Raw genomic sequence first — 461,373 nt, 5'->3', positions numbered from 1 at the left:
GGTGACGAAGGAAGACGCGGAAAGTACCATTCACACCGAGTACATCGGAGAAGAGGGGTTCGTGTGGAAAAGGTAATCGATTACTATACACGCTTTGATGAGTGGGGGCGCCTGGATCGAGAGCCGATCGAGTTTAACGTGAACCTTCATTACATGGAACACTATTTGCCCCCATCAGGCTCGATTCTGGATAACGGCGCAGGCCCGGGGAAGTATGCGATCACCTTTGCCAAGAAAGGGTACCGCATGACTCTCACGGACGTGACACCACGGTTAGTGGAAGTGGCGAAGAAAAAGGCAGAGGAACATACGCTCACAGAGCAATTCGACGGATTTCACGTAGCCGATGCAAGGGATCTCACTTGCCTTAAAGACAATCAATTTGACGCGTCTTTCATGCTCGGTCCCATGTATCACTTGCAGGCAGAAAAAGACCGGATCAAGGCTGTCCAAGAATTGAAGAGAGTCACGAAAAAAGGAGGCCTCGTGTTTGTCGCGTTCATGCCCCGCTCAAAACACGTGTTAACGTGTCTTGAAAACCCGGAACACCTAAGACCGAATCACACGTTGGACGGAATCGCTCGCTTCTTAGAAACCGGTTGTTTTGACCACGAAGACAGTGGCCGTTTTACAGGCACTTATTATATGAACACCGAAGACATCAAGCCGTTTATGCAAGAAAATGGATTTGAGACACTTGAACTGATTGGCTCCAATGTTGGTGCCGTGATCGGAAATGACGCACTCAATAAGTGGCGGGAGAAAGGCGAGGACCACAAACTCATTCAGCTTCTTGCAAAAATGGCTCGTGACCCATCCACCCTAGGTGTTTCATCTCATTTGCTTTACATAGGAAAAGTGACTAAACCCAGGAGGAGAGACGATGAAAACGAAAACGCTCATGCAATTTGAAAAAACAGCAGACGAAGTAGCTGCGTTAGGAAAAGCACCAAAGGAAGCCCTTCTTAACCCTATTGAAGCGGGTAAATGGACCCCGCGAGAAATCATTTGCCATATGTTTTATTGGGATAAATTCAACAAAGAACAAATGGTCCCTCACATGGCCGACGGAGCGAGACTGCCGGCATTTCCTGATCACGATAAGCATAACGCAGAGGGACTCGAGTATCTGAAAAAATGTGAAGATCCAGAGGAAGTCATTGACCTTTTTGTGAAGGTGAGAAACGAGCTGGTGTCGGAGTTTGAGTCGTTGAATCCGGACATGCGGTTTACCATTGGGGAAGGAAAGAGGCAGTTTTCCCCGGAGAGCTTTGTGAAGATGTTCGTGAAGCACGATCAGCACCACTTAAAGCAAATGGACCAGGCACTCTCATAAGGGAGTGCTTTTTTTGCGGGCGAATAATCCCCGATTAAGGGCGAATCCACCACCCAAACAAAAAAGCAGCGCTACTCGCGCTGCTTCATGTTACTTTTTATCATTATTTCTCGCTCGTCTTGCCATTCCATAAAAGCGGAAGGCAATCACGTAGTCGATGGTGGCCACAACCATGAGGATAATCGTGAGAAAATCCCAGCCATCGGTGCGGGTGTTTTGCTGCGTTGCCAAAAAGACGAACATCGTGGCAATCGAGAAGTACAAAAACGCCCAGAACATAGGTGACTTACGCATTAGAATAATCCTCCAATAAACATGATGACGGACTGCAGATCAAAGGCTTGCTCTTCTTGAAGCTCGATTAAGCGCTCCAGTTCCTCGCGATAGACCACTTGGACGAGCATCACAAAGCCATTGATTCCGGCGTGTGCAATAATCGGTACGATGATTCGTTTTGTTTTCACATACAGGTAAGAGAAGACAACACCCATCGTCAAGTAGATAAGAATGTTCTCGAAGTCCACGTGTACAACGGCGAAGAGAAATCCGCTTCCAAGAGCTCCGATCCAGAAGCCGAACTTACGGTACAGGGCACCGAAGATGACTTGGCGGAACACGATTTCTTCCATTATAGGAGCGAATATGGCGACAGCGATGGCCATGAGTGGTACGGCTGTGGCAATTCCTACAATGTGGTCTGTGTTTTCAGATCCCGGCTCAATGCCGAGGAGGTTAATTTGAATCAAGTTGGCAACCGCTTGGGCGGCAAAAGCCAAGAATATCCCGATGATCGACCACATAATCGTGATGCCCCAATCGGATTTTGCGCGAAGGTCAAAGTCTCCATCCCTTTTTAAACTTGCGTAGCTGAGTAAGGAAATGATGACTGTACCAATTCCAAACCCGATCAGGATCGCGTACCCTTGAAGCTCTTCAGGGGAAGTAGCAACGCCTGTGGCATGTAGGATCGGGATCGACACAAGGGGAGATAATTGCACGAGTATGAAGGCAACGACGATAAACCAATATCTTTTATTCACAAGTGATGTCTCCTTTATCGATGTGCTATGTAAGAACGTATCGCTTCATATTGTACCATAGTGAGCGCTCCAACCTGAACGAGGAAGGCTTGAATGAAGGCTCGGCGTCTCTCTGTATAAATAGGTATGCCCGAAACGTGAGGTTTACCTAATTTTTTGTGAAAAAAATAAAGGAAAACACTTGCAAAAAAAATCTGTGTTGATTATTATAGGAATTGTGTTAGCACTCATCCTAAACGAGTGCTAATAAATGACTACATCAATTAGCGCAGGTCAGCCAAAAGGCCAGAACTGTCGCAAATACATTAAGGAGGGTGTTTTCCTTGTTAAAACCATTAGGAGATCGTCTTGTTATTGAATTGGTAGAGCAAGAAGAAAAAACGGCTAGCGGGATCGTACTTCCGGATTCTGCAAAGGAAAAGCCACAAGAAGGTAAAGTTGTAGCAGTAGGGAGCGGCCGCGTAACTGAAAACGGTGAGCGCGTTGCACTTGAAGTCAAAGACGGCGACAACGTCATCTTCTCTAAGTATTCTGGTACTGAAGTAAAGTATGAAGGCAAAGAATATTTAGTCCTTCGTGAAAGCGACGTTCTAGCAGTCATCGGCTAAGGATTTGCGGTTTATAAATCGTACGACTCGTTGCTTAACGAATAGAGCGCAACGTGGCGACGCCAGTTGATAGCATTGACTGAAGCCCCCACAGGAACCACCTTTCCTAGTGGAGGATGAAGTGATGCTCACAACCAGCGTCCATCTGTAGCGGAATTCGTGCAACCAACGTTCGTAGGCGCAACACACGAACACATCAGGCGATAAAGCGCGCGCCTACATATAAAAAACTACAATTAACAGGAGGTTTTTTACCATGGCTAAAGAGATTAAGTTTAGTGAAGACGCTCGTCGCGCAATGAAGCGCGGTGTAGATGCACTTGCAGATGCGGTAAAAGTAACACTTGGACCTAAAGGACGTAACGTCGTTCTTGAGAAAAAGTTCGGTTCTCCATTGATCACAAATGACGGTGTAACAATCGCGAAAGAAATCGAGCTTGAAAATAACTTCGAAAACATGGGCGCGAAGCTTGTTTCTGAAGTAGCAAGCAAAACAAACGACATCGCTGGTGACGGTACGACAACGGCGACTGTTCTTGCACAAGCAATGATCGCAGAAGGTCTTAAAAACGTTACTTCCGGTGCGAACCCAATGGTCATCCGTAAAGGAATCGAGAAAGCGACGAAAGTAGCTGTTGAAGAGCTTAAGTCCATCTCTAAGCCAATCGAAGGAAAAGACTCCATCGCACAAGTAGCATCTATCTCTGCTGCTGACAACGAAGTAGGTCAATTGATTGCTGAAGCAATGGAGCGCGTTGGAAACGACGGCGTTATCACTGTTGAAGAATCAAAAGGATTCACTACTGAGCTTGAAGTCGTAGAAGGTATGCAATTCGACCGCGGATACGCGTCTCCTTACATGGTGACTGACTCCGACAAAATGGAAGCGGTTCTTGAAGATCCATACATCTTGATCACAGACAAGAAGATCAACAACATCCAAGAAGTTCTTCCTGTACTTGAGCAAGTGGTTCAACAAGGTAAGCCAATCCTCATCATCGCTGAAGATGTTGAAGGTGAAGCTCTTGCAACACTTGTTGTCAACAAACTACGCGGAACATTCAATGCTGTTGCTGTTAAAGCACCAGGATTCGGTGACCGTCGTAAAGCGATGCTTGAAGACATCGCAACGCTATCCGGTGGTGAAGTCATCACTGAAGACCTCGGTCTTGATCTTAAATCTGCAAACATCACACAACTTGGACGCGCGGCGAAAGTCGTTGTTTCTAAAGACAACACAACAGTTGTTGACGGTGCTGGTGACGCAGCTGAAATCGCAAACCGCGTAAATCAAATCAAAGCACAACTCGAAGAAACAACTTCTGAGTTCGATAAAGAAAAATTACAAGAGCGCCTTGCTAAGCTTGCTGGCGGTGTTGCAGTCGTTAAAGTCGGCGCAGCTACTGAAACAGAGCTTAAAGAGCGTAAACTACGTATCGAAGACGCCCTCAACTCTACTCGCGCAGCAGTAGAAGAAGGAATCGTTTCCGGTGGTGGTACTGCCCTTATTAACGTCATCAACGCAGTTAAAGCTGTTGACACGGATGGCGACGAAGCAACAGGTGTCAACATCGTTCTTCGCGCACTTGAAGAGCCAGTACGCCAAATCGCGCACAACGCTGGCCTTGAAGGCTCTATCATCGTTGAGCGTCTCAAAGGCGAAGAAGTCGGCATCGGCTTCAACGCAGCCAACGGCGAATACGTGAACATGGTAGAAGCAGGAATCGTTGACCCAACAAAGGTTACACGCTCCGCACTTCAAAACGCAGCATCCGTTGCCGCTATGTTCCTAACAACCGAAGCTGTAGTCGCTGACCTTCCAGAAGAAGACGGCGGCAACCCAATGCCTGACATGGGCGGAATGGGTGGCATGGGCGGTATGATGTAAGCTTTGCATCACGCCCCCTCCGGGTGAAGCCGTAGGATTAGATAAAACCCCCTCATCAATCTCTTTTAGTGAGATTGGTTAGGGGGTTTTTCGTTGAAAAAATATGCTGGAAATTTTTCAAGGGTAAAATAAACTAATGTCGAAAAGAGTTATATAAGCTTTAAATATTTTCAAAATGTGACTTGTGTAAAATGTGCCTATCTTCTGTGAACTTGAAAAACGCGCTGCGAGAACAATCTAAAAACAAGAACAGCAATTTGTTTTTTCTGGTATGCTTTTAGTATGTAGACTTCCAAATTTGTCAATTATTTCACTTAAACAAACGAAGCAGGTTAATTGGACAAGCATGTGGCTTTAATGACGAACGGGATGGTCCTCTTGTTTGGAACACAATAACCATACTTATGCACCAAAATTAAGTTAATACCACGGGGAGGTATATGTAGTGGGGCGAAAAAGCAATGCTAAGAAACAAAGAAAAGAAAGTAATTATTCTTCTATTTCAAGTCATAAAAGACAAGGGAAAAAGCTCATTCCACCTATACAACAGATAAGCAATCTAAAAAAGTTATCTTGGTCAAACGATACTCTACCTGAATACATTTGGTTATCATTAATTGTATCCCTAAATGAAAGAGATCAATCTCTTAAATTATTAGAGAGAATATCAGAATATTTTGGTGGTATTGAAGATGAAAAAAGACCTATAGATTTAAAACTTTCAAATTTAGCAAAAATAGAGGAAAGCACATTGGAGAGGTTTATAGAATTTGTGTGCTTACATCTAGGTTTAAAAGAAGGCCTTCAACCATTGTTATTGTTTGAGAACTTACCTGGGAAAAGTACTTGGGAAAGACATTTAAGTATTCAAGAGCCCAATGAGGAATGGGAAAAATTATTCTTATCTGTTGCCAAATGCCTTGACCACCAATCACAAGAATCTACCGATTGCAGATGGATTTGTTTACATTATATGATGGTATGTGATCAGCTACATGTACCTTCGGAACTTTTTGAATCTTTAGCTAATTATCCAGATAAAGAAGAAAGCGAACTAAAGATGATACGAGGAATGATTCGATCTATGGAGATAGCGATGCGTACGACTGCACAGTTTTTTACAGGAGAAGAAAGTGTTGCGTCATCAACATGGTCAACTTTATTTTGGGAACAGGGGTTGAAGGACACACCTTGTATGATTATGGACTTAGGTAAAGAAATAAATCAACATACATTTGTGGAGTACGCAAATTATGAAAAAGTAATCAGTGCATTAAAGAAACATTTTCATAATACAGTTGCCACTACTGAAATAAATGCAAAACATGACGGGGTTTTTGGACTCTCCCTTTATTGTCTGGAATTATTAGGGGAACTTTTAGATTCTAACAATAACACTTCAATTTTAGGTAGGTTGGGTTTAAGGACAATAGCAGAATGCTTTATTACATTAGCTTACTTAACCACTAAAGATGATGAAAGTATTTGGAATATGTATAGATTATATGGTTCTGGACAAGCGAAATTAGCTTTTTTAAAACTAGATGAAATACAGAATAAACCAAAGTATATAAATGTTAATACACTAGAAGCTTTGGCTGGAGAAGATCAATGGGGAGAGTATGTAGAAATAAACTTAGGGCATTGGGAAAATACTAATCTAAGAAAAATGAGTGAAGAAGCAAATGTTAAAGATGTCTACAATACATTTTACGATTGGACTTCAGGATTTGCGCATGGACAATGGGCAGCTGTGAGAAATTCTTCTTTTGTTACTTGTGACAATCCGATGCACCGACTCCATAGAATACCTAAACCACAAAAGTCAGAATTTAATGATGTTACTGAAGATGCTAAAAATCTTTGCAATAAAATATTAGACTTGGTAAGCAACGTTTATCCAAAATTCACCTATCGTATAGAGTAAGTTCACTATAACATCCATGCATCTAATGAGAAGCAAGCATGGGTAGCTTGTATACTACTTGGAAACTGTTTCATATTTTTCTTTAATTTAGAGTGGAGTTTAATTACTTGGGGACACGAGGACGCTTGCTTAGGAAGCACAAGAACCGTCCCCATGATCCCTGAAGTTAAACATAATCTACAAAATAGGCATTTGGGTGCCAATGGAGGTAGAGAATGAATTATCGCAAATACATGTCAACAATAAATGAAGATTACCAGTCTAGGTATCATATGTGGACCGAACATAGAAGATACACAATGGAATATATTGAAAAAGCTTGTAATGGAATTTCTAACCCGTCTGTATTGGTGATTGGTTCTGGGAACTGTGACGACATCGAACTTGAAACACTAAGCGAGAAATGTCAATACATAAGGTTTGTTGATATTGATACTGAATCAACAAAGAGAGCAATAAAACGCAGAATACCAAATGCAAAAAATGTTGAGATAGTTAATTTAAATATTATAGACACGAAAGACTCTGAATTTGAAGGTATTGCTGTAGCTATAAGGTCTAAAGATGGTAAAACTATAGAAAGTAAATTTAACAATGTACTTAAGAAGATTCCCACTAACACAAATACAATAGTTCCAGATGCTTATTTTGATGTTGTTGTAATTCTGCCGATATTCTCGCAACTAACTGCCTACCTTTATGAGGTTCTTCATCAAGCTCAGTTACCCGAGAGTTTGCATAAATTAGTAGACAAAGTAGCATTACCTAGATTAGCAAACTACTGGTCCTATCTTGCAATAAATAATGCACTATCTTTTACAAAGAAAGACGGTAATTTGGTCCTTATTTCTGATATGGTTGATTTATATGAGCCTGTTTGTGTCCCTTTTTTTCAGATTTAGTAAGTGGTGATTTAGAGAGGATGGAAAATGGTATTAATGAAGTGAAACGTGTTAGAGGTGGTTTTAGTGCTGGTGTAGATGGATTAATATCGTGGTTAAATAATAAATCAATTACAGAAATGAGTTATTGGATTTGGACATTTGGAGTTCAAAAGGGATACTTTGTTATAGGAGGCATTATCAAAAACTAAATAGTCACTTGATTTAATAGACAAATTAAGATTCTATAACTCTATTATGAAGTTAGAAAAACATTTACCTAAGTTAATGAATGGGGAGCGAAAAGGGCTGTTGTTTGTTGTACAAATGAAGTATTATTAAGCTAACTGGTTACGAATAAAAGGGAAAATAGATCAGTTGATGCACAGTCCAACGATACTATCCATTATTGGAATGAGCAGCTTTTTAATTTACTTTCCCCTGAATTCTATCTATTTGGTAAACCTTGTTACATCAAATGATTAGTTTTGTGGTAACTACTGTTAAAGAACAGATGATACGATGCGTTTTAGTGGCTGTAAACATCACAGGAAATGCTAACATTTTGCTAACACAAACCCAAACACAATCAAGTAAAAAAATTATCCCCTGTTAAAGATGTCCCGGTAAGATTTTAAAAAATCCCTATATACCGCACTTTTTGCACACATCGTTAAAGGTATGACACTCTCCAACCATAGGGGCGGCATGATGTAAGCTGCCACAGGATGTGGTGACTTAGGCGTTGCGGTCTTAGTTCTTTGATCTTAAACCCCCTCATTTAATCTCTTTAGTAGAGATTGGTGAGGGGGTTTTTCATTTTGGGGGCGAATCTTCTTGCTTCCTGCTTTAAAAAAGGAAAGGCCTCTCCACGCCCATTAAGAAGAGGGAGAAAGAAAATATGAAAAGCCTCCAACATTCACATGTCAATTTGTCACAAACCCAAAGCAACGAGTTTATAAAAACGGTTATTTTTTTCATTTATAGACTAAAGCTAACAGTTGAAACATTTGCCGGTTACGGTGGGTGTTGGGTCATGGTTCTTCAGGTAGCCATTCGCCAGTTTTTTAGAATGGTGGAAAATAATGTTAATTATCCCTGTGTTTCCTGATTGTCTATCTCAAAATAAATAAGCTGTAATAGTATCCTTAGAATTAACGGTGATAGTTACAGCCTTGAAACAATGTTTGGAATGTGATTATTTATCTGAAAATTTAAAATTTTTATGTTGCGTAAGGAGGACCTCGTGTGTTAATATTACATCATGTGTTAAATTAACACTTAAAACATTTTGGCATTGGAGGGGTTGTAATGAGTAAAGCTGAAAATACTCAAAGATTTAACATGTATCTTAGTCAGACCTTAGTTGATGGATTAGATGTACTGAGTGAACAGATCTGTGTACCTAAAAACTCTTTAATTAACGTTGCGATTGCTAAACTCTTGCTAGACATGAGAGTGGTTGATAACCTTGATGAAGCTAATGTGGAAGCAAGAAAACCAGTGCTAAAGGAAACGGAATACTGCGAACTAATTGAACAAGGTAAGTTAGTAAATAAAGATCAAATAAGTACAATTGAAAAGATAAAAGTTAAATCTACAGGTGAAGAAGAAATAAGGTTTGCATATTACAAATTGAACAAAAATAATAATGAAAGGCTAATATTACGACCATTAGACCTTTCTGAAACTGAATTGCTACAACTTTTTGTTGACTCAATCAATAAAGGTGTTTTTAGTTCGAATTTCAGAAATACATTAAAAGGTATGCTTTGATCGGCGGAGCTTCAACGCAGCGAACGGGGAATACGTGAACATGGTAGAAGCAGGAATCGTTGACCCAACAAAGGTTACACGCTCCGCACTTCAAAACGCAGCATCCGTTGCAGCTATGTTCCTAACAACCGAAGCTGTAGTCGCTGACCTTCCAGAAGAAGACGGCGGCAACCCAATGCCTGACATGGGCGGAATGGGTGGCATGGACGGCATGATGTAATAAGAGGGGATAACCTCTTTAGCATCAAGGTTTGACGCCCATAGAACTTTATTTAGTGTCCTGAAAACTCACCGATATTAACCGTAAGCTCAGAAGAGAGGTCTTTCATTAAATTTGAAAACTTAGTGGAGGCCTCTTTTTTTCATTTCTTTTTTAATGTGCAAGTAGATTCTTCTTGTGGTGTTTTCATCTTCGTGTATAAAAGAGGTGCTCACTCCGCACACAGAGTCTACCTATTCTGGGCAGGTGCAATCTGTTAGAAAATAAAGGAAGGATCCTGACTTTGTCGAAGTCAGTTGGCAAAGGGAGGTGCCGTAGTGGGGAATGTACAAAGAAGCATAGCAAGAAACCGGGAGAAAAATGAGGGTAAATCAAAAAAAGTGATACTGATAAGTTGTTAGAGGGGTTGCACTAGGACTAGCATTTCTTATTGCATCAATCTACTTATATTACCACCCTGACTTCTTTGAGGTTAAGGTATTAACTAATATTGTTGGATTAATCCTGGCCTTAATAGCATTTATGGGATTGGAATCGGAATAGAAAAAGAGTGCTTAATATATTCTGTAACAAGTACTGAGAGAGAGACCAGTCCAGGATGAAACTGGTCTTTAGTTTAGATAAAAACCGGGAAGTGACAGGCACTGTTATGATTGGAATTTATCACCGCATACAGTTGTTTTCTTGTTCTAGCCTTGCTCCTCTAAAAGGCTCTTCAAAACCAGATCAAAGTGGTGGTACGAATAGAGGGTTTGTTATAGGAGGGAGAACGATAAAAATTACGTTCATCTCTACGTATTGTTCTAATCCGAACATCGAAGTGAAAGGAATTGCATATCCGAAGAAGGATCCGTCGTGAAGTTCGTTGGTGAGAAGAAACAGGATGTTTAGTTACTGAGAGTATTTAAAGGAAATATAAGGTTACATTCACTTCACATTGTCTGTATAATCCTAGGTGAATCTATAAAAATGTGGGGGATAAATAATGGGGAAATTAAAAGAAATGTCAAAGAAAGCCTGGGCGCCATTTGTAATGGTACTTCTCATCGCGCCACTATTCGCTTTTAATGTAACGCCGTTTGCAGGAGTGGTTATTGCAGGGTTCGGTCTTTATCTACTATGGAAGCATGAGCACTTTGCAAAGGCAGGGAGAATTGCTACTACTGGAGCATTGTCCTTTATCGCACTGATCGGGTTTATCGTCGCCGCCGCAGCATCAGGCGGCGATGAGGTAGCCGAGGAAGAGCCAGAAGCGGAAGAAGCATCTGCCGCTGAAGCTGAGGAAGAAGAAGCTACTGAGGAAGAGGAAGTTACGGAGGAAGAAGTACCGGAAGCTGAAACCTATGAATACACGATTGAAGAAAACTTTCGTATGGAAGACGATCTAGTGATCCTGGAAGCTGACACGAACCTCGACGATGGTGTTATAGTAAGCTGGGAAGTTGAGAACTTGGACGACTTTGACCACTTTGATGATGGTCAGGTAACGGTTGAAGATGGCGCGTTCTCTGTTGAAGTTGATGTATCTGATTTCGGTAGTGGTGAAATCCTGGCGTGGATTGGTATCTCCGGTGCACAACAGGATGAAGACCTTGTTGATGAATTCTTGGGTGACTGGCAAGGTGCTAATGTCGGCGGTGATCTTGAGTACGATGAATACGGCATGCTCTACAGCTTCGAAGAAACGTTCCTAAGAGAAGGGGAACCGGAGGAAGAACTGACGCTTTCGCAGGTAAATGCAATCGGATCAGCAGAAAGTTATTTGGACTTTTCCGCTTTTTCTAAAGAAGGGCTTATAGATCAACTAGAATTTGAAGGATTCAGTAATGAGGACGCGACATTCGCCGTTGAATATATAGACGTGGACTGGTATGAACAGGCAGTTAAAAGCGGTGAGGCTTATCTGGATTACTCGAACTTCTCCAGAAGTGGCTTAATCGACCAACTGGAATTTGAAGGCTTTACAAACAGTCAGGCAACACACGCAGTAGACGAAATCGGACTATAAAAACACACACGAGGAAGTAACTTTTTCGTGATGCTGAACAACAACTCGGGTTTGCTGGTTAATGAAATCGGCTTCTATGAGGGAGGTGGCACGCAGCGGTTCGACCCTGGTGGTATTTGTATGTTCAACGTTGAAGCTGACGGTGATTGGACTATTGAAGTGAGAGAGTATAATAATTACTCAAAAAGACGACACCAGCAAGTTTGTGGTGTCGTCTTTTTGAGTAATTAGTGTCCGGAAAGGTGACCGAACCACATATAATTTGTTTGCAACGATTATAATATTAATATTAAAAAAGCCTAATTCAACACGGTTTTTAAAAGTTATTTAAACCTATTGTAGTGAGTGAGGAATGGGCGGGGGGGTTGGTTATAGGTGATAAACAATTGTTGCATCTGTCGAAAAATGTACACAGGAAAATGTAGGGAAATATTACTCTTTGTAGAATTAGTTAAATAGGAGGGGATAGCATGGAAAAAAAAGAACTATTGAGATTAATTCAACGAGAATTAGATTCTAGTAATTTTCTTGAAGAAGGGTTAGTAAATGTGTTGGTTAATGAGGGTTTTAGTGAGGAAGATATTTATAGAACCCTCCAAGATCTGTTGGATAAAGAAATAATAGACTATTCCGCAGATCCTTTCGGCAGTGGACAAAAAAAGATATATCTAAAGCCTGGCAAAGGTGTTTATTAGTATATCCCTATAAATACTTAAAAACAAATAATAGAGAGTACTCTAGGATCTTAATAAAAAATAAAGAAATATTAAGTATGTAGCTTCTAGAATCAAATTGGTGGTGATGTGGTGAGTTTAAGAAAAGGAAAGACGAAAACAATACTTGAAAGCTCTATCGACAGCGCTTTACTGGCAGTTGAGGTATACAATAAACCAAGAACCACGTTTAGAGTTGAGAATTACATAACGTTAATGATTATGGCTTGGACTCGTTTGTTACATGCACATTTTAATAACACCATAGGTGATAAATACTTTTATAAAAAGAAAAATCGGTATGAACGTGTTGATGGCGAACGAAAGGCATGGGAGTTAAGCACTTGTATCACAAAGTATGGTGAACTAAGTGAAGGTGAGGAGGAAAATTTAAAGCTATTTATTAAGCTTAGAAACAAGGTAGAACATAGACATATCGAAAAAGAAACTCTAGATACTCTAATCTTTGGAGAATGTCAGGCCCTTTTATACAACTTTGAAAACACGCTTGTAAAACTGTTTGGTGAAGATTACGGCATAAATGAAAATCTCGCTTTTTCACTTCAATTTTCAAGGGTGATGACTAAAGAGCAAAGGCAAGCACAAAAGAACTTATTATCTACTGAAGTACAAAATCTGGTTGATTATATAAATAAGTATAGAAGTGAATTATCTGAAGATGTATACAACAGTCAAGAGTTTAGTGTTAAATTGATAGCCATTCCTAAAGTTGCTAACGCTAGTAGAAACGACTTGTCAATTGAGTTTTTGAGGTGGGACTCATTGAACCCAGAGGAACAAGAAGAAGTTCAGCGTTTGACAGCCATTGTCAAAGATAAGGTTATTCGAGTTGAAGGTGTTAATACAGGTAGACATAGACCAGGGGTAATTGTCCAAAAAGTGATAGAGAAGGGGATTGCTGATTTTACAATTAGTAATCATACAATAATGTGGAAACTATTTAAGGTGAGACCACCAAAAGAAGGTGAGGATCCATTTGATACAAATACTAAATACTGTTATTATGACCAAGCTCATAACGATTTTTTATATACAGATGCATGGGTTGATTTCATCGTTCAAGTGTTGAATAGGGAAAAAATAAAACTATCAGACTTAAATAATACATTACTATCCAGGGGATCATTGGTGACTGATGAGTATGAATAATGATATGAACTGATTGTTTTGCTATTGGGTATAGAAGATTAAGATGCACAACATCAAATATTTAAAAGACAATGGGAGAGCCTTTATGGGAAATAATATTGATACAAATGTAAAATTAAGGATCAGGGACTGGAGGTGGATTGTTAGTATACTTATAGCAATAATAATTTGTCTCTTAACAATAATTTTATTAAACATTCATGAAAGAATATCATTTTCAAATGTAATCTCAATAGGAAGTGGTCTTGTTTCCATCTCTCTAGCTATCGTAGCCATAATTATGGTTGTTGCTGAGGGTATTAAGTCAAGTAACAAAGAAGAAAAGGTTCAAGTTGGCTTAGATAAAATTATTACTAATACAAACTCTATGAGTGAATTAATACAAATGCTTAAGAAAGAAGTCCTGAACACCCATATCGAGGTAAAATCATTTAGACGAGATTACATAGAAGGTGTAAAAACTTTTAAAGTGCCAAATGAAAATTCCCAAGAGTTTGAAGGGATACATGATAACAATGCTGTTGAATCTACGGCAACTAATCCAGAAAATGTTGAAATAGAAAAAGCCCAGCCAAAAGATGTTTCCCGAAACCAATCCCATGGGTTAAACTCACCACACAATATAAAAAATTTAATGAGGGGAGAAATATAACTTGCTAACTTATCTCCTGTAGTTGGTTCTGAACAAGGTGGAATTAGGCCGGTTGTAGTTGTTTCAAATGATATTGCGAGTAAATTCTCGCCACTTATTTCTGTTGCGCCAATGACAAGTCAGATTAAACAGGCTAAGTTGCCCACACATGTGGAAGTGGATGCTTTACAATGGGGGCTAGATAAGGACTCTGTAATCTTAGCTGAACAAACAAAGTCAATAGATAGACAAAGACTTGAAGATAAAATCACTCATCTAGACGATAATATGATGAGGCAAGTTGATAGGGCGTTGTCTGTTCAATTAGGGTTGCAAGACTTTTAAGATTATTCCTATGGATTTTCGAAGATGAGGAGACTAAAAAAACAGAGGGGTTATAAAATAATAAGCGAATAATTTATTTCTTAATTAAATTTTGCTCACAGAATGCTAACAAAATCCAATTAAAAGCAATTAAACATTGTTTAAGATGTTACAGTAAAAAAATGAAAAACCTTGATATACCGCACTTTTCGCACATATCATTAAAAGTATTCCACTCCCCAACCATAGGGGCGGCATGATGTAAGCTTTACATCACGCCCCCTCCGGCTCCAAGCCGTAGGATAAACGGAAACCCCCTCATTGATCTCTTTTTAAGTAGAGAGTGGTGAGGGGGGGTTATGTGTATGTTGACGAGCTGAACGACTGGTGAATATAACGACATCGGTGGATACTGGAAATATACACCTTCAGGTGGTTTCTGAAAAGAGAGTGAAGTATAAGAACCGTCCCGTACTTTCGAAACAAATTCAACTGATTCTTCAGTATGAAGAAACTATTCTATTATTAATTTATATGAATGCAGCTAGTTTTTTCATTAATAAAAAAACCTTATTTAATAGCATTTATAATTATAATATAAATAAATATTTAATGGCAGCTAAAATTGTTTGACAATTATAACTTCTTGTTATAAAGTTTGTGTAGAAGTAGAAATTTCAGTAGGGGGATGTAAAAATGAATGCAACCATTTCAAGGACTTTAAATGAAATGCTAGATAGTGCGCTTTTTGATGCAAGTAAAGAAAGAAGAGATTTAAATATTCGTAGACTTTGTGAAGAAATAGACGAGAAGAATCTTGTTTTACCAGTATTTCAGACTTACATAAGGTGGACTGACGAAAAGGCAGCGGGGTTGTTTAATTATCAGCTACATGGGTCGTCTCCTATAGCCCCGATTTCCGTCAATATTATAACTAAGCCAGAGAAAGTAGTAGAGCAAATGAACTTTATTACACGTGAGATTTTGGATGGAGAATCTTTAAAAGGTAGAATGTCAGTCGCAGATGGTCAACAAAGGTTGTCAGCAAATTATAAAGCATATACTAATCATCCAGAGTTTAAGCATATTGTTTTAGATCTAAAAAAAGGTAAGTTTGTAGTTATTGACGAAGGTAGGGAGTATGAAGAATATCAAATACCTGTAGGTATTCTATACAATAAAGAGCATACTGTTTTTAGGGAATATCTAACAAAAAATGAGTTTCTTAACCAAAGTGAAGTTAAAGATGTTCTTTCAGAAATTCGACGTAAGCATTTTGGGTATGCATATGTGGTAAATCAAGCAACTGATTTATCTCGTCAGGAACAAATGGCTTGGTTCGAAGTATTAAATTTAGCTGGTAGCCAAGTTACAGAAGTAATGGTATATCTTTCAGATATGTTAACAAAAGGATTGGATTTTTACACTTATTATGTCTATCCTTTTGCAGAAAAATTAGAATCTAACGGTTTTGAACGCTTGTTCCCTAGAAAATCAGCAGAGGTTTCTATTCCTTTAGCAGCATTAAACTCTGCCTATTATAAGCACACTGGATTACCCAAAACTAGCAATTCAAGTCCAATCCCATCTGATGCTAAACCTAAAGCAATTGGCAAATTAGAAACTGTAGACACAATACAGATTATTGATATGAATCTTGAAGCTATGGATAATGTGCTGAGGTTTTTAAAAGTAAATGAAACAGAATTAAAACCTATAGAACGTTTGGATCTTATTACTTATTTAATCGGTTTATTTGTTGAAGCAAATGTTAAAGAGATTGATAATAATCAAAAAGAATTTTTGATTAATTGGTGTAATGAAGTGGATTTTGTAAATAATTCAAATAAGTTAAGAAGAGAGAAATTTGATGAATTAATTAGGAATTATTTAGCATTATAATTCTACTAAGTTCTGGAGACAAGTGTCACTGAAACCCTGTTTAGAGTGCTCCTGTAAAGTTCTAAATAAGTAATTATATCGAATACCATTTTTAAAAGCATGTCTATATTGTTTCAGCATAATTTAGACTCGCTCTCATTTAAAACGCAGTACCCGTTGCATTGCAGGTCTGTTCATATTTTTGAAGTTTTAGTTACTGATTATTGGAGAAGATACCGATCTTGCCAGCTCTCCTGACAAGTGTCATATAGTGGGATACTACCTAATTTCACATCAAGTCCTTCTTGTACAAAACAGTACAATAGATAAAACCCCCTCATTAATCCTTTTTGGTAGAGATTGGATAGGGGGTTTTCATTATGGAGGTAAATTAAAAAACTCTCCAGAAATGGAAATGGAGAGGAGTTTTTTCTGATAAAGAGGGTCTTTTGAAATAGAATAAATTATGTTTTTCGACAAACAACTACAAAAATATGTAAAAGAAAGGTATAATTATACTAATAAAATGGAAACTAGTACTCTTTTAGCGATATCATATGCTAGAAAGGATTAATCTTATGTTTATACCCACGATGATAGGTGATGCACCTGGCTTAAAAGCAGAGCTAAGTGTATGGGATGCGATTACGCGATTCTTCGATGAGCAGACCACACTGGTTATTCACCATTTTCCTATGTTTTTCCCTAATGGCAATAGGAATGGAAGGCGAGAGATTGATATTCTATTAATTAACGAGCTATTAGGTGTTTGTATTATAGAGGTCAAAGGCATTACCATTGATCAAATTGAGGCAATTCAAGGGCATCGATGGTCTTACAAAGACTACTTTATAAATCAGGGAAGTCCGTATCAGCAAGCTGAAAATCAACTGCATTTATTGTGTAGTCACTTAGAAAAGGATCCTCTATTATATCGTCGATTAAGTAAACGGGTATTTGTAGCATTACCTTACATTACAGAAAAGCAATGGAAAGAGCGCGGTTTTCACGAGAAAATTCATATCCCCTTACCGGTATTCAAAGACGATTTGGAGGATGAGAATAGCCTGAGAACTAAGTTGCAGTCATTTGCACTCAAAGAAGCATTTGGGAAACTAACAAACCTTGAAATGAAGAAAATTCATAAAATTCTTGGTGTTAAATCAGTGGTAACTACCAAAAAGCAAACACCGACGATAGAAACTCACATTCCGTTTTCACGTTTATATGTTGTGAATACAAGTCAAGAATTCAACCAACATCTTAATGAGATTAACTCTTCTTTACAACTAGGAACCAAGGTGTACATATTGTCTTATTGTGAAATTAATATGACAGAAATTCTAAACTCTGAACAATACAAGAAGGCCTTTCAACTGGTCATATTCCATGCGAAAGAAATGATTCAAGAGCCGATTACAACGTTACCGGTTACCGATGGGGTAGGTTTAAACGAAGGAATTTTTGAAAAACTCACCAATCATTTTCCTGCGTTCAATATAGGTCAGTACAAAGTCATTCATCAACCGATCACTTCCCACCAAATGATAACTGCAGGAGCTGGTACAGGGAAAACTCATGTAATGATTGATCGAATTATGTTTCTATTGATGAATGGCAATGTTCCTCTTAAACTTTTTACAATGATCACATTTACGAACGCTTCAACTAATGAAATGAAAAAACGATTGAAAGATAAATTTATTGGATTGTTTAATTTAACGCGAAATACACAACTTTTACTTTATGCAGAAGAAGTTAAAGACATGCAAATCAGTACCATTCATTCTTTTGCTAAGGATATCTTGAAAGAACTGGCACATGAAATGGGCTATGGCAAAAACGTAAAGCTCAGGAGCTTTGTATATGATAAAAAAATCATTATTCAACAGTTAATGAATAAGTTCTTTGCAGGGCGACCGATTGAACTTTTTTTAGAAACGGAAATTAAAGACTATGACTTTGTAGAATTCACTTATTTATTGTGGGAAGAGATGGAGAAAAAAGGTTTAACCAATAAAGAAATCCAGCAACTGGACTGGGGAACTGTTTCAAAAAATGAGTTAACTGTTGTTCATGAGTTACTTCAATATATATTTCAACACTGTGAAAGCCATCTCGATAAATTAAAACAAGAGGAAAATTCAATTACAATTGGGGATCTAATACGTAAATTGAAGTTATTTATTAGTAGTGAAGAAAAAATGAAACAGCTTTCGAAAGGACATTTTATATTTGTTGATGAATTTCAAGACAGTGATGCAGTTCAAATTGAGTTATTGGCAAGTTTGCAACGCTTTTTGAATTATAAACTGTTCGTTGTTGGTGACATCAAACAAGCTATTTATCGTTTTCGTGGTGCAGATTATAAGTCCTTTAAGGAATTACAAGATAGGACAGAAGGCGTCAACTATTTTCAAACTGAGTTGCAACTAAACTATCGGAGTTCATCTTCTTTATTAGATCAAATGCATCCTTTATTTGAACGGTGGCATGCCCTAAACTGGCTCACTTACAAAACAACAGACCGTTTACTAAGCAATGAAAAGTCCCAGTTTAAGAACAACGATTGGTTTGTATCGGGGGATTATAAACAGGAACTAAAACACGCATTAAATACGTTACCTAATCAAGGTGATAAAATTGCTCTTATTGTCCGGACGAACCGTCATGCTTTGGAAATTAAAGAGTATTGCATTTCTCAAAACATCGTGACCTCAGAAAATCTAGATGGAACATTTTTTATCAGTCAACCTGTGTATGATTTTAAAGCTTTAGTAGATGGATTGTTATTTCCAAATGAACCGAAGTTTTTAATTGATGCACTGCAAACACCGTTTTTTAATTATGTGATACCGTATCATACACTAATACCATTTGGCGGCCACACAAACCAGATCATTTCATTTATTAAATTACATACAAATGATAAATTTCACCAGCATGTCGCATTATTACGAACATTGTCTCCAATGACAGTAATTCAAAATATTATTCATGAAAATGAGTTTTTTCGCCGTTTGCCTGAATTCGTCGAAAAACAACTATTAAAAAATCGGGAGGACAAAGAACCTTCTTTAGAAGAGGTAAATCTTGAAGTAGATCGATATAAGAAAAACTTCCAACACTTAATGCTTTTAATCGAACGTCAATTTGAATCGCAAAACCTAACTTTACAAGGGTTGCGCGATTGGCTGCAGCTACAGATTAAGACAAATCGCATGGAGAATGAACCGAACCTAGACCAACACCAGGCTAAGATAGAGATTACGACAGTCCATCGTTCGAAGGGTCTGGAATATCATACGGTTTTTTTGCCCATTACTAATAGCCCTTTCAACACAGTTGAACAGAACCACTTTTTGGAAGAGGGGTCGGAATCTATCACTAAAGGGGCTGAGCGGAAAGTAGGATATAAGATAAGTGTTAAGGGAAAAGTAGGAGCAAATCAAGAAATGATGGAACATGAAAATCATCACTATGATTACTTAAAGAAATATGAAGACATAGAACAGTTAAAAGAGGAAACTCGCTTACTGTATGTCGCTCTTACCAGAGCAGAGCAGCGGGTGTTTATTACAATACCTAAGCAGAGATATATTAAAAGTGATACTTGGGCCTATATTTTAAAATGTGGCGGTTTATTAGATGGAGTGGAGGTCTAGTGATGAACGTACAGGTGCATACCTATTGTAACCCTAAGAATTGGCGAGCACACCCATTGTATAGTTCTTTTAAAGATGCGCTTCATATTTGTGCTACAAATAATCAAAAAATAGGAATCAAAAGTTGTTATGAAGAGCTTACAAATGTTTATTCTTTTCGAGAGTTTATTCAAGCACTTTATGTACGGTGGTACAGTCCAGAAACGAGGTTTCAACAATACTTACGATTATCAAAACAAATTAATGACTTGAAGGATGTTCCTCCGGAGTTGAAGCAAGCCTTTAGAATAAATACATTAGACATCCTCGATAGTATCCGTTTTTTTGTTCAAGCCAATATTTATCCTGATGCATTAGTTGATCAATGGTTGAATACAGATAAAGAGGTTTTGTTTAAAAAGGTCTGGAAACTATTCGCTGAAGAAGATGAGGCAACTCACAATCATTATAAAGCGCTCCAACAACCAATATTAATAAAGGAGTTTGAAAGAGTTGTTCTAAAATTGCAGGATGTATGCTTACAGACAACAAATGAATTGCACATTGTATTGCATGGGTTTTACTTTGTAACCCCTGAACAGCAGACGTTTTTTGAAATTTTGCGTAATCAGAACATTAAAATCACGTTTTTTCATTATTATGACAATCGATATACTGAGACATTTGATTTTATCAAGGCCTTTGTTACCGATCGATTCGGATGGCCTTCTCCAGAAAACTGGATCTACTATCAAACCCAAACCGACTTACCAGAAGTGACACAGCATGCTGACCTTTTTCTATCATCCTATGAAGGTGCGGAAGTTCAACAAAAAAAACTGACTACCGAGGTGACAGCTTATGAATCATTTTTTGATTTTTTACATGATGTGATCTTACCGCATTATCCAATTAAGGGTATTCAGAAGGAAGAAAGTAAGCAGGTTAGTGTTTTATCTCCTAACGCAGAACAGCTAAATGAAATGCTTTTATCCTACTATCCGGAACTCAATAAGAAAAAACGAAATTTCTTAGCCTATCCGATCGGGCGTTTTTTAGTAAGCCTTCACCAAATGTATGATAAAGGTCAGATGATTATTACAGATGACATAGTGATTTCTTTATTTTCTTCTGGGTGGTTATACGATGAGTACACACATGAAAACGCTCAGGATTATACATATGATTTTGAGCAGCTACGTCCATATATGCAAGGGTGTGAAAAGATAGATGCGTGGATCTTACGGTTGGAACAGTTAATTCAGCAAGGCTTAACGATTGAACAGGCTTTTCCAGTTGGTCAGGAGAACCGAATCACCCGTAGTGTTAGAAGTCCATTTGCGAAAATAAGCCACTTTTCTATACCACTGCATCGGGTCAAACAAATAAAAACATTCATTGAAAATGTCCAAGTAATTGCTAAAACTTTATTTAGCGACTCTAGTTCAAATACAATTGATGTCCATTTTACTAGATTAAAAGGGATACTTAGGAAATATGGTAAAGGCGTCGGTCAAATTGCAAATGAAGATGAAAAATTATTAATTTCGGAGCTGCAGGTAAAACTTAATCAAATTGAAGACCAATCGGAGTTTTTATACGCGGACCTTCAAACGGCATTGAACTTCTACCTGAGCGGTAAACTTGATGATCAAGATGAAACCTATATTAATGGTTTTATTGAAATTGACGGTGAAATGTTTAAGTCTCCAGATAAACATATTTATGTTACGGGACTTGATGAGAATTCACTGCCTTTATCCTCACAAAGTTTGCCTTGGCCAGTCCAACCCGATACATTTGAAAGGTTGAGTGAGCAACATCATGCCTTACAATTGCTTACAATCCGCAGTCGTGCAAGTAAGTATATTTCTCGGTATTTATTTTTTATTGCTTTAAATATATCACCTCAACAAGTGAGCTTGTCATGGATTAAAAACTTATTAGATCAACAAGAATTAGAGCCTGCACTTTATATTAAACAGATAGGTTTGAAAACAAATAAACCACAGGATAGAGAAGACTTAGCTGAGTCGACTTATATCCATTACGATCTGTCTCATATAAAGGCAAGCGACGAAGAGATTGAGGCCGGATGGAAAACAGTCGGCTTTGAGGATTTCATAGCGGAGTATGTACTTTGTCCAAAGAGATTCTATTACAGTTTTATTGTTAATGAATATCCAACATTCTCAAGTGACTTTATTCATCAGTTTATATTTTCTGAAATCATTCGAGTTGCAGGTCAAGGTACTAAAGCAGACTATGAAGTTGTTATGAATGAAATAAGCCCACTCTTCCCCCAGTGGCTAGAATTTAAAAAGCAAGTATCAGGGAAGATAGCTTTTCGATATGTTCCGAATCAATTAGGTAAAAAAACAACTGTGGTAAATGAACATTCTTATACGGAAACAAGGAAGCACTTCCAATTTCCAGGGATGACAAAGGATGTACGAAACGAATTGTTTGATCGAACGAAACAATCATATGAAAGAGTCATCAATGAGCTAGTAGAGGCAGACGACCACGTTATATCAGCAAAACCAAGTTATAATTGCCGTTTCTGCCCACATATCGATTATTGCGGTGATGCCATACATTCTATTGATTTGCGAAAGGGGAAAAGCTAGTTATGGATTTAATATTTTGGCAGAAAGTACAGAGTAACTGGCAATCGGTCCAAGCAGATGCAATAGAGTCGACAGTGAATATGGATATGTTTCGAAGCGTCTTACTTGAAGACATTGCAAAGGTGAAAAATAGTGAATCTTATGAGAGAAAGCTAGAAATACACAACGAGGATGATTTTTGGGGGGATTTATAAATGACAATAAAACAAGTTACATTCTCAGATCAACAAAAAGAAATCATAAAATATTCAGGTTCCCAGTTATTAATCCGTGGTATTGCAGGCAGTGGGAAAACCTTAATTCTATTAAATAAAGCGCGTGATGTTGCACAGAAGAACCCAAATGCAGCAGTAGCTGTTTTTTCATACGGAAACCCATTATCTGTGTCCGCCAGAAAACAGCTAGAAGGCTATGATTTACCTAACTTAACAGTTACTACTTTCCATTCGTGGTCGATGAAGAATTATTTTAAGACGTTTGGTAAGAAGTTTCATTTAGAGAAGTATCCAGAATTGACGTTGCGAAAATCTATTGAAAAAGTAGCAAAAAATTATCCGGAACACCGCTTTATAATAAATAATGATTTATTTAGCTTTCTAGAAGAAGAGATTGGCTGGATAAAAGGTTCAAATTTATGCGAATTTAAACAATACAATAAGGCACCTCGTAAAGGTCGCGGGGGGAAGATTCGTCTTTCAGCAGAAGACCGTAAAGTTATGTTTATGATTTACGAAGCTTATCAAAAAGAACTTGATTATCGTATGGACTTTAATGATTTTGGTCTAAAAATGTCTCGAAATCTTCAAGAAATTAAGGATGAATCAAAATTTGACCACGTATTTATAGATGAAGCTCAAGATTTAACAAAGGTCAATTTAACAGTATTAGCATATATTGCGCGAAAATCTTGTATAGTAGGTGCGGATAAAGGCCAGAAGATCTTTACTACTTCTTTTACATGGGAAGGGGTGGGCTTAAATATTAAAGGCGGCCGAACAAAGGTACTCAAAAATTCCTACAGGTCCACAAAGCAAATTATGGAGTTGGCATACAGTATTCAGGAAAAAGATGAGATTTCAAAAGATGATGAGTTTACACGCCCAGATCTACCGAAAGAAGAAGGACCAATGCCGAAGATTTACTTTACAGAAGATTGTAAGAGCCAAGATCAACTATTAATCGAAGCAATAATGATTATTAAAGAAGAAGACCCGGATGCAACCATCGGTGTATTATCGCGAAATAGAGATTATCAGCTACGTATAGAAAAGTTATTAAACGTGTCTAATATTGACTATAAATTAATCAAATCACAAAGCAAAAAGGACGACCCCAATAAAATTGGTACTCATCACGATTCAGGAGTTAGGTTAACAACGCTGCATACGGCAAAAGGTCTTGAATTTAAGTATGTAATTATTCCAGATATGGTTGATCCGCCATCGATTGAGCGCTTAGGTGATGAATTTGACTGGGACCTAGAACGCCGATTATTATATGTTGGGATATCCCGAGCAATGAAAAGCTTATCGATGTTTACCTATGGTGATCGTCATTTATTAATTGATGAATTAGGAAGAGAGCTATATGAGAAAGCTAGCATTTAATCAAATCCTTTGGGGGAGTATTCAAGAAAGGAGACGCTCTCCCAAAGGCTTTAATCGATTCTAAGTGTGATATAGATGTTTATAAATGAAATGGACAGGATACATTTATTTTAATCTATATATGTTAACTAAGTATAAGGTAATGAAAGGAGCCTTACTAATGGAATTAAATAGAATAGAAGAGATTGAACTAAAGTATCTCAATAAATATTATCACTTTTTAAGGTTTGCTGAAGATGAATTACTAGAAGGGTTTAAGACAAAAGAAGTAATCAAAGAGGATTGGTATGACAAATATAAATCGGGTATATCCGATTTTTCTGTAGGTGCAGAAAGGATTGTATATTCCATGTTAAATGGAAAAGGAATTGGACAACCAAATTCGTGTCCTGTAGGGTCTGATCTTTTCTTTGAAGTAAGTGACGCATATATTAATATTGATTTAAAAACTGTAGGAACGACACTGAACCCTAGAAAGAAAAGTCATCCACAAGGTTCTTGGTCGGACAATATCGGTGACTATACTACAAATATTTTTGTTGGTACTAATCAAAACAGTTATAAAGGCAAGATGTTAATTAATGAAGGAAGAAAAAACGAAGTTATTAGAGATTATACACCGGCGCTTCCACCATTTTATAACGAGGGAAAAGAAAATGAGAAGATATGTCTTACATACTTTATAACCATTCTTTATGATAAAGATACTTTAGATACTCTAGTAATGTGCATTGTATGTATGCCAAATGGAAAACTAGAAGGACATTACAAAGAAAGGGTACTATCAGCAGGAAAGAACATAGAAAAAACACGCTTTAAATTCTCAAATGTTTCAGACTTCGAATTGTTATCCCCACCTCGTAAACGGATTAAAGTGGTTTACTTTAAAGATAATATGAATCAAGAGTACAGAAGGAAATTGAAGTACTTTGAAGATATATATGATTCACAAGATTTAACTTAAATAACAATCCCGAGGTGAACTGGTCTTATATAGTAAATGAAAATACTTGCGAAGAGAGCGTGTGTTCTCTATAATGTATATAAAGGAAGATTTTATGAATAAGTGGTTTTGTTTTTTATGGTAGTCAGTAAGACTTCTTAATTGTAAAATGGTATAATATAATCCGTTTTTATTAATGGAGGTAATACTATGACTAGAGCTGGTGAAAGTTATGTTTAACGGTAAAACTTCTAATAACGAAGAGGCTAACTGTAACAATAAAAAATCCCTAAAAATAATTAGCTTATTCTCTGGTGCCGGAGGAATGGACCTAGGGTTTATTCAAAGTGGATTTGATGTAATTTGGGCTAATGATTTTAATTCGGATGCTGTTAGGACTTACTCAGAAAATATAGGCGAACATATTGTATTGGGTGATATCACCAAAATAAAGAGTGAACAAATCCCTGGTACTCCAGGAGAAGTTGATGTTGTAATTGGAGGCTTTCCTTGTCAGGGTTTCTCTATTGCAAATAAAAATAGAAGTTCAGCAGATGAACGTAACTTTTTATACCTTGAAATGCTAAGAGTTATTAAAGACAAGCAACCAAAGTTCTTTGTAGCAGAGAACGTAAAGGGTCTTCTAAATATGGAAAAAGGTAAAGTTATTGAAATGATTATTAGTGACTTTGAGACCTTAGGATATCGCGTGGATTATAAATTAATTAATGCAGCTGACTACGGTGTACCGCAGGCTAGAGAGCGTGTCATTATCATAGGTAATAGAATTAACGAAGACAATCCATACCCTGAAAAGACTCATGATGATATATTTCCTGGAGAAGAAGTATATGTAAATCAAACGGTACCATTATTTTCTGAGGTGGATAAATTTTATTCTCCCTATGTAACTGTTAAAGAGGCAATTGGATTTTTAAGTGATGTTGAATTAGTGAATGGTAAAGTAAATGAATGTATTACAGTGAATGGAAGAACTATATATAACCATATAGCCTCAACTAGTGTTGCAGATAAGTTTTTCGGTAGGAAATATAAAGTAGATCAAGCTGAAATTTGTGACTATCTGAAAGAATGGCGTGCAAAGTCAGGGTGGAGTACAAAAAAGGTTGATGAACACTTCGGCTATAAACACACAGCAGGCCATTGGTTTAGAAAAGATAACAAATCAGGTAGCATTCCTAAACCTTCAGATTGGTGGGAGCTGAAAAAGATACTAGGCTTCGATGACAAGTACGATAAGTTAGTGACTACTTTTGTAGAAAAGCCAATAAAATTTGAGCAATCTTTAAGGATTACGAATTGGAATCGAGCTAGTGATACCATAACTGCTACATCTCCTGAGATTCATGTTAATAAAGAAAGACGCTTATCTGTAAGAGAATGTGCTATTTTGCAGACCTTTCCTGATGATCATGTGTTTTTTGGAAGTCTTAATAGTCAATACAGACAGGTTGGTAACGCAGTACCAGTACTGCTAGCAAATAAGATAGCTGAGAGAATTGCAGAGAAACTAGAGAAAAATTCACAAAAAATTAATGAAGATCAGTATGTTTTGAGTTAAGAAATGAATAACTATAAACTCTTATACACCACTTGAAAGGTACCTATTCAGTACTATGTAGAGGGGTGTATTTTTTTATTTATATTTAATGGTTTGATTTTAGTCATTCTGTAAATAATGTAAAATTTATGCAAAAATGTGTGTGGATTGATATACTTAACATATTAATTATATTTGAAGAGGAGGTAACTTCTTAATGGTACTAGATAATAAGGAGCTAGTTAAAATTGAGAAAAAGTATTTTTTTATATTAAAAAAATTACTCGAAGAGCATTTAGGAGAAATAATTAATCAATTATACAGTCAGGCAAACATACCTTTATATCCATCTGGAATATCCAACCCAATACAAAAAGGGGCCCAAAATATTATTGAAGGAATAATTGATCGTTATCAGGGTTGGAATATAGCATCTATGGGAAGCTCAAGTGATAGCTGTTTTGAAGTTGGAGATGGAATATTGCATTTAGAAGTTAAGACCATAAAGAAATCAGACGGTGACTTTAAGGCTAAAAGGATTGCTTTACAAAAAAACCAATCATCGTATTGCTCTAGAAAGAACTATATTGTGAAAGGGAAAGGCTGGAGTGCAAACCTAAGGCATTATGAAAAGCATACTCGCTTTGGTCAGATCCCCAACCTAACCTATGCAGTAAGAATTACCTATAGTAAAAACAATCTGATAGAAGAGATTGCTTTTATGAGTATACCAAATGGGCAGTTTAGCTCAACTTTTGGTGCTGCAATTTTATATCCAGGAAAAAATATAGGTAAAGGAAAATTACGCCCAAATATTAGGTTTAAAATGGATGCCGTTACAGCTAAACCTGGGCATATGTGGAGGTATAACGTAATATATCAAAGGAAATAATAAATTGCTATATTCTATTATGTTTTTGTAATTTACATGTTTCAAAATGAAATTGATTCCTTTGATTTAAATCTTTACTTATAGTTTTGACTATTAAATGACAGCTTCTAATTTTACTTAATTCCATTCTAGTAATTGGTCTCATATGACATACCTTATTACGAATTGATCTTAAGTGTAATAATTGGTTAAGTTGATCTTGGGTGAAGAAACTAGAAACACTCGAGTTGTCACTAATATTATGGATTAACTGAAAGTAAGTGAATTTATGTATGTTCAGTTGCGAATTGTTTGAATATATGATGTGGGTAGCATATAAATTTTTGAGACCCACTTCAATTTCACATAACATTTCATATGCTTGGGCTAACTGTTTAGAGTCTACTTGAATTATCATAAAACCATCAACCTTCTATATTATTTATTAATAGAATTCACCAAATTATTATAATAACCTTCTGAATTTATTTTTTTATGTTATTTCCCATTAGTTTTATTGAATGTTTAAGAAAATCTATCTAACTAGGAGAAGCGTCAGGACGATCCCAACACTTCCATACGTTGTCAAATTCAGTTGGTCTTAAATATATCCAAAAAGATTAGGGAGTTGCGATTCCTCTACTCCCAGTTGCAAAAAATGTTGACTTCTTTTAATTCTAAAAGAGATCAGCATTCTTTTGTGATTTATTTATAGCCGGCATCTCCCTTATATCCCCTTAACCTATATTCTGAATTCCTCACATTCAGCTCGACAGAATGGAATAAATAATTGTAGACAATTTGTTTGTAACCATATAAAAGCACATCCTTGTGAGATAACTAAGGATGTGCTTTTTACGTATTTAAAGTGAAAGACAATCCCCTAGCTAAAATCCGATTGAAGGAAGTGCCCTCGCAATGTCGAAATAAGTTTAGGGAGATTCTACAAACGAAAACAGGAGGTAAAACGATGGCATTTGAAAGACCACTTACAATAAAGGAAGTAATAAACGACATACATAGAAAGAAATATCTTTTACCATCCATTCAAAGGGAGTTTGTTTGGGACACAGAACAGATTGAAAAGCTGTTTGATTCTTTGCTTCGCGGGTATCCGGTAGGGGCATTTCTTTTTTGGTATGTAAACAAAGAGAACATTGATAAGTTCAAGTTCTATGAGTTTTTAAGAGATTATCATGAAAGGGACAATACTCATAATGTAGAGGCTGATGTTCGTGGAGAGGAGGACATCAATGCCATCCTGGACGGCCAGCAGAGACTCACATCCTTATATATTGGCCTGAAAGGGAGCTATTCGTATAAGCTTCCTAGGAAACGAATGGACAATGACCGGGCATATCCTAACCGAAAGCTATACTTAAACCTCTTGAAGAAATATGACGAGTCCTACGACATGACGTATCATTTTAAATTCTTAACCGAAGACGAGGCTGCCAGACGTAGTGAGAGCTCTTATTGGTTCGAAGTAGGTGAGATTTTAAACCTTAGTGATCCTTATGAAATCAACGAGTACATATATGAACACCAACTGAACCTTGTGGAAAAAGAGAAGGCGAAGTACGCGAACAAAACGCTTCATGAACTGTATAAAGCGATCCACGACACACCAAGTATCAATTATTATCTAGAACGATCCCAGACACTGGATAAAGTATTGAATATCTTTATTAGGGTAAATAGCGGTGGAACGGTGCTTAGTTATTCCGACTTACTTTTATCCATCGCGACGGCGCAATGGGAAAATAAAGATGCTAGGAAAGCCATCACGTCATTGGTAGATGAAATTAATAACATGGGGGATGGCTTTGACTTTAACAAAGACTTGGTTTTAAAAACGTGTTTGGTTCTTTGTGATTTCAATGATATCGCCTTTAAAGTGGATAACTTTAATACGGTTGCTATGGGGAAGATTGAAGAAGAGTGGGATCAAATCTCCCAAGCTATTCGACTGGCTGTGCAACTGGTCTCAAGCTTCGGATTTAATTACAAGACGTTAACGGCAAATTACGTAATTATTCCGATTGCCTATTATCTTTACAAAAGAGAAAATCCGCATAACTTTGTTGAGTCTTCTCGGTACAGAGAAGATCGAAAAAAGGTTCAGCAATTTACCACGATTGCATTATTGAAAAGAATCTTCGGTGGGCAACCGGATAACGTATTAAAGCCGATTCGAGAAGTGATCAAGCAATACAATGATGAGTTTCCGTTTACTGAAATCCGGAATAACCTACGGGTCACAAATAAAAGTCTTCGTTTTTCAGAAGAAGAGATTGAGAACTTGCTGTGGAGCAAGTATGGAAATAGATATACCTTCTCGGTGTTGGCCTTGCTTTATCCGAATCTTGACTATTCAAATCTCTTCCATCAAGATCACATCTATCCTAGAAGCATCTTGAGGTCACATAAAAAGCTGTTAAAGAGAGGATTGAGTGAGGAACAGGCTGCGTATTGTGTTGAGAACTATGATTATCTATCCAACCTTCAATTATTAGAAGGCGTCCCTAATCAAGAGAAGTCGAACAAAATGTTTGATGAATGGTTAGATGAAACCTATGAAACCGAAGACGAAAAAAGAGAATACAAAACGAAGCATTTGATCCCACAAGGAGATCTTTCTTTAGACAACTTTGAAGCATTCTTGGAAAAGAGAGATGAAAAGATTAGAGGCATGCTGAGAAAACTGCTTATAGATGAAGATGTTCAAGTTAAGACGAAAGTAAAAGTGGATTAAGTGGTGATGCTTCAAGGTCTATAACTAATCTGGATTTCGTTTCAAGAAGCGTCATAACCGTGCTGACGCTTCCCAAATCTCTCGTCACTGCCAGAGCATTTAGCTGCGTGACAATAGTATCCTTCACTTGAACATATTTAAAGTATTCTCTGACTTACAGGGATAAAGTATTGTTTATTTTACGACCTGATGATGGATATTATCGAAAGACGTTTGGGAAATTTTACAATCAATAAGGGTGATAAGGGGAAGATATCCGTGTTTGAAGCTACTGAGGAAAAGAAAATAATCGTTGTTGCCCCTAATAAACATCGAGGTATTGCTAGAAAATTAGTTCATCAATTATCTAAGTTAGATAAATGTAACGCTGTATATTGGTCTATAAAGCAATATACACAAAATGAAGTGAATATTAATTCCAAAGGAAATTGGGTATTAACAATTGGAAACAAGAGTGAGAATAATTTAACTAAAGATTATTTAAGTTTTATAGATTTGCAACACAAAGACGGTGGCTTATTTTATGGCTATGACGGTAAAAAAGCTTTAATTTTTGCACAAGATATTGGACGAAATAAAGAAAGGTTTGTCTCTATCGTTGAAGAAAATAAATTGTTAAATAATAATAAAGAGCTATTTACAGGACCTATTACAGGCGCTAATCCAAACTTATTGGCATTATTTTTATTTGTTCCTTTTGTTAAATTTGGTGCATTACCGGTTTTCGTTGCTTGGGAATTAATATCTAAGAACAACTTAAATAAGATAGCTACTGCAATAAGTGCAGACCTATTTTTTATAAATGGAGATGCAAAAAGATGGCTTGAAATACATAATAAAGGATAATGTATGGTTATAGCTCACCATCAAAGGGGTCATAAGGTGGATAATTTTAAAAAAGGGTATAACTTATTTCAACAAAATGCATCTAACAATTTAGGTACTAGTCAAACAAATGAAAATAACATTAATTATATTATCTCAATACAAAAAGAGATTGATAATATAAAGAATAATATTAATTCTTTCAACAATTATAAAACAGATGTTTCCCAACTTAAAGGGGATGTTGCAGAGTTTTGGCATTCAGGAACACATAATATAGATGCTGCTTCTAAAAGAGTAAGCGATAGAACTTTTGTTGATAGAAGTAAAGAGTTTGTTTCTCCAGATATAACAGGTAATGACGGGTCACACTATGGTCTGAAATATTTTAAATCTGGGGAAGCTAGTGCAAAAGCACAATCAGAAAGTGTTTTTCAGCGGTATGAAGAATACAAAGCAAAAGCAATAAACAATAACCGAACGTTTAAGTCTTTAGAAGAGTATTTGGCAAAAAGGGGGTATGAGGACACAACGGTAGTTAATGACCCATTATACAAAGGACAAATACGAATTGTTCCTAGCGATCAAATAGAACAGGCAATTCAATGGTTAGAAAAGAAAATAATAAAAGAATCAATAATTAGGCCGGGACAAGTCAAACGTTACGAAGAAACATTAATGCTATTAAAAGATAGAATAATCACATCAAATGGAAGCGAGTCTATTCCACTAACCAAAGCACAGTCTGAGAAATTAGCACTATTAGGTAAGGATGGAGCGTTTGATCCAGAAAATTTTGGATTAACTTCGAAAGATCTTATTGATTTCCGATATATAATTGAGCAATCATTTAAAGCTGGAATTACAGCTGGAGTTATTGCCATTGTCTTAAAAACAGCTCCCGAAATATACAAAGCAATAGATTATTTAATCAAAAATGGGGAAGTAGAGGAAGGACAATTTAAAAGTATTGGATTTCTAGCTTTGAAAGGAACATCTTTTAGCTTTGTATGCGGAACAATTTCAGCTAGTATAACAGCTTTCTGTAAAGCAGGTGTTCTTGGTGAAGCCTATAAAAATGTCAGTCCTGCATTAGTTGGTGCAGTAACAGTAATGACACTCAACGTAATGAAGGACGCTTTTTTTGTTGCGGTAGGAAAATTAACTAAAGATGAACTAATAAATTCTTTAATAAAAGGAGTATACATTTCTACTTGCTCGTTAGTTTTAGGTGGGATTACACAAGGGCTTATTAATATACCTCTGTTTGGGTATATGTTAGGAAGCTTTTTAGGTTCCATTGTAGGGGATATTTTACATACAGTTTCTTATAATACTTACATTTCCTTTTGTATTGAGAATGGATTTACAATGTTTGGGGTAGTAGATCAAAATTATCAATTACCCAAAGAAATACTTAAAGAAATCGGAATTGATATTTTTGATTTTGAGGAGCTAAACTACAACCAATTTCACTATAATGTATTTGAGCCAAGGAAATTTTTGCTTAATGAATTTAAGTATGAAACAGTTAGCATAAAAGTATTACGGAGAGGCGTAATTGGAGTTAATAGAATAGGTTATGTTTGAGGTGAGAATGTGACTTGGCTTAAGCTGGCTTATAAGCAAGGGTTAAAAGCTGTATGAGATAACCCGCTCATTGATCTCTTTAATTAAAGATTGATGAGGGGTTTTTTCATCGAAAAAACACCATCTGATGAGAAGCGTCGGAGAAGTGTCGGGACGGTTCTGACGCTTCCAAAATCTATTTACTGCATAGGAAACGAAACAGATGGCATTTATTAGTACTCCTGCCGTCATCCTCAAATGTAACTTCACATCAAGCTCATCCCTCCGGCACCAAAAAGCATAGATAAAACCCCCTCAATGCTCTCTATTAATAGAGAACCATTGAGGGGGTTTTTGTTTTGTGATGAGTAAAAGAAACAGGCTTTTATTCGTTACTAACCGCCCTCCCCGCATCAGCCGGTCCATCATGATCAAGTGCATCATACACAAATTTGTAGGACAATGGGTCATATACAATGCCTTGGTGACCTACCAGGTTTAAGGGATAGTGGTCTTGTATGGTGATGTTGGATACCTGGGCGGCAGGGCCATCCAGCAATGCAGAATCATAAGGGACGACAACCTGATCGGTTTTTGTCGTTATCACGGTGTAAGAGACATTGCCGGGGGTTTCATTACCGTGGTTCAAGTTCTCCAGAAACTCTGATCCGGTTAGTTGCTGCTGGCAGGCAATACAGGATGCAACGTTTGAGACATCTGAAGTCAAGCGGTTAAAACCGAGAAGACCATCGGTTCCATGGTTTGAGGGAACAAAAGCGATAAGGTTGTCAACATACTCCGCTCCTCCAAGGTTCTTAATATAGTAGCGGGGCATCATGCCTCCTTGGCTATGTCCAACGATATCTACCTGTTCAGCGCCGGTAAGCTCTACTACATTCTCTATGAAACTCCTCAATTCCTCAGCAGAATGCTCGATTGGTCTTGTGGAGGCGCCTGCATGTGTGAAACCATAGTTTAATGCATATACACAGTGCCCTTTACTTGCAAGTGCCGGAGATAGCTTCAGCCAGTTTTGCGAACTCCGCTCAAATGTGCCGGGAACAAGGATCACCGGATTCGGCTTGTCCTCGGTAAGCTCACATGTGGGGTCATTGGCTCCAGGTGGTGGTGTACCTTGTTCGATCAAAAATTCCTTATCAGATTCAGCATTTGCCAAATTCGGTCCGACCAACAACAAAACGAATACGAAACTCAAGAAGCCCAAAGTATAGCTTTTCACATCTTATCCCCTTCCTTTTTTGTGAGTATACTAGGTTTGCTTATTCATCCTACAGTATAAAAGCGCTTACATAGTGTCAACCGACTCCCGTGAATGTAATGGAACTGTTATTCTATCAACATAAAACAGCCATTTTTCCCCAACCGTTGGTCCGTAGCGAAACATGTTTTCTTTCATCCTTTAGAGGAAAGAGGGTAGAGAGAACAGAGGGGAGTGTGCTCCACTACATGGTATCAACCATTCTAATAGGCATAACGATTCTTTTTATCGCTACGAATCTCTATTATTTTTTTACCCATAAATCATATAAAAAAAGCTACTTCGATTCTGCCATGTTTTATAAGTTATTTTTTGTGCTCCTGGGCGTAACACTCGGTTTCGCGGTGCTTTACTATGTGTTGTCATTCAATGAAGTCGTGTTAAGAATAAATGATCCGACCGGGGAGCCAGCGGAACATACGTTTTTGACCATGCTGTACTTCAGCGGAGTAACGATTCTCTCCGTTGGCTACGGCGATCTTGTTCCTGTTGGAAGCACCCGATTCTTTGCTTTGATACAGGCTGGTCTTGGCCTTCTTCTGCCTGCAGCGTACTTTATGAAGGCATTGAGTGGTAGAGAGGAGGAGTAAGGTGGGGACGGTTCTTTCGCTTCCTTTTTAAGATGAAGCAGAAGAACTGGACCACAGTATCTGGCAAAGAAAAGGGGAGGGTGAAGAACCGATGGGGCTTGGAGTAGGGTTATTCTTTTTATCGATGGCTTTGTTTGGTTTTTCAATCATTAACTCTATACAAAAGCATGATCGGAAGAAGCAGACATTGATGGTACTCATCTATATCAACGGACTGGTATCGATCACCCATCATTTCTTTCTAAGGGATAGCAGTTCAATCATCATAGTCATCTTCATTCTGCTCATCAGTATGGTGCTTTTTGGGATAGTTGATAAGGTGGAAACAGTTTTTTGCTCTGAGTTTGTCTTTTCTAGAGGAGCTTTTAACACCCTTTAGTTAACTAGTACCTTATTGATAAATTCTGTTTTTGCTTTTGTATACCCCTCACGGTCATTACAATATTTTTGTGCTAATTGGCTCTTGATTGCAGCGTATTCCTCTACCAGGTGTGCATTCGTTCTTAATCTATTTCGAAATTGAAGTTGTTTTTCCCAACGCTCTTCGCCTTCTTGCATGAGGTGTAAATGAGCTGCTCGTTTATCGTTCTTCACTTTTACAAAAAATCTTCTCCAACGTTTTTTATCTAATTCGGGAGGTACATAATGCCAATCGTGAAATAATAGGTGTTCCGCAATTTTGTTGATAGGATCAAATGATGGAATAGAAGCCATTAAGTCGATTATTGGTTTAGCTGGCAGATTAGGAATTGCTGTACTTCCTATATGTTCCACTTGCTTCACATCAAAAGCTGAAAGTATTTTGTAAAGTTCTTCTCTCTCCTGAATCCCTTTGTCCTTCCACAAAGGGTCTGGATTTTTAATCTCAATGGTTTCAAATGCCCATACTGGAACGTTTGTATGTTCATTGCTCTTGTCCATTAATTCTAACCTCCTCTTTTTTATGGCTACTTTCATAGGTTGTGGCTTTTTTAATTCGTTAGCTTACCAAATACAATGACGCCCCAGGAAAGAATACTCATAGTAAAAAATACAAAGGCAAATGTATGTATTGCTTTAGGCAATTTCCCATAGGTCGTTATCAAAGCAAACCCAATAATAACGTGGATAACAATAAAAAGGAGAATGCTCATTTACATCACCTTAATGAACCTTCCTTATAATACTATGATAATGCTGTTTTCCATTTAAATCACCCCTCGTAAAAAAGGGGGGCCGGCTCTTTTGCTGGCCGGAAGTGGAAGAACCGTCCCCACACTTCCTGATGATTTCACCCAGTTTTGGGCTGGTGGGCAAGTTTCAAAAAAGATCGTTAGACAATACGTTATCTGTATAGGTTGAAAGTGGTGAGATGATGGGTAGGCGAATCAAGCATACAGAACGTGACGTAGAGTCGTTAGCGAGGATCATGTTAGCGGAAGCGCGCGGGGAAGGACCTACTGGAATGAGCATGGTAGGTACCGTCGTGGCCAATCGGGTGGAGGCAGACTGTGAACCTGATTTTAAAAACTTACGCAATATCAGGCATGCGATTTATCAAGTCATTCCTGGTACCGGAGTGCCTCATTTTGAACCGGTCTTAAATGGAACGTTGTATACACAGCGTCCTGATGAAAGTGATCTTCAGAGGGCGAGGGATTTGTTGCAAGGATACAGGGATCCCCAAGCCAGAATGAGCTTGTGGTTTTTTAACCCAAGTCCTGGGCAATCATTCCGAGATCCGTGTACCCCTACCATGCCAAGATCCCCAATGACGCAGTTCGAGTTTGCATATAGAAATCACTGTTATTATGTCGGTGTACCGGGTTATTGCACAGAGTTTTATGGCTAAACAAAAATAGGAGTTGATCTTCAGGTGACTTATGGAAACGCAAGTTATTATCCAACGAATTGTAACTACCCTGCTTATAGAATGCAGGGGCAATTTCCACAACAACTGCAACAGCAGCAACAACCCCAGCAACAAGGCGGGTTCATGGATATGCCTTCAGGACCGTCTTTTTTAACCCCAGTGCTTCCATTAGGGGCAGGGCAGCAATTTCAGGTGAGAGAAGAATCCTTTATCGAAAACATCCTTCGCTTCAACAGAGGTAAGATTGGAACCTTCTATTTTACTTACCAAGGAAACAGCAGATGGAATGCCATGGTGTATAAGGGACGCGTGGAAACCGCAGGCCGTGACCATATCATCATCAGTGACGCCGAAACTGGGAAACGTTACCTGCTTTTGATGGCCAATCTTGATTGGGTAGAATTCGAGGAACGAATCAATTACCCTCACCAAGAAATTAACCCGGATATCCAGATGGATATGTCGGAATAAATCATGTTGAATGAAGTGAAAAAACGGTGCCGATGATCGCTTTGATCGTCGGCACCGTTTTGTTTAATAATAGTATAACTGATTCCCTATATAACCGGTCTCCTACTTATATAATGAAATTAGAAAAACGGATTTTTTATCGTCCTTATTAAACTTGTATAAATCTCTGTTCATTTCTTTAATTCGGCATTCCCTCTGGTTAATGTATTTTGTAGTTTATTCTTTCCATCTATCTCTTTATGAACATCTTCTGAAATTCTTCTACTTCCAAGATGTGATAATAGAGCTCTTTTCTATTTTCAAGATGTATGTTTTTAAGTATTTCCCCTTTAAACCGTAAGAATCTTTCCTGTCTATAAGGGTAGCCACCTTCTGCGAGTTTGGTCTTTTTTCGTTCTCTTAAAAATTCGTGAACGTCTTTAGCACCACTGATAATTACGGTTCCCGCGGCTAGTATTACTCCACCTACAGCCTTCGGATTATTTTTTGCATACTCGATAGCAGTTTTGACAAGTGGTCGTAAGGGCACGTTAATCCCTCTTTTTTAACTGTTTCTTAATTACAGTTTATCACAGTACCCATGCCCCTGTGGAGAAAAGAATATATAGAGAATGATCAAGGGCTTTTCTTCTAAGTTTAAGTCTATAGTGTAAGCCTTTTAATGGAGGAGTGTCATGATGATAAGGGTTGTTGATTCAGTTGATAAATTTTGCTTCCTTTTAAAGGATAAAGGACTTAAATGTTGGTGACTTTCTCAATACAAAACTCAAGGGAAGTAAACTACCATTAATATTAAGGATAAGTATCAATGGTTAGCGTCCGCTAAAATCATACAATTTGAGGTGCGTAATGAAATTATTATGGACGAACAAGAACTTTCTAAAGCTTTTCTTAGGTAGGTTGGTTACAAACATTGGAGATAGTCTGTATACGATTGCGGCTATGTGGCTGGTTTATGATTTGGGAGGATCCACCCTTTACACAGGTCTTGCTGGATTCTTAACGATGCTGCCAAGAGTTCTTCAGTTCTTAACAGGACCTATTGTTGATAAATATGACTTTAAAAAAATCCTCGTGATTACACAGGTCGTGCAGTTTGTATTAGTACTCTCTATCCCATTTCTTTACTACTTAGGTCATTTAAGTATCACGCTTATATTAATTATCATGCCGATACTTACAGCGTCAAACCAGTTTGTTTATCCTGCTCAATCAGCTTTACTTCCACGTATCGTAAAGTCTAAGGAATTAGTTAATGCCAATTCTTTATTCTCATTTGCTTTTCAAGGTGTAGATATTGTAGCTACAAGTGTCGGTGGGATACTAATAACTTTAATGGGAGCGATCACTCTTTATTTGATTGACTCGCTTACATTCTTAGTGGCCATCTTACTTTTTGCAACGCTAAAGCTCCACCAAAAGAACAGGTGGAGAAATCCATTAACCGATCGTTAAAAACATCCGTTGTAGAATACATGGGGGAGTTAAAGGCTGGGTACCAATTTGTAAAAGGTACGATTATTTCTAAGTTTTTCTACGGATCAATAGCAGCAAACTTTTCTTTTGGTCTTACGTTAGCTGTACTTCCAGCGTATGCAAATGATCGTGGCGGTGCTGAAGTGTATGGGTATTTTATGGCAGCTTTTTCTGTGGGGGTTTTAATTGGAGCCTTATTATCGCCAACGGTGAAGCGTTATCCATTTGGGAAAATGGTGATCGGAGGATTTGGAATAAGCGCGATTTTATGGCTGTCTTCAGCCTTCATTCCTATCAATCAGGTAGCGATCTTATTATTTGCTTTGGCTCTGATTCCTCTTGGTATAACAGAAGTATCAATGGCTTCTGTCGGACAGCAAATCATACCTAAGCATTACATTGCCAGGGTTTTTTCCTTAATATCCAGTGTCTCCACTTCGGCCATGCCATTAGGAGCTTTAATTGGAGGTATTTTAGGAACGTATTTAAATAGCAGCCTAACGTTTGCAATAGGAAGTGCCGGGATGGTAGTAATGGCGGTGGTTTGGTTTGTTATTCCTCAGTTAAGAAACATACCGAGAATTGATCAGATAGATTCCAAAGATTACATTGATAGTAGATACGCTTAGTTAGGTTTAGGGAATTTAAAGTCTATCCCCTTCCTTTGTAAAAAGCATGGATTAACACCTCCGATCCAAGCTTTTTTGTACTTACTTCAGTACGTATAACTCTATCTCAATAAAATATAAAAGGATGTGTTAAAATTAGGAAAAAAGAGAGGTAAGGTAGAATGATAGCAAACAAGATAAAGCCTCTAAACATAGGGAAGTTTGTATTACAAAAAAGAATCGAAAAAGGCCTTACTCAAGAAGAGCTTGTGTCTGGTATTTGTTCAATTACTTATCTAAGTAAGCTGGAGAACAACAAATTGGAAGGGAGTGAAGAAATTACTGGATTATTGCTAGAACGGATTGGGGTCGATCTTTATAACATCGAGGAACTGACCAGTCAATTTAAACAAGACTGTAACCATCTATATAACGCTATAAATGATATGAATGTAGAAGAGGCAGAGAGGTATTTTCAAAAAGTATTTAGCTATGAATCCGTAATTATGGACACGGAACTACATATTTATATCAGATTGTTGTCCTTAAGGTATTACCTTTTTACTAAAGATCCAAGGGCGTATGAATGTGTAGAGAATCTGAAAAAATACAAAAAGACATTTGACACGGATCAATTATTTTATTTCCACTATTTTCAGGGTATTTACCTTATTCAACAAAGTTCATTAAATGATTCCCTTCGAGAATTTGAGAAAGCTTATGAGATCTTACAAGATTACTCACTCAAAGATGAGAGCGTCTATTATTTTTTAGCCTTATGTTACAGCAGGCTAAAAAAAGTACGTTTAGCGATTTTCTTTTCAGAGAAGGCGGTTGGCTATTTTCAACAGATATTCAATTACAAACGGGTTATTGATATTCATATCATACTAGGAATTAATTATACGAGAGTGAAAAAATACCAAGAAGCACTGGATTTATATGATCATATTGGTCGATTAGCGTTAAATTATAAGGATTACCGGTTACTTTCCAGTATTTATCACAATGTGGCGTACACACATTCCAAGCTAAAGGATCACAATAAGGCTATTCATTATTATAAAGAGAGTCTTAAATACAAAGATAAAGAAGATCAATCTTATGTGAATACTATTTATTATTTGGCAAAAGAATATTTAAATGTACAAAGTGCTATTGAAGCAGATAAACAATTAGAACAAGGGTTAGGTTTATCTGTGGAGAAGAACGTCGGGATGTATTACAAATTATTTATTCTTCGTTTAAACAATGGCGGAGAAGTTAAAGATCAGGATCTACAATTTATAGAGAGTAAAGTTATCCCTTATCTCTATGAAAATGGGGATTTTCAAACATTAAAAGAAGCGTATGCATTAATCAGTGGTGTATACGAAGACCAAAACAAATATAAAAAAGCCAATGAGTATCTTAAGAAACTTGTAACGCTACTAGAGAGAGAAGAAGTAGATTGAAAACATTTAAAATGATCTTATGTGGGGCAATTGTTATTACGTTTTGTCAGGTTTCCATGACTCAGGTAGAGGCAGCGGAAGAACATCCAGAACCAAGGGAAGAACACCCGGAGCCAAGGGAAGAGCATCCTGATCCAAGATAAATATAAGTGCAAAAGGTTAAAACCTCGCCGTTTTAGCCTTTTTTTATTCTAAATATCAGGTGGGATTCAAGCTGCCCACTGCTCATATATCCTGGGTGGGAGATTAAAGCGGTGTATTAAAGCTACCAAATAAGGTTGGATAATAGAACTGGAGGTTGATGATAGTGGAAAAAGTTCATTTCATAGAAAGTAATCTTTGTTTTGAAGAGGTAAATGATGCCATTCTTCATACACCAAAAAAGAATATCCAAACATTTACCATTTGCAGATATTCAACATGTTGGTAGTACCACTATACCTAATAGCCTTACAAAAGGTGATTTAGATATACAAGTGCGTGTTCCATTTGAACAATTCCCAACCGCAGTACAAGCACTTGAAGCTTTATATGAAGTGAATAAAGGTAGTGGAAAAACGGACTTTTTCAGAGCGTGCGTTAAGGGGTAAAAGAGGATAACTACTCAGTAGCAGTATTACAATATAGCTAAACATCATTAATTACCTTATAATTCCTTTAAGGTTATACAATTTAAATTTTCTGCAACTGAGTAAATGAAAACTTAAGAGGTTTGCTGATGTATGAGTAGTATGAAAGAAGGCTCGGATTGATTAGATCCAAGCCTTCTTTTTATCTTATTGATCAGCCCAGCTTTCAATTTTAATGGTTTCTGTGTGGTTATCTTCTGAAAATAAATAGATACGGTTTCCCATCTGGCGCTCTCCAATCATTGAAGCGTATAGCCAAAGTACCAAATTCAGTACCAATGGTTTCAAAGTCCCTCGTAAATAGCATTGGGTGTTCTTTTCTAATTTAAATTAACCTCTTATAGTGCTCATACATGCTTGTATCATCACTTTGTTGTTCCTCTAGCGAAACGCCGTCAATTGGCTGAGTAAGCTCACTAGGGTTAAAGAAAAAAGGAATTTATTATTATCCCTTACAGTACAGGCAACCCGAACGGCGTATGGGGTGGACAACAACGAGGAAGCTTATGTGATCTTCAGGTTATATGTAGATAAAGAATCTCTAGTGGGGCCAGCACCATATGATGTTATTTGGGACCGAGCTATCCTTTTTACTAAAAAAAACACACGAGAGAAAGATATGGGAAACGAAATTATCATTAACGTCGGCAGTAAGGAGATCAGATTTTAACAAAGTGGGGACGGTTCTTTCACTTCATATTAGGAAGTGAAAGAACCGTCCCCATAAATAAATCCTCACTCAGCCTGCTTCACACTAAGTACGGTAATGGTAAGTAGAATAATGACCATTCCAAGAACTTGAATAAGGTTCAAATGATCTCCAAGAAGCAGAACGCCAAATAATGAAGCTGTCACCGGCTCTACCATCGCGACCATGGAAGCATTTGTCGGGGTTGTCCGCCGAATGCCGATTACATAAAAGATAAATGAAATTCCAGCGCCCACGATTCCTAATAGAAGAAACCATCCTATGTCGCTTGACGTCACTACACGAAGGGTTTCTTCAGTATCTGCAACAAGAAAAAGGATAACGCAAAATGAAAAGAAGGCGATGGTTAAAATGGTTTGCGGTTTTCCGATCGCAGAGGCATTTTTAAACCCGAAAATAAATAGGGCATAGAAAAGACCAGCAGCAAGACCCATTGCCGCCCCTAGCAAACTCACTGACACCTCATCGGGATTGTATGCCCCTGTAAGGAGGACAATCCCCATAATGACACCGGCGATGCAACCCCATTTAAACAACGTTGAACGCTCGATTCCGAATAAAAAAGAGATTAAAAGGACGAAGACAGGTGCGGTATACATTAAAGTAGCAGCAACCGCAATGCTTGCGGCTTCGATACTGAGAAAATAAAACGTGAAATTTCCTGCAACGCCAACACCAGCTAATAGAGACCAGATGTAAAAACGAGTCGAGGAGATCCAATTTTGTTTATAGCGAAAGATGAACCAAGCAAAAAAGAAAATGAAAGCAATAGCTCCTCGGTAAAAGGAGATTACAATCGGATCCCAGCCCTTGTCCATTAAAATATCGCCTATCCCACCACTAATGCCCCAGCATATCGCGGCTAGCATCACTAATCCTACACCTGCAAACCTCATATGTGCCTCCTAAATGTACGTATTTGTACGTATCTTTGATTTTGCATATAAAACTAACGCGAATGAATATATGTAGGGGGAAAAGAGTCCTCTTAACAATCCTAGTCAAGTTTTTAATGCACTAAAGGCATTTCCTTTAAGTTACCAATTTCAAACTTGATTTAGCCTAAAAAACAATGGGATTGATAAGTTGAATTGAATCATGATTGGTGAGAGGCAGAATAAACATTCTGATAAGGGGATTTTGGATCACTTTGAAGCATTTTTGGGAAGGAGGATTGAATTGGAATCATCTTGCTTCAGGGAGGTATAAATCCATTGAAGAGGACACTAACAAAGCAATGTAAAGAAATGAAAGATTACATTATAATACAGTTATAAAATAGTTAAATTGAGGTGGGACAATGGCACGCAATTATCTTGCAGTGACGTATGACGTTTGTGAACACAATAATCTTTTTGAAGACATGAACCACTATCCCATCGACGCTGCTGATCTTGAAAAGCAGGTAAAGGAATGTGCAAAAAAGGATGTTGCTCCGGTTGTGAGGGTTTATGAATCAGAGACAAGTGATTTTAAAGAGTTTCGATTGTACAAAGAGTATTCATTTAAAGAATATGAGTGTAGTTGTAATCAATAGAGCAATCAAAGTGATGAAACAAACAGAGGCTTTTCATGCGTTTACTAAACGTGTGGGAAGCTTCTTTTTCACCCACCAGACTGATTAAATATCCAAATAAGTTAAATATTGACATGCCGAATGTCTTATGTGATAGTTAAATAGAACACTCCGCACGATCTCTATCTTTCCTATTCCACAAGAGTACCACCTACTGCAAAACCACCTATCTGACACTTCACAAACCTTCCTTATTCTATAAACCTCCTAAATGAAATCAACGATATGCCTGAAAGGGTGTGGTAATGATGTAATGATTCGAGTCTTTTTTATGTATCTAAATGTAAGTACTATTCATTTTAAGGAGGATGTTAATGGGGCACGATATTTCTGGATTTAATAAAGCGGGTAAAGAGGTTGCCTATGCTCGTTTTAGTTATGGTAATCACAATTCCACGATTTTGTACAGAGTTCTTGATGCGGATCGTTACTATGCCGGAGTCAGTGGAACAGGTGAGAGATCTACTTTTACGAAGCAGGAGTTAGAAAACGCTTTGAGCGCATTTAATGTTCTTTGCAAGAAAGGTGAGATACCGCTGCCGAATGACTTTTTAGTTTGGGATAAAAAACAAACATCAGACTTCCTACAAAACTGTTTATCTACAGCCAAAAAAGAAGGTAAAGTAGAAGTGTATTTTGGTTAAACCTCGACCACGAAAGTCTCAGCAATAACGCTCATCCACACCTCATAAAAAGTTATACATTCCAAATCATCATCACCGGATGCTAAATGATAAGATTTACGATGTCGTTAACGAACGTGCCTGTCCTCTCGACCTCATCACAATCCTGCCATCTCGCACCGATAGAGAACGATACAAACGCCTTACTTTAGGAGATGTGAGTGCTTTATATTCAACCGCGAACGAAACGATAAGTACTCAAGACCCCCCTTATGAATAATGAGGGGGATCTTAGTGTTGGTGCATACCATTTTAAGTAAAAAAGCCCGTTCCCACATCCCTCAGTTAGGAAGCTGCAGAATCGTCTTAGCATGTTTAGTGGACCAAAGAATGTGAAATAGCTCCTTTAACTAGACTGAACAGGGAGGTTTTGGAATGCCCAGGAACCGTTTTTTTAGCAAAACGTACGAAGAATCGCGGGCAGGGTTTCGGAATCAATTGAAAGAAGTAAAGAAATACTGGCCGAATGTGAGGCTTGAGACCTACCATATTGGGAGTGAGGAAGAAGATAATACGACCGATATTCTCACCGCTGATGCATCAGAAGAAAAAAAGGATCTCCTTATTATAACTGCAGGGGAACACGGGATTGAAGGGTTTACTGGCAGCGCTCTGTTACAGCTTTTTATTGAAGAGTATCTGCCGAGCATTAATCCTGAAACCACAGGATTGAGGCTCGTTCACGCCGTGAATCCTTGGGGAATGAGGCATTTCAGGAGAGTGACAGAAAACAACATCGATTTAAATCGAAATTACATTAAAGACTGGGAAAAGATAACAGGTACTGTAAATGAGGAGTTTGTCCGAAAAAAGAACGTATTTATTCCTTCTGGCCCGATCGAGGATTTACATAAACAAAAGGAGAAGTTGTACTTCCGTTTAAAAGAAGCCTTCACCACTGAAGAACTTGCATCGTTAAAAGACACACCTTCAGGGCAGTATAAATTTAAGACAGGCGTTTTTTATGGAGGAAATGAATACGACGAACCAGCGAGAGAGTTAAAGAACAGATACGTAAACTGGGGCAAAAACTATGATCATCTCGTACATATGGATATTCATTCCGGAGGCGGACCAAAAGATGATCTGTCATTGATCTTTACGAAAGCAGACGGGCGAAGTGAACATACACTCCGCGAAGAACTTTCCTATGACCAGGTCATGAAATCGCCTGAGATGTACGGTGATTCAAATCTTTTCCTTCAGAAAGCAGTACAGGAAAAATACCCTGAGAAGAAAATCTTTGTATGTTTATTTGAGTTCGGTACGATCGGAGAAACTCGCGATGATTTCATCTTTTGTACCAAAACCATGATCAATGAAAACCAGTTATATTTTAAGGGTGCTACTAAAAAGGGGGACATTGAAGACGTTCAACGAGATTTTACTAAATTATTCTATCCTGAGAGAGAAGAATGGCAAGAGCTGGTGATCGAGAAAGGAAGGAAAGGGTTAAATGCGGTATTAGCAAGTGAACGTATTCAGCTGCGAGAGGTACCTGGCGCTTCAGGAACCTTTCCGAGTACGTAGTTTTTCAAAGGAACGACCTAAGGAGGGGGCTGTGTCTTTATAAAAGCTATGGTGAGCGCCACTCTCGCTGTTATGCTCATTCCTTTACCGCTCATTTATTTTATCTCTGGTGGTTTGATGTAGAGTACGGTTTTAACCGTCGCAAATCCGTTCCTTTTGGATGTGGGAGTTGTTTATTTCTTTACCGGAGAAGGTGTAGCGAAATGAGGGCTAATGTGTGCTTGCCACTCAGTGAGAGGGGATTTAAGTAGGTTTCCTTCCCCACATGTCTTTTTTCTGTAAGGAAATGAAAGAACCGTCACTGGTTTGTCAAAAGGATTGACGGGCATGGGTGTTGAATATAGTGGTGAGTAGTATTGTGTAAGTGGAACGACTATAAGTCTTATAAAGGAGAGGGTTAAGGTGATCAGCAAAGAACTGGTGCGTATGTTAAACGATCAGATGAACTATGAATTTTATTCGGCACATGCCTACTTGGCTGCTGCCGCTTATTGCTCCAACGAAAATCTCGATGGTTTTGCCTCGTTCTTTTTGGCGCAGTCAGAGGAAGAACGATTTCATGCTATGAAATTTTATCAGTTCATTATCGATCTCGGTCAGAGGGCAAACATTGGACAAATCGAGGCTCCGAGCGGGGAGTTTTCGTCTTTGTTGGATGCGTTTGAAAAATCCCTTGCACATGAAAAAGCAGTTACTCGGAGGATTTACGCATTAGCCGACAAAGCTTTGGATGAGCGTGAGCATGCGACGATGACGTTTTTGAACTGGTTCATTGAAGAACAGGTTGAAGAAGAAGCCAGCTTTGATGCAATCATTCAGAAAATCAAAAGAGTAGAAGCGGACAGCAATGCTTTTTACATGTTAGAAAATGAGCTTGGCAAGAGAACGTTTACGAAACCGGAGTAGCGGTGCCTGTCACTCCCCGAATAATGTCGAATAAGTAGGCCTTTTGTGCATAAAGGTGTGCTGGCCTTGCTCTTTTTGATGAGCAGGGCCTTTTATTATAGCAATCTGCTAATCCCACAAAATGTGATTACTCATCATCAAAGGAGAATTTTTGCACCTAGGGCACAATCGATTCTCCAATTCTGTCACACCGACCTCTTCTGTCTGGTCTTTTCTACAACGGCTACAACGCTTATGTGATTCAAATGATTCTCCGTCATAAAACTCAATGTTGACCATCATCCTCGTGAAGACATGATCGCAACTTTTGCATTGAAACAGGCAACGGTTGTGCTCGTAGTTGCGTACATGGCGATTTTTGACGGCTCCTGTTATTACGGGCCGTGTTTTGGGATGTAGTTCCATGATGAGAGACGTAAGGGGATAGATCGGCATCATTCCATGACCGAGAAAATAATCCCTGCGATAACCGCACGTTGCATTCGAGCAAATAACCGTGCCTCCATGCCCTATAGAAACACCTCCATGATCTTTTCTTACATCATACCAAAAATTGGGCTCCCCCTTCTTTAAAGTGATGCTGTTTCTCGACCCAAACTTCCGGTTTTCCAAGTTATGGTATGATTATCGTAGAGTGATAGACAACAAGAATGGAAGTGGTTAATGGATGTCGATGAGTGATACGAAAGAATTTAAATCGCAACTGAATAACATGATCAGTGATCCTGATTTTTTGTATTTACAAGATACATTTGAGAAGGAAAGCTTTTTTCAACTATTGGGGTTTGGTCATCGAGAGTTGGTACATAGTGCTTTTATTAGTTGGCTTGTTTCTCCAACATCATCTTTGAATTTAGGTACATTCCCTTTAAAGCGGTTCCTTTATTATATTTGTGAAGAGAACGTATTAGGAGCGGAAACAGACCTTTCTTTTGCCAAGATCGAATCAGAGGATCTGAGGTTGGAAGAAATGGAAGTGGCTACAGAGGTTGGGGAATCAGCGATCGATCCAAGCACGGGGGAGAAGCTGAGCGGGAGATTCGATTTGTATTTAACGAATGACATGATGCGAATCGTTGTGGAAAACAAAGTATTGGCCCGTGAGAACAAGGACCAAACCGATACATATACGAAAATCTTGAATAACCTCGATGATTCTTTCGACTATGAATTAAAGGTGTTCTTATCGGCGGATCGAACGGTGCAACCGAAATGTCCGGAATTTATCCACGTGGATTATCAAGGGTTATACGATTATGTAATCGCACCGTGTTTAAACCACCCGAAGGTTTCTACGGCGAACAAGAATTTGTTGGAGCAGTATGTGTTGAACTTACGCTTGGTACATAGAGGAGTGAACAAGCCCATGGCAAAAGTGAACGACGAACTATGCATTTCAATCTACAACAAATACAAAGAAGTATTGGATGAAATCTACGATGCGGTAAAAAATGAGACGCCTGAAGAAAGAAAAGTGAAAACCTCATCTTCAACGCGAACGTCAAAAATACCATGGAGAGACGTCTACTCCCGTTTAAATGAAGAGGAAAAGAAGTTAGAGTCTACCTATGGAAATGTGATTACGGAAGCAGAGGTTGATTTAACGACCGGACATATTCTTTTTGAAGGAAAAGAATATAGTAGCTTGTCCAGTTCTGCGATAGCCGCAGTCAACTCCATAAAAGGAGAAGATTACACAGATCGGTATAACGGCTGGGCGTTTTGGAGTCTTGTCTACCCTGATGGAACAAAGAAAAAGCTTACGGATGTAAGAAGCGAGATCGCATTGGATATGGCGCAGGAAGAGGAGTAGTTGGCAGAGTGGGGCTGTGGCAGGAGTGTTTGACCATGTGGGGACGGTTCTTTTGCTTCTTGAAATACTAAAGGTGGCGCAGCTTCCCTTTCGCTGGTGGAATGATTAATCAATATGGGCATACCTTTTATGTAAAAAGGAGGTTTTGTCCATGAGAACGTTGTTTGGTTTAGCAGCAGTGGTGATTTTTGTGGCTGGAGCGGTCTCTTTTTTTATATGGGCAGTTCCAGGTTCCGACCTCTCAGATTCTCATGAAACCATTGAGATTGAACATGTAAGAGAAATGAACGAGGTATTAATGGGGCTACTAGAAGATTATGAAATAACAGGGGAAATAAAGGTTGATTACGGTCATCGCCAGATTGCGATACAGTCTGAAGTAATGGAGGATTTGGCTGATCCTACATCGGTTCAAGAGATGATTAAACGAGATGCTATTGCAGCAATTGAAGAGAGAGATCTTCCCTTTAATGGTGAATCTTTTACGATCATGCTAGTAGACAGCGACGGACGGTTGGTTGAGCGCTAGCGCCGGTGTAGTCCCTAGGGTTCATTTACACTCAGAGCGATCTAGACACGGTCGACAATGGTAAGACAAGAACGGATAAGCCTGTGGCGAAATACACGGTGAAACGTTAGTATAGGCCTATCATGGAATAGTAAGATTCTCTGATTAAGATTCCTTTCTATGACCTATAATAGTAGATAACAAGGTCATAGGAGGATACCTAAGTGATGCTGTCTATAGAGGAAATTGATCTATTCAAGCGAGAGCTGGAGAAGCTTCGTTTTGAATACAGTGAGATGAAGGGAATAGGGAAGAACATTCTCCTATGGGAAATTGAAGAGTTAAACAGGATTATTTACGAGAGTATGAAGGATAAAAAGAAAACGGGATGATTGAAAGTGACGGGGGCTTAGGCCTTTTTTTTTTGCTATTTGGGGACGGTTCTTTTGCTTCTTTTTATTAGAAGAAAAGAGAGGAGAGACTTTCTTTCTCAAGAGAAGCGGTTTGGATAATTATGTTAAAATGATTGCTAGAATAGTAGTGTGAAGAGGGAACGTTGTTTCTGAAAGGGAGAATTGATGTGGAACTAAGAGGATTAGCATCAAAGATAGGTAGGCTATATGAAAAAAATCCAAAAGTTGAGGCTGTGTTATTGGGTGGCTCAGTAGCGCGGGGGTGGGAGGATGACTATTCAGATATTGAGTTATTCGTTCTTTGGAAAGAGGGGCCAACTGACGAACAAAGGAAGGCGCCGATCATAGAGTCAAAAGGGACGATGATTGACTTTCATCCTTATGAAGATGAGGAATGGTCTGAGACGTACATCACCCAAGGAGTAAAATTAGAAATAAGCAATTTTCTAACCGAAACCATTCACAACGTTCTTAATGATGTGATTGGTTCATATGATACAGACTCGGATAAACAGTGCATTGTAGCAACGATTGATCATGGAGTGGCACTCAGTGGGAATTCGATCATTGAAAAGATGAAAGAAACAGTAAGTGTTTACCCAGATGAATTACGTGCGGCTATGGTAAATGAGCATGTCGTTTTAGGTAACAGATGGAATAACCGTGAGGCATTACTTGAGCGAGAAGATTGGCTCATGCTTTATAGCGTCATAGTAGGTGTTCAAGCGAACATCATGGGGGTTTTGTTTGCTTTAAACCGACAATTTGTACACCATCCTGCTTTCAAATGGCAAAAGCAGACCCTTCGTTCTATGGTACTGACTCCTGAAAATATAGAGAAACGCTTAGAGTCCATTCTCCTTGGGCATCCGACATCTTCTATAAAAGAGTTAGAAGCGATTATTGAAGAAGTGTATGACTTGGTCCAACGGCAACTTCCTCAAATCAATTTATCGGCCGTTCTGGAAAAATCGCTATTTTTGAGGCCGAAACATCAAGTCGAATAAATGGTGCGTTTTTAGAGGGCTTTACTAAGAAAGGTTGTGAAGACGATTACTGATGTAAAAGTAGTGCTGTTTGATTTAGACGATACGTTACTCGATCGGAATAAGGCAGTAGATAACTTGTTTCTCATTGTTTTAGAAACCTGTTATGAGAATGTGGAACATTTAGTGAAGAAAGAGATGTTAGCCACGTTCAAAAGATATGATAAACGAAGCTATGGTTATCGTGACAAAACAGAAGTATTGGAAGCATTCTTTGATAAATTTCCAACCAAACATCGGCTCCCAAAACAAGAAATTCAAGCGTTTTGGAATCATCATTTTCCTCAATGTTTTACTGTAAGTCAAGAGACGATCAATCTTGTTCATACTCTGAAAGAGAAAGTTAAAATTGGAGTCATAACAAATGGTACAACTCAGAGGCAAAAAGCAAAAATAAGGAACACGAACCTCTATCATTACTTCGATCATGTCTTCATCTCTGAAGAAGTAGGGTTTAGTAAGCCCGACAACCGCATATTTGAATCAGTTTTAAACGAACTGCATATGCAGCCGGAAGAGGTCTTATTCATTGGCGATGATATTGAAAAGGATATCGCTGGCTGTCAAAACGCAGGCATAAGGGGGATTTGGTTTAATCCAAATAAGGTTCAACATGGGACCGACATTAAACCCTATGCTGAGATTGATGAGCTTAATTCTGTAATAAGGCATTTAATGAAGTCAACCAGAGGCTAATGTCTCTACAAGTGTTGAGGGAGATTAAACATGACTGCAAAATATGTGAATTGGGGAGAATCAAAAGTACTTTTAACGTGGAAGCGTGCTAAAAACCTTCCGCCAAGAGAACAAATCACAAGTGTCCATGGCTTTTGTTTTTATGGTGACCGTTTATTATTAGTAAAGCTAAATAGAGGATGGGATTTCCCTGGAGGGCATATTGAGTGTGAAGAGACGCCTGAAGAATGTCTAAAACGTGAGGCATATGAAGAAGGATATGTTACTGGAAGTTCCTCTCTGTTAGGTTATATTATTGTGGACCACAAGGAGAATCAGAATTGGGATGAAAATAGCCCGTATCCTAAGGTAGGCTATCAAATTTTTTACCGTATGGAAGTAGAGTATTTACATGATTTTAAAGCTAAGTATGAGTCAAGAGAAAGAATTTTTATCAACCCAAGTGAGGTCGCTGACTATTATCATGGTTGGAATGAACTGTATCAAGGAATATTGGATGGTGCTTTAAGGAAATAGGAGCAGTGGGGATCAGAAGCATGAGAACCTCCTCACTTATCGGAAAATGGAGAGGACGAGATAACGTGTTTCCAGTTTTAGAGACAGAAAGATTAATACTAAGAGAAATTACCAATGAAGATGCAGAAGCGATTTTTGCTTGTTTTTCAAACGATCATGTGACGCGTTTTTATGGTCAGGAAACATTAAAGGATATGGAACAGGCCAAGAAGTTTGTTGATTTCTTTTCTAGTAATTATAAAGAAAAGAGGGGACTGAGGTGGGGAATTCAAGTAAAAGGTAACAGAAGCTTAATAGGGACAATTGGATTCAATGCCTGGTCCCCTAAACATAAACGAGCAGAAATCGGGTATGAGATTCATCCTGATTTTTGGAGGAGAGGCTATATTTCAGAAGCACTGTCTGAGATCTGCTCATATGGATTTGGTGAGATGGAGTTAACTCGCATAGGTGCAGTAGTATTTATAGAGAATGAAGCATCGAATCGATTGCTGACTCAGGCAGGCTTTAAAAAAGAAGGAGTGTTAAGAGATTATATGTATCAAAATGGTGAGCCACACGACACCTATGTCTACTCATTGTTAAAGACTAATTAGGGACGGTTCTCCAGATGATGCGGCGGCAAGCCTGTAAAAAAACGTGAGTCACTACGCACTCACGTCTTTTTGCTGTGTATGGATTTGTAGCAGATGTAAAAAGTCCTGTTGATTCGACAAAGTCCGAGTGGGGACAGTGCGCCAGCTAGCTCAACGGAGAGGGAGGCGCCTCCCATAACGCTAAACCCAAGTGGGATCTGGTAGGCCTTTCAAGAAACATCAATTTTTATCATGAAATCAAAATTCTGAAATGATATAATTATGGTAATGAAATTTACTTTAAGGATGTGAAAACCAGTGAATTCAAACTCTCATGAAATTTATGCAGATTATTTTAACCAGAGACAAGAAGACTTCCGAAATAAGCTGATTTGCGATGCTTCTCAAGTTCGGGACAAGATTGATGAAATACATCGAGTAGGAAATATTGACCTTCTTGAGAATGCGCATAAACTGGTAATGTATGCCCTCGGGGAAAATGCTTCTTTAGCATCGTTTGCGGAAAAAGAAGGCGTGGTCTGGGCGCAACATGATCTCACACTGTCATTCAAACTGGAATGGGTTCAGTCGATCCGCCGGACGATGTGGCGGTTTCTGGAAGAGTTTCATGAAGAAAACAAAGATAAGAAGGTGAACTTCTTTAAACTTGAGAGACAGGTGAATGATGCGATTGATCAGTTCCTCAACGGTTTCTTTTTAAGTTATTCCCGCTATAAAGATGCCCTTCTTGCTGCTCAGCGTGAACTTGTTGAAAATCTGAGTGCCCCGATTATTCCGCTCAGTGATAGTGTATGTGTTCTGCCTCTCATCGGGGAAGTCGATGAAGACCGAGTGGAAACAATCGAAGGAAAGACCCTGCCTGAAGTTAAAAGACTGAATATTGAAACACTCATTATTGATTTTTCGGGTATTGCACAGATTGACACCACAAGCATGAATCGAATAATGAAAACGATAAATGGTACATATTTGATGGGCTGTGAGTGCATCATTACGGGCCTGCGTCCGCAGCTCGTCCGCACGCTCATAAAAGAAGACCTTCAATTTGATCCGAAAGTTATCACAAAAGGCACGCTCGAGCAGACCGTGAATGATTTCTTTTTTTCAAAGTAAGAAACCGGGCACTGATGTTTTTAGGGACGGTTCTTGTATGGTATTTTGGAGAGGTCCTATAAGGGATTGTTGGTGCAGGCGCAATCGGCTAGGAGCTGTTCAGAGCGTCCAGTATGATGGCATACGACCAGATGCTCGGGGTCACGCTGGTCATCTTTGCGATTGTACTCGGTGCAGAGATGTTCACGAGTTTCTTAAAACGTGGTTGGTGTTTGGTGCTGCTAAAGCTAAAGCGCATTCCAAAGACTGATAGATTTGTCAAAAAGGCTCGCATCTCCCTTTGCGAGCCTTTATTTCGGCTGAGTCTATGAAACTTTGGGAGAAAGTTCTATGGTTTCGACAAATTCCGGGTAGTGACAGGCACCAACTAGCGCACAGGCACCGCGGCAAGCTTCTCTCGCACACGTTTGGTGGCTTCAACCATGTTCTTGAGGGATGGGACGGTTTCATCGATTCCCCTTGTTTTCAGGCCGCAGTCAGGGTTGACCCAGAACTGTTGCGGGTGCAGCACCTTTAGTGCCCGGAGGATACTCGTTTCCATTTCTTCCGTACTTGGAACACGAGGGCTGTGTATGTCGTATACGCCTAGGCCGATTCCTTTATCGTAGGAGACATTTTCGAAATCAGCGATTAATTCCCCGTGGCTTCGGGCTGTTTCAATAGAGATGACGTCAGCATCCAGCTGCTTAATAGAATCAATGATTTCCCCGAATTCCGAATAGCACATATGCGTATGGATTTGGGTTTCATTTTTGACCTTGCAGGTTGCAAGCCTGAATACATAGATCGATTCCTGAAGATATTGTTGTTTCTTTGAGTCTTTAAGAGGCAGACCTTCGCGTAATGCTGGCTCATCTACCTGGATCATGCCGATGCCGTTTTCCTCAAGGTGGCTGATTTCCTTTTGCAAGGCTAGCGCGATTTGTTTGGTCACGTCAAAGGCATGGATGTCTTCACGTGGAAACGACCATTTGTATATGGTCACAGGACCTGTAAGCATACCTTTTACCGGCTTGTTAGTGAGAGACTGAGCATAGGTAATTTCTTTTGTAGTCATCGGTTCCGGCGAAGCAACATCTCCGTATATAATTGGTGGTTTTACACTGCGGGAGCCATAGGATTGTACCCAACCAAACTTCGTAAATGCAAACCCATCAAGCTTTTCACCGAAGTACTCTACCATGTCATTTCGTTCAAATTCCCCGTGGACGAGGACGTCAAGCCCAATTGATTCTTGAATGTCAATCCACTCTGCTACTTTTTGATTAATAAAGTTGTCGTAAGTTGCCGCAGACCAGTCACCATGCCGGTAACGGGACCGTGCCTGACGGATTTCTGATGTTTGTGGGAGACTACCGATTGTTGTTGTAGGAAGTATAGGTAGTTTGAATTGATCTTGATGTAATGCCTGCCTTTCGGGAAAAGAAAGGTCACGAATCGGCTCTTTTCCTCCCCAGTCACTTACTTCTTTCTGCGCATCAGGCTTTATTCTTGGTGGGAAGTGGTGGAAGAGCTGAAGGCGCTCACGTTGATGTTTTATGTTCTCTTCGATGGATGGTCTGCCCTGATTGATTCCTTTTACCAAAAGGGTAATTTCTTCGATTTTTTCATCGGCAAAGGCTAAGGCACCCTTTAGTTCAGGGGCTAGGTTCTCCTCGGTTTTAACAGTGACAGGGACGTGTAAAAGGCTACAGGAAGGCTGAACGATGAGCCGGTCACCAGAAACAATCTCGCGGATTCTTTCAAGCAGATCCCACTTCTCTTCCAAGTCACTTCCCCAAACGTTACGCCCATTCACTACCCCGGCTGCTAATGTTTTATCAGCAGGAAATCCAAACTTCTTTAAAGCGTCGAAATTCCTTCCATCATCGTGGACAAAATCCAAACCAAAGCCGTCCACCGGGAGGGAGATGAGCGCTTCATAGTCAGAGGCGGCTTCAAAATAGGTTTGCAAAAGGATCTTCGGCTTTATGTTAGATGAGTGAAGCTTATTGTAGGTGTCCGTTACATACTCCTGTTCTTTTTCTGTCAAATCGGTACCTAAAATAGGTTCGTCAAGCTGGACCCACTCAACACCTGCTTCGCCTAGTTCTTTGAGAACGTGCTGGTATAGGGGAACGAGGGTGTTTAATAGAGATCCAAAATCCTCGTTCTTATATCCTTTTGAGAGCTTAAGTAAGGTAACGGGGCCGAGGAGTACAGGCTTGCCGATAATACCGAGCTTGTTTTTCGCTTCAAGAAAATAAGAAAGGGGCCGATTTTCTTTTAATACTGGTGTGGTATTCTGGTCAAATTCTGGAACAATGTAATGGTAGTTTGTATTAAACCATTTCGTCATTTCTGAAGCTATAGCTCCCTTGTTTCCTCTAGCGATGTCAAAATACGTTTCTAAAAGAGACGAATCTTCAGCGTGGAACCTATCTGGAATGAGTCCGAACATCACGGCAGTATCAAGCACATGGTCGTAAAAGCTGAAGTCGCCTACAGGGATCAGGTCGACTCCGAGGTCCTTTTGTTTTTGGAGGTCGTTTAAGCGTAGGTCGGCCATTTTAGTTAGTAAGTCTTTTTCTGTGATGGATTCGCTCCAGTACGCTTCCAGTGCTTCTTTCCATTCTCTTTTTTCACCAATTCTTGGGTACCCAATTGTCGAACTTCTGGTTCTTTTCATGTCCATTCCTCCTGATTATTTTTCAATCCAATAAAAAACATCTCTCTTGTCTACAAGAGAGATGTTGAGGTGGACACAGGGAATAAACGTCATGAAATAGACAGACGCCACCCTTATCATGTCAACACCTTCCTATTCCTCGTAGGACATAGTGTAAGTTTTACAGGCAGGTCTCCTGACTTATGATCACCGCATTCATGCGCCTTCCCGTCCTCAGACAGTGGCTTCTTGCTGGATGCTCCCATTTACAGTGGCGGGACCGTGCCGGAATTTCACCGGACTTCCCTTTTAAGCTGAACTCATCTTAGGAATTCAGCACCTGTGAAACTACGAATATTTGGTCTTTTAACAAGAAAACCCTCTCAAAGTGAGAGGATTACATTGAAGTGACCTCTCTTATTTCTCAAAGACAATGCTTTGCTGGAATTGGCACCACAATCAATGATCGGTTGCCGGGTTTCATCGGGCCAGTCCCTCCACCACTCTCAATAAGAGTTTGCTATTGGATTGATTACGAGCATACTAGCATGATAATTCTGAAGTGTCAAACAGCTTAGTGGCGTTTTTTACTACTAAGGGATAGTGCGGGCCCGTTTTTTTATAGTTGTCATTTACCTAGCTATGCATTATATTCAAGTAATAACAACAAATAGTAATAATAACCAATATCAATGGTGTCTATTTCGACTTAATAGGGAATCTGGTGCGAATCCAGAACTGTCCCCGCAACTGTAAGTGCTGACGAAATAATCGGATCCACTGTCTTATGACGGGAAGGGATTATTGTAGGATGAAGCGCGAGTCAGGAGACCTGCCATGGATATACGTATGATCTTCTTCGGGAGCTGGGAAGAGATAACGAGGTATGAACGAATCAACAGTTGATAGAACTGTTTTGTTAAAGGTGCCACGTTATTGATAAACCCATCCATTGTGATGGGTTTTTTGTTTGATTTACCAATCTTCCCCTCATGGATGAACAATTCTATTCAATGAAATGAGGAATGAATGATGAGTGAAAGATTACCTGCAAGTGTATCGAGGACAATCCAGACGAAGCTGGTGCTACCTCCGGATACGAATCATCTAGGAACGATTTTTGGTGGCACGATCTTATCTTACATTGATGAAATTGCAGCTATAACGGCAATGAAACACAGTAAAGAAGTGGTTGTAACAGCCTCAATTGATACGGTGAACTTCCTTTCTTCTGCTAAAGTAGGAGATGTGTTGCACTTAGAGGGTGTCGTTATATCAACAGGTCGAACATCTATGGAAGTCTATGTGAAAGTAGAAACCGAAAACTTAAAATCGAGGGAAAAGACAGTCACAACAACAGCGATATTGACCATGGTTGCTGTAGACCAACATGGCAAACCAACACCCGTAAGCGGTGTAGAACCTGAATCAGAGGAAGAGAAAAAGCTATTTCAAAATGCCCAATCCAGAAAAGAGAGAAGAGTAAGGATTAACGAACTTTCAAGTGAGTGGAGGGCGTGATTTTGGGCAAGGTGGCTGCAATGTGGGGACGGTTCTTTTGCTTCTTTTAGAAGCAAAAGAACCGTCCCCACCACGCCCTTTCCAACAAAAGGAACCGAAAAATGAAAACGTTTTACTCGTTAGCATCTACCATTTCGTTGTGTTTCCTGTTATGATATGAGCAAACGGTTTCACAATTCATGCACTGATTTGCACATATAGAAGAAAAGCACGAGACACGGAGGTTTGACATGGAACGAAAATGGTGGAAAGAAGCAGTTGTATATCAAGTTTATCCAAGAAGCTTTATGGATAGTAACGGGGACGGCATCGGAGATCTTAAAGGGATTATGTCCAAGCTCGACTACTTGAAGGACCTTGGCATTGATGTCATTTGGATTTGTCCGATTTATAAATCACCAAACGAAGACAACGGGTATGATATCTCTGATTATAAAGACATTATGGACGAGTTCGGAACGATGGAAGATTTCGACGAACTCCTTAAAGAAGCACATAAACACGATATAAAAATCATCATGGACTTGGTGATCAACCATACGTCCGCTGATCATGAGTGGTTTGTGGAGTCGCGAACAAGCAAAGACAACCCAAAGAGGGATTACTACATTTGGGCGGATCCAAAAGAAGACGGATCTGAGCCAAACAACTGGGAGAGCATCTTTGGAGGCTCTGCTTGGGAATTTGACGAAAAAACAGGTCAATATTACATGCACATCTTTGCCAAAGGGCAGCCCGATTTGAACTGGGAGAATCCGGATGTAAGACGTGACTTGTATGACATGGTTAACTGGTGGCTCGATAAAGGGATTGACGGGTTCCGTGTGGACGCCATTTCCCACATAAAGAAAACACCAGGCTTCCCGGACATGCCAAACCCGGGTGGACATAAATATGTGCCTTCTTTTGCAGGTCATATGAATCAAGAAGGGATTCAAACGTTTCTTGAGGAATTCAAGCGTGAAACGCTCGATCACTACGATGTGATGACAGTCGGAGAAGCGAACGGGGTTACGATTGATGACGCACACCTTTGGGTTGGAGAAGAGAGTGGGAAGTTCAACATGGTTTTCCAATTTGAATCTCTTGATCTTTGGGGGAAAGAAACGGACACAGGAATTGACTTGCCAGCCTTTAAAGCAAGCTACACCAGATGGCAAAAAGGATTGGATGGTGTGGGTTGGAACGCATTGTTCCTTGAGAATCACGACGTTCCTCGCTCCGTTTCCACACTTGGTGACGACAAATCTTATTGGAATGAATCGTCAAAAGCCCTTGCCACTTTGTACTTCCTTATGCAAGGGACGCCGTTTATTTACCAAGGGCAAGAAATTGGGATGACGAATGTGCAGTTCAATTCGATCGATGATTATGACGATGTGGATGCTCACAACTTGTATAAAAACTTGACTGCAGAAGGAAAGTTGCACGAAGAGATCATGCGCATTATCTGGAAGCGTGGGCGTGACAACTCCAGAACGCCGATGCAGTGGAGCAACGAAGAAAACGCCGGCTTTACGACAGGCAAGCCGTGGATGAAAATGAACCCGAATTACTTAACCATTAACGTAGAAGAACAGATGGAAGACGAGAATTCGGTGTATCACTACTATAAGAACCTCATTCGCCTTCGTAAAAACTACGATGCCCTTCTTTACGGGTCGTACGAGATTCTATTGCCAGATCACGAAGACATCTACGCCTATACTCGTAGCGTGGAAGGAGAGACGATTCTTGTGGTCACCAACCTATCAGGAGAAGTGATTCCATTTGAATTGTCAGAAGACGAGCAGTATACGAGTGCTGAAAAGCTGTTCGGTAACTATGAAACAGTAGGAGAGCTAGACATCAACCGCTTCAACCTTAAGCCATACGAAGCAGCTGTGTTTTTAGTGAAATAATGGGGACGGTTCTTCCGCTTCTTTCGAGAAGTGGAAGAACCGTTTTTTATTTTTGCTGTCAAAGCGTTTTTCTATAATATGGAACATACAAACATCTTCCTTTGGTATAATCAATTAGGATGGGTGATAAGGCTTGTTTTCGAAAGAATCATATAGCGCTGGTATCTCTTAAGACTCTCGAAGTAAATGAAAAATACCCATGTGTATAGGATGGTTTTCGTAGCGAGAGTATGAATATTTACGAAAAACGTTGGTTTTTAACCACCCTTAGACCTATTTTCAACAAGAATGTGAAAACTTAAAAAAATAACAAAAAAAGGTTTGACGGCTACACAAACCTGGGCTATACTAATTACGAAAGCACACGAAAGCGCTTTCGTTGATGGGAGATAAGCTAACATGGCAACGATTTATGATATAGCCAAAAAGACTGGATTTTCGATTACAACAGTATCGAAAGCGTTGAACAATTATACTGATGTAAGCGAAAAAACAAAGAAGGTCATCTTGGAAGCGGTCGATGAACTCGGCTACTATCCAAACTCGATTGCACGGTCGTTGACGACGAAAAAGTCGTGGACGCTTGGCGTAATCTTTGTTGAAGATTTAAACGTAGGAATGAAGCATCCGTTCTTTAGCGCCGTCATTGAAAGTTTTAAGAAACAAGTAGAATCTTTAGGGTATGATTTGATCTTTTTAAGCCGAAACATCGGCCGTGAAAAGAAGAGCTACTTGGATCATGCGCTGCACCGTGGGGTAGACGGAGTGATTGTGGTTTGTTCGAATTATGAGGACAACGAAACCCAAATGCTCATTGAATCCTCATTGCCAAGCGTGGTTGTGGATTTACACAGTGATACATCAAGTGTCGTTTACAGCGATAACTATCAAGGAAGTGTCCTAGCCGTTAGGCATTTGCATTCTCTTGGACACCGAAAAATTGCCCACATTAGTGGGGTTGAGCAAACCTTTGCTGGACTTGAGCGTCTAAGAGGCTACCAAGATACTGTGAAGCAACTCAAGCTTGATATTCCTGAAGGGTACGTAGTAGACGGTGGTTTTTTCTCTTACGATGGCGGTTACGACGCCATGAAAGAACTTCTCGATCATCGCGATCGACCGACTGCTGTCTATGTTGCAGGGGATGATATGGCATTAGGTGCCATGAAAGCGTGTAGAGACATGAACGTAGCGGTTCCTGCCGATGTTTCGGTTGTCGGTTTTGATGATATAGAAGTAGCGAAACATGTAACACCAGCATTAACAACGATCCGACAAGATACCGACTTGATTGGGAGAAAAGCGTCGGAGCTTCTTGTAAATCAGATTAATTCAAGCACCAAAAACGACCATGCCATTAAAGTGCCGGTCGCACTGGTTGAGCGAGAGTCTACTAAGGGTATCTAAGCCTTTCGTAGACTTCTCGAAAATTTTTTACAGAAATCGAAAGCGCTTTAGTATTTTAGTAGTCAAGGGTTGAGGGATTCAGGGGGATTTCTATAGCAAAGTCGGGGGAGCTGATTTTATTTTCGGCATCGCCGAAAGCGCTTTAGATATAAATGGTTTTTTACCATAAAAATGATAAGGGTGGGATTTACGATGAAGAAAGCGTTATCATTGTCATTCGTTTCATTGTTGGCTCTTGGCGTGGTTGCCGGCTGTAACAATGATGAAAGTTCTGCAAATGAAGAGGGTAGCTCAGGTTCAGGAAGTGGCGAGAAGCTAACGGTTTGGTCCTTTACGGATGAGCTTGAAGAGCCAATTCAAGTGTTTGAAGAGCGTCACGGGGTAGAGATTGACCTTACTATTATTCCAATTGAGGATTATCCAACACGTTTACGTCCGGTATTACAAAACGGAACCGGAGCTCCTGACGTATTTACAGGAGAATTGGCTTTCATTAAAGACTGGGTTGAACAAGACTACTGGGAAGACCTTAGTCAAGAGCCTTACAATGTAGAAGATCTTGAAGGTGACTACGTCGATTACGTATTTGATATGGGTCGTAACTCTGAAGGCGCTGTTAAAGCTCTTTCTTGGCAAACGACTCCAGGCGGTATCTTCTATAGAAGAAGCATTGCTGAAGAAGTACTAGGTACAGACGATCCTGCTGAAATCGGTGAGCGTTTCTCTACGATGGACGGATTGTTTGAAGTAGGGGAAGAGCTTAAAGCTGCTGGTTACCGTTTATTCCCTGATGAAGGTGCGGTTCGCTGGTTTGCACAAGGCGACAACCCACAACCATGGGTTGACGAAAACGATGAGTTAATCGTAACAGAAGAGCGTTTGAACCACTTCGACTTTGCAAAAGAGCTTCGCGATAAAGACTTGACGGCTTTCGCTCCTGAATGGTCTCCTGCTTGGTTCGCAGCTATGGACGGTCCAATTAACTACAACGCTGGTTGGGACGAAGTTGACGAAGGCGCTTCTAACGAAGTGGAAGTATTCTCTTATGCACTACCAACATGGGGACTTCACAGCGTATTGAAGACAAACGTTGAAGAAACAGATGGCGACTGGGCAGTAACAAACGGTCCATCACCTTACTTCTGGGGTGGAACTTGGCTTGGAATTTACAGCGGATCTGACAACAAAGATCTTGCTTGGGAATTTGTAAAAATGATGACGCACGAAGAAGAGTTCTTAACGGATTGGGCTCTTGACACTGGTGATGTTCTTTCTTACCTTCCTGTAACTGAAAAAATTAAAGATGAGTTCCAAGATGAGTTCTTAGCTGGACAAAACAACTACACGTTCTTCTTAGATGAAGCGCAATCCATCGACGCTGACACGGTTACTCGTTACGATCAGCAAATCGATACATTGTTTGGAAACGCTGTAAGTGATTACGTTGAAGGCGTTCGTACAAAAGAAGAAGCGGTTGATGAGTTTTACAACTTAGTTAAAAATGCATACCCACACATTACAGTACCAAACGAGTAAAGGTTGACCGAAAACTAGCATCCTGAGAAGGGGAGGTGATTGTTGCCTCCCCTTTTATACAAGAGAGAGATGGAAGGTGTCTTAAATGAAGAAGCTGGATAACTATGGATACATGTTCATCGTCCCGTTTTTTATCGTGTTTATTACGTTTACAATTTATCCGATTCTCCTGACGTTTTACTACAGTTTCACGAACTATAACGGAATGGGAGATCCTGAATTCATCGGGCTTGCGAACTATAGCCGTTTACTGACGGACTCTTATTTTTACAGTGCGTTTTACAACACCATGTACATATGGGGGATTAACTTCTTCTTCCAATTGTCCATAGCGTTGCTGTTGGCGATTTTGTTTTCGGATATTCGTTTGAAAATGCGAGGACTTAACTTTTTCAGAGCTGTATTTTACTTACCGAACTTGATTACAATTGCGTCTGTTGCTTTGTTATTTGGTATTTTACTAGGTTGGCACCACGGAACGATCAATCATTTATTAATGGATTTAGGCATTATTTCTAGTCCGATCAACTGGTTAAACGATCCGACAACCGCCAGATGGTCTGTTGGTCTTATCGGAGCGTGGATGTGGTTTGGACATACATTTATTATCTTAATGGCCGGAATCTCAGGGATTTCAAAAGATTACTTTGAAGCGGCCCTTATTGATGGGGCAAACCGTTGGCAAACGCTTGTGAAAATTACGTTGCCACTTCTTAAACCAATCATGCTTTACGTGTTAATCACGTCTTTAATCGGTGGTTTGCAAATTTTCGACTTGCCGATGTTGATTACTGATGGTACCGGAGCACCTCAGGGCTCGTTAAATACAATGGTTCTTTACTTGTACAACCAAGCGTTCCGTTATGATAACTACGGATACGCAGCTGCAGTGGCTTACGGATTGTTTATTATCACTGTTATTTTCTCCGTAATCACGTTCAAATCGATGTATAGAAGTAACGTAAAAGAGGGGTGACCATCATGAAGAAAAACAACATCGTAAAAGGGATTTTGTATGCTGTTTTAGTGCTACTTGTGATTATAAGCTTTATCCCGTTTTATATGATGATCGTGAATGCAACCCGTACAAATTCCGAGATTCTTCAGCAGGGGTTCACGTTAATACCGGGAACCGCGCTTATGCAAAACTATGACACTTTGATTCAATACATGAATTTATGGCGAGGGTTTGCCAACAGTTTGTTTGTTGCTGTATCAGTAACGTTGTTGAGCTCGTACTTTAGTGCCCTTACAGCGTTCGGGTTCGCTGTTTATAAGTTTAAAGGTAAGAACTTTTTATTCATCTTGATGTTGGTCCTCATGATGGTTCCAGGTCAGCTAGGGTTAATCGGATTCTTCGACTTAGTCCGTGTTATGGGCTTACTCGACACGTATATTCCATTGATTATTCCACCAATTGCTGCACCATTTGTGGTGTTCTTCCTTCGTCAGTACTTGATGACGGTTATGCACCCATCTTTATTGGAAGCGGCTAGAATTGATGGAGCCGGTGAGATCAAAATTTTCCACAAAATCGGCTTACCGATCATGATGCCGGCAGTTGCGACAATGGCCATCTTTACATTCATCGGATCATGGAACAACTACATCTTGCCGTTAGTTGTCTTGTTCAGTCCAGAAAAGTATACGTTGCCTGTTATGATGGGCGCATTGAGAGGGTCTCAAGTAGCAGAAAACTTAGGATCCATGTATTTAGGAATCGCGATTTCGGTAGTACCAATTATGGTTGCGTTCCTATTCCTCTCCAAATACATCATTAGTAGTATTTCAGCAGGAGCAGTAAAAGAATAAATTACAAAAGGAGTGGTCCTTGTGTCCAAGTTTTCTAAGGACTTTGTGTTCGGAACAGCAACATCTTCATACCAGATCGAAGGAGGATACGATCAAGGCGGGCGATCGTTATCCATCTGGGATACATTCTCTGAAACACCGGGGAAGGTATGGAACGACGATCACGGTCAAGTAGCGTGTGATCACTTTAACCGCTACAAAGAAGACATTCAGCTAATTAAAGAGCTCGGTGTTGGCTCGTATCGTTTTTCCATTGCGTGGCCAAGAATTTTCCCTGAACAAGGGGTTTATAACGAAGAAGGAATGGACTTTTACCGTTCCATTATTCAAGAGTTAATCAAACAAGGAATAAAACCTGTTGTGACCCTTTATCACTGGGACCTTCCAATGTGGGCATACAACAAGGGTGGATGGGTGAATCGTGAATCAGTGGATTGGTTCTTGGAATTCGCTGAAGTGTGTTTCCGCGAACTTGATCCTTACGTTGAGTCTTGGATTACCCATAACGAGCCATGGTGTGCGAGCTTCTTGAGCTACCATATGGGACACCATGCTCCAGGTCACCGAAACATTGAAGAAGGGGTGAAGGCGGCTCACCACATTTTACTTTCCCATGGTAAAGCCGTTGAGCTTCTAAAAAAGGACCTAGGTTCAAAGACGCCGATCGGAATTACGTTGAACTTAACGCCAGTGTATGCGCCGACAACGTCTACAAACGACAAGATTGCCATTAATAACGCAGATGGCTATACGAATCGTTGGTTCTTAGATCCATTATTTAAAGGTGCGTATCCAATGGATATGATGAACTTGTTCTCCTCTTATATTCATGACTACAGCTTTATTCATGAAGGAGATCTGGCAACGATTTCAGTCGAGTGTGATTTCTTCGGGATCAACTACTACAATCGTAGCCTAGTAGAATTTGCAGGAAGTGAGAAGTTCCTTTTCACTGACGCTCATTCGGACTATGACAAAACAGGCATGGGCTGGGACGTATCTCCTCAGGAATTCAAGGAGCTCATCTATCGCCTACGCATGGAATATACGAAGCTGCCAATCTTCATTACAGAGAACGGTTCTGCTTATGATGACGTGTTGGAAGAGGACGGATCGGTTCACGACAAAGAACGAACGGCCTATATGGAAAAGCATATTCAAGCAGTTTGTGAACTTGAAAACGAAGGCATGAACATTGCGGGCTACTACCTCTGGTCTTTACTAGACAACTTTGAGTGGGCATTTGGTTATGAAAAACGGTTCGGCATTTTCTACGTGGACTTTAATACACAACAACGGTACTGGAAAGATAGTGCCAAACGATATAAAGAAATCGTAGCCAATCGTTCCGTACAAAAACAAGCAGTGAAGTAAGAGCAAGTATTGAAAACGTTCGAACGTTAACGTTTTCAATACTTGCGAAGCAATGAGCGTAACGGTTGCCTGTTTTGAAAGCCTGATACGAGTGGGTTTCTCGTAACAGGCGCGCAACCGATTGGAGCCATTGCCATCAAATAAAGGTATTGAAAACGTTCGAACGTTAACGTTTTCAATACTTGCGAAGCAATGAGCGTAACGGTTGCCTGTTTTGAAAGCCTGATACGAGTGGGTTTCTCGTAACAGGCGCGCAACCGAGTGGAGCCATTGCCATTCAAATAAAGGCACTAGAAAAAAAAGTAAATTTTTACCTTTTTCTAGTGCCTATTAAAGAGAGGGCACTGAAAAAGTTCGGACTTCAACTTTTTCAATGCCTTCAAAAGTGTTGGAGGCGAATTGCATGAAGAAGACCATTCGAGTCATTGAATCTGTGAAAGATCAAGAGCAGCTGTGGGTAGAAAATGAGGTTGTTTGTGAAGAAAAGAGCAACTCAAGTGCTCATCACGTGACAGTTGATCCATCAATTGAATACCAAGAATGGATGGGGTTTGGTGGAGCCTTCACAGAAGCGGCAGCATATAGCTTATCTCAAGTATCTTCGTCCCATAGAGAAGATATTGTGAAGGCGTACTTTAATAAAAACACAGGTCTAGGTTATACACTTGGCCGTACGCACATTCATAGTTGCGACTTTGCTCTTGGTAATTATACGTATGTGGAGGATGGGGACACGTCTCTTGATTCTTTTTCCATTGAACGAGAGCGCGAACTTGTTATTCCGTTTATTAAAGACGCGGTTAAAGAAGCAAAAGAAGAGCTGACCCTCTTGTCGTCTCCTTGGAGCCCTCCGGCTTGGATGAAAACAAACGGAGAAATGAACCACGGAGGAAAGCTCAAGCCCGAGTTTCGTGACGTGTGGGCCAACTACTATGTAAAATACATCGAAGCGATGGAACAAGAAGGCATCCCGATCTGGGGCGTGAGCATTCAAAACGAACCAGCAGCAAAGCAAGTGTGGGATTCTTGTTTGTATACTGCAGAAGAAGAGCGAGACTTCATTAAAGATCATTTAGGTCCGACGTTTGAAAAGAACGGCCTACAAGACAAGAAGATCGTTATTTGGGACCACAACCGTGATATTATCGTTGAACGAGCGGAAACAGTATTGTCTGATCCTGATGCGGCCAAATACGTATGGGGGACAGGGAACCACTGGTACGTTTCCGAAGAGTTCGAGAATTTGGGGATCGTTCACGAGAAATTCCCTGACAAACACCTGTTGTTTACAGAAGGATGTATTGAAGGGGGCGTACAACTCGGTGCGTGGCACACAGGAGAGCGCTATGCAAGAAACATCATTGGAGACATGAACAACTGGCTTGAAGGGTTCATTGATTGGAACTTGGTCCTAAATGAAGAGGGTGGACCAAACCACGTAGGAAACTATTGTGACGCACCGATCATTGTGGACACGAAAGAAGACCAGGTTCATTACAATAGTTCGTACTATATGATTGGTCATTTTAGTAAATACATTAAACCTCTGGCAAAGCGCGTTCACCTCGACTCGAATGTCGAAGGATTGTCCATGACGGCATTTAAAAACAAAGACAATTCAACCGTTATGGTTGTGTTAAATGAAAGCGAAGAAGAGAAATCATTCACGATCAACATGGAAGGCACTTCAGCCGATGTTGTTGTAAAACCAAGATCCATTGCAACCTACATCATGTGAGGACAAGGAGTTGACATCATGCAAAACGTAACGAAACAAGCACCATTTCAAATGAATAACTACCAACAAAAGCCACCATTTTCTAGCTTTTTGCCTGGTATTGCAGGTGTTCACGGGGTACCAATGTGGGTATTTTATGTAAACCGAGGACAAGGAATTGCGAGCTTTGGTGTACAAGATAAAGATCACGCCATTCTCGAGTTCCTTCCTGCGGATAAATCGTATCAACATACGAGAGTGCAAGGGTTCCGTACGTTTTTAAACATCCACCGAGGTGAAGAAACTACATTTCTAGAGCCGTTTTCAACCCCTCAAACGAAGGCGAAAGAAACGATGGAAATGGCTGAGAATACGCTCTCGTTAACGTACGATCACCCGACTGAAGGTGTTCAACTCTCCGTTGAGTACTTCATTTTACCTGAATCTCCATTAGCCGGACTCGTTCGTCACGTGCGTATTAAGAATACGTCCGATCAAACGATTCGCCTCGAAGCCCTTGACGGGTTGCCTGCGATCATGCCAAGTGGCGTATCCAATCAGGCTTACAAAGAACTGGGGAATACAATCAAAAGCTGGTTTGATGTAGGAAACCGTGAAAGCGGCGTTCCATTCTATACGCTTAGAGGAAGTATGGAAGATACGGCTGAAGTAAAAGACGTTCACGAAGGAAACTTCTTCATGAGTCATGTGGTGTACCGAGGTGAAGACAAGCGCGTAACTCCTTTTGTTGACCGAGACGTGGTGTTCGGCGATGACTCTTCCCTATTTACCCCCCTTACGTTTATGAACAAAGGGATTTCTCACATGGAAACAGAAGACCAGACTACAACGAATAAAGTTTCTGGCGGCTTTTCACCTGTAGATGTAGAGCTTAACCCGGGTGAAGAAGTGGAGCTCATGACCGTTGTTGGACAAGCCACCTCTGTTGGTAAAGTGAATGAGTTCGCTGAAGCCGTAACGGTGGCTCGAGTAAAAGAGCTAAAAGAAAAAGCGTCGGATATGACAAACGGATTGACCGAAGCTGTGAAGACGAGCACAGGCGTTTCTCGTTTTGATGCTTACACTCGCCAAAGCTACTTGGATAACGGCCTTCGTGGTGGATTCCCTCACGTGTTTGAGAAAGACGGAGAGAGAAAGATCTACTACTTGTATTCTCGTAAACACGGTGATTTGGAGCGCGACTACAACTTCTTCTCTTTAAGTCCGACCTATTATTCTCAAGGGAACGGGAACTACCGCGATATGAACCAAAACCGTCGTTGTGACGTTCTTCTTAACCCTAAAGTGGAAGATTACAACGTGAAGATGTTTATGAACCTGATTCAGTTGGACGGATACAATCCGTTAGCTGTTCAAGGGGTTCGCTTTACGCTTGAGCGTCTTGCTGATGTTGATTTTGGCTCTTACTTGGAAAAAGAAGATGTATCGTCTGTTCAAGACTTCTTAAGCGATTCATTTACACCAGGTGAGCTGATGCACTTCCTTGAAGACAAAGGGATCGAGATTAAAGGTGCCTTTGACGACTTCTTAACCGATGTTGTAACGAAGTCTGAAGAAAGCTTCCAAGCAACATTTGGAGAAGGCTTCTGGATGGACCACTGGACGTACAACTTGGATTTAATCGATAGCTACTTGAGCATTTATCCGGATAAAGAAGCTTCATTCTTCTTTAATCGTGGGTATCGCTTTTTTGAAAGCCCAGTAAGGATAAACAAGCGAGCGGATACGTACACCCTTGAAAACGGAAAGCTCCGTCAATACAATGCCATTGCCCATGACGAGGCGAAAATGGCAGAGGCGAAGAAGAACAATGGTGTTCTCTGGATTCAAACGGAGTACGGTAAAGGATCGGTCTACGAAACGAGCCTTTATGGGAAGCTTATGCTTCTTTCATTGGTGAAAACAGCCACTATTGCACCTCAAGGATTAGGTGTGGAGATGGAAGCCGGAAAGCCTGGATGGAATGACTCCTTAAATGGCTTACCAGGTATGCTTGGGGCGAGTACGTCCGAGTTGTTTGAAGTGGACCGCTTGTTAGGTATGCTTCTGAAGGTGGAAGCGGACGAAATGATCAGCTTGCCTGTGGAGGCTGCTGAGTTCCTCACGAGTGTAGCAGACGAGATCGAACGTGCAGAAAAAGCAGGAGAGTCTTTCGTTGATCTCGAGCGTTGGAACCGTATCTCTACCTTAAGAGAGACGTATCGTGAAACGATTTACGCTGGTATCAGTGGTGAAGAAACGACCTTTACGATGGATCAAGCCCGCGGATTCTTGACGCTGTTGAAAAAACGAGTGGAAGAAGGAATCAAAAACGTGACGTCCTTCGGAGACCCGCTACCTCCAACCTACTTCTACTTTGAGCCGAAAGAGGAGCTTACTGAGCTACCGGTCGTTGAAGAGCTTGTTTTAGAGCCACGTCCGGTCGCACCGTTCCTTGAAGGAATTGTGAAGTCACTCAAAGTGTGTGGTGATGAAGCGCGTGCGAAGGAGATTTATGAAGGGGTTCGTGCCTCGGAGATTTTCGATCGCAAGCTGAAGATGTATAAAACATCGGCACCGATTAAAGATGAACCAAATGAGCTCGGAAGGGTCAAAGCGTTTACGCCAGGTTGGCTTGAAAATGAATCAATCTTTTTGCACATGGAATATAAATACTTGTACGCCATGCTGAAGGCTGGTTTGGTTGCAGAATTCTTCAACGATATCAACACGACGATGGTTCCGTTCTTAGATCCAGATGTGTACGGAAGAAGTACGCTTGAGAACTCTTCGTTCCTTGCAAGTAGTGCAAACCCGGATCCAAAGCTTCACGGTCGCGGATTTGTTTCCAGATTGAGCGGATCAACGGTGGAACATTTGTCAATTTGGTTTACAATGATGGTAGGAGGTCGTCCGTTCCGTATGGAAGGGGAAGAGCTTACGTGCAAACTGGCTCCTTCATTACCAGGGTGGATGTTCAATGAAGAAGGCCATGTATCGTTTACGTTCTTAGGTAACACGAACGTGAAATATATCAACGAAACTAAATCAGATACGTATGGCAAAGATAGCGTGAAGCCTCAATTGATTGAAGTCGTATGGGTGGATGGAACGGTCGAGGAAGTGGAAGCAGACAGCCTCAAAGGACCATTAGCAGTCGCTCTACGTAACGGAGAAATCAAACAGGTGACTGTTCATCTAAGATAAAGCAAGAGAGAACGAGGAAGGTGATTGGAATGTCTGGGAATGTAGTTGTAGACAAAATCGTACAATCGTTAGATGTGTTTGTGAGGGTCGTGTTCCTCAATGGATTGTGGCTTTTGTTTACCGTACTGGGCTTAGGAGTGCTGGGTATTTTTCCTGCAACAGCGGCACTGTTGGCTGTAATCAGAAAGTGGTTAATGGATGGAATGGGGATTCCCCTCATGAAAACCTTCGCGAAAAGCTACAAAAAAGAGTTTTTGAAAGCGAACGTGTACGGATATTTGATTGTGCTTTATGCATGGATCTTGTTCATTAATTATCAGTACATGATGCTTGCTGATGGTGTTCTTCAGCTCGTGTTGGTGGTTGGTTTTATCGCGACAAGTACGCTCTTTCTTTTAACAGTTACATTCCTATTTCCTTCTCTCGTCCACTTTGACTTGCGTTTCTTGGAGTACTTGAAGTTCTCTTTTCTACTAGGTGTGACGAAGTTTTATCTACCGATCCTTGTTGGGGTCGGACTTACACTCATATATCATAGTGCTCTTTACTTTCCGGGCATTACGATGTGGTTTTTACCAAGCGCCATTGGTTTTGTGGTCATGGCGCTGACGTACCAAGGGTTGAAACGGATGCCTGTTGGGGCATAGGTGGGGACGGTTCTTACGCTTTTTTCGAGAAGCGAAGAACCGTCTTTTTTTCGTTTGCCTCCTAAGTCAGGTAACGTCTGGGTTCAAGTCAATAGGATTGAAGTATAGGCGACAAATCTGATTCGATCATTGTCGTAGTGCTTAAGTGAAGATGAAATCTAAGATCATAGATACCCGGAGATGTTTGACATTGTTGTGTAGACTATCCGCTCCTGACCGTTTCTTTTTACTTGTACGTTCATTGTATAAAGTAGAAGGGAGTGGTCGTATTGTTTGTCACGATCGGTTCAACAAACAAAGCGAACATAGTGGTTGTTTCAAGAGAGATTTTTGATCATTTCGGCTTCTTGGATAACGAAGTCATCCAGGTGCAGATAGGAGCGCTGCAAGTAGATGTTCATATTGAGAAGTCTAGTCAAGTAAACGAAGCGGATGTTTTATTACCTGCACCTCTTATGAGGATCAATCTGCCTGAGTTTGTAAAGTATGAGCTGAAGTATAATGAGGGTGTTCTCAACATAGGCCCTCTTGTGGGTGTTTTAATTTCAAAACGAACCGTTAGTAGGCTAAAAAATTCGAGTTATCGATCAATATGGGAAGCCCCCGTGAAAGAATTCATTGAAGAAAGTGGACTTGTCTATTTGTTCAGTGAAGAAGGAATTAACTTCAAAAGCAAGACTGTTAAGGGGTTTTATTATGATGGTGGGTGGAAAGAAGAGGTTCTTCCAATGCCAAGTGCAATTTTTAGACGAGCGGAAGTCAAAAAGAAAACCATTCGTAGACTAAAAAAAGCAACCAAAGGCAAGGTGTTTAATTCATTTACGATGAACAAATGGAAACTTTATAAATCCCTTAAAAAAGAGGGGTTTAACAAAACTCCCGAAACTGTTTTTTTGTCTGAATTGAGTCAAGTAGCTTCGATGATTGATAGACACCATTCCATTTATTTAAAACCTATGAACGCGAACTTCGGGCTCGGTTGTTTTAACTTGTTCAAAACAGAGGAAGGGTATGGATTAATTACCTTTAGAGGTGTAAAGCATACAAGTGAAACGTTAGATGAACTGTTGAAGGTGTTTCAACGTCAAAAGTTGCGTAAAAGGTACATTCTTCAACAAAGTGTTCAATCATATTTGGGGAACAAACTTATTGATCATCGAGTTATCCTTCAAAAGAACGAACATAAAAAATGGGTGAATACCGGCATTGTCTCAAGGGTCGGTTTGCGAGGGATGATAATTACTAACGCTGTGTCGGGTCTATATTACGGGCTCGAAGGCATTCAGGAAAGCCTTGGATTAGATGTGGATGAAACAAAAGCTTTATACGAAAAACTCGTTACAACTTGCATTTGCGCTTGTGAAATTGTTGAATCCAAAGGTAGGCATGTAGGTGATGTAGGGATCGATGTTATTATTGATGCAAATTTGAATATATGGATTTTGGAGATCAACTCCATGCAGACCTATAAACTTGTGACAAGAGCAAAATCCGAAATTAAACACAGAATCTTATCAACACCACTGAAATATTTGAGAGCACTGGCAAGGTAGGAACGGTTCTCTTGTTTCTTTTTAGAAACGAAAGAACCGTCTTTTAGTGTTTAGAGTAGGGACTCTGCACCGTCGATGAAGAGCTCTGTACCTGTGATGTGTCTGGATGCTTCTGATGCGAGAAAGAGAATAAGATCGGCTACTTCCTCCGGTTTGCCCGGGCGGTGCTCCAATGGCTGATTGCCTCCCTCGGGGTATTCCACGGGGATTTTTATCTTTTTTAGCTCTTCGTTTTCAGGGTGTGTATTTTCGCCGATGTTTGTTTGGATTGCCCCGGGACAGATGATGTTCACTCGTATGTGATATTTGGCTAATTCAAGGGCTGCCATTTTTCCGAACGCCATTTGTCCTGCTTTTGATGTGCTATAAGCGGAGAAGCCGAAATTGGAGAACACTCGGTTTCCGTTTATGGAGCTCGTTATGATTATGCTACCTCCATCTTTTTTTAGATGAGGGATGGCGTGTTTTACAGTGAGGAAGGTGCTTTTTAGGTTCGTATCGATGGTTTGAGTCCAATCGTTTACGTCCATATCTTCAATCGGAGTGATTCTTCCGTTCACGCCGGCGTTGGCAAAGATGACGTCGAGCCTACCGAAACGTTTAATAAGCTGATCGTAACATTGCTCGATCTCGTCTTCTTTGGACACATCTGTTTCAATCACCATGACGTCCCCGCCGATCGCTTCGATTTCTTCTTTTGTATCCTTTGCATCCTCTTCTTTGAGGTCTGCGAGTACGATCTTCGCTCCTGCTCGAGCAAGGTGGATGGCTGATGCCTTTCCAATGCCTGAGCCACCTCCTGTGACGAGTGCTACCCGTCCATGTAACTGTTCGTTTCTAATCATCTGATTCAGCTCCTTATCTATTGTTGAGAACATTAGTGGAGCTATTCCCTAATTTGAAAGAAAGTAACGTAGTGGAGGTGGAGGAGGGGAGTGGGGTTTGTGAGGAAGCGACATCAAAGCGATATGTTCAAAAAAACGAAATCACATCAAAAGAACGGTAAGGTAATGAGAATATTGCTGCCCGATACAGGCGATCCGTATCGCATACGAGATGAGAAAAAGCAGGTGAGGTGTTTGTTTGCAAATTGTTTTGTATCGCATGCGATATACCCTTGCAAAATAGTCTGAAAACCTTCATATTAAGAAGTAACAAGGAGGTTCGACGATATGCGACACGATATACAAGCAAATGAACGGTCTTATACGACAAAGGAAGTGGCGGAAGAAGTAGGGATCGCCACACCTACAGTACGGAAGTATGGTCAGATCTTGGAACGCAACGGCTATGAATTTTTTAAAGATCGGGACCGCCGGATCTTTGTACAAACAGACATTGATGCACTCGTAGCGATACGCGATACGGACAAGCCTTTAGACGAGATTGCAAAAGATCTTGTAGCGGATCAAAAAGAACGGTTGGCAAACTATCAGACCACGGACGTAGCGATACCCGATACATACAACAACCTGCCTCAAGATCCAACTCAGCTAAAGGAATCGATCATGTTTTTGGCTAAGGAGCTTGCGGCAACACGGGAAGCGAATATGGAACTAGCACAAGGAATGGCGAACTTAAAATCGACCGTCTCCCAGCTTCAGCAGGATCACCATGTGATCAGTTCCGCGATCGGAAACTCTTCGCAGAAAACCCAGTCTAACATCCAAAAATTAACCAATCAGCAAAAGGAGCATTACGAGTCTCTTCTTGAGCAGGAGAAGGAAAAGAGCGACATGCTCCACAAAGAACTTCAAGCGATACGTGAACAGCAGGAGAAGGAGTGGCGTTCGCAAAACGAATTCAACGAACGGTTGGAAATGGCAGTGCAAAAGCAAAAGCCTAAAGGGGCGATCGGAAAGCTAGTGTCTCTGTTTCAAAAATAATCGGACAACGAAAAGACATGGAGAACCGGATCCATGTCTTTTTTTGCATTGGATGAGTAATGCCTCTATCCTGTCCACATTGCTCTACCACTCTTCATGCTTCACTTCAATCACATTGTCTTCTTGATCATAAAACATGACGTAAGCACCATCATCAAGAGCTAAAGCCAGGTCTGTTTCTTCAGTGTACACATACATGGAGTAAACATACCCGCTGTTAGCGTCGATGCCAATTACACTCTCTTCGGTTCCATCCAATGTCAGGTTAGATACAATTTGGATCATAGTAGGATGAACGACTTCGTACAATGAATAGTCCCTAGTATTCTCACGATTGAGAAGGGCGAAATGGTCTCCATGCTCTGTTTGAAAGAGGTGACCACTCATGGCGTACCCTTCCTCTTCTGCATGATGTGTCACGGTTTGTTTTGTATCATTCGTATCTTGAGAGCTTGGCGACTGGACTTCATCTTCGGTTTCCATCGGCTCATCTCCATTGGTGCATCCTATGAGGAACAGAGTAACAGTGAGCAAAGCTAATACATGCTTCGGACTCATAACATCAATCCTCCCATTTACTTACCTGTTACCCTCCTGTGATTTGATTAAAAACTCTTATATCGGGTAAAATCTACAAAACGAACATGAGGGAGAAACGATGGACACTTTACTTTGGATTGTTATTATTGGATTTTTCTTATTGAGTTTTGTGGGACTTATTTATCCGGTCATCCCGGGGATTTTGATGGTCTGGCTCGGTTTCTTTACCTATCAATTCTTTCTAGGATCATTGGGTTTTTGGTCGTGGGGAAGCCTGATCGTTCTCACAGTGTTGATCTTCGCAGCGGACTTTGTGGCAAATATGTATTTTGTGGAGAGAAGAGGCGGATCAAAATGGGGTGGAAGGATGGCGATTGTCGGACTTATTGTCGGCGCTTTTGTGGTCCCACCTTTTGGAATCATCATCGTGCCCTTTGTGTTGGTGTTCATCACAGAGTATGTCATTAGAAATGACGTAAATGCAGCCTTGAAGATTGGCACAGGAACGGTCTTTGCGTTTCTGTCGAGCACGGTTGCCAAGTTTATTATCCAAGTTACGATTATGATTGTGTTCTTTTTGGATGTTTGGTTTTTTTAAAATCCCTCGAATTTGATTTCGAGGGATTTTTTTGTGCCTAAATATTTGATCCGATTTTAAAAGAAAATTTGGTGTAGTGTGTGGTGGTTGTAGTTGTGGCAATAGATTTAGTAAAAGAATAATTGAAATATTAGGTCGGTAAAATACATTTTATATTGACTGTATATTTCATTTAGATATAATAGGTTTGAGAAGAGTTTAAAAATTCGTACTTTTTTAATTAGTTTACTAATGCTTGAAATAAAAAAGAGTGAGGTGGATTTTTATGAAAAGAGCTTTGTTATATTTCTCTATTTCTGCAATATGTTTGGCTATGGTTGCTTGTAGTGCTCCAGAAGAAGAAAGTAGCACTGACGGAGGGGCAAATGAGAGTGAATCTGCAACAGGAGCTGATGAAGAGGTTGAATTGGAAATGTATAGTTGGCGTTCTGAAGATCGTAGTGCTTACGAAACCATTATAGAGGCTTTTGAAGAAGAGCACCCCAACATTTCAATTTCTTTTAGACCTTTCGATTCCTCGGAGTACAACACGATTTTAACAAATGCGTTAGTATCGGGATCCGGTCCTGATATCGTTCAATTAAGACCATACAGTGGTGCTGAAACCATCGCCGATAATGGTTACCTGGTAAACTTGGACGACATTGAAGGGTTGGATAATATTAACGATGACTACTTGAATGCTGCAAGAGGAAGTGACGAAAGCTTATACGGAATCCCATTATCTTTAAATGCTGGTGTGATTTTTTATAACCAAGATCTTTTTGATGAATATGGTGTTGATGTACCTGGTACTTATGAAGAGTTTGTAGCTGCCAGTGAAACCTTCCTTGAAAATGATATTGTTCCTGTGGCTCAGGGTGGGCGCTTGGCGTATCTTCTCTCCATGTTACACGGTGTAATGTCTCCTTCTGTTTATGGAGGGAACGAGTTTGTTGAAGAAGTAACTAGCGGCGAGGCGGACTTAACGGATGAGAGGTTACTATCATCACTTGAAAGAATGGAAGAGTTGGAGCGTTTCTTTCCACAAGATTTTATTGCTTTAGACGATAACGATGCGCAAGCGATCTTTTATGCAGAAGAAGCAGCTATGTATATTAACGGAGATTACAGAATAGGGACTTTTGAAAGTAATATTCCTGATATGAACCTCGGTGTTATTCCGGGCTTGCAGCTTGATGAAGGCGGAGAGACTCCTGTAATGACATGGGTAGATGGCTCTTATGGTGTCGTTGACGGAACGGGGAATGAAGAAGCAGCGTTAAAGTTCATGGAATTTATGGCTACTCCTGAATTTGGTCAATTATTTACTGATAACCTTAACCGTGTCAGTGCAGTCGATGGTGTGAATCCTGAACATGATTTGGTGCAACAAATTGCACAGGCAGCAGAGGAAAGTTCGACACCTTACTTAATGCTTGTACACTTTGGTACGGGTTCTCCTACAACCAAGACCGTTTTTGAAGACTCCTTACAAGGCATGTATTTAGATGAGATCACAAAAGAAGATGTATTGGAAGATTCTCAACAAAACGCTGAGAGAGCTGAAGAAGAGGAACCGGAAGATTTAGATGAATAATGGGTTCTACAAAAAAACGAATACACAGCCTTCGAGGCTGTGTATTCCACTTTAAGGAGTAAACTTATGGAAACGGAGATGAAGGTTAACAGAAATACAACTGCTAAGACAGTTAAAAAGAAAAAGAAGGGTAAGTATAAAAAGCATTTGGTACACTTGTTTTTACTTCCTGCTGTTCTCCTCTACGGGGTATTTCAACTTTTTCCTTTGATTACAGCAGCACTGAACAGTTTCTATTCATGGAATGGCTTTACGAGAGATTCGTTTGTAGGTGTAGACAATTTCATAACACTTTTTACTCAGGATCCTTATCGACAGTTCTTTTTTAATGCGTTTCAACATAACTGGATTTATTTCTTTGTGACTGTACTTACTCAGCTGGTCATTGCATTTATATTAGCCGTTATTATCTATGGAAGTGTTAAGGGGAAAGCATTTTTTAAAGCGGCATTCTTCTTACCAAAACTTCTATCAGTCATTGTTATTGGTTTTCTTTTCAGTCTTATATTAAACCCGACCAGGGGAGCGTTAAATACGTTGCTTGAAACAATTGGATTGGGAATGCTGGCCCGTCCTTGGCTTGGGAGTACTGACACTGCATTATACAGTATCATCTTTGTAGATAGTTGGGCGTCCATAGGGTTTACGATGCTGATTTTCTTAGCAGGGTTACAAGCTATTGATTCTGAGGTATTTGAAGCAGCTAGGATAGATGGAGCGAATCGCTTTGTATTAACAACGAGGATTATGCTTCCCCTCATGTTACCTTCTGTAATGGTTATGTCCGTTCTAACCTTTATCAGTTCCTTCGAGGCTTTCGAATATGTATTTGCTATGCAAGGGTCATCTGGAGGACCCTACTATTCAACAGATGTTCTAGCTGTATTCTTTTATAGGTTAGCCTTTGGAACAGTAGATGGAGGACAAGCAGTAGGGGTGGGTTCAGCACTTGCTGTAGTATTATTCTTCATTATTGCGGTTGCAACGTCAATCATATTACTTTACTTCAAGAGAAAAGATTTTGATAGGTAAGGAGGAGAGCCAAGATGAGGGAAACACCGCTTGTACAAGGCATTAAATATACAACACTATTTTTCTTCACTTTTATTTTTCTGTATCCGATTTTTTTAATGATTGTTTCATCATTTAAGACTAATATGGAGATCTTTACTTCTCCTCTAAGTTTACCGGAGTCTTTAACGTTCGAGAATTACGTGGAAGTTTGGAATGTTGTTCGTTTTTCAGATTATATATGGAATAGCATTTTCGTAAGTGGTATGTCTGTTTTTATTGTTTTATTTGTCTCTTCAATGGCCGGCTACTATTTGTCGCGGTATTCATTTAAATGGAATGGGTTTATATTATTCTTTTTCATGATCGGTTTGATGTTGCCTATGAAGTTGGCTATCATTCCTCTCTATATTTTGATGCTAAACTTGAATTTAGTTGATACGTTGTGGGCTCTTATTTTTACTTACGTGGCAGGAGGAATTCCATTTGCCGTATTCATCTTTTATGGCTTTTTCAGAACTGTCCCTAGGGCAATCGAAGAATCTGCAAAGTTAGACGGGTGTAATGAATTCCAAGTCTATTATCGAATTGTTTTGCCTATCATGAAGCCCGCTATATCGATCGTTGGTATTGTAAATCTCGTAAACGTATGGAATGATTTCTTTTTCCCGCTCATCTTTATTCGAACGGACAGTCTATCTACGATCCCGTTAGGCATGCTGACCTTGTTTGGTGAGTATGATACACAATGGAACTTGCTCTTTGCTGGATTGACGATCTCATCTCTACCGATGATCATTGCTTTCTTATTTGCATCACGAACATTTATGGAAGGACTAACTTCGGGGGCTACAAAATGACAAAAAAACAATGGATTACCTTTGACTTGGATGGGACGTTAATGCAAAACCCATTCGGAAAATATGTATTTCCGGAAATCAATAAAGAGGTGAATAGGCTTCTTGAAAAAGAAGAAGATGTTACGAAACTGCTCGTTTCTACTCACCAGGAATTAATGAAACAGGGAAAAGTAAAAGAGGCATACGATTGGGACGAAATTTTGAAGTGGCATATTACTCAGATGAAATTGGAGCTTGCCATTAATATTGAGGAGCTTGTGATCAAGCACTCTGTTCACCCGAAAGTTTATAAGCTAGAAGAAGATATTGTTAAGACGTTGAATGTATTAAAAGAAAAGGGGTACCACTTGGCAGTCCTCACAAACGGCTATTATAAATACCAAGCTCCGGTTTTAAAAGAGATAGGGATCTATGATGTCTTTGATGAGATCATTACACCTGACAGAGTGGGGACAAGTAAGCCTGATCCGGCGATGCTCGAGCCGTTGCTTCAAACAGGCGACGTTGTTCTTCATGTGGGCGATCGGATTGATCACGATGTGACGATTTCAAGCCGGTTGGGTATTCCGTCAGCCCTGATTCATTTTTCTTTACCTGAACCGCTGTTAACTCTTTCTTCAAGTGAAAGGGTTGTTTCGGGGAAAGAACTTTTCAAATCGTTGCATGCTAAAGAAACAAAGGTGGATAGTGATGATAGTGAGGTTCTGGCACCAACACATGTCATCCAATCGATTAAAGAGTTAGATAGAATCTTATAAGTGGAAAAATCCTTCCGTAATGGGTTCACTTTAAAGGTACAAACAAAGTCAAAGAGGCTGGGACAGAAGTGAAAGTGATGGGGTGAAATCTGAACAAATGTATGCGGTGCAACTAAACCGCTATTGAAAAATACTTTGCTTTAATAACGAATTGTTCGGACTCTACTTTTAACACTTTTTTTATGTCCCAGCCTGTTTTTGTGATATCTCTGTTTTACTCTTCAAAACGAGTGTGTTGAAATCGACATTACTAGGATCTCGCTTATTTCCACTTCTTAAACAAGTCAAAAAGACTGAACGATGTCTTCTTGTAAACCTTGTTGTAAGCGGCTTTCTTCGGATTTTTTACCCACCCAATACCTTTTTTGCCGTAGCCTGGTGAGACTGTACTCTTCAAGGCCCGCTTTGCTCTTCCGGTCGTGCGGGCTTTGAGAGACTTCTTAATACTAGGTTTTCGAATGCCTATTTTCATAACGTTCCTCCTTTTTACGTTCCTTTACTTGTGGAGCTCCTCGCTGGCCTCAATCAATCTCATGTTTACTCAACCACTCGTTGACCTGACTTGCTGAATCGGACGTAAGCTGGTAAATCGTATGGGTATCTTTCGTATTACTAACCGTCCCATTTTCTGGACTCGTCCACAAAAAATAGCTATCGTCTCCCATCTCCATCTTATAATCAGGATCAACCATATCTACGTTCCCACTCTGTTTCTTTGCTCCGTTCACTGCTTTTTTAAAGATTTCGATGTCTTCTTCATCTGTAATCACCACAGTGAAATCATCATTTATTTCGCTAAAGCTGTTCATCTCGTATAGAGTCACTTCATCGACTTTCCCGCCACAGGCAGACAGGATAAGGATAAATAAAAGAAGTACCGTGGTCTTTCTCAAAAGAAAACCTCCTCTCACGTTTTACAGCTCTTTCTTCAAATAATAGTGTGTAAAGTCCCGTCCCACGCCATCGATCTTTCCAAAAACGAGATAGTCGTGCTTTTCATAAAAGCCGAGTGCTTGGAAGCTGAGCGTATCCACTTTGATGAAATCACAGTCTTTCTCTAAGGCGATCTGTTCGATCTTCTGCAAAAGCTTCGTCCCATAGCCCGACCTCCGTAGTTCTGCATCCACCATCAAGGTGTCGATCTCCAGCCAATTCCAGCACACGGCTGCTAAAATACCGCCCTTCACATTCCCCTCCTCATCTTTAAGCACCAGGTTGATCTGTTCATACCGATCTCTTAAATCACTCGGGAAGTGAGCGAGGTTATAGTAAAAAAGCTGATCATTTACATGTTGAATGTCTTCTTTGCTTTCCGTTTTTGAGATGGCAATTTTCATCTTGTTCTCCTTCTAACTTCGTTAATAGACTTCATTTCCATATTTCTCTATCCATCTTTCGATTTCCTTCTATTAAGATCATTCGTTTTTATGAAGAAATTTGTAGTTTTGAGGCTTTAGTAGGAAGGAGGAACCCTGAAAATAGTAGAATTATCCAGATGTTTCTATTTCAGGTGTTACGGGGAGGAGCGTGCTTTTTTATCCGGCTTTGCCAAGTTGAATAATCAGGAGGAAGATGTTGATGAATGGTTGGATGAAAAAGGGGTTACTATTTGTTTTTGTATTTGCGATCATGGGGAGCGTGATTGCGGGTGTACATGCTGAGGGTCTCTCAAATGATGACCTTACCGGCGTGCAGTTTGAGGAAGGTAGATTAAAAGATGGTATGCAGGATCTGAAGCATACGGCTGTACTGATTCAGTCTCAGTCAAATCCATCTGTGTTTCATCAAGGAATGACCGATCAGATGGGAAATCTTTATGTAGATCTTCCTGATGGGGAGTACAAATTAAAAGGATTCAATCACGGTAATGATTGGTATACGACTGAACAGACATTTACAATCGAGGAAGGGATGATTGGTGACTCAAAAGGGCGTGAAAGCAGCCTTACGAAAAACCATCAGGTGAAAGGTCCCGTTCATAAGGGGAAAAAGAACGTGAACGGCCAACTGTTGGAGGGTACATCGGGACTTCAAGGTGACCTTCTGATTGGAACGATCTCTGAAACGGAAGAAGAGATTGTGACAATCAAGTCAAATAAGAAAGGTCAGTTTTCCGCTTCTCTTGCGGACGGGGAATACTATCTTTTCGGTGTGTCAGTCAATGGCGGGCTTTATAAATATGAGCGAATGCTTGAAGTAGAAGGAAACAACCTCTACGTAGACGGAGAAAAGCAGACATCTCTGAATATCGTCATTCCCGAACGGCGCTACAGCGGAGTGGTGAAAGACAGTAAAAGCCCTCTTGAAAAAGCTGGGGTTATTATTGAGTACGTTGGGGACCAGTACGGTTATGAAGAGGACGATTACGATTATGATGAAGAGTTCGGGTATGATGACTATGAATTTATTGAGTTTACGTACACAAACCGTAAAGGGGAATACGACATAAGAGACTTGGAAGACGGTACTTACAGCTTGAGCGTGTTTCACGACACTTACTATGCGTGGGGAACGTACTTGTTTGATGTAGTAGACGGGGCTCTATTTGTTGACGGAAAAGAGGTCTCCACGTTGGATGTGAATGTTCCGGATATGACCTTGAAGGGCAGCCTCCTTGATAATGGGAAGAAGGTAGGGCATGGTTACGTAGAGGTTGAGCGGTACGACAACGATGGATACTCGTATGATTATTTTTCAGTGCCTGTTGATAAAAAGGGTAACTTTTCATACCGTCTGTCTGATGGCAACTACACGGTTACCTTCGTTGAAGAGCGTAACCGAAGTACCTCTGTTAATCTGTCTTTTGAAATTAAAGACGGGAAGATTATGTACGATGGATCCGTCCGTGAATCATTGGACATTCACTTGCCTCCCATCACGTTCTCAGGTAGGCTCCTTGATAACGGAAAAGCGCTGAATGGGTATGTCAATGTTGAAGGGGAAACGCAGGGCGGAGAGTACTCATGGTACGGAGGAAGAACAGATAAAAACGGGGTCTTTTCGTTACGATTAACAGATGGTGTCTATGAGGTATCTTGGGTGTATCTCATTGACGAATATGAAGAATTTTATGCTCGAACTTCTTTTGAGATGATAAACGGTCAACTTTACGTGAATGGTGAGAAACAAAAGACACTGGATATCACTGTACCACCGGTTTCTTTACACGGCATTGTTCTGGATAATGGAACCCCTGTAAGAGAAGGGGAGGTTGTTGTTGTATCAGAAAATGAGGATCACGTGTATAAATGGCTGAACGATGATGGTACGTTCTCCATGCGTTTAGCTGACGGAAGGTACAGTGTGAGAGAGGTTTATTTGTATGAAGGAGGTACGTCCGCATTTGTGACGGTGCCGTTCCACATTTTGAATGGAAAGACCATCGTTGATGAGAAGGAAGTAGATCGATTGGAGGTCAACGTTCCTCCGGTAACCGTCACAGGCTACCTTCTTGAAGAAGGAGAGCCTGTACAGGGAGAAGTGATGGTTACGCCTGTTGATGAAAAAGAGGAGTATCACGCCATTTGGTCCTACACGAATGAAGACAACATGTTCTCATTACGTCTGTCCGATGGGAATTATCAAGTACAAAACGTGTATTTGGAAGACGGGACCTCATTTAGAACCAATCAACCATTCTCTGTCCAAGACGGTCGGTTAATCATTAATGATGATTATGCTGAACACTTGGAAATTACAGTACATCCTATAACGCTCACCGGAACGGTGAAAAATGGGGATTATCCGGTTGAAGAGGGCTATATCTCGGTTATTTCTGAGGATGAACAAGACTGGTACGACAGTTGGATCGAGAGCGGGACTTTCCGCTTCCGGTTGAGCGATGGTGAATACCGAGTTCTTGCAGTAGACAGTTGGGATGTAGGATATGTCGACTTCGATCTGGCCTTTACCATTGAAAATGGAGAGCTGTTCATAGGGGAAGAAAAACGGGACTCTTTGGATTTGGATCTAAAAGAGGGACAAAAACCGTAAATAACGAAAGACCGCAGGAGCATCGATACTCCTGCGGTCTTTTTAATTTAATAAGAACGTCGTCTACTAAATCTTCCATAGTGATGTAAAGAAGGAGCCAATATTCATGGGAATTAAACATCATACGCGCTATTAATGATGGACCCGTTCCTTTTCGAAATCTTACAGCTCCTATTCTTCTCTAGCAACGTTACTCTCCCCACGTTTAAAGGTCCTAACGATCAAATATAGAAACGATAAAATGGCGACGATCCACACAACCGGGAGGTAAGAGAGGAAGAAGGATGAGAAGTAAACACCAAATAGGACGCCCATTGCAAACAAGCACACTTTTAAGAAGCTAAAATCCAACATGTTGTATCGTCTGGTTGATTCAAACACTTCATGAACCCATGCTTTCATGGCTTTTCCTCCTTAGATAGGCATTAAAAAAGTTAAAGATCGAACTTTTTCAGTGCCTTCAGATAAATGTATTGGGCTTTATATAAACATATTTCAATACCCTTTCGCCAATTCCTTCAAAGTAGATAAGAGTATGTACACCATCTTCGTAATGGTATTTTATGTTAAAATAAAAAGGTGAAGGGAGAGATATCTTTTGAATGCGGTGAAAACAAATTTCAGTTTAATTGATTTAGCGTATGAATTTTTTTCGATTGCGATCCTTGTGGCTATTATTCTTGTAATTGTGTTTCTAATTCGATCAGCCAAAGAGAGAAACCGGCAGTTAAAAGAGATGGAAACCAAGATTAACCGCTTAGTTGAGCAACAATCCGAAAGCCATACAAATGAAGGGTCTAAATCATGATAGGTGATCGAGTTGCCAAAGGAAACACGGCCAACATCTACCTTTACGACAACAAGATTTATAAAGTATTTCATGATTTTTTGCCCGACACGGAGTCGGAATATGAAGCATGTAAACAACGCTATGCACAATCTTGTGGCCTACCTGTGCCTATAGTAATCGATGTAACTAGAGTGAACGGAAAACAAACGATCGTTATGGAGTATGTAAAAGGGGAAACCTTAGGTGACCTTCTCGTCGAGAACATGGATGAGGCAGAGAACGATTTACTTAAGGCGATTGAACTCCAAGAGCGCATCCACCAAGTAGACGGAGGTTCAGTTGAGCCCATGTTCCAGAAATTAAGCCGGCAAGTGGATGTGGCTCCCTGTTTGACTCAGATACAAAAAGACACTCTCATAAAGAGAATGGAAAGCATCACATATGAAAGCAAACTTTGTCACGGAGATTTTCATTTGTTTAATATTATTCAGTCCCCTCAAGGGTTAACTTTAATAGACTGGGTCGATGCAAGCAGTGGTGATCCCCGTGCCGACGTCTGTCGTACATACCTTTTATATCAGTCTTATTCGGCTGAATTAGCCGACATGTATTTGAAACTATATTGTCAAAGAAGTCAAATCTCAGTGGAAGAGATTTTACAATGGTTACCAATTCTTGCTGCGGCAAGATTGGCGGAGCATGTGTCTTCGGAGAACCCTGAACGCCTATTGCGGATCGTCACTGATTTTATATCTAGCTGATGTTTTTGAATCCGATTCAACGCATACATACAAAAAAGACGCATAACACTACCATTTTGACGCATAACCCCCCATAGTAAGATCGATTAAACGAATACATCATAGGGCGCCTATTTTCGTGGTTGGCCCTATGATGCCTCCTATTAAGTCACACAGTTTTCCTCATGTTCGCAGCACCCGACGTTCTCCATAAATCAAAGCCCCATACTCATTCCACCCTTAGTGATACGAAATTTCACGATTTCTTCCAGCCTTATTTTAAATGAAATCCTTCTATATCAACGTTTCTCTTCACCAACCTAAAAAATATTTTCACTATTTTCATAACTTTATTGAAACAAAAAAATAAATACCCTATAATAAAATAAAATAATATTTTAATAAAAACGATATTAAATGAAATTTGGTGATGACATGGAGTTGAATTTATCTTCCTTAACCACAGAGAAGAGAAACGAGCGAACGAAGAACATTGATCAACTTTCTACAAAGGAGATCATTACGCTAATAAACAAAGAAGATCAAGAAGTGGCAAACGCCGTTCAAAACGTCATTCCCAATGTGGAAGTGGCTGTAAAATTGGCTTATGAATCTTTGAAAAAAGGTGGTAGACTCATTTATATTGGTGCGGGAACGAGTGGCCGTTTAGGGATCATTGATTCTTCTGAGTGTCCGCCGACCTTTCGTACGTCTCCAGGAATGGTGCTAGGCATCATGGCTGGAGGAGAAAAAGCGATTACGACCGCGGTTGAAGGGGTTGAAGACGACCCAATTGCGGGAGCAAAAGACTTGGAGGCCGTCTCTCTTAGTGAAAAAGATACGGTTGTAGGCATTGCGGCCAGTGGACGTACCCCTTATGTTGTAGGGGCTTTGAAGTATGCCAAGACAGTAGGCGCCAGTACAGTTGCTTTATCTGCAAATGAAAACGCGGTCATTAGTGAAGGTGTTGATTGCGAGATTGAAGTTCTTGTAGGGCCGGAAGTACTCACGGGTTCAACGAGGCTAAAAGCCGCTACGGCACACAAAATGGTGTTAAACATGATATCAACGGCAACGATGATCAAGCTCGGAAAAGTGTACGAGAATCTGATGGTCGATGTGAATGCAAGCAATTATAAGCTCAAAGTACGAGCAAAAAACATCGTCAAATCCGTCACGGACGTGTCCGATGAAAAAGCAGAGGAAGTACTGCTTGAAGCGAACAATGATGTGAAAGTGGCGATTGTGATGATTAAAGGAAACACAACTGTAGCGGAGGCGAAAAAGTTCCTGGATCATGCCGATGGGCAGGTTCGACTCGCCATTGAACATTCACAAAAACTTCGTTAAGCCGATTTCTTAGTGGACGGCGCTCGCCTTCATTAAGGGTTTAAATATTCAACATAAAACAAGGGGGATTACTGTGGGGCTATTTAAGAAGACGACATTATCAGTAGGGGCAACCGTTCTTGGGTTAGGCGTACTAAGCGCCTGTGGCGGAGATACTGCCACGACGGATGCAGAGAATTGGGAAGAGTGGGAAGGACAACTGACCGTTTGGGACGGACCTAGATGGGGCAACGAAGACGAAAACCAATACCACTGGATTGAAGATAAGATTGCAGAATTTGAAGAGCAGTATCCTGGTGTGGAGATCGAGCTTGTCCAGCAACCTTGGGCAGAGCTTGGAGACAGCTTGAATATTGCTATTTCCGGTCGTTCTTGGCCTGATATCGCGCCAATCGACATTAGTGGTGGAACGATCAGCCTTACGCACATTGAAGAAGGTGTTGTTGAGCAAACGGATGACCTTTTCACAGACGAAGAGTGGGAAGACTTCTATCCAAACGCCATTGAAGCGTACGAGCATGAAGGGAACATTTACGGTGTACCAACATCCATTAGTGTTCAAACGATGCTGTTAAACTTGGATCTATTTGAAGAAAAGGGCGTTGAGCCACCTGAAAACGGTCGCTGGACGTACGATGAATTCGTTGAAAAAATGCAAGCGCTAACAGACGATGACATTTATGGTTTCTCTACTTATGTAATGCCAGGTTACTACGAGGCATGGCCATTCCTCTTAATGGATGGAGGATATCCATTAAGTGAAGACCTTGAAGAGTATACGTTCGATTCTCCGGAAGCTGTAAGCGGCCTCCAAAAGTTTGTTGACTTGAAGTTCGAACACGAAGTAGCACCAGTTGAGATGGGTGGATCCGATGTTGGTGGTACATTCCAAGCATTTGCGGCACTCGACCAGCGTACAATTGCGGCACAGCCATGGGCAACGTGGGCGATTAGCTCCCTTCAAGGAGAAGAGTACAACATGGACTTCATGGTAGCCGAGTACCCGATTGGTGACTTAGGCGAGCCCGTTACAATGGGTGGTATCGGTGGATACGTCATGTTTAACCAAGGTGAAGATGAAGCGAAAAAGCGTATGGTAGGAGAGTTTTTACGCCACATTTCGTCTACAGAAGAGCAGTATGAAATGTCAACAAACTATGGTACATTCCCCGCTCGTATTTCTACAGCGGACATGGATCCATTTGCTGACAACCCAGGTATGGCTGCTGCACAAGAACTAAGTGAGCAAGTTGTACCAATTCCTCGTCACCCGGAGTGGGCACGAATTGACGAAGTGATTCAAAGTCAAATTCAACTTGCTGCTAACGGTGAAAAGACACCTGAAGAAGCACTAGAAGACGCAAGAAGTGAAGTAGAGCGCATCATTAATAACTAATAAACAACACCCGCTCTTTCCTTCTGACAAACGAGAGGGAAAGAGCGTCTTTTATTAGAGTCATCGGCTACACTACGTTATAAATCAAGGATATGACCACTATCACACCTAAATGGAAAGGAGGCCGGCATCATGAATTCAAATCCGAATCTGCAACCGTCTAACGAATCGGTTATCATGAAAAAACCGACGTTATGGACAAAGATCAAAAAAAACAAGGTTGCTTATTTTTTCTTAATGCCTAAACTTATCTTCTTTACGATTTTCATGTTAATTCCGATCATTTGGGCCTTTATTATTTCCTTTCAGGATCGCGGCGTTTTTACAGTCGATTATGTCGGCTTTAAACACTATTTTGAGGCGTTTCAAAGTCCAATCTTCAGAGCGGCCTTATGGAATACTTTTCTTTATACCATCGTAACAGTCCCAGCGTTTATCATTACGGCACTTGTCATTGCTGCATTGATTCAACCCTTAGGAAGCATATCGCAAACGTTTTTCCGCTCAGCCTTTTACCTTCCAACGGTAACCTCCATGGTTATTATCGCGATGGTCTGGCGTTGGATGTATAACTATCGGTTTGGGTTGTTTAACTACATAATCGGATTTTTCGGCTTTGAGCCTGTGAACTGGCTTGGACAAACGTCCACGGCGCTCCCGTCCCTCATGATTATGGCGATACTTATACCTCCAGGAGCAGGGATCATCATTTATTTAGCAGCAATGAACAATATTAGTCCTTCTTTATACGAAGCAGCAGAAATTGATGGGGCGAATTCGTTCCAGAAGTTTATGAAAATTACGATCCCAATGCTAAAGCCAACCACGTTGTATTTGGTGATCATTAGTACGATTGGGTCGTTCCAAGTGTTTACACAAATCATTATGATGACCGGAGGGGGACCCGGGTATTCGACCGAAACCCTTGTTCACGTGATTTATAAGACGGCCTTCCGAGACTTCAACTTTGGTTTGGCATCGGCACAGTCGGTCATTTTGTTCTTAATCTTAATGGGCTTTGCGATCGCGCAGTTTAAGGCGCTTCGAACAGACAAATAAAGGAGGCAGATGAGTATGATTAGGAAACTTAAAAAACCAGTTTCAATTACGATATTATTAGCTATCGCCATCGTCTCTCTTCTTCCTTTGTATTGGGTGTTCTCAACGGCCTTCCAGCTTCCGAGTTATCAAAACGAAGAAATGGACCGTCCGGTCTCTTATGTCGAATCGGCCCCACCAAAGCTTTATCCTGTCGGGATTACGGAATACATATCCCAATGGCAAAAGAAACGGGAAGCCGAGCGGGCAGGGGATCTTGAACAAGCAGAAGTACACGGAGAACTCATGACTGAAGTGAGAGAAAAGTCATTTGGAGCGTTCAATCGGTTGTTTACGAGAACGCCGGTGATGAAATGGCTGTTTAATAGTTTGTACATTGCTGTTTTAACGACAGCGATTATTGTGTTGATTGATACGATGGCAGGTTATGTATTGGCAAAAAAAGACTTCCCTGGAAAGTGGATTATCTTCTGGGTGATCATTTCAACGATGATGATTCCAGAGCAAGTCACACTCGTTCCAACCTTTATTATCGTCCAGGAGTTACAGCTCTTTGACACCCACTGGGCTCTCATACTACCGAACTTGGCACTGGCATTTGGTGTGTTTTTAATGCGGCAATTCTTATTATCGATCCCTGATGAACTTATTGAAGCCGCAAAAATAGACGGAGCCAGCGAATGGAAGATCTTTTATAAGATCATCTTGCCACTAGCGAGACCGGCAATGGCCACGCTCGGAATCTTTACGTTCGTACTTGTATGGAATGCCTTCTTGTGGCCAATTATTGTCATCAACGATGTAGACCTGATGACACTACCGGCAGGACTGAAAACCCTTCAAGATGCGAACCTAGCAGACTTTAAGTTCCTTATGGCAGGGGCGACAGTGGCTGCAGTACCAATTATTATCTTCTTCCTCATCTTCCAACGCTACTTTATTAAAGGGCTTACAATGGGCGGAGTGAAAGAATAATGAACCTAACAGAAAAGATCGGGCAGATGATGGTGTTTGGCTTTAAAGCTGAACACCCTGCTCGTTTATCAGACGAGATTGTTGACCTCATCAAACACCATCACGTAGGCGGGATCATTTTATTCGGCCGAAACATCGGTTCACCTGAAGACGTACTATTACTTACCACACGCCTGCAACGAGTGGCGAAAGAAGCAGGCCACAAACATCCACTATTGATTTGTACCGATCAAGAAAACGGGGTCGTTCGCCGTCTTGGTGATGGCACCACTGTTTTTCCTGGATCCATGCTGTTAGGGGCGACGAAACACCCATCCCTCGCTCATCGGGTAGGGGAAGCAACAGGAAAAGAACTCGGTGCGTTAGGGATCAATTGGAACCTGGCGCCGACCGTGGATGTGAACAATAATCCTCAAAACCCGGTTATTAACGTTCGCTCCTTTGGTGAAAATCCTGATGATGTAGGGATCATGGGTGCCGAATCGATGAAAGGAATGCAAAGGGCCGGTATCATCACGACCCTTAAACATTTTCCCGGACACGGAGATACAAATGTGGACTCCCACTTGGCGCTTCCTGTTATTCCACACACCCTTTCTAGGCTTGAAGAAGTCGAGCTTGTCCCCTTCAAGCGTTGTATAGAAGAAGGAGCCGATGTTGTGATGACGTCTCATATTTCCTTCCCAGCACTTGAAAAAACACCTAATTTACCCGCAACACTCTCCGGAACTGTGTTAACTGACCTCTTACGTAAAAAGCTTGGTTTTCAAGGCGTGATCACGACCGACTGTATGGAAATGGACGCCATATCAAAACGAACTGGAACCGATCAAGGAGCCGTAAAAGCCATTCTAGCTGGAGCAGACCTTGTAATGATTTCAAACCTTAAAGCTGAGCAGTACAAAACGTTAAAAACCATTCAAACAGCGGTAAAGAACGGTACCATCTCTGAACAAGTTATCAACGAGGCGTGGAAACGAATCGATCATTTAAAACAGAAATACTTGCGCTGGGAAGATGTACATACAGAAGAAAGTCGAATAAAGGTGCCTAGTGTGGTGGGTTGTAAAGCCCATCAAATCCTCGCTCAAGAGGCAATGGCTGCCGGTGTGACGATCGTTAAAAACGACGGAATTCTTCCGTTATCACCAGCCGAGAAAACCCTCGTTATTTATCCGGAAAATGGCTATCTAACAATGGTTGAAGACAAGCGCTTTTCAACAGATGGGTTAAAAGAAGCCATCGAACGCTATGATCCCGATGCCGATTCGGTTGTACTCTCTGATGGGGTCCCAGAGATTGTGGAAAAAGCAAAGGGGTACTCCCTGTTGATTGTCGGCACGGTTACGGCTAACCAGTCACCAAAACAGCAAGAACTTTTAGTAGAGTTGATGGCATTAAATAAAAACATTATTGTCGTGGCCATGCGAAGCCCGTATGATTTATCCCTTGTTGAAAAGGCAAACGCATGTATTGCCACGTACGAATTCAATACACCAGCACTGCAGGTAGCGGCAGATGCGATTTATGGCAAACGAAAAGTAACGGGGCATTTACCGGTGACGATAGAATAACGAGAACAGAATGGGAGTGAAACACATGATTCCTCTTAAAAAAGAACGAGTCCTCGCTGTGGGTCTCATGTCAGGGACGTCATTAGACGGGATCGATGCCGCTTTGGTGGAAATCCGCGGTTCTGGTTTTTCAACGGAGGTCAAACTCCTCGCTTTTAAAACGTATCCATACGATGGAGACATGAAAGAAAGAATTTTGCACGCCTGCCACAGGGAAACGTCTTCAGTGGATTTGATTTGTAAACTAAATGTGGAGCTCGGCATGCTTATGGCAGAAGCGGTGAAAAACGTGGTTGCTCACTCGGATGTTGAATTGAGCGACATCGACTTTGTTAGCTCACATGGTCAAACCATTCATCACATGCCGGATGACCAGGCGACCCTTCAAATTGGTGAGCTGTCGGTTATTGCTCACGAAACGGGTTGCGTGACAGTCGGAGATTTCAGGCCGAGTGACATGGCAGTTGGTGGTCAGGGAGCGCCTCTTGTTCCTTTTGTAGACGAACTTCTATTTCGACACAAGGAAAAAGGACGAATCCTTGCCAATATCGGAGGAATGGCGAACTTGACCGTTCTTCCCCCACAACGGAATCAAGAAGAGCCTGTGGTCGCTTTTGATACGGGACCTGGCAACGTACTTGTTGATGCGATCGTCCGTATTGGTTCAAAAGGGCGGCTTGCTTTTGATGAAGGGGGCGAGATCGCTTCTAAAGGGGAGGTAAAAGAACGTTGGCTCGACCAACTGATGGCATTCGATCGTTTTTTGACATTACCATACCCGAAAAGTACGGGAAGGGAATATTACACGGAACAACGAGCCAATGCCATTTGGCAGGAGGGGATCGAGCAAGGCTTCACGTTCGAAGACATTGTGGCAACGGTGACTGCTTATACGGTTCGGTCGATTGCTATGACAGTGAAAGAACAAGTTCCTAAGTCCGCCAACATCCAAGAAGTGTTCGTTGGTGGCGGTGGCGTTCACAACCGGGTGATCATGAATGGCTTGGCTGCCGAATTGCAACTGCCGGTCAAGTCCATGGAAGAGGTCGACTTCTCCAGTGACGCGAAAGAGGCGATCGCTTTTGCGATTTTCGGCAATGAATTTTTGCGGTTGAAACCGAATAACACGCCAACAGCGACTGGGGCAAAAAAAGCGGTTGCGATGGGGAAACTGGCGCTGCCTTTTTAGGGGGGCGGTGGAAGAGGAGATTCATTATAAATGGGGCGAAATTCATTATAAACGGTGCGAAATTCATTATAAAAGCCCGCAAATTCATTATAAACAGCACCAAATTCATCATAAACGCCTGCAAATCCATTATAAACCAAACGAAATTCATCATAACTCCCCTTCAGCCCGTCCAAAATCGAAGGCATTGAAAAAGTTAAAAAGCAAACTTTTTCAGTGCCTTCTCCAAAACCAACAGTGGAGGTGAACGCATATGCAACTACACCCACTTCAAGAAGAACGACTCGATGACATGGTTGCCTTATGGAACGAAGAATTACACGAGCGTTTTCCAATGCGAAAAGCGTTGTTTTTACAAAATAGCTTTCACGATCAAAACGTAGATCAAGAGGCGTCCAGGTTGGCAATCACAGATGAGGGTCACGTAGCTGGCTTTATCGTCGCCAAAAGGTGGCAAGAAAAAATGACCGTTTCGATGCCCAAATCCCTTGGGTGGATACAAGTCCTTCTTGTTTCGTCCAAGTACCAAAACCAAGGGGTTGGAACACGATTACTCCACCATGCGGAAACTACGTTACAGGAGGCAGGAGCGGAAGAACTCGTCCTTGGGCGGGACCCGTGGCACTACTTCCCGGGTATCCCTTATGAATCGACTTCAGTGAAACGCTGGTTTGAGAATAGAGGCTACGTCCATCATGTGCCGTACGGTCAGGACGTGGACATGATTTGTGAGTACGGGGAAGAACCTGTTCCGGATCGAGTGAGCCCTAGTGATGCTACGTTCTCCATATTAAAAGAAGAAGAAAAAGACGATCTCCTCTCCTTTTTGCATCGCTCTTTTCCTGGTAGATGGGAGTACGAGGCGATTCGGTATTTTGAAAAAGGCGGAGACGGGAGTGCGTTTGTAGTAATCAAAAAGGATGACCGTATCATTGGGTTCTGCCGAGTCAACGATCCTGAGTCCCCTTTTATTGCCCAAAACGTGTACTGGGCACCGCTGTTTGACGGGAGATTAGGAGGAATTGGTCCCCTTGGCGTAGACCGTCATTACCGAAAATACGGCTACGGGCTTGCCATTGTAAAAGAAGCGGTTCGGGTTCTCAGAGAGCGAAACGTGGACCGCATCGTCATTGATTGGACGGGCCTTACGGAATTTTACGGAAAGCTTGGTTACACCACATGGAAAAGGTACGACCAGTATAAAAAAGGAGTGGATACGAAATGAAACAAGACGTTCTCGCCTTACTCGACGAATTCATGCAAATGGGTGAAATTCCAGGAGCGGTCGTATCCGTTTCTCATAAAGGAGAAGTCATTCTAGAAGAAGCAGTCGGATACAGAACGATTTTTCCGGATAAACAGCCGATGAAACGAAACACCGTATTTGACGTAGCCTCCTTAACGAAGGTGACTACCACGTTACCTGCGGTTCTTCTTCTATTGGAAAGAGGGAAGCTGAGGCTCGATGACAAGGCGTCGTTTTTTTTACCCAAAATGATTTCACCTGATAAAGAAGCGATTACGATTAAGCACTTGCTCACGCACACGTCAGGACTCCCTGCTCATCGCCCTTATTATGAAGAAAAGCTAGGGAAGGATGAAGTCATCGAGAGGATATATCAAGAGAAGCTTGAAGCGCCGATCGGAGAACAGGTGATTTACAGCTGTTTGGGGTTCATTTTGTTGTATAAGATTGTGGAGACGATTACGGGAGAACGCTTCGACCGGTTTGTTGAACGGGAGGTTTTCGAGCCCCTTGAGATGACTGAATCCGGGTTTAACCCTGACTTCCCACGTGAACGGTATGCGGCTACGGAATACAGCGAGTACTTGAATGACTACAAACACGGCGTCGTTCACGATGATAATGCCGAATGGATGGGTGGGGTTAGTGGAAACGCGGGGCTGTTTTCGACGGTTGGCGACTTGCAAAAAATCGTATCCATGTTTGAGCAGGACGGGGTGTTTCGTGGAAAACGTCTGTTGTCACCTGTGACCACACGTTTGGCGCGAGAAAACCTTACTTCTTTTGCGCCTCAACACCGAGGCCTTGGTTGGGATATGAAAAGCCCTGCACTGAGCTCGTGCGGCGATTTCTTTTCGGATAAGTCATACGGGCACACCGGCTATACAGGAACGAGTCTTTGGATTGATCCTGAGGCGGAGCTTAGCGTGATTCTTTTGACGAACCGCGTTCATTTTGGCAGGGAAAAACCGATTGTTCGCCTTCGCCCGCTGCTCCATAACATCGTTCGAGCACATATTATTGATTAGAAACGAGAGGAGCTTTCCTATGACGACACTGTTAGAAAAGAAGATCGGTCAGCTATTGGTGATCGGCTTTGATGGCACGACAGTACCAAGAGACGTAAAGCAATTTATCCAAGACTATCATGTAGGTGGGATCATCTTATTTGCTAGAAATATAGAATCACCAGAGCAAGTATTACGACTCACTACAGATTTACAACGTACGGCGAAAAAAGCAGGGCACGCGCAGCCTTTATTGATTTGTGTGGACCAAGAAAATGGTGTTGTACGCAGACTCGAAAAAGGGACTACGTTACTTCCCGGAGCGATGGCGATCGGTGCCACGCAAAAGGAATCGTACAGCTATGATATTGGGTTAGCAACGGCAAAGGAATTAAAGGCTCTCGGCATGAACTGGAACTTGGCGCCGGTTCTTGATGTGAACAATAACCCGGATAATCCGGTGATCGGTGTTCGATCATTTGGAGAAGAAGCGGATAAGGTAGCCTCATTCGGACGTGAAGCGATGAAAGGTATGCAGGAAGGGGGCATGATCACCACGCTCAAGCACTTTCCTGGTCACGGCGACACGAATGTAGATTCCCATTTAGGGCTTCCAACCATTCCTCATTCGATGGAGCGCTTAAATGAGGTCGAGCTTAAGCCGTTTCGAGCGTGCATTCAAGAAGGGGCAGATACGGTGATGACGGCGCACATTCACTTCCCGGCTCTTGAGAAAGAAGAGGGTGTTCCAGCTACATTATCTAAAACCATCGTGACAGGGCTTCTTCGTGAAGAGCTCGGTTTTGACGGTGTGGTCACGACCGATTGCATGGAAATGGATGCGATCGGAAAAACCGTGGGTACAGAAAAAGGCGGACTGGCCGCGGTCAAAGCAGGCGTGGATATCGTTATGATTTCTCATACATTGGACAAACAAAAAGGGGCGCTTGAAGCGATTAAAGGTGCGGTTGTAAATGGTGACTTGGATGAAGCGTTGATTGATCAAGCATGTGCTCGTGTGTCGAAGTTAAAAGACACCTATGCGACGTGGGAAAATACGAGTGTTACAGACGGCCCCATTGCTACTGTTGTCGGTTGCGAGGAACACGAAAGGCTTGCCGAAGAAGTGTATAAACAAAGTGTCACTGTCGTAAAAAACGAAGGGGCTCTACCTTTAAAGACCGATCAAGTGGTGGTGCTTGAGCCAGTAAACCAAAAAACGATGCAAGTAGAAGACGAGAAATACGCGCACTTAGCACTAGGAGAAGCTGTAAAGTCTGTATGCGAAGGTGCCAAAACGTATACGTTGCCTAAAACAGTCGAAGAGCTAGACGCCATTATGAACGACACGTCTACGTTTATCGTTGGTACACTTTCAGCTGGCCCGAACAGTGAGGAAGTGACTCTTATCAAATACTTGGTTCAGAAAAACAAGACGGTGATCGTCGTTGCTATGAGAAGCCCTTACGACCTCGCTCACTTGCCGCCGGGAGTGGGAGCGTACATGGCCACATACGAATTTAGCTATCCTGCATTAAAAATCGCAGCAAAAGCAATCTTTGGAAAAGAGGATGTCAAAGGGAAAGCACCGGTCACTCTTTAACTTGTTATGAAGCCAAATGAAAGGAGCCGTTTTTTTTGGCAAAAGACCATATTATGTTCGTTGGAGCCCATTGTGGCGATGTAGAGCTTGCGGCCGGAGCGATTGCCCATAAATATGCGAAAGCCGGACACAAGGTCACGTTCCTTCACCTTACTGCTGGTGAAAAAGGCAACCCACCTCATACGAGTGTAAAAGAATACAAGAATCAAAAAATACGAGAATCTAAAGCGGCAGCTAGTATTCTCGGTGTTCACACGATGACTCTTGATTACAAAGACGCGGAGCTTTTCGTAGATGATGAAACGGTCTCCCGCGTGGCTACGATTTTTCGAAAAGAAAAGCCAAACCTCGTGATTACGCACTGGACAAAAAGCATGCATCCCGATCACGCCGCATGCCCGAAAATTGTGGAAGGGGCGTGGCTTAAAGCGGCGTTGCCTGGCTTTGAATTGGATGGCCTTCCTCCTCATGGTATTAGACAAGTGTTTCACAGTGAGAATTGGGAAGACACGGAATACGAACCGGACATTTATGTAGATGTGACAGAAGAATTCGAAACGTATTTAAAGGCAATAAGCGAGTACTGGTTTGTAATGAATGCAAGCTCTTTTCGCTATTACGACTACTATAAAGCATTAGGAACGACCCGTGGATGCTTGAACCGGACAACCTACGCTCAAACGTTAAAATACAGAATCGGGTCAAATGTAAGAAAAGGTGCTCACATACCCGGGTTTCCTATATCACAATAACGAGAAAAAGGAGGCGATTACAATCAAACTTGGATTGGATCGGTTCTTAGACGAAGAATACCAACCATTCGAAGGAAAGCGAATCGGCCTTGTGACGAACATGACCGGTGTGAATAAAGATTTCATCCCGTCCATTGACCTGTTTCACCGTCATCCCCATATCCAATTAACGGCCCTTTACGCCCCAGAGCACGGAATTCGTGGCGATGCGAAGGAGGGGGAATCTGTTCGTTCGACCGTGGATAAAAAGACAGGGATTCCCGTATACAGCTTATATGGCAAGTCAAAAAAACCGAGTGAACAAATGCTTGAAGACGTGGACGTTGTGGTGTTTGATTTACAAGATATCGGTTCCAGGTATTATACGTACATTTACACGATGGCTTACATGATGGAAGCGTGCGAAGCATACGATAAGCATTTTGTGGTCCTTGACCGTCCCAACCCGATTTCAGGGGCTCAAATTGAAGGAAATGTAGTTGAAGAAGACGTAAGGTCGTTTGTTGGTCTGTTGCCGATTCCGAACCGTCATGGATTGACGATCGGAGAACTGGCTTGGTTGTTTAAGGACGAGTTCCATTACAATTGTGAGCTTACCGTCGTTGAAATGGACGGATGGATGCGAGACATGTTTTATGATGATACCGGGCTTTGTTGGGTTCCTTCATCACCAAATGCCCCGACGGTTGATATGGCTGTCCTATATCCAGGTACTTGTCTATTTGAGGGCACGAACGTGTCTGAAGGGAGAGGAACAACGAAGCCCTTTGAATATGTCGGTGCTCCTTTTATTGACGGAGCGGAGCTGGCGGAAGCTTTTAATCAACTGAACATTCCCGGCGTTGTGGCGCGTCCGACTTCGTTTGTACCTACATATCAAAAGCATAAAGATGAGGTTTGTGGTGGGGTTCAGCTCCATGTGGTAGACCGGATGGCACTCAAACCCCTTAAAGCAGGAGTCACGCTACTACGTACAGTTGCGACCCTTTATCCAAGAGAGTTCTCATTTGTGCAACACACGAACGGCAAGTATTTCTTCGACCTTTTGGCAGGTACTAAAACGTTACGAGAGCAGATTTTACGTCAGGATACGGATGCCTTCTTCGCTACGTGCGCCAAGGAGGAAGAGCAATTCAAAGGCTTGGTGAAACCATTCTATTTATATTAGGAGGATGATTATGGTCACTTATCGTCACTACCAATCAGGAGATGAACAAGCACTCATTGATTTGTGGAACGAATGTCTGCCACAAGATCCGATCCATATGAAGCGATTTAGAAACACCGTTTTGCTCGATGCCAATTTTGACCCTGAGGGATTGCGGATTGCTAGTGATGAGGGACAGCTTGTTGGATGTGTATATGCTATTCGAAGGTTGCTTCCAATGACGGGTGCTGACTTGGAGCCAGACAATGGATGGATTACGTTCTTTTTTGTTAAGCCCGGCTACAGGCAAAAAGAAGTTGCCACTCGTTTGTTTGATGAAGCTGAGGATTTTCTGAAAAATGCCGGAAGGTCAACTATTTTTTTCGCTTCGTACGCACCAAATTACATCCTCCCCGGTATTGATGAAAAGGCCTATCCAAGAGGCTATGCTTTTTTACAAAAAAGAGGGTATAAACGTCAGTATTCACCAGTGGCCATGGACAAAAGCCTCGTAGGCTATGAAAAGCCAAAGGTGATCGATGAATTGAAAATGACGAGAGAAAGCGAAGGCTATACGTTTACACGTGCTCGTGAAAAAGATCTGTACGAGGCGATTTCGTTTGCAAACGAAAAGTTTAATCCCGATTGGGGGAGAGCCATTCGCGAAGGGGTTTTACACGGAATCCCGATGGAAAGAATATTCGTAGCGAGGCACTTCGATCGCGTGGTCGGCTTTTGCATGTATGGGGCGTATGACGGGGTGATCGAGCGTTTCGGGCCTTTTGGAGTGGATGAAACAGAACAAGGAAAAGGGCTCGGAAAGATTTTGCTTCACGAATGCCTTCAGGTGATGAAAAGTGAAGGAGCCCACGGTGCTTGGTTCCTGTGGACCAGTGAAACGTCTTCTGCAGGCTACCTTTATAAAAAATCAGGCTTTCACGTTTCGCGCACGTTTCATGTGATGAAGCGAGAAATTTAGTATAATCTAACCAATAACGATTTAAATAACAGGCGCTGAAGCATTTAATCTCAGTAGCCTCATGTAAAGTGAGTGATCCCATGTCTTATATGACCGGCGGGCTTGTCATGCTAACGGAGATGCTGCCCCTATTACCACCATCTGAAAGAAAAATTGCGCAATACATCATCGATAACCCTGAAGAAGCCATCTCTCTTACGGCAAGTGAGCTAGGAAAAAGAAGTTCCACGAGTGGAGCGGCGGTGATTCGGTTGTGCAAATCCCTTGATTTAAAAGGTGTGCAGGACTTAAAGCTCCGTATAGCCGGGGATTTGCAAAAAACGACCGACTACGGGTTGCGTGATATCGTACCGAACGAATCGATTACATCAATCATTGATAAAATGACGAATAACAGCATTCATACAATTAGAGAAACAGCGGAAATGCTAAACACAGAGGAGCTTGAGCGTGCGGTTCATGTGTTGAAAGATGCGGAGCGTATTCACTTTTTTGGTGTTGGAGCATCAGGAATTATTGCTCAGGACGCCCAGCAGAAGTTTGTTCGTATTGATAAAACGGCCTATGCGTTCACAGACATCCATATGGCAGCAACGATGATTGCCAATGCCACAGAAAAAGACGCGGTCGTAGGCGTTTCCTTCTCAGGTGAAACAAGAGAGGTGGCCAAAATCCTCAAGCTTGCGAACAATCAAAACGTGAACACGATCAGTTTAACGAAGTACGGTACGTCACCTGTATCCGAGCAGGCTGACATTAAGCTATACACGTCCGCGACGAGAGAGTCCACGTTTCGAAGCGGAGCGACATCGTCTCGAATTGCTCAACTTCAAGTCATTGATACATTGTTTATGTGCGTAGCCTCGATGGAGTATGACAAAACGGTGAAACACTTGAACGCCACAAGAGATGCTGTTACCTTTTTAGGCGATTGTGGAAAAGGGAAAAAGCGAGGAATATAGAAGATAGCAAAGGACATGGCGCATAGGCCGTGTCTTTTTTTTATGGTGGTCGTTCAGTAGCGCCGTTCGTTATAAGGACAAAGAAAGTTGTCTTTCGGTAACTCGGGTTGCCTCAAAAATCCATTTAAGTGATGTAACCGTAGGAGGTCTTTCGAGTCGCGAAAGAACGACTTATATTGCGTTTAGCGGAGATAAGTGTGTAATTAGCTTACTTATTTTTGAATTAGCGGAGATAAATGTGTAATTGGCGTACTTATTCTTAAATTGGCGGAGATAAGTGTGTAAAGGTGAGACCACCACTAAAAGCGAAGGTCATTATGGAATGGAGAACCACCCTTATAGTGATTAAAATAGTAAAAATTCTGTCATTTACTTGAAACCTATACCAATTTACTAGATAATAAAGACTGGATAAATTGTAGGAGTGATAGAATGAATTACCAAAAGCTTTTGGACTTAGTAGAGTTGTTAAAAGACAATATCTACAGTGAATCGCGAGAGAACTACTTCTTTTTTTACAAATACCTAGAGAATTCCTTGGATCCTGAAAGCGACTTATATATTCTGGACGATTTACATATGCTTGCGGCTGCGTTGAGAGAGTGTGATGCGTGCGACTTGAGCTATGCCATTTCTCTTTATAACGCTGAAGCGGGAGAAAAATTAATTGAATGGTGTGGTGAATCGTGTGCGTGAGAAAAAAGCGTTAAAAAATATATACAAAAAGTCCCTCGCTATACAGTTGATCCGAATGGGGCATGATTTGGAACACACGATGAGAAATCGAAACAATCCGAGCTATCAAGTGTTCGTCTTTCCGGATACGCCCGCATTAAGAGAAGATCTCTGTGCATTGAATGGACAGACATACAAAGGAGAATTGAATGAAAGCCGCTAAAATAACAGCCATCCTCCTTATATTCACGGTTATTGTAGGATTTAGTACGAACTACTGGCTTGACGCCCAACATGAGGCGAACCTTGAGGAAACAGCAGAAGCTGCTGAGTTAACTGAGGATCATAAGCCTGTGAAAAAAGAAGAGCCCCTCGTCATTGAGGACATTGTGAAAGTGCCTACGGTAGATGAGCTTCGGGAGCGGTACCCCTTTTCCATGGAGGAGGAGCGAATGCAAGAAGTGATTCATCATATGTCTCACCAAAAAGTGCACTCAAGCCCGAAGTGGGGACACATTCTCATTACTGGTGAGACGGTGAATCACTTGTTAAAAGTCGTCGAGCGAAACAGCTATACACATGAAGCCATTTATCATGGGATTTTGAGCAGGTGGAGTGAAGAAGACTTTTCGAAGGCTGTGGAGGACCATAATTCCATTTGGAGACTACAAGGTGGAACCGTTGGGAGAGCCACGAGACTCATGACAAAGGAAGAAGAACGGGTTTACGTTGAAAGACACTTTGGGGAGTAAAGTATCATTTCACCATCTGTGAAAAAAAGAAGCCGATCGCACACGGTTGCGATCGGCTTTTTTGTTAGTACACTTGTTCAACAGGTGCATCAAGCAGCGTACAACTCACGCTTACCTCAAGGCTCTGACTGCCACCGCGATACACACCTTGAAGAGGGCTAAGGTCTGAATAATCGCGACCGGTACTGATTCTAATGTGGTTCTCAAGGGCTTCTACATTATTAGTCGGATCGAGACCGCACCAGCCAATGCCAGGAACCATCACTTCGACCCACGCGTGAGACGCAGCGTCACCAACGAGGGCTGACTTTTCCCCAACATAAAGGTAGCCGCTTACGTACCTAGCGGGAATGCTATTCGCTCTGAGAATACCGAGCATGACGTGGGCGAAATCTTGGCAAACGCCTCTTTGTAACGGGAGAGATTCACTCGCTTTCGTATTCACGTTCGTTGCCTCAGTGTCATACGAGAACTTTTCATAAACATACCCCATCACATCGAGAGAGAATTGAACGGGATTTGTATTTTCCCCGATTTCTTTAACGACCTCTTCAATCTGGTCTATATATAAAAAGGTATAGGGCGTGTCCTTAAGAAAAGCGAGATAGTGTTTTCTGAACAAGTTGGAATGAAAGATGTTTCTCATTTCCAGCGTGTAGTCAACCATGCGAATAAACGGACTACGTTGAATGCTAACAGTGGAAGTGGTTTTCACCTCTAACACTTCGTGTATCTCCGGGATAAAGAACGTCTCCACTGTGTTTCCCCATAAGTCGGTTGTCTCTTTTGTTAATGAAGCAGGAGTAATGTCCGACTGATATTCCAACAGCCGTTGACACTCGTCAGTTTTCGGTTTTAACCGAATGTAGTTCATGCTTTGGTCCACGGGCGTGTCATAACGGAAAGTGTTCGTATGTTCAATGCGGTACTTCATGTTTCTTTCTCCTCTCGATCCGTAAAATGGCAGCTTCAAGGATTTGCTTGTCCAGCTGTAGTGTTTCTTTTCCCCTATAAGACTGTTTATACACGCTATTTAGAAAAAAATAGAAATAAACGTAGATCCTGATGGTTTTACTTTCGAATCGACAGAGCCTAACCTTTTTAATAGCCCACACTTAACCAGTCATTCGTACATATTGTGTGATGAACGAACAGCAAGAAAACGAGGTTGGAGGGGATTTCTTTGTCATACGGAAAAGGTGAAGGATTTGCTTTGTTAGTCGTATTGTTTATTTTGCTAATCATCATCGGCGCATCTTACGTCGATGGCGGTTGCTAAAAAATGACGAGCTTGAAGGACCCTGGGGGGGACCTTCAGGCTTTTTTAGTTTAGGTAAGGCTATCCTGACTTTTTCTACATAGGCACGAGTCCAGTCACCCTCTTTGACTTTTCATACACTATGAATAAGGCGATAGCGGGAAGGAGAGGATCAGCTTGTTAAACAAATTCTTCGGAGGATTTGAAAAGAAAACCGGTGTCGGGATGGGAGAAGTACTCAAACTTGCCCAATCAGTACAATCGGCAAACTTGAAAGATGAGCAGGTCGTACGTGACTTGATTCAAAGAATTGCAAAAGTAGCAAAGCGAGACGTACCTAAAGCAAAAGAAGACCAGCTCGTTCAAGCCATTATGAGTGGAAATGTACCGAAAGACCTCGGTGCGATTCAAAAAATGATGAAAGACAAAAAATAAACTAGCTCCGACTGTTGGGACCTTGTCCGGCAGTCTTATTTTTGTTTGGAAATAAGGCTTTATGGGAATGAAAAGTAAAACGAGAGGAGTGGTTCAGATGAAGAAACTTCAAGCGTATTACCGAACCCAAAACGATGCTGAATCGGCGTCGATTAGCCTAAAACAACTAGAAGTGAGTAACGTAATGGTCGATGAGATTCCCGAAGCGAGCAGAAAAGAACTGGTTCTCGTTCCTGCTGCTAACATTGGTTCATCGGGGACTGCTGGAACAGGTGTGCCGCCTGTAACCGCAGGGAATAAAGGGCTATTAAACAAAAACGATAAAAGCTCTTTTGAGTACATTCTTGAGTTTGATGTAAGCGAATCTGATTACGAGCAGGCAGTGGCAAAATTAAAAGAAACGGACGCCCATATTGATCGTCCGGAAAATGAGTGAACGAGGAGCAGAAGCTTCTCGTTTTTTTTATGTTTGTGGGAGTGGGGAAGCTAACGCCGCTAATTCAAGAATAAGTCCGCCAATTACACAATGATCTCCGCCAAATCAAATATAAATCCGCCAATTACACATTTATCTTCGCTAAATTAAAAATAAGTAGCTCTTACGAGACTCGAAAGACCAGATCCACGCGCCGCTCCCCCCCCAATCCCCAAGGGCTATCGTCTCTCTCACTACAAAGGAACCTAAAATAGATACTATCTACAAGAAAGCAAGCTCTTCGTCAAATTTTTTGACACGATTTTTCACTCTGCTATTGCAAAGGAAGAAAGCGCGCGTTAAAATGATCAAATACTTTTATTAATCTGAAAAATCAGTCAGAGGAGTGAGAAGAATGAAATGGCTACAAACTGTAAGCACATTTGTAAGTAAGTATTTTGCACTTATTGTTATTCTTGTTTCAGTCGCGGCGTATTTGACGCCTACAACGTTTGCGTGGATCGGGGCTTACATTACCATTCTTCTTGGAATTATCATGTTTGGTATGGGAACGACTATGAAACTAAGTGATTTTAAAGTCGTTGCCAAAAAGCCGATTCCTGTTTTAATCGGATTACTTGCTCAGTTTCTTGTGATGCCTCTTGCGGCGTTTGCAATTGCTTACGTCTTTCAATTACCACCGGAGTTAGCGGTAGGCTTGGTATTGGTGGGGGCTTGTCCAGGTGGCACGGCTTCAAACGTCATGGTGTACTTGTCTAAAGGAGATGTACCTGTTTCTGTTGCTATGACGTCCGTATCGACGATGCTTGCACCTTTGTTTACACCGCTTATCGTCTTGTTTTTAGCCAATCAATGGTTGCCTGTCAGTACGTCGGCTATGTTTATGTCGATTGTGGAAATGATTTTAATTCCGGTTATTCTCGGTATTCTCGTCCGTAAGTTGCTTCCAGGAGTGGTTGAGAAGGGGCAGGTGGCATTGCCTCTTGTATCGGTGTTCGCGATCATGCTTATTGTAAGTGCCGTTGTGGCTGCGAATGCAGAAAACATCATCACATCGGGTATTGCTGTATTCTCGGCGGTCATTTTGCATAACGGTATTGGTCTTTTCCTTGGTTATCTAGCAGGAAAGTGGGCTGGGTTAGATGAAGGAAAACGTCGCGCGATTTCAATTGAAGTGGGCATGCAAAACTCAGGACTTGGTGCTGCACTTGCAACGGCTCATTTCAGTCCACTTGCGGCGTTGCCTAGTGCCCTTTTCTCCGTGTGGCATAACATATCAGGGCCACTTCTCGTTTCGTTTTGGAGTCGAAAGAGCAGCGGAGTGAAAGAGGAAGAAGCTTTGACAAGAAAGGTATCTTAAATAAAAATCGATAAAAAAACCGCCCGACAAAGAATCTGCCGGGCGTTTTTTTCGCATTTTTAGCAACAAGGGTGGAAACGGTATCGCTTTGGTTTTCCGCAAGCGTAGTACTCATGGTAGTCTTTTCGAACAGAGCACTTTTTACGTCTCTTATTTTGTTTTACTACTGGTTTCTTGTATTTCTGTTTGAACGTGCATACACAATATAACTCTTTTTCTGTAACGTATCTGTACACTCTCAATCCCTCCTTTCATACTGTATTCTATGAATCTATTAAAGATTTGATAGTGTCATTAACACAAAGATAGAAAAATGGTGTATTGCTGGAGTAACACGTATCATAACCTGAAATAACGAAAAGACGAAGCCAGGTTTGTATGGCTTCGTTTTAATAGGTATTCTATTATTTGGATCACCACTGGAACCCGATTTCGTTTAAGAACGCTCTTGCCAAAATCATATGCCCTGTTGGGTTAGGGTGAACGCGATCCCATGCCAAAGCAGAGGTATATACTGATTTCATATGATCGTCAAAAGGGATTTGTGTGTCTACCAAAATACAGCCATGACGATTGGCAATCTTTTTTACAACGTTTCTATAACAATCCATCTCTCTCCTCATCGGATCCTCTTGATTTTTCTCCAAAAAGAACGGAGTCATTAAAATGACATTATCCACATGTGGATAAGTGTTGCCGACGAAGGTCTCTAGTGCATGTGAATATTCTTCAATAGATACATGTGTTTCCGTTTTATATGGGCTGTGAAAATGACGCCACACATCGTTAATACCAATAAAAATAACGACGGAGTCAGGCTTTTCATCGACAACATCCAACTGCCACCGCTCTTGAAGCTCTCTAACTGTATTTCCGTTCACCCCTTTATTCACTACACGGATTACAAGATCTGGATATGTTGATTGGATCAGGGCATTTACGTAAGACACATAGCCTTGTCCTAACTCGTCAAATAACCCATCCCCGTCTGGCTGACTACGGCTACAGTCGGTTATGGAATCCCCTATAAAAAGTAGCTTGGAATGTGGTTTTAGTATCATATGATCTCATCCTTTCTCATTCTATACTTTCCCTAAAGAGCAGGTTTTTCCTGCTTACCCATACTCGAATGCATGTTCAGTCTTTTATTTTGAAAAAGCCGCCTTGCTTCGTTCAAGGCGGCTTTTCATATGTTATGGGTTAGTATCCTTTTTTATAATCTACTAGATTAAGATGAGGCAACTCGTTGTTTACGTATTTCTCCAGGTTCGGAATGAAAATCATCTCCATCACACGTTCGTTGTAAAACTCCGTGGAACCAGCGGTATGAGGCGTTACGATCACGTTTTCCATCTCCCATAAAGGGTTCGTTTCTTCGAGTGGCTCTTTCTCAAATACGTCCAGACCAGCTCCAGCGATCGCACCTGTTTGAAGCGCTTCGATCATGGCGTGTTCATCCAAAAGCTGGCCACGACCGATGTTGATAAAAAAGGCTGTTTTTTTCATAAGGTCAAATGCTTTTTTATCAAAAAGGCGGTTGGTTTGCTCGGTCAAAGGTAGGGTCGATACGACATAATCGCATTCTGGTAAAAGGTCGTGAAAATGATCTAACGTGTACATCTGATCTATATGCTCCACTTCTTTCCCAGAATGGCGGATGCCCAATGTCTTCATTCCAAATGCTTTCGCAATTTTTGCGGTCTCTTTTCCGATGGCACCGACGCCAATGATCCCCACAGTCTTGTTGTGTAGTTCCAGATTCATATTGGCATGGTGCCACGTCTTGTCTTGTTGCTGCAGTACATACGTATGGATCTTTCTCGTGAGAGCGAGCATGAGACCAAAGATGGTTTCAGAAATAGGGTTGGCATGCACACCATTGGCACTTGTAATGGCCACGTCAGCTTTTTCTAAACGACCTAGGGGAAGTCCGTTAATGCCAGCGCTCCACGTTTGAAGCCAGCGAAGGTTTGGATTTTCCGCGTCATTCATTTCTTTTTTCCAGCCTGCAATCACTTCGGCGGATTCCAAGTGAGGCTCCCACGTTTCTTTCTCTTTTCCGATAATCACGTCCCAATCCGGAACGAGAGATTCGATCTGCTTGATGTGAGTGTTATCAATGTTATGGGTGATGAGTAGCTTTCGTTTTGTCATGAGATGCCTCCGAGTGGTTGGGTTTGGTGTTTTTCTACACAAAATGGCCATTTATTTATCAAAACTACTAAAAAAGCAATTTACTGTTGTTCATACACGCGCACATTAGCGTATATCGTCTTTAATGTAGGTGCGGAGATTCGCTGTTCTTCTGCTTTTTCCAATAGATAGCCAAAGAAGTGATCGCCTTCAACAGAAAGGCCTTTTTCCATGTCTCGCTGAAGAGATGACTTCATTGTGGGCTCGATCGAATGAATGTTGTCCCAAATCCCATCCTCAACACCTTCTGGAAGGGGGGCATTCAGCTTTTGCATAATGGAAGCTGCTTCGTGAATGGTTTTTCGTATCGTCTCAGACCCCAATGGATCTTCACGGATTGGCCCGATTGGTGAGCGAAAAAGAGACGTAACGCCAGCCAATGTGGAGATAAACAAGTACTTTTTCCACATGTCACTCATGATGTTTTTGGAAAGTACAAAGCTGCTTTTTGTGCCGCTGAAGCACGCTTCAAGAGCGCGGACTCGTTCAGATTTTTCACCCGAACGCTCTCCAAACAGGAGTTTATGAATGGAACTTCGTTGCACGATGTGCCCCTCAGCGTTAAGAGTTGCTTCCACAAAACAAAGTCCTCCAAGAACACGCTCCTCACCTAATACAGAAATGAGCTTATCCTTGTGAGCGACTCCGTTTAACAAAGGGATGACCATCGTTTCTTTACCCACGTAGGGCTTAATGTCTTCCATGGCGTCGTCCAATTGATAGGCTTTCGTGGATAAAAGAACCGCATCAAATGGCTCCTTGAGATGGTCCCCTGCTTCAATAAGTTTCGGTTCCACGTGAATATCTCCGTGGATGCTATCTACATGTAATCCCGTTTTCTCTAGTTGTTTTCGCCGACCCTCCCGAACGAGAAACGTCACGTCCTCTCCTTTTTCCAAAAGGCGGGCGCCAAAATATCCTCCAATGGCACCGGCTCCGACCATAAGTAGTTTCATGAAGTGATTCCTCCTCTTCTATGTTACTCTTAAATGTAAGTGAAATTGTCGAAATTATAAGTCTAGTATACACGAGAGGGCACGTTGGTGCTCGCGAGCGGGATGGAGGCAGATGCGAGTGTTGAAATTGTTTACGTATAATTGGGAAGTGAGAAACGACTGGATCGAGTGGTGCGAAGGGATTTCTTACGAGGAACTGGTAAAGGAACGTACTGGTGGTATGAAGAGCTTGTTGCAAAATCTCTATCATGTGATCAACTGTGAGCACCTATGGGTTAGTCATATGCTAGGGGAGCCTGTCGAGCGTATTGAGGTGTCTACCCTTGAAGAAGTTAAAGCATTTTCAAAACGAACAAAAGAGAGGACATTGCGTTTTTTAGAAGGCTATGAAAAAGAGGCCAACGACGTTCTCGCGTTGACTGGGAAAGACGGGCAAGAGAGAACGTTTCCCTTTGAACAGGTGCTCTATCATATCATTACTCACGAGGTTCATCACATCGGACAAGTGTCCGTATGGGCGAGGGAAATGGATCGAAAGCCTGTAAGAACGGACTTAATTGCAAGAGAGTATTAACGGAGCAAAAGGAGTGCTGACTGTGAAGCGTGAAATCGTGCGAGAGTTGAAAGCACAAGAAGACATCTCAAAAGCCTTTCCTATTATGTCACAGCTACGGCCTCATCTTGATGAACAAGAGTACCTCGAGTTAGTAGGAGAAGCTCAAGAAAAAGATCGTTACGTGATGCTTGCTCTGTTTGACAGTGAGGATATGGTCGCGGTTATTGGCTTTAAACCAATGACCACACTCTACTATGGAAGATTTATTTGGGTTTGTGATTTGGTGACCGATCAAGGCCGGCGATCAAAGGGGTATGGTGAAAAGCTTCTCACCCACGTTCACGAATGGGCAAAATCAAACGGGTATCAACGCGTAGCCTTATCATCAGGTTTACAGCGGAAAGAAGCCCATCGCTTTTATGAACACCAAATGGAGTATGAAAAAGCGAGCTATGTGTTTAAGCATGAGATCCTATAGAAGGAGGGATGAGGAGCATGAAAACCGTTTTTCGAACACTGTATTCTGCCCTTTTATTGGTAGCGGGCGTCTTGCATTTTGTCCATGAACGAGGGTTTCGAAAGATTGTTCCAAAGCAACTGCCTTTTAGAAAAGCGATTGTGTTAATCACTGGTGTCATGGAGATTGTGTTTGCGATTTTGTTGTGGGTAAAAAAAGGACAACGACTCACAGGGAAATTGCTTGCTTTTTTCATGGTGGCCGTTTTTCCGGCAAACGTGTATATGGCAAAAAAGAAGATCTCATTTAAACGAGGAAAGCCGATTAATCCGATACTGTTATGGCTTCGGCTTCCTCTTCAGATCCCTCTTATCATCGGAGCTCTTACGCTCGGGAGAAAAGATACTGAAAACAAATAAGGCCATAACAAAAGCCCATTCCAATGGGCTTTTGTTGCGCACGCTACTTTTCGCGCTTTCGTTTGTCCGTGATGAGCTCAGCTCCAAGTCCGTAGTTGTCCGTGTCAATTTCATCAATAATCACAACGGTTGATGCGGGGTTTTTGTTAAGGGTCTCCTCTAACAGGTTCGTGACCCCTTTTACGAGTGTTTCTTTTTCTTGTTTGGTGAGACCACCGTTTTCTTTCGTTACTTTAATGTTTACGTATGGCAAGAAAAAGCACCTCCTCTGTTTAGTATAAATTGTAAACGGAAGAGGTGCTATTCTTTTGCGTATGAAAATCTACTTTTACTTAGCAGCTTCCGCCTATCCCAGGCAACGCTTTTATCTCAATTCCGTGGGGCATATCCCCACCTAATTCAATTCTGTATTCTTCTTCCATGGAATCTGTATTAATGACAGATACCTCATTGGATTCGCTTAACGTAACATAAATGCGGGATTGTTCACGGTTAAAGGCAAGATGTTTAGCTCCCTCTTGATCCTCCAGTAAGTCAACGACTTCATTGGATTCCAGATCGATTTTTGCAACAAAACTCTCCTCTAATGAAGTGACAAACGCATAACTTTCGTCCTCTGAAATGACTACGTCCGTCGCACCTATTCCTACATCAATTTCTTCTTTGCCCTCTGTTTGTAGATCAAAGATTTCGAGCGTTCCTGTCTCACTGGCTGCTACATAGAGGCTGTTGTTGTGAACGCGAGCGACTCTTGGGGTTCCCCCTGTTTCAAGTTTACTTGTTACTTCTTTGCTCTTTACATCCACAACGTAAACACGGTCATTTTCATGATCGCTAACATACAACGTATCATCGATCAGGTCTACGTAGTTTGAGTGGGCTCCTGAACCAAGGTCGATTTGTTCGGTTACTTCTTGGGTACTGACGTCAATCACATCTACATATTGGTCACCTGCCGTTGCTACATAAAGAGTCCCGTTATTGTTACTCAATGCAAGGCCATGGGGGCGGGGACCAACTTCAATTTCAGCTTCAACTTCAAGCTGTTGTGTGTTAATAATCTCAACCGTACTGCTATCTTGATTGGCCACAAAGGCTTGGCGCATCGTACTGGCAAAGGCGACGATGGTAGGCGCCATTCCCGTTTCAATATCTGCAACATGCTCACCAGATACGACATCGATGACGGAAATGGAATGGTCATCTTCACTGGGAACATAAAATTGTACGCTTGTCAGATCACCTGCACTGGAGCCTTCCGAACGTTCATTGTCATTTTCATCGCTATTTTGTTCTAAGGCACAACCTGTCAAAACAATGATGCTGGCGAGAAAAAACGAACATTTGATAAGTAAATTCTTCACACGTCTCTTCCTTTCTTTCGTGAATATGAACTATTTAACTAGTATAATCATAGGCTATTTTAAATACAAGTAAATCAATCGGAATTATTTGTATTAATTCCTTTTAAACATATCGGAATTATGGTACTATTTAAAATCAAAAGAGGAAAGAGGGGATTGGGAAATGAAATACGTGTTGCCACTTATCATTATGAGTGTATTGTTGATGGCTTGTTCTGATGACCCGTCATTGGAGGAGATTGATGAAGCGTCAGCGGACATTGCAGAAGGTGACGTTGTAGACGCCTCCGCATATGAAAATGGTCATCTCTTGGTCGATGTTGACTGGGTTGAGGAGAATCAAGAGGACGTGGTGTTGGTTGACTTGCGTCGTGAAGGCTACGAGGGTGGTCACATACCGGGAGCCGTTCATTTGGACTCTGGTGAATTAAATGACCCTGATAATCCAATCTCCGGTATTTTAAAAGACGAAGACACTTTTCAAGAGCTAATTCAGTCTTTAGGTATTGATAATGGTTCCACGGTCATTGCTTATGATGATGGGGATAGCTTACAAGCGGCACGCTTGTTCTATGCTCTTGAATTATATGGTCACGAAGATGTGAGAATTGTTAATGGTGGTTTTACAGCTTGGTTGACTGAAGGGAAAGATGTCTCCACAGATGCGCCCGAAGTAGAGACTGGGAATTTTACAGCACAATTAAACCCAGCACTCCAAACATCAAAAGAAGATGTTCAGAATAATATCGGTAACGAAAGTGCAGTCATTTTGGATACACGTTCTGAAGGGGAGTACGATGGATCCGATGTTCGTGCTGAGCGTGGTGGACATATTCCTGGCGCCCCTCACCTTGAATGGACGGAAGCATTATCGGATGATGATGTTCCATATTTTAAAGACCCAGAAGCGTTAGAGGAACAGTTTGCTGCGGCTGGTGTAGACCGAGACAAAACGATTATTCCGTATTGCCAAACAAATGTCAGAGGGGCTCATTCTTATTTTACCCTTCGCTTGCTTGGGTTCGATGATATTAAACCTTACGAAGGGTCATGGGCTGAGTGGGGCAACGATCCTGATACAGATATTGAAAGTTAAGAGGTGAATCTTGTGGCATTCGAAAAAGAAAATGTAACTCAACTAACATACGAAGAAGTCAAAGACATACACGTTAAGAAGAAGCTTTCTCCGATCCTCATCGATGTACGTGAGATTGAGGAGTATGAGGAAGGGCACATTCCTGGAATCCCGCTTATTCCCATGAGTGAAATCGTCGATCTTGTGGATGCGTTTGATAAAGGGGAAGAGTACGTGTTGGTATGCCGAAGTGGAAGACGAAGCCAAGAAGTGGCGAAGTTTTTTAAGGATAATGGAATAGAGAATGTCCATAATTATGCAGATGGGATGCTCGGCTGGACAGCTGAACAGACACCGGGACATGAATGGGTTGTGAAAAACGTAGATGAGCTATACGACGGGAGAGATGAATCATGAGTTTATCAGATCAAGAATTGAAACAATTAACGGTCGATCACCAACTGGACGGGGTCGGTGAGGTTTGCCCTCATACATTAAATATTGCACTAGATGGTTTAAAGAAAGCGAAGTCAGGTGATATTCTCGTTGAAGTCACGGATCACTCGATTGCCACAAAAACCATTCCTGCAGCAGTAAAAATGAACAAGTTAGCCGACCATTTGGGGACGGTAAAAGAGGATGGAAACTACTATATTTATCTAAAGAAAAAATAACAGGTAAAAGGTAGAGGCGAGCCGACATCATTAGCTCGCCTTCGTTTTGCCGTAAGAAAGGGGAGAAGGAGCGGGATGTTTACAATAGAAGCATTTATTTTAGCAGCGGTATTTGGTCTTATTTATGGTTTTCTTTTACAAAAAGCTGACTTTTGTTTTGTTGCCTCCGTCAGGGATTTTGTAAGTGTAAAAGATTCTCGGATTGGTAAAGGCGTCCTTGTCCTTATGGCGACAGCGATGATTGGATGGGGGTTTGCCCTTACAACAGGATTGGCGTCCTTGGAGCAGGTGTGGGCTGTACCGATCGGTCTTACGAACTTGTTTGGTGGCATTCTTTTTGGTATCGGCATGACGATCGCCGGTAGTTGTGCCTCTGGTGCCCTATATCGAAGTGGGATGGGATACGTCCAGTTTTGGATTGTCATTGCAGCGATGATTACTGGAAACTTGTTGTTTGCTTTTATATATGACCCATGGGGGCGTGAAGGATTTGTGGAGCCGCTAACATTCACGGATAAAGGATACAGTCTTTATGAAATCGGACTTCCGTTTATGGTGTTGCCTCTGATCTTTGTAGGTATTCTTATCCTCATTGTGGTCAAAAAGTTTGGTGTGGACGGATTCTTGCAAGGGGTAAAAAACAGTGTGACAGATTGGAACGGAAATCCGTTTAAACAGCAGCACTGGGATGTACGTTTCGTCGCTGTTTTGATGGGGATCACGGCAACGATTCAATTTATTACTCTTTCTTCGATCAGTGTCACTGGGCCCGAGACTCGAATGGGAGGCGTACTTGTTGCATCCATCTTTGGAGAACAGGCCGTGTATAACAATGTTTACTTGAACAACATGTTTTCTTCTTACCCCGCTATAGGGCTGGGACCGGAGGAGACACTTGTGATTTTCATGGTGGTTGGTGCGTTTATTTCCTCCGTTCTTAGTAAGAGCTTCAAGATACGTTTTCCGAAAGCAAAGCGATTGCCTGCTGCGATCGGCGGAGGATTAATTATGGGTGTGGCCTCACGTATTGCACCGGGTTGTAACATTGCAAACGTAGTAGCCGGTGTCGGTGGGCTTTCTATTGCCAGTATTATTGTTATTTTCGGGATGATGATCGGTGTGTTTATTATAACGAAGTACTACTTCAAGATGCCAATTATGTTGTTTTATCGAGAAAAGGATGCCGCTTAAACAATTCGCCTCTCTCACCTCGCTATATTGGTGAGGGAGGTTATTATTTTCTTTGAAAATACCGTCTATCCCATGTATAGTGACCACTAAAAGGAGGCGTATTTGTATTGAGTTTTTTTAGTAAAGGTGACAACCGGGAAAAACATATGCAGCAGGCGGAAGAGTTTTTGTTTGAAGGTGAGACACTGGAAGGGACGTACGGTTTAATGGTTGACTTTGTGGCGTTCACGAGCCACCGCATTTTGTTTGTGGACCGTTCGCTCATGTCGAAATCCAAGTCTGCGGTGTATTCGATTCCCTATGAAAAAATCGAAGAGATTGCCATTGAAAAGACAGGAATGTTTTCATTTTCCAATAACATTGAAATTGCCACGAAGCGAACGACCCACTCCCTGCGATTCTTAAAGGACACGGACGTGATGCAGTTTTACAGGGATTTGTCCAAGAGGATATGCACGTAACATAAAAGCCCGTAACCAATCATGGTTACGGGCTTTTGTTATTGATTAAGAAGCTTCTGAACATCTTCTTCCATCTTTTTTGGAGCGGTTTGCGGTGAATAGCGTTTCACCACTTCACCATCTTGGTCCACCAGAAACTTCGTAAAGTTCCATTTGATTTCGGAACTTAACAGACCTTTTTGGGCAGACTTCAAGTGCTTGTAGAGAGGGTGGGCGTCTTCCCCGTTCACTTTTATTTTCGCGAAAAGGGGAAAGGTGACACCGAAGTTGATCTCACAGGCTTCAGTCATTTCATCATCCTTTAAAGGCTCTTGATTCATAAATTGGTTGCACGGGAAACCGAGGACCGCGAGACCTTCCTCTTTGTAGTCTTGGTGGAGGCGCTCCAATTCTTTAAACTGTCCGCTTAAGCCGCATTTCGTTGCCGTATTCACAATAATCATGGGACGACCTTTGTATTCTTCAAGAGGAACTTGTTCCCCGTTCGGTTTATTCACTGAGAAATCATGTACGTTCGTTGTCATGACGTCTCCTCCTTTTTGGTTGATATAACAATCATAAGAAATCAAAGAGAGGAAGACAAAAGAAATGCTTTAGGTGTTTAAGTAGGCTTTAAAATACTTGCGCCGCTTCAACTCTTTCATGGTCATTGGTAAAAAAGAAAGCCCGACAATCACAATAAATACCGGGGTAAACACCACGTAACCAAGGAGCCCGCGGTCGTCTAAAAGAATAAGAAAAAACCAAAGGAGGGGAATGAAAACGGACGAAGTGAGGACCAACAACCAGTTTCCTTTCTTATCAATTTCCGCAACAGACGGATGGCGATATCCTTCACGGTCCACCCACTGTTGATAAAAAAGAGCATCGGATAAGCCGTCGATCGTATTCCGTTGGTTCTGCTTAGAGAGTAACAGGTTCCAGTAAGAGAAGAATTCACGGTATAGGGCAGCTTCTTTCTTAGCGTGCCTTACGATTCTTTGTAAATATAGAGAAGTGAGTTTTTTCGGTTGAATCGACATTAAAACCTCATCGTGTTGATGAAAAACGGCCTGACGTTCGGATACGAGTTTGAAAAACATTTTAATATCTTCATAATCGTGATCGATGTCAATCACGCCTTCGTTTGCAATCGTTCGCTCAACAGCTTTTTCAACGATCGAGAAAAGGTCCCTAAAGGATTTGTCACCTTTTTTAACCTCCCAGAGGGCTTTTAGTACCGATCGCTCTGGTCCGTCTTCCATTTCGTTTAATGCCGTTTGGACACCAAAATCGGGAGGGATCTCTTCAGGTGGGATGAGTGCTTCTTTCACACCGCTCAATCCTGGGGCAAAGCGAATGCTCATATAGCGATCAAATCCTTTTCTTGCTCGGTTGATATCAGGCACGCGCTCATACCCTGAAGTCATAATGCGAAACCGGTAGAGTCGATCCTCTTCTTGGCCGTCACCAATTAAGCGATAATTCTCATTATCTGCTTCAATTACAGGCGATTCAAGCTGTTTAAAAGAAGGCAGGAAAAAGCGCTGTAATAAACGCGCGGTTCTCTCAGATGGTGGCTTAGTTAAATAATAGGTGACCACCCCAAATCCTTTATAACACTTATGTAACGTGACTTCTCTTTGTTTTAATAGAGAAGTTCGGACGAAATAGCTTACTCTTCGAAAAAGGTTAAATAACAGAAGGCCTATAAAAAAGAAACCGATAGCAAAAAAGACTAGCAAAAAAGGGGCAGAGGGGTACAACATCAAGTCTGTATTGAATGGGAATGCGAATGTCATGGCAACACAATAACCAATCACTCCTGTCCATTTATGAGGACCATAAAAAAGAGCTTGGTAGGCGATAAAAAGAAAAAAGTAAAAGGCGATTGCTAGGGCGGGAACCAAGATTGGCATGCTCATTTCTTGTATTATGGCAATAAAAAAGAAAATGACACTAACCATAAACACGATGTAGGACAAATAACTTTTCACCTTACCGTTTTTCCGAAAGAAAGCGACGGGTATAGCAAGTGTAAAGAATAGGACTGACAAAAATAGAATAGCAATCAATAATAATAGAAAAGCTTCCACATGACGACCTCCAGCCAATACTAGAATAGATTTATACTATACTAGATTCTTCCATAAATAAAGAAGAGACAGGCTAAAGTGATCCAGTTTAACAACGTTCACATGTGTTACCTTCTAATGTCGATCCAATCGAAAGTTAGTAAACGATAAATGAAAGGGACGAAGCGCGTCGTATTTCGTAGGTTTTTTTAGGAGGGATGTAGGCGATGATGATGCAACCGACAGTAAAGGTAAAAGGAGAGTATCTACACATTAGATGGCAGTTTAGTAAAGTTGTGATTAAGCTCATAGATATTATTGACGTTTCTTGTGATGTAAAAGAGAAGGGGGTTACTAGGATCGGGCTGCCTTATGGACAAACAGAAACGATCGCTATTAAAACAACAAGTAAAACCTATCTCCTATATACGTCAAAACCAAATTTGAAACAAAAGATTGAATCTTCTATAGAAGAGGTACATGCATAGAAAAGAGGCAACCATTAGCTCAGTGCCCTAAAAAAGGAAGGTGGTATACATGTTCAACTTCGACCACATTATTCATTACGTATCGGATGCACACAAAACTAAAGAAGCATTTCAAGAAAAGGGATTTCATGCTGTTAACGGTGGTAGGCATGAAGAAAAGGGAACATATAATACCCTTTGTCACTTTGATTTAAGCTACATTGAGTTTCTGGGTATTGATGACAAATGGTTGTTTGAAAAAGTCCACAAAGAAAAGAGTGAATTAAGTCCCTTTTCAACAATTCTGCAAGATGGATACGTTGAGGGTTTTTCAAAAATTGCTCTTCGAACCCGTAACCTAGACAATTTGGCATCGATACTGAAAGAAAAAGGATTAACAGTAACGGGACCTGTTCCACTTAGTCGAAAGAGGCCAGATGGGAGCGTGCTTGAGTGGTCTCTCTTGTTTGTTGAAGATGAAAAGTCAGACATGCCTCTTCCTTTTTTCATAGACTGGCATCAAAGTGATGAAGAACGGAGGGAGGATCTCGTTTCTCATGGTGTGATGGACACTAATAAAGATCGTGATTCATCGCTTTCTCACGTCACCTTTGCCATAAAGGACCTAGAACAAACAGTGGCTAAGTGGGCTTTGTTATTTGGTCTTCCAACGGGAGAGCCTTATGTAGATGATCGCCTTGGTGCACGTGTTCAAAGGATTCATTTAAAAGGTGGAGATTTGCTTTTCGCTTCACCTAAGGAGGACGGTCTTGTGTCTCACATTCTTGAAACGCGAGGGGAGCGTCCTTTTGAAGTGCATATTCATGCGGATCAAGGAGAGGAAGAATCGATGATTCATGGAGGCGTTTATCGGTTTCAACGTTATTTTTAGTATGTAAGCATTATACCCCTGTAGGTATTTTTGATTTTGTGATATAATCGACTTGTTAGGTCGTACGAACCAACATGAAAACCAGCGTATTAGAGGAGGCATAAACATGAAAGAAATGACACCAAAAGAAGTATCACAAGCCATTAAAAACAATAAAGACGTGAGCATTATTGATGTGCGAGAGGACGAAGAGGTTGCTGAAGGCATGATTCCTGGAGCTCTTCACATTCCTCTCGGGCAAATTCAAGATCGGATTGATGACATTGATAAAGATAAAGAACACGTTATGGTTTGTCGTTCCGGTGGACGAAGCGGCAAGGCTGGATCTTTCTTGGAGAAAGAAGGGTACAACGTCATTAACATGACTGGCGGTATGTTGGATTGGGAAGATGAAGTAACACCGAAATAAAGGGATAGGGGAATGTGAAATCCTTAGGCTGTTGAGAGACTCCTTTCTCAACAGCCTGTTTTATGTATAAGGGTATGGGAATTCGATCATTTCCCGGAAAATACTCTTGAAATCGACAAAAGAAAAAAAAAGAGTGGAACAACGTCTTCATATCGCATGGCAATACGGAACGAAAGGGAGAATAACTGGGGATGTAATAGAAGGGGGAAAGTACGAGTATAGGAATTGGGAGTGCGAGGGAGAGAAGAAGAAACGCCAAGAAAAGTGATGGCCTCTAACATTTAAACTTGATGCGGTAAGGCGTAGCGCCCCCCGCTACACCGTATATCGCTCGTTCCAGCTCGTAGGAAACTCAAGTTTATTGGCGTAACCAAAGCGAATAAGCTGCCCGTGGTGCTGGACCTCATGTTCCAATAAGTCAAAAACGATGTTTATTTGAGTCTGTGTTAATGTTTCTTGTTGTAAAAAGTGCTCGATCTGGTCGCGAGAGTCCGTTAATTTACTGATTATTTCATCACTGTTCGTGGCGCTTGATAGACTACATGTAAAACCATCCCACTCTCCTTTGAAAAGAGCATTAAGGTAGCTTTCCCTTGCTCCAATCAAGCAGTATGCTTGTTCTCCGATTGTGTTTGATGGAACCGTCGAAATGGAAAGGGATAGTTGCTCGTTTGTCAGGTTTAAATAAAAGTCTTCAGTTAAATGAAAGGCTTTCATTAATCGTTCTTTAATCATTTCTTTCATGGTGTTCCTCCTCTTAATATCGTTATCTACGTTATAACAATTGATGCTTCCTACTGTTATCTGAATCCCTCCACGAATCGCCTTGCCTGCTTTGAAAGATGACGGTGCTTGAGCCATATGAGGGCACTTTTTGCCCGCACCTCTGCATTTTTTATCGGGAATGCTACGAGATCAGGAGATTGAAAGGAAAGGAGTGTCGATCGAGGCACGATGGTAGCTCCAACTCCCTTTGCGACTAATGCTAAGAGCATGGACACATCTGGGCACTCGCACAAGACCGTTGGTTCAAATCCGTGCTTTTTGCATTCTTCTAAGATCATTTCGTATTGGCCAGCTCCACTTACACGATGCAACAGAAGTAAAGGAACATGTTTAAATGCAGTCATGGATACGGCTCTTCCGTGCTGATTTGGTAAGGCGTTCTGATGAAACACGCCTACATACTCTTCGTCCTGAAGACGGATGTGATCGAACTCTCTCATTTCAAGGGGAAGCCGCACAATGCCAAGCTCTACCACTCTGCTTTTCACTAGCTCTCCAATTTGATAGGAGTCCCCGTCCCTTAATAAGAAGCTAACGGCAGGGTAGTTGTGTCTGAAGTCTCTTATCCGTTCAGGTAAATAAGAGAAGCACGATTTGACCGTTCCAATGGCAAGCTTCCCTCTTAACCCTTCGTTGCTTTCCTTTACTTCCACTCGTATTTCTTCAATTTCGTTAAGGATTCGTTCTGCTTTCTCAAAAAGAACGGTGCCTGCTTGGGTCAGTTCCATGGTCCGTCCGTTTCTATCAAAAAGAGTCACACCGAGCTCAGTCTCTAATGATTTTAGCTGTTGGGAAAGTGGAGGTTGTGCCATGTGGAGCTTTTTTGCTGCACGGGTAATTTGCCCTTCAGATGCGATGGCGTAAAAGTATTTGAGTTGTTTAATATCCATGGCTTCCCCTCCATATGCATACTTTTTTCGTATCGTTTCCATATCAAATCAATATTTCTCATATAGCGTAGCACATGATACGTTTTATTTGTAGAAAAATTCGGACTATTTATTTGCGAAGGAGCGAATGATGATGAGGTATGATGAAGCGAAACAAAGATTAAGAGGGTCAATTGCGCCGATTGTGACACCATTTCGACAGGATTATTCCATGGATTTGGATAAATTGACGGAACTCATTGACTGGCATGTGGAGAGCGGAAGCCACGCGATTAGTGTAACCGGAACGACTGGAGAGCCGAGCTCTTTAACAGTGGCAGAACGAATAACGGTGATGGAAACAGCCGGGAAAGCCGTGAACAGTCGCGTGCCATTTGTACCTGGAACAGGCTCTACGAACCATGACGAAACGGTTGATTTAACAAAGAAAGCGCAAGAGATGGGGGCGGATGCAGCGCTTGTGATCGTACCTTACTACAACAAGCCGTCTCAGCATGCGTTATACAAGCATTTTAAAACGGTAGCCGACAGTGTCGATATTCCTCTGATCATTTACAACATTCCAGGACGAACGGCCACAAATCTCGACGTAAACACACTCGCTCGTTTAAATGAGGACTGCCCGAACATTATCGGAGTGAAAGAGTCCAATAAAGACTTTGAGCATATTAATCGCGTTCTACTTAACTGCGGCCGTGATTTTAACTTGTATTCAGGAATTGAACTTCTCTGCTTCCCTATGCTTGCGATTGGCGGAGCGGGACACATTAGTGCGACAGCAAATGTGATGCCAGGAAAAGTGGCGGAGATTTATAACGCGTGGGAAGAAGGGGACGTGAAGCGTGCACAGGATCTCCATTTCGAGCTGATGCCTTTAAACGATGTGCTGTTTAAAGATACGAATCCGGCTCCGTTAAAAGCGGCCCTCGGCATGATGGGTAAAATTGAACCGGTTCTTCGCATGCCAATGGATCTTCCGACAGAAGCTCTTCAAAATGAAATACGTGATGTTTTGAAAACGTATACAAACGTCGCTGATCAAGTGATCTCAAAGTAAATGATTTGAACAAAAAGGAGGAATCTACGTGACAAACAAAGCGGAAACCATCTCTCCTCAAGCGTTGACCCATGAGAGTCAACTTTCAAATATTAAGCTATATATTGACGGTGAATTCGTTCATGGAAGTACGAATGAAACCTTTGATAATAAGAATCCTTTTACGAATCATTCAATTAACCAGGTGGCATCAGGTACAGCGGATGACATTGACCGGGCTGTTAAAGCTGCTAAGGCTGCGTTTAAAGGCGAGTGGGGTCAAATGAAATTGAGGGATCGACTCGTCTATGTAAACCGAATTGCAGACCTCATCGATGAACATATTGAAGACATTGCTCCACTGGAATCGCTGGATACGGGTCTACCGATTCACCAAACGAAAAAGATGGTCGCTCGTGCAGCGCAAAACTTCAGATTTTATGCCGAGATGGTGTCAAGTCGTCTGACGGGAGACGCCTATCAAGTAGACGATGAATTTTTAAATTACACCGTTCATAAACCAGTTGGTGTTGCAGGGTTAATTACCCCTTGGAATGCGCCATTCATGCTGGAAACGTGGAAGATTGCGCCGGCTCTTGCTACCGGGAACACGGTCGTGTTAAAGCCTGCGGAGTGGTCACCGTTGACGGCAAATCGTTTAGCCGAAATTATTCACAAAGCGGATCTCCCAAAAGGAGTGTTTAACGTCGTTCACGGATATGGTGAAACGGCAGGGGCCGCTCTCGTGGCTCATCCAGATGCTCCGCTCATTTCCTTTACGGGAGAAACGAAAACAGGATCGGAAATCATGAAAAACGGGGCCGGTCCTTTGAAACGCTTCTCCATGGAACTTGGAGGCAAATCTCCGATCATCGTGTTTGATGACTGCGATATGGAGCGGGCGATTGATGCATGCACATGGGGAATCTTCTCCTTTAACGGCGAACGGTGCACGGCGAATTCTCGCTTGTTCGTTCATGAAAACATCTACGATACCTTTGTGGAAGAACTTATGAACCGGGTGAAAAACATCCTCGTCGGTGACCCTCTTGATGAGCGGACTCAAGTAGGTCCTCTCATTCATACAGACCACTATGAAAATGTGAAACGGTATTTAAAGATAGCGGAAGAAGAAGGGGCTCAAGTGATTAGCGGGGTCGTTGATGACGCGTATACGGACGGAAACTTTGTACCTCCTACACTTCTTTTAAATGTAAGCAACAAGATGACGGTCGCACAAGAAGAGATCTTCGGTCCAGTGATGGCGGTCATGCCGTTTAAAGATGAAAAAGAAGTGGTCGAGATGGCCAATGATGTGCGCTACGGCTTGGCAGGCTACGTGTGGACAAATGATATGAAGCGGGGGCACCGTGTGGCTCAAGCGGTTGACGCAGGGATGATGTGGGTCAACTCTCAAAACGTGCGAGATCTAAGGACACCGTTTGGTGGATCAAAGCATAGTGGTATTGGGCGTGAAGGTGGCTACTACGCCTTTGAGTTTTATACAGAGATTCAAGTTGTTCATGTAGCCTTAAGCGATCATCCGATTCCGCAGTTCGGGAAAAAGAAGCGGACGTAGAAAAGGAGATAGAGGGGGGAGGTATGATCCACCGCCCTTTTTTCACCATCCAAAAGGAGGAATCTTGATGCCGGCAAAAACAGGCGAACAATATATCAACCGCTTAAAAAAAGCGAGTAATCATATTTATCTTCACGGGGAGCGAGTGGATGATGTCACGGAGCACCCAGGCCTAAAAAACGTCGTTCGCTCCATGGCGAAACTATACGACCTCCAATACGAAAAACCGGAAAAGATGCTCTATACATCACCGACTTCAGGTGAAAAGGTAGGAATGACGTTTTTACAGCCCACATCGATTGAAGACTTAATCAAGCGCCGAGAAGCTATTCAAGAGTGGGCACGTACATCCGGAGGAATGATGGGGCGCTCGCCAGATTATTTAAATGCAGAAGTGATGGCAATGGGAATGAACAACGAGCTTTTTTCTGAAGCGGATCCCATGTTTTCTACCAACGCCCGTAACTATTACGAGTTTGCGAGAGAAAACGACATTAGCTTGACGCACACGTTGATTCATCCCCAAGTAAACCGTGCAAAAGCGCAGCACGAGCAAAAAGATGCTAATGTGGCTCTTCATTTGGTGGAGAAAAAGAAGGATGGCATCATTGTAAACGGCATTCGTCTTCTTGCCACTCAAGGAGGCATTACAGATGAAATTCTCGTCTTCCCTTCTACAGTGAAAAAGGCGGGCGAGCTTGACGATCCTTATTCCCTTGCCTTTGCAATCCCGAACAACACACCAGGACTGAAATTTTTGAGTCGTGAGTCCTTTGATTACGGTAAAAATGAATGGGATCATCCCCTTTCGTCTCGATTTGAAGAAGGGGACGCGATCGTGTCCTTTGAAAACGTGTTTGTACCGTGGGAGAGGGTTTTTGTTTGTGGTCATTCATCGATTTGCAATCGGACGTTCCGAGAAACGAACGCGGTTGTGCATATGGCTCACCAAGTGGTGGCGAAAAATATCGTGAAAACCGAATTTCTCCTTGGCACAGCTCTTAGCATGATGGACGCGATTGGCATTGATCAGTTCCAGCATGTTCAAGACAAAGGAACTGAAATCATGCTTACTCTTGAAACGATGAAATCCCACTTGTACCGTGCGGAGCATAACGCGAAGCTCGACAAGTCCGGAACGATGACACCGGATTTCGATGCTTTAAATGCGGCTCGTAACTGGTATCCGAGGGTGTACCCTAGACTAGTTGAGATTCTCCGTGTTCTCGGAGCGTCAGGACTCATGGGCACACCGACGGAGGCCGACTTTATGCACGAAGAGATTGGTCCCATATTGAATCGTGGTCTTCAAGGAAAAAACCTTGAAGGGTATGAACGTGTGCAGCTGTTCCGACTTGCGTGGGATATGACGATGAGTGCTTTTGGGAGTCGTCAAATGCACTATGAATACTACTTCTTCGGCGATCCGATTCGCATGGGGATGACGTATTTTGATCAATACGAAAAAGAGACATATAAAAGGTACGTACAGGATTTTCTTGATCAGACGGTAAAAACAAAACCGAACACATCAAAGGTATAGGAGGAAGTGACGATGGATTTTAATATTATTCGTTCCGGCCGGGCCGTTCTTAACGTAACAGACCTTGAGCGCTCTCGTGCCTTTTATGTGGATGCGTTAGGTTTTGTGGAGACCGAATCCGATGACACTCACTTGTACTTACGGGGGTTGGAGGAGTGTAACCATCATTCCTTGCTTTTAAAAAAGGCAGAAGAGCCGTCGGTAGAAGCGATTGGATATAAAGTGTTTGAGGAAACCGATTTGGAGCGCCTTGACCTCTTTTTTTCACAAAAAGGGTTGAAAACGCGGTGGCTTGAGCGTGGGGAGCAGATTGGGATGGGTCGTGCGCTTCGTGTGCAGGACGTAAGTGGGTTGCCTCTTGAGTTTTATTGTGAAATGGATCAGGTAGAGCGGATGCTTCAGCGTTATGATCTTTATAAGGGGGCTCGTGTGCAGCGAATCGACCATTTTAATTGTATGGTTCGTGATGTGGAGAAGGCGTATGATTTTTACACGAAGGAATTGGGCTTTGCCTGTTCTGAATATACTGCTGCTGAGGACGAAAAAATTTGGGCGGCGTGGCTCCATCGTAAGCCGAGTGTTCATGATGTGGCGTTTATGAATGGGGAAGGACCACGGTTGCATCATATTGGCTATTGGCTTTCGGATCAGTTAAGCTTGATTCATGCGTGTGACGTGTTGGCGTCCATGGGGTATACGAAAAACATCGAGCGAGGGCCAGGGCGTCATGGGTTGTCGAATGCGTTTTTCTTATACTTGAGAGATCCTGATGGTCATCGAATTGAACTTTACAATGGGGATTACTTGACGAGTGATCCTGATTTTAAGCCGATTCGATGGGATATTAACGATCCTCGCCGTCAGACGTTTTGGGGGCATGCGGCTCCGGACAGTTGGTTTAACGAAGCGAGTCGTGTGCAAGATGTGTTGAACCCTAAGCAGCTGAAGGAAGTGGGACAGCCGACACTTAAACAGCGAAAACCAACGTTTGTGATTTAAAAAGGAGGCGTTTCGGAATGGATGATCAGTTGTTTAAACGGGCAATGGGGAAGTTCGCAACGGGTGTTACGGTCGTAACAACGGAATCGGGAGATAAGGTGCACGGCATGACTGCGAATGCGTTTATGAGCGTGAGTTTGGACCCGAAATTGATCGTCATTTCCGTAGCTAATAAAGCGACGATGAAGGGATACCTTGATGAGGCTGGCTCCTTTGCGGTCAGTATTTTGGCTGATGGTCAAGCAGATTTGAGCATGTATTTTGCCGGGCAGAAAAAGGATGACAAGTCTGTAGAGTTTGACGTGTTTGATGATATGCCTGTTCTTCACGGGGCAGTGGCCACGATTACGTGTGATGTGCATAATGCTCACTTGGAAGGGGATCACACCCTTTACATTGGGCGCGTAAGAGATATCCGCGTGGATGATGAGGCGAAACCATTGGCTTATTTCTCAGGGAAGTATTACGATTTGACATAACGTTTAAGAAGCAAGGGTGGAGACGTTCTCTACACCTTGCTTTTTTATTTGCGAGTATTGAGATAAATAAAGATGTTTGTACATAAACCCATGGCTAATAGGAGGAGAAGTACGGTGATGTTAATATTGGTCCATAATAGGTTTAAAAAAAGGTAGACGATGACTGGAATGACGATGGCGTTTATCCACATAAGTGGTTTCATTAGCGTGATTCTCCTATCTCTTGTTTTCCTATTTCTATAATAGAATAACATGAACAGTGTATAAAGCGTGAAGGAACTGCCATTAATCGTGTATGATAGTGAATTAAGAAGGTAAGAGGAGGTGCGGAGGATGGCGAAGAGAAAATCGAAAACGAAGCGTGTTCCGCACAGCTTGAAGGTTCTTAGTGTGTTCGGTCTGATCGTATTGTTGGTTGTGGGGATTGTGCAAACCATTGATTGGGACGAGGATCGGTGGGGGGCACCATTGTCAGAGCGAGGGGAAATGGAAGTGCCTGACGATTATCTTCCGATTTACAAAGCAGCGGAGGATGAGTATGGGGTGCCGTGGAATCTTCTGGCTGCTGTTCATAGAGTGGAGACGATCTTTTCTACGATGGACCCGCTTGTGTCGCCGGTGGGGGCTGAAGGGCATATGCAATTCATGCCGTGTACATGGACAGGTTGGTCTCATCCAACATGTGGTGGACTAGGAGAAGGGGACATTCCGAATGAGGAAAAAACGGACCCTGAGATTATTCAGCAATACGGGGGATATGGCGTGGATGCAACGGGAAACGGTGTAGCCGATCCTTACAATATAGAAGATGCCGTATTTTCGGCAGCAAAGTATTTAGCGGCCAATGGAGCGGCTGATGGGGAGTACGAACGAGCGGTCTTTGCGTATAACCGGGCCGATTGGTATGTAGAAGACGTGATTGGTTTTGCCGATCGGTATGTTGAGGAAAAAGAAGAAGAGGAATGAAGCCGGGTGCAGGAAGGATGCACTCGGTTTTTGTATATCAAGAAGTATATAAAGAGAAACATAGGTTCAAACGTGCTATAATGGGTGCATACCCTTAGGGGTATAAAGAAGGGTGAATCAATGACTACCGAACAGAAAAATCAAACATTGGAGTCTCAATACATTCAACAGCATTTAGCGAATGAACGAACGTTTCTTGCTTGGATCCGTACAGCACTTGCTCTTAAGGGCATTGGCTTTCTTGCGACCAGTTTGCACTTTACTACACTCTTGCACGAGCATTACTCTTATACAATGGCTATTACGATTAGTATCGCTTCTTTTCTAGCAGGGGTATTTATCATTGTTACGGCAATTTTTCTATATTTGAGAAATCGAAAAGCCATTAATGCGCAACAATTCACCTCATCCAATGTGGTGATCGTGTCGACGGGGGTTGTGGTGGTTCTTGTTTTATTTTTGTTGTTAACGTATTTTTTGACCGGGGCTGGTTTGTAATGTTTTGGGAGCTTAAGGTTTAGATGGTTTCTTCCGATCTTGGTGGTGAGGTCTGTTAAAATAGGTGTAAAGAGGCGGACGGGAGCGGAAGCGATGATTACCTGGAGAAAAGAACGGACGATTGGAGCGGATTTGGAAACGGTATGGCGGTTGTTTTCTGAAGACAGGATCCAAAGAGTCATGCCCAATGTAATAGAGCATCGGCTTGTCCACAAAGAAGCAGGGATGGTAGGCTCTAGGTACCTTCAAACGTATCAGCAAGGAAGTCGGCGTGAAACCTACACGATCCAGGTGCTTGGATATGAAAACAGTAGGGACCGAAAGCAATTGAAGCTTGGATTTGTTTTGGCTAAACTGTTCGAGATTCGTTTTTCAGTCACATTAGTGAAAAAAGAAGAAGAACGTACCTTATTGATTTTTGAAGGACAAAACAAAGGGGTCAATGTGGCGGGCAGAACGTTTTTGAAACTGGGTGGAAAGAAAATCACCCAAAAAGTGGTCGATGACTTTTTGGGGAGAGTGGAGAGGGAAGCGTTGAAAACTACAGGACAAGAGTCATAGAGAACTAAGAAAAAGTGGCCAGAATAGTTACGTGTGAAAGTAGCCCCTTTTTTTCAAATGCTATTGTTAAAATAGTTAAAAAATATTGACAACTGGGTTGGTTATCCATTATAGTAGCATACAACTTCATAATTCATTTGAATCTTATCCAGAGAGGTGGAGGGAATGGCCCTTTGAAACCTCGGCAGCAGACCGTTTAGGAACTGTGCCAATTCCATCAAGTCACTTGTGGCTTGAAAGATAAGAAGAGTGTTCTTTACGTTTTTTAACCTCTTCTTACAACAGAAGAGGTTTTATTTTTTTATTAATTCATAGTAAAGAGGGTGGTTTTTGTGACTTTTAAGTTTGACCATATCATTCATTACGTGAATGATGCATACGAAGTAAAAGAGGAGGTTGGAGAAAAGGGGTTGCATGTTGTAGTTGGCGGGAGGCACGAACATCGTGGCACATATAATACATTGCTTCATTTCGACCTAAGCTATATTGAGTACTTAGCCATTGATGATCGTAAATGTTTTGAAGAGGTTAAAGCAGCTGACATCAAGTACAGTCCATTTTCAACTATAGCTGAACAAGAGTATCAACAAGGGTTTTCTCGGGTTGCTTTGCGTACGAAAAACCTTCCGCTCCTAGCGGAAAGGTTTAAACAAAAAGGATTTCATGTAAATGGGCCGGTCCCATTAAGTCGGAAACGGCCGGATGGAAGTGTACTGGAATGGTCTTTACTCTTTGTCCATGATCCAAAAACAAACCTTCCTCTTCCCTTTTTTATAGATTGGCTTGTCACTGACGACGAGAGGCGAAAAGAATTAGTAAATCAAGGTGTGATAAAGCAACATGATATTGGCTCTTCCCGGCTGTCAGGTGTCTATTTTGCGGTTGAGGAGTTGAAAAGAACCGTCAACCGGTGGGAAGAGTTGTTGGACACATCCGCCGAAGCCCCTTTTGAGGACTCGACATTGGGTGCAAGTGTTCAAAAAATTGAACTTGAAGGAGGGGATTTGTATTTCTTTTCGCCTTCCAAAGGTGGTGTGATCGAAGAAATTATTCAGGAGAGCGGTGAAGGTCCGTTTCTTGTTTCCATAAAGAATGATCGTATTGAAGACGAAGTTGATTTACGAAATGGGACATATCAATTTTATAAAAGGTAGGGTGGTTAATGTGAAGAAGGCGCATGGGTTAAAACTTAGTTTTTTTATCGGTTTAATAGGAATTATAGCAGTTGGATGTGGGAATGAGGAAGCTGCTGGAGGAGAGAGTGGTGAGACCATTCGTATAGGCTTTCAAACAGGCAACACCTTAAACGTATTAAGAGAGAGTGGTTATTTAGACGAACGATTGGAAGAAGAGGGTCATAGCGTTGAATGGGTTGAATTTGATCAAGGTGGTGCCGTAATGGAAGCCTTGGCTACGGGTAATATTGACTACGGAAATGCGGCGGATGGTCCCGGTATATTTGCACAATCTGAAGGAAAAGAGATTGTCTATGTGGGAGCTAGTCTTTCTCATGAAGAAGGAATCGGTGTCATGGTAAAGGAGGATTCTGGCATCCAATCCTTTAGTGAATTGGAGGGAAAACGGATTGCCGTAATGGAAGGTGGAAATCACCATTATTACGCGATTTTAGCTCTTGAAGCGGAAGGGTTATCAGTTGACGATGTGGAGTTTGTGTACGTTTCTGATGCTTCCCAAGGCAGAGCAGCATTGGAAACAGACTCGGTTGATGCTCTCGCTTCTTGGGACCCGTTTTTCGCTGGGGTGGAGTACAGTCTGGATGTCACTACCTTGGATGATCAGGTAACCGGTTATCCAAACCGGACATTTTATTACGCGACACCGGAATTTGCAGAGGAGTCACCTGATTTACTGGAGATCGTACTTGAAGAAACAAATCGATCTGATCAATGGGCAAATGAAAACCCCGATGAGGTAGCCGAGCTTATTTCAGGCATTATCGGAATCGACAAAGAGGTCATGGATATCGTTGTTAATCGACGGGACTATGGTGTAGCGAATATTGACCAAGACATCATTGATGCTCAACAAAAACAAGCAGATGATTACTATGAGTTAGGACTTATTCAAAACGAGATTGATGTTTCAGAGATTATGCCGATTGATCCAGAATGGAGCTCAAACCAATTAGAAACATCAGAAGAATAGGTGGTGCTGAACATTGAAGAAGACATTTCAAACAAAGGTCCTGCCGTGGGTAATTCCAGCTCTTGTGCTTTTGTTATGGCAGGTCGTTTCATCGTTACAAATCGTATCACCTAGCTTGTTCCCACCTCCAACGAACGTTTTCTTATCATTTTGGGGGCTAATCTCTTCATTTGTCCTTTTTGAGCACATCCAAATCAGCTTAATGAGGGCTTTTACAGGATTATTGATTGGAGGTTTTATCGGGCTGTCCCTAGGCATCTTGAATGGATGGTCAAAATTGTCTTATTTCACGTTTGATACCTCCATTCAAATGATTCGAAATGTGCCCCATTTAGCCTTATTACCTTTGGCTATCGTTTGGCTCGGCATTGGCGAAACATCGAAGATCTTTTTGGTCGCATTAGGAGTCATGTTTCCCATCTATATAAACACTTTGCACGGCATTCGGTCTGTAAATCAAGGGTACGTGGAGATGGGGAAGATGTATGGTTTAAAAGGATGGAAGCTATTCAGACACGTTTATTTACCGGGTGCTCTCCCATCTATCTTTGTAGGGTTTCGGTATGCGTTAGGAGTGATGTGGCTTACCCTTATTGTGGCTGAAACAATTGCTACGAGTGATGGTTTAGGGTACTTGGCTATGAATGCAAGACAGTTTATGCAAACAGAAGTCATTATCGTGACGATCATTATTTACGCGCTCTTCGGAAAGCTGGCGGATGTGATTGCTCAAATGGGTGAACGGCGGGCATTGCGTTGGAATCCGACTTACAGAGAGTAGGAGGGAAGATAAATGTTAAAAAAACCAGTTGCGCCAGAGCCTCGAGCAGAGGAGACGGTCCCTGTTAACATTCGATTGGATCGCCTGCAAAAGTCCTTTGGAGCAAAACAAGTGTTAACGGAAGTAGATCTTACCATTCAACCTGGGCAGTTTGTGGCGATTGTAGGGAAAAGTGGAAGTGGGAAAAGTACATTATTACGGTTAATTGCAGGCCTGGAAAAACCAACAGGCGGGCAAATTTCATTTAACGGTCAATCTTCTGATGAGTCGGATGCAAACATGACTATGATGTATCAAGACTCTAGGCTGTTACCTTGGAAAACGGTGATTAATAATGTGGGGTTAGGACTAAGTGGAGATTGGCATAATCGGGCAGAATCTGTATTAGAATCCGTTGGACTTCTTTCATATAAAGAAGAGTGGCCATCGACCCTATCAGGAGGACAACAGCAACGAGTGGCCTTGGCTCGGGCATTAATCCGTAAACCTCAGCTGTTAATGCTGGATGAACCCTTAAGTGCGTTGGACGCTCTTACTCGTATTGAGATGCAAAACCTCATAGAAGAACTGCAACAGGAGAATGGATTTACTGCACTTCTGGTCACTCACGACGTAAGAGAGGCTGTAAGACTTGCAGATCGAATTCTACTTATTGAAAACGGAACAATTACATTGGATGTGGACAATTATGCCCCCCGTCCAAGAGACTTATCCAGTCAAGGGATGGTTGCATTAGAGAAGAAGGTCCTTTCAAAAATAATGGGGACGTAAATGAGAAGAGCACATATGAAAATAAGCAACGGAGCCATTCCGTTGCTTATTTTTTATACCGCTGGTGGATATTGTTTTTCTTTAATGTCCCTGTTTCGCTAAACTCGATCAACTCTAGAGAGAGGGCCAAGTAGCGTTTTTCATAAATGTCAGCAAAGTGGTCTGTAATGACCTGGAACACCTCGTCGCATGTCGCTTTTTTTACCTTTTCTGATCGGCCGGCGCCGATTTTAATGGTTGTGTGAACGAAAGCATCATCGGGATTTGACCCATCAGCAACTACGTAATCTGTTAGTGGCATTGCCCGTGAACGAATGCCTCCGATCGGATACGTGTCCGGTCGATCGGCAAACACGCGGTTGATGTTATGGAGGAGAGTCTTAAGGTTCGTTTCATTTATATTGTCCGAGTATTCTACAATAATATGAGGCATGATTGTTCCTCCTTACGTACGGTTGATGATCGTATTGGAAAGCTGCCCGAGGCCTTCGATTTCGGTAATCACTTCATCTCCCACATTCACATTCACGGTTCCTTTTGGGGTGCCGGTAAGAATCACGTCTCCGGTGCTGAGGGTCATAAAGCTACTTAAATACTCAATCAGTTGAGGAATACCGAAGATCATATTCTTTGTGGATCCTTCTTGTGTGAGTTCCCCGTTTACATACGTTCGAAGCTTCAGATCCATAGGGTCCTTAATGTCGTCCCGGTCCACAAACCAAGGTCCAAGAGGCGTGCAGTAATCTCGGTTTTTTACCCTGAGGTTTGGCCGGTAATAGTTTTCGAGATAATCTCGGAACGCATAGTCGTTGGCGATGGTGTATCCGGCCACGTAGTCATATGCATCTTCTTTCTTCACGTTACGAGCGGTTTTTCCAATGATTACTGCAAGCTCGCATTCGTAGTGCATAAAGGTCACGTCTTCTGGTCGTTCCGTCTCTCCTTTATGACCGACGAATGTGTTTGGGCCTTTTAAAAAGACAAGAGGCTCGTCTGGGGCGTTGAAGGATAATTCGCTTGCGTGATCGGCGTAATTTAAACCAAGGGCGAAGGCGGTTTGTGGTTCAAAGGGAGGAAGCCACGTAACGAGGTCTTCTTTAACAAGGCGACCGCTTGACAGACGGAGTTTTCCGTCAAAAGGTGTGGCTTCGTGAATGGCTCCAGCAAAAACAACACGTGCTCGCTTCATGATCGGTCACTCCCTTTTTGTGAGACTTCAAATTCGTGGATGATGGTATTCTCCAGTAGACCGACCCCGTCAATATGGATACGCACAACGTCATTCGCTTTGACGAGCGGTGCCTCTTCCGGCACTCCGACAAGAAGGGTGTCCCCTTTACGCAAAGTCATGAACTCAGTCACATCTTCAAGCAATTCCCCAACCGAACGAAGCAGGTTTTTGGTCGTGTTCTCAAGAACGAGCTTTCCGTTTACCCAAGCACGGATGCTCAAGTGATCAGGAGAATCGAGGCTTTCTTTTTCCACGATCCAAGGGCCGATTGGGCAAAAGCCATCCCGTGCCCGGTGTTTAACAGCAGGACGAAACACACTGTCATGAGGAACGGTCACGTCATTTGCGATTGTATAGCCTGTAATATAATGATGAGCTTCGTGTTTTTTTACCCTGGAAGCGGTCCGCCCGATTACAACGCCAAGAGTGGGGCCGATCTGAAGCTGGTCCACGTCCTTTGGCAAAGGAATCGGTTGATGGTGACTCGTGAGGGTATTTCTTGGCTTTATGTAAAGAATAGGAGCTTGCGGTGGTTTGTTGTAGGGCTCTTGATAAGTCGATTCTCCCATTTTTGCAAGGGCACCTTTAAAGTTAAGAAGAGTTCCGTACACGGTACCCGATACGATCGTATCGTATTGGAGTTCTTCAATGTTTCTTCGGATGCCTTCATACATTAAGCTCGATGCTGCTTGATCAAAAGAGGCTACAATGGCTTCACGATGGCCAGAAGGTTTAAACCAAACTTTTTTCATGCTACCACTCCTTTTTTCTGAATGTTCACTCTATTAGTATACCATCTGGAGTGTAATTTTGGTAAAGTCCTAATCTTTGAGATTCGAAGATGCGCTTGTTATACTGAAAAAATGAAAAACTACACTGGAAAAGGGGATGACTTGATATGTCTATGACAGCACAACAGCAAGACCTTGGTCTTTTTCAAACAATAAATGAACGTCACTCTGTTCGAAAGTACGACCCAAAAGTAAAAATGTCTGAAGAAGAGATGAACGAAATACTAGAAGCAGCAACAAAAGCGCCATCATCATGGAACCTTCAGCACTGGAAGTTTCTTGTGATTGATGATGAGAAGAAAAAAGAAGAGCTTCTGCCTCTTGCTTACAATCAGCAACAAGTGGTTGATAGTTCGGCGGTCATCGCGGTTCTAGGTGATTTGAAAGCGAATGAAAACGCGGAAGACGTGTATCAGGGTGCCGTTGACAACGGATTTATGCCTGAACAAGTGAAAAACACGCTTGTAGGTCAAATTAACAAAGCATACGAAGGGGACACGCCGTTCCCTCGCGACGAGGCGGTATTGAATGCGTCTCTAGCGTCCATGAACTTGATGCTTGCCGCTAAAGCAAAAGGATATGATACATGCCCAATGGGCGGCTTCCAACGAGGGAAATTCGTTGAGCAGTTCAATGTTCCTGAGCGTTATGTACCTGTGATGCTTTTAACGATCGGAAAAGCAGTGAAGCCGGCACATCAGTCCGCTCGTTTTGAGTTGGATCGTGTAGTCGTGAAGAATAGCTTCTAAAATGAATGAGAACAGCCCTTTTGCTGAGGGCTGTTTTTATTTTGAAGTTGCGATCGGTTTTGGTGCGGAAGAAATAACGATGTTTTGGGTAGAAATAATGAAGTTTGAGGTAGAAAAGATCAGCGATTTGGTAGGATTAAGTATTGATCAGGAAGAATTCATCCTTTTTGCTTTGTAATCAAATGAGGTGCGGAAGAAATAACGATGTTTTGGGTAGAAATAATGCTATTTGTGGTAGAAAAAAGCAACATTTTGGTAGGATTAGATACCAATTAGGAAAATGTCAGCCTTACTTATTCCCCACGCTCAATTGTTTAACGATTCACCAAACGGGTATCTCTTTACTATATAGAGTAACCATGGAGGTGCACGAACATGGCACGACCTGTTGTAGCAGTAATGGATTCAATGGATCAAAAAGACGACGTTTTTGAAGAGCTTTTAAATGACAAAGGCTATTCCGAAAAGGACATTTCGATTATCTCGAGAGATGATGAAGAAGCAAAGCATTATACACGTTTTTTTGAACAAGGGAACTTTGTCGTGACTGTGGAAGTGGAAAAGGATATCGGTCAGGCTCATAAGAAAGATCCTCAGGAGCGGATGAATGCAGAACCGCTCATGCCCACACATCAGCCTCATCATCACATGAAGAGAGGGCTATAAAAGAAAATGTAAATGTTGATTTCTCATAAGGTTGATCCAAAAGTCGCCCGTGACTTTTTGGATCAACCTCTTTTTTGTGTATCTTACTCTACCGTAGTATGATGTTCTTTGTACTTTCACCTAGATTGGAGCGAACGTCTGTGATTATTGAACTTATATTATTATTTCTCATTATACTGGTTGGGGGCTTTGTCCAAGGGGCGAGCGGATTTGGGCTTGGTCTTGTTGTGATGGGGTTCTTGCCATTACTTTTAACGATTAAAGAAAGCACGCTTCTTGTGATGGTCTTGCTTCTCGTTTCCGCATTGACGATTATGAAGCGAGTCTACCAACATGTGATGCTCAAAGGCATTCTCATGGTGATTGCGGCGGCCATCGTTGGTCGAATCGGTGCTTATTTTGTTCTCACGACTTACGGTGAAATGGATATTATGAAGCAGTGGCTAGGATTCTTTTTAATTGGGATGGTTATTTATTTGATTGTAACGAGGAAGGCGCCTGAAAAAGAACAGCTGCATCCTATTATCCCGATTATTCTTGGGTTTCTCGGCGGTTTTGTAGGTGGTGTGTTCGCAGTTGGCGGACCGTTCTTTGTGTTTTATTTCTTGATGATCTATAAAGATAAACGCCGCTACAGTGCGAACCTGCAAGTCATTGTGATTGTAACAAGTGTGATGTCACTTGTGTTGCACGGAGTAAGCGGAGATTTTTATCCTGAATTCGCCTTATACGTAGTGGTAGGGGTTGTGAGTGCCATGATTGGTACTCAACTTGGCATGAGGTGGTTCGAGAAGCTTCCGAGCCATGTGATCCGAAACTTCGCCATGACTCTCGTCTTCTTGGCGGGAATTAATTTGATCTTGTTTGCTCAGTAAAGGGAAGAGGCTCGCTCAGGTAGCGGGCTTCTTTCTTTTTTTATAGGGGATAGACAGGAGGGGAGTGTGACGGGAGCTAACTGGATTAAAAATGAAAGAAGTGGCTCAAAAATACGAAAAGTGGATTAAAGATAAAATAAATGGATCAACTCCATGATAAGTGCCTCTAATAAAAAATAAGTGGCTCATCCGAAACCCGAAAGATCCGTGAGCAACTTTGAGACGAGAGGCTCTCCCTCTTAATTACTAAATATATGGAAATGAAGACCTCAATCGACGAAATTTCACACAACTCATGATATGATAGAACTAGATTTTAAGTCATTGATACTAGTAAGAGAATTGACTTTTTTAAATGAAAAGGGATCCAGATCAATCCGAAAAATTCCTTCGGTAAATGAAGCAAAGCATTCGCTTAACGGCGTAAAGAAGCTATAAATGAACAGCCAATATGAGGAGGATGGACCATGGAAAAACACGCACCTGAATCAACGGTTTCACAGCCGTTTGTAGATCGACTTATAGATAACGTGGAAAAAGTAGTAGTAGGAAAGCGAAGGGAAATCGAACTTAGTTTAATCGCCATGCTAAGTGGAGGGCATGTGCTCCTTGAAGACGTACCTGGTGTCGGAAAAACGATGATGGTTCGAGCGATTGCCAAATCGTTAGGGGCCGAGTTCAAGCGAATCCAATTTACGCCCGATCTGCTCCCATCTGACGTGACTGGTGTGAGTGTGTATAACCAACAGACGATGGATTTTGTGTTTCGAAAGGGACCGATCATGGCAAATGTGGTTCTGGCAGATGAAATCAACCGAACATCGCCTAAAACACAAGCGGCTCTTTTAGAAGCCCTTGAAGAAGGCAGCGTGACGACGGACGGAGAGACCCGTGAGTTGGATAAACCGTTTTTTGTCATGGCGACTCAAAACCCGATTGAATACGGCGGTACGTATCCGTTGCCGGAAGCGCAGCTCGACCGCTTTTTATTTAAATTCAAAATCGGCTATCCGTCGGCACAAGAAGAGTTGGAAGTGCTCAACCGTGTGGAAAGAAAGCATCCGATCGATGAGCTAAAAGAAGTTCTGTCTCTTGAAGAGCTACTCACTATGCAAAAGGAAGTGACGAAAACATACGTGGATGAAACGGTCAAAACGTATATTATCAGTCTCGTCAACGGCACTCGGAAGCATCACGCCGTACATCTTGGTGCTAGCCCCCGAGCATCCATTGCCCTGATGAAAGCGGGACAAGCGTATGCGTACATGCAAAACCGCGACTATGTGATTCCAGATGATATTAAATTCTTGGCCCCATTTGCCCTTAGACACAGGGTACTGTTGAACTCCGATGCCAAGCTATCGAGCATTACAAATGACAGAGTCATTCGAGACATAATTGATCAAGTGACGGTTCCTGTAAAAAAGGCAGCTGCTAAAAGATGAGCCACGTAAAAGCGGTGTATGAGGCTGTAAAAAAGGTCCTGCAGTTTGTCCTTTTAAGCGCTGTTATTGTGGGAACGTTCAGCTACGCCATGTTTCAAGGTGGCTTTGTCCCTTGGTTTCTCTTTTACACGGTCGCAACCATTCTTCTTATGATGTTCTTGTACATGGTGATTCCCCTCGGTTCACTTGATGTGACTCGTTCTGCTTCTGAGGAATCCCGTGTGGCGGGGCAATCGTTGACGATTACCGTGACTGTAAGACGAACGTGGCCGTTTCCCTTTTTGTATTTGATAGTTGAAGATGTGATTGAAGAAGGGTTAAAAAAACAGCTCAATACAACACCCAAAATTATTTTTTACCCTACAATAAAGCGGGAGCTTACGTTTTCTTATTCGATACCGAAGTTGAAAAGAGGCGAGTATCAGTTTTACGGCTTGCGTTTGGAAACGAGCGACATGTTCGGATTGTTTAGAAAAACAAAGTTTATTAAAGCTGCAGACGACCTTCTCGTTTATCCCGATCATCATCACATTGAACGGTGGGCCGCCTATGAGCGTCATGATACGGAAACGCGCTTGTCTACATCCGATTTTGTGGAGGACATGACATCCGTTGCTGGGGCGAGAGAGTATGTGCCCGGTGATAAATTGACGAGCATCGACTGGAAAGTGAGTGCTAGGGCTAATAAGCTCATGACAAAAGAGTTTGAGGAATATATCGGACAAAACTTCTTACTTATCTTGAATGAAGAGGTTCCCGATACGAGAGTGGAGACGCTTGATGCCTTTGAAAAGACCGTGGAAGTGGTCGCATCGATTGTCATGTATGCCCACAGGCAGCGTCTGGATTATGGTCTTTGGTCCTTGGGGATAGGGACGATTCGATTTCCTGTTGAACAAGGGAGCGATCATCAAAAGCGGATCGTTCATCATTTGGCTAAAGTAAAGCCCTCTGAAGACGGGGAGTTTGCGGCACGCTTAAAGGAATCGGAAGATCGTGTGCCACAAGGAGCTTCGTTAATCTTGGCTACAACTACACTGACGGACGATCTTTTGGACCGGGTGAGGGTGTTATTGACTCGGCGTGTTCAGGTGTATGTATGCTTTGTGGTAACGACGTTGGAGAGAGATCCGTGGGAAGAGAAACGGTTTGATGAACTGAAACGACAAGGAGCGACGGCTTACATGGTTAAAGAAGGAAGCTTCCTTGATTCTTTGGACACGAAAGAAGGTGAGCGACGTGAAACCATCAGTAGCTAAACAACCTCATACGTTTGCTCACTTTCTTGTGTATGCCCTCGGGTTCCTTTTGATTTGGGAGTGGTTAAGGCCGATCCCGATCGTGACGTATACGGGAGAAATCCATGTGTTTATCCTCTTTGCGTTGTTTGCTTTTTTGCTTACGTTTTTGCGAATTCCGTATTACGCGACCGTCCCTCTTTTGTTTTTAGGGAGTTTGTACGGTCATCATTATATTTTTGGAGAAGGCCGTTTTATTGAAAGAGACGGTGGAGGAGAGTCGGTGCGGACGTTTTTTAGCGACTTTTCACATAACCTTGGGCTTATTTTTAGCTGGGAGCTACAAGCACTCACCGATCCGTTCAGGTCCTTTTTGTTTTTCCTGTTACTCGGTCTTGTGGCGTACTTGATGTACTATTGGATTTTTTACATTAAGAAGATCTTTTTCTTTTTGTTCATCACCATCGTGTACATCACCGTATTGGATACGTTCACACCACTTGATGCAAGCATGGCGATTGTGCGCATTGTCGTGATCGGCTTTTTCCTCGTCACGATGCTGCATATGCTTACGGTTCAGGCTAAAGAACGGGAGATCGGAAGGCGATCAGCTTCTTATATGTCAACGGCTTGGCTGTATACCCTCATGGTGATGATCTTAGGTGCCGCGTCTGTTGGCTATGCAGCGCCTAAATTTGAACCGCAATGGAGAGATCCTGTTCCGACGCTTGAGAGGTGGGTCATGGGAGAATCCAGCGGTAGTGGACAAAGCGTCCGCCGTGTCGGCTATGGTGACAATGACGAGCGCCTTGGCGGAGGGTTTATTCAAGATGACAACCCGGTCTTTTACGCAGATGTTGAACAGCCTGGTTATTGGCGGGGCGAATCAAAAGATGAGTATACTGGACACGGTTGGGTGATTTCACCGGACTACGTGGACGCAGGCGATGATATTTCTTATTCTTTATACGCATCAGGCGTAAGTACAGAAAGCTACACAGCCCGTTTGGAAATGGAAGACGGAGTTGGTTTCTCTAACATCTTTTATCCCGGTCAATTAACGTCACTTGAGGTAAACGAGATGGCAAATGCAGATGGCACGCCGACATTTCAGATTGAACGTATAGGCGGAGAAGTCAGGATTGCGGACAGTGATACGTTGCTTCTTGATTACCAACTGGACTATGACTTTCCTTCCTTTAATACGACGGCACTAGAGTCGGCATCAGAAGAGGAAGACAGTGAGGCCATTCAAGAGCGATACTTGCAACTGCCGGACGACTTGCCTGACCGGGTTGGGGATCTTGCAGAAGACATTGTGTCGGATTATGATAACCGATACGATAAAGCCCTTGCTATTGAACAGTATTTTGGATCTAATGACTTTGTATACGATACAGACGATATCCCGGTGCCAGATGAAGGACAAGACTACGTCGATCAATTTTTATTTGATACACAGCGGGGCTATTGCGACAACTTCTCCACATCCATGGTTGTGCTTCTCCGTTCCGTAGATATTCCGGCTCGCTGGGTAAAAGGATTTACCGAAGGGGAGTCTGTTGAAACGTTAGATGGCGGCAGTGAGCGCTATGAAGTTACAAACGGGAACGCCCACTCTTGGGTAGAGGTGTATTTCCCGGAGGTTGGTTGGGTTCCTTTTGAGCCAACACAAGGGTTCAGTACAAACGTGGACTTCTCTGAGGAAGCACCGGATCAAGAAGAGACAGTTGTAGAAGAGGAAGAGGAAGACGCCCAAGAAGAGCCGAACGCTCCGGAGCAAGACGAAGATCTTTTCCCAGAAGATGATGAGTTCGGTGAGGCTGGAGCTGCCTCTGGTGGGAGCGATGGAGGCGGTCTGTTTTCAACAGATGAATGGGTGACTCCGAAAACAGTCATCATCTCCCTCGTCGTCCTTGTGATGGTCATGGTGCTCTATGAGAAGAAGCACCGATTACTAAGCCATTATTTCCTCCTTCATTACAAGCTCACAGGGAAGAACAAGGCATTTACGACTGCCTATGAACGGGCTCTTTGGCTTCTCGATAACGAAGGAATTCCTCGTGCAGAAGGGGAGACGCTTCGTGAATATGCCAATCGTGTGGATCACATCACGGGAACGACGGCGATGGGACGACTTACTTCAACGTATGAGCAAGTATGCTATGGTGGTCGATCAACAGGAACGGAATGGACGGAAGAGCAAAAACATTGGGAAGAATTGGTGAATGCCCTCAAGTCTTGACCATAGACCGTGAGATTGGTAAAATGAATCCGTTCGAAATCCTATAGTGGATGAATTGTACGTGTAACGATAAATGAACATCCTTCGTATATCCTTGGGAATATGGCCCAAGAGTCTCTACCGGGTTGCCACGATAACGACCTGACTATGAAGGCAGAATCTACGTTTATTTAAAAAACTAGAATTCTGCCTTTCTGTCTTTTCGTGATAGCAAGGGGGAATCTCTAGTTTTTTTTATACCTTCCTCCAGTATTAAAAAAGTGGCAGCCGAATGGGTTCCTTCAAGGCAATGAGAAGAAGAAAGAATCACGCATGAAACGGAGGGGCTCCAGGTTATACTAAGAGGTGCTGGAAGGTTCGGACTAAATTAAGGCAAAGGTGGATGAATCATGCAAGATATTAACGAAAAAATTGTTGTCCTCGACTTTGGCGGACAATACAACCAGTTAATTACACGCCGAATTCGTGATCTAGGCGTATTCAGTGAGCTCCGTTCTCATAAAATTACAGCCGAAGAACTTAAAGAAATGAATCCAACGGGTATTATCTTTTCCGGCGGACCAGGAAGTGCCTATGTTGAAGGGGCGCCTACATGCGATCCAGCGATCTTTGACATGGATGTACCGATCCTAGGCATTTGCTACGGCATGCAGCTAATGACTCACCATTTTGAAGGAAAAGTGGAAGCGGCAAACCGTCGAGAGTACGGAAAAGCAACGATCAACGTTGAGAATGAAAATAAATTGTACGAAGGTTTGCCAAAAGAGCAAAGCGTATGGATGAGCCACGGTGACAAAGTTGTTGCTCCTCCTGCAGGTTTCGTTGTGGACGCGACCAACGTGTCGTGCCCTGTAGCCGGCATGAGTGACGTAAGCCGTAAGCTTTACGGCGTTCAGTTCCACCCAGAAGTGCGAAACAGTGAGTATGGAAATGAACTACTCAAAAATTTCGTTTATAACATCTGTGAATGTGAAGGCAACTGGTCGATGGAAAGCTTCATCGATATGGAAGTGGCAAAGCTTCGTGAAGCCGTTGGTGATCGCCAAGTGTTATGTGCGCTTAGTGGCGGAGTAGACAGCTCTGTTGTAGCTGCCCTCGTCCACAAAGCAATTGGAGACCAACTTACGTGTATGTTTATTGATCACGGTCTTCTTCGTAAAGGCGAAGCAGAAAGTGTCATGAAGACATTTACAGAAGACTTTGATATGAAAGTGATGAAGATCGACGCTCAAGATCGTTTCTTGGGTAAACTTGCAGGGGTATCTGATCCTGAACAAAAGCGTAAGATTATCGGTAACGAGTTCATCTACGTGTTTGAAGAAGAAGCGTCCAAGCTTAAAGACATGGATTTCTTGGCTCAAGGAACGCTCTATACAGACATCATCGAGAGTGGTACTGATACAGCTCAAACAATCAAATCCCATCACAATGTGGGCGGACTTCCAGAAGACATGAAGTTCGACTTGATTGAGCCGTTAAACACGCTATTTAAAGATGAAGTACGTGAAGTAGGTACAGAGCTCGGCCTTCCTGAAGAAGTAGTTTGGCGCCAGCCGTTCCCAGGGCCAGGACTTGGTATCCGTGTTCTTGGTGAAATTACGGATGAGAAGCTTGAGATCGTTCGTGAATCCGATGCGATTCTTCGTGAGGAAATCAAAAACGCAGGTCTTGACCGTGAAATCTGGCAGTACTTCACAGCCCTACCTGACATGAGAAGTGTAGGGGTTATGGGTGACGAGCGTACGTATGACTACACGGTAGGTGTCCGTGCCGTAACATCCATTGACGGTATGACGTCTGACTGGGCTCGTATTCCATACGACGTGCTTGAAAAGATTTCTGTACGTATTGTAAACGAAGTAAGTGGTGTTAACCGAGTGGTGTATGACATTACGTCTAAGCCACCTTCAACAATCGAGTGGGAATAATAAGGTAAAACAAGGTTCGTCAAGGATGGTGTTGGCATGAAAGCCGAACATTACCTAAATTAACCTCAAAAATATTCGTGTTTTGTATTGACAGGCTTTTCGACAATTTGTTACACTACTTTTGTAGCAAGCAATTATATTCAGTTCGTATAATGACGGGAATAAGGCCCGTAAGTCTCTACCGGATCACCGTAAATGATCCGACTACGAACGGTCGAGTCGGAAAGTCAGTTGTTTGAATGGAAGGTCGCACCTGTATGTGTGCGTCTATCGTTCACACTCTTTCCACCTATCGTCGTTCATAAGAGAACTTACGCTCCGGGTCTTCCTTAAGAAGCCCGGAGCTTTTTTATGCCAAAAGTGGGGTCTGACCCCGCACGATTTTTTGTAAGATTATGGATTTTGACGTTTTGAGGGGAGAGAGTGGATCATGAAAGGTTATTTTCAGTTTGATGAGTTAGGTACAAATTATAGAAGAGAGTTTCTCGGGGGACTTACAACGTTCCTTGCGATGGCTTATATTTTGTTTGTAAACCCGAACGTATTAGAGCCGACAGGGATGGATACAGGTGCGGTATACGTAGCAACAGCTCTTGCGGCAGCAATTGGTACAGCGATTATGGGACTTATCGCCAAATATCCGATTGCACTGGCACCGGGAATGGGGCTTAACGCTTTCTTTACGTTTTCCGTTGTTCTTGGTCTTGGTATTCCTTGGGAGACTGCCCTTTTAGGAGTATTCGTTTCAGGTATTTTACTCTTTTTAATCTCTGTTACAGGTGTACGAGAAACGATCATTAACGCGATTCCAGCTGAGCTCAAGTACGCTGCAGCGGCGGGGATCGGACTATTTATCGCTTTTATCGGATTAAAAAATGCTCAGATTGTCGTTCCTTCAGAAGCAACGCTTGTACAAATTGGTGATTTAACAAACCCAGGAACTCTTCTTGCTGTGTTTGGAGTTGTGGTTACCGTTATTTTAATGGCTATTGGACTTAAAGGCGGAATCTTCTACGGAATGGTTCTTACTGCTCTTGTTGGTATTTTTACTGGTGTCATTTCAACGCCAACGGCCATTGTTGGTGCAATTCCAAGCCTTGAGCCAACATTCGGAGCGGCATTCTCTCCATTTGCGACGATGAGCTTTGGAGAAATCTTTACGATTCACCTTTTGATTGTCATTTTAACATTCTTATTCGTTGACTTTTTTGATACAGCAGGAACACTTTATGCTGTTGCAAACCAAGCAGGATACGTAAAAGACAACAAACTGCCACGAGCAGGACGTGCTCTTCTTGCGGATTCTTCCGCTACGTCTATCGGGGCAGTACTTGGAACATCAACGACAACAGCGTATATTGAATCATCTTCGGGTATTGCGGCGGGAGCGAGAACAGGGTTTGCATCCCTTGTTACTGCGGGATTGTTCTTACTCGCTTTGTTCTTCTCTCCACTACTCGTTGTCGTAACGAGCGAAGTAACAGCTCCAGCACTAATTATTGTTGGAATATTGATGGCTGGCGCTTTATCTAACATCGATTGGAAAAAGTTCGAGATTGCTGTACCAGCTTTCTTAACGGTGATTGCTATGCCTCTTACGTTTAGTATCGCGACAGGAATTGCACTCGGGTTTATCATGTACCCAATTACGATGGTAGCAAAAGGCCGTTGGAAAGAAGTTCACCCAATCATGTACGTAATGTTCTTCGTATTTATTGTCTACTTTGTATACTTGGGAGAATAATAGAATCGCAACCCCTTGGCAGACTGACTTTGAAAAAAAGCATATTACCAAACGAAAACGCACAGGCTATCTGTGCGTTTTTGAGTTGTTTGATTTTCCCCCTAAAAAACACTCATTTTCTTTATAGACTTCACAAAAACTTTATATTTGCCTACTATAATGGTTATAGTTTGTTGTGGAGGGACTTTATTATGAAGTATGTTTTCGTTCTACTATTTGCCTTGGTCCTCATGGGGTGTACGAATAACATTCAGTATGACTGGTCGGATCATGAAAAAAAAGACCTGCTGTTTGTTTCCCATCTGAAGGAACCATTATTGTCAGTGATTGATCCTGAAATGGCGGAGATCGTAGAAGTGTTTGAGCTTCCGTTCACCGCTTCGGATATGGTTTATATAGAAAAAAAGAATGTGATTGTACTCTCAAGTCAACAAGAGACTGACCTTTACACGCTGGACCTTGAGTCAGGTGGGTTATCAAGTGCTGTGGAAGTTGGGGAAGGGGTAGCAAGTCTTCTTTATGATGAAAGAGAAGAGATGATCTATGCCGCCCACTCACATAAAGACCGCGTATCACAGGTGTCTATTGACCCGTTTGAAAAAGTGGCACAAGCAGACACAGACGACCACCCGCTATCAATGGATGTGGATTCCAACCAGAATCACCTTTATGTAGCTAATGTATACGGGAACACGATCCAAGTTTTACATACTGACGGCTTGGAGGTGATCGATACGCTGAAGGTCATCGATCGCCCAAACGGTGTGTTGTTAGTTGAAGATGGTCTTCTTGTGGGGGGACACGGTCCTTTTGGTGATTTAAACCGTGATACGTATTACCGTACGTTTGAAGGAGAGGACGTTCTCCTTGAGACCGGGTTAATGCCAATTGATATTATCAGAGGTGGCGAGAGGGGCTATGTGATCAGTCACGGCTCTCACGAGGTCACAGCAGTGGACTTGTCTTCAATGGAGGTTGTTGATCAAGTAGAAGTGCCTCACAATCCTTATTACGGGATTATGAGTCCATCCGAGCTGATCGTAAGTAGCCTAGATGGGGACGCAGTTACCTTTATTGATCCTCGTGACTTAACGATCAAAACAAAGATTACCGTCCAGGCAGGGCCTCATGCCATGGTATATGTAAGGCACTGAAAAAGTTCGATCTTAAACTTTTTCAATGTCTTATAGGCAATGAGCGGAACGGTTGCATGTTTTGAAAGCTTGATATGAGTGGGTTTCTCGTAACAGGCGTGCAACCGAATGGAGCCATTGCCATTTAAATAAAGGCAGTGAAAAAGTCGGGGTGTACTTTTTCAGTGGCCTCTGGTACATGTGGAGGTAGATCAATGAGAATTCTAGTAGTTGATGACGAAGAAAGAATGCACCACTTGCTTTCCCTTATTCTCAAAAAAGCGGGGTATGATGTGACCGCCGTGTCTAATGGTGATGAGGCTGTGCGTACGTTAAAAGAACAAACCATCGATTTTGTCATATTGGATATTATGATGGAAGGAATGGACGGCTTTACGACGTGTGAAGAAATCAGAGAGTTCTCAGATGTACCTCTATTGATGCTTACGGCTATCGCTTCTACTGAAGAAGACAAAGTAAGAGGGTTAAAGAGTGGTGCGGACGATTATCTGGTCAAGCCATTTAGTAAAGATGAACTTTTAGCAAGGATTGAAGCCATCCTTAGAAGAATGAAGAAGTCTAACATAAGTAAAGGCACAACACTTGAACTTGGAGTTCTGACACTGAATTTGACTGAAAAATCCTTGAATATAGAGGGGAAGGCGATTACGTTAACGCGAAAAGAATTCGATATTTTGGAGCTTCTGATGCGTCATCCTGGTTGGGTTTTCTCAAGAGATCAGCTTCTCGATCGTGTATGGGGCGACCATTATTACCAAGCGACCTCCCGCACTGTGGATACCCATATGAAAACCCTAAGGATGAAGCTTGGTGAATCGAGCGCGTATATTCAGACGGTGTGGGGGATCGGGTACAAGCTGGAGGTACCTAAACATGCGTAATCGATACTTACCTGTCCGGACAAAATTCTGGATCTTGTTTGCCGCTCTAAGCTTTGCTGGGCTAGGGATTATCGTGTCTGTTACTCTCTATCTGTATGACGGCCTGTACTTAAAGTCGGAAACGGAGCAGCTTGAAGAGCATGCTCAGGCACTAAAAGAAGCCTATGAACAATACACAGATGAAGAATTCAACATACTCGTCGATTGGATTAGCGACTCCTCACTTGAAGTAGCGGTCAGTGATGATCCTATGACATTGGGGGCCGCCCTCCCCCTTTTTGAACCAGAGCAACATTTGATCATTAATGAGCAAGAACGTGAACAGCTCCTTAGGGGGGAGACGGTAGGCATTCACCGCGAGCATGCCTTTGTGGATACGCACTTACTAGGTGTGGCGAAGCCTATTCTTGAAGCTGGGGAACTTACAGCTGTCATCCTTGTTTATAAACCAGTGTCTGAAATCAATCAGGCTTTTCTAGAGGTTCTCCCCATCCTCGCTATCACAGCAATTGCAGGCTTTGTGATGTTGTTCTTGGTCAAACGGAACATTCAAAAAAACTATATTGATCCGGTCCTAAACCTTGAAGAAGCGGCTGAAAAAGTAGCTAACGGGCAATACGGGACGAGAGTTGTGATCGGCACCGAAAACGAAGTAGCTGATCTTGGACGATCATTCAATCATTTGGCCGATTCCATTGAAAAAGAAGACAGTAAGAAGCGTCATTTTCTACAGAATATTTCACACGAACTTCGTACACCACTGAGCTATATCAAAGGCTACAGTGAAGTGTTGGCTTCAACGGAACAAGATTCTGAAGTGCCCACGATCATCTTGCACGAAGCAAACCGTATGCAAAGACTTGTAGATCAAATCATTGACCTAACAAAACTTGAGGAGAGCAGTCGTATAACGATGGAAAAAACGCCTCTTGCCCTTGCAGAAGTTATCGTATCGGCAGTGGAAACGACCGCGGTTAAAAGCAAAAACAAAAAGCAGAAGGTCGAACTGAATGTGGATGAATCGATTCTGATTTCCGGTAATGAAGATCGCCTTATGCAGGTGTTTATTAATCTCCTTGATAATGCGATTGCTTATACCGATGAAGGCGGGCATATCAACGTAAAGTCCAGTCGGGTAAAAAAACAAGCCGTTATTGAACTCGCAGATAACGGAAAAGGAATCCCAGAAGAAGACCTTCCATATATTACTGAACGTTTTTACCGTGGTGAAAAAGGACGGACTCGCGCTAAAGGTGGACTAGGCATAGGTCTTTCAATCGTAAAACAAATTGTAGAACTTCACGATGGAACAATGATGTTTACATCTTCTCTTGGTCAAGGAACGACGGTGGAAATTCGTTTTCCTTTATATAATGAGTAAAGGCAGCCCTCTGTGGCTGTCTTTTTTGGTTAAAAGGGAGATGGAGAAGGCTTTTTGGAAAACGATGATTTTTACAACGCAGCTTCAGAGAGAGTTTTGCTTTAATAAACAAAAAGGTGAATCAGAAGGGCTAATGAGGACACTCGTAAGAAGGTTTATTTTACAGAAAAATAAAACATTAAAAACTTCACACTGATTTCACTTTTCTTATTTATGATGTGAATTGTGAACATATAAGAGAGGTGAGGTTCTACTATGAAGAAGGTGGCTATTATAGGAGCTTTATTCATGCTCGTAACTGCATGCGGTCAGGAAGAGGAAAATGGAAACGAAAGTGCTACTGACGAGCAGAATTTTGGCCCTATTGAGGTTGAAGTACTAATGGATGAAGAAGGAGATCCGGGAGATTGGGAACTTCAAGCCCTTGTCACTCAAGGGGACGATCCTGTGAACGATGCAGATGAAGTCACTTTTGAGGTATGGAGACAGGGACAAAAAGAAGATAGCGACATGCTTGATTACGAAGATGTGACTGATGGGGTTTACACGGCATCCTACACGTTTGAAGATGAGGATGTTTACTATGTTGTCCCTCACGTTACTGCCCGCGATATGCACGTCATGCCTACACACCAAATCATTATTGGTGACGCGGAAGTAAAAGAAGAAGAGGAAGAGCATGATCACGATCATGATGATGAACATGACCACAGTGACGGCGATGGCGAACATGACCATGGTGACCACGACCACAGTCACCATCACTCTGATGCTCTTGAAATCACGAGCAACTTTGATGAACTAAGCCATGGTGATGCTATCGAGTTAACGATCATGGAAGATCATGAGCCCCTAGAGGACGCGCGAGTCCGTCTAGAAATGTGGAAACACGGCGATGAAGCAAGAGAATGGGTTGAGATGGAAGAAGCAGGAGACGGTGTCTACCGCGTGACTTTTGAATTTGAAGAAACGGGAGACTATCATGTGGTCGTTCATATTGAGAACGATGAGCTTCATGAGCATATTGACGATACCTTTGTTATTGAATAACTGGTTTATATGGTTCAGCTGAAAGAGTGTTTAAATAGATAGAAACCGTCGGTGTGATTTGTCACTTGAAATCCACCGTCAATGAGGGTAATGGATACGAATGTTAAAATAAATAAAGGAAATATATAGCCATTGTGAGTGGTAGTAAGGTCATGTAAAAACCAAAAACCACCTGGTTTCCCAACGGGCCAGGTGGTTTTTACTTTATTTCTAGTATTCGCTCTAATTTTCATCCGTCGTTTTGAACAATTTACTCTTAAAGAACAGGAAGGTCAGTCCCACGGTCAGAACAAACGTGATTCCCATTCCAGTGAAGTAGTATCCCCAGTATTCTGGGAAGACGGACAGGAAGGAAAGGACGCCTCCTACACCTACAGATGTCGCTTTTACACCCTGAGCTGCAAGGTATGCACTTCCGATCGCGCTTCCGATCATAACGGCGATGAATGGATATCTGAATCGAAGGTTGATTCCGTAAATTGCAGGCTCTGTAACACCAAGCCATGCAGATAAGGTAGCTGTCAAAGAAACACCTTTCAGCTTTTTATTTTGCTTAATAATAAAGAACATCGTCAAAGCAGCAGCACCTTGAGCGAGTGTGACTGTTTCACCGATTGGCCATAACGTCACATAGCCAAGTGTACCGGCCATTTGCAGGTTTACTCCTAAGAAAATATGGTGCATGCCTGTAATAACAAGCGGTCCTGAGATGAATCCGTAAACACCGCCAGCAAGTGCAGGCGAGACTTCAAACAAATACAAAATACCATCTGTAATCCAGGTTGACCCCGTCATCGTAATCGGACCGATAAAACCGAATGTAAGCAAGCCTGTGAACACTAATGCAAGTGGTGCTACAAAGATCATTTGTAAGTTATCGTGAATAAAACGCTTCAGGTACTTTTCAGTCCAGGTTAAGATCAATGCGGCAAAAACCACAGGGAGCACCTGTCCCTGATAGCCGATTCGTGCAATTTCCCATCCAAACAGGTTCCAGTACTCCACATCGCCTGGATTTCCAGCGTAATCATACGCCGACATCAAAGAAGGGTGGACTAATAAGAGACCCATTACGATCCCCAATAATTGACTGCCTCCAAACTTTCTGGTTGCAGACCACGCAATGAGGACTGGCAGAAATGTAAACGCTGTATTGGCAATGACATTAATAAACTCCGCAAAGCCTGTCCAGCCTGAGTGCACATCAAGTATTGATTGATCATCATAAAAAATGCCAGGGTTTGCAAGAAGATTATTTAACCCTAAAAGCAGTCCGGCAGCTACAATGGCAGGCAGAATGGGGATGAAAATATCAGCCAGAATCCGAACGCCCTTTTGAATAACATTTCCTTTCTTGGCCGTCATTTTCTTCATATCATCCTTTGACACTTCACCGGTACCAGTTTGTTCTACAAACTCCTTGTAAACCTTTTCAACTATCCCCGGACCAATGATAACCTGGAACTGTCCATTTGCAGAAAAGGTCCCCTTGACCAGTTCATTTTCCTCTAATGCCTTTTTATCTACTAAACTCTCATCTATTAATATCAGCCTCAGTCGAGTAACGCAATGCGATGCACTGCTGACATTTTCCGGCCCGCCGACATGTTTGACGATGTCAGCTACATTTTCTTTAATCCCCATTTTCTTATCCTCCTCAAAAAATCGCTTTCAAAATCAAAACTTGTTTAAACAAGTTCGATATAGTACAGTATAAATTGTTCTAAATTGATGTCAAGTGAATTTTATAAAGGAGTGTTTATTTTGGATATAAGTATTACGCCAATGAGCCATTTTGGTTCTTACATGGCACTCACTTATCAAAAGGGTGAAACGCCTGATAAAAAAGGGATTTTTCTTAATTCTGTACGAGGAAAATCCAAGCAACACCAGAATGCTCTCAAAATCATCCCTACGGTTGACGGAAATCCAGTTGACTATACCTATCAAGCCGACGGATTTAAAATCTCCCTTATCTTTAATTGTGGAGAACTCAATCTGTGCTTTGAGGATTCAGAGAGAATTTTTGTCCAAGGCAGTGGAGAAAATGTTGGGCTTACATTGGATACCCAGCCTGTATTTAACTTTGAATATAACTATCTATTAGGAAACACTGGTGAGGAATTCTGTATTGTCAATAGCTACAAGAATTTGACCAAGTACATGATCTATGCTCCAGATGGCTCTGTAAGCTTGCAACAAAATGTCTCTATGGATACATCTGGTAGTATGAACGAAGCGGATAACATCTCCAATATCCAGGTCACTCCAAGAGATTCTGAAGAATTTTTGTGTGTGATCGAGGATCTGCCTACCCACGGCGGTGTGCCAGAGAAAAGAAATTATTTATTTGAAGCGGCGCTTGAAAAAAGCACGAAGCATTTTGAGGCATTTTTATCAAAACAGCCCTCTGTTCCTAAAGGATACGAGCAAACTTTACGTAAAGCTGCTTACCTGAACTGGAGCTGTATTGTCAACGAACAGGGTCTTCTGAAACGAAAAGCCATGTATATGTCGAATGCTAATTTCCCGGGGGTGTGGAGCTGGGACAATGCATTTAACGGTCTGGCACTTGCAGGAGTGGACGATAAGCTTGCCTGGGATCAGATCCAGCTGTTATTCGATCATCAGGATGAGAAGGGCCAAATTCCCGGTTCGATTAGTGATTCGACTATTCGCTGGAATTTCTCTAAGCCACCGGTCCAAGGACTATTTGTACTAAAGATGATGGAAAAAATGACGCTTTCGACAGAGCAACTCGAGACGGTCTATTCTCAAATCAAACAGCATGTTGAATTCTATTTAAAATATAAAGATTATAATCAGGACGGCATTTGCGAGTATCACCATGGGAATGATTCCGGCCAAGATAACAGCACGGTGTTCAGAGATGCAAATATTATTGATTCGCCTGACTTAACGGCCTTTTTGATCAAATCAATGGATATGCTTTCTGTGGTGGCAGGGAAGCTCCACCGTGATCAGGATCAGCAGTACTGGGAAAAAGAAGCCACTCGATACACAAACATTTTCTGTGAATACTTCCTAGTCGATGACCTCCCAGTCGCCCGTTTTACTAAGGATAGCCAGGCGATTAATAGTCAGTCGATCCTCCCTCTTGTTTCGATCATCCTAGCAAATAAGCTACCGGAAGCTACGAGAAGGAAAATGGTTGATGTCTTAAAGAGTGACAGGTATTTCACGGAGTGGGGGATTGCCTCGGAGGCGATCGACAGTCCGTTTTATGAAGAAGATGCCTACTGGAGAGGACCAATCTGGGCTCCTACTACACTTATCTTCGTTGAAGCGTTTGAAGAATGCGGAGAACAGGAGCTTGCGGATGAAGTAGCCCGAAAATTTCTGGACCTTTGCAAAAAAGGCGGGTTTGCAGAAAATTTCCATGCAGAAACGGGAGAGGGATTACGCGATCTCGCCCATACGTGGACCTCAAGCGTCTTTATTCATTTAGCCGATAAGCTGGCAAACTAAAAAAAGTGTACGAGAACGGCATTCGTTCTCGTACACTTTTTCATTTTGTTTGTTTTTGATCAAAAAAGACAAAATTGCCAGGTGTGTGTCGGGATTGCGTGTGCTCAAACATGACACCATCCCCATTAAAAATATGACTTGTCACGACTACAATACTGTTGAATCCATCGAGCTTCAAATAGTTCTCATCCATTTCAGTAGTACGCTCGACCACCATTTTACGTTTCGCTGTGACAGCCCGCTGATTCAACTCTTTTGAAAGGTATTCATAAATCGAATCTTCTGCGATGTCCACCGTTAGCTCTTTTACGACATCCTTGCGGAAATAGTTAACATCCATGATAACCGGATTGCCTTCTAAATGACGGACCCGTTTGATATGGTAGACTTCGATGCCAATCGGCATTAACGTGTGTTCATGTATAGTTTCATCCACTGTCAATGTTTCAAACGTGATCACTTTCGTTTCATGCTTCTTATGGTTTCTTGAGGCAAACTGTTTGAATGACTCTGTCTCCCCAAACATATACTCGTTTTGTTTGAAGTCCTGATAAATCACCCGTGCACCCTGCCCATGCTTCGTTTGCACATATCCGTCATTGATGAGATTGCCAATGGCTCTCCGAACTGTATTTCGTGAGCATTCATATTCTTTCACGAGCGTATTCTCCGAAGGGAGCAGCTGCTGATACTCATAAAACTTCTTTTCTATCTTCTCTTTTAGATCCTCATAGATTTCAATGTATTTTGTTTTTGGCATGATTCTATATTACCTCACTTTAGTATTGCTTGGAGACATTAATAAGCCCTGTCCTATGCTTACAACTCTTAAGCTATATGGATTACCCCTTACTAAAAATGTCCGGCATACGACCCAATACGGAGTATTTGACCTGCTCAAACTTCATCAAAGATCATTCACAAACATATTGATTCAATTTAACAGCAGGAATCTTTCATAAAATAAGTAGTACATCTACTATATCATGGCTTTTTGACTTAAAAAAAGTATACTATATGATTTAACAGCAAGGTTTCAAGCGCTTAGCATTAACCCTTCACTAATTAAACCTATAAATAGTCAAAATAGCAGTGCTGGACAGCAATCCAGAAAGTGGTTGAAGAGTTTAATGCGATTAGTAAAGGCCCATCTAATACTTTTTCTAAATTTGGATGATATTGGGCGTATTGGTCACACTATGAAGACATTTCACAGACATAGTGGGAGGGCAAAAAAATGCCGGCAATTTTATCAGTGAGTACGGAAATTCCCCCATACACCATCGCGCAAGAAGAAACAGAAGCCATAGTAAAAGAACTTTTTCGTGAGTCCTTTACAGATATTGATCGTATGATGAAGATTTTTGGCAATGGGCAAATTGACAGTCGCAATTTTGTTGTACCAAAAGAATGGTTTGAAAAGGATCATTCATTTGAAGAAAAAAACGAACTATATATAAAAGAAGCGGTCCGCCTTGGTGTGAACGCCATTCAAACGTGCTTAAAACCGAGTGAATTTCTCCAAGAAGAAGTGTCATGCGAAGAGATTGACGCGATCATTCTCATCTCCAGTTCCGGGTTTGCGACGCCGACGATCGATGCAAAAATCATGAACGAGCTTCCTTTTTCCCCTCATACGAAGCGGATTCCGATTTGGGGTCTTGGATGTGCCGGTGGGGCTGTGGGCGTTAGTCGTGCGTATGAATATTGCCGTGCCTATCCAGAGGCCAAGGTGCTCGTTGTTTGTATTGAACTGTGTAGCATCACGTTTCAGCGAAATGACACACGAAAAAGCAATCTCGTCGGTACGTCTCTCTTTGCGGACGGGGTTGCATGCGCCCTTGTTACAGGTGATGAGGCAATGAATACGGGGAAGCCGAGGCTACCTGCGATTCCAACGATTCTAGGAACCCAGTCTACCTTAATGCCGGATAGTGAAGACGTCATGGGATGGGACGTAAAAAATTCCGGCCTCCACGTGATCTTCTCTCGAGATATCCCTGGGATTATCCGCGAATGGCTCAGACCAAATGTAGAAACGTTCCTTGAGCAACGAAATTTAAAGCACGAAGACATTCATTATTTTGTTGCTCACCCTGGAGGGCGAAAGGTGTTGGAGGCTTATGAAACAGCACTCAATTATTCGGAGCAAATGACGGAGATTCCTCGCCGAGTGCTCACGAATAACGGGAATATGAGCTCCCCAACGGTCCTTTACGTACTAAAAGAGACGATGCTGGAACAACCTTCTCCGGGAAGCCAAGGGATCATGACGGCTCTAGGGCCGGGGTTTTCATCTGAATTACTGCATTTAAAATGGGAGGGAACGTCATGCTCTTCTGGACACTGATCGGTATCGTCATCGCTCAAAGAGGTATTGAGCTTGTAGTGGCTAAAAGTAACGAGCGGTACATGTTAAGCCAAGGGGCTAGGGAGTTCGGGCAATCCCATTACAAGTGGATCGTGATGATGCACGTAGGGTTCTTCGCATTTCTCACTTTTGAAGTGTTTGCGTTTGGGAAAAATGCAGCCTCTTTTTGGGTCGTGCCCTTCGCTCTTTTTTTGCTCGCTCAAGGAGGCAGGCTATGGGCACTTTCCTCTCTCGGCCGGTTCTGGAACACAAAAATCATCGTGCTACCGGGAGCCGACTTAGTGAAGCGGGGGCCATACCGCTATCTAAGTCATCCCAACTATGTCATTGTGGCACTTGAATTTATTGCGATTCCGCTCATTTTCAATGCCTACGCAACACTGATCATCTTCACCTCCTTAAATGCGCTTCTTCTTCTCAAAGTCCGCATCCCTGAAGAAGAAAAAGCCCTCATCTGGGCGACTACGGAAGAGTGAAATTGTGCGGGGATAGTATCCATAGCCATAAACTTAAGGGATTGTTTAAAGTAAATAAGTTGAAGAAAGGTGTAGCCGGAATGTTCTTCGCTTTCCGCGGAGGTGCTGGCGAGCCTCCTCGCTTCGCTGCGGGGTCTCGCCTTGCCCCCACTTCCGCAGGAGTCTTCGAACATTCCGGCTACACCTATTCACATGGTCAAAGTCAGATTGTCTGTAACAGTTACATAGATTATGGGGCTTCACCAATTAAGTAAAGCAACCTATTTTATCGACCTACAGAAGCCATTCGAAGTTTATGGAGGAAGTATATAAGAAGAATAGCGAGACACCATTTCAAGTGTTAAATAACACGATGAAGGAGAAAGAAAAGTTGATACTCTTAAAAGTTTAAATAAGCTGTTTGTTATATAGAGATCATCTTTTAATAAAGTATCAAATGGAGTGAAAGGTGGCGACTCCCAGCGACGAGCTTTTACATCTACGATTGTATGGACTTTCTTTCTACCAGAAAGTCCTTTTTTCTATGGATTTGTCGACTCGTAAAAACGAATGACTAAACGCTAATCTACGAAAATAGACTGGTTATTAGAGAGAAGAGACGAGTTTAGAAGGGAACAGGAGAGATTTTAGAGGATGTAGAGGGGGAGTTTGATTGCTCCAAGTGTTACTCGATCACGCTATTGGGATGCTTGTAATCATTCTTGTGATTAACGTTGTTTACGTCACACTGTTTACGATTCGGATGATATTTACGTTTAAAAGCCAACGTTATCTGGCGGCCATTACAAGTGTGGTTGAAATTGTGATTTACATCGTCGGATTGGGGCTTGTACTTGATAACTTGGATCAGCCGGCAAACCTCATTGCTTATGCCATTGGGTACGGCATCGGTGTGATCGTTGGAATGAAAATTGAAGAAAAGCTCGCTCTGGGGTATATTACTGTTAACGTGATTACAAAAGAATATGAGCCTGACATCCCAAATGCATTACGGGATAAAGGGTACGGTGTGACAAACTGGGTTGCATACGGGCGTGAAGGTGAACGACTCATGATGGAAATCCTCACCTCCAGAAAATCCCAAACACACCTTTACAATACAGTGAAAGACCTCGATCCTCACGCGTTTATCATCTCTCACGATACAAAGATGTTTTACGGTGGATTCTGGGTCAAAGGCATACGGAGGTAACGCATGGGAAAAGGGAAAAAGAAAGAAAAGTTTCATGTTGAAGAGAATGAAACGATCGGTGACTGCCTCGATCGCATGGCGAAAGCCGGGTACACGCCCGTTCGTCGTATGGAAGAACCCGTGTTAAAAGAAGTGAGAAAGAATGGCAAAATAGAAGTAGAAGTCTCTCATCAGCGGATCGTTTTTGAAGGGAAGCTTACGAGTAAGTAACATTTAACTTAAAACAAAATTACCATAACGAGGAGCAGCTCAGTCAATAAAAGAACTGGGCTGTTTTGCGTGTAGATAAGGAGGTTGGTCGAACATTGCACAATAGTAGAAGTATGAAAACGAAGGGAAGAGTCGTCTTCATTATTTAAGGAGAGAGGTGCTTTTTTATGTTCTCTAGGGAACAATTACAAGATTTAATTAACGGTAAGATTGTTGGGAGCCGTTTTCCTTATGATACAGGTAATGAGCGAGAAGTTGAAGCACACATGAGACGCTTGTTTTATCATATCAATCGTATTCCTAATCTTATTTGCGAAGCAGAATGGAACCATTTTGGAAGTGGGTATGCCTCCTTTGTTCAATTTTTTTGTTATCGAAAAGAAGATGTGACAATTGTTCAAGAGAAAAACGGAATGCAAGAGGTGGAGATAAGTGGAATAATTATTGATATATGTCGGCTGGCTCCTGTAGCGATTATGGGTGAAGATCATCGGTTCAAGAAAATTCGTATTCAAACAAACGAAGAAGTAAGTGGAGGACATGGGATGCTCGATAGCCCAAATCGCTTATATGTGAGTGAGAAATTAGAAGCAATCGAAAAACAAGTAAATGAAGCGCTACGTGCTTTTGATATTAAGCGGTTGAGACCGGAGCAATTAGATAAACCGTTATCTCTTCAAGTGAAGATCCCTACAATTTATCGTGAACCTAACCAATATATAGAGATGGATGCTATTTTTTATTGGGAGGATTAAATAATGAAGGTCATGCCTTTGTAAGTCTGTTGATTGAATATATCATGGCCTAGAAGGTTCGAACGTAAATCTCAAATGTAAGAAAAAGACAACGATTTTTGTTAAATAATAGCTAAAAGACGAACGTTACAAGTGAAACGAATCATTTCGTTCGATTTTAGTTGACATGAACACAGATCTCTTGTTACGATTGAAGCGACAAAACGAATGAAAAGAGACCTCATATAATCTCGGGAATAGGGCCCGAAAGTTTCTACCTGGCGACCGTAAATTGCCGGCCTATGAGGACGACCGATATACGTGAGTGCGAGAGCAAGCGATCATCAGTCAGCGAACCGTCCGTCATGAACAATACGCGACGATTTACGCCTGAGGTCTGCCTCGTAACGGATACGTGTGCGTTTGTCCTCCTATGGGCAAATGGACACGTTTTTTGTTTTTGCATTTTGATTCGAGGGCGAAAGCTTGAGCGTCTTGGATTTATTTCTACCAAAACGTTCGGTATTTCTTCCAAAATGACGATTAATTCTGCCATAAAAGCAATTCATTTTTCCAAAATGTTTATTCATTCTACCAAATCAAAAAATCCGCTCACGAAAGAAGGGAATTTCCAATGGTCAAGGTCGGTGTGATTATGGGTTCTATCTCTGATTGGGACACGATGCAAGATGCAACAGACGTACTTGAAGAGCTAGCCATTCCTTATGAAAAAAAGATCGTCTCTGCTCATCGGACTCCGGATCTTATGTTTGAATACGCAGAAACGGCGAAAGCACGTGGAATTGAAGTGATTATCGCCGGAGCAGGCGGTGCCGCCCATTTACCTGGCATGGTCGCGGCAAAAACTCTTTTGCCCGTAATCGGGGTACCGGTTCAATCTAAAGCCTTGAACGGCCTCGATTCCCTTTTGTCTATTGTGCAAATGCCAGCTGGTGTACCAGTAGCTACTGTGGCAATCGGAAAAGCAGGGGCCACAAACGCGGGACTTCTCGCGGCGCAACAACTGGCTGTTCATGACGAATCGATCGCAACTAAGCTTCAATACCGAAGAGACAAGAAACAAGAAGAAGTCATGGAAAGTGGGGCGAAGCTGCTATGACGAGAGTTCTTCCTGGCAAAACGATCGGAATCCTCGGAGGCGGCCAACTTGGTCGAATGATGGCCCTCGCTGCTCGCGAAATTGGATATCGCACAGCTGTGCTTGAACCAAAAGCCGATTCGCCTGCCGCACAAGTTGCCGACCAAGAAGTCATCTCTGACTACAACGATCTGGACGGGGCAAAAAAACTGGCTCATTCTTCGGACGTTGTCACATACGAATTCGAAAACATCGACTCTACCGTCGCCTCGTGGCTCGAGGAACATGCCGATTTTCCTCAAGGAAGCGACCTCTTGGCTATTTCACAAGACCGCCTTCAAGAGAAAAAAGCAATACGGTCGTTCGGCGTTTCGATCGCACCATACAGAGAAGTGAACACAGAAAAGGACCTCAAGAAGGCAACGGACGAACTGGGTTTTCCATGCGTCTTGAAAACAACTCGAGGCGGCTATGATGGAAAAGGGCAGGCCGTTTTAAACGAACAAGGAGACATCCGAGAAGCTTGGGAGCGCCTTAAACAAAACGGGCCATTCGTCCTCGAAGCATGGATTCCATTTGAAAAAGAACTGAGTGTCATTGTCACCAGAAGCGTGTCAGGGGAAACGACCGTTTTCCCAGTTGCGGAAAACGTCCACCGAAACAACATCTTGCACCAAACGATTGTCCCAGCAAGAACAAGCTACAGGGTACAAGAAGAAGCCGTTCTTTTAGCCAGAAAGCTCGCCGAATCTTTTCACCTCGTAGGAACGTTGGCGGTTGAGATGTTTCTCACAAAAGACGACGTGCTTTACGTAAACGAACTGGCACCCAGGCCGCACAATTCCGGTCACTTTACGATCAATGCATGCGACACATCACAGTTTGAGCAACACATCCGAGCTGTGTGCGACCTGCCACTCGGAAAGACCGATTTACTAAAGCCGGTTGTGATGGTTAATATATTAGGGGAGCATGTACCAAGAATCCTTGAGAAACTTGATGAATTTCCAACCGCTCACTTGCACTTATATGGAAAAGAAGAAGCAAAGCCGGGGCGAAAGATGGGGCATTTAACCATTCTTGGGGAAGATACAAATAGGATTCTTGAAAACATCCACTCATCCTCAATTTGGAGAGAACAAGAAGCAATGGAGGCAAACCGATGATTGAACGTTATACTCGCCCGGAAATGGGCGCCATCTGGACAGATGAAAACCGATACCAAGCGTGGCTTGAAGTTGAAATTAAAGCCTGTGAAGCATGGGCAGAACTCGGAGATATTCCAAAAGAAGACGTAGTGAAAATCCGTGAAAATGCGGGCTTTGACGTAGAACGCATTCTTGAAATTGAAGCAGAAACACGTCATGACGTTGTTGCATTTACACGCGCCGTGTCTGAAACTCTTGGTGAAGAACGGAAGTGGGTTCACTATGGACTTACGAGCACAGACGTTGTTGACACGGCCCTTTCTTACTTATTAAAACAAGCGAACGAGATCATTCTCGCCGATTTGGAGCGTTTCATTGAGATCTTAAAGGACAAAGCGATTGAACACAAAGATACGGTCATGATGGGGCGTACGCACGGGGTTCACGCTGAGCCGACCACATTCGGTCTTAAACTTGCCCTTTGGTATGAAGAAATGAAGCGTAACTTGGAGCGGTTCAAGCAAGCGGCTGAAACCGTTCGTGTAGGTAAACTTTCAGGAGCTGTTGGTACATACGCGAATATCGACCCATTCGTGGAGCGTTTTGTTTGTGAAGGACTTGGTCTTGAAGCTGCGACGGTTTCAACACAAACATTGCAGCGTGATCGTCATGCCCACTACATGGCAACCTTGTCGTTGATCGCAACATCGATTGAAAAAATGGCTGTTGAGATTCGTGGCCTGCAAAAAACGGAAATGCGCGAAGTGGAAGAGTTTTTTGCTAAAGGGCAAAAAGGATCGTCTGCGATGCCTCACAAACGTAATCCGATTGGATCTGAAAACATGACAGGCTTAAGCCGTGTAATCCGCGGGCACATGATGACAGCGTACGAAAACGTTCCTCTCTGGCATGAGCGTGACATCTCGCACTCATCTGCAGAACGCATTATTTTACCGGATGCGACGATTGCCCTAAACTACATGCTCAACCGTTTCGGCAACATCGTGAAAAACCTTACCGTGTTCCCTGAAAACATGAAGCGTAACATGGGACGCACGTTTGGGTTAATTTATTCTCAGCGCGTGCTTTTATCCCTTATCGATAAAGGGCTTGCCCGTGAAGAGGCATATGACCTTGTTCAGCCAAAAGCCATGGAAGCATGGGAAAAAGAAATGCCTTTCCGCGAGCTTGTGGAAGCAGACGAAAAAATCACCAACTTGTTATCATCTGCAGAACTGGACGATTGCTTCGATTACCGCCACCACCTCACTCAAGTGGACGGGATCTTCGAACGCTGCGGGTTGACGAAGTAATAACCAAGTAGGCATTAGGTTTTAACCAAAGTTGATATTGAAGCAGCCTGCATGGCCTTCGCTTTCCGCGGAGGTTCCGGTGAGCCTCCTCGTGCTACGCACTGCGGGGTCTCACTCTGGCCCCCATCACCGCAGGAGTCTCGGCCATTCCGGTTGCTTCATACTTTTAACAAAGGATGTCAGCAAAAGAGGAGATCGAAAAGCACTGTGCATAGTTAAAATTTTTTATAGTGCGCAAATCACTACTTGTCTATAAATATCTATATAGAGGTCCACCTAGGTCCTCTTACAATCACATATTTTCCCAAAATTAAAAATCTTCTTACATCAAAGGGGGATCCCATGACTACTGAAGCGTGTTTATACGAAGGGAAAGCCAAGCGAATCTACGAAACCAGCGACAAAAACGTCTACCGCGTCGCTTATAAAGACGATGCGACCGCGTTTAACGGGGAAAAGAAAGACGTACTCGAAGGAAAAGGCCGTTTGAATAACGAGATCAGCAGTCTCATATTTTCAAAGCTCCACGAAGCCGGAGTTCCAAACCATTTCGTCGAACGTCTTTCTGAAACAGAGCAACTCGTAAAAAAGGTCGACATTATCCCTATTGAAGTGGTTGTACGAAACGTGGCCGCAGGAAGCCTCGTAAAAAGGCTCGGCCTAAAAAGAGGGGAACGATTCCAAGATCCGATCATTGAGTTTTATTACAAAGACGACGAGCTCGGGGATCCGCTTATAAACACCGATCACATCGCTTATTTGAAGATCGCCACAGAAGAGGAGCTACTGACGATTCGTGAAATTGCCACAAGAGTCAACCGCGTTCTCACATTTCTTTTCAAAGAAGCGGACCTCATCCTTGTTGATTTCAAGCTCGAATTCGGAAGAGACGAGGCAAACGACGTGCTACTCGCGGATGAAGTGTCGCCTGACACATGCCGACTGTGGGATGAACAAACAGGTGAATCGCTGGATAAAGATTTGTTTCGCTTTCAACTCGGAGATTTGAATAAAGGTTACGAAACGATACTAACACGCTTAGGGGGCAATCAATCATGATGTATGAAGTAAACGTATTTGTCACACTCAAGGAAGCTGTACTCGATCCACAAGGGTCCGCAGTCAATCATTCTCTTCACCAGCTCGGCTATCAAGAAGTAGAAGATGTACGAATCGGGAAAGTCCTTACGTTAACCGTTAACGGGGAAAAAGAGACGGTGGAAGCACGAGTGAAAGAGATGTGCGACAAGCTTCTTGCTAACCCTGTTATTGAAGATTACCGCTTTGAAATAAAGGAGGCACTCGCGCAATGAAGTTTGCCGTTGTCGTCTTTCCAGGATCAAACTGTGACATCGACATGTACCACGCTATTAAGGACGAATTGGGCGAAGACGTGGATTACGTGGATTATCGAGAAACGAGTTTAGAAGAGTACGACGCCGTTCTTTTACCAGGAGGTTTTTCGTACGGAGATTACTTGCGCTCAGGAGCGATTGCGGCACGACTCCCAATCGCCGCTGGTATTAAAGAAGCGGCCCAACAAGGGAAGCCGGTACTCGGGGTTTGTAACGGATTTCAAGTGCTCTTGGAGCTTGGTTTGCTCCCAGGTGCCATGAGAAGAAACCGCCAGCTTACGTTCATTTGCAAGCCTACGACACTGATCGTAAAAAACAATCAGACGCCGTTTACATCCACATATGAAAGCAATCAAGAGGTCTCCATTCCAGTGGCTCACGGTGAAGGGAATTACTTTTGCGACCCGGCCACTCTTACTGAACTAAAAGAGAACGGGCAAATTGCGTTCACGTACGCTGAAGATATTAACGGATCAATCGAAAACATTGCAGGCATTACAAATAAAGAAGGAAATGTCCTCGGCATGATGCCGCACCCGGAGCGGGCGGTTGACGAGTTGCTCGGATCGAAAGACGGATTGAACATGTTCGTGTCACTTTTAAAGCAATGGAGGGAATCCCATGCAATTACTTCATGAACCATCACCAGAACAAATCAAGGAAAAAAAGCTCTATGCTGAAATGGGTCTAACAGACGAAGAGTTCAACATGGTTGAAGAAATCCTCGGTCGTCTTCCAAACTTCACGGAAACGGGATTGTTCTCCGTCATGTGGTCCGAACATTGCAGCTATAAAAATTCGAAAGTTCTTCTTAAGAAATTCCCAACAGAAGGAGAGGGCGTACTTCAAGGTCCTGGTGAAGGAGCAGGGATTATCGATATCGGAGATGAGCAAGCAGTCGTGTTCAAAATCGAATCTCACAACCATCCGTCAGCCATCGAGCCGTATCAAGGGGCAGCAACGGGAGTGGGCGGAATCATTCGTGACGTGTTCTCCATGGGCGCGCGCCCGGTCGCTCTATTGAACTCCCTTCGATTCGGTGAATTAGGGACTCCTCGCGTGAACTACTTATTTGAACAAGTTGTGGCGGGAATCGCAGGATACGGAAACTGCATCGGAATCCCGACGGTTGGAGGCGAAGTCCAGTTTGACCCTTGCTACGCTGGGAATCCTCTTGTGAACGCCATGTGTGTGGGTCTCATCGACCATAAGGACATTCAAAAAGGACAGGCCAAAGGTGTAGGGAACCCGGTCATCTATGTAGGCGCGAGCACAGGAAAAGACGGCATTCACGGGGCTACGTTTGCATCGGAAGAACTGAACGAAGGCAGCGAATCGAAACGTCCAGCCGTTCAAGTTGGCGATCCGTTCATGGAAAAGCTTCTTCTTGAAGCATGCTTGGAAGTTGTGAAAAACGATGCCCTGGTCGGTATTCAAGATATGGGAGCGGCAGGCCTTACATCGTCATCAGCGGAGATGGCAAGTAAAGCGGGATCAGGTATTGAAATGAATTTGGACCTAATTCCTCAACGAGAAAAAGGGATGACCCCATATGAAATGATGCTCTCTGAATCTCAAGAGCGTATGCTTTTGGTGGTCAAAAAAGGGCGAGAAGATGAGATTATCTCGATCTTTGAGCGCCACGGTCTTTTGGCAAAAGTGGTCGGTCAAGTCACAGATGATCGTAAGCTAAGGCTCACTCATCAAGGACGTGTAGCAGCGGAAGTGCCGGTCGATGCGTTGGCAGAAGAAGCCCCTGTTTATCATAAACCATCCACAGAGCCCGCTTATTACAGCGCGTTTCAAGAACAAGAAACGCCTGTGCCAGCTGTAACGGACATGAAAGAGACTCTTCTAGCTCTTCTTTCACAACCAACAATTGCGAGTAAAGAGTGGGTGTATGACCAGTACGATTACATGGTGCGTACAAATACAGTTGTTAGCCCTGGATCGGACGCGGCTGTCCTTCGAATCAGGGAAACGAATAAGGCACTTGCCATGACAACAGATTGTAACTCCCGCTACATTTACTTGGATCCTGAAATGGGTGGGAAAATTGCAGTAGCCGAAGCGGCGAGAAACTTAATTTGTTCAGGTGCGAAGCCACTTGGGGTGACCGACTGCTTGAACTACGGAAGTCCCGATCGTCCGGAGATCTTTTGGCAACTTGAAAAATCCACAGACGGGTTAAGTGAAGCGTGTCGCGCTCTTGAAACACCTGTTATTGGCGGAAATGTAAGCTTGTACAACGAACGAAGCGGGGAAGCGGTGTATCCGACACCGGTTATTGGAATGGTTGGACTCATCGAAGACTTAGCACACATCACGACTCAGCAGTTTAAACAAGCAGGAGACCTCATTTACCTCGTAGGGGAAGCTCGTCCGGACTTTGGGGGAAGCGAACTGCAAAAGCTGACGGATGGCGATATTTCAGGACGTCCGCCACAGATCGATTTGAGTGTTGAAAAAGAGCGTCAGTCAGCTGTTTACGAGGCCATTAAAGCAGGAACCGTTGCGTCTGCTCATGACTTAGCAGAAGGTGGACTTCTTGTAGCTGTTGCAGAATCGATGATGAAAACGGGACTTGGAGCAACAATGACGATTGGTGGTCATTTAGTGACGGAGAGTTTTAGTGAAACGCCGTCCCGATATTTAATCAGTGTGAAAGAAGAGAACCGTGAGCAATTTGAACAAGTAGTCAGTGACGCCGCTTTAATTGGTCGAGTAACAGAAGAGGCGAGGCTTCATGTAACGGGTAAAGCGGGTGAAGCCATTCTTACAGCTACGTCATCAGAATTAGAAGAAGCTTGGAGAGGAGCGATTCCGTGTTTGCTGAAATCAAAGGGTTAAACGAAGAGTGCGGCGTGTTCGGGATTTGGGGACATGAAGAAGCGTCCAGAATTGCTTATTACGGTCTCCACAGTTTGCAACACCGCGGTCAAGAAGGAGCGGGTATCGTCGTTTCTGATGGGGAAAAGTTGCGCATTCGAAAAGGGATGGGCCTTGTAAATGAAGTATTCAATGATGAAAATTTAAAAGCGTTGACCGGTCACGCGGCAGTAGGGCACGTACGCTATACGACAGCTGGGGATAGTGACTTGTTAAACTGTCAGCCTCTTCTGTTCAACTCCCAAACGGGAAGCCTAGCACTCGCCCATAACGGCAACCTGGTGAATGCGAACGCCTTAAAGCACCAGCTTGAAAGGCAAGGAAGCATTTTTCAGACTACATCGGATACGGAAGTTCTTGCCCACTTGATCAAGCGTAGCGGGTATGAAAGAGCGGAAGAGAGACTGATGAACGCCCTTACGATGGTAAAAGGGGCGTATGCCTTTATGGCTATGACAGAAGAGCAGCTCATGGTTGCTCTTGATCCGAACGGCTTGCGGCCTCTTTCTCTCGGTCGCCTCGGTGACGCTTATGTCGTCAGCTCTGAGACGTGCGCCTTTGATATTATCGGAGCCGAATACGTTCGGGAAGTGGAGCCTGGTGAAGTGCTGATCATCAATGACGAAGGGGTAAGAAGCGAGCGTTTCTCCTTTTCAGGTAAAAAATCCATTTGCTCGATGGAGTACGTGTATTTTGCCCGGCCAGATAGTCACATCGATCAAATCAATGTGCATACTGCGCGTAAAAGCCTCGGTAAAGAACTGGCCATGGAAGCGCCTGTTGAAGCGGATGTGGTTACTGGTGTGCCTGACTCTAGTATTTCAGCTGCGATTGGATATGCGGAACAGGCGGGGATTCCTTACGAGCTCGGTCTTATCAAGAACCGTTATGTAGGACGCACATTTATTCAGCCCTCCCAACAGCTTCGTGAGCAAGGGGTAAAAATGAAGCTCTCCGCTGTTCGAGGGGTTGTGGAAGGAAAGCGTGTAGTCATGGTAGACGATTCGATCGTTCGTGGAACGACGAGCCGCAGGATTGTGCAGTTGATAAAAGAAGCGGGAGCAAAAGAAGTGCACGTGAGAATCAGTGCTCCACCGATTAAAAATCCGTGTTTTTACGGAATCGATACGTCAACGACTGGTGAATTGATTGCCTCTTCCAGGTCTGTCGAGGAAATCGAAGCTGAAATTGGTGCCGATTCTCTACGTTATTTATCCGTTGAAGGGCTGATGGAAGGCATCGGACGACCAAAGGAAATGGAAAACTGCGGTCAGTGTTTGGCGTGCTTTACGGGGAATTATCCGACTGAAATTTATCCACATACGATGCATCCGTATGAAAAAGTGTAACGAGGGAGGACGCAATGTCAAAAGCGTATAAACAAGCAGGTGTGAACATCGAAGCAGGATACGAGTCGGTCGAGCGGATGAAACAGCACGTGAACCGAACCAGGCGAAAAGAAGTGATCGGTGGCCTTGGCGGGTTCGGTGGCATGTTCGACTTGTCTCAAATGGGATACAAAGAGCCCTGTCTCGTTTCAGGCACGGATGGGGTCGGCACGAAGCTTATGGTCGCACAAGAAACAGGCATTCATCATACGATCGGAATCGATGCAGTTGCCATGTGCGTAAACGACATCGTGGTTCAAGGAGCGGAACCGTTGTTTTTCCTCGATTACCTTGCTCTTGGTGAAAACAAACCGGATGTAGTCGAGCAAATTGTCCAAGGCATCGCCGATGGGTGTGCAGAAGCAGGCTGTGCTCTTATTGGTGGCGAGACGGCCGAGATGCCCGGCATGTACGATAAAGACGAATATGATGTAGCCGGTTTTGTGGTAGGAGCAGCTGAAAAATCCTCCCTCATTGACGGTTCCACTATTCAGTCAGGCGACGTGTTAATCGGGTTGCCTTCAAGCGGCCTTCATAGTAACGGCTTCTCTCTTGTACGAAAAATCTTGAGTGACCGAGGAATTCGCTACACGGACCCTGTTCCAGATGACTCGGAAAACAGAACGGTCGGGGAATGGATTTTAACACCAACGCGGATCTATGTGAAGCCTGTACTCGCTCTTGTAAAAGCAGGCCTTCTTAAAGGCGCCGCACATAACACTGGGGGAGGTCTTTATGAAAACGTCCCACGGATGCTTCCTGAGGAAACGCGGGCGGTGGTCGATTCATTTGCATGGAAAACGCCGTCCATTTTCACTTGGATGGGGACGTTAGGCGGGATCGAGCAAAAAGACATGTACGAGACGTTCAACATGGGGATCGGTATGATCCTTGCTGTGAGCGAGGAGAAAGCAGAGGACGCCATGGCCGTTTTGAAAAAAGAAGGAGAAAATCCGATCCGAATTGGTGTGGTAGAAAAAAGCGACACGGATGAAGCGCGTATCCAAATCAAAGGAGTCGACCGATGATAAAACTGGCGGTGTTTGCATCGGGGAGCGGGAGTAATTTTCAAGCCATTGTGGACGCGCAAAAAAACGGGACCTTACTCGGAGAAGTGGCCCTTCTCGTTTGTAACAAACCTAGTGCGAAGGTGATTGCGCGAGCGAAAAGAGAAGGCATTCCTTCCGTTGTGGTGCAGCCGAGCGATTATGCCTTTAAAACGGGTTACGAACAAGCCATTGTTGATAAGCTCGTGGAATATGAGTGCGAGTTTCTCGTTTTGGCCGGATACATGAGATTGATAGGTCCGACTCTCCTTAAGCGCTATGAAGGGAAAATTGTAAACATTCACCCGTCTCTTTTGCCATCCTTTCCAGGGCTCGATGCCATTGGCCAGGCACTGGACAAAGGAGTCAAAGTGACCGGGGTGACCGTGCATTTCGTGGATTCCGGAATGGATACGGGTCCTATCATTGCTCAAAAAGCTGTTACAATAGAAGAAGGAGATACAAGACAAGGTGTCCAAGAAAAAATACAGCGTGTCGAACACATTCTTTACCCTCAAACCATCAACGAGATTCTTACAAAACATGCCAAGGAGGTACCGATTCATGAATAAGCGAGCATTAATTAGTGTATCTGACAAAACAGGAATTGAAGGATTAGCCAAGGCATTATCAGAGGCAGGCGTTGAGATTATCTCAACCGGTGGCACAAAGCGCGCCATTGAAGCGGCGGGTATAAGTGCGACTGGTGTTGAAGAAGTGACCGGCTTTCCTGAAATGATGGATGGACGTGTTAAAACGCTACATCCACGAATCCACGGCGGACTTTTGGCTCTAAGAGACAACGATGAGCATATGACGGCCCTTGACGATCACGGGATTGAAGCGATTGACATGGTGATCGTAAACCTTTATCCATTCCAGGCAACCATTGAAAACCCCGATGCTACGTTTGCCGATGCCATTGAAAACATCGACATTGGCGGTCCATCTATGATTCGTTCGGCTGCCAAAAACCACCGGGATGTAGCGATTGTCGTAGATCCGGCTGATTACCCTCGTCTTTTGGAAGAGGTGAAAACAGATGGAGAAGTGTCGCTTGAGTTTAAACAAAAGCTTGCAGCCAAAGCGTTTCGTCACACGGCTTCTTATGACGCGTTAATCGCGGAGTACCTCACCGAGCACGTAGGGGATGAGTATCCAGAAACGCTCACCGTTACATACAACAAAAAACAGTCTCTTCGTTACGGAGAGAATCCTCATCAGCAAGCCGCTTTTTATGAGCGTCCTTTAGGAAAACAAACGTCCATCGCTAGAGCGACGCAGCTTCAAGGAAAAGAACTTTCTTACAATAATATTAATGACGCTGATGCGGCGATCGGTGTGGTAAAAGAGTTTACAAAACCGGCAGTAGCGGCGATCAAGCATATGAACCCGTGCGGTGTAGGAATCGGGGAAACGATCGAAGAAGCCTACCAAAAAGCGTACGAAGCGGATCCGGTGTCGATCTTCGGCGGAATTATCGCCTGTAACGGGGAAGTCGACGGTGCAACGGCACTAAAAATGAAAGAGATTTTTCTTGAAATTGTGGTAGCTCCGTCCTTTACAGACGAAGCCGTTCAAATCTTGAGCGAAAAACCAAACCTCCGCCTTCTCACTATTTCGTTTACAGATGCACAGGCAATGGAGCAACGAATCAGTACCGTATCCGGTGGCGCTCTCGTTCAAGACACAGACATCCTCAGCTTTGAAGATGTGGAAACGACCATTCCCACAAAGCGAAAGCCAAGTGACGACGAGCTTCGCCAGCTTGAAATGGCATGGAAAGTCGTGAAGCACGTCAAATCGAACGCAATCGTGTTGGCTACTGAAGATCGAACGATTGGCGTTGGGGCAGGGCAGATGAACCGTGTTGGTGCTGCTAAAATTGCACTTGAACAAGCAGGGGCGAGCGTCCAAGGGGCGGTTCTTGCTTCAGACGCGTTTTTCCCGATGGGAGATACAGTTGAAGCGGCTGCAAAAGCGGGAATTCGTGCGATTATCCAGCCAGGAGGCTCAAAGCGAGATCAAGAGTCGATTGACAAAGCAGACGAATACGGAGTGGCCATGGTCTTCACAGGCGTTCGTCACTTTAAGCATTAAAAAGGCACTGAAAAAGTTTGATCTTTAACTTTTTCAATGCCTTCCATTAAAGGGAGGAACCATTCATGAAAGTTCTTGTAATCGGAAAAGGCGGGCGCGAACACGCCCTTTGCTGGTCTTTCGCCAAAAGTCCGAACGTGAAGGAAGTCATTTGTGCGCCAGGAAGTGACGGGATTCGTTCTGTTGCAAGGTGTGTGCCAATTGAGGAAACAGAGCACGAAGCAATCGTCCATTTGGTTAAAGATGAGCTCATCGATCTCGTCGTGATTGGACCGGAAGCCCCTCTTGTGGCAGGACTTGCGGACGAGTTAAAAGAAGAAGGCATTCGTGTGTTTGGTCCATCAAAACAGGCGGCTCAAATTGAAGGAAGTAAGGAATTTGCCAAAGACCTCATGGAAAAGTATGAGATTCCAACAGGCGCTTATCGCGTGTTTGATTCCCTTACACCAGCCATTGAATATGTAAAAGAACAAGGAGCTCCGATTGTGGTTAAAGCTGATGGACTAGCTGCGGGAAAAGGCGTCGTTGTGGCCATGAGCGAAGAAGAAGCAGTCACGGCACTTGAACAAATTCTTGATGAGAAGCAGTTCGGTGAGGCAGGCGCTCGAGTCGTTATTGAAGAGTTCCTCGAAGGAGAAGAGTGTTCATTAATGGCCTTTATGAACGGAGAAACGGTCGTTCCCATGGTCGTCGCTCAAGATCATAAACGGGCGTTTGACGGTGACCGGGGTCCCAATACAGGTGGCATGGGCGCTTACTCTCCTGTACCTCACATCAGCAAGGAAGCGATCAAGCAAGCGGAGCAAACGATTGTAAGAAAAATGGCGCGAGCCTTGAAGCAAGAGAATTGTTCCTTTACCGGGATTTTATATGCCGGGCTCATGATGACATCTGATGGCCCAAAGGTGATTGAGTTTAACGCTAGATTTGGTGACCCAGAAGCACAAGTGGTGTTACCGAGGCTAATTACGCCCCTTGACGAAGTGATTTTTAGTGTGTTAAAACATGAGGAAATCGACGTGGAGTGGTGTGAAGAAACGGTCATTGGCGTCGTTCTTGCCTCCGACGGTTACCCAGGTTCGTATGACACTCGTGTACCGATCGATTCGAGTGTGTTCAAGCAACAGTCCGGTCCCTTTTTCCACGCAGGAACACGAGAGTTGGACGGAGAGTGGATGACGAACGGTGGACGAGTGGGGATTGTAACGGGAATGGATCGTTCATTGGAACAAGCGCAAAAAAGCGTGTACACCGTTCTTCAGGACGCACAAACAGACGGGTTGTTTTATCGAAGTGATATTGGAAGCCGAGCTATTTCGGCCTCGTCTCCTTCCGCTTCATCAGAAGGTAAAAAACAGTAACAAGGCTTCCGAGGACAAGTAAAAATAAAAACACAGTATCGGTTGCATATTCCCAAAGCATGGAATGGCTCCTTTCAGAAGGCGCTGAAAAAGTTCGATCTTTAACTTTTTCAATGCCTTCGATGTTAAATAGAGTGAGGATGCCCGAAGTGTAGGGCATCCTTATTGTTTTTTTTGCTCGAATGGTGAAACACCCGAGACCCTGCAGATTTGTTAGGGTCTCACACGTTTCATGAGCCTGTTGAATTTACGATGGGTTCATTGGTCCCAAATCAAAATCATCAGCCGGCATCTTATCTTGCTGCTGTTCTACCGCGTACATCACCGGACAAAATCGTGTAATTCCCTCTGCGACTTTCATGGATCCGATCAACGCAACGAAAAGGGGACTCCCTTTGTGGCACCGTCTCCCCATTTTTGATGTAGCCCAAGCTAACAACGTGAACCCAAGTGTAATTCTAATCAACGCATTTACAATCCCGATATTCGGTCTCATGTTTATACCCTCCTCATGTTATTTTCCGATAATTTTAACTTCTTTGGTGATTTAAACGGATAAAAGTGTTACGATGAACAAAAGTAAAGGCTTTTTTCACAAAGTGAGTTATGAAAGCCCTTAAAAAAGTAAAGAACAACAAAACATAAACGTTCAGGTGATTATCATGCAACCAATCCAATGGTCAAAAAAAGAAATACGAGAGCAGATGGAAGTCGTTAAAGGAAACCTTCCTCCAACCAAGCTCATCCAAAATGCAACATGGTTAAACAGCGTCACAAAGAAGTGGCAAAAAGGTCACATCTGGATACACCACGATCGCATCGTGTACGTTGGTAAAGAAATGCCAGCTCAACTACAGGGTGTGGAAGTGACGGATGTAGGCGGAGCGCCAGTAGTACCAGGGTATATCGAACACCATGCTCACCCATTTCAGTTATATCATCCCCTCAGCCTTGCTCGGTATGCATCGGAGAGAGGAACGACGACACTGATCAACGACAACATGAAGTTATTTTTACATTTCACAAAAAAGAAAGCGTTTACATTACTTGAAGAGCTGCAAAAGACACCTGTTCTTATGCTATGGTGGGCACGATTTGATCCTCAAACAGCCTTAAAGGACCACGACCGCTTTTTTTCGTACGCAAATGTAATGGATTGGCTTCATCATCCATATGTTGTTCAAGGGGGAGAGCTCACAGACTGGCCATCTGTCTTGAATGGTGATGACGCGATGCTTCAATGGATGCAAGAAACGAAAGCAAAAAACATGCCCATTGAAGGTCACCTCCCGGGTGCCGGAGAAAAAACGTTGACACAAATGGCATTAGCCGGGGTGGATTGCGATCACGAAGCTATGACTGGAGAAGAGCTGATACGGCGATTGAACCTCGGTTACACGTGTTCCTTACGTTACTCTTCGATACGGCCAGACCTTCCTGACCTTTTGGATACTGTACGGGAAGAAGGTTTGAGTAGCTGTGACAAAATTTTGATGACAACTGACGGATCGCCACCTAAGGTAATGCAAGAAGGGGTCATGGACCGTCTCATTCAAATTGCAGTTAACAAAGAAATTCCATTTATTGATGCTGTTAACATGTGTACGTATAATGTAGCAAGACACTACAAAATGGATCACCTCATTGGGATAATTGCCCCTGGCAGACTGGCAAACGTGAATGTGCTGGACTCCGAGCAAAACCCATTGCCCGTGTCTGTGATGGGAAAAGGAAAATGGATTGTAAGAGACCACGAGGCTCAAACAACCATCCCGGATCCTGACTGGGCTCAGCTAGGCTTTAAGCCTTTTGAACTTGACTGGGACTTGACGGAGGAAGATCTTCAATTCTCAATGCCGCTTGGTCTTGAAATGGTGAACGACGTTATCATGAAACCGTATCGCCCGAGCTTGGATATGAGCCTTCATACGATTCCTGAAGAAAGGGACGAATGCTTCTTTGTTTTAGTGGATCGTCACGGAGAGTGGCGAGTGAATACCGTTATCAAAGGATTCGCCAATCGTCTAAACGGGCTAGCCAGCTCCTATTCAAATACCGGTGACATCATTTTAATTGGGAAAAGCAAACAAGGACTCCTTGATGCTTTTAACGCATTGAAAAATCAAGGAGGGGGGATGGCGATAGTAGAAGAAGGGGGCAGCGTAAAAGGAAGGATTCCTCTACCGCTCAACGGCGCATTATCAGATAAAGAGCTCGTTGATATAGCTAAAGAAGAAGAGCATTTCATGAACGTGCTACAACAAAAGGGGTACCGCTATAGTGATCCGGTGTATTCGCTGTTGTTTTTCTCGGCGACACACCTGCCTTACGTAAGGGTAACGCAGAAGGGGATTTATGACGTCAAACAGAAAAAAGTACTCTTTCCTTCTATTATGCGTTAAACTATAAAAGTATAAAGGGGTCAAAAAAGAGCATGATTTCAAGAAAGAAGCAGGGTCTATTATGTGGTGTAATTGCTTGTCTTTTAGTAACCGCAGCCTGCACGAAAAATGAAGCAACAGGCACAGAACTAGATGAAGCAAACGATACAGCAATAGAAGATACAGTAGTAGATTCAAAGGAATTAAACGAACCGGACGAAGAGTCTGAAGAGGTCGCTCCCGCTCATACGGCACCATTGACCGGCCTGGCTACATATGAGGAGCTTTGGCATACGGCATTCGGTGTGATGATTGAGAACTCCACACAAGCTCGTCCACAATCGGGCCTTGACCAAGCCGATGTGGTGTATGAGGTGCTGTCAGAGGCAACGATCACTCGCTTTCTCGCTTTCTATCATAGTCAAGAGGCAGAGCGGATCGGACCTGTGCGAAGCGCGAGAGATTACTTTGTCCATTTAAATAAAGGGTACAATGGGATTTACGTATCTGCAGGTGGAAGTCCTGACGGATTGGCATTAGCTGAATCTGATTATGTTCAATTTATTAGCGGTCTTGCGTACGATGGACGATTCTTTACCCGTGCTTCAGACCGAAGCGCCCCTCACAATATGTACACAAGCGTTCAGGATTTGAAAGCGGCAGCCGCTCATATCGGTCACGATATGAATTTATCACCACCAACGCTACCCCGTTTGGATCATAAACGGGAAGGTGAATCCGCTGAGAGTTTTGAAGTGAAATATGGTAGCGCCAATAACAACGTGCAATATCTCTACGATGCCGAATTAGGTGGGTATCGCCGATCGAATGGCGGCGTTCCTACTATTGATGCAGCAACCGGCACACCGGTTGCTCCAGAAAACGTCTTTGTTGTTGAAGCATCTCACCGCGTTATTGATGACGTTGGTAGAAGAGCAATTGAGGTGACCGAGGGAGGAAATGCATACCTCTTTCAAGAAGGTGTAGTACAAGAGCTTGAATGGCGCAATGAAAACGGCGTTATTCTTCCATATATTAATGGCGAGCCTGCAGGTTTTTTACCTGGCCAAACATGGATTAACATTGTTCCGAAAGAGAACGGAGGCCTTTCTTCGCACGTGGCGATCGAAGGGATTCAGTAGCAGGCCACTTACAAAGAAAGGATGAATCACACATGCAAATTAATAAATTACGAGGAAAAGAACTAGATCAACTTTTCAATGCCATCCTAAGCCTCAAAGATTCAGAGGAATGTTATCAGTTTTTCGATGACCTTTGTACGATGAACGAAATTCAGTCTTTGGCTCAACGCCTGGAAGTGGCACGCATGCTCATGGACGGTGACACGTATCAAAAGATTGAGAAAGATACGGGAGCGAGCACTGCAACCATCTCCCGCGTAAAGCGTTGCATTAACTACGGTAACGACGGTTATCGCATGACGTTAGAGCGAGTGAAAGAAGAACAAGAAGCAAAATAAAATTGTGGCACCTTGTGGAAAAGCGCAAGGTGCTTTTTTGTGGGGGAGAAGTGAGTTGGTTGGGAGGAGCGTGGGAAGTTTATGATGAAGTTTAGGGAGTTTATGAAGAATTTCTCTGGCTTTACGAAGAACTTTCACGAGTTTATGAAGAACTTTTGTCCACGTATAAAGACTTTCACACCGTTTAAAGAGAATTTGACATAAACCGACACGGCGCCCCCGCCTCCACCACCCTCACGAAAAAATCCTCAAAACCACCTCTAATCCTAATGAGTCTCGCTTTTATTTTTGATATACTTATCTGATGAACTGTTTACTCTAAAGAGACAATGGGGCTCGTATGTGTCCCACAGACAATATGGAATAGAAGCTGGAGGATAAAACCATGCTTGAATACAGCGATTGGAAACACGTCTTTAAGCTCGACCCGAATAAAGAAATCAACGACAGTGATTTAGAGGCCGTTTGCGAATCAGGGACTGACGCAGTAATCGTTGGGGGAACAGATGGCGTTACGGAAGACAACACGCTTGACTTACTCATGAGAATTCGCAGATACTCCGTTGCTTGTGCATTGGAAGTGTCTAACTTGGAATCTGTCACACCGGGATTTGACTATTACTTGATCCCGTCTGTGTTGAATACACAAAACGGAGAATGGATAAACGGACGCCACCACGGTGCGATAAAAGAACTCGGACCGATGATGAATTGGGATGAAGTGTTGTCAGAAGGATACTGTGTGTTAAATCCTGATGCAAAAGTGGCGAGGCTCACAGAAGCGAAAACAGCGTTGAACGAAGACGACGTGATTGCTTATGCTCGTATGACTGAGAACTTGATTCGGATGCCGATCTTTTACTTGGAATACAGCGGAACATACGGCGACGCTGACATCGTAAAAGCGGCTAAGAATGTATTGGATCGTACGCAGTTGTTTTACGGTGGCGGCATCACAAATGAAAAGCAAGCTGCTGAAATGGCGGAGCACGCCGATACAATCGTTGTAGGCAACGTCATTTACGACGATTTGAAAGCGGCGTTGAAAACCGTTAAAGCGGTCAAAAAGTAAGTGTACAACCGACTAGAACTGGGATAAACTAAAGATATAAGAACATACGTTTGGATGGTGATGATTGATGGAACGTGTATCGAACGACTTGCTTTCAGGGTTAAACCCGGAGCAACAAAAAGCAGTAAAACATGGTGTGGGACCTCTACTCATTATGGCCGGTGCAGGAAGTGGAAAGACGCGAGTACTCACACACCGCATCGCGTACCTTCTTGGAGAAAAAGGCGTAGCCCCGTGGTCCGTTTTGGCGATTACCTTTACGAACAAAGCTTCTCGAGAGATGAAAGAGCGAATCGGGAAGATTATCGGAGGACCTGGCGCTGAAGACATTTGGATTTCAACGTTTCACTCCATGTGTGTAAGAATGCTTAGACGTGATGTAGACAGACTCGGAATCAACCGCAACTTCACGATTTTGGACGGATCTGATCAAGTTACCGTGATGAAACGATTGATGAAAGAGCAGAATATTGATACGAAGAAGTTTGAGCCAAGAAGCATTCTGGGATCCATCAGTTCAGCGAAAAACGAACTGAAAACGCCAAAAGAATATGCAAAAACAGCAAACGGTCCATATGAAAATACGGTAGAAAAACTATACGTTGCCTACCAAAAAGAGCTGAAGAAGAACTCAGCTATGGACTTTGATGATTTAATCATGCAGACCATTGAGCTATTTAAAAAGGTGCCTGAAGTTCTTGAATTTTACCAGCGTAAGTTTCAATACGTGATGGTGGATGAGTATCAAGATACAAACCGAGCTCAATACATGCTTGTAAAAATGCTTGCCGATCGCCACAAAAACATCTGTGTAGTAGGGGATTCTGATCAGTCCATTTATCGTTGGCGTGGGGCAGACATTCAAAACATCCTTTCATTTGAAAAGGATTATCCGAATGCGACCGTTATTATGCTCGAGCAAAATTACCGCTCAACGAAAACCATTTTAAAAGCGGCAAATGATGTGATTCAAAACAATTCGAATCGTAAAGCGAAGAACCTATGGACGGAAAACGATGATGGAGACAAGCTGGCTTTTTACGAAGCAGACAACGAGCACGACGAGGCTCAGCATATCGTAGGAAAAGTAAAAGAGATGATCGACTCTGGTAAGTACACCGAGTCAGACATTGCCGTTCTTTACCGTACGAACGCCCAATCCCGTGTGATCGAGGAAATGTTCGTCAAATCCAACCTCAACTATACGATCGTCGGCGGCACGAAGTTCTACGACAGAAAAGAGATTAAAGACGTGCTTGCTTACTTGCGCGTGATGGCCAATCCTGACGATGACATTAGCTTAAGACGAATTATCAATGTTCCAAAGCGAGGAATTGGCGCGTCCACGTTGGTGAAAATTGAACAATTCGCTGCCATGCAAGATGTATCAATCTACCGCGCTCTTCAAGATGTCCATGAAATTGGCCTGAGTGCTCGTGCTGCGAATGCCTTAAGAGAGTTTATTGGACAGCTTACAAACTGGGTACAGATGCAAGACTACTTGAGCGTAACGGAGCTTGTTGAAGAGCTTCTAGAGAAAACCGGTTACCGTGCCATGTTGAAAAACGACAAGAGCCTCGAATCCGAGAGCCGTCTTGAAAACATCGACGAGTTTTTATCTGTTACACAGGACTTCGAAAAATCAAACGAAGACAAGTCCCTTGTAGCTTTCTTAACCGATCTCGCTTTGATTGCGGATATTGATAAAGTGGACGATGACGAAGAAGAAAACAACCAAGAACAAATCATTCTTATGACCCTTCACTCAGCGAAAGGACTTGAATTCCCTGTGGTGTTCCTCATTGGTATGGAAGAAGGAGTATTCCCACATAGTCGATCGTTGATGGAAGAGGTAGAAATGGAAGAGGAGCGTCGTCTTGCCTACGTAGGGATTACCCGAGCGGAAAAAGAGCTTTACCTTTCTCGTGCACGAATGCGTACACTTTACGGCCGAACGAACATGAACCCGGCGTCCCGCTTTTTAAGTGAAATTCCGGAAGATCTTCTCGATTCGATTAAAGAAGAGAAGGCACAACCGGCGTGGATGAAAACATCACGCTCGTCAGGTGCTCAAGCACCTCGTTCATTCGGACAACCAGGTCGTGCACCAAATGCTTCCATGGGTGCAGGGAGAACCGGAAGAACCCAGATGCGCACGTCCACAACTACGACGGGTGGAGATTCTTTCTCATGGCAAGTGGGAGACAAGGCTGCTCACAAAAAGTGGGGTACAGGCACTGTTGTGAGTATGAAAGGAGATGGCGATAAGGTCGAGCTTGATATCGCTTTTCCTGAAGTAGGTGTAAAGCGCCTTTTTGCCAAATTTGCACCGATTACAAAGCAGTAAGGTGGGACCTTTATGGACCGTAATGAAGCAAAAACAAAAATCAACCAATTAACCGATACACTAAACGAGTATGCCTATCATTATTACGTACTCGATACACCGAAAGTAACCGACGCCGAATACGATCAACTGTTACGTGAGCTAATGGACCTTGAAGGGCAGTATCCAGAGTTGAAGCGAGACGATTCCCCAAGTGAGCGTGTCGGTGGAGAGATTCTGGATCGATTTACGAAAGTACAACACGACATCCCGATGCTCAGTCTCTCAAACGCGTTTAACGATGACGATCTTCGTGATTTTGATCGACGAGTGCAACAAGGGACGGGCAAAACACCAAGTTACAGCTGTGAGCTTAAGATTGATGGCCTTGCTGTTACGTTAAAATACCAAAAGGGCCGTTTCGTCCTTGGAGCTACAAGGGGAGATGGCTCGGTCGGGGAAGACATTACGAGCAACTTGAAGACAATCCCTTCGATCCCCCTTCGACTCGGAGAAGAAGTGGACATTGAAGTGCGTGGGGAAGCCTTTATGCCAAAGCGTTCCTTTGAGCGTTTGAACGAAGCGAAGGAGAAAAAGGGAGAACAGCTGTTTGCCAACCCTCGAAACGCAGCTGCCGGCTCTCTTCGCCAACTCGATCCTAAAATTGCAGCGAAACGAAATCTCGATATTTTCGTCTATTCTATTGGACAGCTCAAAGGAAAAGAGCTTGACTCTCATTTTGAAGCCCTACAATATGTGGATAAGCTCGGCTTTAAAACGAATCGTGAGCACAAGCGCTGCGACTCGATCGAAGACGTGATCACGTACTGTGAAAGCTGGCTTGATAAGAGAGCTGACCTTCCTTATGAGATTGACGGCATTGTAATAAAAGTGGACGACTTGAACGCTCAAAAAGAACTTGGGTTTACAGCGAAAAGTCCACGCTGGGCGATCGCCTACAAATTCCCGGCTGAAGAAGTGGTAACCACCCTCGAAGACATTGAATTAAACGTCGGTCGTACAGGTGTGGTCACACCAACGGCTGTTCTTTCACCGGTTGCTGTAGCAGGGACAACGGTAAAACGAGCATCTCTTCATAACGAGGACTTGATTCGTGAAAAAGACCTTAAGCTCGGAGATAAAGTGACGATTAAAAAAGCAGGAGACATTATCCCGGAAGTCGTGAATGTTTTAACGGAGCAACGAACGGGAGACGAACGAGACTTCTCCATGCCTACCCACTGTCCTGAATGTGAAAGTGAATTGGAACGAATTGAAGGGGAAGTAGCTCTACGTTGCATGAATCCGAAATGTCCGGCACAGATCCGGGAAGGGTTGATTCACTTTGTGTCACGAAACGCCATGAACATTGATGGTTTAGGTGAGAGAGTCATTGCTCAGCTTTTTTCCCACGGCCTTATTCAAGACGTGGCAGACTTGTATCGCTTGAAGAAAGAAGAGCTGTTAAACCTTGAGCGGATGGGAGAGAAGTCCGTCGAGAATCTACTCAACGCCATTGAGGTAACGAAGGAAAACAGCGTGGAGAAATTGTTGTTCGGTTTGGGCATCCGACATGTAGGTGCGAAAGCGGCCAAAACACTGGCTCAGCATTTTGAAACCATGGAGAACCTGCAACAAGCCACGCAAGAAGAGCTCATCGCCATTAATGAAATTGGGGATAAAATGGCCGATGCGATCGTCACGTACTTTGACAAGCCGGAAGTAACGGAATTGTTACAAGAACTGGCTCGCTTAGGTGTTAATATGAGTTATAAAGGACCGAAACCGGTGAGTGCTGAGGAGTCTGACTCCATCTTCGCAGGTAAAACGATCGTCCTTACAGGTTCATTGGAGCAAATGACACGTAATGATGCGAAAAAACAAATTGAGCTACTTGGAGGAAGTGTGACCGGTAGTGTGAGTAAAAAAACAGACCTACTTATTGCAGGTGAAAAAGCAGGATCCAAGCTTACAAAAGCACAAGATCTAAACATAGAAATATGGGATGAAGCGAGAATGTTAGAGGAATTATCGAAATAATGTCCACTCGCATCGAGAAGCTGTCATCTCGCGTTAGGGGTGAAGAGAATGACAAAGCAATTGGGGATCGTTGGTCTGGCCGGACTTTTATTACTTACAGGGTGCCTGCCAGCTCTTGAGCGTACGGAAGAAGAAGTGATTGTCGTTGACGAAGAAGAAGAGGAAGAGATCGAATACGTAATCACACCAACCATCCATACGCCGGAAAACTTTTTTCGAAATGTACTTAAAGATGGTCAATACCAACGAAATCCCGGGAGAGGCGATGTGAATGGCTCCATGGCCAACCGTGTTGATTTGGACCAGTTCGAAGTGGGATTAATGGAAATAGCCTCAGCTAGCTTCAGTCAAGACAATTATTACTTTCAAGAAGGTCAAATCCTTGAAACAGGAACAATAAATAGTTGGTTAAGCAGAAGCAGTGAGAGCAACGAGAGTGGATTAAATCCTGCAATTGATCAGGAAACCGAAGGCGAAGAACGAGTCGATGAAATGAGAAATAACCCAGCCTATATTTCTCACATCATGGAACACAATTACATGTACGAAGATGGGGAAGATGGTGTAAAACTCGGAGGCATCGTAATTGGCATTGGACTTCGCTCCGTCTATTCCTTTAGAGATGAGGATTGGAGAAGTTATGAAGTATCTCTTGATCCTGATGAAGTAGAAGCGTACGGGAAAGAGGCTGCCGAGGAAATTGTCCGTCGTTTCCGAACGAGGGAAGATCTCGAAGACATTCCGATCACGGTCGCTTTATATCGTGAAGAAAAGCGACAATCAATTGTACCTGGCTCTTTCTTCGCCATAGCTGAAACAAGCGGTAGCGATATAGGCAGGTGGGAAGCGATTAATGAAGAACATTTCTTTTTCCCTTCCAACCGTGCGACAGAGAATAACCGAGATCACGCCGAAGCGTTCAATCACTTTAAGCAAGATATTGACGACTTTTTCGGAAGATCGATTGGTGTCATTGGTAAAGCAAGATACAAAAGTGGCAATATTGCCGAACTGAAAATTGATGTAAACCTCCAGTCCCACGGTAAAGGGGAAATTATTGCCCTTACGCAATACATTAGCGGAAGACTGGATGCTCATTTTACATTTGATGCACCAATTACCGTTAACTTGGAATCGGTAAACGGTGCAGAAGCCCTTGTTGTAAAACATGGTGGACAAGATGACCCGTTTGTTCATGTATATTAATGAAAAACCTGCCTTGCACGCTTGAGCGTGTTTAGGCAGGTTTTTTATTTTCAAGGCAATTTAACATAGCTCGATTTAAATTCATCTAATGTGATGCAAGGGTTTTATGTCAACATGTCCGGTCTTGTCGGATAACAATAGGAAATATCAAAAAGACCCTAATTTCTGTAGGTCTTTTGTCTCGACTTTGCACCTGAATACCTAAAGTATAGTGGCTCCTTTCCCAAGAATGTGTCGAATATGTGAAAGAATGAAATTAATTTTAATTTTTTTTAATGAATATATATGTCTATATAATTATGTAAGCGCTTAAATTCGAGGTTTTAATGAATAAAAATACAATTAAACGTCTATAAAATAATATTTTTAATGTTCAGAATAAAATATTGTGGTATAGTTCTGCTTGTGCCTAGGATTTCGGATATGATGGTGGACGCCAAAATGCCAAATTGTTGCATAAAGGTGAATAACGCCTTCTCGCCGAATAATACAGGTATATTTTGAGTAAGGTCAGTCAAAATAGCAAATGCTAACAAATACTTAAAATTGCACATCAAAAAGGGGAGGGGACATTGTGGAAGATTACGCACTAACAGCAGCAACCTGGTTCTGGTTATTCGTACCAATGCCAATTCTCGTTATTTTATCAATCATTACATTTTTCACTGAAAGGAGAAGATAATTCATGGATACGTCTACTTTAATTACGTTTATTATTTACTTAGTCGGTATGCTAGGTATCGGACTTGTAGCATACAAAATGACAAGCAATTTATCAGATTATGTACTAGGAGGACGTCGTCTAGGCGGAAGCGTAGCCGCTTTAAGTGCTGGTGCATCAGATATGAGTAGTTGGCTCTTACTCGGTTTACCTGGTGCAATGTATGTTGCAGGTATGACTGAGATTTGGATCGGTGTCGGCCTTGCAATCGGTGCTTACTTGAACTGGCAGTTCGTAGCCGCTCGTCTTCGTATGTATACGGAAATTGCGGGAGATTCCATTACACTTCCTGATTTCTTTGAAAACAGATTTAAGGACGACAGTAAAGTCCTTCGTATTGTATCAGCAATTGTTATCTTAGTATTCTTTGCATTCTACACCTCTTCTGGTCTTGTAGGTGGAGCATTATTATTTGAATCATCATTTGGATTTTCTTATACACAAGCACTATGGATTGGTGCGATCGTCATTATTTCCTATACATTCTTGGGAGGTTTCTTGGCGGTAAGTTGGACTGACTTTGCTCAAGGTATTCTTATGTTCTTGGCATTGATCATTGTACCGATCGTTGCAATCAGCCAAATGGGTGGTTGGAGTGAAACGGTCAACCAAGTTGGAGCCATTGATCCTGAACGCCTTGACGTGTTCTCTGGAATTGGTCTTGTTGGGATCGTCTCGCTCTTAGCATGGGGTCTTGGTTATTTTGGACAACCTCATATCGTCGCTCGTTTTATGGCTGTAAAGTCTAAAGATGAGATTCCAAAAGCTCGTCTTGTAGGTATGACTTGGATGGTGTTCGCTCTATTCGGTGCGATTTTCACTGGTTTTGTTGGTATTGCATACTTCGCAGATGCACCACTTGCCAACTCTGAGACTGTCTTTATTGAATTTACTCAAGTACTCTTCAACCCTTGGGTAGCAGGCTTCTTATTAGCAGCAATCCTTGCGGCCATCATGAGTACGATTGACTCTCAGCTACTAGTATCTTCAAGTGCCTTAACAGAAGACTTTTATAAAAATCTTTTCCGTAAGAATGCTTCTCAACAAGAGCTTGTATGGGTTGGACGTTTCGGTGTTCTTCTTATCGCGTTGTTCGCCATCTTCCTTGCTTACAACCCTGAAGCTACTGTACTTGAACTTGTTGGATATGCATGGGCAGGGTTTGGTGCCGCATTCGGTCCCGTAGTCATTCTCTCCTTGTTCTGGAAGGGTATGACAAAAAACGGTGCCCTTGCTGGTATGATTGTCGGTGGTGCAACAGTCATCCTTTGGGATCTGTTCGTACCAAGTGACCTTTATGAAATCATCCCAGGATTTATCCTTGCTTGGGTTGCAGTAGTGGTCTTCAGTAAGATTGGACCTGGACCAAGTAAAGAAATTCAAGAAGAATTTGATAAGTATCATGAGAGCCTGTAAAGGTATGATGGCACCTTCCCCGCATGTTGCGGGGAGGGTGTTTTTTTGGTGGGAGGAGGTGTGGTGGGAGGTTATTTTTTGGTTGGGTGGTGCTAACTCCGCTAAATTTTGAATAAGTACGCCAATCCCACAATTAACGCCGTCAAACGAAAAATAAGTACGCCAATCCCACAATTAACACCGCTAAATGTAAAATAAGTGGCTCTTCCGGAACCCGAAAGATCCTTCACCACTCCAATCACCCAATGAAAAAACTGCCAAGGCCCTCTTATCTCTTCCGTTTGTTGCTTGTACGTTGGTTTTTTGATAAGATCAGTTTATTATATTCTGTACGGAAAGGCGCCTTGTAGAGCGCCTTTATTCAATGAATGGAGGGTAAAAAATGGAGCGAATCACGAAAGCGCAAATCAAGCATGTGGCCCACTTGGCACGCCTTGAATTCAGCGATGATGAAGTAGAGCGATTCTCTGAGCAGCTTGATAGCATCATTAACTACGCAGAGCAATTGAACGAATTGGACACGACCAATGTGGCACCGACATCACACGTGTTCGACGTAAGAAATGTGTTAAGAGAAGACGAAGTGAAACCATCACTCAGTCAAGAAGAGGCATTGAAAAATGCACCCGATCAAAAAGATGGACAAGTCAAAATACCTTCCGTGTTCGAGAAGTAGAGGTGAAAACATGTCGATATTAGATCAGCGCTTTGCTCAAATTCAAGAGCAGCTACATAAAAAAGAGTTAACAGTAACAGACTTGGTTGATGCGTCTTACAACCGTATTAGCGAGGTAGACGGAAACATTGGTTCCTTTCTACATTTGAATGAAGAAGGAGCAAGAAAACGAGCAGGAGAACTGGATGAACTTCTAGGTACAGACAAAGCAACAGGTTCTCTATTCGGTCTGCCTGCAGGAATTAAAGATAACATCAGTACGAAAGGCATTCGTACGACGTGTGCAAGTAAAATCCTTGATAACTTCAAGCCCCTTTATAACGCAACAGTTATGGACAAACTTGAGCAAACCAACATCATCAACATTGGAAAACTGAACATGGACGAATTCGCCATGGGATCTTCCAATGAGAACTCCGGCTACAAACCGGTCCGAAATCCTTGGGACATTGAACGTGTACCAGGTGGCTCCAGCGGTGGGTCGGCAGCAACAGTCGCTGCAGGAGAAGTGCTTTTCTCACTAGGGTCCGATACTGGTGGCTCCATTCGTGAACCGGCAGCTTTTTGCGGTATCGTTGGGCTAAAGCCTACATATGGCCGCGTTTCTCGATTCGGACTTGTTGCTTTTGCATCATCGTTAGATCAAATTGGACCGTTAACACGGTCGGTTGAAGACAATGCACATGTGTTGCAAGCCATTGCAGGTCATGACCGCATGGATTCTACTAGTGCTGGCGTAGATGTTCCGAACTATAGTGAAGCTCTTACAGGTGATGTAAAAGGGCTTAAGATTGCTGTGCCAAAAGAGTACATTACAGAAGGCGTGGAGCCTGAGGTTCGTAACCGCATTCGTGAAGCTCTTAACGTTCTTGAAAAACAGGGAGCGACAGTGGAAGAAGTGTCACTACCACATACGAAATATGCTGTGGCGACGTATTACCTTCTTGCATCTTCTGAAGCCTCAGCGAACTTGTCCCGTTTTGACGGCATTCGTTACGGAGAGCGTATTGAGGATGACAGTCTGATTGAGACCTATATGAAAACGCGTAGCCACTACTTCGGGGACGAAGTGAAGCGTCGTATTATGCTTGGAACATTCGCCCTAAGCTCTGGTTACTATGATGCTCTTTACAAAAAAGCGCAAAAGGTCCGCACGCTCATTAAACAAGACTTTGATGAAGTGTTCTTAAAGTACGATGTAGTCATTGGACCAACAACACCGACACCGGCCTTTAAGATTGGGGATAAAATTGAAGATCCATTGACAATGTATATGAACGATATTTTAACCATTCCGGTGAACTTGGCAGGTGTTCCTGCTATTAGTGTGCCGTGTGGATTGGCAGATGGACTTCCGGTCGGACTTCAAATCATCGGAAATCACTTTGATGAAGCGATGGTTTATAAAGTCGCTCATGCCTTTGAACAATCAACAGATCATCATAAATTGAAGCCGGAACTATAAGGAGGGACAGAGATGTCATTTGAAACGGTTATTGGACTTGAAGTTCACGTAGAGTTAAAAACGAAATCAAAAATTTTCTGCGGTTGCTCCACCGAGTTTGGCGCGCCGCCGAATACACATACCTGTCCCATTTGTCTTGGGCACCCGGGTGTGCTTCCGGTATTAAATAAGCAAGCGGTTGACTACGCCATGCGAGCAGCGATTGCTCTTAATTGTGACGTAGCAAAAGAAACGAAGTTTGATCGTAAAAACTATTTCTATCCTGATAGCCCAAAAGCGTATCAGATCTCTCAATTTGATCAGCCGATCGGTGAAAATGGCTATATTGATATTGAAGTAAATGGAGAGAAAAAGCGTATCGGAATCACGCGTATTCATATGGAAGAGGACGCAGGTAAGCTTACTCACGCAGATGGAGAACACCATTCCTTGGTGGACTTCAACCGTGTAGGTACACCTCTCGTTGAGATCGTGTCTGAACCAGATCTAAGATCCCCTGAAGAGGCGTACGCATACCTTGAGAAGCTTAAAGCAATCATGCAGTACACAGAAGTGTCGGATTGTAAGATGGAAGAAGGATCTCTTCGCTGTGATGCGAACATCTCCATCCGCCCTGCAGGTCAAGAAGCTTTCGGAACGAAAACTGAGCTAAAGAACTTAAACTCTTTTATGAACGTGCAAAAAGGCATTGCATTTGAAGAAGTACGCCAAGAGAAAGAACTTCTATCCGGAGGCAAAATTCTTCAAGAAACACGTCGCTGGGATGCGGACAACAAGAAAACGATTTTGATGCGAATTAAAGAAGGATCCGACGATTATCGTTACTTCCCAGAGCCGGACCTCGTGAATCTTTACATTGAAGACGAATGGAAAGAACGTGTTCGCTCCGAGATCCCTGAGCTTCCTGATGAGCGTCAAAAGCGTTATGTAAAAGAACTGGAGCTACCTGAGTACGATGCGCAAGTCCTTACACAGCAAAAAGCCATGAGTGACTTTTTTGAAGAAGGATTGACTCACGGAGCGCCTGCAAAACTCTTATCCAACTGGATGATGGGTGAAGTGAGTGCCTACTTGAACGCCAACGGTAAAGAAATCGGAGACGTGCCGATGACAGCTGAAGGGTTGGCGAAAATGATCGCTCTGATTGAGGACGGAACGATCTCAAGTAAGATCGCCAAAAAAGTCTTCAAAGAGCTCATTGAAAAAGGTGGAGACCCTCAGACGATTGTAAAAGAAAAAGGCCTCGTGCAAATTACGGACGAAGGTGCCATCCGAGACATGGTTAACGATGTATTGGACAACAACGATCAGTCTATTGCCGATTACAAAGACGGCAAAGAAAAAGCGATCGGTTTCCTTGTGGGGCAAGTGATGAAGGCCTCCCGCGGAAAAGCGAACCCGCAGATGGTAAATACGTTATTAGTGGACGAGATTAAAAAGCGATAAAGTGATTTAAATGGACCTGCGTGCGATGAGTAAAGTCGCCGCAGGTTCTTTTTGTTGGTGTGGTGTCTGGATTGGAGAGGTAGAGGGAGGCGAGGGTTTGTGTTGCCAACCCGTTAAATCGTGTAGGAAAGCCGGTAATGGGAGGCGGGGTTCCGTTAAAAGAGGGGCCTAAGCCGTGATAAAAGAAGAATAACCCGTGAATGAGCTCATCAAAGTCGTTAAAGAGACGAGAGGTAATAAGAAGTTTTCAACAAGGGAATTTCAGCTTGCAAGGACCAACCCGTTAAATGGTGGTAGGAAGCCGTTAATGAGCGGAGGTTACCCGTAAATAGAAATACGCAACCCGTGATAAAGGAACAGAAAGCCGTAAAATCCCGCTGCCAAGCCGTGAATCCCTCCAACCCGTCACCTCACCTTCATGCTCCCATCTCACTAAAATCACTCTCCATATTATAACTTCACCACATATCAGCCCAAACTCAATAAAAACATTCACCATTCCACGCTAAGCCATTGGTAACCGTTTATACGCCTAATTACCGCGAATCCTCATGTTTGCGATTGTTATTCCGCTTTGTTACCATACATTATTGTGTGCTCTTGTATGTATATTTTTCCTCAGGAGGACATACTGTACTTGTATTTAACGGAAAGGGAGGAGAACCTTATGAATAAAGAAGCAGGGAAGTTTTTCGGCCTCGTAACGTTGACGATCGCCTTTTTTACCGGGTTAATCTCCCTTATTATAGTAGGCATTTGGAGTATCGGTGAAAGCATGGTTCAAATCGGTTCAGTCTCTAGTGTGATGTTATTTGCTTTAGCCACATTCGGTTGGATAATTCCTTTACAGATCTTGTCTCTCATTCGGATGATTCCTGTGCAACGAAGACCGTTGCGTATCGTGTTCCCTTATGTTGAGACGTTGTTTCAAATTACCGTCTTTGTTCTTTATTTAATCGGCCTAAATGCGGCCATTACAAGTGTGAATTTTACAAACATCGGCATGGTCACCTTTGCTGGAGCTATCATTCTACTTGCGAAAATAGTGTTTACAAAAATGAATGAACAAGCACGGAAAGTGAGAAAAAGAAATCTTGAAGATGCATTAACAAAAGAGTAAATAAAAAAAGTGCCCCATCACCTGGTGGGGCACTTTTTGCAGCGTTAATACGGTTCCTTTACCATACATAAAAAGGCCATGGGCTTCCCTTTTAACTGACTATAAAACACACGCTCGTCGGTGAAGCCTAGACTTCGGTATAGGCGAATCGCTCGTTTGTTAAAGGTCGCCACAACGAGGCGAAATCGAGGAGTACTATAAGTGTCTCCGAGAAAAGTGAGCACTTGGGAAAAAAACGGCTTCCCTAATCCAAGGCCTGTCAGCTCTGGCTTTAACCCAATTCCCACGTCAAGGTAGCGTTTGTCCTTATAAATATCCTCATTATAGCCACCAGGGACTCTCGCCTCTTCTCCAACACAGCAAAAGCCAATGAGTTCACCCTTCCCATTTAAACACGCGTAATAGGGTTCAGTTACGAGGTCTTTGATGCATTCTGTTGTACGGTCAAGATTATATAGATCATACGGTTTTTGATATGTCCAAAACACGATTTCCTCCGCGTGACTTCTCCGCAATTTTACAAATGTGAATCGTTCCCCAGTCATGCTTGTCACCTCAATTCAAACGCCTACTCCTATCCCTACATATTCGATTTCCGGGAGCTAATTTCCTTTTTACGCAAGTGCTCAATGAAAAGCTGGGCAGACTATTCTTAACTGACAATTAGGAGGGAATTCACATGAGAATGGTGTTGATTCTGACGTTGTTACTAGTTCAATTCCAAGCGCTTCCGTTTATCGATAATGAAAATGGATTAGGGTTTAAAGACGATCGAGAGCAACTGGAAGAGCCCGAGTATGCGAGATGGGGGAAACTTGCAGTAGAAAAAGTCAAGGAGCGGTATCCGGATGTAAAAGTCGTGGACTATCTTCACGTTGGTAGAAAGGAAATAGACGAAGACACAGCTTCAGAAACGTTTAAACTTTGGATGCGCGGAGACGATCGTGAGTTCGGGGTGTTTGTTACAATCACGTTTGAAAAAGAGACAGATGAGGTGTTGGAGATTAGCTATGAGGAGACGGATCGAGGGTAGAGAGGTAAGGTAGTGCTCCCCCGTATCTTCAAGGAAAAGAAAAAAATCTTATAGTACTTGTTGTTTTCGCACAATCATAGAAAGTCCCACTCCATAAAATGATACAAGAATGAGTCGCGGATATGGAGTGGTTTCTTATGATTGGAATCTTAGTAAGCAAAAAAGGCTTTAAAGCCATAGTAAAAGGCCGTTCAAAAATTGAAGACCTTAGACATTACAAACGGTTTGTAAATCAACATAAGATGCCGGTTGTGTTCTATTATGTAAGTGAAAATCTGCTAAAAAATAGGGCGGTTCAAGGGTTTGTCGTTGAGCCTCATCAAGAACCGGCTGTTAAGGAGGTTCAAGCCCCAACCCATACGTTTTGTCGGATGATTGTAGGGGGAAGAACCAAGAGAAGGTTGAAACTGTTGGCAAGAAGAACGAAAAGAAGGTTCTATCAGCTTCAATCAGGGAGGGAAAGGGACAAGTGGAGACATATTGTGGCTTTGAATGCGAACGAAGCTACGTCTATTTTTGTGCCAAATTCCAAAAGGCTGACACCGGATACGTTTAAAGAAATGATTCGAAAACATGGTGAAGTGATCATTAAGCCGTGTAGAGGTTCTTTGGGACGTAGAGTGATCATGATCGAAAAAAGAGGGAAGCGCTATAAGCTCAGTTCCAAGACTAAGAAAAAACTGGTAGTTAAGCTAGTGTCTGCTAGAGAGGTAAAAGGATATATCGAGGCGTTATCGAAAAAGCGATATATCGTTCAACAGAAAGTAAGGGCTACAAAGGTAAACGACCAAACCATAGAAGTAAGAGCGAGTACGCAAAAGACGACCCCTACGGATTGGAAAGTATCAGCGAAAGCATTGAGGTTATCTCGAAAAGGGGACTTCTTGACGAACATTTCAAAAGGGGCTAAAGGAGTACCGTTTAAAACTCATTATTTTAAACAAGCTAATGTGAATGATGTGGTTGAAAAAACGAGCGTAGCTCTAGCTAAACAACTCTCAAAAGCCATTCCAGCCATTGATTTCGGATTTGATCTTATGGTAGATGAAAGAGGAAAAGTTTGGTTTATCGAGGCTAACTTACGAGATATGAAGCTTACGTATATGTGGGCAGGTGAGTATGAACTTTGGTATCAATCCATTGCTCAACCTCTTCGATTTATCGCAAGTGAAATGAAGAAGGCAAAGTAATACTTAAATAGGAAGAGGGTTCACGAATGGCGTGAGCCCTCTTCCTATTTTGTTCATTGTGAGTAGCGATGAAAATCGACAATTACCTTGTTGGTTGCTCTTGACTAAGGCGATTGTGTTTTTGTTCTTTGGAATAAACTGTTTGTCCGTTCACAACTGTCTCAACCACTTCTGAATACGCATCAAACGGGTGCTTTGTCCAAACCACAAGATCAGCGTCCATGCCTTCTTCGAGTGAGCCGACGCGATCGTCCACACCTAAATGACGGGCGGCTTGACTTGTAATGGAACGTAGAGCGGCTTCTTCACTTAAACCTGCTTTGACAGCGGTGCTTACTTGGGTAAGGAGGTATTCAATTCCGATTACCGGGTGATCGGTTGTGATGGAAACAGGAACATTGTATTTTTCCAATTCCACAAGAGTATGATATCCCTTATCAGCCAGCTCTACTTTTGACCTTGTGCTCATTGTAGGACCTACAGAAACTTGATATCCGGACTCTGCCACTTCCTTTGCGATTAAGTGTCCTTCCGTGCAGTGTTCAATTGTCAAATCAAGGTCGAACTCTTTTGCGATACGGATTGCCGTTAAGATATCGTCTGCTCTGTGTGCGTGCGTACGAAGGGGGATCTTTTTCTCAAGCACGGGAATTAGGTTTTCCATGCCGAGATCGCGATCCTTTAGTTCACCATTTTCTTTTTTTGTTTTATAATCCTGTGCCTTCATGAGTGTCTCGCGAAAGGTACTTGCCACCCCCATTCTCGTAACAGTCTTTTTAGGATGGATGCGTTTTGGATTTTCTCCAAATGCTCCTTTCATACCTGAGGGGTTGCGAAGGAGCATCTCATCGACAACATGGCCCGCAGTTTTTAATACAACCATTTCTCCTCCGATTACGTTAGCGCTGCCAGGCATGACTTGAACCGTCGTTACACCGGCTTCACGTGCATCTTGAAATCCTTGTTCACGAGGATTAATGCCATCCAATGCACGAATTTGAGGCGTGACTGGGCTCGAAGTTTCATTAAAGTCCCGTCCCTCAGCACCGACACCGGCTTCATGAACACCTAAATGAGTATGTACATCAATAATGCCTGGAGTCACAAAGTGTCCTTCACAATCCATTGTTTCAGCATCACTTGGAACGGTAATATGTTCACCAACACCGATAATTTTTTCACTGTCGATAAGAACAGTTGCGTTATGGTACGTGTTTCCGAGACCGTCTAAAACGGTAGCGTTCGTATAAGCTTTCATAAATGGGTCATCCTTTCAAAATGGGTTTCACGTTATTATTTCGATAACCTAAATATAATTCCTTTGATTTCTCTAAATTGTAACATAATTGTGATGTTGTTCTTAATAAAGAACAATTATACTTGTTATACGTCTTGGTTCATAAAGGAGGGAACCTGTGAAGAATCTTTTGTTAAGTACGGCTATAATGAATGTGACAGATGCTATTTTAACAATGATCGGAATAAAGGCAGGAGAAATTATTGAGGCGAATCCGGTGATGGCGTGGGCATATGATGTTCATCCGTTGTTCTTTTTAACGATCAAAATACTCCTCACTCTTGTGTTACTTATGCTCATTCCACACTTGCGTTTCCCTCTTAAGCGAGTCATAACAGGGAGCATCATACTCGCATTTTGCGGTTATGTGTTTGTTCATGGGCTCCATGTTACTTGGCTCGGAATGTGGGTAGGTTTGTGGTAGATGGTACTGAAAACGTTCGCTCGTTAATGTTTACAATGGCTTACTGTGGTAGTGATCTCAATAGCTCCATGTGCGGATTATGTAGTTTTATTTTTGATTGAACATGCCCATGCTGTTCATAGACTAAGGTACAGCCACCTTGGTGGTGCGCAGAAGGTGAGATTTGTTCTCTTTCCAGGACGAGCGTGCTATACTTGGATGAACAGGACCGTGATGGGAGCGTATGAACCATGAGAAAAGCCAGATTGATCTACAATCCTTCATCTGGACGTGAAAACTTTAAGCGTAACATTCCATATATTTTGGAGCGGCTTGAAAAAAGCGGCTATGAGGCATCAACCCATGCTACTACTGGGAAAGATTGTGCCAAAAGAGCGGCAGGTTTAGCTGCGGATCGAGGCTTTGACCTTGTAATAGCAGCAGGTGGAGATGGAACAATTAATGAAGTGGTTAATGGGATGGCTGAAAAAGAAAATCGACCAACTCTGGGCTTAATCCCTGCAGGAACGACGAATGATTTCGCCCGTGCAATTCAAATCCCAAAAGAGATTGAAGGGGCCTGTGATGTCATTTGTAATGGTGTCAAGCAGGCGATTGATATAGGTAAGATTGAACAACAATATTTCATTAATATAGCTGGGGGTGGCACTCTTACGGAGCTTACGTATGAAGTACCTAGTCGTTTGAAAACCATGATGGGGCAGCTTGCATACTACGTAAAGGGCTTTGAAAAATTACCCCGCATTCGTCCGAATCATGTGACGATTGAATACGATGGGAAATGGTTTGAAGGAGAGATTATGCTCTTTCTTGTAACAAATACGAATTCGGTTGGTGGGTTTGAAAAGCTTGCTCCGAAAGCGTATATTAACGATGGTTTGTTTGACATGCTTATCTTGAAAAAGACGAATTTGGCCGATGTTGTAAGGCTTACAGGAGCGGCCATGCGTGGCGAACATATCAACGATGAGAGTGTCATATATGTGCAAGCGAACCGGATTAAAATTCATGCGCAAAATGAAATGCAGCTGAACCTTGACGGAGAATATGGAGGGAAGCTGCCAGGTGAATTCGTGAACTTGCACAATCACTTTGAGATGATGGTACCAGATAAACCTCTAAGCAACTTTCAAAAGCTCTATTAAAAAGGAATGACCTAAACGGGGACGCCGTTTAAGTCATTCCTTTTTGTTACATAATCTCTTTATTAGACACGTTCAACCCTTCAATTCTTTGGTAGTTAGCGAGGTGTTTTAACGTTTCTACTGTGAGCTTTCCTTGCCATTCTTTTTTAGCCTTTGATTCCCACTCATCTTCATATTGGGACCATTTCCAAAAAGGAAGCCATGAGCCATCTTCTTGTTGGTTATTGATCTCATAGTCTAGATTTTTGGATACCGATTTTTCCAACATATAAGCAAAAGGGGAAGAAGGACTCGGGGCAAACCATAAAGGCTTAGCGCAATATCCACCCCATTTTGAAGGGTCGGTTGTGACGCACTGTTTCACTTTCGGTTTCAAGAGCTCAAGTAACTGATCTTTACCGGGAGAGGGCATCATTTGCGCGAGCCTAATATAACAAAGGACATCGTGCATCTCCAACTCCTTTATGTCTTCTACAATTGTAAAGACTTGTTCATGCCAAATCGGGAAGAGATCTTGCTCCAATATTTGTGGATAACAGTGAAAATAGCCGAGAATCTCCGCACCGGGATTGACTTCAAAAATGGAGGATTGCTCCTTGAAGTGCCACCACTCAGCATGAGGTTTATCGTTCATAGAAGGAAGCTTAAGGGGCCAGAATCCATATTCCTTATATACGTTAAGAAGATAGTTCATTGCTTTTTGGACAAACGCGTGTTTTCTTGGTGCACGAACGGCTGTGGCGTATTGCAACGCCACAGATGTAGCGATTGGACTTGACGCCTTCATTCTTATATCAGGTTCAATGGCATGGCCCACGCCACCATCCTCATTTTGATAAGGTGCCAATACTTCCATTACGTCTTCTGAGGAGCCGTTGGCAAAATAATATTCAAATAAGCGCTGGTCAACGAGCCGTGCGTGAGTATGGACAAAGTCCGCGGCTAGTCGAAACCGTTGAAGAGGTAATGTTTTCATCTTTTGGCTCCCTTACTTTCGAATGGATAAAAAGGTTCTTCACCAAAACACATTCCCTTTTAAACAGGGAGTTAGTCCTCAATATTGTTAATAATTGAAAAAAGTCGCCTTGGGATATTCATTCCCAAAGGCGACTATGTCATTTATTTTCTAAGTTTTTGAGGTCGCAAGTACGTTCCAACTCTCCAAAACCATTCTATAGGGCCGAAACGGTTGTTTTTTAGCCACCATCTGCTTAACAAGATTTGTAAACTAAATACTGCAAAAACGATGACGGTACCGAGAAGAAGTCCTAACTGACTAAAGAAACCGAATCCATAACCAAAATAGATCGTTGTCATGATGACGGACTGGCCAAGGTAGTTGGAGAGGGCCATTCTCCCGACGTAACCAAAGGCACTGAAAATCTTTTGGAACATCCCGCTTTGACTAAGTAATAAGAAAGCAGCAATGTAACCCAAAGTCAACAACGGGCCGCCAAAAATCATTGAGATATATTCAAGTTGAAGGTTACCAGTAAAGGCATATGATCCTTTGATTAATAGCCCAATTGGAATAAAGATAGCGGTCATCTTAGTTAACAACGAACGGAACGATTCGGGTCGGTGAATCCACCCTTTTTTAGCAAGGTAAGCACCTACGAGAAATAGAGCAATGACTTGAAGTCCCATAAAAACCGACATGAAAGCTGCATATACGCCACCATCTTCCATATCCTGAAACGGATCGGCGGTTAATCGGTATTCAATCATGTCCAAGTAAGACCCGTTTGCTGAAGCTTCAATTTCTTGATCTTGTATGGATGTGAAATTGAATGATTCCTCTGACCCATCATCCGGTATGAGGCCGGGTAACCCGATGAGGAGGAAGATCCCGACTGCCCATCCAAGAATCGTGGCAGGTTTGCATTTAATAAATAATAGTAGAAAAAGACCACAAATACCATAGGTTAATAAGATGTCCCCGTCCCAAATGAAGTAGGCGTGAACGAATCCGATAAAAGCCAAAAGAAGCATTCTACGTAAAAACAGCCAGCCAAACGGTCTGCCTTTTTCTTGTGTTCTCTGCCAAATCATTACGGCGCCAAAACCAAACAGGATGGAGAAAAGAGGGTAAAAGCTCCCTTCAACAAAAATGGATATGATTGTTGCCATGGCTGCATCTAAGCTACCAAAGTTTTCGGCAAAGCGTTCAAAGCTGAACATACCATATTGAAAATATAAGCTGTTCGCAAGTAAAATCCCCAAAAGAGCAAACCCTCTCAAGCTGTCCACGTGAGTCAAACGCTCACCAGGCTGAAGAGGTGTAAATTGCTCCGTTTCTCTCTTTAATTGATCTTCACTCATCTCATAACCCCGCTTCACTAAATTAATATCTGCATTAAAACATATGCATCATTTCGTCAATCCCATAACCGAAATGTTCGGGGGTCTGTCCCCGTACAATTTACGATACCATATCTATCCACTTTCGGAGAAGGATTGCTGTTAGTTCCAAAGTAATCTCTCATACCTCTTCGTTCCATTGCATTAAAAAAGACAACTTCTGGCATAGAAGCCGTCTTTACTGTAGATTTCTAGAGTTCAACTTTCTTAGGATCATGATTCTGCATGACTAAGAGAATAAGCCAGGAGAGTAAGAAGATGATGATGGAAAGGGTGATTAAAAGGACGGCGTATGGGTTGCCTACCATTGCAAACATGACGGCTAAGGTTGCGTATAGAACGATAAGAAAGCCGATTGCCGCGAGCTTCGTAAATATGCATTCAACTCCTTTTATCTAATTAGTCTACTTCTACACGATACCATATCTATCCAAAATTAGGGAAGGTTGCATCGGTAGAATGACATTATAAAGACGATATCCGTGTTGGATACCGCCTTTACGATACTATATTATTTCGCTTGTCGTTGTTCTTCTTCTCCGTCCCAGCATTCCGTACCTGTCAGACCTTCAATACGATCGGCTCGGAACACAGGCTCTTTCGTTGTCTTTCGCTGTTGTTGATAATCGTTCAATACTTTAATGGCGAGCTTACCAAGGATAGCGATGACAATCAAGTTCATGACGGCCATGAGACCCATGAATAAGTCGGCCATGTTCCATACAAGACTCAATTCAGCCATTGCACCAAGGAATACCATACCCATAACAGCTACACGATAAATATTAATGAACACTTTGTTTTTCTTAACAAATTCCATGTTCGTTTCACCATAGTAGTAGTTACCTACGATGGAACTAAAGGCAAACAGCAAAATCGCGATAGCAAGGAAGGATACGGCCCATCCACCGATATGCTCACTAAGAGCCATCTGAGTAATGGCGATTCCTTCTTGTTCACCTAATGTATACACATCGGTCAATAGAATCACAAAGGCTGTAGCCGTACAAATCACAAGGGTATCGACAAATACACCAAGAGATTGTACAAGACCTTGTTTTGCAGGGTGTTTTACGTCTGCTGTGGCGGCTGCGTTTGGTACACTACCCATACCAGCTTCGTTTGAAAACAGTCCACGACGAATTCCTTGCATCAATGCAGCACCAAGACCACCACCGACTACTTCTTCAAGGCCGAACGCATTCGCAACGATCAAGCTGATCACAGCAGGAAGCTCGGTGATATTTACAATTGAAATTCCTAGTGCGAACACAAGGTAAATCACAGCCATCACTGGTACAATAATTTGCGTAACCTTGGCAATACGCTGAACACCGCCAAAGAAGATTAGACCAGCAAGGAGAGCAAGCACACCACCAATAACCGCACGGTTGACCCCATAAGCATTTTCAAATGCATGAGAAATGGTGTTAGCTTGTACCATGTTAAAAATAAAGCCGAAACATAACGTAATTAAGATAGCAAAAGAGACGCCAAGCCAGCGGGCTTTAAGGGCTTTTTCCATGTAATAAGCCGGACCACCTCGAAAGTTTTCTCCGTCTTTTACTTTATATACTTGTGCTAACGTACTTTCAATAAAGGCTGTAGCAGCACCAAGGAGTGCAATTAGCCACATCCAAAACACGGCACCGGGTCCACCAAGGGATACTGCAAGTGCAACCCCGGCAAGGTTTCCTGTACCTACCCGAGAAGCAGTACTAATACAGAACGCCTGGAAAGAGGAAACGCCTCGCGTTCCTTCTTTTGAGATCGTGCTCTTTTCGGAGATGACTTTAAACATTTCTCCAAACAAACGAAACTGTACAAAATTTGAACGTATTGTAAAATAAATTCCTAAACCAATGAGCAGTGCGATGAGGACATATGTCCATAAAATATCGTTGGCACTGTCAATGATCCATTCAATGGCTCCAACAAATCCATCCATCTTTTTCTCTCCTTTATGAATCTATTATAAGTAATTGTTATATGACACTATGAACCTGTAATATTATATCAAAATAAGAACCCGTGTAAATGGAGATTTTTGGTGCGTGCCTTTGTCCACTCAAATAGGCCTCCCTTAAAGGAGAGGCCTACCCGTTTGTGTTATCCGTTGTTTTCTCTGAGTTCATCGTGGGCTGCATCAATGGCATCTTGTCTGACGGCATCCATTTCGGAAGCAATGTGAGCTTTTACTGATTCATAAGCTTCCTCAAGCCGACTCGTTTCCAGCTTAATTTCGTCAATCAAATCATCCAGTTTTTTACGTTGTTCATAATAGCGGATTCGTAAACGATAACGAAGAGCAGTGCCGGATTTCGGTGCGACTAGTAAGGCTGTTATTCCCGCGGCCGCAGTGCCAAATGCAAACCCGATGCCAATGCCTTTACCCATTCGAGATCACTCCTAAGAAAAGTTTTAGACGTTCATGTGTTCACGTTGAAGTTCGTTGGCTACTTCTACTTCAAGGTCTACTTCGTGATTCTTTTTCACGTGCTGTTTGACTGCTTTTTTCTCTTTGCGTTTCTTCACTAAATAATATACAAAAGATGCGGTTCTCATCCATCCTCGTATATCTTTTTCATCAAGTTTGACGGACCCTTTGTTCACGTCTTTCTCTGTGCGCTTGGACATTTTTACAAGGGACGTTGTCACTCGGTGAGCCGATTCTCCGACATCGTTTACGATATGAAAGATCGGATCGAGCTGAGAGAGCTTGTGATTCACATCAGCAATCGTCTCGTTCGTGTTATAAAGAGTGAGTTTCGTTTCACTCGTCAATTCTCCGATTTGCCCTTCAAGGTTTTCTACGGTCTTAGCCGTGTGAGTGAGGACGTCGGTCAACTTGGACAATACTTTGGCCAAATAGACGACCAATCCTGCAAATGCTAAAGCGAAAATAAGTACACCAATTCCTAAAAAGTCCATTTCCATCACCTCTACTGTAAATTATTCTTCTGTGCGGTACGTATCAATCATATCAAGAAGTCCCGCTATGTACTCCCCAACGATTGGCAACGATACGATTTGGCTGAGGATAAGCACAAGGACGCCAATAAAAATTGCGGTTCCTACCGTCAGGCCGACACCACGGGCTACTCCTGCAAGCAAATTCGTTTTAATCACTTCTCGTTTATTCGTGAAATGATAAGCGATATCCTTCAAATGCCCTTTCGTGGTCATCTCTTCTATTTTATCAAGAAGTTGCTCGAGGCGCTCTTGTTCTGCTTTTGATTCTACCTCTTTGCGATGTTTAGCTGGAACTTTTCGACTTTCCTGTTCGCGTGTTAAGGGCATATCCGTCTCCTCCTGAACAAAGGGTTCTTGTTTTCAGATACCCACTAAACGGGATTTGTAAACGCTTGGTAATGGTTCACGAAGAATGACTTTCCTTTTTCGTTTGCATCGCGTTAATTTGCCCACCTGTAAGAAGAACGAATCCAACGAGATAAAACCAGATGATGAGAATAATGACGCTACTTAACGTTCCATGAAGGGCGGAGAGGTTGGCTACGTGCTGAACATACAATGTCAAACCAAACGATGTCCCTTGCCATCCTAAGGTCGCAAAGAGAGCGCCGGGAATCACTTGCCTGAATCTTGATTCCACGTTAGGTCCCATTTTGTATAAAAAAACAAGGACGAGGAAAACGGAAGCGGTACTTACAAACCAGACGACCCATTCCCAAGAAGTCAGAATTCCAGTTGGGATTTGGAATAAAGTAGCTACGTATTGATCGATTGTAATGATAAATAGAGGCAAAACAAGCTGAATGATAATGGCCGCGATAATCAAGATGGCAAAGAAGAAGGAAAGTGCTCTGATGTGGAAAAAAGAACGGTTTTCTTCTTTGTGGTGAGCCAAGTTCAATGCACGAATGGTCGCATGAAGGCTGTTGGTTGTAGCGAACACTGACAGTAAAATCCCGAAGGAAAGAAACCCACTTCTTCTGATCCCAAGAAGCATGTCTTCATTATTGTGAATGATGGCTCCAACTTCACCTGGTGCCATGGCGGATACATAATTAAGAAGAACTTGGCCGTCAATGGGGAAAAAGCTCAATAGAGCGAGCCCGAATAAAAGGAACGGCACAAACATCAAAAGGAAATAGAAGGCAAGCTGTGCAGAAAGGTCAATCACCTGACCTTCTTTTATCTGGTGAAAAAACAACGTGATCCAACGAACCATGAAAGAATTCCCTCCCTGCGATTACGACGTTGAGATTAGGATTACCGAAAGGGAGAGGGAATATTTGGAGTGAGGAGGGAAGAATCTTGGTAAAGAGGAGATGATTCATTAAAAAGGGGGGAAGATTCATTATAAATGGTAAAGGATTCATTATAAAAAGAAAAAATTCATTATAAGTAATTTAGGATTCATTATAAAACAAAAATAGTCATCATAAATCGACGAGGATTCAATATAAAAACCCTCTCCTAAAGAGAGAAGGGGGCGATCATACTGCTGCTGTTTCCAAGATTCCGGCCACAAGATCGAGGTGGTCCCGGGTGGCGATATCCTCCTCCAATAAACGGAGACGAATTTGCGTGATTCCTTCAAAAGCGCAATCAATCTCTTCCAGATACTTCACTTGCTGCGCTTTTCGTTTTTCAAAGAACCTACCGTCCACGTGATCGGGAATGACCTTGTTTACGACAATCCCTTCTACTGGAATGGAATGGCTCTGAAGTGTTTTTACACCGCGAATGGCTTCTGCGATCGGGAGACGCTCCGGGTTCATGACAAACAGAAAGCCTGCTTGTTTCTTATCGAGTAACATGGTCCGTACTTGGGCAAATTTTTCGCGTCTCGCTTGCAGGGTGTCAAAGATCGGATCCTCTACCGGTTCACCGTCATTTAACAGTTGTGTGTAATGTTCATTCGTTTTTCGTCGTCGCTCAAGCATCCCATCCATCCAAACCCCCATAATCTCGGGAAGATTCATGAGGCGGAGCGTATGACCGGTCGGTGCCGTATCAAAAATAATCTGGTCGTAGTGGTCCCCTTCGTCCAACATGATGGATGTCATCCGGTCAAACAAGGCTGCTTCATCAGCCCCGGGACTTGTTTTTGCCATATCCATTTGCCGGTGTACTTCTTCAATCATGGTCGCTTTCACGTGACCTGAAATATTGCTCTTTACTTGCTCTATGTACCGTTCACTTTCTTTTTCGGGGTCAATTTCCATAACAAAAAGGTTTGGTGAAACTTCTTTTGCTTGATCACCGAGTTTTGTATGAAAGAGATCGCTTAGATTGTGGGCAGGGTCGGTTGAGATTAATAGTACTCGCTTGCCTGTTTTACTTGCGGCTAGGGCGAGGGCGGAAGAGGTGGTCGATTTGCCGACGCCGCCTTTACCACCAACGAATAGAATTCGTTTGTTTGTTATCACTGTGTCGTGCTCCTTTCGTTTAAACAATCAGGGTTAACAGCAACGAAACCCATTAATCGGAGACTTGTCCATCCCCATACGGAGGTGCCATTCATGGAACCGCTCAAGCATGTGGGGATAAAGCTCCAGTGTGTAGTAAAATGCTGGATTTGGAATACCGAGCATATCGGAGTAACAAAGAATCATAAACAAATCGTCTTCGTCCCTGAGTTCCCGAGCAATTTCCGTTCGATGGCCTTGCCTAAGCATGGCATCATAAAGTTCAAGAACCTTCTTAAAGTCCAACAAAAACCCCTCCTTAGTGAGGAAGGTATTAAAAAAGGGAAAGATCGCCCTTTTTCCAGTACCTTCAGTGATAAAAAGAAGCCGGCTAGAACACAGCCGGCTCCAACGTTTACATAGACTGATCGCGATCTTTTGGTATATTCGTGTTGTTTTTACGAAGGGCACTAACAGCTTCAAGCATAATCCAAATGGCGAAAACGAAAATGACAGACCCTAGCATAAACAATAGTAGATTCATTTCCGCATCACCTAAACCTGACCATTGGAAGAACACCTGTTGTCCCATTGCCCAAAGGGTCATGATCATGAGGAAGACCATTGGTATCAACGTGACTAAGTAGTTACGTCCTTGACGCTTAAGCCAAAGGGTAATTAGTAGTAAGGTGATCCCGGCTAGAAGCTGATTGGATGTACCGAACAGGGGCCATAACAGATAACCACCGGACCCGAATCCTTGAGGTCCTCTTGGCAAAAGAACAAGAGCGGCAGAAGCGACAACTGCAACTGTAGTAGCCACATGCATTTTCGTAAGTGACTTAATTTTGTACTCGTTACCAAGCTCTGAAATGATGTAACGCATCAACCGGACAGATGTATCAAGAGTTGTTGCGGCGAAACTGACGACAATAACAGCTACGATGGTTGCTGCAATATCAGCCGGAATGAAGATTCCGGTGGCCAACTGACCGGCACCTTGAATGAAGGTAGTTAGACCGATGTTACCTGCAGTTCCAAAACTGTCGTAAGCTGCGGTAAAGGCGCCTGGGTTTGCAAAGAATGTGGCGACTGCAATGATCGCGATGAGTGCCAGAAGTCCTTCCCCAACGGCACCGAAATAACCGACAAAACGAGCATCCGTTTCTTTGTTCAATTGCTTACTGGATGTACCGGAAGCGACGAGACCGTGAAATCCAGATATGGCTCCACACGCAATTGTAATAAAGAGAAGTGGGAACCATGGGGTGGTTGCTTCTGTATTCATCATCGGAGCTGTCACTTCAGGGTTTGAGAATAAAAGCCCTAAATACAAGATTCCAAGGCCGACCATCAATTGATGGGAGTTGATGTAGTCACGAGGTTGGAGAAGCTTCCAAACCGGTAATGTAGATGCGATATACACGTAAATCATTAACACGATAATCCAGACAAAGAACGACATGGAGATGCCGTCTAGGCCGAAGATGACCGTATTTTCGGCTCCACCGAAGTATCTAGGTAAATCAATTTGAAGAGCGGGAACTCTTGCAGCAACAATGGCGGTTATGTACATGGTGAGCAATGCTGCAATGGACGGAAAGAGCATGTTTCCGCTTCGTTTGTATACCAAGTACCCAATCCAAATGGCTAGCGGAATTTGAATAAACACAGACAATACCGCCGACGGGAAGTTGATGAATAAATTTGAAATAACCCAGGCGAACACGGCGTTTACCATTAATACGAGAATTAAAATGATAAATAAGAACAGAACCTTTGCCCGTTGTCCAATGATTTTGTTGGCAAGAGTTCCAACGGACTGACCTTTGTTACGAACAGACAGAACAAGAGCTCCGAAATCATGAACTCCGGCGGCGAAGACCGTACCTAATACAACCCATAAGAAGGCCGGGAGCCACCCCCAGTAAATAGCGATCGCGGGTCCAACGATTGGTGCGGCCCCTGCAACAGAGGTAAAGTGATGACCCCAAAGAACCCATTTGTTCGTTGGAACAAAGTCGACACCATCTTTGTACTTGTGTGCAGGTGTGACGTAATCCGGATCGAGTCGGTAAATGCGTTCAGCTACAAATTTAGAATAATACTTGTACCCGAGAAAGAAAACGACCATTCCGACCACGGCTAAAATAATAGCACTCATGTTTTAACCCCTCTCTTTCTTTAATTTAAATGAAGCGCTTTCAAACCCCTCCCTTCTATTATTTTCTTTTTGTTCAAAATAATCAAATAATTATTTGATTTTTCATAAAAAAAGTGAAAGGAAGCACACTATTAGAAGATTGTGGAAGGAGTGTGGAAGGTGTGTGGAACAGAAAGGAAATGTTTAAGTGGCGGTTAACATGGAAAGGGGTCCTTGTTGGGGTAGTCACTCTTACGATAAGCACTGTGATGATGCTTATTTTACCGGAAAGTGAATGGATGTATCGTGCATCAGGGTGCGTATTACTTCTCGGCTTTTCTTCCGTCAGTTTGCCTCGTGCTGTGAAGGAAGCTCGTCCTCATTTGTATCGAGGGTGGATAAAGAAATACGGTGAATGGTTGGAGCCCAGTCGTACGGAAAACGAAAACCGGTCTCATGAGATGTAGACCGGCTTTCTCATCTTTTGAATACGCTATGTACTGCTGACGTAGTGTCTGAGTTAACCTCAGGTAGCCCAATTACCTCTAAAATCATAGTCTAGTCCGTTTTTTAACATAAGGACGACTCAATAAGGCATATTGTTACTAAAGGGAGGTGGGTTAATGAACAGGTTGGAAAATGGATGTTTTGAAGTGGATGTTGTTTATGATTGGTTACAAAAGGTAGTAACCATCCCGATAGACGCTACGATCAGTTTGAAGAACGACAGCTTGTTGCACGAAAAACTCTGCTCTCATTTTCTAATCACCCTTAGCAACCCAAAATGTTTATTATGGGAATCGACCACCTCAAGTAATATTAGCGGGTCTTTTAATATTAAATCCAAAAAAGGGTGTACCACGCTAAAGGTAATTGTAAATGGAAAAACAGTAAAAGAACTTACTAATGGAGGAGAGTATCACGGTACTTTTCACGACCTTCGTTCAATTGAACTAGAAGGAACACTAGGAGAAGACCAGGTGAAGTGTGAAGGAGAATTTGGTTTGATTGTTTATGATTGTGCCAGTCTACGTGAGAGCAAGTGGGAAGATGGATTTATATCAAAAGATGAGTATGACATTGACGTTCATGTTACATGCGAAGAGGTAACTATTGAAAGAAAAAGTCAAGAGATTATGATTCAAACGGGCCATCGAATTGAACTGAATAGAATCCGTTTTTTTAATGAAGGGTGTTTACGACTCTCTCCTAAGTATCATGGTATAAAGCCAATAAACATTCCATTTCATCTCCTCGAAACCTTTTATTTGTGTGCACCTGACAATACAAATATTACATGTGATGTAGAATTACTAGACGTTGAACTCTATATAAAGAAAAAAGGCCACTGTCTCACCGTTGTTGGGGAAGTGACCTTGTGTCAACGAGTGATTGTAAAAGGGGGGCGTGTAATCAGCTTCCACGGTGTTCTTCGTAAACCACGAAAGGAATTTAAAGTAGAGCTGGCATCACCTAAATGTCCGTTTTAAATTACCATTCTTCACGCATTCGAAAACTAACGGTAGTCGGGTTGTTATTAGCAAGAGACGTAATAATGAGGGTAATGGGTTCCAAATCAATCAAGTTTAAATCAAGCTGAGACTCCGTTGCTAATGCGCGGTTAACACCACCACCAGGTGCGACTCCTTTATAAATCGCAATCCCACCAGTTAAATTACTAATATCGGTACTTACTTCTAATGCCGTTTCATTGGGGGGGATGTTGGCTATATTTCCATATGTTCCTGTTGGGGTTCCACCTACCCTAATTTCATATGTTACAGCGTTGGTAGCTCCGATATCAAGCCCTTCCAATTGCACGGTAACTGAGTTAGGCCTAGCTGAGCCGGCTGGAAAGATAGGTTTTCTTCTAAAGCTAATAAAAGTTGTTGGTACACCTAATGCCCCAATCGTAATAGAGCGTATCTCTGAAGTAATTCGGAACGTTGGATTATACTTTCCAATGATACTGTATTGTCGTCCACCTACAAAAAGTTCAAGAGGAGTTGCATCCGTACCGTTATCGTCTGCTTCTGCACGTAATGGTAAGTTTGGATCTGTTGTACTCGTCTCCATTTCAGGTCTGAATCGGTGCACAGTTACCACTTCTTGGGCGAGGGTGTCAGCGTCTTGAATGACCACGTTAAAATTAATTACTCCGTATCCATACCATGTAAATACAATCTGAAAGATGTTTCCTCTATCTAACTCTAATACGTACCCGCTCGGTCCTGTGCCATCCAAGGGGTCAATATTCCAGTTTGGTTGCTGGACAAGGAGGTCTGTAGCGCCTTCTCTTCTCACGGCAATAAATATCCCCGTGGCATTTCGCCCAAAAAAGAAGCCATTACTTTCGTCAAATACACCCCAGCGCATGACTTGGTTGCCTTCTGGTACGGAATCCGTTCGTACTCCGATTCCCCCTTCAGCAGCGTAGCCGGGAATATATCGTCCTCGTTCCACACTTTGCAAGAAAGAAGGACTAGCTAGAGCGGTAGAGACAAGATACTCCGTCCCATCATTTGTGACATCTCCCAACACTAAATCTCTTATCTCATTTATTCCATAAACAGAAAAAAGCTCCACAATCGGTGTTCTTTCAGATACGTTTAGTGCATTGAATTGATTACTTAAATTAGGCCCAACATTCGTTATCGTTGCTGATTCTACATTCACACATACACATTCTCTTCTTTTACCATTGCACCAAAGGAAGCCGCTCCCTTTACAATTGATACAGCTCATTTTTAAACCTCCATTATGTGAGTCTCATACTGTTAGTTAATGTGCCTAAGGTTGTTTTGGCTGTCCATTGGCCTAAAAAAAGAAGCCCTTTTCAATAAAAGGCTCCTGTGAATGCTTGGTCATTTACTTTAACTTTAAAGGTCAAATTGTTTGTATTTGCTTGAAATTGTGGATGGAGATACACCGTACTTTTCAGCGATACTCTTCTGACTTACTTTTTTATTCGGTTCACCCAACTGATGCATCCAATACTCAAGAGCAGCCGCAAACACTTCAGGCTTTGTAATGCGAGGTGATTTTTGCTCAACAAATTCCGTCCAGAGTAGGCGAGCGTGGATCACATTTGTGTAAGCAAAGTCTCGTAACGAGATGTTGTTTACAAGAATCTCGAAAGCCTCTTGCGCTTTATCCGATAAAGCGTCGTCGTCAATGTTAACCGCCATCTCGGTCAGGATACCTGAAAGGATCTGCAACGCTGATGGATACTCTCGTGTAAGAAGGTCTCGCGCTGACTCTTCCTTCTTGGCAAAAAATCCGTAGAATTTTTCCCATTCGTATGCAAATGTCTTTACAAAGCTTTCTGGAATGATCATGATGTCACTTCCCAATGCATAACCGGCCAACGTTGGGTACAAGTAACCGATAATCATATCATTTTGTGAAAGTTGTTTTGTGGTATCAGTAATCTCAAGAGGAATTCGCGTATGATCGAACCACTCTTCAATGGTTAAATGCTTTGAGTCCGCCTGCTCAATGCGATAGATTGCGGGACGAATCTGTTTCCATTGCGTTAAGAATTGTTGAAATGAGTTGGAGTACGACTGTCCATGTTCATCAATATACTTCTCTACAATGGTTTTTCCGTCTACGACTTTAGCATTGAACAAGCTCCAAAGTGACATGCTCTGGACAAATGCTTGTTGGTCCGCTTTCTCAAGCATATGTAGTTCTTTTACATCTTTCCAAATGCTTTGTTGTAGTTGTTCCTCGTATGGTGCGCTGAACTCTACGACTTTCGGTAAAAATTGCTGAAAGTCCTTTTCGTCCTTCACGGAAGCTGTTGTAACGGCTTGCTGTTTGTTCATACAGCATTTCTTGTATTTCTTCCCGCTGCCGCACGGACACGGGTCATTACGTTTTACTTTTGTCATTCCTTTTAGTCACCTCTTCAAATAAATCGACCTTCCTATCATACCAATGATTGACGTAAAAATTAAGGGTGAATCGATTTGTCGAAAAAATAGACAAAAAAAGGAATTATTTATGTCCTTTCGGGGTAAAGAAGGAAAAGTAAATATTACTAGACGCTGAGGAGAGGAACAAGATGACGAAAATAAGAAGCAAATGGATGTTAGCTTTATTCATGGTAATGGTGACAACTTTGGTTTCTGCATGTGGGGATGAGGATGCAATAGTGGATTATTACAATGAAGAGATGCATCCGGCGTGGGAAGAAGTAGATGTACAGTTGAACCGATTTGACGAAGGATTAATTCGAATGGATTACGGTGAAGTGGATGAAGGGACGAACCTAATGGAATCGGCCCGTGATGAAATTCGTTCCATTCGAGAATCTTTTGAAGGAAGAGAATACGATTCGGAACCGGTACAAGATCTTCAAGACCAGTTTATAAGTTATTTAATCGCGGTCGATGATTTCTTGGAAGGGTTCTATGAAGCGATAGCAGCAGAAGAATCCGGTACATTTGGAGCCGAAGAAGAGCTTGCGTTTCAAGGGTTGATCACAGAAGCACAGCGAGAAGAATTGAATCTCTCGGATATGGTAGAAGATTACGTTGAAGAATACAACTTGGAGTGGGAAGAAGAAGGAGAAGAACTGGATACAGAGGAATAAGAAACAAAAGAATAAAGTCGTTACAGGAATCGTCAAGGAGAACGTTGTTTCTCTTTGACGTTTTTTTGTTGGGGAAAAACGTTGCTTGTTAACTGAAACCAGCAAAAAATATTATATTTATATAGTTCTAAAGTTGTGTTTTGATGTGTTGGAATGATCGTGGATATAGCTATATTTCTCATTCTTTTGAAAAAAAAGTTAACTCTTGAAAGCGTTGTCCAGAGTAGCATAAGGAGTCGTGTAAAACATTTACACGTAGATATAGTGACATTGAAAATCCTTTTATGCCAAGGGTTTTAGTGGTTTTTCAACTTCTGGAAAGTGTGCTAGGGTAAAACATGTTGTGCCGAAGAGTGTTCGCCATAACGACGAATTCATCAGGAGCTGATTTTTGTAATGGAATTACAACATGATCCGACATTATTATGGTTTATTGGTACTTATGCCATTGTTATGATTGGGATCGGGATTTTCATGTCCAAGAAGGTTTCGGGAAGTGAAGATTTTGTATTAGCGGGTAAGAGTTTAGGCCCCTTCGTATTGATGGGCACACTTCTTGCTACATGGACAGGTAGCGGAAGTATTTCTGGGGGAGAGACATCCATGGCATTTAGCTACGGAATTTACCCGGCACTCCTATTAATGCTACCAACGTTAATCGGAATTATTGTTTTATTTGTAATTGCACCTAAAATTCGTGAATACGGCAAGTTTACTGTTGCCGGAATTTTGGAATCAAAATACGGAACCACGTCGCGGAACTTAGCTAGTGTGATTATTATTTTAGCTTATGTAGGCATTGTGTCTTACCAGATGCAAGGTCTTGGATTTATACTTAATCTCACAACGGGAATGGCTGTTGAGACAGGAACGATTATTGGCGCAGTTATGATCATATTCCTCGCTATGATCGGTGGCTTAAGGTCTGTTTCTCAAACGGACGCGATTAGCGGGTTTATCATGGTAGGGGGACTTGTGATCGCTGTTCCGACCATATTGGTTGTTGCAGGGGGATGGGACCAGATTGTTGCAAATGTCCCTGAATCCCACATGACTGCAACAGGTGGTCTGACTATGGTTCACTTGATAGGATATTTACTTCCTTCTTTGTTCTTACTATTAGGTGACCAAAACATGTATCAACGATTGGCGTCTTCGAAAGGTGACCTTTCAGCAAAGCGTGGTCAAATTGGATGGTTTGTAGCGATGCTTGTGATTTCACCATCAATAGCGTTTATTGCGTTTGCTTCCCGTTCTATTTTTCCGGATATTGATCCGGGAATGGCGCTTATGGCTACTACATTGGTGATGCCAATAGCCGTGAGTGGATTGTTACTCGCAGCAGCTGCATCCTTTATTATCACAACGGGGAACTCATTTTTACTATCGGCTGCAACGAACCTAACGTATGATATCTATCGAAATTACATTAATAAAGATGCTAGTGACAAGAAGCAACTCTGGGTCACGAGAATCTCCATTGTGGTTTTAGGGGCTTTGTCCTTTGTGATCATAAATTACTTCCCAACGGTACTAAGTGTGCAAATGTATGCCTACACGGTATATGGTGCTGGTGTTACACCAGCAGTCTTGGCTGTATTCTTCTGGAAAAAAGTGAACGCAGCCGGAGGAATCTCCTCTATGATAGCGGGTGTTTCAACAACATTGGTTTGGGAGATCGTATTATCACAACCATTTGAGCTAAATGCGGCTGTGATTGCAGTCCCAGTAGCGATCATCGTCCTCATTGTCGTTACACTGATGACTCAAAAACCGAACCAAAACCATGTTGCCACAGCGTAACATCAAACTGGGGACCCTGGGGGTCAGACCCTTGAACATGCGTTCAAGCGGTCTGACCTCTTTTTTATGCACTTTTGCTGGGGTCTGTCCCTTGAACGTGTCATTTTAATGTCTGACCTTTTGTTTTCGCTTGTTTTGAGCTGGTGAATTCCAAGTAGATGGGGCGTTTCCTGATCAGGTGCGGTTTGTGGTACAATCAGGTGCAGAAATGATTGTTCGGAAAGGAACGACTTAGATGAGTAAACAAGCAACACCTGTAAAAAAGAATGATACGATGCAGCTTAGTTTTGAGGACCTTACCCACGATGGAGCCGGTGTAGCCAAGCTTGATGGTTATCCCATTTTTGTCCCTCGCGCCCTACCTGGAGAAGAGGGGCAGGTAAAGATCGTAAAGGTAAAGAAAAACTTTGCCATTGGAAGACTAGTTGAACTGACGGATGAAAGCGAAAACCGCGAAGAGCCCCCATGCCCGATTTTTAAACGCTGTGGTGGTTGTCAATTGCAGCATTTATCATACGAAGGTCAACTTGAATACAAGCAAAAGCACGTGAAAGATGTCCTCGCTCGTATTGGCGGTTTACCTGATGTGCCTGTCCACGCTACTCTTGGAATGGCCGATCCTTGGCGTTATCGTAACAAGGCTCAAGTTCCTGTTGGTGAGCGAGGAGGCCATATTGTGGCAGGCTTTTACGCAGAACGAAGCCACGAGATTGTGGATATGCCCAACTGTGTGATTCAGCACGAAGAGAATGATAAGGTCGTACAACTCGTGAAGAAGCTTGCCGTAAAGTATGGCATCCGCGGCTATGATGAAGAGAAACACCGTGGTACCCTTCGTCACATCGTTACGCGACACGGGAAAAACTCAGGTGAGCTCATGGTCGTTTTAGTTACTCGAGGCAAAGAGCTTCCTAATAAGAAGAATCTCGTCCAAGACATTCGAGAAGAACTGCCAAACGTTACTTCGATTGTTCAGAATATCAACCCAAAACGAACGAACGTAATCTTTGGAGAAAAAACAGAAGTACTCTGGGGCGAAGAAGTGATTTACGATACGATCGGTGATATCCGCTTTGCGATCTCCGCCCGATCGTTTTATCAAGTAAACCCAACTCAAACAAAAGTGCTTTATGACCAAGCCCTTGCTTACGCCAATTTGTCAGGTAACGAGACTGTCATTGATGCGTACTGTGGAATCGGAACGATCAGTCTGTTCCTTGCCCAAAAAGCAAAGAAGGTTTTAGGTGTCGAGATCGTCCCGGAAGCCATCACGGATGCGAAGAAAAACGCGGAAATAAACGGTTTCACAAACACAGAATTTGTCGTTGGAGAAGCGGAAAAAGTCATGCCTTGGTGGTACGCGCAAGGCGTCCGCCCAGAAGTGATTGTCGTCGATCCCCCGCGTAAGGGCTGTGATGAAGCGTTACTTGAAGCGATCATCAACATGAAACCGAAGCGAGTGGTTTATGTATCGTGTAACCCGGCTACGCTTGCGAGAGATTTGAAATACTTGAGTGAACATGGATATGAAGCCAAGGAAGTTCAGCCTGTAGACATGTTTCCGCAGACGACACACTGTGAAGCGGTAGCTAAAATCGAACTGGTGTAATCGAAAAAATCCTTTCGCTTTTGAAAAAGAGTCAAAAGAGCAGGCGAGTCAAGAATACCTCGATCTACTAAGACTGCAGCTCGACCTTCAGGATCACTATGCAGAGCAGGTACCAAGCTTCACCGCTTTTTCAAAATTTACGTCAAAGGCTTCCGCGGAGCCAGCGCATTAAGAAATGAGCTCATAAAGACGAAATCGACTGATGGAGTGCGTGTGCTTCTTGATGAGTTTGAACAGGAAAGTTGATAGGGGAGGGCCGGTGAAGTGATGTCATTTTCACCGGCATTTTATTGGTACACCACAACAAGGTGAATGTGTCTCCAGGTTAGGGAAAAAATAAAAAGTAGGAAAGTGTAAGACTTGAGGCAGTAATGGTACAAGAGTTGATGAGTAAGGTGTAAACTCTAATAGAACAACAAAAGGTGTCAGACCCTATAAAATTAAGAGGGTTCTGACACTTTTTTAGTTTTAAATGTGGAAAAGTGCCAGGACTCATAGCATTAATGCTTTATCTAAGTGGGGGCAGATATAATCTTTCCACTTACTTCATTTTAATTCGAACCGGATGGATCTTCTTTTTATCCTGTGTATCATCTGTCTTCTGTGTATGAATGGTTTTTCGGTTTTCTTTTTCCAAAGCAGTTCGTTTCATTGAACTTGTTGCATTGTGCAGCATCTCTCCCATATCACGAACGGACTCAACTAATGGATCAACCGATTCCATTTTTCCTTTTACATCAACTGAAATTTTGTTGGCTTCTTGTATTAGCTCCTCTGCCTCATCTGTAATGCTATTTACAGATTTCCTGGCGTCTGACAGCGTCACCTTTGTTTCAGCCAGCGTTGCCATTAATTTTCGTAATGTCAAAATCAAAAAGACGACGAGAAAAACAAAGGCAACAGCTGCAATGCCAACACTCCATTCAATCATTAAGACCACCTCCCTTCTCCCTTCTCCCTCAGTCTATGAGGGTGGAGGTTTGGACATTCCGTATTACAATACTTGTTAGTATGAAAGTGTTCATTTTTTCTACTCTATATCAACATTCCATGAAAACCACGGCTTACCCGTGGGGCCAACTACATCGAGGGGACAACAAATAATGAACCAACAAACAGTACGTAAATTAACAGATATGAAAATAGGAGCAATAGAAGAACTCTATCAGCAACAGGGGCAAAACAAAGACTATCAAGTGATGGATTTTGATGATCTATGAATATGATCGTCGAAAACCCAACCGGTTGGAACGATTATAAAAAAAAGAGTTTATGCGTAATGTTAACGCTTTTGATTTGAATTCAACCTTTTTAAACGAGAAATTGACAAAAGGTTTTTTCATATGAAGGTAAATTGGAGGAAACTTCACTATTAAAGCATAGTGGATGGATAAAGACTAAGTGGAGCACGTACTTAAAATATTAACTCTATTTGTGAGTTACTGTAATCCCATGTATGGCACCATACACTCCACACATGTGGAGTGTGTGGTGTTGATGTCAAGGGTGGAGAAATATGAAGGGCTGAATAACCTATAAACAAAGGGTTTCAGTATATTGAGTTTTTCTCTCGGCTATTTTGCCGAGAGTACTCATATCAGGAAACCCTTATTTTTATTGTTCAAGGTAACATATCAGATACCCTGAAACATGCATTTGGAGCCGTCTACTACTAAATAGAATATGTGAACAATGGAGGTGCGATATGACAAAAAGTATATACGATATTATGCTAAATCCAATCAGGATGAGAATTGTTAAAACGATTGCAAAAAATGAATGCATGACTTCAACAGAGATTTGTGTAAGAATCAAGGATGTACCGCGAACAACTCTTTACAGACATATCAGCACTCTAATAGATGCAGGAATTTTAAAGGTAGTTGACGAGAATAAGATTCGTGGAAGCGTCGAAAGAATACTTGCAATGAATGTTGACGAAATAGCTAAACATAATACTGCTGAAAATGAACCGCAGCAAGCATTTAGATTTCTGATGAACATTTACGGGAAGTTTGAAAAATATTTCAATGAAGAAAAAAATGTTCCTGCTAATAATGTGGTTTTCTTAAATAATACGGTCATGATGATGGATGATCAGGAATTTGACCAATTTTTATCAGAGTTACAACAATTATTATTGAAATATGACTATGAGTCAGCAGATGGTCGGAAACCAAGGGACATTTCAATCATCTCATCTCCAACAGAAAGTGAAATTAAAAAAGAATAAAGTCAAGACGAAAAGAGGTAAGAAAGCTTGACAATTTTTTTTATTTTTATTAGTTTCATTTTGATATTGAACGTAATTGGTTTTATTATCAATCAAACATTTTTCTCAAATGAGTTGGATCAGATTCAACCATATGGGGAGCTGGTAAATGTAAATGGCCAAAAAATGCACATCTATTCCATGGGAGAGGGAGAAGAAACAATTGTTTTACTGCCTGGTTTGAATGTTCCATTACCAAGTGCAGATTTTGGTCCCTTAATGAGAGAGCTCTCTAAGGATTTCACAGTTGTGTGTATTGAATACTTTGGTGTAGGTTTTAGCGATCAGACAGACAAACCGAGAACAAATGAAAACTATACTCAAGAAATCAGAACAGTTTTAGAATTGGCGGGGTTTTCTCCACCCTATATATTAATGCCACACTCCGCCTCAGGAATATATAGTGAATATTATGCAATAAAATATCCTGATGAAGTATCTTCTATAATCATGCTGGATACAACATCATCAGCAATTAAAGGAGCGAATGTACCTAAGTTTGTCTATAAACTTAGCATGGTGCAGCAAGCAACTGGATTTAACAGAATCATTAATACTTTTGTTGTGCCTAATTTACTGAAGGAAAGCAACGGATATACCAGACAAGAGATTAAGGACTACGGTAGATTCATAAATTATTTATTTAATAATACAATTATTGATCAAAATGTCCGATTTAATGACAATATTATTGAAGTGATGGAAATGGATTTTCCAGATGAAGTGTCGGTGTTGAAAATTGTTCCAACAGGCACGATAAGACAAGTCGGAGAAGAGTATCAAATGGATCATATAAACAGATTAAGTGTGAATGCAAGATATATCATGATTGACGGTTCTCATTTTATTTACCACACAAATATTACTGATATATATGATGCTACAATTGATTTCCTTTACAAACGTTGATCATAATTCGATATCCATGCATTTTATTAGGGGGTAGATACCAATGCAGCCTTGGGGTTTTCCTGTAATTGAAGCCCATATTTCAAAGAGAAACACCAGCAGCTCCCAAAAGGACAATCACTAGTCGTATGAGGGCACCTAAACTTTGACCTATACCCGATTAGGCAGACATTAAAGTGCAAGCTACCTGATGAACAAAGCATCCCTCGACATGTTCCCACGAACGTAAGATTCAATAATCGATCAAAGACATCAATGCCATCAACTCGGGCCACGTGGAGTCCGTAGCTAATATCGAATTAACATAAGAGAAAGAGCCTGGTCCTTTGCGGATGAGGCTCTTTCATTATTAGAACGCTGGTTATGAGGATCTTTCCACTCTTTCCAATAAAAAGAACCGAGTTCCTATGTTTCATTCAGAACCAATTTTCGTTAAAATAAATAGTGTTGATTTTCGCAAACAGATAATAGCCCCTATGTACATGTGTTTTATAAAAAATATTCTATTAGACGATATAGAAGTTGTATTCATAGAGAGGATTTGAGTTTGACATGAAAGAGAATTTTTGGCGTAATTTACCTAAGCCATTTTTTGTATTAGCTCCTATGGAAGATGTGACAGACGTCGTGTTTCGTCACGTAGTGAGTAAAGCAGGTCGACCAGATGTGTTTTTTACGGAGTTTACAAACTCTGATAGCTATTGTCACATTGAAGGAAGGGATAGTGTGCGCGGTCGCCTTCTTTTTACAGAAGATGAACAGCCCATGGTGGCGCACATTTGGGGAGATAAACCTGAGTATTTCCGTCAAATGAGTATCGGAATGGCGGAAATGGGGTTTAAGGGAATCGATATTAATATGGGCTGCCCTGTACCTAACGTAGCATCGAGTGGAAAAGGAAGTGGCCTCATTCGTCGCCCGGATGTTGCGGCAGAGCTGATTCAAGCAGCAAAAGCCGGTGGGCTGCCTGTGAGCGTAAAAACACGACTCGGCTTTACTGAAGTGAGCGAGTGGGAGGCGTGGTTGACGCATATCTTAAAACAAGATATCGCCAACCTTTCTATTCATTTACGCACAAGAGAAGAAATGAGCGCAGTAGACGCTCATTGGGAGCTCATCCCGGAAATAAAAAAATTGCGTGATCAAATTGCACCAAATACGTTACTAACCATTAATGGTGATATTCCTGATCGTGAAGTTGGACTCCAACTGGCTAAGAAATATGGGATTGACGGGGTGATGATTGGACGAGGGATCTTTAAAAATCCTTTTGCTTTTGAAAAAGAGCCAAGAGAGCACACAAGTAAAGAATACCTTGATCTCTTAAGATTGCAGCTTGATCTTCAGGATCACTATGCAGAACAAGTTCCACGCCCCATCACAAAGCTTCACCGCTTTTTCAAAATCTATGTCAAAGGGTTCCGTGGGGCTAGTGAACTAAGAAACCAGTTGATGAACACGAAATCAACAGATGAAGTGCGTGCGTTGCTTAATCGATTTGAAAAGGAATTATAAAGAGAACACATCTTCAATTAAAGAGATAACTTGCGGCACCTTGATCACCAAGATCAAGGTGTTTTTAATGATCAAAAACGCTTAAGCAGGTAAAATAAAGGATAAAAGGTGATTGGAAAAGAAGCTGGAAGTGTTACTCGTTTGATATAATTACGAAAAAGTGGAGCGTTTTTAGGGTTTAAGTCGCGTGTGAAAGATTGGGTGAAAGACGTTTATTAAGGAGGCCAAAACACTGAATCAATTAAAAATCATTCCAGTTGACAGTACGAACTGGCGTCAGATTATTAGCCTTGAGGTAGCAGAGAGCCAGAGCGGGTATATCGAAAGAAATGAAATCTCCATTTTGGAGTCTGTATATGATAAAGAACATCATTGGTATTGCTATGGTTTATACGAAGAAGAAACGCCTGTTGGGTTTGTAATGATCGGCGCAGAAAATAAGGAAGAAAGATACATTTGGCTTGATCGTTTTATGATCGATAAGAACGCTCAGGGAAAAGGTTTAGGAGGGGCGTTTTTAGACCTTGTCGTTAAGTTTATCGCAAAACACTATGATGTGGCGGAAATCGTGTTGAGTGTGGCTAAGGATAATCCAAAAGCAATGTCCTTTTATCAAAAGTACGGTTTTGATAAAACAGGATTGATCGACCCGGAGTTTGACGAGGAAATCTTCGTATATAAATTGTAGAGGTACCTTTAATGATTATGAAAGTGCTACTTGTATAATATGATCACCACGAAGTATTGTATATGAGATAATCAAAATCAAGAAAAAGATTAAGGAACTTTCCTTATTGCTGGTATACCTAACTACTTAGAGATAGATGAAAGAGAAAGGTATGGAAACTGGAAGAGGTATTTCTGTGGCTGTTAAAGTCTTACTTGAATACGTAGAGAAATTTTATACACTAAAGAAACCAGTGAAGAGTTCCGCTGGTTTCTTTAGTGTGTATGTTCCCCCATTTCTTCAGGTTTAATATTTACTATCAATAAGCGCTTTTTTTAATACTTTTTTCACCTCTATTGAGGGGCTTTTCGTATATTCTAATGTGTCTTTTAAAAAAGTATTTGAGTAAGAAAGTAAACTCTGACGAAAGGCAGGATCCTTATGAAAGGAATAAAGACAATAATATAAATCATCTGCATTGTATACGGGAGGACCAGCACTCGCTTTTACTAAGTGTTGGTGGTAATCACAAGGATTTAAATTGAAATTATACGGAATCGTTGGTTGTAGGACAAGAATTCCTTTGTTTAATAAAGCAGCTTCAATTGCAGTATTGGAGGAAACGGTCATAACAAGGCTTGCGTGTGATAAAACATTGTATAGTGGTGTATCTTGATCCACAATCTTTACGTTCTTTGTGCCACTTTGTATGAAGGAATAATTGATTCGATCACTAGGGTGGCGCTTAATTAATATGGTGAATGGCAGGTTCGAGAATCGTTTGTCAATTAACCATTCTTCAGTTATTGAATTTGTGGATGAGTGGAACGGCTGAGTTGTATAAAGTACTATCTCGTGTTCTTGTGGAATTTTATAGGTTTTATATAGCTCTTTTTTTGTAATAGAAGGTGGCGAATAATCGTACTCAAATTTTAGATTACCTGTATTATAAATGCTTGATCTCTCGATACCTCGACTAACAAACCAGTCATTTTGATTTTTGCCCCAAGCACAAAAATGGGTAGCCCTACTTGGTAAAAAGGACGCGTTGCCTAGAAGTAGTGGCGGAATATAGACAAAAGGCAAACCATACTTGCATCCTAACAAGGAAAGGGTAAGGCCGGGCTCAACAATTTCGGAACGTTCGGCAATGACCCTAACTGGGTATTTACGTATAACACGGTCAAGAAGTTGAATGGATTGCATAGCAGGTTTTAAATTTCTTAATAACCATTTAGAGAAGTATTTCTTCTTAAATAAAGGGTGTTCAGAAGAAGAGTGGAGGATTTCTTTTGCTTTTTCATACATAAGAGCATAATGCTTTTCTTTAATTAATTCATTTTGATGAGCTTCGTTGTAATTGAATATCTTCATATGATCAGGGATATTTTGCTTATCAATAGCTCTTTGATCTTCTAGAGTGGTCAAACTGAATAAGACTGGAGTATTCTCCATGTAATTTACTACAAAGGAGGCGTATCTGCCTGGAATTAGGATCCATTTTCTATGAGGATACCTTGAGAGATCTCTTGTTAATGAAGGCTGATACTTACTTAAACATTCTTGAACTTGTTTACTAGTGGTGAAAGAGTGTTTGTTATTTAACATGGTGATATAGAGGTGGTTGGTTTGCTTTTTATTAATATAGCTTTTAACTCTAGCTTGAAATTGGCGGTGTAAAATATACGGGATTGGAATACCCATATGCGTTAATACTTGGAATGTATCAAAGAATTCTTTTGTTAGGCTATACCTAATTATAAGTTGATTATTTAAGGTGTTGCTACCATACATCATGTTCACCTTCTTTTCATCGAGCATTAAATACCGTGTTCATTGTAGTATATTCACAGTTCGAACGGTATAGAAGGCTTTCAACACGTATCAATGTTCTAAAAGTAGTAGTGAAGAATACAATGGATAGATGTAGTGGCAGTGTGAAGGAGGAAATTGAATGAATCATCAAACCTTCAAAGCGTATGAATTAACACACCATTTTTTTAAAGTATTTAAAAACGTCACTTATAAAGATGTTCCAATTGCAAGAGTGCTTACACTTAACTTTTATAGAATATTTGCATTACCTAACTATGGACTTTTGGAAACAAAGGACAATGTGGTTTCCGAGGTTCAGACTCGAAAGCTTTACAATCTGGTATTCGATGATGAGAATGTTGTCTCCGTTCAGTATTCAAGCACGAAAGCACTTCCATCGAAAGTCATATTTAGTCGTTTTGTTGACAAGATTTCATTTGATAAAAGAAACGGAATTTACTGCGACGAATACATTAAAAGCAATGATGAGAGACCACCGTATGTAAATCCTACTTTACTCGTTTCTGCGAACCGAAAAGCATATAAAAGGGTAGTGGAGAAGGTCAATAGTGTTTTGGCCAAAAAAAGTATCCCCCCTGTACTAAAACAACAAAAATTTAAAGATTGGTTTCTTTCTCAAATGGAACATGTTATCCGACTTATTGATGGCTTAGAGAAGATCTTTTCGGAAAATAATATTAGAGGTGCTGTTCAAGAGTCTACTTTATTACCTATGAACTATATTATTCTTTTTATGTGTAAGCAGCGAAAGATCCCTACGATAAACTTACAACTTTTTTTGAACAGTCACTATCAACTGATGTCAATGAACTCGGATTATTATGTCGTATTCGGACAAAAAGAAGTTGACCGGATGAGTAAATATGGAGTTCCTCAAGAGAAGTTAATTAAGCTTGGTAATGGTCGATTTGATACGATATTCACAAGAAAGTGGATGAATAAAGAACAGTTAGTAAAGAAGATGAAGGTGCCTCGTGGAAAGATTATCCTCTTGTATGCAGAGCAACCGGTGAGACCTGCAACTGTTAATGTTAGAGTGATGAAAGCGATGATAAGTGCCCTTTCTCCATTCAGTAAAAAAATTATATTGCTTGTGAAAAAACATCCACGACAACCTCAAAGTACATTTACTCCAGAATTACTTAAGAAATTCAAATTCATTAAAGTGGTGAATGAAAATACACATTTGTACGACCTGATAAGTGGTTCGGACTGTATACTAACCCAATTTTCTTGTGTAGGTTTAGAAGCAATTCTCTTTAACAAGCAAATGATTAGTGTGTGTTTTTTTGAAGATCAGCCATCAAGGGAGCATTCTTATTTTGCAACTCATCCAGATGTCACGTCAGCTCGTGATAGTCTTCACCTTAGACGTATTGTAGGTAAATATATATCAAGTCAGGCCTATCGAAAAAAAATATTCTTAAAGCAAAATGAATATAGAAAGTACATTTATCCAGGAAAAGTATGCACACCAGATATTCAAGCATTTATTAAAGAAAAAACTGGAGTGAAAATATAAGATGCCGCAAACCGGCATTTTTTTATTACTATTCACTATCTGAGAATGGGGAAGAGATTTCCTCAACGTTAAAATGAAGCCACTGAAAAAGTCCGGTTACTTTTTAAGTGGCTTCCATTTTGTTTACATAAGTTTGCTTGATGATATTTTCCAGTAATTAAAATGTAAAAGGACTCTTAAACTGACTTAGTAGTGGAAGGTTTTTATCTTTGTCGGAGAGTATGGGAGTGTTTGTCGGCCATGTGAAATTAATGGATTGCCAATGTATACCGGAATCGTGGGATGCAGAATGTTCTGAGGTAACGTGATAAATTACTATAGCTGGTCCTTTACTAACGTAATATGCATGAGCTAGACCATCTGGAATGTAGGCCTGATTCCCTCGTTCTGGGGATAACGTGAACACATGATATTGACCAAATGTGGGGGAACCTTTTCTGAGGTCGATGACAACATCCATGATCTCGCCATAAGAGCAGCTGACCATTTTAGTGTGGGAGGCGGGAGGTGTTTGGAAATGAAAACCTCGGAGAACGTTATTATGGGATATAGTATAGTAGGTTTCACGAAAGTTAGTGGTTAACTGGTGATTATTGAAAACATGATTATGAAAGGTTTTTGTTAAGGTTCCTCGGTGGTCACTATATATTGGGGATGATATTTCGTAGCATCCGGGTATTTTAGTAGCGTTAATGATTAGGTTCACTAAGCACCCTTCCTTTTAAATAATCCATTATTTGTTCTTCGGTGACAGATCTTGCGTCAGCCCCTTTTGAAACAGCTTTGAACCATTGAACAACTTTTTCTAGCGCTATGTCAATTTCCCACTTAGGAGCCCAATGTAATACTTTATGTGCTTTGGTACAATCAAGCATTAACGTCTTTGTTTCATGATATAGAGTCGTCTCATCATGGGTGATCTTTAGTGACTTTTCCCACTTTTCACAAAGGGTCTCTATTATATATGAGACTGGCTTATGACTAGTGAGCGAGGGACCAAAATTCCAAGAACCGCTGAATTTACCCTCGTGAGTATACATTGATTGGGTTAGTAATAAGTAACCATACAATGGATCGAGGACATGCTGCCAAGGTCTTACGGCATTTGTGTTCCGTATCGTTAAAGGAGAAGATGAAGAAATCGCATGCACCAAATCGGGTACAAGCCTTTGAGGAGTCCAATCACCGCCTCCAATTACGTTTCCGGAGCGGGCTGTAGAAAGGACAACATCCTTTTGGCAGGGGAAAAAAGAAGAGCGATAAGAAGAAGTGATAAGCTCGGAGCATGCCTTACTATTCGAATAAGGATCTGATCCTCCCATTTGGTCATTTTCTCTATAACCCCAAGACCACTCTTTGTTTTCATAACATTTATCAGTCGTTACATTTAAAACGACTTTTGTAGGAGCGCCGTCCAAGACACTTTGTCTTATTGCTTCGTATAGATGTACAGTCCCCATAACATTTGTTTCATAGGTCAAGAGAGGAGCGGTATAAGAATATCCGACTAGTGGTTGTGCAGCCATATGGATAATAATATCAGGGTTGGCTTGTTTTATTTCTGAAGCGAGGTGGGGATAGTCTCGAATATCACCAGTAACGGATTTCACTAACGTTTTAATGCTCGCTAATTCAAATAGGTTTTTGGGAGTAGTTGGGGCGAGGGCATAACCGGTAACAATCGCTCCCAGTCTGTTTAGAAGTAAACAAAGCCAAGATCCTTTAAAGCCAGTATGTCCTGTAAGGAATACCCTCTTTCCTTTCCAAAAAGATGAATTCAACATTTACGTATCACCATCCATAGTGTTCGATTTACTCTCTCCCCAGACTTTCCATGGAGCTGTCCCGGAAACCCATAGCCGCTCGAGGTACTGTTGATCTCTAAGGGAGTCCATTGGATACCAAAAGCCATTGTGTTTATATGCCATAAGTTGCCTTTGTTTTGCGATGGTTTGGAGAGGGTCATTTTCAAATGTGGAATGATCTCCATCAATAAGTTTAAATACAGACGGTTTCAAAACCATAAAGCCACCATTTACAAAACCTTTAGATCCTTCTACCTTTTCTTCAAATTCAGTAACAGAATTTTTTTCATTAATAGATAATACACCAAACCTGCCTCCTGGTCTTGTGGCGGTAAGAGTAGCCATTTTCCCGTGTGTTTTATGGAAGTTAACGATCTGGTTAATATCGATGTCTCCTATTAATCCATCACCATACGTTAATAAAAAATCTTCTTGACCAACATACTTCTCAACCCTTTTTATTCTTCCACCAGTCATTGTGTCTAGTCCTGTATCTACGAGCGTAACAGTCCATGCTGCTAGATCAGTATTATGAACTGTAAACTTATTGGGAGCAGAATAATCAAACGTTATATCAGAGTTGTATAAAAAATAATGAGAAAAGTATTCTTTTATTATTTCACCTTTATAACCAAGACAAATGATGAAATCGGTGAATCCAAAGGTAGAATAAATCTTCATAATATGAATGAGAATTGGGAGCTCACCAATCTTGACCATCGGTTTGGGTAAGCGGTCTGTTAATTCACTTAATCTGGTACCATAGCCACCAGCGAGAATGACCACCTTCATGTTCCAACCTCCTTATGGTTTATGATTTTTTAACCAAGTGACAAGATGCATTTTGTCCTTAGTAGTAATACGATTGTTCATTCGATTTTCTCGAAAGAAATTAGCCCTCTGAATATACCTCTCCCAGAGATTTTCTGGTCTTAGCCTTTCTAATCGATCAGCGTCCAACCCAGTACCTCTCTCAATGTATTGGTTGCTAAGGAACATGGCATTGTACCCTTTATTAGCTATCTTCATGGAAAGGCAGGCCTCACCAGTCCAATCATCTGGCAAATAAAACCCGGTTCCTTTTATTGCGTCTCTACGATATATTGTGAGTGAAGGTGGAGGCATATATCGTAAACTGCCGATAAATGAATAGTATTCATTTGCACTCATCAAGGTTTTTTTCTTAAAGACAATAGTAAAAGCTTTAGGGGGAATGATATGAATAACGCCTACTTTGGGATTAGTTTCAAATAGATTCACGATCTTATATAAAAAGGCGTAATCGATATAGCGGTCATCGCCGTGAAGGGTAAAGATGTACTTCCCTTTTACCTTCTTTAAAAGGTAGTTAGAATTTTTGCGCCATCCCACATTCTTATCTTTCCGAAATAAGGTTATTCGAGGATCATGATAAGATTTCACTCGTTCATATGTTCCGTCAGTTGAATGGTTATCAGAGATTAGGAGTTCGAAGTTTGAGTAATTTTGATTGAGGATGCTTTGTATGGAGGAGTCAATCTTGTTTATTTCATTATAGAGGGGCATGCATATTGAAATGAAAGGCTTATTTATCATATGAATCAGCTCCAAGGTAGGTACACAATGTGATGATATGATCGTCTAATGTATCTGTAGGTCGATAAATAGAGTTAAGGTATAAGCTCTTGAATGTAAAAGGAAGAGGGGGAGGGTCACCATTATTATGCTTAGGAACGTTTACGTACACATCCAATTTAAAATGATGTTTCATAACCTTTTGTACGGTATAGGCAAAGTCTTTAACCGAAAGTGTTTCACTTCCTGCTGCATGTATGACTGGGTACTGATTTGGCTGTTGGATAACCAATTCAATGATCTTACATACATCGAAAACCGAAATGAAATTTCTCATTTGACTGCCAGAAGTCTTTAAATTGATTGCTTTTTGAATGACGGCATCCCTGCAAAAAGAAAATGGAATTAAGGACCATCTCTTAAATGTAGAAAGGTCATCTGGAACCCCAAACAAATTACTTGGTCTTAAGATGATCCCTTTCAAGAGCCCTTTTCGAGTATACATTGTTACATAGTCTTCAGCATGAAGGTGGCTAATTCCATAGATATTAAACGGAGATGGTGGGGTCTTTTCATCAATTAACCCACTAGGGTTTCCAAAAACATGAAAAGTAGATAGATATATAAAGGTTTCTATATTATTTTCTACGCAGAAGTCGAGAGCTGCAATGGTCCCTATTGTGTTTTGTGAGACGCTAGTATAAGGGTCGCTTAAACAAGTGTTTTCATTGGCTCCAGCTGCATGGATAAATAAATCGACTTTCGGTTTAAATGTTGTGGAAGAGAAATTGTATGGTTTGTCTAAATTGAAGTACAATGTTCCGTTTGGAGACCTGTTAGCCTCATATACTTTCATTCCTTTAGAAGAGAAATAACGTTTAGCCAACGAACCAAAGTAGCCTGTTGAACCTGAAATGATGATTGTTTTAACCGTTGAAATGATAATCCCTCCTAAACTTTACTTTTAATATCCTATGGAAATTTTATAAAATAGAACCTTTCATTTACCTAGGTATAGCTAGAATAGACAGAAGCCAAAAGAAATGTATATCTTAGTCTTCTTTTATACAAGCCACTTCATAGTAGCTTCTAATGAGGACCCTTCTTTTTCGCTTCTTTAAATAACCTCTGATAAATCCCCAATTCCAGTGCCCTTTGTTTTCCGTTAGATTCAAAGTAATAGTTGAAAATCATCTTTGCATGTTCCTTGGAAAAAGCGCCACTTTTGACCCCAGGCCATCTATAAACATGCTTGATCTTTACATAAGGCGGCCACCCTTTGAAGAGCTTCACTTGAATTTTTTTAACTCCGAGGAGCGCTAAGGCAGCTAATCGATGATGACCGTTTCGAACGATGAAACGATAGTCATCTCCTTTAATAAGAAAGTACCCTCTGATATACCCGCCTTTGTAACGACGAGGACGATAGCCTGAACGCTTCATATTTTTGTAAAGCTTGACTGTTTTTTTAACTTCGGATTTGGTAAAGGGGAGTGGATTGGATCCGAAAAACTGAGAGTAGTTTTTTATCGTTCGTTGTCGCGTATCTTTCTAAGGAAGTTCAGAATGATGTGGGGGGCGATCAGGAAGGAAGGGGTGTTCTTTTTGGTGAAAAAACAGTGCTTCTTCCAATGTCTTTGGCTTAAAAAGGGAGTAGTATTTTTGTAATCGGCTTTCTTTGCCTCCTTTAAGAGCTCCGTTCACACCATAACTTAGATAATGCCAGCTATCTCTTGTATACCCATGACCGAGCCAATCCCTACACTTATCCAATCTTACTGTGAAAATTAAAGGCTTCTTTTTATAGACAGTAAGATGCTTTGGGATCATACTAATCTCCTTTTCATATATTGGTTTTTATCACTCGAGCCGGAACCCCTACGGCGAGAGCGTGGTCGGGAATATCGTTAATGACAACGGATCCTGCGCCTATCGTGCAATGCTCGCCAATTGTAACTCCTGGAATGACGATAACCCCGGCTCCTAAATCACTGTTCTTACCGACCGTGACGTTTCCTGCTAAATGACTTCCTGGTCCAATGTTCACGTAAGAAGATAAGGTACAATCATGATCCACAGTCGCACTGGTGTTAATGATGCACCCATCTCCAATGGTAGCCCCCGGATTAATGACAGCAGCGCCAATGACGCTAATCCCATCTCCAAGTTTTACGGAAGAAGCAATGATGGATTTTTCGTGTAGGGCGTTGAGAGTTGGAAGGTTCTGTTCTTTAAGAAAGTCCAAATATGCTCCTCTTGTTTTGCTATCTCCAATGGCTACGTGCCATGTTGATATGATGGTTTGCATAGAAAGGATTGTGTTTCTATCGCCAGGTAAACGAGGATAGCTATGAAAAAAAGGATCAACAGTGTCAGCGAAGAAAGTCACCAACTGACCTGGGGATTGGTTTGAAAGAATGTCCAAGGTCACTTTTGCGTGTCCACCCGCTCCAATAATCCCGATCATCCTTCGCTACGCCCTTTTAACAATAGGGATGCTAATGAAAAGTCAAAAGAGGTATCGATATCGACACTATCCTCTTTCGTCATCACATATGGGAGGGTGTCTTTTGTGAAAAAGGATCGTTCCTTTCGAAATGCGGAAGTCTTCACGATATAGATCGCTCCATTTAATTTATATGCAGGAAGAGTGTGTTCGTTTTGTTCTTTAACGAAGAGTTGGATCATGCCGTTGTTTCCTTCTGTGACAAACGTAGAGAGTTCGTCGCGGATTGAGGAGACGCTTAAAACAGAGTTGGCTTTTTGGGTGTGATAAAGGTGAAAGGCTTCTTGGATATGTTGGGCGGTACGAAGAGGGGAGGTGGGTTGTAATAAAAGAATCGTCTCCGGGATATATTTTTCATCTTTTTCTAAACAATCAAGAAGGTAAAGACATGCATCAACAGGGGATGCGTGATCATCCGATAGAGAGGCAGGCCTTGGGAATGGTACTTCGGCACCGGCTTTTCGTGCCACATGTGCGATGTCTGGATCATCTGTAGAAACAATGATTCGGGTGATCTCAGGCGTTTGTTGACCAGCTTCAATCGTGTATTGAATAAGAGGTTTTCCATTTAACTCTTTTATATTTTTACCGGGCAAACGCTTTGAACCGCCACGGGCAAGAATAAAAGCCAGTATTTCTTTCATGAACGATCCCTCTTTTTCATTTGTTCTTTTAGAAGTCTAACCATTTCTTTAGATGGCGTGCTTGTTTGACGAATGGTCTCTCTTAGAAATTGGTGACTCAATTTTTGCAATTCTTGTTGATAGTCTGGAAGGTGAGTAACCTTTTTAAATTCTAGAAATAAGTCCCTAAGGTTGCGTACTACGGGTCCTGCCTTGGCTTTTGCAAGGTGGGCATGGTAGTCGTGTGGATTCATTTTGAAATTATACGAGATTTTGGGTTGAAGAATGACAATTCCCTTTTTTAGAAGAGCCCCTTCAATTGCTGTGTTTGAAGACACGGTCATGACTACATCTGTGTTCCTTAACGCATCATATAGGGGATAGTTACGTGATAAGACCTTGATATTTTTGTTCTTTTTAGATAAAGGATAGTAGTTAGCTGGATCATTTCGGTGAGGTTTGATGAGTATGGTCAAGGGTAATTTTGCGAAGGTAGTGGTCGAAAGCCAATTTTTCAATACCCTTGTTGTTCTCCTCCCTAGCCATTGGGTGGTAAATAAAACAACGCTGTGATTAGCTGGAATGTGTAAAGACTTTTTGAATTTGGCTCCGTTTATTGAGCGTTTCCGTTTGTCATATTCGAACTTTAAATTACCCGTTATGGTAATTTGAGAGGCTGAAATACCTCTATTTAAGTACCAGCTTGCTTGATTTTTTCCCCATGCACAATAATGCGATGCTCTAGTAGGAAGAAAGTTGGAGTCGGTGGCTAAAACCGGTGGCGTATAGATAAAAGGAAGATTATATTTTCGAGCTAACATCGAAAGGATTGTGCCGGGGGGGACGATTTCGGTTCTTTCCACGATTACACCGATTGGATTCTTTCTGATTATTTTATCTAGGACATTTATTCGTTTAATCGCCACCTTCAGCTTTCTCTTAAGCCAGCTTTGAAATGAGTGTGTCTTGAATAAAGGATGGCTTAAGACTTTCTTTGAGCTTAGTAGCTTTTTTAGCTTTCTTAGTAGTCTTCGATACGCTTTTTTGGGTAATTTTTCTTTTTGTAAGGATGATTGATAATTGACCTTTTTTACTGATTTAGGCAACCGAGCTTGACGAATAGCGGCACGATCTTCTCGGTTGGAAATCGTTAGTATGACTTGTTCTGAGCGGAGATGTTCTGCAACAAACGTGGCAAACACACCGGGAATCAGATACGTTTTTCTTTTATCAACAACGGATAAGTCTCTTTTTATGACAGGAATGCGTTGTAACACTTTTTGTGCTTGGCTTGCCGTTGTTAACCGGTGTTTCTTTTTTAACTTCCGAATGTACGACTTTTTTTTGATATTCTTCGTAATGTGTGGTGTTGCCTGCTTTTTAAATTCATGTACAAGGGTAGGCGGCATTTCAATTCCTTTATAAGTCAAAGTGGAAAAGGTTTCAAAGAATTCTTTTAATAAGCTGTACCTGATTACATAATCATTGTTTAATCTTTCACTACCATACATGTATGTCTCAAACTCCTTTCTTAATTCGTTGGTACCAAGTATGAACGAGTTCACTATGGGTACCGATCGTGATAAACGAGGTGTGATCATTCTTTAGGAAAGCGGTGACCATGGATTGAAGTCCTGGTTTGAATGATTCTCTCTCGTTATTTTCAAATGTATGCTTTTTATATTCCGTCTCGTCATGATCCAAAACGCGAAGTTCTTCCAGTGGCTCCAGTAAGAGTTTCCGTTTTTTTGTAACGATTTCCACCCGCCATCCACCTGGCCCAGACCAGTTACTATGGTATGAAAATAAAGCGTTGTTAACGGTCTTTCCTGATCCTGAAAAAACCGATGCTTGAGGATGCCATGGTAATCCACCGCCAATATTGGTGTTCATTTGTACTGGAGGACCACAAAGAAAAAAAGCTAGATCAATGACATGGGTAGAGTTAGCTAAAAACCAATTGTTTTTAAGTTCTACATTTTTTACAAGATCGTCGACTCGTTTACTACGTTCGGTGAAATCGAAGTGACAGGACAACACACCCTCGTCTTCTTCGATTAATGCCATGGCTTTTCGTACGGATGGATAAAATCGTCTATTATAAGCCACATAAACGTTTGCTTGACGTGATTTCGTTTCAGCCGCAACTTGAGCAATCTCCACCTCGGTCATCCCACCAGGCTTTTCGACTAATATGTGTTTGACCCCGTTCCTGATTAACTCCATCGTGACTGAGGCAAGCTGATCGACGGGAACACATATAATGGCTTTAGAAGGGCGGCCTTGGTGCTTGGATAAATAAGCTGATAAGCCACCTGTTTGACAAGGAGAACCTGTTTGGGAATAAAAACGTTTTGCAGAGGCTTCCGTTCTACATATGCAAGTAAAGCTGACGTTTAAATGCTTAAGAACCTTAGCATAAGCCACTCCCATCGGACCTGCTCCAACGAGAAGAACTTGGTTCATGAGATTGGACACTCCTTTCCGCTTGTAAGGCCTGCTTTTTTAAATTTGGCAGACAGCACTTTAAGTAAAGGGAGGTGTTGTTGCCATGACTCTTGATAAGTGGGTAGTTTGCATCTATTAAAATTAAGGATGTCTTCTACATACAAATGAGTGAGGTTACTCTGAAGAACAATGTCACAAGGAAATGGTTTCCATAACCAGTTGGTTTTCTTATGAGCTACCCACCCTTCTTGTTGGGTAAAATTTAAAACAAGGTGTACATCTGAGTTGGAGACGTGAAGGATAAAAGGATTTCCGGATTTGTCTTGAGAGGTTACTTTAAAGGTACTGCCGTTCTCCCCTAGTCCTTCAAGTGTGCCGGTAACTTCATAGAATCCCTTGCGTTTGCTCAGTTGGATAGCATTATTTAGACGAGATTGGCTTAAATCTACAACCCTCTCATCGGTTAGATAAGAGAAAAGATCTAAATGGTGAATGGCGTTGGAAGCTAGGTTCCAGTCACTTCCTACTAATCGATAATGAACTGGCGTTGAAGTCCTCAGCTCTTCTTTGGCCTTTTCAAATGTTTCTAATGTCCTTAATGGACAATTAACCCAGCACATGACGCCCTCTGACTGTAAACGGTCATTAATTTCAACAAAGCTCTCTTCGTCTTGAAAGACGACTTTCTCCAATATCATACAGTCCACATGAGAGGTTTCTAGTAAGTGTAGAACAATGGTCTTTCGTACGTCGGAAGTTGTTGCAATAATGGCTACATCAATATTGTCAGGTAAATCGCCAAGGTCATTTAAATAATAGATGTCATGCTTCACATGTGTTTTTGGGGTCTCTTTATATTGTTTTTTTGCAAGTGTTAATGATGAAGGATTGGGATCCACAACAAACAGGCGAGCGCTTCGGTTAAGGCGCTTTAAGGCTTGGAGGTGTCGTCTACCGATTTGTCCGGCACCGATAATGGCAAGGATAGGTCGATTCATTCTACTCTCTCCTTATTCACAATAAAAATGAAGCTGGTGTATTTTTGGTCGGGTTGTTGTCCGACGGTACTTTAAGACGGTTTGTAGTCACCTTGTTAGCTAATACAGATAAAAAGATGGTGTGTAAGGAAGCGCGAGAAGTGGCCCGTTTTAAAGGTCCCTTTACGAAGTACAACTGTTTCTTTTTCGTGTAAAACACAACCGGCTTACCAACGAGCATCGCTTCATAACCTACGGTGGAGTATGGGGTAATCACCAAGTCAGCTTCTTGGATCAGCTGGTTTAACGGGATCGATCCATGTGGGTATACTGTGGTGCTTTTTCCTTTTGTCCATCTGCGAAACGATTTTTGGTGGTGGTCAGGGTGTAGTTTAATGTTGAGTTGTAGGCGATTTTCAATACCCTTGGCAGCTCCTTCAATTCGCCTGATCATTCTGCGATTGAATCCTTTTCCTAAAGGCTGCATAGCGACAAGGATTTGTTTTTTCTTGTGTTTACGTGCGGAGACTTTTGCTCGACCGCTTCTTACAAATACTGGCGTTGCGATTTTCACTTTCTTCTTCGGTACCCCATTTGATACGAGGTAATTGACATGTGACGGCCCCCATACAAGGTGCAAATCTGCGTTGGAAGGTAAATGCCCGATGTCACCAAGAAGTCCGTGTTGGTAGTTGATGGTCTTTGCGCGACGGGTTTGAGCGAACGAGGTCACGAATCCTCCATGGCGGTTAAGTGTAGAGCCGTAAAACGTTGTGGTGATGGTGTGTTTGTCAAACAAAGTATGCATACGGCGGAGGTTTTTCATGAGCGTGATCACTTGTATTTGGATCCATCTCTTAAAGGCGTTTGTCTTTAAAAAAGGTGGTGTATCTGGTGAGGAAGTGATGGTCTTAATGCGCTGCAGTACCTTTACTTGCTCGTTGGAAGGAATCGCTTTTTCTTTAATTTTCGGCAAGTAATAAAGAGGGCGTAAGCGAGGATTTGCTAACGCTTTTTTGTATTCACTTCTTTTATGAGCTAAAAAAACCATGGGTATGACACTTTTTTTCTCTAATACAGGAGAGGCCATTTCCGCTCTTACGAGGATAGATCCACCCTTTTTTTTCAAGGGAGTATGGTTAATGAGGTAGGGAGTACACGCTTGTTGAATGCTCTTGGAAGAGTGAACTTTTCTTTTTAAGGCCCGCGCTTTTTTACGGTTTCTCTTAATATACTTTTGAAATTCTCTCAAAAGAGGAAGGGCGATTGGAACACTGTCATACGTAACGGGTGAAAAGGCATGTAAAAAATCCACAGAGTGCAACCACACGTAATTTAGCTTCTTACCCATCGTTTTCACCGTCTAGTTGTTCAAGGATATGAATGATTTCAGACTTATTAATAGAAGGGACGTGATCGGAGCGATTACTTAATTGTGAAGACGGTTTGAAGTGGTGATAAGACGGCAAAACTTCCGGGAGAATGACGAAAAGCTCATCATCTTCATATAATCGTTCAGTTTCGTGAGCATGAAGCAATTCCTCGTACTTCTTCTCTCCTGGTCTACTTCCGATTTCAATCACATCAGGCAAGGGCAATTTTTTCTGTTGGCAAAAGGATTGGATGGCTTCGGTTAATTGATGGAGCTTTAACGCTTTCATTTTAAATATGAATGTTTCGCCACCTTTTGCGTAATAGATCGACTTTAACGTTAACTCAGCCGCTTCTGAAATGCTCATGAAAAAGCGAGTCATCTCAGGATCGGTAACGGTAAGTGGCTTTCCTTCTTTTGCTTGTTTCATAAAGAGAGGAATCACCGAGCCGCGGGAGTTAATGACATTACCGAAACGAACGGAACAAAAGACCGTATCCTTGTTGTTTAGCTGATTGTTGGCGTTTGAGAACAGCTTTTCGGAGATCAGTTTTGTTGCCCCCATTGTGTTCGTCGGATTCACTGCTTTATCCGTACTCACATTGACAACTTTTTTCACTTTGTTTTTAATGCAAGCACGAATGACGTTTTCGCTTCCGATGATGTTGGTTTTTACAGCCTCAAAGGGGTGGTCTTCACACACCGGTACTTGTTTTAAAGCCGCCACGTGAAAGACAAGGTCAATGTTTCTTGTGGCATATTCAATCGCGCTGTAGTCCCGGATGTCTCCAAGGATGAAGAAGAGTTTTGGGTTGGGACGATATTTTTCTTTCATTAAAAATTGTTTGCTGTCGTCTTTGTTGAAGACGACAATTTTTTTTGGCTCATACTCAAGTAGAGCTGATACGATCTGTCCACCAATTGAGCCTGTGCCACCTGTTACGAGGATGTTTTTATTCTTTAAAAACGTTTTTATTCGTGAACGATGGTTCATCAGACTGCCACCTCTATTTTTATAGTTACTCTTAAATACCTTATGAGCGGATGGACAAAGTTGCTCTAGTTAGGAATCTATTTTCAAAAAATAGGAGTGATTGAAGCGGTAGTAGTGTCAATGGTCCAAGCCATTTCTTGCCCTTGGCATTCATTAATAAGAGTTACACTATTTTTGATATCAGAAGGGTTGTTTGAACCATGTTTATTCCACTATCAAAGCCCGATCTTACAAATCTAGAGAAACGGTATGTAAGGGAAGTGATGAACTCAGGACAGTTGAGTATCGGGGAAAAAACAAAGCGATTTGAAGCGTTATTTAAAGAAAGGTTCTATGCCAAGTATGCTGTTGCTATGAATAGCGGCACGAGCGCTTTACATGTGGCAGTAAAGGCTCTTGGTCTTAAAGATGGCGATGAAGTCATTACTACACCATATAGCTTTATTGCGTCAGGGAACTGTTTAGTCTATGAAAAAGTAAAGCCAGTGTTCGTTGATATTGATCCTACTACGTTGAATATGGATCCATATTTAATCGAAGGAGCGATTACCGAGCGTACAAAAGCGATCTTAGTCGTCCATGTGTTTGGTCAACCGTGCGATATGGATCAGATCATGGCAATTGCTAGAAAGTATGATTTAAGAGTCATTGAAGATGCTTGTGAGGCGATAGGAGCAAAATGGGGTAGTGAGTATGCTGGTTTAATCGGAGACGTAGGTGTGTACGCGTTTTACCCAAACAAACAGATCACAACGGGTGAAGGTGGAATGTTGGTGACCAACAGACAGGATGTTGCCCTTCAAGCGCAAACCTTACGAAATCAAGGGAGAAGCCCGGATAATCAGTGGCTTGATCACGATCTAATCGGCTATAACTACCGAATGTCCGAGCTTCAAGCGGCCGTTGGTGTCGGTCAGATGGAGCGACTATATGACATTTTGCAAAAACGAGAAAAGGTGGCCAATCGTTATAAACAACTTCTTCAAGAATATGATGTGGATGTGACGTTGCCATCTGTTTTAAGTAAGTGCCACATGAGCTGGTTTGTGTTTATCGTGATCCTTCCTAAAGCGGTGGAACGAGCGGTAATCATAGAAAAGTTAGGGGACAAAGGGATTCAGACGAAGCCGTATTTTCCGTCGATTCATTTGCAGAAAAGTTATGTGGATCGGTTTGGTTATAAGGAAGGGGATTTCCCGATAAGTGAAGCGATGTCAAAGCGGACGTTAGCGATTCCTTTTCATACAATGTTAATGCCAGAAGAACAGCGATATGTGATTGAAGGATTGAAAGAGAACATAGATAAGGAGGCGTAACGATGACATTCTCCATTAACGGCAAGCCCATTGGACCTGGAAACCCCATGTTTATTATCGCGGAGATTGGCGTGAACCATAATGGATCGGTGGAAAAGGCTAAACAATTGATCGATCATGCGAAAGAAGCTGGGGCCAATGCGGTGAAGTTTCAAGCCTATCATACAGAGTCCCTTGTAACAGACCAATCCGAGTTGGTTCAGTATCAAAAATCCGGTGGCGGGTATTCCTCCCAAAAAGAGATGCTTTTACATTACCAGTTAAGTAAAAGCCAATTTGAAGAGTTAAAAAAGCACTGTGAGCAACAAGAAATCCTTTTTTTAGCTACGCCGTTTGACCTTCAAAGTGCCGATATGCTAGAAGACTTGGGTGTTGAAGCATACAAAATCGGAAGCGGTGACATTACGTTTTATCCTTTATTAAAAAAACTTTCGACGTTTCATAAGCCTGTTATCTTATCAAGTGGGATGACGACAATAGAAGAAATCGAGAAGGCGATCCAACTCATGGGGCAAACGCCAATCGCTCTTCTTCATTGTACTTCTGCTTATCCTACTCCACCTGAGGATGTCCATTTGAATGTGATTCATTTGCTAAAAAAGTATGTTTCATGTCCCATTGGACTCTCCGATCATACTTCAAGTACGGAGGTGGCTCTTGCGGCGAATGCCCTAGGCTACACGATCTTGGAGAAGCATTTTACGTTGGATCGTCATTTACCAGGGCCAGACCATAAAGCATCCATTACACCAGAAGAGCTAAAAACGCTCATTAAACAAATTAGAATAGTAGAAAAGGCCATGGGAGAAGAGAAAAAAGCGATCCAACCGTCCGAGGTGGGGACGAAGCCACTAGTGAGAAGAGGGATTTATTTAAACATAGACAAGAAAGCGGGAAGTGTGGTCGAAGAAGGAGATTTGATTTATTTACGCCCCGAGCACACGCTTTCGGCTGCTGACTTTGAACGAGTCATAGGGAAACGTATAGCGAGAGACATGAAAAAAGGAGAGCCACTTCAGTGGGGAGATTTTGAGGTGACACTAGATGGGGATGGTAGCTAAGACGATTCTTTGCGTAACAGGGACGAGGGCGGACTATGGAATCTATCGTCCTCTTTTATATGCGCTGGATAAAGACCCTTACTTTTCTCTTAAACTAGTCGCGACCGGAATGCACCTACTACCAGAATATGGGATGACAGTGGAGGCGATTAGAAAAGACGGATTTTCTCTGGTCGCTACCCCGTCCATCCTGTTTCGGGATGACACAACGGTCGGGATGAGTCAGACGGTAGGGGTAGGGACGTTATATTTTGCTGAACTCTTTCAGCGTGAGAAGCCCGATGCTGTTCTTTTACTAGGAGATCGTGGTGAGATGCTTGCTGCTGCGATTGCAAGCCATTATCAAAACATCCCTTCTGTTCATCTTCATGGCGGGGAACAATCAGGCTCAGCTGATGATAACGTCCGACATGCGATTTCAAAATTAAGTATGTATCATTTCACCGCAACGGAGAAATCAAAAGAACGGCTGATTGACATGGGTGAAATAGGGGATCACGTGGCGGTAAGTGGGTCTCTTAGAAAGCATGACATGGAGGCGCTTCGTTTAGAAAAGGCGTCTCCCCTTCTAGAACAAGTGAAGGGTTGGAAGAAAAGGAGACTTCTCGTTCTGGCTGTCCATCCGGATTCAAAAGGGAAGCTGGACTTCGATGAGCAAGTTCAACGTGTTATTGAAGGGGTAGTGCCTTTTCAGGACTGGTCAATTGTATGTATTGGTCCGAATAGTGACGCAGGAGGACAGGTTTTCCGGAGACACTTGAGCGGATTTGTAAAGAGGTATAAGCATGTTCATTATAAAGAAACGTTGTCCTCTAATGAGTATCTCTATCTTCTATCACAGGCGGACGTTTTAGTAGGGAATACGAGTAGTGGCATTATTGAGGCGCCATTTTTCTCACTTCCATTCGTGAATGTAGGGGAGCGTCAAAGAAATCGGGAATGTGGCCAAAATGTGATTCATGTTGACTATGATGGTGACGCTATCGCTAAAGCAATTAAAGAAGCTGCGTCTCTAAAACTTACTACTAAGGACAATCCTTATGATGTTGTCTCGTCACCGGCGTTGTTTATTGTCGAACAAATGAAACAGTGGATTTAGCACAAAAGGACGACTCTCTTGTTTTTTGGTCAAGAAGAGCGTCCTTATTTTGCCTATTTTACAAGAATGGGCAGGCTATCCAAGGGTATTTATCCATACATCATTCTCTTCCTCCTAATAGGATAAGGTGTAACGTCATTTAGGATATACACCTCTATGTGTATTGCTTATTGGGGAGAAAGGAGGGGGAGTGTTGTATTGGATAAAAATCGAAGAAGATTGTTCGACTGAAAACGAAGTAGCAGTTTCATCTTGGATCTATGAGGAGTTTAAGAAGGTAAACAATCTTCAACATGGATTGTTAAAAGAAAGCTGTGTGATCAACAGTGAAAATAGATTGTTAAATACTGGAACAAAAGATGACCCATTTAGAATTAAAGTCTCAACAAATATTTACAAAGCTCTTTACTTTATTGATGACATCGTTTATCAAATGCAGACGGATGGAAGAACACTCAAGGTTGGCCCCTTAAGTGGCATGACGGTCTTTAAGCCTCATAAAGCCGGTAATAGTAGGGTAAAGCAATACGAAAAAGTAGGCGGGGTGTTCATTGTCTTCAAGCCTAAAACGATGAATTGGGATACAAAGACAGTAGAGGGATACGTATATCATGCCAATCAAGGAAAGTGGATACACACCACGGTTCCTTTTCCAGAAGTGATTTACCGAAGAGGGGCAAGGTTTCGAGAGGACGTTGTCCAACGTTATCGAAAATTAGGTGGAACCATCTTTAATTCCAAGCCTCTTTTTAAGGGAGAAGTTGATCAATTGTTGCTTAAGCAACATTTGGCAAAAGAAAACATCATTGATTTTCGTCCCGTAACGTCAGAAGAGGACGTCTTTGAGATGCTCGACGAACACCATGAAGTGGTTATGAAACCACGCGTCGGCGGGAAAGGTAGAAGAATATTATTTATTAGTAAGGTGAGTCCCGAAGCATTCGAAGTTTATGATTATAGCAAGTCGAAAACTGCTGGAAAATTACTTCTCACACTTCAGCAACTTTCTCACTTACTTACACAAAAAAAGGTTATTAGAGGACGATACATCGTTCAAAAGAAACTTAGGCTAAGAGAGCATAATGGGTCGCCATATGACATTCGTGTTCATATGCAAAAGAACAACAATGATTGGGTGTGCAATGGGATTGAGTGCCGGGTTGCTTCATCTGGAGAATATGTAACCAACCTTGCCAAAGATGGAATAGCACTACCTTTAAGAAAGGTGCTGGAAGGCTCTCGAAAAGAGAGGAAAAAAGCAAAGAGGGCGATTATAGCATTTGCTAAAACAATGGCAAACGCCCTGGATCAAGCCTTTTCTAATGAGTGCTTTGCTGATATCGGAATGGACATCGCGATGGATGAGGAAGGAAAGCTTTGGTTTATCGAAGCGAACGGTCTTCCCTTGTTTAACGGTTTCAAACGGATCTCAAAGAAAGCCTATCGTCGAATTGCAGCACAGCCTCTCTTGTATGCCACTCAAAAACAAGGGTTTCAGGTAATGGGGAAATAAGCGATATGGTAAAAGATCCAAGTATTGTGCTCGGGTCTTTTTTATCGCATGGTTTTAAACATTCTGAAAATAATTTGACCCCGTGCCGTCAAGGTCGATATAATTGATCTAACTGGTTTTGACTAAAGGAGGCGTTCAACAAATGGCAGAGATGATTCATTCAACCGTTGGAAAGGTTTTGCAAGACGTCGCGTCAAGTAAGCCCGATCGAGAAGCACTTGTGTATCCTGAACGTGGATTGCGTCTTACATATGAAGAATTTGATCAATCGTGTCAAAAAGTCGCCAAAGGATTAATGAAGATTGGCATTGAGCGTGGGGAACATGTAGCCATATGGGCGACGAACAAACCGGAATGGGTTACCACTCAATTCGCAACGGGCAAAATGGGGGCAGTTCTTGTAACCGTTAACACGAATTATCGAACGGCAGAAATGGAGTTTTTACTTAAGCAGTCCGATGCCACAACGCTTATTTTAATGGACGATCATCAAGGCACATCATTCTTGGACATGCTCTATGACGTGGCGCCGGAGCTTAGAGAATGTGAGCCAGGTCAATTGCAATCGGAACGACTGCCATTTTTAAAGAACGTTATTACAATGAGTCATGATCGGCACCCAGGTGTGTGGAGTTGGTCTGATTTGCTTGCGTTAGGCGAAGAGGTGTCTGATTCAGAGCTTGAGGAGCGCACAAGCAGTTTGGAGCCTGATGACGTCATCAACATGCAATACACGTCAGGAACGACAGGCTTTCCGAAGGGCGTCATGCTTACTCACTCAAACTTGATTAACAATGCAAGAAACATAGCGGAGTGCATGAATTTAACGAGTGAGGATCGTATGTGTATTCCTGTACCGTTTTTTCACTGTTTCGGTTGTGTACTTGGAACCTTGGCTTGCGTGAGCGTCGGTGCGACGATGGTTCCGGTGGAGGAGTTTAAGCCTAGCGATGTTTTAAAAGCGGTGGATCAAGAAAAATGTACGGTTCTTCACGGTGTACCAACGATGTTTATAAAAGAATTGAATGAAAAAGACCTTGCGTCTTATGATTTTTCTGCCCTTCGAACGGGAATAATGGCAGGTTCCAACTGTCCTGTAGAAGTCATGAAAGGCGTCATGGAGAAGATGGGAGCAGGGGAAATGACAATTGCTTACGGGCAAACGGAATCTTCTCCGGTTATTACCCAGACCCGTGTACATGATTCGCTGGAGCGTAAAACGGAGACGGTGGGCCGAGCACTTCCGAATGTGGAAGTGAAAATCGTTCATCCGGGAACAAATGAAGAAGTCCCTCGCGGCCAGCAGGGAGAATTGATCACGAAAGGCTATCATGTGATGAAAGGTTACTATAAAGACCCTGTTGCCACGAGTCAGGTGATTTCTGAGGACGGTTGGCTTAAAACTGGGGATTTGGCTGTGATGGACGAGGAAGGTTATGTGAAAGTGACGGGCCGCCTTCGCGACATGATTATTCGTGGGGGGGAGAACATATACCCTCGTGAGATCGAAGAATTTCTTTATCAGCATCCAAAAGTGCTTGATATTCAAATTGTTGGTGTGCCGGATGAAAAGTATGGAGAAGAAGTCTCTGCTTGGATTATTTTAAAAGACGGAGAGACGGCTACGGCAGATGAGATCCGTAACTACTTTAGCGGGAAGATCGCCAAGTACAAAATTCCTCGCTACATCGAATTTGTAGATGAATATCCGATGACCGCTTCTGGTAAAATTCAAAAGTTCAGGCTAAAAGAACAAGCCGTTAAAAAGGTGAAGATGGATAAAGTATAAAAGAGAGCCTACCAAATTGGTAACGGGTTCCGTTAACTATCGCAAACATTATAAATGACCTTCAAATTGTTTGGAAATTTGAAGGTCTATTTTTGTTGATATAAAGGGATTTCGATCATTATTTTTGGGGGATTTGTAATGCAATTTGTCTATTAAAATGCGGGGATACAATAGCCACACTACATTTTTACTTACAAATTGATATACAGAAAATATTGGTTAAGCACTGTTATAACTGAATGATAATTTCACTGTGTTTGAAAAATAAAGGGAGGAATTCCGTCTAAATTGATAAATACCCATATTTCCTTAATAATAAGGGGAGTTTTTCCGCTTATATTATCCAAATCTTTAGATTTTGTCTTATTCAGAGCAGTTAACGGGAATATCTCCGCTTATCTTCGCCTCTTAACCTCCTTTATCCACATTAGGAGGAAATTCTCCGCCTATGATACCTAAGCAAAAGTTGATATAAGAGGGCGGAATTGGTTTGCAAACTTCGTAATACGCAATCCCAATAATTAGCAATTAAAAACAAAATAGCAAGGGTAGAAACCCTTTCTATTTCTAATGTTTTTAATCCTCTAGGCTAACAAATTGCTCTACATTTTAATAGCGCAAAAAGGATTACGTTTTGGTTTGCATTTCCCTATGCAAATTGACGTTTTGTGATAGGAAACGAACCCGTTATCAAATTGGGCGGCTTTTTCTCGTCTTACCTGCTCTTCTATGAGTTGAAATCCCTAAGGCTAGTAGGTGTTTGGTAAAGCAAGGCCATCAATGGTTACGTATTTTAATGTATCCCATTTACGAAGGAAGGATTTTACGATGCGTTCGTATTGGATACAAATCGTTCCGATGAATCAACCAGGAATGCAGATGATCGTGCCAAAAAGACTTCAAAAACGAAAGAGAAAAATAAAGAGGGTTCATCATGGTCTGCTATCTACCCATGTTTCAGTAAGACGCAGAAAGATCAGAAAAGGGGAAGACGGAAGCAAAAAGAACCCCTTTGCTGTTCACATGTCGAACGAACTTCTTTCCTATTTGTACGTGCAGTCTTCGTTACTCTATCAACTAGTAGTAACAAAAAAGCACGTGAAGTTAGGCCCAGTAACAGGAATTTTAGTTACGGACATGAAAAATGTGATAAACGACTTAAGAAAGGAATCACAGTCAGTAGTTGGTGGAATTTTTGTCGCATTAAAACCAAATCAAATTGATTGGGAATCAACTACTGTAAACGGGTTTGTTTTTGATGGGGAAGACAACCGTTGGACAGATGTCAAAGTACCTCTGCCAGAGGTGTTGTTCGTACGTACCCCTCCTTTAAAACGAATAAGAAAATTATTAACGCGGTTTCACCAGCAAGGAGGAACAGCCTTTAACACCAAGCGTTATAGCAAGTTAAAGGTTGAAAAGCGATTAAGAACTGAGTCGTTCGTTAAAGGCCGGTTAATCACAAGCAGACGTGTGCGCACGGCCGAAGATGTGGTAGAAACGCTGGAAAACGAACAGGCAATCGTTCTGAAGCCAACGAGAGGATTAAAGGGACAGGGGCTCGTGTTTATCAATAGACATAAGGGTGACATGTTTCTAGTTTACGATTATCGTAAACGAAAGACAGGGCTAAAGATGGAGCTTGAGAAGAGTGCCTTGGAATTGTTTTTACAGGGGGTTCGGTATAAAAGAAAAAAGTACATCTTGCAACCCTGGATTGCGTTTTTACAATATAAAGGTAACCCTTTTGATATGAGAGTTCATATGCAAAAAAATCATGGAGCATGGATTTGTAGTGGAATTGAATGCCGCGTGGCTGCACAAGGGGAAAAGCTAACCAACCTTTCAAAAGGCGGAGGGGTGGTTACGTTTGAAACAGCGATTCGTGACACTTGTTCAAACGTAACACGAGAACATGTTGTAGACTTCGCTCTTTCCTTATGTGATGCAGTAGAGCGAGCATTCCCACATGATCATTTTGGCGACCTTGGGTTAGATATTGGTATTGACCAGAGCGGGAAATTGTATTTTATAGAAGTGAATTTCGCCCCGGGGTATAAGGGGTTTAAGGGAATCGATCCCATTGCTTACGAAAAGATTAGTCATCAACCATTTGTATATGCCGCACAGTTAAAAGGTTTTGATAGGGAAGAGGAAAGAAGATGAGTTATTCGAAAGGAAAATTAAAAAAGTATCACTTACTAAAAAGAAATCAGACCCTTGCTGTGAAGTTGCCAAAAACAGTACGGTATACACAACGTCGTCTCGTTAGCATGTTAAATCGCTACGGTGTGGTTGTCATCAAGCCGAATTTTGGGAGATTAGGACGCGGTATTATAAAAGTTGCTCTTTTAGATGGAAGCCAATATGAAATACACCATCAAGGACAAAAGAGTAACGTTGTTGGCAATGAGAACTTGTTGGATTTTCTAAAAAAGAAAATGCTAAGAAAAAGGTACATTATCCAAGAGTTCATTCCTTTACTTAAAGTGGGGGATCAGGTGATGGATGTAAGGGTGATGGTTCAACGAAAAGCCCGGTCTGAAGAGTGGGTTGTAACCGGAAAGTGTGCTAAATTAGCACATAAAGACTACTTTACATCAAATGCGGCCACATCGATAAAACCTGTTGAAGAGGTGTTAAAGGCTTCAGCACCCAATGTTTCTAGTATGTGGGTAAAAATCTATAAGGATTTGGATCAGGTAACGATGGAAATAGCCATTCATTTACAGAGATATTATCCTAAACAAAAAGAGATAGGTGTTGATTTAGGTATTGATACCAACGGAATGATCTGGATTATTGAAGCCAACTATAAACCGATGACGGCTATGTTTGCTCGACTAGACAATCCCTCTACGCTTAAGAAGATTTTGTCGTTTAGAAAAAAACATGGGATTCAAAGATAAATGTAAATGTTAAAGCCCCTTTTCCATACTGAAAAGAGGTCCATTTTATATCCATTATTATTTATAGTAATGATACGTCGATATCAACAGTCAAAGTAGTATCTAATAGGTCGATCTCAACGCCAAGTAAGCCAGCAAGTGGAACGATAACCGTTTGCCCTAAGATAGAAAGAGTGATAAGCCCTCCACTAACCGGAAGGGTTTCGGTTAATATAACTACTTCCGTTTCGAGAACCTCGCCTCCCAAAGCTGTTGCCGTTACAGTAACGGTTGCTAATGGTGTAACTCCCATAAAGTCACCCCCTTTATCATTCTAATTTAGTGTATGAAGGTGAATCATTTAAGCTTGTACGTTTCGACCACGACGAATGTCTAATTATACAAAAGTCCTACATGGGGTCAGACCCGTGAACGGTGGTTTTTGTTGTCTGCCCTTTAGTTTTCTCTTATTTGAGCAGGGGTTGGTAATAAGGGAAGCGAATGATTTACTAGGCTGAGTAGAATAATAGGATAGGTGATAATCATGATAGTAGAAGATACGGAATTAAAGGCGAAGATTCAAGAGTTGGAAGAGGCGCTACTGAAGCCCGAAGTGAGAGTAGACATAGGGAAGCTGGATGAACTGTTACACGATGAGTTCTTTGAACATGGTAGCTCAGGCGTTGTGTTTTATAAGAAGGATTGTATGGGGGAAGGAGGCGTTGGCGTTCGAGAGATGAGGCTGTTTGATTTTGAGCTTCATTTCTTGGGAGAAGACGCGCTGTTAGCTACATACGTGTGTGTCGACAAGACGAGAGGACATCAGTCTATCAGGAGCTCGATCTGGAAGTTTGCGGACGGTAGGTGGCAAATGTTCTTCCATCAGGGAACGTTGAAGAAGTCATGACGAATTCTGATTGTCTTGGATGCAGACTAGCCAAAAAGATAGCTCCTGTCCATCTCATTTATGAAAACGAACATGTAAGCTGCATACTGGACCATGATCCCTACAATGAAGGGCACACTTTGATCCTACCAAAGCGTCATGCAAGTGAACTCACAGAGTTTTCCGACGAAACCCAACTGGCAATCATGAATGCTTCTATCCTCCTTTCTAAGGCGTTGAACTCTACTTTGACACCAGATGGTATTACCGTTTATCAAAGTGGGGGAGTGTTTAACGAGTTAACACACGTCCATGTCCACATCGTACCGAGATATGAGGGAGAGGACTTTGCTGATTTTTTCAAAGAAGGGCCAATCAGCTCCTATGAAAAATTGGATCGAACAGCATCCTGCCTTAAAGAAACGATAAAAAGCCTTCTGCTCAACACGTGAGCAGAAGGCTTTTCGATTATTCTTGACCTTCTTCTTCCCCACCGTACTCTTGGAACGGTAGCTCATCCCAGAAGTCGATGTCCGCTTCTAGAATGGACTCGTCAGCAATCGCTTCCATGGCTGCTTCCATAGAAACAACAGCTTGACGAATTAAGTAACCGTTACTTTTCTGCCCAAGAACGGCTTCTTCACGGCTATTGTCAGTCATCCCGCGCATTTCAAATAACAGAGTTGAAAAGTCGTACTCATAAGCAAGACCATTACGGGCGATTGTGTTTGCATCTCCGCCTGGATACTTGGCAAGGTGACCCCATCCGTGTGACGTTACAGCGTCATAAATTACACTTCCTAATTGCTTAGAACCAATGACGGTATCTTCATTTACACCTGGGTTTGTCGGATAAAGCATAGACCCAGATACATAGCGCCCATCAAGGGTTGGTGATGTTCCTTGGTGGTGGAAATCAATTAAGTAGTCAATGTCGTATTTTTGCAAAACGTTTTCGTGTAGAGCAATTGTTTCAGGCTGAGTAAGATCGTTGTGATCGCGGTTTAAATCCACTTCATTAGCGTTAAAACGAGTCGACACTCCACCAGCCGTGTAGTCACTAATATCAAAGTTGACGTCACCTTCTGCGCCGTCAGGGTTAATGCGAGGAACGAAAAGAACATTTACTCTTTCTTCAAGATCACGTACATGTCGGCTGTTGCCGCTCAAGTTTTTAATTACTTGAAGAGCACCCTCTGTAATCATTTCTTCATTCCCGTGTTGCTGAGTAAGAAAAACAATGGTCGGGTTGTCAGGATTGTTCCCAAACTTAACTAGAAACAAATCTCTTTCTTTAACGGATTGACCAATCACTTCAAGTTCAAGGCGATCTGAACGATCAGTTACATGATAAAGGAAATCAGACATCTCTTCATACGTTTTTACACGGTCTTTATTAATCGTTTGGTTTGGATTAATGTTAGGACCGTTTCCTACAGCGCCTGCTTGAATGGGAAGTGTGGATACAAGCAATACGAGTGTAAGAATACTTGCACATGCCATTTTCATGATGTTTCGATTCATATAAGAATCCCTCCTAAAGTCTTTGTCTCACATCCTTTTCGTGATTTCGACAAGATAATCCTTCGAGAGGCGAAGAAATGAGCGTATAAGACTACGGTCTCTTTTTCCTTTAGAGTTAATATGTAGCATTAAATGTTTAAAAATGGATGTTTATTGTGTATTTGGAATGCGAAATTCAAATCATTCTTTAAGACTATGAAAGGGCTTGTTATGACAGGCATTGACAATGGGCTTAGATCAAACACCCTTCTCGTTAGTAAAAATAGTTATTTGATTATATCAATGTATCGCTTTTCTCATAGAATATCGTGAATGGACAAGAAATGCCGCAGAAAGGAGAAAAGGATGCATTATTGGATTAGAATAAACGAAATGAGAAGCGGAGAGTCTTCGATAAGTGTCCCTCAGGACCTTTATAGTCAGGTAAAAAAAATAAATGCTGTTCAACACGGCCGAAACACATATCGTTGTACTGTTGTAAAAAAGACTAGTAGTAAAGGAAAAGGAACAAAGTCAAACCCTTACCTCATTGATGTCTCCTCAAGCTTCATTCGCAAATCCCACCTCATACCAGATCTTCCCTATCAGATAATAAAAGAAGGGACCACATTGAAGTTCGGTCCTGTAACTGCCATTATCATTAATCGAACTAGTCGGTTGAACGATCGTAAACAAATTATCTCAAAGCTGGGAGGGGTTCTTATAAGCGCTAGACCGAACAGCTTTAATTGGGAAAAAGGCACGGTTAGAGGTGAGTATTATCATACGCAAAAGAAAAGATGGATTTATACCACATTGCCTCTCCCAGAAGTCATTTTTAACCGCTATACACTAGGAAAAGCAAAAAGAAGAGCGCTCCTAAAGCACTGTAAAGAAAAAGAGATCTTGTTTTTTAACACGAGAAGATACGACAAAAAGAAAATTGAGAAGGTCATGAGTGAGGTTGGTAACGTGAAAGACCACGTGATTAAGAGTACGCTCATTCGTGGACCTCAGGATGTTTTTTCAGCACTGAAAAGTCATAAGAAGATCGTCCTCAAGCCGACTGGAAGTGCCCGAGGTAAAGGCATTGTTTTCATAAAAAAGAAGACAGCGAGCTCCTATCTTATTTATAATTACCGATCCACCTCACGAGGAATCAATAGCTCTCTATCCAAAGCTCAACTAAAAACCTTTTTAAATACGTTTGATTTTCGACGACAGGAATATATCGCACAAAAGTGGATCTCATTTATGACCTACACGAAACGTCCGTTTGATCTGCGTGTTCATATGCATAAAGATGATAAGGAATGGAAGTGTGCTGGAATTGAGTGCCGAGTAGCAGGGAAAGGTCAAAAGCTCACCAATGTATCAAAAGGCGGAAAAGCAGTTACCTTTTCACAAGCGTTGACGTCCTATTCCTCAGCAGTGAGAAAAAAGTTAAGAAGTAACGTCATTGACGTAACAAAGAATGTTTGTAAAGCGTTGGATGAACGATTCCCTTCAGACCACTTTGCAGACTTGGGTATTGATATTGCCATTGATAAGCAAAAAGGCATTCATTTTATTGAAATCAACTTTCACCCACAATTTAACGGATTTAGAAAAATGGACTATAAAATCTACAAAAAGATCAACCGGCAGCCACTCATCCATGCAACAAAAAAACAAGGGTTTGTCGTAAAGTAAGTCGCGCAACAAAGAAGGTGTCTCAAGGTTGGGGCACCTTTTCTAGTAGAAATGGTTATATGGTTAGTTCAAGCCTCCCTTCGCTCTCATAAGCTAGTAATAAGAAAAGGAGCTAGTCTGACTAGCTTAGAAAGGTGAGTATCGTGCGTTCATATTGGATAAAAATGAAGATCATCAATTCAAAACAAAAACTCGTTATCCTTCCAGGGTCGTTAGATGCTAGAGGAGTAGGGACGACTACTGTTCAACATGGCTTACTTCGAGTGCAAAGTAAAGTAGAAGGATCACACACTGAATCCATAGGGAAAGGAACGAGTTCTAACCCTTATATTGTTGGCGTTTCATCTCATTTAGCAAGAGAACTCTATCTTATTAAAGGGGTGAAATATCGTCTTGTTATGAGTGGAGGGGTGCTGAAATTCGGACCACTAACAGGGATGCTTGTAAGAAATGACACGTTTACCCGAAAGCATGGGAGAGCTCGGATTCACGAGAGACTTGGTGGCGCTTTCGTCACATTAAGTCGAGACAGCTTTCGTCCCAAAAATGGACTAGTTAAGGGAAGAGTTTATATAGCGCAACAAAAGAAGTGGATTCAAGCTACTGTTCCTCTTCCTGAAGTCTTGTTTATCCGCTGCTCTGTAGGAGGGAGAAAGAGAAGGAAGATCTTATCCACCTATAAAACCCTTGGCGGCCTTGTGTTTAACTCGAATATTTATAACAAGCGTACTGTAGAGCGGAGAGTATCCAACATTAAAAGTGTCTCCAATCAGATTATCAAAAGCAAGATGATAAAAAGTAAGTCCGACGTGTTGGCTTTCTTAGATCAGCACAATGAAGCCGTGATCAAACCGAAAAATGGCCGAAAAGGAAACGGGATTTTCTTTGTGAAAAAAGTGAAAGATGGCTACAGAGTGTATGATTACCGAGCGCCTGGGCAAAGTGCCAAGTTCTTTTTCACGAAAAGTGAATTCATGAGCTACCTATCACGAGTAAGGGCAGATAGAGGCAGATATATGGCTCAGAGATGGATCAAGTTCATGAAAAAGGATGGACGTCCGTTCGACATGCGTGTGTTTGTCCAAAAAGAAGACCAAAAGAATTGGAAATGTACAGGGATTATGACCCGAGTCGCAGGAAAAGGGAAAAAGATTACGAATCGTTCAAGAGGCGGAAGGTTTGTGACAGCCGACAAGCTGTTTAACATGTACCCTCCTAAAAAGAAACGAGAGCTGATGAAGAAGGTGTCCACTTTTGCGGAACAATTCGGCTATGCTTTAGATCGAGCGTTCCCTACCCAACATTTTGCAGACGTTGGTTTGGATATAGGGATGGACAAAAATGAAAATCTTCACTTCATGGAAGTGAACTTCGTTGCTCAATACCAAACTGTAAGGCGTCATAATCGCAAAATGTTTAACAACCTTTGTTGGAAACCCCTCATTCACGCCTCCGATTATCAAGGATTTCCCTTACAGAAATAGTTGAGAACACTGCCTTTTTATAAAAGGGGCAGTGTTTTTTTTAGCATCAACCCTTTCATTCTATGAAGGATTTACAGCATACAAGACGAATAGGTAGATAGACGAATCAAATATAGGCAGTGAAAATATTGGGGTGTACTTTTTCAGTGGCTTCATAAGGAGGTGTTTTGTTGCGAAATGTAGTCGAGCGTAACCGAACAGAGCTGTACATAGGAAAAAGCGAGGCGATGGGTAGCCTAGTGGAGCATGCTTTACGCTGGGCAAAAACCGATTACCATGTGCTTATTGAAGGTGAGACAGGAACCGGAAAAGAGCTTATGGCTCGCTTCATTCATGAGGCAAGCGAACGGTGTGAAAAGCCGTTTGTCGCTATCAACTGTGGGGCCCTGACCGATTCCCTTCTGGAAAGTGAATTGTTCGGTCACGAAAAGGGCTCTTTTACAGGCGCTCATCGTGATCGGAAAGGTGTATTTGAACAAGCTGCTGGCGGAACACTCTTTCTCGACGAAATCGGTGAGGCTTCTGAGACCATTCAAGTAAAGCTGTTACGAGTCCTTGAAACGAAGGAATATTACCGTATTGGAGCGGAATCCAGTCAACTGATGACAGCGCGCATCATCACAGCCACTCACCGTCCTCTTTACAAGAGAGTGATGGAAGGGGCTTTTCGAGAAGACCTCATGTTTCGTCTTGATGTAGGGCATCTTCTTATGCCACCGTTGCGAAACCGAACAGAAGACATTCCGGAACTTGTGCGTGCACTGTTCAGAAAAGAAGGACTTCCAGAGAGATCCTTGACCCAAGGTGCGGTTGAGCGTTTAGAGCGTCATCATTGGCCGGGGAATATTAGAGAGTTGAACCATGTGATGATCAAGACAGGGATTACCCTTCCTCTTGATAAGAACATCATCGACGCACATGATATTGTGATGCATGATCGAAAACAACAGAATGACAACGAGGAGGCTGAAGGCGCAACGATTCCGGACATCCTCCATGCCCTCAAAGATAATGAAACAAGGCGGATTCAAAAACGAATTCAAGACGTATTGAAAGAAACGAATGGGAACCGAAAAGAAGCAGCGAAGTGTCTTGATGTGACCGAAAGGAAGCTCCGTTACTGGTTAAATGAAAGATAGACTCAGGAGAAGTCTTGCTCCTGAGTCTATTTGTTATGGTTTCACACGTTGCTTTTGTGTGAGGATCAGCTTTCCGTCTTCTAGTGACCATGGTTCTTGGGTGTTACCCCAAAGTGGATAGACGAAGTGTTCTGCATACACTTGGGCTACCTTTTGACTTCTTTCGTCTCGAGCTGCTTCCAACAAAGTGACGGCTTCAAGCACGGATACCATTTTCTTTTGAAGAGGTTTGATTCGCCGGGTTTTTTCCCCTTCGTCCATTTCGTCGAGATCGGATATGTCTTCTTCGAGCCATGTAAGACACTGATTGAGTTCGACCTTTTCAATTGAATCCGCGCAGGCGGCAAGTTCTTTTTTCATTCGTTTTACAAAGAGGTTACCGGTATTGTATTTGTTAAATAACCGGAGAACTTCTAAGCCAAGTATATTAGCGGTCCCTTCCCACACGGTGAGCACTTGAGCATCACGAAGGAGACGAGGGGTGATGAAGTCCTCGATATAGCCGTTTCCACCGTGCATTTCGATTGCTTCGTGAGAAAAATGAATGGCTTCTTCCGCTGTTTCTGCTTTGACGAGGGCAATCAATAGTCTGAGCATACCGTCGTCAGGAGAGTGATGTTGATACCAATGATCAAACTCGGTCACGAGTTTGAATACGGTTCTCGTTTCGGCTTCGAGTTTCACGTTCATTTTCACAAGGGAGTCTTGAATCATCGGATAGTGAGCGAGTGATCTCCCGAATGCGTCCCTTTCATTGGTATAGCTGTAAGATTCGGCGAAGGCTCGTCGCATGATGCCGATGGACGCGACAGCGTTGCATATCCGTGACAGGTTCAAAGCTTCCATCATGTAGTAGAAGCCACGCTCTTTTTGCCCAATCAAGTAGGCTTTGGAGCCGTTGAATTCTACTTCTCCTGATGGAACGGCTCGTACACCGAGTTTGTCTTTAAGGCGGCGGATTCTGATGCCGGACTTCTCACTTGGGCCTTTTTCCCATGGTACTAAAAAGAGGGCGAGTCCTTTTGTTCCAGCGGGTGCCCCTTCGGGTCGTGCCAAAACGGTTGCGACGCCGCACATGCCGGCATTGCTGGCAAAGTATTTTAAGCCGTGCAACCGGTAGCAATCATGCTCTGCATCGTATTCGGCTCGTGTTTCGTTTGCCCCAACATCTGAGCCTCCTTGTCGTTCTGTGAGGAAGGTGGCTCCTTCATAAAGTTCTTCGTCGCCTGTGGAGAGGATGTGCGGCAGATATTTTTCTTTAAGGTCTTCGTCAGCGTATTGTTCGACTAAGTAGGCGGTGGCCATGGTGAGGGTAACGGGACAATAAAAGCCTGGTTCTGCTTGAGATAAGAGGTAGCCTTGGGCAAAGGAGTACAGGTAGTTTCCTTTGTGGCCCAGCTCAGGAATGGGTTTATGTATGTAGCCGACGATTCCGCGGTTGTAGGTGTCTTTGATGGTTTGTTTGTAGCCTTCGTTTACCCAGACATGTGGCTGTTCGTGACCATAGCGATCGTAGGGGTCGAGTTTGGGTTGGCCGTCACGATCCGTATGTTTGGCGCGTTCGTCTATAACGGTGGCGCATTCGTTACCGAAGTTGGTCAGCTCCCGGTTGGCCCACTCGAAAAAATCAGCATCTAACGTGTCTTTTAAGATCTCTTGCAGCAAGGGATCGCTTGAATACATGTTCATCTCGTTTTCACCTTCTCTGGTTTAGAATAGGGAAGCACCCTGCAACGGTTTGAACAGAAGGCTTTGAGAAAGTTTGACTTTTAACTTTCTCAGTGCCTTCGTTTAAACATAGCAGGGTGCTAAGGTGTTAGGTTAATTGTTTACGTTCTTCTTCTGAAAAGACACGAGAGCGTGTCAAGAAGCGCTTCCCTTCAGGTCCTTCAAGGGAGAACATGCCGCCTCGTCCGTCAACGACGTCGATGATCAATTGCGTGTGCTTCCAATAGTTGTACTGATCTTTTGACATGTAGAACGGGCTACCGCCAATGTCTCCGAGCTTTACATCGGATTGGCCGATGCGAAAATCACCATCGGGATAACACATGGGAGAGCTGCCGTCACAACAGCCACCTGATTGGTGAAACATGACAGGACCGAATTTGTCCTTTAGCTTTTCAATAAGCACTAACGCTTCATCTGTTGCGGTTACACGATCGACCATGTGAGTGCCTCCTTATAAGTGTGGTTTAAAAGAATCCAAGAGCATCTTCGCTGTAGCTGACGAGAAGGTTCTTCGTTTGTTGGTAATGGTTAAGCATCATGTGGTGGTTCTCACGGCCAATACCGGATTTTTTGTATCCGCCAAAGGCTGCGTGTGCTGGATACGCATGGTAGCAGTTCGTCCATACTCGTCCGGCTTCAATGTTTCGGCCAAAGCGGTAAGCGGTGTTGATGTTACGCGTCCAAACACCGGCGCCAAGTCCGTATAGAGTATCATTCGCAATTTCAAGAGCTTCTTCCGGTGTTTTAAACGTAGTCACAGACACAACCGGTCCGAAGATCTCTTCTTGGAACACGCGCATTTTGTTGTCCCCTTTGAAGATGGTCGGCTGTACGTAATATCCGTCTTTGAAGTCGCCTTCAAGCTGATTGCGATCCCCACCAATGAGACACTCGGCTCCTTCTTGTTTTCCGATATCGAGATAAGACAGGATTTTTTCAAGCTGTTCTTGAGACGCTTGAGCTCCCATCATCGTGTCGGTATCCAGGGGATTCCCTGTTTTAATTTGTTTTACACGCTCGACCACGCGCTCCATGAACTTGTCGTAGATGGACTCGTGAACGAGCGCTCGTGAAGGACAGGTACATACTTCACCTTGGTTAAGGGCAAACATGACAAACCCTTCAACTGCTTTGTTTAAAAAGGCGTCATCTTCGTCCAAGACATCCGGGAAGAAGATGTTCGGCGATTTTCCACCAAGCTCGAGTGTGACCGGAATAATATTTTCAGACGCATACTGCATGATTAAGCGTCCCGTTGTCGTCTCACCTGTGAAGGCAATCTTCGCAATGCGATCACTGGAGGCAAGTGGCTTTCCTGCTTCCACACCGAAGCCGCTCACCACGTTTAAGACACCTTTTGGCAGGAGATCCTGGATGAGCTCAAGCCATACGAAGATGGAGGCCGGTGTTTGTTCAGCCGGTTTTAATACGACACAGTTTCCTGCAGCAAGAGCCGGCGCAAGCTTCCACGTGGCCATCAGAAGCGGGAAGTTCCAAGGAATGATTTGACCAACAACACCAAGGGGCTCATGGAAGTGGTAGGCCACCGTATCGTTATCGATTTGGCTGTTCGTGCCTTCTTGGGAGCGAATGGCGCTGGCAAAATAGCGGAAGTGGTCGATTGCCAGTGGCAGGTCAGCATTCAGGGTTTCGCGAACGGCTTTTCCGTTGTCCCACGTTTCGGCTACTGCAAGCATTTCCAAGTTTTCTTCCATACGATCGGCAATCTTAAGCAAGATATTGGAGCGCTCCGTCGTCGATGTTTGCCCCCAGCTTGCTTTTGCAGCATGTGCCGCATCGAGTGCGAGGTCGATATCGTCAGAGGTCGAACGAGCAATTTCACAAAATACTTGTCCTGTAACTGGTGATACGTTCTCGAAATACTCTCCTTTAACAGGCGCTTTCCACTCGCCATTAATAAAGTTATCGTACTTTGATTTGAATTGAACCTTTGAACCATCGGTATTCGGATTGCTATAAATCATGATGAATCCCCCTCTAAGCTAAAATTATGTAACCGCTTACAAGTAATGCAAATGTGGTGCCAATTGAATGAGTGGAGGAAAACGTAGAGAAATGGGAGTTTTTGTTTGAAAAGTCAGATAATTTTAGTTTTGGAGTGACGTATAGGTGGCTGAATTGGGCCGTTTTTTCGGCTGGTGTGGGGAGGGGGGAGTATGAAAGGGTTTAGACCTAAAATTGGGAAGCGGTGCTAACTGGAAGGAATCTCGGATAAGTGGTTCAACTTTAAAATAAATGGATCAACCCAAAAATATCTGGAGCAATCACTCTAATAACTCGGACAAACTAGAAACAAGTGGATCATACGATATCCGAAAGATCGAGACGAGCTGGATCTATTGCTCCAGTTAATAACCCCTAACGTCTTTTATGCTAGACCTACTCGAGCACATTTCGTTACCCGAAACACATGAAATTATGATAAACTTTAGTTTATTGAACTTATACGGGATTTGATTTCTGAATTTTCCCATTACGGAATACAAATGGGTACTGAATGCCATATTGGAGGACCTCAGCATGAGAACGTTATTTCCTTTTTTAAAGCCATACAAACTGGCAATCTACGTAGCTCTCACGTTGACGTTGGTGGAGCTGGCGGTGGAATTGCTACATCCTTATTTTATGAGTCGAATCATTGATGATGGGATTGTGGCGGGTGATTTGTCACAGGTCATGTATTGGGGTGGCATTATGGTTGCTTCGTCTCTCGTTGCCTTTGCAGCGGGGATCACGAACTCCTTTTTTGCGGCCCACACGAGCCAAGGTACTGGCTTTGACCTTCGGAGTAAGCTCTTTCGCAAGATACAAGGCTTTTCATTTTCAAACTTTAGTAAGTATCCGACCTCATCGCTGATTACGAGAATGACAAACGACGTGACGCAGCTTCAAAACACGTTGTTTATGAGTCTACGGATTATGCTTCGTGCACCTCTCCTCGTGATTGGTAGTGTTGTGATGGCTTTTCTCGTTAACCCTACTCTCGCCCTCATTCTCGTCGTTGGTGTGCCCCTTTTGCTTGCGTTTCTTCTATTAATAATGAAGCGTGCTGGGCGGTTGTTTAAAGAAGTCCAGCAACGTGTGGATAACGTAAACGGGGTTGTGCAAGAGAATTTGGCAGGTATTCGCCTGATTAAGGCATTTACCCGGCGTAAGCATGAAAACAAGCGATTTATAAAAGCGAGCGGCGAGCTTAAAGATCGTACGGTTCGTGCTCTTCGAACAGTTGAAATTACAATGCCGATCATTTTGTTGATTATGAACTTGAGTATTATGGCGGTCCTGTGGTTTGGTAGTTTTCAAGTGAACACTGGCGGTGCGACGGTCGGTGAAGTGGTGGCGATCGTAAACTACACGACGCGCATGAGTGGAGCGATGACCGTCTTTTCTATGATCATCATGATCTTTTCACGAGCGAAAGCATCTGCTAGTCGTGTGGCTGATGTCTTAAATGAAGAGGTGGATCTTAAAGATCGAGAAGATGCAGATCCGAACAAGCGTATTCATGACGGAAAAATTGCCTTTGACCGTGTGTCATTTGCTTATCCAGGTACCGAAACGCCCGTCCTTGACGATCTCTCATTCCAAGTGAATCCTGGTGAGAAAGTGGCGATAATGGGTGCGACCGGATCGGGGAAATCGTCTCTCTTTCAGCTTATCCCACGCTTGTATGATCCGGACAAAGGGACGGTTTTTATTGATGGCACCGATATAAGCAATGTAACGATGGAGCGGCTTCGAAAACAGATCGGGTTTGTTCCCCAAGAAGCGATGCTTTTTACCGGTTCCATTAAGAACAACATTTTGTGGGGAAAAGAAGATGCTTCAATGGAAGAAATCGAACAGGCGGCTAAAAGTGCGCAAATTCACGATACGATTGCCAAACTTCCGAATGGATACGAGACCGAATTGGGTCAAAAAGGCGTGAACCTCTCGGGAGGACAAAAGCAACGTCTGTCCATTGCCAGGGCTCTCGTTCGAAAGCCGAAAATTCTTCTTTTGGACGACAGCACGAGCGCGCTTGATATGAAAACCGAAGCGAAACTGTTGGATGCATTGGATACGTATCAATGCACGACTCTATTGATAACGCAAAAGATGAGTACGACCATCAACGCGGATAAAGTCCTTTTAGTAGAGGATGGAAGAATTACGGCAGAAGGAACCCATGATGAACTGTTGGAACACTCCTCACTGTATCAGCGCATTTACGAGTCCCAAATCGGAGAGGGGAGGGCAGACCATGCTTAACGAGTTGAAAAAGCCTTTCCAGTATAAAAAAATCGACTTGGATCATATTGAAGCGAAAAAGCCCGGTGCTTACTCGTTTCAAAAGCCGAAAACGGATAACTTTTGGGGAACAGTCAAAAGAGTCGGTGGTTATTTAGCAGAAAGCAAAGGGCTGTTAACGTACGTGATTCTTATGATTGTGTTAAGTTCTGCCATGGCCCTTTTAGGACCGTTTTTAGTCGGGGTATCCATTGACAATTACATTGTCAACAACGAGCTTGGGACGTTTGGTTACATGCTCCTCGCTCTAGCGGTAGTGTACCTTCTGCATTCCTTGAGTGTGTGGCAGCAACATATGTGGATGATTCGAATTGCTCAAGATACGGTGTTTAAGATGCGTACGAAGCTATTCCGACATCTTCACAAGCTACCGATCCCATTCTTTGATAAGCGGCAACATGGAGACTTGATGAGCCGTGTGACAAATGATATGGAAAACGTGAGTAACACGTTAAACAGCTCAGTGATTCAGGTTGTTTCAAGTATCCTCACCCTCGTTGGAACCATTGCCGTCATGCTCTGGCTCAGTCCTCTGATGACAGTGATTACGATGCTGATTGTACCGGCGATGGTGTTTGGGATGAAATGGATCACAAAGCGTACGAGCAAACTTTTTAAAGCTCAACAAAGGAACTTGGGAGAGCTGAACGGCTACATCCAAGAGACAATGAGCGGGCAGCGTATTGTAAAGACGTTCTCACAAGAGGAAAAAGTGATTGCTGAGTTTATGGAAAAAAACGAACAGCTTCGGGGGACGGCCTTCTGGGCGCAAACGTTCTCAGGGTTTATTCCAAAGCTTATGAATACCCTAAACAACTTGAGCTTTGCGGTCATTGCGTTTGTTGGTGGGATCCTTGCTTTAAACGGAATGGTCTCGATTGGAGTCATTGTGATTTTCGCTGAATACGCGAGGCAGTTCACGAGGCCGTTAAACGACTTGGCAAACCAGTTTAACTTGTTGCTATCTGCCGTGGCTGGTGCGGAGCGTGTGTTTAACATTATTGATGAGGAAGAAGAAGCCAATGATGAAGAGGACGCTGGTGAGCTTAACGGTGTGGCCGGAGCGGTTCGTTTTAATCACGTATCGTTTTCTTATGAAGGAAATGACGATACCATCAATGATTTGAGTTTTCGAGCGGCACCAGGTGAAACGGTTGCGTTTGTAGGGCCGACTGGAGCCGGAAAGACAACGCTCATCAACTTGCTGAGCCGTTTTTATGAAGCGACGGACGGTAAAATTACGATTGATGGTAAAGATATTACAACCGTGAAGCGAGAGAATCTACGACGTCATATGGGATTTGTGCTTCAGGATTCATTCTTGTTTGAAGGGACAATTCGGGAGAACATTCGATATGGGCGGTTGGATGCGACGGACGAGGAAGTGGAAGAGGCTGCCCGTCTCGCCAACGCGCGCTCCTTTATTGAAAAAATGCCTGATGCATTTGATACGAAGCTTTCCGTGGATGGAGGCGGGATCAGTCAAGGTCAGCGCCAGCTTTTGGCGATCGCCAGAGCCATCTTGGCCGATCCTTCGATTTTGATCCTCGATGAGGCGACGAGCAGCATCGACACGGTAACTGAGCTTAAGATTCAAGAGGCACTGCAACGGCTCATGGAAGGGCGCACCAGCTTTGTGATTGCTCACCGATTGAACACGATCCAAAACGCCGATCAAATTATTGTATTGGACCAAGGTGAGATCGTGGAGAAAGGGTCCCATGAGGATTTGTTGGAAGAGGAAGGGTTTTATCATGGGTTGTATCATAGTCAGTTAAAAGATGAAATGCAAACGACGTCTTGAAGGGGCGCCCTGCCGGGAGTGATGGCAGGGCGTTTTTTTGGTGGGGAGAGGGCGTAGTGGAGGAGGTGGCGCGGGCGTGGATTGTTTCGGGGGGCGTATGATCCATTTATTTTGGGTTTGGCGGAGATAAGTGTGTAATTGGCGTACTTATTTTTGAATAGGCGGAGATAAATGTGTAATTGGCGCACTTATTTTCAAATAGGCGGAGTTAGCTCTTTTTCCACATATAATGCGGAGGAGAACTAGTCGTTCAAGTTAACTTTTGTGGAGGGTGGAGCCTACCCAACCCTCTCGATCTACTAGCTCAGACAACAAATAGCGCATTCCTCTTCCGGTTCCTTCTCTTGGTAGATTCAGTCTTTTTAACAATGCGCTCGCAAGTTGGCTGCTTTCGATATTAAAAAACCATCTGAATTCCTGATGGCTTATCTTTGGAGAGACCAGCAGACTATAATCGCGTAATGTATCGACAATTAAGGAGGTATGATTGGAAGCGTAATGGCATGTGAAACAAAACCAGCTTCTTTTTCTCCGCTTCATGATGCTTGTTCCACAGTTTGAACATCTCACCCCTGTTATAATGTCCTTTCTTGTTAACTCGTATTTTTTAAAAATATCAACCCGCAATTCAGTGTGAAAGTGAAGTAATTGTTCATTTAAGTAGTGAATTTCATGAGGAAGGAGTATGGGATTAGGGTATTTTGCATCCAATTCCAGTACAGAAAAGTCTAAGTGGGTACTTCTAATGACGCGGTCTTTTTCCTGATAATCAGGGGAGAAAGTGATTTCGGGATTTTTGTTTGAGAGGACAGCGAGATATTCAATGGGAACAGGTGGGAAATGAATGTTTTTGAGGAACAACTGTAGTTTTCTGCGCTGGCGCCTGGCTTGAAGAAGTGGGTCGTCCCTCATTTCTACTCTCCCATCTGGGAATGTTTGCTTCACTTGATTTGTTTGTCCATTAAATGTTAAAGAACTACCTCCTAAATTCTTTATTTCAATTATGAGAAGGTAGCTTGGGGTGACGATGAGAGTATCAATTTGGAAGTAGGATCCTTCTGCGGGAAGGCGTAGGTGGTGAAAGAGGAAGTCTGACTTTGAGCGTGCAATGGTTTGAAGGTAATAATTAATAGACTCTTCTCCTCTGTATCCGGAGCGTGCCATGCCAATGTCTTTTGTGAAATAAAGGTAATTGAGATGTTTGAGTGGAAAGCGGGGCTCAAGAGCTTCGAGCTGCAGGAGTTCGAGGGAGGGTTGACGAGGTTTAATGATCAATATGACCATCCTTTCGAGGTTAATGGAACTTATCTTCGTTCTTTTGTAGTGATATTCCTGTTTTCCTATAAAATTTAGGGTCCGGTTTTTTGATTAGGGTTCTTTCGGGTTACGTATAACCCACTTATTTTGGGTTTAGCAGAGATAAGTGTGTAATTGGCGAACTTATTTTTGAATAGGCGGAGATAAATGTGTAATTGGCGTACTTATTTTCAAATAGGCGGAGTTAGCTCTCGTTGCACCCCCACCCCTCCCCTCACAAAAAAAACACGCAAATAGTAAGAGGCCCTTTGTCTAGGACAAACCTCTTTCTCTTGCATAAACTAGTATTACTAGTAGATCTATTACTAGATTTTGAAGAGGAGGGATGAACGCTATGTGGGATGCAATGATCAATTACGGCATGCAATCGGGAATTGGTGTTTTCGGGTTGTTATTCATGATGCTGCTTGGTACGGCCATTTATGGCGTTCGCTGGGTAGTCACTATGAACAACGAAAGAGAACAGCGTTATATTTCCGTTATTGAAAAACAAGCGGAAAGTCTTAAAAGCTTGCACGAAGCCCAAAGAGATATTAAAGAGATTAAAGAATATATATACAGCAATAAGCGATAGTAGCCTCTAAGGGGGCTTTTTTTGTTTCCGCCATTATTTTTTCGAATTCTCTTTAAATCGGCTGAAAGTCTTCATAAAGCGCTCAAAATTCATTAAACGTCACGAAACTCTGGATAAACCTTTCGAACTTCTTTATAAATCCATAAACGTTCTTCATACATTTCCCGCCGCCCCCAACTATCTCCCCCTTTTCCGGTTCACACTTCATTCATATGATTTGAAATCACCCTAAAAGGGGTATATCATTATACATAGGAAGTAACTTACTTTTTGAAAGCATCATAAATAAAAAGCTTAACCACTACTTAAAAGCTTAGGAGGACCTTATGGATAAGCCGATTCAAGGGATCCACCACATTACAGCGATCGTGGGGAATCCACAAGAAAACGTCGACTTTTACGTGGATGTATTAGGGTTACGGCTTGTAAAAAAGACGGTCAATTTTGACGATCCCGGAACGTATCACCTTTATTTTGGTGATAAAGAAGGATCACCAAGCACGATAATGACCACGTTTCCGTGGGATGGAGCAGCAAAGGGGCGGATCGGCACCGGGCAAGTAGGAGTCACATCTTTTGTGGTTCCAACGGGTGCAATACCTTTTTGGGAAGAACGCCTCACAAAAAAACAATGCTATTTTGAAAAAGGGACACGCTTTAACCAGGAAGTAGTAAGCTTCACAGATCCTCATGGACTAAAACTGGAGATCGTTGCTCGAGACCAGGGTCCTAAAAGTGAATGGTCCTATGAAGAGATAACGAAAGACACCGCGATTAAAGGGTTTGGAGGAGCGATTCTTTATACGAGTTCCCCTGATAAAACCGGTGAGCTTCTAACAGAAGTCATGGGGCTAGAAAAGGTCGGAACCGATGGCAACTTTGTCCGCTATCAAGCGGAAGGGGAGCTTGGAAATGTGATTGATTTGGATACTTCTGTCACTGAGGTGGGAACCCTTGGAGTAGGTACCATTCACCACATTGCTTGGCGAGCAGAGGATGAGCAAAACCAACTTGATTGGCATGCTCACGTTGGAAAATATGGTTACCGAGCAACGGAAGTGATGGACCGACAATACTTTAAAGCCATTTATTTCAGGGAACAAGGTGGGTTACTCTTTGAAATTGCGACGGATCCACCGGGCTTTCTTTGGGATGAGAGTGTGGAGGAGCTCGGCACAAGTTTGAAGCTTCCTCCGTGGCTTGAGCCTGCGCGCGAAAAAATCGAAAATATTGTGTTACCGATAACGATACCAAAAGGATAGGTGAGTGACATGAAAGCCATTTTTGAAAAACGAAGTGAGAACAATCCTTATACATTACTGCTTCTTCATGGAACAGGTGGAGACGAACGTGACCTACTTCCGATTGCCGACATGATTGACAAAGAAGCGTCTGTTCTTAGTGTTCGCGGGAATGTGCTGGAAAACGGAATGCCACGTTTTTTCCGACGATTACGAGAAGGTGTCTTCGACGAGGAAGATCTTGTATTTCGCACAAAAGAGCTTAATGAATTTTTAGATGAAGCGGCTAAAGAGCATGAATTTGATCGAGATAAGATCATTGCTGTTGGCTATTCGAATGGGGCGAACATTGCAGGAAGCCTGTTGTATCATTATAAGGATGCATTGTTCGGAGCGGCTCTTCTTCACCCGATGGTGCCGAGACGTGGGATTGAGTTGCCGGACTTAAGCGGCACGCCAGTCTTTATTGGAGCGGGAGAGAACGATCCAATCTGTGCCCCCGAAGAAACAACGGAGCTGGAAAAGTCTCTATCACAGGCAGGCGCTGACGTTGAGGTGTTTTGGTCAACCCAAGGACACCAATTGACTCGCGACGAGATCGTCAACGCTGCAACGTGGTACCAGAAAGCAACGAAAGGAGAGTAGCCGATGAAGATGAAACCGATCGATCCTAAAGACATTTCCAAAAAAGAGAATTATGCTTTTTTAACCCAAACGATCGTGCCGAGACCGATCGCGTTCGTGACGAGTCTTGGGGAGGATGGGGTGTTAAATGCCGCCCCGTTCAGCTACTTCAACGTCGTGTCGGCTGACCCTCCTTTAGTCATGATTTCAATCGGAAAGCGAGCAGGGGAACGAAAGGATACCTCTCGAAACATCGTAGAACACGGGTCCTTCGTCGTTCATGTGACCGATGAGGACAATGTTAACGAGATGAACGAGACCGCCGCAAACCTTCCTCCTGATGAAAGCGAAGTGGAGAAAGTAGGACTCACTCCGGTGAAAAGTACGGCGGTGGATGTGCCGGGACTTCAAGAAGCACGCATTCGTTTTGAATGTGAGTTGGAGCAACATATGACGTTTACAGGAAACGAAGGAGAGACGGACGTCATTTTCGGACGAATCGTTCACTATCATGTGGCTGAAGATGTGTTGGATAAAGAGGGCAAGGTGTCAGTGGATAAATTGAAGCCAGTCGCTCGCCTTGGAGGAAAAGAATACGCAAAGCTTGGGAAGGTCTTTACTATCGATCGACCGAAGTAATGAAAAGCAGCTGAAGGCAATGGGCCTTTGGCTGTTTTTTCGTGTATTAATAGTGGGTAAAATGCCACCCAAAATCAACCAATCTCTCATTTTTAAAAATGAGGTTGTATGTATATACATCCGTGTGTTAGTATTATAAACGTTCGAGGGAGAATTTTTATACTTTAACATACATAAAAACACACGGAGGGACAGACTGATGAAAGCCAACGATCTACAACACGAACAACACTATACAAAAACGACTACAAAAGGATTCACGCTTAAGCAATATTTAACCTTTATTATTCCATCCCTGATCGGAATTCTATTATTCTTGGTTCCTATGAATATTAATGGGACAGTGACGATTGGTCTAGGTGTGATGGCGGACGGCCTTCAGCAAGCATTAGGTGAGTCGCTGCCTGCTATTTTGGTCTTTGTCCTTTTTGCATCGGCGGCTGCTAGTCTTGTCGTTTCATTGGCACCGGCAACAATTGAACAGAAATACCCGAACCTCTCAGCGGTCTTTCGTGTGACACCATTTTGGCTCTCGTTACGACTTCTCGGTGGTGCGTTTGCTATCATGACACTTTTGGAATGGGGACCGTCCATCATTGGTCATGAATTTACCGGAGGCGTTGTCCTTTACGATTTAATTCCGGTTTTAGCTGTATGGTTCTTGTTTGCAAGTTTATTCATGCCATTATTGCTTGAATATGGATTGATGGATTTTATCGGTACGCTTGTAAAAAAAGTGATGCAGCCATTATTCAAATTACCTGGACGATCATCAGTGGATGCGATGGCGTCTTGGATGGGAAGCGGAACGGTAGGGGTGCTCCTTACAACGAAGCAATACGAAAGTGGCTATTATACGAAAAGAGAAGCGGCAGTTGTGGCCACGAACTTTTCCATCGCCTCGATTGCGTTTAGCCTTGTGATTGCCAATGTAATCGGAATTGACCATCGCTTTGTTGAATTTTATTTCACAGTTGTTGTCACAGGGCTTGTAGCGGCGATTATTTGTCCGCGTATTCCACCTTTGTCCTGGAAAAAAGATACGTATTATGAACCGGTGGGGCAGAAGATCAATGAAGATACGCCGGCGGATATGAGCACGTTCAAGTGGGCATTGACGCAAGGAGTGAAAAAGGCTGAGTCGGTCCAAAGTGTACAAGCTGTAGCGTTAAAAGGGGTAAAAAACGTGGTCGATATTTGGGTTGGACTGTTGCCTCTTGTGATGGCTCTTGGTACAGTGGCATTAATTGTAGCGGAATTCACACCGGTCTTTACGATCTTGAGTGCGCCTCTTGTTCCGATTTTGGAGTTTCTCCGTTTACCGGAAGCAGAAGCAGCAGCGCCAGCAATGATTGTCGGCTTTGCGGATATGTTTTTGCCGGCGGTGATTGGAAGCGGTATTGAATCTGAACTTACGCGATTTGTGATAGGGGTAATGTCCCTCACACAGCTCATTTACATGTCTGAAATCGGTATTTTGCTCGTTCGTTCAAAGATTCCTCTTTCCGTTTGGGAATTGGCCATTATCTTTATTCAGCGAACACTCATTACACTACCGATTGCTGCACTTATGGCACACCTCTTATTCTTTTAAACAACCAAAGGAGAGACGAACATGACATACACGTGGAAAGATAAATACAACAACATGGCCGATCGACTTGCTCCGAGTATGGCAAAGGATCATCCCAATTTGCCCGTAGTAAAAGAAGAAGGGTGTTACTACTACGGTGCGGATGGGAAGACCTATTTGGACTTCACGTCGGGTATCGCGACTACGAATGTAGGCCATCGACATCCGAAAGTGGTGGAGGCGATTCATAAAGGGGCGGATATTCTCGCTCACGGTCCTTCTGGAGTGATCATGTACGAATCCATTCTTACGTTGGCTGATCGTTTAGCGGACGTTCTTCCGGGAAATCTCGATTGCTTCTTTTTTGCCAACAGTGGAACAGAAGCGATTGAAGGGGCCCTTAAGCTTGCCCGTCACGTAACGAAAAAGCCTTATGTGATTTCATTTACGGGTTGCTTTCACGGGAGATCCCAAGGGGCGATGAGCGTGAGTACGTCCAAGGCGAAGTACCGAACATTCCAGCCTCATACGAGCACGTTTCAAGTTCCTTTTGCCGACACTAGTGCGGTGCCGGAAGGGGAAGACCCTGAAACGTATCTTATTGAGAAGCTTGAGAAGGACTTTGCCACTTTATTTAAGCATCAGGTGACCCCTGATGAAGTAGCCGCGGTGATTCTTGAGCCTGTCCTAGGTGAAGGAGGATACGTCATTCCGCCTGCATCCTGGTTGAAAAAAGTAAGGGAGCTTTGTGACGAATATGGTTTTCTCCTAATTTTTGACGAAGTACAAACAGGCTTTGGCCGTACAGGAGAAATGTTCGCTGCCCAAACATTCGGTGTCACCCCGGACATTATGGCGATTGCCAAAGGGATTGCCAACGGGTTGCCGTTAAGTGCTACTGTGGCGTCAAAAGAGTTGATGGCAAAATGGCCGATGGGAAGCCATGGAACGACTTTTGGAGGAAACCCGATTGCCTGTGAAGCGGCTCTTGCTGTCCAGGATGTGATTCAAGAAGAGAATCTCCTTGAACACGGGAAGCTTATGGGCGCCTATGCGAAGGAGAAGCTTGAAAAGTTAAAAGACGAGCATGAGATTATGGGCGAAATTCGAGCGGTGGGTCTCATGATCGGGATTGAAATCATCGATCCTAGGACTGGGAAGGGTGACGGTGACGCATTGTTTTCCATTTTGGACAAAGCCCTTGAGAACGGCGTACTCTTTTATTTTTGCGGAAACGAAAGTGAAGTCATTCGTATGATTCCACCTCTTACCGTTACAAAAGAACAAATTGACGAAGGTCTAGCCATGTTAAAAGAAGCGATTGTCTCCTACGAAAAAGAACAGCTGGCAACGAACACTCCCTAGTGCTTAGGGAGTGTTTTTTATGCAGTGAAAAAGTGCATCCTGACTTTTTCGCTGCCTTTGTTTGAATGGCAATGGCTTCATTCGGTTGCGCGCCCGATACGAGAAGCTTACTCGTATCAGGCTTTTAAATCATGCAACTATGACGCTCATGGTTTCGAAGTCACTGAAAAGGTAACGTTCGTACTTTTTCAGTGACTTTTGTTTTGTTTGTTTCTCTCCTACAAACACCCTGTCAAATGATGAGTGAACGACATACAGTAACAATATATTGGGTGTAAACGGAGGATCGTCATGGAAAACAGAAAAAAACCTATGATTTTAAAGCGAAGAGACAAATATAAAATGTATCAAGCGATGGTGCAGTATGAAGACCTTACCCCCCACTTGCCAGTAACGAAGCAGTGGAAAGGAAAAGAAGCTTTTTATCAAATGTTAAGTGACCATAGAGGACTGGTCATTAAGCCGAATCGAGGCTTGAAAGGAAAAAACATTTTCTTTGTATCAAAATGGAACAGTACGTATTATGTTCAAATGAAGGATCGAAGTCGTACGTTCAAATCCATGTTCAGTGCTTATTCCTACCTTAATCGTCGAATCAAAGACACAAAGTATATTATGCAAGAACGAATTTTTACCGCTAGAGTGAAAGGGAAGCCTTTCGATATTCGTGTCATTGTTCAATTTAATCCCAAAAAGAAAAAATGGGAAGTAACAGGCTATAAATTCAGAGTAGCCGGTAAAGGGATGCTCATTACGAATGCAAACGCTGGAGGAAATGTGGTTAATTATAAGGAAGCTATGAAGTTCTCTTCTTTACCTCCATCAAAGCAAAAGGGGCTTTTAAAAAAGGCGAAAGAAGTTTCCCTGCGCTCGGCTGAGATTATGGGTGAATGTTACGAAGGCCATCGTATGTTTGGGACGGATATTGGAGTATCAAAGGATGGAGAAGTTGTTATATTCGAAATTAACCGCCGCCCACTCATTCGAGGTTTTTCCAAAAAGCACCGGAATAAAATTCGCCAACTTCAAAAGATGTAACATATAGAGTCCGCCTATTAAAATTAGGTGGGCTAATAGAGGAGACAAGCTGAAAGAGGTTTTTCCATTTCCGATTAGTGGTAGACTTTAGTATTAAACGGAATCGGGGTGGGGTATGTTGAAAGCAGCTAAGCTTATAGATTGTGAAAATAAACTCGGTGAAGGTCCGCTCTGGATCGAAGAGAGCCAGACGCTTTACTGGGTTGATATTGAAGGAAAACATATTCTAGCATACAACGAAAACGAACAAGAAACGAAGAAGTATGCTTTTGAAAAAAGACCCTGTGCCCTTGCTGTGAAAAATGAAGAGGAACTACATGTGATCTTTGAAGATGGCTTGTACACGTGGAGAATTGGAAGCTCTGAAATCACACCCGTTGATCTCGTTGAAATTGAGGATGGCAATCGTTTTAACGATGGAAAAAAAGATCCTTGGGGTCGTATTTGGGCAGGCACCATGAACGAGAACGGGGAGCTTGAAAAAGCAGCTCTTTATTGCTGGGGATTGGATGGACGTCGAACGAAGGTGATGGAGAACGTATCCATTTCAAACGGGTTGGCTTGGAATAAGCGAACGTTGACGATGTACTATATTGATACACCCACTCGGACAGTGTACCAATTCCACTACGATGACAATACAGGAGCTCTTGCCAACCAAGAGGTGGTGTATACCTTCCAAGAGGAAGATGGCCATCCGGACGGCATGACGATCGATGAGGATGGCTTGTTATGGATCGCTCTTTACGGCGGGTTTAGTGTAGCTGTCATTGACCCGGTAAAGGGGAAGTGGATTGATACGGTTCAGGTCCCGTCTAAAAATGTGACGTGCTGCACATTTGGTGGAAAAGCTGGAGACCAATTGTTTATTACGACGGCCTCGCAAGGGCTAACAGAACCCGATTGGGTCGAGTATCCCGATTCGGGCAGTTTGTTTCATGTTCATGTAAACCGCTCATAAGAAAGTGAGCGGTTTTTTTGATGGCTTGAAAAAGGCCCGACATCATCGGCCGGGCCTTTTACCAATTCAATACTGATACTCCACTTCCACTAATGCTAGTACGGTTAGGGTTCCCGCTTGAATGGGCGTACTTTCCGCTTTGGCATAAAGAGCGGTTTGAAATGGCACCGGTGTTGTGGAAGGAGAGATTTCTTTTACAGACACGGGCGGTGTAGATAAAGAAACACCGAGCTGTCTTGCGATCGTTTCTCCTTTTTCTTGGGCATTTTGAAGGGCAAGTTCCAGCGCTTGATTGTATAGTACATCCGGGTTTGATAAAGAGAATTGAATGGAGGAGATTGCATTGGCTCCGGCTTCTACAGCCTCATCAATGACGGAACCCGTGAGTGACACATCATCCAACGTAATTTGAAGCAGATGGTTAACGCGGTAGCCACGAAATACTTGTTTGCCGTCGATGAAGTCATATTGTGTGTCGATACGGTATTCGACTGTTTGAATGTTGTCTTCAGAGACACCTAAGGAGGATATAGCAGCTGTAACATCACTTATGATTTGGGCATTTTCCTGCTGGGCTTCGCTCACTTCGGTTGCCTCGGTAACAGCTCCAACTGTGATGTTTGCCCGGTCAGGTGCGGTCGAAAGAGACCCTTCACCTTTCACTCTCAGTGTATTCGTTGCTCTTCTGGATCGGATTTGATCAAGGTGTTGGCGATAAGGATACATGCGTAACCTCCTGGTATTCGTACTAATCCATCTTATGACCGGAGAAGATGCCATATGCAAACGCCCCTCGAACCAACTGGAGAAGACACTGAAAAAGTTTGATCTTTACCTTTTTCAATGCCTTCCAACTGGTCGAGGGGCGTACCTTATAGCCGTCAAGTTAAGCAAAATTGGCGGCTTTTATTTGGTTCTTTATCTTATTGGTCATTTACTCTCATTTTTTCACATGACAAAGAAGCTTCCTTTCGGAAATTTTTTTGACAAGGATATATTCCGTTACAGGTGGACGCTTTCCGCGGGCATCGCCTTAGCCTCCTCGGGAAAGGCGCCCTGCGGGGTCTTCGGCTGATGCTATTCCCGCTGGAGTCGCCACCTTTCACTCCATTTTCTACTTTAACAAAAGGTAATCTTTATAAAACAAACAGCTTATTCAAATCTGTAAAAGCATCAGCTTTTCTTCCTCCTTCATCGTGTTTTTTAAGACTTGAAAAGGTGTCTCACAATTCTTCTTTCTACTCTTCCTACATCGTCTTCGAATGACTTCTGTGTATTGATGGAATAGGTTATTTATCTTAATTGGTGATCCACTTGTTAGTAATCAGTGAGCTGAGTTTCTTTAGCAATCTGATCTAAAAATCCCTTATGAAATGCCCGACGGAGTCCGTCTTTTGATTTTTTTAGAATGTTTTTCTTCTTCATAAAAAAATACCTCCCTTTACTTTGTAAAGGGAAGCGACAGGATAAGCTGGTAAGCTCTTATTTATAACAAATGATATGAACTTGAACATGTGATCAGGTGTAGCCGGGATGTTCGCAGACTCCTGCGGCCGTTGGAGCCAGGAGAGACCCCGCAAGGGCTTTGCCCGAGGAGGCTCGCCGGCACCGCCGCGGAATGCGAAGAACATTCCGGCTACACCTTTCTTCAACTGATTTACTACACTCAATCCTTAAGTTGACGGCTATGGGGTCGTACCTTATGCGTGGGCGAACCCTTGAAGGACCGCCTTAATCTGATAGTAATCGATGTCTTCTGGTAGTGCTTCCTTAATGGGTTTTAGACCTTCAGAAGGATCAATTTTTTCGACTACGTCTACTATGTTTTGCTTTTGTTCTGGCGTCACGAGGCGATCAAAGGCAACGTCCATGCCTTCTTCGGCGCACCGGATGAGGTGTTCACCGGCCGTGCCCTTCTTAAAGCCTCTTTCTGCGGCAATGTGTTCAAGGTCCATGCCGTTATTAAACATGTCGAGAGTGATGATGTGGCTTGGTGTTTTATCTTTACCGATAGCGCCTTTTTTCGATTTCGCGGGCTCTGTTTTTTTACCGGAAGCTTCATCGGGATTGGTTTGCCGATAATGTTGAATTTTCTCCAAGAACGCTTCACCATATTTTTCGAACTTCTGTGCTCCAAGGCCTTTGACATCAAGCATGGCTTGCTCGTCTTCCGGGAGCTTGTCACACATTTCTTTTAAGGTCTTATCAGAGAACACCATGTAAGGCGCGACACTGTTTTCTTTAGCCAAACGGGTTCGAAGTTCACGCAGTTCGGCAAAGAGGGGGTGAGCTTCTGTAATCACAGTCGGGCGTTTCTCCACTTTTTTCTCCACAGGGAGCTCGCCTTTTAGGACTGGAACAGTCTTTTCGGTGAGCATGAGTACGGGGTAAGCGCCGTCAGTCATGCGAAGGTACTCCTCAGCAACGAGGTAATCGATGAACTGTGCGACTTCTTTGATGGTATAGTCCTTCATCAACCCGTGAGTAGACAGGCGGTGAAAGCCCATATCTTTGAGCTTTTGGTTGTGTGACCCCGTAAGGACTTGGGCGACCATCGTTTTCCCGAAGCGTTCATTCATTCGTTTGATGCAGGAGAAGACCATTTGAGCGTCACGAGTGACGTCTTCGGTTTCTCGGTCGTCTGTACAGTTGCTACATTTTCCGCAAGGTTCTGCGTCTTTGTCCCCGAAGTAATTGAGAATGTAGGATTGAAGGCAGCCTTCTGTATGACAGTAGTTAACCATCTGATGAAGCTTTCGGTATTCGTTTTGCTTTCGGTCGTCGCTTGAGTCGGACTGGTCAATCAGGAATTGCTGAACGCGAATGTCTTGTGGCGAGTAGAGGAGCACACATTCGCTCGGTTCACCGTCTCGCCCGGCACGTCCGGCTTCTTGATAGTAACTTTCAATGTTTCGTGGGATTTGATAATGAATCACAAAACGAACGTTGCTTTTATTGATCCCCATTCCAAAAGCGTTTGTGGCGACCATCACTTGAATACGGTCGTAAACGAAATCCTCTTGACTGTTTGCTCTTGCCACTGCGCTCATACCGCCGTGGTATTTCCCTGCGTCAATGCCTTTATTGGTTAAAAATTCTTGAATGTTCTCTACTTCTTTACGTGTTGAAGCATAGATGATCCCCGGTTCGCCAGGGTTTTTCTTAATATAATCAGCACAGTAGCGGTCGCGAACTTCTCCTTTTAGTACGTGAAAGCTCAAGTTTTCACGGGAAAAGCCTGTCTGAACCACGTCTGTCTGTTCAATACCGAATGCTTGGCATACATCGTCTCTCACGGCTGGCGTCGCTGTCGCTGTGAGGGCGAGGACAGCTGGGCGGTTATCGAATTGGTTTAAGACAGAAGGGATCCGCATGTAGCTTGGGCGGAAGTCGTGTCCCCACTGGGATACACAGTGAGCCTCGTCAACGGCGATCAAGCTTACATTAAGGCCTTTGAGCATGTTCACAAAAGATGGAACTTCAAACCGTTCAGGTGCTACGTATAGTAGCTTCGTACGTCCTGCGCGGATGTCGGCTATTCGTTCTTCTACTTCCTCGTACGTTAGGGAACTATTAATATATGAAGAGCGAATTTGGGCTTCTTTAAGTTCGTCTACCTGGTCTTTCATTAATGAAATGAGAGGGGAGATGACGAGTGTGAGCCCAGGAAACAGGAGGGACGGAATTTGGTAGCATATGGACTTCCCGCCTCCAGTAGGCATGATGCCCATGGTAGGTGTGCCGCTGAATACCTGCTCAATGATTTGTTTTTGTCCAGGGCGAAAGGACGAATAACCAAAGTACTCGTGTAACGTTTGCTCAGCTTGGATAATCACCGGTCCACTCCTTTCAAAGAAAGATTAGTATTTTAAGGAAGATTCATTATTGAGTAAATATTATTTAAGGAAACACGAGTATGTCTTGTGTTTCCTTTAGTCTGACTTCTGTTGCGTTCAATTAAAACACCTTAGTAGTCCAGTCTTCACAGTTCCAAACGTCTGTAACCACGTCTTCGTAAAATTCAGGTTCGTGGCTGATAAGGAGGATGCTACCTTTGTATTCTTGGAGTGCTTGTTTAAGTTCGGCTTTGGCATCCACGTCTAAGTGGTTGGTCGGCTCATCGAGTACAAGAAGGTTCGTTTCGTTGTTGATGAGCTTACATAGGCGTACCTTTGCTTTTTCTCCACCACTCAACACACTTACTTTACTTTCAATGTGTTTGGTCATAAGGCCACATTTCGCAAGGGCTGAGCGCACTTCGTATTGGTTAAAGGAAGGGAATTCGTCCCATACTTCTTCGATACACGTTTTGTTGTTTGCCGTTTTGATTTCTTGCTCGAAGTATCCGATGTGCAAGTGCTCTCCTCGCTCAACGGTGCCTGAGATTGGCTTTATTTCTCCTAAAATACTGCGGAGGAGCGTCGTTTTTCCGATACCGTTAGCCCCAACAAGGGCAAGTTTTTGGCCTCTTTCCATGCGAAGGTTCAATGGACGAGATAACGGCTCATCATATCCTATGACCAGTTCGTTCGTTTCAAAAATAAGCTTTCCAGAGGTGCGGGCTTTTTTGAACCGGAATTCAGGCTTTGGCTTTTCTTGAGCTAGTTCAATGACGTCCATTTTATCGAGCTTTTTTTGTCTGGACATGGCCATGTTTCGTGTAGAAATTCGAGCTTTGTTTCTTGCCACGAAATCTTTAAGTCCCGCGATTTCTTGCTGCTGTTTTTTGTAAGCTGCTTCAAGCTGCTGTTTTTTCATGTCATACACACTCATGAAATGATCGTAGTCTCCAACGTAACGGGTGAGCTCTTGGTTTTCCATATGATAAATCAAGTTGATGACGCTGTTTAAGAACGGAATGTCGTGTGAAATCAGAATAAACGCATTTTCATATTCTTGAAGGTAGCGCTTCAGCCATTCGATGTGCTGCTCGTCCAAGTAGTTCGTCGGCTCGTCGAGAAGGAGAATGTCCGGCTTTTCTAATAGCAATTTACCAAGAAGAATCTTTGTACGTTGCCCCCCGCTTAAATCATTGACGTCTCGGTCCAATCCGATTTCATCGAGTCCAAGACCGCGAGCGATTTCTTCTACCTTTGCATCGATGGTGTAAAAGTCGTTATTGGTAAGCATGTCTTGAATCGTACCTACGTCTTCGAGAAGCTTTTCAAGTTCTTCAGGAGAAGACTCGCCCATTTTTTCGTAAAGGTTGTTCATCTCTTGTTCCATGTCGAACAAATATTGAAAGGCGCCTTTTAATACGTCGCGAATCGTAAGCCCTTTTTCAAGAACCGTGTGCTGATCAAGGAAACCGACGCGGACGTTTTTAGCCCACTCGACTTTTCCTTCGTCTGGCTCAAGGCTTCTTGTGATGATATTCATGAACGTGGACTTTCCTTCCCCGTTCGCTCCGATTAATCCGATGTGTTCTCCTTTTAACAGACGAAAGGAAACATCGTGAAAAATCGCACGGTCACCAAAACCGTGGCTCAAGTTTTTTACTGTTAAGATACTCATTAAAAGCACATCCTCTATTGATACTTGATTGGTTGTAAATCAATTCATTTTTTCATAATCAGGCGTTGATGATCCCGTGTTGGCAACCCTTTTTTGATCATGACAAAGAGAAGGGCGTGACAATAACACCTGAAATTCTTCACCGAACCTGCGTAAGACATCTTTTATTTACTCTATTTGAAGAGAGTGGTGCGGAGTTGAACGGAATAGGCGACACTCCTGCGGAATTACAAGAAAGGTGAGACCCCGGAGGGAAACGCCTGAGGAGGCTCACCGGACCACTACGGAAAGCGAAGGCCATTCCGGCTACACCCTAATGTCTTCAGCATTAAACGATACAAGTTTTGAATTCGCCTCAACAAATCCTTCCTCTTCTTTACTCCAAACCCCCGAGTAGGGTACACTCATGGGTAGATGAAATATAAAGGAGAACACAATGAGCGATTATACAAATAACTTAAAACCGTTTATTCAAACGGCTTGGGAAAAAGCAGGCTTTACTGAACCGACCGGGATCCAAGAAAAGGCGATGCCTTTTGTTTTGGACAAAAAAGACGTGATAGCTGAATCACCGACAGGGACAGGGAAAACGTTAGCCTACCTCTTGCCGATTTTACATCAAATTGATCCAGAAAAGAAGGACGTGCAGGCGGTAATTTTAGCATCGTCCCAAGAACTGGTCATGCAAATACTGGAACAAATCCAAATTTGGTCTCAAGGAAGCGGGATCAAGTCGGCTTCATTCATTGGTGGAGCGAACACGAAACGCCAGCTTGAGAAGCTTAAAAAGAAGCCTCAGATCGTTGCCGGAACACCAGGGCGCCTTGCTGAACTCATTAAAATCAAAAAGCTAAAAATGCACGAAGTGAAGACAATTGTTCTTGATGAAGGAGATCAGCTTTTAATTCCTGAGCATGAAAAGACGATTGAGCAAATCATCAAATCAACCCTGAAAGATCGTCAGCTTATTCTTTTCTCAGCTACTGTACCTGAAGAAGTGGAGAAAAAAGCGGCGGAATTCATGAAGGATCCAGAAGTGATTCGTGTTGGAAAAGATGATGTGGCCACAGGAAACGTAGATCACATTTATGTGGTGTGTGAAGCTCGTGAGAAGATTGAAGTGGTCAACAGCCTTGTGAAAAACCAGTCAATTAAAGCGTTGGCTTTTGTAAACGACATTGGTGAAGTGAACGTGATTGGGGAAAAGCTTCAGTTTAAAAAGATTGACGTGAGTGTGTTACATGGAGACACAAAGAAGCAGGAGCGTGAACAGGCGATCAAGCGATTCCGTTCTGGTGATACGTCACTCATGGTCGCAACCGACCTTGCTGCAAGAGGCCTTGATATTCAAGAGCTGACTCATGTCATCCAACTGGATGTCCCACGTGACGCGAAGCAGTATGTTCACCGTTCCGGGCGAACGGGGCGAAACAAACAAGATGGAACTGTCATCTCTCTTGTGCAACCACGAGAAGAACGGGACTTGAAACGAGCAGCCAAGCAAGCAGGGGTAACGCTGAAACAACAGCAGTTGAGCCGAGGACAACTAGTGGATGTGAAACGAAAATAAAGAAGAAAAGCAGCGGGCCTTGAGTGGCCTGCTGCTTTTTACGTTATCCTAATCTCACCGTGGTGTGAATAGGCCATTATTCAATAACTTCATAAAACGATGCCGGTACTCGTTCCATTAGCGGACTCATCCCACCGTTTGAAAGAATGTGGAGTTCGTGCATGGCTCGTGTGCATGCGGTATAAAACAAGTTTCGCTCCGACTCTTTAGCATAATGATCATGTGAGGCGTTATACAGGATTACAGCGTCAAATTCTATTCCCTTGGCAAGGTAGGTTGGAATAACGACAAGTCCTTTTTTATACGTATGGGTATCTTTATCAATCAATTGGATATCAAAGTGCTCGCTCAAATAGGCGCTTACGGCTTCGCTTTCCTTTGCCGTTTTACAAATGATCGCTACTGTTTCATGCTTTTTTGTGAAAAGAGATTTGATCAGCTTGACGGTTCGTTTCTGCATGTCTTGTAGTGACTCTGTTTCTACATAGACAGGTTTTGTACCGTCCCGTGTAAATGGGATGATATCTTCTCCCCCGTCTATCAGTTGTGAGGTGAAGTTCACAATCGGACGGGTTGATCGATAGCTTCGCATAAGGGTAATGCGTTCTGCTTTTTCCTCTTGACCTTCACTGATCGGCGTTGGATTCGTGATCGCGTGAAGGTAAATCGATTGATGAACGTCGCCTAAGAGAGTCATTTTTGCCTGAGGAAAAAGGTCCTTTAAGTAGGCAAATTGAAACGGTGAATAATCTTGGGCTTCGTCAATAAACACGTGACTGATATGAGTTAATGGGCGGCGTCCTTTTAAACGATCTTGGAAATACAAGTAAGCCGTCGCATCTTCCCACAGAAGTTTCTTTTTGTGAATCATTTGAATTGTCGCTTCGGCAATCATTGCCCAGTCGGGATCTTTCTTTAGCTCTAAGTAGAAATCACGGTACGTTTTAACTACATTTACAAAGGCGAGCTTCTTGATTTTTTGTTTCAAAGGAAGGAGCTTCATCTTCACGACTCGCTTACTGAGCCACTCTCGCTCTCGTTCGAAATCATCGAACGTGGCTTCGTTGAACTCCTTGTCTTTCTCAAGCTTTCTGAAGCCTTCCAAATACTCTTCTTTGTCCATTAACTGAATCTCTTCTTCGACCCAAAGCTTTTCCCATTCCGTACGTTGAACAGCTTTGATTTTTTGCATAAGCCAGTCGCTTGTGAGATCCATCCGATTTGGAATGGAGATGGACGAGTCGAGAGAGTAGAAGTACGAGTGAATCTCTTGTTTATCAATCAACGTTTCTCCTCTAAAGCGTACGTTTTGAAAATGAATGCCGCCCGTTTCAAGTCTCTTCACAAACAAATCAACTCGATCTTTAAACGCGAGTGACGATTTTAATTGAACGGCTTGATTACGGCTTTCGTCGTCGGTTGAGTCAACAGATTGTAAGAACCACTCCATTTGGTCAAATGGATCTTCAACGTTAAAAGTAGATCCGAGTTCTTTTTGAACATATTCGTTGTACGTGGTTTGCCACATGTTTTCTTCACCTAGTTCCGGCAACACCGTAGCCACATAGCTGTTAAATAAAGGATTGGGGGAGAAGAGAACCATGTTTTCGGATGTAAGTGACTCGCGATGAGCGTAAAGAAGGTAGGCGACTCGTTGCATGGCGGCACTTGTCTTTCCGCTTCCAGCCACACCTTGCACAACAAGGTAGCGGCTTCGCTCGTTTCGAATAATCTTGTTTTGTTCTTTTTGGATCGTGGAGACAATGGATCTCATTTGCGGACTTGATTCACTACCGAGTAGATTTTGCAGCAGTTTGTCCCCGATGGTTACACCAGTGTTAAAAAGTCCTTTAATCGTTCCATTTCGAATGATAAACTGCCGTTTTAACGTCATCTCACCGTCGATCGTGCCATCCATCGTCTCATATTCGGCAGGGCCGGGGGAGTAGTTGTAATACATACTTGAGATTGGCGCACGCCAGTCATAGACGAGAAAATCTTCGTCGTTATCGTCCGTGAGAGAGGCGATGCCGATATAAATGGCTTCTTCGTCTTCCTCGCCTGATTCTTTAAAATCAATCCGTCCGAAATAGGGAGAATCTCGAAGGTCTTCTAGGGTTTTCATTCGCTCGGATTGCTGCCCATGGCTTCGTTCTCGTTCGGATAAAAATTCAGCTTGCTGTTTGAGGCTCGCTTGGGTTTCGATCACATCGTCCGGATCGTCTAAGTTAACCGTTACGTCGTCCCAAAAGCTTTTTCTGACATCTATAATATCTTTTTTAAGGTCGCCGGAGGCTTCTCTGAGCACGGTTTGTTTCTTTTCAATCGTATCGACAACCCGGTCTACACGGGTCTGTTCTTCGAGTCGTTGCTCGTTTTCATTGCTCATAAGACCACTCCTTTTTTGTTGACAATATATAATGGTGTGTAGTATAATAAAATTGGATGAATTTTAACGAAATGGAAATAAACTACACAAGTGCTATTAGTGTAGCACACCCACTTGATTACAATCAATGATTTTTATATGAAAACGGCCTCTCTTTTTATCCTAAAAGAGAGGCTTTTTATATTTAAAAAGGCGGCCTGTTAAGAGCATTAGGGACGCAGCTTACGTTCTCGCTCCGTTTTGATTCTCCTGCTCGATTTCTTTTTTTGCCATGTCGTGACTGGCCTCTTCCATCGCAGAAAGTTCATCAGTCGAGTCCCCGCGGTAGTGTGCGTCTTGTACACTGGTTTTGGGGAATTGGTCTGTTTCTTGTTCTTTGTTTGTGGCATAAGGCTGTTTGTCCTTTTTCACGATCATCACCTCCATTTTTGTAGTATGAATCGTAATCGCTTCTTTATGCTCATATGATTAGAATGGGAATCGTGATAAACTAGTACCAAGCTTTAGTACCAGGTATTAAAAAAACGTTGCATTTGCACCTTTTGCTTTGGTACGATAGAGAAAAGCGTTTTAAAGAGGAGTGGAATACGTGAAAAACAATAAGCTCGTAGAAGAGGCGGAGTTTCATTCGTTCGGTTGGTATGCTGCACGAGTATCGCCTCACATGCCGAAAAAAGCCTTCAAAGCAGTTCCGGGAAGGTTATGGGGCGGACTGATTTATGCCTTTATTGCTCTTGGAGGGATTTTTTCCATCGCCTTCTTTGACTTGAATATTTGGCTCAATTTATTAATTGCTGTCATATTAGGTTCAAGCTTTGCCTCCCTTGGTTTCTTAGGTCACGAGATTTTGCACGGAACAGTCGTTAGAAAACGTTGGTTACGAAATGTGTTAGGGGCAATTGCCTTTTGGCCGCTCACAACAGGCCCTGAATTGTGGAAAAAATGGCACAACATGGAACACCACCATCATACACAAGATGAACATAAAGACCCAGATGCTTGGCCTACTGTGAACAAGTTGGCAAAAAGCCGTTTCCTTCGCTGGATGTACCGTATTCCGTTTACAATTCGAGCGATGGCAGGCTTTGCTGCGCTCGCATTTACATTTACACTCCATTCTTCACATATGTTTATTACGTATATTAAAGATTTCAATAAAGAGAAACAGATTAAAGTATGGATGCAATTTATTATGCCTTGGGCGACCTGGATTGGTCTTCTCCTATGGATTGGACCGGTTAAATGGCTATTTGCCTTCTTCTTGCCGCTGTTAATTGCAAACTTCATCGTGATGGCGTATATTTCTACGAATCACAGACTAAACCCTCTTGTGCCGGTTAACGACCCGTTAGCAAACAGTTTAACGGTAACCGTGCCAAAATGGGTGGATGTGCTTCACTTTAACTTTTCGTATCATACGGAGCATCACTTGTTTCCGGGAATGAACCCGAAATATTATCCGATTGTTAAGCGTCGGATCAAAGAGATGTGGCCTGAGCGCTATCATGAAATGCCCATGAGCAAAGCGATGCGCGCCCTTTGGAAAACGCCTCGTGTTTATTTTGATCAAGATCAACTGGTTGACCCAAACAATGCGACAGCGTTCGGTTCCCTTGGAAATGGTCTCGACCCGAACAACATTAAAAGTAGGGAAGTGGACTTGAGTCAGTTGTCGTTAAAAGGGAAAAAGAATAATGAATAAACAGTAAGTGCCGCGCCACCTTAATCGAGGTGGCGTGTTTTTTTGTTGGGAGAGGGGAGAGGAATAAAAAGTGTGGGAGGGGTCGCGGCATAGCTAACTCCACCAAATAGAAAATAACTACGCCAATTACACATTTAACTCCGCCAAACAAAAAATAAGTACGCCAATTACACATTTATCTCCGGCTATTTCGAAATAAGTGGGTTATCCGAAAACCGAAATACTCCAAGCCACCCTTCCACCACTCCTTCTTATTAAATCATACATAAAAAAACCGCACCCAATAAAGAGTGCGGCTCACCATCTTATGCTTCTTCACCATCTTCATCTTCCAAAGGGTCCAGAACCGTGTTGACGGTGTAACCCTCTTGTTCTAATCGATCTGTAATGCTGTTTTCTCCCAATAAATGAATCGCACCGACTACGACAAAGTAGGTGTTATGCTCTCCATCTTCTAGGAATCTGACAATGCTATCGGCCATCGCCTCATCGCGCTCATCGGTTAGGGCCCGAATGTAGTCTTGGTAATCTTCAGGTTCGTTCTCATCAGGATAACGAAGCTCGGTTAAGGCTTCTTGATCGCCTCTACGCCACATGGCCATCAAATCTAGGAGTTCATCTCCGAGTTCGTCATATTGATCAAGCGTGTGACTGAGCTGTTCTCCTTGGGTTTCCAATGTGATGATGTTTTGGATGTCCAACTGATCTTCGGCGGTTTCAAGACCAATAATCTCTTTTTCGTCTTCAGCTGCCCGTTCGAGAAAGTGCATATCAATTCCGAGTCCCGGCTCATAACCAGCTGTCATGGAGACGACTGATAAGAGGATTTCTTGAACGTACCAAGGTTTCATATCCCTCAGGTCGCTTCTTAACAATCCGTATGGACTGAGGAGTAAGGCAATTTCATCAAACTCTTCTTCTGTTACATAATCTTCAAGGGACTGATCGTCATCGAATATGCCCGCTTCTGATGCGATCTCTTGCAACCTTTCATCCGACAGTTGAGTGAAATCGATCTCAAAAACTGCAGCAGACGACTGTTCAAAGGCTTCTTCAATGTCTTCGTGCAACGGATAAAGCTCTTCTGAACCAATATGTATCGATCCGAGCATATACACGGTTTTGTTATCGTTGGTTACTTCATAAAACACGCCACGAGACGGTTCCATATCAAGGGCAAACCGCTCTTCATCGATAAACACAAACACATCGTTATTAATTAATTGTCTGACAACGCTATAGGATTCCGATCCGACAGATAAGTTAAGAGGGTTGTTTTCAATGTCTACATTTTCAATATTCGGTAAGTCCAGAAGAGGAGTAATGTCTTCAATTTGATTGCCGAAAACGATCAGCTCTTCCAGTGATTTGAGATTTTCGATCCCATCCAAGCTTTGGATGTTTCTTTCAAAAGCATGAAGGGTGCGGATGTCTTGTAACTCTGCTTCCGTCAGCTCGCCTTCAGGTTGTCCCAAAGCTTCTCTTACTGCAGATTCAAGTTGTCTATCTTCAAAGAAAGATACATTTTCACTTTCGGTTGGTTCTGAACACCCAATGATCGTAAGGAGGGCAATCAGCACGATATAGAATTGTGTTTTCTTCATTTAGCATCCTCCATGGGTATGTGTGACAATATGTAATACTATCAAAAAAATAAGGTACTTACCATACTACTAAATAATGTAAGGCTTGAGAATAGGGCAAAGTAAATGTTTTATAAAAAGATTTTTCAAACATTACCCTTTTGAGCTACAATAAAGGGATGATAGTAAAACGGTATTTAGAGTCGCTGGACTGAAAGTGATGGATAACTTGGCCGAAGTGATGGATAACCGGCCGGAAGTGATGGATAAACCGGCCCAAAGTGATGGATAAATTCAGAAAGTGATTGATAACCGGCTAAGAGTGATGGATAAAATCTAAAGTCGATGAACAAATCACCAATGTCGACGAAAAAACGCCAAGGCTTAAACTTCTTATATAAAAATTAAAATGTTTACCAACAAATTAACTCAGCAACAGGAAAATAGCTTATTGAAAAGATAAGGGGTATACGAATGACAATTTTATCTGTGGATGGATTAACAAAAACGTACGGTGAAAAGGTCTTGTTTGATAACGTTTCTTTTTCCATAACAAAAGGGCAACGGATTGGCCTTTTAGGAGTTAATGGAACAGGGAAATCGACACTGTTAAAAGTGCTCGCAGGCATCGAAAGTGCAGAGAGTGGAACGATGGATCATGCCAATACCTTTCATATAGAATATTTGCCCCAAGATCCGGAATTAGACCCGAATCGGACGGTTCTTGAGCACATCTATGACGGAGATTCGACCATCATGAGAGTGATGCGTGAGTATGAACAGGCAGCTCATGAACTGGAACAGGATCCACAAAACGAAAAGCGCCAAAGCAAGTTAATGAAGCTTCAAGCACGGATGGACGAAACAGAAGCGTGGGAAGCGAATACCGTCGCGAAAACCATCTTGACTAAGCTTGGCATCACGGATTTTACAAAGCAAATGGCACATTTGTCAGGTGGACAAAAGAAAAGAGTGGCGATTGCAAAAGCGCTTATTCAGCCGGCTGATATTCTCATCTTGGATGAGCCGACCAATCATCTGGACAATTGGACAATCGAGTGGCTTGAACAGTTTTTGTCACAATATAAAGGGGCCATTATTTTGGTCACGCACGATCGTTATTTCTTAAATCGCGTCACAAACCATATCTTCGAACTCGATCACGGAAGTTTGTACGCTTACGAAGGAAATTATGAAACGTACTTGCAAAAGCGTGCGGAAAGAGAAGAGCAAGCTGAAGTGCAAGGAGCAAAGCACCGAAACATTTTAAGAAGGGAACTGGCTTGGCTAAAGCGGGGAGCCAAAGCCCGGACTACGAAGCAAAAGGCTCGGATTCAAAGGGCTGAATCCCTTCAAGAAGAGTCGTTTGAGCGTGAAAAAAGAGACTTGGATTTTGCGATCGGGTCGAATCGACTGGGAAAAAAGGTGATCGAGCTTGACGGGGTCACAAAGGCGATGGGAGGAAAACCTCTCTTTGAAAATGTGGATTACTTGGTTGTTCCAGGAGAGAGGCTAGGCATTATTGGTCCAAATGGAACCGGGAAATCCACGTTGTTGAATGTGATTGCCGGACGTCTCGCTCCTGATCGAGGCCATGTGGAAACGGGCGAAACGGTGAAGATCGGCTATTACACACAAGATCATCAAGAGATGGATGAAAGCCTTCGGGTAATTGAATACATTAAAGAAGCGGCAGAATTGGTTCATACAGCGACAGGTGATGTGATTACGGCAGAACAGATGCTTGAGCGATTCATGTTCCCAAGACCAGTACAATGGAATGTCATTCGTCGTCTGTCCGGTGGGGAACGCAGGCGTCTCTATTTACTTCGTGTTCTTATGGGGGAGCCGAACGTCCTGTTTCTCGATGAGCCTACAAATGATTTGGATACGCAGACGTTAAGTATTTTAGAGGATTACCTCGATCAGTTCCCTGGTGTCGTTATTACGGTTTCCCATGATCGGTATTTTCTCGATCGTGTAGTCGATCGCCTTCTCGTATTCAAAGGGGATGCTCAAGTGGAGAGATTTTTCGGCCACTATTCTGACTATATGGCTGAAAACAAAGACTCGGTTAAACCGATCGAAGCGCAGGGGAAGAGAGATGCGAAGCCTGAAACGCAGGCGCAACCAACCAAAAAGCCAACGAAATTATCGTATAAAGAACAACAGGAATGGAACACCATTGAAGATCGCATCGCAAGTCTTGAAGAAAAAATCCAATCTATTCAAGAAGGCATCGTAAAAGCGGGTAGTGATTCCATGAAAGTGCAAGAACTTTTCCAAGAACAGCAAAAGACCGAAGAGGAACTGGAAGCTGCCATGGAACGCTGGGAAGAGCTTTCGTTGTTAGTTGAAGATATTAAAGCAGCGAAGGGGTAAAGGGAGAACGATAGGAGCTTTATAAGTTGAATCGAAGTTCACCTTTTAAACTCCTGAGGCTACGCAGCGATTGAAACCAATAATCACAAAAAAGAAGGGCACCACCGCTTGTGGTCCCTCCTTCTTGTTTGTTCTTTTTAAGATCGTCGTTCCGAACCCGTCATTCGATTGACGAACCGTCCGATAAAGCGGGACGCCAATTTCATGAGAAAGCTGAATAAGAAAAGGCGCAAAATTCTTCGGATGATCAGACTCATAGCTTTCACCTCTATTTTGTATTGGTTGTGTCTCTATTCCCGATTCCAGGGGGAGTTTAAACGTCACCCTCTTCCTTTACCCTTTAGTATGACAGAAAGAGGGAGAATTCATCCCGTATTTAAACCAACAGAAAAGACTACAATGGAAGAGACGAAGCCAAAGAAACGTTCGTTCAGGTAGGAGAGGATGTCCGTGTTTAAAGGATTAACAGAAGATCGTATTCGAGATGCAGCCAGTTCCCAAACCGTTTTTGAACGAGGGCAACGTTATAAAGAAGAAGGAGCTGTGCACGACCTATACTTCGCCCGTGAAGCTTCTCTTTATGAAGCGACTGTAAAAGGAATGGACAATTATGATGTATGGGTAGATGTCGTGAATGACAAAATCGACATTACAGGGGCCACATGCACGTGCCAGGCTTTTCAGACCTATTCGGGACTTTGTAAGCACCTGACTGCTTTTTTACTCGAAATTCTGGAGCGTTCTCATGTGCGAAAACAGAGTAAGCCACTCTTTTCGCATCGTGCCCATGACAGCAATGAAGACCATGCGCAAAGCCTGATTGAAAGCTTTAACCAGGTGTATGACCGTAAAAAAGAGACGTTGAGTGAAAAAGAACAATTGAACGTAGAATTCATTTTGGATCTCACATCTGCCTTTGGCGGAAGTCATTCGGGTTCGGTTGATCTTGAAATGAGGATCGGCCCAAAAAGGCGATACGTGGTAAAAGACATTAAAGAGTTTCTTTTTGCCATGGAACAATCCAGAGCCCTTCGTTTTTCGAAGTTGTTTACATATCACCCATCCGACTACTCGTTTAAAAAAGAAGACCTTCGCGTGTTTAACCAAATCGGGAAGATCTTTCACGTAGAAGATGAACTGTTATCCATGAGCAGCCGGAGTCACTATTTCAACTCAGTGGACGATAAACGAAGTGTGCAAATACCGAACTCGTTTTTAAAGGATGTTCTTGAAGCGCTAACCGAATGTGACGTGAGAGTGGAAACGAACGAAGGGCTTGTGTATGACGGGATCGGTGTGGAGTATGAACCTCCCACGTTGCCCGCTCAATTTGACCTTACCTATAAAGACGAAAAGCGAAGTGACTACCTTCTTACGTATCAAAACCATGACAGGATCGTGATGATTGGGGAAAAATACAATTGTTTGTTCTATAAAGGAACGTTTTACTTTTTGACAGAAGAAGAAAAGCGAACGCTTCTGACTTTGGATAAAAAATTCGCCAACGTCCTTAACGGAGAGGTGACGGTGGCAAAAGAGCATATGATGGACTTTTCTTCTGTTGTGTTGCCGCAGCTGATGGCTGTAGGAACGGTCGATGTGGACCCGGAAGTAAAGCGTCTCATCAAAGCGGAGCCCCTAAAAGGGAAGCTTTATGTGGACTTGGTGGACAATGAAAAGGCCACTGCACGTCTGGAATTCGTTTACGGTGACGTGACACTGTCTCCTTTTGATATAGAGCAGCCGGAGAGTGAAGAGATTGTCGTTCGAGATATGGATAAAGAAAATGAGCTCTTATCTCACATTGAAAAACTTCCGTTCAAATACAACGGAACCGAGCTTTATTTGGAAGAGTGGGAAGATGTGCTCGACTTTTTGCTCATCGAACTGCCTGCTCTCTCTCGCAAAATGGAAGTATATACAACTTCTGAAGCAAAGCAATTTATCCACACGCCGACCGAAGCACCGCGCATCCATATGGAGAAAAACGAGCGGATGAACCTCCTTGATATTACGTTCCAATTCGAGGGCGTTGAAGGGGATGAAATTGAGGCGATGCTCACGGCCCTTGCGGAAAACCGGAAGTACTACAAGCTTTCCAGTGGAGCTTACGTGAACCTGCAAGATGACCGATTTGAAAACATGAGGCGCGTCCTCGAGCAAATGCCCACACCGATCGACGGCTACTCTCAAGAAACACAAGTTCCACTCATGCGTGCTTTTCAGCTTGAAGAAGCCGGAGCCGAGTCCATCAAGCGTGGGAAACGGTTCAGAGAGTTATTGGAGCGGATGTACAACCCAGAAAATATCGATACGACCGTGCCAGAGTCCTTGAACGCCACGATGCGAGAGTATCAAAAGGTGGGATTTGGTTGGTTGAAGACTCTTGGTAACTATGGCTTTGGCGGGATTTTAGCGGACGACATGGGTCTGGGGAAAACGATTCAAACGATTGCTTACTTGCTTTCTGAAAAAGGAGACGGTGATGCTGGGCAAGCTTTGATTGTTTGTCCATCCAGTCTTGTGTACAACTGGCAAAAAGAAATTCAGCGCTTTGCCCCGTCATTAACGACAGCCGTTGTATCGGGCCCGTCTGCTGAGCGGTTAAGTATACTGGAAGAAGCAAAAGATGTGGACGTTATCATCACGTCGTATCCATTGTTAAGGCGCGACACGGAACATTACGTAAAGACGATGTTTTCGGTATTTATTTTAGATGAAGCCCAATACGTTAAGAACGATTGGACACAAACAGCACGGTCTGTAAAAACCATTCGAGCAGCTCAGGCTTTTGCCTTGAGTGGAACGCCTATCGAGAACTCTTTGGATGAGCTGTACTCCATTTTTGAGATTGTGTTGCCAGGGCTCTTTCCGAGCAAGAAGGCTTTTAAAGAAATGAAGGAATCAGATATAGCCAAACGGGTTCGTCCTTTCGTGTTGCGTCGGGTAAAAGAGGACGTTCTCTCCGATTTGCCGGATAAAATTGAAAACGTTCAATTCACGGAGCTAAGCGACAGCCAAAAAGCAGTGTATTTGGCACAGCTACAACTTTTGCGAAATGAAGTATCCACGGCGATTAAACAAGACGCCTTTCAAGAAAACCGGATGAAGATCTTGGCTGGCCTCACTCGTTTAAGGCAAATCTGCTGTCATCCGAAGCTGTTCATGGAAGACTATACCGGAGACTCGGGCAAACTCGATCGCCTTCTGGAGTATTTAAAAGAGGCCATTCCATCGGGCAAACGCGTTGTGATTTTTTCACAATTCACGAAGATGCTCGGGATGATGAAAAAAGAGCTTGAGAAGCACGGGTGGGACTATCACTATTTGGACGGAAAAACACCTTCTAGTTACCGAGTGACCATGACAGAAGAGTATAACGCTGGAGGGAAGCCGCTGTTCTTGATTTCCTTGAAAGCGGGAGGTACAGGGCTGAACTTGACCGGTGGGGATACGGTTATTCTGTTTGACTCCTGGTGGAACCCAGCAGTGGAAGAGCAGGCTGCCGATCGTGTCCACCGATTCGGGCAAAAGAAGGTTGTGCAAGTGGTGAAGCTCGTCACGGCAGGTACGATTGAAGAGAAGATTCATCAGCTTCAAGATCAGAAACGAGAGCTCATGGATAAAGTCATCCAAACAGGAGAGACGTCGATTACGTCGCTTAATAAAGATGATATTCAGGAGTTGCTGCAGATTTAGGTGCGAGGAGGATCGGGGTGGTGGTGTCGAAGGGTGTCAAATTCTCTTTAAATGGACGGAAAGTCTGCATAAACGGCTTGAAGTTCATCATAAAGGGCGGAAAGTTCTTCTTAAAAGGCCCGAAGTTCATCATAAAGAGCCGAAAGTTCTTCATAAAAGATCCGGAGCTCCACCTAGCCCGATCGAGTTTCTCCAAGGCACAAAAAATCCGAGCCAGCATTTAGCGGCTCGGGTTTTCTTATTCTTTAGGCTTTTGCTTTTGTTCTTTAAAACAACTTCCCATGTCGGTACAGTAGACTCGTCAGTCGCTCCAGTGCTAAGTAAAAACAGCCGAATCGCATGGTTTCGTTGCTTGAGTAGAAATACGTATCGTACACTCGCTTAAACGTCTTAGTCATCTGAGCTCCCATGTCATCAAGGATCTCAGACTCGGAAAAGTGCTCGGTGACCTTGCTTTGTTTCCACTCAAGATAGGAAACGATCACACCGCCGGCATTAACAAGAATGTCCGGAATGACGATTTTGCCCGTTTCTTCAAAAAAACGGTCCGCTTCTTGTGAAAGAGGAGCGTTTGCCCCTTCGACAAGGATGTGTGCAGGAATGGCTTTCATGTTTTCTTTATGGATTTGGTCTTCGACTGCCGCAAGAATGAGGACGTCGGAGCTAACGGTTAACACGTCTGATGCTTCCAGAATCTCTGCTTCCATTTCCAGCTCGTTCAACTCTTTTTTCGACTGTGGCAAACGACCGTGACTGAATCCGAACCCGTCCAAAATATCCACATTCAGCCCGTTCGGGTTATAGAGTGTCACGTCTCTGTCTGAGACAGCTACGATGTGGTGTTTAAGCTCCTTGTCTTCAAAGGCTTCTCTGGCAGCGACACTTCCCACGTTTCCAAACCCTTGGACCGCTACGTTCAGGTGACCTTTTTCTTGGTGTTCTTCGTATAAATACTCCAGGGTTCGCCATTGATCCGTGCGTTCTACTTCCTCTTTATCCGCAAGCTCTTTAAACCAGTCGTTCAATAGCCAACGGTAGCTTAAATAGGTCCCTTTCCCAGTGGACTCCCGGCGCCCTTTTGCGCCTCCGTTTTCCACGCTTTTTCCTGTAAACGAGCCTAGGTAGGATTCCCCTGGATGAATGGTTTTGTATTCACCGACCATCCAGTCGATCACTTGCTCGTTTGTTCCTAAGTCAGGCGCGGGAATATCGTGATTGGGTCCGATATCTGGCTTAAAGCGCTGTACATACTTTTTTGCGATTAAGTTTAGCTCGTGGCTGGAAAACTCTTTGGGATTTACATGAACGCCGCCCTTAGCTCCGCCGAAGGGGAGTTGATGCAAGGCGTTTTTAATGGTCATTAAAATAGCGAGGTTTTCTACTTCCGCTTCATTGACATTCTCATTAAAACGAATGCCACCTTTATAAAAGCCACTAATGTTGTTGTGCTGGACCCGGTAGGCTGGTATCCGTACAATCCCGTTCTTTCCTCTGGACACACGGATATAGCTTTTAATAATTTTGTCTGTGGTTTTCAGAATCTCTTTAGCAGAAGCGCAGACTACTTTACGCTCCTCTTCCTCGCGTATGCCAAGGAATCCGTTTTCATCTGATAGAACATCCATTACTTCTTCAATAAGTGCTTGCGTTTCTTCTCTTTTCAATGAGGACCCTCCTTTGGGAACGTTACTATTTACTCATTTTCCCTAGGAAGAGGATTTGAAACGACAAACAGGTGGGGTGTTCTACTTTCTTGTAAGGACTCGTATTCTTAATAATAGTACGCCTTTTAAGAAGAAGGGTCTAATAAAGGAAAATAGTGTAAATATACGTTTACTTCTAAAGCATTGAGGGTACACCTTATTAAACGAACAAGCCGAAACGATTATTGGTTGAGTGGCGGAAGGAGGCAGAACTTGTACTACACAAAAGAGGAAATCCGAATGATGCTCGATCACTTGGACGATAACGAACTCGTCAAAGTCTATGATTATATTGTGAAGCTGAAAAGAGATGGAAAACAACGGCGTTCTATGAATGGGGCAAGTAAAAGTAACGGGCAAATGAATGGACGGAAAAATTCTGCGGCGCCAACACAAATGAAATTAGAATAAAACCAAAAAGCATGCTGACTTGCATGCTTTTTCTTATGCCCGCTAAGTAACAAGGGAATTTCATGACATGTCCTGAGCTTGGGAAGAATAATGTACTACTATAGATGCTTTTATCTCTTTCGATTTTTGGGTAAAAAACAAGTAGCATACCGAAAGGAGCCGAGAACATGAACTACCAGCAATCCCTTTTATTAAAATGGTCAAACGTTGTTGCCTTACTCATTGTCCTCGTTGTAAACGTGTTATCAAACACTGTTCCGATCAATGGCCAAACTGCAGGAGAGATTTCGGATCGTTTGAACGTATTGTTTACCCCTGCAGGATATGTGTTCTCCATTTGGAGCTTAATTTATCTTCTTCTGATCATATGGGTCATTCGTCAATTTTTTGCACGTCCGGCTGATGAAGAAGCATACGCCAATATTGGCTACTGGTTTATCATAAGCTGCTTCTTTAATGTTTCATGGCTTCTTTTATTCCATTACGAATTTTTCCTACTAACAATGGTAGCGATGGTTGGGTTGTTGGTAAGCTTAATTGTGGTTTACCGAGTTATTATGCTTACACCTCACACGTCGTTTTTGATGAGACTGCCATTCTCGATTTATCTTGGATGGGTATCAGTGGCAACGATTGTGAACGTAGGTGTCGTATTCAACAGTCTTGGGTTTGAAGAGGGCCTATTCTTATCAAATGTCGCTTGGACGATCCTTTTACTCGTAATCGCCTTGCTACTAGGCTTGTGGTTTACACATTCATTTAATGATCCTTTTTACTCACTCGTGCTCATCTGGGCATTTATAGGAATTGCCATTGAACGTCAAGGAGAATACCCGGCCATTGCCATGACGGCTTGGGCCTGTGCCGCTATTTTGGGGGCATATGTGGTCTACTTCTTTTTATCGAATAAAAAAGTATATGGATAATACTTTGGACAAAAAACATCCGTACAGGCGTGCGGGTGTTTTTTGATCCCCTTTAGTTAGGGATCTTAAAATGAATTGACAACACGTTTCATTTTTAATAAACTGAAATTGCGTAATAATGATAATCATTCTCACTCTATGAACGTTCACCCCCTTGAATAAAGAGTGGGAATGGTTATCGTAAACTCTCGATTAATGCAGAGGGTACTAGTAAAGTCGTAAACCGAACTTTGAGAGTACCTTTACCCAGGTGCAAGGGTTTCCCTGAAAGCTGCCATAGCCTTTCGATAGATAACATGCACAAGAAATGAGCTGCCCTCCAACACGATGTGGGGCAGCTTGATTTGTTTATGTATAAATAAAGAGGACAAAATAACATAAGAAAAAAATCAAAATTCACTCAAAAACACCTGTTGACAATGAGAATCATTTTCACTATAATTCAGTTTAGATGGTGATGAGAATCTTTCTCATTTACAGACTACATAAAGAATAGGGGTATACAGATGAATAAGAAGCTTAAGTTTTTATTGTTTGCATTACTATCATTGTCCGTCCTTTTTGTCGCCGCTTGTGGTGATAACGAAGCTGAAGAAGAAGGAACAGATGGTAATACGGAAGAGGAAACAACAGATAGTGATTCCGAACAAGATGGAGACGCTGTTGGAGATGATCTTGATGGGGAACTTGTTGTGTATTCTTCTCGAAATGAAGTATTCGTTCAAGCGTTGCTAGATAAATTTGAGGAAGATACAGGTGTTGAGGTTCGTGCCCTTCACGGAGCCGATCCATTACAAGTGGAAGAAGAAGCTGCAAATGTGCAAGCTGACATTTTCATCTCAAACGATATCGGTGGATTGGAATACTTAAATCAAAACGGCCTTCTCCAAGGCGGAGAATATGAGAACGTAGATACGATTGATGAGCAATATCGTGCTGAAAATAACGAGTGGGTTGCGATCTCAACTCGTGCTCGTGGATTCATCTATAATAAAGATATGATGTCTGAAGATGAAGTACCAACAAAAATGGAAGACCTACTAGACCCTAAGTGGGCAGATGTTGAAAATGGCTACGTGATTACTCGTGGTGGAAACGGCGGTATGATTGGAAACGTTTCTGCTCTACGTTATGAGTGGGGAGACGAGAAAACAGCGGAGTGGGTTGAAGCCATTCAACAAAATGCTTCAGGTATTTTAGAAGGACACGGAGACATCCGTCGTGCCGTTGGTTCTGGAGAGTACGCGTTTGGTCTAGTAAACAACTACTACTACCACCAACAACTTGAAGAGCCGACTGACAACAATGTTGGATTTGTCTACGCTGACCAAGGCGAAGGTGAAATGGGAGCAATCGCAAATGCTGCCGGCTTAGGTATGGTAGAAGGAGCGCCTAACGACGAGAATGCAAAAGCATTCATGGATTGGATATTGCAAGAAGAAAATCAATTGGAGTTTGTCGGTGAAAGCCTTGAAGTACCAATTAATCCTGATCTTGATCCACCATTTGAAGATGCCGTTTCTGTAAATGAACTACAACTTCAAGATATGCCATTAAAAGAACTTGGTAATTACTTTGAAGATACGGTATCATTGATTGAAGATGCAGGTTTAGATCTTGAATTAAGATAATATTGGTATAAATAAGGAGACAGCATGATGAGGGACGAAAACAACAAGGAAATGCATAACAAAAAACATGCTAAGGTTGGGGAAGATTCTTCTCCAGCCCTTCTCCGTTTTATTAATCGTTTTTGGTTTCAAATGTGGAGAGGGAATCCACCAGGGCCTATTCTAGTTATTTTAGGTCTTGTTGTAGCGTTGCTCATGTCGATTCCGATCTTTTATGTTGTGTGGCGCTCTATATTTGCAGGGGCAGATTCATGGCTGAGGCTTCTTGACGGTCGTATCCCGCAACTTTTATGGAACACCCTTAGCTTAACGGTAGCTGTAACGGTTGCAGCTGTTGTAATTGGGGTGACCTTGGCATGGATTGTCATTCGAACGGACTTGCCTGGTAAAAAAGCGTGGCAATGGCTTTTGGCCCTACCCCTAGTCATCCCTCCATATGTGGGGGCTGTGACTTATATTATCGTGTTCGGTCGAAGTGGCTGGGCTCGGGATGTTTGGGAGTCAATTCCATTTTTTACGGCGATACTCGGGGATTATAACTTAAATATTTATTCGTTCTTCGGTGTGTTTCTCGTACTAACGATGTTTACGTACCCCTATGTTTTCTTAATCGTTAGTGCTTCTCTCAGAAGAATGAATAAAAACTATGAAGAAGTAGCCCGTTCTCAAGGGTTCTCAACAGCTCAAGTCTTTTGGAAAGTGAATCTGCCCATGTTACGACCGGCCATCGGCGCAGGGGCCATTTTGATCTCTCTTTACGTTCTTTCGGACTTTGGTGCTATTGCCATGCTCAGGTATGTGACGTTTACAGCAGCCATCTACTTTCAACGAGCGAGCTTTGATACAGCTTCCGCATCCGTACTTAGTCTTGTGCTGATCCTTCTTACGATGGTGATTCTTTGGATTGAAGTTATCTCAAGGAAAAAAAGCAAATACTATCAGACTGCCAATACGTTTCGAGAGCCAGATACGCTAGCCCTTGGAAAGTGGAAGCCACTTGCTATTATTTACGTGAGCGTTGTCTTTTTCTTTTCCGTCTTTTTACCGATTGCCGTGCTTATATACTGGACGTCTATCGGAATCGGACTTGACGCGTTGGACAGTCGATTCTTTGAATATGCATGGAATAGTGTGAAAGTATCGGGGCTAGCGGCCTTAGCGGCAATGATTTTGTCATTACCGGTCATTTATTTGAAGTCACGATATCCGTCTCCTATTTCTACAGCCATTGATAAAATGAGTTATGCGGGCTATGCGTTACCAGGTGTCATTGTTGCACTGGGAATGGTGTTTATTTTCAATACGCATATCCCATCTTTGTATAACACGTTCTACGTGATTATCATTGCCTTTGTGATCCGCTTCTTGCCACAGGCGATGCAAGCGGGGGAGGCGTCCTTGAGTCTCGTGTCTCCAAGGATTGATGAAGCAGCGAGAAGCCTCGGCTCACCACCGTGGAAAGTGATGGTCAAGGTCATTTTGCCATCGATCATGCCAGGTGTGTTAGCAGGGGGAGCGCTCGTGTTCGTAAGCTCAATTAAAGAACTTCCCGCAACGCTCATGCTAAGGCCACCAGGCTTTGATACACTAGCCGTGAGAGTCTACTACAATGCATCTGAGGCGATTTACTATCAAGCAGCCCCAGGAGCACTTCTGATTGTATTAGTCTCACTTATACCATTACGTTATCTACTAAAAAAATACTAAACGATACGAGAGTACCCTCTACTTTTAGAAGGGTGCTCTTTTTTAGTATACAAGGCTCCGCTTTATTATCGATTTCTTTAATTCACTAGAAACGACTCCCTTTTCTACGTAATTGTTAGATCCTCATCTGAATATCAAATTATAATCATTCACTGTCAAAGACGATTCGACTCTATTATGTGAATAGGTGTAGCCGGAATGTTCGAGACTCCTGTGGTAGTCGGGGCCAAGGTGAGACCCCGGAACGAAGTGAGGAGGCTCACCGGACCACCACGGAAAGCGAAGGACATTTCGGCTACACCTTTGTGGAGCTTATTTACTTTACTCGATTTCTTTAGTTGATGACTATTAGGGGCTCCAGGACTCAAGGTAATAGGAGTGTCGCTATTAGCACTTAGCTACGCATAACAAAAGGACTCAGAATTCCACAAAAAATAAAAGGTGTACTGAACGAACAAGAAGATGTAGGGCATCATTTTTGAGCTATAAGAATGGAATAGTATAAAAATGAGAGATTAGTCCTCCTACCTCTCAAAAAAAAAGTAGAGTAATAACAAAGTCATGGGAAAGTTGGCGGGGTCTTTGGTTTAATACTTTTATCTACCAAGAAAATAGGTCCAATCATGGTAATAAATAGAATCTATCATACTATAAAAGAATGTAAAATTTAGTGGTATTATTTTAATTGTTCAGAATAGTCTATCTATTTTAGATCAAAAAAGAGTAGGGAGTGGTTGGGAAGATGAAAAGACTTTTAGTCGCATTTATGACAGTCTGTTTGTTTTTCAGCGTATTTGCCATTAGTGCCAGTGCAGATAGCGTAGGAAAGCAAGATCGAGAAGAATACTTAGTGATGTTTGACGGAAAAGCAGAAAAAGGGCTCTTAAACGCCTTTGGTGTATCAGACTCTGAGATTTTGCACGAATACGATTTATTACCGGTTTATCAGTTGTCACTAACTAAGCAACAAGCAAGAGGATTGCAAAATCACCCACAAATCAAATATGTTGAAGCAGATGCAGAAGTGAAAAAGAGTCAAACAACGCCATATGGTGTGCCACAAGTACAAGCTACTGACGTGCATCAATATGGATACTTTGGTCAAGGGGTGAGAGTAGCAGTCCTTGACACAGGAATCGATGCAAACCACTCAGATTTAAATGTCTATGGAGGGCATTCCGTATTTTCAAACTGGCCTGAAAGCAGTCCTTACTATGATGGAGATGGACACGGCACACACGTAGCAGGAACGGTAGCCGCCTTAAACAACAGCATCGGCGTACTAGGAGTAGCACCGTCCGCTCGCCTTTACGCAGTTAAAGTTCTTGACAGCAACGGAAATGGCTCCTACTCCGGTATCGCTCAAGGAATCGAGTGGTCCGTAAACAATGGAATGGATATCATCAACATGTCACTCGGTGGATCGCAACACTCTTCGATCCTACAAGCTTATTCTGACTATGCCTATAACCAAGGGGTGTTGCTTGTAGCGGCAGCAGGAAACAGCGGCAACGCATCCGGCACAGGAGATTCCGTAAACTTCCCGGCAAAATACAATAGTGTGATGGCCGTAGCAGCAGTGGATTGGAACAACAACCGTGCGTCCTTCTCAAGCACAGGTCCAACTGTTGAAATTGCAGCTCCTGGCGTGAACATCCAAAGCACATTCCCAGGTAACACATACAGAAGCCTCAATGGTACATCCATGGCCTCCCCTCACGTAGCAGGTGTAGCCGCATTACTGATGCACTATCAACCAGGTTACACAAACGCACAAGTGAGAAGCGTGTTAAACAACTCAGCCAAGCCTTTAGGCAACAGCAACCACTTCGGTAACGGATTGGTACAAGCATTCGACGCATTCGTTTACTAAAAGTCAAAAAGCTTTCCGCACACATTAAAGGTGTCCGGAAAGCTTTTTTCTTCAATCAAAACGATTAATTCCTCCTCAAACGGGAATAGCCTAGTAACGAATCAGAGGAGGATGAGACACATGGCAGCCACAAAAGAAGAAGTACGAAACATGATCGATGAACTATCCGAAGAACAAGTCGAAGCCGTCTACGAGTACCTAGAAGGCCTCGTCGATACAGAAAAAATGGAACACACGAAGGATACCGAAGCCGACGGCACACACGAACAAGACACCAAAACCAAAGCCGCTGACGTAAGTGTCACCGACGACCTCGCCCATCGCGACAGAGGACAAGATCCCGAACGTTAGGAAAAAAAAGACGAACACCTCTTTACCCAAAGAGTTTCACCAAAAAGCCCGGAACGAGTCCTAAGACTCGCTTCCGGGCTTTTTCCACGTATCCTCACGCAATCACGTTTCTCTTATTTGAAAACTGTTTAAACTCTTCTTCTTTAACAATCGTATACAACGCATCAACCGTCTTCCACACATCCAAGTAGCTAATGTAAAGAGCCGCTGGCGTAAGACGAATCACATTCGGCGCTCGAAAGTCAGGAAGAATCCCTCTCGCTTTCAACGCCTTACTAATACTTGCCGCTTGATCGTGCTTTAAACACACATGCCCCCCACGCCGGTGATCTTCTCGAGGGTTTTCAATGGTGAAGCCAAGTCCCTCAAGCTTCTCATCTACTAAAGCCATTAAGTAATTCGTCAAAGCCAACGACTTCTCTCGAACACTCTCAATCCCCGCTTCATGAAAGATTTCAAGTGAACCAAGGAGTGGAGCAGCGCTCAAGATGTGAGGGGTGCCAATTTGATAGGCTCCAGCGTTCTCGGCAGGACTAAAGTGGTGTTCCATATCGAATTGCTTTTCTTTGTCCGAACCAAACCATCCAGCAAGCCCCGGCTCCGTCCCGAAATGGCGCTCATGAACGAACAAGCCTCCTACACCACCCGGTCCATTGTTCAAATATTTATAGTTGCACCACATGGCAAAGTCCACGCCCCACTCATGAAGCTCATGGGGCATCGCACCTACCGAATGAGCCAAATCAAAGCCGATCACAATGCCTTGTTTATGAGCTTCTTCTGTCAGACGCTTTATATCAAGTACCTGCCCGCTTCTGTAAAGCACCGACGGCAGCAACATAAGGGCCACTTCATCTGTCATGGCCTCAATGATCGTATCTTCATCAAGCGTTTGGCCGTCCGCACTTTCCACTTGAACCAAATGATTGGCGGGATCAAGCCCCCGAAGCTTGAGCTGACTTTTCAGCGCATAGATATCTGACGGAAACGTAAGTGCATCGGCCACTATGGTCCTCTTTTTCCCTTGCGGCTTAAAAAATGTTGCGATTAGCTGATGAATGTTTGTCGTAATCGAGCCTGTAACAACCACTTCTTCAGGCTTTGCTCCAACGAGCGGGGCCGATTTTTTACCCAGCTTTTCGGATAAATAAAACCACGGCTCTTCCCCGTCCATCCACCCGTTGATGCCATGTTCTTTCCAGTCCTTTAACGAAGTCAGTAGCGCCTTTTCCGCCCGTTTTGAAAGAAGACCAAGAGAGTTCCCGATCATGTACGTGGTGCCTTCTTTTATATAAAACTCATCTTTAAATCTGGCTAGGGGGTCGTTCTTATCCATCTCTAATGCATACTGTTTTGTAAGATCCAAAGTCATCGTAATGCCTCCCATAAAGGTTGAAGTCTCATTCTCTCATTCTAGATGAAGCTTTTGAAATCCTTCATGATTGAAAAAACAGAGAGGGGGAAAGAAGGGATATATAGAGGCTACTGAAAAAGTACCAAGGAGGAAGATAACGATGGCAGTATCAAAACAAGAATTACACAGAATGATCGATCACTTAGATCAAGCTGGGCTTGATGACGTCCACAGCTACTTACTTGAGCTCCGAGAAACGGAAGAGGAGGAGCTATCTAAAGGTCAAGTGGAAGGCTTGTACGACCAAGACGCGTACTTTGAAGAAGGGGAGATCAACCCTGAAGACATGAAAACGAATGAAGACGTAAAGCGACGAGGGTAAAATGGACCGTTCTCCGGTGGAGGACGGTTTTTTTAAATGAGGTGTGAGTGGCTAAGTGGATCAATGTTGAAATAAGTGGATCAACCTGGCAATAAATCGGACAAACCTAGAATAAGTGGCTCAACCTGAAAATAACTGGAACAAACCAAAAATAACTCGATCTTCCGAAACTCGAAATGTCCCCCGAGATGGAAAAGTGATCGATAAATCTCAAAATAGATGAACAACCTCGCCCCGCCCCCCGCTCTCCACGTTTTAAAACCTCCTCAAACGAGAATAGGAAATAAAAACGTGGAGGCGAAGGCAATGGTCAATATCTATTTATCATCTCATAGTTCCATCATTCATGTATCAGGCGAGAAAGACGAGTGGACGATTAATGACTTGGACTTGGAAAAGGGAGAAATTCAGTCTCTAGCAGTAGACCCTTTTAGCGGTGTGATCTATGCAGGCACATTTGATCACGGGCTGTATCGATCAGAAAATGGCGGGGAGTCTTTTGAGCGGATTGGTGAGGACATTCTTCATGATCGGGTAACCTCATTACATGTGGCGCCACTAAAAGACGGTGGTACTTACGGCACCTTGTATGTGGGAATGGAACCGAGTGAGTTGTTTCAGTCGGCTGATGGAGGAGAAACGTGGAAGCAACTCCCTGCCCTAACCGAGCTGCCTTCAAAGAAGGAGTGGAGTTTTCCTCCTAGGCCGGAAACGCACCATGTCAAAGATATAACAACGAGCTATCAAGATCATGGGCTACTATTAGCCGGGATTGAGCTTGGAGGCGTGATGCGTTCCTTGGGTAACGGGGAGACGTTTGAAGACCGAAAAGAAGGATCGCAGTTCGATGTGCATAACATTGTGACTCATCCAATTGAAGAGCAGTATATCTATGAAGCTGGTGGCGGGGGATTTGCCTATAGTGAAGATATGGGCGAAGGATGGAAAACAGATAATACCGGATTAGGGGCGTTCACTTATCTTGTCCAAACAGCAGTAGATCCTGCTGACAGTAAGGCAGTGATCGTGGCAGGAGCAAAGGGACCTGGCTCCGCCTATGTTCCTGACACAGCTGAATATCGGTTATTCAGAAAGCGAGGAAACGAAGCTTTTGAACAAGTCGAAGAAGGACTACCGGAAGCCGAGGGTACCACAGTGCCTCATCTCCTTACTCACACTGGGGAGCCGGGCGTATTTTACGCCGTTTTTAACCGGGGCATCTACAGGTCCCAAGATCAAGGGAAAACGTGGCAGGTGCTACCATTGGAGTGGCCGCCATTTTTACAAAAACAACCGATTGTTGCGGCGTGTTTGAAAGAGATATAGTGAATCCCCAACGGACCATTCCATGTGGATGGTTCGTTTTAGTTGAATTGAATAGCTTTAAGCGGAATTCTCCTTTTTAACAAAAAAGATAAAAAAATTTCCCCCAAACGTGTGTTCACTGACAGTGTGTGTCACACCTCTCATTATAGTAGAGAATGTAAACACATTCTGAAAGGGGAAATGAAACATGAAAAGAGTTAAAGGGTTGATGGCAGGGTTATTGATGTTGGGGGCGCTTGCGGCTTGCGGAGAATCTTCAATTGAAAACGTAGATACAACGGATCAAGAAGCTGCAGCATCAACGGAAGAGACTGAAGCGGAAGAAAATGATGAAAGCGATGAGTCTGAGGAAGAGGTACCAGAAGAAGAGGAAGTGATTGAGGAAGAAGGGCTAGGAATGGGGGACACGGTAAATTTCAACGGTCTTCACGTGACGGTGAAAGAGGTCCGTCAATATGAAGGTGACGGGGATTGGGTGACACCGGATAATGACTACTTTTTAATCCTCGATGTGAGCATTGAAAACACGACTGACGAGTCAGCGAACATCTCTACGTTAATGCAAATGAGCTTAGTGGACCCAAGCGGATACAGTCAGGACATGGACATCTTTGTTGATACAAGAGGCAGCCTTGACGGTGAAGTGGGAGCTGGACGTACAATGGCTGGAGAGATTAGCTTCGACGTGGAGGAGGCGGAATTTTACGAGTTTATCTTTGAAGATCCATTTATGAGTGGTCAAGCGATTTGGACGGTTGCAGCTGGGGATTGGCAATAGTAAGGAGTGACCGGGGGAGGAGACTTCTCCGGTTTTTTTCAAAAAGTATCGATCTAACATGGGGATTATAGTAAAATGGCTCACAACAGGACGGTGATTGATGTGACGCAGGTGGAACGTCTTTTCTACATTATGCAATATCTTAACAATCATGATTATGCTACGGCAAAAGAACTGGCCGAGCATTGCAATACGACGGTGAGAACGATTTATCGGGATATGAACAAATTCGATGATTTGGGCATCACGATCCGTGCGGATGGACATGCGGGGTATAGGATGCTCGAGAATCCGATTCGTTCAGGAGGGAGGCTCACGAAGGAAGAGTGGATGGCGCTTACACTCTATCCGATTTTGAGCGAAGGGATTACGTCCGGTGAACATCCTTTTCATCAGTCTTACAGAACGGGCTTGGAAAAAGTCATGACTCACGTTCAAAAAGGCGACGAATTGTCCGGGGCAGGTGCGGGGTTAGGGGAGCGGATTCGTCTTCATTCCCGACCAAAAGATCCATCCCAGTTCAACATCATGCCGAAAATGATTCCGGCGATTGCCACAAATCAAACGGTTCACGTCACGTATTATGCCATTTCTCGGGACAAACGCACGCAACGTAAGCTCGATCCGTATTACCTGGTCCCCCGGGAAGGACACTTATATGTGATCGCTTATTGTCATATGAGGGAAGTGGTTCGCGTGTTCAGGCTGAGCCGATTTGAAACTGTGGAGCCTACAGGTGAGACGTTTAAAATTCCGCGAACCTTTGACATTGACGAGTATTTATCAAGGCGGTGGTCAATCATTTCGGATGATACGGAAACGACGTTTTTGGTTAAGTTTGACCAAGAGGCTGCCAGATACGTCTTGGAGGACGACTTTCACGTGGACACGGAGCGTATGCCCCAAAAGGATGGATCCCTTTTACTGAGGACTACGGTGAACAGTAACGAAGAGTTTCTTCGTTGGATTCGGTCTTACGGCATGAGAGCGGAGGTTCTGGAGCCTCATGACGTCCGTGAACAAATGGCTGATGAGTATCGGACCTTGTTAAAAAAATATGAGAGTTGAGGGCGCTTAGTGGCGCTCTTTTTTTTGTATGGTCGAAGGGGAGGTGAAAACAGGGTTTCCGTGCTTAACTCCTCTAAATTAGAAATATGTCAGCTAATTACATATTTATCGCCGCCAAATGAAAAATATGTCCGCCAATTACACAATTATCGCCGCTAAAGCAAAAATAAGTGGATGATACGAGACTCGAACGACCCATCGCAAACCCCTCCTCCAGCATAGGACCCGACCGGCTAAACACGAGCGAGTAAAACTGCCAAACAAAAAAAGCCACGAGCAAGAGAAGCAACTGCTTTCCTGCACGATGGCTCTGCCTTTACAAATGCTTCTTCTTTTCCTCTCGATCCACAAATCCATCCTTTACGAAATCGGTAATGTCTTTTACCACACCAATGTCTTTTAAAATAACAATAATCACTAAAAACAGGGGTCCTAAAAACAATCCGAATGCACCGAACAACTGAAGGCCAGCAAATAAAGAAATGAGAACGGCGAGAGGGTGCAAATTCATACTCGACGAAAGGATCTTAGGCTCAAGTGACTGGCGTGCCACTAGGGTGACCCCGTACACAACGGCAACACCAATTCCTAAAGTCAAATCTCCTATAATAAACAGGTAAATGGCCCACGGAATCAAAATTGTCCCAGAACCGAGATACGGGAGAATTTCTGCCACTCCCACCACGATGGCCAGGGTGACGGCTTGGTCTACTTGAATGATCGTCATACCGATAAGTACAATGACACTCGTGAGGGCCATTAAAATGAGCTGTGCTCGCAAGAATCCTAATACCCGAATGCGAAAAGCCCGTCCAAAGAGCCGAGTCTTTTTCAAAATCGGAGCCGAGAAAAAATCGTGCAAGTAGGCTTTCATATGGCCCCAATCTTTTCCGATGAAGTAGACCGATAATAAAATGAAGAATATAACGATCATGGATGATGGAACAGCAATAAGTAACTGGCGAAGGGTGTCAGCCAGGGCTTGGCCGAGCTGACCGAGTAATTCACCTGCTTGCGTCCCAAGCCCCGTGATGCCCTCTTGCAAGGCTTGTTGTTGCTCGGGAGTAAGTGTGGCAATGATGCCTATCACTTGTTCCCAAATGGGAAAGATCGTTGTATTAAAGAAATCCTGCATATGTATAGAAGCAGTCATAAACCATTCAGGTGCGTACTTCGTAATTTGTTGAATGCCGAATATGAGCAGGAAAACGAGTCCGGTGAAAATGCCTCCAATTGTTGAAAGGCCCACAAGTAAAGCGGCTAACACAGCGAGTCCGTTAGGGAAGCGTAGCCGTTCTCTAAGCACTCGAATCAACGGGAGAAGAGGCCAAACGAGTAGCGCCGCGATTAAGAAAGGGTAGGTTAATGATAGGATACGACCGAGAACCCATAGGGAGACGGCGATCACGATCGCCACGATCAATGCTCTTAAAAAAACGTATGCTTGTTCTCTAGTCATGACAAGGGACCTCCAATGTATGTATCTTCTTATTTTTTCCGAAAAAGGCCGAGTGAAAACATGCACATCATAAAATTCGACTTGAAGTCGTTGATTCCTTCTCTATAGAGAAGGCATTAAGTAAGTTAAAGATTGAACTTTTTCAGCGCCTTTATTGGCAATGGCTCCACTCGGTTGCGGGCCTGATACGAGAAGCCCACTCGTATCAGTCTTTCAAAACAGGCAACCGTTACGCTCATTGCATAGAAGGCATTGAAAAAGTTAAAGGTCAAACTTTTTCAATGCCTTCTAGAGAGTGGGTTAGAGAAGGGTAGAATACGGGTAAAATAAACATATGTCTCATTGAATCGAGGGTTTACAATGTACAACAAAGTCTTACTTATCTATAACGGTAACGCTGGTCAAGATGAAGTAGAGCGCCACATCCAAATTGTTGCCCGAACACTTGCGGGTAAAGTGGATGAGCTTATTCTAAAGCGTACGAACGACAAAGGCCACGCGGAAGAGATTTGCAAAGAGCGTGGAGAAGAGGTTGATCTCGTCTGCATCCTTGGTGGAGACGGTACGGTTCATGAATGCGTAAACGGACTTGCTTCTTTACCTAATCCTCCTGTGATCGCCATTCTTCCGGGAGGAACGTGCAACGATTTCTCCAGGTCTCTTGGTATTTCACAAAATATGAAGCAAGCGGCACAATCCATTCTTTTAAATCATAAACAAAGAGTCGATATTTTGAAAGTAAATGAACGCTGGGTTACGAATTTTGTAGGCATGGGCCTTATTACGGATGCGTCTCAAAACATTGACCAAAATCTGAAGGGTACCTTCGGACGGTTGAGTTATTTTATAAGCGCAATTAAAACTGTGCGGGAATCTAAGCCGTTTTCATTTACCCTTACCACAGAAGGCAGGGAGATGGAAGACGAGGCAGTGATGATTTTAGTTGCTAATGGAAACTATCTTGGCACAAACCAACTCCCATCCCTCCATGAAAAAATGAATGATGGATCGGTCAACGTGTTTATTTTACGTGAAGCGGGAATGGCTGTCTTGAAAGAATTTATTCAAAATAAGGACTTGAACGATTGGGATATGGAAAATGAAGCATTTGACTTCTTAGAAGCGAGTGAATTGAAGATTACGACCGACCACCCGATGAAGCTCGACATGGACGGAGAAGTGTATGGGGAAACCCCGGTGGACATTCGGTTGTTCAAGGAACACCTTACGTTTATTGTGGGGCAGGAACATGAATGAAAGGTCACCTACAAAAAAAGAAGTGAAGTTTTTTAGTAAGAGCGAAATTCTTGGACCGTTACTCAATTGAGAGTAGCGGTCCTTTACAATTACCAAAGTACCCTACTAACGGAACGTTAATCAAAAGGTATGCTTAAGTATATAGAAGTCGTAGGAACTAATATTTCCAATGACTATCTATGAAAATATACTTAATTCCGAGTAAACAAATAAGAATTATAGAAAAAGGTTGACTTTATCCATTTATCTCGTTAAATTAATAAACTATAAGGTTCCAAAATAAAGGAATTCAGGAAACAACATGGGAGGGTTAACATGAAAAAACAGTGGTTAGGGTTAACGGTATTGTCGGGTTTGTTAGTACTTGGTGCGTGCAACACGGAATTGGAATCGGACGCACAAGAAGAAAATGGGGAAAAGACTGAGAGTTCAACGGAGGAAGTGGAAGCAGAAGAAAATGACGTCGTGGATGAAGTGTTTGTTGAAGCGGGCAATCCTGCTGCTTCACCTGAATTGGCGCTGAATAGAGGAAACACTGTTGTTGTGGGCCTTCAAGAACCAGGAGGTGTATTCACGCCTCACTTTAATACGAGTGGATATGACGGAAACGTTCAATCGGTCATGTTTCCACCATTAGTGGATATTAATCCTCAAGGTGAGCCGATTCCGAGACTTGCGGAAGATTGGGAGATCTCTGAGGATGGAAAAACGTATACATACTTTTTGCGTGAAGGCTTAAAGTTTGATGACGGTACAGACCTTACAGCAAAGGATGTCGCGTTTACGATTACGCTTCTGCATGATCCAAGTTATGGGGGAGGAACGGATATTACAGAAGCCCAAGTGGTTGGAGGCCTCGAGTACAAAGAAGGAGATGCTGAGGACATAAGTGGCATTCGAGTCGTTGACGACCGTACTATTGAAATTGAAGTAGAAGAGCCGAATGCTCGCTCCTTGACAATGCTTGGTGGCCAAGTATTAAGTGAAGCTTACTACGGGGCAAACTATGAAAAAGGGGATATCGATTATTTAAGTGACCTTCACTTAAAGCCACTTGGGGCGGGTCCGTTTAGGTTTGACGAGTACAACCCAGGGCAGCACATTCGATACGTAGCAAATGAATATTATTATGCGGGCAAACCATCAGTGGATACATTCATTTACCGAACAACGGAAGGGGATTCTCAGCAGTTTTTCCAAACTGGTGAACTGGATTACAGTGCATTCCCTGCAAATCGGGATAATTATGAACTCTTAGAGTCTATGGAATTTGCCAACATCAATGTCTATAATTCTTCCAACTACAGTTATATTGCTTTTAACAATGAAAGTGAGGTATTCGAAGATCCTTTAGTCCGTCAAGCTTTCATTCATGGATTGGACCGTGAGACGATTATCGCTGCCCATTATCAAGGGTTTGCAGAAGTGGCGAATGTACCAGTAGCGCCAACTTCATGGGCATATACGGATGAGATTGAAGCTCCAACTTACGATCCGGAATTAGCAAAAGAGCTACTGGAAGAAGCAGGATGGGAAGAGGGAAGTAATGGTATTCGTGAGAAAGACGGGGAACGTCTGCGTGTTTACTATTACACATCTGCAGGGGGCCTAGGTGATACGCTTATTCCGATTGCTCAGGAAAATTACAGTGAAATCGGAATTGACCTTCAAGTAGAGCAAATGGACTTTAATGCTCTCTTGGCTCGAGTGGACGCTGGAGATCATGATCTAGCTTCCTTTTCTACAACCATGCAACCAGATCCACACGTTGGGGTGCAAGCCTTCCATTCTACTCATACAGGAGCAACATTCAGAGGTTATGAAAATGACGATGTTGATCGTTTGATAGAAGCGAGTGTTGGTACAAATGACCAGGATGAGCGTATTGAAGCATATCACGAACTATATCAAGCTCTCCAAGACGATCCGCCAATGATTTTACTTAACTACAACAAAGTATTATCAGGAACAAACGCCCGAGTAGATGGTTTTGAACCAAACGGGGTAAGAGGGATTACACCTAGTCTAGAGCATCTTGAAGTGGTTGATGTCACGCCATAGGTAATGGATGGGAAGGGCGTTCAACGCCCTCCTTTTTAGGTTGTCGCGCTATCCAAATGTTGCGACTTGTCTTTAATGGCTTTTTAACAGGTGAAACGTAATCAGTATTGTGAAAGGGAGGAATACGGCGATGGGAAGGTATATTTTAAAGCGTTTGGCTTATTTAATTCCAACGTTGATTGGGGCTTCGATTTTAATATTCTTTTTATATTCTTTAGTACCGGGCAATTTTATTGATGGTGATCCAAACCTGACGGCTGAACGGAAGGCTGAACTGTATGCCTTATATGGGTTTGACCAACCTACAATCGTTCGTTATTTCATTTGGATGGGGAATTTATTAACTGGTGACTTAGGGTTTTCACTTCAATTTCAACGACCGGTGACAGAAGTGTTAAACAATTACATTTGGAGCTCGTTCATTGTGGCCTTTGCGTCCTTATTTCTCACATGGGCTATTGCTGTTGTTGTAGGGGTTATTTCTGCTACAAAGCAGTATTCTCTGTATGATGCGGTTATTACCATTTTGGTTTTCGCAGCGATGGCAACACCATCCTTTTTCCTTGGCCTCATTGTTATTAAGTATTTTGCCGTTGATTTAGGTTGGTTCCCGGCAGGAGGAATGACTACGACAGGTGCAGATTACACTGGATGGGAACATGTGAAAGATGTGTTGGAACATATGATTTTACCTGTTCTTGTACTGACAATGCTTGGTATTGGAGGGCTGACACGCTACTTCAGGACCAATATGCTCGAGGTAGTGAAGCAAGATTTTGTTCGAACTGCTCGAGCGAAGGGGTTAAAAGAACGAGTAGTCATATACAAACATGCTCTGCGTAACGCTTTATTGCCAGCTATCACACTGTTTTCATTTGAGCTACCGGCTCTTTTCAGTGGTGCGATTATAACTGAACAGATCTTCAACTGGCCTGGTATTGGAGCCATTTATATGCAGGCATTTACTGTTCGGGATTATACGTTATTAATGGGATTCACTATGTTCATTGCTGTCCTCACCGTGATCAGTAATCTAATTGCTGATATTTTGTATGGTCTAGCAGACCCTCGGGTACGGGTGAAGTAAGGAGGAAATTAGATGGAAAATATTCCGCAAATACCTCGGCAGATGGAGCCAAAGGTAGAGGTAGAAGGAAGTAAGTCGTCACTTTGGGGGCAAGTGTGGCGAAGGTTTATTAAGCGAAAGATGGCGGTAGTTGGTTTCCTGTTTTTAACGATGATATTTGTATTCAGCTTTATTGGTCCGTTTTTCTCTCCTTACACTACCATGGGAACGAATCCAATAAACGCTCATCAACCTCCGAGTAGTGCACATTGGCTTGGGACAGACCACTTAGGGCGAGATGTATTGACGAGGTTGATGCTTGCAGGGAGAATCTCTCTTACAGTTGGCCTTGGTGCAATGGTTCTCTCTGTTAGCATCGGAGGCATTCTCGGTATTTTGGCAGGTTACTATAGAGGGATTGTCGATCAAATCGTCATGCGTATTGCAGATGTTCTGATGACTCTTCCCGGTTTGCCCCTTTTATTTATTATGGCTGCAATTATGTCAGAATGGCGTGTGCCGGCAGAACACAGGATGTATATTGTCATGATTATGCTTAGTTTGATTGGTTGGCCCGGACTTGCCAGATTGATACGAAGCCAGGTATTGAGTTTAAGAGAAAGGGAATTCATGCTTGCTACTGACGCATTAGGGTTAAGAGACAGGCGTAAGCTGTTGAACCATTTATTGCCTAATGTTGTTCCGATTTTGATTGTAACAGCGACCCTTAGTGTAGGTGGAGCCATTTTGAGTGAGTCGGTATTAAGTTACTTTGGACTCGGTGTCGTTCCACCTACTGCCTCTTGGGGGAATATGATCAATGCGGCCAACTCATTGATTGATTTTACGAATCGACCGTGGTTATGGATTCCTCCAGGTGTCGCGATTTTCGTTACGGTAATTTGTATTAATTTATTAGGAGACGGGTTGAGAGACGCGATTGATCCCAACATGAAAGGACGTTGATGACGTGAGTGAACGAGCATCTGTTTTAGAGGTGAAGCATTTGTCAGCACATTTTGAAACAGAACAGGGAATCGTTAGAGCGGTTGATGATGTGAGTTTCTCTGTAAAAGAAGGAGAGACGGTTTGTGTCGTAGGGGAATCGGGCTGTGGAAAAAGTGTGACCGCGATGTCGGTCATGGGGCTTGTTCAGACAGACGTAAAAGGTGACTTGTTTTTTAAAGGTAAGAATCTAGCTGAGCTTAGTCGCGGAGATTTGAGAAGAGTACGTGGAAATGATCTGGCCATGATTTTTCAAGAACCTATGTCTTCACTAAACCCGGTACTTACTATCGGTGAACAAATTATGGAACCTCTCTTAGTCCATCATCCTTATTCTAAAAAACAAGCGAGACACAAAGCTATTGAGTTAATCGAATTGGTCGGCATTGGACGTGCAGAACAGATTTTTAAATCTTATCCTCATCAGCTTAGTGGCGGGATGCTCCAACGAATTATGATTGCCATTGCCTTGTCGTGTGATCCAGATATGCTTATTGCCGATGAACCAACGACTGCATTGGATGTCACAATTCAAGCACAAGTACTGGACTTACTACGAACATTACAAGAAGAGCGGAATATGTCCATGCTATTGATTACTCATGACCTTGGTGTTGTAGCGGAAGTAGCGGACTTTGTAGTGGTAATGTATGCAGGAAAAGTGATTGAAACAGGGACTGTCCATGACATCTTCGCTTCACCCAAGCACCCTTATACAAAAGGTCTTCTTTATGCAAAGCCAGTGTTGGGAAACAGAACGAAAAAACTCTATACAATACCAGGACAAGTACCGAATCTTGTAGATCTTACGCCATCATGCTATTTTCACGAGCGTTGTGAACACGCCATGGATATTTGTCGTGAAAAAATGCCTACATTAAAATTAGAAGATCGGCAACATGTGGCTTGCTGGTTATATGAAAAAGAGGTGAAAGGATGAGTCAGTCACCACTAATTGAAGTGAAAAATCTAAAAAAGTACTTCACCCAAAAGTCTTCGCTTTTTGACCGGAAGCCCTCACCTGTAAAAGCGGTGGATGACGTCACTTTTACAATTGAAGAAGGCGAGACATTTGGTTTGGTAGGAGAGTCAGGGAGTGGAAAAAGTACGATAGGAAAGTCCTTAATTCGTCTTCATGATATTAGTGAAGGAACGATTAAATATCGTGGTATTGATATTCACAACAAGTCCAAAAAAGAAATGAGAAGCCTTAGGACGAAGATGCAATTTGTTTTCCAAGACCCCTTCAGTTCTTTGAATCCTCGTATTCGTATTGGGGATGCTCTTGCGGAGCCCCTTTTGGATCATGGATTGGTTACAAAAGATCGTGTACGTGACAAAGTGAAAGAAGTGATGGAAATATGTGGACTACCATCATATCATATTGATAAATATCCCCACGAGTTCAGTGGTGGTCAGCGTCAGAGGATAGGTATTGCAAGAGCGATGGTTATGGAACCTGACTTTATTGTAGCAGATGAACCTGTTTCCGCTCTGGATGTTTCCATTCAAGCGCAGATTATAAATTTATTTAAAGAGTTACAAGAAAAAAAGAACATGACATATTTGTTTATCTCTCATGACTTAAGTGTTGTGGAGCATTTATGTAACAAAGTTGGGGTATTGTACTTAGGTTCTATGATGGAACTGACTACTCGAGACAAATTATATGAAAACCCCCTGCATCCTTATACGAAAGCACTATTATCGGCTGTTCCCATACCGGACCCTACGAAACGGCGTGAACGCATAGTTTTGAAAGGGGATATTCCAAACCCGGCTAATCCCCCAAAAGGGTGTAAGTTTCATACACGCTGTCCTTTTACGGAAGATATCTGCCTTAAAGTACAACCATTATTTAAAGAGGTAGAAAAGGGACACTATGTCGCTTGTCATTTAGTGTAAGTAGAAACCGCCGTTGTATCTTTGGTTAAACAACGGTTTTTGGGTTAGAGGTGAGACCTCATCCAATCCCGAGCAATTAATCCTCAAACTTAATTGATTTAACGTTTCTCACACAATCTCGAAAAATGAATAAACATTAATATTCTTAATCTTGTTGAAATATTTCGTGCCTCTGCTATAATCGACATATAACAAAAAAGTTGGGTTAGAGATGACGAGAAACCCCTGTTTTAATAACGCGCTACACGTGCGCTTATTAGGGGTTTCTTTTTTATGCACTTTTTCCGGCTTATTCAGACAGAGGGAGGGAAACGATGGAGATTGAGAAGAAAACAAACACGTCTGTTCAACAAGTAAAAAAACCGGTACATAAGCGGAAATCGGCAAAAAGGAGAGAATGGGAAAACCTTGGAGCTGGGCTTCTATATTTACTTCCGGCACTCCTAATCGTGGGGGTTTTCTTATTTTACCCAATGATGAAAACGCTTTATTATAGCTTCCACGTCACCAATGCAAGCGGAGCTGTAATTAACTTCATCGGATTTGAGTATTACCGAACGCTCTTTGAGTCATCTGCGTTTCGGACAAGTATGAAAGCAACGTTCTTATTTGCTCTTTATACCGTACCTACTACGATTATCATTTCATTGTTTTTAGCTGTCATTACGAACGAAAAGGTAAAAGGCGTTCCATTTTTCAGAGTTGTCTTTTCGTCGACACTAGGTATTTCCGTTGCGGCTGGTGCAACGATATGGTTGCTTTTGTTCCACCCAAGTCTTGGTGTACTAAACAATATGCTTAATGCGTTCGGACTGAGTGGGGTTCAGTGGCTCACATCACCGAATGTGGCACTCATTTCTGTGGCGATTACGACGATTTGGATGAACATCGGCTTTAACTTTATTGTTCTTTTAGGTGGTTTGCAAAATATCTCTGAAGAGCTTTACGAGAGTGCGAAAATTGACGGGGCTGGATATTGGAGGCAACTGTTCAATATTACAATTCCGCTATTATCACCAACGCTCTTTTTTGTAAGCGTTGTCACGATTATCAATTCGTTTCAAACATTTGGTCAGGTTGATATCCTCACAGGTGGTGGACCTGCGAACAGTACCAATTTGATTGTTTACTCGATTTTCCGAGAAGCATTCTATAACGGTTACTTTGGTTATGCGAGTGCCCAGGCGATTATCCTGTTCGTTCTCGTTCTGATCTTTACGTACATTCAATTTAAAGTCGGAGAAAAGAAGGTGCATTATCAATGATGAAAAAAATCATAATCTACACGTTGCTCATACTCTCTTCTTTGATCATCACCTTTCCGGTTTTATACGCGGTCTCTGCAAGTTTTATGACATCGGCAGAAATCAACAGAGGGGCTTTGCTCCCGTCGAGTCTGTCATTTGAAAACTATGTGGCTGCGTTTAACAACGTACCACTATTGCATTTCTTGTTTAATAGTTTCGTTGTTTCATTTACGGTTATGATCGGACAATTGATTCTTTGTAGTTTGGCTGCTTTTGCGATTGTTTTCATTCCGTTTAAAGGAAGGAATTTCGTGTTTTTCTTGTTTATTTCCACGATGCTTATTCCTTGGGAAGCGACGATTATCCCCAACTACGTAACGATTCAAAACCTTGGTTGGGTGAATACCTATCCCGGTTTGACAGTACCGTTCTTTGCGATTGCGTTTGGTATCTTCCTTTTGCGTCAGCACTTCTTGACGATTCCAAAGGAGCTTTATGAGTCGGCGCAAATCGATGGATGTACACGGTTCAAGTTTTACTACAAGTTTGTTTTACCGTTATCCAAACCAATGCTAAGTGCTCTTGGAATCTTCGGGTTTTTGACTACGTGGAACATGTACTTGTGGCCACTTCTTGTTACAAACAACAACGATGTGCGTACAGTACAAATTGGGCTGAAGATGATGGTATCTGCTGAAACAGGCACGTCTTGGAATGTGGTTATGGCCGGGACTGTCATGGTTCTTTTACCGACACTGCTTTTACTGATTCTAGGGTTGAACCAGCTTAAACGCGGTCTAACTGCTGGAGCATTAAAGGGATAAATCACAAAGGGGGAAACACTATGTTTAAGATGGGTAAAAAGAAATTAGGCGCCACTGTTGCTGGTGCCATGGCTCTTTTATTCGCTGCAGGTTGCGGTGGCGGGGAAGCTGAAGTACAAACAACTGAGGACGGACGTACTCTTGTTACGTTCTGGCACGCTATGGGTGGAGGACCTGGTCAAGCGATTGACGATATGGTCGGTGACTTTAATGAAAGTCAAGAAGACGTCTATGTTGAAGCGGTTTACCAAGGAAGCTATGAAGAGCTGTTAAATCAGCTTCGAGCGGTTGGGGGAACAACAGATGCTCCTTCCATCGTGCAAGTGTACGAAGTAGGAACGAAATTTATGAGTGAGAGTGGTTATATCACACCGATTCAAGAATTCCTTGATCAAGAAGATCTTGACGTGAATTTTGAAGAAAACATCATGGGCTATTACCAAGTTGATGGTGACTTCTATTCCATGCCGTTTAATACATCCAACGCGATCATGTTCTACAACAAAGACATGTTCGAAGAGGCGGGCTTAGATCCAGAAGATCCACCACAAACGTTTAGTGAAGTACAAGAGGCAGCTGAAGCGTTGACGATCCGTTCTGGAAATGACGTTGATGTACACGGTTTTAGTATCTTAATTTACGGTTGGTTCTTTGAACAACTTCTCGCTAACCAAGGTGCTCTATACTTGAACAACGACAACGGGCGTGACGGTGATGGTACAGAAGCGTTAATTAATGAAGAAGCAGGAGTCAATGTTTTTGAATGGTTACAAGAAATGAATGAAGCAGAGACACTTGGAAACTATGGACGTCAGTGGGATGACATTCGTTCGGCCTTTAGTGCAGGTCGTGTAGCGATGTATCTAGATTCCACTGCTGCCACTCGCGGAAACGTAAACGACGCGGACTTTGAAGTTGGTACGGCTTATCTTCCTGTTCCAGATGGTCAAGATCCACAAGGAGTTATCGTAGGTGGAGGATCCCTTTGGATGACAAACAGTGTAGCGGAAGAAGAGCAACAAGCGGCTTGGGATTTCATGAAGTATACAACAGAGGCTGAGGTACAAGCGAAGTGGGCTGGTGCGACTGGCTACTTCCCGATTACAACGGATGCTTATGACGAAGAAGAACTTCAAGAAATCTACGAAGAGTTTCCGCAGTTCTTAACCAGTGTAGAGCAGCTTCAAAACACAACACTTACTCCTGCTACTCAAGGGGCGTTGATGGGCGTATTCCCAGAAGCTCGTAATATTGTAGAGAACTCTATTGAAAGCTTATATCAAGGTGGAGATTCACAAGAGCTTCTTGATGAAGCGGCTCGTGAGATTGAAAATGCCATCGAACAATACAACCGTATGAGCGGCGGGGACGACGAATAAGCTAGACGTATGCTAACGTTGCAAGTTAACTTTTGAGTCTTCGTGGTACAAATAAAAAATGAAGAGGCTGGGACATGAAGAGAGTGTTCAGATTGGATTCCGAACCATTCGCTATTATAGCGGATGAAATATACGTATCCTCCTGCGGTAGTCAGGGCCAGGGAGAGACCCCGTAGCAAAGCAAGGAGGCTCACCGGATCACAGGCTCACCGCGGAAAGCGTAGTATATTTGAGTAGCGGTTTATTTGCACCGCTTACCAGTGTTCGGGTTTTCATTCATGAAAAACACTTCTGTCTCAGCCTCTTTATCTTTCGAAGGAGGATACAACAATGATTTATTTTGCCCATAGAGGTGCTTCGTTGGATGCACCGGAGAATACTTTGGCGGCTTTTCAGTTGGCTATTGAAAACAATGCTCATGGAATTGAGCTTGACGTCCATTTTTCAAAGGACAATAAAATCATCGTATGTCACGATGACAATATCAAACGGACGACGAATGGGAAAGGGTGGATTAAAGATTTCACCAGTGAAGAACTCCGTTCATTTGACGCAGGAAGTTGGTTTTCTAGCACCTTTGCAGGAGAGAAACTCCCTTATTTAGAAGAAGTTTTGGCTTTATGCAAGTCTGATACGATCATCAATATTGAAATTAAAAACGTACCTTTTTTTCATAAAGGCATTGAAGAGAGAGTTTTGCAGGAAGTAAAGCGATTTGGACTTGAAGAGCAAACTGTTATATCTTCTTTTGACCATGAATCGCTCCTGACCGTTCAAGAACTTAATCCATACATAAAAAAAGGACTTCTTCTTTATAACAATTTTATTGATTTATGGGGCTATATTAAACATAGTGGCCTGCAAGTTGAAAGTATCCATCCGCCATATACGTTTGTGGATGAACGCTTTATGGAGAAGTCCCACTCAATGGGCTACAAAGTGATGCCCTACACGGTTGATGATGTCAAAGTGGTTAATCAACTTGAGAATTTGAATGTAGATGGACTGTTTACGAACAATCTCACGTTGATTCGTAACAAATAGAATCTGGTCGATTGTCGTTTACTTCTCAATGCTAAAACTGTAAAATTGTTCACTAGAATAGAAATACAGTTTTTTTTGCATTTGGGGGGAAGACGGTGGGTAAGAAGTCGATTGTAGATCTTATTGAATCACAAGTGATTGCTGCGATCAAAGATCCACGCCATCTTGATCGGGCGATTGAAAGTCAGGCAAACGTTGCTTTTTTGCTCACTGGGGATTTGTTTTCTACTGGTGAATTTGTTAAACGTTTAAAACAAAACGATATGCACGTGTTTTTGCATCTCGATTTCATTAGTGGTTTGGATAATAGTAAAAATGCCATTAAATTTGTGGCGACGGAATGGAAGCCCGATGGGATTATTACGACGAAGAATCATGTGGCCAAGTTTGCCAAAGAAGAAGGGCTAATGGTCATTCAGCGTGTCTTTCTTATTGATAAAGGGGCTGTAGCGAAAGGAAAAGAGGCGGCTAATCACACACCGATTGATGCCATTGAAGTGTTGCCTGGGCTTATGCCAAAAGTCATTGATTCTTTGACCACAAAAGTGAGGCTACCAATTATTGCAGGGGGATTAATTGATCATAAAGAAGAAGTCCTAGAAGCGTTGGAAGCAGGTGCGCTCGCCACATCTGTGAGTAACCCGGCGTTGTGGAGTTTGGATTTATAGAAAAGGACCGTTACTCCGTTTTGGAGTAGCGGTCTTTTTGGGCTTTGTTAAGGAGTTTTTTTGTGAGATAGCGACGTATTTCTTTTGAAAAAGGGATTATTTCTTTCTTAAATGGTGATAATTCTGCCATTAAGGAGGCGGAGCTTAAGAAGGAGTAGGAATCCTACCAAAAAGCTCTATAATTCTAACGGAAAAGAGAATAATTCTTCCTCAAATAGCAGTAATTCTGCCAAAAAGGCAACGATTTCTGCCATTAAGAACCCAGAACTCACTCTCTCTTCCTCCCCTTCAACTCGTCCAACCCGTACGTCGTCCCGCGCCATTCCACACCGCCGCGACGATAGGTCTTCCACATGGAGCGCCACAAGCAGTATAAAAAGATCAGCGCGCACAATGGAACTGTCACGACAAGCCACCATGGATGAGAGAAGTAGCGCTTGTTTTTCACGTACATAAACACGTAGATCAACAATACATATGCGCTCAGCGTGCTCACCCAAAAGGATGGGTAAAACACAAGGAAAAACGGAGAGACGTGAAAAGAGAGGATGCCGAGAGTTGCCGCGATCACGATGCTGATTCGGTATTGCATAAAGGCAAATAAGTTTTTCTCAAGTCCTCGAACCATCTCGCGGAGCGTGTCGTACCACTGAATGGAGATAACACCGTTGCCGAATCCAAGCTTTTGATTAAAGCCTCCATCTACGATTGTTTTGCCAAGTTTCATGTCATCATCTGGGCGAAGGGCGATGGCCTTGTGGGTGCCTGCTTTTTTATACACCTCTCGCTTCATGAAGTTAAACGCCCCTACTCCCGCATGGCCGGCGGCGATAAAGTTCCATACACCGATGATGCTCCAAAAGATGTAAAACATCCGGTAAAAAAAGGAGCCACCTTTGTTTTCAGGGAGGAGAGCAAGGTGATCAAGGTTAGCAGCTTTAGCGTAGGAAATGGACCGTTCCACAGCTCGTTCATGAAAGGTGATGTCGGCGTCAGCAAACAATAGCCACTGACCTGATGATGCTTTGTACCCTTTATATAGAGCGTGATTTTTACCGAGCCACCCTGTAGGGAGTTCTTTTATGTGAATCATATGCAAGGAGGGGAAGGCTGAGGACAATTGGTCCAGTAGACGCCCTGTGCCGTCAACGGAACGGTCATTAACAACGATTACCTCCATATTGGAATAAGACTGATTCATAAGGGAGCGTATGGTCGATGCCAAGTCCTTTTCCTCGTCCTTGGCTGCGATGATGACGCTGACCGTTTCGTTTGGCGATAGACTATCGGTAGCTTTCTGAGTAATAAATGGCATGTTGCGAATGCCTTTATACCATTGAATGCATATCGTACCTACGATCAGTAGCACAATACTACTAAAGATGATTGTGATCATGTACCGTCCCTCCGCCTTTGAAAGTCTTTCTCTAGTTTATCACGGGCATGGTTGTTCAAAAAATAGAACGGTTTCAAAAAGTGGAAAATGTTGTGAAGTATTGAGCAATGAGAAAAAGTATGATAAAAAGGAACGTAACACTTTTAATCCTTTACTGTGATGAAATGAATGAATTCGATGAAGAAGGTGATGAACGACATGATATGGATTGAATTGGCCGTCGTCCTTTTGGCCATTTTTATTGGTGCTAGAATGGGCGGTATTGGCCTTGGAGTAATGGGTGGTGTCGGCCTTGGTGTGTTGACGTTCGGGTTTGGTCTTCAGCCAACGGAACCGCCGATTGATGTGATGCTGATGATCGTGGCAGTTGTGACGGCAGCCGGAGCTTTACAAGCGGCAGGTGGTATGGACTACTTGGTCACGGTTGCGGAGAAAATACTTAGAAAAAATCCCGATAGAATTACGTTTATGGCTCCTGTGACAACGTATTTATTTACGTTTTTTGCAGGGACTGGGCACGTGGCGTATACCTTGTTGCCGGTAATTGCGGAAGTGAGTCAGGAGTCAAAAGTCAGACCGGAGAGGCCTATGTCAGTGGCAGTCATTGCCTCACAGCAAGCCATCACGGCGAGTCCGATTTCAGCGGCGACGGTCGCTCTTTTGGCGTTACTTGCTCCGTTTGATGTGACTCTTTTACAAATCATTGGTGTCACGATTCCGGCTACGTTTCTTGGAATCATGACGGCTGCTTTTGTTATGAGTAAAAAAGGAGCGGAGCTTGAAGACGATCCAGAATACAAGAGGCGTCTTGAAAAAGGGTTGGAGCCGATTCGTGAGGCTAGAGATAAGATTGTAGTTACAGGCAAAGCAAAGTTTGCTGTTGGGTTGTTCCTTGTGGCGTCTGTGTTGATCGTTCTTCTCGGAAGTTTCCCAGAGCTTCGTCCGGCTTGGGAAACGGATGGAGGAGTGGAATCTTTATCGATGCCTTATGCGATTCAGATTATCATGCTCACTGTCGCGGCCATTATTATTTTATTTTGTAAAACAGATGTATCAAAGATTGCGACAGGAAGTGTGTTTCGCGCAGGGATTGTGGCGGTTGTGGCGATCTTTGGGATTGCTTGGATGGGGGATACGTTCTTCCAGGGAAATAGTGAGGCGATTGAAGCTTCGATGCAAGGACTTGTTACAGGGGCGCCTTGGCTGTTTGCGGTCGCTTTGTTTATTTTATCAATATTGTTAAACAGTCAGGCGGCAACGGTGACGGCACTTGCACCGCTCGGGATTGCTCTTGGGATCAATCCACTCTTTTTGATTGCTATGTTCCCGGCAGTGAACGGGTATTTCTTTATTCCGAACTATGGTCCAATTATTGCTGCGATTAATTTTGACCGAACGGGTACGACGAAGATCGGGAAGTATGTGTTAAACCACAGCTTTATGATACCAGGACTGGTAACGACAATAACTGCTGTTGCGCTCGGATTTTTGTTTATTGTCTTTTTATAAGAAGTCGACCGTCTATTTTTAGACAAACCATTACAGGAGCCTGCCCCACCTTCATTTTTTGACATACTCTGTATGGAGTTCAGGAAAAAGGAGGGGAAAACATGAGCAAATCTAACGGTGCTTCTTTCATCCTTGTTATTTTCGTATTGTTGGTTATTATCGGTTGTGCTTGCTACAACGGTGGTAGCGTAGGCGGAGCTAGCTACGGCTGCGGTTGCGGTTGGTAATTTGATACAAAAGACTGTCTGCATTTGGGTGCGGGCGGTCTTTTTTTTGTGTTTTTGTCGAGTGGCGATGTGACAATCTCTCTCATGATTTTACGAAGGATACGCGCGGGGGGACGTGGAATGATGTAGTACGAATCCAGTGGGGGAGGAATCTTCAAATGATGGCATTTATGAAGAAGAATGGGTTGTGGGTTGTTTGTTTCGTTGTGTTTTGTGTAGTGGTTGGAGGGATGACGATTTTTTCAGGGAACGATCGTGAAGCATCGGCTGGAGATGAGGAAGAGATGGAAGTAGAAGAGAGCGCGGAGGATGAAAAGGAAGAAGAGCGGAGTGAAAATGGGGAGTCCGGTGATGGTGAGGCTGAAGAGCAGGAAAGTGAAGGTAGTGAGAAAGATGGGACATTGGATAAAGAAGAGGACGGAGAAGTGATGACGGTTGCCTTTGGGGAAGGAATGGAGCTGAATGCGAAGGCGACTCTTGGAAGTGCGCATGATTATTTGAATGAGCTGACGGGGTGGAACCGGATTCAGGATTTGGAGATGAGCGAGGTAAAAGTGAGTGGGGAGTGGCACAGGTTGCGAGAGGAGCTCTCTTTTTTATATAACGACGGATTCGCCGCTTCGGTGGCAAAAGAGGACATTGGAACGGCGATGCGGCTAGTCGAGATGGCGGAATCGGGAGGCGATATTGAGGCTCTTCGTTTTTTACACAGAGTGGTTCATGACCTTGACATTCATATCAATGAGGCGGATGGGGATGATTGGGGTGTGACGGCGGCGTTTGGGTATGAGAATAAGGCGGAGGGTTTGCAGGTGTTTTTGGAGAATGGGGAGTAAGTTGTAGGGTTTAGGGTCACATACCTTTGTTTCTTCATGAATAAGGTAGATTGTGGAGATGATGATGAAAGGAGATGTGATCGGTTGTTTGAAAAAGTGGCGGCGTTTGAACATGAGTTTTGGTTACAGGTGATGGGGGACCATGCGCGATTTTTGATTGACTCGTTTCCGGTGAGCGAGATGGATGATGTGGAAGTTGCAAAGGAATTCAGGCATTTTTATGATCGGTTGCTTGAGGATGTAAGGAATGGTGTGGGGGATTATGTTGGGTTTACGAGGGAAGTGAAGGGGCTGACGGACCGGTTTCGGGACTTCAAATTGTCAATTGTGAGAAGGCAGTTAGAGGGGCGGATTCGGAGTCATTTGCCCCCTACGTTTATCAATCATATGGTCAATGAGCTTGAGGAGTATCAGCTTGTGATGTCTTATTTGGCAAAGGGGGAAGAACCTCCTGTGTTTCATGAGCTGCATCACCACCTTGTTTGGTTATTGGATGCGGCGGGACATGCGTCAGGAATATCGGGTAGCTTGGATATGGTGGAGAAGCAACTTCAAGAGAAGGGGAACGAGTTTGTTGAGCGGTTTGAGGACTTTTACATCAAGGCCGTGGAGCTTCGAGGGTATTTGAGGGCGAATGTGGATTCGTTTCCTGCATTGTCGAGGTTTAATGATGATGTCCGCCTTGAGATTGAGTTGTTTAAAGGGTTTTTGCACGAGATTGAGGAGTTGGAGTTAAGTGATGAGCTTTTGAGTACGTTATCGCCTTTAATGGCGGATCACATGGCAAGGGAAGAGTGTTATTATTTAATGAAAGTAGCAGAGGCGGGTAATCAGGAGGCGGTTGATTGTAATCCTGCTGCGCCGCGGGTTCAGGATGAGATGTAGTGAGTCGGGTAAAGAAGAAAGTATTGTTGTTCTGTGATCCGGGTATTGATGATGCGATTGCGATTTTTTATGCGTGTATGCATCCGGATATCGAGTTGATTGGGGTTGTGGCGGATTATGGGAACACGACTCGGGATAATGCGGTACGAAATGCGGTGTTTTTACTGGATTTAATGGGGATGGATGATGTGCCGGTTTTCTCTGGGGCTAAAGGGCCGTTAACGGGAAAGGAGGTTGAGGCGCACCCGGAGATTCATGGGGAGTTTGGTCTCGGGGAGGTCAATGTCCCCGAATTGATTGATGTGGAGCCTTTTGAGAACTTCTTTGATGTGATTGATGTGATTAAAAATTATAGAAAAGAAGTGATCGTGGTTACGACGGGGAGGCTGACGGCTCTCGCGGCATTGTGTACGTTTTATCCGAGGCTCATGAATAGGGTGGTGAAGGAGTACGTGGTGATGGGCGGGGCGTTTTTTGTGCCGGGAAACGTGACTCCTCTTGCTGAGGCGAATATCTATGAGGATCCGGTTGCAGCGAAGCTAGTCATTGACAAGGTGTCAAACATGACAATTGTACCATTGAATGTGACGGATAAGCTGATTGTGCCAATGGAGGTTATTAAGGAGATTGCGTTTGAGAACGGATATGTGTTTTTTGAGGCTCTCTTGAATTATTATTACGACTTTTATGAAGCGGCAACGGTCGATAAACTCCTTGGGACACCTCTTCATGATGTGGTGGCGATCAGTGTTTTAATGAACCCTGATATGTATACGTTTGTAGATTATCGGGTGTTTGTAGAGTCAGGGGATACATTGACCGCGGGGGTAACGTTTCCTGATCTTCGGGGGTTGGAAGAGTTGAAGCCGGGGCCGATACACCGAGTGGCGATTGCAGCAGATGGAGTGGCTTTTTTGGAAGATTTCAAGGCGATTTTGTCGCAGAAGAAGGACGAGGATGTTGGGATGTGATGGATCGGTTGTGTGATTGGCTTGGCGAAGAGAGAGCAGGTAAATGTCGCTCTAGCTGAAACTGTCGTACACGAAGAGAGCTGTGATGGTGGTGTACCATTAGGAATTGGCGTTTGGAGTCGATCGTGAGTCAGGTGCCATTGATGGGAAGAAGGTAATAATTCATTTCCCTTTTATACGGAGTGAATTACTCTGAGTTCCTATATCTTGTGGTGATGATTACCTATTAACTGATATAAGGAAGCCCGACACGAAGAAAAAACTTTCGTGTTGGGCTTTTTGGCATGTGTTTTCACATTTTTACATAATTGTTCGGGGGTCAGACCCCAATAGGTTTCGACAAAAAAAGGTGGGACTTTAGATGCGTGAGTGGTTGGTGGGGAAACATTTGGTTGATTTTGGAGAAATAGTGAAAAAAGATTGATTGGTAAGGTTTGTAAAGCTTTTGGAGAGGGTAACAAAAAAAGGTAAATAGCCACTGATAATAGGAAAGTATCTCCTGTGTAGATCTAAATAACTGTGACTATAGACTAAGAGGTTAAGAATAATGTCGAAATAATAGTCTTTTAGATCTGTTTGGAAGGAAAATGGCGTCGGAACAAAGGGCGGAGAGGGGGAGGGAGAACCGTTGAGCCTGTTGTGTGACAGCGTTTTTTGAGTGGTGAGAAAGTTTTGTTTTAAAACTTATGTACCCAAAGGACTGTTATGACCTTTGTCCTTGTTCTGTAAAAAGACTGTAAAAATAAAATACTCCTAGGCGTGTCCGTATCGTGCGCGTATATAGGTCTATTGACCTGATGTGAGGTGTGTGCACTATTTGGCAATGGGGTATACGTGTGATAAACATAATAGATAGAATTCACTGGATCGACACATTTAGAGGAATGACAAAAGAACAGCACAGGAAGGGCGACTTGTTCTATGAAACTTGTAATCGATGAAAGCGTGGGAATTAGTACTCAGATAATGAAAGAATGGTTCGACGATCGAGCGTCTTCCGTTTTTATCAAAGAGGTTCGAGTTGAGAGTAAGACAAAGTCGACCCTTACTCCACATTTAAAAGAAACGAAAGCCGGATGGTTTCGAAAGTCTGTCAAAACAAGCGCTTATTCATTGCAAGACCAAGTGGACTACTTCCGGGCAAGCGTAGGTGACGAAGGACTTATCGTTTACTTTTATGATGAGCAGTATACGGCTAGCGACGACTTACTTCGGTTACGGAATTGGCTGCTGCCTGAATTGTCACTCGTTCTTTTTCCTGTGACGAGTCTAAGCGGACCCACACATGTCTTGTTCCTGACTGCTGAACTTCTTAAACATGAAAAAGAACTTCTCACGCATGACCACGTACAATCTTTTCTTTCAAATAGAATCAACGAGCAAAACATGTGGGTGATTACCACAGATGTGAAGCCCTTTTTGCAAAAGAAAAAACGGTTCTCTATTTATAAGAAGAAAGAAGTTAGTGAGTATACGTTGACACGTGTTTCTAGTAATAGTGTTACAACCGTTGGAAAAGGATCGATTAACAAGCTTGTTGAGTTGGTTATAAAAGAAGGGGACAACTGGCTCGTAGCAAAAAAAGAGATTGATGAAACCCTCCATTTAGATGGAAAAGGAAAACAAGTGACATTACCGAGCCATACGTTACCTGGTAATGTGCCATATATTCAATTGGTTCCGGTCGAACCTGCCAAAACAAATATCGGAGTTGACGCGTAATGATCGATGCAAAACGGAAGGCACTCATTTTTCTAACAATCGCCTTTGTACTCGCTGTTATCACAAGTGTTTTAATTTTAAGTCAAATCAGAGCTGCCCAGGATTCTTTGGGAGAGCGTACACAAGTGGCTGTGGCAGCCACAGATATCCAAACGTATACGGAAATTACGGAAGATATGATTGAATGGGTTGAGATTCCACAGGTGGACAACCTAGGGTCATTTGTTCGTGACACAAGCGAAATTGAAGGAACGATTGCAGTAGTGAATATGCAACAAGGGGACCTCCTCACAAGTAATGTCCTTCGTGCAGGGGCCGATATTCCGGAAGATCACAGAATTGTCTGGATGAATGCAACGAGTAACGTGGTGATGGACCAACCTGTAGCGTCAGGGGATACGGTCGATATTATCGTCACCTATGATACCGACGAGGAGTTTACAACAACGCGATTGTTTGAAAATGTAACGGTCGTTCAGCGAGAAGATGGTGGAGAAGGCATGAGCGACATTAAAGTGTCCATGCCACTTAGCGATGCGGAGCGTTTTATTCATCACCAAAATACAGCTGACTCGATCCGGATCCTTCTAGCGAATCAGGTACAACAGCCCGGTATTGAAGACGAACAGGAAGAGGTTGTAGAAGAAGAACAGCCGGAGGAAGAACCAGAAGAGGAAGAAGAACCTGAGGATGAGCCGGAAGACGAGGATGAGGACGAAGAGGAAGAAGACGACGAAAACGAAGATGAGGATGACGAATGATGAACACAATGCGTGCGTTAATCATATCGCCTGACGAGGCATTAACCGAACACTTGGAGAGTCGTCTCACAGAGGCCGCATTCACCGTTGTAAAAGAACAAGAGTGGAAAGAGGAGAGCTTTCAGCAAGGGTATTCCGTTGCTTTTGTGGATGACTTGTTTTTAAAAGATCAAAGCTCCCTTTGGACGCCGGGAAATATGTACGTAATCGCCATAACGAAAGAACGGTCATTTGACGCTGCGAGAGCCTACATGAAACTCGGGGTATATGACGTGATTGTGATTGAAGAAGAGTCCGAGCGCCTGCACGATCTTGTGTATCATTTGAAGGAAAAAGTCGAGCGTGGTGAATTCTCGGCTGCTACATCCGATTCTTATCAGGCACAAGGGGAAGTGTTGAGTTTTTACAGTTCAAAGGGAGGATCAGGAAAAACGCTCCTTTCAACGATGACCGCCCAGTGTTTAAAAGGAAAGCACAAGAAAAGCGTGGTGATGATCGATTTAAACGCTCAGTTCGGCGGGCTGGATGTGACGTTTGGTCTTGAGCATAACCGCTCGTATTATGATTTGAAGCCTGTATTGGACGAGCTTGCCATTCATCACGTCCAAAACGTAGCCGTGACTCATGAACAAACGGGCATTGATGTCATTTTGGGACCGTCGAATCCTGAGCAAGCTGAAGAATTGGAAGATGAGCTCGTTAGCCGTCTCATCCGCGTATGCAAAGAGCATTATGATTACGTGATTGTAGATATGCCAACAGGAGTCTCTGCACTCAGTTTCATGGGATTAAACGAAGCGTCTCATATTTACTACGTGTTAAATCCGGATAGCATGAGTCTTCGTGTGTTGAAGCATACCTTGAGCCTCTTTGATCGCTTTCAACTGGGCAAAAAACAAGGGCTCTCACTCATTCTAAACCGAACGGACAAAAAGGACGAAATGACCGAAGCAGATGTTAAAAAGATCGTAGAAGTGCCAGTGGGAGCCGTGATTCGATCCGATTACTTCGGACTTCAGCCGTTACTCAACATGGGGATGCCGTTCTTTTTAAACAACGGAAAAAAAGCAAAGACAAAAGTAACAAAAGACGTAGAGCGTTTTGTTGAAAAAAGCGTCGTTTCATAAATCGATTATATAAAAGAGAGTAGGTGAGAGAGATGTCTTGGATGCAACGGACGAATACGGCTACAAGAGAGAAGCCGGCTGAACCGGTGAACGTACAAGATCAAGAGGTTGACCGTTGGGTCCGCCATTATAAGAGTCGTTTGATCAAAGAAGCGGACCTTGAGTCGATTACAAAGCTGAATGGAAACGAGCGAAAGCAAACCATTGAACGCCTTGTATCAAAGATGATTGAGGAAGAACGGGTCATCATTCCTTCTCAAGTGATGCAAGAGATTATCCGTCAGATGATTAATGAAAGTGTCGGCTATGGTCCGTTAGAAGCCCTTCTCGAACAGCCGGATATTACGGAGATTATGGTAAACAGCCCGAAGGATGTGTTTATTGAGCGACGGGGACGACTGGAGCGGTCCAATGTACGATTTAAAGATCACGAGCACATCCGTCATATTATTGATCGGATTATTGCCCCAATCGGTCGCCGAGTCGATGAAAGCTCGCCAATGGTTGATGCGAGACTTTCGGACGGTAGCCGGGTGAATGCAGCGATTCCACCGATTAGCTTGGACGGACCGGTCATCTCCATTCGAAAGTTTAAAGCGGACCCGTTCTCCATGGACGAATTGATCGGATTCGGATCCTTTCATGAAACGATGGGAGAATTCCTCCGGGCACTGGTAAAAGCGAAATGTAACATGCTTGTCTCAGGGGGAACGGGTAGTGGTAAAACGACACTCTTAAATGTCCTGAGTGCATCGATCCCTAAAGGGGAACGAATTGTCACCATCGAGGACATGGCGGAACTTCGGTTTGACTATGACAACCTCGTACGATTGGAAGCCCGTCCGCCCAACATGGAAGGAACCGGGGAAATTGCTATTCGCCACCTGGTGAAAAACGCACTTCGAATGAGGCCAGACCGGATCATTGTTGGTGAGGTTCGAGGTACGGAAGCGTTAGACATGCTTCAAGCCATGAACACTGGTCATGAAGGATCTCTTACAACGGTTCACGCGAATACGCCAAAGGATGCCCTCGGTCGTCTGGAAGCAATGGTCATTATGTCAGGTCTGCCTTTAACCGTTGACGTGATTCGAGGATACTTCGTAGGTGCACTTGATTTGATTGTACAAAGCGAGCGATTACCCGATGGGCAACGTAAGCTTGTTAACATTTCAGAGATTATTGAGGAAGACGGGAAAGTACTCCTGAAAGATGTTTTTCGCTACAAACGAGACGGATTGGATGATGAGGGCAACGTCCTCGGACATTTCGAAGCAACGGGGTATATCCCGAAAGCCTATGAAAAAATCAAGTCATTTGGAGTTGATCTATCACCGGACATTTTTAAAGAAGGTGAGCTTCGATGAATGGGGCTGTAGTCTCTCTAAGTGCCACGCTATTTGCTTTTTTCACAGCCGCGTACTTTTACTGGGAAGCGAGTCAGACGAAACGAGCTCAAAAGCGGGCAAGCCGTTGGTTCGAGGCAGAAGGTGAACAGAAGCGGAAAAGTTTTATATATCTGTTTGGTGACAAGTATGACGAGTCTGAGTTGTCAAGTAGCTTAAAGGAAAAACTTGCACATGCGAACTTGTCCATGAAAGCGTCAGAGTACGGCGCGATTTGTATTTTAATTTTTGCGGCACTGTGGTTTGTAAACCGTTTTTTACTTCAGCTACTCTTTCCACTCGACTTAGTAATGGCGTACCTCCTCGTATGGGGCGGTTCAAAGATCTTTTTGAATTCAAGAAAGAACAAACGGTCGAATGATTTTAACAAGCAGTTGCCGGAAGTTTGCAGGATGATGAGCAACACCGTTAAAGCGGGGATGACCCTGCATCAGGGAATCAGCATTGTGGCTAAGGAACTACCTGCCCCAGCTGGTAGTGAATTCCAAGAGCTAAATCAAGAACTGAATCTTGGTGGCAACTTTGATGAAGTGGTGAATGGACTGACTGAGAAGGTTGCCAGTGAAGAACTCAAGATCTTTGTGAATACCATTTCCATTCAGCGGAGAGTTGGTGGGAACTTGGCAGAAGTGCTTGGAATCATGGCGGGGACACTGGAAGAACGAGAGCGTGTAAACAAGGAAATTAATACCCTTACAGCCGAGGCAAAAACCATTGCTATTATGCTTCCAACGCTCCCTATTTTAATGGCGATGATGATGAACCTTGTTATTCCGGGATTTTTAAATCCGCTATTTACCCCGTTGGGTCTGATTCTGATTGCTGTATTTGCTGTCTTACAACTTGTTGCTTTTGCCATTATCCGAAAAATAACACGAATAAGGGTGTAAGCCTATGGATGAAATGTTCACGTCAACAGTGGCCTTCTTGTTTATGCTGATTCTCCTCATGATCCTTATTTCTTTTATCTTTATTTGGTTGTACGTGGCGAAAAAACAAAAACTCGTCCAGTACGTGGGAGAAGGAGAAAGGAAGAAGGAAAAGCGGACAATGAAGGAAAAGTTGTTGGGCCCGCTTATACGTGCAAGTGAATATGTAGGGCCAACAGCACTTAAGTATCCGTTGTTTGTAAATATAGAAAATGATGAAAAGCAACTTATTTATGCAGGACAGCCGATGGGGATGACATTAAAAACCTTTTATGGACTGCGTTATGTACTAGGTTTTGGGAGTCTAATTATCTTTTGGGCCTATCATATGCTTGGAATGCCGTTTGGTTTTCTTTTGATGGTCATAATGCCTGTGGCGGGGTTTGTGTTCCCGAACATCTGGATCAGACTTAAAGCAAAAGACAGGCAGGAAATTATCAGCGCAACAATGCCAGACTTTATGGATATAGTAAGTATTTCACTTCGGGCAGGGGCCTCATTAGATGGCGCGCTAAGACAGGTTTCTGAGAGGATGGATGGACCTCTGAGTGAGGAGATTGGTAGATTTACGAGGGAGACAAGCCTAGGTGTACCAAGGAAAACAGCTTTTCAACAGTTGCTAGACCGAAACACCTCAAAAGAGCTTGAAAGCCTGGTCACCTCGTTAATACAAGGAGAGGAACTAGGTGTTCCGATTTCTCAAACCTTTAACGTTCAGGCGCAGGATTTAAGGCAGACAAGAGGATTTAAAGCAAAGGAGAAAGCAGCTAAAGCAAGCCCGCAAATCACATTGGTTACGACGTTTATCGTTGCTCCTTCGGTGCTGTTAATGATTGTCGGTCTCATGATATTAAACCTCATTTACAACCCGGGGGCTTTTGGGTTGGATATATTCTTTGGTTCATAGATGGGCAACGCCCATTTAATGATAGATATAGATTACTGCTGGGAGTCACTGAAAGTAAAATATTATTCTATAAAAGGAGAGATTCATGATGTTGAACAAATGGTATGTAATGTTGGACGCAAAGTTAAATCAAGCGAAGGAAACGGTTAAAGAGGAAAGAGGAGCCCTTTCTCTAGAGTGGGTAGCACTTGGTCTTCTAGTTATCGTGTTCATTTCAGGAATTATCGCTTTCCTTGATGGTGATGATACTATGGGAAGTGCGATTGTAGAAAGACTAGCAGACTTTATAAACCAGCTTGGCGGTTAATTAATTGGATAAAGAGGAGGGATTACAGTGAGAAGACATTGGAATAAATTTAAACGTAATGAAAAAGGTTCGCAGACGCTGGAATTTGTTGCTGTATTTCCGCTGATTATCTTTGCATTCCTCTTTATCTGGCAGATGGCACTGGTTTCTTACGCCATTGTAGTCACCGAAGCTGCTGCTCGGGATGGTGCCCGAGCAGCTTCGGTGGATGGCGATTATGTGCAGGCGGTACAAGCTTCTGCTGCTGGACTGGACGTAGTTAGTACGCCAGGCAGGTCTATTTCTGAGTCATCCTATGGTCCGGAAGTGACAGTAACGGTGGTTACGAAAGTACCTATGATCCAAATGCCGTTAATCCGAAACATTGACCAAAATATCACTTCTACAGCTACGATGCCTTATGAATCGGATGAGGATGACTGATAAATGGACGGGAAAGATCGGTGGGGAGGCTGTAGGATGAACAAGATCATGAAAGAAGAACGGGGCAGTACGCTGATTATCGTGGTTGCCATTCTGATTGCAGCCATATTTATGAGCTTTGTGTTTTTTGATATTTTTACGACCTTTGCTAACAAACGGGTCAGTCAAACGAGTGCAGATGCCGGTGCTCTCGCTGCTGCAAAGGAAATACGAGAGGCTTATGAAGGTGAGCTTCGTGCAGAAGTGTTAAATGAATTGAGAGATCTTGATGAGCGTATCGGTGAAGAGCTTGACGAACTTTTGGAAGAACTTCTTGACGAGCGCGATGAAGAAGATGAAGACGAGGAAGAAATTGACGAAGACGAGTTGCTGGACGACATTTACGAAGAATGGGAGATTCCGGAGTCGATCCTTGACCGCCTGGAAGATCCTACGGCAGAAATTGATATTGTAGACGCCATTGAATTCTTTTTTGATGGTGACCATGGAGACGTAACGGCGATTATGTGCCGAGGGGTCCAAAAACAGTGGGAGCAGGTGGAAGGAGCTGCCACTTACTATGCGGAAAAGAATGGGGCAGTCAATGAAGGCCCGGATGACGTGACGGTTCGCTTTCCTTATGATGGAGAGTTTAAAGTACAGGTCTATGCAAAGCGAAATCCCTCTTATGTAACAGTAAGCAGCGACGATCTTTCCAATAATGATCTGTTCGCTCAAGCAGCTGCGGATGTGGAATCTATCCCCGGCTTTGAATTCATTGCATCAAGGTGTCAGTAAGATCTCGTTGCTAGTAGGAATTGTCCCTGATCGTTTTAGTCGTTGTCAAAACAAAAAAGGAGAGTATGATAGAGATGAACAGGATCAGCTGGAGTTATAATCAATGGATATTGGCTTTTGTCATCACCGTCATAAGCAGTTTGCTGTTTTTATCAAGCTCCGGTTTTGCTAATGACAATGACGACAGCGGAATTATTTTTCCTGAGCGTGAAAATTCTCGTCTGAGTGATACAGATGCAGAAGATAAAGATGCCTGGGGCCCGGGTGGAGGGGGCGGATTAGTTCCTGGAGGAGATCCAAATAAAGGTGGTCCGGGCACAGGTGGTCCGAGTAATGGTGATCCTGGAACTGGTGATCCTGATATAGGCGGTCCTGGAACTGGAGGACCAGGTACCGGTGGTCCTAATAATGGTGATCCTGGAGGCGGGGCGGATAGTGATGATCGCAACTGGTTAAGTAAGTTTTGGGATGATACTAAAGAATTTTACAACGACGCCAAAGGCTACTTAGAAACGGCTTGGGAAGAGAGTGTTGTGCCTTGGTGGGAAGAGAACGGAGCACCTGTAGTTGAAGGCGCTAAAAATATATTAAATGATATTCAGAACGGTGCTGAAATCGCGTTTCAACTTACTTGGGATACTCTAGTTCAGCCCAAAATCGATAATTTGGTAGAGGTTTTCAATAACTTGACAGATTCAAACTGGTGGTCGGAACTCGGAAACTCGATCCTCAGTTGGATAGATGAGCACTTTTATATCTTTGAGATTGCCGCACTCACTCTGGTCTTTCTTGCTGCAGCTGTTGTCTTTGTTATGGTGGTGGCACCAGTTACGCTTGCGGGAGCGCTGGTCGCAGGTGCATTTGTTGCATTATCCCTAACCTCGGCAATTATATACGGGATTCGTACGATTGGTACTGGAGACTTTAATATCTTTAGTGCTATTGCGTGGACAGTTACACCATTACTTGGATTTGCGGGTATTAAAGTATTTGCAGCAAATGTAGTGAGGATGGGATTAGTTGGACAAGCGAAGTTTTTTGGGGCTTCTTTTGGGGTTCCGTTTGTTATAGACTTTGCTTTTAATTTGTTGACGAACCCAGGAATGGGGCTTGGGGAAAGATTTTTTAGTGCTACTATCTCTGGTATAGCAGGTGTATTCACTGCAGGTATGGGAGCAGCAATACTTGGTGCTTCATCGAAAGCCGCCCGTTTTGGTACAGCAGTTCTTGGAGGCACACTTGGTGGTCTAACCCATTTTATCGCTAAAGATTTTTCCGGAAATGCAGGTTTTTCAGATTTTACTCTAGGATTTTTTCTTACCTTTACTGGGGGTTATCTTATAGCCAGACACGTTTCTCCAGAAAAGCAAGAAGGAGCTTTCAGTTTTCTTTGGGAAGGCGTTCAAAATGGTGTTACAGCATTTGCAGACTGGATTAAAGATCTTTTTACAGGAGAGAAGACACTGCCGGATGCAAATACAGAAAAATCAAATGTAGAAGTTAACCCTGAAACAAAATGGGAAGGTAAATATTATGGACCTTAGGAAGTGGAATAATGGCAAAGTATAAATGGACAATCATTTTAACAATTTGTGTGATTTATATATTAGGCTCAGGAAGTATTTTAACTATATTGTATCAAGATCCCCAAACTCACCATATTGCTGAACCATTTTTGGGTTCTGATATTAATTTGATACGGATTTCCTACTTTGGGAGTCTTGCTTTAGCAATATACATTATTATTCTTAAAATAACAATTGACTCAGAAAAAGGAAAGCCTGTTACATTTAACACCTTTTTAAAAACTGGGATAGGCATGGTTGGCGTCATTCTGTTCGTTATTGCATTAAATTCAATTAGAAGCTAAAACGTTAAAGGGGGTTATAAACGATGTTAATAAAACGAGTTCCCCCTCTCTCTTTTTTCTATCTTGCGGAGGAAACAGGGGAAGAGGGGTATATTCAAAAAGCCATATTTTATTTAGTACCATTGTTTGCATTCCTGTACACCCTGTTAGCGCTGGCTTTTCCTGCAAGTGGGGTAAACGGGAGTATTTTTGGAGTGGCGTCTGTAATCTGGATTGTGAGTATGGTAGTTGGCTATATTCAAAGTGGAAAAAAACTTCAGGAGCTTGAAGGTGATTTAAGAGAAGCCAGGTTACAGCGAAAAAAAAACGCCGTCACATCCCTGTATACAGACGATGAGGAAGTGGTGGAGAAGTGGGTTTCAATGGAGCGTCCTACACATTATAAAAGTCCAAAGGTTGGGGCAGGTTGGCATAGAACGCTCACATTCAGCCTGTTTTTTTTCACCATGGTGTACTTTCCTATTTATCATGTCTATCGCTCATTAAACTTAAGGGATAAGAAATTACTAAAAAAATCAATCGGGAGAGTCTTTCTTTACTCTGTAATGCCAATCTCCCTTATCATCCTTCTGGTTGGAACAGAGGAAGCATTCTTTTTAATTCTCTTTGCAGTAAGCTTTTTCTTATTCTTAAAAGGCTTTTTTTCCACATTGGCACATGCTCTTGCACACCATGAAGAAATTGTGTTATCTATTGCCATTATATTTTTATTAAATTCAAGAAAGCAGTATATTAACTCATTTGATGAAAAGTATATGACTTTAATGACAAAAATTGGTCTGGTAACATTTCCAGAAACAAGAGAAGACATTTAAAAAAAGAGTAAAAAGGACAGGGTAAATACCTGTCTTTTTCTCTACCCTAAGAAAATATCAGAAGAGAACGGCTATACGGACGAATCTCTTCATCATTTAATTAAGAATGGCATTTGGACGTTTAACCTTGATTTTGAAGAGCTTGTAGAAGTAGTAAAAAAGGTTGGTGTTAAAGAGATTAAGAGTACGATGAATGCCTATTGCAGCCAGGCAAAGCATGAGAAGTTGATTAAGTATTAATAGATTAGATCATTAAGAAAAAACGAGAGAGGTCATTCACTTTTTATCAAATTATCTATGAAGAGGGTAAGTAGGTGAAGAACATGAGTGAGAAGCATTGGTCCCGCGCATCCTGGTAGAGCTAGAGAAACTGCTACTCAAAGGTGGACTATTTGCATGGCTGTAGTCAGTTATGTTTATTTTGTTTCGCTAAACGAAAGAAGCGCCAGAACCGTCCCGATGCTTCCTCTTATTTTACTTTCCATTATTCTTACTGCATTTCTTATTATGTTTTCTTATTTTAGTAAAAAGGTTGGTGAAGTAAATCGATATGTTTTTATTTACACCATCGGCTTCATTTCAGTTCTAGCGATTTATGTTTGGATGGTTCGTTGATGGTGTTCAATATTTTGAAAGGTCGAGTGAAGAAATGAGGGGTTCGAATGGAACGGAGAAAATGGAATAAAGTACAGGTAATTGCCTTCTTGAGCAGCTTTTCCAGCATTTCGTTTTTATTATGGTTAGCTAGTAGGGATGTAGCTTATAGTGAACAATTTTTCGAAAATTACGGTCCATTTGTTCTTTTCATTGGTCTGGTCATGTTTGTTTCAGTGTTTGTCATGATTTTAGCTGAAATGGCTAAAAAACACGGTGGAGTAAATGGACAAGCAATTGCCGGGACGGTGTTTTTCATCATGGCAGTGTTTGGCTTGTGGCTGTTTATAAACAGATGACCCCGTAGGGAGGTTTACTATGCAGAAAGAAGATTTCTATACATTATCCGAAGAAGACGAGCATGTTCCAGGTGAAGAAAAGCCATTTAAAGTTCATTTTAGATTAACATTAAACGATCCCGTGTTTGCTCGATTTGCTGTTGATTATAGTAAGAGAAGGTCTGACTGGTTAATGCTTATCCAAGAGAAAATCGTATACAGGCTTGGCTTTGACTTTCTTGATAGATATGCTGTTTCACTTATACCTCGAAACAGATTAGCGAAAAAACTTGTAGCAGAACACAGTTATTCGGACGAATCACTCCATAACCTCGTCAAAAATGGGGTGTGGACGTTTCACCTTGATCGAGAGGATCTTGTTGAAGTAGTGAAAAAAGATGGATTCAAGGAGATAAGAAGAACGATGAATGTGTATGTTAGCCAAGCAAAGCATGAAAAGCTTATCCATTATTAAAGAAATTATAAAGTGAGTTCAATAGGCTCTAAATGGGACTCATACTATGATTAAAGTGAAACATTAAGCAACTCTACTCGTATATCACGTATACCAAAAAAGGAAGGTGGTTTTTTGAGTCGTATAAATTGGTCAATCGTACAACTTGTATCAGCTCTTTTTGTGGTAATGGCGATTGTGACAATTGCCGGGACATCTATAGTGAATCCGGAATTATTCGATCCATCTAGTATGACTATGAGGATTACGGCGTTGATCATTGCGGTTCTCACGACTTTTGCTCTCTGTATGTATGTTTTCGCTAGTTTTGCGAAAAAGTACGGTTATATTGATAGAAAAGTAGTTTCTTTTACCATTACTGTAGTGGTTGTTCTATTTGCCTATGCTGCATATACGGGCTCTTAGTTAGTTTTGTGGTCTAAAAATCAAAAACCACTACATGATAAATAAAGCCCTTACTCAAGGGATGAAAAGGAGATTGTCATGGAACAACAAAAAATAGTAGCTGATCAAACCGATACACCGGAGTTTAAAAGTACACCAGTTATTGTCACCATTCTATTGTCTCTTATTACAATGGGGATCTACATGCCTTATTGGTTTCTTACGAGACGAAAAGAATTAAATAAGATTGATCCTGAGAAAAAGGTGTCTTTTGAATTTCCGTTATCCGTTCTCATTCTTTATTCCCTATCAGCTCTTTTTACAGTTTTGTATCTTATACTTCCTTTTAGTGAAGGGTTTGTGGCAACGATCGATGGGCTGGACCGTATCATTACCTTTTATGGTGTTACCGTAATGGTGATCTTGAGCTTTAGAGCTGTTAGTCTGTTGAAGAGCTATGACTCTTCCATTCCCGTCTCCAAATTAGCGACCTTCTTTTTCACAATTTGGTATGTACAGTATAAAATCAACAAACATTTTACTTCTAGGTAATTGATTATGGGTGTGTTGGGAGGTACTTGGAAATGGTTAGAAAGACTATAGTTATTTTTCTATGTCTTTTCTTTATAACCTACTGGCTTGATTATGAACCATTGAAAATCATATTTAGAGATATAGTTTTACTTGCAAGCGAATTCAGCATCGTTATTATTTTGGGTATGATCGTTAGCGGCATTTTATTTTGGACGCTTTTGAAACAATAACACAATCAATGAGTTTTACTATAAAGATGGATGAATAATTGGAGCTTTAGGTTTGTCCTTTGATTTACAGATAGTGTGGAACAACAGGGAACGAGGCGAACAAAGTTATGGCTGAACCCGAAGGTGATGACATGAACAATAAAAAATGGAATATACTAATCGTTTGTTGTTTAGCTTATGTTTTTATTAGTGGTGCAACGGTTAAGTTACTTCAAGGTAACCCTGATACCGAATATCTCGCTACACCATTTCTGGAGGTGGGAGGTCTTATTTGGTTTCTCTATGCGTTAACTTTGGTATCTGCAGTATTTGTCTATGTACTTAAAGTAGTTAGAGATCGACAGGAGGAAAGAAGAGTGGATGGGAAAACGTTTTTGAAAGCTCTTTTTGCCTACTCAATCGTTATTGCCTTTGTAGTGGTTGTAAATGTCGTTAGGTAAGGGATTGTCAAATAAACACATCAAACAAGCCAAAACGGTGCGGTGGCCTTTGTCTTTTTGATTAGTTACAAGAAAATGAAGACGAGATGAAAAGTAAAGGAGGAACCGGGATGTCCGGTAAACAATTTCCCCCGTATTCGTTTTTCTATTTATACGAAGAGTTGGGTATGACGTTTTATAAAAAGATTGGTACTTCATATATGGTATTGTTTTATAGTTTTGTGATCTCTTTTCTCATGTTTGTGCACCCGAGTTTTCAGATTCAAACACAAACTTTTTTTGGAATTTTGGGAATATGGACGATGAGCCTGTTTGTAGGATACAAGCAGAGTGCTAAAGCATTTAAAACATTTAAACATGAGCTTGAGGAAAATAAGGAACAGCGAAAGCGAACAATGATTGAAGAGATTTATTCCACAGATGAAGAGGTTGTGGAGAGGTGGCTTTCAATGGAGCGGCCAACACACCTTAAAAATGAGAAAGAAGGAGCTCGATTAAACCAGGCGCTTTCTGTTTTTCTTGTGGCGGTGGCTGCTTGTTGGTTTCCTTTTTACAACATGGTTCGTTTTTTGTTTTTGAGAGATGGGAAGCGTACAGCGATATGGGCGGTCTTGGGAATCGTCTTTACAATACTTCCAGCTTTGTTGTTGAGTATGATTTTTATTCCGATTGAGAGTACTGATTTTCTTGCTTTTATAAGCATTCCGCTATTCTTCTTTATGGTCGCAGCGTTTCGTTCCGTTGGCCATGCCTTTGCTCATCGTGAAGAAATTGTGTTGGCCTTCTCTCTTATTTTGCTAAATAATTCGCGAGATAAATATATAAATGGGTTTGATGAATTTTATGGTGCTCATATATTTAAAATGAATCCGGGATTTGGTGACAAGATGAGGGAAGATATTTAAGCTGGTCTACAGAACTTCGCTGTCAAATGAAATGGAGGGGTTTTTCTGAGTAATCGAGGCTGGACGGTTGTTCAAATTACTGCTTTTATTTATATCATTTCAACGGGGACGTGGTTTACTTTAATTGCACAAAACGGCAATGAAGAATTTAGACAGTTTCTACTTTCAAATGTGTGGATTGCTTACCTATGGGTGTTCACACTAGTTATTGGGGTATTTTTAATGGTCTTGGCTTATGTAGTCAAGCATGAAACAAAGGAACTGAACATACGAAGCTTATTGTATGCTTTTGTGATGCTCGGTGTATTTATCGCGATCTCTCTTTATGTGAATAGCTAGGCAATAAAAAGGGTCCAAGATATCGGCTTACAACGGTGGGAATGTATTTAGGAGATCGCCGGAAATGGAGGGTTTCTTCTGAGTAATCGAGGCTGGACCGTCGTTCAAGTTATCGCTTTTCTTTATATCATTTCAACGGGGGCGTGGTTTTCTTTACTAGCTGAAAGGCATTATGACGAAATGAGAGATTTCGTACTTTCATATTTGTGGATTGCATACCTATGGATTTTCTCGATATTCGTTGGAGTGTTTCTATTGGTCTTGGCTTATGTAGTCAAGCATGAAACAAAAAAACTGAACATCCGAACCTTCTTGTATGCTTTTGTGATGCTCGGTGTATTCATTGCGATTTCTCTTTATGTGAATAGCTGGTGAAAAGTAATCGAAGAAAACTAGACTTCTACTTATTAATGCTGTGCAAATAAGTAAATGTAACGGGAGGATCCTGTGAATAAGAAGAGATGGACGATCATTCAAATCGTTACCTTCCTTTATATTGTGTCTGTAGTTATAGGCTTTTCGTTGTTTGCTGAGCGCAATTATGATGCAACGCGAGAAGTGGTTTTGAATTATTTATGGATCGGATACATAATTATATTTTCATTATTTGTGGCGATTTTTTTATTTGGGTTAGGTTACGTAGTCAAACACGAAACTAAGGAACTTAACAAAACGGCTGTGTTTACTACATTCTCAATGATGACTGTTTTGCTTTTCATAACTTTATATATGAATAGATAATGAGAGTAATAGATAGCGGGTAAAGCAATTAAATCACGAGATAGACTGGGGATCAAGATGACAAAAAAGAAATGGACAGTTGTTCAAATCATTAGTCTTGCATACATAATCGGGTTACTATTCAGTCTCGTTCAAGTTGGGAATCAGTATCAGGAATACGGTCCGGAATTTTCCCGGAACTATCCTTGGGTGTTGGTATTGATCGGCTTATCTTCTCTTATTGCGCTAGCGTTATTTATGCTAGGTTTTGCTGCAAAAAAGGAAGAGGGTTTAAAGAAAGAAACGGTGATTACAACGGTATTGATGGTGTTCGGGTTAGGCGTTTTTGTCTATTTTTTTAGGTGAGAATGTGGGGGTCAAGTAAAGGTGGAAAGGTATAGTAATGAAGAAATGGACCATTATACAACTCGTGAGTTTTTTATACTTATTAGGGTTGGTTGTTGCCTCTTCCTACTTTGGAGCAAGGTATTATGAGGCGATGAGCTCGTTTGCCCAGAAGCATACGTGGGCCGTGATCGTCATCCTTATGTCAGCCGGGGTGGCCTTACTTCTTTTTGCATTAGGATTTGTAGCGAAAGAAGAAGGGCGGTTGAACAAACAAACGGTAGTGACATCGGTTCTTGTAATTGCGGTGTTCAGTATTTTTATGTATTTTTCTTAAAATGAACGGCCTTTTAACGTTAGGTTAGTAGAAAAAGAATGAAGCCTCTTTCCTCATAAATGATAGAATGTTAACTATAAATATAATTAGGTTGACAAATGGTCTGGAGGCGTTAGGGATGGGGGACGTTCGTACGTTAAGGGGACATCATTTGCTTTGTGTGCACGGTTTTCAGGGGATGGGGTACAGTCCTGGTTTTGTGAAAAAAATGGAGACGATTGTGGCGGACATTCGGGATCCGGAGAAGGATTTTCCGATCCGTGTTGTAGTCGACTTGGATGATGCGTGTACGGCGTGTCCTCATAACGGTGGGACGTTGTGTGTCGCAAATGAAGGTTCGGATGCTCATGTGAAAGGATTAGATACGCGGGCGATCGAGCATCTTAAATTGGAAGACGGAAAGTTGTACCGAAAAAGCAAGCTTGTGGAGTGGACGGCGAGGACGTTGAAGCCGGATGACTTGGATCACATTTGCAAAGGATGCAGCTGGCTTTCATACGGGGTTTGTAAGGCGGGAGTTCGGAAGTTGAACGACGAATGGAGATGTTAATGAACATGGAAAAGGTCACTTCGTATGAAGAGATGGGCCGTATTTTGGCAAACGAAAGAGCCGTACTTGTGCTCTTGAAGTCGCGTCAGTGTTCTGTGTGTGACGCCGTTGGTGCACAGCTTCTTGAATGGGAAAAAGGCGTTCAAGAGGTGAGTGTGAAGTCTGTGCAAATTGAAGAGGTACCTGAAGTGTCAGGACAGTGGACGGTGTTTACTGCGCCGACGCTTGTTTTTTTCGTAGAGGAAAAAGAAGTGTGGCGCGGGTCTCGCTTTATCCGGTGGGACGAACTGGACAGGGTGATCGAGCGAGTGATGTGATTTTATTCCTAGGGTAAATTCAGGTATACTATTCTCGAGTGTTTCAATGAACGGTGGAGATAAAATGACGGAATTAATGAGAGAAGCGCGGGCGTTTGTGGAGACGTGCTATCGTGAATTGGAAAAAGAAGAGAGTATTTCTGTTCGCCTTGAGGAGATCGAGCAAGAGATCTCTGAGACGGGAACGTATACCCATACAGCCGAGGAACTCACGCACGGAGCGAAGATGGCGTGGCGAAATAGTAACAAGTGTATCGGTCGCTTGTTTTGGAATATGCTTGAGGTGTTTGATGCGAGGGCTCTGACCTCTGAAGAAGCGGTGTTTCAAGCCCTGTGCCAGCACATTGAGTATGCGACGAATGGGGGACGGATTCGACCGACAATCACGATTTTTCCTGCTCGTCTTCAGGGTGGCCGTGACCGCGTGCGGATATGGAATCACCAGCTTATTCGATATGCGGGGTATGAGACTGGTGACGGTGTGATCGGGGATTCGTGGTCAGTGGCGTTTACTCGTGAGTGTGAACGGCTTGGTTGGAAAGGTAGAGGAACGGATTTTGACGTTCTTCCTCTAGTGATTCAAGTCGATGATCGGGAGCCTCGGTGGTTTGAGATTCCACAAGAATTGGTCGTTGAAGTGGAACTTAGGCATCCAGAAGAGCAACGCTTCGTTGATCTTGGGTTGAAATGGTACGGGGTACCGATCATTTCTGATATGAAGCTTGAGGTCGGCGGGTTGACGTATCCGTTGGCGCCGTTTAACGGATGGTACATGGAGACAGAGATTGGTGCCAGGAATTTATCTGATGAAGACAGGTATAATGTCTTGCCGCAGGTGGCGTCCCTGTTTGAGCTGGATACAAGGCGTGTGTCGACCTTGTGGAAGGATCGTGCCCTTGTGGAGTTGAACCGGGCCGTGCTTCACTCCTTTAAAGAGGACGGAGTGAGCATCGTCGATCACCATACGGCAGCGGAGCAGTTTCGTCAGTTTGAGAACAGAGAAGGTGGGGCGGGGCGCGATTTGACCGGCCAATGGGACTGGCTTATTCCTCCCGTGTCTCCGGCCACAACGCACATTTTTCATAAAGAGTATGATGACCGGATTGTCGTGCCGAATTACTTTTATCAAGAGAAGCCCTATTAGAAAACGGGGGTTCTCTTTTTGAGGAGGAGGGTGTCGAAAAGTATTGGGGTCAGACCCCGCACAATTGGGATTGTAGAGTTGACAAGGAATTAGGAAAATGGTTGTGACTTTTGACGTTTCTAGACTGGTTGTTTTATTTTGGTGATGTTGGGGAAAGGTAGAATTAGCAACGTTCTTACATTTGCTTATGATTCTAGACGTAATCGCAGTTCTATACTTACTCAAAGGAGGACAATCACATGCTTTGGACAATTATCGGGATCCTGATTGTATTATGGTTATTCGGGTTCTTGCTTGATGTAGCCGGCGGGATTATTCACGTATTGCTTGTTATTGCCTTGGTCGTGTTTATCATCAATATGATTCGAGGACGCTAGATAAAGGAGCCCTCTCCAATGACGGAGAGGGCTCCTTTTTTGGTTTTTTTGGAGGTGGGCCAGAGTTGAGGGGGGAGAGTGAGGAGGGCTAACCTGTTTAAATGGGGGAGGAATCTGTTTAAAGGTGGAGCGAACCTGTTTAAAGCGAAGGTGAACCTGTTGGAATCCTACTTGAACCTGTTTAAATCTCATTTCAATCTGTTTAAACGCCGCAACAAGCGCGGAGACAAGATCTATTTCCCATGCATAGTGTAGATAAACGGTGTTAGGTGGAGGGGGATGAAAGATGGTAGGACGGTTAATTGGCTTACTACTCTTGTTTTGGGCTGTGGCATTGTTGCTCAGCGTGATCGGTGGATTTGTGCAAGTGCTCATTGTACTCGGACTTCTTTATTTCATATTTAAGTTCTTCAGTTATGCTGGAAAGTGACGAGGATAGAGAGGGGGACTATCACAAGAAAGTCGCCTTTTGTAGCGGCACTTAAAGATACATAAAATGGACAGGCTTTGTAGCAATTGACACAACACAAACAAAGAGGTATTATACCTATAGGGGTATAAAAGCCTTTTTATTTTTTGTTCTTTTATATACCTATATGGGTATATAAACGAGGCGTGTATTGGGCTAAGACTTTCCCATCACTCCTGCAAAACAGGAGCATTTACACAATTGTTCGGGGGACAGACCCCGATCCTTCTCGCCTTTACGATATGCATGCGATCGATTCGTCGTGGAATAATGTGAAAAGCGATTGACTGTTTCAGGTTTGACATGACTGCTGTTTTGACGGAAAACGTTATGCTAATTGCAAAATGTCCTGCAAGAAATCACTATTTACACAATTGTTCGGGGGACAGACCCCCAATTTTATTTTGACCCCAATTTTGGAGGTGGAATGAGTTGAAAGATTGGTTACCTATTTTAGGTGTTTTAAAGAACTATGATCTAAGACAAGATTTACGGGGAGACTTGAATGCGGGGCTAATTGTCGCGATTATGCTTGTGCCTCAAGGGATGGCCTATGCCATGCTTGCGGGCTTGCCACCTGTGATGGGCCTTTATGCGGCGACGGTTCCGATTTTGATTTACGCCCTGTTTGGTACCTCACGTCAATTGGCCGTAGGACCTGTTGCCATGGTGTCGCTCCTTATCTTTTCAGGTGTATCTGGCCTGGCAGAGCCAGGATCGTCGGAATACGTGTCCCTTGTTATTTTACTGGCTCTGATGGTCGGTGTGATTCAGCTAATGATGGGGGTACTTAAGCTCGGCGTGGTCACAAAATTCATTTCCCACGGCGTCATTTCAGGTTTTACAAGTGCAGCTGCTATTATTATCGCTTTTAGTCAACTCAAGCACTTGGTTGGAATCGACCTGGAAAGTTCAAAAAACGTGTTTGCGATCATCTCAGAGGTGATCCTACGCATTGGAGACATTCATCTTCCAACGCTCATGATCGGGCTTGGTAGCATTGCGATTCTTATAGGAATGAAGAAGTGGGCGAAGAAGCTTCCGGCACCCCTTGTTGTGGTTGCTCTTAGCATGCTCACGGTGTGGGCCTTGAGCCTTCACACGAACGGTGTTGCGATTCTACGTGACGTCCCAGCAGGGCTTCCAGGACTTACGGTGCCAGTGATCGACACCAGCCTCGTTCTCGCCCTGTTACCAACAGCCATTACAATCTCCATTATCGGCTTTGTTGAATCATACGCAATGGCAAACGTCATTGCAGCGAAAGAAAAATATCGTGTCCACGCAAACGGCGAATTAAGAGGGCTGGGTCTTTCCAATATTGGCGCAGCTTTCTTCACTGGTTTTCCCGTAACAGGTGGATTTTCACGTTCGGCCGTAAATTACGACGCCGGTGCAAGAACCCCTGTTGCAGCCATCATTACGTCAGGGCTTATTGTGATCGTCCTTCTCTTCCTTACTGGCTGGTTTTATTTCTTGCCTCAAGCCGTTTTGGCAGCGATTATTATGATGGCTGTGTATAAGCTCATCGATGTAAAAGAAGCGGTTCATCTCTGGCGCGTCAAACGAATTGATGGCATTACGCTACTCGTCACTTTTTTAGCCACACTAACCCTAGGAATTGAATGGGGAATTGCCGTTGGTATAGCCTTTTCACTTCTTGTATTTATCTATCAAAGTAGTAAACCGCACATCGCTGAACTTGGTTATGTGGAAGAATTGAACCTATATCGAAATGTCAATCGTTTTACAAATGCCAAAACATTTGAGAAAACTTTGATTGTGAGGATTGATTCGCCGCTTTATTTTGCTAATATGGAATTTATAAAGGATTATTTGCACGATCAGGTGATTAAAAGAGAGGCGCTCTCTCATGTGGTCCTCGATTTCTCCGGGGTAAACGATATGGATGCCATTGCTCTTGATGAGCTTGAGGAATGGATTCGCACAGAGCGCGACAATCATCACGTGCAAACGACGCTTGTGAGTGTGAAAGGACCGGTCAGGGACTTGCTCGACCGGGCAAATTGGTCCGAGAAATTCGGTGCCCACAGTCAATACCCGTCCATTGATCAAGCGCTCATAGGTCTTAACGTAAAATAAAGAAGGCAGGGATGAGACGTGGAATTAAAAGATTTAAAGCGAAAGAATTTAGAATTTCAAAAGAAATGGCTTAAAGATGATCCGACTTTTTTTGAACGCTTAAACGAAGGGCAGCACCCCGAGTTTCTCGTGGTCGCTTGCAGTGACTCCCGTGTATGTCCAACAACCATTATGGATGTTGAACCGGGACACATGTTCATTCACCGCAACATCGCAAACCAAGTCGTTCACGAAGACGAGAGCTTTAGCGCAACTCTTTATTACGCTCTTGTCCATTTAAAAGTAAAATATATTCTCATCAAAGGCCACACCGGTTGCGGCGGTGTGCAAGCCGCTTGGGCAGACAATAAAGAAGAAGGCCTCCAAGGCTGGCTCAAACATGTCAAAGAAAGCCTCCCAGAGGACCGTGAAAGCCGAGAATGGACGAGTGAAAAGCTTTGTAAATATAATGTTCTTTACCAAGTTACAAAACTTAAAAAGCACCCTGTATACCAAGAATACGGCCAAGGAGTACCCATTATCGGCGCATTATACAACCTAGCAAGCGGAGAAATGGATGTGTACGACCTCGACGCCCTCATCCAAAGCGACGCTGAGAGAGAACAGGTAATGGACATGCTGAATCAGACGGAGGTTGAACGCTAATGGCAGGCGAACGATTCGATCCGGCTAAAGCAGACCGGCTGCTCGCTCCCGACAGGAAAGCCTTGATTGACGCCGATTGGGTAGCGGATTTACTGGAGTTGAAGGATGGAGACACAGCTTGCGATTTAGGCGCAGGGAATGGATACTTCACCCTACCTCTAGCAGAGAGGACTCAAAACGATGTGTACGCTGTCGATGTGGAGCCGGAAATGCTCGGTCTTTTAGGCGTAAGAGCCATGGAAGCAGGCTTTGAGCAAGTAGGTTTGATTGAGGCAACTCTAGAAGACATCCCTTTGCCGGACGATTCGGTGGGCGGACTAGTCGCTGCCTTTGTGATGCACGAAGTGGAAGACCGGGTTCAGGCATTTCGCGAAATGAAGCGCATGCTTAAAGACGGTAGCAAAGGTGCCATTGTGGAGTGGAAAAAAGAAGAATTTACAAAGGGACCACCTCTTCACGAGCGTCTCGAATCGGATGTGCTTGTAGCTGACGCGAACGAAGCGAACTTGAAAGTGATGGAGGTCATCAACCTCGACCACGTATACGTCGTGTTAGTGAGAAACGAATAAAGAGCAGAACCCCAAAGGTTGTAGATTCCTTTGGGGTTTTTTCTCGTCGTGTAGGAAAGGGGCAGCTCGAGGGTATATCGGTAGGTTGGTTATCGAGCCTTAATGCGGGTTTATCGAGCATTAATGGTATTTTATCGAGCCTTATCCGAAGTTTATCGAGCTTTATTCATATTTTATCAACCACTATTCCCGATATATCGGCCAAACGACAAAAAGCGACACTCCCAATGGTCCAATGCCCAGCCTATACTCTTGGGCGACGGCTCTGACGTCTCGATGGCACCATATGCATCGACGTTTTTCGCTTCGATGGTGCTTCTTTTTTATCCTCAGCTAGAAGTTTGTGATAATACGTTCCAACTAGTGTCACAAGACCAACACCAAACAAAATACTTCCTGTCACTAAAAAGTTGGTTGTGTAGCTTTGAATGTGTAGGTGATAAAAAATGGTGTCTACACCGAAATCTTCAAAACTTGACTGGGAACGCATCCAATTGTCTACCATACTCGTTCCAAAATGACTGCTGGAAAAAATTAAAATGAGCCCTGCTATTGTTACTAAAGAACTAATAATCATCACATGAGTGAAGCGCTCCGGTCCCATCCGCTATTCTCCTCTGTTAAGCATCTTTTTATCTTCCATATTATTCTATCATATAGAAAGGGACATTTTACCATTGTTTTCATATGATGAAGAGATTGAAGTTCATGTTGGTGGTGAAGGTGTTGAAAGGAAATGGTGTTGTTGTCGGTGTGACAGTGGGGGCACGGGCACTGCGTAACCTTCTTAAGCAAGAGGCCGGTCCTCGCATTTTAAAAACAGTGGAAGCTAGTGAGAAAGAACAGATGAAGTTGTTTTATTTCAATGGATCGTGTGTGGATGTTGAGCGTCAAACGATCGACGGTGTTTATCTGGATCGCAAACGAGGTATTTGGAAAACAAAGACCTTTGAGTATCCCGACGTCATTTATAACCGTGGTGGTGGTGCGATCTTCACGTCAGCAAGTGAGAAAGCGCGAAAATTCCGTGAACAAATGGAGGAAAAGAATATTCCTTCGATCAATTACTTACGAGGGTTCAATAAGCTTGATTTGTATAGTATTTTAAAGAAAAATGAAAAGCTTCGTGAGTATTTGCCGTTTACAAAGAGGGTTCGTAGTGTAAAAGTTCTCGATGACTTTTTTGCAAAAGAAAGTGCCGGGTTTATTAAAGCTTTCAATGGTCGCAAAGGCGAGCAAGTGATCAAGGTGGAGAAAACCGGGCCTTTCTTTACGTATCGTTATTATAAAGAAGGACTGTTCACGGGAAGATCGGGATCGACGAAACAACTTTATGAAGATGTAAAAGAGGTTTTGGGCAACAAGCCCTTTTTGATTCAAACTGCGATTGATTTGATGCGTTACAACAATAGGGTAACGGATATGAGGGCAGAACTGCAGCGTAACGGTGAAAAAGAGCTTGAAGTGGTGGCAATTTGTTCGAGAGTGTCACAAGTGGGTTCGCCAATTACGACTCATTCTGAAAGCTTTCCTTACGATGAGTTTTTAAAAGAAAAGCTGCAATTTTCCCACGAAGCCTTTGAAGTAGCTGATCGAAAGATTGAAGCATTTTTAACGGACTGCTACGAAGCGCTTGAAGGCCATTATGGTCCTGTTGGGGAGCTAGGAATTGACTTTGCTCTCGATCGAAACGGGAAAGTGTGGTTCATCGAATCGAACGCCCACTCGGCGAAAGTGTCCGTCGTAAAAGCGTATGAAGAAGATGTAGTGGAAAAAGTGTTCGAGAATCCGCTTCGCTACGGAAAGCGGTTGGTTTATGAAAAGCACGGGATTCCGTGGGATGAAGAGTAAAGTAGGGTGCTTCAACTGATGAAGGCTTTGAGCATTCCTAAAGGCAGAGAGACGGGGGTCTCTCTGCCTTTTCGGTGTTTTCTGTCCTCCCAGAGGATAGGTGCAACTAAAACTTTCGCCATTATCGGCGAAAAGACAAGTTTTCATTATACTTCCAGCATAAGTACAACTAAGGCTTTCGCCGTTATGGGCGAGAAGCCAAGTTTTCTTTATCGTTCGTAATCGGAGTTTTGGCTTTTTTATTTAATACATAGTGATAAAACTTTTTATCCACTTCGAGGACGGGGAAGCGGGATGGAAGAGCATCTGGCGGAATGCTTGTAAAACCGTTTTTCTCGTAAAAGCGGTGTGCGGCTTTAAATGCAGGTGTCGTTCCAAGGTAGATGGCGCTTACTTCTCGTTGGTTTGCCCAATTGATGGCGGTGGAGAGTAATTCGTGTGCAGTCCTAAAGGTAGATCCTCTATAGGGTTTGGCTACGAACATTTTTCTAAGAGCCAAATGACTATCCCCTATATCTAACAAGCTGATCGTACCGACTACTTGTTCACCATCTAAGGCGATCCAGAAGTTGCCGTTTCCTGTTTGATAGAAGGATGGGATCGAGTGTAAATCGGGCTGATCTTCAATTGTGATCGGAATGGCATATTCCTGTTGCTGGATGGACAAAATCAAGTCTTCTACTTGCTTTTGATATCTCGAGTCATACACGCGGACGACGGGCTTCTTCATGTTGTGTGCTCCTTTTTGTATGCTAAAAGTAGGAAATGAGATCTTTAGCATAATATACCATACTTGTTATCTAGCCTTGAACTGGTTGTTTACCCGTGTCCTAATACCATCCTTCACATACATTAAAACTAACCGGACTTGAATGTAAAGGAGAGCGAGGATGGATACGTACTGCTTAGGCGTAATGGTAACTGAGAATGTCTTAACTGAGATGGTCACCAAGCAAAATGCCATTGAACGGGACCATGACCTCGTTGCTGCCAGTGTTCAAGTGGGAATGGATATTTATTTTTTCTCACCTGAAGATGTAAACGTGGAAACAGGGACAGTGACGGGTACTTATTATCATCATAAAAATGAAAAATGGGTTCAAAAGATAAACATCCCTATACCTAGGGTGATTTATCGAAGAGTGGCAGGGGCTAGTTTGTCAAAGAACAAAAAGCTGAAATCGTTTTTGCGTAAAAAAAGAATTCACTTAATTAATCGGTCTACGGGCTTTAATAAGTGGAAAGTCTATACAAAATTACATGAATCACAGTATATCAGGCCTTTTTTGCCAGAAACGGTTGTACTGAAGGACCAGGCTGACGTAAAGGACATGATCGATAAATATGGTCGAGTCTACTTAAAAGGGGTTAAGGGTGGACGGGGCCGGCAAGTGATGATGGTTGAAAAGGTGAAGAGTGGTTACGAATACAGTGTGTTCAAAGAAGAATTAACGAAGGTTAATGTGAAGAAATTCTCTTCTTTAATGAGCCATGTTAAAGCCTTTTACCGAAAACAAAAGGTGATTATTCAAGAACCAATCAATTTGCTCACATACGAAGGGCGCTTGGTCGATATTCGTGTAGAGGTTCAAAAGGATGGAAACAATACGGTAAATGCAGTATCTCCTTGTGTGAGATTGGGCAGTTGCGATGCCCCGATCACCACTCATGCGAAAAGTTACCCTTTGGAGTCATTCTTAAAGGAGAAGCTTGAATTTACGGAAGAGGAAGTAAAGAGCGTTCAGTCGAAAATGAGCGACCTCGTTTCCATGGTCATGCACCAGCTAGAGAAACACGACGGCCCCTGTGGTGAAGTGGGGATTGACCTTGGGTTGGACAAAAATAAAAAACTTTGGTTTATTGAATGCAATTCCAGAAGTTTAAAAGTATCCTTGGCAAAAGCGTATGGTAGGGAAAAACTTCAAGAGGCGTATAAAATGATTCTTCAATATACCAAGTTCATGTGCGACACGTTAGCTGCAGAAGATAAGGCAATAGAGTTAGAGAAAGAAAGGAAAACAGCAGAGAAAAAAGCAGAGAAGAAAGCGCAAAAGAGAGCAGAGAAGAGAGCAGAGAAGAAAGCCAAAAAGATGAATAAGAAGAAGAAAGTGAAAAAACGTCTTTCACCATCTCGCTCGATCGAATCGAAAAAAGAAGCGGCTACAAGAAGGACCTATCATCAGCAAAGGACAAGAGGAAGGAGCACCCCTCTTATTGCAGAACAGGCAAGGATAAAGCGACAGACCATTCCGGTAGCTGAGACCTTCTTTTCTCCAGTACAGAAGGATAAAAAGGGAGGGAATGTCCTTAGTTTCTCCAATGACCTCAAAAGGGCGAGTAAGGGGAAAAACAGTCCAGTGCGTAGGGATAAGAGTACTTCTTACGAGAGTAGTAATGTCGTTTCTTTTCAGGAAGGCAGAGAGCGGCGAATGGCTCAGTCGGCAATGGCGATAGGAACATCGAAAAGAAGAAGTAAGGAATCTCAACAAACCCATTCTGTAGTGAATGATTTAAAAAGCCAAGTGTCATTTTCAAATGAGGAGAGGGCTTTCATTCAAGAGCAGCAACAAAAAGTGCGGAAAAATCAAAGAGGAAACACCTCAAGTGTGCAACGGGTATCCAGTAAAGAACTTCTGGCTAAGCGGCTGAATGCTGTTCACAGCTATAATCGTGCAGGCGTCCAACCTTACATGTAAGTTCTTCTTTATAGTTGACAAATAGGCAGAAGCATATTATTCTAATAACTATCAAACGAACACTTTATTACTTAAAAGCGTTTAAGCGTCTAAGTGAGATAGCAAACAAAACAACAAATGAAAAGTAGATCGTAATAAAAGCATAGTAGCTTTGATTCGAGCAGTCAACAGAGACTGAGTGGGAGCTGTAAACTCAGGCAGAATCAAAGATGAAATACACTTTTAATCACTATGCGATCGCAAACCAAAGTGGACAAAGACAGCGCAGAGCCTACAGCAAGTTGAGCCGAGTTGAGTATGAGTATGGGTGAGTGAACACGAGTCAAGTGCGCAACGTCTAGTCAAATAGGGTGGTACCGCGGAAACTTCTCCGTCCCTAACCAGGACAGGAGAAGTTTTTTTGTTGCCACCAACATTGTGCGGGGACTGACCCCCGAACATTTGTGGGAAAAGGAGGATGTTGAGATGAGTGTAGAGATGGATGGTAAGAGCGGGCGAGAGCCAAAGGTAAGCCGTATTGAAGCGGTGGCCGTTATTGGGATGATTTTGGCAACGATTGGGGTGTCTCTTGTCTATTTGGACGCTCAGCCTCACGTTCCGATTTTCCTTGTCATCTTACTTTTAGCGTTATTTAATACAATCAAAAAGCAACCGTGGTCCTTTGTAGAGGAAGGTCTAGTTAAAGGAATAAGATCAGGCATAATTCCTGTAATCATTTTTATGCTTATTGGGATCTTGATTGCGGTATGGATGCAATCTGGTACAATTCCAACTTTAATTGCGTACAGCTTTCAAGTCATATCAACTGAGTACTTTTTGCCAAGTGTCTTCATAGTCACTGCAATCGTTGGGATGGCTGTAGGAAGTTCATTCACTACGGCGTCGACGATTGGAATTGCCTTTATGACGCTTGGCTCGATCCTTGGAATGGATTTAGCGATGGTGGCTGGTGCAGTTGTATCCGGAGCGCTACTTGGTGACAAGATGAGTCCATTATCTGACACCACAAACTTGGCCTCGAGTGTATGTAAGGTAGATTTATTCGAGCACATTCGTCACATGATGTGGACGGCAGTGCCAGCCACGTTGATCAGTATGGTCTTATTCTTTATTATTGGACGAGCCCAAGAACCGACAGCCACATCTGAAGTGAACGAATGGATTGCAACATTAACTGCAAATACACATGTGACGGTGTTTGCTTTATTACCGGCTTTAGTGATGGGTGTAATGGCCATTAGAAAAACACCTGCTATTCCAACGATGATTGCGGGTATCGTGAGCGGCTTTATTGTTGCTGTTATTTTGGACGGACAAGTAGCCGCGAGCCAATGGATGGTTCTTGTTCAAGAAGGTTTTACCGCTACTACAGGCACTGAGGACATTGATACGCTCCTCACTCGTGGTGGCATTCAAGACATGATGTGGGCTACGTCCCTCCTAATTTTGGCCCTTGGAATGGGAGGTATTCTCTCTAGACTTAACATTATTGATACGTTAATTAGTGCGATTCGTTCAGCTGTAAACAATAGAGGGAAAGCTGTTTTATCAACGACCCTATCTGCGATTGGGATAAACATTAGTCTTGGGGAACAGTACATGAGTGTCGTACTTACTGGGGAAGCGTATGAAAAGCAGTACCGTAAGCTAGGATTAAAAGGGAAGCACTTGTCCAAAACGCTTGAAGCGGGTGGGACAGTGATTAATCCTTTAATCCCATACGGTGTAAGTGGCGTATTCATGACGAGCGTACTAGGCGTACCTGTCCTTTCATTCTTACCTTTCGCTTTCTTCTGTCTCCTATGTCCAATCATTACGATTATCTACGGGTTTACAGGAATCAGCATGAAAGACGATGGCGGCCCTTCAGTAGCAGAAGCAACTGAACAAAAAGCAACCGCATAAAAAAATTCGGGGGTCTGTCCCCGTACAATACTAGGACTGCTCTTGACATAGAGCAGGCCTAGTGTTTTTTGTTGTAGTTCTTTGGTGAGCATTGTCAAGGGGGGAGAAAGGTTGTTACGGGGACAGACCCCTGAACATTACTTTGAACATTCCCGTGGTCAAATAAGAAGAAAACAAAAAGTTCGGGGATCAGACCCCCGAACTTTTTAGCGTGCAGCTTTTTGTAGTTTGTGGATAACGTTTAGAGAACGTCCTGTTCCAATTGCGACCGCCTCAAGTGGATTTGGTGCAACGTGTACGGGAACGACGATTTCTTCACTGAGCCAATCTTGAATTCCATTTAACAATGCACCGCCTCCTGTTAGAATCACACCTCGGTCAACGATGTCACCGCTGAGCTCTGGAGGGCAATCTTCAAGAGTGGCACGAATCGCTTCAAGAATGGAAAGGAGAGACTCACGAATGGCACCTTGAATTTCAGTTGAGCTTAGGTTGATTGTTTTCGGAAGTCCAGTTACAAGGTCCCGTCCGCGAACGTCCATTGTTAGTTCTTCGTGTTCCACCAAAGCATATGCGATATTCATCTTAACTTGCTCACCAGTACGATCTCCAATTAACAAGTTATAGTTCTTGCGCACGTAGTGAACAATATCTTCATCCATCTGGTCACCGCCCACACGGATGGAGTTACATGATACAACCCCGCCAAAGGAGATGATCGCAACTTCTGTCGTACCGCCTCCGATATCGACAACCACGTTTGCGATTGGCTCTTCAACAGGGAGGTCCGCACCGATCGCAGCCGCTACAGGCTCTTCGATCAAGTCAACGTGTTTCGCACCACAGTTTTTAACCGCATCGTGTATCGCTCGGCGCTCTACCGATGTGGAGCCTGAAGGGGTACAAACAACAACGCTCGGTTTACGAACAGAAAACCCGAGCTTTTTACTAACTTTTTTCATAATTTCTTTAAGCATATCGGTCGTTACTTGATAATCTGCAATGACTCCGTCTTTTAACGGGCGTATTGCTACGATATTTTCAGGCGTTTTTCCGACCATGTTTTTCGCGTCATTTCCGATGGCAAGTACATTTTTCGTGTGAAGATCAATAGCAACAACGGAAGGTTCGTTTAGAACGATTCCTTTGTTTTTTGTATATACTAGGATGTTAGCCGTCCCTAAATCAATACCAATTTGAGTAGTTGAAAACATTTGAAGTCCCCCAAGCATAGTTTACGTGTACTATATTCATTCTTGTATGCTAACAGATTTGTAGGGGTAAATAAGTGATAAAATTATGGAAAAATGTCATGAATCATGTCATTTCCCGGGAAAAGAGAAAAGGATTTCCCACTAATTTGTAATCTTAACATCTAATTGTAAAAAACGTGTCAAATAAGCAACTCTGTAGCATAATGCCGAGTTTTTCGATATGATTTAACTAAATGCACAAAGTAGGTGATCGGATGAGCGATATGAAGGACCTGTTTTTGTTAACTGACAAACAAATAGAACGTCATGATACGATCGAAGCGCTCATTCCACGGTTTAAAGAACGAGCAGCTGAATTAGACGAAAAGGCAGCCTTTCCGTTTGAGAACTTCGCCGAACTAAAGGAAAAAGGGCTAACAAAAATAGTCGTTCCAAAAGTATTTGGAGGGGAAGAAGCCTCTTTGACGGACTTTCTTCTTGTTCAAGAACAAGTGGCACAAGGGGACGGAGCAACCGCTCTTAGTCTTGGTTGGCATAATGGCGTGATCATGCAGCTGCGAGAAACAGAAAAGTGGTCGCAGAAGAATTTCATTACACTTAGTAAAGAAATTGTGGATAAAGGCGTCCTGATCAACACCATTGCAACGGAACCGGCAACAGGAAGCCCTGCCCGAGGAGGAAAGCCGGAAACGACGGCTCGACCTATAGAGGGAGGGTATGAAATTTCCGGAAAGAAAACGTTCACGTCACTAGCGCCGATCTTGGACTACTTTATCGTTACTGCGACAGTAGAGCCTAACGGTGAAATTGGGGAATTCCTTATCCCAAAAAATTCTGAAGGGCTTTCGATTGATGAAACGTGGAATACGATGGGCATGAGAGCCACGAGAAGTGATGACTTGATACTCCATCGAGTAAAGGTGGACGGCGACGCTTGGGTAGCCAAGCGTACACCTGGAAGTAAGCCTGCCATTCCACACGGGTGGCTCCTTCATGTGCCAGCCTGTTACATCGGCATTGCCAAAGCGGCTCGCGATGAAGCTGTGGCGTTTGCCAAAACGTATCAGCCGAACAGCCTCGATCATCCAATTAAAGACGTGCCCGAAGTGAGGCGCAAAACAGCGGAAATGGATCTGAAAATGATGCAAGCGAGACATTTTATGTACTCTGTTTCAAAAATGTGGGATGACTATCCTGAGCACAGGCCAAACTTAAGCACAGAATTAACTGCAGTCAAAACGACGGTGACGAATATGGCCATTGACATTGTCGACTTGGCCATGAGAATCGTAGGAGGCCACAGCTTGGCCAAATCAAACCCATTGGAACGGTATTACAGAGACGTTCGTGCGGGGCTTCACAACCCACCGTCAGATGACATTACGATGATGGCGCTAGGTAACAAAGCATATGATTCATAAAACGAGGCGGTCCATTAGGGGCCGCCTTTGCTGTTATTCTCCTATCTGTTCAATGGTTATGGCTTCTGCCTGTGCTGGATAACTTTCCATGATCTCATCTGTTGTTACTTTAACCAAGTCGCCTTGATCAAAACTGTCTGGATCCTCAATACCATAGATCCAAAAAGCTTCCCCAACACCTCCATCGTGAATGGCATCCTCATCAAGGGCATTTGCTTCCTCTTCACTCACGCCTTTTACAATCAAAAGGGCTTGTTCCCCTTTATCTACTACACGACCTTCAATGGCCGTACTCCCCTCATTGCTTCCACAAGCGGCAAGGAAGACTAACAAGAGTATCCATATAGTTCGACTTAAGTTCATGGCCACACGCTCCTTCTAGAAAGTTAGTCGCCATCTATCGTTTGTTGTTTCACATGTAAACGTTTAAAATGGTAAAAAAGTGCAAAAGGAGCTGGTCTTTCTATGCTAACAGGAAAAGTTCAAGCATTAAATACAGGAAAAGTCCAAGTCATTGCCGGGTCAGGGAAAAAAGAAGTGGCTTCAGGAATCATCAAAACGCCTGTTGAGGGGCCTGTTTTTTTAACAAAAACAAAGCTTAAAGGGGACGAACAAGAGGATCTTGTGAACCACGGGGGGGTGGATAAAGCGGTATGTGTTTATTCTTCGGAGCACTATCCTTATTGGGACGAGAAACTTGGTATAAAGATGGAGGTAGGGGCGTTCGGAGAGAATGTGACGGTGACAGGCCTTTTGGAAAAGGACATCTGTATCGGCGACACATTTAAATGGGGAGAGGCAGTCGTTCAAGTAAGCCAACCTCGTCACCCTTGCTACAAGCTTGCGAAACGTCACGATGTTAAAGAGCTACCTTTGTACGTGCAAGAAACGGGATATTCCGGATTTTATTTTCGTGTTTTACAAGAGGGACAGGTATCAAAAGAGGACGACCTTCGTTTTAGGGAACGCCTTACAAACACCACAATCGCTCAAGTGAATCGACTGAACTTTCAAGAGGCAGACGATGTAAAAGGACTGCGGGCATTGGCCGAACTCCCATACTTGGCCGAATCTTGGCGAGCAGGAGTGGAGAACAAGCTGAGGAAGTTGGTCGAGTAACAACGTCATAGTTGTGATTGACTATTTATTCATAAATGAGGTATAAGACACCCTCTATTGCTATAACGATAGAAATGGAGGTGAATGATAATGGGAATCGTGATACCAGGTCCCCCTGGTCCACCTGGTCCACCCGGTCCTGCTGGACCTCAAGGCCCTGCCGGAACCGCAGCTTCAACTGATTATGGTTATATCTACCAGCAAACTGCCCAGAGTATAGAGGTGAACGAAGACATTACATTTGATACGAATGGTGTCTTATTTGGTGGAGTTGGTCATACTCCTGGGGATAGTGAGATCATTCTTAACACCCCTGGGAATTACAAAATCATTTTTTCAGTCACTAGTGAACAAGCAAATCAGTTTTCTGTTTTTGTAAATGATGAATTGGTGGAAGGAACGGTTTATGGATCTGGGGATAGCAACCAACAAAATACAGGTTTTTGTATCATTTCAATAGCGGGCGTCTCGACGGTTACTATTCGAAATTTCAATTCCGATTCTACAATCCTTTTAGAGACATTAGCCGGAGGCATAGAAGCGAACACAACAGCTTCGGTGCTAATTCAAAGGCTCTAAAACATGAGTGGAAGGTGGTCATCAAATGTGTGCTCAGGTGGTTGGGCCTCCTGGTCCCCCAGGTCCTCCGGGTCCCACCGGTCCTCAAGGTCCCCCGGGGTTCTCTTCAACACATGCCTATATTTTTAATCTTGCGACACAAGGGTTACAGCCCGGAGACGAGATTGCTTTTTCAAATACAGGAGTGTCTTTCGGTCCTATCGAACATCAAGATGGAGAGTCTGACATTATTTTTAATGAGGTCGGTGACTACGCAATAACCTTCTCTGTGACTGGTGAACAGAGAAACCAGTTTACGTTGTTTTTAAATGATCAAGTCATACCAGGCACGATTTATGGATCAGATGATGAGAATCAACAAACATTTGGGCAGGTGGTAGTGACCATCACGAATACCCCTAGTACCTTGACGTTACGTTACTTCAATAACCTTAGTATCTTTCCAGTATCACTCCAAACACCAGCTGGGGGGATTGAAGGGAATGTAACAGCATCTATATTCATACAAAAGTTGGGTCAACAAGTGTCGGTAGAGGTATCATCAGAGGCAGAATTACTTGCTGCTTTAGCTAACGAAGATATAAGCCTAGTAATCGTAGAACCCGGCACATATGATTTGAGTGGGTCACCGCCTATCACCAGGACAACGGCAGTGAGAATTGAGTCTGAAAGCCCAGACGCTTTCATTACCCTTAACGAAGACCAAACATATGATTACATTACAATTGGTTCTAATGTGAATGTAAACTCTGAGCGCATTCTAAACGTTAACCAAGGCATCACCTATGCATCAATCCCTCTCGCCATAACAAATGCAGCCCCAGGAGATACAATTCTTTTGTCACCTGGAACGTATACCTTAACTTCGCAATTGATTATCGATCGTTCCCTAACCCTAAGGGGAATCTCCTCCGCATACACAAACGTTGTTTTTGATTTTATACCTGTTTCACCAGTAGGTTACTTATCAATTCGGGCTAGTGATGTGGTTGTTGAAAACATCCATTGGATTGGTCCAACAACTGCCGGTGGAGATATTTCTTTATTTAATATTCCCTCTTTTGGGTTCCCTGAAATACTAAGAGATAATATTGTTTTACAATATAATATCTTCCAGGGAGGCAGGTATACGGCATTTATTAAAGCTCAGAATTTACTTTTTATTGGAAATACATTTTTGCATAATGGAAATCGCGATGGGCTCGTTTTTCAACGCATTGACGGAAACACCATCGTTTATGGCAATCGTTTTAACGGTAGTGCAACAAGCAGAAGGTTTATCTCAATTGAGACAGCTAATCAATTTGATTTTGCAGGAGGATCTATTACTGTCGGAAATAACTTTGTAACAAGCTTTCAGCAATACATCCTATATAACTCTCCTCCTGTAAACTTAACCTTTATCGTGGATGAGAATTATATTGACCATACTGGAGGTCCGGCAGGTAGTACAATTATTTTCTTTCTTCCAGCTTGGAGTTTTGGTGGTTTTGAAGAGATTCTCATTGATGATAACATCATCATCAATCCGAATCCAAACCGGTTAGGCGTGTTTATTGATTACCGTAGTGGAGGGACGTCCATCCCCGCTGATGATCAGATACAGGTATATAATAACAGCTTTAGTGTGGCATTACCTTGGGGAGCAGCAGGGGATACAGTAGACCCTAACTATCCGGTTGGCTATAGTACCAACGCTCCGGTTGGGATGAGTCTTGATGTCTTCGATTTGCAAGGAAACATAAATTTTTAGTAAGTTGAGGTCATAAAAAAAGGTCGGTGCGGCTCCATGAGCAACACCGACCTTTTGTCGTTAGACGATAGACCTCCATCAACTAACCTCGCATATCCTACCAATACACACAGATCTTAAATCAACATACCTGCAATGGACGCACTGAGTAGTGAAGCAAGCATCCCTGCTGCTACAGCACGAACACCCATGCGCGCGATATCGCTACGGCGCTCAGGAGCGAGTTTACCAAGACCACCAAGGAGAATACCGAGACTTGATAAGTTCGCGAATCCGCAAAGGGCAAATGTAACAATCGCTACAGTCTTTGGTGTCAGGTTTTCAATTTCAGGTGCGAAGGCTAAGTACGCAACAAACTCGTTCAAGACGAGCTTTTGACCGATAAATCCACCGGCATATACGGCCTCTGACCATGGTACACCAACAGCAAAGGCAAGTGGAGCAAACAAGAAACCTAGAACGTATTCGATGGTTAAGTTACCGGCACCAAACCAGCCACCAACGAATCCTAAGATTCCATTGAGCAACGCGATGAGTGCAATAAAGGCAATCAACATGGCAGCAATGTTTAAGGCCAGTTGTAAACCAACGCTCGCTCCACGAGCGGCGGCGTCAATGACGTTTGTGGATTCTGTATCTTTTTCAAGGGTTAATGCTTCTTGACGAGTTTCTTGAGGAGCCGTTTCAGGCACCATGATTTTGGCCAAAATTAACGCGGCCGGTGCAGCCATGAAACTTGCCGCTAGTAAGTATTCAAGAGGCACACCAAGGATAGCGTAACCGACTAGTACGGAACCGGCAACAGAAGCAAGTCCTCCGGTCATAACGGCGAAAAGTTCAGAGTTCGTCATTTTTGAAATGTACGGCTTAACAACCAACGGTGCTTCCGTTTGTCCCAAGAAAATGTTTGCCGCAGCAGACAAAGACTCCGTTTGGCTTGTCCCAAGGAGCTTCGCTAACGCGCCTCCTAGGAGTTTTACAACCCATTGCATAATTCCGATATAGTACAACACAGAAATCAAAGACGAGAAGAAGATAATGATTGGCAGTACTTCAAAGGCGAAAATAAAACCTACGTTTTCAGATTCAAAAATGCCTCCGAAAACAAAGTCTACCCCTTCATTTGCGAAATCGATGACACTAGATACTGCGAAGGTGAGCTGTTCTAAAGCGGCTTTACCAAGCGGCCATCTGAGCACGATAAACGCAAACGTAATTTGAATTGCTAGACCCACAAGAATCGTTCTTGGTTTGATTGCTCGACGGTTTGTGGATAAAAGAAGAGCAATTCCTAAAACGACGAGGATCCCAAACATACCCCACAAAATATTCACACTGTCCACTCCTTGTTTATTAAAATGAAAACGAGATCGTCTATTCATGGTGAAAACAACTATGGATTGCACATAATAATAACGTTTACAAAAATCTCAATTTTATGTTATGAAATAGACGAACAAAACAAATCGTACCAAACCAATGTAAGCGTGTAAATGTTATAATGAAAAATAGGTACGAACAACTTGAAGAACAGGTAAAAGGGGGCTTAAAGATGAAAGATAATGGAAATGATCGAATTGACCTGCATACCGATCCCCGATTTAAAATCGCAAACAGAGAAGCCCTCATTGGGGTAGCGCTTGTCATCATCAACTTCTTATGGTGGTTCGGTTTTGCCTACGGGCTCGGCTCCGGCCCTATTGAAGACTACCGATTTATCTTCGGGATGCCTGAATGGTTTGTGTATAGCTGTATCGGAGGCTTCCTTCTTATGGTGGCACTCGTTATTTTTGTAGTAAAAGTGTTCTTTAAAGACGTTTCATTTGAAGATGAAGAAAGAGAGGATCACACATGAATATAGCAGTAATGACCTCTCTGTTCGGCTTTTTAACACTTATTTTTGCGATCGGATTTTGGTCCTCACGTAATGTGAACCGAAAAGGAAGCGGGTTTTTACAGGAATATTTCCTTGGAAGTCGTGAACTTGGCGGCTTTATTTTAGCCATGACCATGATTGCTACATACGGAAGTGCATCGAGTTTCATCGGCGGACCAGGTGTCGCCTATACTCAAGGACTAGGATGGGTTCTACTTGCCATGGCTCAAGTGGCCACGGGGTATTTCGTGCTTATGGTTTTGGGGAAAAAATTCGCTATTATCGCACGAAAATACAACGCTTTAACTCTCGTGGATTTCCTGCGAAGACGCTACAATAGTAAGTGGGTTGCCTTATTTTCCGCTTTTAGCATTATCATCTTCTTGTTTTCTGCAATGGCGGCACAGTGGGTTGGGGGAGCGAGGCTCATTGAATCCCTTACCGGTCTTACATATACATCAGCACTTTTTATTTTTGCCATTGCCGTCTTGGCGTATGTGATTATCGGAGGTTTTCGCGCCGTTGTCATTACTGATACGGTACAAGGAGTGGTCATGTTTTTCGGGACGCTTATCATCCTTGTTGGAACGATCATCGCCGGGGGCGGGATTACGAACATTATGAGTGACTTGATGGCGGAAAACCCGAACCTCGTCACACCATTTGGTCACGACGGAAGCTTAACACCTGCATACGTGTCGTCCTTTTGGATTCTTGTTGGCGTAGGCGTGATCGCTCTTCCACAAGTCACCGTCCGTGCCATGAGCTATAAAAACAGCCAGGCCATGCACCGAGCGCTCATTGTGGGGACGATCGTTGTCGGCTTTATTATGCTCGGCATGCACCTGATCGGTGTGTTCGCTCGCCCGATTTTGCCAGGTGTCGACGTACCTGACCAAGTGATGCCTATGATTGCTATGGAAGTGTTGCCGCCTTGGCTCGCGGGCATTGTTCTCGCTGCGCCACTCGCTGCGATTATGAGTACTGTTGACAGTCTCTTGCTTCTTGTGAGCTCCGCCGTCGTCAAGGACGTGTACATCAACTACGTCAAACCGGACGCCTCAAACGAGCGGATCAAGAAAGTAAGCTTTGGTGTCACAGCCATTCTCGGTATACTCGTCTTCGCCATGGCTTTAAGCCCACCGGACCTTCTGATTTGGCTCAATTTGTTCGCTTTTGGCGGCTTGGAAGCGGCGTTTATTTGGCCGGTCATTTTCGGACTTTATTGGAATCGGGCAAATAAATATGGAGCTTTGTCGTCCATGATTGCCGGTGTGTTTTCTTACGTACTGATTCATCAGTTTTATCCTGATCCGTTCGGGATGCACTCCGTCGTTCTTCCAGTCGTCTTATCCTTTGTCGTGTTTGTCGTAGCCACTATTGTCACGGAACCTAAACAAAAGCTAACTATAGACGCGTAAAGGAGGAACCACAATGGAGCGGACCATCGTCAAGTCAGCTGTATACGGATTTTTCCTCACGTTGGCACTTGCCATTTTATTCGTCGATTACCGCGTGGTTGAGGGCCCAACGATGACGTATGTGCCTGTCTACGACTACGTAATCGGAATTCTGCGCTACTCGATTATCGGTAGCTTGATTGGTGCGGTAGTAGGATGGCGAGTATGGCGAATGGGGGTAAAAAAAGAAGGAAAAACGTACTACGTCGAAGTGTTCGCCGCTGTCTTCGTGCTGGCCATGGCGGCGGGCCTCGTTTTTTCCTTGTTGGGGATCTAAGTAAAAAGCGCGCGGGCTTCTCGGTGGAGAAGTGCGGGCGTTTTTTTGTGAGGAGTGTGGGGGAAGAGAGGATCGGGTGGAGCGGTGTGGCGCGGGGCAGGAAGGGTCGGATCTTTCGGGTTTCGGATAACCCACTTATTTTTGATTTAGCGGAGATAAGTGTGTAATTAGCGGACTTATTTTTCATTTGGCGGAGTTAGCTCCCAAAACCCCAAAAATTTCACTCACGCAAAAAAGCCGGCCTTGCAGCCGGCTCCTTTATTTAAGGTTTAACTGAATACTGTCTTCATTTCCACCTGAACTTGAAGAAGATTGCCGAACGCTGATTCCCGCCCCTCGTCCATCGTGAGTGAGTTCCAGAGCGACCTTTTTATCTGCTTGTTTAGCATGGATTTTAAGATTGATAAAGCCTTTTGCAGTGACCGTGTCCGTGGTCGCTTTGTTCTCCCCTAAATAAAGAGGAAGAGGAAGTCCCGTAACCCCATCAAATGCCTTAACGGTAAACGTAATGTTTTGCTCTCCCATGTTATTAACTCTCAACGTTACCCACTCCTGTCCAGGACTTTTTCCCACCATATACTTGTTGGATGAATAATGATAGCTTGTCATCTTATCTCCTCCTTTCTTTACACTTGGTCAGGTTCATCTGTGTTTGAATTCAAGCTTTTTAAGATGTCGTGTAGCTTATGCTGTTTTTCTCTTTCTTCATGAAGTATCGTTGAAATGATCGTCTCAATCTTTTTTAGCGCATCGTTTTTGGAGGTAGTTGGATTAGCTTCTAAGGTTCCTGTTGTGTTGGGGCTTCCGCATGAAACAATACCATTTCCACTATCAGTGAACCCTTGGTTAATCATCGGAAACAAACTCGCAAGCAATACTAAAATAGCAATGGAAATATTACTATCATTAATATTGATCATGGTGTTATTCCCTACTTTAAAGCAGTTCCCATTTGAGATGGTGTTAGCGGAGTTATCGGCCGCACTTGCTAAACCATAGGAAGTGTTTTGTAACGCACTATCGTTATCAAACACGTTGTTTGATTGGCTTTCATTATCAGAGGCGTTGCAGGCGGAACTTGTAGATGAGAGGGTACTATCGGCACTGCTTCCATTATCGTTATCAGAAGAATTATCTGCATTACTTGTATTGGTTGTCGTATTGTCACCGGTTTCTGACGTAGTGCTATTTTCATTTGTATTTGTAGGTGTAATGCTACTGTCAATGGTATTACCTTCAACAGTGGATGTACTAGTCGGATCTACGGTATTCGTCACGCCGCTTGTGTTTGTCGCTTCCGCAGTACCCGAGCTATCTGTATCGGACGTATTTGTTGACACACTAGTACTAGCCGAAGTGTTTTCCCCAACTTCAGACGTGCTATCACCCGTAGTGGAAGAGCTGTCGGTGTCAGACGTGTTGTTTGAAACGCTCCCGCTGGCAGAGTTATTTTCTCCAACTTCTGAGGTACTGTCGCCCGTTGTAGAGGAGCTGTCTGTATCGGATGTATTGCTAGACGTGCTCCCGCTAGTCGAATTGTTTTCACCCACACCAGAAGTACTATCACCTGTAGTCGAAGAACTGTCTGTATCAGACGTGCTAGTGGAGCCGCTCGTGGCGGTAGAAGTATCAGTAGCATTAGTGGTGCTGTCCGTGTCGGACTCGCTGGTGGAGCCACTCGTTGCGTTAGACGTATCAGTAGCGTTGGTGGTGCTGTCTGTGTCAGACTCGCTGGTGGAGCCACTCGTAGCGGTAGAAGTATCGGTAGCGTTGGTGGTGCTGTCTGTGTCGGACGTGCTAGTGGACCCACTCGTAGCGGTGGACGTATCAGTAGCGTTGGTGGTGCTGTCCGTGTCGGACTCGCTGGTGGAGCCACTCGTTGCGTTAGACGTATCAGTAGCGTTAGTGGTGCTGTCCGTGTCGGACTCGCTGGTGGAGCCGCTTGTAGCGGTGGAAGTATCAGTAGCGTTAGTGGTGCTGTCCGTATCGGACTCGCTGGTGGAGCCGCTTGTAGCGGTGGAAGTATCAGTAGCGTTAGTGGTGCTGTCCGTGTCGGATTCGCTAGTGGAGCCGCTTGTGGCGGTAGAAGTATCAGTGGCGTTGGTGGTGCTGTCTGTGTCAGATTCGCTAGTGGACCCACTCGTAGCGGTGGAAGTATCAGTGGCGTTGGTGGTACTGTCTGTGTCGGATTCGCTAGTGGAGCCGCTTGTGGCGGTAGAAGTGTCGGTAGCGTTAGTGGTGCTGTCCGTGTCGGACTCGCTGGTGGAGCCGCTTGTAGCGGTGGAAGTATCAGTAGCGTTAGTGGTGCTGTCCGTATCGGAATTGATGGTAGCCTCACTATTTGCATTGGAGGTACTTTCATTATCAATCTTATTTGCAGCGAAACTCTTTACTTCAGGTGCCGTCCAAATTGAATTCTTCGGTTTCTTTTTCTTTCGTGATGGCTTGTGGGGCTTTTTACACTTTTTAGAATCCCCAGGTCTTGAAAAGAACATAGTATCTATCCTCCTTCTTTCAATTTTGATCTTATTTTCTCGCGATAAATCTAGTTAACAACAAGACTTGCGATCTCCACCAGGAGCACAGTAGGTTGACGTCATCGTTAATGACCCTGCACAGCCTTGATCCGCTTGGCCGCTAGACACGCAACGCACAAGAACTTGCTTGACGTTCGTTACTGTCAGGACCGTCTCACCAGTAGCGCCAGGTGTAACAGGTGCTGGGAGGATCCGTTCTATCGTTTCCCCAGTGCTTCGAACAATCACCAGCGTTGCAATACACGCAGTTCCCGTTTCAGGACTCGTTACAGATGCAACAATGGTTACTGTAGGACCGCAGTCACCAATCGCCTCATACAAAGGAGATGACATCATTCCGCAATTGAGCTCAAAAGGTGTAGTGAACGTCACTGTAACAGGGACAGAGTCACAACTCTTGGCACCTTTACAAGAAGCACAAGAGCCACACCCACCACAGAAACTACCTTTTTTGAATTTATTTCCTAATCTTTCATTAATAATTACGTTTGCCGCCTCTTTAAAAGACCCATCATAACCACTCAATATTCTCACCTCCTTTGTGCATTTATAATAGTTTATTCAATACATTTAGCTCGGTATAGTGATCACACTATTATCTATTAAAATGAATCATTCCCCTATATTTTGGGTAAAAAAGACGAAGATTTCCCTAGTATCAAGGCAATTTCCATAGCATTATGGAGGCCAAGCCTTAGGCGATTGTTATAACAATGTGTGGGAGTTTTGTGAAGGCCGCTCTGGCTTCTCGGTGGAGAAGTCTGGGTGTTTTTTTGTTGGAGGAAAGTGGATCGGCGGGGAGGCGCTGATCTTTCGGATTTCGGATGATCCATTTATTTTTGGTTTGTTCCACTTATTTTGTACTTGTTCCACTTATTTTGAGATTGAGCCACTTATTTTCCGTTTGCCCCACTTATTCTAATTTTGATCCATTTAGCCGAAATGTAAAGCACCCTTGACGTAAAGGGTCCTTTACTATAACCTGTAAACAGAGGTGATGATCGGATTGAAAAACAATTTAAGTGAACATCGAAAAAAGTTTGGGTACTCCCAAGATCGGCTCGCCGTTCGACTGGGCGTCTCCAGGCAAACCGTTATCTCCATTGAAAAGGGGCGATACAATCCGTCCCTGCCTCTCGCGATGATCATCGCGGAAGTGTTTGAGACGACGGTGGAGAAGATTTTTTTCCTAGAAGAAGAGGACTACAAATAACAAGGGGAGGAAGAGGAATGGAACAAATGAGCAAATTCTATGTTGTGGCAGGGATTCTTAATTTCTTGTTTTTTGGCTTAATCGCATTCAGCAGCTTTTACACAGGTACATATCAGGGTCACGAACCAGGATTGTTTTCGATCAGTGTAATGGCGTTTTGTCTCGCGTATTTGTACCCGGAGTTCAAAGAGAATGACGAGCGCTCCAGAAGAATTAAAGAAAAGGGGATGTTTGCGAGCTATTTTTTCATTATCGGTTACATGGTCATCCTCATGATCTTGTTTCAAGTCGGCCTCCTTCACTTCAACGGGTACCAAGCGGTGAGTTTAGTAGCGGCACTGACGATTATGACCGTCTTTTTGTCGTTCGTGTATTACGCGAGGCGAACGTAATCACTTCTTTTTTACAAACCCCTTCACGATTGTCGCGATCACAGATTCCTTATCGGAGTGACGCATGACATTATCTAAGAACGGGAAATCTTCGGGTTTTACTTCAAGTTTGGCCAATGGTTCCACTTCCGTTTCACACACCCATTCATTTTCGATGCCCCCTTGCTTGAAGCGATTCTTTGGAAAAAAGTAAATCGTCCCGTTCGTCCAGCGATTCTCATTCATATGTTCGTTAATGGAAAAATAATAGTATCGCTTGATTCCTTTTCGTGTCTGGCTTGTGAGGCACAGGTTGCGAATGGAGTGTGATGTTTTTTTATCCAGAACAGCAAAGAACAAAGACCATACACCGTCTGATGAAGCAAACACGGCTTTAATTGGTTTGTTGTTAAAAAGCGCACTCTCTTTTGGTTCGAACGTGTGGATCGATGGGTGGTTCGATCCGTGAACCAAGATATTTTTATGTTCAATCAGATAGTTTAGAAATTGGTACAACGGATACTCCTTTGAGTAGGTGGCGTTACCCTCAGTGAGTAATGTCGTGTAAAAGCGATCAAAGGATTCGATTGCCTCTTGTGGCAAATCGAGCTCCGGTATTTTTAACAATTGAGTTCGGTTTAGTAGGAATGGTTTCAATTTCATGACAAGCACCTGCTTTTGTAGTTGATGAGAAACCTATTCAATAGACGAAGGCGGAAATCCTTTTAGTGTTAAGATGGAAAAATACAGGAGGGATCGTTGGCATGATGAAACTTTGTTTTATGTTGAGTTCGGTGAGCATACTCGTATTGTCGTTCAATGGACTAGGGGCTACTGCCTTCCTTGTTGGTTTAACGCTCCTCTTTCTAGCTGCATTCTTTAGCAAACCAAGGGTAGTGAGCGGGTAAATTTCAGAGGAAAAGGAACCTTACAAGAGAAGTGATATCACAACTAGAAGGTTGAGCAGCAGTGGCAGGGGCAGAACCCTTGCAACATATTCCTCTAAAACGAAAAAGTGAATTTGATATAGAAAAAGAGCCGGGAAATCTGCCCCAGCTCTTTTTTCTTGTATTATTTTGTTACTACACCATCTTCAATTTCGCGGATTTTATCGTACGAAGCAAGCAGATCGTCAGGCACGAGGGTGCGTCCGCACTCCCAGGCATTCGTGTTGATCTTTTTCATGAGAGCCTCTTTTTCTTTTTCCTCCCCATACATCAAAATCCTCATATCATAGAATTTGTGTTTGAAATCCAAGTGATAGCCGATCTGACGGTAAAGGACGAGCCTGACGATATTTTCGTCGGATGCTCTTACTGCACGAGCCATTTTCGCTTTGTATCCGTTCATTTCAAGGTAATTAAACTTGATCGTATTCGTCGATTTATTGTAACTCATCGGTGCCTCGAGCTCTGTATTGCTTTCGTAATTAATATCTAATCGATGTTCAGCGATCGTATCCTTAATAATTTCTTCAATATGCCATATGTAAAGCATGTGGTCTTCACCTCAACATTCTGTTCGGTCTGTCCCCCTATCATAAAGGAATAAAGAGGCTATTAAAACCGCTTTGGTGAAATTTCAGTATTTGGCTAAGCGGATGAGTGGCGAGAAGCTAGAAATCTCTCGTGGAGGGAGGTGGAAATTAGGCTAATCCGTTAATTAGAGGGAGGAACCCGCGAATCCACTCAAGAGCAAAGAGGCGGTTGGTGGCGGGGAATCCAACCCGTAAAAAAGAGAGATGAACCCGTTAAATCGGGCACTTATCAGGTAAATAGTTGTCTTGAAGTCGTAAATTATCCGCATAAACCCGTTAATACTCACTGCTAACCTGTAAATCGACCTCTTCGCCCACCTCCCCTCGCATTTCAAGTGGAAGAAAAATCGACTGCTTTTGAAGAATTATTGCACGATGTGGAAGAAAAAAGCTACTTTCCGGAAGAATTAATGCTCGCTGCGGAAGAATTCCTCCTATCTTCTCCTTCTGCCAAAGCTAGAAAATCCTCCTCAAAACTACTAACCCATTCGCAACAACTTAATAAAGGATTTTTATGGAAGTTGTCGAAACGTAGAAATACGAGCAAAATTTCAGTGAAAGAAGGGGACAAGTATGGGAAAAGTAATCGGTTTTGAGTTAAATAGCCAAGAGCCAGAGAAAGCAGCTGCGTTTTATGAAAATGTATTCGGATGGAACGTGTCTGAGCCACAATGGGAGTACAGCTCCGTAAATACGGGAGAGAAAAGCATTGAGGGAGGAATTAGTAAAGGACCTCACGACTTTCCTCATGGTACGCGCATACAAATTGAAGTTCCATCCATTGATGAGGCGATTGCGAAAGCGAAAGATGAGGGGGCGAAAGTCGTCCGAGAAAAAATGGATTTTGATAATTTCTATTTGGCTTACTTGGTTGATCCGACTGGTGTTGGATTTGGATTAGTGGAAAAGAAATAGGAGGAAGCGACATGGAGAATATTCAACATGCGATCGACGGATATTTCACTGCTTGGAATGAAGCATTTAAAAGTAAAGATGCGGATCTGATTAGAAATTATATGTCCAAAGAATTTATCGGGTATTGGGCTCATTCTGGTCTTAAAGAGCCGGATTCATATGGATATGAGTATGATTTAGAGGCTGTTTTAAAACAAATGGGCGATGCGGAAAAGAGCTTTGAACCTCAATCTACAACTAAACGGAAAAACGGACAGGAGTACTTGGTGTTAGGGAGAGAAACGAGCCTTATCAATGGTGAAGAATACTCTGCTCAATGCATGTTTGTATGGCGCAAAGAGAACGGGGATTGGAGATTAATACGAGAGTATATTGAATTGGAAAGGTAGATTTTTTCGAAGTTTATAAAAAGGGAGGTCACTCGTCATTGAGCAACTCGTTAGTGGTCAAGAACACATTTATATCAGTATCTACGCCGTCATTCTGTTATTTATCAACATCAGCTACTTGTTAGAACATAAAAAGATCAAACAGGGGCTTGCGGAAATTGATTCTGAACAAGAGCTTGAACTCAATACAGCTAGCTTATCCCTTCTCTTCTTCGTTCTCGCTTTTAATTTTCTTCGAAGATGGTTATTTTACATACTCGCTAGTTTACTGACAGGGAGCTTCTTTATAGCCATTATCTCGCTCATTTTGTTTGTAGTGGGGTTATACGACTCTATTTTTAACTACCGCCTTGCAAACGTGAAAAAGTCACAAATGGGTTTGTATCTAGCCATTGCGGATACGATCTTTATAGTGGGCATTATGGTTTATTATCTATTTTTCTAGTATGCACAATTTATGATAGTAACACCTTTAGAAAGGAAGTAACAACCATGAACATACGACAGGCAACAGGTTCAGACGCGGAACAACTCATCACACTTATCAGACGAGTGGAGGAGACGGCCTCTTACATGATGATGGGTCCCGGTGAACGCCAAACCACAGTGGAAGGGCAACGAAAACAGTTGGAACAAATTGAGGAACAGCCTAACGCCTCTATCTTCGTCGCTGAGGACCAAGGAGAGCTCGTAGCCTATCTTTTTGCATTAGGAGGGCGAGTGGAACGGACGAAACATTCGGCTTACCTCGTTATAGGTGTGCACCAGGATTACCAGGGACGTGGCGTTGGTACAGCCCTCTTCAGAGAAGTGGAAGCGTGGGCTAAAGACAGCAACATCAAAAGACTGGACTTAACAGCAGTAACCGAAAACGAAGCAGGGGTGTCGTTGTACAAAAAGAGTGGTTTTACCATTGAAGGGACAAAACGAAAAACGCTCTGTATCAATGGTACCTATTTCGACGAATACATGATGGCGAAAATACTGTAATCATCAAAAAAATGGAAGTTTCGTGAAAGCAACGAAGGTAATTTTATTTGGAAAAATAGGAGGGACTCCATGGCAAAGCGGTTTAATTTCACCTACCTGTTTTGCAATGAATTGGATAAAATGACGTGGTTCTATGAGGACATTCTTCAACTTGAGCGGATATGGGAAAGCGATCGTTCTGTTGCCTTTAAAATAGGCAGTCATCAGCTGGCGGTAGAGCTTAAGAAAGATCTTGAGACACCTTCGGCAGAGTTTGCCATGCAGCCCGGATGGAAGGGCGGGGGCGCTCCAAGGACGAGCTGGTCTTTGGAATGTGATGAAGATGATTTTCAGGCTGTTGTTCAAGCCTCGCAGAGAAACGACGTAAGGAGCTTCTTTCCTGAACCAAAATGGAAGGGATATTGGAGTTTTCCTGTTTTGGATCCTATGAACAATACGATTGAGATAACGTGTACGGAGAGGGAGACGGTGCCTATCACTACCCGAACATTGTCCAATGTATAGGTAGATATCATTTAATATTTTTGAAGAGAATTGATCTATAACTTCGATAAAATCCGAGTAGTGCCAAGTACCGGAAAAGGAGTGGCGTTTATGAGGAAAAAGCGAATTCTGTTTGTGCCCGTGCTGGTTCTTGTGCTCTTTTATTTTCTTTTTTTGTTTAAGGACGGAATTGTGACGGATTTTGCGGGGATTGGGGTTGAGCTTCCATTTGGCGAGCGGATTGTGGTTCCTGATGGGTTTTCAGAGGTGGATGCAAACGTGAACGGGGTGGCCGATCCCATGGATATTGTTATGGCTGCCCGAACGGAAGTGGATCAGCGGACCAAGTATAAAAGTGCGTATTATGATGGCGGCTATCCGCCTGAGGATGAAGGAGTGTGTACGGATGTGGTGTGGCGCGGGCTCATGGGCAGCGATATTTCGTTAAAAGAGCTGATGGATGAGGATATTGCTTTAAACCCTGAACTTTACCCTAGAGTGGAAGGGAATCCTGATCCTAACATTGATTTTCGCAGGGTGCCGAATCAGTATGTGTTTTTTGAGCGTTATGCAGAATCGTTAACGACGGACGTGATCCCAGGGGATGTGGCCAATTTAGCAGAATGGCAGCCGGGAGATATTGTTCTTTACCTGGATGGGTTTCATCACGTAGGAATCGTTTCTGATAAGCGGGCTAGAGACGGCACACCTTATTTGATTCATAATACGTATCCGTTTGCTGCTGAGATTAAACTTACGTCTATTTCAACCCCGATTGCCGGTCACTACCGCTGGAAATATGATGATTTCTTACAGGAAGGGTGATCGTGTGACATGTTTGGGCTGCAGGCTGGCGAATGGGCTGGTACCTATGCCTATGGTTTATGAGAATCGCGCGTGTGCTGCATTCTGTAACTCTCCAAAATTGTTGGGTGCACAGGTAGATCTTTCTGATGTTTTTTAGAGGTAAAGGACCTGGACCTATGTTGCGAGATTATTCGGGTGGTGAGTAACCACCACAACAACAAGTGCGGCCTTTTTTCTGGGGGGGACGGTAATGAAAAAGCTCTTATTATACGTAACCATATTTTCCGCTTCAATCATGTTGGTACTGTTTCTATATCCTGTTGGTAAATTACTCTTCACGGAAGTAAAGGTGGTAGAAGCCACCTTTTTGGATGTGTATTATGCACAGGTGGGAGAAGGAGAAACAGAGTTTGATGTCTTTAAAGAGTACATGGAAGAACAAGGGTGGATTGAGGTTGAGAGGTTAGGCAGCGGGCAGCATTTCGAGAGGGACGGTAATACGTTCTTCATTCATAGTACGGATATTAAAACGATCTTTAAGAACGGCTGGTTGAATGGTTTCGGTTAAATATGGAAAAGGAGCAAATAAAATGACTTTTGAGATGACCATCCAAGTTCGAGTCTCTGATTTTTTAAAAGGTCAAAGGTGGTACGAGGTTTTATTGAATAGGAAGCCAGACTTTGTTCCTCACGAAGGTTTTGCAGAGTGGGAAATCATTCCTGGGTGCTGGTTACAAGTAGCAGAAGGGGAGCCTGCTCCTGGAAGCGGGCCTATACGTTTAGGGTTAACTGATCTCGAAGGTGAAAAAGAAAGGCTTATACGAGAACTAAATATCGAACCATTCGAAATTCTATGTAGAAAAGAAGTGCCTGTAAGGTGGGCGTCATTGAGTGATCCGTGGGGAAATGGCATTGGTTTCTTCGAATACATAGATAAAAAAGAAGAACGAGAGCGTATAGCAACACTTCAGCGTGTTTAATGCTTTAGTCTATATATAAGGAATGTACTTAAAATCTACAACGGAAAACAGGGAGTAATCACACTATAAAAGGAGTGAATCAAAATGAAAGACAAAGTGGTTGTTGTAACAGGTGGCGCTAGAGGGATCGGGAAAAGTACGGTTCGTATGCTCATTAAACAAGGAGCGAAAGCTGTAGCAATTGCGAGAAATGAAAACACATTGAAAGATCTTAAAAGAGACGTGCCTGAAGTGGGCACGTACGCGTGTGATGTGAGTGATGAAGAGCAAGTGTCCAACACGTTTGATGATATTTACCGAGAGTACGGACGGATTGACGTACTATTGAATAACGCCGGTGTAGGCGTATGGAAAACGGTTGAAGAGATGTCGGTGGAGGATTGGGACGTGCAGCTGAACACGAACTTAAAAGGAGTTTTTCTTACGAGTCGAGCTGTTTTTTCGAAAATGAAAGAACAAGGAAGCGGTCACATCATTAACGTGGCATCAGACCTTGGGTATACGAGCATTGCACGAGGAGGCGCTTATTGTGCGAGCAAGTGGGGGCTTCTTGGTTTAACAGGAACACTCTTAAAAGAAGGAGCTCCTCATGGCATCATTGTCTCGACCGTGTCACCAGGACTTGTGGCGACAGACTTTGGCGGTGTGGAAGCGGAAAAGAAACTAGAGAAGGGTCTTAAACCAGAAACGGTTGCTGCTCACATTATCCGAACCATTGAAACTGGGGACGAGACGGGATCTGTTGATGTGATTGTGAAGCCTCAACCGAGGGAGAATTAATGAGTCGAAATGAAAGCGTGCCCGTTTTGTAATCTGGATTTACTCCCTACACAAAGAATCAACATGAGAAACGATCACTGTCTTTTTTTACAGTTGGTAGAGTTTAGAACAAAGAGAGATGTTATTAAAGGTGCAGGTGTGATTGTCCCTATCAAACACAAAGAGACGGTGTTTGATCTGTCTTCTAAGGAATGGTCGGCTACTTTTTCTTTATTGAAGCAAGCAAAAGCCTATATTGATGAAAGATATAAACCGAATGGATACAACGTAGGGTGGAATTGCGAAGAGGTAGCAGGGCAGCACATTCCTCACGCTCATTTACATGTCCTCCCCAGATATGAGGGTGAACCTCTGGCGGGAAAAGGGATAAGGTATATGTTTAAAACGACTCTTTCAAGCGATTAACGTTACTTGAAATAGCACTCGATTGACAAAAAGAACCCCCCGGTGATGCGGAATCCACATGCATGATCCGGGGTTCTTATTTTGCTTCAAAATTAGTTCCCTGCAACCTCTGACGGCTCCGATTCAATCCCTTCCTCGTTCACGGCTGTCACATAAAACCGACCGTCCTCTCCTCGTTCGATCCGGATAGACTTTCGTTCGTGAGCGGACACGCTTTCAATATGATCGAAGTGACCGGTGTCCTTATTTTCTCGGTAAATGCGGTAGCCGATGACAGAATCATCTCGGACTGCGTGCCACGTAATGCGGTCGCGCTGAACGACGACATTTTCGGGTGCATCAGGTGCAACGCCTTCGAATGTCTCCGCCTCTGTCACCTCTTCTTCAATTTCAGGCTCAACGAGTTCCGTGTAGACAACAAGCCTTTGATCGTGTGTACCTTCAGAGCGATCAAACGTACCTGTGCACGTAATCAAATTGAGACGCTTTTTATCCGTAGGACCAAAAATCTCCTCAATGGGGGCATCATTGCGGCCATAGGAGATCGATTGCTGCACTTCAAATGTGAGGGGCTCTCCGTCTTCACCGATCACGTGAATCTCATCACCTGGTTCAAGCTGATCAAGGTCCCAAAATACGGCAGGTCCTGTGCGGCTATCAACGTGACCGGCTAGGACCGCATTTCCGGTGTTTCCCGGTAACGTCCCCGGTTCGAACCAAGCCACTCCATCAGCATCATCCGGAACCCCCATCTGTCCATTATCAAGAACGCCCACCGGCTCAATGTCAGCTTCTACTTCTATGGCGGGAATGGAAAGCATTAGAGGAACGATGCCATATTCAGGTGCGGGCTCTGCTTCCGTGTCACCTTCCGTTTCCTCCTCATTTCCAAGGCGCACAAACTCGTCATTCAAGTCAATTGCGCCAATTTCTTCGTCCTCCTCTTCAATAGAAGGGGCTATGTCGTTGATCGGCTCTGACTCCCATTCTGTATCGATCATGCCTTCGTCGTTTACGTATAAAAAAGAAAACCCGGCAAGAAGAGCAAGAGCTAGGGAAAGAATAAAGATTTTAACGTTCATTGGTCTCACTCCAAAGTAGAAGATCACTGAAAAGATACCCCAACTACGTTTTCAGTGCCTTTTATTTGAATGGCAATGTCTCAGTTTTTCACCATCAAATATAAAACCGTTACAACATTGATTAGATTGCAAAAGGTAAAACACGAAACGTTTCCATGCCTTCAAGTAGGAAAAGGAAGAGAAGTTCTCACTTCTCTCCCCACAATATTTGAATTACGCTTGTACTGCTTTTTTACGAATGTACACAGCTGCACTTGCTGCAAGTAAAGCACTGATCGTGATCCAAAGCATCATGTTTGAATTTTGTCCAGCGCCACCGCCCATGCCTGTTTGAGGCATTTCTTCAGGCATTTCACCTTCAGCTTTAAACTGTTCAGGGAACTGGTCTACGAATGCACCGGATAGGGTTTCACCGAGAGCAAACATGTGGTGATAGCCGTGACGGAAGTTGTCATAAGTCATGGCATAGTCTTCGTCCACATACGCGTCAAAGGTGTTTGTTACATCTGCTACATGTGAAGACACGTTCTCTTCTCCGGCTTCAGCAGGAATGCGTCCTTCAGTTGCTTCGTCAAGGAAAGCTGCGAATTCTACGACATAAGCATCAAGGTCCATTTCCGCTTGTTCACGGGCGTCCATGTCACCTTCTGCTGTAGCGACGACCATGTCACCGAAGAAGTCGATGTGGCTCTGCCAAATTGGTTCAAACGCCATAGCGCCGTCGTCACCATAAATCGATCCCATCGCACCAGTCAGATCCGCTGTATTTTCATCAAGAGCCCAACCGGCAAAGTCAAAGTCATCAGCACCGTCAAAGCCTTTTTGCATTTCGAGTACGGCAAAAGAGAAGTGTTCTGCCATTAAATGATTCAGTGCCGCTCTCAAGTCAGCCGCTGGTGTACTTACTTTTGTGTTGTCAAACTCCTCAGGCATTTGCTCCACAATGGCACCAGACAAGGCTTCACCGATATCAAACATGTGGTGAATACCGTGACGAATGCCGTGGTACGCTTCTTCAAACTCTCCATCCACATAGGCATCAAACACATTTTTCACATCTTCCACATGACCGGAAATGTTTTGTTCACCTGCTTCAGCAGGAAGTCCACCTTCTGTTGCTCCATCTAAAAAAGCAGCGAATTCTTCTACATAGTTTTCAAGGTCCATCTCTGCCTGTTCACGAGCATCCATGTCGCCTTGTGCTGTTGCAACGGTTAGGTCACCGAAGAAGTCGATGTGGCTTTGCCAAATACGCTCAAACTCTGCTGCGCCTTCCTCACCATAAACCGATTCAATTGCTGCGGTGAGTTCAGCTGTATTTTCATCCAGTGCGGCCCCTACTTCGCCAGCATCTTCACTCCCGTCAAATGCTTTTTGCATAAATGCAACAGTAATAATGTAGTGTTCGGAAAGGAGATGGTCTAAGTGTGTTCTAAGATCAGATGCTGGTGTGGATACTTGTGGTACGTATTCCCCGTATCCATCCTCGTGATCGTGGTCGTCACTGTGATCATGGGCAAGTGCCGTTCCGGGAATAAGAAGCATCCCTGCCATCGCGGCGGCTGCAATTCCTTTGGCTTTCTTTTTTAACATGTTTCATCTCTCCTTCTTTTTTGTTTGTTTTTGTGTATCTGCCTAAGCTAACGGAGTGAATCACGAAATGGATCACTTTTTTTCGAAAAAAAATAAAAAAGAGTACGTTACATGCCAAGAAAATCCCTTTTGTGACAAGGCTTTTAGCTTTTGAAAAAATAAAATGCTAAAGGGATGGCAATCGCAGTTTTAAAAAATGACAAGACTAAAATGATCCATTTTCCAAAAAAGATCGTTATTATAAATAAAGATCTTATACTTTAGTTTGGGAGGAAGGAGCGTCACATGGCTAAAATGGATGATAAACAGCTGTACAGGCGTATTCAGGAGCACGATCAAGCTGCACTCGAAACGCTGTACGATAAATATGAAAAGCTTCTCTACTCGTTTGCCTATAAAATGGTTCAGGATCCACAATCAGCAGAAGAAATCGTTCAGGAAGTGGTACTGAAACTTTGGAAAGGGACAGGAACGTACGATGAAACGAAAGGAAAATTCTCCTCATGGCTTTTGACGATGACCCGGAATACGGCAATCGACATGATCCGTAAGCAAGATAAGCAAGAAGTACACCTAAGTAACGAATGGGAACCGGGAGACTCAGGTCCTCAGGTAGAAGACATGATAGAGTGGAAAGAACAGGGAGAAACGCTTAAAAAAGCGATCAGAACACTCAAAAAAGAGCAAATTGAGATTGTGGAGCTCTTTTATTTCAAGGGGTACTCTCAGAGAAAAATTGCAGAAAAAACAAACATTCCTCTTGGAACGATAAAAGGGCGAATTCGACTTGCACTCAAGCATTTACGCCAAGAGCTTGCAGGGGAAAGGGGGACTCAGCTATGAGTACGAACCAATGTGATCGGCTGATTGATTATTTCAACCGACAGCTAACGGAGAAAGAACAAGAACAATTCGAAACACATCTGTCCTCGTGTGAGGAGTGCAGGGAGGAGCTGATGGAATTGCGGGAAATGACGGATGACCTACCGTTTCTTGCTGACCCGGTTGAGCCTCCTGAAGAGATGAAAAAACGAATCTTAACCAACGTCCTCAAAGACGAAGATAAAAAGGACACTTCGACCAAGGCATCGAAAGAAAATGTGGTTGTTTCGACTAGCCGAAGAAGTAGGAAATCCCCTTTCATATATGGAGCATTAGCGGCGTCATTGTTACTTTCTGTCGGAATAAATGGTTGGTTGTGGACGGAAAACCAGCAGCTTGTAGGGGAAAACGAACAGATCTCCAGTGACTTTCAGGAGGTAGCTGAGGAACGAAATGAACTTGTTACCGAGTTAACAGCCATCAGGGATAGCATTGAGGAAGACGTACAACCGGGAACGTCTCAGGTTGTTCTCACAGCGAACCTTGATTCCACTCTTGGAGATGTGAGTAACGGCTTTGCAACCCTCATTTCAGAGCAGAACCAAGTGCAACTCGTGATTCAAGTAGCAGGTATGCCGGAGCTTGAAGGAACAGAAGCCTATCAGGCTTGGATCATTGAAGGAGAAACACCTATTCCTGCGGGAAGTTTTGAAATCGATGAGGCCGGTAATGGAGCGGTTGCCTTTAACGTACAGGACATTGAAAACCTAAACGTTGATCAAATCGCGATCACTCTTGAGCCAAGACCGAATAATGAACTGCCAGAAGGAGAAGTGCTTCTTGCCTCGCAATAGAGAAGTGCTGAGGTGCTATACCAAATGAAAGGCGACCATCTTTTGATGGTCGCCTTTCTCGTTGACATTAATGAGCGTGGCTTGTCTTCAAATTGCTGATCGTTCTCACGATAAAAGCGCCAGCAGTGAATGTAAAGAAGGATGTAACTAGCATTGTAATATCAAAGCTCCACGGAATGCTTGTGAAGATAACAAATATGGAACCCGTAACAAGACCAATCATCGCTGCATAGGTTTCAGAAGAATAATGGATTAGCATATAGCGAATGAGTTTACTTGTGAACAAGACTCCAAGGCAGCCCCCTGCACCGAGAGTCAGGATCACAGGCAGATTCATTTCCGCGAGGGAAGAAATCGCTGTTTCATAAACACCTAATATCGTGAGAATTAAGGCGCCACTGATTCCGGGAAGGACAAGAGCGGTGCTAGCAATAAAGCCTGATGTAACAAAAAAGAGGTAGTCAGTACCTGATAAATTAGCAGGGTCCATGGTAGTCGTTCCGCCCAATGCTTGAAAGGCAAAAATGATGAGTAAGAACAACGCGATAATGCCGAAATGTTTTGTCGTAAGCCTATGGTTCGCCCGTTGTTCGGCTTCTTTCCAAAGGTAGGGGAGGAAACCGACGATGATCCCGGCAAAAAACATCATCGTTGGAACCCTATACGTACTCAACAAGTAGTAAATAATTGTTACTGAAATACCAAATCCAATCACCATCCCTGCTCCGAATGTAAGGAGGAATGGGATGACTTCTTTTCGTTTTTTTGTCGTTAACACGCTAAAGGAATAGATTAAACGTTCATAAAGACCGAGGATCATCGCCACTGTGCTACCGCTAATCCCAGGAACCGTTTCGATCATTCCTACAGCAAGTCCACGTAACATGATGCTAAACATGATGAATTTTTCTCCTTCGTATAAATCTTTTATTAATCTACCACAAAAAAAGTGAGCTTAATCTTCTGTTTGCGGGACTCATAGGTATATCAATTGTCTCTACAATAAACGATTACCACTCTAGTGATCGTTTTTTTAGTGATGTTTTCAATAATAAGGATCTTACCATAGGGAAATCATGAACGTACAACAGAATAGTCTCAATCATATCCCCCAACAGCCTTTGGCAACTTCTGATACTCCGGTTTTGGTTCAATGATTTCCTGATACAAGAAATCCATGAACGTTTCCCACCTCTCTGTGTGTCTAGAAGTACATGAGGTATCCCATACTTGGCTGTAGGTTTCGCCCCTGGCTTGCAAAGTTAGGTCATACGTGGGGTGAGGATCCATACAAGGCGATCCTTGTGTATGATCGGCTACGTCCAGTACATTGGCATCCCTCATTTTTTCATAAATAATGCTTTTCTCCGCATCTGTTAGGATCATATCAGTAGTCTCTTGTCCATTTTCGATCAAGTCTTTCGTGAACGTATCTTCAAAAGTATTCAGCTCATTGTTCGAGCCATATCCAAAATGGAGGGAAAAATCAAAGTCATCCGGCATCTCACTAGGTAGAGCGGATGTTTCATTACTGCAACTTACAAAGACTAAAACCAAGATTACTGCAAACACCATGCGTTTCACTATACCCCTCCTCGTCTCATTTAAAGACGCCAACAACACGCAAAAGTTTCGAGTGTGGTGAGGAAGCTTTTCCATAGGGAACACCATCTTTGAAAAATTGGGGGGGCTGGAACGGATTGGGGTATCAATCGCCCAAAAAGCAACTACATCTCAAGACCGAGAAAAGTTACGCCTCGGGCTCCTTATGAATGTGCCATCACGTTATTATGCTTAGTTTAGAAATGAAGTGAGGGTGATTGATGATGAAGAACAATTTTAAAGAAGTATTGCTATGGCTTTTTGTGATTAATCTAGGAATCTCTGTTGGTGCAGGATTATACGAGAGTTTGATTGTGATTCCTGAATATAAGGGAACACCTCCTAACGACTGGATAGAGACAGGCTTATCCTTTTGGGTTTATGTGAGTACAATTCCTTTAACGTTATTAACGATAGCCAATGGCGTGGCCGGTTGGAAAAGTAAGGGAAGAAGGAGAAAGTGGCTTTTAACAACTGTGGGGATTGTGGCTTTGGAAAGAATCTTTACCTTTTCTTATTTTATCCCAACTATGGCAGGGATGAAGGGCGGTGGCTTGCCTCAAGGAGAAATTGACGCTGTCCTCGATCAATGGACTTACCTTAATCATTTTCGTCACCTGTTATCGATTACAGCCTGGCTTTTAGCTATGAGAGTCATGACCATACAAAAATAAAAATCCCGATCATCAACGTGTCTGGGTTGGTGATCGGGTTTCTTTTTATGCTTCTTATCCATTCGGTGAAGAATGTCTTGTTTTGTTTTCCCTTGTCTAACGTGAGTGCTGAAACCTTGGACAGTCCCTCTGGAACGTGTCGCGTCACGCTTGTTGTTTCGAACGTCATGGTCGCGCCATTTTTTAGCTTTGCTTTTGGCCATTGTTTGTTCCTCCTTTATAACCTGTTCTTCCATTTTACAGGAATATTTGAAGAAAAGAAGCAGGATTTTTACTTCATCAAACAGAATGGATTCTTTTTGAAAGAAAAAAAGTATTTTTAGAGGGAATCGTGGTTCACGAAGGTCCGGTTGTGTAAAACAAAAGGTCCACAATAGGAGATCCATTCATGAGCAGGAAGGGGAAGATGACATTGACAGTCATGCTCGTCCTAGGTATCAGCATATATGTAGTATGGGCCCCTCTAACATTGTTGTCATTCAACGATTCAATAGAAACCATGTTGGACAACGAAGAGGCTTTAGAACGATCACATGTTTCAGTGGTGGCTCCACTATCGAGACAACATCATATGGAAAGAGGTTCAAAACGATGAAAAAGATTTGGGACAAGGACATACATAGTGAATACAAACTCTCCTCCCTCACATCAGAAGACATTGAAAAAGCAGAAAAGCATCTTCAAGTCCAACTGCCAAAAGCATACATTGCTTTATTGGAGGAACAAAATGGCGGCGCACTTCGCTATAACGCCATTCCATCACCAAAACCTACGGTGTGGGGAGAAAACCATGTGACTACCACCTATCTGAAAGGAATCGGGAAAGGTACGGGACTCTATGAAAATGTGTATCTCCTTCAAGAATGGGGGCTGCCAGAAGGTCTACTATTGTTAAATGGCGATGGGCACACGTGGCTCGCCCTCGATTACCGAGAGCGTTTTGGAGAACCGACGGTCATTTATACAGAAGTGGATTCCGATTTTGTTGTTAAAGTAGCTGACACCTTCGACGATTTCTTAAGCGCACTTTATTGGGAGAAAGAGCCCATTCTGGCTGTACAGGAAACGACTGTGACGATTGAGGACGCGAATAGGATTTTTCAACAAGGATCAGAAGAAGAAATTGTACACGCTTTGATGGTGTTAACTCAAGAGGAGTTAGATCTCACATGGTTCACTCCTCAGCTACTTGTATTAAGTAAGCACCCAAGTGCTACCGTGCGAGGAGAGGTCGCCAGCAACGTATGGAACTTTCTCTCGTACCAACTCGAAGACGACACGTTGGATCAATTGGTTCAAACCTTTCAACAGGACAAGGACGCCGATGTTCGAATGTACGCCGAGCTGATTATGGAAAAAAGAAAGCACACCTTTGAGCAATTGAAGAATGACTTGGAACAAGGTGAGATGGTTAGTTTTTTGTTAAACGGTGAGATCTATCACGTGTATGAAGAAAATAAGCAGTGGCATCTAGGTAATTCCGAATCAGAACTAGAATCCTATTCCACGAGTGCCGAATTGTTGAACAAAGGAAGAATTAATGGACAAACCATGAAGTCGTTGTGGCCAGAGGTTCGAAAGGTCTAAAGGCGCCTGCCTCATTTGTTGGATATTGTAATGGCACACTGATTTGTGAAGATGCAAGGCCAAAAACGAAAGGAGAAGAAAACCATGTTCTTGAATTATTTGCCTCAAGGCTTCTGGTTGTCCATCGTCGCTTTTGTGACGCTCCAGTGGGTTGCAATTCCAATCATCGCCCATTTCACGTCCACAGCTGGTGGGGTCATGATGGGCATTCTGTTCATCATTTCCGTTGTGTATCCCATGTATGTCTTATGTTCACTTCTATACCTTAACCAGGTGAAAAGACTGAGCGGCGAGCAACTCATGATCGCATCCATTTTTCTTCTCATACCGTTATTTGCCTACATTCCTCTAGTGGCGTAGGGAGTCATATAGAGAGATAAGAGCTATACCGTTAAAAAAGCGGATGGAACCGTTAATCATAGGACCGATACCGGGAAAAGCTAGCATGAAGCCGTTAATCATAAAAATGAAGTCGTGAAAAACCATGACACAGCCGTGAAAAACCAAAACAAAAGCAAAAAAACCAACTAAAAGGGGAATAAATCGAGTAGTGAGTGGCGTAGTTGAATGAAAGGTTTACCACACATAGAAAAAGTGGGCTGAATGTGGTCCGCTTTTTTCGTTGTGATCTCCCCCTTTTATACTCATTTCCACTACTTAATAAGTATTGATACGAGAAAAAATGGAGGGGATTTTATGGGAGTGTATGTCTTTATATTGATGAATGAAGGTACGAACCGATCAAACGGTCCATTCGCTCGTAGCCGAACATATAAAATGGTGGTAGGAAAAAACGAAATGACGTTTCAAACGCTTCAAACTGTTGTTTCACGGAAACGTTTAGACGGAACAATACCAGAGATTACTACAGAGATTACATAAATATAAAACACCTTTGTCGACGGCGCTCCCTAAAACGCAAGTGAACAAATCAAAATAAAGGAAAGACGAGGGCCTGGTGCGAATATCATGTATCAAAGTTGACTAAAAGGAGGCAGTGCGTTTGAAAGCGATCGTCTGTACAGCATATGGAGATCCAAGTGTCTTGCAGCTAAGAGAGGTCAAGATGCCTGTTCCAACGGATCATGAGGTCCTTATCAAAGTCCATGCAGCTTCAGTTACCTCGGCAGACTGTCGCATACGTGCTTTTTGCAGTCCTCCTTTGTTTTGGGTTCCCATGCGAATGGTCATTGGTATTACAAGACCAAGAAGAGCCATTCTCGGTGTCGAGCTTTCAGGTGTAATTGCACAAGTGGGTAAGAAGGTCACTCGGCTGAAAGAGGGAGATCCTGTGTTCGCCATGACAGGCATGAAGTTTGGTGCCTACGGCGAGTATTGTTGTTTGCCTGAAAAGGGATTGATTGCGATAAAGCCTGATCAAGCAAGCTTTGAAGAAGCGACAGGTATGTTATTTGGAGGAACATCCGCTTTGCATTTTCTCAGAAAAGGAAAGATCACCAAAGACCAAAGAGTGCTTATATACGGAGCATCAGGGGCAGTGGGGACATCAGCGGTTCAGCTTGCCAAACATTTCGGCGCCAATGTAACGGGAGTATGCAGTGAGGCCAACCAATCGTTAGTTGCCGAACTCGGTGCGGACGACGTGATGAATTATGAAAAAGAAGATGATACGAGAATAAAAGAGAGATATGACCTTGTGTTTGATGCTGTTGGAAAAATAACAAAGGCGCACGCTAACAAATGGGTAACACCTACAGGAATATATGTGACAGTGAATCGAGGAATGGCAGCAGAGCGTTTAGAAGATGCTATTTTCCTTCGTGAGCTTTTTCAAGCAGGGGCACTAAAACCAGTAATTGATCGTGTGTATCCTTTTGAAAAGATCCAAGAAGCCCATGCATACGTGGACAAAGGTCATAAAAAAGGCAATGTCGTCGTGCGGATCCGTGATAAGTAGGTCTTAAGACACGAAAAAATGTGTGAAATGTGTAAAAGAGGGAATGGGGTACGTACACACATCACTACAGGGGGGCTTTACGATGTCTAAAAAAAGCATGAATCGACTGGAACGGTTAAGAGAGGCACTCAACGGTACACGCCATTATAAACAGCCAGAGATCGCCTATACATATAAAAAAGAAGCGGTTTTGTTATCCACATTTACAACCAATAAGCGAACGGTCTTTTACCTGTTCACGCTCACAGGAGAAGACTATTATCAAAAGCACCAAATCACACTAGAAGAGAGAGAGAGTGCTCTGTACATTACCGAACTGATCTTACTGAACAAAGAACAGTACAACAAAGGGTACGGCAGTTTGCTCATCCAAAAAGCGGTCGACTTTGCAAAAGAAGAAGGGTTAACGAGAGTGATCCGTAACTTCTCGTCTGAAGAGGCAACAGCCTATAATCGTAACGTATCATTGTTTAAAAAGAACGCCTTTCATGTATTCGGTTCAGAGGCTGTTAAAGAACTATCCGAAGGGGCGGAACCGAGTCAAACGTCCCCGGAAGTGGAAGTCGCCGCAGATTAAATCGGTTTGAAAGCTTCTCGCTCACCAATGCGAGGAGCTTTTTCTTTTTAATAGCTCACCGGTTCTTTATATGGAAAGGAATTCGGGAACTATTTCCCCTCCTCGTCCGTACATAAAGGAACAACATTTTCAAAGGAGTGGGCAGAGATGCATGAACATGCTTTAAACGTAAAGGACAAAATCGATTTATTGGTACAAAATGAACAAGCGGTTAAAAAAGCAACGGCTTGGACGGGCCTCGATACGAAAACACGTCTCCTCCTTGCAGCGATGTTTGCCAATCGTCATCAAGAAACAAATGCAGACGAGTTTAAAGACGTTGCCAACTGGATCAAAGAACAGACGTCAGCTTGGTCCTATATAAGAGGCAACATTCGTTTCTCGGTTGCCGCAAACCTGATGCTCTATACAGACGATCCCCACAAAGCCTTCGATGAGATGATGAAAACGTATGAAGTCTTACTCGAAGCGGGATTCAGGCGCCATAACGCCACGTACTTAGCCGCACTTGCACTCACAACACAAACGCCGAACATCAGCGACACGGACCGGGAAGTGTTGGCCAAACGAGCAATGACGTTGTACAAAGAGGTCAGAAAAGGGCAAGTGTTCAACACAAACGAATACGACTATCCGTTGATTGTGCTTTTGGCTAAAGGAAGAGCGGATGATATACAAAACATAGGAGCAGAAGTCAGCGACACATACCAAAAGCTTCGCCGTGGAAATTGGAAGAGGGGCAATGAGCTCCAAGGGATCACACACATCCTCGCCCTCGATTCTGAAAAAAGCGTCGATGCCCACATCGATAAAGCGAACGAACTGTTCGAAGAGTGGGAGCGAGAAATCGGTCGCGTAAGGCCAGCATACTACAGTGAAATCGGTGCACTAACCGTACGAAACGCCGTCAAAGCCGACATCGCTACCGTAAAAAAACACGAAGAAAAGCTCCATGCCCTCTCATCCTTTCGCTGGAACAAAGAGCTAGGAACCATCATCGCCGCCCAATTCACCGCGAGCAGCGACCTAGAAGAATCGCCACTCAACGAGCATATGCTCACAACCCTCTCCATTCTTCAGCAAGCAGAAATGGCAGCCACCATGGCCGCAGTTGGAGCAGTGACCGTGGCCACGACGAGTGGGAATTGATAATCTAACAACGAGCATGGGAGATGAGATCCCCATGCTTATTTATTGGATCAGCTGACTGAAATGACATGAAATTGCTATGTTAATACAAAAAAGGAGTCATGGGACAATGCCTGTATACAACAAACTCGTACGTGACCAAATCCCTGAAATCATTAAGGCCAGTGGTAAAACTCCAATTATAAAAAAATTATCCGATCAAGATTACATAAGATTTGCTAAAGAAAAGTTGGGAGAAGAATTGAACGAATACTTGGAAGCAAAAAATGATGAGGAAGCGGTTGAGGAGCTTGCGGATCTGATGGAGTTAATCCAATGCTTGGCAGAAAAACACGGGAGTTCAGTGGAACAATTAGAGTCTGTAAGACGAGAGAAGGCTGAGAAGCGAGGGTCATTTAAGGAAAAGTTATACTTAAGTGAAGTTCTTCATACATAAAAAGGTCGGAAGTGTTCCTTCCAACCTTATTACATATAAACTGGCGTCCAAAAGTCATCAAATCCGTTTTTACGAGAATACTCGTACATCTTTTCGATTTTCCCAGCATCGTAATTACTAATTTTTGTTTGGATCGATGGTTCTGATATGGTAATGAGTTTTTCGTTACGTATCTGTAGTTTTTCTAAGTATTGATCAATTGCGAGTTTGTCATTTTTAGTAGTATTACATCTGCTACAAGAAAGAACAAGGTTCCAAATCTGATCGGATTGAACAAAAGACCAAGGAACAAAATGATCCACATGAACGTGGCGTTTTCCACTAGTTAATTCCTTGTCACAATAAAAGCATCGCTTCTCAAAATGATTTAATAAGATTTTTTCAAAAGGCTTAAGTGTTCCCCGCTTAGTGATATCTTCTACCTTGAAAATGAGATAATCAACGGCTCGTCCGTTGAGCTCTTCAATTTTCTTTGCCATATGATAATTGGTTAATTGAATCAACAAAGATTGATAATTAAGCATGAAGGTGTACACATTTTTATCAAAGCGGAAGTACTCTCCTTTATGGGCAAACTCGTAAAAGTTGCCTCGAGTATCCCCGTATAAAGCTCCAAAAACATTTTCTTTCATAGCCTTTTGTTTTATATTCTTAATCAGATCACATTGTATGGCGTCAGAAAGCTTATCAAAATTATAGCCTTGTGGGATATTGTATTTATTTTGCTCTTCCAATACGAGTGTAGCTGCTTTTGCATTACGGCTTCCAGGGTTGTGTTGGGTAATACCATGAACCGCGACAAGGTTCCAGTAGACTTTAGCAAAAGTGTAGGCTAACTGATCATAGGTGAGTTCTAGCTTGCCGTTCACTTCATATAAATTTTCAATCATAGATTTCATGAGTGCGTATTTATAAGTAGATTGTTTAACAGATTTAGAAGATAAAAAGGACGAGAATATCCTCCAGATCTGTTCATCAGTCAAGTAGGCATGATGCAATTTACCTTCTCTTAACTTACTATTTTTGATTTTCATAACGCAGACCACCTAACTACCAGATAGATCCAATGTATCAATGAAAGCATGAAACTGCAAATCAACTTTGAATGGTTAATTTCTCTTCTTTCTTTGCTAATATAAGATATGTTAGAATAATCAAATATTGTCTAGGTCTATTCTTGTATCCTTTGAGGGACTTTATTAGGTTTTATTGGGAATTTATTAGGATATAGGTAGAATGGTAGTATTTTCATGTGTAAGAAATTTCGATAAGATGGAAAAGAGGACCTTTAGGACTAGGTTTCTGAGAGCCGGTAGTAAGCCGGGCTGTGTTGGGAGTGAGCCGGATGAATGGGAAAGTGTTGAAGTATCACCGATTAAAACATCGGAAGAAGCAAGATGAAGTGTGTAAGGGGATTTGTTCGGTATCTTATTACAGCAAGATTGAGAATGATCAAATCGAGGTGAGTGAGGATATCCTCGATCGATTAATGGAGCGTCTAGGTATTGATGAAGGCGCGAAGTCTGTACATAATGACAGTTATTTGAGAGAGCGAATTCAAGCTTTGAATGAAGCAGTCATTGATCGTGAGCTTGAGAAGGCGAAGGAACTGGCATCGGCTTTACAAGATCAAATGACATTTGTTCAAAATCCGAATTTGATCGTTTTATTTGAATTAATATTTGCTCGTCTTCAGTTGTTGCACGGTGGCCTTTTGAAGGCGAAAGACATTTTGGATAAAAACGAAACATACATCAAAGAGGGTGAAAACCCTGAGCTTTTGTTTCATTTTTTGAAAATGAAAAGCGTGTGCGTGTATACGGACCAAGAGTTCCACGAATCCCTTGGTTATTTAAAGGAAGCGGATCGTCTTTTAACGGTGTCAAGCTTCCCTCATAAAGATGTGGTCGATCTGTACTACATGCTTGGCCTTACGTCTTACCGGGTGGAGGATATCAATGCGAGCATGTACCACTTGAATGAAGCGGTGAAGGTGTATGATGCAAACTATGAGTATCACCGAAGCGGGGACTGCAGGCTTCTTCTTGGCCTTTGTTACAAAGTGATCGACAAGTTCCAACAGGCAGAGAAGCAGTTTGAGCTTGCCATGAAGCTCGCTCGCAACATTAAAGACGAGAAGCTGGAGTCTAAAGTCCTTCAAGCGAAAGGGGAGACCTACGGGGCGATGAACCGTTCCATGGAGGCTATTCACCACTTTCAGCTGAGCTATCGTCTGCGAAAAGGAACAGACAGGCTGATTAGCGTGGTGGCTATTCTCGATCAGTTCGGAAAAATGATGCTTTACAGTGAAATGAAAAGCTGGATTGAACACGGTTTTGAGATTTTGGAAGAGCATAAGCGTAAAAGCAATAGTTTTCTCGTGAAGTAGTACCATTATCACCTGCTGTACTACAAGCATCTTTCTCATGAGGCGGATTTCAGTGAGTTTGAGCCAGTCTTGAAAGAGGAGATTATTCCGTTCTTTGAAGAAAACCCAAGGCCGGAATACGTCTATCGCTACGCCAAGCACCTAGCTTCCCTTTATGAAAAGAAGCAACAACACGCCAAGGCTGTTCAATATTATAAAAAAGCGATGAAAGCTCTTGAGAGCTTAAAGCAACATTAAATAAAAAGAGGATGTCCGGCAATGGGACATCCTCTTTCTTTATCCGAGCCATTGGTTATAGTAGGCCATTACGCCAAAAATTGCACCGATGAATGCAGCAATGCTCATTGTTATGACCATCACTTTAGGTTGTTCCCAAAAGGCTTTCGAAAACATAGACTCCCTCCTTTTAGGTTAATTTTAACATAATATCCCAACTCCTTGGCATCACAAAGACCTCGACCTTTTGTCATGAAGGGGACGGATGTCTGATAATCGTGGTGTGAGAATCGAACGAATCATGTTGAAAAAAATGTAAATAAAACAGTAAGTTATCTGTAAATTTGAAATTTTTGTTGAATTATCCTCCTTTTCCTTGCTAAAGTACGAGTTACAACTTTTTCTAATTCACAAGTGGGAAGGGAGAAAACAATATGAAAAGACATTCGTTTTTTAAGAAGGTAGCAGGTGCAGCCCTTGGTGCAACACTCGTTTTCGGAGGAGCAAGTGGATTTGTATCAGCAAATGAATCAGGAGAGACAAAGGAATATTTGGTTGGTTTTCAACCTGGAGCAGCAGCTTCAGATAGCGTGAATGCGTTAAGTCAGGTTACCGCTCTTGGTGGAGAGGTGGAGCATGAATTTGATTTTGCAGACATCGTCCATGTTTCTTTACCTGAACAGGCCGTCCGAGGGTTAGAAAATAATCCGAATGTAGCGTTTGTAGAAGAAAATCACGAAGTTCAAGCGTATGCTCAAGAAGTCCCTTATGGTATTGAACAAATTGGCGCTATTGATGTTCAGGTCAACGACGGAAACACAGGTAATGGCGTGAGTGTGGCCGTGTTGGATACGGGGATTGCCGCTCATGAGGATTTGAATGTGGTTGATGGTGAGAGCTTTATCGCAGGTGAACCTGATTACGAAGACTATAATGGTCATGGTACACACGTTGCGGGAACCGTCGCCGCCCTTGATAATGACTTAGGTGTTCTCGGTGTGAGCCCTGACGTTGATCTCTATGCTGTCAAAGTATTAGGTGCTGATGGGGGCGGTTCCCACGCATCCATTGCTCAAGGCATTGAGTGGGCGGTTGATAATGATATCGATGTTGTGAACATGAGTCTTGGTGGTGCTGTAGGTTCGACGACACTTGAGCAAGCAGTAAATTACGCTCATAGTCAAGGTGTAACTCTTATTGCAGCAGCCGGTAATGAAGGATCACTCATTCCTGGTTTGAATACGATCGGATACCCAGCAAAGTATGATAATGTGATCGCGGTTGGAGCGGTTGACTCAAATAACAACCGTGCCTCGTTCTCGAGTGTTGGAAATGAGCTAGATGTGGTGGCCCCAGGCGTGAGCATATTGAGCACGTACTTGGGTAATGACTACGCAGCGTTGAACGGCACGTCCATGGCTTCCCCACACGTGGCAGGAGCAGCAGCGCTACTACTGGCAGAAAATCCAGGATTGACGAACGATCAAGTGCGCGCGGTATTTAACGAAACAGCCGTTCCACTGGGAGATCACTTCTATTACGGAAATGGATTAATTGATGTAAGAGCGGCGATTGATGCTCAGTAAGTTAGATAGAATAAGAGAGTCTCGCTTTCGGGCGAGGCTTTTCTTTTTGTTAGGTGAAGGGGGGGTAGATGAAGAAGGGATTTGTGTTTTTATTCATTTTGGGAATGCTGGTTGGGATGTTTCTTCTTTCATCATTGTTTCGTTAATGACACGGTTTGTTTAATTAAAGAGGCAGATTGGGCAAGTGGTGCGTGGGGGAGGTTGAGGCACCCCACTTTACTGTTTAGAACATAGGTGGCACCATAGAGACAATAAGGAGCGGAATGATCTGTTCCACTACATAGAAGAGAAATAGGGCCTAAAGAGGTAGAGAGTGAGGAGGGGGAATAATGGAAACGGTGTTACTCGTGTTGATTGTGATTGGATTAGGGACGGCTGTTGGGCTTCTTAAAGAGCAATCTGGACAAAATAAGAAGATTATTGCGTTGTTGAAGGAGATGAGAGAGGATCGGAAGTGAGTTTGGATACTTGGCGGAGTGCACTTTGGAGCTAACTGGAGCGATTGCAAAATAAGTGGATGGAATCTGAAATAAGTGGATCAAACAAAAAATAACTGGATCATCCGAAATGAGAAATACTCCATCCACCCCAACGCCACTCCAAAAATTCTCTGCGCCTCCCATAAATGAACGCAACACAAAAAAGCCACCCCGCTTATAGAGGTGGCTTCATTTTCGTTTATCGATTATCAATGGTCTCCGGATACAAGTCGTGTTGGACTAAACGTTGCTGGGCGAAATTCTCCCATTTCGTGCCAGGCTTACCGTAGTTTACGTATGGGTCGATGGAGATTCCGCCACGAGGGGTGAATTTGCCCCAAACTTCAATGTAACGAGGGTCCATTAACTCAACTAAGTCGTTCACGATCTTGTTGATGCAGTCTTCGTGAAAGTCGCCGTGGTTACGGAAGCTAAACAAGTATAGCTTAAGCGACTTAGATTCAACCATTTTTTTATCCGGAATGTAGCTGATGTACACGGTGGCGAAATCCGGTTGACCGGTTTTCGGACATAAGCTTGTAAACTCCGGACAGTTGAATTTGACGAAGTAGTCACGGTATTGGTGGACGTTTTCGAATGCTTCTAAAACGGATGGATCGTAATCCATTCGGTATTCGGTTTTATTGGAGCCGAGTTGCTCGACTTCTTTTTCGCGATCATACTGCATAGCTTTCTTCCTCCTTGTTTTTTGGGGTGTCGGTTTTTCTTAACCATTTGACCATCATGTAAATGAACGGTGTATCAAGTGCGGCGATTCCGATCTTGACCAAGTATTGCACACCAATCATGGCGAGAAGGGCGCTCACGGGCATTGTGCCATAGAACGCGACTACTACAAAGATCGTAGAATCAAGCAATTGACTGGCGAACGTACTCCCGTTGTTTCGAAGCCACAAGTGACGGCCGCTGGTCATTTCTTTTAGCTTGTGGAAAAAGTGCACATCAAACAGCTGGCTCACAAAGTAGGCAAGTAGTGACGCGGCAACGATTCTAGGAACGGCACCGAGAATCATTTCAAACTCTGCCTGCATTGGCCAAAAGTCCGCTGCAGGAAGGGAGATAGCCATATAGAAAAAGCCGATCATCATTAAGTTTGTGAGTAGCCCGATAATAACGACTCGTTTTGCCGTCGCTTTTCCGTATACCTCACTAATGGAATCCGTAATTAAGAACGTCAGCGGATAGGTAAGGAGTCCGGCTGTGAGAACGGCAGAGCCGATCGTAAACAGCTTTACGGAAATGACATTTGAGACGAAAAGGGCAGTAAAGAAGATCCCAGCGAGCAGGATCAGTTTGTCTTGTTTATTCATCGAGAGCACCGTCCTTTTCAGAAAGGTACTCATTTAGGCCTCGTGCGCGGAGCTTACAGGCAGGGCAGTCGCCGCAGCCGTCACCGACAATGCCGTTATAGCATGTGAGGGTTTTGTAACGGACGAAGTCAAGTCCGTTCAAGTCATCGGCAAGCTTCCACGTTTCTTTTTTATCCAAGAACATGAGTGGTGTGTGAATGACGAAGTTTTCGTCCATGCTCAAGTTCAGTGTGACGTTCATGGATTTAACAAACGAGTCACGGCAGTCCGGATAGCCGGAAAAATCCGTTTCACATACGCCGGTAATGATGTGTTTGGCATCGATTTGTTTACCGAAAATACCGGCCATGAGGAGGAAAAGATGATTGCGTCCATCCACAAATGTGGTTGGGTATTTTTCTCCTTCTTCAATGGCGATGTCATCACGAGTCAAGGCGTTGGCCGTGATTTGACCGAGCATGCTGAGATCCATCACGTGATGGGGAACGTTGAGTTCGTCCGCGATCTCTTTTGCGTGCTCGAGTTCTTTTTTATGACGCTGGCCGTAGTCAAAGGACAGGGCAGCGACGTCATCAAAGTTTTTCAGCGCCCACAAAAGACAGGTGGTACTGTCTTGGCCTCCGCTGAACACAACGATTGCTTTTTTCAATTTCGTTCACTCCTAGTTTTGATTTGTAAAGCGGAGGATGGTTACGAACTCCGCTACCTTACTACTCTAACAAATCTTTCCGTAAAATGTTAGTGGTACTTTACTGGAAGTACGGACATGTGTGTAGTTAGACTCAATAGGTGTATTTGTAAACATTTTATTACATAAAATGGATACTTCGTTAGCTTAGAAAATGTATAATCAAAAGAGCAAAACATCGCTTTTTAGACATATCTTTTTAATTAACGCTCCCGTTACTTTAACTGAAATAATAAACAAAATGAACACTTACTATATTCATAAAAATGAACCAAAATATCTGATCTTTTTCCAATCATATTAAAGGATTTTAGTTAGACGTTCCTTCATATTTCATTCCTCACTCCTACTTTTCAATTATTTTTCAAGAGACAGGATTAGCAGTAAATTTCTGGATTAATTTTGTTTAAATTAAGATAATTAAATCTTTTTCTATTTCAAACATTATTGTTTTTTCTGCGCTAAGGGTACTTTCATTAAATTGTTTTCTTGAACCTTTAGGATAGGGATGTGGAGTATTTAGGATAAATATAAATCTGGCTAACAAACTCTCCTGCCATTTATCTCTGATTTATGGAAAAACAGAAAAAGCTTACCACGATCGTCGTTATCGGGGTAAGCCGCCTCCATCTCTTTAAGTAGGGAGTTTCGTAACTAAAACATCAGTGCCACCATTCAATACAACATTAAAGGCGCCGGGTGTGGTCGGATAGTCCGTGGAATCTGTAAAACCTGCTGCGTAAGCATTACCGTAGGCATCCACCTCAATGGCTCTTCCCTGATCTACATTCGAACCGCCAAGGTACGTTGAGTAAACCAGTGTCTGCCCACTTGTATCCATCTTCGTTAAAAATACATCTTGTACGCCATTAAACACCGTATCGAAGGCATCGGTTGTTGTCGGAAAGTCAGATGAAGCTGTAAAGCCTGTCACATAGGCTTGGTCATAGATGTCGGTTGCAATTGCAAAACTGTCCTCTTCGTTCGTGCCTCCAAGGTAGGTGGAGTACACGAGCGACTCGCCAGTGGCACTCAGTTTCGTTACCAGCACATCAAAACTGTTTGTAAAAACAGGATCAAAAGCGCCTGGTGTTGTTGGATAGTCCGCTGAAAATGTCCGTCCTGTCACATACGCATTTTCATAGGCATCTAGTGTAATGGATCGTCCTTCATCAAAACCGGATCCTCCTATAAACGTGGAATATACCAGTGTCTTGCCACTCGCATCAAGTTTTGTAACTAGGAGATCAAATTCACCATTATAAACCTGGTCAAAGGCGCCGGGGGTTGTCGGGTAGTCTGCAGATTCCGTCACCCCTGTCACGTATGCATTGCCATACTTATCGATCTCAATGTCTTTGCAGAAATCTTCTGCTGTGCCTCCCAAATAGGTCGAATATACCAGTGTTCTCCCACTGGCATCAAGCTTTGTCACAAACCCATCAAAATCCCCATTTAACGACTGATCAAAGGCGCCGGGTGTGGTCGGAAAATCTACAGAGTTTGTAAAACCAGTTATATAGGCATATCCGTAGGCGTCTACAGCATTGCCAATTCCAATACCAAAATCATCGCCAATTCCTCCAACGTACGTGGAATAAACCAATGTGCTCCCGCTTGCATCCAGTTTTACCGTAAATACGTCAAAACTGGAATCACTCAGTGTGGTTTCAAAGGCATCAGGGGTGGTTGGAAAGTCTTGTGAATCGGTAAATCCTACTACATGTGCGTTTCCATAAACATCAACAGTGAGATCCCTGCCTTCATCAAAACCTGTGCCACCTAGGAAAGTCGAATACACGAGTGCACTGCCGCTTGCATCGAGTTTTGTGACAAAGCAATCAAACTCACCATTGTATACTACGTCAAAGGCGCCAGGCGTAGTCGGATAGTCGGAGGATTCAGTAAACCCTGTCACATACGTATTTCCATAGTCATCCACAGCATTTCCGTTTGCAAAATCACCTAGAGTGCCTCCCACATACGTGGAATACACGAGTCCCGGGTCAATTATTAGAACAGTCCTGGGATCATAATCATGCACTGCGAAACCAAAAATAGACTCCTCATTCATCGTAAACAAGGTTTGTATTTCTTGCTTTTTATCTTTCACAGACTGGTAGGTAAACGGCTTTTTGTCTTGGAAGATTCCAAGTGGTGTTTTCAGGTTGATATTTCCGTCTTCGCTAAGCCATAGATCATCCGCACCTTCATACTTGAAGCGGATATCGTTAACATTGGCCCCCGGATGAACGACAAAATCATACTTTAACTTTCCTGCTTTTTCATAAAAGATGACATCGATGCCCGGCCAAACGGATTCGTACGTTACCCTTGAGAATGAGGGGACATTGCGGAGCCAATTGGCCGGATTACTGCCTTTAAAATAGTTGGTTATATAACTCTGCTTTCTATGACCTTTCGCAGCCACTTCGGTGTTCGAACCGATAAAGCGGAAAAACAGCGTGACTCCTTTTGTGGTCTTTTTCCTATCGTAAATTTTTGTTCCTCTAGAGGAGTGATCGTAAAACGTCAGGTACACACCATTTTTCACAAATTCTAAGGAGCAGTCGGCACCGTATGCGTAAAAAAGAATGTCGTCACATTTCTGTCCTTTATTTTCAATAAAGTAGAGGGGGAGCCGGTTTGTCTGAATGTCTTTTTCTGGCAATTCTTTTTTCATCTCATCCTCCTTATCTTTGAACCGAATAGCATCATTTTTTTCACTGTTCACCTTTTGTAAGCATATGCGCTACCGGTTGTCTTTTATCATTTTTTCAAAAGGTACCCCGTTGGCTTAGTGAACGTTTTAGGAAAAAAGGTAGAAAGATTTCAGTTGAAACTGCGTACATTTTATCGTGAGGAGATTAAGAAAGGAGTGGATTTGAGGATGGGAATCGTTATACCAGGACAAAGTACAGGAACACATACGTTTTTATCCAATATTTCACAGGAAAATGACGGCAACCCCCAAGTATATTTTGATGATCGCACGGCAAACGAAAATGTCACGCTTGTGAGTGTGAGAAACACGACAGCAACAGACCCTTTGACCCCCATGACGGTTGAAATTACGCTTCAAGATGGGCCGCCTGTAGTAGAGTCTGTTCCACAAAACCGCTTTTTAGCCATTCAACTTCAGAATGTTGTTTCAGTTTCAATTACCGGAACAGGGCCAGATCCGGTGCTGATGACAGGTGAGGTGAATATTCAGCAAACCTTCTGTCTTGACTGCTCAACTTCATAAAATGTGTGAGAAGCGATTCAGCCGAAGATAAGAGACCTTACCGATTTGTTAACGGACTTATTTGAAGTTAAAACACGAACAAATTTCCACATCTTTCACAGCTAAAATCGCAGTATTATTCCTATTTTCAAAAGACCCGAAGAATTCGTCTTCGGGTCTTTTTTATGTTGGTTTTTCTAACACTACCTGTTAGTTTTAATAAAATAAAAAGAGATGGTCTCTTTTTACCATCAGTATGCCGGAGAATCGTTCCATTCCTTCATACATTTCCTAATAAAAACTATTTGCCCAGCATGCCTAGCTATTATAATTTAGTAAAGCAATCGTGTGCGATAGTCAACTTATCATGACAGGCCTCTTATGCGGCAAACTGTTTTTGGAAAGTGATTAGATTTATATTCGTGTAAGTGATCATCAAGAATTCTCCTAATGGACGGATGTTTTTAGCAGGATATCAACCATGTGTTCTTCAAGAATGGTCACTGAGCTAAAGGATTACTTAATTTACCTTTTTCCATAATTATGAATGAAATATGAACAAAAGACCCCTGACCAAAGGTTGGATATTCTTTACGACTGTGACAATTTGTGAGTGGAAAGTAGGGAATAAGACGTCTGACCTTCTATTTAGTAGAAAGGGTTGGTATCATTGTAACCGATTACATATTACATCTTAGGGGGTAGGGAACGTGAAGAAATTGGCTAAGAACAAATGGGTATTAGGTGGTCTGATGACAGGCCTTATGATGTCAGCTGTTACACCGTCCGCTCAAGCAGACGAAGCGAATACAACAGAAGACACAGAAAAGCTTGTGATTATGGGGACAACCGATATCCATGCTAACATGATGCCGTATGATTACATGAACGATACAGTTGATGATACGTACGGTTTAACGAAAGTACATACGCTTGTGGACGAGATCCGCAGTGAAAACGAACATACCGTTCTATTAGACAACGGTGATACGATTCAAGGAAGTATTTTTGGAGATATGCTTGCTCTAGTGGATCCTGTTGGTGCCGATGAGGACCATGTGATTATGGATGCTATGAATCTGATGGGCTATGACGCTGCGACTCTGGGAAACCATGAGTTCAACTTCGGCCTTGATTATATGGAAGAAACGATCGGAAAAGCCGACTTTCCATGGTTGAGTGCTAACGTATATGATGCAGAAACTGATGAACTTCGCTACGACCCTTATACGATCATTGAAAAAGACATTAATGGTGAAACATTAAACGTTGGTGTCATTGGGTTTGTTCCACCACAAATTATGACATGGGATCGCGTTCACCTTGATGGTAACGTGTATGTGAACGAGATTGTTGAATCAGCGGAGACTTATGTTCCTGAGTTGAAAGAAGAGGGAGCAGACATTGTAGTTGCCGTTGCTCACTCTGGTATTAACCCAGCTGATGATGCGAGTGAAAACGCTGCGTATCAGCTGTCTCAAGTGGAAGGCATTGACGCGATGATCCTAGGTCACCAGCACAATGTATTCCCTGGAACAGATGCGTACGCTGATATTGATGGCATCGACGCTGAAAATGGTACGGTGAACGGTCTACCAACGGTCATGCCTGGTGCATGGGGAAGTCACCTTGGTGTGATCGAGTTTGATCTTAGACATACCGGAGAGGCGTGGGAAGTTGCTGGTTTTGCAAGTGAATCTCGTGAAACGGCTGACTACGAGCCACATCCTGAAATGGTAGAACTCGTACAAGAAACACATGAAGCTACTATTGAATATGTAAACAGCCCTGTTGGAGAAACGTCTACAGACTTGAACACGTACTTCTCTCGTGTGATGGATAACGAGGTGGTACAACTTGTAAATGATGCACAGCTTGATTATATGGAACAGAACTTTGCAGGTACTGAATATGAAGATATGGCGATGCTTAGCGCCGCTGCTCCATTCCGTGCCGGACGTGGAGGGGCGTACACAAATGTAACGGAAGGTAACATTGCCATTCGTGACGTGAACGACATTTATGTGTATCCAAATACCCTTCATGTAGTGAAAGTGAACGGAACAGAGCTTCACAACTGGCTTGAGCGCTCTGCAGAGAACTTCTTGCAGATTGATCCTGAATCTGATGAAAGGCAGTTTGTTGTGAATACGGACTTTGCAAGCTTTGACTTCGACACAATTGAAGGTGTGGACTATCAAATTGATGTGACGCAACCTGTTGGTGAGAGAATCTTTGGCCTTACGTATGAAGGTGAAGACGTAACAGAAGAAGACGAGTTCTTAGTCGCAACAAACAACTACCGTGCCGGTGGTGGGGGAGCCCACATTGAAGGCGTTGAAACGGTACTTGCTTCTACAGATGAAAACCGTGAAGTGATTATCGACTACATTCGTGATCACGATGGTCCATTAGAAGTAGAAGTTACAAACAACTGGTCTCTCGTTCCATTTGAAACGAATGCTGAGGTCGTGTTTGAAAGTGACATGGCAGGTGAAACGTTAGCGGATGCGACGTCATTTGTTTCATTCGTTGAATCTGTAAATGATACGACTGGTCTTTTCCAAATCCATCCTTCTGCACAAGAGGATGACAGTGACGAGGAAGAAGAGGACGATCGTCCAGGTAACCGTCCGCCTCACGCAGGACAACCGGGACCTCCTCCACATGCAGGACAACCAGGTCCACCACCACATGCAAAGAACTAAGAAGTAACTGAAAAAGTCCGATCTTTAACTTTTAGAGTGACTGGGAAGTAGAAGGCAGGGGGCCCAATGCTCCTTGCCTCTTTCTACAAAAAAAGTATGTTTAGATAGCAAAAAAATAAAGGTATTTTGACCTGCTTCTTTTATCCTCATTTGTGAAACATGATTGTAAAGATTCTTAACGTTAGGAAAACGGTAGGTTCATATTTTTCCAGTATAGTAGTCAGTAGATATTCAGGTTAAGAGAATATCATTATTTTACTTACACAGGAGGCAGATGGAATGGGAAAGAAAAAACGTATGTTGGCAACGGCTCTCGTTGGGGGCTTGTTGATGTCGCCGTTTCTCTCAATGCAAAGTGGAGAGGTTCAGGCAGAGGAAGGAAATCATGAGTTAAAAATCTTACATACGAATGACATTCATTCGACGATTGATGACCTTGGGAAATCTGCGGCTTACATTAACGCAGAACGAGAAGCAGCAGAGCATTCTCTTTACTTAGACGCAGGGGATATTTTCAGTGGGAACCCGGTTGTTGATTTACAAGAAGGAGAGCCCCTTGTCAATATTTTAAATGAAATGAACGTTGATGCAATGGTCATTGGGAACCACGAGTTTGACTATGGTCAAGAGGCATTTATCAACAACGAAGCGCTCTCAAACTTCCCATGGTTGAGTGCAAACATGGAAGTAGTGGATCCGGAATTCCCAATTGAGCAGCCCGATCCGTATATCATTGAAGACATGGGAGACTTTACTGTCGGTATTTTAGCTCTAACACAAAACCCACCGGCTACTGCTCCAGCAGGAATTGTTGGGTTAGAGTTTCACGATTATGAAGACACCATTAAAGAGTATGAATACTTAAAAGATGAAGTGGATGTATTGATTGGCTTAACGCACATCGGATATGGTGCCGATCAGCAAATAGCAGAAGCGTTCCCAGATCACTTTGACTTGATTGTTGGCGGTCACTCCCACACGGTGTTGGAAGAGCCGAGCGTTGTAGCTGGAACGCCAATCGCCCAAGCAGGATCGAACAACCGGTATTTAGGAAATGTAACCCTTGAGATTGACCGTGAAACAAAAGACGTGGTCACGGTTGATGGTCACTTGCAAGATGTGAGTGAGCTAACGGAAACAGTTCCTCACATTCAAGAGATGATTGACGCATACAACGAAGAAATGGACGAGCTCCTTTCGAAAGTGATTGGATATACCAATACAGGACTTAGCCGTGATGAGCGTTATGAAGTGGACGCACCACTCGGAAATTTTTGGACAGATGCTATGCGTGAGTATATCGACGCTGATATTGCTTTAACAAACAACGGTGGTATTCGTGCGAACATCGAGCCTGGAGACATTACTGCAGGAGACATCTATATCGTTGAGCCATTTGCGAACGAAGTCATGGAAATTGAAATGACAGGTGCTGCGATCAAGGATGTTCTCGAATATTCTTATAATAGAAGCAACCAAATCGATCTTCAAACATCAGGTCTTCACTATACGGTGTTAACAGATGAAGAAGGAAACCTTGTTGATATTGAAATGGAAGTAGCCGGTGAGCCAATCGACTACGACGAGACTTATGTTTTAGCGATTCCTGACTTCCTTGGTACTGGTGGAAGTGGTTATAGCTTTGAAGGAAATGTTATCCGTCCGGGTGCCGGATTTATGACGAACGCCATGCTTGACTGGGCTGAAGCGTTCACTTCACAAGGGGAAGCGATTGACTATACCTCTGAAGGAAGAATCAGCATTGAATTGTATGAAGAAGACGAAGAAACAACTCCAGATCCAGGAAAGCCGGGTAAACCAGGTAAGCCAGACAAACCAGGAAAACCTGACCACGCCGGTCAACCTGGGAAGCCTGATTTTGCAGGGAAGCCCGAAAACCCAGGACGCCCGTTTTAATTAAATCAAACAAGAAGAGGCATGGACAAAAAAAGTGTTTAGCTGAAATGACGAACAAAACGTTAACATAGCGGATGAAATATACGAAGACTCCTGCGGGATGAAAAGCGAAGTTGAGACCCCGCAGGGCAAAGCCCGAGGAGGCTCAGCCGCTTTCCGCGGAAAGCGTAGTATATTTCAGTAGCGGCTTACTTGCACCGCATATGGTTTGTTCGGATTTCATTATAATACTTTTCTGTCCCAACCTCTTTTTTTTTATGGGGGGGAATATAAGGTGAAAGTAAGTGTAAATGGCATTGAAGTAGAGCTGTTTTACGGGGCAAAGCTGAAGCATGCTCTATTAAAAGCAGACGAGAAGTTCTATTATTCTGTTGTAAAGCACGGGGCAACGATTCGTGATCATGAAGGAAACCGTGTAGATATACAGGGGGCGATTGATGAAGGATTTGGTTATGAGGTAGCATCTGTGTATGAAAGAAATCGTTCGTGATGGATAATAATGACATGTTTAGTATATAATCGATACGTATCTACTAATCTCGAGTTCTCAAGGAGCAGAGGAAATGAAACGTCAAACATTGTTATCCGCTGAAAAAACAAGTCAGATGAACATGTCCGATCAACATGCCCTTAATTATCTTATTGCCCAATGCAAAGAGGCGTTAAAGGAGCATTCCGGTACGAACGAGTATGTGATGTATTCAGAAGACGGCATGTCCCAAGAAATATGGGAGGTGCTGGAGGAAGACATTCAAGATGAGCAGTCGAATGTGAGGGCGGTTTGCCACATTGTAGACCATGTAGCGACGAAGTCTATTGCAACAGAGGAGCGGGAAAAGCACCAGCAATTTGTGATTAAACCGAGTATCCTTAACACACTTTTCTTTTACCCAAATTATAATGTTGGCCTTGTCCAAGCCCAAGTGATGCATGGTTTTGGTGATATGATTCATCACTACATTCTTGCACACAGTGATGAAGATATGCAGCGCTTTCTAGACTACGTCCAATCGCGTAAGAAAGAATATATTAAAAACTATGTGACCGTGTTTACAGATATGGAGCATGGTGTAGAGCCTACAAAAGAGAAGATCACCTCTTATGTAACCCGTGATGACGTGATTATGGAGGATAAAATCAAGCGTCAAATTTTTCGCTCCGTGGATGAGTTTTTTACAAAGAACGGGTCTTTTTTTGAACAATATAACATTCCATATAAGAGAGGGTTACTCCTGTACGGTAAGCCGGGAAACGGGAAGACAACCCTAGTGAAGTCGATTGCCAACAGCATTTCGTCTCCTGTCGCCTATTGGCAGATTACCGAGTATACGTCCAGTTATTCGATTCAAGAGGTGTTTTCACAGGTTTCAAGAATGGCGCCGATGGTTCTGGTGATAGAAGACATTGACTCCCTACCTGAATCGGTTAGGTCTGTGTTTTTGAACACACTGGACGGGGCAACATCAAAGGAAGGTATCTTCCTCATTGGCACAACCAACTATCCTGAACAAATTGATCCGGCTCTTATTAACCGCGCGGGTCGTTTTGACCGGGCTTATGAAATGAAAGGGCCAACTTCTCCTATGCGCCACGAATACTTAGTCAAAAAGAAGCTTGGAGACCTTCTTTCAAAAGAGGAACTGAGTAGCGTAGTGGACGCAACAGATGGTTTTACCTTTGCGCAATTGAATGAGCTATATAAGAATATTGCTCTAGATTGGTATTATGGAGAGAAAGTGAATGTTGAAGAACTCTGCCAAGACCTTCGCGCGGAAAACGCTCGGAGCAAGGATGGGTGGATGAGCGAAGAAGGGGCTAGGCTTGGGTTTTATTAATCAAGGTTCACCTTCTTAACTAAATAGGAGAGAAAAGTGAAAAAACACCTCAAGCAGGTGTTTTTTTGTTCTATGACCTTTTATGAAGGAAGCTTTGTAACGACGAGGGTGGGGTTGAAATAAGCGTGTGAACCAGATTCAATTAAGGACGGTCTTAATGTAACAACGTCAGAGGCATTTAAAGTGGTAAGAATGGTTTTTGCTAGCGTGTCCTCTTGGAAAAAGTCTTGGTTTCGGTTAGCCGTTCGACACCGTGAAGCGAGGAGTTCTGCGCCATTAACGTAAATGCTATACCGAATGACACCAGTTCCGGTTCCTACGGTCGTGTTTTGGTTGGTAATCGAGTAGTTCACTTCATAAACCCCAAAAGATTCAATAATAATCGCGTTACTGCCAGGATCTGCGACTAAACCAATCGATGGGCCTGACGAAACGAAGTTTACAGGGGTGTTCAAGATAGCTGCTGGGAAGGTATCGGTACTTCCATACAATGCCCCATATACAAATGGTATGGACGGGCAAGTGGATTTGCAACATGAAGAAAGTTTGGCCAATGAGATACCTCCTTTACATGAATTATTCATAGTGTATGCCTGTCTATCCATGACGATATATGCGTTCATCTATAAATCCTGAAGTTATTAAAATTGATTTCTATATTGGTGGGCAGATGCACAGACGTATTTGCCTACTGGGCATAGGATATGGTGAAGATAAAAAGGGGGGATTTTCTGTGGCTCAGTTAGGGAGTTGTGGAAGACAGCAACAAGACTGCTGTGTAAATGATGCGGTTTGTTTCAATATTGAAATTGAAACCGGTGGAGAAGAACAATTGGTATGGACGAATAATGGCGCTTTTACAATCAATGGAACGATTGTGATAGAAAATGATGGTATAGAAGAAGGTCCTTCTGCTAGCTTGGTGGTCAATGGTGTGGCTACGGGAGTTGTAGTCGCTCCTGGAGAGAGTGAGGCGGTTACATTAGATAACTTGAATTCCATTTCTGTTGCTCCTGAAGGTGGAGGAGAAGGACTTACGTCTGATGTTAAAGTAGCTTTTTCAATTAATTATCGTTTTTAAATAAAGTGAAAAGCTCCCTCCTTGTGTACGCAGCTCTAGAAGAGCTGGTAGACAGGGCAGGGAGCTTTGTCTAGTGTGATGTGTTTTCGTGGCTCACATGGAGTTCCTTTTGTACTGACTACGATCTCACCTGTTACTAAGATGTTTTGGCAAAAAGTGAGTTGGACTTGAATGCACGGCTTCCCATTGACAAAGACAATATGTGGGTCACATTCTGCCGTGACAATGGTGCAATCGACATCTGTTGTTGGTGGTGCACACAAATAAACAGTTTCTAAAAAGCAAAAAGGAACCACAGTTTTCCATATAAGTTGTTTATGTTTATATAAACATAATGAAAAACATCCGCTTTTTTGTAGGATCACCTTTTGTAAAGTGATTGGTTTCCCTTCTTTGTAAATAACAACGTCCTTTCGCAGGTTGGACTTTGTTACTTCTGTACATTCTAAATGGAAAAGTTCGCAAGTAAGCTTGAGATTGTCATCTTCTGACAATTTATGTTGGTAATGGACTTGTAGGGTTGCTTGAAATGAAGAGATTCCGCTTGTTTTTACGATGATGTCATTAATCTGATCATACGTAAACGAGTGGCAATCGCCTGCGTCTAACGTATGTACAAGTTCTCCGTTAATATGAATTTCAAGTGGGCTGCTTTGTTGATTAACAGAAATGGAAATCGTTCCAAATGCAGTCATGGAAGGTGCGCCTTTTCTCCATAGCAACATCTGCTCATTAAAGAGGTCACCTTCAATGCAACGCTTAGGTTCTGAATAACAAGGAAGGTTCACCTTTAAAGGATCGCATGAAAACGACTCTAATTTATATATCCAATCATATACTTTGGTTGTAATCAAACAGTGCTGTTCTTTGCATTTAATAAGATTCAAAGGGTTCTCCTCCTTCCTTACATCGTATTCTATGCAAGATAGGCATGGGCGGTTAACCTTTTTTAAGAATCCAAAAAGGACCGTCTACTTTTTAGCAACAGCTCCTTAAGAACATTAATGAAACTTATAATTGATGGAAAAAGAAATCTTTACTTGCAAATAAAAAACACCTGATGGTTAGGTGTTTTTTGGAGGATTCTATAAAGCCAACGGTGCATTTGGAAAGTAATGCTTCATCTCCCCAGAATACGTCTTCACACCGCCGCCCATAATCTCGCAATACATGAAGTTCTCGTGCCAAAAGATAATATTCTCAAGTTCTTGCTTCACTTTTTCATCAGCTTCTTTGTCTGCAAGTCGTTCTAAGTAACGTAGCTGTGACAAGTCGAAATAGACGCCTGTTTGTTTGGTGAACGTGAAGATTGTTTTCGCTATTTCGTATTTGATTGTAGCTTCAATAGGTTGGCGAAGTTCGTCAAATAGAGTCGGGAAACAAAGTAAGAGTGACGGTTCGTTTGCAATGGTATTGTTGATCATAAACGATCTGAGATCGTGCAAAACATTGATTTTTTCACCGTGATTTCCGCTAATCAGGAGGGACATGGAACCGAGTATAGGAGGCGTACAATGATAAACACTTCTAGTAACTGCCAAGTCGATCACCCCTTTTACTAGATAGTATGACCATAGAGGGACGTTTCATTCATAGTTTTTGAGATTTGTTGGTAGAAAGGTGAGGGGCGGATTTATTAAGTAGTTAAAGATTCTTTATAAATGTAAAAAATTCATTATATACGTTCATGTATTCATTATTTCCTTAAAGATTCTCAAAAGACGGCAAAACGTCACATCTGTCGACTTTTTTAAGAAAAACAAATTAAATTGCTACCGATAAGGAATAAGGAGTGAACGAAGTGAATAGGTAAAGACAAGGAATTGTCTTTGTAGTGGCAGGCATTTATGTACTTCTTGCTATCTGGAGCTTAGGCTAACCCAAAGATAAGACACTTAATCAAGTATGCACACGCTCTCATGCTTCCTATACAAATACATAGATGCAACAATTCACAAATCATCTTGGAAACCGCTCATAAGCTACCAAGGATATGGATACGACCATTGATGAGATGAGAAGGCCTTTGATTAGGTTTTGTCCGCGGATAGGATTCACAAAAGTTAATTACCTCAAATTGGTATAATGTCTATTTAATGTATGTGAAATTATTGCATACATTCATCCTCTTGTTAAACAATAATGTTGGTCATCACCAGGTAAAAGGAGACGACACACATGATAAATATTAGGAGGATGATTATGGGAATTATGTCTGGAAATCCAAAAGATCAGCCATTGCATTACGGAGAAGTATTCAGTACTTGGAGTTACCTTTCTGGTATAAAAGCAATGGTGGCTTCATATCAAACGCAGGCTAATCATTGCGGTGACGAGGACCTTAAGAAGTTAATCAATAACCTTATCGATCAAGGAAAACAAGAAGAAGAAGAAGTGACAGAGTTACTTAAAGAAAATGGAATTGCTCTTCCACCAAGCCCTCCAGAGCGTTCAAAAGCCACTTTAGAAGATATTCCTGTTGGCGCACGTATTAACGATCCTGAAATTGCATTATCCATCTCAAAAGATATTGCAGCAGGGCTGGTTGCATGCAGCCAGGCGATGGGACAGTCAACACGAGAAGATGTTGCTATGATGTTTGGACAGTTCCATACAGTAAAAGCACAGAACGGAGCAAAACTGTTAAAGCTAAATAAAGAAAAGGGATGGTTAGTACCTCCACCCCTTCATGTGCATAAACCTTCAGAAGACTAATTCAAAGGTGCCGGCTGAAAAGGCCGGCTTTATTATTTTCTAACTTAGGACGATGTTTTTTCGGTGTATTCAGGTGTAGGTGTAAGCAGCGATTTATTATCCCATCCAGTCCCTTGTTAGAGCTCCTTGTAATTTACAAGCAAAATGGCGTCAGGACGACCTGGCTTGTCTTCGTACTGGAGCTTTTTCTTATGAAAAAACAAAGTAGAACTTGCCCCTGAACTTTAACATTCGATTTTTAAATTTATCGGAAACTAGTCTGTCTTATGTCAATAAGTCACCTTTAGGGTAGTCTAAGGTTTAACATCGTTTACTGTATCGACGAGTAGTCGTTTAAGCATAGTGATCAGTGTGAAGTTTTATCACAAAATAGTAATACCAATTTGGTGTCTGTAAAAATTATCACTTTTATGAAACTTCCTCCTTTTTTGCCCGTACATAAGGTATGTCCGATAGATAAATGGGAGGGATAGGATGAGTGAACATATCCTGAGTGTTCGAGATTTAACGAAGAGAGTGAGTAAAAATAAGGCGATTGTTGATGGTGTGAGTTTTGATATGAGAAAAGGAGAAATCCTTGGATTACTCGGACCGAATGGAGCGGGAAAAACGACGACAATCCGAATGATTGTGGGCCTGATTAAAAAGTCAGGTGGTTCGGTGACGATTAATGGCAAAGATATTGACAAAGAGGCACAAGCCACTAGAGCGGATATTGGCGCAATCGTTGAAAACCCGGCTTTTTACGAATATATGAGCGGCTACAAAAACTTAAAGTTGTCTGCTCGTATGGCGAAAGCGTCCGAAGCGAGAATTGATGAAGTAATCAAGCTCGTACAGCTGGAAAAAGCGATCAAAGACAAAGTAAGTAAATACAGTCTTGGAATGAAGCAACGTCTCGGCGTGGCACAGGCGATGTTACATAAACCTGCGTTATTGATTTTAGATGAGCCAACGAACGGGCTCGATCCAAAAGGGATACGAGAATTACGAGATTACTTGAGAGAATTGGCTAACGAAGGCATTTCCACACTCGTCTCTTCGCATCTCCTTTCAGAAATGCAGCTCATGTGTGATCGTGTTGTCATTATGGAAAAGGGTAAGGTCATTGACATCTCGGAACTGGCGACTCTAAACGCGTACAAAGAAGAAGGAAATGAAATCGTCTCTCTCCTTGTCAAAAAAGGGCAAGGGCAGTTGGCAAAAGATTTGTTAGAGGAAGTGGAAGACGTAAGATTAGTAAGTCAGGAAAAGGAGCACGAACTAATTTTTGAAATGCCCAGACGCCTCATCCCGATGGTGAATAAGCAACTTGTTGGAGCTGAAGTAGATGTATTTGGTATCGAATCGAAACGCACCTCTCTTGAAGAAAAATTCCTTGCGCTCACAGCTGAACAGAAGGGGGAGGTGTAACCGATGTTGACTTTAATTTTAAATGAGTGGACAAAAGTGTGGAATAAAAAGCAATCTTGGTTGTTTGTAGGAATTATTATTGTCTTATCTATTGGAGCATCCTTAATGTACAACTCTTTTTCACAAGGAGAAGTAGAGGAACGAGAAAACTGGGAAGCGACGTTACAAGAAGAAATTGCCACGCAAGAAGAAATCTTGGCCTCAGATGATGAAGAGGAGTGGGCACAAGATTACGCTATGCAAGTGATTGATGAAAACGAGCAGCTACTTGAAGCCGGGATCAATCCTTATGAGAGTAATAATGCGATTTTCTTAAACGAGACGATTCTTTTAGTAACCTCATTTGTGACCTTGTTTAGCGTGGTGTTGGCGAGTACAATCGTGTCATCCGAGCAGGATAAAGGAACGCTCAAGCATTTGTTTATTCAACCTTTTGAACGTTGGCAGTTTCTGTTTGCGAAGTTCGTAACGGTCGTTGGCTTCATGATTATCCTTCTTATTACGGCGATTCTCTCTGTCTATCTCATGGGAACAATCGTTGCGGGAACAGGGAGCTTTTCGACCCCAATTCTAGAGTACGGGATGGGTGGTAGCATCATCACGACGGTTTCAGAAGTCTTTCCGATGAAAATGGGTCTTTATTTCTTGAATACCCTCATGTTTATCATCATTGCGTTTACCTTATCCATCCTGTTTAAAAGTCAGACCCTTGCTGTGGGGATTAGTATCTTCGTATTATTTGGAACCAATATTATGCAAGGGTTCTCCATGATGTTGCAAGATTACCTTTGGTATAAACTATTCTTCTTGCCACACCTCAGTTTGACTACTTATGTGACGGCAGATGAACTCATGCCTGGGGTGGGAATTGGATTCTCATTGGCTGTTCTGGCTGTGTACGCATTCATTTTGATCGGTGCGGCAACTGCCTTTTTTCAAAAAAGAGATTTGGCATAAGGCTTAAAAGAACTTGGGAGCCCTTCCCTTAGGAGTACAAAGAATCAAATCACAAGGGAGAACGCAGGGATTTCATACATGAAATCCCATGCGTTTTTTCTATGCTAAATCAACGTTTGAAATGATCTATAAATCCTCTATAATCATTCATGCAACAATTCACAAGATGGAACTATTCATTTCCATCTTTGTGGTTTTTTGTGAGTTAATGAATGTGTGAAAAGACAAGATCTTGGATAATTATGTTAAGATTTATGGACGTAAGAAAGCCAAAAAAAAAGAATAGGAGATTACCATGCTTGAAGGAAAAACACATGATTCAAAAAGGGGAAAAATGGACAAAGTGGACCCCATTCTGACAAAGTTAACTGCTTTTATATTGTATGGATGTGCTGCAGGTTCTTTGTATGGAGCATTCATAATTGGAGAGATCTACGCTTACGTCCTTTTTGGGGCGTTTGCTGCAGGATCTTTGTTTCTTGGAATTAAACTAAGAGGCACAGTCGATAACCTTGACCTCTTCTATGAATTTGGGATTGATTTAACTAAGAATTTTTTCTGGGAGGCGCAGTGGAGGGAAGGGGGTAATCAGCCCGAGAACGTCCATGAAATTCCTTTCAATACGGTGAAATCCATACTTCTTGCTCCTTATGAGGTAACGAGAATAAGTACCGCGAAAAACGGAAAAACGACGTATCATGACGTTCCAGCTATATTGATGAGAAGGTCGGATGAAGAAAAAGTCCCTCTTCATCTCATGATTTTTCAAACAAAGCACGATGCAGACGCTTGGCTTACACAGGCACAGAAAACCGGAATTCCGATGTACAGCTCGGATGAAAGAATCAATACTCTAATTACCCGCAGGGATGGACATGAGCTTTATGACAAAGGTATTTTCAAAGAGCCATATGCGTATGAAGGTCCTGTAAATGAGGATCGTCTCTATTTTAATAGTCGCTGGCATCGGGGGCACACGTATGACCCTGAAAAAACAATAAAAGAATATGACTTCAAGTCCGTTGTCCGTTTCCCGTTGAAGGCATGGCAAGTACTGATTGCCACAATCGTGTTGTTCCTGGCGGTGTTTTTCATCGAAATGGGCTTAGGTTATACAATATATGAATCCGAGGTTTTCCATACGATACCAGGAATGATTCTAGGTCAGATCATTCTCCTGGCCGGTTACACTCTCTACGGCTATGCTCTTAAGAAAGCGACTATCGTCAGGCTTGGTCTTTTCTTTATTGTAGGAGCCTTGCTTCTCGCTTCGGTAACAAAGCCGGGCTTGCCCGAGGATTCTCTGGCAGGGATTGGCCCCTTTGTTGTAGGGACAGTACTGGTTCTCATTCTTGTATTTGTGCTTCGTAAAATAAAGCCCGCAGATCACCACTTCCATATGGCTGAAAAAATGAAGAGGATGAGGTATCAAAACCAAATTGAACAACACGAGAATTCCTGATGGTTGATCAAAAAAAAAGCTGATCATTCAGCTCTTTTTTCTATCGTAAGCTTATACCCTCAGTGCGCCTCGAAATCCCCTTGCAGCATAGTAAGAATCGGCTCCATTGTGGTAAACGAAGACCGTATCGTAGCGACGGTCACAAAAAAGGGCGCCACCACGGTCTCGAATACGTGAAGGCGTTTGAATCCAGCTTGATGTTTTCAAGTCAAAGGGTCCGAGGAGTTGAAGTTCTCGGTATTGTTCTTCTGTTAAAAGATCAATACCCATTTCAGTAATCATATCAATGACGCTAGTTTCAGGTTTGTACTTCTTTCTTGACTGGAGTGCTTCCCGATCGTAGCAAACACTTCTTCGACCCTTTGGACTTTCTTTTGAACAATCCACAAAGAGGTATGTGTCTGTTTCTTTACCATAGCTGACCACATCTGGCTCTCCCTCGGTTTTTTCCATCTCGTTGAGCGACCACAGTTTGTCTGGATGAGCTTCTAACTTGGTTTGGACATCATTCCACTCAACGCTCTCATGACGATCCATGTTCTTCTCGAAACGGGTTTTCAATGTTTGGAGCAAGGCTTCTCGTTGTTCTAATGTAAGCTCCTGTTTAACATCTGGCATCATTCGTTTCCTCCATTTTGATATCTTAGGTTTATATCTTGTCCGGATAGACATTTTTTTCGGATAGACATCTACTTTTAATGTAACATAAGACTTATAAAGACATCCTCGCTGCGATTGTTGGTTCCGAAAACGTTGTTAAAAGGTAAAAGTGTAGAGGGTTCGAAGGAGGTACGAGTGTTACGATCTGGTTAGATTAATTTTTAAAAATGCGACCTATAGCAGGCCGCACCTTCTTATATTAGTTATTTTTCATCCCATAAAACACGTAGCTGTAATCACTACCGTAAGATTTATAGAGTTGTATTTCACTTTCAATCATCTGAATCGCTTGTTTCGCTTCTTCATTGGCTCTGTATTTTGTTTTCATTCGATTAAGGTTTTTTTGAAGAGGTTCATAATATTCTGTTGTCCAATCAGAAGGTGGAAGAACAAAATGACCTTTCATTTCATATCCCGCTGCTTTACTATCCTCAATCTTGGCACTAACCGTGTTCATCTCTTGATAAGCTTCCTCCCAAAACGAACGCGCTTCTTCGTTAGGTGAATCGGTTAGCCAAGAGATTTCACTACAAATGAGCCAGCCGTCTGGTTTTAACAATGATCGCCAATCGTTGAGGCCCTTTTTGAACCCTGCAATATAGATCGAACCTTCTGACCATATGAGGTCAAACGAGTGCTTCTCAAAAGGTATCTCAAACATGGACATGCAGTAAGTGGTTATGCGGCTGCTTAATCCCTGACTTGCGATCGCTTCATTCAACGTTTGAATGAACGCTTCGTTGTTGTCGATCGCCGTAATCATGGCGTTCGGGAAAAGTGTCGCTAGTAATAAGGTGTGTTCTCCGTTACCACAGCCAATATCTAATATTTTCATATCCTTTGTTCGATCGGGGTAAAGCTCTGCTGCTCGCTTTGTAGACGTATAACTTCCCGGTGCTAGGCGATTCATGTTTTCGAATGCTTCAAAAAAATAGGATTCCATTTTACACTCTCCTTTAGATGTTGTTGATTGAAAGAAGAGGAACAACCAGATCAGATCCCTTGTATGTCAAACAATGACCTCCATAAGTAAGATGGATTCAGTGTATCATACTCTTGCAATTGAAAAAAAAGGTGGGAAAACCGCTATTCCCTATTTTATTTTTGATTCTTCATTTCTTCCAAAATCGTAATCATCCGTTCATTTTGTGCTTCAATATTTTTAAGTCTTCTTTCAATGATACTTGATGAAAAAAATATAATAAGTACAATGGCAGTGCCGATGATCCACATGTGCAACCCTCCTATGGTCTATCCTCATTTTACCATTTCTTGAGTATGGCCATGTCTTTTTTTATAATAGGGACATATGTCCTTTATCCTTCGAAGCGTCTGTATTTTAATTAGACGAGGAAGGAGTGGGTGAGGATGAAAGGTGTGCTTTTTGCTTTTCTTGGAGGAATGTTTATTACCCTTCAAGGAGTACTAAACGCAAACATTAGCGGAGAAATCGGAACGCTACCTGCGATTACAATTACGCAGTTTACGGGATTTTTCTTGGCTTTCACAATATGGTTGTTGGTAAGAGACGGGAATTATACTCAAATAAAATCGGTTAAAACGGCTTATTTGTTTGCTGGATCGTTTGGATTACTGATTATTTTTAATGAGGTGACGGCGATCCACTCGATCGGGATTACATTGACCATGTCCATGCTGTTAATTTCCCAGGTGTTAATGGCATTTTTTATTGATACAAGAGGATGGTTCGGCATGGAAAAGAAACAGATTCACGCGCCACAGTACATCGGTGTTACGTTGATGGTCTTAGGTGTTATCGTTATGCAGCTTTAACGAGAAAGGGAGAAGCGATATGGTCGATACAAAAGTAAAGGAATTTGTGGATGTTTTCGGATTAATGGAAACCATTCCCAAGGAACTTCAGGAAGAACTTCGTTTGTACCACTATAAGAAAGGTGAAAAGATCTGCTCTCAAGGGGACGTTATTAACCACCTTTACCTTTTAGTAGAGGGGAAAATTAAGATTTATACAGAGTCGCCTCAAGGAAAAACCCTCGTTCTGTGTTTCAAGAAGCCCCTTGAAGCGATTGGGGATGTGGAATATGTACGAAAGTGCCGTGTAATTAATACGGTGGAAGCCGTAACCAACTCTCAGTTGCTCACTCTACCGTATCGGGCGATTGAAGAGCACGGAGCGACCAGTGCCCCTTTTCTTCACTTTTTACTTAAAGTGATCACGGTGAAGTTCCATATCGATTCAAACTTTACGAACTTTAACTTGTTGCATCCAGTGGAAACCCGGTTTGCAAGTTACGTCTTGAATGTATCGCCTGCGAATGGTGAAGAAGCAGAAGAACTTGCCACTTCGAATATGGTGGACGTGGCGAACCTCTTAGGAACGTCATATCGTCACTTGAATCGGGTGATTAACAAGATGATTAATGAAAATTGGATTGAACGAACAAACGGATACATTCGTATGGTAGACAGAGATAGGTTAAAAGAGCTTGCTGATCCTGTTTTGTACGATGAAGAATGAGCGAGGATGGGATTAGAATGGTAGTAGGACTCATATTAGCTGCAACTGCCGGAGCGGCAATCAGTTTGCAGACGGTATTTAATAATAAAGTGAACGAAAAGACCGGATCGTGGACCACGACAACACTAGCCCTTGGAATGGGGTTTGTGTTTGCTTTGGTTGCGAGTATCATGGCAGGGGAGTTCAGTCGTATTCAATTGGGACAAATCGACCTGTGGTACTGGTTTGCCGGGGTAACAGGAGTAGGCGTTGTGTTTTGCCTTGTTCAAGCTATGAAGCGGCTTGGACCGACGGTAACCATTTCCATCGTCATGACCGCGCAACTAAGTACCGCCCTCATCTGGGATTCGTTTGGATGGATGGGCATTGAAAAAATTCCGTTTAGCATGACGAAGTTGGCGGGAATTTTAATGATTATTGCAGGGGTGCTGGTGTTTAAAATGAGGTCAAAAGAGAAGGCTGATTTAATGGAAGTGGAAAATAAGAAAAGGATGCTAGGATAGCAAAATTTGTTATGTTAATAGTCAAGCGGGTGCGATACTTTTTGTATTGCACCCGTTTTACTTACTTGCACGTCTCAATTCGAACGACTCTTCTGCATCATCCCACATAACGTGAACGTGAATCACTTCATTTCTACTAATTTTCATCCCATCTTTTATGCCACCGATGCTTTCAAAGGTAGCTTCGACGGGTGGGCGGTCGTAATCTTCTAGTGTACTTACGCCACCTGCAGAATGACTAAACGAATATTCAAGTGATTGTAATGAAGAAAGATCTTCTAAAGGACCTTTGTATGTTATTGCAAAGTCATCGCTATTCTTATCCGTGTAAGTGGTTCTACCATTTTGTTCTTCTAGAACTTTTGTTCCGATCATCGAGTATTCACCTTCCCAGTAATCCCCCTCTCCATAAAAATAATAGTGATAGTCGTGATTTGAGCAAGCTGAAAATAAAACGAGTGCGAGTAACATGATTATTATTTTTATTTTAAAAGCTCCTCTTTGTAATATATACCAATTATAATGTAGGAACGGTAAAATAGGAATAGTATGGATCAGGAAAAAAGGAGATGAAACGATGGAACAGATACTTTTCGGGTCTTGGGCAATAGAGGTGGATGTGAGGAAAACAAAAGAATTTTACGATCAGTATCACCTCATTACGGACGATTGTAATTGTGATTACTGTAGCAATTATGTACTAGCTTGTAGCACGTTCTCGTCGGAGCTAAATGCTCTCTTTCATTCTCTTGGCATTGATCCTCGAAAAGAAGGGGAAGTCTCGGAATATACGAAAAATCAAGATGGTACTCATTTATATGGGGTGTTTTATCATGTTAGGGGTAAGATTGTAGACGGCCCAACGGATTGGCAACCGATCAAGATGAACGGACAGCCTGTTTGTGAGATTAGGTTGAGTAACGAATTGGATTTGGTTCCAGTCCGTTTTCCTAAGCCTGCCATACAATTGGAGGTGCAAATGAATGTACCTTGGTTGTTGAGGTAGGCGGAGGAAGGGATGGGGGTGAGTATCACGTTGAGCGGTTTATCAATCACTATTAGAATTTATTCATCACTTTGTGAAGCTTACCAATCACTTTACACCTCTCTCTTTACTCTCTTGGTTAATCTTTCGCCCACTCATGTACTTAAACGCGCTGTACGTAAAAAGAATAAGAATCAAAGCTGTAACGCCATACGTGACATACGGATATTCTCCTTGACCTAAAATCCAAAAGTACGGTAGTGCTGCCAAGATGACTAAAAGTCGGATAAACTTCATCTTGTTTTCATGCACGTCATCTTTTAAAATCCGATCCAAAAAAATATTAATGATACTAACGAGTAGAATTCCGAATGCTGCAATTGTCATATGTAAACACTCCATTGTAGGTGATTATATTTTTATCATCACTTTACTAAAGTTGACCAGAGCACCCCATCCAGGAAAAAACGATTAAAGGCCCAGAATGGTATTCTTGTACATAAAGATGAAGATGGTGGCGCCAATGATGAGTCTCATGCCTACTTTAACATATTTACCCATATGATAGATTGGTTGTGTTAAAATATAGACATTTGTCATAGAAAAGGGTGTCACTATTATGAAAACGTATGTGATTTTATTTGTAATCGTTTCTTTACTACACACCATGAACCTGGTGCATGAAACGATGCTTGGCGGAGCCTGGGGTGGGATTGTGATGATGATCTCAACGATCTTATTTGTTATCGGTGTCTATTTTTTCGGAATCGAATATCGGCTACATAAAAAGAGACGAGTGTGAAACTTAAACCTTCATACGGGCGTATATAAGGTAGGAGGTGGGATCATGCGTACAAACGTTTATTATGTTGAAACAACGAATGATACAGAAGTGGTTAAGATTCAATCAGAAGGGTACCTGTTTTTACCAAACGAAGGGGATACGCTTATCCATGACGGTTGGGGATATATCATTGATCGTAAAGAATTTTGGTATGAACAGGATGTCACAAAGGTGATGGTGTATTGTACGAAGGAGCGTAAAAGAAGAGCGGGGAATAAGTAACTAACTAGTTTCCCCTCTAAATGTTAATATTCAAAATAGAACTGGACACTTAATTTGAGTATAATGAAAGTAAAACTTGTCGATCGTTTATAGTAAAAAGGAGGCATGGATAATGTTGGACGGTGAGAAAGAAATCATCATTAATGTTTTGAAGAATAGCGTTTCTCCTTATGTTATCTATGTCTTTGGTTCGACGGTTAACGGTGAAACTCATAATAAAAGTGATTTGGATCTAGCTTTTCTCAGTGATAATAAGGTTTGTAGTCCCTATGACCTTTTTATGATTGCCCAAACGCTTGCTGACAAGGTAAATAGAGAAGTGGATTTAGTCGACTTAAAGAAGGCAAGTACTGTTTTTCGTGCACAGGTTATTCATACGGGGACGGCCATTTACTGTTCAGATGAGTACAAGAGACAACGTTTTGAAATGGTGGCATTCAACATGTATGCTAAATTGAATGAAGAACGGGCGAGTATACTCAATCGGATTAACGAAAGTGGGACCGTCTATGAAAAGTGATGTTGTGTTAAATAAGATAAGCATAATTGAAAGGTGTTTAAAGCGCATTAGGGAAGAATATAATCAAGATCCTGATCAGTTAAGGAATTTCACCAAACAAGATTCAATCGTTCTCAATTTGCAACGGTCATGTGAAGCAAGCATCGATTTGGCCATGCATCTCATATCTGAAAACAAATGGGGCCTTCCACAATCCAGCCGGGACGCTTTTTCAACATTAGAGAACGTTGGGGTCATATCCAATACGTTAAGTGAACGAATGAAAGCGATGGTTGGGTTTAGGAACATTGCCGTTCACGATTATCAAGAGATTAATCTTGTTATTTTGCAGAGAATTCTTGATGTTCACTTAGGAGATTTTCACACATTCACTAAAGCGATTATCGACTATAGCAACAAGAAGTAGAAACGGAGTGGGAGAGGCCATTCGGTTTCTTTTTTATAGCGATTGGAATACTCTTATCCCTCTACTATGTTTAAAAAGGAGGGGAGTTTTAGCCTCCACCGGAACTGTGTCTCTTCCACTATAATGTCTGTAAACGAATGAAAGTGTGTTGATCAACAACACACTGTGCAACGCTATTGATTCAAAGCCTAAAGGATTAAACGATTAAAAGACCACATGCATGTTTACTTATCATAAACATGCACGTGGTCCTTTTATAGATATTTAAGAACGAACCCATTTGACAATGTCACTCATCGATGCATTTTTACCGTACAAAAGGATACCCACTTCAAAGATCTTACCTGCAAGTTTCATTACGATCCAGACAGATAGAATAAGTAAGGTTATAGCAATACCGATTTCAATCCACGGCCATTCTTCAAGTAAAGAAAGCCTCATGATCAAAACGGTCGGGGATGTAAATGGAATATAGGTCCCGATTTGGGCTGCTAATCCGTTTGGATCTGATAGTATCGGTCTAATCAGAATTAAAGGAGAAAAAGGTAGCATCATGATCATGCCTTGGAAATTACTTGTTGAGCTTATATCTTCTATCGTTGCGCCAAGACCAACAAATAGTGCTGCAAATAACAGGTAGCCGATTAATGCAATCAAAATTAACACAGGTAATTCAGGTACAAGTAAAAACTCTAGGATTGGAAATTCATTGAACCTCCAAAGGACAATAGGGAGTGCAACGATGAGCCACACACCTACCTGAAGCATGCCAAGCCAGAAGTAGCCAATGATTTTTCCTTGCATCAAGTCTGCTGGTGTCAGAGAAGACAATACAATTTCAGAGACCTTTTCTTTCTTTTCTTGAGAAGCACTCTGGAAAATCATCATGCCCGTCATCACGATGGAGAATAGAATCAGTCCGGCAAATGCACCAGGGACGATACGCTCTAGTGAATTTGTTTCTGATGTAGTCGTTTCCTGACCTGACACCTGTTCGGCGTTGAACTGGACTCCGCTCGTAACGGCATTCATTTGTTCATCTGACAACCCAGCATGCTGAAGGGAGAGTTGCTGAAGGGGTGGTCCTAGATGTTGAATATCTACTGCGAATGAATCTGGCGTGCTGTCATTGGAATAATAAGTGACTTGACCATCATGAATGGCCGCTTCATCAAGAACAAGAAATACAGCAGCGCTTTCATCCTCTTGTGATGTGTTCATCCATTCATCTTGAGACATGGTTTCAACCCTAACTTCCCAATTTAAATCTGATGGGCTGATATATGGTTCGATATGTTCCTCCCATATACCAGCCGGATCTGATACATTCACATTGACCGGTTCGTCGTTACTCCCCAATCCCGACAAAAGTGAGGGGAGAGTAGCAAATAGAATGAATAATACTGGAGTCAAAAATAAGGAAATCACAAACGATTTATTTTTGGCATTCCGCTTAAATTCCCATCGAGCAACTTTTAAGCTGTTACGCATAATTTTCCTCCTCCTCTCTAGTAAGGGTGCGATCTGAGGCAACATCAATAAAGATTTCATGTAGGGAAATTCGGTCCAATCTGAATTCCTCAATATGAATATCCGATGGCAACTCACGAATCCATTCTGATGGGCTTAGGTTCTGATCCAAAAAAAGGATCGACACATTGTCCGTCTGTTCCACGCGAGTAACATAAGCGATGGATTGAAGCTTTTTTTCGTCATTTTTTCCATGGATCGTACATTTAAAGCTGGCATACTGTCTTTTTACTTCTTCCATTGAGCCGCTGATGACTTGCTTGCCCTTATGAAGCATGATTAGTCGATCTGCCATTTCCTCTACCACGTTCATTTGATGAGCTGAAAGAAGAATAGCAGTCCCACTTTTGGCGAGGGCCCGAATTTCTTCTTTGAAAACATCCTGACTTACGGGATCTAACCCTGAGAAAGGCTCATCTAAAATAAGTAACTCTGGCTCATGAATGATTGATGCGATAAATTGAACTTTTTGCCCCATGCCCTTCGAAAGCTCTTCAATTGAAACCTTCTCTTTGCCCTCCAAACCAAACTTTTTTAGATAGGATAAAGCACGCTCTTTTGCTTTTTTCAGAGGGTAGTCTTTAAGTTCTGCAAAATATAGAAGAATGTCCATAATTTTTACGTTTTTATAAAGGCCGCGCTCCTCTGGTAAATAACCGATTTTATGTTTTGGAATTTGGCTTTTTTGCTCCCCATTAAAGTGGATCGTTCCGTGGTCAGGATAAATAATTCCCATAATACTTCTAATCGTAGTTGATTTTCCGGCACCATTAGGGCCAAGAAGGGCTGTAATCTCCCCTTTTTTAACATTGAATGAAACATCGTATAGCACCTGCTGTTCTTTAAATGATTTTCGGAGATTTTGAACAGTGAGTACAGTATTAGGCATAAATAATCTCTCCCTTCGTTAATACTTCCTGAATGATTTCCTCTAAATCTGGTATTTCTTCATCTACAATAGTCAAGCTGCTTTTAGAAAGATATGCCACAGTGGCTTCCGGCTGGTTTGATAAAATCACTCTTTTATACGTGCGCTTGATTTCTCCTGGAATGAGGGTGATTGGTGGTTCTTCCTTTAACCAGAAAAGGCGGTAAGTGGAAGCGAGTGAATCCTTTTCCAAAAGATTCGAAACCTGGCCTTTATCAATAAACAACAAGTAATCAGCCAACTTTTTGATATCATCTGCCTGATGAGAGGCGATCAGGATGGTTTTGTCGCCTCTTTCCATGAGGTCGAGTAAAAACTGTATAAAATAGTTTTTCGACGGAATATCCATTGCAGCTGTAGGTTCATCTAGGATCAGAAGAGGTGTGTTTTTACCGAAATTGAGTGCAAGATTTAGCTTTGTTTTAACGCCAGGGGAGAGTTTCTGAATCTGTTTGTTTAATGGGATTTGGAGCTTTTGTGAAAAGCTTCTAAACAAGGCCTCATCCCAGTCAGGGTAGATTTTTGCCATGAGGTTACGCACCTGTTCACCTGTAAAGGGCTCGCAGCCGGTTAACGTTTGAGACTGATAAGCGACAAGCCCTTTCCAGCTATCACTCTGATCGGTGACGGACTGACCAAAAACCTCAATCGTTCCCGTGTCCTGTTTTACAAGGTTCATAATCATCTTAAAAAAGGTACTTTTACCAGCACCGTTCATTCCAACAACAGCAGTAATGGTTCCTGTCTCAAAGGTAAGGTCCTTTATATTTAAGTGAAAATCGTCGATAGATTTTTCCATATTCTTAATTCTTAATGGGGCAGTCATCGTTTTTCCTCCTTTTGAAGTAATGATTTGAACATTGTGAGTATTTCTTCGTTCGATAATTCATGCTGTTTGGCCGTTGAGATTGCTTTTAAAATAGCTTCTTCAACTTCTTGGCTAGCCATATGTGCTTTCATATCAGGGTCTACCTCTGCCACGAATGTTCCTTTTCCCTGAGACGTCTGAATAAACCCGTTATATTCAAGGTTTTGATAGGCTTTTCTAATTGTGATAGAGCTGATTTCCAGCTCCTTTGCCAATACCCTTATGGAGGGAAGAGGATCCCCTGTAATGAGTTGACCGCTCGCAATCAGTGTTTTTATTTGGTTTTCGATTTGATGATAGATGGGTTCCCTGGAGGATTTGGAAAGCCGAATTGGAAGCTTCATGTCAACCTCCTTAATGTAGGTAATCTATATTTTGTATTTTTCTCTTGGCCAAGTGGAACCAGTACCACGTCACAAGACAAGCTGCTACTAAGAAACCGATAAGAGAAATAATTGTGTACTCAGATGCCAGATAAATGGTCCAATTAAATATGCCGGTACCAAGCCACACTTGAAAAATCAGATACAGGGAAATCAAGAATACGATAATAATTACGTAAGACCAAAAAAACGTAAAACGTTTAATTCGATCACCGGGATCACTGGCAGGGAACATGCCTCCCAAAGAAAAGGTGATACAAATCCAAATCATGATCAGTGATATTAATTGCAATGGCACAATGGTTGCCTGAAATTCAGGAGATGATAAATAGGTCATTACTAAGACCAATACGGTCCCTCCTACACTAGCCAAGAAGAGTAAGATGAATCTGCTTGCAATAAGAACAGAGCGTTCGATTGGAAGCTGGCTTAGCATTGCAAAGTAAGGTGATGCAAATAAGCTGTTATTTATTTTTTGGTATTGAATGCCTTTAGGTTTGGTGGTAAATGAAATCGTCACAATGTATATAATTAAAAAGAGATCCACCAAGAAGAAGTTGTCTTCAAGGTAACCAGGCATAGAGATATATAAGAAAAATGCATAGATACCAGCTAAAAAAAACAAGAACAAATAATGCTTCTTTGATACGGTCAATTCGAATCTGACGAGCCATAATGCTGTGCGTATATGCTCCATTTGACAAGTTCCTTTCCTTATTTAGTGTTGTGGTGTGTATGTCTATATACACACTATAACTTATGGTTGAGGAATATTCAATTTCTTTTTGGGAAGATTAGGTTTATTTTTACGAACCATGAAAACAGTGATGCTAGTATAAGGAAATGGAACTTTATTCCTGAAGTGTCGTCTGTTTTTATTAAAGGGGAGAGTAGTATGAAGAAATTCTTGTGGCTGGCAGTTGTATTTGGGGTAATGGCAGGTTGTGAGAATAATAGTGAAACTAGTGAGGCTTCAAGAAAAACACCTTTGACCTCTCCACCTAATCTAACCGTTACAATAGGTAAAGAAACCGTTCGTCCATTAAAAGGGATACGCACGTGGAGTGTTGAGAAAGAAGACGGGACTGTCGTGGTGATTGAAGTGGACTCCAATCCCCCTTGGGCCATTTCGACCGAGCAAGAGCCGGTCGATGTAGAAGCAGGTGCTTCCGTTTCATTGGCGTTTAACTCAGAGCCGATTAGTTACCAAGTACGGGAGTGGGACAGAGACCAAGAAAACACTCTATTGAGTACGCATAATGAACTCATAGTATCCAATTATGATGGGGAAACGGTGCTGGACGTAATGGCGAGGTGGGATGAAGGCATGGTCTATTACACAATGTATTTGAATGTGCAGTAGTGTTGATCTATTCAATTTGTGAAGTTGGCTGTATATTAAATATGTAAATATATTCTATTATTGGTGATTGGAGGTTTGGCATGAAGGGGAAGTGGCGGGTCACAGTCATGATGATGGTTTTATTGTTAGCAGTTCTTTTTTTATACAGTCAATCACAGGTAGGAAGTGAAGTAAGGACGACGAAGGGCGAATCAACGGATGGAACATTTACTGTCATCTATACCCTTGAACCATCTCCAAATCCGAAGAAGTTTATGAAGGCAGCCCTTTTTTGGGAGCCTCAACAAGGGAAGATTACAGCCCTTCACTTTTTGAATAATGGGAAAAAGCAAACAACCCTAAACGAAAACGAAGTGATTTACATGTTGGAATCCGGTGAACGAAAAGAATTTGCTAGTATGGGTTTTGCGCCTACTGAAGATGAAGTCTTTGAGGTGTGGATTGAATGGGAGAATAAGCAGGGGAAATATAAAGATATTTTTCCATTAAAATAATGGAGGGTGTAATGATGAAGAGGTGGCTATGTCTTTTAGGGTTATTCGTCATACGATTTCTCCATCACATTGGCCCGCTTATTCATCACTTTTTTCCATTGACATATCACCAAGTTTGAAAGTAACCAGTACGTGAAAATGAGTCTATTTTACGGTGTAAGTCATAACTCAAACGGGGAAACACGTATAGAGACACCCTTTTTTTACCACACTGTTCGGTGAATATAAGGAGGATATGTGAAAGGAGGATTCGGTCATGAAAGGAAGGTACCAAAGCCGTAATCTCTGGTCCGGAGTACTCTTTGGACTCGGGGCTATAGCGTTTTTTGATGAAGTTGTTTTTCACCAGCTTTTAAGATGGCATCATTTTTATGATCTTGCCACCACAGATATCGGTCTGATTTCCGACGGTCTATTTCATGCGTTCAGCTGGTTTGCAACAATTGGAGGGCTGTTTATGTTTGCTGACCTCAGGCGAAGAAAGGCTCTCCATTGGACACGATGGTGGGGTGGCTTTTTGACAGGGGCGGGAGCTTTTCAGCTTTATGACGGACTGATTCAGCACAAGGTGATGAGGATTCACCAGATCCGCTATGTGGAGAATGTCATCTACTACGACATCGCCTGGAATGTGAGTGCAGTGCTGATTCTTTTGGCTGGCGTTTACCTACTAAGGAAGTCACGGAAACAGAACGAATCAAGGGCAGGTGAGGTGTAATGGACCACATGCATGTGCACGGTGGCGCATTCTCATTTTGGCCACAACTCGTTCTGGCTATGCCATTTGTACTCCTCATTGCCGGTTACGGCCTTTGTCTGTACATTAGTGCTCGTAATGGGCGTGCGTGGCCCGTGTGGCGAACACTATTTTGGGTTACTGGCTGTCTCTTTGCCTTGGTAGCGGTGGCTGGGCCTCTGGCAGTGGAAGCTCATCACAATTTTTATGTACATATGATGACACACCTGTTTCTTGGAATGATTGGTCCCCTTTTGATGGTGCTGGCCTCTCCCGTGACACTGCTTCTCCGGGCACTGCCCTTGACGGAAGCGAGGCGGGTGAGCGGGATCCTGAAATGGCGGATTGTTCACGTGCTTACTGATCCTTTTGTAGCATCATTTATGAATATGGGAGCACTCTGGGTGCTATATACGACGCCCCTATACAATGGGATGCATGAAAGTAATGTCCTTCATGTCCTCATTCATGCCCACGTCTTTATTGCAGGGTTTGTGTTTACGGCTTCAATGATCACAAAGGATCCGATGCCAAACAGACCCTCTTTTCTGTACCGGAGTGTCGCGCTTGTCCTAGCTCTGGCTAGTCACGGCATTCTGTCCAAATACCTCTATGCCAATCCACCTGCAGGAGTACCGGCTACCCAGGCGGAAGCTGGAGGAATGCTTATGTTTTATGGTGGGGATTTAGTGGATGCCATTATCGTGTTTCTACTACTACGAGAGTGGTATCATGCAGCCCGTCCAAGATCGTATGAAACGCTCTATCCTGTAACGGAATAAGCCATTAACTAGTTGTATATGAAAAACCCCCATGTGATTTCTAGCCTTCTGATATCACATGGGGGTTTGGTTTTGACAGGCTTATTCGTGATAGATTGGTGATTTTTACAAAAAACGAAATGGATCTTTTGGTTATACATGGCCTTCTTATCTCACAGAAATACCGCCGCAACCCCAAGAAGGGTGCCAAGGCCGATCGAGGCGATTCCGAATTTAATGCGAATCATGGATTTTTTCGGTAGGTTAGAAGCTACTTCTTCGTCTTCCGACTTTTGGTACTCTTTGTTTAGCCATATAAATTGCATAAAGCCGATCGTAAGTAAAACGAGCGCGATTAATGTAAGGGTAATTCGAGGGTCCAATGGTATCGTCTCCTAAAAAAATGAATTCATAGTGAAATCATAGCATAAAGCGAGGCGTTATATCACTTTTGGAATTATCGATAAAATGGACGTGACGCTCGCCACGGAGTTAGAAGCTGTTTTCTCTTTTTTATAAATGATGTCGACTTTTCACTAAAGGGGATTTTTTCACTTTTGCCGAACTATGTATAGAAGAGTGTGCTATTAAATCAGGAGGGGTCTTTATGAAAAGTCAGGCTCACGGAAGGTTTGTCGATCTTCAACGGGAGGCGTTATCGGCCTTTGATGGCCACGATTACGATAAGGTGTTTCGTTTGGTCGACCAAGTCAATCAAAGCTACCCTGAGAAACGATACCGAACGAAGATGTGGGAAATATGTGCCCATGCGATGCAAGGAGCGGTAGATAAGGCATTCGCTGTTGGCTTTGAGGGACTAGATGAAGGTCTGTGGTGGAACCCGAATCAAGTGAAAGAAGAGTCGAGGCTCTTGGTTTTAAGAGGAGATGCTCGGTTTGAGCGCTTTGTTTACGAGTGTGAAAAAATGTACGAGGCGGTAAAAGGGACACTGGACCCAGTTCTTGTGACGATGGGAAATAAGCTTAGTGACAAAAGACTGTTCGCCATCCATTGGCGTGGGGATAACGCAACGTGCTTTTCAGAGTTTTTTGAGGATGCGCCGTCACTTGCAGACTGGCACATGGCATTTCCGCAATCTTCCCAGGCTTTCGGTGCTGAGACTTTTTGCTGGGATGATGAAAAACAAGCGGCGCGTGATGTGAAAGAGTCTTACGATGCCTTTGATGAGATTAGTGTAAAAGGATCGAACACAATTATTAGCGGCGCCTCTCAAGGAGGAAAGCTCGCGATTGATTATGCTTTAAAGCATCGCCCGTTACGAGACCATCGCTTTATTACAATCGTACCTTCGATTAAAGACCTCAGCGTGTATGAAGCCTTGCTACAAGAAGGGGTATGTAGCAAGGTTAGAGGCTATATCTTAACCGGGGAACACGACCCTTACTTGAGTAAGCAGCGAGCCCTTCATCAGATGTTCCTTGATTACGATGTCCCGTGTCGCTTAGTAATAGTTAAGGGAATGGGTCATGAGTTCCCAGAGGCGTTTGATAAATATGTTGAAGAAGCACTCGCTTTTTTAAATGAATAAAAGGAAAGACCGTCCGTTTGGTGGCGGTCTTTTTAGTGTTTTGAAAAAGGGAAATACAAGCCCGTTAAGATGAAAGAGGAAGCCGCTAATAATTCTGATCTAAAAGAAAGGCGTTATTTCACAGGAGAAATTCGTCAATCTCTCTTGATGAGTGATGATTTATGTGACTGCATTTTACAGTGGGAGAGCGAGTTGGAATCACTTAAATACCAAGAATGAAAACAAGGTCGGCCCTTATCCTCTTTTTCACACTTGAAGTCCATAGGGATCTGACTCATAATATAAATCGTAACTGTTACGCTTTATCTAGTGGGTAAGAAAGGAGTAATACAAATGGAGAGGATCCCTGTCTACGTGTTGAGTGGGTTTTTAGGAAGCGGGAAAACAACATTGCTCGTTGAAATCATCAAGAATGCTAAAAAGAAAAGGTTGAATATAAGCGTTCTCATGAACGAAATCGGAAAAACGGATACGGATGGCAAAATTGTGTCAGGACTGGACAAATCGATGCCGATCGAGAAACTCCTCGACGGATGTATGTGTTGCAATAAAAAGAGTGAGGTCTCAGGTGCGATGGTAAAGCTAGCCAAGGGGAAACCTGATTTGATTGTGATCGAACTTACAGGTGTAGCAGATCCTGAAGAAGTGGCTGATGCCCTCGCGGAGCCTAAACTTATGGAAATGATTAAGTTGGAAAAAGTCATTTCTGTCTTGGATGGGGAACACATTCTTGATTACAATAGCATTTTTACTGCAGAACGAACGATGGTAAGAACGACACGTAAGCAAATGTCGTTCGCTGATGTGCTCCTCGTCAATAAGATCGATCAAATGGAAGATAAACAGAGAGAGAAAGTCGAAAAGGCGGTAAGAAAGCATAACTCGATAGCTCCAATTACGTATACGAGCTTTTGTAACGTAAACATCGACGAGCTTCTTGCACCGAACGATCGTGCTCCTAAGGAAATCAAGCGAGAGAATAATAAAGAGCATCCTCATTCGCGGATTCAAACACTGAAACTGGAAGTACCAGGCCCTGTTCCATCTAAAAGAGTGGTGGAGAAGTTCTTAAAGGAGTTAAAACCCGGTCTCGTTCGAGCTAAAGGGTTTATAAACATAAAGGATAATACGTATCTTGTTCAACATAGTATGAAAAAAACGTATTGGGAGAAAGCCAGTTCTGAAGAGATGTACTTGATCTTGATTGGGGTGGACTTGGATGTGGAGAAGGTTAATCGTGAGTGGAATAAATGGTGTGTAGTATATAATTAAAAGAGAAAGAAGGCGCCTGGGAACGAAACGAGGCGCCTTCTTTTTTTATATGGATGACTTCTACATACTCATCATCAATCGAACTACAACAAGCATCACAAGTGCGGAGATAATGGATGTAGTCGCTTGCTTGCTCGTTACTGAGACAGCTGCTTTTATCCCCATTTGCTTGGCCATTGTCCATACGGTTACGAGGCACCCAGATAAGGTAGATGCGAGGTACACAAGAACGAAGATCTCCAGTGTGGAGAACGATGTTAACAAGGCTCCGCCACCTTCATTGAAAAGGAGGATGCCATCCTTTCTTAATATGGAGAAAAGAATGGCTACAGAAGCCTCAGAAGGTAAGGAGAAAAAGGAGAATACCGGCTCAAGCAAACGAATGAACATATTCATAATCATGAGTTCGTCTAATATAAAAGCTACAAAGCAAATGAATAGAAAAATTGGCATCGCTTGGGTCAAAAATTGGCTGAGCATGCCTCGTAGCTTAAGTAACACGTTTCTTTTCTTTGGTCTTCTTAGCCTTTTTCCTCCTATATACAAAAATGGATTTTCTGGAGGTTTTTCATACCATAATCGAGTATGAATCGCTCCAACAATAAACAACAAAGCGATATAAGGCACAAACAACCAAGGGGCACTGGCTGCATTGAACACCGATAACGTAGCACCGATTTGGTAACTGCACGCGGACCCAAAAGAAATCATGGATACACATTGTTTTTGGCTGCAGGAATGGCAACTTTTCGCTTGCATCAATGCGACCACATTGCACCCGTAACCGGTTAATACAGGAACTAAGTCAGCACCTGTTAGACCGATTTTTCTGAGTAGTGGATCGATGGTTCGGACGAGCTTTGTTTGTAGCCCTGATTCTTCTGTGATCGCGATGCTGATGCCCACAAAGAGGACGACAGGAAATGCCCATACAAACGAAAAGGTACCAAGTGAAACGAGCCCGTAATCACCGATGAAAAAAGCTTGAACCATTGCCGGATACTCCCTTAAGGCATGACTAACGGGTTCCAGCAAATAACGTTCCACGACCGGCTCCACCAATGAGGCAAATTGGTAAGCCAAAGCAATAGGCAAACCGTAGATAAGCAGGATGGCCACTATGACGCCTATCTGCCGAAAAAAAGGTGGAAGCCATAAGGGCTCAGGATAGGAGTGAGAATGTGATTTCATCGTAACACCCTAGCACTGACAACTGTTGTCACAGCATGAAAGATCGTCAAGATACATAGTTGCTTTACGATACTCGTCAAAAACGTCTTCTTGCACAGAAAGGCCAAGACGTGTAACGATTTCCTTTGCGATTACAGCGAAGCGTTGTCTGAACTTGTATATAAAGCAAAAGATCACATCCACATGCTTCACTTGAGGTCCTGTTAGAAAAAGCCCCTCCGTTACTGTAGACTCATCAGATTCAGTCAACCTTACATCACCGCTGTCTTCCCAAAAAAAGTGCTCCAAAATGAGAGAAAGACTACTTTTATATCCAGTAGCCAGGATCGGTTGGGTCTCTGACTTCATTGATTCTCCTGAATCGAGGTGAATAAGGTAGCCGTTTTCGTCCTTTTCGACTCGAATGACGTGCGCTTGCTCAACAAGGGACAGCTCCTGACGATCAATTATTTTGTCTAACCGCTCACTTGTAAATGGAGACAACGAAATACTTGGATCCGGGTCGTCGTTACTCCATGGTTCTCCTTTTGAAAGAACGGTCACTTGTTTGCCACTTTCGATCAAATGGTACGCCGCATCAACGCCACTTTCATAGCCACCAATCACCACATGGTGCCCAGCGTCTACTGAATTCCAAGAAGGAACTTCACCTGTATGAAGACAGTGTTCAGCTCCGGGAAAAGGTCTATTGTTTGGATATTGAAACTCTCCTGCAGCCCAAACGACAAATTCGCTTTGATACGTGCCCTTTGATGTTTCAACAAAAAAGCGATCATGATCTTTATGAACCTCTTGTACACTTACACCACGCTCGACAGGTAGTTCAAAGTGATCGGCAATTCTTTGTAAGTAGTCCGCATAATCTTCTCCGCTCAAGTGCTCCGTGTCGTAGGCATACCCGGGAGATGTACTGGGAACGACAGCATTTAAGTCCAACAAGCCAAAGCCATGACCGGGAAAAGAAGGAGTTAGTAGTCGTGTTTCTTTTGGCCATTTCAAAAACGTGCTGCCCACGTCCTCCTTCTCAAGGATCGTAAACCGTTCCATTCCGAGTTGTTTAAAGAGAGAACCAATGCCTACACCGGCAGGTCCTGCTCCAACGATAATCACATCATAATGCATATAGAAAACCCCTTGCGAATCGTAATCATTACTATTTATGTTGTTTATCATACTGGTATGCGTGTGAGAAGTAAAGGGGGAATCCCTTGCAGTTTGTTCCAGTCTCTCGTAAAATACACTACAAAACGTAATCATTCTTATTCGCGAAAGGGGATGTTCCCATGGTCACAACCCGAATGAAATGGCCAACAAAAGAAGAGAGGCACACCCTCTTTGGATCTGTACCTCCAGCACCTGGTACAAAGCCAACACAAAAAGAAGAGATGGTCGATCTTCAAAATGAGGACAAAGACTTTTTGTTTTCTATACAAGCTGTGGGCGTCTCTCGAGTGAAGCACCCGATCGTTGTCGTATCGAATAATGATCCGCAACGGCAAACTACTATAGCCGAATTCACCATGACTACCTCACTTAGTCGCGAGCAAAAAGGCATAAACATGAGCAGACTTACAGAAGTGCTCCACGAGTTTTACGAGAAAGAAGGCTTTGTGCTTTCACTGGAGAATATAGCTGCTTTTACAAAAGAGCTGGCCGATAGAATGAATCAACAGTGTGCTGATGTTGAAGTGAGCTTTCCATGGTTCATTGAGAGGAAAAGTCCTGTTTTAAAGAAGGCAGGAATGATGCATGCAAAAGGCACCTTGAAAGTATCTTACGATGAGACAAAAGGAATTCGTTATAGAGGTGGGATTGAAGCGGCTATTACGACACTCTGCCCTTGTTCAAAAGAGATTAGTGAATATAGCGCCCACAATCAGAGAGGGTTTGTCACAGTTGAGGCTGACTTTGATGGACATAAGCTTGGAGAGTCGTGGAAGGAATGCCTTTTAGGTGCTGCAGAATCAAATGCCAGCTCCATGTTGTATCCGGTTTTGAAACGTCCGGACGAAAAAGCGGTAACAGAGGGCGCCTATGAAAACCCTAGGTTTGTAGAAGATTTAGCGCGACTTGTTGCAGCCGATCTTTATGAAGAAGAGGCAATTACATGTTTCACGGTCGAATGTCGCAATGAAGAATCGATACATCTCCATGATGCGGTTGGAAGGATTGAAATAAATAAAAAAGAATAGATAAAGTGCCCGGACGATTGCTCGCATCCGGGCACTTTTGTGTGTGGGTTTATTCATGTTTCAATGTGTTGATGATTATTTTCATATTGGCTATCCGGTTAAAAAGAGAATCAAAGCCGTAAATAAGAGAACTGAAACCGTGAATGCAAAGCGCGAACCTGTCAATTCGTTATCATAAGCCGTTAAATGAGCACCTCAACCCGTAAATCCCCCACCATCACACTGAATGTGGAGCTACCTCCTTTCCCTCTTTCCCCTTGAATTGGGGGGATTCCCCCTTCGTTTTGAGACAGCTGAAAAGTCTGAACTCATTTCAGCGCCTCCTTTTTTCTGTATATGAACATGGATATACGAAGAAGTAGGTTAAAATACCTAATTACTTTCTGCAAAGTGCAACAGAATGACCTACTTGTCGCCACTGTCCGTTGGGATATTATGTTAAACTTAATGCATATACAATGTATGAGGTGGCGGTTCGATGATTATGGTAAATATGTTCTTCGCTATCTTAGGATTGGCTTTTTTAACTGGAACTCTACTATGGTTTTTGATGGCGATCCTCCGTGGCAAAAAGTCGCACTACTCCTGGATGATTTTAGGTTTCGTCGTATTCTTTCTTACCGTAACCCTTAGTCAAGTCGGTTTTTTTCTAATAAATTAATGAAGGAGTGGCGTATACATGACAGGATGGTCTTTGTTTTTCACGATTGTATCGGCAAGTTTCTTTGTGTTTTTTCTTGCTACATTTATCTTGGAGTTGAAAAAGCGAAAAGAGGATCCGGCTAGAGATAAGTGGTCCTTGACGTTATCGGGGAGTATGGCGGCTGTGGCAACCGTATTTCTTATCCTCCGTTTTTTCTAAAAGGATACTAAAGGTGTTGAGGTGTATTGGTCCGTTTCCTCTTTTAGCAACAGGGGGTGTTTTTTGTGACGAAACGATCCATTTTTTTAGCTACGGGAATCGCACTAATGATTCTTTTTGGCGTGGGAATGGTGTATGAATGGTTTGTTCTTGACGAATTTGATGTGAGGGGATTCATTGTAACAAGCGCGATGACGATCATGCTTGTTGTTTATTTGAACGAAAAAAAGGGCGAGGTTGCCGGAGAAAAACGTCTTACTTTTGCAAAAGTACAGGAGAAAGTGGAAGAACGCTTTGATCCTCTTGTGGCCAAAGAAGTGATCGCTATTTTAGAAGAAAGACGTATTGTCCTTGAAGATAAAGGGTTCCGTGAATGGTTGAGAGACTTGAATTTTGACGTGCCTGGTGAGCTTAGTGAAAAGGGGGCGGCGATTACACTCTATGACAAAAATCCCGGTTGGTTTGAACGAGAAGTCAAGCGATTGGAAGACGAATCCGAGCGCTCTTGGCGTGTGCAAACAGAGGAGCTCGAGCAGTTGGATGAACGGGCAAGAAAAGCACAGCTTGTAGTGAGGGAGCGGTTGACAGAGATCGTCTGGGAGATTAAAGATGGGAGCGAGGCGTAGTGACGTTATCTGTTCTTAAGGCTGAGGAAGTGACCCCAACCATGCTGGACCTCTTCGATCGCACACAAGAAACAGTCACTGTGGTTGCGTTGGAAAACGACAAATGGATGGAGAAAGAAGACTCGTTTAAAGAACAGTGGTCCTTAACTGAAAAAAGAAAGATCGTGGCTCATATCCTACATACAATAAACACAGGCGGAAATGTGGTCGTTGCTAAAGAGCAAGATCAGGTGGTTGGTTTTGCAGTCCTTGAGGCGGGCCATTTTGGTAAGACATCAGTTTATAAAGAACTCTCTTACCTTCATGTGACAAAAGCAATGAGAGGCAAAGGAATTGGGAAACAGCTTTTTGTTATGGCAAAAAAGATAGCTAAAGAATCAGGTGCAGAGAAGCTTTATATCGGCGCTCATCCAGCCATCGAAACCCAGCAATTTTACAAACGGGCAGGGTGTGTGCCGGCAAAAGAAATTCATCTGCCCATTTACGAGAGAGAAAGAAGAGACATTCAACTAGAGGCAGTATTATAAAGGAAAGGACGTGTCCATCATGCAAAAGCAGTGGCTCGACTGGGCCAGGCGGATTCAGGCGCTTTCACAATCGGGGCTCGCATTTTCAAAGGATGCGTTTGATCGTGAACGATACGAGGAGTTAAGAGAAATCAGCGCCGAGATGATCGCTTCTCATACAAACGTGCAAAAAGACGACGTGATTCACATGTTTAAAGAAGAAAAAGGGTACCAAACGCCAAAGGTAGACGTTAGAGGCGTGGTTTTTAAAGAGAATCGCGTGCTGTTGGTAAAAGAAAAAATGGATCAGAAGTGGGCGCTACCTGGTGGTTTTTGTGATGTAGGACTTTCTCCAAGTGAAAACATCGTCAAAGAGATCAAGGAAGAGGCAGGGTTTGATGTCACACCGACTAAGCTACTAGCCGTGTTGGACACGAATAAACATGGACATGAACCGCAACCGTTCCACTTCTATAAACTGTTCATTCAGTGCACAATCACCGGGGGCACGGCGAAAAAAGGCTTGGAGACGGGTGACGTAAGGTTTTTTGGAGAGCATGAATTACCAGAGCTATCTCTTAGAAGAAACACTCCCGTTCAATTGAAGATGGTGTTTGAGCATTTTAGAAATCCTAGTAAAGAAACGTTGGTAGATTAAAATATACAATAATTATAAAGGTGATCAAAAAATGTTTTTAAAACGAGTAACGCTCCAACATGATAGGATTGCGTCTTATAAGGAATACCCCTACTCTATTCCAACAATTAAACACCTTGACCAGTTAGAGTTGACGAAAAAGGTCACGTTTTTTGTGGGTGAAAATGGCTCGGGTAAATCCACACTGTTGGAAGCCATTGCGGATAAATGCGAATTTAATACAGCTGGTGGAGGGCGTAACAACGCTTATGATTTAGAGCGATCGGAGTCGGCACTTGGAAACGCCATACGACTTTCGTGGCTACCGAAAGTAACGAACGGCTTTTTTCTTCGAGCGGAATCGTACTACCATTTCGCTTCACATATCGATGACGTTGGAGCACAAGAAGGATACGGTGGGAGATCGCTACACGAACAATCCCATGGGGAATCCTTCTTTTCTCTTTTTTCGAATCGATTTAAAGGAAAAGCCATTTACTTGTTGGATGAACCGGAAGCTGCCCTTTCGCCCCAACGACAGCTTTCTTTCCTTAAATTGATTCATGATTTGACGACTAAAAGTGATTGCCAATTTATTATTGCCACACACTCTCCAATTCTATTAGGATATCCTGAGGCTACAATCTTCAGCTTTGATAATGGAAAAATAGCAGAGACGGAATACGAGAGTACCGATCACTATCAAATAACAAGCTATTTTTTACAAAATAGAGAGCGGTTTTTGCAGGACATTTTTAGAGAAGATTGACCGGAAATGAAAGGGGGCTCCTAAGTCGTTCGGAGCTCTTCATTTTTGGTGTAATGGGGGACAGAGAAACATGGTGAAACAAATCATTTTTATAATTGCTCTTCGTAGTCGTGTCCCTTTATAGGAAGGGGATGATTTCCATTATGTGTGTGTTTGACTAGTGTGACAATAGTGGATAAAGGTGGAATTGGATGAAAGAATCACGGAAGAGAATGATTCCATTAGGATTGATTGGAATCATAGTACTAGGTGGGGTCTTTCTTCTACAAGATCATGAAACCAATTCAAAGAGTAAGGAAGAAAGAAAAGAACGGTTTTTGAGTGATTTTTCAGCTGATCTAGAAGAGGCGGTTACTCACCTTAACCGTATAACGAATAGTGATTACGAAGACTTGGAGTCTGAACTACATGAGTTAAACACGATCTTTGTGCGGATGGATGAACGCCTTTATGAGGAAAGTGAACAAACCAATGAAGTGGAGTACTCGAAGCTTTTCGATGAGTTCACGTTTCTGACAACAGGCCGGTATGAAAAGGATGGTGTGATTGTTTACGAAGGGGCTCCATTTTACGAAAACGGGAAGTTGTCAGGGGGAGAGCGAGCGTTAATTCACATTATTGCAACGGACTTGCATGATGCCTCTCATTTTTTCATCCAAGATGAGATTGATACATATGAGGCGTTTCATGACCAAATCAACCGTGTCGCTGAGCAAGACCATCTAGCATTCTACGAAAGAGTATTAGAAAGGTATAGTGACACCACGCTCTATGATTCCTTTCATGGGATGATGAATGTACAAGTGGATCGGAATGAACAACCTTATTCAGTGATTAAGATGGAAGAAGGAGTATTAAGTGAAGACGACGGAATCGTTGTGTTTACAGAGGAAAACAGTCAGGGAGAACAAATCTTTTTGGCATACTTTGAAAAAGTAGACGACCAATGGTACTGGCAGCAGAGCCTGGGAGCAAATGTGAAAGAAGGCCAAGTCAATTGGACAGCTTCCCAGCGCTTTCCACATTTCTATGTAGGGATCATCCATGATGAAAAGGTTGATAGGGTAGAAGTGGGTGGACAAGAAGCAGACATCATTCCCGTTAAAGACGGTGCGCGATTTTGGTATGTTCATGCGTCTGACGGAGACGTGGTTTATGTGAAAATAGACGGAACAAACCGTATTGTGGAACGTTTAAATTATTAAGCGAGGAGGCGGTCGTTCATGCGCGTTGTATTTATTCTTTTATCTCTCATTCATCTTCCGTTTTTGCTACAGTATGCCGAATATTATGAACGTTTTTATGGTGAACTTCCTTTTTCTTTTGAGGGGTTTAACACCATCTTGTTTTTACTCGGCGCCGTTGTCATCGGTTGGGTTGCAAGCAAGGTGCCAGTGATTTTGTTTTTGGCAGTGAATGGTGTGATTGTCTTAACATCGATAGGGTTAGCGGAGTGGCTGTTTTTGGATGAACATGCGTATTGGTTTAAACCTGTTACGCCAACGATGTCCACCCTCATTTTTACACTGATGTATATTGCCTTACAAGGGATTGCGAGATGGGGATTCACTGTTTCAACGCATTTTAGAAAAACGGGTGAGCTCAAATAAAAAGAGGTTGATCCAATCCAGTTGGGTCAACCTCTTTTTCATTATTCATCAGGGTTAATCACAATCTCCACTCGGCGGTTTTGTTTTCTCCCATCTTCATCTTCGTTTGAAGCAATCGGATCCGTTTCTCCAAGGCCGGTTTGTTCGATTTCAAGTCCGCTTAAATCCCCATTTTCATTCAGATAAGAGCTAACCGACTCTGCTCGTTCCTCTGATAGGGTCAGGTTGTAATCGGCACTTCCTTCATTATCCGTATGTCCTTTAATGTGAACGTTCGTCCCTTCTTCAAGGTTTTCTAAGATGGTGATAACGTCGTTTAAAACGTTCTCGGATTGAGACTTTAGGCTACTTTCGTCGAAATCAAACAACACATCGTCAGGGAGATGTACTTTCGTTTCATCACCGGAAGTGGTCAAGTTTCCTTCGTCCGGTGCTTCAAAATTAGGTGTGTCCGGGTAGAGGATCAATTCGATCTTTTTCCCATCTTCCTCATCAACTACGAATTCTCCAGACATGTTTTCGTAGTTTTCACCGTACAACGATTCGGCTTGTCCAGGAAGCTGGTTGAGATTCATAGCATCGCTCTCTAGTAAAATGAAGCTTTCTGCAGTCAGATCAAGGTAGCCGACGCGTAAGAGAAAACTCCCGTCAGGCTCGACTAATGTTTTGTATGGAATCCATGTTTGAGGGGTGGTGGCGTCCTCTGTGGAATAGTAAATTCCTCTTAGTCGTGTTCCTTCAATGAGGTTGGTTTGTCCTTCAATGTAAAAGTAACGGTGATCATTTGTAACAGACGTCTCAATCCATATTTCAGTGTCTCCATAGTCAGAGGTGCGTTCCATGCTCTCTGGGACGAAGATGGAAAATTCCTTCTCATCGTCAGTAACGTAGATCGTTTTGTTCGCATACAGTTTTTGTCCCTCTTCCCGTTGAAGGTTTTCCGTCTGATACACTTGTGGCCCTATTAACTGTTCTCCTTTTTCCCCGTATACAGCTGAGAGCTCGTCAGGTTGGTGACTCGGGTCTACGGTAAGCTCCACATCTATGTATCTTTGTTCAATGTTAGGAGGAGTGAATTGAAACTCGAATTCTCCATCTTCATCTACTTCGGTCCGTTCACTCGTTTGCCCAATTGGAGGCCTAATCCGAAAGGGATCCGAATATAATTGCGCACTGACGATCGTTCCTTCGTGCAAGTTGCTCGTACCTTTAATGATAATGGTTTCGTCTGTTGCTTCAATGATAGCCTCGAATCGGTTTTCTTCCTCAGTTAACGCTTCTTCCGTAAGCTCGTATGCTTCATCAATGGGATCTTCTTCGTTGGTATCGTTTAATTCTGTTGTTATACGATCTTCTTCCATTTCTCCAGTGGTTTCGGACTCTTGTTCTTCATCTGAGCAGCCAGCCAGGATGAAAAGGAAGACAAAGACTAAAAAACCATATCTTTTCATCAAATCAATCCTATCTTTTTTACTTATATCTTTGTATACAATAGATGAGTATCCATGTTTTTGCAATCATTACCAAATACTATTTTCGTAGAATTAAAACAGTGGTTCTTCTTTGTCGGTAAATGATTGCAGTGGTGGGATCATGAGAAGTAAGACCCCCATTACAAGTGCGGCTACACTCAAACTCGTAACCAAAGAAGGTTGAGCGATGAGAAGGAATGAATAGAATAAGATGGTGACAACAGGCGCGAAACTACCTAGCCACAGCCTGTTTCTCTTGGTCATTATTCTTTTTGCAGTTAGGGCAAGTAGTAGACATCCCAACGCTAAATAAGAGCTCTCGATATTGAAACGTACGGTCACAGTGGTAACAAGAGGGCATAGTTTTGAGGCACCTTATGAATTTGTACATGTTAGTGCTCCTTTCGAGTCGTTTAACTGGCTTTCATTTGTTCAGGCTCTTCTTTGTAAAAATCAATGTATCTCTTGTTCATCACGGCAAAGGAGAAGACGAAAGCTGAGATAAGCATGATGAGCGCTAACGTAACGATGGTTAGACGAAGGCTCATGAGGTCCGCTGTAATCCCGATCGCTAAAATAAACACGACCTGAAACACGCTTTGAATTAACTGAAAAATGCTTGTGACTCGGCCCATCACCTTTACGGGGACGTTATTCTGGTAAAACGTCATAATCCCTGCATTTAAAAAGACATTAAAAAATCCGAGAATCGTAAAGCCGACAGCAATAGAAAGAAACGACCAAGAAAAAGCATAAATTACATAGCCTGTGGTCATCATCATCAAACCAACTACGATCATGTACCGAAGGGAAAGGCGACTGGAAAACAAGGACAAGAGGGCTGCGCCTATAACGGAGCCGATTCCTGTAATACTGATCAGCAAGCTGTACTCTACTTCGGTCATTCCGATCACTTGTTGAGTAAATACAACTTCTTGTGCATCCATGGCAAAAGAAAACAGCATAGTGGCAATAAAACCGAGATAGACGAACGCAACATACTTGTTCTTTAACACAAATTGAACCACAACGGTGAAATCGCTCATCACTTGGGCAGATGTGAGTGCCGGAATCATTTTTTTGTCCACGTGTTCGTTCTCAGGTAAAAACAGCAAGAGAATAGCAGCTATTAAAAAGAACGCGCTGTTTAGCCAAAGGGTCGTGTCGATGGATGTTAAAAAAATCAAAGCCCCACCAACGGCCGGACCTACGATGAACGCACTTGAAGACGTGAAGGAGCGAAGGGCGTTAAATCGTTTCCGCTTTTCTATTGGTACAACCATGGTCACATAGGTCACTGAAGCGGGACCGAAAAAGGATTTAGCTACACTCAACAGGACTAGGACGGTGTAAATCGCAACCATATTCGGAGCGAAAGGAATCATTAAGATGAAGGTCGCTCTCAACACGTAAGTTACCATGATTACGCTTCGTTTACTTCTGTAATCAATGAAACTACCAGTCCAAAACTTCGTCACAATGTTGGTCAAAGGACCAATGATCCATAGGCCCGCAACCGCGGTAGCAGATCCTGTCATTTGGTAAACAAGAAGGTTAATCGCTACTAAATAAATGAAATCTCCAATACTAGCAATCCCCAGTGAACCAAGGAGAAGCCCCGGATCGCGCCACGCTTTTAAACGATTGTTCATATGAAAATCCCCTTATGTAAAGTTGGAGGAATATACCATTTTTAGTGTATCACATGAGGGTGGTTTGTTGGGTGAGAAGTAGATAAGGTTGTCAGGGGGGAGGCGGTGTTTCGGTATGCGTCTGCATTTATTCCTACTGGTTATGCACTGAAAGTTCGATTATACATTAGTTTAACGCTTTGGAGCAGGTGGTTAACTTATGGATGCTTCTATCTAAGGGAGTGCGATTAAAAAAAGATGACTTCGATGATACTGTTTACTACTAGAAATTTATGGGAAGTGTTATGATGATTAAAAGAACGGTGAAAGGTGTGAAAAAGATGTCTGTTATGAAAGCAAGACGTATAGGCAAAGTAAGAAAACACCTGATTTCCCAAAAGGTAAAAGTGAACCCTGAAACACTGGTGCTGAGGAAGGGAGCGACTAGTGAGTGGACAAAAAACACACCTTTAGATGAATTCAAAGGAGTATTTTCTATCTCTAGCCCACAATGTGATGAAGAAATGGAAACAGCGCACAAACGCTATGCCCAATGTGTTGATGATGAAAGGAATCACTTGTGACTATGGTGAAAGAATAATTGATCTTGGATTCTCATTTAATCATCAGCCTCCTAACAGCAGATTTAAACTTTTCAAAGGCAGAAGCTGTTTTCCATCTTGCAGAAAAAGACATCATTCATCTTTATCTCTCAAGTCATGTAGTAGTGGAAGTAATCGTCTTTTTTGGAGCTAAAAGGCTAATCGCTTACGATAGTGATGGGAGGCCGAGAGAACGTAATCCTATCCCGATTAAAAACATCACCGACATTTTAACGCCCTTTTTTGAAAAAAATTTCTTCGTACACCCTGAGAAAGAAAACTTCCTACGTATTTTAGATAAATTCTCCCAACAGCAAAAACTCTCAACCATCTACGATCTTTTTATTATTTATGAATCTTCCACCCTCGGTTTAAATCTCGTGTCAGAGGATAAAAAACTTCGCAACCAAGAAGATTTTATAGGTTATTCCGTTGATGATTTGTTACATAAATACAGTTAGTGAATAACCGTTTCATTTTAAAGATGTGAGTATGGTTTTTCCACTTTAGTAAAGGGCGTATCCAAAAGCTTCTCTATCTAAAGAACTTAAAAACCCCGATCCACAAAAGAACCGGGGCTTCAATAAATCACCAATTACTCAAGGATTCAGTTGTCTCTTAACCTAATCTCCGCTTAACTTCCAACCTTCTGCCTGCCAAACATCCGGATCAGGGTTAGGACCGTCTCTGAATACGTATCCGTTATCACCTTTTATGCTTACCCGGTCAATGTACCAGCCTCGCCCGTTTGCTGAAGCATCTGTTTCATAATGAAAACGAATGAGTGCATCGCCATTGTATTGTTCTAAGTCATATGCTGCATCCACCCATTGCCAACCTGTGGATCCGGTAAAGACACCGTCGTGTTCATGAGTCGTTTTCTTGGCGGAGAGCTCGCCTTCAAGAAGTTCCCATGAGCCTCCCTGGTCCGTGGAAATTTCAAGATAACCAAAGTCACGCGGAATGTCATCGGCGATATCGAACCACGTTTTAAAGGTCAGCTCACTGTTCTCATCAAGAGTGACAGGAAGAGTCAAAGTGTGGTTCTTGTCTCTTCCATTTCCGCTGAACCAAGCTTCCTGACCAGCTGCAGGTCGAACCGGCAATGCTCTTGCTGCTTGTTGAACAACATCTTGCCTTTCGGGGTTGATAGAAGGTCCGTTTCGAGTAGGATGAACCCTGTTTGTAAAAAAGATAACAATCGTATCTGTAATCGGATCAACCACAAAGGAAGTTCCAGTAAAACCCGTATGCCCAGCAGCTACAGGTGAGGAAAGACCCTCCATATACCAGCCCCGGTTTAAGTTAAACCCAAGCCCTTGACCCAAATTTGTTTCATCTGTCATTTGGTCAGTGAGCATGAGAGAGACAGTTTCTGGCTCAAGCATGCGGGTATTCCCGTACCTGCCACCGTTTAAGATCATTTGAGACAGTATGGCAAAGTCGTATGCTGTACTGAACAGGCCTGCGTGACCTGCAACACCATCCATGGCATATGCTTTTTCATCATGAACCGTACCCCAAGCCATTTCTCTTCCAGACCATGGTGAATGCTCTGTTGGAGCGACTCTTGGCAAAACCTCTTCAGAAGGATTAAACATCGTGTCATCCATACCAAGAGGGTTAGTGATGTGATTGTAGATATAAGAATCCAATGATTCCCCAGAGATTTCTTCAATTAAAAGCCCCAAGAGGATCATGCTCAAATCACTGTAAACCATCGTTGTACCCGGCTCATTTTGCAGCTCTAATGTATATAAAGCTTCAAGTCTCTCTTCTTCGGTGTCGTAGTGATCCAAAGGATGAGATGAGGCTAGACCGGAAGTATGGGTTAATAACTGTTTAACCGTAATCTCTTCTTTACCCAAAATACCAAAATCAGGTATGTAAGTCGCTAGTGTATCATCTAGGCTGACTTGGCCTTGTTCTACCAGTTGCATCGTAGCTATAGAGGTGACAATCTTCGTTAGAGAGGCAAGATCAAAGATCGTATCTTTTTCCATAGCCAGCTGCTCCTCTTCGGGTAAAATCTCTGTATCGTTCTTATAAACATAAGCTTTTCCGTAGCCTTCATGTTTTACGATACGCCCGTCTTTAACGACCATGGCAACGGCTCCGGGATACTTGTTCTCATCAATTCCGTTTAGAACCACATCGTCAATGTTTTCTAAATATTCCTCGGTCATTTGAACCTGAGACGGATGCCCTTCTCTTATAACCCTGTTTGGTTTACCGGCTCTGTCCCATGCTTTTGCCCAGTCTGGAGCGGATACTTGTGCAGGAAGTGAGCTTGGTTTCCCGTGATAAAACTGCTCCTCCTCAATGGAATGGGGTGGGGCAATCTGTTGTGCTGATGTAAGTGACTGGGGAGTGAAGGTTGTTCCTAGTAAAGCTACGCATAAAAGACCGACTATACCTTTTGATCGTATTCGTTTCATGACGAACCTCCTGAATATATTATCTAAATATTCTATAAATTAATTGTGAGGGAGTCGAAAGGTTTTAGCATGAGAAGTTCTTCCTTTTCTGTTGGCAAAACTGGTAGGTTGGACGGAGGTCGTTTGTACTTTTGTGGTTAGGAAGAGGGAAATGATATTAATATCATATGAAAAGTCTAGCTTGTATTGCTTAAGGTGAAAATCCGAAGGTGTCTGCTGTCCTATTGACTGAAACTTCCCCAAGGAGGCACTGAAATTGCTCAATGCCTCATCCTATTCGATCTTCACATTTATTTTATCGACGGCATTATACCCGTACCCTTTCCGATTCCAAAAGGATTTGGTAGGCTGTACCTGACCTGATTCGTCTGTTGATTTGCTAAGAATAGTGTACTCGCCTGGCTTGGATACCTCCCATTCGTAAAACCAGCGCTTCCAGTGGTAGTTGCCTTCACCGACATGATTTAGGTCGGCTTCTGTCCATGAGACTCCATTATCGACACTGATCTCAACTTTCACTATTTCATCACTTCCGCTCCAGGCGATGCCTTCAATAACATGGGTTCCTCTTGAAAGGAGATCTCTATCTGTTGGACGAAGGATCGAACTGTTCACATTTATTACCCTTACCGGAAAGGAGCCTTTATCACTGTCTTTTTCCGGATAATATACATAATCTTCTGCTTGGAAAGGGCCTCGATAATGCTTATCGGAGACTTCAATTTGTTTAATCCACTTTACCGAGGCCATTCCATACCAGCCTGGTACAATCAACCTTAGAGGAAAACCGTGTCTAAAAGGGATCGGTTTGTCGTTGTATGCATAGGCAATCAGCGTATCGGTGTGCATCGCTTTCTCAAGGGGCAGGCTCCTCTTATACGAAACAGGTTCGTCTGAATTTGCTCTTTTACCTTTGTCATATCCTTCGACGACAACTTCAACAGAGCCTTCTTGAATGCCTGCCATAGTAAGAAGTGTCCTCAGTTGAACGCCTTGCCAGTTACCTTGGCTCATTGCTCCTTTTCCCCACTGTTCACCAAAAACCTCCGGCTCAAAAAGGCTCCGTTTATTACCGGCGCACTCCAGTAATGTAGAAACAGTGATAAAGGGTAAAGCGTATAATTGTTGCAGAGACAGCCACAGTGGTGTCTTCACATTTCCTCGGATTGGAATCCAATAGTTAAATGAGGCAAGGGAGGGATAGGCAAAATGATTTCTTTTAAAGTGATTGCGGGCAGATGTTATTCCAGATTCAATAAAATGAATTGGGCTTTCCTGATTTTCTGGCACAAGCCCACGGGTAGTGAGGTAGGGCCTTACAAACAAGTAGGGCATAATGACCTCCTAAAGAGTATAGTAGCTTCTAAAGAAGATATGTTGCGTGAGCCCGTCAGAATACCACTTATACATTTGGGGTGCATTTGTTAATGATCTCTACATGAACTTAAAGGAAGATAGGTGGTGAGAAAGTTGATTCTATGTAAAAAAACCTTCCCAAGCGTAGGCTCATTGCTCCCTCCGGCTTGAGAAGGTATTTAGTTTAGAAAATGTTTAACTGGGCAGAGACGAGGATGAGAAGTTGGATGAGAAGCTGAATGTTGATGAGGAGTTGAGTGTCTGTAGATGTGATATTCACATCTTTGGAATCTTCAACGATAACTTTTTGATAAGAAATCTGCTTTGACTTAACAGACTGCATTAAATCGCTTGTAATGCTCTCAGCACGATCCGAGTCAGCGATAGAGATGCTGATCAAGATGACGATCGCTGCTTGTAGGGCAGCCTGAAGGTTAATAGCTGCTTTCGTATCGGTCGTTGTAACGTTAACATCACAAGAGTTTCGTACAATGATTAGCTCTTCAGATAACTGAAGTGATTTATTTTGGAATGTGGTGTCATTGCTATCACTTTCACAACCGTGTAATGGATGTTTTGCCCCGCTCAAAGCGTTCCAGCCACATCCATCATGTTTGTTAGAAAAGAACATATTCTTTCACCTCCTTTCAATACTAGAATATGAGGAATCTTTCTTTTTGTTTGGACAAACTATCCAGTAACTCTATCTATTTTTTCTATTTATTTTATTTGATAGATAGGGTTTATTTTCTGACTTTTGGCGAGAGGTTGGAGCGTTTCTAGTAGGACGTGCAGCAGGTTTTTGATTAATAGTAGGGGAACCATCTTTTTTCTCCGTTTTATCAACGAAAGCTTTTACTTCTTGTTCCATTTCTTTTACGATGGAGCGTAGTCTTTCTTTTTGCTTCTTAGTAAGTTTTGATTGGGCTTTCTTTACATCGTGTTTCTGAAAAGTGCTTTCTACTAACATTTCTAATAGTTTTTTGTTGAATTCCATAGGATCCCTCCTTTCTTAAATAATTATGGTTACGTGATAGTCTATGAAAATAGGATGAAAAGGTATAGACAAAACGCTTAATTTACTAGAAAATATGCGATTACCTCAGATTCTTTTTACGTGCCAATGAATAGTGAATTCGAGAGTTTCAGTGCAGGTTATGTAAGAGAAAAATAAAGGAAAACAACTAGTCTTATTTCTGGTAGTTTATGTTAAAGTAGAATTGGCTTACTCCTTCTTTACGTGGAGGAGGATCATGCAACCTGTTTATGCAAGGAAGCTCTTGTCTACATACATAAAATGCTAGAAAGGTGTGACTTCACAGTGAAACACGCAGCACCTGTGGGACTACTTATTCAAATGACTTATCTACTGTTCACCATCTCCGTGGATTTTCTTTTTTTAATTGAACGAACAGCGCTCACAGCCTATCAATTTGGCATCTCCATGATGGTAACGGCGATCCTTACGACAACCCTTGGAATCATTGGCCTGTCTTCACGTCACCGCCTGACCATGTCCGGTTGGGTTACGGCAGTAGGCCTTCTTATGGGAGCGTGGTTTGTCTTTGCCTTTCTTTTGCCAGAGGCAGGGATCCCACCGGAAATCCCTTGGCTATATCCGGATATGGAATAGCCATGCTAAGCAAATAGATGTTAGGAGGAATCATCATGAGCTTTATAAAAGACGACTGGTTTACAGTTACTCAAATTGATGAAGCAACCTATGCTATCAGTGAATTTGGTCATTGGGAAAAAGTCCATTCCTATCTTTTGATTGGGAGGGATAAGGCAGCTCTTATCGATACTGGTCTTGGCATTGACAATATAAGAAGAATTACGGACCAGCTCACGTCACTGCCGATTACGGTCCTTACAACCCATGTTCATTGGGATCACATTGGCAGTCATGGAAAGTATGCCGACATTTTCGTTCACGAACAGGAAGAAGGGTGGCTTGTAAATGGAATTAAAGGGCTACCGATTGAGCAAATAAGAAATGATGTGGCCAGAGACATCACGCTCCCCACTCCCCCTACTTTCAACCCTAAAACGTACCGACCTTATCAAGGAAAACCTAAAGGTATACTAAAAGACATGGATACCCTGGATCTGGGAAATAGAAATCTTCAAATCTATCATACGCCAGGCCATTCCCCTGGTCATGTGGCGATCTTTGACATGAAAAAAGGATATTTATTTTCAGGAGATCTCATCTATGATGAAACGCCAATCTATGCCTTTTTTCCAAGTACAAGCCCGGAAGACTTGGTCCGCTCCCTTGATAGAATGGCCAATCTCACAGAAGTAAAAAAAATATACGGAGGACACAATTCTATCGGACTAGACTCGGATATCTTGGATGAGGTAAAAGAACTAACGACTTATCTCAAAAAGTACGAGTTGATTAGATTCGGAACAGGGGTTCATAGGATTGGAAGATTTAGTGTGCAATTCTAGGCTGAATAGATATGTAAGCATGTGAAGAAAGACAGGCTAAAAAGACCCCGGTCCACAATGAACCGGGGATCTTCGCAAACAACTTTTACCTCATCGCAACCCCCGTCAAAAACGACATCATCACGTGCGTTCCAGCCTTGACCGTCATTCCACTCACGTCCTTGTCAGGATCCAAGCACACAATATCCATCGCCATCACGTTCGGATTCTGTCCGCACACTAGCGCCGAGTCAAACAGCTCATCCGTCCGCATCCCTCCCGGTGTCGACGCCGGAACCCCCGGCGCATAGGCCATATCCAACACATCCATGTCGCAGGTAAAATAAACACGATCCACGCGTTCACTCAAGTCCTTCAGCGCTTTTGCCACCGTTTCTGCAACGCCGTTTTTACGGGCCTGTTTAAGCGTCGTGTAGTGGATGCCGTTTGTATCAGCGTATTTCTTTAAATCAGGTGTGTTGTAGAAGCCGTGCAAGCCGATCGTATGAATGTGCTCTCCTTTTACAAGCCCTGATTCAATGATGTTTCGTATCGGAGTACCGTTCGCAGGACCTAGCTCCTTCATATCTCTTAAGTCAAAGTGAGTATCCAGTTGAACGATTCCAATTGAGAGTTCCGGTGACGCCGCTTTGATTCCTTTGACAATCATGGCCGTAATCGAGTGATCGCCCCCGATCGCAACAGCCACACTTGAAGGATGTGTTTCTGCCACGGACTTGGCTGCCGAGGTAATGTTTTTGTGGCACCTTGAGATGTCCGTTACATGTTGTTTGACATCCCCTAAATCATACACCGTGAGTCGGTTTACATCCACATCTTCGTCTATGTTGTATGTCGTAAAACCCCGCCATGCCCGACGGCACGCTTCCGGGAATAGAGAGGCGGCCGATGCACTGATTGAGGAGCGGGAGAGAGGAACGCCGTAAAGAACCGCGTCTGCATCCTCCGTTTTTTTTCCACTAACCGGTCGAATCCATTCGTGAACTTTTTCTGGTCGGTCTCTTACCTGATTCCATATAAACGGTGGAGGTTCAAGCCCTTCGTAATGCCCGTTCACACGAGAACCCCCTTATCCACAACCACACGGCCGTTTTTTATCACAGTTTCTGTATGGTTTACGCCGTACAAATAAGTAAACTGCATGTGATTCGGGATGTCCCAGATGACGAGATCCGCTTTTTTTCCAGCTTCAATGCTTCCTATTCGATCCGCCCGTTTGATCGCGTGGGCAGCGTTAATGGTGGCTCCCACGATCGCTTCGGCAGGTGTCATGCCCATCGTAAGGCTCGCCAAGTTGATCATGAAAGGCATGGACGTACTTGGAGAGGACCCGGGATTACGGTCGGTAGAGAGGGCAACCGGAACGCCCGCATCAATCATCTTCCGCCCATTGGCAGCCTCAGTCATGAGAAAGAAGGCTGTTCCGGGAAGAAGGACCCCTACGACCCCTTTATGAGCCATCATGCTAAGTCCCCGGTCAGATACCTTTAAGAGGTGATCGGCAGAAACGGCGTCCACTTCTGCGGCAATTTCAGCTCCTCCGTAAGGTTCGATCTCATCAGCGTGGATTTTCGGGACGAGTCCGTGTTTCTTTCCCGCTTCCAAAATTCGAAGCGACTGCTCAGGGGTATAGACGCCTCGCTCACAAAACACATCGTTGAATTCCGCAAGGCCAAGCTCGGCTGTTCGTGGAATCATCTCTTCAATTAACTCATCCACAAACCGGTCTGGATGAGCTTTATCCTCTTCTGGTATCACATGGGCACCCATAAACGTACTCACAATGTCGATCGGATGATCAGCGTTCAACTGATGAGCCACTTCCATTTGCCTTCGCTCTACTTCCCATTCCATGCCATATCCGCTCTTTGCTTCGACGGTAGTGACCCCGTGTTTTAAAAAGGAATCTAGACGTGGGCGGCTTTCTGCGTATAATTGCTCAGCTGATGCAAGGCGTGTCGATCGAGTAGTAGCGTGAATACCGCCCCCTTTGGCCATGATGTCCATGTACTTGGCCCCTTGAAGTCGCAAGTTGTATTCATTTTCCCGACTTCCCGCAAATACGAGGTGAGTATGTGGGTCCACAAGACCAGGTGCCACGACTTTGTTTTTCGCGTCGATGACACTAGCGTGATCAAGAAGGTCGGCGTACTGCCGTTCGAGTTTCTCGGTCGAGCCCACATCTACAATTTGGTCATCTTTGATGAGGACCGCACCGTCTTCAATGATGTGAAGGTTGTTCATGGCATCTTTTGTGGCGGGGTGTTCGGAATGTCCTTTAACTGTAAGTAATTCACTGGCATGTTTGATAAATGTGTAGCTCATTGCGATTCTCCTTTCTTTTTAAGAAGGCATTGAAAAAGTTGAAGATCGAACTTTTTCAGTGCCTTCTTTTAAGCATGGGAATGTGGATTCCTTTTTCGTGAGCCGTATCGATGGCCTTAGTGTAGCCCGCGTCAGCGTGACGGACGATGCCCATCCCTGGATCTGTCGTAAGAACGCGCTCAAGACGTTCTTCCGCTTCCTTTGTCCCATCGGCGACGATGACCATGCCGGCATGAAGGGAGTACCCCATTCCTACACCGCCTCCGTGGTGGACGCTCACCCAGCTTGCTCCACCGACGCTATTGATCAAGGCATTTAAAATCGGCCAGTCTGCAACCGCGTCACTTCCGTCTTTCATCGCTTCTGTTTCTCGGTTCGGAGATGCAACAGATCCGGAGTCGAGGTGATCGCGCCCGATTACGATCGGGGCTGACAGCTCGCCGTTTGCGACCATTTGGTTAATGATTTTTCCAAAGCGTGCTCGTTCGCCGTATCCGAGCCAACAAATGCGGGAGGGAAGGCCTTGAAATTGAATTTTCTTCTGAGCCATGCGGATCCAGTTGCACAAGTGCTCGTTGTAGGCAAATTCCTTTAAAATGACGTCGTCGGTTTTACGAATGTCTTCAGGATCCCCGGACAGAGCGACCCAGCGAAACGGTCCTTTTCCTTCACAAAATTGAGGGCGAATATAGGCAGGTACAAATCCCGGGAAGGAAAAGGCATCTGTGACCCCTTCGTCATGAGCCACTTGTCTGATGTTGTTGCCGTAATCAAACGTAATTGCCCCTTTAGCTTTCATCTCAAGCATGGCTCGGACGTGCTCCGCCATGCTCTCTTTTGCAAGAGCGGTGTACGCTTTTGGATCTCGAGAGCGCAGAGAAGCTGCTTGTTCCAAGGTGAAATCTTCTGGGATGTAGCCGTTTAACGGATCGTGAGCAGACGTTTGATCGGTCAGGACATCAGGGGTGAAGCCTTGTTTCACCATTTCGGGTAAAAGTTCGGACGCGTTCCCGAGAAGGCCGATGGAGAGGGGCTCACCCAGGGTTTTTGATTGTTTCGCCAAGCGAAGTGCCTCATCCAATGAGTCGGTCGATTGGTCGAGATAGCCTGTTTCTAAACGCTTCTCGATGCGAGAAGGATCCACTTCAATGGCGAGGCACACGCCTTCATTCATAGTCACCGCAAGTGGCTGAGCTCCACCCATTCCTCCGAGCCCGGCAGTCAAAGTGATCGTTCCTTTTAAAGAACCGTTATAGTGCTGCTTTGCAAGCTCAGCGAACGTTTCGTACGTTCCTTGAACGATCCCTTGACTGCCGATATAGATCCAGCTTCCAGCTGTCATTTGTCCGTACATCATTAGTCCTTTTTGGTCAAGTTCATGAAAGTGATCCCAATTGGCCCAAGCGGGTACCAGGTTAGAGTTGGCAATGAGAACACGAGGGGCGTTTGAATGAGTACGAAAAACGGCAACGGGTTTGCCTGATTGGACGAGGAGAGTCTCATCATTTTCAAGTTGTTTAAGACTGTCGGTGATGGCATGGAAGGACTCCCAATTTCGGGCCGCTTTTCCGATGCCACCGTAGACGACAAGGTCGCTTGGATTTTCGGCTACTTCAGGATCCAAGTTGTTGCATAACATGCGGAGGGCAGCTTCTTGAATCCACCCCTTTGTTTCAAGAGCAGTGCCACGCTTACTTTTGATCGTTCCCGTTTTTTTCATATTTTCACCTTCCTATATGGTTGTTACTGTCAGTATAGAAAGAAGAAACGTTTGAAAATAGTGGACGTATCGCAAAAAAAGAAGACATATCACGGACAATAGAGAAGTGAAAAGAGAAAAAGATGCACTTTTACACAAAAAGGGGTAAAAATCACGAAACCGAGCCCTTCGTACGGTCTTGACGAGATCTGGTTCACTGTAAGACTTTCCAGACATAAAGTTAAGAAGGGACTCTATCTTTTTTTGAGTGACTTTAATAAAACGAAAGGGAGGAGAGCAGATGGAAAAAGTCCTGTTGTTTTGCGATCCGGGAATTGATGATTCGGTGGCGATTATGTATGCTCTTTTGCACCCTGATATTGATCTTGTAGGGATTGTGACAGGGTACGGGAATGTGGATCAAGAACAAGCAACGAACAATGCCTTATATTTGTTGAGTCTGGCGGGGCGAGAGGACATTCCTATTTATTCTGGTGCCAGGTTCCCTTTGTCTGGGGAAGTTGCCGTATTTTATCCGGAAATTCACGGAGAGGACGGGCTTGGTCCAATTGAACCGCCTGATCAAATCAAAGGAGAATTACTTAACTTTACCGATCTGTTTGATGTGATTGAAAGGTACGATGGGGAGCTTACGATTGTGGATGTTGGAAGGCTCACGTCTCTTGCCATGGCGTTTATTCTTGGAGGAGAAGTGATGGAGAAAGTGAAACAAATCGTCATCATGGGTGGGGCTTTTTTAGCGTCCGGGAATGTGTCGTCTCTCAGTGAGGCGAACTTCTATGGCGATCCGATCGCTGCCAATTTGGTCATGACAAGAGGAGAGAGGGTCACACTTGTGCCGTTGAATGTGACAGATTACGCCCTTGTGACTGAGGAAATGATTGAGGAAGTGACCGAACAAGATTTTAATACATTTACAGAGCTGATTGAACCGATCTTTACTTACTATGCGGACGCTTACTCACGTCTTGTCCCAGGGCTAGAAGCGGCAGCTCCATTTCATGATGTAGTCGCGTTAATGGTCCTAGTAGAACCTAGCATGTTTGACTTTATTGAAAAGCCAGTCACCGTGTCGATCGATCCGGCCACCCGTGGTCAAAGTATTGCCGATTTTAGACCTAGAGCCCAGTGGGAAGGGGATGTCCCTGTTGTTCGTATTGCCATGGAGTTTACGTACGATCGTTTTGCGGACAGCATTATAAAAACGATGACACGAGGGTCCGAGTAGGAAGGGGACCTACTCGGAAATATCCCACCCTAATGCCAATTCTTCAATTTCTTTATCACCCATCGTTTCTGTACGTTTGCCGATTGGACGCCCTCCGAGTCGTGCATAAAATTTAACGGCGGGGTTGTCTTTGATCACCCACACCATGACCGAATCGTATCCTTTTATTCGCAAAAAAGAGACGAGGTTGTGGGTGAGGTGTTTTCCTATCCCTTGCCCTTGAGCGTTGTTAAGGACATATACGGCATAAATCTCTCCGTCAAATCCGTCAAACTCTTCACTGATCCGGTTTGGACCTCCTGTAATAAAACCGACCACTTCGCCTCCGTCGTTCTCAGCTACATAAATAGCCCGATCGCCATCGATGGTGGAAAGGGCCCGACGCCACATCTGTTCTTGCTTTTCGTAGGTTCTGCCTTCTAATACTTCGTCCGGGACAAGGCCTTTATACGTTTCATTCCAACTGTCTACATGAACGCGAGCGATGCCTCTGGCGTCTTGTTGTTCCGCTTGTCTGATTCTCATCGAATTACACCTTTCTTTTTGCATGTCTATATGTTCGTGGGGTCATGCCATAATGATTTTTGAATACACGTGTAAAATAGTTGCTCGTCATAAATCCACACGTGTGGGCGATTTCCTTGATTGATAAGGTTGAATTTTTTAAGAGAGACGCAGCCTTTTTTAAACGAACGGAAATCAAGTAAGAACGGAATGATTGACCTTCGCGCTTCTTCAATTGTTCGCTAAAATAGCCGGGGCTTTGCCCGATTGCCTGACCGACTTTAAAGAGGGTAAGGGTTGGGTCTTCCAATTGAGACGTTATATACACTATCCCCCGTTCCACTGCATCCATACTTCCTGGTTCATGAGTGACGGTGGAATGAATAAATAAATACAAATCTTGCACGATGGTCGAAATGGTCGGCCCGTGCAAAATCGCTTCATAAAGCTTTTGATAGGCTGTTTCGTCTTCGCCGCGATCGAGTTGATAAGTACGCATGTAACGGCGTACTTGAGCTAAAATGCTCGTCAAACGGGTCCGCACGAGTTGAGGCTCCGGGAAGGGACTTTCGTAACTGAGAAAATGTCGATAAAGCCAGTCTTTGACCTTTTTTGTGTCCTTTTGCGCGAGCATGTCCACCCACTCCCGCTGTTCTTTTGGTGTGAGAAAGGGATCAATTTTTTTCCAATCGAGTGGACGATCGTAGGAGTATACCTGGGTAAACCCTTTATAGAAGGTGATCGGGATCAGGGCCTTCGTTTGCTTGTAAAGATCGGACACACAACGTGACTCCGGCGTATGAACAATGGCAGCTAGTGGGAGAGATGGATATTGGTCGTGCCACCTTTCAACCAGCTGTCGTACTTCTTTTAATAGAGATGAAGATTCCTGCGTGCTTAAGGTGAAGGTCCAGTCGCTTAGAGGAAAAAGCGGTCCAGGATACGATTGTACGTGTAAAAAGTCAAAGAGCTTTACGTTCGAGTCAGGGTTCGAGAGGGCAAAGGCGACCGCCTTAAACGCACGACTATGGTTTTTTTCCACAAATAGGTCTTCATACACGACGGAGTGAGTGTTCGTGGTTCGTTGAATAAATTGAGTTTGTTTGGTCGCGGTTTTTAGTAAGGCCTGTAATTTGGTCGGTGTGTGTGGTGTGATGAGCAGGTCCAGGGCTTGCATTTTAAGGGCGAGTAGGGCTTTTTCGTATGTTGGTTCGTTGGTGGTGGCGATGATGGCTGTATGGTTGAGACTTTGAACCTTGGTTAGCGTGTTGGTTTCCGTGAGCAGATCGAGTTCAACGATTAAAACGTCCGGGACGGCTTGATCAAGAGTGGTGAGCATGTCTTCACTTGTATGAACGGTGGTTGTGTTTGTAAAAGGAAGGGTGGAGCGCTCAATCAACCACTGAATGCCTTGGCACTCTTCTTGATCTCGGTCGGCTATGAGTAGAGTTGGCATAGTCATCTCCTCCTGAGAGTTAGGTTTCGAGATGGGGCGATGGATGTCCTGCTTTTGAATATGGCTTACTAAAAAGGATTCATATTTGCATGGGCCGTTAACCATACATGGACTTGGTGAAAAAAGGCTGTATGGGTCTTGGTGGTTGTGGTATCGTAATCGTTGTTTGTGAAAGAGTACCAAATATATGAAACAATAGATAAAACGAAGGGGGATGGACCAGTGAATATCCATTTTGACTTTTTACACTTAGGGGTGTTGTTGATCACTGCGCTGATTTTGCACCAGAAAAGTGAAAATGAAGACTACGGTTATTTGAAACTTTTAGGTTACATATTGTTAGGCGGGTTCAGCTTTTGGATTAACGAGTTTCCGATTCCACTCGGGATTTTCATTGCGTTGATGTTGGTGAAAAACGCTTCCCTGAACCAAGAAACGAAGCGAACTGGAGCGATTGCAGGGTTGATCATTAACTTGGTGTTTTGGCTGATCTTTTAATAGTAGTGATGGATTACCGTCGCTTTCTTTTGCGCACATTCAAGTACACATTGTAAAGAAAAACGAAGGTGCTGGCAGCCAGTAGGGTTATGCTTGTTTGGAGTAGGGGGAAAATGAGATCGAGTGCAAATAGGTCGAGCAAATGTCCGGTCAAAAAGAAGGCGAGACTCCCGTTATACAGCCAAAAATGAAGGTGTGCGAGCTTGTTTTCTCCTGCTTTAGGGAAGAAGTGAAAAATGATACCTGTTAAAGCGAGTGTGGCCCAACCGAACAGAGCGGTGTAAATAAACAGGTGAAAAGGGGCTGTGTCTCCGGTCAACGTCATGTACATCACAATCGCCACGCTGATGGCAAAATAGATGATTGCTGATTTGATAAAGCGAATGCCCATACGTTTACCTCCTCTTTAAGTAGAGTGGTAAAGTATATGCAACGAAACGTGCTTTTTTCACAAAGAAAAAGATGGAGAGAGTGTTAGAGTTGAGTTCGTTTGAGGTTTAGTCGAGTTAGTATTGCACTTAGTCGAGTTAGTTTCGCACTTAGTCGAGTTAGCACCCCCTCAAGTCAAGTTTGACCTCTCGGAGTAGCTTTCCCCGCCCCCCAGTGGAAAGGAAGAGGCAATTTCCACAATCCCTCCAAAGACAAAAAAAGACTTGGAGATCAATTCTCCAAGTCTTACGCTATATTTACCTAACATTCATTTCAGAAGGTTTTGGTCCTTTGCGTTCACCGCGGTCAAGCTCGTTGATGGCGTTCATTTCATCAGCACTCAATTCAAAATCAAACACATCGAAGTTTTCTGTGATTCGTGAAGGGGTCACGGATTTTGGAATCACGATGGAGTCATTTTGTAGGTGCCAGCGAATCACCACTTGAGCTGGAGTTTTATCGTGGGCTTTGGCAATGTCTTGAACGACCTTGTCCTCAAGAACGTCGCCCCCTTGCATGAGAGGACTCCATGCTTCAACGAAAATGTCGTGTTTTTTACAGAACGCCTTCAGCTCGTTTTGAGCCAAATAAGGGTGGCATTCAACTTGGTTTAATACAGGTTTCACGTCGCACTCGTCAAGAATACGCTCGAGGTGCTCGATATCAAAGTTACATACGCCGATCGCTTTCACTTTACCGTCATGATAAAGCTTTTCGAGGGCTTTGTATGTATCCACGTAATCATCGAACTCAGGAGTCGGCCAGTGAATCAAATACAAGTCAACATAGTCTGTACCAAGACGCTCGAGACTTTCGTCAAAAGCTTTTAACGTTTCGTCATAGCCTTGATCGGAGTTCCACACTTTCGTTGTCAGGAAAATATTTTCACGTGGAACACTGGATTGGCGAAGGGCCTTTCCAACACCACGTTCGTTTTTATAAATCATGGCTGTATCAATGGAACGGTAGCCAGTGTTAAGAGCATTTGTGACGGCCGTGACGGCACGATCATCTTCCACTTGCCACACACCAAAGCCAAGCTGAGGCATGCTAAGTCCGTTATTTAACGTTACGTTTGTCATCGCGCAATTCCTCCTATTTTGTCGATTCATCGAATAGTATAGCACAGCACCACCAATTTGGAGAAAAGAAAGCGCTTCAGGTTGACTGAATATCAGAATGTTCATACAATAAAGGAGAATGCGTAATCGGCATGACAAAATCTAAAACAGAACAGGTGATGAGCCATGATCGGCTTCATTTGGATAAAAAACAAGAGAGACTTGGACGAAAAATCGGATTGATTTTTTGAACCAAGTCTCTTTTTTCATGCTTTATTTCGGTGCTTCAAGAAAGGTAGGGAGAGAAACATGGTTATTTTAACAGGGAAGCATTTGACGTTGCCGCAATTTGATCGTGTTGTCAACGGTAAAGAGAAAGTCAAATGGGAACAAGACGCGATGGAGAGAGTCATGAAAAGCCGTGAAGCGGTGGACAGAATCGTTGCGAACGGAGACACCGTTTACGGAATCAATACAGGGTTTGGTAAGTTTAGTGACATTCGGATTGAAAAGAACGATGTGGTCGCCTTGCAACGAAACCTTATCTTATCTCATGCATGTGGCGTTGGGGAGCCATTTTCTGAAGATGTGTCTAGAGGCATGCTTCTTCTTCGGGTAAACACGATGCTAAAAGGCTTTTCTGGCGTGCGCCCGGAAGTGGTCGAGCAAATTATCGCTTTTTTAAACCACGGCATTCATCCGGTTGTTCCGTCCCAAGGATCTCTTGGGGCAAGCGGTGATCTCGCTCCCCTCGCTCATCTCGCTCTCGGCCTGTTAGGTGAAGGAGATGTGTGGGTGAACGGACAGAAGGTGTCGGCAACGAAAGCGCTGAGTGACGCAGGATTAAAGCCTCTCGTGTTAGGGGCAAAGGAGGGCCTCGCTCTTATTAATGGCACGCAGGCGATGACGAGTGTGGGGGCTCTCACATACCTCGAAGCAGAGAAGCTTTTCGCGTGTGCCGACCTGATTTCGGCTATGACATTGGAGGGGCTTCGGGGCATTGTAGACGCCTTTGATGAACAGATTCACTTGGCCCGTGGTCACGGGGAACAGACGAAAGTGGCTGCTCGCATTCGAGAAATAGTAAAAGACAGTAAACTCGTAACTCGTCAAGGAGAACTGAGGGTACAAGACGCCTACTCTCTTCGGTGCATTCCTCAAGTGCACGGAGCTAGCTACGAAGCTCTTGGTTTTGTAAAAAAACAGTTGGAAACGGAAATGAACGGAGCAACGGATAATCCTCTTATTTTTAACGACGGTGCAAAGGTATTGAGCGGAGGGAATTTCCATGGTCAGGTGATTGCCTTGGCCATGGATGTAATGGGAATCGCCGTGGCTGAGATGGCGAACATCTCGGAGCGTCGTATCGAACGTCTTGTAAACCCGCAGCTAAACGACTTGCCGGCTTTTTTGAGTCCGCGGCCGGGGCTTGAATCGGGAGCGATGATCATGCAATATGTGGCTGCATCACTCGTGTCAGAAAACAAAACACTGGCTCATCCGGCAAGCGTCGATTCGATTCCCTCATCTGCCAACCAAGAAGATCACGTGAGCATGGGGACAACAGGCGCGAGGCATGCCCGTATGATTGTAGGAAACATGAGAAGAGTGATTGCCATTGAGATGATTTGCTCCATGCAAGCAGTGGAGCATCGAGGCGTGAAGCTCATGGCCGACCGGACGCGCCGTTATTATAAAGAGGGTAGGAAAGTGGTTCCTTCTATTAAAGAAGACAGAGTTTTTTCACGAGATATTGAGCGGATGGCGGCGTGGTTGGGGGAGTAAAGGAGTAGGATGGAGTGGGTGAGGGGGACTATCCTGTAAATAAAAGAAGTGAAGCCGTTAGTCCGTAGCTCCAACCGGTGAAAAGAAGCACTCAACCCGTTAATGAGGACAGCAAAGCCGTGAATCCAACGCTCCAACCCGGTAATCGCTCAAATACATCTGCTCATAACATGGAAAAAGAGACCAGAAGCGACCCTATCGGTTTATTCACCTATGCAGATAGACCAAACATGATAGGGGCAATTAGGTATCTCAACCATTTTGATGAGAAAAATATAAAACACCTCACGAGTGATAGATTTACGGAATAGGATGCCTTAACTTAGAAAGAAATGAGGCAACTATGAAATGGGTATTACAACATTAATTGAATCTTTTACGAATGACACTCCGATTCTTATTCCAGTGGACCAAGAGTCGGGGGAAGGGATTGCATCTCCCTATCCATCAGAAATAAACGTGAACATGCCAGGAACAATCATCAAGGTGACTGTTACCTTAAATGATCTTTCGCATACCTTTCCTGATGATATCTTTCTTTTACTCGTATCACCTAATGGTCAATCGTTAAGACTGATGGGGGATGCGGGGGGCTCTGATGAAATAAATAATGTTACGATAACGTTTGACGATGATGCCAATGAACCATTGCCAGATGATGATCAAATTGTGAGCGGCACCTACCTCGTAAGCAACTATCCAATTTTTCCACCACCAGCACCTCAAGAGGAATTAAGTATTTTTAACGGAGTAAGCCCGAACGGCACTTGGCAACTGTTTGCATTTGATGATGCAGGTGGAGACGTTGGGGTTATGGCTGGCGGCTGGACACTTACGATCACCACACTACTTTAATTTAGGGGAGTGAAATGATGGATCCAAAAATGGAAAAAAAAATTAGAAAAGTGATAGATAAGTATCCGAAACTAACAGACAGTGGGATTGCAAAGAAATTCAGTTTTCCTAAAGAAAATGTGAAGACGGTAAGAGCAAAGTAACGATTCTTAAACTTAGCTGGACAGTAATAAAAGAAAACGTGATAACTAATTAGCATAAAAGAGGCCCGCACCTTGAAAGTGTGGCTTTTTTTGTGGGCAGAGACTATGTACGAGCAATACGTGTACCATTACTCACTTATGTAATCTAAACATAAAGTCCAGTAGGACCACCCAACCTGATAATTGTTAACGCGCAAATACACTGCCAGAACATAGAAAGAGAGACAAGGAAGTGAGTAAAGAGGAGCTTCTTATTATCTTCGTGGGGGGAAGGGCTAACTCGAATCTAATTTGATTAAAGAGGTTGTTAACTCGACTAAACCCCTAACCCTCGCTCTCCAAATCCAGCCCACCACCTCGCTCCCACCTACAACTGGCCAATCGCCTCCAACGCGATCCCCATTTCATCCTCAACGGCTTGTTTCACCCAGTCCGTATCCGGGTTGTAAGCTTCACGCAAATCGTCATCAGCATAGCCGTCAATAGCGAGAATTGCCCCTGCTTCCACACCTCTAAGTGTCGCAATCGTATAGAGGGCTGCATTTTCCATCTCCACCGCCAAAACACCGGCTTCTTTGTAGGTGTTATGAGGGAAGGTGACGACCCCGTTGTAAAAGGCGTCCAATGTAAGAGTGATGCCTTCTGCGATATCGGCATCAACGCGGTCCGCAGCCTGTCTGAGCTCCTCTACTACATACCTTGAGGCAACGGCAGGGAAACCTTCAGGTACGAGTTGTTTCGATAATCCGTCACAGCGAACGGCGGCAGAACTGATCACAAGTGACCCCGGTGGAACGTCTTTTTGATATGAGCCCGCTGTACCAACCCGAATGATCGTCCGGACGCCACCTTGAATAAGTTCTTCAAAACAAACCGCAGCGCCTGGGCCACCAACGCCATGACTGGCAACGCCGATAAACGTATCATCACGAAGACGACCGCGGTACAGGTGATATTCCCGATTTGAAGCGAGCTGTTCTGATTCTTTTAACTCGTTGGCGATGGCTTTCGCCCGACCGGGATCGCCGCATACGAGAAAGCGGTCAGGTAATTCTTCTGCATGTACTTTCAGGTTAGGCAAGTAGGGTTTAGTCATAGTCTTTTTTCTCCCATTCATCTTCAGGAATTGGCAAGTCTTCACCGGAAAAGCGTTCTTCCTTGAACGGGTCTCCCCGCAAATGAAATCCGTTGTCTTCCCAAAATCCCGGTGCGTTTTCATCCATAAATTCAAAGCCTCGAAGCCACTTCACGCTTTTCCAAAAATAAAGATGAGGCACAACGAGTCGTAGAGGCCAGCCGTGTTTTTTCGTCAACGGCTTTCCTTCAAAGCTATGAGCAAGAAGAATGTCTTTTTCCATTAAGTCTTTTAGTTCAATGTTGGACGTATAGCCAATATCCCCGTGAAGCATCACGTAGTTGCTTTCTGGTTCGATGCCAAGTTCCTTTAAAAAGTCTTCGAACAACACACCCGAAAACGTGTTGTCAAACCGTGACCACCTGGTAACGCAGTGAATGTCACAGGTCACATCCGTTTGAGGCATCTTCATGATGTCCTCATACGTGACGGTGATTTCTTTGTTCACTTTTCCAGTCACTTTTAACGTCCAGTCATCCAAGTTGTATTCCGGCACGTCCCCTTCGTGTAAGATCGGGAAACGTTCAGTCAATACTTGGCCAGTTGGTAAACGACCATTGTGTGCTGGATCGACTTTAGGGACTTTCATCTTTTTGATACGATCGGCTTTATTCATCAATTCTCATCTCCTTTAACGTGAACTTTGTTCGTTTGAATAGTTCGTTTCAACCCCTCGTCCTCGGACGAAGAACATGACAAGTAAGGTTAAGATATAAGGCAACATGCTTGTAAGTTGAGTTGGGATCGAAATGCTCTGAAGACGGGTACTTATGGCATCGGCCAGTCCGAATAAAAAGCTTGCTCCGAGCACGCCGAACGGGTGGGACTGCCCAAGCATCGTCGCAACGAGTGCGACAAACCCCCGACCCGCTGTCATCCCTTCTGAAAACATCGTTACTTGCCCGAGTGAGAGTTGAGCACCGGCCAAGCCGCATAATAAGCCACTAAGACCGAGAGCACCGTACTTGATTGCGTTTGTGCGAATACCAAGACTGTTTGCAGCTGCTTGATTGTACCCGACACTTAGCAAGCGAAAACCGGCTACGGTTTTATATAAAAAGAAGTAAAGAACAAATGGAAGAGCGAGAGCCACGTAAACGAGAGGCGTCTGACTTTGAAACAAAACACCAACGGCAGGGATGTCCGAAAGTAGTGGGACATCAACGCGGGGCAGTCCTCTCATGGACGAATCATAAAAAGCCCCTTTTACATCAAAAATGGTTCTCAGTAGAAACGTCGTAAGCCCGAGAGCGAGGAAGTTGATGGCGATCCCCACGACAATTTCGTTTGCCTTTAACTGAATGGTCATGAAGGCGAGCAAAAAAGAAAAGATCATTCCTGACAACATGGCCACAGTCACGGCCACAATCAAGTTATCTGTAAAGTAGTTCCCCACAATCGCACTGAACGCCCCGATTAATACAAGCCCCTCGAGGCCGACGTTAAACACGCCCACTCTTGCACATAACAAGCCGCCCAATGCTGCCAAAAGGATCGGTGTAAACATGCGCATTGTTGAATGAAGTAACGATAAATCAAACAGTTCCACTCGTGCTCACCCCCGCTTTCTTTCGTCGTTGCCACCACGTGATGCTGAATTTTGCAGTGATAAACAAGATGAGTGTTGCTTTAATCACATTAGCAATTTCAAGAGGCACATCCGTGTTTCGTTCGAGCCCAAGTGAACCCGTGTGAAGAGCCCCGAGAAACAAGGAAGCAAATACAATGGCAAGTGGATGGGATTTGGCTAAAAGGGCGGCCATAATCCCGGACCAAGCGTAACCGGGGTCTGTGAGAGAACCGTCAACGAACCGGTATTGAGATCCAAGGACTTCAAACACCCCTGCAAGGCCTGCGAGCCCGCCACTAATGAGCATGCTGTGTAACATCATTTTTGTTTTCGATACGCCCCCGTAAAAAGCAAATGACGCATTTTTTCCACTCATCATAATGTCGTACCCAAAGGAGGTGTGCTTCAACATCACGTATAAAACGACCGCCAATAATAGGGCAATCACAAAGCCCCAATGAACCGTCATCCCGGTAAAGAGCTTTGGAAGCCGGGCGGCCGGATCGAGCATGGCCGTTTGTGAAAGAGCGGCTGATCCCGTTCGATCTTGAAACGGAAAGCTTACCAAGTAACTGGCGAACAACACGACAATGTAATTCAACAAAAGAGTTGAGATGATCAGTTGAATTTGAAACCTAGACTCCATCCATCCGGCAAGCATGGACAGTCCGCCCCCCACAAGAAAGCCGGTCGTGATGGCGGCAAGCACTTTAACAAAGCCCGGCCCTGGTAAATAGATCGCGACCAAAGACGCAGTCACGGCGGCTAAAACCATTTGACCTTCCCCGCCAAGGTTGAATACACCGGCGCGAAACGCAATGCCGACTCCTAAAGCGATAAGCAAAATCGGTGTCGCATTTGCCAATGTGGAAGAGAAGAGGTAGAAGTTGCCGAATGCCCCGTTCCACATTTGAATGTATGTAGTAATCACAGGCGCACCGGAAACAATCATGGCGATAGCCCCTACCACGGCACCAATCGTAATTGCGATTGTTAATTGTAGAATGGTTTGAATCTGTTCGTTACGCATGAACGGTCCCTCCGGCCATTAAGATGCTGATTTTCTCTTCGGTTGCTTCATCTCTGGACAGCTCTCCAACGATTTTCCCTTCAAACATGACAACGATTCGGTCAGAGAGGGTGCGAATCTCGCTCAACTCAGAGGAGACGAGAAGAATGGATGCTCCTTCGTTTCTCCTCTCAATCAGGGCTTCATGAATACGTTCCATGGCGCCGATATCAACGCCTCGTGTAGGCTCTGCCGCGATCAAAAAAGAAGATTCATGACCAAGTTCACGAGCGACGACCAGCTTTTGAATGTTACCGCCAGATAATTGATCGATCTGCTGTTGCAGAGAGTTCGTCTTAATCGCGAACTGCTCGATCCATTTGGTCACAAGAGGGCGAAACCTACGCCTATTGATTACCCCGCGCACGCTTTGATAAGCGTCGATATATTGGTACCCCATGAGGGCATTTTCTGCAACGGAGGCACTTTTGGCGATGCCCCATTGATACCGATCTTCCGGGATGTGAGAGATGCCTTTTTGCCGTCGTTCGTAAACAGTCAGTTCATTTACCGACTCCCCATCCATTGTCACGTCTCCTGACTCAATCGGAATAAGCCCCGTAATCGCTTGAATTAATTCCGATTGCCCATTGCCTGAAACCCCGGCAATTCCGACAATCTCACCTTGTTTTACTTGAAGAGACACATGATGGAGAGTAGGCTTTTCTCCTTTTTCTCCGACCACAACGTTCTTTACTTCAAGGTGTGTGGCCCCGTTTTGTGCCGCGCGAGGAGGCACCTCCTTTAGATCGCGGCCGACCATGAGAGTGGCCAATTCATCTTCAGACGTTTCATCCACGTGCCGGCTGCCCGTCACTTCGCCGTTTCGAAGGACCGTAATCCGATTGGCACAGGCCATTACTTCTTTTAACTTGTGAGTAATGATGATGATACTTTTTCCGGAAGTAGCAAGAAGCTTTAACGTGTCCATAAGCCCCTTAACTTCGTGAGGTGTTAAAACGGCCGTGGGCTCGTCAAGAATAATGGTTTCAGCCCCTTGATACAGAACCTTGAGAATTTCAATGCGCTGCTGCTCCCCAACGGAACAATGTTTTACTTTTTTAGTTGGGTCGATGGTCATTTTGTATGAAGCGGCGAGCTCTTTCACTTGGGAGACTGCTTTTTTTCGGTTAAATAAACCGGCGGATGAAGGCTCATGTCCGATGACGATGTTTTCAGCCACCGTCAAATGCGGAAACAGCATAAAATGTTGGTGGACCATGCCAATCCCGCGCTTGATCGCCTCCGTTGGTGAAGAAAAACGGACCGGTTTGCCGTTAACATAAAGGCTGCCTGACGTCTGTTCTTCAAGGCCGTAAAGGATTCGCATAAGGGTGGTTTTTCCGGCACCGTTTTCCCCTATAATGGCATGAATTTCAGCGTCTTGAAGAGAGAACGTGATTTCATTGTTGGCATAAAAATCTCCATACTTTTTTGTTACATTCTTCATCAAAATTCGTTCACTCATCCACTTCCACCTCGTATGTAAAAAATGCAGTGAGAAAGTTCATGTTACATGAACTTTCTCAAGGGTTTACTCCCCAGATAGGGGATTTTCAACTACCAATTCACCAGCGATGATTTGGTCTTTTATTTGCTTCACTTCCTCAATCACGTCTTCTGATACAAAGTCATGAAGAGGAGTTTCACTTTCGTGCGTAATGTAGGTCACCCCGACGCCTTCGTCTTCCAATCCATACGCGACAACGCCCGGTTCAAAAGTGCCTTCCACGAACGACTTGATCGTTTCGTATGCAGCTGCGTCTGTTCCTTTCAGCTGGGATAAAACAACATGATCCGGGTTGACGACAGTACGGTCGATGTCTTGACCGGACGTGTAAAATCCTACTTCTGCTGCTGCTTCAAAGACACCCAGGTCCCCAACGGCGGCAGCACCTGCAATGAAATCAGCTCCGTTTGAGGCTTGCAGGAGGGCCAACTCTTTTGCCCTGGCCGGATCGTCAAAACCACCTACATAATTGAGGAGAAACTCAGCGTCAGGGTTCGTTTTCTTCAATCCTTCTTCAAATCCGACGGTCCATTTTTGCAACAGTGGAATGTCTGCCGCGGCAATCATACCTACCTTGTTGGTTTCTGTAGATAAACCGGCAGCCGCCCCGAGGAGGTAAGCCGCTTCGTGTTCTTTAAATGTGACACTTTGAACATTTGGTAGATCCACAACCGTATCAATGATGGCAAACTGCTGATCCGGATTTTCAGAAGCCACTTTCGTCAATGCATCTTCTGATTCAAATGACGACGTGATGATCAAGTCGTACCCTTCAGAAATCGCCACACGCAGGTTATCTTCAATCGCCGCATAGTCAGTGGACTCAATCGTATTTACACTGACCCCGTATTCCTCAGCGGCAACATTCGCTCCTTCGTCCATCTGTTGAAAGAACGGATTCACTCCGATTCGTTCAGGGAGGATAAGTGCCACTCGGAGCTCGTCGCCACCATCGGCTTCGGCACTCGCTTCTACTTCAGGCTCCTCGTTTCCCCCGCATGCTGCTAAAACAAGAAGTACCGCTAGTGATAAAAAAGCCAATAATTTGATTTTCATGAATGTCCCTACTTTCTTGTGAGTTTTTGTGTGGGTAAAAATAAAAAAGCCTCTTCCGAAAAAGGAAGAGACTTAAAAGAACAGTACTCCCCCTTATCTTCGGAGCACAATTGTGCTCGTCAGGAATTGGCACCTTTCTGTAATCGCGCTTACAGTGGTTGCCGGGCTTCATCGGGCCAGTCCCTCCGCCGCTCTTGATAAGGAATCAAGATCATGCTTTATTTGTTTAAATCGATAACGCTATCTTAGTAGGAATAAATCAGAATGTCAATACTATTCTGATTTTTTGTCGAGAAAAGGGGGGAGTAGGGGAGGAATTCGGTTAAAAGGAGGCTAACTCGACTAAAGGAGGAGCTAACTCGACTAAAGCCGCCCCTAACTCGACCAAAGCACCCCACCCCCAAAAACCCCCTTCCCAACCCCACCCCAATCCTCTATCATGTACTATTAGATATTGGGACATAGTAAAAACAATCAATCGAACACACGAAAGGAGCTAACCCAATGACAGAGCTCCTCATCCTCATGCTCGAACGCCTGGGGATCATCGTCACCGTCGCCTTTCTCATGACCCGGATCACTTATTTTCGCCACATTCTCGACCGGTACGACGTGACGTTTACTCAACGACTCAAAATTACGCTCTTATTCGGATTGTTTGGCATCATCGGTACATATACGGGCCTTGCGGTGAGCCCGAACGACCATACCTTCAACGTTTGGACATGGGACCTGGCCGACGACGAAGCTCTCGCAAACTCCCGCGTCATCGGTATCGTGGTGGCCGGCCTTCTCGGCGGTTGGCGCGTCGGCACAGGAGCAGGAATCATCGCCGGAGCCCATCGCTATGCCCTAGGAGGCTACACCGCCTTTGCGTGCGGAATCTCCGCCGTCATTGCGGGCATGCTCGCAGGTCTTGTTCACCGATTCGTCAAAAAGAAGCGAATCGTTTCTTTACCCGTGGCACTTGGAGTTGGAGCCCTTTGTGAAGCCATTCAAATGGGCATTATTCTGTTGGTCGCCAACCCCTTTGATCAAGCTCTCGCCCTCGTGCAAATGATCGGCATGCCTATGATACTCGCCAACGGAGTAGGGGCCATGATCTTTATCCTGATCATCCGAAGTGTTCTGCGAGAAGAAGAGCGAATCGGTGCCGCCCAAACCGAACGGGCTCTTCGCATTGCCGATCGAACCGTGAGCCACCTTCGTAAAGGCCTCACACCCGAATCGGCCAAAGCCACCTGCGCCATTCTCGTAAAAGAAGTAGGAGCCGTAGCCGTATCGATCACGGACAAAACCCGTATTCTCGCCTTTGAAGGGAAGGGGAAAGACCACCATCCCGTGGGCAGCGTGATCCAAACACCTGCCACGAAAACCGTGATCGACACAGGAGCCATTATCGAAGCCAAATCACAAGACATCGCCTGCACACACCCAGGCTGCCCGATCCGCGCCGGCATCATCGTCCCCCTCAAGCAAGAAGGGGACACCATCGGCACGCTCAAATTTTACGTGAGCTCGGAAAAAGACATCACACCTACAAAACGAGAACTCGTCAAAGGCGTATCCCGGTTCTTGAGCAACCAGCTTGAACTGGCCCGCGTAGACGAGCTCAAAACGCTGGCAAACGAAGCAGAAGTCAAAGCCCTTCAAGCACAAGTGAGCCCGCACTTTTTGTTCAACGCCCTAAACACGATCGTATCCATGATCCGAATCGACCCAGGCAACGCCCGGAAGCTCCTTCTCCAATTGTCCCGCTACCTCAGGCAAAACCTGACGAGCACCAAACGAGAACGAGCCACCCTACATGACGAACTCGAACACGTCAAAGCATACTTAACGATCCAAGAGGCGCGATTTCAAGACACACTACGCGTCACATACGAACTGGACAACCATGCACTCAGCCAGACCGTCCCGCCCATGACCCTGCAACCACTCATCGAAAACGCCATGAAACACGGCTTTGAAGGTAAAAAAAGACGAGACACGTTCGAACTCACTGTCTCCATCAAAGCGAAAACCGATGGAGCTACCCGTGTAGAAATCAGAGACAACGGCGCAGGCATAGGCGAGAAGCGACTCGAGGAAGTAAAAAAGCAGCCGGTAGAATCAAAGGAAGGAACCGGACTCGGTCTGTACAACGTCAACCGCCGCCTCACTCTCATGTTCGGACAAACGAGCGAGCTGAACGTGGAAAGTTCGGAAGGAGAAGGCACAACTGTCTTTTTTACCATATAAAAAGACAGTGAAAAAGTAAAAGGTCGAACTTTTTCACTGTCTTTTAGAAAGGAGGAGAACGCCCATGATACGCACAATGATTGTCGACGACGAACCACTAAGTCGCCACGAACTCGTTCATTTATTATCGGAGTATAAAGATATTCACATCGTTGGTCAAGCCGGCTCAGGGGAAGAAGGGCTTGAGCTCGCCCTCAAGCTCGCACCAGATGTGATTTTCCTAGACATTGAAATGGCTGAAATGAGTGGCGTTGAGATGGCTAAGTCTCTCCAACAACTTAAGAAAGTTCCGGCAATCGTCTTTGCCACCGCTTATCCGGACTACGCGGTAAACGCCTTTCGCTTGGAGGCTCTCGATTACTTGCTAAAGCCTTTTGATGAAGATCAACTCAAAGAAACCGTTGAGCGGATCCGCGCATCTCAACAAGGAACAATGGTTGCACATCCGGAACCGAAAAAAATCTCACGTCTTGCCGTCGAACGAGAGGAAACGATCACCTACCTAACACCAGAAGAGATCGATTACTGCTTTCGTGAAGGAAAAGACACAAAAGTGTGCGTAGGTAAAACGTGCTACTCAACGCGCTTAACCTTAAGAGAACTGGAAGAAAAGCTCGGCTCTCATTCCTTTTTTCGCACTCACAAAGGCTACCTCGTTAACCTTGAGCGAATCGAGTCCCTCACCCCGTGGTTAAACGGCGCTTACCAAGTAAAAGTCCGAGGAGGAGCAGGGGATATTCCTGTAAGCCGGAATTATGTAAAAGAGCTTAGACAGTTGTTGGAGATCTAGAGTAGAAAGGATAAAAGAAATGCTTCACCCAAATTCAACCTCCTCGCCCAAGCCCAAGACCCCTAGCTAGGGGTTTTTACGGGTAGGTGGTCGTTTTTCTACGGAAAGGCTCTCAGATTTACGGGTTCCTCAACTTTTTTCCCAGGTTTAAAAGGTTTATTCCCGGGTTC

General features: G+C 43.0%; 462 protein-coding genes, 4 pseudogenes and 8 riboswitches (1 of these 474 only partly in view). Of the genes and pseudogenes, 333 read left to right on the top strand and 133 right to left on the bottom strand.

Annotated elements, in window-relative coordinates; translation table 11 throughout:
• The 3 genes in view from G476_RS0118395 to G476_RS0118385 are tightly spaced (each overlapping or abutting the next) and all read left to right on the top strand, a layout consistent with a single transcriptional unit that may run on beyond the window.
• Nucleotides 1-76, top strand: partial view of a Type 1 glutamine amidotransferase-like domain-containing protein gene (locus G476_RS0118395; protein WP_026691388.1) — the 3' end only. It extends 635 nt beyond the left edge of the window; 76 of the gene's 711 nt are visible here — the last part of the coding sequence; its start codon lies beyond the left edge, outside the window; the stop codon is at nt 74-76.
• Nucleotides 64-912 carry a class I SAM-dependent methyltransferase gene (locus tag G476_RS22465; protein ID WP_051314925.1) on the top strand — a complete coding sequence of 283 codons (849 nt, stop codon included), beginning with the start codon at nt 64-66 and terminating at the stop codon, nt 910-912. Before G476_RS0118395 ends, G476_RS22465 begins: the two co-directional genes overlap by 13 nt.
• Nucleotides 884-1,336, top strand: a complete 453-nt coding sequence (locus G476_RS0118385; RefSeq protein WP_026691387.1) for a DinB family protein — start codon at nt 884-886, stop codon at nt 1,334-1,336. The genes G476_RS22465 and G476_RS0118385 overlap by 29 nt, the downstream gene beginning before the upstream one ends.
• 90 nt (nt 1,337-1,426) lie before the next feature.
• Here the strand turns inward: G476_RS0118385 and G476_RS0118380 are convergent, their stop codons facing one another.
• Nucleotides 1,427-1,630 (bottom strand): YdiK family protein, encoded by a 204-nt coding sequence (locus tag G476_RS0118380; protein WP_026691386.1) that lies wholly within the window; start codon nt 1,628-1,630, stop codon nt 1,427-1,429.
• Nucleotides 1,630-2,376 carry a CPBP family intramembrane glutamic endopeptidase gene (locus tag G476_RS0118375; protein WP_026691385.1) on the bottom strand — a complete coding sequence of 249 codons (747 nt, stop codon included), beginning with the start codon at nt 2,374-2,376 and terminating at the stop codon, nt 1,630-1,632. The genes G476_RS0118380 and G476_RS0118375 overlap by 1 nt, the downstream gene beginning before the upstream one ends.
• A gap of 323 nt (nt 2,377-2,699) precedes the next feature.
• On the opposite strand from G476_RS0118375, the gene groES reads away from it, so the two are divergent.
• The 24 genes and pseudogenes from groES (at nt 2,700) to G476_RS0118240 (ending at nt 32,829) form a co-directional block, all read left to right on the top strand.
• The gene (gene groES, locus G476_RS0118370; RefSeq protein ID WP_026691384.1) at nt 2,700-2,984 is read left to right on the top strand and encodes a co-chaperone GroES; all 285 of its coding nucleotides are present in this window, start codon (nt 2,700-2,702) and stop codon (nt 2,982-2,984) included.
• Nucleotides 2,985-3,240: 256 nt separating this feature from the next.
• The gene (gene groL, locus G476_RS0118365; protein ID WP_026691383.1) at nt 3,241-4,872 is read left to right on the top strand and encodes a chaperonin GroEL; all 1,632 of its coding nucleotides are present in this window, start codon (nt 3,241-3,243) and stop codon (nt 4,870-4,872) included.
• A gap of 445 nt (nt 4,873-5,317) precedes the next feature.
• Nucleotides 5,318-6,799 carry a DUF5677 domain-containing protein gene (locus G476_RS0118360; RefSeq protein WP_026691382.1) on the top strand — a complete coding sequence of 494 codons (1,482 nt, stop codon included), beginning with the start codon at nt 5,318-5,320 and terminating at the stop codon, nt 6,797-6,799.
• 215 nt (nt 6,800-7,014) lie between these two features.
• On the top strand, nt 7,015-7,701 hold the full coding sequence (locus G476_RS0118355; RefSeq protein ID WP_026691381.1) for a hypothetical protein: 687 nt from the start codon (nt 7,015-7,017) through the stop codon (nt 7,699-7,701).
• Between the two features lie 20 nt (nt 7,702-7,721).
• Entirely contained in the window at nt 7,722-7,892 is a 171-nt protein-coding gene (locus tag G476_RS23715; RefSeq protein WP_156906633.1) for a hypothetical protein, read from the top strand.
• A 1,099-nt stretch (nt 7,893-8,991) separates the two neighbouring features.
• Nucleotides 8,992-9,456, top strand: coding sequence for a hypothetical protein (locus tag G476_RS23030; protein ID WP_051314924.1), 465 nt, complete (start codon nt 8,992-8,994; stop codon nt 9,454-9,456).
• A 10-nt stretch (nt 9,457-9,466) separates the two neighbouring features.
• A pseudogene (locus tag G476_RS0118335) lies at nt 9,467-9,676 on the top strand (TCP-1/cpn60 chaperonin family protein); the annotation flags it as partial.
• A 598-nt stretch (nt 9,677-10,274) separates the two neighbouring features.
• Entirely contained in the window at nt 10,275-10,535 is a 261-nt protein-coding gene (locus G476_RS0118330) for a hypothetical protein (protein ID WP_026691377.1), read from the top strand.
• A 126-nt stretch (nt 10,536-10,661) separates the two neighbouring features.
• On the top strand, nt 10,662-11,684 hold the full coding sequence (locus G476_RS23965) for an Ltp family lipoprotein (protein ID WP_051314923.1): 1,023 nt from the start codon (nt 10,662-10,664) through the stop codon (nt 11,682-11,684).
• A 470-nt stretch (nt 11,685-12,154) separates the two neighbouring features.
• A complete protein-coding gene (locus tag G476_RS0118315) occupies nt 12,155-12,379 on the top strand; it encodes a hypothetical protein (protein WP_026691375.1) in 225 nt (74 codons plus the stop codon).
• Between the two features lie 111 nt (nt 12,380-12,490).
• Complete coding sequence (locus tag G476_RS22455; RefSeq protein ID WP_051314922.1) at nt 12,491-13,567, top strand: DUF3644 domain-containing protein; 1,077 nt, start codon at nt 12,491-12,493, stop codon at nt 13,565-13,567.
• An 85-nt stretch (nt 13,568-13,652) separates the two neighbouring features.
• Nucleotides 13,653-14,219 carry a hypothetical protein gene (locus tag G476_RS24195; RefSeq protein WP_051314921.1) on the top strand — a complete coding sequence of 189 codons (567 nt, stop codon included), beginning with the start codon at nt 13,653-13,655 and terminating at the stop codon, nt 14,217-14,219.
• A 3-nt stretch (nt 14,220-14,222) separates the two neighbouring features.
• A pseudogene (locus tag G476_RS22450) lies at nt 14,223-14,543 on the top strand (type II toxin-antitoxin system PemK/MazF family toxin); the annotation flags it as partial.
• A 675-nt stretch (nt 14,544-15,218) separates the two neighbouring features.
• Nucleotides 15,219-16,424: a DUF262 domain-containing protein gene (locus tag G476_RS0118295; protein WP_026691373.1), complete on the top strand. Its 1,206-nt coding sequence runs from the start codon at nt 15,219-15,221 to the stop codon at nt 16,422-16,424.
• A 557-nt stretch (nt 16,425-16,981) separates the two neighbouring features.
• The gene (locus tag G476_RS0118290; protein ID WP_026691372.1) at nt 16,982-20,068 is read left to right on the top strand and encodes a UvrD-helicase domain-containing protein; all 3,087 of its coding nucleotides are present in this window, start codon (nt 16,982-16,984) and stop codon (nt 20,066-20,068) included.
• Between the two features lie 2 nt (nt 20,069-20,070).
• Nucleotides 20,071-22,677 carry a hypothetical protein gene (locus G476_RS0118285; protein ID WP_026691371.1) on the top strand — a complete coding sequence of 869 codons (2,607 nt, stop codon included), beginning with the start codon at nt 20,071-20,073 and terminating at the stop codon, nt 22,675-22,677.
• Between the two features lie 2 nt (nt 22,678-22,679).
• Nucleotides 22,680-22,871 carry a hypothetical protein gene (locus G476_RS0118280; RefSeq protein ID WP_026691370.1) on the top strand — a complete coding sequence of 64 codons (192 nt, stop codon included), beginning with the start codon at nt 22,680-22,682 and terminating at the stop codon, nt 22,869-22,871.
• Complete coding sequence (locus G476_RS0118275) at nt 22,872-24,284, top strand: 3'-5' exonuclease (protein ID WP_026691369.1); 1,413 nt, start codon at nt 22,872-22,874, stop codon at nt 24,282-24,284.
• Nucleotides 24,285-24,444: 160 nt separating this feature from the next.
• Entirely contained in the window at nt 24,445-25,248 is an 804-nt protein-coding gene (locus G476_RS0118270; RefSeq protein ID WP_169720898.1) for a PDDEXK family nuclease, read from the top strand.
• Between the two features lie 211 nt (nt 25,249-25,459).
• Nucleotides 25,460-26,809 (top strand): DNA cytosine methyltransferase, encoded by a 1,350-nt coding sequence (locus G476_RS0118265; RefSeq protein WP_051314919.1) that lies wholly within the window; start codon nt 25,460-25,462, stop codon nt 26,807-26,809.
• Between the two features lie 196 nt (nt 26,810-27,005).
• On the top strand, nt 27,006-27,680 hold the full coding sequence (locus G476_RS0118260; protein WP_026691366.1) for a hypothetical protein: 675 nt from the start codon (nt 27,006-27,008) through the stop codon (nt 27,678-27,680).
• Nucleotides 27,681-28,629: 949 nt separating this feature from the next.
• A complete protein-coding gene (locus G476_RS22445) occupies nt 28,630-30,414 on the top strand; it encodes a DUF262 domain-containing protein (protein WP_051314918.1) in 1,785 nt (594 codons plus the stop codon).
• Nucleotides 30,415-30,672: 258 nt separating this feature from the next.
• The gene (locus tag G476_RS0118245) at nt 30,673-31,260 is read left to right on the top strand and encodes a hypothetical protein (protein WP_026691364.1); all 588 of its coding nucleotides are present in this window, start codon (nt 30,673-30,675) and stop codon (nt 31,258-31,260) included.
• A 36-nt stretch (nt 31,261-31,296) separates the two neighbouring features.
• Nucleotides 31,297-32,829, top strand: a complete 1,533-nt coding sequence (locus G476_RS0118240; RefSeq protein WP_026691363.1) for a hypothetical protein — start codon at nt 31,297-31,299, stop codon at nt 32,827-32,829.
• Nucleotides 32,830-33,193: 364 nt separating this feature from the next.
• On the opposite strand, the gene G476_RS0118235 is transcribed toward G476_RS0118240, so the two are convergent.
• Nucleotides 33,194-34,048: an alpha/beta fold hydrolase gene (locus tag G476_RS0118235; protein WP_051314917.1), complete on the bottom strand. Its 855-nt coding sequence runs from the start codon at nt 34,046-34,048 to the stop codon at nt 33,194-33,196.
• 227 nt (nt 34,049-34,275) lie between these two features.
• On the opposite strand from G476_RS0118235, the gene G476_RS0118230 reads away from it, so the two are divergent.
• Together G476_RS0118230 and G476_RS0118225 are read left to right on the top strand one after the other, a co-directional pair.
• Nucleotides 34,276-34,677, top strand: a complete 402-nt coding sequence (locus G476_RS0118230; protein ID WP_026691361.1) for an ion channel — start codon at nt 34,276-34,278, stop codon at nt 34,675-34,677.
• Nucleotides 34,678-34,768: 91 nt separating this feature from the next.
• Nucleotides 34,769-35,056, top strand: coding sequence for a hypothetical protein (locus G476_RS0118225; RefSeq protein WP_026691360.1), 288 nt, complete (start codon nt 34,769-34,771; stop codon nt 35,054-35,056).
• Here the strand turns inward: G476_RS0118225 and G476_RS0118220 are convergent.
• Entirely contained in the window at nt 35,053-35,598 is a 546-nt protein-coding gene (locus G476_RS0118220) for a GrpB family protein (protein ID WP_026691359.1), read from the bottom strand. The two genes, G476_RS0118225 and G476_RS0118220, sit on opposite strands and share 4 nt — an antisense overlap.
• Before the next feature lie 430 nt (nt 35,599-36,028).
• Between G476_RS0118220 and G476_RS0118210 the strand changes: the two genes are divergently transcribed.
• Complete coding sequence (locus tag G476_RS0118210) at nt 36,029-36,508, top strand: cell wall hydrolase (RefSeq protein ID WP_245579696.1); 480 nt, start codon at nt 36,029-36,031, stop codon at nt 36,506-36,508.
• A gap of 24 nt (nt 36,509-36,532) precedes the next feature.
• A complete protein-coding gene (gene gerQ, locus G476_RS0118205) occupies nt 36,533-37,000 on the top strand; it encodes a spore coat protein GerQ (RefSeq protein WP_026691357.1) in 468 nt (155 codons plus the stop codon).
• A 229-nt stretch (nt 37,001-37,229) separates the two neighbouring features.
• On the opposite strand, the gene G476_RS0118200 is transcribed toward gerQ, so the two are convergent.
• Complete coding sequence (locus tag G476_RS0118200) at nt 37,230-37,529, bottom strand: hypothetical protein (protein WP_026691356.1); 300 nt, start codon at nt 37,527-37,529, stop codon at nt 37,230-37,232.
• Between the two features lie 350 nt (nt 37,530-37,879).
• Here G476_RS0118200 and G476_RS24190 point away from each other — a divergent pair.
• The 4 genes and pseudogenes from G476_RS24190 to G476_RS22435 form a co-directional block, all read left to right on the top strand.
• Nucleotides 37,880-39,105, top strand: a pseudogene (locus G476_RS24190) (MFS transporter); the annotation flags it as partial.
• Between the two features lie 161 nt (nt 39,106-39,266).
• Nucleotides 39,267-40,538, top strand: coding sequence for a tetratricopeptide repeat protein (locus G476_RS0118190; protein ID WP_026691355.1), 1,272 nt, complete (start codon nt 39,267-39,269; stop codon nt 40,536-40,538).
• Nucleotides 40,535-40,681: a hypothetical protein gene (locus tag G476_RS23710; protein ID WP_156906632.1), complete on the top strand. Its 147-nt coding sequence runs from the start codon at nt 40,535-40,537 to the stop codon at nt 40,679-40,681. Before G476_RS0118190 ends, G476_RS23710 begins: the two co-directional genes overlap by 4 nt.
• A gap of 213 nt (nt 40,682-40,894) precedes the next feature.
• Complete coding sequence (locus G476_RS22435) at nt 40,895-41,128, top strand: GrpB family protein (RefSeq protein WP_084405829.1); 234 nt, start codon at nt 40,895-40,897, stop codon at nt 41,126-41,128.
• A 186-nt stretch (nt 41,129-41,314) separates the two neighbouring features.
• Here the strand turns inward: G476_RS22435 and G476_RS23705 are convergent, their stop codons facing one another.
• Both G476_RS23705 and G476_RS0118170 read right to left on the bottom strand, forming a co-directional pair.
• On the bottom strand, nt 41,315-41,455 hold the full coding sequence (locus tag G476_RS23705; protein ID WP_156906631.1) for a hypothetical protein: 141 nt from the start codon (nt 41,453-41,455) through the stop codon (nt 41,315-41,317).
• A 447-nt stretch (nt 41,456-41,902) separates the two neighbouring features.
• Nucleotides 41,903-42,772: a DMT family transporter gene (locus G476_RS0118170; protein WP_026691354.1), complete on the bottom strand. Its 870-nt coding sequence runs from the start codon at nt 42,770-42,772 to the stop codon at nt 41,903-41,905.
• A 404-nt stretch (nt 42,773-43,176) separates the two neighbouring features.
• Here G476_RS0118170 and G476_RS0118165 point away from each other — a divergent pair, with 404 nt between their 5' ends.
• The 12 genes from G476_RS0118165 to G476_RS0118110 all read left to right on the top strand — a co-directional run bounded on the left by G476_RS0118165 (nt 43,177) and on the right by G476_RS0118110 (nt 53,272).
• Nucleotides 43,177-43,413 (top strand): hypothetical protein, encoded by a 237-nt coding sequence (locus G476_RS0118165; RefSeq protein WP_026691353.1) that lies wholly within the window; start codon nt 43,177-43,179, stop codon nt 43,411-43,413.
• Nucleotides 43,414-43,766: 353 nt separating this feature from the next.
• Nucleotides 43,767-44,096 (top strand): hypothetical protein, encoded by a 330-nt coding sequence (locus G476_RS0118160; protein ID WP_026691352.1) that lies wholly within the window; start codon nt 43,767-43,769, stop codon nt 44,094-44,096.
• 414 nt (nt 44,097-44,510) lie between these two features.
• Complete coding sequence (locus G476_RS22430; protein ID WP_051314913.1) at nt 44,511-45,665, top strand: M14 family metallopeptidase; 1,155 nt, start codon at nt 44,511-44,513, stop codon at nt 45,663-45,665.
• Between the two features lie 426 nt (nt 45,666-46,091).
• Nucleotides 46,092-46,571 (top strand): ferritin, encoded by a 480-nt coding sequence (locus G476_RS0118150; RefSeq protein ID WP_425387239.1) that lies wholly within the window; start codon nt 46,092-46,094, stop codon nt 46,569-46,571.
• A 667-nt stretch (nt 46,572-47,238) separates the two neighbouring features.
• Nucleotides 47,239-48,384 carry a PD-(D/E)XK nuclease family protein gene (locus G476_RS0118145; RefSeq protein WP_026691350.1) on the top strand — a complete coding sequence of 382 codons (1,146 nt, stop codon included), beginning with the start codon at nt 47,239-47,241 and terminating at the stop codon, nt 48,382-48,384.
• 151 nt (nt 48,385-48,535) lie between these two features.
• The gene (locus tag G476_RS0118140) at nt 48,536-48,913 is read left to right on the top strand and encodes a hypothetical protein (protein WP_026691349.1); all 378 of its coding nucleotides are present in this window, start codon (nt 48,536-48,538) and stop codon (nt 48,911-48,913) included.
• A gap of 203 nt (nt 48,914-49,116) precedes the next feature.
• On the top strand, nt 49,117-49,284 hold the full coding sequence (locus G476_RS23700) for a hypothetical protein (protein WP_156906630.1): 168 nt from the start codon (nt 49,117-49,119) through the stop codon (nt 49,282-49,284).
• A gap of 188 nt (nt 49,285-49,472) precedes the next feature.
• Nucleotides 49,473-50,312 (top strand): DUF4037 domain-containing protein, encoded by an 840-nt coding sequence (locus G476_RS0118130; RefSeq protein ID WP_026691348.1) that lies wholly within the window; start codon nt 49,473-49,475, stop codon nt 50,310-50,312.
• A gap of 63 nt (nt 50,313-50,375) precedes the next feature.
• A complete protein-coding gene (locus G476_RS0118125; protein WP_026691347.1) occupies nt 50,376-51,047 on the top strand; it encodes an HAD family hydrolase in 672 nt (223 codons plus the stop codon).
• Nucleotides 51,048-51,077: 30 nt separating this feature from the next.
• Nucleotides 51,078-51,563 (top strand): NUDIX hydrolase, encoded by a 486-nt coding sequence (locus tag G476_RS0118120; RefSeq protein WP_026691346.1) that lies wholly within the window; start codon nt 51,078-51,080, stop codon nt 51,561-51,563.
• Between the two features lie 65 nt (nt 51,564-51,628).
• Entirely contained in the window at nt 51,629-52,159 is a 531-nt protein-coding gene (locus G476_RS0118115; protein WP_026691345.1) for a GNAT family N-acetyltransferase, read from the top strand.
• A gap of 297 nt (nt 52,160-52,456) precedes the next feature.
• A complete protein-coding gene (locus G476_RS0118110) occupies nt 52,457-53,272 on the top strand; it encodes an STAS domain-containing protein (protein ID WP_035187285.1) in 816 nt (271 codons plus the stop codon).
• A 367-nt stretch (nt 53,273-53,639) separates the two neighbouring features.
• On the opposite strand, the gene metE is transcribed toward G476_RS0118110, so the two are convergent.
• Nucleotides 53,640-55,940 (bottom strand): 5-methyltetrahydropteroyltriglutamate--homocysteine S-methyltransferase, encoded by a 2,301-nt coding sequence (gene metE, locus G476_RS0118100; RefSeq protein WP_026691342.1) that lies wholly within the window; start codon nt 55,938-55,940, stop codon nt 53,640-53,642.
• A gap of 148 nt (nt 55,941-56,088) precedes the next feature.
• Nucleotides 56,089-56,278, bottom strand: a riboswitch (cobalamin riboswitch).
• A 55-nt stretch (nt 56,279-56,333) separates the two neighbouring features.
• Nucleotides 56,334-56,435, bottom strand: a riboswitch (SAM riboswitch).
• 160 nt (nt 56,436-56,595) lie between these two features.
• Nucleotides 56,596-56,773: riboswitch (cobalamin riboswitch) on the top strand.
• A 178-nt stretch (nt 56,774-56,951) separates the two neighbouring features.
• Between metE and G476_RS0118095 the strand changes: the two genes are divergently transcribed.
• The 11 genes from G476_RS0118095 to G476_RS0118035 all read left to right on the top strand — a co-directional run bounded on the left by G476_RS0118095 (nt 56,952) and on the right by G476_RS0118035 (nt 72,594).
• Nucleotides 56,952-57,440 (top strand): acyl-CoA thioesterase, encoded by a 489-nt coding sequence (locus tag G476_RS0118095; protein WP_026691341.1) that lies wholly within the window; start codon nt 56,952-56,954, stop codon nt 57,438-57,440.
• 230 nt (nt 57,441-57,670) lie between these two features.
• Nucleotides 57,671-59,341 (top strand): glycoside hydrolase family 13 protein, encoded by a 1,671-nt coding sequence (locus G476_RS0118085; RefSeq protein WP_026691340.1) that lies wholly within the window; start codon nt 57,671-57,673, stop codon nt 59,339-59,341.
• A gap of 399 nt (nt 59,342-59,740) precedes the next feature.
• The gene (locus G476_RS0118075) at nt 59,741-60,748 is read left to right on the top strand and encodes a LacI family DNA-binding transcriptional regulator (RefSeq protein WP_026691339.1); all 1,008 of its coding nucleotides are present in this window, start codon (nt 59,741-59,743) and stop codon (nt 60,746-60,748) included.
• Between the two features lie 192 nt (nt 60,749-60,940).
• Nucleotides 60,941-62,284 (top strand): ABC transporter substrate-binding protein, encoded by a 1,344-nt coding sequence (locus tag G476_RS0118070; RefSeq protein ID WP_026691338.1) that lies wholly within the window; start codon nt 60,941-60,943, stop codon nt 62,282-62,284.
• Between the two features lie 85 nt (nt 62,285-62,369).
• Nucleotides 62,370-63,260, top strand: a complete 891-nt coding sequence (locus tag G476_RS0118065) for a carbohydrate ABC transporter permease (protein ID WP_026691337.1) — start codon at nt 62,370-62,372, stop codon at nt 63,258-63,260.
• A 5-nt stretch (nt 63,261-63,265) separates the two neighbouring features.
• Entirely contained in the window at nt 63,266-64,096 is an 831-nt protein-coding gene (locus G476_RS0118060) for a carbohydrate ABC transporter permease (RefSeq protein WP_026691336.1), read from the top strand.
• A 21-nt stretch (nt 64,097-64,117) separates the two neighbouring features.
• Nucleotides 64,118-65,470 carry a GH1 family beta-glucosidase gene (locus G476_RS0118055; protein ID WP_026691335.1) on the top strand — a complete coding sequence of 451 codons (1,353 nt, stop codon included), beginning with the start codon at nt 64,118-64,120 and terminating at the stop codon, nt 65,468-65,470.
• Nucleotides 65,471-65,873: 403 nt separating this feature from the next.
• On the top strand, nt 65,874-67,208 hold the full coding sequence (locus tag G476_RS0118050) for a glycoside hydrolase family 30 protein (RefSeq protein WP_026691334.1): 1,335 nt from the start codon (nt 65,874-65,876) through the stop codon (nt 67,206-67,208).
• Nucleotides 67,209-67,226: 18 nt separating this feature from the next.
• On the top strand, nt 67,227-70,394 hold the full coding sequence (locus G476_RS0118045; protein ID WP_026691333.1) for a hypothetical protein: 3,168 nt from the start codon (nt 67,227-67,229) through the stop codon (nt 70,392-70,394).
• A 29-nt stretch (nt 70,395-70,423) separates the two neighbouring features.
• Nucleotides 70,424-71,041 (top strand): YesL family protein, encoded by a 618-nt coding sequence (locus G476_RS0118040; protein ID WP_026691332.1) that lies wholly within the window; start codon nt 70,424-70,426, stop codon nt 71,039-71,041.
• Nucleotides 71,042-71,310: 269 nt separating this feature from the next.
• On the top strand, nt 71,311-72,594 hold the full coding sequence (locus tag G476_RS0118035) for a YheC/YheD family endospore coat-associated protein (protein ID WP_026691331.1): 1,284 nt from the start codon (nt 71,311-71,313) through the stop codon (nt 72,592-72,594).
• Between the two features lie 50 nt (nt 72,595-72,644).
• Here G476_RS0118035 and G476_RS0118030 read toward each other — a convergent pair whose 3' ends face one another.
• Nucleotides 72,645-73,439: an SDR family oxidoreductase gene (locus tag G476_RS0118030; RefSeq protein WP_205620307.1), complete on the bottom strand. Its 795-nt coding sequence runs from the start codon at nt 73,437-73,439 to the stop codon at nt 72,645-72,647.
• 327 nt (nt 73,440-73,766) lie between these two features.
• Here G476_RS0118030 and G476_RS0118020 point away from each other — a divergent pair, with 327 nt between their 5' ends.
• Nucleotides 73,767-74,480: a MerR family transcriptional regulator gene (locus tag G476_RS0118020; protein ID WP_026691328.1), complete on the top strand. Its 714-nt coding sequence runs from the start codon at nt 73,767-73,769 to the stop codon at nt 74,478-74,480.
• Nucleotides 74,481-74,564: 84 nt separating this feature from the next.
• On the opposite strand, the gene G476_RS0118015 is transcribed toward G476_RS0118020, so the two are convergent.
• Nucleotides 74,565-75,038: a hypothetical protein gene (locus G476_RS0118015; protein WP_026691327.1), complete on the bottom strand. Its 474-nt coding sequence runs from the start codon at nt 75,036-75,038 to the stop codon at nt 74,565-74,567.
• A gap of 100 nt (nt 75,039-75,138) precedes the next feature.
• Here G476_RS0118015 and G476_RS0118010 point away from each other — a divergent pair, with 100 nt between their 5' ends.
• The 5 genes from G476_RS0118010 (at nt 75,139) to G476_RS0117990 (ending at nt 79,826) form a co-directional block, all read left to right on the top strand.
• Complete coding sequence (locus G476_RS0118010; protein ID WP_026691326.1) at nt 75,139-75,618, top strand: DUF456 domain-containing protein; 480 nt, start codon at nt 75,139-75,141, stop codon at nt 75,616-75,618.
• A 265-nt stretch (nt 75,619-75,883) separates the two neighbouring features.
• Nucleotides 75,884-77,197, top strand: a complete 1,314-nt coding sequence (locus G476_RS22425; RefSeq protein ID WP_051314912.1) for an ABC transporter substrate-binding protein — start codon at nt 75,884-75,886, stop codon at nt 77,195-77,197.
• Nucleotides 77,198-77,263: 66 nt separating this feature from the next.
• Entirely contained in the window at nt 77,264-78,229 is a 966-nt protein-coding gene (locus G476_RS0118000; RefSeq protein WP_245579695.1) for a carbohydrate ABC transporter permease, read from the top strand.
• 14 nt (nt 78,230-78,243) lie between these two features.
• Nucleotides 78,244-79,068 (top strand): carbohydrate ABC transporter permease, encoded by an 825-nt coding sequence (locus G476_RS0117995; protein WP_026691324.1) that lies wholly within the window; start codon nt 78,244-78,246, stop codon nt 79,066-79,068.
• Complete coding sequence (locus G476_RS0117990) at nt 79,065-79,826, top strand: HAD-IA family hydrolase (RefSeq protein ID WP_026691323.1); 762 nt, start codon at nt 79,065-79,067, stop codon at nt 79,824-79,826. The genes G476_RS0117995 and G476_RS0117990 overlap by 4 nt, the downstream gene beginning before the upstream one ends.
• A 262-nt stretch (nt 79,827-80,088) precedes the next feature.
• On the opposite strand, the gene G476_RS0117985 is transcribed toward G476_RS0117990, so the two are convergent.
• The 3 genes from G476_RS0117985 to G476_RS0117975 are packed head-to-tail and all read right to left on the bottom strand — an operon-like array spanning nt 80,089 to nt 81,163.
• Nucleotides 80,089-80,298: a hypothetical protein gene (locus G476_RS0117985; protein ID WP_026691322.1), complete on the bottom strand. Its 210-nt coding sequence runs from the start codon at nt 80,296-80,298 to the stop codon at nt 80,089-80,091.
• 49 nt (nt 80,299-80,347) lie between these two features.
• A complete protein-coding gene (locus G476_RS0117980; protein WP_026691321.1) occupies nt 80,348-80,719 on the bottom strand; it encodes a YhfM domain-containing protein in 372 nt (123 codons plus the stop codon).
• A gap of 21 nt (nt 80,720-80,740) precedes the next feature.
• On the bottom strand, nt 80,741-81,163 hold the full coding sequence (locus G476_RS0117975) for a GNAT family N-acetyltransferase (protein WP_026691320.1): 423 nt from the start codon (nt 81,161-81,163) through the stop codon (nt 80,741-80,743).
• 241 nt (nt 81,164-81,404) lie between these two features.
• Between G476_RS0117975 and G476_RS0117970 the strand changes: the two genes are divergently transcribed.
• Nucleotides 81,405-83,819, top strand: coding sequence for a hypothetical protein (locus G476_RS0117970; RefSeq protein ID WP_026691319.1), 2,415 nt, complete (start codon nt 81,405-81,407; stop codon nt 83,817-83,819).
• A gap of 171 nt (nt 83,820-83,990) precedes the next feature.
• On the opposite strand, the gene G476_RS0117965 is transcribed toward G476_RS0117970, so the two are convergent.
• On the bottom strand, nt 83,991-84,221 hold the full coding sequence (locus tag G476_RS0117965) for a hypothetical protein (protein WP_026691318.1): 231 nt from the start codon (nt 84,219-84,221) through the stop codon (nt 83,991-83,993).
• 196 nt (nt 84,222-84,417) lie between these two features.
• On the opposite strand from G476_RS0117965, the gene G476_RS0117960 reads away from it, so the two are divergent.
• From G476_RS0117960 to G476_RS0117925, 8 genes are all read left to right on the top strand, one after another.
• Entirely contained in the window at nt 84,418-84,627 is a 210-nt protein-coding gene (locus tag G476_RS0117960) for a hypothetical protein (RefSeq protein WP_026691317.1), read from the top strand.
• Entirely contained in the window at nt 84,624-85,370 is a 747-nt protein-coding gene (locus G476_RS0117955) for a phosphotransferase family protein (protein ID WP_342664068.1), read from the top strand. Before G476_RS0117960 ends, G476_RS0117955 begins: the two co-directional genes overlap by 4 nt.
• A gap of 414 nt (nt 85,371-85,784) precedes the next feature.
• On the top strand, nt 85,785-86,699 hold the full coding sequence (gene murQ, locus G476_RS0117950; RefSeq protein ID WP_026691315.1) for an N-acetylmuramic acid 6-phosphate etherase: 915 nt from the start codon (nt 85,785-85,787) through the stop codon (nt 86,697-86,699).
• A gap of 73 nt (nt 86,700-86,772) precedes the next feature.
• Complete coding sequence (locus G476_RS0117945; protein WP_035187280.1) at nt 86,773-88,095, top strand: sugar ABC transporter substrate-binding protein; 1,323 nt, start codon at nt 86,773-86,775, stop codon at nt 88,093-88,095.
• 132 nt (nt 88,096-88,227) lie between these two features.
• The gene (locus tag G476_RS0117940) at nt 88,228-89,154 is read left to right on the top strand and encodes a carbohydrate ABC transporter permease (protein WP_026691313.1); all 927 of its coding nucleotides are present in this window, start codon (nt 88,228-88,230) and stop codon (nt 89,152-89,154) included.
• Between the two features lie 15 nt (nt 89,155-89,169).
• Nucleotides 89,170-90,129: a carbohydrate ABC transporter permease gene (locus G476_RS0117935; protein ID WP_026691312.1), complete on the top strand. Its 960-nt coding sequence runs from the start codon at nt 89,170-89,172 to the stop codon at nt 90,127-90,129.
• Complete coding sequence (locus tag G476_RS0117930; RefSeq protein ID WP_026691311.1) at nt 90,129-91,703, top strand: glycoside hydrolase family 3 protein; 1,575 nt, start codon at nt 90,129-90,131, stop codon at nt 91,701-91,703. Before G476_RS0117935 ends, G476_RS0117930 begins: the two co-directional genes overlap by 1 nt.
• Before the next feature lie 25 nt (nt 91,704-91,728).
• Entirely contained in the window at nt 91,729-92,892 is a 1,164-nt protein-coding gene (locus tag G476_RS0117925) for an anhydro-N-acetylmuramic acid kinase (RefSeq protein ID WP_035187277.1), read from the top strand.
• On the opposite strand, the gene G476_RS0117920 is transcribed toward G476_RS0117925, so the two are convergent.
• Entirely contained in the window at nt 92,889-93,161 is a 273-nt protein-coding gene (locus tag G476_RS0117920) for a hypothetical protein (RefSeq protein ID WP_156906629.1), read from the bottom strand. The two genes, G476_RS0117925 and G476_RS0117920, sit on opposite strands and share 4 nt — an antisense overlap.
• On the opposite strand from G476_RS0117920, the gene G476_RS0117915 reads away from it, so the two are divergent.
• The 10 genes from G476_RS0117915 (at nt 93,146) to G476_RS22420 (ending at nt 102,015) form a co-directional block, all read left to right on the top strand.
• The gene (locus G476_RS0117915) at nt 93,146-94,117 is read left to right on the top strand and encodes a GNAT family N-acetyltransferase (RefSeq protein WP_026691308.1); all 972 of its coding nucleotides are present in this window, start codon (nt 93,146-93,148) and stop codon (nt 94,115-94,117) included. The two genes, G476_RS0117920 and G476_RS0117915, sit on opposite strands and share 16 nt — an antisense overlap.
• Nucleotides 94,114-95,166, top strand: a complete 1,053-nt coding sequence (locus G476_RS0117910) for a serine hydrolase domain-containing protein (RefSeq protein ID WP_026691307.1) — start codon at nt 94,114-94,116, stop codon at nt 95,164-95,166. The genes G476_RS0117915 and G476_RS0117910 overlap by 4 nt, the downstream gene beginning before the upstream one ends.
• 19 nt (nt 95,167-95,185) lie before the next feature.
• Nucleotides 95,186-96,748: a beta-N-acetylhexosaminidase gene (nagZ, locus tag G476_RS0117905; protein WP_026691306.1), complete on the top strand. Its 1,563-nt coding sequence runs from the start codon at nt 95,186-95,188 to the stop codon at nt 96,746-96,748.
• A gap of 35 nt (nt 96,749-96,783) precedes the next feature.
• On the top strand, nt 96,784-97,500 hold the full coding sequence (locus G476_RS0117900; RefSeq protein ID WP_026691305.1) for a PIG-L deacetylase family protein: 717 nt from the start codon (nt 96,784-96,786) through the stop codon (nt 97,498-97,500).
• Nucleotides 97,466-98,668, top strand: a complete 1,203-nt coding sequence (locus G476_RS0117895; RefSeq protein WP_245579694.1) for an exo-beta-N-acetylmuramidase NamZ family protein — start codon at nt 97,466-97,468, stop codon at nt 98,666-98,668. Before G476_RS0117900 ends, G476_RS0117895 begins: the two co-directional genes overlap by 35 nt.
• 10 nt (nt 98,669-98,678) lie before the next feature.
• A complete protein-coding gene (locus tag G476_RS0117890) occupies nt 98,679-99,626 on the top strand; it encodes a GNAT family N-acetyltransferase (RefSeq protein WP_084405827.1) in 948 nt (315 codons plus the stop codon).
• Nucleotides 99,627-99,706: 80 nt separating this feature from the next.
• Entirely contained in the window at nt 99,707-100,588 is an 882-nt protein-coding gene (locus G476_RS0117885) for a MurR/RpiR family transcriptional regulator (RefSeq protein ID WP_026691302.1), read from the top strand.
• 432 nt (nt 100,589-101,020) lie between these two features.
• Nucleotides 101,021-101,284, top strand: coding sequence for a hypothetical protein (locus G476_RS0117880; protein ID WP_026691301.1), 264 nt, complete (start codon nt 101,021-101,023; stop codon nt 101,282-101,284).
• The gene (locus tag G476_RS0117875; protein WP_245579699.1) at nt 101,265-101,486 is read left to right on the top strand and encodes a hypothetical protein; all 222 of its coding nucleotides are present in this window, start codon (nt 101,265-101,267) and stop codon (nt 101,484-101,486) included. The genes G476_RS0117880 and G476_RS0117875 overlap by 20 nt, the downstream gene beginning before the upstream one ends.
• A complete protein-coding gene (locus tag G476_RS22420; RefSeq protein WP_051314911.1) occupies nt 101,473-102,015 on the top strand; it encodes a DUF6241 domain-containing protein in 543 nt (180 codons plus the stop codon). The genes G476_RS0117875 and G476_RS22420 overlap by 14 nt, the downstream gene beginning before the upstream one ends.
• Nucleotides 102,016-102,079: 64 nt before the next feature.
• Here G476_RS22420 and G476_RS0117865 read toward each other — a convergent pair whose 3' ends face one another.
• Nucleotides 102,080-102,949: a transglutaminase family protein gene (locus G476_RS0117865; RefSeq protein ID WP_026691299.1), complete on the bottom strand. Its 870-nt coding sequence runs from the start codon at nt 102,947-102,949 to the stop codon at nt 102,080-102,082.
• Between the two features lie 243 nt (nt 102,950-103,192).
• Between G476_RS0117865 and G476_RS23375 the strand changes: the two genes are divergently transcribed.
• The 4 genes from G476_RS23375 to G476_RS0117845 all read left to right on the top strand — a co-directional run bounded on the left by G476_RS23375 (nt 103,193) and on the right by G476_RS0117845 (nt 105,504).
• Nucleotides 103,193-103,294, top strand: a complete 102-nt coding sequence (locus tag G476_RS23375) for a YjcZ family sporulation protein (RefSeq protein WP_156906638.1) — start codon at nt 103,193-103,195, stop codon at nt 103,292-103,294.
• A 156-nt stretch (nt 103,295-103,450) separates the two neighbouring features.
• Nucleotides 103,451-103,708: a stage VI sporulation protein F gene (locus G476_RS0117855; RefSeq protein ID WP_026691298.1), complete on the top strand. Its 258-nt coding sequence runs from the start codon at nt 103,451-103,453 to the stop codon at nt 103,706-103,708.
• 97 nt (nt 103,709-103,805) lie between these two features.
• Nucleotides 103,806-104,144, top strand: coding sequence for a hypothetical protein (locus tag G476_RS22415; protein ID WP_035187274.1), 339 nt, complete (start codon nt 103,806-103,808; stop codon nt 104,142-104,144).
• A 394-nt stretch (nt 104,145-104,538) separates the two neighbouring features.
• Entirely contained in the window at nt 104,539-105,504 is a 966-nt protein-coding gene (locus G476_RS0117845) for a bile acid:sodium symporter family protein (RefSeq protein ID WP_035187271.1), read from the top strand.
• Between the two features lie 413 nt (nt 105,505-105,917).
• Here G476_RS0117845 and G476_RS0117840 read toward each other — a convergent pair whose 3' ends face one another.
• From G476_RS0117840 to G476_RS0117830, 3 genes are all read right to left on the bottom strand, one after another.
• The gene (locus tag G476_RS0117840; protein ID WP_026691296.1) at nt 105,918-106,565 is read right to left on the bottom strand and encodes an SGNH/GDSL hydrolase family protein; all 648 of its coding nucleotides are present in this window, start codon (nt 106,563-106,565) and stop codon (nt 105,918-105,920) included.
• 139 nt (nt 106,566-106,704) lie between these two features.
• Nucleotides 106,705-107,658, bottom strand: a complete 954-nt coding sequence (locus G476_RS0117835) for a D-2-hydroxyacid dehydrogenase (RefSeq protein ID WP_026691295.1) — start codon at nt 107,656-107,658, stop codon at nt 106,705-106,707.
• Nucleotides 107,659-107,738: 80 nt separating this feature from the next.
• Entirely contained in the window at nt 107,739-108,653 is a 915-nt protein-coding gene (locus tag G476_RS0117830; protein WP_026691294.1) for a ketopantoate reductase family protein, read from the bottom strand.
• Between the two features lie 118 nt (nt 108,654-108,771).
• Here G476_RS0117830 and G476_RS0117825 point away from each other — a divergent pair, with 118 nt between their 5' ends.
• The 3 genes from G476_RS0117825 (at nt 108,772) to G476_RS0117815 (ending at nt 110,085) form a co-directional block, all read left to right on the top strand.
• The gene (locus G476_RS0117825; protein WP_026691293.1) at nt 108,772-109,227 is read left to right on the top strand and encodes a DinB family protein; all 456 of its coding nucleotides are present in this window, start codon (nt 108,772-108,774) and stop codon (nt 109,225-109,227) included.
• Between the two features lie 85 nt (nt 109,228-109,312).
• Nucleotides 109,313-109,687, top strand: coding sequence for a GNAT family N-acetyltransferase (locus G476_RS0117820; protein ID WP_084405834.1), 375 nt, complete (start codon nt 109,313-109,315; stop codon nt 109,685-109,687).
• A gap of 17 nt (nt 109,688-109,704) precedes the next feature.
• Complete coding sequence (locus G476_RS0117815) at nt 109,705-110,085, top strand: DoxX family protein (RefSeq protein ID WP_026691291.1); 381 nt, start codon at nt 109,705-109,707, stop codon at nt 110,083-110,085.
• A 43-nt stretch (nt 110,086-110,128) separates the two neighbouring features.
• On the opposite strand, the gene G476_RS0117810 is transcribed toward G476_RS0117815, so the two are convergent.
• Complete coding sequence (locus G476_RS0117810) at nt 110,129-110,338, bottom strand: 2-hydroxymuconate tautomerase family protein (RefSeq protein WP_026691290.1); 210 nt, start codon at nt 110,336-110,338, stop codon at nt 110,129-110,131.
• A gap of 79 nt (nt 110,339-110,417) precedes the next feature.
• Nucleotides 110,418-111,449 (bottom strand): YVTN family beta-propeller repeat protein, encoded by a 1,032-nt coding sequence (locus tag G476_RS0117805; protein ID WP_026691289.1) that lies wholly within the window; start codon nt 111,447-111,449, stop codon nt 110,418-110,420.
• Between the two features lie 163 nt (nt 111,450-111,612).
• On the opposite strand from G476_RS0117805, the gene G476_RS0117800 reads away from it, so the two are divergent.
• From G476_RS0117800 to G476_RS0117780, 5 genes are all read left to right on the top strand, one after another.
• Nucleotides 111,613-112,545 (top strand): sulfurtransferase, encoded by a 933-nt coding sequence (locus G476_RS0117800; RefSeq protein ID WP_051314910.1) that lies wholly within the window; start codon nt 111,613-111,615, stop codon nt 112,543-112,545.
• A 12-nt stretch (nt 112,546-112,557) separates the two neighbouring features.
• Nucleotides 112,558-112,941 (top strand): rhodanese-like domain-containing protein, encoded by a 384-nt coding sequence (locus tag G476_RS0117795; protein ID WP_026691287.1) that lies wholly within the window; start codon nt 112,558-112,560, stop codon nt 112,939-112,941.
• On the top strand, nt 112,938-113,198 hold the full coding sequence (locus tag G476_RS22410) for a sulfurtransferase TusA family protein (RefSeq protein WP_051314909.1): 261 nt from the start codon (nt 112,938-112,940) through the stop codon (nt 113,196-113,198). Before G476_RS0117795 ends, G476_RS22410 begins: the two co-directional genes overlap by 4 nt.
• Nucleotides 113,199-113,273: 75 nt before the next feature.
• On the top strand, nt 113,274-114,389 hold the full coding sequence (locus G476_RS0117785; protein ID WP_026691286.1) for a YeeE/YedE family protein: 1,116 nt from the start codon (nt 113,274-113,276) through the stop codon (nt 114,387-114,389).
• Between the two features lie 107 nt (nt 114,390-114,496).
• On the top strand, nt 114,497-114,850 hold the full coding sequence (locus G476_RS0117780; protein ID WP_026691285.1) for a PH domain-containing protein: 354 nt from the start codon (nt 114,497-114,499) through the stop codon (nt 114,848-114,850).
• 38 nt (nt 114,851-114,888) lie between these two features.
• Here G476_RS0117780 and G476_RS0117775 read toward each other — a convergent pair whose 3' ends face one another.
• Together G476_RS0117775 and G476_RS0117770 are read right to left on the bottom strand one after the other, a co-directional pair.
• A complete protein-coding gene (locus G476_RS0117775; protein WP_026691284.1) occupies nt 114,889-115,374 on the bottom strand; it encodes a glutathione peroxidase in 486 nt (161 codons plus the stop codon).
• Nucleotides 115,375-115,443: 69 nt separating this feature from the next.
• On the bottom strand, nt 115,444-116,925 hold the full coding sequence (locus G476_RS0117770; protein ID WP_026691283.1) for a hypothetical protein: 1,482 nt from the start codon (nt 116,923-116,925) through the stop codon (nt 115,444-115,446).
• Between the two features lie 206 nt (nt 116,926-117,131).
• Here G476_RS0117770 and G476_RS0117765 point away from each other — a divergent pair, with 206 nt between their 5' ends.
• The 3 genes from G476_RS0117765 (at nt 117,132) to G476_RS0117755 (ending at nt 118,672) form a co-directional block, all read left to right on the top strand.
• A complete protein-coding gene (locus G476_RS0117765; RefSeq protein WP_051314908.1) occupies nt 117,132-117,392 on the top strand; it encodes a SunI/YnzG family protein in 261 nt (86 codons plus the stop codon).
• Between the two features lie 49 nt (nt 117,393-117,441).
• A complete protein-coding gene (locus tag G476_RS0117760) occupies nt 117,442-118,263 on the top strand; it encodes a VOC family protein (protein WP_026691281.1) in 822 nt (273 codons plus the stop codon).
• A gap of 106 nt (nt 118,264-118,369) precedes the next feature.
• Entirely contained in the window at nt 118,370-118,672 is a 303-nt protein-coding gene (locus G476_RS0117755; RefSeq protein WP_026691280.1) for a rhodanese-like domain-containing protein, read from the top strand.
• A 315-nt stretch (nt 118,673-118,987) separates the two neighbouring features.
• Here the strand turns inward: G476_RS0117755 and G476_RS22405 are convergent, their stop codons facing one another.
• Nucleotides 118,988-119,416 carry a hypothetical protein gene (locus G476_RS22405; RefSeq protein ID WP_051314907.1) on the bottom strand — a complete coding sequence of 143 codons (429 nt, stop codon included), beginning with the start codon at nt 119,414-119,416 and terminating at the stop codon, nt 118,988-118,990.
• Between the two features lie 56 nt (nt 119,417-119,472).
• The gene (locus G476_RS0117740; RefSeq protein WP_026691279.1) at nt 119,473-120,348 is read right to left on the bottom strand and encodes a LysR family transcriptional regulator; all 876 of its coding nucleotides are present in this window, start codon (nt 120,346-120,348) and stop codon (nt 119,473-119,475) included.
• A 130-nt stretch (nt 120,349-120,478) separates the two neighbouring features.
• Between G476_RS0117740 and hpaI the strand changes: the two genes are divergently transcribed.
• From hpaI to G476_RS0117715, 5 genes are all read left to right on the top strand, one after another.
• On the top strand, nt 120,479-121,405 hold the full coding sequence (gene hpaI / locus G476_RS0117735; protein ID WP_026691278.1) for a 2,4-dihydroxyhept-2-ene-1,7-dioic acid aldolase: 927 nt from the start codon (nt 120,479-120,481) through the stop codon (nt 121,403-121,405).
• 49 nt (nt 121,406-121,454) lie between these two features.
• A complete protein-coding gene (gene hpaE / locus G476_RS0117730; RefSeq protein WP_026691277.1) occupies nt 121,455-122,963 on the top strand; it encodes a 5-carboxymethyl-2-hydroxymuconate semialdehyde dehydrogenase in 1,509 nt (502 codons plus the stop codon).
• A 67-nt stretch (nt 122,964-123,030) separates the two neighbouring features.
• Nucleotides 123,031-124,506: a 4-hydroxyphenylacetate 3-monooxygenase, oxygenase component gene (gene hpaB / locus G476_RS0117725; protein ID WP_026691276.1), complete on the top strand. Its 1,476-nt coding sequence runs from the start codon at nt 123,031-123,033 to the stop codon at nt 124,504-124,506.
• Nucleotides 124,507-124,518: 12 nt separating this feature from the next.
• Nucleotides 124,519-125,505 (top strand): 3,4-dihydroxyphenylacetate 2,3-dioxygenase, encoded by a 987-nt coding sequence (gene hpaD, locus G476_RS0117720; RefSeq protein ID WP_026691275.1) that lies wholly within the window; start codon nt 124,519-124,521, stop codon nt 125,503-125,505.
• A gap of 17 nt (nt 125,506-125,522) precedes the next feature.
• The gene (locus G476_RS0117715; protein WP_026691274.1) at nt 125,523-125,984 is read left to right on the top strand and encodes a flavin reductase family protein; all 462 of its coding nucleotides are present in this window, start codon (nt 125,523-125,525) and stop codon (nt 125,982-125,984) included.
• Nucleotides 125,985-126,028: 44 nt separating this feature from the next.
• Here G476_RS0117715 and G476_RS23695 read toward each other — a convergent pair whose 3' ends face one another.
• On the bottom strand, nt 126,029-126,187 hold the full coding sequence (locus tag G476_RS23695) for a hypothetical protein (protein WP_156906628.1): 159 nt from the start codon (nt 126,185-126,187) through the stop codon (nt 126,029-126,031).
• A gap of 130 nt (nt 126,188-126,317) precedes the next feature.
• Between G476_RS23695 and G476_RS0117705 the strand changes: the two genes are divergently transcribed.
• The 7 genes from G476_RS0117705 (at nt 126,318) to G476_RS0117675 (ending at nt 131,727) form a co-directional block, all read left to right on the top strand.
• Entirely contained in the window at nt 126,318-126,950 is a 633-nt protein-coding gene (locus G476_RS0117705; RefSeq protein ID WP_026691273.1) for a lytic transglycosylase domain-containing protein, read from the top strand.
• 120 nt (nt 126,951-127,070) lie between these two features.
• Nucleotides 127,071-127,448, top strand: coding sequence for a YidH family protein (locus tag G476_RS0117700; RefSeq protein WP_026691272.1), 378 nt, complete (start codon nt 127,071-127,073; stop codon nt 127,446-127,448).
• 93 nt (nt 127,449-127,541) lie between these two features.
• The gene (locus tag G476_RS0117695; protein WP_026691271.1) at nt 127,542-128,009 is read left to right on the top strand and encodes an SRPBCC family protein; all 468 of its coding nucleotides are present in this window, start codon (nt 127,542-127,544) and stop codon (nt 128,007-128,009) included.
• Nucleotides 128,010-128,150: 141 nt separating this feature from the next.
• Nucleotides 128,151-128,256, top strand: a riboswitch (SAM riboswitch).
• Nucleotides 128,257-128,341: 85 nt separating this feature from the next.
• On the top strand, nt 128,342-129,163 hold the full coding sequence (locus tag G476_RS22400; protein ID WP_051314906.1) for a VOC family protein: 822 nt from the start codon (nt 128,342-128,344) through the stop codon (nt 129,161-129,163).
• Nucleotides 129,164-129,173: 10 nt separating this feature from the next.
• Nucleotides 129,174-130,175, top strand: coding sequence for an aliphatic sulfonate ABC transporter substrate-binding protein (locus G476_RS0117685; RefSeq protein WP_245579692.1), 1,002 nt, complete (start codon nt 129,174-129,176; stop codon nt 130,173-130,175).
• 13 nt (nt 130,176-130,188) lie between these two features.
• On the top strand, nt 130,189-130,956 hold the full coding sequence (locus G476_RS0117680; RefSeq protein ID WP_026691269.1) for an ABC transporter permease subunit: 768 nt from the start codon (nt 130,189-130,191) through the stop codon (nt 130,954-130,956).
• Between the two features lie 12 nt (nt 130,957-130,968).
• Nucleotides 130,969-131,727: an ATP-binding cassette domain-containing protein gene (locus G476_RS0117675; RefSeq protein WP_026691268.1), complete on the top strand. Its 759-nt coding sequence runs from the start codon at nt 130,969-130,971 to the stop codon at nt 131,725-131,727.
• Nucleotides 131,728-131,773: 46 nt separating this feature from the next.
• On the opposite strand, the gene G476_RS0117670 is transcribed toward G476_RS0117675, so the two are convergent.
• From G476_RS0117670 to G476_RS0117660, 3 genes are read right to left on the bottom strand one after another with little or no spacing between them, the layout of a single operon-like run.
• A complete protein-coding gene (locus G476_RS0117670; protein ID WP_026691267.1) occupies nt 131,774-132,160 on the bottom strand; it encodes a 5-carboxymethyl-2-hydroxymuconate Delta-isomerase in 387 nt (128 codons plus the stop codon).
• 12 nt (nt 132,161-132,172) lie between these two features.
• Entirely contained in the window at nt 132,173-132,916 is a 744-nt protein-coding gene (locus G476_RS0117665; RefSeq protein WP_026691266.1) for a fumarylacetoacetate hydrolase family protein, read from the bottom strand.
• Nucleotides 132,913-133,710, bottom strand: coding sequence for a fumarylacetoacetate hydrolase family protein (locus G476_RS0117660; protein WP_026691265.1), 798 nt, complete (start codon nt 133,708-133,710; stop codon nt 132,913-132,915). Before G476_RS0117660 ends, G476_RS0117665 begins: the two co-directional genes overlap by 4 nt.
• A 146-nt stretch (nt 133,711-133,856) precedes the next feature.
• On the opposite strand from G476_RS0117660, the gene G476_RS0117655 reads away from it, so the two are divergent.
• The 13 genes from G476_RS0117655 to G476_RS0117590 all read left to right on the top strand — a co-directional run bounded on the left by G476_RS0117655 (nt 133,857) and on the right by G476_RS0117590 (nt 149,105).
• Nucleotides 133,857-134,498 carry a nitroreductase family protein gene (locus G476_RS0117655; protein ID WP_026691264.1) on the top strand — a complete coding sequence of 214 codons (642 nt, stop codon included), beginning with the start codon at nt 133,857-133,859 and terminating at the stop codon, nt 134,496-134,498.
• Between the two features lies 1 nt (nt 134,499).
• Nucleotides 134,500-134,676 carry a hypothetical protein gene (locus G476_RS23690; protein WP_156906627.1) on the top strand — a complete coding sequence of 59 codons (177 nt, stop codon included), beginning with the start codon at nt 134,500-134,502 and terminating at the stop codon, nt 134,674-134,676.
• Between the two features lie 197 nt (nt 134,677-134,873).
• Entirely contained in the window at nt 134,874-135,164 is a 291-nt protein-coding gene (locus G476_RS0117645) for a hypothetical protein (protein ID WP_026691263.1), read from the top strand.
• A gap of 140 nt (nt 135,165-135,304) precedes the next feature.
• The gene (locus G476_RS0117640) at nt 135,305-136,039 is read left to right on the top strand and encodes a sulfite exporter TauE/SafE family protein (RefSeq protein ID WP_026691262.1); all 735 of its coding nucleotides are present in this window, start codon (nt 135,305-135,307) and stop codon (nt 136,037-136,039) included.
• Nucleotides 136,040-136,506: 467 nt separating this feature from the next.
• Nucleotides 136,507-137,484 (top strand): AAA family ATPase, encoded by a 978-nt coding sequence (locus G476_RS0117635; protein ID WP_026691261.1) that lies wholly within the window; start codon nt 136,507-136,509, stop codon nt 137,482-137,484.
• Nucleotides 137,481-138,743: a DUF58 domain-containing protein gene (locus G476_RS0117630; RefSeq protein ID WP_026691260.1), complete on the top strand. Its 1,263-nt coding sequence runs from the start codon at nt 137,481-137,483 to the stop codon at nt 138,741-138,743. The genes G476_RS0117635 and G476_RS0117630 overlap by 4 nt, the downstream gene beginning before the upstream one ends.
• Nucleotides 138,724-140,967 carry a transglutaminase TgpA family protein gene (locus G476_RS22395; protein ID WP_035187265.1) on the top strand — a complete coding sequence of 748 codons (2,244 nt, stop codon included), beginning with the start codon at nt 138,724-138,726 and terminating at the stop codon, nt 140,965-140,967. The genes G476_RS0117630 and G476_RS22395 overlap by 20 nt, the downstream gene beginning before the upstream one ends.
• 64 nt (nt 140,968-141,031) lie before the next feature.
• Nucleotides 141,032-141,135: riboswitch (purine riboswitch) on the top strand.
• A 221-nt stretch (nt 141,136-141,356) separates the two neighbouring features.
• The gene (gene guaA / locus G476_RS0117620) at nt 141,357-142,895 is read left to right on the top strand and encodes a glutamine-hydrolyzing GMP synthase (RefSeq protein WP_026691259.1); all 1,539 of its coding nucleotides are present in this window, start codon (nt 141,357-141,359) and stop codon (nt 142,893-142,895) included.
• 125 nt (nt 142,896-143,020) lie between these two features.
• Nucleotides 143,021-143,122, top strand: a riboswitch (purine riboswitch).
• A gap of 203 nt (nt 143,123-143,325) precedes the next feature.
• Nucleotides 143,326-144,639 (top strand): NCS2 family permease, encoded by a 1,314-nt coding sequence (locus G476_RS0117615; protein ID WP_026691258.1) that lies wholly within the window; start codon nt 143,326-143,328, stop codon nt 144,637-144,639.
• A 191-nt stretch (nt 144,640-144,830) separates the two neighbouring features.
• Nucleotides 144,831-145,793: a YncE family protein gene (locus tag G476_RS0117610; protein ID WP_026691257.1), complete on the top strand. Its 963-nt coding sequence runs from the start codon at nt 144,831-144,833 to the stop codon at nt 145,791-145,793.
• Between the two features lie 194 nt (nt 145,794-145,987).
• A complete protein-coding gene (locus G476_RS0117605) occupies nt 145,988-146,674 on the top strand; it encodes a response regulator transcription factor (RefSeq protein ID WP_035187263.1) in 687 nt (228 codons plus the stop codon).
• Nucleotides 146,667-148,055, top strand: coding sequence for a sensor histidine kinase (locus G476_RS0117600; protein WP_026691255.1), 1,389 nt, complete (start codon nt 146,667-146,669; stop codon nt 148,053-148,055). Before G476_RS0117605 ends, G476_RS0117600 begins: the two co-directional genes overlap by 8 nt.
• A 255-nt stretch (nt 148,056-148,310) precedes the next feature.
• The gene (locus G476_RS0117590) at nt 148,311-149,105 is read left to right on the top strand and encodes a FixH family protein (protein ID WP_026691253.1); all 795 of its coding nucleotides are present in this window, start codon (nt 148,311-148,313) and stop codon (nt 149,103-149,105) included.
• A gap of 222 nt (nt 149,106-149,327) precedes the next feature.
• On the opposite strand, the gene G476_RS0117585 is transcribed toward G476_RS0117590, so the two are convergent.
• The gene (locus tag G476_RS0117585) at nt 149,328-150,749 is read right to left on the bottom strand and encodes a PTS transporter subunit EIIC (protein ID WP_026691252.1); all 1,422 of its coding nucleotides are present in this window, start codon (nt 150,747-150,749) and stop codon (nt 149,328-149,330) included.
• A 120-nt stretch (nt 150,750-150,869) separates the two neighbouring features.
• Between G476_RS0117585 and G476_RS0117580 the strand changes: the two genes are divergently transcribed.
• A complete protein-coding gene (locus G476_RS0117580) occupies nt 150,870-152,594 on the top strand; it encodes an amylo-alpha-1,6-glucosidase (RefSeq protein ID WP_026691251.1) in 1,725 nt (574 codons plus the stop codon).
• A gap of 40 nt (nt 152,595-152,634) precedes the next feature.
• Here the strand turns inward: G476_RS0117580 and G476_RS0117575 are convergent, their stop codons facing one another.
• Nucleotides 152,635-153,354, bottom strand: a complete 720-nt coding sequence (locus G476_RS0117575; RefSeq protein WP_026691250.1) for a UTRA domain-containing protein — start codon at nt 153,352-153,354, stop codon at nt 152,635-152,637.
• Nucleotides 153,355-153,831: 477 nt separating this feature from the next.
• Between G476_RS0117575 and G476_RS0117570 the strand changes: the two genes are divergently transcribed.
• From G476_RS0117570 to purD, 17 genes are all read left to right on the top strand, one after another.
• Nucleotides 153,832-154,944 (top strand): type III polyketide synthase, encoded by a 1,113-nt coding sequence (locus G476_RS0117570; RefSeq protein ID WP_026691249.1) that lies wholly within the window; start codon nt 153,832-153,834, stop codon nt 154,942-154,944.
• The gene (locus G476_RS0117565; RefSeq protein WP_026691248.1) at nt 154,926-155,441 is read left to right on the top strand and encodes an isoprenylcysteine carboxyl methyltransferase family protein; all 516 of its coding nucleotides are present in this window, start codon (nt 154,926-154,928) and stop codon (nt 155,439-155,441) included. The genes G476_RS0117570 and G476_RS0117565 overlap by 19 nt, the downstream gene beginning before the upstream one ends.
• A gap of 685 nt (nt 155,442-156,126) precedes the next feature.
• On the top strand, nt 156,127-156,633 hold the full coding sequence (locus G476_RS0117560; RefSeq protein WP_035187380.1) for a DUF2179 domain-containing protein: 507 nt from the start codon (nt 156,127-156,129) through the stop codon (nt 156,631-156,633).
• Nucleotides 156,634-156,636: 3 nt separating this feature from the next.
• Nucleotides 156,637-156,843: an NETI motif-containing protein gene (locus G476_RS0117555; RefSeq protein ID WP_026691246.1), complete on the top strand. Its 207-nt coding sequence runs from the start codon at nt 156,637-156,639 to the stop codon at nt 156,841-156,843.
• Between the two features lie 167 nt (nt 156,844-157,010).
• Nucleotides 157,011-157,598, top strand: a complete 588-nt coding sequence (locus G476_RS0117550; RefSeq protein WP_026691245.1) for a hypothetical protein — start codon at nt 157,011-157,013, stop codon at nt 157,596-157,598.
• 200 nt (nt 157,599-157,798) lie between these two features.
• A riboswitch (purine riboswitch) is annotated at nt 157,799-157,900 on the top strand.
• 311 nt (nt 157,901-158,211) lie between these two features.
• A complete protein-coding gene (gene purE, locus G476_RS0117545; protein WP_026691244.1) occupies nt 158,212-158,697 on the top strand; it encodes a 5-(carboxyamino)imidazole ribonucleotide mutase in 486 nt (161 codons plus the stop codon).
• On the top strand, nt 158,694-159,842 hold the full coding sequence (gene purK, locus G476_RS0117540) for a 5-(carboxyamino)imidazole ribonucleotide synthase (RefSeq protein WP_026691243.1): 1,149 nt from the start codon (nt 158,694-158,696) through the stop codon (nt 159,840-159,842). The genes purE and purK overlap by 4 nt, the downstream gene beginning before the upstream one ends.
• Complete coding sequence (gene purB / locus G476_RS0117535; protein WP_026691242.1) at nt 159,839-161,137, top strand: adenylosuccinate lyase; 1,299 nt, start codon at nt 159,839-159,841, stop codon at nt 161,135-161,137. Before purK ends, purB begins: the two co-directional genes overlap by 4 nt.
• Before the next feature lie 342 nt (nt 161,138-161,479).
• Entirely contained in the window at nt 161,480-162,196 is a 717-nt protein-coding gene (gene purC, locus G476_RS0117530) for a phosphoribosylaminoimidazolesuccinocarboxamide synthase (RefSeq protein ID WP_026691241.1), read from the top strand.
• Nucleotides 162,196-162,450 (top strand): phosphoribosylformylglycinamidine synthase subunit PurS, encoded by a 255-nt coding sequence (gene purS / locus G476_RS0117525; protein ID WP_026691240.1) that lies wholly within the window; start codon nt 162,196-162,198, stop codon nt 162,448-162,450. Before purC ends, purS begins: the two co-directional genes overlap by 1 nt.
• A complete protein-coding gene (purQ, locus tag G476_RS0117520; RefSeq protein WP_026691239.1) occupies nt 162,447-163,130 on the top strand; it encodes a phosphoribosylformylglycinamidine synthase subunit PurQ in 684 nt (227 codons plus the stop codon). Before purS ends, purQ begins: the two co-directional genes overlap by 4 nt.
• The gene (gene purL / locus G476_RS0117515; protein ID WP_026691238.1) at nt 163,114-165,342 is read left to right on the top strand and encodes a phosphoribosylformylglycinamidine synthase subunit PurL; all 2,229 of its coding nucleotides are present in this window, start codon (nt 163,114-163,116) and stop codon (nt 165,340-165,342) included. The genes purQ and purL overlap by 17 nt, the downstream gene beginning before the upstream one ends.
• Nucleotides 165,318-166,730: an amidophosphoribosyltransferase gene (gene purF / locus G476_RS0117510; protein WP_026691237.1), complete on the top strand. Its 1,413-nt coding sequence runs from the start codon at nt 165,318-165,320 to the stop codon at nt 166,728-166,730. The genes purL and purF overlap by 25 nt, the downstream gene beginning before the upstream one ends.
• A 14-nt stretch (nt 166,731-166,744) precedes the next feature.
• Nucleotides 166,745-167,797 (top strand): phosphoribosylformylglycinamidine cyclo-ligase, encoded by a 1,053-nt coding sequence (gene purM, locus G476_RS0117505; protein ID WP_026691236.1) that lies wholly within the window; start codon nt 166,745-166,747, stop codon nt 167,795-167,797.
• Nucleotides 167,794-168,387 carry a phosphoribosylglycinamide formyltransferase gene (gene purN, locus G476_RS0117500; protein ID WP_026691235.1) on the top strand — a complete coding sequence of 198 codons (594 nt, stop codon included), beginning with the start codon at nt 167,794-167,796 and terminating at the stop codon, nt 168,385-168,387. Before purM ends, purN begins: the two co-directional genes overlap by 4 nt.
• A complete protein-coding gene (purH, locus tag G476_RS0117495) occupies nt 168,380-169,915 on the top strand; it encodes a bifunctional phosphoribosylaminoimidazolecarboxamide formyltransferase/IMP cyclohydrolase (RefSeq protein WP_026691234.1) in 1,536 nt (511 codons plus the stop codon). The genes purN and purH overlap by 8 nt, the downstream gene beginning before the upstream one ends.
• 65 nt (nt 169,916-169,980) lie before the next feature.
• Complete coding sequence (gene purD / locus G476_RS0117490; protein ID WP_026691233.1) at nt 169,981-171,276, top strand: phosphoribosylamine--glycine ligase; 1,296 nt, start codon at nt 169,981-169,983, stop codon at nt 171,274-171,276.
• A 247-nt stretch (nt 171,277-171,523) separates the two neighbouring features.
• Here purD and G476_RS0117485 read toward each other — a convergent pair whose 3' ends face one another.
• Nucleotides 171,524-171,772, bottom strand: a complete 249-nt coding sequence (locus G476_RS0117485) for a YgaP family membrane protein (protein WP_026691232.1) — start codon at nt 171,770-171,772, stop codon at nt 171,524-171,526.
• A 166-nt stretch (nt 171,773-171,938) separates the two neighbouring features.
• Between G476_RS0117485 and G476_RS0117480 the strand changes: the two genes are divergently transcribed.
• The 12 genes from G476_RS0117480 to G476_RS0117425 all read left to right on the top strand — a co-directional run bounded on the left by G476_RS0117480 (nt 171,939) and on the right by G476_RS0117425 (nt 188,625).
• Nucleotides 171,939-173,678 (top strand): adenine deaminase C-terminal domain-containing protein, encoded by a 1,740-nt coding sequence (locus tag G476_RS0117480; RefSeq protein WP_035187258.1) that lies wholly within the window; start codon nt 171,939-171,941, stop codon nt 173,676-173,678.
• 32 nt (nt 173,679-173,710) lie between these two features.
• Entirely contained in the window at nt 173,711-174,799 is a 1,089-nt protein-coding gene (locus G476_RS0117475) for a DUF3048 domain-containing protein (RefSeq protein ID WP_051314905.1), read from the top strand.
• A gap of 32 nt (nt 174,800-174,831) precedes the next feature.
• Nucleotides 174,832-175,137 carry a YerC/YecD family TrpR-related protein gene (locus G476_RS0117470; protein WP_026691229.1) on the top strand — a complete coding sequence of 102 codons (306 nt, stop codon included), beginning with the start codon at nt 174,832-174,834 and terminating at the stop codon, nt 175,135-175,137.
• A 385-nt stretch (nt 175,138-175,522) separates the two neighbouring features.
• The gene (gene pcrB / locus G476_RS0117465; RefSeq protein ID WP_026691228.1) at nt 175,523-176,209 is read left to right on the top strand and encodes a heptaprenylglyceryl phosphate synthase; all 687 of its coding nucleotides are present in this window, start codon (nt 175,523-175,525) and stop codon (nt 176,207-176,209) included.
• A 67-nt stretch (nt 176,210-176,276) separates the two neighbouring features.
• Entirely contained in the window at nt 176,277-178,556 is a 2,280-nt protein-coding gene (pcrA, locus tag G476_RS0117460; RefSeq protein ID WP_026691227.1) for a DNA helicase PcrA, read from the top strand.
• Between the two features lie 12 nt (nt 178,557-178,568).
• Nucleotides 178,569-180,575, top strand: a complete 2,007-nt coding sequence (gene ligA / locus G476_RS0117455; RefSeq protein WP_026691226.1) for an NAD-dependent DNA ligase LigA — start codon at nt 178,569-178,571, stop codon at nt 180,573-180,575.
• A gap of 48 nt (nt 180,576-180,623) precedes the next feature.
• Complete coding sequence (locus G476_RS0117450) at nt 180,624-181,781, top strand: CamS family sex pheromone protein (protein ID WP_026691225.1); 1,158 nt, start codon at nt 180,624-180,626, stop codon at nt 181,779-181,781.
• A 685-nt stretch (nt 181,782-182,466) separates the two neighbouring features.
• Nucleotides 182,467-183,918: a sodium/proline symporter PutP gene (gene putP, locus G476_RS0117445; protein WP_026691224.1), complete on the top strand. Its 1,452-nt coding sequence runs from the start codon at nt 182,467-182,469 to the stop codon at nt 183,916-183,918.
• A gap of 382 nt (nt 183,919-184,300) precedes the next feature.
• Nucleotides 184,301-184,594: an Asp-tRNA(Asn)/Glu-tRNA(Gln) amidotransferase subunit GatC gene (gene gatC / locus G476_RS0117440; protein WP_026691223.1), complete on the top strand. Its 294-nt coding sequence runs from the start codon at nt 184,301-184,303 to the stop codon at nt 184,592-184,594.
• 10 nt (nt 184,595-184,604) lie between these two features.
• Nucleotides 184,605-186,059 carry an Asp-tRNA(Asn)/Glu-tRNA(Gln) amidotransferase subunit GatA gene (gatA, locus tag G476_RS0117435; RefSeq protein ID WP_026691222.1) on the top strand — a complete coding sequence of 485 codons (1,455 nt, stop codon included), beginning with the start codon at nt 184,605-184,607 and terminating at the stop codon, nt 186,057-186,059.
• A gap of 12 nt (nt 186,060-186,071) precedes the next feature.
• Nucleotides 186,072-187,505 carry an Asp-tRNA(Asn)/Glu-tRNA(Gln) amidotransferase subunit GatB gene (gatB, locus tag G476_RS0117430; RefSeq protein WP_026691221.1) on the top strand — a complete coding sequence of 478 codons (1,434 nt, stop codon included), beginning with the start codon at nt 186,072-186,074 and terminating at the stop codon, nt 187,503-187,505.
• 667 nt (nt 187,506-188,172) lie between these two features.
• Nucleotides 188,173-188,625 carry a hypothetical protein gene (locus tag G476_RS0117425; RefSeq protein WP_156906626.1) on the top strand — a complete coding sequence of 151 codons (453 nt, stop codon included), beginning with the start codon at nt 188,173-188,175 and terminating at the stop codon, nt 188,623-188,625.
• Nucleotides 188,626-188,669: 44 nt separating this feature from the next.
• Here the strand turns inward: G476_RS0117425 and G476_RS0117420 are convergent, their stop codons facing one another.
• On the bottom strand, nt 188,670-189,170 hold the full coding sequence (locus G476_RS0117420; RefSeq protein WP_051314904.1) for a GNAT family N-acetyltransferase: 501 nt from the start codon (nt 189,168-189,170) through the stop codon (nt 188,670-188,672).
• Nucleotides 189,171-189,304: 134 nt separating this feature from the next.
• Between G476_RS0117420 and G476_RS0117415 the strand changes: the two genes are divergently transcribed.
• Nucleotides 189,305-189,658: a DUF3889 domain-containing protein gene (locus G476_RS0117415; RefSeq protein ID WP_026691218.1), complete on the top strand. Its 354-nt coding sequence runs from the start codon at nt 189,305-189,307 to the stop codon at nt 189,656-189,658.
• A 137-nt stretch (nt 189,659-189,795) separates the two neighbouring features.
• Nucleotides 189,796-190,848, top strand: a complete 1,053-nt coding sequence (locus tag G476_RS0117410) for a YheC/YheD family protein (RefSeq protein WP_035187256.1) — start codon at nt 189,796-189,798, stop codon at nt 190,846-190,848.
• Between the two features lie 82 nt (nt 190,849-190,930).
• Here the strand turns inward: G476_RS0117410 and G476_RS22385 are convergent, their stop codons facing one another.
• Complete coding sequence (locus tag G476_RS22385; RefSeq protein ID WP_051314903.1) at nt 190,931-192,106, bottom strand: amidohydrolase; 1,176 nt, start codon at nt 192,104-192,106, stop codon at nt 190,931-190,933.
• A gap of 157 nt (nt 192,107-192,263) precedes the next feature.
• Between G476_RS22385 and G476_RS22380 the strand changes: the two genes are divergently transcribed.
• Together G476_RS22380 and G476_RS0117395 are read left to right on the top strand one after the other, a co-directional pair.
• Nucleotides 192,264-192,569, top strand: a complete 306-nt coding sequence (locus G476_RS22380) for a DUF5658 family protein (RefSeq protein WP_035187254.1) — start codon at nt 192,264-192,266, stop codon at nt 192,567-192,569.
• A 230-nt stretch (nt 192,570-192,799) separates the two neighbouring features.
• Nucleotides 192,800-193,714, top strand: a complete 915-nt coding sequence (locus tag G476_RS0117395) for a diacylglycerol kinase (RefSeq protein WP_026691216.1) — start codon at nt 192,800-192,802, stop codon at nt 193,712-193,714.
• A 46-nt stretch (nt 193,715-193,760) separates the two neighbouring features.
• Here G476_RS0117395 and G476_RS0117390 read toward each other — a convergent pair whose 3' ends face one another.
• Both G476_RS0117390 and G476_RS0117385 read right to left on the bottom strand, forming a co-directional pair.
• A complete protein-coding gene (locus G476_RS0117390) occupies nt 193,761-194,690 on the bottom strand; it encodes a hypothetical protein (RefSeq protein ID WP_026691215.1) in 930 nt (309 codons plus the stop codon).
• 143 nt (nt 194,691-194,833) lie between these two features.
• Complete coding sequence (locus G476_RS0117385) at nt 194,834-196,036, bottom strand: DUF418 domain-containing protein (protein ID WP_026691214.1); 1,203 nt, start codon at nt 196,034-196,036, stop codon at nt 194,834-194,836.
• 297 nt (nt 196,037-196,333) lie between these two features.
• Between G476_RS0117385 and G476_RS23685 the strand changes: the two genes are divergently transcribed.
• Nucleotides 196,334-196,474 carry a hypothetical protein gene (locus G476_RS23685; protein WP_156906625.1) on the top strand — a complete coding sequence of 47 codons (141 nt, stop codon included), beginning with the start codon at nt 196,334-196,336 and terminating at the stop codon, nt 196,472-196,474.
• 112 nt (nt 196,475-196,586) lie between these two features.
• Here G476_RS23685 and G476_RS0117375 read toward each other — a convergent pair whose 3' ends face one another.
• From G476_RS0117375 to G476_RS0117340, 8 genes are all read right to left on the bottom strand, one after another.
• The gene (locus G476_RS0117375) at nt 196,587-198,023 is read right to left on the bottom strand and encodes an alanine/glycine:cation symporter family protein (protein WP_026691213.1); all 1,437 of its coding nucleotides are present in this window, start codon (nt 198,021-198,023) and stop codon (nt 196,587-196,589) included.
• Between the two features lie 161 nt (nt 198,024-198,184).
• Nucleotides 198,185-198,472, bottom strand: a complete 288-nt coding sequence (locus tag G476_RS0117370; RefSeq protein ID WP_026691212.1) for a YtxH domain-containing protein — start codon at nt 198,470-198,472, stop codon at nt 198,185-198,187.
• A gap of 24 nt (nt 198,473-198,496) precedes the next feature.
• Entirely contained in the window at nt 198,497-199,006 is a 510-nt protein-coding gene (locus G476_RS22375; RefSeq protein WP_051314902.1) for a DUF948 domain-containing protein, read from the bottom strand.
• A gap of 21 nt (nt 199,007-199,027) precedes the next feature.
• On the bottom strand, nt 199,028-199,375 hold the full coding sequence (locus G476_RS0117360; RefSeq protein ID WP_026691211.1) for a DUF5665 domain-containing protein: 348 nt from the start codon (nt 199,373-199,375) through the stop codon (nt 199,028-199,030).
• 76 nt (nt 199,376-199,451) lie between these two features.
• On the bottom strand, nt 199,452-200,267 hold the full coding sequence (locus G476_RS0117355) for a YihY/virulence factor BrkB family protein (protein ID WP_026691210.1): 816 nt from the start codon (nt 200,265-200,267) through the stop codon (nt 199,452-199,454).
• Nucleotides 200,268-200,535: 268 nt separating this feature from the next.
• The gene (locus tag G476_RS0117350; protein WP_026691209.1) at nt 200,536-201,471 is read right to left on the bottom strand and encodes an ArsA family ATPase; all 936 of its coding nucleotides are present in this window, start codon (nt 201,469-201,471) and stop codon (nt 200,536-200,538) included.
• Nucleotides 201,472-201,504: 33 nt separating this feature from the next.
• On the bottom strand, nt 201,505-201,759 hold the full coding sequence (locus G476_RS23370; RefSeq protein ID WP_084405822.1) for a cory-CC-star protein: 255 nt from the start codon (nt 201,757-201,759) through the stop codon (nt 201,505-201,507).
• 106 nt (nt 201,760-201,865) lie between these two features.
• Nucleotides 201,866-203,614: a carbon starvation CstA family protein gene (locus tag G476_RS0117340; protein WP_026691207.1), complete on the bottom strand. Its 1,749-nt coding sequence runs from the start codon at nt 203,612-203,614 to the stop codon at nt 201,866-201,868.
• 161 nt (nt 203,615-203,775) lie between these two features.
• Between G476_RS0117340 and G476_RS0117335 the strand changes: the two genes are divergently transcribed.
• On the top strand, nt 203,776-204,060 hold the full coding sequence (locus G476_RS0117335; protein ID WP_026691206.1) for a hypothetical protein: 285 nt from the start codon (nt 203,776-203,778) through the stop codon (nt 204,058-204,060).
• 156 nt (nt 204,061-204,216) lie between these two features.
• A complete protein-coding gene (locus tag G476_RS0117330; protein WP_026691205.1) occupies nt 204,217-205,083 on the top strand; it encodes an S-Ena type endospore appendage in 867 nt (288 codons plus the stop codon).
• A gap of 1 nt (nt 205,084) precedes the next feature.
• Here G476_RS0117330 and G476_RS0117325 read toward each other — a convergent pair whose 3' ends face one another.
• Both G476_RS0117325 and G476_RS0117320 read right to left on the bottom strand, forming a co-directional pair.
• On the bottom strand, nt 205,085-206,338 hold the full coding sequence (locus G476_RS0117325; protein ID WP_026691204.1) for a hypothetical protein: 1,254 nt from the start codon (nt 206,336-206,338) through the stop codon (nt 205,085-205,087).
• Between the two features lie 134 nt (nt 206,339-206,472).
• Complete coding sequence (locus G476_RS0117320; RefSeq protein ID WP_026691203.1) at nt 206,473-207,489, bottom strand: YecA family protein; 1,017 nt, start codon at nt 207,487-207,489, stop codon at nt 206,473-206,475.
• Between the two features lie 173 nt (nt 207,490-207,662).
• On the opposite strand from G476_RS0117320, the gene G476_RS0117315 reads away from it, so the two are divergent.
• The 4 genes and pseudogenes from G476_RS0117315 to G476_RS23365 form a co-directional block, all read left to right on the top strand.
• A complete protein-coding gene (locus tag G476_RS0117315) occupies nt 207,663-208,193 on the top strand; it encodes a hypothetical protein (protein ID WP_026691202.1) in 531 nt (176 codons plus the stop codon).
• 396 nt (nt 208,194-208,589) lie between these two features.
• A complete protein-coding gene (locus tag G476_RS0117310) occupies nt 208,590-209,996 on the top strand; it encodes a sodium:solute symporter family protein (protein ID WP_026691201.1) in 1,407 nt (468 codons plus the stop codon).
• Between the two features lie 235 nt (nt 209,997-210,231).
• Entirely contained in the window at nt 210,232-211,605 is a 1,374-nt protein-coding gene (gene rlmD / locus G476_RS0117305) for a 23S rRNA (uracil(1939)-C(5))-methyltransferase RlmD (RefSeq protein ID WP_026691200.1), read from the top strand.
• A 4-nt stretch (nt 211,606-211,609) separates the two neighbouring features.
• A pseudogene (locus G476_RS23365) lies at nt 211,610-211,851 on the top strand (tRNA-dihydrouridine synthase); the annotation flags it as partial.
• A 295-nt stretch (nt 211,852-212,146) separates the two neighbouring features.
• On the opposite strand, the gene G476_RS22370 reads toward G476_RS23365, so the two are convergent.
• Nucleotides 212,147-212,536 carry a DUF948 domain-containing protein gene (locus G476_RS22370; RefSeq protein WP_051314901.1) on the bottom strand — a complete coding sequence of 130 codons (390 nt, stop codon included), beginning with the start codon at nt 212,534-212,536 and terminating at the stop codon, nt 212,147-212,149.
• 774 nt (nt 212,537-213,310) lie between these two features.
• Here G476_RS22370 and G476_RS0117290 point away from each other — a divergent pair.
• The 4 genes from G476_RS0117290 to G476_RS0117275 all read left to right on the top strand — a co-directional run bounded on the left by G476_RS0117290 (nt 213,311) and on the right by G476_RS0117275 (nt 216,989).
• On the top strand, nt 213,311-213,838 hold the full coding sequence (locus tag G476_RS0117290) for a helix-turn-helix domain-containing protein (protein ID WP_026691199.1): 528 nt from the start codon (nt 213,311-213,313) through the stop codon (nt 213,836-213,838).
• A 27-nt stretch (nt 213,839-213,865) separates the two neighbouring features.
• Nucleotides 213,866-214,786, top strand: coding sequence for an alpha/beta fold hydrolase (locus G476_RS0117285; protein ID WP_026691198.1), 921 nt, complete (start codon nt 213,866-213,868; stop codon nt 214,784-214,786).
• A 552-nt stretch (nt 214,787-215,338) separates the two neighbouring features.
• Complete coding sequence (locus G476_RS0117280; RefSeq protein WP_026691197.1) at nt 215,339-216,301, top strand: tRNA dihydrouridine synthase; 963 nt, start codon at nt 215,339-215,341, stop codon at nt 216,299-216,301.
• Between the two features lie 214 nt (nt 216,302-216,515).
• Nucleotides 216,516-216,989 (top strand): GNAT family N-acetyltransferase, encoded by a 474-nt coding sequence (locus G476_RS0117275; RefSeq protein ID WP_084405821.1) that lies wholly within the window; start codon nt 216,516-216,518, stop codon nt 216,987-216,989.
• Nucleotides 216,990-217,274: 285 nt separating this feature from the next.
• Here the strand turns inward: G476_RS0117275 and G476_RS0117265 are convergent, their stop codons facing one another.
• Nucleotides 217,275-218,765, bottom strand: a complete 1,491-nt coding sequence (locus G476_RS0117265; protein ID WP_156906622.1) for a hypothetical protein — start codon at nt 218,763-218,765, stop codon at nt 217,275-217,277.
• 157 nt (nt 218,766-218,922) lie between these two features.
• Between G476_RS0117265 and G476_RS0117260 the strand changes: the two genes are divergently transcribed.
• A complete protein-coding gene (locus tag G476_RS0117260) occupies nt 218,923-220,326 on the top strand; it encodes a CDP-glycerol glycerophosphotransferase family protein (protein WP_026691194.1) in 1,404 nt (467 codons plus the stop codon).
• A gap of 157 nt (nt 220,327-220,483) precedes the next feature.
• On the opposite strand, the gene G476_RS24185 is transcribed toward G476_RS0117260, so the two are convergent.
• The 14 genes from G476_RS24185 to G476_RS0117190 form a co-directional block, all read right to left on the bottom strand.
• Nucleotides 220,484-221,032: a dTDP-4-dehydrorhamnose 3,5-epimerase family protein gene (locus G476_RS24185; protein WP_026691193.1), complete on the bottom strand. Its 549-nt coding sequence runs from the start codon at nt 221,030-221,032 to the stop codon at nt 220,484-220,486.
• Nucleotides 221,016-222,110, bottom strand: a complete 1,095-nt coding sequence (gene rfbG / locus G476_RS0117250; protein WP_026691192.1) for a CDP-glucose 4,6-dehydratase — start codon at nt 222,108-222,110, stop codon at nt 221,016-221,018. Before rfbG ends, G476_RS24185 begins: the two co-directional genes overlap by 17 nt.
• Nucleotides 222,111-222,923: a glucose-1-phosphate cytidylyltransferase gene (gene rfbF / locus G476_RS0117245; protein WP_026691191.1), complete on the bottom strand. Its 813-nt coding sequence runs from the start codon at nt 222,921-222,923 to the stop codon at nt 222,111-222,113. It lies immediately after the preceding gene.
• 12 nt (nt 222,924-222,935) lie between these two features.
• Nucleotides 222,936-223,706, bottom strand: coding sequence for a glycosyltransferase family 2 protein (locus G476_RS23005; protein ID WP_026691190.1), 771 nt, complete (start codon nt 223,704-223,706; stop codon nt 222,936-222,938).
• Nucleotides 223,696-224,601, bottom strand: coding sequence for an NAD-dependent epimerase/dehydratase family protein (locus G476_RS22360; protein ID WP_281170472.1), 906 nt, complete (start codon nt 224,599-224,601; stop codon nt 223,696-223,698). Before G476_RS22360 ends, G476_RS23005 begins: the two co-directional genes overlap by 11 nt.
• 173 nt (nt 224,602-224,774) lie before the next feature.
• A complete protein-coding gene (locus G476_RS0117230) occupies nt 224,775-225,128 on the bottom strand; it encodes a ParB N-terminal domain-containing protein (RefSeq protein ID WP_026691189.1) in 354 nt (117 codons plus the stop codon).
• Between the two features lie 108 nt (nt 225,129-225,236).
• On the bottom strand, nt 225,237-225,515 hold the full coding sequence (locus G476_RS0117225) for a hypothetical protein (RefSeq protein WP_026691188.1): 279 nt from the start codon (nt 225,513-225,515) through the stop codon (nt 225,237-225,239).
• Between the two features lie 13 nt (nt 225,516-225,528).
• A complete protein-coding gene (locus tag G476_RS0117220; RefSeq protein WP_026691187.1) occupies nt 225,529-226,152 on the bottom strand; it encodes an acetyltransferase in 624 nt (207 codons plus the stop codon).
• Nucleotides 226,149-226,835, bottom strand: coding sequence for an acylneuraminate cytidylyltransferase family protein (locus tag G476_RS0117215; protein WP_026691186.1), 687 nt, complete (start codon nt 226,833-226,835; stop codon nt 226,149-226,151). Before G476_RS0117215 ends, G476_RS0117220 begins: the two co-directional genes overlap by 4 nt.
• Nucleotides 226,832-228,325, bottom strand: a complete 1,494-nt coding sequence (locus G476_RS0117210; RefSeq protein ID WP_026691185.1) for a hypothetical protein — start codon at nt 228,323-228,325, stop codon at nt 226,832-226,834. Before G476_RS0117210 ends, G476_RS0117215 begins: the two co-directional genes overlap by 4 nt.
• Before the next feature lie 7 nt (nt 228,326-228,332).
• The gene (locus tag G476_RS0117205; RefSeq protein WP_035187246.1) at nt 228,333-229,280 is read right to left on the bottom strand and encodes a Gfo/Idh/MocA family protein; all 948 of its coding nucleotides are present in this window, start codon (nt 229,278-229,280) and stop codon (nt 228,333-228,335) included.
• Nucleotides 229,277-230,260, bottom strand: coding sequence for a Gfo/Idh/MocA family oxidoreductase (locus G476_RS0117200; protein ID WP_026691183.1), 984 nt, complete (start codon nt 230,258-230,260; stop codon nt 229,277-229,279). Before G476_RS0117200 ends, G476_RS0117205 begins: the two co-directional genes overlap by 4 nt.
• A gap of 16 nt (nt 230,261-230,276) precedes the next feature.
• Nucleotides 230,277-231,590 (bottom strand): CDP-glycerol glycerophosphotransferase family protein, encoded by a 1,314-nt coding sequence (locus G476_RS0117195; RefSeq protein ID WP_026691182.1) that lies wholly within the window; start codon nt 231,588-231,590, stop codon nt 230,277-230,279.
• On the bottom strand, nt 231,583-232,605 hold the full coding sequence (locus G476_RS0117190; protein WP_026691181.1) for an SDR family NAD(P)-dependent oxidoreductase: 1,023 nt from the start codon (nt 232,603-232,605) through the stop codon (nt 231,583-231,585). Before G476_RS0117190 ends, G476_RS0117195 begins: the two co-directional genes overlap by 8 nt.
• A gap of 200 nt (nt 232,606-232,805) precedes the next feature.
• On the opposite strand from G476_RS0117190, the gene G476_RS0117185 reads away from it, so the two are divergent.
• The 7 genes from G476_RS0117185 (at nt 232,806) to G476_RS0117155 (ending at nt 242,292) form a co-directional block, all read left to right on the top strand.
• A complete protein-coding gene (locus G476_RS0117185; protein WP_026691180.1) occupies nt 232,806-233,921 on the top strand; it encodes a DegT/DnrJ/EryC1/StrS family aminotransferase in 1,116 nt (371 codons plus the stop codon).
• 2 nt (nt 233,922-233,923) lie between these two features.
• Complete coding sequence (locus tag G476_RS0117180) at nt 233,924-234,982, top strand: N-acetylneuraminate synthase family protein (RefSeq protein ID WP_035187243.1); 1,059 nt, start codon at nt 233,924-233,926, stop codon at nt 234,980-234,982.
• Nucleotides 234,966-236,081 (top strand): UDP-N-acetylglucosamine 2-epimerase, encoded by a 1,116-nt coding sequence (neuC, locus tag G476_RS22355; protein ID WP_245579689.1) that lies wholly within the window; start codon nt 234,966-234,968, stop codon nt 236,079-236,081. Before G476_RS0117180 ends, neuC begins: the two co-directional genes overlap by 17 nt.
• Nucleotides 236,082-236,274: 193 nt before the next feature.
• Complete coding sequence (locus tag G476_RS0117170) at nt 236,275-237,594, top strand: YheC/YheD family endospore coat-associated protein (RefSeq protein ID WP_026691178.1); 1,320 nt, start codon at nt 236,275-236,277, stop codon at nt 237,592-237,594.
• Nucleotides 237,595-237,745: 151 nt separating this feature from the next.
• On the top strand, nt 237,746-239,383 hold the full coding sequence (locus G476_RS0117165) for an AMP-binding protein (RefSeq protein WP_035187363.1): 1,638 nt from the start codon (nt 237,746-237,748) through the stop codon (nt 239,381-239,383).
• Between the two features lie 828 nt (nt 239,384-240,211).
• Nucleotides 240,212-241,549, top strand: coding sequence for a YheC/YheD family endospore coat-associated protein (locus tag G476_RS0117160; protein ID WP_026691176.1), 1,338 nt, complete (start codon nt 240,212-240,214; stop codon nt 241,547-241,549).
• A complete protein-coding gene (locus G476_RS0117155) occupies nt 241,546-242,292 on the top strand; it encodes a YheC/YheD family protein (protein WP_026691175.1) in 747 nt (248 codons plus the stop codon). The genes G476_RS0117160 and G476_RS0117155 overlap by 4 nt, the downstream gene beginning before the upstream one ends.
• Nucleotides 242,293-242,353: 61 nt before the next feature.
• On the opposite strand, the gene G476_RS0117150 is transcribed toward G476_RS0117155, so the two are convergent.
• Entirely contained in the window at nt 242,354-242,584 is a 231-nt protein-coding gene (locus tag G476_RS0117150; RefSeq protein WP_026691174.1) for a hypothetical protein, read from the bottom strand.
• 231 nt (nt 242,585-242,815) lie between these two features.
• Here G476_RS0117150 and G476_RS0117145 point away from each other — a divergent pair, with 231 nt between their 5' ends.
• Nucleotides 242,816-243,178 carry a DUF4440 domain-containing protein gene (locus tag G476_RS0117145; protein ID WP_035187241.1) on the top strand — a complete coding sequence of 121 codons (363 nt, stop codon included), beginning with the start codon at nt 242,816-242,818 and terminating at the stop codon, nt 243,176-243,178.
• Nucleotides 243,175-243,609: an HIT family protein gene (locus G476_RS0117140; RefSeq protein ID WP_026691172.1), complete on the top strand. Its 435-nt coding sequence runs from the start codon at nt 243,175-243,177 to the stop codon at nt 243,607-243,609. The genes G476_RS0117145 and G476_RS0117140 overlap by 4 nt, the downstream gene beginning before the upstream one ends.
• A 16-nt stretch (nt 243,610-243,625) precedes the next feature.
• On the opposite strand, the gene G476_RS0117135 is transcribed toward G476_RS0117140, so the two are convergent.
• On the bottom strand, nt 243,626-244,681 hold the full coding sequence (locus G476_RS0117135; protein ID WP_026691171.1) for a M14 family zinc carboxypeptidase: 1,056 nt from the start codon (nt 244,679-244,681) through the stop codon (nt 243,626-243,628).
• Nucleotides 244,682-245,026: 345 nt separating this feature from the next.
• On the opposite strand from G476_RS0117135, the gene G476_RS0117130 reads away from it, so the two are divergent.
• From G476_RS0117130 to G476_RS22350, 3 genes are all read left to right on the top strand, one after another.
• Entirely contained in the window at nt 245,027-246,352 is a 1,326-nt protein-coding gene (locus tag G476_RS0117130) for a YheC/YheD family endospore coat-associated protein (RefSeq protein ID WP_026691170.1), read from the top strand.
• Nucleotides 246,353-246,495: 143 nt separating this feature from the next.
• A complete protein-coding gene (locus tag G476_RS0117125) occupies nt 246,496-247,836 on the top strand; it encodes a YheC/YheD family protein (protein WP_035187240.1) in 1,341 nt (446 codons plus the stop codon).
• A 170-nt stretch (nt 247,837-248,006) separates the two neighbouring features.
• A complete protein-coding gene (locus G476_RS22350; RefSeq protein WP_051314899.1) occupies nt 248,007-248,975 on the top strand; it encodes a sigma 54-interacting transcriptional regulator in 969 nt (322 codons plus the stop codon).
• 33 nt (nt 248,976-249,008) lie between these two features.
• Here G476_RS22350 and G476_RS22345 read toward each other — a convergent pair whose 3' ends face one another.
• The 3 genes from G476_RS22345 to adh form a co-directional block, all read right to left on the bottom strand.
• The gene (locus G476_RS22345; RefSeq protein WP_035187237.1) at nt 249,009-250,664 is read right to left on the bottom strand and encodes an acyl-CoA dehydrogenase family protein; all 1,656 of its coding nucleotides are present in this window, start codon (nt 250,662-250,664) and stop codon (nt 249,009-249,011) included.
• Between the two features lie 127 nt (nt 250,665-250,791).
• Nucleotides 250,792-251,145 carry a DUF779 domain-containing protein gene (locus G476_RS0117110; protein ID WP_026691168.1) on the bottom strand — a complete coding sequence of 118 codons (354 nt, stop codon included), beginning with the start codon at nt 251,143-251,145 and terminating at the stop codon, nt 250,792-250,794.
• A gap of 25 nt (nt 251,146-251,170) precedes the next feature.
• On the bottom strand, nt 251,171-252,691 hold the full coding sequence (gene adh, locus G476_RS0117105; RefSeq protein ID WP_026691167.1) for an aldehyde dehydrogenase: 1,521 nt from the start codon (nt 252,689-252,691) through the stop codon (nt 251,171-251,173).
• Nucleotides 252,692-253,247: 556 nt separating this feature from the next.
• Here adh and G476_RS0117100 point away from each other — a divergent pair.
• Together G476_RS0117100 and G476_RS0117095 are read left to right on the top strand one after the other, a co-directional pair.
• The gene (locus tag G476_RS0117100; RefSeq protein ID WP_026691166.1) at nt 253,248-254,978 is read left to right on the top strand and encodes an ABC transporter ATP-binding protein; all 1,731 of its coding nucleotides are present in this window, start codon (nt 253,248-253,250) and stop codon (nt 254,976-254,978) included.
• Nucleotides 254,971-256,821 (top strand): ABC transporter ATP-binding protein, encoded by a 1,851-nt coding sequence (locus tag G476_RS0117095; protein ID WP_026691165.1) that lies wholly within the window; start codon nt 254,971-254,973, stop codon nt 256,819-256,821. The genes G476_RS0117100 and G476_RS0117095 overlap by 8 nt, the downstream gene beginning before the upstream one ends.
• A gap of 255 nt (nt 256,822-257,076) precedes the next feature.
• On the opposite strand, the gene G476_RS0117090 is transcribed toward G476_RS0117095, so the two are convergent.
• Nucleotides 257,077-258,096, bottom strand: coding sequence for a nuclease-related domain-containing protein (locus tag G476_RS0117090; RefSeq protein ID WP_026691164.1), 1,020 nt, complete (start codon nt 258,094-258,096; stop codon nt 257,077-257,079).
• Nucleotides 258,097-258,463: 367 nt separating this feature from the next.
• On the opposite strand from G476_RS0117090, the gene G476_RS0117085 reads away from it, so the two are divergent.
• The 8 genes from G476_RS0117085 (at nt 258,464) to G476_RS0117050 (ending at nt 266,153) form a co-directional block, all read left to right on the top strand.
• Nucleotides 258,464-258,712: a BhlA/UviB family holin-like peptide gene (locus G476_RS0117085; RefSeq protein ID WP_084405817.1), complete on the top strand. Its 249-nt coding sequence runs from the start codon at nt 258,464-258,466 to the stop codon at nt 258,710-258,712.
• Between the two features lie 326 nt (nt 258,713-259,038).
• Nucleotides 259,039-259,974, top strand: coding sequence for a ring-cleaving dioxygenase (locus tag G476_RS0117080; RefSeq protein ID WP_026691162.1), 936 nt, complete (start codon nt 259,039-259,041; stop codon nt 259,972-259,974).
• Nucleotides 259,975-259,983: 9 nt separating this feature from the next.
• Nucleotides 259,984-260,598: an alpha/beta hydrolase gene (locus G476_RS0117075; protein ID WP_026691161.1), complete on the top strand. Its 615-nt coding sequence runs from the start codon at nt 259,984-259,986 to the stop codon at nt 260,596-260,598.
• Between the two features lie 9 nt (nt 260,599-260,607).
• On the top strand, nt 260,608-261,216 hold the full coding sequence (locus G476_RS0117070) for a flavin reductase family protein (RefSeq protein ID WP_026691160.1): 609 nt from the start codon (nt 260,608-260,610) through the stop codon (nt 261,214-261,216).
• A 199-nt stretch (nt 261,217-261,415) separates the two neighbouring features.
• Nucleotides 261,416-262,810: a YjiH family protein gene (locus G476_RS0117065; RefSeq protein ID WP_026691159.1), complete on the top strand. Its 1,395-nt coding sequence runs from the start codon at nt 261,416-261,418 to the stop codon at nt 262,808-262,810.
• Between the two features lie 21 nt (nt 262,811-262,831).
• Nucleotides 262,832-264,154 carry an aspartate aminotransferase family protein gene (locus G476_RS0117060; RefSeq protein WP_026691158.1) on the top strand — a complete coding sequence of 441 codons (1,323 nt, stop codon included), beginning with the start codon at nt 262,832-262,834 and terminating at the stop codon, nt 264,152-264,154.
• 291 nt (nt 264,155-264,445) lie between these two features.
• Nucleotides 264,446-265,192 carry a YheC/YheD family protein gene (locus G476_RS0117055; RefSeq protein ID WP_026691157.1) on the top strand — a complete coding sequence of 249 codons (747 nt, stop codon included), beginning with the start codon at nt 264,446-264,448 and terminating at the stop codon, nt 265,190-265,192.
• Nucleotides 265,193-265,307: 115 nt separating this feature from the next.
• Nucleotides 265,308-266,153 carry an SMP-30/gluconolactonase/LRE family protein gene (locus tag G476_RS0117050; RefSeq protein WP_084405816.1) on the top strand — a complete coding sequence of 282 codons (846 nt, stop codon included), beginning with the start codon at nt 265,308-265,310 and terminating at the stop codon, nt 266,151-266,153.
• Nucleotides 266,154-266,219: 66 nt separating this feature from the next.
• On the opposite strand, the gene G476_RS0117045 is transcribed toward G476_RS0117050, so the two are convergent.
• The 3 genes from G476_RS0117045 to G476_RS0117020 form a co-directional block, all read right to left on the bottom strand.
• Nucleotides 266,220-266,879 (bottom strand): SIMPL domain-containing protein, encoded by a 660-nt coding sequence (locus G476_RS0117045; RefSeq protein ID WP_051314898.1) that lies wholly within the window; start codon nt 266,877-266,879, stop codon nt 266,220-266,222.
• A 974-nt stretch (nt 266,880-267,853) separates the two neighbouring features.
• Complete coding sequence (gene recQ, locus G476_RS0117025) at nt 267,854-269,989, bottom strand: DNA helicase RecQ (protein WP_026691152.1); 2,136 nt, start codon at nt 269,987-269,989, stop codon at nt 267,854-267,856.
• Nucleotides 269,990-270,110: 121 nt separating this feature from the next.
• A complete protein-coding gene (locus tag G476_RS0117020; protein ID WP_026691151.1) occupies nt 270,111-271,667 on the bottom strand; it encodes an ABC-F family ATP-binding cassette domain-containing protein in 1,557 nt (518 codons plus the stop codon).
• Between the two features lie 436 nt (nt 271,668-272,103).
• Here G476_RS0117020 and G476_RS0117015 point away from each other — a divergent pair, with 436 nt between their 5' ends.
• Nucleotides 272,104-273,237, top strand: a complete 1,134-nt coding sequence (locus G476_RS0117015) for a DEAD/DEAH box helicase (protein WP_026691150.1) — start codon at nt 272,104-272,106, stop codon at nt 273,235-273,237.
• A gap of 76 nt (nt 273,238-273,313) precedes the next feature.
• On the opposite strand, the gene helD is transcribed toward G476_RS0117015, so the two are convergent.
• Together helD and G476_RS0117005 are read right to left on the bottom strand one after the other, a co-directional pair.
• Nucleotides 273,314-275,626: an RNA polymerase recycling motor HelD gene (gene helD / locus G476_RS0117010; RefSeq protein WP_026691149.1), complete on the bottom strand. Its 2,313-nt coding sequence runs from the start codon at nt 275,624-275,626 to the stop codon at nt 273,314-273,316.
• Between the two features lie 222 nt (nt 275,627-275,848).
• A complete protein-coding gene (locus G476_RS0117005) occupies nt 275,849-276,037 on the bottom strand; it encodes a hypothetical protein (RefSeq protein WP_026691148.1) in 189 nt (62 codons plus the stop codon).
• 178 nt (nt 276,038-276,215) lie between these two features.
• Here G476_RS0117005 and desB point away from each other — a divergent pair, with 178 nt between their 5' ends.
• Complete coding sequence (gene desB, locus G476_RS0117000; protein ID WP_026691147.1) at nt 276,216-277,328, top strand: Delta(10) desaturase DesB; 1,113 nt, start codon at nt 276,216-276,218, stop codon at nt 277,326-277,328.
• 305 nt (nt 277,329-277,633) lie between these two features.
• Here desB and G476_RS0116995 read toward each other — a convergent pair whose 3' ends face one another.
• Nucleotides 277,634-278,932: a TraB/GumN family protein gene (locus G476_RS0116995; RefSeq protein WP_026691146.1), complete on the bottom strand. Its 1,299-nt coding sequence runs from the start codon at nt 278,930-278,932 to the stop codon at nt 277,634-277,636.
• A gap of 453 nt (nt 278,933-279,385) precedes the next feature.
• On the opposite strand from G476_RS0116995, the gene G476_RS0116990 reads away from it, so the two are divergent.
• A complete protein-coding gene (locus G476_RS0116990; RefSeq protein WP_026691145.1) occupies nt 279,386-281,293 on the top strand; it encodes an ABC-F family ATP-binding cassette domain-containing protein in 1,908 nt (635 codons plus the stop codon).
• 45 nt (nt 281,294-281,338) lie between these two features.
• On the opposite strand, the gene G476_RS0116985 is transcribed toward G476_RS0116990, so the two are convergent.
• Complete coding sequence (locus tag G476_RS0116985) at nt 281,339-281,617, bottom strand: hypothetical protein (RefSeq protein WP_026691144.1); 279 nt, start codon at nt 281,615-281,617, stop codon at nt 281,339-281,341.
• 126 nt (nt 281,618-281,743) lie between these two features.
• On the opposite strand from G476_RS0116985, the gene G476_RS0116980 reads away from it, so the two are divergent.
• Nucleotides 281,744-284,992, top strand: coding sequence for a DEAD/DEAH box helicase (locus G476_RS0116980; protein WP_051314897.1), 3,249 nt, complete (start codon nt 281,744-281,746; stop codon nt 284,990-284,992).
• 266 nt (nt 284,993-285,258) lie between these two features.
• Here G476_RS0116980 and G476_RS0116970 read toward each other — a convergent pair whose 3' ends face one another.
• Nucleotides 285,259-286,656 (bottom strand): Glu/Leu/Phe/Val family dehydrogenase, encoded by a 1,398-nt coding sequence (locus G476_RS0116970; protein WP_026691141.1) that lies wholly within the window; start codon nt 286,654-286,656, stop codon nt 285,259-285,261.
• A gap of 252 nt (nt 286,657-286,908) precedes the next feature.
• On the opposite strand from G476_RS0116970, the gene G476_RS0116965 reads away from it, so the two are divergent.
• From G476_RS0116965 to G476_RS23000, 6 genes are all read left to right on the top strand, one after another.
• Nucleotides 286,909-287,106 carry a hypothetical protein gene (locus G476_RS0116965; RefSeq protein WP_026691140.1) on the top strand — a complete coding sequence of 66 codons (198 nt, stop codon included), beginning with the start codon at nt 286,909-286,911 and terminating at the stop codon, nt 287,104-287,106.
• 167 nt (nt 287,107-287,273) lie between these two features.
• A complete protein-coding gene (locus tag G476_RS0116960; protein WP_026691139.1) occupies nt 287,274-288,032 on the top strand; it encodes a TspO/MBR family protein in 759 nt (252 codons plus the stop codon).
• 506 nt (nt 288,033-288,538) lie between these two features.
• Nucleotides 288,539-289,663 (top strand): extracellular solute-binding protein, encoded by a 1,125-nt coding sequence (locus G476_RS0116955; protein ID WP_026691138.1) that lies wholly within the window; start codon nt 288,539-288,541, stop codon nt 289,661-289,663.
• 24 nt (nt 289,664-289,687) lie between these two features.
• Nucleotides 289,688-291,370, top strand: coding sequence for an ABC transporter permease (locus G476_RS0116950; RefSeq protein ID WP_026691137.1), 1,683 nt, complete (start codon nt 289,688-289,690; stop codon nt 291,368-291,370).
• Nucleotides 291,371-292,112: 742 nt separating this feature from the next.
• Nucleotides 292,113-293,243 carry a S8 family peptidase gene (locus G476_RS0116945; RefSeq protein ID WP_026691136.1) on the top strand — a complete coding sequence of 377 codons (1,131 nt, stop codon included), beginning with the start codon at nt 292,113-292,115 and terminating at the stop codon, nt 293,241-293,243.
• A gap of 111 nt (nt 293,244-293,354) precedes the next feature.
• The gene (locus G476_RS23000; protein WP_156906621.1) at nt 293,355-293,594 is read left to right on the top strand and encodes a hypothetical protein; all 240 of its coding nucleotides are present in this window, start codon (nt 293,355-293,357) and stop codon (nt 293,592-293,594) included.
• Nucleotides 293,595-293,688: 94 nt separating this feature from the next.
• Here G476_RS23000 and kynU read toward each other — a convergent pair whose 3' ends face one another.
• Nucleotides 293,689-294,966: a kynureninase gene (gene kynU, locus G476_RS0116935; RefSeq protein WP_026691135.1), complete on the bottom strand. Its 1,278-nt coding sequence runs from the start codon at nt 294,964-294,966 to the stop codon at nt 293,689-293,691.
• 142 nt (nt 294,967-295,108) lie between these two features.
• Between kynU and G476_RS0116930 the strand changes: the two genes are divergently transcribed.
• The 4 genes from G476_RS0116930 (at nt 295,109) to G476_RS0116915 (ending at nt 298,502) form a co-directional block, all read left to right on the top strand.
• Entirely contained in the window at nt 295,109-295,330 is a 222-nt protein-coding gene (locus G476_RS0116930) for a hypothetical protein (RefSeq protein ID WP_026691134.1), read from the top strand.
• Between the two features lie 306 nt (nt 295,331-295,636).
• Nucleotides 295,637-296,656 carry a beta propeller repeat protein gene (locus G476_RS0116925; protein WP_026691133.1) on the top strand — a complete coding sequence of 340 codons (1,020 nt, stop codon included), beginning with the start codon at nt 295,637-295,639 and terminating at the stop codon, nt 296,654-296,656.
• Nucleotides 296,657-296,843: 187 nt separating this feature from the next.
• Nucleotides 296,844-297,434, top strand: coding sequence for a DUF4352 domain-containing protein (locus tag G476_RS0116920; protein WP_026691132.1), 591 nt, complete (start codon nt 296,844-296,846; stop codon nt 297,432-297,434).
• Between the two features lie 75 nt (nt 297,435-297,509).
• On the top strand, nt 297,510-298,502 hold the full coding sequence (locus G476_RS0116915) for a helix-turn-helix transcriptional regulator (protein ID WP_051314895.1): 993 nt from the start codon (nt 297,510-297,512) through the stop codon (nt 298,500-298,502).
• Between the two features lie 316 nt (nt 298,503-298,818).
• Here the strand turns inward: G476_RS0116915 and ytvI are convergent, their stop codons facing one another.
• Nucleotides 298,819-299,961 carry a sporulation integral membrane protein YtvI gene (gene ytvI, locus G476_RS0116910; RefSeq protein WP_026691130.1) on the bottom strand — a complete coding sequence of 381 codons (1,143 nt, stop codon included), beginning with the start codon at nt 299,959-299,961 and terminating at the stop codon, nt 298,819-298,821.
• 360 nt (nt 299,962-300,321) lie between these two features.
• Between ytvI and G476_RS0116905 the strand changes: the two genes are divergently transcribed.
• The 11 genes from G476_RS0116905 (at nt 300,322) to G476_RS0116850 (ending at nt 312,417) form a co-directional block, all read left to right on the top strand.
• The gene (locus G476_RS0116905; protein WP_026691129.1) at nt 300,322-301,218 is read left to right on the top strand and encodes a diacylglycerol/lipid kinase family protein; all 897 of its coding nucleotides are present in this window, start codon (nt 300,322-300,324) and stop codon (nt 301,216-301,218) included.
• Between the two features lie 315 nt (nt 301,219-301,533).
• Nucleotides 301,534-303,279 (top strand): ABC transporter substrate-binding protein, encoded by a 1,746-nt coding sequence (locus G476_RS0116900; RefSeq protein ID WP_026691128.1) that lies wholly within the window; start codon nt 301,534-301,536, stop codon nt 303,277-303,279.
• Between the two features lie 130 nt (nt 303,280-303,409).
• Complete coding sequence (locus G476_RS0116895) at nt 303,410-304,366, top strand: ABC transporter permease (protein WP_026691127.1); 957 nt, start codon at nt 303,410-303,412, stop codon at nt 304,364-304,366.
• Nucleotides 304,367-304,378: 12 nt separating this feature from the next.
• Nucleotides 304,379-305,311 carry an oligopeptide ABC transporter permease gene (opp4C, locus tag G476_RS0116890; protein ID WP_084405813.1) on the top strand — a complete coding sequence of 311 codons (933 nt, stop codon included), beginning with the start codon at nt 304,379-304,381 and terminating at the stop codon, nt 305,309-305,311.
• 4 nt (nt 305,312-305,315) lie between these two features.
• Nucleotides 305,316-306,290 (top strand): ABC transporter ATP-binding protein, encoded by a 975-nt coding sequence (locus G476_RS0116885; protein ID WP_026691125.1) that lies wholly within the window; start codon nt 305,316-305,318, stop codon nt 306,288-306,290.
• Nucleotides 306,287-307,255, top strand: coding sequence for an ABC transporter ATP-binding protein (locus G476_RS0116880; protein ID WP_026691124.1), 969 nt, complete (start codon nt 306,287-306,289; stop codon nt 307,253-307,255). The genes G476_RS0116885 and G476_RS0116880 overlap by 4 nt, the downstream gene beginning before the upstream one ends.
• A 314-nt stretch (nt 307,256-307,569) precedes the next feature.
• Complete coding sequence (locus G476_RS0116875) at nt 307,570-308,520, top strand: carbohydrate ABC transporter permease (protein WP_026691123.1); 951 nt, start codon at nt 307,570-307,572, stop codon at nt 308,518-308,520.
• Nucleotides 308,517-309,326, top strand: a complete 810-nt coding sequence (locus G476_RS0116870; RefSeq protein WP_026691122.1) for a carbohydrate ABC transporter permease — start codon at nt 308,517-308,519, stop codon at nt 309,324-309,326. Before G476_RS0116875 ends, G476_RS0116870 begins: the two co-directional genes overlap by 4 nt.
• A 20-nt stretch (nt 309,327-309,346) precedes the next feature.
• The gene (locus G476_RS22335; protein WP_245579688.1) at nt 309,347-310,705 is read left to right on the top strand and encodes an ABC transporter substrate-binding protein; all 1,359 of its coding nucleotides are present in this window, start codon (nt 309,347-309,349) and stop codon (nt 310,703-310,705) included.
• A 330-nt stretch (nt 310,706-311,035) separates the two neighbouring features.
• Nucleotides 311,036-311,749 (top strand): glycerophosphodiester phosphodiesterase, encoded by a 714-nt coding sequence (locus G476_RS0116855; RefSeq protein WP_026691121.1) that lies wholly within the window; start codon nt 311,036-311,038, stop codon nt 311,747-311,749.
• A gap of 95 nt (nt 311,750-311,844) precedes the next feature.
• Nucleotides 311,845-312,417: a glycerol-3-phosphate responsive antiterminator gene (locus G476_RS0116850; protein WP_026691120.1), complete on the top strand. Its 573-nt coding sequence runs from the start codon at nt 311,845-311,847 to the stop codon at nt 312,415-312,417.
• Nucleotides 312,418-312,685: 268 nt separating this feature from the next.
• On the opposite strand, the gene G476_RS22330 is transcribed toward G476_RS0116850, so the two are convergent.
• Nucleotides 312,686-313,813, bottom strand: coding sequence for a glycosyltransferase family 2 protein (locus G476_RS22330; RefSeq protein WP_051314894.1), 1,128 nt, complete (start codon nt 313,811-313,813; stop codon nt 312,686-312,688).
• Between the two features lie 198 nt (nt 313,814-314,011).
• On the opposite strand from G476_RS22330, the gene G476_RS0116830 reads away from it, so the two are divergent.
• From G476_RS0116830 to G476_RS0116640, 34 genes are all read left to right on the top strand, one after another.
• The gene (locus G476_RS0116830; protein WP_026691119.1) at nt 314,012-315,322 is read left to right on the top strand and encodes an anaerobic C4-dicarboxylate transporter family protein; all 1,311 of its coding nucleotides are present in this window, start codon (nt 314,012-314,014) and stop codon (nt 315,320-315,322) included.
• Between the two features lie 101 nt (nt 315,323-315,423).
• A complete protein-coding gene (gene yjcZ, locus G476_RS23360) occupies nt 315,424-315,549 on the top strand; it encodes a sporulation protein YjcZ (protein ID WP_084405812.1) in 126 nt (41 codons plus the stop codon).
• Nucleotides 315,550-315,707: 158 nt separating this feature from the next.
• Nucleotides 315,708-316,385 carry a hypothetical protein gene (locus G476_RS0116820; RefSeq protein WP_026691118.1) on the top strand — a complete coding sequence of 226 codons (678 nt, stop codon included), beginning with the start codon at nt 315,708-315,710 and terminating at the stop codon, nt 316,383-316,385.
• 36 nt (nt 316,386-316,421) lie between these two features.
• Nucleotides 316,422-317,270, top strand: coding sequence for a DUF2935 domain-containing protein (locus G476_RS0116815; protein ID WP_051314893.1), 849 nt, complete (start codon nt 316,422-316,424; stop codon nt 317,268-317,270).
• Nucleotides 317,270-318,241, top strand: coding sequence for a nucleoside hydrolase (locus G476_RS0116810; RefSeq protein WP_026691116.1), 972 nt, complete (start codon nt 317,270-317,272; stop codon nt 318,239-318,241). The genes G476_RS0116815 and G476_RS0116810 overlap by 1 nt, the downstream gene beginning before the upstream one ends.
• A 921-nt stretch (nt 318,242-319,162) precedes the next feature.
• Entirely contained in the window at nt 319,163-319,963 is an 801-nt protein-coding gene (locus G476_RS0116805) for a hypothetical protein (RefSeq protein ID WP_026691115.1), read from the top strand.
• Nucleotides 319,963-320,724 carry a Flp pilus assembly protein CpaB gene (cpaB, locus tag G476_RS22325; protein ID WP_035187226.1) on the top strand — a complete coding sequence of 254 codons (762 nt, stop codon included), beginning with the start codon at nt 319,963-319,965 and terminating at the stop codon, nt 320,722-320,724. Before G476_RS0116805 ends, cpaB begins: the two co-directional genes overlap by 1 nt.
• A complete protein-coding gene (locus tag G476_RS0116795) occupies nt 320,721-321,851 on the top strand; it encodes a CpaE/TadZ family protein (protein WP_026691114.1) in 1,131 nt (376 codons plus the stop codon). Before cpaB ends, G476_RS0116795 begins: the two co-directional genes overlap by 4 nt.
• A 32-nt stretch (nt 321,852-321,883) precedes the next feature.
• The gene (locus G476_RS0116790; RefSeq protein ID WP_026691113.1) at nt 321,884-323,218 is read left to right on the top strand and encodes a TadA family conjugal transfer-associated ATPase; all 1,335 of its coding nucleotides are present in this window, start codon (nt 321,884-321,886) and stop codon (nt 323,216-323,218) included.
• The gene (locus G476_RS0116785; RefSeq protein ID WP_026691112.1) at nt 323,215-324,147 is read left to right on the top strand and encodes a type II secretion system F family protein; all 933 of its coding nucleotides are present in this window, start codon (nt 323,215-323,217) and stop codon (nt 324,145-324,147) included. The genes G476_RS0116790 and G476_RS0116785 overlap by 4 nt, the downstream gene beginning before the upstream one ends.
• A 4-nt stretch (nt 324,148-324,151) precedes the next feature.
• Nucleotides 324,152-325,093, top strand: coding sequence for a type II secretion system F family protein (locus G476_RS22320; protein ID WP_051314892.1), 942 nt, complete (start codon nt 324,152-324,154; stop codon nt 325,091-325,093).
• An 85-nt stretch (nt 325,094-325,178) separates the two neighbouring features.
• Complete coding sequence (locus tag G476_RS0116775; protein WP_156906619.1) at nt 325,179-325,400, top strand: hypothetical protein; 222 nt, start codon at nt 325,179-325,181, stop codon at nt 325,398-325,400.
• 27 nt (nt 325,401-325,427) lie between these two features.
• Nucleotides 325,428-325,823 carry a TadE/TadG family type IV pilus assembly protein gene (locus tag G476_RS0116770; RefSeq protein ID WP_026691110.1) on the top strand — a complete coding sequence of 132 codons (396 nt, stop codon included), beginning with the start codon at nt 325,428-325,430 and terminating at the stop codon, nt 325,821-325,823.
• A gap of 36 nt (nt 325,824-325,859) precedes the next feature.
• Entirely contained in the window at nt 325,860-326,600 is a 741-nt protein-coding gene (locus tag G476_RS0116765) for a pilus assembly FimT family protein (RefSeq protein WP_026691109.1), read from the top strand.
• A 74-nt stretch (nt 326,601-326,674) separates the two neighbouring features.
• Nucleotides 326,675-328,144 (top strand): hypothetical protein, encoded by a 1,470-nt coding sequence (locus G476_RS22315; protein WP_035187224.1) that lies wholly within the window; start codon nt 326,675-326,677, stop codon nt 328,142-328,144.
• Between the two features lie 11 nt (nt 328,145-328,155).
• Nucleotides 328,156-328,470, top strand: a complete 315-nt coding sequence (locus G476_RS0116755; RefSeq protein ID WP_026691108.1) for a hypothetical protein — start codon at nt 328,156-328,158, stop codon at nt 328,468-328,470.
• Between the two features lie 23 nt (nt 328,471-328,493).
• A complete protein-coding gene (locus G476_RS0116750) occupies nt 328,494-329,285 on the top strand; it encodes a hypothetical protein (RefSeq protein ID WP_026691107.1) in 792 nt (263 codons plus the stop codon).
• A gap of 396 nt (nt 329,286-329,681) precedes the next feature.
• Nucleotides 329,682-329,900, top strand: a complete 219-nt coding sequence (locus G476_RS0116745) for a hypothetical protein (protein ID WP_026691106.1) — start codon at nt 329,682-329,684, stop codon at nt 329,898-329,900.
• A gap of 47 nt (nt 329,901-329,947) precedes the next feature.
• Nucleotides 329,948-330,238 (top strand): hypothetical protein, encoded by a 291-nt coding sequence (locus G476_RS0116740; RefSeq protein ID WP_026691105.1) that lies wholly within the window; start codon nt 329,948-329,950, stop codon nt 330,236-330,238.
• A 19-nt stretch (nt 330,239-330,257) separates the two neighbouring features.
• Nucleotides 330,258-330,692 carry a hypothetical protein gene (locus G476_RS0116735; RefSeq protein WP_026691104.1) on the top strand — a complete coding sequence of 145 codons (435 nt, stop codon included), beginning with the start codon at nt 330,258-330,260 and terminating at the stop codon, nt 330,690-330,692.
• Between the two features lie 114 nt (nt 330,693-330,806).
• Entirely contained in the window at nt 330,807-331,097 is a 291-nt protein-coding gene (locus tag G476_RS0116730; RefSeq protein WP_026691103.1) for a hypothetical protein, read from the top strand.
• Nucleotides 331,098-331,175: 78 nt separating this feature from the next.
• On the top strand, nt 331,176-331,628 hold the full coding sequence (locus G476_RS0116725) for a DUF4234 domain-containing protein (protein ID WP_026691102.1): 453 nt from the start codon (nt 331,176-331,178) through the stop codon (nt 331,626-331,628).
• Nucleotides 331,629-331,947: 319 nt separating this feature from the next.
• Entirely contained in the window at nt 331,948-332,280 is a 333-nt protein-coding gene (locus tag G476_RS0116715) for a hypothetical protein (protein WP_026691100.1), read from the top strand.
• Nucleotides 332,281-332,390: 110 nt separating this feature from the next.
• Nucleotides 332,391-333,185, top strand: coding sequence for a hypothetical protein (locus G476_RS0116710; protein WP_026691099.1), 795 nt, complete (start codon nt 332,391-332,393; stop codon nt 333,183-333,185).
• Nucleotides 333,186-334,322: 1,137 nt separating this feature from the next.
• Entirely contained in the window at nt 334,323-334,610 is a 288-nt protein-coding gene (locus G476_RS0116690) for a hypothetical protein (protein WP_026691097.1), read from the top strand.
• A gap of 37 nt (nt 334,611-334,647) precedes the next feature.
• Nucleotides 334,648-334,926 (top strand): hypothetical protein, encoded by a 279-nt coding sequence (locus tag G476_RS0116685; protein ID WP_026691096.1) that lies wholly within the window; start codon nt 334,648-334,650, stop codon nt 334,924-334,926.
• A 118-nt stretch (nt 334,927-335,044) separates the two neighbouring features.
• Complete coding sequence (locus G476_RS0116680; protein WP_026691095.1) at nt 335,045-335,476, top strand: DUF1284 domain-containing protein; 432 nt, start codon at nt 335,045-335,047, stop codon at nt 335,474-335,476.
• Nucleotides 335,476-335,793: a thioredoxin domain-containing protein gene (locus tag G476_RS22310; protein ID WP_051314891.1), complete on the top strand. Its 318-nt coding sequence runs from the start codon at nt 335,476-335,478 to the stop codon at nt 335,791-335,793. The genes G476_RS0116680 and G476_RS22310 overlap by 1 nt, the downstream gene beginning before the upstream one ends.
• A gap of 64 nt (nt 335,794-335,857) precedes the next feature.
• Nucleotides 335,858-336,937, top strand: a complete 1,080-nt coding sequence (locus G476_RS0116670; protein ID WP_026691094.1) for a nitric oxide synthase oxygenase — start codon at nt 335,858-335,860, stop codon at nt 336,935-336,937.
• 239 nt (nt 336,938-337,176) lie between these two features.
• Complete coding sequence (locus tag G476_RS23675; protein ID WP_122900711.1) at nt 337,177-337,314, top strand: lmo0937 family membrane protein; 138 nt, start codon at nt 337,177-337,179, stop codon at nt 337,312-337,314.
• Nucleotides 337,315-337,600: 286 nt separating this feature from the next.
• A complete protein-coding gene (locus tag G476_RS23670) occupies nt 337,601-337,744 on the top strand; it encodes a DUF5670 family protein (protein WP_156906618.1) in 144 nt (47 codons plus the stop codon).
• A gap of 471 nt (nt 337,745-338,215) precedes the next feature.
• A complete protein-coding gene (locus G476_RS0116650) occupies nt 338,216-339,886 on the top strand; it encodes a SulP family inorganic anion transporter (RefSeq protein ID WP_026691093.1) in 1,671 nt (556 codons plus the stop codon).
• An 18-nt stretch (nt 339,887-339,904) separates the two neighbouring features.
• On the top strand, nt 339,905-340,531 hold the full coding sequence (locus G476_RS0116645) for a carbonic anhydrase (RefSeq protein WP_026691092.1): 627 nt from the start codon (nt 339,905-339,907) through the stop codon (nt 340,529-340,531).
• Entirely contained in the window at nt 340,531-341,100 is a 570-nt protein-coding gene (locus G476_RS0116640; RefSeq protein ID WP_026691091.1) for a class I SAM-dependent methyltransferase, read from the top strand. Before G476_RS0116645 ends, G476_RS0116640 begins: the two co-directional genes overlap by 1 nt.
• A gap of 244 nt (nt 341,101-341,344) precedes the next feature.
• Here G476_RS0116640 and G476_RS22305 read toward each other — a convergent pair whose 3' ends face one another.
• Nucleotides 341,345-341,704 carry a hypothetical protein gene (locus tag G476_RS22305; protein WP_051314890.1) on the bottom strand — a complete coding sequence of 120 codons (360 nt, stop codon included), beginning with the start codon at nt 341,702-341,704 and terminating at the stop codon, nt 341,345-341,347.
• Between the two features lie 104 nt (nt 341,705-341,808).
• Between G476_RS22305 and G476_RS0116630 the strand changes: the two genes are divergently transcribed.
• Nucleotides 341,809-342,951 carry a YheC/YheD family protein gene (locus G476_RS0116630; protein WP_026691090.1) on the top strand — a complete coding sequence of 381 codons (1,143 nt, stop codon included), beginning with the start codon at nt 341,809-341,811 and terminating at the stop codon, nt 342,949-342,951.
• Nucleotides 342,952-343,135: 184 nt separating this feature from the next.
• On the opposite strand, the gene G476_RS22300 is transcribed toward G476_RS0116630, so the two are convergent.
• Nucleotides 343,136-343,681, bottom strand: coding sequence for a GNAT family N-acetyltransferase (locus G476_RS22300; protein ID WP_051314889.1), 546 nt, complete (start codon nt 343,679-343,681; stop codon nt 343,136-343,138).
• 160 nt (nt 343,682-343,841) lie between these two features.
• Here G476_RS22300 and G476_RS0116620 point away from each other — a divergent pair, with 160 nt between their 5' ends.
• Together G476_RS0116620 and nhaC are read left to right on the top strand one after the other, a co-directional pair.
• Entirely contained in the window at nt 343,842-345,647 is a 1,806-nt protein-coding gene (locus G476_RS0116620) for a YheC/YheD family endospore coat-associated protein (RefSeq protein WP_026691089.1), read from the top strand.
• Nucleotides 345,648-346,112: 465 nt separating this feature from the next.
• Nucleotides 346,113-347,552 carry a Na+/H+ antiporter NhaC gene (gene nhaC / locus G476_RS0116615; RefSeq protein ID WP_245579687.1) on the top strand — a complete coding sequence of 480 codons (1,440 nt, stop codon included), beginning with the start codon at nt 346,113-346,115 and terminating at the stop codon, nt 347,550-347,552.
• A gap of 206 nt (nt 347,553-347,758) precedes the next feature.
• Here nhaC and mreBH read toward each other — a convergent pair whose 3' ends face one another.
• Complete coding sequence (gene mreBH / locus G476_RS0116610; RefSeq protein WP_026691087.1) at nt 347,759-348,766, bottom strand: rod-share determining protein MreBH; 1,008 nt, start codon at nt 348,764-348,766, stop codon at nt 347,759-347,761.
• A 254-nt stretch (nt 348,767-349,020) separates the two neighbouring features.
• On the opposite strand from mreBH, the gene G476_RS0116605 reads away from it, so the two are divergent.
• Nucleotides 349,021-350,187, top strand: a complete 1,167-nt coding sequence (locus tag G476_RS0116605; protein ID WP_026691086.1) for an acyl-CoA dehydrogenase family protein — start codon at nt 349,021-349,023, stop codon at nt 350,185-350,187.
• Between the two features lie 33 nt (nt 350,188-350,220).
• Here G476_RS0116605 and G476_RS0116600 read toward each other — a convergent pair whose 3' ends face one another.
• Nucleotides 350,221-350,550, bottom strand: coding sequence for a DUF3221 domain-containing protein (locus tag G476_RS0116600; RefSeq protein WP_026691085.1), 330 nt, complete (start codon nt 350,548-350,550; stop codon nt 350,221-350,223).
• A 102-nt stretch (nt 350,551-350,652) separates the two neighbouring features.
• On the opposite strand from G476_RS0116600, the gene G476_RS0116595 reads away from it, so the two are divergent.
• From G476_RS0116595 to G476_RS22995, 3 genes are all read left to right on the top strand, one after another.
• Nucleotides 350,653-351,306, top strand: a complete 654-nt coding sequence (locus tag G476_RS0116595; protein WP_026691084.1) for an MOSC domain-containing protein — start codon at nt 350,653-350,655, stop codon at nt 351,304-351,306.
• A gap of 90 nt (nt 351,307-351,396) precedes the next feature.
• A complete protein-coding gene (locus tag G476_RS22295; RefSeq protein WP_051314888.1) occupies nt 351,397-351,885 on the top strand; it encodes a hypothetical protein in 489 nt (162 codons plus the stop codon).
• A gap of 25 nt (nt 351,886-351,910) precedes the next feature.
• The gene (locus G476_RS22995; protein ID WP_051314887.1) at nt 351,911-353,638 is read left to right on the top strand and encodes a right-handed parallel beta-helix repeat-containing protein; all 1,728 of its coding nucleotides are present in this window, start codon (nt 351,911-351,913) and stop codon (nt 353,636-353,638) included.
• Between the two features lie 116 nt (nt 353,639-353,754).
• On the opposite strand, the gene G476_RS0116580 is transcribed toward G476_RS22995, so the two are convergent.
• Entirely contained in the window at nt 353,755-354,972 is a 1,218-nt protein-coding gene (locus tag G476_RS0116580; protein ID WP_026691083.1) for a NupC/NupG family nucleoside CNT transporter, read from the bottom strand.
• 218 nt (nt 354,973-355,190) lie between these two features.
• Here G476_RS0116580 and G476_RS0116575 point away from each other — a divergent pair, with 218 nt between their 5' ends.
• Genes G476_RS0116575 through G476_RS0116565 form a run of 3 tightly spaced genes read left to right on the top strand, consistent with a single transcriptional unit; the run spans nt 355,191 to nt 357,251 of the window.
• Nucleotides 355,191-355,493 (top strand): YhdT family protein, encoded by a 303-nt coding sequence (locus G476_RS0116575; RefSeq protein WP_051314886.1) that lies wholly within the window; start codon nt 355,191-355,193, stop codon nt 355,491-355,493.
• The gene (gene panF, locus G476_RS0116570) at nt 355,490-356,935 is read left to right on the top strand and encodes a sodium/pantothenate symporter (protein ID WP_026691081.1); all 1,446 of its coding nucleotides are present in this window, start codon (nt 355,490-355,492) and stop codon (nt 356,933-356,935) included. The genes G476_RS0116575 and panF overlap by 4 nt, the downstream gene beginning before the upstream one ends.
• 13 nt (nt 356,936-356,948) lie before the next feature.
• Entirely contained in the window at nt 356,949-357,251 is a 303-nt protein-coding gene (locus tag G476_RS0116565) for a hypothetical protein (RefSeq protein WP_026691080.1), read from the top strand.
• Between the two features lie 258 nt (nt 357,252-357,509).
• Here G476_RS0116565 and G476_RS0116560 read toward each other — a convergent pair whose 3' ends face one another.
• Both G476_RS0116560 and G476_RS23665 read right to left on the bottom strand, forming a co-directional pair.
• Nucleotides 357,510-357,860: a hypothetical protein gene (locus G476_RS0116560; RefSeq protein ID WP_026691079.1), complete on the bottom strand. Its 351-nt coding sequence runs from the start codon at nt 357,858-357,860 to the stop codon at nt 357,510-357,512.
• 17 nt (nt 357,861-357,877) lie between these two features.
• Complete coding sequence (locus G476_RS23665; RefSeq protein ID WP_156906617.1) at nt 357,878-358,591, bottom strand: hypothetical protein; 714 nt, start codon at nt 358,589-358,591, stop codon at nt 357,878-357,880.
• Between the two features lie 67 nt (nt 358,592-358,658).
• On the opposite strand from G476_RS23665, the gene G476_RS0116550 reads away from it, so the two are divergent.
• A complete protein-coding gene (locus G476_RS0116550; RefSeq protein ID WP_156906616.1) occupies nt 358,659-359,804 on the top strand; it encodes a hypothetical protein in 1,146 nt (381 codons plus the stop codon).
• Here G476_RS0116550 and G476_RS0116545 read toward each other — a convergent pair.
• Entirely contained in the window at nt 359,801-360,313 is a 513-nt protein-coding gene (locus G476_RS0116545; RefSeq protein WP_026691076.1) for a hypothetical protein, read from the bottom strand. The two genes, G476_RS0116550 and G476_RS0116545, sit on opposite strands and share 4 nt — an antisense overlap.
• A 481-nt stretch (nt 360,314-360,794) precedes the next feature.
• On the opposite strand from G476_RS0116545, the gene G476_RS0116540 reads away from it, so the two are divergent.
• Both G476_RS0116540 and G476_RS0116535 read left to right on the top strand, forming a co-directional pair.
• Complete coding sequence (locus G476_RS0116540; protein WP_026691075.1) at nt 360,795-361,001, top strand: helix-turn-helix transcriptional regulator; 207 nt, start codon at nt 360,795-360,797, stop codon at nt 360,999-361,001.
• Between the two features lie 17 nt (nt 361,002-361,018).
• Nucleotides 361,019-361,393 carry a hypothetical protein gene (locus tag G476_RS0116535; protein WP_026691074.1) on the top strand — a complete coding sequence of 125 codons (375 nt, stop codon included), beginning with the start codon at nt 361,019-361,021 and terminating at the stop codon, nt 361,391-361,393.
• Here the strand turns inward: G476_RS0116535 and G476_RS22285 are convergent, their stop codons facing one another.
• Nucleotides 361,394-362,035: a hypothetical protein gene (locus tag G476_RS22285; RefSeq protein WP_051314885.1), complete on the bottom strand. Its 642-nt coding sequence runs from the start codon at nt 362,033-362,035 to the stop codon at nt 361,394-361,396.
• A gap of 101 nt (nt 362,036-362,136) precedes the next feature.
• On the opposite strand from G476_RS22285, the gene G476_RS23660 reads away from it, so the two are divergent.
• Nucleotides 362,137-362,280 (top strand): hypothetical protein, encoded by a 144-nt coding sequence (locus tag G476_RS23660; RefSeq protein ID WP_156906615.1) that lies wholly within the window; start codon nt 362,137-362,139, stop codon nt 362,278-362,280.
• Nucleotides 362,281-362,443: 163 nt separating this feature from the next.
• Here G476_RS23660 and G476_RS0116520 read toward each other — a convergent pair whose 3' ends face one another.
• Nucleotides 362,444-362,869, bottom strand: coding sequence for a hypothetical protein (locus G476_RS0116520; protein ID WP_026691073.1), 426 nt, complete (start codon nt 362,867-362,869; stop codon nt 362,444-362,446).
• 613 nt (nt 362,870-363,482) lie between these two features.
• On the opposite strand from G476_RS0116520, the gene G476_RS0116515 reads away from it, so the two are divergent.
• The 10 genes from G476_RS0116515 (at nt 363,483) to G476_RS0116475 (ending at nt 368,658) form a co-directional block, all read left to right on the top strand.
• Nucleotides 363,483-363,824 (top strand): VOC family protein, encoded by a 342-nt coding sequence (locus G476_RS0116515; protein WP_026691072.1) that lies wholly within the window; start codon nt 363,483-363,485, stop codon nt 363,822-363,824.
• A gap of 11 nt (nt 363,825-363,835) precedes the next feature.
• On the top strand, nt 363,836-364,213 hold the full coding sequence (locus G476_RS0116510) for a nuclear transport factor 2 family protein (RefSeq protein ID WP_026691071.1): 378 nt from the start codon (nt 363,836-363,838) through the stop codon (nt 364,211-364,213).
• A gap of 118 nt (nt 364,214-364,331) precedes the next feature.
• Nucleotides 364,332-364,658: a hypothetical protein gene (locus G476_RS23355; RefSeq protein WP_245579686.1), complete on the top strand. Its 327-nt coding sequence runs from the start codon at nt 364,332-364,334 to the stop codon at nt 364,656-364,658.
• Nucleotides 364,659-364,705: 47 nt separating this feature from the next.
• A complete protein-coding gene (locus G476_RS0116505) occupies nt 364,706-365,203 on the top strand; it encodes a GNAT family N-acetyltransferase (protein WP_026691070.1) in 498 nt (165 codons plus the stop codon).
• Between the two features lie 69 nt (nt 365,204-365,272).
• Nucleotides 365,273-365,707 carry a VOC family protein gene (locus G476_RS0116500; protein WP_026691069.1) on the top strand — a complete coding sequence of 145 codons (435 nt, stop codon included), beginning with the start codon at nt 365,273-365,275 and terminating at the stop codon, nt 365,705-365,707.
• 90 nt (nt 365,708-365,797) lie between these two features.
• On the top strand, nt 365,798-366,511 hold the full coding sequence (locus tag G476_RS0116495) for a DUF1287 domain-containing protein (RefSeq protein WP_026691068.1): 714 nt from the start codon (nt 365,798-365,800) through the stop codon (nt 366,509-366,511).
• A 232-nt stretch (nt 366,512-366,743) separates the two neighbouring features.
• The gene (locus G476_RS0116490; protein WP_026691067.1) at nt 366,744-367,061 is read left to right on the top strand and encodes a hypothetical protein; all 318 of its coding nucleotides are present in this window, start codon (nt 366,744-366,746) and stop codon (nt 367,059-367,061) included.
• Between the two features lie 22 nt (nt 367,062-367,083).
• On the top strand, nt 367,084-367,473 hold the full coding sequence (locus G476_RS0116485) for a VOC family protein (protein ID WP_026691066.1): 390 nt from the start codon (nt 367,084-367,086) through the stop codon (nt 367,471-367,473).
• 84 nt (nt 367,474-367,557) lie between these two features.
• Nucleotides 367,558-368,253 (top strand): SDR family oxidoreductase, encoded by a 696-nt coding sequence (locus tag G476_RS22280; protein ID WP_051314884.1) that lies wholly within the window; start codon nt 367,558-367,560, stop codon nt 368,251-368,253.
• 9 nt (nt 368,254-368,262) lie between these two features.
• On the top strand, nt 368,263-368,658 hold the full coding sequence (locus tag G476_RS0116475) for an HIT family protein (protein WP_026691065.1): 396 nt from the start codon (nt 368,263-368,265) through the stop codon (nt 368,656-368,658).
• 92 nt (nt 368,659-368,750) lie between these two features.
• Here G476_RS0116475 and G476_RS22275 read toward each other — a convergent pair whose 3' ends face one another.
• Together G476_RS22275 and G476_RS0116465 are read right to left on the bottom strand one after the other, a co-directional pair.
• On the bottom strand, nt 368,751-369,740 hold the full coding sequence (locus G476_RS22275; RefSeq protein ID WP_051314883.1) for a class F sortase: 990 nt from the start codon (nt 369,738-369,740) through the stop codon (nt 368,751-368,753).
• Between the two features lie 213 nt (nt 369,741-369,953).
• The gene (locus tag G476_RS0116465) at nt 369,954-371,333 is read right to left on the bottom strand and encodes a hypothetical protein (protein ID WP_026691064.1); all 1,380 of its coding nucleotides are present in this window, start codon (nt 371,331-371,333) and stop codon (nt 369,954-369,956) included.
• Between the two features lie 285 nt (nt 371,334-371,618).
• On the opposite strand from G476_RS0116465, the gene G476_RS0116460 reads away from it, so the two are divergent.
• Nucleotides 371,619-372,176 carry an RNA polymerase sigma factor gene (locus tag G476_RS0116460; RefSeq protein ID WP_026691063.1) on the top strand — a complete coding sequence of 186 codons (558 nt, stop codon included), beginning with the start codon at nt 371,619-371,621 and terminating at the stop codon, nt 372,174-372,176.
• Nucleotides 372,173-373,009: an anti-sigma factor gene (locus G476_RS0116455; RefSeq protein ID WP_026691062.1), complete on the top strand. Its 837-nt coding sequence runs from the start codon at nt 372,173-372,175 to the stop codon at nt 373,007-373,009. Before G476_RS0116460 ends, G476_RS0116455 begins: the two co-directional genes overlap by 4 nt.
• Before the next feature lie 67 nt (nt 373,010-373,076).
• Here the strand turns inward: G476_RS0116455 and G476_RS0116450 are convergent, their stop codons facing one another.
• On the bottom strand, nt 373,077-373,907 hold the full coding sequence (locus G476_RS0116450; RefSeq protein WP_035187217.1) for a DUF368 domain-containing protein: 831 nt from the start codon (nt 373,905-373,907) through the stop codon (nt 373,077-373,079).
• Nucleotides 373,908-374,107: 200 nt separating this feature from the next.
• Nucleotides 374,108-374,593: a hypothetical protein gene (locus G476_RS22990; RefSeq protein ID WP_051314882.1), complete on the bottom strand. Its 486-nt coding sequence runs from the start codon at nt 374,591-374,593 to the stop codon at nt 374,108-374,110.
• A 239-nt stretch (nt 374,594-374,832) separates the two neighbouring features.
• On the opposite strand from G476_RS22990, the gene G476_RS0116440 reads away from it, so the two are divergent.
• From G476_RS0116440 to G476_RS0116395, 9 genes are all read left to right on the top strand, one after another.
• Entirely contained in the window at nt 374,833-375,285 is a 453-nt protein-coding gene (locus G476_RS0116440; RefSeq protein WP_035187216.1) for a DUF1772 domain-containing protein, read from the top strand.
• Nucleotides 375,286-375,673: 388 nt separating this feature from the next.
• On the top strand, nt 375,674-375,880 hold the full coding sequence (locus G476_RS23845; protein WP_026691058.1) for a hypothetical protein: 207 nt from the start codon (nt 375,674-375,676) through the stop codon (nt 375,878-375,880).
• Nucleotides 375,877-376,872: an SMI1/KNR4 family protein gene (locus G476_RS22985; protein WP_051314881.1), complete on the top strand. Its 996-nt coding sequence runs from the start codon at nt 375,877-375,879 to the stop codon at nt 376,870-376,872. Before G476_RS23845 ends, G476_RS22985 begins: the two co-directional genes overlap by 4 nt.
• A gap of 84 nt (nt 376,873-376,956) precedes the next feature.
• Nucleotides 376,957-377,232, top strand: a complete 276-nt coding sequence (locus tag G476_RS0116420) for a hypothetical protein (RefSeq protein WP_026691057.1) — start codon at nt 376,957-376,959, stop codon at nt 377,230-377,232.
• A gap of 336 nt (nt 377,233-377,568) precedes the next feature.
• Nucleotides 377,569-377,754, top strand: a complete 186-nt coding sequence (locus tag G476_RS0116415) for a hypothetical protein (RefSeq protein WP_026691056.1) — start codon at nt 377,569-377,571, stop codon at nt 377,752-377,754.
• A gap of 121 nt (nt 377,755-377,875) precedes the next feature.
• On the top strand, nt 377,876-378,790 hold the full coding sequence (locus G476_RS0116410) for an NAD(P)-dependent alcohol dehydrogenase (RefSeq protein ID WP_026691055.1): 915 nt from the start codon (nt 377,876-377,878) through the stop codon (nt 378,788-378,790).
• A gap of 82 nt (nt 378,791-378,872) precedes the next feature.
• Nucleotides 378,873-379,367 carry a GNAT family N-acetyltransferase gene (locus G476_RS0116405; RefSeq protein ID WP_026691054.1) on the top strand — a complete coding sequence of 165 codons (495 nt, stop codon included), beginning with the start codon at nt 378,873-378,875 and terminating at the stop codon, nt 379,365-379,367.
• A gap of 147 nt (nt 379,368-379,514) precedes the next feature.
• Entirely contained in the window at nt 379,515-380,516 is a 1,002-nt protein-coding gene (locus G476_RS0116400) for a DUF4003 family protein (protein ID WP_026691053.1), read from the top strand.
• A 109-nt stretch (nt 380,517-380,625) separates the two neighbouring features.
• A complete protein-coding gene (locus G476_RS0116395; protein WP_026691052.1) occupies nt 380,626-380,952 on the top strand; it encodes a nucleoside triphosphate pyrophosphohydrolase in 327 nt (108 codons plus the stop codon).
• Between the two features lie 29 nt (nt 380,953-380,981).
• Here G476_RS0116395 and G476_RS0116390 read toward each other — a convergent pair whose 3' ends face one another.
• Nucleotides 380,982-381,986, bottom strand: a complete 1,005-nt coding sequence (locus G476_RS0116390) for an HNH endonuclease domain-containing protein (protein WP_035187213.1) — start codon at nt 381,984-381,986, stop codon at nt 380,982-380,984.
• Between the two features lie 311 nt (nt 381,987-382,297).
• Between G476_RS0116390 and G476_RS0116385 the strand changes: the two genes are divergently transcribed.
• The 4 genes from G476_RS0116385 (at nt 382,298) to G476_RS24100 (ending at nt 385,601) form a co-directional block, all read left to right on the top strand.
• Nucleotides 382,298-383,341: a helix-turn-helix transcriptional regulator gene (locus G476_RS0116385; RefSeq protein ID WP_026691050.1), complete on the top strand. Its 1,044-nt coding sequence runs from the start codon at nt 382,298-382,300 to the stop codon at nt 383,339-383,341.
• Nucleotides 383,342-383,410: 69 nt separating this feature from the next.
• Nucleotides 383,411-383,578, top strand: a complete 168-nt coding sequence (locus G476_RS23655) for a hypothetical protein (protein WP_156906613.1) — start codon at nt 383,411-383,413, stop codon at nt 383,576-383,578.
• A gap of 413 nt (nt 383,579-383,991) precedes the next feature.
• Nucleotides 383,992-385,143, top strand: coding sequence for a S8 family peptidase (locus G476_RS0116370; RefSeq protein WP_026691049.1), 1,152 nt, complete (start codon nt 383,992-383,994; stop codon nt 385,141-385,143).
• A 329-nt stretch (nt 385,144-385,472) separates the two neighbouring features.
• Entirely contained in the window at nt 385,473-385,601 is a 129-nt protein-coding gene (locus G476_RS24100; RefSeq protein ID WP_281170469.1) for a hypothetical protein, read from the top strand.
• 220 nt (nt 385,602-385,821) lie between these two features.
• Here the strand turns inward: G476_RS24100 and queF are convergent, their stop codons facing one another.
• From queF to G476_RS22260, 4 genes are all read right to left on the bottom strand, one after another.
• Nucleotides 385,822-386,250, bottom strand: coding sequence for a preQ(1) synthase (queF, locus tag G476_RS0116355; RefSeq protein WP_425387238.1), 429 nt, complete (start codon nt 386,248-386,250; stop codon nt 385,822-385,824).
• Nucleotides 386,251-386,299: 49 nt separating this feature from the next.
• Nucleotides 386,300-386,953: a queuosine precursor transporter gene (locus tag G476_RS0116350; protein ID WP_026691047.1), complete on the bottom strand. Its 654-nt coding sequence runs from the start codon at nt 386,951-386,953 to the stop codon at nt 386,300-386,302.
• Nucleotides 386,946-387,602 carry a 7-cyano-7-deazaguanine synthase QueC gene (queC, locus tag G476_RS0116345; protein ID WP_026691046.1) on the bottom strand — a complete coding sequence of 219 codons (657 nt, stop codon included), beginning with the start codon at nt 387,600-387,602 and terminating at the stop codon, nt 386,946-386,948. The genes G476_RS0116350 and queC overlap by 8 nt, the downstream gene beginning before the upstream one ends.
• A gap of 673 nt (nt 387,603-388,275) precedes the next feature.
• Complete coding sequence (locus tag G476_RS22260; protein WP_051314880.1) at nt 388,276-390,324, bottom strand: DUF7948 domain-containing protein; 2,049 nt, start codon at nt 390,322-390,324, stop codon at nt 388,276-388,278.
• Between the two features lie 207 nt (nt 390,325-390,531).
• Here G476_RS22260 and G476_RS0116335 point away from each other — a divergent pair, with 207 nt between their 5' ends.
• From G476_RS0116335 to G476_RS22250, 5 genes are all read left to right on the top strand, one after another.
• A complete protein-coding gene (locus G476_RS0116335) occupies nt 390,532-390,888 on the top strand; it encodes a hypothetical protein (protein ID WP_026691045.1) in 357 nt (118 codons plus the stop codon).
• Nucleotides 390,889-391,577: 689 nt separating this feature from the next.
• Nucleotides 391,578-393,575, top strand: a complete 1,998-nt coding sequence (locus G476_RS22255; protein WP_051314879.1) for a bifunctional 2',3'-cyclic-nucleotide 2'-phosphodiesterase/3'-nucleotidase — start codon at nt 391,578-391,580, stop codon at nt 393,573-393,575.
• Nucleotides 393,576-393,854: 279 nt separating this feature from the next.
• Nucleotides 393,855-395,492, top strand: a complete 1,638-nt coding sequence (locus tag G476_RS0116325) for a bifunctional metallophosphatase/5'-nucleotidase (RefSeq protein ID WP_026691044.1) — start codon at nt 393,855-393,857, stop codon at nt 395,490-395,492.
• 274 nt (nt 395,493-395,766) lie between these two features.
• Nucleotides 395,767-395,982 (top strand): hypothetical protein, encoded by a 216-nt coding sequence (locus tag G476_RS0116320; RefSeq protein WP_026691043.1) that lies wholly within the window; start codon nt 395,767-395,769, stop codon nt 395,980-395,982.
• A 73-nt stretch (nt 395,983-396,055) separates the two neighbouring features.
• Nucleotides 396,056-397,327 carry an ATP-binding protein gene (locus G476_RS22250; protein WP_035187210.1) on the top strand — a complete coding sequence of 424 codons (1,272 nt, stop codon included), beginning with the start codon at nt 396,056-396,058 and terminating at the stop codon, nt 397,325-397,327.
• Between the two features lie 80 nt (nt 397,328-397,407).
• Here the strand turns inward: G476_RS22250 and G476_RS0116310 are convergent, their stop codons facing one another.
• On the bottom strand, nt 397,408-397,881 hold the full coding sequence (locus tag G476_RS0116310; RefSeq protein ID WP_026691042.1) for a hypothetical protein: 474 nt from the start codon (nt 397,879-397,881) through the stop codon (nt 397,408-397,410).
• 179 nt (nt 397,882-398,060) lie between these two features.
• Between G476_RS0116310 and G476_RS0116305 the strand changes: the two genes are divergently transcribed.
• Entirely contained in the window at nt 398,061-398,408 is a 348-nt protein-coding gene (locus G476_RS0116305; RefSeq protein ID WP_026691041.1) for a DUF3992 domain-containing protein, read from the top strand.
• Between the two features lie 35 nt (nt 398,409-398,443).
• Here the strand turns inward: G476_RS0116305 and G476_RS0116300 are convergent, their stop codons facing one another.
• Both G476_RS0116300 and G476_RS0116295 read right to left on the bottom strand, forming a co-directional pair.
• Nucleotides 398,444-399,295 carry a BMQ_0737 family morphogenetic spore coat protein gene (locus tag G476_RS0116300; protein WP_026691040.1) on the bottom strand — a complete coding sequence of 284 codons (852 nt, stop codon included), beginning with the start codon at nt 399,293-399,295 and terminating at the stop codon, nt 398,444-398,446.
• A gap of 198 nt (nt 399,296-399,493) precedes the next feature.
• Nucleotides 399,494-399,949, bottom strand: a complete 456-nt coding sequence (locus G476_RS0116295) for a hypothetical protein (RefSeq protein ID WP_026691039.1) — start codon at nt 399,947-399,949, stop codon at nt 399,494-399,496.
• A 661-nt stretch (nt 399,950-400,610) separates the two neighbouring features.
• On the opposite strand from G476_RS0116295, the gene G476_RS0116290 reads away from it, so the two are divergent.
• The 4 genes from G476_RS0116290 (at nt 400,611) to G476_RS0116275 (ending at nt 404,955) form a co-directional block, all read left to right on the top strand.
• Nucleotides 400,611-401,123, top strand: coding sequence for a DUF3231 family protein (locus tag G476_RS0116290; protein ID WP_026691038.1), 513 nt, complete (start codon nt 400,611-400,613; stop codon nt 401,121-401,123).
• 474 nt (nt 401,124-401,597) lie between these two features.
• Entirely contained in the window at nt 401,598-402,536 is a 939-nt protein-coding gene (locus tag G476_RS0116285) for an ABC transporter ATP-binding protein (protein ID WP_026691037.1), read from the top strand.
• A gap of 3 nt (nt 402,537-402,539) precedes the next feature.
• Nucleotides 402,540-403,493 (top strand): ABC transporter permease subunit, encoded by a 954-nt coding sequence (locus G476_RS0116280; protein ID WP_026691036.1) that lies wholly within the window; start codon nt 402,540-402,542, stop codon nt 403,491-403,493.
• A gap of 295 nt (nt 403,494-403,788) precedes the next feature.
• Complete coding sequence (locus tag G476_RS0116275; RefSeq protein ID WP_026691035.1) at nt 403,789-404,955, top strand: hypothetical protein; 1,167 nt, start codon at nt 403,789-403,791, stop codon at nt 404,953-404,955.
• Between the two features lie 51 nt (nt 404,956-405,006).
• Here the strand turns inward: G476_RS0116275 and G476_RS0116270 are convergent, their stop codons facing one another.
• From G476_RS0116270 to G476_RS24095, 3 genes are all read right to left on the bottom strand, one after another.
• Nucleotides 405,007-405,573: a DUF4256 domain-containing protein gene (locus G476_RS0116270; protein WP_026691034.1), complete on the bottom strand. Its 567-nt coding sequence runs from the start codon at nt 405,571-405,573 to the stop codon at nt 405,007-405,009.
• A gap of 241 nt (nt 405,574-405,814) precedes the next feature.
• Nucleotides 405,815-406,558 carry a class I SAM-dependent methyltransferase gene (locus tag G476_RS0116265; RefSeq protein ID WP_026691033.1) on the bottom strand — a complete coding sequence of 248 codons (744 nt, stop codon included), beginning with the start codon at nt 406,556-406,558 and terminating at the stop codon, nt 405,815-405,817.
• A gap of 155 nt (nt 406,559-406,713) precedes the next feature.
• Entirely contained in the window at nt 406,714-406,848 is a 135-nt protein-coding gene (locus tag G476_RS24095) for a hypothetical protein (RefSeq protein WP_281170468.1), read from the bottom strand.
• Between the two features lie 135 nt (nt 406,849-406,983).
• Between G476_RS24095 and G476_RS0116255 the strand changes: the two genes are divergently transcribed.
• Genes G476_RS0116255 through G476_RS0116245 form a run of 3 tightly spaced genes read left to right on the top strand, consistent with a single transcriptional unit; the run spans nt 406,984 to nt 408,618 of the window.
• Nucleotides 406,984-407,409 carry a DMT family transporter gene (locus G476_RS0116255; RefSeq protein WP_026691032.1) on the top strand — a complete coding sequence of 142 codons (426 nt, stop codon included), beginning with the start codon at nt 406,984-406,986 and terminating at the stop codon, nt 407,407-407,409.
• A gap of 19 nt (nt 407,410-407,428) precedes the next feature.
• Complete coding sequence (locus tag G476_RS0116250) at nt 407,429-408,115, top strand: Crp/Fnr family transcriptional regulator (RefSeq protein ID WP_026691031.1); 687 nt, start codon at nt 407,429-407,431, stop codon at nt 408,113-408,115.
• A 17-nt stretch (nt 408,116-408,132) separates the two neighbouring features.
• A complete protein-coding gene (locus G476_RS0116245) occupies nt 408,133-408,618 on the top strand; it encodes a DMT family transporter (protein WP_026691030.1) in 486 nt (161 codons plus the stop codon).
• Between the two features lie 57 nt (nt 408,619-408,675).
• Here the strand turns inward: G476_RS0116245 and G476_RS0116240 are convergent, their stop codons facing one another.
• Entirely contained in the window at nt 408,676-408,993 is a 318-nt protein-coding gene (locus G476_RS0116240) for a hypothetical protein (RefSeq protein WP_156906612.1), read from the bottom strand.
• Between the two features lie 202 nt (nt 408,994-409,195).
• On the opposite strand from G476_RS0116240, the gene G476_RS22980 reads away from it, so the two are divergent.
• Nucleotides 409,196-409,624, top strand: a complete 429-nt coding sequence (locus tag G476_RS22980) for a hypothetical protein (protein ID WP_026691028.1) — start codon at nt 409,196-409,198, stop codon at nt 409,622-409,624.
• Nucleotides 409,625-409,711: 87 nt separating this feature from the next.
• On the opposite strand, the gene G476_RS0116230 is transcribed toward G476_RS22980, so the two are convergent.
• A complete protein-coding gene (locus G476_RS0116230; protein ID WP_026691027.1) occupies nt 409,712-409,990 on the bottom strand; it encodes a hypothetical protein in 279 nt (92 codons plus the stop codon).
• A gap of 232 nt (nt 409,991-410,222) precedes the next feature.
• Here G476_RS0116230 and G476_RS0116225 point away from each other — a divergent pair, with 232 nt between their 5' ends.
• The 4 genes from G476_RS0116225 to hepT all read left to right on the top strand — a co-directional run bounded on the left by G476_RS0116225 (nt 410,223) and on the right by hepT (nt 411,595).
• Entirely contained in the window at nt 410,223-410,405 is a 183-nt protein-coding gene (locus G476_RS0116225; RefSeq protein WP_026691026.1) for a hypothetical protein, read from the top strand.
• A gap of 45 nt (nt 410,406-410,450) precedes the next feature.
• A complete protein-coding gene (locus G476_RS0116220) occupies nt 410,451-410,669 on the top strand; it encodes a hypothetical protein (protein WP_026691025.1) in 219 nt (72 codons plus the stop codon).
• Between the two features lie 112 nt (nt 410,670-410,781).
• A complete protein-coding gene (gene mntA, locus G476_RS0116215) occupies nt 410,782-411,189 on the top strand; it encodes a type VII toxin-antitoxin system MntA family adenylyltransferase antitoxin (RefSeq protein ID WP_026691024.1) in 408 nt (135 codons plus the stop codon).
• Entirely contained in the window at nt 411,179-411,595 is a 417-nt protein-coding gene (gene hepT, locus G476_RS0116210; RefSeq protein WP_026691023.1) for a type VII toxin-antitoxin system HepT family RNase toxin, read from the top strand. The genes mntA and hepT overlap by 11 nt, the downstream gene beginning before the upstream one ends.
• Before the next feature lie 264 nt (nt 411,596-411,859).
• Here hepT and G476_RS0116205 read toward each other — a convergent pair whose 3' ends face one another.
• Genes G476_RS0116205 through G476_RS0116185 form a run of 5 tightly spaced genes read right to left on the bottom strand, consistent with a single transcriptional unit; the run spans nt 411,860 to nt 416,001 of the window.
• Nucleotides 411,860-413,086: an ABC transporter permease gene (locus G476_RS0116205; RefSeq protein WP_026691022.1), complete on the bottom strand. Its 1,227-nt coding sequence runs from the start codon at nt 413,084-413,086 to the stop codon at nt 411,860-411,862.
• Nucleotides 413,079-414,014 (bottom strand): ABC transporter ATP-binding protein, encoded by a 936-nt coding sequence (locus tag G476_RS0116200; protein WP_026691021.1) that lies wholly within the window; start codon nt 414,012-414,014, stop codon nt 413,079-413,081. Before G476_RS0116200 ends, G476_RS0116205 begins: the two co-directional genes overlap by 8 nt.
• Nucleotides 414,007-414,879: an ATP-binding cassette domain-containing protein gene (locus G476_RS0116195; RefSeq protein WP_026691020.1), complete on the bottom strand. Its 873-nt coding sequence runs from the start codon at nt 414,877-414,879 to the stop codon at nt 414,007-414,009. The genes G476_RS0116200 and G476_RS0116195 overlap by 8 nt, the downstream gene beginning before the upstream one ends.
• The gene (locus G476_RS0116190) at nt 414,876-415,265 is read right to left on the bottom strand and encodes a GntR family transcriptional regulator (RefSeq protein ID WP_026691019.1); all 390 of its coding nucleotides are present in this window, start codon (nt 415,263-415,265) and stop codon (nt 414,876-414,878) included. The genes G476_RS0116195 and G476_RS0116190 overlap by 4 nt, the downstream gene beginning before the upstream one ends.
• A gap of 10 nt (nt 415,266-415,275) precedes the next feature.
• Nucleotides 415,276-416,001 (bottom strand): hypothetical protein, encoded by a 726-nt coding sequence (locus tag G476_RS0116185; protein WP_026691018.1) that lies wholly within the window; start codon nt 415,999-416,001, stop codon nt 415,276-415,278.
• 198 nt (nt 416,002-416,199) lie between these two features.
• On the opposite strand from G476_RS0116185, the gene G476_RS0116180 reads away from it, so the two are divergent.
• The 4 genes from G476_RS0116180 to G476_RS0116165 all read left to right on the top strand — a co-directional run bounded on the left by G476_RS0116180 (nt 416,200) and on the right by G476_RS0116165 (nt 418,679).
• Nucleotides 416,200-416,667: a hypothetical protein gene (locus G476_RS0116180; protein ID WP_026691017.1), complete on the top strand. Its 468-nt coding sequence runs from the start codon at nt 416,200-416,202 to the stop codon at nt 416,665-416,667.
• An 80-nt stretch (nt 416,668-416,747) separates the two neighbouring features.
• Complete coding sequence (locus tag G476_RS0116175) at nt 416,748-417,161, top strand: hypothetical protein (protein ID WP_026691016.1); 414 nt, start codon at nt 416,748-416,750, stop codon at nt 417,159-417,161.
• 256 nt (nt 417,162-417,417) lie between these two features.
• On the top strand, nt 417,418-417,879 hold the full coding sequence (locus G476_RS0116170; RefSeq protein WP_026691015.1) for a DUF2243 domain-containing protein: 462 nt from the start codon (nt 417,418-417,420) through the stop codon (nt 417,877-417,879).
• Entirely contained in the window at nt 417,879-418,679 is an 801-nt protein-coding gene (locus tag G476_RS0116165; RefSeq protein WP_026691014.1) for a cytochrome c oxidase assembly protein, read from the top strand. The genes G476_RS0116170 and G476_RS0116165 overlap by 1 nt, the downstream gene beginning before the upstream one ends.
• 152 nt (nt 418,680-418,831) lie before the next feature.
• Here the strand turns inward: G476_RS0116165 and G476_RS0116160 are convergent, their stop codons facing one another.
• The gene (locus G476_RS0116160; RefSeq protein WP_026691013.1) at nt 418,832-419,041 is read right to left on the bottom strand and encodes a hypothetical protein; all 210 of its coding nucleotides are present in this window, start codon (nt 419,039-419,041) and stop codon (nt 418,832-418,834) included.
• A gap of 224 nt (nt 419,042-419,265) precedes the next feature.
• Between G476_RS0116160 and G476_RS0116155 the strand changes: the two genes are divergently transcribed.
• Together G476_RS0116155 and G476_RS0116150 are read left to right on the top strand one after the other, a co-directional pair.
• Nucleotides 419,266-420,207, top strand: coding sequence for an alpha/beta hydrolase (locus tag G476_RS0116155; protein WP_026691012.1), 942 nt, complete (start codon nt 419,266-419,268; stop codon nt 420,205-420,207).
• Between the two features lie 333 nt (nt 420,208-420,540).
• A complete protein-coding gene (locus tag G476_RS0116150) occupies nt 420,541-421,479 on the top strand; it encodes a CobW family GTP-binding protein (RefSeq protein ID WP_035187201.1) in 939 nt (312 codons plus the stop codon).
• A 60-nt stretch (nt 421,480-421,539) separates the two neighbouring features.
• Here the strand turns inward: G476_RS0116150 and G476_RS22240 are convergent, their stop codons facing one another.
• Both G476_RS22240 and G476_RS0116140 read right to left on the bottom strand, forming a co-directional pair.
• A complete protein-coding gene (locus tag G476_RS22240; RefSeq protein ID WP_084405804.1) occupies nt 421,540-422,670 on the bottom strand; it encodes a nucleoside recognition domain-containing protein in 1,131 nt (376 codons plus the stop codon).
• 9 nt (nt 422,671-422,679) lie between these two features.
• Nucleotides 422,680-423,792, bottom strand: a complete 1,113-nt coding sequence (locus G476_RS0116140; protein ID WP_026691010.1) for an NAD(P)/FAD-dependent oxidoreductase — start codon at nt 423,790-423,792, stop codon at nt 422,680-422,682.
• Between the two features lie 161 nt (nt 423,793-423,953).
• On the opposite strand from G476_RS0116140, the gene folE2 reads away from it, so the two are divergent.
• The 9 genes from folE2 (at nt 423,954) to G476_RS0116095 (ending at nt 429,872) form a co-directional block, all read left to right on the top strand.
• On the top strand, nt 423,954-424,862 hold the full coding sequence (gene folE2, locus G476_RS0116135; protein WP_026691009.1) for a GTP cyclohydrolase FolE2: 909 nt from the start codon (nt 423,954-423,956) through the stop codon (nt 424,860-424,862).
• A gap of 478 nt (nt 424,863-425,340) precedes the next feature.
• Nucleotides 425,341-425,523 (top strand): hypothetical protein, encoded by a 183-nt coding sequence (locus G476_RS0116130; protein ID WP_026691008.1) that lies wholly within the window; start codon nt 425,341-425,343, stop codon nt 425,521-425,523.
• Between the two features lie 18 nt (nt 425,524-425,541).
• Entirely contained in the window at nt 425,542-425,724 is a 183-nt protein-coding gene (locus G476_RS0116125) for a hypothetical protein (protein ID WP_026691007.1), read from the top strand.
• Nucleotides 425,725-425,789: 65 nt separating this feature from the next.
• Complete coding sequence (locus tag G476_RS0116120; protein WP_026691006.1) at nt 425,790-426,350, top strand: hypothetical protein; 561 nt, start codon at nt 425,790-425,792, stop codon at nt 426,348-426,350.
• Nucleotides 426,350-426,877 carry a GNAT family N-acetyltransferase gene (locus G476_RS0116115; RefSeq protein ID WP_026691005.1) on the top strand — a complete coding sequence of 176 codons (528 nt, stop codon included), beginning with the start codon at nt 426,350-426,352 and terminating at the stop codon, nt 426,875-426,877. Before G476_RS0116120 ends, G476_RS0116115 begins: the two co-directional genes overlap by 1 nt.
• 19 nt (nt 426,878-426,896) lie before the next feature.
• Complete coding sequence (locus G476_RS0116110; protein WP_026691004.1) at nt 426,897-427,514, top strand: NUDIX hydrolase; 618 nt, start codon at nt 426,897-426,899, stop codon at nt 427,512-427,514.
• Nucleotides 427,515-427,545: 31 nt separating this feature from the next.
• A complete protein-coding gene (locus tag G476_RS0116105) occupies nt 427,546-428,262 on the top strand; it encodes an AAA family ATPase (protein ID WP_026691003.1) in 717 nt (238 codons plus the stop codon).
• Between the two features lie 191 nt (nt 428,263-428,453).
• The gene (locus tag G476_RS22975) at nt 428,454-429,467 is read left to right on the top strand and encodes a hypothetical protein (protein WP_051314878.1); all 1,014 of its coding nucleotides are present in this window, start codon (nt 428,454-428,456) and stop codon (nt 429,465-429,467) included.
• Nucleotides 429,468-429,485: 18 nt separating this feature from the next.
• Nucleotides 429,486-429,872, top strand: a complete 387-nt coding sequence (locus G476_RS0116095; RefSeq protein WP_026691002.1) for a hypothetical protein — start codon at nt 429,486-429,488, stop codon at nt 429,870-429,872.
• 41 nt (nt 429,873-429,913) lie between these two features.
• Here the strand turns inward: G476_RS0116095 and G476_RS22970 are convergent, their stop codons facing one another.
• Both G476_RS22970 and G476_RS0116085 read right to left on the bottom strand, forming a co-directional pair.
• Nucleotides 429,914-431,323 (bottom strand): OmpA family protein, encoded by a 1,410-nt coding sequence (locus tag G476_RS22970; RefSeq protein ID WP_051314877.1) that lies wholly within the window; start codon nt 431,321-431,323, stop codon nt 429,914-429,916.
• A 434-nt stretch (nt 431,324-431,757) separates the two neighbouring features.
• On the bottom strand, nt 431,758-432,996 hold the full coding sequence (locus G476_RS0116085; RefSeq protein ID WP_026691001.1) for an MFS transporter: 1,239 nt from the start codon (nt 432,994-432,996) through the stop codon (nt 431,758-431,760).
• Nucleotides 432,997-433,316: 320 nt separating this feature from the next.
• On the opposite strand from G476_RS0116085, the gene G476_RS0116080 reads away from it, so the two are divergent.
• The gene (locus G476_RS0116080) at nt 433,317-433,559 is read left to right on the top strand and encodes a hypothetical protein (RefSeq protein ID WP_156906611.1); all 243 of its coding nucleotides are present in this window, start codon (nt 433,317-433,319) and stop codon (nt 433,557-433,559) included.
• Nucleotides 433,560-433,576: 17 nt separating this feature from the next.
• Nucleotides 433,577-434,038: a hypothetical protein gene (locus G476_RS0116075; protein WP_026690999.1), complete on the top strand. Its 462-nt coding sequence runs from the start codon at nt 433,577-433,579 to the stop codon at nt 434,036-434,038.
• A gap of 162 nt (nt 434,039-434,200) precedes the next feature.
• On the opposite strand, the gene G476_RS22225 is transcribed toward G476_RS0116075, so the two are convergent.
• The 4 genes from G476_RS22225 to G476_RS0116055 form a co-directional block, all read right to left on the bottom strand.
• A complete protein-coding gene (locus tag G476_RS22225; RefSeq protein WP_051314876.1) occupies nt 434,201-436,015 on the bottom strand; it encodes a serine hydrolase domain-containing protein in 1,815 nt (604 codons plus the stop codon).
• A gap of 273 nt (nt 436,016-436,288) precedes the next feature.
• Nucleotides 436,289-437,350 (bottom strand): sulfite oxidase, encoded by a 1,062-nt coding sequence (locus G476_RS0116065; protein WP_026690998.1) that lies wholly within the window; start codon nt 437,348-437,350, stop codon nt 436,289-436,291.
• Nucleotides 437,351-437,555: 205 nt separating this feature from the next.
• Entirely contained in the window at nt 437,556-438,002 is a 447-nt protein-coding gene (locus G476_RS0116060) for a spore coat protein (RefSeq protein ID WP_026690997.1), read from the bottom strand.
• Nucleotides 438,003-438,074: 72 nt separating this feature from the next.
• Nucleotides 438,075-438,368, bottom strand: a complete 294-nt coding sequence (locus G476_RS0116055; RefSeq protein WP_026690996.1) for a hypothetical protein — start codon at nt 438,366-438,368, stop codon at nt 438,075-438,077.
• A gap of 324 nt (nt 438,369-438,692) precedes the next feature.
• Between G476_RS0116055 and G476_RS22220 the strand changes: the two genes are divergently transcribed.
• Both G476_RS22220 and G476_RS0116045 read left to right on the top strand, forming a co-directional pair.
• Nucleotides 438,693-439,004, top strand: coding sequence for a hypothetical protein (locus G476_RS22220; RefSeq protein WP_035187198.1), 312 nt, complete (start codon nt 438,693-438,695; stop codon nt 439,002-439,004).
• 35 nt (nt 439,005-439,039) lie between these two features.
• Nucleotides 439,040-439,828 carry an MBL fold metallo-hydrolase gene (locus tag G476_RS0116045; RefSeq protein WP_026690995.1) on the top strand — a complete coding sequence of 263 codons (789 nt, stop codon included), beginning with the start codon at nt 439,040-439,042 and terminating at the stop codon, nt 439,826-439,828.
• 85 nt (nt 439,829-439,913) lie between these two features.
• Here the strand turns inward: G476_RS0116045 and G476_RS0116040 are convergent, their stop codons facing one another.
• From G476_RS0116040 to hutU, 3 genes are read right to left on the bottom strand one after another with little or no spacing between them, the layout of a single operon-like run.
• Nucleotides 439,914-440,885 (bottom strand): agmatinase family protein, encoded by a 972-nt coding sequence (locus G476_RS0116040; protein ID WP_026690994.1) that lies wholly within the window; start codon nt 440,883-440,885, stop codon nt 439,914-439,916.
• On the bottom strand, nt 440,882-442,153 hold the full coding sequence (gene hutI, locus G476_RS0116035; RefSeq protein WP_026690993.1) for an imidazolonepropionase: 1,272 nt from the start codon (nt 442,151-442,153) through the stop codon (nt 440,882-440,884). Before hutI ends, G476_RS0116040 begins: the two co-directional genes overlap by 4 nt.
• A gap of 55 nt (nt 442,154-442,208) precedes the next feature.
• Entirely contained in the window at nt 442,209-443,873 is a 1,665-nt protein-coding gene (gene hutU / locus G476_RS0116030) for a urocanate hydratase (RefSeq protein WP_026690992.1), read from the bottom strand.
• 280 nt (nt 443,874-444,153) lie between these two features.
• Here hutU and G476_RS0116025 point away from each other — a divergent pair, with 280 nt between their 5' ends.
• The gene (locus tag G476_RS0116025) at nt 444,154-445,101 is read left to right on the top strand and encodes a nucleoside hydrolase (protein WP_035187196.1); all 948 of its coding nucleotides are present in this window, start codon (nt 444,154-444,156) and stop codon (nt 445,099-445,101) included.
• A gap of 9 nt (nt 445,102-445,110) precedes the next feature.
• Here the strand turns inward: G476_RS0116025 and G476_RS0116020 are convergent, their stop codons facing one another.
• Both G476_RS0116020 and G476_RS0116015 read right to left on the bottom strand, forming a co-directional pair.
• Nucleotides 445,111-445,626, bottom strand: coding sequence for a GNAT family N-acetyltransferase (locus G476_RS0116020; protein ID WP_026690990.1), 516 nt, complete (start codon nt 445,624-445,626; stop codon nt 445,111-445,113).
• Between the two features lie 4 nt (nt 445,627-445,630).
• On the bottom strand, nt 445,631-447,061 hold the full coding sequence (locus tag G476_RS0116015) for an AraC family transcriptional regulator (RefSeq protein WP_026690989.1): 1,431 nt from the start codon (nt 447,059-447,061) through the stop codon (nt 445,631-445,633).
• A 222-nt stretch (nt 447,062-447,283) separates the two neighbouring features.
• On the opposite strand from G476_RS0116015, the gene G476_RS0116010 reads away from it, so the two are divergent.
• The gene (locus tag G476_RS0116010; protein ID WP_026690988.1) at nt 447,284-447,559 is read left to right on the top strand and encodes a hypothetical protein; all 276 of its coding nucleotides are present in this window, start codon (nt 447,284-447,286) and stop codon (nt 447,557-447,559) included.
• 13 nt (nt 447,560-447,572) lie between these two features.
• Here G476_RS0116010 and G476_RS22965 read toward each other — a convergent pair whose 3' ends face one another.
• Nucleotides 447,573-447,950, bottom strand: a complete 378-nt coding sequence (locus G476_RS22965) for a hypothetical protein (protein WP_051314875.1) — start codon at nt 447,948-447,950, stop codon at nt 447,573-447,575.
• 295 nt (nt 447,951-448,245) lie between these two features.
• Nucleotides 448,246-449,070: an aldo/keto reductase gene (locus G476_RS0116000; protein ID WP_026690987.1), complete on the bottom strand. Its 825-nt coding sequence runs from the start codon at nt 449,068-449,070 to the stop codon at nt 448,246-448,248.
• Nucleotides 449,071-449,358: 288 nt separating this feature from the next.
• Here G476_RS0116000 and hutH point away from each other — a divergent pair, with 288 nt between their 5' ends.
• The 3 genes from hutH (at nt 449,359) to G476_RS24090 (ending at nt 451,832) form a co-directional block, all read left to right on the top strand.
• On the top strand, nt 449,359-450,834 hold the full coding sequence (gene hutH, locus G476_RS0115990) for a histidine ammonia-lyase (RefSeq protein ID WP_026690986.1): 1,476 nt from the start codon (nt 449,359-449,361) through the stop codon (nt 450,832-450,834).
• 348 nt (nt 450,835-451,182) lie between these two features.
• The gene (locus tag G476_RS0115985; protein ID WP_026690985.1) at nt 451,183-451,689 is read left to right on the top strand and encodes a proprotein convertase P-domain-containing protein; all 507 of its coding nucleotides are present in this window, start codon (nt 451,183-451,185) and stop codon (nt 451,687-451,689) included.
• A 14-nt stretch (nt 451,690-451,703) separates the two neighbouring features.
• Nucleotides 451,704-451,832, top strand: coding sequence for a hypothetical protein (locus G476_RS24090; RefSeq protein WP_281170466.1), 129 nt, complete (start codon nt 451,704-451,706; stop codon nt 451,830-451,832).
• 367 nt (nt 451,833-452,199) lie between these two features.
• Here the strand turns inward: G476_RS24090 and G476_RS0115975 are convergent, their stop codons facing one another.
• The 6 genes from G476_RS0115975 to G476_RS0115950 all read right to left on the bottom strand — a co-directional run bounded on the left by G476_RS0115975 (nt 452,200) and on the right by G476_RS0115950 (nt 458,172).
• A complete protein-coding gene (locus G476_RS0115975) occupies nt 452,200-452,928 on the bottom strand; it encodes a nucleoside phosphorylase (RefSeq protein ID WP_026690984.1) in 729 nt (242 codons plus the stop codon).
• Complete coding sequence (locus G476_RS0115970; RefSeq protein WP_026690983.1) at nt 452,921-453,583, bottom strand: sulfite oxidase-like oxidoreductase; 663 nt, start codon at nt 453,581-453,583, stop codon at nt 452,921-452,923. The genes G476_RS0115975 and G476_RS0115970 overlap by 8 nt, the downstream gene beginning before the upstream one ends.
• Before the next feature lie 15 nt (nt 453,584-453,598).
• The gene (locus G476_RS0115965; protein ID WP_026690982.1) at nt 453,599-454,516 is read right to left on the bottom strand and encodes an ABC transporter permease; all 918 of its coding nucleotides are present in this window, start codon (nt 454,514-454,516) and stop codon (nt 453,599-453,601) included.
• Complete coding sequence (locus tag G476_RS0115960) at nt 454,503-455,567, bottom strand: ABC transporter permease (protein ID WP_026690981.1); 1,065 nt, start codon at nt 455,565-455,567, stop codon at nt 454,503-454,505. Before G476_RS0115960 ends, G476_RS0115965 begins: the two co-directional genes overlap by 14 nt.
• Nucleotides 455,560-457,074, bottom strand: coding sequence for an ABC transporter ATP-binding protein (locus tag G476_RS0115955; RefSeq protein WP_026690980.1), 1,515 nt, complete (start codon nt 457,072-457,074; stop codon nt 455,560-455,562). Before G476_RS0115955 ends, G476_RS0115960 begins: the two co-directional genes overlap by 8 nt.
• Before the next feature lie 66 nt (nt 457,075-457,140).
• Nucleotides 457,141-458,172, bottom strand: coding sequence for a BMP family lipoprotein (locus G476_RS0115950; RefSeq protein WP_026690979.1), 1,032 nt, complete (start codon nt 458,170-458,172; stop codon nt 457,141-457,143).
• Nucleotides 458,173-458,262: 90 nt separating this feature from the next.
• A riboswitch (SAM riboswitch) is annotated at nt 458,263-458,376 on the bottom strand.
• A gap of 321 nt (nt 458,377-458,697) precedes the next feature.
• On the opposite strand from G476_RS0115950, the gene G476_RS0115945 reads away from it, so the two are divergent.
• The gene (locus tag G476_RS0115945) at nt 458,698-460,413 is read left to right on the top strand and encodes a LytS/YhcK type 5TM receptor domain-containing protein (protein WP_342664066.1); all 1,716 of its coding nucleotides are present in this window, start codon (nt 458,698-458,700) and stop codon (nt 460,411-460,413) included.
• A gap of 64 nt (nt 460,414-460,477) precedes the next feature.
• Nucleotides 460,478-461,203, top strand: coding sequence for a LytR/AlgR family response regulator transcription factor (locus G476_RS0115940; protein ID WP_026690977.1), 726 nt, complete (start codon nt 460,478-460,480; stop codon nt 461,201-461,203).
• The last annotated feature ends 170 nt before the right edge of the window (nt 461,204-461,373 follow it).

The organism is Alteribacter aurantiacus DSM 18675 (genome assembly GCF_000429705.1).
Classification (GTDB): Bacteria; Bacillota; Bacilli; order Bacillales; family Salisediminibacteriaceae; genus Alteribacter; species Alteribacter aurantiacus.
Note: the sequence above shows the minus strand (reverse complement) of the source record. Positions and strands in the feature narration are given on the sequence as shown.

Excerpts from the sequence above, each read along its gene's own strand:
- pcrA (WP_026691227.1), top strand. The coding sequence starts at position 176,277 with ATGGAACGTGTATCGAACGACTTGCTTTCAGGGTTAAACCCGGAGCAA.
- G476_RS0118075 (WP_026691339.1), top strand. The coding sequence starts at position 59,741 with ATGGCAACGATTTATGATATAGCCAAAAAGACTGGATTTTCGATTACA.
- G476_RS0118070 (WP_026691338.1), top strand. The coding sequence starts at position 60,941 with ATGAAGAAAGCGTTATCATTGTCATTCGTTTCATTGTTGGCTCTTGGC.
- gatA (WP_026691222.1), top strand. The coding sequence starts at position 184,605 with ATGTCGATATTAGATCAGCGCTTTGCTCAAATTCAAGAGCAGCTACAT.
- G476_RS0116995 (WP_026691146.1), bottom strand. The coding sequence starts at position 278,932 with ATGAAGAAAACACAATTCTATATCGTGCTGATTGCCCTCCTTACGATC.
- pcrB (WP_026691228.1), top strand. The coding sequence starts at position 175,523 with ATGCTTGAATACAGCGATTGGAAACACGTCTTTAAGCTCGACCCGAAT.
- G476_RS0117145 (WP_035187241.1), top strand. The coding sequence starts at position 242,816 with ATGATAGTAGAAGATACGGAATTAAAGGCGAAGATTCAAGAGTTGGAA.
- G476_RS0117635 (WP_026691261.1), top strand. The coding sequence starts at position 136,507 with ATGGAAAAACACGCACCTGAATCAACGGTTTCACAGCCGTTTGTAGAT.
- hutH (WP_026690986.1), top strand. The coding sequence starts at position 449,359 with ATGGTTATTTTAACAGGGAAGCATTTGACGTTGCCGCAATTTGATCGT.
- G476_RS0116815 (WP_051314893.1), top strand. The coding sequence starts at position 316,422 with ATGAATAAGGTAGATTGTGGAGATGATGATGAAAGGAGATGTGATCGG.
- G476_RS0117630 (WP_026691260.1), top strand. The coding sequence starts at position 137,481 with ATGAGCCACGTAAAAGCGGTGTATGAGGCTGTAAAAAAGGTCCTGCAG.
- G476_RS0117050 (WP_084405816.1), top strand. The coding sequence starts at position 265,308 with ATGTTGAAAGCAGCTAAGCTTATAGATTGTGAAAATAAACTCGGTGAA.
- G476_RS0116440 (WP_035187216.1), top strand. The coding sequence starts at position 374,833 with ATGATGAAGAACAATTTTAAAGAAGTATTGCTATGGCTTTTTGTGATT.
- hpaB (WP_026691276.1), top strand. The coding sequence starts at position 123,031 with ATGCCGGCAAAAACAGGCGAACAATATATCAACCGCTTAAAAAAAGCG.
- G476_RS0116605 (WP_026691086.1), top strand. The coding sequence starts at position 349,021 with ATGAGCGATATGAAGGACCTGTTTTTGTTAACTGACAAACAAATAGAA.
- G476_RS0116475 (WP_026691065.1), top strand. The coding sequence starts at position 368,263 with ATGAAAGCGTGCCCGTTTTGTAATCTGGATTTACTCCCTACACAAAGA.
- G476_RS0117185 (WP_026691180.1), top strand. The coding sequence starts at position 232,806 with ATGTTTATTCCACTATCAAAGCCCGATCTTACAAATCTAGAGAAACGG.
- G476_RS0116785 (WP_026691112.1), top strand. The coding sequence starts at position 323,215 with ATGAATGGGGCTGTAGTCTCTCTAAGTGCCACGCTATTTGCTTTTTTC.
- G476_RS0116140 (WP_026691010.1), bottom strand. The coding sequence starts at position 423,792 with ATGCATTATGATGTGATTATCGTTGGAGCAGGACCTGCCGGTGTAGGC.
- G476_RS0117550 (WP_026691245.1), top strand. The coding sequence starts at position 157,011 with ATGTTCTCTAGGGAACAATTACAAGATTTAATTAACGGTAAGATTGTT.
- G476_RS0116690 (WP_026691097.1), top strand. The coding sequence starts at position 334,323 with ATGACAAAAAAGAAATGGACAGTTGTTCAAATCATTAGTCTTGCATAC.
- G476_RS0116755 (WP_026691108.1), top strand. The coding sequence starts at position 328,156 with ATGGCAAAGTATAAATGGACAATCATTTTAACAATTTGTGTGATTTAT.
- G476_RS22275 (WP_051314883.1), bottom strand. The coding sequence starts at position 369,740 with ATGAACGTTAAAATCTTTATTCTTTCCCTAGCTCTTGCTCTTCTTGCC.
- G476_RS0118220 (WP_026691359.1), bottom strand. The coding sequence starts at position 35,598 with ATGGACAAGAGCAATGAACATACAAACGTTCCAGTATGGGCATTTGAA.
- G476_RS23675 (WP_122900711.1), top strand. The coding sequence starts at position 337,177 with ATGCTTTGGACAATTATCGGGATCCTGATTGTATTATGGTTATTCGGG.
- G476_RS22420 (WP_051314911.1), top strand. The coding sequence starts at position 101,473 with ATGAAAGCCGCTAAAATAACAGCCATCCTCCTTATATTCACGGTTATT.
- G476_RS0117055 (WP_026691157.1), top strand. The coding sequence starts at position 264,446 with ATGGAAAACAGAAAAAAACCTATGATTTTAAAGCGAAGAGACAAATAT.
- G476_RS0117970 (WP_026691319.1), top strand. The coding sequence starts at position 81,405 with ATGAATGGTTGGATGAAAAAGGGGTTACTATTTGTTTTTGTATTTGCG.
- G476_RS0116200 (WP_026691021.1), bottom strand. The coding sequence starts at position 414,014 with ATGCCTAATACTGTACTCACTGTTCAAAATCTCCGAAAATCATTTAAA.
- G476_RS0117610 (WP_026691257.1), top strand. The coding sequence starts at position 144,831 with ATGAAGTATGTTTTCGTTCTACTATTTGCCTTGGTCCTCATGGGGTGT.
- G476_RS0115960 (WP_026690981.1), bottom strand. The coding sequence starts at position 455,567 with ATGCGTAACGAACAGATTCAAACCATTCTACAATTAACAATCGCAATT.
- G476_RS0116990 (WP_026691145.1), top strand. The coding sequence starts at position 279,386 with ATGACAATTTTATCTGTGGATGGATTAACAAAAACGTACGGTGAAAAG.
- G476_RS0116600 (WP_026691085.1), bottom strand. The coding sequence starts at position 350,550 with ATGAACTTAAGTCGAACTATATGGATACTCTTGTTAGTCTTCCTTGCC.
- G476_RS0117835 (WP_026691295.1), bottom strand. The coding sequence starts at position 107,658 with ATGACAAAACGAAAGCTACTCATCACCCATAACATTGATAACACTCAC.
- G476_RS0118315 (WP_026691375.1), top strand. The coding sequence starts at position 12,155 with ATGGAAAAAAAAGAACTATTGAGATTAATTCAACGAGAATTAGATTCT.
- G476_RS0118030 (WP_205620307.1), bottom strand. The coding sequence starts at position 73,439 with ATGATTAGAAACGAACAGTTACATGGACGGGTAGCACTCGTCACAGGA.
- G476_RS0117290 (WP_026691199.1), top strand. The coding sequence starts at position 213,311 with ATGACAAAAAGTATATACGATATTATGCTAAATCCAATCAGGATGAGA.
- G476_RS0117180 (WP_035187243.1), top strand. The coding sequence starts at position 233,924 with ATGACATTCTCCATTAACGGCAAGCCCATTGGACCTGGAAACCCCATG.
- G476_RS0117425 (WP_156906626.1), top strand. The coding sequence starts at position 188,173 with ATGAATAAAGAAGCAGGGAAGTTTTTCGGCCTCGTAACGTTGACGATC.
- G476_RS0116740 (WP_026691105.1), top strand. The coding sequence starts at position 329,948 with ATGGAACGGAGAAAATGGAATAAAGTACAGGTAATTGCCTTCTTGAGC.
- G476_RS0116735 (WP_026691104.1), top strand. The coding sequence starts at position 330,258 with ATGCAGAAAGAAGATTTCTATACATTATCCGAAGAAGACGAGCATGTT.
- G476_RS0118145 (WP_026691350.1), top strand. The coding sequence starts at position 47,239 with ATGTCGATGAGTGATACGAAAGAATTTAAATCGCAACTGAATAACATG.
- helD (WP_026691149.1), bottom strand. The coding sequence starts at position 275,626 with ATGAGCAATGAAAACGAGCAACGACTCGAAGAACAGACCCGTGTAGAC.
- murQ (WP_026691315.1), top strand. The coding sequence starts at position 85,785 with ATGGAGTTGAATTTATCTTCCTTAACCACAGAGAAGAGAAACGAGCGA.
- G476_RS0116805 (WP_026691115.1), top strand. The coding sequence starts at position 319,163 with ATGAAACTTGTAATCGATGAAAGCGTGGGAATTAGTACTCAGATAATG.
- G476_RS22370 (WP_051314901.1), bottom strand. The coding sequence starts at position 212,536 with ATGATTGAATGGAGTGTTGGCATTGCAGCTGTTGCCTTTGTTTTTCTC.
- G476_RS0116155 (WP_026691012.1), top strand. The coding sequence starts at position 419,266 with ATGAAAAGTCAGGCTCACGGAAGGTTTGTCGATCTTCAACGGGAGGCG.
- G476_RS0116745 (WP_026691106.1), top strand. The coding sequence starts at position 329,682 with ATGGCTGTAGTCAGTTATGTTTATTTTGTTTCGCTAAACGAAAGAAGC.
- G476_RS0118225 (WP_026691360.1), top strand. The coding sequence starts at position 34,769 with ATGGGGCTTGGAGTAGGGTTATTCTTTTTATCGATGGCTTTGTTTGGT.
- G476_RS0116820 (WP_026691118.1), top strand. The coding sequence starts at position 315,708 with ATGATGGCATTTATGAAGAAGAATGGGTTGTGGGTTGTTTGTTTCGTT.
- G476_RS0116020 (WP_026690990.1), bottom strand. The coding sequence starts at position 445,626 with ATGAGAATCAGACAAGCGGAACAACAAGACGCCAGAGGCATCGCTCGC.
- G476_RS0116920 (WP_026691132.1), top strand. The coding sequence starts at position 296,844 with ATGAAAAGAGTTAAAGGGTTGATGGCAGGGTTATTGATGTTGGGGGCG.
- G476_RS0117200 (WP_026691183.1), bottom strand. The coding sequence starts at position 230,260 with ATGAATCGACCTATCCTTGCCATTATCGGTGCCGGACAAATCGGTAGA.
- G476_RS0117060 (WP_026691158.1), top strand. The coding sequence starts at position 262,832 with ATGACATACACGTGGAAAGATAAATACAACAACATGGCCGATCGACTT.
- G476_RS0116485 (WP_026691066.1), top strand. The coding sequence starts at position 367,084 with ATGACTTTTGAGATGACCATCCAAGTTCGAGTCTCTGATTTTTTAAAA.
- G476_RS0117935 (WP_026691312.1), top strand. The coding sequence starts at position 89,170 with ATGATTAGGAAACTTAAAAAACCAGTTTCAATTACGATATTATTAGCT.
- G476_RS0116915 (WP_051314895.1), top strand. The coding sequence starts at position 297,510 with ATGGCTCACAACAGGACGGTGATTGATGTGACGCAGGTGGAACGTCTT.
- purS (WP_026691240.1), top strand. The coding sequence starts at position 162,196 with ATGTATGAAGTAAACGTATTTGTCACACTCAAGGAAGCTGTACTCGAT.
- G476_RS0116055 (WP_026690996.1), bottom strand. The coding sequence starts at position 438,368 with ATGGAATTCAACAAAAAACTATTAGAAATGTTAGTAGAAAGCACTTTT.
- G476_RS0117375 (WP_026691213.1), bottom strand. The coding sequence starts at position 198,023 with ATGGATGGATTTGTTGGAGCCATTGAATGGATCATTGACAGTGCCAAC.
- G476_RS0117940 (WP_026691313.1), top strand. The coding sequence starts at position 88,228 with ATGAATTCAAATCCGAATCTGCAACCGTCTAACGAATCGGTTATCATG.
- G476_RS0117205 (WP_035187246.1), bottom strand. The coding sequence starts at position 229,280 with ATGAACCAAGTTCTTCTCGTTGGAGCAGGTCCGATGGGAGTGGCTTAT.
- purH (WP_026691234.1), top strand. The coding sequence starts at position 168,380 with ATGAATAAGCGAGCATTAATTAGTGTATCTGACAAAACAGGAATTGAA.
- queF (WP_425387238.1), bottom strand. The coding sequence starts at position 386,250 with ATGGATTACGATCCATCCGTTTTAGAAGCATTCGAAAACGTCCACCAA.
- G476_RS0117215 (WP_026691186.1), bottom strand. The coding sequence starts at position 226,835 with ATGAAAGAAATACTGGCTTTTATTCTTGCCCGTGGCGGTTCAAAGCGT.
- G476_RS23000 (WP_156906621.1), top strand. The coding sequence starts at position 293,355 with ATGAGACACATGGCAGCCACAAAAGAAGAAGTACGAAACATGATCGAT.
- G476_RS0116095 (WP_026691002.1), top strand. The coding sequence starts at position 429,486 with ATGCGCGTTGTATTTATTCTTTTATCTCTCATTCATCTTCCGTTTTTG.
- G476_RS0115985 (WP_026690985.1), top strand. The coding sequence starts at position 451,183 with ATGGGTATTACAACATTAATTGAATCTTTTACGAATGACACTCCGATT.
- G476_RS0117020 (WP_026691151.1), bottom strand. The coding sequence starts at position 271,667 with ATGAGTATCTTAACAGTAAAAAACTTGAGCCACGGTTTTGGTGACCGT.
- G476_RS0116830 (WP_026691119.1), top strand. The coding sequence starts at position 314,012 with ATGATATGGATTGAATTGGCCGTCGTCCTTTTGGCCATTTTTATTGGT.
- G476_RS0116265 (WP_026691033.1), bottom strand. The coding sequence starts at position 406,558 with ATGGAATCCTATTTTTTTGAAGCATTCGAAAACATGAATCGCCTAGCA.
- G476_RS0117840 (WP_026691296.1), bottom strand. The coding sequence starts at position 106,565 with ATGATACTAAAACCACATTCCAAGCTACTTTTTATAGGGGATTCCATA.
- G476_RS0116855 (WP_026691121.1), top strand. The coding sequence starts at position 311,036 with ATGATTTATTTTGCCCATAGAGGTGCTTCGTTGGATGCACCGGAGAAT.
- G476_RS0117890 (WP_084405827.1), top strand. The coding sequence starts at position 98,679 with ATGGTCACTTATCGTCACTACCAATCAGGAGATGAACAAGCACTCATT.
- G476_RS0118260 (WP_026691366.1), top strand. The coding sequence starts at position 27,006 with ATGGTACTAGATAATAAGGAGCTAGTTAAAATTGAGAAAAAGTATTTT.
- G476_RS0117755 (WP_026691280.1), top strand. The coding sequence starts at position 118,370 with ATGAAAGAAATGACACCAAAAGAAGTATCACAAGCCATTAAAAACAAT.
- G476_RS0116150 (WP_035187201.1), top strand. The coding sequence starts at position 420,541 with ATGGAGAGGATCCCTGTCTACGTGTTGAGTGGGTTTTTAGGAAGCGGG.
- G476_RS0116640 (WP_026691091.1), top strand. The coding sequence starts at position 340,531 with ATGGCAGGCGAACGATTCGATCCGGCTAAAGCAGACCGGCTGCTCGCT.
- purC (WP_026691241.1), top strand. The coding sequence starts at position 161,480 with ATGACTACTGAAGCGTGTTTATACGAAGGGAAAGCCAAGCGAATCTAC.
- G476_RS0116630 (WP_026691090.1), top strand. The coding sequence starts at position 341,809 with ATGTTGGTGGTGAAGGTGTTGAAAGGAAATGGTGTTGTTGTCGGTGTG.
- opp4C (WP_084405813.1), top strand. The coding sequence starts at position 304,379 with ATGGAAAATATTCCGCAAATACCTCGGCAGATGGAGCCAAAGGTAGAG.
- G476_RS0117475 (WP_051314905.1), top strand. The coding sequence starts at position 173,711 with ATGATTTCAAGAAAGAAGCAGGGTCTATTATGTGGTGTAATTGCTTGT.
- G476_RS0117390 (WP_026691215.1), bottom strand. The coding sequence starts at position 194,690 with ATGAAAACATTACCTCTTCAACGGTTTCGACTAGCCGCGGACTTTGTC.
- G476_RS0116025 (WP_035187196.1), top strand. The coding sequence starts at position 444,154 with ATGGAAAAAGTCCTGTTGTTTTGCGATCCGGGAATTGATGATTCGGTG.
- G476_RS0116370 (WP_026691049.1), top strand. The coding sequence starts at position 383,992 with ATGAAAAGACATTCGTTTTTTAAGAAGGTAGCAGGTGCAGCCCTTGGT.
- purD (WP_026691233.1), top strand. The coding sequence starts at position 169,981 with ATGAAAGTTCTTGTAATCGGAAAAGGCGGGCGCGAACACGCCCTTTGC.
- G476_RS0117815 (WP_026691291.1), top strand. The coding sequence starts at position 109,705 with ATGAAAACCGTTTTTCGAACACTGTATTCTGCCCTTTTATTGGTAGCG.
- G476_RS0116060 (WP_026690997.1), bottom strand. The coding sequence starts at position 438,002 with ATGTTCTTTTCTAACAAACATGATGGATGTGGCTGGAACGCTTTGAGC.
- G476_RS0116465 (WP_026691064.1), bottom strand. The coding sequence starts at position 371,333 with ATGTTAAAAAAGAAAGCCAAAGGAATTGCAGCCGCCGCGATGGCAGGG.
- G476_RS0116170 (WP_026691015.1), top strand. The coding sequence starts at position 417,418 with ATGAAAGGAAGGTACCAAAGCCGTAATCTCTGGTCCGGAGTACTCTTT.
- G476_RS22375 (WP_051314902.1), bottom strand. The coding sequence starts at position 199,006 with ATGGACTTTTTAGGAATTGGTGTACTTATTTTCGCTTTAGCATTTGCA.
- G476_RS22320 (WP_051314892.1), top strand. The coding sequence starts at position 324,152 with ATGGATGAAATGTTCACGTCAACAGTGGCCTTCTTGTTTATGCTGATT.
- G476_RS23715 (WP_156906633.1), top strand. The coding sequence starts at position 7,722 with ATGGAAAATGGTATTAATGAAGTGAAACGTGTTAGAGGTGGTTTTAGT.
- G476_RS22285 (WP_051314885.1), bottom strand. The coding sequence starts at position 362,035 with ATGAAATTGAAACCATTCCTACTAAACCGAACTCAATTGTTAAAAATA.
- G476_RS0116245 (WP_026691030.1), top strand. The coding sequence starts at position 408,133 with ATGGTAGTAGGACTCATATTAGCTGCAACTGCCGGAGCGGCAATCAGT.
- G476_RS0117315 (WP_026691202.1), top strand. The coding sequence starts at position 207,663 with ATGACGAAAATAAGAAGCAAATGGATGTTAGCTTTATTCATGGTAATG.
- G476_RS0117705 (WP_026691273.1), top strand. The coding sequence starts at position 126,318 with ATGGCGAAGAGAAAATCGAAAACGAAGCGTGTTCCGCACAGCTTGAAG.
- G476_RS0118170 (WP_026691354.1), bottom strand. The coding sequence starts at position 42,772 with ATGAGGTTTGCAGGTGTAGGATTAGTGATGCTAGCCGCGATATGCTGG.
- G476_RS0116000 (WP_026690987.1), bottom strand. The coding sequence starts at position 449,070 with ATGACAAACGTAACGTTAAATAACGGACTTAGCATGCCTCAGCTTGGC.
- G476_RS0116065 (WP_026690998.1), bottom strand. The coding sequence starts at position 437,350 with ATGCCCTACTTGTTTGTAAGGCCCTACCTCACTACCCGTGGGCTTGTG.
- G476_RS0118275 (WP_026691369.1), top strand. The coding sequence starts at position 22,872 with ATGACAATAAAACAAGTTACATTCTCAGATCAACAAAAAGAAATCATA.
- G476_RS0117655 (WP_026691264.1), top strand. The coding sequence starts at position 133,857 with ATGTCTATGACAGCACAACAGCAAGACCTTGGTCTTTTTCAAACAATA.
- rlmD (WP_026691200.1), top strand. The coding sequence starts at position 210,232 with ATGAGTAAACAAGCAACACCTGTAAAAAAGAATGATACGATGCAGCTT.
- ligA (WP_026691226.1), top strand. The coding sequence starts at position 178,569 with ATGGACCGTAATGAAGCAAAAACAAAAATCAACCAATTAACCGATACA.
- G476_RS0117395 (WP_026691216.1), top strand. The coding sequence starts at position 192,800 with ATGAGAAAAGCCAGATTGATCTACAATCCTTCATCTGGACGTGAAAAC.
- folE2 (WP_026691009.1), top strand. The coding sequence starts at position 423,954 with ATGGTCACAACCCGAATGAAATGGCCAACAAAAGAAGAGAGGCACACC.
- ytvI (WP_026691130.1), bottom strand. The coding sequence starts at position 299,961 with ATGACTAGAGAACAAGCATACGTTTTTTTAAGAGCATTGATCGTGGCG.
- hepT (WP_026691023.1), top strand. The coding sequence starts at position 411,179 with ATGAAAAGTGATGTTGTGTTAAATAAGATAAGCATAATTGAAAGGTGT.
- G476_RS0115955 (WP_026690980.1), bottom strand. The coding sequence starts at position 457,074 with ATGAGTGAACGAATTTTGATGAAGAATGTAACAAAAAAGTATGGAGAT.
- G476_RS0116350 (WP_026691047.1), bottom strand. The coding sequence starts at position 386,953 with ATGAATAAACAAGACAAACTGATCCTGCTCGCTGGGATCTTCTTTACT.
- G476_RS0118330 (WP_026691377.1), top strand. The coding sequence starts at position 10,275 with ATGAAACTGGTCTTTAGTTTAGATAAAAACCGGGAAGTGACAGGCACT.
- G476_RS0117015 (WP_026691150.1), top strand. The coding sequence starts at position 272,104 with ATGAGCGATTATACAAATAACTTAAAACCGTTTATTCAAACGGCTTGG.
- G476_RS22970 (WP_051314877.1), bottom strand. The coding sequence starts at position 431,323 with ATGAAAAGATATGGTTTTTTAGTCTTTGTCTTCCTTTTCATCCTGGCT.
- G476_RS0116960 (WP_026691139.1), top strand. The coding sequence starts at position 287,274 with ATGAACTACCAGCAATCCCTTTTATTAAAATGGTCAAACGTTGTTGCC.
- G476_RS0117585 (WP_026691252.1), bottom strand. The coding sequence starts at position 150,749 with ATGGGGATTAAAGAAAATGTAGCTGACATCGTCAAACATGTCGGCGGG.
- G476_RS0116925 (WP_026691133.1), top strand. The coding sequence starts at position 295,637 with ATGGTCAATATCTATTTATCATCTCATAGTTCCATCATTCATGTATCA.
- G476_RS0117220 (WP_026691187.1), bottom strand. The coding sequence starts at position 226,152 with ATGATCGGGATTATTGGAGCGGGTGGACACGCAAAAGTGACCTTGGAC.
- G476_RS0118095 (WP_026691341.1), top strand. The coding sequence starts at position 56,952 with ATGAGTGAAAGATTACCTGCAAGTGTATCGAGGACAATCCAGACGAAG.
- G476_RS0116765 (WP_026691109.1), top strand. The coding sequence starts at position 325,860 with ATGAACAAGATCATGAAAGAAGAACGGGGCAGTACGCTGATTATCGTG.
- G476_RS22980 (WP_026691028.1), top strand. The coding sequence starts at position 409,196 with ATGGAACAGATACTTTTCGGGTCTTGGGCAATAGAGGTGGATGTGAGG.
- G476_RS0116240 (WP_156906612.1), bottom strand. The coding sequence starts at position 408,993 with ATGATCGGAACAAAAGTTCTAGAAGAACAAAATGGTAGAACCACTTAC.
- G476_RS22310 (WP_051314891.1), top strand. The coding sequence starts at position 335,476 with ATGAACATGGAAAAGGTCACTTCGTATGAAGAGATGGGCCGTATTTTG.
- G476_RS0116455 (WP_026691062.1), top strand. The coding sequence starts at position 372,173 with ATGAGTACGAACCAATGTGATCGGCTGATTGATTATTTCAACCGACAG.
- G476_RS0118065 (WP_026691337.1), top strand. The coding sequence starts at position 62,370 with ATGAAGAAGCTGGATAACTATGGATACATGTTCATCGTCCCGTTTTTT.
- G476_RS0116420 (WP_026691057.1), top strand. The coding sequence starts at position 376,957 with ATGTTCTTGAATTATTTGCCTCAAGGCTTCTGGTTGTCCATCGTCGCT.
- G476_RS22330 (WP_051314894.1), bottom strand. The coding sequence starts at position 313,813 with ATGATCACAATCATCTTTAGTAGTATTGTGCTACTGATCGTAGGTACG.
- G476_RS0118210 (WP_245579696.1), top strand. The coding sequence starts at position 36,029 with ATGATGGGTAGGCGAATCAAGCATACAGAACGTGACGTAGAGTCGTTA.
- G476_RS0116185 (WP_026691018.1), bottom strand. The coding sequence starts at position 416,001 with ATGGAGCATATACGCACAGCATTATGGCTCGTCAGATTCGAATTGACC.
- G476_RS0118355 (WP_026691381.1), top strand. The coding sequence starts at position 7,015 with ATGAATTATCGCAAATACATGTCAACAATAAATGAAGATTACCAGTCT.
- G476_RS0117080 (WP_026691162.1), top strand. The coding sequence starts at position 259,039 with ATGGATAAGCCGATTCAAGGGATCCACCACATTACAGCGATCGTGGGG.
- G476_RS24100 (WP_281170469.1), top strand. The coding sequence starts at position 385,473 with ATGGAAACGGTGTTACTCGTGTTGATTGTGATTGGATTAGGGACGGCT.
- G476_RS0116905 (WP_026691129.1), top strand. The coding sequence starts at position 300,322 with ATGTACAACAAAGTCTTACTTATCTATAACGGTAACGCTGGTCAAGAT.
- G476_RS0116230 (WP_026691027.1), bottom strand. The coding sequence starts at position 409,990 with ATGACAATTGCAGCATTCGGAATTCTACTCGTTAGTATCATTAATATT.
- G476_RS0118380 (WP_026691386.1), bottom strand. The coding sequence starts at position 1,630 with ATGCGTAAGTCACCTATGTTCTGGGCGTTTTTGTACTTCTCGATTGCC.
- G476_RS0117995 (WP_026691324.1), top strand. The coding sequence starts at position 78,244 with ATGAGGGAAACACCGCTTGTACAAGGCATTAAATATACAACACTATTT.
- G476_RS0116950 (WP_026691137.1), top strand. The coding sequence starts at position 289,688 with ATGATGAGGGACGAAAACAACAAGGAAATGCATAACAAAAAACATGCT.
- G476_RS0117330 (WP_026691205.1), top strand. The coding sequence starts at position 204,217 with ATGAACAGGTTGGAAAATGGATGTTTTGAAGTGGATGTTGTTTATGAT.
- G476_RS0116750 (WP_026691107.1), top strand. The coding sequence starts at position 328,494 with ATGTTAATAAAACGAGTTCCCCCTCTCTCTTTTTTCTATCTTGCGGAG.
- G476_RS0116280 (WP_026691036.1), top strand. The coding sequence starts at position 402,540 with ATGTTGACTTTAATTTTAAATGAGTGGACAAAAGTGTGGAATAAAAAG.
- mntA (WP_026691024.1), top strand. The coding sequence starts at position 410,782 with ATGTTGGACGGTGAGAAAGAAATCATCATTAATGTTTTGAAGAATAGC.
- G476_RS0117310 (WP_026691201.1), top strand. The coding sequence starts at position 208,590 with ATGGAATTACAACATGATCCGACATTATTATGGTTTATTGGTACTTAT.
- G476_RS0117670 (WP_026691267.1), bottom strand. The coding sequence starts at position 132,160 with ATGCCTCATATTATTGTAGAATACTCGGACAATATAAATGAAACGAAC.
- G476_RS0117665 (WP_026691266.1), bottom strand. The coding sequence starts at position 132,916 with ATGAAGCGAGCACGTGTTGTTTTTGCTGGAGCCATTCACGAAGCCACA.
- groL (WP_026691383.1), top strand. The coding sequence starts at position 3,241 with ATGGCTAAAGAGATTAAGTTTAGTGAAGACGCTCGTCGCGCAATGAAG.
- G476_RS0116290 (WP_026691038.1), top strand. The coding sequence starts at position 400,611 with ATGGGAATTATGTCTGGAAATCCAAAAGATCAGCCATTGCATTACGGA.
- cpaB (WP_035187226.1), top strand. The coding sequence starts at position 319,963 with ATGATCGATGCAAAACGGAAGGCACTCATTTTTCTAACAATCGCCTTT.
- G476_RS0117820 (WP_084405834.1), top strand. The coding sequence starts at position 109,313 with ATGTCACAGCTACGGCCTCATCTTGATGAACAAGAGTACCTCGAGTTA.
- nagZ (WP_026691306.1), top strand. The coding sequence starts at position 95,186 with ATGACGACACTGTTAGAAAAGAAGATCGGTCAGCTATTGGTGATCGGC.
- G476_RS0117075 (WP_026691161.1), top strand. The coding sequence starts at position 259,984 with ATGAAAGCCATTTTTGAAAAACGAAGTGAGAACAATCCTTATACATTA.
- G476_RS0117260 (WP_026691194.1), top strand. The coding sequence starts at position 218,923 with ATGAATCATCAAACCTTCAAAGCGTATGAATTAACACACCATTTTTTT.
- G476_RS0117210 (WP_026691185.1), bottom strand. The coding sequence starts at position 228,325 with ATGTATGGTAGTGAAAGATTAAACAATGATTATGTAATCAGGTACAGC.
- G476_RS0117085 (WP_084405817.1), top strand. The coding sequence starts at position 258,464 with ATGAACGCTATGTGGGATGCAATGATCAATTACGGCATGCAATCGGGA.
- G476_RS22995 (WP_051314887.1), top strand. The coding sequence starts at position 351,911 with ATGTGTGCTCAGGTGGTTGGGCCTCCTGGTCCCCCAGGTCCTCCGGGT.
- purN (WP_026691235.1), top strand. The coding sequence starts at position 167,794 with ATGATAAAACTGGCGGTGTTTGCATCGGGGAGCGGGAGTAATTTTCAA.
- G476_RS0117880 (WP_026691301.1), top strand. The coding sequence starts at position 101,021 with ATGAATTACCAAAAGCTTTTGGACTTAGTAGAGTTGTTAAAAGACAAT.
- G476_RS22445 (WP_051314918.1), top strand. The coding sequence starts at position 28,630 with ATGGCATTTGAAAGACCACTTACAATAAAGGAAGTAATAAACGACATA.
- G476_RS0118230 (WP_026691361.1), top strand. The coding sequence starts at position 34,276 with ATGGTATCAACCATTCTAATAGGCATAACGATTCTTTTTATCGCTACG.
- G476_RS0116130 (WP_026691008.1), top strand. The coding sequence starts at position 425,341 with ATGATTATGGTAAATATGTTCTTCGCTATCTTAGGATTGGCTTTTTTA.
- G476_RS0117700 (WP_026691272.1), top strand. The coding sequence starts at position 127,071 with ATGACTACCGAACAGAAAAATCAAACATTGGAGTCTCAATACATTCAA.
- G476_RS0117065 (WP_026691159.1), top strand. The coding sequence starts at position 261,416 with ATGAAAGCCAACGATCTACAACACGAACAACACTATACAAAAACGACT.
- G476_RS0117415 (WP_026691218.1), top strand. The coding sequence starts at position 189,305 with ATGAGAATGGTGTTGATTCTGACGTTGTTACTAGTTCAATTCCAAGCG.
- G476_RS0117915 (WP_026691308.1), top strand. The coding sequence starts at position 93,146 with ATGCAACTACACCCACTTCAAGAAGAACGACTCGATGACATGGTTGCC.
- mreBH (WP_026691087.1), bottom strand. The coding sequence starts at position 348,766 with ATGTTTTCAACTACTCAAATTGGTATTGATTTAGGGACGGCTAACATC.
- G476_RS0117575 (WP_026691250.1), bottom strand. The coding sequence starts at position 153,354 with ATGCCAAAAACAAAATACATTGAAATCTATGAGGATCTAAAAGAGAAG.
- G476_RS22425 (WP_051314912.1), top strand. The coding sequence starts at position 75,884 with ATGAAAAGAGCTTTGTTATATTTCTCTATTTCTGCAATATGTTTGGCT.
- G476_RS0116395 (WP_026691052.1), top strand. The coding sequence starts at position 380,626 with ATGCCTGTATACAACAAACTCGTACGTGACCAAATCCCTGAAATCATT.
- G476_RS0118010 (WP_026691326.1), top strand. The coding sequence starts at position 75,139 with ATGGACACTTTACTTTGGATTGTTATTATTGGATTTTTCTTATTGAGT.
- kynU (WP_026691135.1), bottom strand. The coding sequence starts at position 294,966 with ATGACTTTGGATCTTACAAAACAGTATGCATTAGAGATGGATAAGAAC.
- G476_RS0117760 (WP_026691281.1), top strand. The coding sequence starts at position 117,442 with ATGTTCAACTTCGACCACATTATTCATTACGTATCGGATGCACACAAA.
- G476_RS0117370 (WP_026691212.1), bottom strand. The coding sequence starts at position 198,472 with ATGGGTAAAGGCATTGGCATCGGGTTTGCATTTGGCACTGCGGCCGCG.
- G476_RS0117355 (WP_026691210.1), bottom strand. The coding sequence starts at position 200,267 with ATGGTTCGTTGGATCACGTTGTTTTTTCACCAGATAAAAGAAGGTCAG.
- G476_RS0117965 (WP_026691318.1), bottom strand. The coding sequence starts at position 84,221 with ATGAAAGCATGGGTTCATGAAGTGTTTGAATCAACCAGACGATACAAC.
- G476_RS0116685 (WP_026691096.1), top strand. The coding sequence starts at position 334,648 with ATGAAGAAATGGACCATTATACAACTCGTGAGTTTTTTATACTTATTA.
- G476_RS23845 (WP_026691058.1), top strand. The coding sequence starts at position 375,674 with ATGAGCAGGAAGGGGAAGATGACATTGACAGTCATGCTCGTCCTAGGT.
- G476_RS0116270 (WP_026691034.1), bottom strand. The coding sequence starts at position 405,573 with ATGCCAGATGTTAAACAGGAGCTTACATTAGAACAACGAGAAGCCTTG.
- G476_RS0117715 (WP_026691274.1), top strand. The coding sequence starts at position 125,523 with ATGGATGATCAGTTGTTTAAACGGGCAATGGGGAAGTTCGCAACGGGT.
- G476_RS0116045 (WP_026690995.1), top strand. The coding sequence starts at position 439,040 with ATGAGCTTTATAAAAGACGACTGGTTTACAGTTACTCAAATTGATGAA.
- guaA (WP_026691259.1), top strand. The coding sequence starts at position 141,357 with ATGCAAGATATTAACGAAAAAATTGTTGTCCTCGACTTTGGCGGACAA.
- G476_RS22295 (WP_051314888.1), top strand. The coding sequence starts at position 351,397 with ATGGGAATCGTGATACCAGGTCCCCCTGGTCCACCTGGTCCACCCGGT.
- G476_RS0117410 (WP_035187256.1), top strand. The coding sequence starts at position 189,796 with ATGATTGGAATCTTAGTAAGCAAAAAAGGCTTTAAAGCCATAGTAAAA.
- G476_RS0117560 (WP_035187380.1), top strand. The coding sequence starts at position 156,127 with ATGCTTGTAATCATTCTTGTGATTAACGTTGTTTACGTCACACTGTTT.
- G476_RS0116795 (WP_026691114.1), top strand. The coding sequence starts at position 320,721 with ATGATGAACACAATGCGTGCGTTAATCATATCGCCTGACGAGGCATTA.
- G476_RS0116775 (WP_156906619.1), top strand. The coding sequence starts at position 325,179 with ATGATGTTGAACAAATGGTATGTAATGTTGGACGCAAAGTTAAATCAA.
- G476_RS22260 (WP_051314880.1), bottom strand. The coding sequence starts at position 390,324 with ATGAAAAAAGAATTGCCAGAAAAAGACATTCAGACAAACCGGCTCCCC.
- G476_RS0116520 (WP_026691073.1), bottom strand. The coding sequence starts at position 362,869 with ATGCTTTACATATGGCATATTGAAGAAATTATTAAGGATACGATCGCT.
- G476_RS0117095 (WP_026691165.1), top strand. The coding sequence starts at position 254,971 with ATGCTTAACGAGTTGAAAAAGCCTTTCCAGTATAAAAAAATCGACTTG.
- G476_RS22225 (WP_051314876.1), bottom strand. The coding sequence starts at position 436,015 with ATGAAACGAATACGATCAAAAGGTATAGTCGGTCTTTTATGCGTAGCT.
- G476_RS0116535 (WP_026691074.1), top strand. The coding sequence starts at position 361,019 with ATGGAACAAATGAGCAAATTCTATGTTGTGGCAGGGATTCTTAATTTC.
- G476_RS22415 (WP_035187274.1), top strand. The coding sequence starts at position 103,806 with ATGAAGAAACTTCAAGCGTATTACCGAACCCAAAACGATGCTGAATCG.
- G476_RS0118285 (WP_026691371.1), top strand. The coding sequence starts at position 20,071 with ATGAACGTACAGGTGCATACCTATTGTAACCCTAAGAATTGGCGAGCA.
- G476_RS0117130 (WP_026691170.1), top strand. The coding sequence starts at position 245,027 with ATGCATTATTGGATTAGAATAAACGAAATGAGAAGCGGAGAGTCTTCG.
- G476_RS0117480 (WP_035187258.1), top strand. The coding sequence starts at position 171,939 with ATGCAACCAATCCAATGGTCAAAAAAAGAAATACGAGAGCAGATGGAA.
- G476_RS0116450 (WP_035187217.1), bottom strand. The coding sequence starts at position 373,907 with ATGTTTAGCATCATGTTACGTGGACTTGCTGTAGGAATGATCGAAACG.
- G476_RS23690 (WP_156906627.1), top strand. The coding sequence starts at position 134,500 with ATGAATGAGAACAGCCCTTTTGCTGAGGGCTGTTTTTATTTTGAAGTT.
- G476_RS0117675 (WP_026691268.1), top strand. The coding sequence starts at position 130,969 with ATGTTAAAAAAACCAGTTGCGCCAGAGCCTCGAGCAGAGGAGACGGTC.
- G476_RS22345 (WP_035187237.1), bottom strand. The coding sequence starts at position 250,664 with ATGAACATGTATTCAAGCGATCCCTTGCTGCAAGAGATCTTAAAAGAC.
- G476_RS0116495 (WP_026691068.1), top strand. The coding sequence starts at position 365,798 with ATGAGGAAAAAGCGAATTCTGTTTGTGCCCGTGCTGGTTCTTGTGCTC.
- yjcZ (WP_084405812.1), top strand. The coding sequence starts at position 315,424 with ATGAGCAAATCTAACGGTGCTTCTTTCATCCTTGTTATTTTCGTATTG.
- G476_RS0115940 (WP_026690977.1), top strand. The coding sequence starts at position 460,478 with ATGATACGCACAATGATTGTCGACGACGAACCACTAAGTCGCCACGAA.
- G476_RS0117605 (WP_035187263.1), top strand. The coding sequence starts at position 145,988 with ATGAGAATTCTAGTAGTTGATGACGAAGAAAGAATGCACCACTTGCTT.
- G476_RS0117100 (WP_026691166.1), top strand. The coding sequence starts at position 253,248 with ATGAGAACGTTATTTCCTTTTTTAAAGCCATACAAACTGGCAATCTAC.
- G476_RS24195 (WP_051314921.1), top strand. The coding sequence starts at position 13,653 with ATGGGAAATAATATTGATACAAATGTAAAATTAAGGATCAGGGACTGG.
- rfbF (WP_026691191.1), bottom strand. The coding sequence starts at position 222,923 with ATGAAGGTGGTCATTCTCGCTGGTGGCTATGGTACCAGATTAAGTGAA.
- G476_RS0116510 (WP_026691071.1), top strand. The coding sequence starts at position 363,836 with ATGGAGAATATTCAACATGCGATCGACGGATATTTCACTGCTTGGAAT.
- G476_RS0116085 (WP_026691001.1), bottom strand. The coding sequence starts at position 432,996 with ATGAACAATCGTTTAAAAGCGTGGCGCGATCCGGGGCTTCTCCTTGGT.
- G476_RS0116385 (WP_026691050.1), top strand. The coding sequence starts at position 382,298 with ATGAATGGGAAAGTGTTGAAGTATCACCGATTAAAACATCGGAAGAAG.
- G476_RS0117555 (WP_026691246.1), top strand. The coding sequence starts at position 156,637 with ATGGGAAAAGGGAAAAAGAAAGAAAAGTTTCATGTTGAAGAGAATGAA.
- G476_RS0117765 (WP_051314908.1), top strand. The coding sequence starts at position 117,132 with ATGATGATGCAACCGACAGTAAAGGTAAAAGGAGAGTATCTACACATT.
- G476_RS0116175 (WP_026691016.1), top strand. The coding sequence starts at position 416,748 with ATGAAGGGGAAGTGGCGGGTCACAGTCATGATGATGGTTTTATTGTTA.
- purM (WP_026691236.1), top strand. The coding sequence starts at position 166,745 with ATGTCAAAAGCGTATAAACAAGCAGGTGTGAACATCGAAGCAGGATAC.
- G476_RS0116490 (WP_026691067.1), top strand. The coding sequence starts at position 366,744 with ATGAAAAAGCTCTTATTATACGTAACCATATTTTCCGCTTCAATCATG.
- G476_RS0117740 (WP_026691279.1), bottom strand. The coding sequence starts at position 120,348 with ATGGATATTAAACAACTCAAATACTTTTACGCCATCGCATCTGAAGGG.
- hpaD (WP_026691275.1), top strand. The coding sequence starts at position 124,519 with ATGGATTTTAATATTATTCGTTCCGGCCGGGCCGTTCTTAACGTAACA.
- G476_RS22430 (WP_051314913.1), top strand. The coding sequence starts at position 44,511 with ATGCCCAGGAACCGTTTTTTTAGCAAAACGTACGAAGAATCGCGGGCA.
- G476_RS22240 (WP_084405804.1), bottom strand. The coding sequence starts at position 422,670 with ATGAAATCACATTCTCACTCCTATCCTGAGCCCTTATGGCTTCCACCT.
- G476_RS0118290 (WP_026691372.1), top strand. The coding sequence starts at position 16,982 with ATGTTTATACCCACGATGATAGGTGATGCACCTGGCTTAAAAGCAGAG.
- G476_RS0117800 (WP_051314910.1), top strand. The coding sequence starts at position 111,613 with ATGAAATACGTGTTGCCACTTATCATTATGAGTGTATTGTTGATGGCT.
- G476_RS0116575 (WP_051314886.1), top strand. The coding sequence starts at position 355,191 with ATGAAAGATAATGGAAATGATCGAATTGACCTGCATACCGATCCCCGA.
- G476_RS0116390 (WP_035187213.1), bottom strand. The coding sequence starts at position 381,986 with ATGAAAATCAAAAATAGTAAGTTAAGAGAAGGTAAATTGCATCATGCC.
- G476_RS0117160 (WP_026691176.1), top strand. The coding sequence starts at position 240,212 with ATGCGTTCGTATTGGATACAAATCGTTCCGATGAATCAACCAGGAATG.
- G476_RS0118015 (WP_026691327.1), bottom strand. The coding sequence starts at position 75,038 with ATGAGTCCGAAGCATGTATTAGCTTTGCTCACTGTTACTCTGTTCCTC.
- G476_RS0118165 (WP_026691353.1), top strand. The coding sequence starts at position 43,177 with ATGGCACGCAATTATCTTGCAGTGACGTATGACGTTTGTGAACACAAT.
- G476_RS22985 (WP_051314881.1), top strand. The coding sequence starts at position 375,877 with ATGAAAAAGATTTGGGACAAGGACATACATAGTGAATACAAACTCTCC.
- G476_RS0116565 (WP_026691080.1), top strand. The coding sequence starts at position 356,949 with ATGGAGCGGACCATCGTCAAGTCAGCTGTATACGGATTTTTCCTCACG.
- G476_RS0116105 (WP_026691003.1), top strand. The coding sequence starts at position 427,546 with ATGTTTTTAAAACGAGTAACGCTCCAACATGATAGGATTGCGTCTTAT.
- G476_RS0117695 (WP_026691271.1), top strand. The coding sequence starts at position 127,542 with ATGATTACCTGGAGAAAAGAACGGACGATTGGAGCGGATTTGGAAACG.
- G476_RS0118045 (WP_026691333.1), top strand. The coding sequence starts at position 67,227 with ATGCAAAACGTAACGAAACAAGCACCATTTCAAATGAATAACTACCAA.
- G476_RS0118085 (WP_026691340.1), top strand. The coding sequence starts at position 57,671 with ATGGAACGAAAATGGTGGAAAGAAGCAGTTGTATATCAAGTTTATCCA.
- G476_RS0118060 (WP_026691336.1), top strand. The coding sequence starts at position 63,266 with ATGAAGAAAAACAACATCGTAAAAGGGATTTTGTATGCTGTTTTAGTG.
- G476_RS0117385 (WP_026691214.1), bottom strand. The coding sequence starts at position 196,036 with ATGAGTGAAGATCAATTAAAGAGAGAAACGGAGCAATTTACACCTCTT.
- G476_RS0115945 (WP_342664066.1), top strand. The coding sequence starts at position 458,698 with ATGCTCGAACGCCTGGGGATCATCGTCACCGTCGCCTTTCTCATGACC.
- G476_RS0116195 (WP_026691020.1), bottom strand. The coding sequence starts at position 414,879 with ATGACTGCCCCATTAAGAATTAAGAATATGGAAAAATCTATCGACGAT.
- G476_RS0117660 (WP_026691265.1), bottom strand. The coding sequence starts at position 133,710 with ATGAAAAAAGTTTGGTTTAAACCTTCTGGCCATCGTGAAGCCATTGTA.
- G476_RS0116110 (WP_026691004.1), top strand. The coding sequence starts at position 426,897 with ATGCAAAAGCAGTGGCTCGACTGGGCCAGGCGGATTCAGGCGCTTTCA.
- G476_RS0117925 (WP_035187277.1), top strand. The coding sequence starts at position 91,729 with ATGATTCCTCTTAAAAAAGAACGAGTCCTCGCTGTGGGTCTCATGTCA.
- hutI (WP_026690993.1), bottom strand. The coding sequence starts at position 442,153 with ATGAGCTACACATTTATCAAACATGCCAGTGAATTACTTACAGTTAAA.
- hpaI (WP_026691278.1), top strand. The coding sequence starts at position 120,479 with ATGATGAGGTATGATGAAGCGAAACAAAGATTAAGAGGGTCAATTGCG.
- G476_RS22385 (WP_051314903.1), bottom strand. The coding sequence starts at position 192,106 with ATGAAAGCTTATACGAACGCTACCGTTTTAGACGGTCTCGGAAACACG.
- G476_RS0116560 (WP_026691079.1), bottom strand. The coding sequence starts at position 357,860 with ATGACAAGCTATCATTATTCATCCAACAAGTATATGGTGGGAAAAAGT.
- G476_RS22965 (WP_051314875.1), bottom strand. The coding sequence starts at position 447,950 with ATGGGCATTCGCTTTATCAAATCAGCAATCATCTATTTTGCCATCAGC.
- G476_RS23695 (WP_156906628.1), bottom strand. The coding sequence starts at position 126,187 with ATGAAACCACTTATGTGGATAAACGCCATCGTCATTCCAGTCATCGTC.
- G476_RS0116870 (WP_026691122.1), top strand. The coding sequence starts at position 308,517 with ATGATGAAAAAAATCATAATCTACACGTTGCTCATACTCTCTTCTTTG.
- metE (WP_026691342.1), bottom strand. The coding sequence starts at position 55,940 with ATGAAAAGAACCAGAAGTTCGACAATTGGGTACCCAAGAATTGGTGAA.
- G476_RS0117360 (WP_026691211.1), bottom strand. The coding sequence starts at position 199,375 with ATGCCCTTAACACGCGAACAGGAAAGTCGAAAAGTTCCAGCTAAACAT.
- gatC (WP_026691223.1), top strand. The coding sequence starts at position 184,301 with ATGGAGCGAATCACGAAAGCGCAAATCAAGCATGTGGCCCACTTGGCA.
- G476_RS22435 (WP_084405829.1), top strand. The coding sequence starts at position 40,895 with ATGATGCCATTCTTCATACACCAAAAAAGAATATCCAAACATTTACCA.
- G476_RS0117450 (WP_026691225.1), top strand. The coding sequence starts at position 180,624 with ATGACAAAGCAATTGGGGATCGTTGGTCTGGCCGGACTTTTATTACTT.
- G476_RS23685 (WP_156906625.1), top strand. The coding sequence starts at position 196,334 with ATGATGATGGAAAGGGTGATTAAAAGGACGGCGTATGGGTTGCCTACC.
- G476_RS0117955 (WP_342664068.1), top strand. The coding sequence starts at position 84,624 with ATGATAGGTGATCGAGTTGCCAAAGGAAACACGGCCAACATCTACCTT.
- G476_RS0118385 (WP_026691387.1), top strand. The coding sequence starts at position 884 with ATGAAAACGAAAACGCTCATGCAATTTGAAAAAACAGCAGACGAAGTA.
- G476_RS0116275 (WP_026691035.1), top strand. The coding sequence starts at position 403,789 with ATGCTTGAAGGAAAAACACATGATTCAAAAAGGGGAAAAATGGACAAA.
- G476_RS0116220 (WP_026691025.1), top strand. The coding sequence starts at position 410,451 with ATGCGTACAAACGTTTATTATGTTGAAACAACGAATGATACAGAAGTG.
- G476_RS22315 (WP_035187224.1), top strand. The coding sequence starts at position 326,675 with ATGAACAGGATCAGCTGGAGTTATAATCAATGGATATTGGCTTTTGTC.
- G476_RS0116710 (WP_026691099.1), top strand. The coding sequence starts at position 332,391 with ATGTCCGGTAAACAATTTCCCCCGTATTCGTTTTTCTATTTATACGAA.
- G476_RS0116500 (WP_026691069.1), top strand. The coding sequence starts at position 365,273 with ATGGCAAAGCGGTTTAATTTCACCTACCTGTTTTGCAATGAATTGGAT.
- G476_RS0116015 (WP_026690989.1), bottom strand. The coding sequence starts at position 447,061 with ATGCCAACTCTACTCATAGCCGACCGAGATCAAGAAGAGTGCCAAGGC.
- purE (WP_026691244.1), top strand. The coding sequence starts at position 158,212 with ATGGTCAAGGTCGGTGTGATTATGGGTTCTATCTCTGATTGGGACACG.
- G476_RS0116715 (WP_026691100.1), top strand. The coding sequence starts at position 331,948 with ATGGCTGAACCCGAAGGTGATGACATGAACAATAAAAAATGGAATATA.
- G476_RS0116880 (WP_026691124.1), top strand. The coding sequence starts at position 306,287 with ATGAGTCAGTCACCACTAATTGAAGTGAAAAATCTAAAAAAGTACTTC.
- G476_RS0118020 (WP_026691328.1), top strand. The coding sequence starts at position 73,767 with ATGCGACACGATATACAAGCAAATGAACGGTCTTATACGACAAAGGAA.
- G476_RS0118265 (WP_051314919.1), top strand. The coding sequence starts at position 25,460 with ATGTTTAACGGTAAAACTTCTAATAACGAAGAGGCTAACTGTAACAAT.
- G476_RS0116415 (WP_026691056.1), top strand. The coding sequence starts at position 377,569 with ATGGGAGTGTATGTCTTTATATTGATGAATGAAGGTACGAACCGATCA.
- G476_RS0116725 (WP_026691102.1), top strand. The coding sequence starts at position 331,176 with ATGGAACAACAAAAAATAGTAGCTGATCAAACCGATACACCGGAGTTT.
- G476_RS0117615 (WP_026691258.1), top strand. The coding sequence starts at position 143,326 with ATGAAAGGTTATTTTCAGTTTGATGAGTTAGGTACAAATTATAGAAGA.
- G476_RS0117110 (WP_026691168.1), bottom strand. The coding sequence starts at position 251,145 with ATGGTCGATCGTGTAACCGCAACAGATGAAGCGTTAGTGCTTATTGAA.
- G476_RS0117320 (WP_026691203.1), bottom strand. The coding sequence starts at position 207,489 with ATGACAAAAGTAAAACGTAATGACCCGTGTCCGTGCGGCAGCGGGAAG.
- purQ (WP_026691239.1), top strand. The coding sequence starts at position 162,447 with ATGAAGTTTGCCGTTGTCGTCTTTCCAGGATCAAACTGTGACATCGAC.
- G476_RS0115950 (WP_026690979.1), bottom strand. The coding sequence starts at position 458,172 with ATGAAAATCAAATTATTGGCTTTTTTATCACTAGCGGTACTTCTTGTT.
- G476_RS0116255 (WP_026691032.1), top strand. The coding sequence starts at position 406,984 with ATGAAAGGTGTGCTTTTTGCTTTTCTTGGAGGAATGTTTATTACCCTT.
- rfbG (WP_026691192.1), bottom strand. The coding sequence starts at position 222,110 with ATGTTGAATTCATCTTTTTGGAAAGGAAAGAGGGTATTCCTTACAGGA.
- G476_RS0117485 (WP_026691232.1), bottom strand. The coding sequence starts at position 171,772 with ATGAGACCGAATATCGGGATTGTAAATGCGTTGATTAGAATTACACTT.
- G476_RS0117155 (WP_026691175.1), top strand. The coding sequence starts at position 241,546 with ATGAGTTATTCGAAAGGAAAATTAAAAAAGTATCACTTACTAAAAAGA.
- G476_RS0117265 (WP_156906622.1), bottom strand. The coding sequence starts at position 218,765 with ATGATGTATGGTAGCAACACCTTAAATAATCAACTTATAATTAGGTAT.
- G476_RS23005 (WP_026691190.1), bottom strand. The coding sequence starts at position 223,706 with ATGATAAATAAGCCTTTCATTTCAATATGCATGCCCCTCTATAATGAA.
- G476_RS0117930 (WP_026691311.1), top strand. The coding sequence starts at position 90,129 with ATGAACCTAACAGAAAAGATCGGGCAGATGATGGTGTTTGGCTTTAAA.
- G476_RS0116165 (WP_026691014.1), top strand. The coding sequence starts at position 417,879 with ATGGACCACATGCATGTGCACGGTGGCGCATTCTCATTTTGGCCACAA.
- G476_RS22305 (WP_051314890.1), bottom strand. The coding sequence starts at position 341,704 with ATGGGACCGGAGCGCTTCACTCATGTGATGATTATTAGTTCTTTAGTA.
- G476_RS0117135 (WP_026691171.1), bottom strand. The coding sequence starts at position 244,681 with ATGAATCGAAACATCATGAAAATGGCATGTGCAAGTATTCTTACACTC.
- G476_RS0116875 (WP_026691123.1), top strand. The coding sequence starts at position 307,570 with ATGGAGATTGAGAAGAAAACAAACACGTCTGTTCAACAAGTAAAAAAA.
- G476_RS22975 (WP_051314878.1), top strand. The coding sequence starts at position 428,454 with ATGAAAGAATCACGGAAGAGAATGATTCCATTAGGATTGATTGGAATC.
- G476_RS0116670 (WP_026691094.1), top strand. The coding sequence starts at position 335,858 with ATGACGGAATTAATGAGAGAAGCGCGGGCGTTTGTGGAGACGTGCTAT.
- G476_RS0118140 (WP_026691349.1), top strand. The coding sequence starts at position 48,536 with ATGAGAACGTTGTTTGGTTTAGCAGCAGTGGTGATTTTTGTGGCTGGA.
- G476_RS0116250 (WP_026691031.1), top strand. The coding sequence starts at position 407,429 with ATGGTCGATACAAAAGTAAAGGAATTTGTGGATGTTTTCGGATTAATG.
- G476_RS0117070 (WP_026691160.1), top strand. The coding sequence starts at position 260,608 with ATGAAACCGATCGATCCTAAAGACATTTCCAAAAAAGAGAATTATGCT.
- G476_RS0115975 (WP_026690984.1), bottom strand. The coding sequence starts at position 452,928 with ATGACTAAACCCTACTTGCCTAACCTGAAAGTACATGCAGAAGAATTA.
- G476_RS0117340 (WP_026691207.1), bottom strand. The coding sequence starts at position 203,614 with ATGAGTGCTATTATTTTAGCCGTGGTCGGAATGGTCGTTTTCTTTCTC.
- G476_RS0117985 (WP_026691322.1), bottom strand. The coding sequence starts at position 80,298 with ATGAAAATAGGCATTCGAAAACCTAGTATTAAGAAGTCTCTCAAAGCC.
- G476_RS22300 (WP_051314889.1), bottom strand. The coding sequence starts at position 343,681 with ATGAAGAAGCCCGTCGTCCGCGTGTATGACTCGAGATATCAAAAGCAA.
- G476_RS0118190 (WP_026691355.1), top strand. The coding sequence starts at position 39,267 with ATGATAGCAAACAAGATAAAGCCTCTAAACATAGGGAAGTTTGTATTA.
- G476_RS24095 (WP_281170468.1), bottom strand. The coding sequence starts at position 406,848 with ATGTGGATCATCGGCACTGCCATTGTACTTATTATATTTTTTTCATCA.
- G476_RS0117165 (WP_035187363.1), top strand. The coding sequence starts at position 237,746 with ATGATTCATTCAACCGTTGGAAAGGTTTTGCAAGACGTCGCGTCAAGT.
- G476_RS0117590 (WP_026691253.1), top strand. The coding sequence starts at position 148,311 with ATGAAGAAGGTGGCTATTATAGGAGCTTTATTCATGCTCGTAACTGCA.
- G476_RS0118120 (WP_026691346.1), top strand. The coding sequence starts at position 51,078 with ATGACTGCAAAATATGTGAATTGGGGAGAATCAAAAGTACTTTTAACG.
- G476_RS22410 (WP_051314909.1), top strand. The coding sequence starts at position 112,938 with ATGAGTTTATCAGATCAAGAATTGAAACAATTAACGGTCGATCACCAA.
- G476_RS0117830 (WP_026691294.1), bottom strand. The coding sequence starts at position 108,653 with ATGAAACTACTTATGGTCGGAGCCGGTGCCATTGGAGGATATTTTGGC.
- G476_RS0116460 (WP_026691063.1), top strand. The coding sequence starts at position 371,619 with ATGGCTAAAATGGATGATAAACAGCTGTACAGGCGTATTCAGGAGCAC.
- G476_RS0118050 (WP_026691334.1), top strand. The coding sequence starts at position 65,874 with ATGAAGAAGACCATTCGAGTCATTGAATCTGTGAAAGATCAAGAGCAG.
- G476_RS23670 (WP_156906618.1), top strand. The coding sequence starts at position 337,601 with ATGGTAGGACGGTTAATTGGCTTACTACTCTTGTTTTGGGCTGTGGCA.
- nhaC (WP_245579687.1), top strand. The coding sequence starts at position 346,113 with ATGAGTGTAGAGATGGATGGTAAGAGCGGGCGAGAGCCAAAGGTAAGC.
- G476_RS0115970 (WP_026690983.1), bottom strand. The coding sequence starts at position 453,583 with ATGAATAAAGCCGATCGTATCAAAAAGATGAAAGTCCCTAAAGTCGAT.
- G476_RS23965 (WP_051314923.1), top strand. The coding sequence starts at position 10,662 with ATGGGGAAATTAAAAGAAATGTCAAAGAAAGCCTGGGCGCCATTTGTA.
- G476_RS0116205 (WP_026691022.1), bottom strand. The coding sequence starts at position 413,086 with ATGCGTAACAGCTTAAAAGTTGCTCGATGGGAATTTAAGCGGAATGCC.
- G476_RS0117865 (WP_026691299.1), bottom strand. The coding sequence starts at position 102,949 with ATGAAGTACCGCATTGAACATACGAACACTTTCCGTTATGACACGCCC.
- G476_RS0118160 (WP_026691352.1), top strand. The coding sequence starts at position 43,767 with ATGGGGCACGATATTTCTGGATTTAATAAAGCGGGTAAAGAGGTTGCC.
- G476_RS0117325 (WP_026691204.1), bottom strand. The coding sequence starts at position 206,338 with ATGAGCTGTATCAATTGTAAAGGGAGCGGCTTCCTTTGGTGCAATGGT.
- purB (WP_026691242.1), top strand. The coding sequence starts at position 159,839 with ATGATTGAACGTTATACTCGCCCGGAAATGGGCGCCATCTGGACAGAT.
- G476_RS0116895 (WP_026691127.1), top strand. The coding sequence starts at position 303,410 with ATGGGAAGGTATATTTTAAAGCGTTTGGCTTATTTAATTCCAACGTTG.
- G476_RS0117775 (WP_026691284.1), bottom strand. The coding sequence starts at position 115,374 with ATGACAACGAACGTACATGATTTCTCAGTGAATAAACCGAACGGGGAA.
- G476_RS0117600 (WP_026691255.1), top strand. The coding sequence starts at position 146,667 with ATGCGTAATCGATACTTACCTGTCCGGACAAAATTCTGGATCTTGTTT.
- G476_RS0116405 (WP_026691054.1), top strand. The coding sequence starts at position 378,873 with ATGTCTAAAAAAAGCATGAATCGACTGGAACGGTTAAGAGAGGCACTC.
- G476_RS0116190 (WP_026691019.1), bottom strand. The coding sequence starts at position 415,265 with ATGAAGCTTCCAATTCGGCTTTCCAAATCCTCCAGGGAACCCATCTAT.
- G476_RS23030 (WP_051314924.1), top strand. The coding sequence starts at position 8,992 with ATGAGTAAAGCTGAAAATACTCAAAGATTTAACATGTATCTTAGTCAG.
- G476_RS0117565 (WP_026691248.1), top strand. The coding sequence starts at position 154,926 with ATGCTCTTCTGGACACTGATCGGTATCGTCATCGCTCAAAGAGGTATT.
- G476_RS0118040 (WP_026691332.1), top strand. The coding sequence starts at position 70,424 with ATGTCTGGGAATGTAGTTGTAGACAAAATCGTACAATCGTTAGATGTG.
- G476_RS0117885 (WP_026691302.1), top strand. The coding sequence starts at position 99,707 with ATGTCTTATATGACCGGCGGGCTTGTCATGCTAACGGAGATGCTGCCC.
- G476_RS0116125 (WP_026691007.1), top strand. The coding sequence starts at position 425,542 with ATGACAGGATGGTCTTTGTTTTTCACGATTGTATCGGCAAGTTTCTTT.
- G476_RS0117420 (WP_051314904.1), bottom strand. The coding sequence starts at position 189,170 with ATGACTGGGGAACGATTCACATTTGTAAAATTGCGGAGAAGTCACGCG.
- G476_RS0117045 (WP_051314898.1), bottom strand. The coding sequence starts at position 266,879 with ATGTATCCTTATCGCCAACACCTTGATCAAATCCGATCCAGAAGAGCA.
- G476_RS0117645 (WP_026691263.1), top strand. The coding sequence starts at position 134,874 with ATGGCACGACCTGTTGTAGCAGTAATGGATTCAATGGATCAAAAAGAC.
- purL (WP_026691238.1), top strand. The coding sequence starts at position 163,114 with ATGCAATTACTTCATGAACCATCACCAGAACAAATCAAGGAAAAAAAG.
- G476_RS0117150 (WP_026691174.1), bottom strand. The coding sequence starts at position 242,584 with ATGGGAGTTACACCATTAGCAACCGTTACTGTAACGGCAACAGCTTTG.
- G476_RS0116945 (WP_026691136.1), top strand. The coding sequence starts at position 292,113 with ATGAAAAGACTTTTAGTCGCATTTATGACAGTCTGTTTGTTTTTCAGC.
- G476_RS0116080 (WP_156906611.1), top strand. The coding sequence starts at position 433,317 with ATGTCTGTTATGAAAGCAAGACGTATAGGCAAAGTAAGAAAACACCTG.
- G476_RS22335 (WP_245579688.1), top strand. The coding sequence starts at position 309,347 with ATGTTTAAGATGGGTAAAAAGAAATTAGGCGCCACTGTTGCTGGTGCC.
- G476_RS0117230 (WP_026691189.1), bottom strand. The coding sequence starts at position 225,128 with ATGAAGCGTTCAGGCTATCGTCCTCGTCGTTACAAAGGCGGGTATATC.
- G476_RS0116515 (WP_026691072.1), top strand. The coding sequence starts at position 363,483 with ATGGGAAAAGTAATCGGTTTTGAGTTAAATAGCCAAGAGCCAGAGAAA.
- G476_RS0118280 (WP_026691370.1), top strand. The coding sequence starts at position 22,680 with ATGGATTTAATATTTTGGCAGAAAGTACAGAGTAACTGGCAATCGGTC.
- G476_RS0117910 (WP_026691307.1), top strand. The coding sequence starts at position 94,114 with ATGAAACAAGACGTTCTCGCCTTACTCGACGAATTCATGCAAATGGGT.
- G476_RS0117845 (WP_035187271.1), top strand. The coding sequence starts at position 104,539 with ATGAAATGGCTACAAACTGTAAGCACATTTGTAAGTAAGTATTTTGCA.
- G476_RS0117225 (WP_026691188.1), bottom strand. The coding sequence starts at position 225,515 with ATGATCCCAAAGCATCTTACTGTCTATAAAAAGAAGCCTTTAATTTTC.
- gatB (WP_026691221.1), top strand. The coding sequence starts at position 186,072 with ATGTCATTTGAAACGGTTATTGGACTTGAAGTTCACGTAGAGTTAAAA.
- G476_RS0117990 (WP_026691323.1), top strand. The coding sequence starts at position 79,065 with ATGACAAAAAAACAATGGATTACCTTTGACTTGGATGGGACGTTAATG.
- panF (WP_026691081.1), top strand. The coding sequence starts at position 355,490 with ATGAATATAGCAGTAATGACCTCTCTGTTCGGCTTTTTAACACTTATT.
- putP (WP_026691224.1), top strand. The coding sequence starts at position 182,467 with ATGGATACGTCTACTTTAATTACGTTTATTATTTACTTAGTCGGTATG.
- G476_RS0116325 (WP_026691044.1), top strand. The coding sequence starts at position 393,855 with ATGGGAAAGAAAAAACGTATGTTGGCAACGGCTCTCGTTGGGGGCTTG.
- G476_RS0116335 (WP_026691045.1), top strand. The coding sequence starts at position 390,532 with ATGGGAATCGTTATACCAGGACAAAGTACAGGAACACATACGTTTTTA.
- G476_RS23660 (WP_156906615.1), top strand. The coding sequence starts at position 362,137 with ATGATGAAACTTTGTTTTATGTTGAGTTCGGTGAGCATACTCGTATTG.
- hutU (WP_026690992.1), bottom strand. The coding sequence starts at position 443,873 with ATGAAAAAAACGGGAACGATCAAAAGTAAGCGTGGCACTGCTCTTGAA.
- G476_RS0118270 (WP_169720898.1), top strand. The coding sequence starts at position 24,445 with ATGGAATTAAATAGAATAGAAGAGATTGAACTAAAGTATCTCAATAAA.
- G476_RS0116680 (WP_026691095.1), top strand. The coding sequence starts at position 335,045 with ATGGGGGACGTTCGTACGTTAAGGGGACATCATTTGCTTTGTGTGCAC.
- G476_RS0116180 (WP_026691017.1), top strand. The coding sequence starts at position 416,200 with ATGAAGAAATTCTTGTGGCTGGCAGTTGTATTTGGGGTAATGGCAGGT.
- G476_RS0117280 (WP_026691197.1), top strand. The coding sequence starts at position 215,339 with ATGAAAGAGAATTTTTGGCGTAATTTACCTAAGCCATTTTTTGTATTA.
- G476_RS0118150 (WP_425387239.1), top strand. The coding sequence starts at position 46,092 with ATGTTAAACGATCAGATGAACTATGAATTTTATTCGGCACATGCCTAC.
- G476_RS22405 (WP_051314907.1), bottom strand. The coding sequence starts at position 119,416 with ATGAAAGAAATGATTAAAGAACGATTAATGAAAGCCTTTCATTTAACT.
- neuC (WP_245579689.1), top strand. The coding sequence starts at position 234,966 with ATGGGGATGGTAGCTAAGACGATTCTTTGCGTAACAGGGACGAGGGCG.
- G476_RS0118295 (WP_026691373.1), top strand. The coding sequence starts at position 15,219 with ATGAATGCAACCATTTCAAGGACTTTAAATGAAATGCTAGATAGTGCG.
- adh (WP_026691167.1), bottom strand. The coding sequence starts at position 252,691 with ATGATTTATAGCAATCCGAATACCGATGGTTCAAAGGTTCAATTCAAA.
- G476_RS0117785 (WP_026691286.1), top strand. The coding sequence starts at position 113,274 with ATGTTTACAATAGAAGCATTTATTTTAGCAGCGGTATTTGGTCTTATT.
- G476_RS0116955 (WP_026691138.1), top strand. The coding sequence starts at position 288,539 with ATGAATAAGAAGCTTAAGTTTTTATTGTTTGCATTACTATCATTGTCC.
- G476_RS22280 (WP_051314884.1), top strand. The coding sequence starts at position 367,558 with ATGAAAGACAAAGTGGTTGTTGTAACAGGTGGCGCTAGAGGGATCGGG.
- G476_RS0117190 (WP_026691181.1), bottom strand. The coding sequence starts at position 232,605 with ATGAACCATCGTTCACGAATAAAAACGTTTTTAAAGAATAAAAACATC.
- G476_RS0116790 (WP_026691113.1), top strand. The coding sequence starts at position 321,884 with ATGTCTTGGATGCAACGGACGAATACGGCTACAAGAGAGAAGCCGGCT.
- G476_RS0116930 (WP_026691134.1), top strand. The coding sequence starts at position 295,109 with ATGGCAGTATCAAAACAAGAATTACACAGAATGATCGATCACTTAGAT.
- G476_RS24090 (WP_281170466.1), top strand. The coding sequence starts at position 451,704 with ATGATGGATCCAAAAATGGAAAAAAAAATTAGAAAAGTGATAGATAAG.
- G476_RS0116285 (WP_026691037.1), top strand. The coding sequence starts at position 401,598 with ATGAGTGAACATATCCTGAGTGTTCGAGATTTAACGAAGAGAGTGAGT.
- purK (WP_026691243.1), top strand. The coding sequence starts at position 158,694 with ATGACGAGAGTTCTTCCTGGCAAAACGATCGGAATCCTCGGAGGCGGC.
- G476_RS0117570 (WP_026691249.1), top strand. The coding sequence starts at position 153,832 with ATGCCGGCAATTTTATCAGTGAGTACGGAAATTCCCCCATACACCATC.
- G476_RS22250 (WP_035187210.1), top strand. The coding sequence starts at position 396,056 with ATGAAACGTCAAACATTGTTATCCGCTGAAAAAACAAGTCAGATGAAC.
- G476_RS0116400 (WP_026691053.1), top strand. The coding sequence starts at position 379,515 with ATGCATGAACATGCTTTAAACGTAAAGGACAAAATCGATTTATTGGTA.
- G476_RS0116225 (WP_026691026.1), top strand. The coding sequence starts at position 410,223 with ATGAAAACGTATGTGATTTTATTTGTAATCGTTTCTTTACTACACACC.
- G476_RS0117140 (WP_026691172.1), top strand. The coding sequence starts at position 243,175 with ATGACGAATTCTGATTGTCTTGGATGCAGACTAGCCAAAAAGATAGCT.
- G476_RS0116505 (WP_026691070.1), top strand. The coding sequence starts at position 364,706 with ATGAACATACGACAGGCAACAGGTTCAGACGCGGAACAACTCATCACA.
- G476_RS0117470 (WP_026691229.1), top strand. The coding sequence starts at position 174,832 with ATGCAAATTAATAAATTACGAGGAAAAGAACTAGATCAACTTTTCAAT.
- G476_RS0116900 (WP_026691128.1), top strand. The coding sequence starts at position 301,534 with ATGAAAAAACAGTGGTTAGGGTTAACGGTATTGTCGGGTTTGTTAGTA.
- G476_RS0118000 (WP_245579695.1), top strand. The coding sequence starts at position 77,264 with ATGGAAACGGAGATGAAGGTTAACAGAAATACAACTGCTAAGACAGTT.
- G476_RS0116620 (WP_026691089.1), top strand. The coding sequence starts at position 343,842 with ATGGATACGTACTGCTTAGGCGTAATGGTAACTGAGAATGTCTTAACT.
- G476_RS0116595 (WP_026691084.1), top strand. The coding sequence starts at position 350,653 with ATGCTAACAGGAAAAGTTCAAGCATTAAATACAGGAAAAGTCCAAGTC.
- G476_RS0117195 (WP_026691182.1), bottom strand. The coding sequence starts at position 231,590 with ATGGGTAAGAAGCTAAATTACGTGTGGTTGCACTCTGTGGATTTTTTA.
- G476_RS0117975 (WP_026691320.1), bottom strand. The coding sequence starts at position 81,163 with ATGAAAATTGCCATCTCAAAAACGGAAAGCAAAGAAGACATTCAACAT.